Annotated in this window: 449 protein-coding genes, 8 tRNA genes, 2 pseudogenes and 2 riboswitches (2 of these 461 cut by a window edge); of the genes and pseudogenes, 190 read left to right on the top strand and 269 right to left on the bottom strand. The window is 44.8% G+C overall.

All coding sequences use genetic code 11. The annotated features are described in order from the left end of the window. The 3 genes in view from F551_RS0103855 to F551_RS0103845 are tightly spaced (at most 22 nt apart) and all read right to left on the bottom strand, a layout consistent with a single transcriptional unit that may run on beyond the window. Positions 1-1,234, bottom strand: partial view of an RNA degradosome polyphosphate kinase gene (locus F551_RS0103855; protein WP_018996167.1) — the 5' portion only. It extends 1,022 nt beyond the left edge of the window; the window shows 1,234 of its 2,256 coding nt (coding positions 1-1,234); it begins with the start codon at positions 1,232-1,234; the stop codon falls past the left edge of the window. Between the two features lie 22 nt (positions 1,235-1,256). Then, on the bottom strand, positions 1,257-1,976 hold the full coding sequence (locus F551_RS0103850; RefSeq protein WP_018996166.1) for a P-loop NTPase family protein: 720 nt from the start codon (positions 1,974-1,976) through the stop codon (positions 1,257-1,259). Next, on the bottom strand, positions 1,976-2,986 hold the full coding sequence (locus F551_RS0103845) for a hypothetical protein (protein WP_018996165.1): 1,011 nt from the start codon (positions 2,984-2,986) through the stop codon (positions 1,976-1,978). Before F551_RS0103845 ends, F551_RS0103850 begins: the two co-directional genes overlap by 1 nt. A gap of 158 nt (positions 2,987-3,144) precedes the next feature. Between F551_RS0103845 and purM the strand changes: the two genes are divergently transcribed. Together purM and purN are read left to right on the top strand one after the other, a co-directional pair. Continuing rightward, positions 3,145-4,170 (top strand): phosphoribosylformylglycinamidine cyclo-ligase, encoded by a 1,026-nt coding sequence (purM, locus tag F551_RS0103840; protein ID WP_026296630.1) that lies wholly within the window; start codon positions 3,145-3,147, stop codon positions 4,168-4,170. Beyond that, a complete protein-coding gene (gene purN, locus F551_RS16175) occupies positions 4,167-4,856 on the top strand; it encodes a phosphoribosylglycinamide formyltransferase (RefSeq protein WP_018996163.1) in 690 nt (229 codons plus the stop codon). Before purM ends, purN begins: the two co-directional genes overlap by 4 nt. On the opposite strand, the gene F551_RS0103830 is transcribed toward purN, so the two are convergent. Both F551_RS0103830 and F551_RS0103825 read right to left on the bottom strand, forming a co-directional pair. After that, positions 4,840-5,214, bottom strand: coding sequence for a hypothetical protein (locus F551_RS0103830; protein WP_018996162.1), 375 nt, complete (start codon positions 5,212-5,214; stop codon positions 4,840-4,842). The two genes, purN and F551_RS0103830, sit on opposite strands and share 17 nt — an antisense overlap. A 160-nt stretch (positions 5,215-5,374) precedes the next feature. Continuing rightward, positions 5,375-6,226 carry an MBL fold metallo-hydrolase gene (locus F551_RS0103825; protein WP_018996161.1) on the bottom strand — a complete coding sequence of 284 codons (852 nt, stop codon included), beginning with the start codon at positions 6,224-6,226 and terminating at the stop codon, positions 5,375-5,377. A gap of 69 nt (positions 6,227-6,295) precedes the next feature. On the opposite strand from F551_RS0103825, the gene F551_RS0103820 reads away from it, so the two are divergent. From F551_RS0103820 to maoP, 4 genes are all read left to right on the top strand, one after another. Beyond that, positions 6,296-6,622, top strand: coding sequence for an ArsR/SmtB family transcription factor (locus F551_RS0103820; protein ID WP_018996160.1), 327 nt, complete (start codon positions 6,296-6,298; stop codon positions 6,620-6,622). Continuing rightward, the gene (locus tag F551_RS0103815; protein WP_018996159.1) at positions 6,619-7,152 is read left to right on the top strand and encodes a rhodanese family protein; all 534 of its coding nucleotides are present in this window, start codon (positions 6,619-6,621) and stop codon (positions 7,150-7,152) included. The genes F551_RS0103820 and F551_RS0103815 overlap by 4 nt, the downstream gene beginning before the upstream one ends. Positions 7,153-7,155: 3 nt before the next feature. Then, positions 7,156-7,950, top strand: a complete 795-nt coding sequence (locus F551_RS0103810) for a sulfite exporter TauE/SafE family protein (RefSeq protein WP_018996158.1) — start codon at positions 7,156-7,158, stop codon at positions 7,948-7,950. A gap of 112 nt (positions 7,951-8,062) precedes the next feature. Further along, complete coding sequence (gene maoP / locus F551_RS0103805) at positions 8,063-9,646, top strand: DUF413 domain-containing protein (RefSeq protein WP_018996157.1); 1,584 nt, start codon at positions 8,063-8,065, stop codon at positions 9,644-9,646. 236 nt (positions 9,647-9,882) lie between these two features. Here the strand turns inward: maoP and ndk are convergent, their stop codons facing one another. Further along, positions 9,883-10,305 (bottom strand): nucleoside-diphosphate kinase, encoded by a 423-nt coding sequence (gene ndk / locus F551_RS0103800; protein ID WP_018996156.1) that lies wholly within the window; start codon positions 10,303-10,305, stop codon positions 9,883-9,885. 120 nt (positions 10,306-10,425) lie between these two features. Here ndk and F551_RS0103795 point away from each other — a divergent pair, with 120 nt between their 5' ends. Further along, positions 10,426-10,833 carry a GFA family protein gene (locus F551_RS0103795; RefSeq protein WP_018996155.1) on the top strand — a complete coding sequence of 136 codons (408 nt, stop codon included), beginning with the start codon at positions 10,426-10,428 and terminating at the stop codon, positions 10,831-10,833. Here F551_RS0103795 and F551_RS0103790 read toward each other — a convergent pair. Next, positions 10,830-11,318: a DNA polymerase III subunit chi gene (locus F551_RS0103790; RefSeq protein WP_018996154.1), complete on the bottom strand. Its 489-nt coding sequence runs from the start codon at positions 11,316-11,318 to the stop codon at positions 10,830-10,832. The genes F551_RS0103795 and F551_RS0103790 overlap by 4 nt on opposite strands. Before the next feature lie 6 nt (positions 11,319-11,324). Then, positions 11,325-12,797, bottom strand: coding sequence for a leucyl aminopeptidase (locus tag F551_RS0103785; RefSeq protein WP_018996153.1), 1,473 nt, complete (start codon positions 12,795-12,797; stop codon positions 11,325-11,327). Positions 12,798-13,008: 211 nt separating this feature from the next. Here F551_RS0103785 and F551_RS0103780 point away from each other — a divergent pair, with 211 nt between their 5' ends. From F551_RS0103780 to rsmA, 6 genes are all read left to right on the top strand, one after another. Then, entirely contained in the window at positions 13,009-14,178 is a 1,170-nt protein-coding gene (locus F551_RS0103780; RefSeq protein WP_018996152.1) for an LptF/LptG family permease, read from the top strand. Then, positions 14,179-15,288, top strand: coding sequence for an LPS export ABC transporter permease LptG (gene lptG, locus F551_RS0103775; RefSeq protein ID WP_018996151.1), 1,110 nt, complete (start codon positions 14,179-14,181; stop codon positions 15,286-15,288). Between the two features lie 110 nt (positions 15,289-15,398). Then, complete coding sequence (locus F551_RS0103770) at positions 15,399-17,603, top strand: LPS-assembly protein LptD (RefSeq protein ID WP_018996150.1); 2,205 nt, start codon at positions 15,399-15,401, stop codon at positions 17,601-17,603. 174 nt (positions 17,604-17,777) lie between these two features. Then, positions 17,778-19,058, top strand: a complete 1,281-nt coding sequence (locus tag F551_RS0103765) for a peptidylprolyl isomerase (protein WP_018996149.1) — start codon at positions 17,778-17,780, stop codon at positions 19,056-19,058. A gap of 18 nt (positions 19,059-19,076) precedes the next feature. Beyond that, positions 19,077-20,096, top strand: a complete 1,020-nt coding sequence (pdxA, locus tag F551_RS0103760; RefSeq protein WP_026296627.1) for a 4-hydroxythreonine-4-phosphate dehydrogenase PdxA — start codon at positions 19,077-19,079, stop codon at positions 20,094-20,096. A gap of 9 nt (positions 20,097-20,105) precedes the next feature. Next, complete coding sequence (gene rsmA, locus F551_RS0103755; RefSeq protein ID WP_018996147.1) at positions 20,106-20,930, top strand: 16S rRNA (adenine(1518)-N(6)/adenine(1519)-N(6))-dimethyltransferase RsmA; 825 nt, start codon at positions 20,106-20,108, stop codon at positions 20,928-20,930. A 5-nt stretch (positions 20,931-20,935) separates the two neighbouring features. Here rsmA and F551_RS0103750 read toward each other — a convergent pair whose 3' ends face one another. After that, positions 20,936-21,838 carry an alpha/beta fold hydrolase gene (locus F551_RS0103750; RefSeq protein WP_018996146.1) on the bottom strand — a complete coding sequence of 301 codons (903 nt, stop codon included), beginning with the start codon at positions 21,836-21,838 and terminating at the stop codon, positions 20,936-20,938. Positions 21,839-22,215: 377 nt separating this feature from the next. Here F551_RS0103750 and F551_RS0103745 point away from each other — a divergent pair, with 377 nt between their 5' ends. From F551_RS0103745 to F551_RS0103735, 3 genes are all read left to right on the top strand, one after another. Beyond that, complete coding sequence (locus tag F551_RS0103745; RefSeq protein ID WP_018996145.1) at positions 22,216-23,109, top strand: DUF547 domain-containing protein; 894 nt, start codon at positions 22,216-22,218, stop codon at positions 23,107-23,109. 247 nt (positions 23,110-23,356) lie between these two features. Then, the gene (locus tag F551_RS0103740; RefSeq protein ID WP_169334120.1) at positions 23,357-24,511 is read left to right on the top strand and encodes a glycosyltransferase 87 family protein; all 1,155 of its coding nucleotides are present in this window, start codon (positions 23,357-23,359) and stop codon (positions 24,509-24,511) included. Next, a complete protein-coding gene (locus F551_RS0103735) occupies positions 24,508-25,194 on the top strand; it encodes a glycosyltransferase family 2 protein (RefSeq protein WP_018996143.1) in 687 nt (228 codons plus the stop codon). Before F551_RS0103740 ends, F551_RS0103735 begins: the two co-directional genes overlap by 4 nt. Here the strand turns inward: F551_RS0103735 and gmk are convergent. The 8 genes from gmk to F551_RS0103695 form a co-directional block, all read right to left on the bottom strand. Then, positions 25,191-25,856 carry a guanylate kinase gene (gene gmk, locus F551_RS0103730; protein WP_018996142.1) on the bottom strand — a complete coding sequence of 222 codons (666 nt, stop codon included), beginning with the start codon at positions 25,854-25,856 and terminating at the stop codon, positions 25,191-25,193. The genes F551_RS0103735 and gmk overlap by 4 nt on opposite strands. After that, positions 25,846-26,733, bottom strand: coding sequence for a YicC/YloC family endoribonuclease (locus F551_RS0103725; RefSeq protein WP_018996141.1), 888 nt, complete (start codon positions 26,731-26,733; stop codon positions 25,846-25,848). Before F551_RS0103725 ends, gmk begins: the two co-directional genes overlap by 11 nt. A gap of 30 nt (positions 26,734-26,763) precedes the next feature. After that, the gene (mltG, locus tag F551_RS0103720; RefSeq protein WP_018996140.1) at positions 26,764-27,840 is read right to left on the bottom strand and encodes an endolytic transglycosylase MltG; all 1,077 of its coding nucleotides are present in this window, start codon (positions 27,838-27,840) and stop codon (positions 26,764-26,766) included. A gap of 3 nt (positions 27,841-27,843) precedes the next feature. Further along, positions 27,844-29,127 (bottom strand): beta-ketoacyl-ACP synthase II, encoded by a 1,284-nt coding sequence (gene fabF / locus F551_RS0103715; protein WP_018996139.1) that lies wholly within the window; start codon positions 29,125-29,127, stop codon positions 27,844-27,846. Positions 29,128-29,141: 14 nt separating this feature from the next. Next, on the bottom strand, positions 29,142-29,375 hold the full coding sequence (locus tag F551_RS0103710; RefSeq protein WP_018996138.1) for an acyl carrier protein: 234 nt from the start codon (positions 29,373-29,375) through the stop codon (positions 29,142-29,144). 116 nt (positions 29,376-29,491) lie between these two features. Further along, on the bottom strand, positions 29,492-30,232 hold the full coding sequence (gene fabG, locus F551_RS0103705) for a 3-oxoacyl-[acyl-carrier-protein] reductase (protein ID WP_018996137.1): 741 nt from the start codon (positions 30,230-30,232) through the stop codon (positions 29,492-29,494). A 10-nt stretch (positions 30,233-30,242) separates the two neighbouring features. After that, positions 30,243-31,202 (bottom strand): ACP S-malonyltransferase, encoded by a 960-nt coding sequence (gene fabD / locus F551_RS0103700; protein WP_018996136.1) that lies wholly within the window; start codon positions 31,200-31,202, stop codon positions 30,243-30,245. A 146-nt stretch (positions 31,203-31,348) separates the two neighbouring features. Beyond that, entirely contained in the window at positions 31,349-33,502 is a 2,154-nt protein-coding gene (locus F551_RS0103695) for a methyl-accepting chemotaxis protein (protein ID WP_018996135.1), read from the bottom strand. A gap of 1,131 nt (positions 33,503-34,633) precedes the next feature. On the opposite strand from F551_RS0103695, the gene rpsF reads away from it, so the two are divergent. From rpsF to F551_RS0103630, 12 genes are all read left to right on the top strand, one after another. Continuing rightward, a complete protein-coding gene (gene rpsF, locus F551_RS0103685; protein ID WP_018996133.1) occupies positions 34,634-35,026 on the top strand; it encodes a 30S ribosomal protein S6 in 393 nt (130 codons plus the stop codon). A 2-nt stretch (positions 35,027-35,028) separates the two neighbouring features. After that, positions 35,029-35,289, top strand: coding sequence for a 30S ribosomal protein S18 (gene rpsR / locus F551_RS0103680; protein WP_018996132.1), 261 nt, complete (start codon positions 35,029-35,031; stop codon positions 35,287-35,289). Positions 35,290-35,301: 12 nt separating this feature from the next. Next, a complete protein-coding gene (rplI, locus tag F551_RS0103675) occupies positions 35,302-35,895 on the top strand; it encodes a 50S ribosomal protein L9 (protein WP_018996131.1) in 594 nt (197 codons plus the stop codon). 157 nt (positions 35,896-36,052) lie between these two features. Further along, positions 36,053-37,672 carry a replicative DNA helicase gene (locus F551_RS0103670; protein ID WP_018996130.1) on the top strand — a complete coding sequence of 540 codons (1,620 nt, stop codon included), beginning with the start codon at positions 36,053-36,055 and terminating at the stop codon, positions 37,670-37,672. 72 nt (positions 37,673-37,744) lie between these two features. Then, the gene (alr, locus tag F551_RS0103665; RefSeq protein WP_233355200.1) at positions 37,745-38,851 is read left to right on the top strand and encodes an alanine racemase; all 1,107 of its coding nucleotides are present in this window, start codon (positions 37,745-37,747) and stop codon (positions 38,849-38,851) included. A 17-nt stretch (positions 38,852-38,868) separates the two neighbouring features. Continuing rightward, a complete protein-coding gene (locus F551_RS0103660) occupies positions 38,869-39,663 on the top strand; it encodes an MlaE family ABC transporter permease (protein WP_018996128.1) in 795 nt (264 codons plus the stop codon). Between the two features lies 1 nt (position 39,664). After that, positions 39,665-40,435: an ABC transporter ATP-binding protein gene (locus tag F551_RS0103655; RefSeq protein ID WP_018996127.1), complete on the top strand. Its 771-nt coding sequence runs from the start codon at positions 39,665-39,667 to the stop codon at positions 40,433-40,435. Positions 40,436-40,478: 43 nt separating this feature from the next. Next, positions 40,479-41,849: a DNA repair protein RadA gene (radA, locus tag F551_RS0103650; RefSeq protein WP_018996126.1), complete on the top strand. Its 1,371-nt coding sequence runs from the start codon at positions 40,479-40,481 to the stop codon at positions 41,847-41,849. 4 nt (positions 41,850-41,853) lie between these two features. Then, complete coding sequence (locus tag F551_RS0103645) at positions 41,854-42,396, top strand: CvpA family protein (RefSeq protein WP_018996125.1); 543 nt, start codon at positions 41,854-41,856, stop codon at positions 42,394-42,396. A gap of 108 nt (positions 42,397-42,504) precedes the next feature. Then, positions 42,505-44,121: an amidophosphoribosyltransferase gene (gene purF, locus F551_RS0103640; protein WP_407636362.1), complete on the top strand. Its 1,617-nt coding sequence runs from the start codon at positions 42,505-42,507 to the stop codon at positions 44,119-44,121. A gap of 19 nt (positions 44,122-44,140) precedes the next feature. Next, positions 44,141-44,848 (top strand): SDR family NAD(P)-dependent oxidoreductase, encoded by a 708-nt coding sequence (locus F551_RS0103635; RefSeq protein WP_018996123.1) that lies wholly within the window; start codon positions 44,141-44,143, stop codon positions 44,846-44,848. A gap of 223 nt (positions 44,849-45,071) precedes the next feature. Further along, positions 45,072-47,921, top strand: coding sequence for a phosphoenolpyruvate carboxylase (locus tag F551_RS0103630; protein ID WP_018996122.1), 2,850 nt, complete (start codon positions 45,072-45,074; stop codon positions 47,919-47,921). Between the two features lie 59 nt (positions 47,922-47,980). On the opposite strand, the gene der is transcribed toward F551_RS0103630, so the two are convergent. The 6 genes from der to F551_RS0103600 all read right to left on the bottom strand — a co-directional run bounded on the left by der (position 47,981) and on the right by F551_RS0103600 (position 53,577). After that, entirely contained in the window at positions 47,981-49,432 is a 1,452-nt protein-coding gene (gene der / locus F551_RS0103625; RefSeq protein ID WP_018996121.1) for a ribosome biogenesis GTPase Der, read from the bottom strand. A 38-nt stretch (positions 49,433-49,470) separates the two neighbouring features. Then, positions 49,471-50,793, bottom strand: a complete 1,323-nt coding sequence (locus tag F551_RS0103620; RefSeq protein WP_018996120.1) for an outer membrane protein assembly factor BamB family protein — start codon at positions 50,791-50,793, stop codon at positions 49,471-49,473. Next, entirely contained in the window at positions 50,790-51,503 is a 714-nt protein-coding gene (locus F551_RS0103615) for a tetratricopeptide repeat protein (protein WP_018996119.1), read from the bottom strand. The genes F551_RS0103620 and F551_RS0103615 overlap by 4 nt, the downstream gene beginning before the upstream one ends. Positions 51,504-51,600: 97 nt before the next feature. Beyond that, a complete protein-coding gene (gene panB / locus F551_RS0103610; RefSeq protein WP_018996118.1) occupies positions 51,601-52,434 on the bottom strand; it encodes a 3-methyl-2-oxobutanoate hydroxymethyltransferase in 834 nt (277 codons plus the stop codon). A gap of 82 nt (positions 52,435-52,516) precedes the next feature. Further along, the gene (locus tag F551_RS0103605; protein ID WP_018996117.1) at positions 52,517-53,098 is read right to left on the bottom strand and encodes an NnrU family protein; all 582 of its coding nucleotides are present in this window, start codon (positions 53,096-53,098) and stop codon (positions 52,517-52,519) included. Positions 53,099-53,133: 35 nt separating this feature from the next. Further along, the gene (locus tag F551_RS0103600) at positions 53,134-53,577 is read right to left on the bottom strand and encodes a MarR family winged helix-turn-helix transcriptional regulator (RefSeq protein ID WP_018996116.1); all 444 of its coding nucleotides are present in this window, start codon (positions 53,575-53,577) and stop codon (positions 53,134-53,136) included. Positions 53,578-53,699: 122 nt separating this feature from the next. On the opposite strand from F551_RS0103600, the gene F551_RS0103595 reads away from it, so the two are divergent. Further along, complete coding sequence (locus F551_RS0103595) at positions 53,700-54,377, top strand: SOS response-associated peptidase (protein ID WP_018996115.1); 678 nt, start codon at positions 53,700-53,702, stop codon at positions 54,375-54,377. On the opposite strand, the gene F551_RS0103590 is transcribed toward F551_RS0103595, so the two are convergent. From F551_RS0103590 to F551_RS0103565, 6 genes are all read right to left on the bottom strand, one after another. Next, the gene (locus F551_RS0103590; protein WP_018996114.1) at positions 54,374-54,982 is read right to left on the bottom strand and encodes a hypothetical protein; all 609 of its coding nucleotides are present in this window, start codon (positions 54,980-54,982) and stop codon (positions 54,374-54,376) included. The genes F551_RS0103595 and F551_RS0103590 overlap by 4 nt on opposite strands. 44 nt (positions 54,983-55,026) lie before the next feature. Continuing rightward, on the bottom strand, positions 55,027-55,620 hold the full coding sequence (locus F551_RS0103585) for a hypothetical protein (protein ID WP_018996113.1): 594 nt from the start codon (positions 55,618-55,620) through the stop codon (positions 55,027-55,029). A gap of 64 nt (positions 55,621-55,684) precedes the next feature. After that, a complete protein-coding gene (locus F551_RS0103580; protein WP_018996112.1) occupies positions 55,685-56,260 on the bottom strand; it encodes a hypothetical protein in 576 nt (191 codons plus the stop codon). 23 nt (positions 56,261-56,283) lie between these two features. Beyond that, positions 56,284-56,856: a hypothetical protein gene (locus F551_RS0103575; protein ID WP_155825750.1), complete on the bottom strand. Its 573-nt coding sequence runs from the start codon at positions 56,854-56,856 to the stop codon at positions 56,284-56,286. A 102-nt stretch (positions 56,857-56,958) separates the two neighbouring features. Then, positions 56,959-57,549, bottom strand: coding sequence for a hypothetical protein (locus tag F551_RS0103570; RefSeq protein WP_018996110.1), 591 nt, complete (start codon positions 57,547-57,549; stop codon positions 56,959-56,961). Between the two features lie 97 nt (positions 57,550-57,646). After that, entirely contained in the window at positions 57,647-58,204 is a 558-nt protein-coding gene (locus tag F551_RS0103565) for a hypothetical protein (RefSeq protein ID WP_018996109.1), read from the bottom strand. 259 nt (positions 58,205-58,463) lie between these two features. On the opposite strand from F551_RS0103565, the gene F551_RS0103560 reads away from it, so the two are divergent. From F551_RS0103560 to F551_RS0103530, 7 genes are all read left to right on the top strand, one after another. Continuing rightward, on the top strand, positions 58,464-59,666 hold the full coding sequence (locus F551_RS0103560; protein WP_155825748.1) for a cell surface protein: 1,203 nt from the start codon (positions 58,464-58,466) through the stop codon (positions 59,664-59,666). Beyond that, complete coding sequence (locus tag F551_RS0103555; RefSeq protein WP_018996107.1) at positions 59,667-60,659, top strand: DUF6384 family protein; 993 nt, start codon at positions 59,667-59,669, stop codon at positions 60,657-60,659. After that, a complete protein-coding gene (locus tag F551_RS0103550) occupies positions 60,637-62,226 on the top strand; it encodes a coiled-coil domain-containing protein (RefSeq protein WP_018996106.1) in 1,590 nt (529 codons plus the stop codon). The genes F551_RS0103555 and F551_RS0103550 overlap by 23 nt, the downstream gene beginning before the upstream one ends. A gap of 202 nt (positions 62,227-62,428) precedes the next feature. Continuing rightward, positions 62,429-63,958 (top strand): exopolysaccharide biosynthesis polyprenyl glycosylphosphotransferase, encoded by a 1,530-nt coding sequence (locus F551_RS0103545; protein ID WP_018996105.1) that lies wholly within the window; start codon positions 62,429-62,431, stop codon positions 63,956-63,958. Positions 63,959-63,970: 12 nt separating this feature from the next. Continuing rightward, positions 63,971-64,960: a glycosyltransferase family 2 protein gene (locus F551_RS0103540; RefSeq protein ID WP_018996104.1), complete on the top strand. Its 990-nt coding sequence runs from the start codon at positions 63,971-63,973 to the stop codon at positions 64,958-64,960. Then, positions 64,953-65,720 carry a polysaccharide deacetylase family protein gene (locus F551_RS0103535; protein ID WP_018996103.1) on the top strand — a complete coding sequence of 256 codons (768 nt, stop codon included), beginning with the start codon at positions 64,953-64,955 and terminating at the stop codon, positions 65,718-65,720. Before F551_RS0103540 ends, F551_RS0103535 begins: the two co-directional genes overlap by 8 nt. Then, positions 65,717-66,697 (top strand): glycosyltransferase, encoded by a 981-nt coding sequence (locus F551_RS0103530; RefSeq protein ID WP_018996102.1) that lies wholly within the window; start codon positions 65,717-65,719, stop codon positions 66,695-66,697. Before F551_RS0103535 ends, F551_RS0103530 begins: the two co-directional genes overlap by 4 nt. Positions 66,698-66,714: 17 nt before the next feature. On the opposite strand, the gene F551_RS0103525 is transcribed toward F551_RS0103530, so the two are convergent. The 3 genes from F551_RS0103525 to F551_RS0103515 all read right to left on the bottom strand — a co-directional run bounded on the left by F551_RS0103525 (position 66,715) and on the right by F551_RS0103515 (position 69,777). After that, entirely contained in the window at positions 66,715-67,404 is a 690-nt protein-coding gene (locus tag F551_RS0103525; protein ID WP_018996101.1) for a Crp/Fnr family transcriptional regulator, read from the bottom strand. 52 nt (positions 67,405-67,456) lie between these two features. Then, positions 67,457-68,167: a P-loop NTPase family protein gene (locus tag F551_RS0103520; RefSeq protein ID WP_018996100.1), complete on the bottom strand. Its 711-nt coding sequence runs from the start codon at positions 68,165-68,167 to the stop codon at positions 67,457-67,459. Between the two features lie 119 nt (positions 68,168-68,286). Next, positions 68,287-69,777 (bottom strand): GumC family protein, encoded by a 1,491-nt coding sequence (locus F551_RS0103515; protein WP_018996099.1) that lies wholly within the window; start codon positions 69,775-69,777, stop codon positions 68,287-68,289. A gap of 94 nt (positions 69,778-69,871) precedes the next feature. On the opposite strand from F551_RS0103515, the gene F551_RS0103510 reads away from it, so the two are divergent. Further along, entirely contained in the window at positions 69,872-70,588 is a 717-nt protein-coding gene (locus tag F551_RS0103510) for a polysaccharide biosynthesis/export family protein (protein ID WP_018996098.1), read from the top strand. 35 nt (positions 70,589-70,623) lie between these two features. Here the strand turns inward: F551_RS0103510 and F551_RS0103505 are convergent, their stop codons facing one another. Next, positions 70,624-70,896 (bottom strand): SEL1-like repeat protein, encoded by a 273-nt coding sequence (locus F551_RS0103505; RefSeq protein ID WP_018996097.1) that lies wholly within the window; start codon positions 70,894-70,896, stop codon positions 70,624-70,626. Positions 70,897-71,304: 408 nt separating this feature from the next. On the opposite strand from F551_RS0103505, the gene F551_RS0103500 reads away from it, so the two are divergent. Then, entirely contained in the window at positions 71,305-72,438 is a 1,134-nt protein-coding gene (locus F551_RS0103500) for a hypothetical protein (protein WP_081621150.1), read from the top strand. Between the two features lie 11 nt (positions 72,439-72,449). Here F551_RS0103500 and F551_RS0103495 read toward each other — a convergent pair whose 3' ends face one another. Further along, positions 72,450-73,493, bottom strand: a complete 1,044-nt coding sequence (locus F551_RS0103495) for a glycoside hydrolase family 5 protein (protein ID WP_018996095.1) — start codon at positions 73,491-73,493, stop codon at positions 72,450-72,452. A 532-nt stretch (positions 73,494-74,025) separates the two neighbouring features. Here F551_RS0103495 and F551_RS16170 point away from each other — a divergent pair. Both F551_RS16170 and F551_RS0103480 read left to right on the top strand, forming a co-directional pair. After that, positions 74,026-75,042, top strand: a complete 1,017-nt coding sequence (locus F551_RS16170; RefSeq protein WP_233355199.1) for an O-antigen ligase family protein — start codon at positions 74,026-74,028, stop codon at positions 75,040-75,042. A gap of 118 nt (positions 75,043-75,160) precedes the next feature. After that, on the top strand, positions 75,161-76,114 hold the full coding sequence (locus F551_RS0103480) for an isopenicillin N synthase family dioxygenase (RefSeq protein WP_026296625.1): 954 nt from the start codon (positions 75,161-75,163) through the stop codon (positions 76,112-76,114). Between the two features lie 12 nt (positions 76,115-76,126). Here the strand turns inward: F551_RS0103480 and arfB are convergent, their stop codons facing one another. Next, entirely contained in the window at positions 76,127-76,543 is a 417-nt protein-coding gene (gene arfB / locus F551_RS0103475) for an alternative ribosome rescue aminoacyl-tRNA hydrolase ArfB (protein ID WP_018996091.1), read from the bottom strand. A 203-nt stretch (positions 76,544-76,746) separates the two neighbouring features. Here arfB and F551_RS17260 point away from each other — a divergent pair, with 203 nt between their 5' ends. Then, positions 76,747-77,544 (top strand): RcnB family protein, encoded by a 798-nt coding sequence (locus F551_RS17260; protein WP_081621149.1) that lies wholly within the window; start codon positions 76,747-76,749, stop codon positions 77,542-77,544. Positions 77,545-77,584: 40 nt separating this feature from the next. On the opposite strand, the gene F551_RS0103465 is transcribed toward F551_RS17260, so the two are convergent. The 8 genes from F551_RS0103465 to gatC all read right to left on the bottom strand — a co-directional run bounded on the left by F551_RS0103465 (position 77,585) and on the right by gatC (position 84,365). After that, a complete protein-coding gene (locus F551_RS0103465) occupies positions 77,585-78,025 on the bottom strand; it encodes a DUF1877 family protein (RefSeq protein ID WP_018996089.1) in 441 nt (146 codons plus the stop codon). A gap of 44 nt (positions 78,026-78,069) precedes the next feature. Continuing rightward, a complete protein-coding gene (locus F551_RS0103460) occupies positions 78,070-78,492 on the bottom strand; it encodes a hypothetical protein (protein WP_018996088.1) in 423 nt (140 codons plus the stop codon). Between the two features lie 126 nt (positions 78,493-78,618). Beyond that, positions 78,619-80,139 carry an Asp-tRNA(Asn)/Glu-tRNA(Gln) amidotransferase subunit GatB gene (gene gatB / locus F551_RS0103455; protein WP_026296624.1) on the bottom strand — a complete coding sequence of 507 codons (1,521 nt, stop codon included), beginning with the start codon at positions 80,137-80,139 and terminating at the stop codon, positions 78,619-78,621. Positions 80,140-80,281: 142 nt separating this feature from the next. Continuing rightward, positions 80,282-81,121 carry an aldo/keto reductase gene (locus tag F551_RS0103450; protein WP_018996086.1) on the bottom strand — a complete coding sequence of 280 codons (840 nt, stop codon included), beginning with the start codon at positions 81,119-81,121 and terminating at the stop codon, positions 80,282-80,284. A gap of 294 nt (positions 81,122-81,415) precedes the next feature. Beyond that, complete coding sequence (locus tag F551_RS0103445; RefSeq protein WP_018996085.1) at positions 81,416-81,736, bottom strand: hypothetical protein; 321 nt, start codon at positions 81,734-81,736, stop codon at positions 81,416-81,418. Positions 81,737-82,102: 366 nt separating this feature from the next. Next, a complete protein-coding gene (gene gatA, locus F551_RS0103440) occupies positions 82,103-83,581 on the bottom strand; it encodes an Asp-tRNA(Asn)/Glu-tRNA(Gln) amidotransferase subunit GatA (RefSeq protein WP_018996084.1) in 1,479 nt (492 codons plus the stop codon). Then, the gene (locus F551_RS0103435) at positions 83,578-84,072 is read right to left on the bottom strand and encodes a GNAT family N-acetyltransferase (RefSeq protein WP_018996083.1); all 495 of its coding nucleotides are present in this window, start codon (positions 84,070-84,072) and stop codon (positions 83,578-83,580) included. Before F551_RS0103435 ends, gatA begins: the two co-directional genes overlap by 4 nt. Before the next feature lie 5 nt (positions 84,073-84,077). Further along, complete coding sequence (gene gatC / locus F551_RS0103430) at positions 84,078-84,365, bottom strand: Asp-tRNA(Asn)/Glu-tRNA(Gln) amidotransferase subunit GatC (protein ID WP_018996082.1); 288 nt, start codon at positions 84,363-84,365, stop codon at positions 84,078-84,080. A 185-nt stretch (positions 84,366-84,550) separates the two neighbouring features. Here gatC and F551_RS0103425 point away from each other — a divergent pair, with 185 nt between their 5' ends. The 10 genes from F551_RS0103425 (at position 84,551) to F551_RS0103380 (ending at position 95,507) form a co-directional block, all read left to right on the top strand. Beyond that, positions 84,551-85,009 (top strand): DUF6491 family protein, encoded by a 459-nt coding sequence (locus F551_RS0103425; RefSeq protein WP_033404567.1) that lies wholly within the window; start codon positions 84,551-84,553, stop codon positions 85,007-85,009. Positions 85,010-85,054: 45 nt separating this feature from the next. Continuing rightward, complete coding sequence (gene ruvX, locus F551_RS0103420; protein ID WP_018996080.1) at positions 85,055-85,510, top strand: Holliday junction resolvase RuvX; 456 nt, start codon at positions 85,055-85,057, stop codon at positions 85,508-85,510. Positions 85,511-85,583: 73 nt separating this feature from the next. Further along, entirely contained in the window at positions 85,584-86,393 is an 810-nt protein-coding gene (locus tag F551_RS0103415) for an alpha/beta hydrolase (RefSeq protein WP_033404378.1), read from the top strand. 108 nt (positions 86,394-86,501) lie between these two features. Beyond that, positions 86,502-87,122: a glycerol-3-phosphate 1-O-acyltransferase PlsY gene (gene plsY, locus F551_RS0103410; RefSeq protein WP_018996078.1), complete on the top strand. Its 621-nt coding sequence runs from the start codon at positions 86,502-86,504 to the stop codon at positions 87,120-87,122. A gap of 21 nt (positions 87,123-87,143) precedes the next feature. Next, a complete protein-coding gene (gene dprA, locus F551_RS0103405) occupies positions 87,144-88,265 on the top strand; it encodes a DNA-processing protein DprA (RefSeq protein WP_018996077.1) in 1,122 nt (373 codons plus the stop codon). 183 nt (positions 88,266-88,448) lie between these two features. Further along, positions 88,449-91,028, top strand: coding sequence for a type I DNA topoisomerase (topA, locus tag F551_RS0103400; protein WP_018996076.1), 2,580 nt, complete (start codon positions 88,449-88,451; stop codon positions 91,026-91,028). A gap of 118 nt (positions 91,029-91,146) precedes the next feature. Next, positions 91,147-91,965: a M23 family metallopeptidase gene (locus F551_RS17035; protein ID WP_018996075.1), complete on the top strand. Its 819-nt coding sequence runs from the start codon at positions 91,147-91,149 to the stop codon at positions 91,963-91,965. A 28-nt stretch (positions 91,966-91,993) separates the two neighbouring features. Beyond that, entirely contained in the window at positions 91,994-94,282 is a 2,289-nt protein-coding gene (rnr, locus tag F551_RS0103390; RefSeq protein ID WP_018996074.1) for a ribonuclease R, read from the top strand. Between the two features lie 21 nt (positions 94,283-94,303). After that, positions 94,304-95,050, top strand: coding sequence for an NUDIX hydrolase (locus tag F551_RS0103385; RefSeq protein WP_018996073.1), 747 nt, complete (start codon positions 94,304-94,306; stop codon positions 95,048-95,050). Between the two features lie 85 nt (positions 95,051-95,135). Then, the gene (locus F551_RS0103380; protein ID WP_018996072.1) at positions 95,136-95,507 is read left to right on the top strand and encodes a hypothetical protein; all 372 of its coding nucleotides are present in this window, start codon (positions 95,136-95,138) and stop codon (positions 95,505-95,507) included. Positions 95,508-95,569: 62 nt separating this feature from the next. Here F551_RS0103380 and F551_RS0103375 read toward each other — a convergent pair whose 3' ends face one another. After that, positions 95,570-97,168, bottom strand: coding sequence for a phosphoenolpyruvate carboxykinase (locus tag F551_RS0103375; protein ID WP_018996071.1), 1,599 nt, complete (start codon positions 97,166-97,168; stop codon positions 95,570-95,572). A 292-nt stretch (positions 97,169-97,460) separates the two neighbouring features. On the opposite strand from F551_RS0103375, the gene rpmG reads away from it, so the two are divergent. Continuing rightward, positions 97,461-97,628, top strand: a complete 168-nt coding sequence (gene rpmG, locus F551_RS0103370) for a 50S ribosomal protein L33 (RefSeq protein WP_018996070.1) — start codon at positions 97,461-97,463, stop codon at positions 97,626-97,628. Between the two features lie 89 nt (positions 97,629-97,717). Here rpmG and F551_RS0103365 read toward each other — a convergent pair whose 3' ends face one another. Continuing rightward, positions 97,718-99,097 (bottom strand): PleD family two-component system response regulator, encoded by a 1,380-nt coding sequence (locus tag F551_RS0103365; protein ID WP_018996069.1) that lies wholly within the window; start codon positions 99,095-99,097, stop codon positions 97,718-97,720. After that, a complete protein-coding gene (locus F551_RS0103360) occupies positions 99,094-99,489 on the bottom strand; it encodes a response regulator (protein ID WP_026296622.1) in 396 nt (131 codons plus the stop codon). Before F551_RS0103360 ends, F551_RS0103365 begins: the two co-directional genes overlap by 4 nt. Positions 99,490-99,850: 361 nt before the next feature. On the opposite strand from F551_RS0103360, the gene F551_RS0103355 reads away from it, so the two are divergent. Genes F551_RS0103355 through F551_RS0103345 form a run of 3 tightly spaced genes read left to right on the top strand, consistent with a single transcriptional unit; the run spans position 99,851 to position 101,983 of the window. Beyond that, complete coding sequence (locus F551_RS0103355; protein ID WP_026296621.1) at positions 99,851-100,315, top strand: RidA family protein; 465 nt, start codon at positions 99,851-99,853, stop codon at positions 100,313-100,315. A 46-nt stretch (positions 100,316-100,361) separates the two neighbouring features. Next, entirely contained in the window at positions 100,362-101,537 is a 1,176-nt protein-coding gene (locus F551_RS0103350) for a GNAT family N-acetyltransferase (protein WP_018996066.1), read from the top strand. Positions 101,538-101,548: 11 nt separating this feature from the next. Further along, positions 101,549-101,983: an HIT family protein gene (locus F551_RS0103345; RefSeq protein WP_018996065.1), complete on the top strand. Its 435-nt coding sequence runs from the start codon at positions 101,549-101,551 to the stop codon at positions 101,981-101,983. Position 101,984: 1 nt separating this feature from the next. On the opposite strand, the gene F551_RS0103340 is transcribed toward F551_RS0103345, so the two are convergent. Together F551_RS0103340 and F551_RS0103335 are read right to left on the bottom strand one after the other, a co-directional pair. Further along, complete coding sequence (locus F551_RS0103340) at positions 101,985-102,644, bottom strand: glutathione S-transferase (RefSeq protein WP_026296620.1); 660 nt, start codon at positions 102,642-102,644, stop codon at positions 101,985-101,987. A gap of 9 nt (positions 102,645-102,653) precedes the next feature. Continuing rightward, positions 102,654-103,181 carry a 5' nucleotidase, NT5C type gene (locus F551_RS0103335; RefSeq protein WP_018996063.1) on the bottom strand — a complete coding sequence of 176 codons (528 nt, stop codon included), beginning with the start codon at positions 103,179-103,181 and terminating at the stop codon, positions 102,654-102,656. A gap of 234 nt (positions 103,182-103,415) precedes the next feature. Here F551_RS0103335 and F551_RS0103330 point away from each other — a divergent pair, with 234 nt between their 5' ends. Further along, on the top strand, positions 103,416-104,711 hold the full coding sequence (locus F551_RS0103330; RefSeq protein WP_018996062.1) for a metal-dependent hydrolase family protein: 1,296 nt from the start codon (positions 103,416-103,418) through the stop codon (positions 104,709-104,711). Positions 104,712-104,756: 45 nt separating this feature from the next. Here F551_RS0103330 and F551_RS0103325 read toward each other — a convergent pair whose 3' ends face one another. The 5 genes from F551_RS0103325 to F551_RS0103305 all read right to left on the bottom strand — a co-directional run bounded on the left by F551_RS0103325 (position 104,757) and on the right by F551_RS0103305 (position 110,335). Beyond that, positions 104,757-105,914, bottom strand: coding sequence for a PQQ-dependent sugar dehydrogenase (locus tag F551_RS0103325; protein ID WP_018996061.1), 1,158 nt, complete (start codon positions 105,912-105,914; stop codon positions 104,757-104,759). Positions 105,915-106,015: 101 nt separating this feature from the next. Then, the gene (trhO, locus tag F551_RS0103320; RefSeq protein ID WP_018996060.1) at positions 106,016-107,011 is read right to left on the bottom strand and encodes an oxygen-dependent tRNA uridine(34) hydroxylase TrhO; all 996 of its coding nucleotides are present in this window, start codon (positions 107,009-107,011) and stop codon (positions 106,016-106,018) included. Positions 107,012-107,159: 148 nt separating this feature from the next. Further along, positions 107,160-109,472 carry an ATP-dependent Clp protease ATP-binding subunit ClpA gene (gene clpA, locus F551_RS0103315; protein WP_018996059.1) on the bottom strand — a complete coding sequence of 771 codons (2,313 nt, stop codon included), beginning with the start codon at positions 109,470-109,472 and terminating at the stop codon, positions 107,160-107,162. Positions 109,473-109,482: 10 nt separating this feature from the next. Next, positions 109,483-109,812, bottom strand: a complete 330-nt coding sequence (clpS, locus tag F551_RS0103310; RefSeq protein ID WP_018996058.1) for an ATP-dependent Clp protease adapter ClpS — start codon at positions 109,810-109,812, stop codon at positions 109,483-109,485. 136 nt (positions 109,813-109,948) lie between these two features. Continuing rightward, on the bottom strand, positions 109,949-110,335 hold the full coding sequence (locus F551_RS0103305) for a DUF1499 domain-containing protein (protein ID WP_018996057.1): 387 nt from the start codon (positions 110,333-110,335) through the stop codon (positions 109,949-109,951). A gap of 123 nt (positions 110,336-110,458) precedes the next feature. On the opposite strand from F551_RS0103305, the gene F551_RS0103300 reads away from it, so the two are divergent. Next, positions 110,459-111,430 (top strand): D-alanyl-D-alanine carboxypeptidase family protein, encoded by a 972-nt coding sequence (locus F551_RS0103300; protein ID WP_018996056.1) that lies wholly within the window; start codon positions 110,459-110,461, stop codon positions 111,428-111,430. Between the two features lie 9 nt (positions 111,431-111,439). Here the strand turns inward: F551_RS0103300 and F551_RS0103295 are convergent, their stop codons facing one another. The 3 genes from F551_RS0103295 to rpsD all read right to left on the bottom strand — a co-directional run bounded on the left by F551_RS0103295 (position 111,440) and on the right by rpsD (position 114,053). Beyond that, positions 111,440-112,360 carry a sterol desaturase family protein gene (locus tag F551_RS0103295; RefSeq protein ID WP_018996055.1) on the bottom strand — a complete coding sequence of 307 codons (921 nt, stop codon included), beginning with the start codon at positions 112,358-112,360 and terminating at the stop codon, positions 111,440-111,442. A 127-nt stretch (positions 112,361-112,487) separates the two neighbouring features. Next, positions 112,488-113,318 (bottom strand): PPK2 family polyphosphate kinase, encoded by an 831-nt coding sequence (locus F551_RS0103290; protein ID WP_018996054.1) that lies wholly within the window; start codon positions 113,316-113,318, stop codon positions 112,488-112,490. A gap of 117 nt (positions 113,319-113,435) precedes the next feature. Further along, complete coding sequence (gene rpsD, locus F551_RS0103285; RefSeq protein ID WP_018996053.1) at positions 113,436-114,053, bottom strand: 30S ribosomal protein S4; 618 nt, start codon at positions 114,051-114,053, stop codon at positions 113,436-113,438. 255 nt (positions 114,054-114,308) lie between these two features. Between rpsD and F551_RS0103280 the strand changes: the two genes are divergently transcribed. Then, complete coding sequence (locus F551_RS0103280) at positions 114,309-114,980, top strand: hypothetical protein (RefSeq protein WP_018996052.1); 672 nt, start codon at positions 114,309-114,311, stop codon at positions 114,978-114,980. A 57-nt stretch (positions 114,981-115,037) separates the two neighbouring features. Here the strand turns inward: F551_RS0103280 and F551_RS0103275 are convergent, their stop codons facing one another. Beyond that, entirely contained in the window at positions 115,038-115,754 is a 717-nt protein-coding gene (locus F551_RS0103275; protein WP_018996051.1) for a glutathione S-transferase family protein, read from the bottom strand. A gap of 113 nt (positions 115,755-115,867) precedes the next feature. Between F551_RS0103275 and F551_RS0103270 the strand changes: the two genes are divergently transcribed. Continuing rightward, a complete protein-coding gene (locus tag F551_RS0103270; RefSeq protein WP_018996050.1) occupies positions 115,868-116,617 on the top strand; it encodes a helix-turn-helix transcriptional regulator in 750 nt (249 codons plus the stop codon). On the opposite strand, the gene F551_RS0103265 is transcribed toward F551_RS0103270, so the two are convergent. Beyond that, positions 116,586-117,992, bottom strand: a complete 1,407-nt coding sequence (locus F551_RS0103265; RefSeq protein WP_018996049.1) for an L-serine ammonia-lyase — start codon at positions 117,990-117,992, stop codon at positions 116,586-116,588. The genes F551_RS0103270 and F551_RS0103265 overlap by 32 nt on opposite strands. Before the next feature lie 161 nt (positions 117,993-118,153). Between F551_RS0103265 and F551_RS17030 the strand changes: the two genes are divergently transcribed. Next, on the top strand, positions 118,154-118,552 hold the full coding sequence (locus tag F551_RS17030; RefSeq protein ID WP_169334119.1) for a methyltransferase family protein: 399 nt from the start codon (positions 118,154-118,156) through the stop codon (positions 118,550-118,552). Here the strand turns inward: F551_RS17030 and F551_RS0103255 are convergent. From F551_RS0103255 to F551_RS0103245, 3 genes are all read right to left on the bottom strand, one after another. Beyond that, a complete protein-coding gene (locus tag F551_RS0103255) occupies positions 118,549-119,310 on the bottom strand; it encodes an RNA methyltransferase (protein ID WP_018996047.1) in 762 nt (253 codons plus the stop codon). The genes F551_RS17030 and F551_RS0103255 overlap by 4 nt on opposite strands. Positions 119,311-119,414: 104 nt before the next feature. Beyond that, positions 119,415-120,041 (bottom strand): class I SAM-dependent methyltransferase, encoded by a 627-nt coding sequence (locus F551_RS0103250; RefSeq protein WP_018996046.1) that lies wholly within the window; start codon positions 120,039-120,041, stop codon positions 119,415-119,417. 45 nt (positions 120,042-120,086) lie between these two features. Continuing rightward, positions 120,087-121,094, bottom strand: a complete 1,008-nt coding sequence (locus F551_RS0103245; RefSeq protein ID WP_018996045.1) for a GIN domain-containing protein — start codon at positions 121,092-121,094, stop codon at positions 120,087-120,089. 251 nt (positions 121,095-121,345) lie between these two features. Between F551_RS0103245 and F551_RS0103240 the strand changes: the two genes are divergently transcribed. Beyond that, positions 121,346-122,572 carry an NADP-dependent isocitrate dehydrogenase gene (locus F551_RS0103240; protein WP_018996044.1) on the top strand — a complete coding sequence of 409 codons (1,227 nt, stop codon included), beginning with the start codon at positions 121,346-121,348 and terminating at the stop codon, positions 122,570-122,572. A gap of 78 nt (positions 122,573-122,650) precedes the next feature. Next, positions 122,651-122,989 carry a 5-carboxymethyl-2-hydroxymuconate Delta-isomerase gene (locus F551_RS0103235; protein ID WP_018996043.1) on the top strand — a complete coding sequence of 113 codons (339 nt, stop codon included), beginning with the start codon at positions 122,651-122,653 and terminating at the stop codon, positions 122,987-122,989. Between the two features lie 5 nt (positions 122,990-122,994). Here the strand turns inward: F551_RS0103235 and F551_RS0103230 are convergent, their stop codons facing one another. Then, positions 122,995-123,276: a DUF1330 domain-containing protein gene (locus F551_RS0103230; RefSeq protein ID WP_018996042.1), complete on the bottom strand. Its 282-nt coding sequence runs from the start codon at positions 123,274-123,276 to the stop codon at positions 122,995-122,997. A 94-nt stretch (positions 123,277-123,370) separates the two neighbouring features. Here F551_RS0103230 and F551_RS0103225 point away from each other — a divergent pair, with 94 nt between their 5' ends. The 3 genes from F551_RS0103225 (at position 123,371) to F551_RS0103215 (ending at position 126,040) form a co-directional block, all read left to right on the top strand. Then, entirely contained in the window at positions 123,371-124,252 is an 882-nt protein-coding gene (locus F551_RS0103225; RefSeq protein WP_026296619.1) for a LysR family transcriptional regulator, read from the top strand. Positions 124,253-124,369: 117 nt separating this feature from the next. After that, positions 124,370-124,705, top strand: a complete 336-nt coding sequence (locus tag F551_RS0103220; RefSeq protein WP_018996040.1) for a 5-carboxymethyl-2-hydroxymuconate Delta-isomerase — start codon at positions 124,370-124,372, stop codon at positions 124,703-124,705. Between the two features lie 117 nt (positions 124,706-124,822). After that, positions 124,823-126,040 carry a TIGR03862 family flavoprotein gene (locus tag F551_RS0103215; RefSeq protein ID WP_018996039.1) on the top strand — a complete coding sequence of 406 codons (1,218 nt, stop codon included), beginning with the start codon at positions 124,823-124,825 and terminating at the stop codon, positions 126,038-126,040. On the opposite strand, the gene F551_RS0103210 is transcribed toward F551_RS0103215, so the two are convergent. Further along, positions 126,037-126,879, bottom strand: a complete 843-nt coding sequence (locus F551_RS0103210) for a hypothetical protein (protein WP_155825745.1) — start codon at positions 126,877-126,879, stop codon at positions 126,037-126,039. The genes F551_RS0103215 and F551_RS0103210 overlap by 4 nt on opposite strands. Positions 126,880-127,030: 151 nt before the next feature. On the opposite strand from F551_RS0103210, the gene F551_RS0103205 reads away from it, so the two are divergent. Further along, complete coding sequence (locus F551_RS0103205; protein WP_018996037.1) at positions 127,031-127,237, top strand: hypothetical protein; 207 nt, start codon at positions 127,031-127,033, stop codon at positions 127,235-127,237. Here the strand turns inward: F551_RS0103205 and F551_RS0103200 are convergent. Beyond that, complete coding sequence (locus tag F551_RS0103200) at positions 127,234-127,527, bottom strand: hypothetical protein (RefSeq protein ID WP_018996036.1); 294 nt, start codon at positions 127,525-127,527, stop codon at positions 127,234-127,236. The two genes, F551_RS0103205 and F551_RS0103200, sit on opposite strands and share 4 nt — an antisense overlap. Positions 127,528-127,589: 62 nt before the next feature. Then, a riboswitch (SAM riboswitch) is annotated at positions 127,590-127,667 on the bottom strand. Between the two features lie 102 nt (positions 127,668-127,769). Between F551_RS0103200 and F551_RS0103190 the strand changes: the two genes are divergently transcribed. Further along, a complete protein-coding gene (locus F551_RS0103190) occupies positions 127,770-129,731 on the top strand; it encodes an ABC-F family ATP-binding cassette domain-containing protein (protein ID WP_018996034.1) in 1,962 nt (653 codons plus the stop codon). A 25-nt stretch (positions 129,732-129,756) separates the two neighbouring features. Here the strand turns inward: F551_RS0103190 and F551_RS0103185 are convergent, their stop codons facing one another. The 4 genes from F551_RS0103185 to F551_RS0103170 form a co-directional block, all read right to left on the bottom strand. Further along, positions 129,757-130,326, bottom strand: coding sequence for a hypothetical protein (locus tag F551_RS0103185; protein ID WP_018996033.1), 570 nt, complete (start codon positions 130,324-130,326; stop codon positions 129,757-129,759). Between the two features lie 15 nt (positions 130,327-130,341). Next, complete coding sequence (locus F551_RS0103180) at positions 130,342-132,033, bottom strand: hypothetical protein (protein WP_026296618.1); 1,692 nt, start codon at positions 132,031-132,033, stop codon at positions 130,342-130,344. A gap of 127 nt (positions 132,034-132,160) precedes the next feature. Next, positions 132,161-133,036 carry a division plane positioning ATPase MipZ gene (locus F551_RS0103175; RefSeq protein WP_033404374.1) on the bottom strand — a complete coding sequence of 292 codons (876 nt, stop codon included), beginning with the start codon at positions 133,034-133,036 and terminating at the stop codon, positions 132,161-132,163. Positions 133,037-133,062: 26 nt separating this feature from the next. Next, a complete protein-coding gene (locus F551_RS0103170; RefSeq protein ID WP_233355197.1) occupies positions 133,063-133,725 on the bottom strand; it encodes a hypothetical protein in 663 nt (220 codons plus the stop codon). A 124-nt stretch (positions 133,726-133,849) separates the two neighbouring features. Here F551_RS0103170 and panC point away from each other — a divergent pair, with 124 nt between their 5' ends. Both panC and F551_RS0103160 read left to right on the top strand, forming a co-directional pair. Continuing rightward, the gene (gene panC, locus F551_RS0103165) at positions 133,850-134,722 is read left to right on the top strand and encodes a pantoate--beta-alanine ligase (RefSeq protein WP_018996029.1); all 873 of its coding nucleotides are present in this window, start codon (positions 133,850-133,852) and stop codon (positions 134,720-134,722) included. Positions 134,723-134,816: 94 nt separating this feature from the next. Further along, on the top strand, positions 134,817-135,128 hold the full coding sequence (locus tag F551_RS0103160; RefSeq protein ID WP_018996028.1) for a hypothetical protein: 312 nt from the start codon (positions 134,817-134,819) through the stop codon (positions 135,126-135,128). A gap of 44 nt (positions 135,129-135,172) precedes the next feature. Here F551_RS0103160 and F551_RS0103155 read toward each other — a convergent pair whose 3' ends face one another. The 3 genes from F551_RS0103155 to F551_RS0103145 form a co-directional block, all read right to left on the bottom strand. Further along, positions 135,173-135,643: a DUF1489 family protein gene (locus F551_RS0103155; protein WP_233355196.1), complete on the bottom strand. Its 471-nt coding sequence runs from the start codon at positions 135,641-135,643 to the stop codon at positions 135,173-135,175. Positions 135,644-135,670: 27 nt separating this feature from the next. Next, positions 135,671-136,363 (bottom strand): hypothetical protein, encoded by a 693-nt coding sequence (locus F551_RS0103150; protein WP_018996026.1) that lies wholly within the window; start codon positions 136,361-136,363, stop codon positions 135,671-135,673. 153 nt (positions 136,364-136,516) lie between these two features. After that, positions 136,517-137,356, bottom strand: coding sequence for an enoyl-CoA hydratase-related protein (locus F551_RS0103145; protein WP_233355195.1), 840 nt, complete (start codon positions 137,354-137,356; stop codon positions 136,517-136,519). Positions 137,357-137,593: 237 nt separating this feature from the next. On the opposite strand from F551_RS0103145, the gene F551_RS0103140 reads away from it, so the two are divergent. Both F551_RS0103140 and F551_RS0103135 read left to right on the top strand, forming a co-directional pair. Continuing rightward, complete coding sequence (locus F551_RS0103140) at positions 137,594-137,992, top strand: hypothetical protein (RefSeq protein ID WP_155825741.1); 399 nt, start codon at positions 137,594-137,596, stop codon at positions 137,990-137,992. Between the two features lie 113 nt (positions 137,993-138,105). Further along, positions 138,106-139,872 (top strand): patatin-like phospholipase family protein, encoded by a 1,767-nt coding sequence (locus tag F551_RS0103135; RefSeq protein WP_018996023.1) that lies wholly within the window; start codon positions 138,106-138,108, stop codon positions 139,870-139,872. Between the two features lie 10 nt (positions 139,873-139,882). Here F551_RS0103135 and F551_RS0103130 read toward each other — a convergent pair whose 3' ends face one another. From F551_RS0103130 to F551_RS16155, 5 genes are all read right to left on the bottom strand, one after another. Then, positions 139,883-141,616 carry a lysozyme gene (locus tag F551_RS0103130; protein ID WP_018996022.1) on the bottom strand — a complete coding sequence of 578 codons (1,734 nt, stop codon included), beginning with the start codon at positions 141,614-141,616 and terminating at the stop codon, positions 139,883-139,885. Positions 141,617-141,694: 78 nt separating this feature from the next. Continuing rightward, positions 141,695-143,089 (bottom strand): magnesium transporter, encoded by a 1,395-nt coding sequence (gene mgtE, locus F551_RS0103125; protein ID WP_018996021.1) that lies wholly within the window; start codon positions 143,087-143,089, stop codon positions 141,695-141,697. 72 nt (positions 143,090-143,161) lie between these two features. Then, complete coding sequence (locus F551_RS0103120) at positions 143,162-144,652, bottom strand: SLC13 family permease (protein ID WP_018996020.1); 1,491 nt, start codon at positions 144,650-144,652, stop codon at positions 143,162-143,164. 150 nt (positions 144,653-144,802) lie between these two features. After that, entirely contained in the window at positions 144,803-148,075 is a 3,273-nt protein-coding gene (locus F551_RS0103115; protein ID WP_018996019.1) for a VPS10 domain-containing protein, read from the bottom strand. A 192-nt stretch (positions 148,076-148,267) separates the two neighbouring features. Continuing rightward, the gene (locus F551_RS16155) at positions 148,268-149,494 is read right to left on the bottom strand and encodes a PepSY-associated TM helix domain-containing protein (protein WP_018996018.1); all 1,227 of its coding nucleotides are present in this window, start codon (positions 149,492-149,494) and stop codon (positions 148,268-148,270) included. Between the two features lie 276 nt (positions 149,495-149,770). Here F551_RS16155 and F551_RS0103105 point away from each other — a divergent pair, with 276 nt between their 5' ends. Next, positions 149,771-151,816 (top strand): TonB-dependent receptor, encoded by a 2,046-nt coding sequence (locus tag F551_RS0103105; protein ID WP_169334118.1) that lies wholly within the window; start codon positions 149,771-149,773, stop codon positions 151,814-151,816. A gap of 73 nt (positions 151,817-151,889) precedes the next feature. Here the strand turns inward: F551_RS0103105 and F551_RS0103100 are convergent, their stop codons facing one another. Then, positions 151,890-153,212: a DcaP family trimeric outer membrane transporter gene (locus F551_RS0103100; protein WP_018996016.1), complete on the bottom strand. Its 1,323-nt coding sequence runs from the start codon at positions 153,210-153,212 to the stop codon at positions 151,890-151,892. Positions 153,213-153,388: 176 nt separating this feature from the next. On the opposite strand from F551_RS0103100, the gene F551_RS0103095 reads away from it, so the two are divergent. Continuing rightward, on the top strand, positions 153,389-154,021 hold the full coding sequence (locus tag F551_RS0103095; RefSeq protein ID WP_018996015.1) for a response regulator: 633 nt from the start codon (positions 153,389-153,391) through the stop codon (positions 154,019-154,021). Positions 154,022-154,024: 3 nt separating this feature from the next. Here the strand turns inward: F551_RS0103095 and F551_RS16150 are convergent, their stop codons facing one another. The 6 genes from F551_RS16150 to F551_RS0103065 form a co-directional block, all read right to left on the bottom strand. After that, positions 154,025-157,483 carry a PAS domain-containing hybrid sensor histidine kinase/response regulator gene (locus F551_RS16150; protein WP_018996014.1) on the bottom strand — a complete coding sequence of 1,153 codons (3,459 nt, stop codon included), beginning with the start codon at positions 157,481-157,483 and terminating at the stop codon, positions 154,025-154,027. Positions 157,484-157,605: 122 nt separating this feature from the next. Beyond that, positions 157,606-159,390, bottom strand: coding sequence for a sodium:solute symporter family protein (locus F551_RS16145; protein ID WP_018996013.1), 1,785 nt, complete (start codon positions 159,388-159,390; stop codon positions 157,606-157,608). Between the two features lie 3 nt (positions 159,391-159,393). After that, a complete protein-coding gene (locus F551_RS0103080; protein ID WP_026296617.1) occupies positions 159,394-159,660 on the bottom strand; it encodes a DUF4212 domain-containing protein in 267 nt (88 codons plus the stop codon). A 110-nt stretch (positions 159,661-159,770) separates the two neighbouring features. Continuing rightward, positions 159,771-159,983: a hypothetical protein gene (locus F551_RS0103075; RefSeq protein ID WP_018996011.1), complete on the bottom strand. Its 213-nt coding sequence runs from the start codon at positions 159,981-159,983 to the stop codon at positions 159,771-159,773. A gap of 110 nt (positions 159,984-160,093) precedes the next feature. Continuing rightward, positions 160,094-160,180 (bottom strand) — tRNA-Leu (locus F551_RS0103070). A 119-nt stretch (positions 160,181-160,299) separates the two neighbouring features. Continuing rightward, the gene (locus F551_RS0103065; RefSeq protein ID WP_018996010.1) at positions 160,300-160,554 is read right to left on the bottom strand and encodes a FliM/FliN family flagellar motor switch protein; all 255 of its coding nucleotides are present in this window, start codon (positions 160,552-160,554) and stop codon (positions 160,300-160,302) included. 80 nt (positions 160,555-160,634) lie between these two features. On the opposite strand from F551_RS0103065, the gene lipB reads away from it, so the two are divergent. Further along, positions 160,635-161,345, top strand: coding sequence for a lipoyl(octanoyl) transferase LipB (gene lipB / locus F551_RS0103060; RefSeq protein ID WP_018996009.1), 711 nt, complete (start codon positions 160,635-160,637; stop codon positions 161,343-161,345). A 1-nt stretch (position 161,346) separates the two neighbouring features. Here lipB and F551_RS0103055 read toward each other — a convergent pair whose 3' ends face one another. The 3 genes from F551_RS0103055 to F551_RS0103045 form a co-directional block, all read right to left on the bottom strand. After that, positions 161,347-163,701 carry a methyl-accepting chemotaxis protein gene (locus tag F551_RS0103055; RefSeq protein WP_018996008.1) on the bottom strand — a complete coding sequence of 785 codons (2,355 nt, stop codon included), beginning with the start codon at positions 163,699-163,701 and terminating at the stop codon, positions 161,347-161,349. A gap of 164 nt (positions 163,702-163,865) precedes the next feature. Continuing rightward, positions 163,866-165,866, bottom strand: coding sequence for an acetyl-CoA carboxylase biotin carboxylase subunit (locus F551_RS0103050; RefSeq protein ID WP_018996007.1), 2,001 nt, complete (start codon positions 165,864-165,866; stop codon positions 163,866-163,868). 122 nt (positions 165,867-165,988) lie between these two features. After that, positions 165,989-166,477, bottom strand: a complete 489-nt coding sequence (locus F551_RS0103045) for a potassium channel family protein (RefSeq protein ID WP_018996006.1) — start codon at positions 166,475-166,477, stop codon at positions 165,989-165,991. A 151-nt stretch (positions 166,478-166,628) separates the two neighbouring features. On the opposite strand from F551_RS0103045, the gene F551_RS0103040 reads away from it, so the two are divergent. Continuing rightward, the gene (locus tag F551_RS0103040; RefSeq protein ID WP_018996005.1) at positions 166,629-167,081 is read left to right on the top strand and encodes a GIY-YIG nuclease family protein; all 453 of its coding nucleotides are present in this window, start codon (positions 166,629-166,631) and stop codon (positions 167,079-167,081) included. A 100-nt stretch (positions 167,082-167,181) separates the two neighbouring features. Beyond that, positions 167,182-167,361: a hypothetical protein gene (locus F551_RS0103035; RefSeq protein WP_018996004.1), complete on the top strand. Its 180-nt coding sequence runs from the start codon at positions 167,182-167,184 to the stop codon at positions 167,359-167,361. Positions 167,362-167,443: 82 nt separating this feature from the next. On the opposite strand, the pseudogene F551_RS0103030 reads toward F551_RS0103035, so the two are convergent. The 7 genes and pseudogenes from F551_RS0103030 to F551_RS0103000 all read right to left on the bottom strand — a co-directional run. Beyond that, positions 167,444-167,695: pseudogene (locus F551_RS0103030) on the bottom strand (carboxyl transferase domain-containing protein); the annotation flags it as partial. Then, positions 167,667-168,014, bottom strand: coding sequence for a DUF3011 domain-containing protein (locus tag F551_RS0103025; protein WP_018996002.1), 348 nt, complete (start codon positions 168,012-168,014; stop codon positions 167,667-167,669). The gene F551_RS0103025 and the pseudogene F551_RS0103030, both read right to left, overlap by 29 nt. A gap of 123 nt (positions 168,015-168,137) precedes the next feature. Beyond that, positions 168,138-168,866 (bottom strand): ATP12 family chaperone protein, encoded by a 729-nt coding sequence (locus F551_RS0103020; protein ID WP_018996001.1) that lies wholly within the window; start codon positions 168,864-168,866, stop codon positions 168,138-168,140. A gap of 2 nt (positions 168,867-168,868) precedes the next feature. Next, positions 168,869-169,540 (bottom strand): HAD-IA family hydrolase, encoded by a 672-nt coding sequence (locus tag F551_RS0103015; RefSeq protein ID WP_018996000.1) that lies wholly within the window; start codon positions 169,538-169,540, stop codon positions 168,869-168,871. 21 nt (positions 169,541-169,561) lie between these two features. Beyond that, on the bottom strand, positions 169,562-170,590 hold the full coding sequence (locus F551_RS0103010; RefSeq protein WP_018995999.1) for an RluA family pseudouridine synthase: 1,029 nt from the start codon (positions 170,588-170,590) through the stop codon (positions 169,562-169,564). Then, positions 170,587-170,970, bottom strand: coding sequence for a fluoride efflux transporter CrcB (gene crcB, locus F551_RS0103005; RefSeq protein ID WP_018995998.1), 384 nt, complete (start codon positions 170,968-170,970; stop codon positions 170,587-170,589). Before crcB ends, F551_RS0103010 begins: the two co-directional genes overlap by 4 nt. A gap of 9 nt (positions 170,971-170,979) precedes the next feature. Then, on the bottom strand, positions 170,980-171,798 hold the full coding sequence (locus F551_RS0103000; protein ID WP_018995997.1) for an RluA family pseudouridine synthase: 819 nt from the start codon (positions 171,796-171,798) through the stop codon (positions 170,980-170,982). Between the two features lie 108 nt (positions 171,799-171,906). On the opposite strand from F551_RS0103000, the gene F551_RS0102995 reads away from it, so the two are divergent. Beyond that, a complete protein-coding gene (locus tag F551_RS0102995) occupies positions 171,907-172,560 on the top strand; it encodes a hypothetical protein (RefSeq protein ID WP_018995996.1) in 654 nt (217 codons plus the stop codon). On the opposite strand, the gene F551_RS0102990 is transcribed toward F551_RS0102995, so the two are convergent. The 42 genes and pseudogenes from F551_RS0102990 to F551_RS0102780 all read right to left on the bottom strand — a co-directional run bounded on the left by F551_RS0102990 (position 172,553) and on the right by F551_RS0102780 (position 207,660). Beyond that, on the bottom strand, positions 172,553-173,878 hold the full coding sequence (locus F551_RS0102990; RefSeq protein ID WP_018995995.1) for a replication-associated recombination protein A: 1,326 nt from the start codon (positions 173,876-173,878) through the stop codon (positions 172,553-172,555). The genes F551_RS0102995 and F551_RS0102990 overlap by 8 nt on opposite strands. A gap of 57 nt (positions 173,879-173,935) precedes the next feature. Beyond that, positions 173,936-175,387, bottom strand: a complete 1,452-nt coding sequence (locus F551_RS0102985) for a DegQ family serine endoprotease (RefSeq protein ID WP_018995994.1) — start codon at positions 175,385-175,387, stop codon at positions 173,936-173,938. Between the two features lie 165 nt (positions 175,388-175,552). Further along, positions 175,553-175,978 (bottom strand): 50S ribosomal protein L17, encoded by a 426-nt coding sequence (rplQ, locus tag F551_RS0102975; RefSeq protein WP_018995992.1) that lies wholly within the window; start codon positions 175,976-175,978, stop codon positions 175,553-175,555. A 36-nt stretch (positions 175,979-176,014) separates the two neighbouring features. Then, positions 176,015-177,040: a DNA-directed RNA polymerase subunit alpha gene (locus F551_RS0102970; RefSeq protein ID WP_018995991.1), complete on the bottom strand. Its 1,026-nt coding sequence runs from the start codon at positions 177,038-177,040 to the stop codon at positions 176,015-176,017. 74 nt (positions 177,041-177,114) lie between these two features. Further along, positions 177,115-177,504 carry a 30S ribosomal protein S11 gene (rpsK, locus tag F551_RS0102965; RefSeq protein ID WP_018995990.1) on the bottom strand — a complete coding sequence of 130 codons (390 nt, stop codon included), beginning with the start codon at positions 177,502-177,504 and terminating at the stop codon, positions 177,115-177,117. A 15-nt stretch (positions 177,505-177,519) separates the two neighbouring features. After that, the gene (rpsM, locus tag F551_RS0102960) at positions 177,520-177,888 is read right to left on the bottom strand and encodes a 30S ribosomal protein S13 (protein ID WP_018995989.1); all 369 of its coding nucleotides are present in this window, start codon (positions 177,886-177,888) and stop codon (positions 177,520-177,522) included. Positions 177,889-178,069: 181 nt separating this feature from the next. Continuing rightward, positions 178,070-178,633, bottom strand: a complete 564-nt coding sequence (locus F551_RS0102955; protein ID WP_018995988.1) for an adenylate kinase — start codon at positions 178,631-178,633, stop codon at positions 178,070-178,072. Then, a complete protein-coding gene (secY, locus tag F551_RS0102950) occupies positions 178,630-180,003 on the bottom strand; it encodes a preprotein translocase subunit SecY (protein ID WP_018995987.1) in 1,374 nt (457 codons plus the stop codon). Before secY ends, F551_RS0102955 begins: the two co-directional genes overlap by 4 nt. Before the next feature lie 109 nt (positions 180,004-180,112). Then, positions 180,113-180,589 (bottom strand): 50S ribosomal protein L15, encoded by a 477-nt coding sequence (gene rplO, locus F551_RS0102945; protein ID WP_018995986.1) that lies wholly within the window; start codon positions 180,587-180,589, stop codon positions 180,113-180,115. A 54-nt stretch (positions 180,590-180,643) separates the two neighbouring features. Next, positions 180,644-180,832: a 50S ribosomal protein L30 gene (gene rpmD / locus F551_RS0102940; RefSeq protein ID WP_018995985.1), complete on the bottom strand. Its 189-nt coding sequence runs from the start codon at positions 180,830-180,832 to the stop codon at positions 180,644-180,646. A 25-nt stretch (positions 180,833-180,857) separates the two neighbouring features. Continuing rightward, positions 180,858-181,436 (bottom strand): 30S ribosomal protein S5, encoded by a 579-nt coding sequence (gene rpsE / locus F551_RS0102935; RefSeq protein ID WP_018995984.1) that lies wholly within the window; start codon positions 181,434-181,436, stop codon positions 180,858-180,860. Between the two features lie 12 nt (positions 181,437-181,448). Beyond that, positions 181,449-181,811 carry a 50S ribosomal protein L18 gene (gene rplR / locus F551_RS0102930; RefSeq protein ID WP_018995983.1) on the bottom strand — a complete coding sequence of 121 codons (363 nt, stop codon included), beginning with the start codon at positions 181,809-181,811 and terminating at the stop codon, positions 181,449-181,451. 3 nt (positions 181,812-181,814) lie between these two features. After that, positions 181,815-182,351: a 50S ribosomal protein L6 gene (gene rplF / locus F551_RS0102925; protein WP_018995982.1), complete on the bottom strand. Its 537-nt coding sequence runs from the start codon at positions 182,349-182,351 to the stop codon at positions 181,815-181,817. 21 nt (positions 182,352-182,372) lie between these two features. After that, complete coding sequence (gene rpsH, locus F551_RS0102920) at positions 182,373-182,768, bottom strand: 30S ribosomal protein S8 (RefSeq protein WP_018995981.1); 396 nt, start codon at positions 182,766-182,768, stop codon at positions 182,373-182,375. A 12-nt stretch (positions 182,769-182,780) separates the two neighbouring features. Further along, positions 182,781-183,086 (bottom strand): 30S ribosomal protein S14, encoded by a 306-nt coding sequence (rpsN, locus tag F551_RS0102915; protein WP_018995980.1) that lies wholly within the window; start codon positions 183,084-183,086, stop codon positions 182,781-182,783. Between the two features lie 17 nt (positions 183,087-183,103). Continuing rightward, the gene (rplE, locus tag F551_RS0102910; protein ID WP_018995979.1) at positions 183,104-183,664 is read right to left on the bottom strand and encodes a 50S ribosomal protein L5; all 561 of its coding nucleotides are present in this window, start codon (positions 183,662-183,664) and stop codon (positions 183,104-183,106) included. A 2-nt stretch (positions 183,665-183,666) separates the two neighbouring features. Then, a complete protein-coding gene (rplX, locus tag F551_RS0102905) occupies positions 183,667-184,005 on the bottom strand; it encodes a 50S ribosomal protein L24 (RefSeq protein ID WP_018995978.1) in 339 nt (112 codons plus the stop codon). A gap of 1 nt (position 184,006) precedes the next feature. After that, on the bottom strand, positions 184,007-184,375 hold the full coding sequence (rplN, locus tag F551_RS0102900; protein WP_018995977.1) for a 50S ribosomal protein L14: 369 nt from the start codon (positions 184,373-184,375) through the stop codon (positions 184,007-184,009). Continuing rightward, positions 184,372-184,620: a 30S ribosomal protein S17 gene (gene rpsQ / locus F551_RS0102895; RefSeq protein ID WP_018995976.1), complete on the bottom strand. Its 249-nt coding sequence runs from the start codon at positions 184,618-184,620 to the stop codon at positions 184,372-184,374. Before rpsQ ends, rplN begins: the two co-directional genes overlap by 4 nt. A gap of 20 nt (positions 184,621-184,640) precedes the next feature. Further along, positions 184,641-184,847, bottom strand: a complete 207-nt coding sequence (gene rpmC, locus F551_RS0102890; RefSeq protein ID WP_018995975.1) for a 50S ribosomal protein L29 — start codon at positions 184,845-184,847, stop codon at positions 184,641-184,643. A gap of 16 nt (positions 184,848-184,863) precedes the next feature. Next, entirely contained in the window at positions 184,864-185,277 is a 414-nt protein-coding gene (gene rplP, locus F551_RS0102885; protein ID WP_018995974.1) for a 50S ribosomal protein L16, read from the bottom strand. 11 nt (positions 185,278-185,288) lie between these two features. Continuing rightward, positions 185,289-186,050 (bottom strand): 30S ribosomal protein S3, encoded by a 762-nt coding sequence (rpsC, locus tag F551_RS0102880; protein ID WP_018995973.1) that lies wholly within the window; start codon positions 186,048-186,050, stop codon positions 185,289-185,291. Continuing rightward, on the bottom strand, positions 186,050-186,448 hold the full coding sequence (rplV, locus tag F551_RS0102875; protein WP_018995972.1) for a 50S ribosomal protein L22: 399 nt from the start codon (positions 186,446-186,448) through the stop codon (positions 186,050-186,052). Before rplV ends, rpsC begins: the two co-directional genes overlap by 1 nt. Positions 186,449-186,453: 5 nt before the next feature. Next, positions 186,454-186,732, bottom strand: coding sequence for a 30S ribosomal protein S19 (gene rpsS, locus F551_RS0102870; RefSeq protein ID WP_018995971.1), 279 nt, complete (start codon positions 186,730-186,732; stop codon positions 186,454-186,456). Between the two features lie 15 nt (positions 186,733-186,747). After that, positions 186,748-187,575 (bottom strand): 50S ribosomal protein L2, encoded by an 828-nt coding sequence (rplB, locus tag F551_RS0102865; protein ID WP_018995970.1) that lies wholly within the window; start codon positions 187,573-187,575, stop codon positions 186,748-186,750. Between the two features lie 16 nt (positions 187,576-187,591). After that, positions 187,592-187,891, bottom strand: a complete 300-nt coding sequence (locus tag F551_RS0102860) for a 50S ribosomal protein L23 (protein WP_018995969.1) — start codon at positions 187,889-187,891, stop codon at positions 187,592-187,594. Between the two features lie 315 nt (positions 187,892-188,206). After that, positions 188,207-188,824: pseudogene (gene rplD, locus F551_RS0102855) on the bottom strand (50S ribosomal protein L4); the annotation flags it as partial. After that, on the bottom strand, positions 188,824-189,537 hold the full coding sequence (rplC, locus tag F551_RS0102850; protein WP_018995967.1) for a 50S ribosomal protein L3: 714 nt from the start codon (positions 189,535-189,537) through the stop codon (positions 188,824-188,826). The pseudogene rplD and the gene rplC, both read right to left, overlap by 1 nt. A gap of 2 nt (positions 189,538-189,539) precedes the next feature. Further along, positions 189,540-189,860 carry a 30S ribosomal protein S10 gene (gene rpsJ, locus F551_RS0102845; protein WP_015827917.1) on the bottom strand — a complete coding sequence of 107 codons (321 nt, stop codon included), beginning with the start codon at positions 189,858-189,860 and terminating at the stop codon, positions 189,540-189,542. A gap of 374 nt (positions 189,861-190,234) precedes the next feature. Continuing rightward, complete coding sequence (tuf, locus tag F551_RS0102840; RefSeq protein ID WP_018995965.1) at positions 190,235-191,428, bottom strand: elongation factor Tu; 1,194 nt, start codon at positions 191,426-191,428, stop codon at positions 190,235-190,237. A gap of 54 nt (positions 191,429-191,482) precedes the next feature. Next, a complete protein-coding gene (gene fusA / locus F551_RS0102835; RefSeq protein ID WP_018995964.1) occupies positions 191,483-193,579 on the bottom strand; it encodes an elongation factor G in 2,097 nt (698 codons plus the stop codon). Positions 193,580-193,620: 41 nt separating this feature from the next. Beyond that, positions 193,621-194,091, bottom strand: a complete 471-nt coding sequence (gene rpsG, locus F551_RS0102830; RefSeq protein ID WP_018995963.1) for a 30S ribosomal protein S7 — start codon at positions 194,089-194,091, stop codon at positions 193,621-193,623. 9 nt (positions 194,092-194,100) lie between these two features. After that, positions 194,101-194,472: a 30S ribosomal protein S12 gene (gene rpsL / locus F551_RS0102825; protein WP_015827921.1), complete on the bottom strand. Its 372-nt coding sequence runs from the start codon at positions 194,470-194,472 to the stop codon at positions 194,101-194,103. Between the two features lie 533 nt (positions 194,473-195,005). Further along, positions 195,006-199,190, bottom strand: coding sequence for a DNA-directed RNA polymerase subunit beta' (rpoC, locus tag F551_RS0102820; protein WP_018995961.1), 4,185 nt, complete (start codon positions 199,188-199,190; stop codon positions 195,006-195,008). A gap of 98 nt (positions 199,191-199,288) precedes the next feature. Then, positions 199,289-203,389 carry a DNA-directed RNA polymerase subunit beta gene (rpoB, locus tag F551_RS0102815; protein ID WP_026296615.1) on the bottom strand — a complete coding sequence of 1,367 codons (4,101 nt, stop codon included), beginning with the start codon at positions 203,387-203,389 and terminating at the stop codon, positions 199,289-199,291. 172 nt (positions 203,390-203,561) lie between these two features. After that, the gene (gene rplL / locus F551_RS0102810; protein WP_018995959.1) at positions 203,562-203,945 is read right to left on the bottom strand and encodes a 50S ribosomal protein L7/L12; all 384 of its coding nucleotides are present in this window, start codon (positions 203,943-203,945) and stop codon (positions 203,562-203,564) included. A 63-nt stretch (positions 203,946-204,008) separates the two neighbouring features. Continuing rightward, positions 204,009-204,524: a 50S ribosomal protein L10 gene (gene rplJ, locus F551_RS0102805; protein ID WP_018995958.1), complete on the bottom strand. Its 516-nt coding sequence runs from the start codon at positions 204,522-204,524 to the stop codon at positions 204,009-204,011. A 320-nt stretch (positions 204,525-204,844) separates the two neighbouring features. Then, complete coding sequence (gene rplA / locus F551_RS0102800; RefSeq protein WP_018995957.1) at positions 204,845-205,549, bottom strand: 50S ribosomal protein L1; 705 nt, start codon at positions 205,547-205,549, stop codon at positions 204,845-204,847. A gap of 4 nt (positions 205,550-205,553) precedes the next feature. Next, entirely contained in the window at positions 205,554-205,982 is a 429-nt protein-coding gene (gene rplK / locus F551_RS0102795) for a 50S ribosomal protein L11 (RefSeq protein ID WP_018995956.1), read from the bottom strand. A gap of 130 nt (positions 205,983-206,112) precedes the next feature. Beyond that, on the bottom strand, positions 206,113-206,655 hold the full coding sequence (gene nusG / locus F551_RS0102790) for a transcription termination/antitermination protein NusG (RefSeq protein ID WP_018995955.1): 543 nt from the start codon (positions 206,653-206,655) through the stop codon (positions 206,113-206,115). A 6-nt stretch (positions 206,656-206,661) separates the two neighbouring features. After that, positions 206,662-206,865 carry a preprotein translocase subunit SecE gene (gene secE, locus F551_RS0102785; protein ID WP_018995954.1) on the bottom strand — a complete coding sequence of 68 codons (204 nt, stop codon included), beginning with the start codon at positions 206,863-206,865 and terminating at the stop codon, positions 206,662-206,664. Positions 206,866-207,045: 180 nt separating this feature from the next. Beyond that, the gene (locus F551_RS0102780) at positions 207,046-207,660 is read right to left on the bottom strand and encodes a DUF6151 family protein (RefSeq protein ID WP_018995953.1); all 615 of its coding nucleotides are present in this window, start codon (positions 207,658-207,660) and stop codon (positions 207,046-207,048) included. Between the two features lie 150 nt (positions 207,661-207,810). Between F551_RS0102780 and F551_RS0102775 the strand changes: the two genes are divergently transcribed. Then, positions 207,811-208,746, top strand: coding sequence for an NAD(P)H-dependent flavin oxidoreductase (locus tag F551_RS0102775; protein ID WP_018995952.1), 936 nt, complete (start codon positions 207,811-207,813; stop codon positions 208,744-208,746). A gap of 52 nt (positions 208,747-208,798) precedes the next feature. Here F551_RS0102775 and F551_RS0102770 read toward each other — a convergent pair. Next, a tRNA-Trp gene (locus F551_RS0102770) sits at positions 208,799-208,874 on the bottom strand. Between the two features lie 327 nt (positions 208,875-209,201). Between F551_RS0102770 and F551_RS0102755 the strand changes: the two genes are divergently transcribed. The 4 genes from F551_RS0102755 (at position 209,202) to F551_RS0102740 (ending at position 211,651) form a co-directional block, all read left to right on the top strand. After that, positions 209,202-209,864, top strand: coding sequence for a polysaccharide biosynthesis/export family protein (locus tag F551_RS0102755; protein WP_018995949.1), 663 nt, complete (start codon positions 209,202-209,204; stop codon positions 209,862-209,864). A 169-nt stretch (positions 209,865-210,033) separates the two neighbouring features. Beyond that, a tRNA-Gly gene (locus tag F551_RS0102750) sits at positions 210,034-210,107 on the top strand. 260 nt (positions 210,108-210,367) lie between these two features. Continuing rightward, a complete protein-coding gene (locus tag F551_RS0102745) occupies positions 210,368-211,345 on the top strand; it encodes a glycosyltransferase family 2 protein (protein WP_018995948.1) in 978 nt (325 codons plus the stop codon). Positions 211,346-211,459: 114 nt separating this feature from the next. Then, on the top strand, positions 211,460-211,651 hold the full coding sequence (locus F551_RS0102740) for a hypothetical protein (RefSeq protein WP_018995947.1): 192 nt from the start codon (positions 211,460-211,462) through the stop codon (positions 211,649-211,651). Positions 211,652-211,743: 92 nt separating this feature from the next. On the opposite strand, the gene F551_RS0102735 is transcribed toward F551_RS0102740, so the two are convergent. Further along, entirely contained in the window at positions 211,744-212,445 is a 702-nt protein-coding gene (locus F551_RS0102735) for a sugar transferase (protein WP_018995946.1), read from the bottom strand. A gap of 857 nt (positions 212,446-213,302) precedes the next feature. Beyond that, positions 213,303-213,387, bottom strand: a tRNA-Tyr gene (locus F551_RS0102730). Positions 213,388-213,492: 105 nt separating this feature from the next. On the opposite strand from F551_RS0102730, the gene rlmB reads away from it, so the two are divergent. Together rlmB and F551_RS0102720 are read left to right on the top strand one after the other, a co-directional pair. Next, entirely contained in the window at positions 213,493-214,311 is an 819-nt protein-coding gene (rlmB, locus tag F551_RS0102725; RefSeq protein ID WP_018995945.1) for a 23S rRNA (guanosine(2251)-2'-O)-methyltransferase RlmB, read from the top strand. A gap of 76 nt (positions 214,312-214,387) precedes the next feature. Then, entirely contained in the window at positions 214,388-215,353 is a 966-nt protein-coding gene (locus F551_RS0102720) for a glycosyltransferase (RefSeq protein ID WP_018995944.1), read from the top strand. A gap of 42 nt (positions 215,354-215,395) precedes the next feature. On the opposite strand, the gene metG is transcribed toward F551_RS0102720, so the two are convergent. Further along, positions 215,396-217,105: a methionine--tRNA ligase gene (gene metG, locus F551_RS0102715; RefSeq protein ID WP_018995943.1), complete on the bottom strand. Its 1,710-nt coding sequence runs from the start codon at positions 217,103-217,105 to the stop codon at positions 215,396-215,398. 145 nt (positions 217,106-217,250) lie between these two features. Here metG and F551_RS0102710 point away from each other — a divergent pair, with 145 nt between their 5' ends. Together F551_RS0102710 and F551_RS0102705 are read left to right on the top strand one after the other, a co-directional pair. Continuing rightward, positions 217,251-217,730: a DUF1761 domain-containing protein gene (locus F551_RS0102710; RefSeq protein WP_018995942.1), complete on the top strand. Its 480-nt coding sequence runs from the start codon at positions 217,251-217,253 to the stop codon at positions 217,728-217,730. A gap of 108 nt (positions 217,731-217,838) precedes the next feature. Further along, a tRNA-Thr gene (locus F551_RS0102705) sits at positions 217,839-217,914 on the top strand. Between the two features lie 103 nt (positions 217,915-218,017). On the opposite strand, the gene F551_RS16140 is transcribed toward F551_RS0102705, so the two are convergent. The 9 genes from F551_RS16140 to F551_RS0102660 all read right to left on the bottom strand — a co-directional run bounded on the left by F551_RS16140 (position 218,018) and on the right by F551_RS0102660 (position 229,762). Then, positions 218,018-219,169 carry an ATP-binding protein gene (locus tag F551_RS16140; protein WP_018995941.1) on the bottom strand — a complete coding sequence of 384 codons (1,152 nt, stop codon included), beginning with the start codon at positions 219,167-219,169 and terminating at the stop codon, positions 218,018-218,020. After that, positions 219,169-219,864: a response regulator gene (locus tag F551_RS0102695; RefSeq protein ID WP_018995940.1), complete on the bottom strand. Its 696-nt coding sequence runs from the start codon at positions 219,862-219,864 to the stop codon at positions 219,169-219,171. The genes F551_RS16140 and F551_RS0102695 overlap by 1 nt, the downstream gene beginning before the upstream one ends. A 223-nt stretch (positions 219,865-220,087) precedes the next feature. Further along, positions 220,088-220,843, bottom strand: a complete 756-nt coding sequence (locus F551_RS0102690; RefSeq protein ID WP_018995939.1) for a sugar phosphate nucleotidyltransferase — start codon at positions 220,841-220,843, stop codon at positions 220,088-220,090. A gap of 10 nt (positions 220,844-220,853) precedes the next feature. Beyond that, on the bottom strand, positions 220,854-222,101 hold the full coding sequence (gene mtnK, locus F551_RS0102685) for an S-methyl-5-thioribose kinase (protein ID WP_018995938.1): 1,248 nt from the start codon (positions 222,099-222,101) through the stop codon (positions 220,854-220,856). A 20-nt stretch (positions 222,102-222,121) separates the two neighbouring features. Beyond that, positions 222,122-222,961, bottom strand: coding sequence for an inositol monophosphatase family protein (locus tag F551_RS16135; protein WP_018995937.1), 840 nt, complete (start codon positions 222,959-222,961; stop codon positions 222,122-222,124). Positions 222,962-223,357: 396 nt separating this feature from the next. Beyond that, positions 223,358-225,580: a GumC family protein gene (locus F551_RS0102675; RefSeq protein WP_233355193.1), complete on the bottom strand. Its 2,223-nt coding sequence runs from the start codon at positions 225,578-225,580 to the stop codon at positions 223,358-223,360. Between the two features lie 107 nt (positions 225,581-225,687). Then, positions 225,688-227,022: an outer membrane beta-barrel protein gene (locus F551_RS0102670; protein ID WP_018995935.1), complete on the bottom strand. Its 1,335-nt coding sequence runs from the start codon at positions 227,020-227,022 to the stop codon at positions 225,688-225,690. Between the two features lie 434 nt (positions 227,023-227,456). Continuing rightward, positions 227,457-228,458, bottom strand: coding sequence for a glycosyltransferase family 2 protein (locus F551_RS0102665; protein ID WP_018995934.1), 1,002 nt, complete (start codon positions 228,456-228,458; stop codon positions 227,457-227,459). Then, positions 228,455-229,762 (bottom strand): O-antigen ligase family protein, encoded by a 1,308-nt coding sequence (locus F551_RS0102660; RefSeq protein ID WP_026296613.1) that lies wholly within the window; start codon positions 229,760-229,762, stop codon positions 228,455-228,457. Before F551_RS0102660 ends, F551_RS0102665 begins: the two co-directional genes overlap by 4 nt. A gap of 288 nt (positions 229,763-230,050) precedes the next feature. On the opposite strand from F551_RS0102660, the gene F551_RS0102655 reads away from it, so the two are divergent. Next, entirely contained in the window at positions 230,051-230,950 is a 900-nt protein-coding gene (locus F551_RS0102655; RefSeq protein ID WP_018995932.1) for a glycoside hydrolase family 16 protein, read from the top strand. Between the two features lie 98 nt (positions 230,951-231,048). On the opposite strand, the gene F551_RS16130 is transcribed toward F551_RS0102655, so the two are convergent. Next, positions 231,049-232,086 (bottom strand): glycosyltransferase family 2 protein, encoded by a 1,038-nt coding sequence (locus F551_RS16130; RefSeq protein WP_018995931.1) that lies wholly within the window; start codon positions 232,084-232,086, stop codon positions 231,049-231,051. A 237-nt stretch (positions 232,087-232,323) separates the two neighbouring features. On the opposite strand from F551_RS16130, the gene F551_RS0102645 reads away from it, so the two are divergent. Both F551_RS0102645 and F551_RS0102640 read left to right on the top strand, forming a co-directional pair. Then, the gene (locus F551_RS0102645; protein WP_018995929.1) at positions 232,324-233,247 is read left to right on the top strand and encodes a ParA family protein; all 924 of its coding nucleotides are present in this window, start codon (positions 232,324-232,326) and stop codon (positions 233,245-233,247) included. After that, the gene (locus F551_RS0102640) at positions 233,226-233,594 is read left to right on the top strand and encodes a hypothetical protein (RefSeq protein WP_018995928.1); all 369 of its coding nucleotides are present in this window, start codon (positions 233,226-233,228) and stop codon (positions 233,592-233,594) included. Before F551_RS0102645 ends, F551_RS0102640 begins: the two co-directional genes overlap by 22 nt. Positions 233,595-233,630: 36 nt before the next feature. Here F551_RS0102640 and F551_RS0102635 read toward each other — a convergent pair whose 3' ends face one another. After that, positions 233,631-234,032, bottom strand: coding sequence for a Fur family transcriptional regulator (locus F551_RS0102635; protein ID WP_018995927.1), 402 nt, complete (start codon positions 234,030-234,032; stop codon positions 233,631-233,633). Positions 234,033-234,154: 122 nt separating this feature from the next. Further along, on the bottom strand, positions 234,155-235,729 hold the full coding sequence (pgi, locus tag F551_RS0102630; RefSeq protein ID WP_018995926.1) for a glucose-6-phosphate isomerase: 1,575 nt from the start codon (positions 235,727-235,729) through the stop codon (positions 234,155-234,157). A gap of 143 nt (positions 235,730-235,872) precedes the next feature. Here pgi and F551_RS0102625 point away from each other — a divergent pair, with 143 nt between their 5' ends. Beyond that, entirely contained in the window at positions 235,873-236,418 is a 546-nt protein-coding gene (locus F551_RS0102625; protein WP_018995925.1) for a c-type cytochrome, read from the top strand. A 29-nt stretch (positions 236,419-236,447) separates the two neighbouring features. Here the strand turns inward: F551_RS0102625 and F551_RS0102620 are convergent, their stop codons facing one another. Then, positions 236,448-237,146, bottom strand: a complete 699-nt coding sequence (locus tag F551_RS0102620) for a hypothetical protein (RefSeq protein ID WP_233355192.1) — start codon at positions 237,144-237,146, stop codon at positions 236,448-236,450. Positions 237,147-237,375: 229 nt separating this feature from the next. On the opposite strand from F551_RS0102620, the gene F551_RS0102615 reads away from it, so the two are divergent. From F551_RS0102615 to F551_RS0102605, 3 genes are all read left to right on the top strand, one after another. Next, on the top strand, positions 237,376-238,149 hold the full coding sequence (locus tag F551_RS0102615; protein WP_018995923.1) for an NAD kinase: 774 nt from the start codon (positions 237,376-237,378) through the stop codon (positions 238,147-238,149). Between the two features lie 115 nt (positions 238,150-238,264). After that, entirely contained in the window at positions 238,265-238,777 is a 513-nt protein-coding gene (locus F551_RS0102610) for an Hpt domain-containing protein (protein WP_033404547.1), read from the top strand. Between the two features lie 146 nt (positions 238,778-238,923). Then, a complete protein-coding gene (locus F551_RS0102605; RefSeq protein WP_018995921.1) occupies positions 238,924-239,619 on the top strand; it encodes an EAL domain-containing protein in 696 nt (231 codons plus the stop codon). Between the two features lies 1 nt (position 239,620). Here F551_RS0102605 and F551_RS0102600 read toward each other — a convergent pair whose 3' ends face one another. Together F551_RS0102600 and F551_RS16120 are read right to left on the bottom strand one after the other, a co-directional pair. Next, positions 239,621-240,769 (bottom strand): DUF2336 domain-containing protein, encoded by a 1,149-nt coding sequence (locus F551_RS0102600; protein ID WP_018995920.1) that lies wholly within the window; start codon positions 240,767-240,769, stop codon positions 239,621-239,623. Positions 240,770-240,853: 84 nt separating this feature from the next. After that, a complete protein-coding gene (locus tag F551_RS16120; RefSeq protein WP_018995919.1) occupies positions 240,854-241,645 on the bottom strand; it encodes a transglycosylase SLT domain-containing protein in 792 nt (263 codons plus the stop codon). Between the two features lie 182 nt (positions 241,646-241,827). On the opposite strand from F551_RS16120, the gene F551_RS0102590 reads away from it, so the two are divergent. After that, positions 241,828-242,319 carry a response regulator gene (locus tag F551_RS0102590; RefSeq protein ID WP_018995918.1) on the top strand — a complete coding sequence of 164 codons (492 nt, stop codon included), beginning with the start codon at positions 241,828-241,830 and terminating at the stop codon, positions 242,317-242,319. Positions 242,320-242,321: 2 nt separating this feature from the next. On the opposite strand, the gene F551_RS0102585 is transcribed toward F551_RS0102590, so the two are convergent. The 5 genes from F551_RS0102585 to F551_RS0102565 form a co-directional block, all read right to left on the bottom strand. Beyond that, positions 242,322-243,506 carry an NAD(P)/FAD-dependent oxidoreductase gene (locus F551_RS0102585; RefSeq protein WP_018995917.1) on the bottom strand — a complete coding sequence of 395 codons (1,185 nt, stop codon included), beginning with the start codon at positions 243,504-243,506 and terminating at the stop codon, positions 242,322-242,324. Between the two features lie 103 nt (positions 243,507-243,609). Then, entirely contained in the window at positions 243,610-243,870 is a 261-nt protein-coding gene (locus F551_RS0102580; protein WP_155825737.1) for a hypothetical protein, read from the bottom strand. Between the two features lie 253 nt (positions 243,871-244,123). Further along, positions 244,124-245,167 carry a Leu/Phe/Val dehydrogenase gene (locus F551_RS0102575; protein WP_018995915.1) on the bottom strand — a complete coding sequence of 348 codons (1,044 nt, stop codon included), beginning with the start codon at positions 245,165-245,167 and terminating at the stop codon, positions 244,124-244,126. A 180-nt stretch (positions 245,168-245,347) separates the two neighbouring features. After that, positions 245,348-246,562: a class I SAM-dependent methyltransferase gene (locus F551_RS0102570; protein WP_018995914.1), complete on the bottom strand. Its 1,215-nt coding sequence runs from the start codon at positions 246,560-246,562 to the stop codon at positions 245,348-245,350. A gap of 128 nt (positions 246,563-246,690) precedes the next feature. Next, positions 246,691-247,737: an alpha/beta fold hydrolase gene (locus F551_RS0102565; RefSeq protein ID WP_233355190.1), complete on the bottom strand. Its 1,047-nt coding sequence runs from the start codon at positions 247,735-247,737 to the stop codon at positions 246,691-246,693. Positions 247,738-247,804: 67 nt separating this feature from the next. Between F551_RS0102565 and F551_RS0102560 the strand changes: the two genes are divergently transcribed. The 13 genes from F551_RS0102560 (at position 247,805) to F551_RS0102490 (ending at position 265,813) form a co-directional block, all read left to right on the top strand. After that, positions 247,805-249,544: a M28 family metallopeptidase gene (locus F551_RS0102560; protein WP_018995912.1), complete on the top strand. Its 1,740-nt coding sequence runs from the start codon at positions 247,805-247,807 to the stop codon at positions 249,542-249,544. Between the two features lie 327 nt (positions 249,545-249,871). Beyond that, a complete protein-coding gene (locus F551_RS0102555; RefSeq protein ID WP_018995911.1) occupies positions 249,872-250,081 on the top strand; it encodes a cold-shock protein in 210 nt (69 codons plus the stop codon). Positions 250,082-250,515: 434 nt separating this feature from the next. After that, the gene (locus tag F551_RS0102545) at positions 250,516-251,997 is read left to right on the top strand and encodes a lipopolysaccharide biosynthesis protein (protein WP_051089135.1); all 1,482 of its coding nucleotides are present in this window, start codon (positions 250,516-250,518) and stop codon (positions 251,995-251,997) included. 33 nt (positions 251,998-252,030) lie between these two features. Then, positions 252,031-253,002, top strand: a complete 972-nt coding sequence (locus tag F551_RS0102540; RefSeq protein WP_081621145.1) for a glycosyltransferase family 2 protein — start codon at positions 252,031-252,033, stop codon at positions 253,000-253,002. Between the two features lie 10 nt (positions 253,003-253,012). Beyond that, positions 253,013-253,975 (top strand): glycosyltransferase, encoded by a 963-nt coding sequence (locus tag F551_RS0102535; protein WP_018995907.1) that lies wholly within the window; start codon positions 253,013-253,015, stop codon positions 253,973-253,975. Between the two features lie 90 nt (positions 253,976-254,065). Continuing rightward, complete coding sequence (locus F551_RS17025) at positions 254,066-255,196, top strand: glycosyltransferase (protein WP_018995906.1); 1,131 nt, start codon at positions 254,066-254,068, stop codon at positions 255,194-255,196. 9 nt (positions 255,197-255,205) lie between these two features. Then, positions 255,206-256,693: an oligosaccharide flippase family protein gene (locus F551_RS0102525; protein ID WP_018995905.1), complete on the top strand. Its 1,488-nt coding sequence runs from the start codon at positions 255,206-255,208 to the stop codon at positions 256,691-256,693. Between the two features lie 412 nt (positions 256,694-257,105). Then, positions 257,106-257,870 (top strand): TetR/AcrR family transcriptional regulator, encoded by a 765-nt coding sequence (locus F551_RS16110; protein WP_018995903.1) that lies wholly within the window; start codon positions 257,106-257,108, stop codon positions 257,868-257,870. A 28-nt stretch (positions 257,871-257,898) separates the two neighbouring features. Further along, entirely contained in the window at positions 257,899-260,181 is a 2,283-nt protein-coding gene (locus F551_RS0102510; RefSeq protein WP_018995902.1) for a TonB-dependent receptor, read from the top strand. A 21-nt stretch (positions 260,182-260,202) separates the two neighbouring features. Beyond that, entirely contained in the window at positions 260,203-261,138 is a 936-nt protein-coding gene (locus F551_RS0102505) for an alpha/beta fold hydrolase (protein WP_018995901.1), read from the top strand. Beyond that, entirely contained in the window at positions 261,138-262,493 is a 1,356-nt protein-coding gene (locus tag F551_RS0102500) for a spinster family MFS transporter (protein ID WP_018995900.1), read from the top strand. The genes F551_RS0102505 and F551_RS0102500 overlap by 1 nt, the downstream gene beginning before the upstream one ends. A 25-nt stretch (positions 262,494-262,518) precedes the next feature. Beyond that, positions 262,519-263,391, top strand: a complete 873-nt coding sequence (locus tag F551_RS0102495; RefSeq protein ID WP_018995899.1) for an alpha/beta fold hydrolase — start codon at positions 262,519-262,521, stop codon at positions 263,389-263,391. Between the two features lie 244 nt (positions 263,392-263,635). Beyond that, positions 263,636-265,813, top strand: coding sequence for a M3 family metallopeptidase (locus tag F551_RS0102490; protein WP_018995898.1), 2,178 nt, complete (start codon positions 263,636-263,638; stop codon positions 265,811-265,813). Positions 265,814-265,857: 44 nt separating this feature from the next. Here the strand turns inward: F551_RS0102490 and F551_RS16105 are convergent, their stop codons facing one another. Further along, complete coding sequence (locus tag F551_RS16105; protein ID WP_018995897.1) at positions 265,858-266,673, bottom strand: HupE/UreJ family protein; 816 nt, start codon at positions 266,671-266,673, stop codon at positions 265,858-265,860. A 296-nt stretch (positions 266,674-266,969) separates the two neighbouring features. Between F551_RS16105 and F551_RS0102480 the strand changes: the two genes are divergently transcribed. The 3 genes from F551_RS0102480 to F551_RS0102470 all read left to right on the top strand — a co-directional run bounded on the left by F551_RS0102480 (position 266,970) and on the right by F551_RS0102470 (position 270,441). Beyond that, on the top strand, positions 266,970-268,019 hold the full coding sequence (locus F551_RS0102480; RefSeq protein ID WP_233355189.1) for a GlxA family transcriptional regulator: 1,050 nt from the start codon (positions 266,970-266,972) through the stop codon (positions 268,017-268,019). Between the two features lie 103 nt (positions 268,020-268,122). Continuing rightward, the gene (locus tag F551_RS0102475) at positions 268,123-270,015 is read left to right on the top strand and encodes an autotransporter domain-containing protein (protein WP_018995895.1); all 1,893 of its coding nucleotides are present in this window, start codon (positions 268,123-268,125) and stop codon (positions 270,013-270,015) included. 42 nt (positions 270,016-270,057) lie between these two features. Further along, a complete protein-coding gene (locus F551_RS0102470; protein ID WP_018995894.1) occupies positions 270,058-270,441 on the top strand; it encodes a YMGG-like glycine zipper-containing protein in 384 nt (127 codons plus the stop codon). A gap of 160 nt (positions 270,442-270,601) precedes the next feature. Here F551_RS0102470 and F551_RS0102465 read toward each other — a convergent pair. Beyond that, positions 270,602-270,678 (bottom strand) — tRNA-Ile (locus F551_RS0102465). Positions 270,679-270,879: 201 nt separating this feature from the next. Between F551_RS0102465 and F551_RS0102455 the strand changes: the two genes are divergently transcribed. After that, positions 270,880-271,656, top strand: a complete 777-nt coding sequence (locus tag F551_RS0102455; protein WP_018995893.1) for an SIMPL domain-containing protein — start codon at positions 270,880-270,882, stop codon at positions 271,654-271,656. A gap of 52 nt (positions 271,657-271,708) precedes the next feature. Here the strand turns inward: F551_RS0102455 and F551_RS0102450 are convergent, their stop codons facing one another. Next, on the bottom strand, positions 271,709-272,728 hold the full coding sequence (locus F551_RS0102450; RefSeq protein WP_018995892.1) for a hypothetical protein: 1,020 nt from the start codon (positions 272,726-272,728) through the stop codon (positions 271,709-271,711). A 355-nt stretch (positions 272,729-273,083) separates the two neighbouring features. Beyond that, a complete protein-coding gene (gene panD / locus F551_RS0102445; RefSeq protein WP_026296611.1) occupies positions 273,084-273,443 on the bottom strand; it encodes an aspartate 1-decarboxylase in 360 nt (119 codons plus the stop codon). A gap of 340 nt (positions 273,444-273,783) precedes the next feature. On the opposite strand from panD, the gene F551_RS0102440 reads away from it, so the two are divergent. Continuing rightward, positions 273,784-274,857 (top strand): methyltransferase domain-containing protein, encoded by a 1,074-nt coding sequence (locus tag F551_RS0102440; RefSeq protein ID WP_018995890.1) that lies wholly within the window; start codon positions 273,784-273,786, stop codon positions 274,855-274,857. Here the strand turns inward: F551_RS0102440 and F551_RS0102435 are convergent. Further along, positions 274,854-275,825 carry a GlxA family transcriptional regulator gene (locus F551_RS0102435; RefSeq protein ID WP_018995889.1) on the bottom strand — a complete coding sequence of 324 codons (972 nt, stop codon included), beginning with the start codon at positions 275,823-275,825 and terminating at the stop codon, positions 274,854-274,856. The genes F551_RS0102440 and F551_RS0102435 overlap by 4 nt on opposite strands. Before the next feature lie 90 nt (positions 275,826-275,915). On the opposite strand from F551_RS0102435, the gene F551_RS0102430 reads away from it, so the two are divergent. Next, positions 275,916-276,602 (top strand): DJ-1/PfpI family protein, encoded by a 687-nt coding sequence (locus tag F551_RS0102430; protein ID WP_026296610.1) that lies wholly within the window; start codon positions 275,916-275,918, stop codon positions 276,600-276,602. Positions 276,603-276,673: 71 nt separating this feature from the next. Here F551_RS0102430 and F551_RS0102425 read toward each other — a convergent pair whose 3' ends face one another. The 5 genes from F551_RS0102425 to F551_RS0102405 all read right to left on the bottom strand — a co-directional run bounded on the left by F551_RS0102425 (position 276,674) and on the right by F551_RS0102405 (position 280,215). Beyond that, complete coding sequence (locus F551_RS0102425; RefSeq protein WP_018995887.1) at positions 276,674-277,000, bottom strand: energy transducer TonB; 327 nt, start codon at positions 276,998-277,000, stop codon at positions 276,674-276,676. A gap of 265 nt (positions 277,001-277,265) precedes the next feature. Next, positions 277,266-278,969: a M28 family metallopeptidase gene (locus tag F551_RS16100; RefSeq protein ID WP_018995886.1), complete on the bottom strand. Its 1,704-nt coding sequence runs from the start codon at positions 278,967-278,969 to the stop codon at positions 277,266-277,268. Between the two features lie 93 nt (positions 278,970-279,062). After that, a complete protein-coding gene (locus F551_RS0102415) occupies positions 279,063-279,374 on the bottom strand; it encodes a hypothetical protein (protein WP_155825735.1) in 312 nt (103 codons plus the stop codon). Continuing rightward, positions 279,352-279,765 carry a VOC family protein gene (locus tag F551_RS0102410; protein ID WP_018995884.1) on the bottom strand — a complete coding sequence of 138 codons (414 nt, stop codon included), beginning with the start codon at positions 279,763-279,765 and terminating at the stop codon, positions 279,352-279,354. Before F551_RS0102410 ends, F551_RS0102415 begins: the two co-directional genes overlap by 23 nt. A gap of 12 nt (positions 279,766-279,777) precedes the next feature. Beyond that, positions 279,778-280,215, bottom strand: coding sequence for a VOC family protein (locus tag F551_RS0102405; protein WP_018995883.1), 438 nt, complete (start codon positions 280,213-280,215; stop codon positions 279,778-279,780). A gap of 89 nt (positions 280,216-280,304) precedes the next feature. Here F551_RS0102405 and F551_RS0102400 point away from each other — a divergent pair, with 89 nt between their 5' ends. Then, positions 280,305-280,991 carry a helix-turn-helix transcriptional regulator gene (locus F551_RS0102400; protein ID WP_018995882.1) on the top strand — a complete coding sequence of 229 codons (687 nt, stop codon included), beginning with the start codon at positions 280,305-280,307 and terminating at the stop codon, positions 280,989-280,991. Here the strand turns inward: F551_RS0102400 and F551_RS0102395 are convergent. Next, the gene (locus tag F551_RS0102395) at positions 280,988-281,413 is read right to left on the bottom strand and encodes a secondary thiamine-phosphate synthase enzyme YjbQ (RefSeq protein WP_018995881.1); all 426 of its coding nucleotides are present in this window, start codon (positions 281,411-281,413) and stop codon (positions 280,988-280,990) included. The genes F551_RS0102400 and F551_RS0102395 overlap by 4 nt on opposite strands. Before the next feature lie 138 nt (positions 281,414-281,551). On the opposite strand from F551_RS0102395, the gene F551_RS17350 reads away from it, so the two are divergent. Continuing rightward, positions 281,552-281,695: a hypothetical protein gene (locus tag F551_RS17350; protein WP_155825733.1), complete on the top strand. Its 144-nt coding sequence runs from the start codon at positions 281,552-281,554 to the stop codon at positions 281,693-281,695. 49 nt (positions 281,696-281,744) lie between these two features. On the opposite strand, the gene F551_RS0102385 is transcribed toward F551_RS17350, so the two are convergent. The 3 genes from F551_RS0102385 to F551_RS0102375 form a co-directional block, all read right to left on the bottom strand. Next, complete coding sequence (locus F551_RS0102385) at positions 281,745-282,575, bottom strand: mechanosensitive ion channel family protein (protein WP_018995879.1); 831 nt, start codon at positions 282,573-282,575, stop codon at positions 281,745-281,747. A 153-nt stretch (positions 282,576-282,728) separates the two neighbouring features. Then, complete coding sequence (locus F551_RS17020) at positions 282,729-284,717, bottom strand: ankyrin repeat domain-containing protein (RefSeq protein ID WP_018995878.1); 1,989 nt, start codon at positions 284,715-284,717, stop codon at positions 282,729-282,731. Continuing rightward, positions 284,707-285,111: a BlaI/MecI/CopY family transcriptional regulator gene (locus F551_RS0102375; protein ID WP_018995877.1), complete on the bottom strand. Its 405-nt coding sequence runs from the start codon at positions 285,109-285,111 to the stop codon at positions 284,707-284,709. Before F551_RS0102375 ends, F551_RS17020 begins: the two co-directional genes overlap by 11 nt. 236 nt (positions 285,112-285,347) lie before the next feature. Between F551_RS0102375 and F551_RS0102370 the strand changes: the two genes are divergently transcribed. Next, positions 285,348-285,776, top strand: a complete 429-nt coding sequence (locus F551_RS0102370; protein WP_018995876.1) for a carboxymuconolactone decarboxylase family protein — start codon at positions 285,348-285,350, stop codon at positions 285,774-285,776. Positions 285,777-285,940: 164 nt separating this feature from the next. On the opposite strand, the gene rpoD is transcribed toward F551_RS0102370, so the two are convergent. The 3 genes from rpoD to F551_RS0102355 form a co-directional block, all read right to left on the bottom strand. Further along, a complete protein-coding gene (gene rpoD / locus F551_RS0102365; protein ID WP_018995875.1) occupies positions 285,941-287,974 on the bottom strand; it encodes an RNA polymerase sigma factor RpoD in 2,034 nt (677 codons plus the stop codon). Positions 287,975-288,023: 49 nt separating this feature from the next. Then, positions 288,024-289,961, bottom strand: coding sequence for a DNA primase (gene dnaG / locus F551_RS0102360; RefSeq protein ID WP_018995874.1), 1,938 nt, complete (start codon positions 289,959-289,961; stop codon positions 288,024-288,026). Positions 289,962-290,041: 80 nt separating this feature from the next. Beyond that, a complete protein-coding gene (locus F551_RS0102355; protein WP_018995873.1) occupies positions 290,042-290,542 on the bottom strand; it encodes a GatB/YqeY domain-containing protein in 501 nt (166 codons plus the stop codon). Between the two features lie 167 nt (positions 290,543-290,709). Here F551_RS0102355 and carA point away from each other — a divergent pair, with 167 nt between their 5' ends. The 3 genes from carA (at position 290,710) to F551_RS0102340 (ending at position 293,963) form a co-directional block, all read left to right on the top strand. Then, the gene (carA, locus tag F551_RS0102350) at positions 290,710-291,930 is read left to right on the top strand and encodes a glutamine-hydrolyzing carbamoyl-phosphate synthase small subunit (RefSeq protein ID WP_018995872.1); all 1,221 of its coding nucleotides are present in this window, start codon (positions 290,710-290,712) and stop codon (positions 291,928-291,930) included. Positions 291,931-292,079: 149 nt separating this feature from the next. After that, entirely contained in the window at positions 292,080-293,168 is a 1,089-nt protein-coding gene (locus F551_RS0102345; RefSeq protein ID WP_018995871.1) for a hypothetical protein, read from the top strand. Between the two features lie 237 nt (positions 293,169-293,405). Further along, the gene (locus F551_RS0102340) at positions 293,406-293,963 is read left to right on the top strand and encodes a DUF4760 domain-containing protein (protein WP_026296608.1); all 558 of its coding nucleotides are present in this window, start codon (positions 293,406-293,408) and stop codon (positions 293,961-293,963) included. Between the two features lie 38 nt (positions 293,964-294,001). Here the strand turns inward: F551_RS0102340 and F551_RS0102335 are convergent, their stop codons facing one another. Beyond that, the gene (locus F551_RS0102335; RefSeq protein WP_018995869.1) at positions 294,002-294,964 is read right to left on the bottom strand and encodes a M48 family metallopeptidase; all 963 of its coding nucleotides are present in this window, start codon (positions 294,962-294,964) and stop codon (positions 294,002-294,004) included. A gap of 178 nt (positions 294,965-295,142) precedes the next feature. On the opposite strand from F551_RS0102335, the gene F551_RS0102330 reads away from it, so the two are divergent. Continuing rightward, positions 295,143-295,847, top strand: coding sequence for an MBL fold metallo-hydrolase (locus F551_RS0102330; RefSeq protein WP_018995868.1), 705 nt, complete (start codon positions 295,143-295,145; stop codon positions 295,845-295,847). On the opposite strand, the gene F551_RS0102325 is transcribed toward F551_RS0102330, so the two are convergent. Further along, positions 295,848-296,339: a response regulator gene (locus F551_RS0102325; protein ID WP_018995867.1), complete on the bottom strand. Its 492-nt coding sequence runs from the start codon at positions 296,337-296,339 to the stop codon at positions 295,848-295,850. 137 nt (positions 296,340-296,476) lie between these two features. Beyond that, positions 296,477-297,121: a hypothetical protein gene (locus tag F551_RS0102320; protein WP_018995866.1), complete on the bottom strand. Its 645-nt coding sequence runs from the start codon at positions 297,119-297,121 to the stop codon at positions 296,477-296,479. Positions 297,122-297,479: 358 nt separating this feature from the next. On the opposite strand from F551_RS0102320, the gene carB reads away from it, so the two are divergent. From carB to F551_RS0102290, 6 genes are all read left to right on the top strand, one after another. Further along, on the top strand, positions 297,480-300,797 hold the full coding sequence (carB, locus tag F551_RS0102315) for a carbamoyl-phosphate synthase large subunit (RefSeq protein WP_018995865.1): 3,318 nt from the start codon (positions 297,480-297,482) through the stop codon (positions 300,795-300,797). A gap of 55 nt (positions 300,798-300,852) precedes the next feature. Further along, positions 300,853-301,326 (top strand): transcription elongation factor GreA, encoded by a 474-nt coding sequence (gene greA / locus F551_RS0102310; RefSeq protein ID WP_026296607.1) that lies wholly within the window; start codon positions 300,853-300,855, stop codon positions 301,324-301,326. Between the two features lie 3 nt (positions 301,327-301,329). Then, positions 301,330-302,388 carry a mitochondrial fission ELM1 family protein gene (locus F551_RS0102305; RefSeq protein WP_018995863.1) on the top strand — a complete coding sequence of 353 codons (1,059 nt, stop codon included), beginning with the start codon at positions 301,330-301,332 and terminating at the stop codon, positions 302,386-302,388. Positions 302,389-302,549: 161 nt separating this feature from the next. Beyond that, a complete protein-coding gene (gene trxB, locus F551_RS0102300) occupies positions 302,550-303,506 on the top strand; it encodes a thioredoxin-disulfide reductase (RefSeq protein ID WP_018995862.1) in 957 nt (318 codons plus the stop codon). 98 nt (positions 303,507-303,604) lie between these two features. Beyond that, positions 303,605-304,513 (top strand): LysR family transcriptional regulator, encoded by a 909-nt coding sequence (locus F551_RS0102295; RefSeq protein ID WP_026296606.1) that lies wholly within the window; start codon positions 303,605-303,607, stop codon positions 304,511-304,513. A gap of 382 nt (positions 304,514-304,895) precedes the next feature. Next, complete coding sequence (locus tag F551_RS0102290; RefSeq protein ID WP_155825731.1) at positions 304,896-305,978, top strand: YqiA/YcfP family alpha/beta fold hydrolase; 1,083 nt, start codon at positions 304,896-304,898, stop codon at positions 305,976-305,978. A 214-nt stretch (positions 305,979-306,192) separates the two neighbouring features. Here the strand turns inward: F551_RS0102290 and F551_RS0102280 are convergent, their stop codons facing one another. Beyond that, entirely contained in the window at positions 306,193-306,774 is a 582-nt protein-coding gene (locus F551_RS0102280) for a hypothetical protein (protein ID WP_169334117.1), read from the bottom strand. A 90-nt stretch (positions 306,775-306,864) separates the two neighbouring features. On the opposite strand from F551_RS0102280, the gene F551_RS0102275 reads away from it, so the two are divergent. Beyond that, complete coding sequence (locus tag F551_RS0102275) at positions 306,865-307,413, top strand: DUF2975 domain-containing protein (RefSeq protein ID WP_018995857.1); 549 nt, start codon at positions 306,865-306,867, stop codon at positions 307,411-307,413. Continuing rightward, positions 307,413-307,613: a helix-turn-helix domain-containing protein gene (locus tag F551_RS0102270; RefSeq protein ID WP_018995856.1), complete on the top strand. Its 201-nt coding sequence runs from the start codon at positions 307,413-307,415 to the stop codon at positions 307,611-307,613. Before F551_RS0102275 ends, F551_RS0102270 begins: the two co-directional genes overlap by 1 nt. A gap of 2 nt (positions 307,614-307,615) precedes the next feature. On the opposite strand, the gene F551_RS0102265 is transcribed toward F551_RS0102270, so the two are convergent. From F551_RS0102265 to F551_RS0102245, 5 genes are all read right to left on the bottom strand, one after another. Beyond that, the gene (locus tag F551_RS0102265) at positions 307,616-308,074 is read right to left on the bottom strand and encodes a Dps family protein (protein WP_018995855.1); all 459 of its coding nucleotides are present in this window, start codon (positions 308,072-308,074) and stop codon (positions 307,616-307,618) included. Between the two features lie 82 nt (positions 308,075-308,156). Further along, entirely contained in the window at positions 308,157-308,513 is a 357-nt protein-coding gene (locus tag F551_RS0102260) for a VOC family protein (protein ID WP_018995854.1), read from the bottom strand. A 90-nt stretch (positions 308,514-308,603) separates the two neighbouring features. Continuing rightward, on the bottom strand, positions 308,604-309,866 hold the full coding sequence (locus tag F551_RS0102255) for an RNA polymerase sigma factor (protein ID WP_018995853.1): 1,263 nt from the start codon (positions 309,864-309,866) through the stop codon (positions 308,604-308,606). A 33-nt stretch (positions 309,867-309,899) separates the two neighbouring features. Then, the gene (locus tag F551_RS0102250; protein WP_026296605.1) at positions 309,900-310,250 is read right to left on the bottom strand and encodes a YciI family protein; all 351 of its coding nucleotides are present in this window, start codon (positions 310,248-310,250) and stop codon (positions 309,900-309,902) included. Between the two features lie 103 nt (positions 310,251-310,353). Further along, positions 310,354-310,788 (bottom strand): thioesterase family protein, encoded by a 435-nt coding sequence (locus tag F551_RS0102245; protein ID WP_018995851.1) that lies wholly within the window; start codon positions 310,786-310,788, stop codon positions 310,354-310,356. Positions 310,789-310,933: 145 nt separating this feature from the next. Here F551_RS0102245 and F551_RS0102240 point away from each other — a divergent pair, with 145 nt between their 5' ends. The 3 genes from F551_RS0102240 (at position 310,934) to F551_RS0102230 (ending at position 312,438) form a co-directional block, all read left to right on the top strand. Then, positions 310,934-311,272 (top strand): zinc ribbon domain-containing protein YjdM, encoded by a 339-nt coding sequence (locus tag F551_RS0102240; RefSeq protein WP_026296604.1) that lies wholly within the window; start codon positions 310,934-310,936, stop codon positions 311,270-311,272. 11 nt (positions 311,273-311,283) lie between these two features. Then, positions 311,284-311,754 carry a YtoQ family protein gene (locus tag F551_RS0102235; protein ID WP_018995849.1) on the top strand — a complete coding sequence of 157 codons (471 nt, stop codon included), beginning with the start codon at positions 311,284-311,286 and terminating at the stop codon, positions 311,752-311,754. Positions 311,755-311,826: 72 nt separating this feature from the next. Next, the gene (locus F551_RS0102230) at positions 311,827-312,438 is read left to right on the top strand and encodes a hypothetical protein (protein WP_018995848.1); all 612 of its coding nucleotides are present in this window, start codon (positions 311,827-311,829) and stop codon (positions 312,436-312,438) included. 51 nt (positions 312,439-312,489) lie between these two features. Here F551_RS0102230 and F551_RS0102225 read toward each other — a convergent pair whose 3' ends face one another. The 4 genes from F551_RS0102225 to F551_RS0102210 all read right to left on the bottom strand — a co-directional run bounded on the left by F551_RS0102225 (position 312,490) and on the right by F551_RS0102210 (position 316,762). After that, the gene (locus F551_RS0102225; RefSeq protein ID WP_018995847.1) at positions 312,490-313,701 is read right to left on the bottom strand and encodes a pyridoxal phosphate-dependent aminotransferase; all 1,212 of its coding nucleotides are present in this window, start codon (positions 313,699-313,701) and stop codon (positions 312,490-312,492) included. Between the two features lie 218 nt (positions 313,702-313,919). Then, positions 313,920-315,410, bottom strand: coding sequence for a cytochrome c peroxidase (locus F551_RS0102220; RefSeq protein WP_169334116.1), 1,491 nt, complete (start codon positions 315,408-315,410; stop codon positions 313,920-313,922). Positions 315,411-315,545: 135 nt separating this feature from the next. Further along, the gene (locus F551_RS0102215; RefSeq protein ID WP_018995845.1) at positions 315,546-316,076 is read right to left on the bottom strand and encodes a response regulator; all 531 of its coding nucleotides are present in this window, start codon (positions 316,074-316,076) and stop codon (positions 315,546-315,548) included. A 179-nt stretch (positions 316,077-316,255) separates the two neighbouring features. After that, on the bottom strand, positions 316,256-316,762 hold the full coding sequence (locus F551_RS0102210; protein ID WP_033404508.1) for a response regulator: 507 nt from the start codon (positions 316,760-316,762) through the stop codon (positions 316,256-316,258). A gap of 188 nt (positions 316,763-316,950) precedes the next feature. Here F551_RS0102210 and uvrC point away from each other — a divergent pair, with 188 nt between their 5' ends. Beyond that, positions 316,951-318,909 carry an excinuclease ABC subunit UvrC gene (uvrC, locus tag F551_RS0102205; protein ID WP_018995843.1) on the top strand — a complete coding sequence of 653 codons (1,959 nt, stop codon included), beginning with the start codon at positions 316,951-316,953 and terminating at the stop codon, positions 318,907-318,909. An 8-nt stretch (positions 318,910-318,917) separates the two neighbouring features. Then, on the top strand, positions 318,918-319,415 hold the full coding sequence (locus F551_RS0102200; protein ID WP_018995842.1) for a GNAT family N-acetyltransferase: 498 nt from the start codon (positions 318,918-318,920) through the stop codon (positions 319,413-319,415). A 50-nt stretch (positions 319,416-319,465) separates the two neighbouring features. Here the strand turns inward: F551_RS0102200 and F551_RS16090 are convergent, their stop codons facing one another. Next, entirely contained in the window at positions 319,466-321,118 is a 1,653-nt protein-coding gene (locus tag F551_RS16090) for a tetratricopeptide repeat protein (protein WP_155825725.1), read from the bottom strand. Between the two features lie 241 nt (positions 321,119-321,359). Here F551_RS16090 and F551_RS0102190 point away from each other — a divergent pair, with 241 nt between their 5' ends. Beyond that, positions 321,360-322,013 carry a CDP-alcohol phosphatidyltransferase family protein gene (locus F551_RS0102190; RefSeq protein WP_033404502.1) on the top strand — a complete coding sequence of 218 codons (654 nt, stop codon included), beginning with the start codon at positions 321,360-321,362 and terminating at the stop codon, positions 322,011-322,013. A gap of 561 nt (positions 322,014-322,574) precedes the next feature. Continuing rightward, the gene (locus tag F551_RS0102185) at positions 322,575-322,844 is read left to right on the top strand and encodes a hypothetical protein (protein ID WP_018995839.1); all 270 of its coding nucleotides are present in this window, start codon (positions 322,575-322,577) and stop codon (positions 322,842-322,844) included. Between the two features lie 116 nt (positions 322,845-322,960). Here the strand turns inward: F551_RS0102185 and F551_RS0102180 are convergent. Together F551_RS0102180 and F551_RS0102175 are read right to left on the bottom strand one after the other, a co-directional pair. Next, positions 322,961-323,037: transfer RNA gene (locus F551_RS0102180), tRNA-Met, on the bottom strand. Between the two features lie 175 nt (positions 323,038-323,212). Then, complete coding sequence (locus F551_RS0102175; RefSeq protein WP_018995838.1) at positions 323,213-323,887, bottom strand: DUF2959 domain-containing protein; 675 nt, start codon at positions 323,885-323,887, stop codon at positions 323,213-323,215. A gap of 326 nt (positions 323,888-324,213) precedes the next feature. Here F551_RS0102175 and F551_RS0102170 point away from each other — a divergent pair, with 326 nt between their 5' ends. After that, positions 324,214-324,726 (top strand): Lrp/AsnC family transcriptional regulator, encoded by a 513-nt coding sequence (locus F551_RS0102170; protein WP_018995837.1) that lies wholly within the window; start codon positions 324,214-324,216, stop codon positions 324,724-324,726. Between the two features lie 78 nt (positions 324,727-324,804). On the opposite strand, the gene F551_RS0102165 is transcribed toward F551_RS0102170, so the two are convergent. Next, positions 324,805-325,980, bottom strand: a complete 1,176-nt coding sequence (locus F551_RS0102165; protein ID WP_018995836.1) for a thiolase family protein — start codon at positions 325,978-325,980, stop codon at positions 324,805-324,807. A 208-nt stretch (positions 325,981-326,188) separates the two neighbouring features. Here F551_RS0102165 and F551_RS0102160 point away from each other — a divergent pair, with 208 nt between their 5' ends. Both F551_RS0102160 and F551_RS0102155 read left to right on the top strand, forming a co-directional pair. Further along, positions 326,189-326,812: a YitT family protein gene (locus tag F551_RS0102160; protein WP_018995835.1), complete on the top strand. Its 624-nt coding sequence runs from the start codon at positions 326,189-326,191 to the stop codon at positions 326,810-326,812. Between the two features lie 76 nt (positions 326,813-326,888). Further along, positions 326,889-327,329 (top strand): hypothetical protein, encoded by a 441-nt coding sequence (locus F551_RS0102155; RefSeq protein ID WP_018995834.1) that lies wholly within the window; start codon positions 326,889-326,891, stop codon positions 327,327-327,329. On the opposite strand, the gene mnmA is transcribed toward F551_RS0102155, so the two are convergent. Next, a complete protein-coding gene (mnmA, locus tag F551_RS0102150) occupies positions 327,326-328,498 on the bottom strand; it encodes a tRNA 2-thiouridine(34) synthase MnmA (RefSeq protein ID WP_033404500.1) in 1,173 nt (390 codons plus the stop codon). The two genes, F551_RS0102155 and mnmA, sit on opposite strands and share 4 nt — an antisense overlap. Before the next feature lie 221 nt (positions 328,499-328,719). On the opposite strand from mnmA, the gene F551_RS0102145 reads away from it, so the two are divergent. Together F551_RS0102145 and F551_RS0102140 are read left to right on the top strand one after the other, a co-directional pair. Further along, positions 328,720-329,520, top strand: a complete 801-nt coding sequence (locus tag F551_RS0102145; RefSeq protein WP_018995832.1) for a DUF2189 domain-containing protein — start codon at positions 328,720-328,722, stop codon at positions 329,518-329,520. Positions 329,521-329,600: 80 nt separating this feature from the next. Further along, positions 329,601-330,152 carry a hypothetical protein gene (locus F551_RS0102140; RefSeq protein WP_018995831.1) on the top strand — a complete coding sequence of 184 codons (552 nt, stop codon included), beginning with the start codon at positions 329,601-329,603 and terminating at the stop codon, positions 330,150-330,152. A 3-nt stretch (positions 330,153-330,155) separates the two neighbouring features. On the opposite strand, the gene F551_RS0102135 is transcribed toward F551_RS0102140, so the two are convergent. Both F551_RS0102135 and flgK read right to left on the bottom strand, forming a co-directional pair. After that, a complete protein-coding gene (locus tag F551_RS0102135; RefSeq protein ID WP_018995830.1) occupies positions 330,156-331,061 on the bottom strand; it encodes a flagellin in 906 nt (301 codons plus the stop codon). A 19-nt stretch (positions 331,062-331,080) separates the two neighbouring features. Continuing rightward, positions 331,081-333,207: a flagellar hook-associated protein FlgK gene (gene flgK / locus F551_RS0102130; RefSeq protein ID WP_018995829.1), complete on the bottom strand. Its 2,127-nt coding sequence runs from the start codon at positions 333,205-333,207 to the stop codon at positions 331,081-331,083. A 490-nt stretch (positions 333,208-333,697) separates the two neighbouring features. Between flgK and F551_RS0102125 the strand changes: the two genes are divergently transcribed. The 13 genes from F551_RS0102125 to F551_RS0102055 all read left to right on the top strand — a co-directional run bounded on the left by F551_RS0102125 (position 333,698) and on the right by F551_RS0102055 (position 349,448). Further along, complete coding sequence (locus tag F551_RS0102125; RefSeq protein WP_018995828.1) at positions 333,698-335,131, top strand: flagellar hook-length control protein FliK; 1,434 nt, start codon at positions 333,698-333,700, stop codon at positions 335,129-335,131. A gap of 18 nt (positions 335,132-335,149) precedes the next feature. Then, on the top strand, positions 335,150-335,818 hold the full coding sequence (locus F551_RS0102120) for a flagellar hook assembly protein FlgD (RefSeq protein WP_018995827.1): 669 nt from the start codon (positions 335,150-335,152) through the stop codon (positions 335,816-335,818). A 129-nt stretch (positions 335,819-335,947) separates the two neighbouring features. Further along, positions 335,948-337,300: a flagellar hook protein FlgE gene (locus F551_RS0102115; RefSeq protein ID WP_018995826.1), complete on the top strand. Its 1,353-nt coding sequence runs from the start codon at positions 335,948-335,950 to the stop codon at positions 337,298-337,300. 201 nt (positions 337,301-337,501) lie between these two features. Next, entirely contained in the window at positions 337,502-337,774 is a 273-nt protein-coding gene (gene sciP / locus F551_RS0102105) for a CtrA inhibitor SciP (protein ID WP_018995824.1), read from the top strand. Between the two features lie 226 nt (positions 337,775-338,000). After that, positions 338,001-339,722, top strand: coding sequence for a flagellar basal-body MS-ring/collar protein FliF (gene fliF, locus F551_RS0102095; RefSeq protein WP_018995822.1), 1,722 nt, complete (start codon positions 338,001-338,003; stop codon positions 339,720-339,722). Positions 339,723-339,760: 38 nt separating this feature from the next. Next, complete coding sequence (gene fliG, locus F551_RS0102090; RefSeq protein ID WP_033404499.1) at positions 339,761-340,795, top strand: flagellar motor switch protein FliG; 1,035 nt, start codon at positions 339,761-339,763, stop codon at positions 340,793-340,795. Beyond that, a complete protein-coding gene (locus F551_RS0102085; RefSeq protein WP_018995820.1) occupies positions 340,795-341,418 on the top strand; it encodes a FliH/SctL family protein in 624 nt (207 codons plus the stop codon). The genes fliG and F551_RS0102085 overlap by 1 nt, the downstream gene beginning before the upstream one ends. A gap of 23 nt (positions 341,419-341,441) precedes the next feature. Further along, the gene (gene fliN / locus F551_RS0102080) at positions 341,442-341,789 is read left to right on the top strand and encodes a flagellar motor switch protein FliN (protein WP_018995819.1); all 348 of its coding nucleotides are present in this window, start codon (positions 341,442-341,444) and stop codon (positions 341,787-341,789) included. Between the two features lie 80 nt (positions 341,790-341,869). Beyond that, complete coding sequence (gene flbD / locus F551_RS0102075) at positions 341,870-343,270, top strand: sigma-54-dependent transcriptional regulator FlbD (RefSeq protein ID WP_018995818.1); 1,401 nt, start codon at positions 341,870-341,872, stop codon at positions 343,268-343,270. A 6-nt stretch (positions 343,271-343,276) separates the two neighbouring features. Next, entirely contained in the window at positions 343,277-345,397 is a 2,121-nt protein-coding gene (flhA, locus tag F551_RS0102070; RefSeq protein ID WP_018995817.1) for a flagellar biosynthesis protein FlhA, read from the top strand. Positions 345,398-345,461: 64 nt separating this feature from the next. Next, positions 345,462-346,454 carry a flagellar biosynthesis protein FlhF gene (locus F551_RS0102065; protein WP_018995816.1) on the top strand — a complete coding sequence of 331 codons (993 nt, stop codon included), beginning with the start codon at positions 345,462-345,464 and terminating at the stop codon, positions 346,452-346,454. Further along, entirely contained in the window at positions 346,454-347,290 is an 837-nt protein-coding gene (locus F551_RS0102060; RefSeq protein ID WP_018995815.1) for a nucleotide-binding protein, read from the top strand. The genes F551_RS0102065 and F551_RS0102060 overlap by 1 nt, the downstream gene beginning before the upstream one ends. A 187-nt stretch (positions 347,291-347,477) precedes the next feature. Continuing rightward, complete coding sequence (locus F551_RS0102055; protein WP_018995814.1) at positions 347,478-349,448, top strand: putative bifunctional diguanylate cyclase/phosphodiesterase; 1,971 nt, start codon at positions 347,478-347,480, stop codon at positions 349,446-349,448. On the opposite strand, the gene fliJ is transcribed toward F551_RS0102055, so the two are convergent. Both fliJ and fliI read right to left on the bottom strand, forming a co-directional pair. Beyond that, the gene (gene fliJ / locus F551_RS0102050) at positions 349,445-349,855 is read right to left on the bottom strand and encodes a flagellar export protein FliJ (RefSeq protein ID WP_018995813.1); all 411 of its coding nucleotides are present in this window, start codon (positions 349,853-349,855) and stop codon (positions 349,445-349,447) included. The genes F551_RS0102055 and fliJ overlap by 4 nt on opposite strands. 57 nt (positions 349,856-349,912) lie before the next feature. Continuing rightward, complete coding sequence (gene fliI / locus F551_RS0102045) at positions 349,913-351,358, bottom strand: flagellar protein export ATPase FliI (RefSeq protein ID WP_018995812.1); 1,446 nt, start codon at positions 351,356-351,358, stop codon at positions 349,913-349,915. A gap of 289 nt (positions 351,359-351,647) precedes the next feature. On the opposite strand from fliI, the gene ctrA reads away from it, so the two are divergent. After that, positions 351,648-352,349, top strand: coding sequence for a response regulator transcription factor CtrA (ctrA, locus tag F551_RS0102040; RefSeq protein ID WP_018995811.1), 702 nt, complete (start codon positions 351,648-351,650; stop codon positions 352,347-352,349). A gap of 153 nt (positions 352,350-352,502) precedes the next feature. Here the strand turns inward: ctrA and F551_RS16085 are convergent, their stop codons facing one another. After that, the gene (locus F551_RS16085; RefSeq protein ID WP_018995810.1) at positions 352,503-353,465 is read right to left on the bottom strand and encodes a hypothetical protein; all 963 of its coding nucleotides are present in this window, start codon (positions 353,463-353,465) and stop codon (positions 352,503-352,505) included. Positions 353,466-353,573: 108 nt separating this feature from the next. Between F551_RS16085 and F551_RS0102030 the strand changes: the two genes are divergently transcribed. Beyond that, positions 353,574-354,743 carry an acyltransferase family protein gene (locus F551_RS0102030; RefSeq protein WP_018995809.1) on the top strand — a complete coding sequence of 390 codons (1,170 nt, stop codon included), beginning with the start codon at positions 353,574-353,576 and terminating at the stop codon, positions 354,741-354,743. Between the two features lie 56 nt (positions 354,744-354,799). Here F551_RS0102030 and F551_RS0102025 read toward each other — a convergent pair whose 3' ends face one another. The 6 genes from F551_RS0102025 to F551_RS0102000 all read right to left on the bottom strand — a co-directional run bounded on the left by F551_RS0102025 (position 354,800) and on the right by F551_RS0102000 (position 360,814). After that, on the bottom strand, positions 354,800-355,264 hold the full coding sequence (locus F551_RS0102025; protein WP_407636358.1) for a hypothetical protein: 465 nt from the start codon (positions 355,262-355,264) through the stop codon (positions 354,800-354,802). A gap of 63 nt (positions 355,265-355,327) precedes the next feature. Continuing rightward, positions 355,328-356,917, bottom strand: a complete 1,590-nt coding sequence (locus tag F551_RS16080; protein ID WP_018995807.1) for a sulfatase-like hydrolase/transferase — start codon at positions 356,915-356,917, stop codon at positions 355,328-355,330. A 152-nt stretch (positions 356,918-357,069) separates the two neighbouring features. Beyond that, a complete protein-coding gene (locus tag F551_RS0102015; RefSeq protein WP_018995806.1) occupies positions 357,070-357,576 on the bottom strand; it encodes a hypothetical protein in 507 nt (168 codons plus the stop codon). Positions 357,577-357,587: 11 nt separating this feature from the next. Beyond that, a complete protein-coding gene (locus tag F551_RS17015) occupies positions 357,588-357,956 on the bottom strand; it encodes a DUF6768 family protein (RefSeq protein WP_018995805.1) in 369 nt (122 codons plus the stop codon). Next, complete coding sequence (locus tag F551_RS0102005; protein ID WP_018995804.1) at positions 357,953-358,519, bottom strand: RNA polymerase sigma factor; 567 nt, start codon at positions 358,517-358,519, stop codon at positions 357,953-357,955. The genes F551_RS17015 and F551_RS0102005 overlap by 4 nt, the downstream gene beginning before the upstream one ends. A 72-nt stretch (positions 358,520-358,591) precedes the next feature. Beyond that, positions 358,592-360,814 carry a primosomal protein N' gene (locus F551_RS0102000; RefSeq protein WP_018995803.1) on the bottom strand — a complete coding sequence of 741 codons (2,223 nt, stop codon included), beginning with the start codon at positions 360,812-360,814 and terminating at the stop codon, positions 358,592-358,594. Between the two features lie 120 nt (positions 360,815-360,934). On the opposite strand from F551_RS0102000, the gene F551_RS0101990 reads away from it, so the two are divergent. Next, positions 360,935-361,891 carry a tyrosine recombinase XerC gene (locus F551_RS0101990; RefSeq protein WP_018995801.1) on the top strand — a complete coding sequence of 319 codons (957 nt, stop codon included), beginning with the start codon at positions 360,935-360,937 and terminating at the stop codon, positions 361,889-361,891. A 31-nt stretch (positions 361,892-361,922) separates the two neighbouring features. Here F551_RS0101990 and F551_RS0101985 read toward each other — a convergent pair whose 3' ends face one another. From F551_RS0101985 to F551_RS0101970, 3 genes are all read right to left on the bottom strand, one after another. Beyond that, entirely contained in the window at positions 361,923-362,408 is a 486-nt protein-coding gene (locus tag F551_RS0101985; protein ID WP_018995800.1) for a response regulator, read from the bottom strand. Positions 362,409-363,125: 717 nt separating this feature from the next. Continuing rightward, positions 363,126-365,591, bottom strand: coding sequence for a DEAD/DEAH box helicase (locus F551_RS17555; protein WP_018995798.1), 2,466 nt, complete (start codon positions 365,589-365,591; stop codon positions 363,126-363,128). Between the two features lie 281 nt (positions 365,592-365,872). Next, positions 365,873-366,244: a VOC family protein gene (locus tag F551_RS0101970; RefSeq protein WP_018995797.1), complete on the bottom strand. Its 372-nt coding sequence runs from the start codon at positions 366,242-366,244 to the stop codon at positions 365,873-365,875. A gap of 277 nt (positions 366,245-366,521) precedes the next feature. Here F551_RS0101970 and F551_RS0101965 point away from each other — a divergent pair, with 277 nt between their 5' ends. Both F551_RS0101965 and F551_RS16070 read left to right on the top strand, forming a co-directional pair. Further along, a complete protein-coding gene (locus F551_RS0101965; protein WP_018995796.1) occupies positions 366,522-367,445 on the top strand; it encodes a DMT family transporter in 924 nt (307 codons plus the stop codon). Between the two features lie 40 nt (positions 367,446-367,485). After that, complete coding sequence (locus tag F551_RS16070; protein WP_018995795.1) at positions 367,486-368,013, top strand: SixA phosphatase family protein; 528 nt, start codon at positions 367,486-367,488, stop codon at positions 368,011-368,013. Between the two features lie 219 nt (positions 368,014-368,232). Here F551_RS16070 and lpdA read toward each other — a convergent pair whose 3' ends face one another. From lpdA to F551_RS0101945, 3 genes are all read right to left on the bottom strand, one after another. Then, positions 368,233-369,630: a dihydrolipoyl dehydrogenase gene (gene lpdA / locus F551_RS0101955; protein WP_026296601.1), complete on the bottom strand. Its 1,398-nt coding sequence runs from the start codon at positions 369,628-369,630 to the stop codon at positions 368,233-368,235. A gap of 193 nt (positions 369,631-369,823) precedes the next feature. Then, complete coding sequence (locus F551_RS0101950) at positions 369,824-370,180, bottom strand: hypothetical protein (protein WP_018995793.1); 357 nt, start codon at positions 370,178-370,180, stop codon at positions 369,824-369,826. 74 nt (positions 370,181-370,254) lie between these two features. Next, positions 370,255-371,106 (bottom strand): LytR/AlgR family response regulator transcription factor, encoded by an 852-nt coding sequence (locus F551_RS0101945; RefSeq protein WP_155825797.1) that lies wholly within the window; start codon positions 371,104-371,106, stop codon positions 370,255-370,257. A gap of 206 nt (positions 371,107-371,312) precedes the next feature. Between F551_RS0101945 and F551_RS0101940 the strand changes: the two genes are divergently transcribed. Beyond that, complete coding sequence (locus F551_RS0101940; RefSeq protein ID WP_018995791.1) at positions 371,313-372,461, top strand: acyltransferase family protein; 1,149 nt, start codon at positions 371,313-371,315, stop codon at positions 372,459-372,461. Here F551_RS0101940 and F551_RS0101935 read toward each other — a convergent pair. Beyond that, the gene (locus F551_RS0101935) at positions 372,458-372,925 is read right to left on the bottom strand and encodes a DMT family transporter (RefSeq protein WP_051089140.1); all 468 of its coding nucleotides are present in this window, start codon (positions 372,923-372,925) and stop codon (positions 372,458-372,460) included. The genes F551_RS0101940 and F551_RS0101935 overlap by 4 nt on opposite strands. Positions 372,926-373,108: 183 nt before the next feature. Here F551_RS0101935 and F551_RS0101930 point away from each other — a divergent pair, with 183 nt between their 5' ends. After that, a complete protein-coding gene (locus tag F551_RS0101930; protein WP_026296599.1) occupies positions 373,109-373,423 on the top strand; it encodes an autorepressor SdpR family transcription factor in 315 nt (104 codons plus the stop codon). Beyond that, positions 373,420-374,022, top strand: coding sequence for a hypothetical protein (locus tag F551_RS0101925; RefSeq protein ID WP_018995788.1), 603 nt, complete (start codon positions 373,420-373,422; stop codon positions 374,020-374,022). The genes F551_RS0101930 and F551_RS0101925 overlap by 4 nt, the downstream gene beginning before the upstream one ends. 169 nt (positions 374,023-374,191) lie before the next feature. Here F551_RS0101925 and F551_RS0101920 read toward each other — a convergent pair whose 3' ends face one another. From F551_RS0101920 to F551_RS0101875, 8 genes are all read right to left on the bottom strand, one after another. Next, a complete protein-coding gene (locus tag F551_RS0101920; protein WP_018995787.1) occupies positions 374,192-375,130 on the bottom strand; it encodes a hypothetical protein in 939 nt (312 codons plus the stop codon). Positions 375,131-375,279: 149 nt separating this feature from the next. Next, a complete protein-coding gene (gene odhB, locus F551_RS0101915; RefSeq protein ID WP_018995786.1) occupies positions 375,280-376,761 on the bottom strand; it encodes a 2-oxoglutarate dehydrogenase complex dihydrolipoyllysine-residue succinyltransferase in 1,482 nt (493 codons plus the stop codon). Positions 376,762-376,794: 33 nt separating this feature from the next. Continuing rightward, the gene (locus tag F551_RS0101910; RefSeq protein WP_018995785.1) at positions 376,795-379,800 is read right to left on the bottom strand and encodes a 2-oxoglutarate dehydrogenase E1 component; all 3,006 of its coding nucleotides are present in this window, start codon (positions 379,798-379,800) and stop codon (positions 376,795-376,797) included. Between the two features lie 76 nt (positions 379,801-379,876). Continuing rightward, positions 379,877-380,779 (bottom strand): succinate--CoA ligase subunit alpha, encoded by a 903-nt coding sequence (gene sucD, locus F551_RS0101905; protein ID WP_018995784.1) that lies wholly within the window; start codon positions 380,777-380,779, stop codon positions 379,877-379,879. 5 nt (positions 380,780-380,784) lie between these two features. Beyond that, positions 380,785-381,981 (bottom strand): ADP-forming succinate--CoA ligase subunit beta, encoded by a 1,197-nt coding sequence (sucC, locus tag F551_RS0101900; protein WP_018995783.1) that lies wholly within the window; start codon positions 381,979-381,981, stop codon positions 380,785-380,787. A 227-nt stretch (positions 381,982-382,208) separates the two neighbouring features. Next, entirely contained in the window at positions 382,209-383,366 is a 1,158-nt protein-coding gene (locus tag F551_RS0101895; RefSeq protein WP_018995782.1) for an alkaline phosphatase D family protein, read from the bottom strand. 114 nt (positions 383,367-383,480) lie between these two features. Then, positions 383,481-384,773, bottom strand: coding sequence for a TAXI family TRAP transporter solute-binding subunit (locus F551_RS0101890; protein ID WP_026296598.1), 1,293 nt, complete (start codon positions 384,771-384,773; stop codon positions 383,481-383,483). A gap of 717 nt (positions 384,774-385,490) precedes the next feature. Next, the gene (locus tag F551_RS0101875; RefSeq protein ID WP_018995778.1) at positions 385,491-386,108 is read right to left on the bottom strand and encodes a peroxiredoxin family protein; all 618 of its coding nucleotides are present in this window, start codon (positions 386,106-386,108) and stop codon (positions 385,491-385,493) included. 215 nt (positions 386,109-386,323) lie between these two features. On the opposite strand from F551_RS0101875, the gene F551_RS0101870 reads away from it, so the two are divergent. Then, on the top strand, positions 386,324-386,674 hold the full coding sequence (locus F551_RS0101870; RefSeq protein WP_018995777.1) for a DUF1428 domain-containing protein: 351 nt from the start codon (positions 386,324-386,326) through the stop codon (positions 386,672-386,674). A 65-nt stretch (positions 386,675-386,739) separates the two neighbouring features. Here F551_RS0101870 and mdh read toward each other — a convergent pair whose 3' ends face one another. Continuing rightward, the gene (gene mdh, locus F551_RS0101865; RefSeq protein ID WP_026296597.1) at positions 386,740-387,702 is read right to left on the bottom strand and encodes a malate dehydrogenase; all 963 of its coding nucleotides are present in this window, start codon (positions 387,700-387,702) and stop codon (positions 386,740-386,742) included. Between the two features lie 272 nt (positions 387,703-387,974). Here mdh and F551_RS17010 point away from each other — a divergent pair, with 272 nt between their 5' ends. Continuing rightward, positions 387,975-388,757, top strand: coding sequence for a class I SAM-dependent methyltransferase (locus F551_RS17010; protein WP_018995775.1), 783 nt, complete (start codon positions 387,975-387,977; stop codon positions 388,755-388,757). Positions 388,758-388,995: 238 nt separating this feature from the next. Continuing rightward, positions 388,996-390,537, top strand: a complete 1,542-nt coding sequence (locus F551_RS0101855; RefSeq protein ID WP_018995774.1) for a hypothetical protein — start codon at positions 388,996-388,998, stop codon at positions 390,535-390,537. 44 nt (positions 390,538-390,581) lie between these two features. On the opposite strand, the gene zapE is transcribed toward F551_RS0101855, so the two are convergent. The 3 genes from zapE to creD all read right to left on the bottom strand — a co-directional run bounded on the left by zapE (position 390,582) and on the right by creD (position 394,115). Further along, positions 390,582-391,721, bottom strand: a complete 1,140-nt coding sequence (zapE, locus tag F551_RS0101850) for a cell division protein ZapE (RefSeq protein ID WP_233355187.1) — start codon at positions 391,719-391,721, stop codon at positions 390,582-390,584. 104 nt (positions 391,722-391,825) lie between these two features. After that, entirely contained in the window at positions 391,826-392,257 is a 432-nt protein-coding gene (locus F551_RS0101845; protein ID WP_026296595.1) for a response regulator, read from the bottom strand. 439 nt (positions 392,258-392,696) lie between these two features. After that, positions 392,697-394,115, bottom strand: coding sequence for a cell envelope integrity protein CreD (gene creD, locus F551_RS0101835; protein WP_018995770.1), 1,419 nt, complete (start codon positions 394,113-394,115; stop codon positions 392,697-392,699). Between the two features lie 126 nt (positions 394,116-394,241). Here creD and F551_RS0101830 point away from each other — a divergent pair, with 126 nt between their 5' ends. Next, on the top strand, positions 394,242-394,622 hold the full coding sequence (locus F551_RS0101830) for an MmcQ/YjbR family DNA-binding protein (protein ID WP_018995769.1): 381 nt from the start codon (positions 394,242-394,244) through the stop codon (positions 394,620-394,622). Between the two features lie 15 nt (positions 394,623-394,637). Here F551_RS0101830 and F551_RS0101825 read toward each other — a convergent pair whose 3' ends face one another. Together F551_RS0101825 and F551_RS0101820 are read right to left on the bottom strand one after the other, a co-directional pair. Beyond that, complete coding sequence (locus tag F551_RS0101825) at positions 394,638-395,132, bottom strand: SRPBCC family protein (protein WP_018995768.1); 495 nt, start codon at positions 395,130-395,132, stop codon at positions 394,638-394,640. Positions 395,133-395,136: 4 nt separating this feature from the next. Continuing rightward, positions 395,137-395,517, bottom strand: coding sequence for an ArsR/SmtB family transcription factor (locus F551_RS0101820; RefSeq protein WP_018995767.1), 381 nt, complete (start codon positions 395,515-395,517; stop codon positions 395,137-395,139). Between the two features lie 128 nt (positions 395,518-395,645). Between F551_RS0101820 and F551_RS0101815 the strand changes: the two genes are divergently transcribed. Together F551_RS0101815 and F551_RS0101810 are read left to right on the top strand one after the other, a co-directional pair. Beyond that, positions 395,646-396,008, top strand: coding sequence for a ribonuclease E inhibitor RraB (locus F551_RS0101815; RefSeq protein WP_018995766.1), 363 nt, complete (start codon positions 395,646-395,648; stop codon positions 396,006-396,008). A gap of 3 nt (positions 396,009-396,011) precedes the next feature. Next, entirely contained in the window at positions 396,012-396,575 is a 564-nt protein-coding gene (locus F551_RS0101810; RefSeq protein ID WP_018995765.1) for a hypothetical protein, read from the top strand. A gap of 7 nt (positions 396,576-396,582) precedes the next feature. Here the strand turns inward: F551_RS0101810 and F551_RS0101805 are convergent, their stop codons facing one another. Further along, a complete protein-coding gene (locus F551_RS0101805) occupies positions 396,583-397,695 on the bottom strand; it encodes a methyl-accepting chemotaxis protein (RefSeq protein WP_018995764.1) in 1,113 nt (370 codons plus the stop codon). A 151-nt stretch (positions 397,696-397,846) separates the two neighbouring features. Here F551_RS0101805 and F551_RS17255 point away from each other — a divergent pair, with 151 nt between their 5' ends. The 3 genes from F551_RS17255 to thiC all read left to right on the top strand — a co-directional run bounded on the left by F551_RS17255 (position 397,847) and on the right by thiC (position 401,019). Next, positions 397,847-398,278 carry a DUF1801 domain-containing protein gene (locus F551_RS17255; protein ID WP_169334115.1) on the top strand — a complete coding sequence of 144 codons (432 nt, stop codon included), beginning with the start codon at positions 397,847-397,849 and terminating at the stop codon, positions 398,276-398,278. 96 nt (positions 398,279-398,374) lie between these two features. Further along, positions 398,375-398,926: a hypothetical protein gene (locus F551_RS0101800; RefSeq protein ID WP_018995763.1), complete on the top strand. Its 552-nt coding sequence runs from the start codon at positions 398,375-398,377 to the stop codon at positions 398,924-398,926. A gap of 26 nt (positions 398,927-398,952) precedes the next feature. Beyond that, positions 398,953-399,062: riboswitch (TPP riboswitch) on the top strand. A gap of 64 nt (positions 399,063-399,126) precedes the next feature. Beyond that, on the top strand, positions 399,127-401,019 hold the full coding sequence (gene thiC, locus F551_RS0101795) for a phosphomethylpyrimidine synthase ThiC (RefSeq protein ID WP_018995762.1): 1,893 nt from the start codon (positions 399,127-399,129) through the stop codon (positions 401,017-401,019). A 76-nt stretch (positions 401,020-401,095) separates the two neighbouring features. Here the strand turns inward: thiC and F551_RS0101790 are convergent, their stop codons facing one another. Both F551_RS0101790 and F551_RS16060 read right to left on the bottom strand, forming a co-directional pair. Then, on the bottom strand, positions 401,096-401,296 hold the full coding sequence (locus tag F551_RS0101790; RefSeq protein ID WP_155825716.1) for a hypothetical protein: 201 nt from the start codon (positions 401,294-401,296) through the stop codon (positions 401,096-401,098). 150 nt (positions 401,297-401,446) lie between these two features. Continuing rightward, positions 401,447-402,052: a hypothetical protein gene (locus F551_RS16060; RefSeq protein WP_018995760.1), complete on the bottom strand. Its 606-nt coding sequence runs from the start codon at positions 402,050-402,052 to the stop codon at positions 401,447-401,449. A 524-nt stretch (positions 402,053-402,576) separates the two neighbouring features. Here F551_RS16060 and F551_RS0101780 point away from each other — a divergent pair. Both F551_RS0101780 and F551_RS0101770 read left to right on the top strand, forming a co-directional pair. Then, positions 402,577-402,774, top strand: coding sequence for a SlyX family protein (locus F551_RS0101780; RefSeq protein WP_018995759.1), 198 nt, complete (start codon positions 402,577-402,579; stop codon positions 402,772-402,774). A 656-nt stretch (positions 402,775-403,430) separates the two neighbouring features. Further along, positions 403,431-403,697 (top strand): hypothetical protein, encoded by a 267-nt coding sequence (locus F551_RS0101770; protein ID WP_018995757.1) that lies wholly within the window; start codon positions 403,431-403,433, stop codon positions 403,695-403,697. Positions 403,698-403,809: 112 nt separating this feature from the next. Here F551_RS0101770 and F551_RS0101765 read toward each other — a convergent pair whose 3' ends face one another. Both F551_RS0101765 and F551_RS0101760 read right to left on the bottom strand, forming a co-directional pair. Continuing rightward, entirely contained in the window at positions 403,810-404,610 is an 801-nt protein-coding gene (locus tag F551_RS0101765; RefSeq protein WP_018995756.1) for an SDR family NAD(P)-dependent oxidoreductase, read from the bottom strand. Between the two features lie 8 nt (positions 404,611-404,618). Next, complete coding sequence (locus tag F551_RS0101760; protein ID WP_018995755.1) at positions 404,619-405,599, bottom strand: LLM class flavin-dependent oxidoreductase; 981 nt, start codon at positions 405,597-405,599, stop codon at positions 404,619-404,621. Positions 405,600-405,741: 142 nt separating this feature from the next. Between F551_RS0101760 and F551_RS0101755 the strand changes: the two genes are divergently transcribed. From F551_RS0101755 to F551_RS0101740, 3 genes are all read left to right on the top strand, one after another. Then, positions 405,742-406,200 (top strand): RidA family protein, encoded by a 459-nt coding sequence (locus tag F551_RS0101755; RefSeq protein ID WP_018995754.1) that lies wholly within the window; start codon positions 405,742-405,744, stop codon positions 406,198-406,200. A gap of 125 nt (positions 406,201-406,325) precedes the next feature. After that, a complete protein-coding gene (locus tag F551_RS0101745) occupies positions 406,326-406,601 on the top strand; it encodes a DUF2293 domain-containing protein (protein WP_018995753.1) in 276 nt (91 codons plus the stop codon). Between the two features lie 7 nt (positions 406,602-406,608). Next, positions 406,609-407,034: a thioredoxin family protein gene (locus tag F551_RS0101740; protein WP_018995752.1), complete on the top strand. Its 426-nt coding sequence runs from the start codon at positions 406,609-406,611 to the stop codon at positions 407,032-407,034. A 12-nt stretch (positions 407,035-407,046) separates the two neighbouring features. Here F551_RS0101740 and F551_RS0101735 read toward each other — a convergent pair whose 3' ends face one another. Further along, on the bottom strand, positions 407,047-407,892 hold the full coding sequence (locus F551_RS0101735; RefSeq protein WP_018995751.1) for a class I SAM-dependent methyltransferase: 846 nt from the start codon (positions 407,890-407,892) through the stop codon (positions 407,047-407,049). 74 nt (positions 407,893-407,966) lie between these two features. Between F551_RS0101735 and F551_RS0101730 the strand changes: the two genes are divergently transcribed. Then, positions 407,967-408,401, top strand: coding sequence for a helix-turn-helix domain-containing protein (locus tag F551_RS0101730; RefSeq protein ID WP_018995750.1), 435 nt, complete (start codon positions 407,967-407,969; stop codon positions 408,399-408,401). Positions 408,402-408,650: 249 nt separating this feature from the next. Further along, complete coding sequence (locus F551_RS0101725) at positions 408,651-410,051, top strand: spinster family MFS transporter (RefSeq protein ID WP_018995749.1); 1,401 nt, start codon at positions 408,651-408,653, stop codon at positions 410,049-410,051. Between the two features lie 72 nt (positions 410,052-410,123). Here the strand turns inward: F551_RS0101725 and leuB are convergent, their stop codons facing one another. From leuB to F551_RS0101675, 9 genes are all read right to left on the bottom strand, one after another. Continuing rightward, the gene (gene leuB / locus F551_RS0101720; RefSeq protein WP_026296593.1) at positions 410,124-411,197 is read right to left on the bottom strand and encodes a 3-isopropylmalate dehydrogenase; all 1,074 of its coding nucleotides are present in this window, start codon (positions 411,195-411,197) and stop codon (positions 410,124-410,126) included. A 98-nt stretch (positions 411,198-411,295) separates the two neighbouring features. Next, positions 411,296-411,601, bottom strand: coding sequence for a putative quinol monooxygenase (locus F551_RS0101715; protein WP_233355186.1), 306 nt, complete (start codon positions 411,599-411,601; stop codon positions 411,296-411,298). A 5-nt stretch (positions 411,602-411,606) separates the two neighbouring features. Next, a complete protein-coding gene (locus tag F551_RS0101710) occupies positions 411,607-411,906 on the bottom strand; it encodes a putative quinol monooxygenase (RefSeq protein ID WP_018995746.1) in 300 nt (99 codons plus the stop codon). Between the two features lies 1 nt (position 411,907). Next, entirely contained in the window at positions 411,908-412,534 is a 627-nt protein-coding gene (leuD, locus tag F551_RS0101705) for a 3-isopropylmalate dehydratase small subunit (RefSeq protein WP_018995745.1), read from the bottom strand. Positions 412,535-412,580: 46 nt separating this feature from the next. Next, positions 412,581-413,426 (bottom strand): VOC family protein, encoded by an 846-nt coding sequence (locus tag F551_RS0101700; RefSeq protein ID WP_018995744.1) that lies wholly within the window; start codon positions 413,424-413,426, stop codon positions 412,581-412,583. 1,121 nt (positions 413,427-414,547) lie between these two features. Next, positions 414,548-416,632, bottom strand: a complete 2,085-nt coding sequence (gene pbpC / locus F551_RS0101690; protein WP_018995742.1) for a penicillin-binding protein 1C — start codon at positions 416,630-416,632, stop codon at positions 414,548-414,550. Beyond that, positions 416,633-421,555, bottom strand: coding sequence for an alpha-2-macroglobulin family protein (locus F551_RS0101685; protein WP_018995741.1), 4,923 nt, complete (start codon positions 421,553-421,555; stop codon positions 416,633-416,635). 165 nt (positions 421,556-421,720) lie between these two features. Then, positions 421,721-422,218 carry an RNA methyltransferase gene (locus tag F551_RS0101680; protein ID WP_018995740.1) on the bottom strand — a complete coding sequence of 166 codons (498 nt, stop codon included), beginning with the start codon at positions 422,216-422,218 and terminating at the stop codon, positions 421,721-421,723. After that, complete coding sequence (locus F551_RS0101675; protein WP_018995739.1) at positions 422,218-423,120, bottom strand: isoaspartyl peptidase/L-asparaginase family protein; 903 nt, start codon at positions 423,118-423,120, stop codon at positions 422,218-422,220. The genes F551_RS0101680 and F551_RS0101675 overlap by 1 nt, the downstream gene beginning before the upstream one ends. Before the next feature lie 314 nt (positions 423,121-423,434). Between F551_RS0101675 and F551_RS0101665 the strand changes: the two genes are divergently transcribed. Further along, positions 423,435-424,067, top strand: a complete 633-nt coding sequence (locus tag F551_RS0101665) for a hypothetical protein (protein ID WP_018995737.1) — start codon at positions 423,435-423,437, stop codon at positions 424,065-424,067. Positions 424,068-424,123: 56 nt separating this feature from the next. Here the strand turns inward: F551_RS0101665 and F551_RS0101660 are convergent, their stop codons facing one another. The 8 genes from F551_RS0101660 to F551_RS0101625 form a co-directional block, all read right to left on the bottom strand. Beyond that, the gene (locus tag F551_RS0101660; protein WP_018995736.1) at positions 424,124-424,393 is read right to left on the bottom strand and encodes a hypothetical protein; all 270 of its coding nucleotides are present in this window, start codon (positions 424,391-424,393) and stop codon (positions 424,124-424,126) included. Between the two features lie 136 nt (positions 424,394-424,529). Continuing rightward, the gene (locus tag F551_RS0101655) at positions 424,530-424,907 is read right to left on the bottom strand and encodes a YkvA family protein (RefSeq protein ID WP_018995735.1); all 378 of its coding nucleotides are present in this window, start codon (positions 424,905-424,907) and stop codon (positions 424,530-424,532) included. A 151-nt stretch (positions 424,908-425,058) separates the two neighbouring features. Next, positions 425,059-425,892 carry a flagellin gene (locus F551_RS0101650; protein WP_018995734.1) on the bottom strand — a complete coding sequence of 278 codons (834 nt, stop codon included), beginning with the start codon at positions 425,890-425,892 and terminating at the stop codon, positions 425,059-425,061. A gap of 129 nt (positions 425,893-426,021) precedes the next feature. Then, positions 426,022-426,372 (bottom strand): flagellar protein FlaG, encoded by a 351-nt coding sequence (locus F551_RS0101645; RefSeq protein ID WP_155825714.1) that lies wholly within the window; start codon positions 426,370-426,372, stop codon positions 426,022-426,024. Between the two features lie 92 nt (positions 426,373-426,464). Beyond that, complete coding sequence (locus tag F551_RS0101640; RefSeq protein WP_026296592.1) at positions 426,465-427,289, bottom strand: flagellin; 825 nt, start codon at positions 427,287-427,289, stop codon at positions 426,465-426,467. 495 nt (positions 427,290-427,784) lie between these two features. Further along, entirely contained in the window at positions 427,785-428,609 is an 825-nt protein-coding gene (locus F551_RS0101635) for a flagellin (protein WP_018995731.1), read from the bottom strand. 116 nt (positions 428,610-428,725) lie between these two features. After that, positions 428,726-429,550, bottom strand: coding sequence for a flagellin (locus tag F551_RS0101630; RefSeq protein ID WP_018995730.1), 825 nt, complete (start codon positions 429,548-429,550; stop codon positions 428,726-428,728). Positions 429,551-429,974: 424 nt separating this feature from the next. Further along, complete coding sequence (locus F551_RS0101625) at positions 429,975-430,808, bottom strand: flagellin (RefSeq protein WP_018995729.1); 834 nt, start codon at positions 430,806-430,808, stop codon at positions 429,975-429,977. 306 nt (positions 430,809-431,114) lie between these two features. On the opposite strand from F551_RS0101625, the gene F551_RS0101620 reads away from it, so the two are divergent. Next, on the top strand, positions 431,115-431,789 hold the full coding sequence (locus tag F551_RS0101620; protein ID WP_018995728.1) for an HAD family hydrolase: 675 nt from the start codon (positions 431,115-431,117) through the stop codon (positions 431,787-431,789). A 46-nt stretch (positions 431,790-431,835) separates the two neighbouring features. Here the strand turns inward: F551_RS0101620 and F551_RS0101615 are convergent, their stop codons facing one another. From F551_RS0101615 to flbT, 3 genes are all read right to left on the bottom strand, one after another. Beyond that, entirely contained in the window at positions 431,836-432,510 is a 675-nt protein-coding gene (locus F551_RS0101615) for an outer membrane protein (RefSeq protein ID WP_018995727.1), read from the bottom strand. A 252-nt stretch (positions 432,511-432,762) separates the two neighbouring features. Further along, on the bottom strand, positions 432,763-433,155 hold the full coding sequence (gene flaF, locus F551_RS0101610; protein WP_018995726.1) for a flagellar biosynthesis regulator FlaF: 393 nt from the start codon (positions 433,153-433,155) through the stop codon (positions 432,763-432,765). Continuing rightward, a complete protein-coding gene (gene flbT, locus F551_RS0101605; RefSeq protein ID WP_018995725.1) occupies positions 433,103-433,543 on the bottom strand; it encodes a flagellar biosynthesis repressor FlbT in 441 nt (146 codons plus the stop codon). Before flbT ends, flaF begins: the two co-directional genes overlap by 53 nt. A 172-nt stretch (positions 433,544-433,715) precedes the next feature. Between flbT and F551_RS0101600 the strand changes: the two genes are divergently transcribed. Continuing rightward, positions 433,716-435,488 carry a tetratricopeptide repeat protein gene (locus F551_RS0101600; RefSeq protein ID WP_018995724.1) on the top strand — a complete coding sequence of 591 codons (1,773 nt, stop codon included), beginning with the start codon at positions 433,716-433,718 and terminating at the stop codon, positions 435,486-435,488. A gap of 39 nt (positions 435,489-435,527) precedes the next feature. Here F551_RS0101600 and F551_RS0101595 read toward each other — a convergent pair whose 3' ends face one another. Continuing rightward, positions 435,528-435,848 carry a 2Fe-2S iron-sulfur cluster-binding protein gene (locus F551_RS0101595; protein WP_018995723.1) on the bottom strand — a complete coding sequence of 107 codons (321 nt, stop codon included), beginning with the start codon at positions 435,846-435,848 and terminating at the stop codon, positions 435,528-435,530. A 260-nt stretch (positions 435,849-436,108) separates the two neighbouring features. Here F551_RS0101595 and tsaE point away from each other — a divergent pair, with 260 nt between their 5' ends. The 6 genes from tsaE to trxA all read left to right on the top strand — a co-directional run bounded on the left by tsaE (position 436,109) and on the right by trxA (position 445,463). After that, a complete protein-coding gene (gene tsaE, locus F551_RS0101590) occupies positions 436,109-436,576 on the top strand; it encodes a tRNA (adenosine(37)-N6)-threonylcarbamoyltransferase complex ATPase subunit type 1 TsaE (protein WP_018995722.1) in 468 nt (155 codons plus the stop codon). Continuing rightward, positions 436,554-437,669: an aminoglycoside phosphotransferase family protein gene (locus F551_RS0101585; RefSeq protein WP_033404364.1), complete on the top strand. Its 1,116-nt coding sequence runs from the start codon at positions 436,554-436,556 to the stop codon at positions 437,667-437,669. Before tsaE ends, F551_RS0101585 begins: the two co-directional genes overlap by 23 nt. After that, positions 437,669-438,385: a nucleotidyltransferase family protein gene (locus tag F551_RS0101580; RefSeq protein ID WP_018995720.1), complete on the top strand. Its 717-nt coding sequence runs from the start codon at positions 437,669-437,671 to the stop codon at positions 438,383-438,385. Before F551_RS0101585 ends, F551_RS0101580 begins: the two co-directional genes overlap by 1 nt. Continuing rightward, positions 438,382-441,462, top strand: coding sequence for a double-strand break repair protein AddB (gene addB / locus F551_RS0101575; RefSeq protein WP_018995719.1), 3,081 nt, complete (start codon positions 438,382-438,384; stop codon positions 441,460-441,462). Before F551_RS0101580 ends, addB begins: the two co-directional genes overlap by 4 nt. After that, the gene (gene addA, locus F551_RS0101570) at positions 441,459-445,043 is read left to right on the top strand and encodes a double-strand break repair helicase AddA (protein WP_018995718.1); all 3,585 of its coding nucleotides are present in this window, start codon (positions 441,459-441,461) and stop codon (positions 445,041-445,043) included. The genes addB and addA overlap by 4 nt, the downstream gene beginning before the upstream one ends. Positions 445,044-445,142: 99 nt before the next feature. After that, entirely contained in the window at positions 445,143-445,463 is a 321-nt protein-coding gene (trxA, locus tag F551_RS0101565) for a thioredoxin (RefSeq protein WP_018995717.1), read from the top strand. 54 nt (positions 445,464-445,517) lie between these two features. Here the strand turns inward: trxA and F551_RS0101560 are convergent, their stop codons facing one another. From F551_RS0101560 to rpsA, 11 genes are all read right to left on the bottom strand, one after another. Continuing rightward, the gene (locus tag F551_RS0101560) at positions 445,518-446,843 is read right to left on the bottom strand and encodes a bifunctional folylpolyglutamate synthase/dihydrofolate synthase (protein ID WP_018995716.1); all 1,326 of its coding nucleotides are present in this window, start codon (positions 446,841-446,843) and stop codon (positions 445,518-445,520) included. Beyond that, on the bottom strand, positions 446,844-447,869 hold the full coding sequence (locus F551_RS0101555) for an acetyl-CoA carboxylase carboxyltransferase subunit beta (RefSeq protein WP_018995715.1): 1,026 nt from the start codon (positions 447,867-447,869) through the stop codon (positions 446,844-446,846). It lies immediately after the preceding gene. A gap of 32 nt (positions 447,870-447,901) precedes the next feature. Further along, the gene (gene trpA / locus F551_RS0101550) at positions 447,902-448,726 is read right to left on the bottom strand and encodes a tryptophan synthase subunit alpha (protein WP_018995714.1); all 825 of its coding nucleotides are present in this window, start codon (positions 448,724-448,726) and stop codon (positions 447,902-447,904) included. 2 nt (positions 448,727-448,728) lie between these two features. Further along, positions 448,729-449,052 (bottom strand): divalent-cation tolerance protein CutA, encoded by a 324-nt coding sequence (gene cutA, locus F551_RS0101545; protein ID WP_018995713.1) that lies wholly within the window; start codon positions 449,050-449,052, stop codon positions 448,729-448,731. 100 nt (positions 449,053-449,152) lie between these two features. Beyond that, positions 449,153-449,836: a cytochrome b/b6 domain-containing protein gene (locus F551_RS16055; RefSeq protein ID WP_018995712.1), complete on the bottom strand. Its 684-nt coding sequence runs from the start codon at positions 449,834-449,836 to the stop codon at positions 449,153-449,155. Continuing rightward, the gene (locus F551_RS17005) at positions 449,829-450,371 is read right to left on the bottom strand and encodes a c-type cytochrome (protein WP_018995711.1); all 543 of its coding nucleotides are present in this window, start codon (positions 450,369-450,371) and stop codon (positions 449,829-449,831) included. The genes F551_RS16055 and F551_RS17005 overlap by 8 nt, the downstream gene beginning before the upstream one ends. Before the next feature lie 120 nt (positions 450,372-450,491). Further along, positions 450,492-451,706, bottom strand: coding sequence for a tryptophan synthase subunit beta (gene trpB / locus F551_RS0101530; RefSeq protein ID WP_018995710.1), 1,215 nt, complete (start codon positions 451,704-451,706; stop codon positions 450,492-450,494). A 128-nt stretch (positions 451,707-451,834) separates the two neighbouring features. Then, positions 451,835-452,473: a phosphoribosylanthranilate isomerase gene (locus F551_RS0101525; RefSeq protein ID WP_018995709.1), complete on the bottom strand. Its 639-nt coding sequence runs from the start codon at positions 452,471-452,473 to the stop codon at positions 451,835-451,837. Between the two features lie 149 nt (positions 452,474-452,622). After that, a complete protein-coding gene (gene mscL / locus F551_RS0101520; protein ID WP_026296591.1) occupies positions 452,623-453,036 on the bottom strand; it encodes a large-conductance mechanosensitive channel protein MscL in 414 nt (137 codons plus the stop codon). Between the two features lie 150 nt (positions 453,037-453,186). Continuing rightward, positions 453,187-453,486 (bottom strand): integration host factor subunit beta, encoded by a 300-nt coding sequence (ihfB, locus tag F551_RS0101515; protein ID WP_018995707.1) that lies wholly within the window; start codon positions 453,484-453,486, stop codon positions 453,187-453,189. A gap of 111 nt (positions 453,487-453,597) precedes the next feature. After that, complete coding sequence (rpsA, locus tag F551_RS0101510; protein ID WP_018995706.1) at positions 453,598-455,292, bottom strand: 30S ribosomal protein S1; 1,695 nt, start codon at positions 455,290-455,292, stop codon at positions 453,598-453,600. Between the two features lie 385 nt (positions 455,293-455,677). On the opposite strand from rpsA, the gene F551_RS0101500 reads away from it, so the two are divergent. Beyond that, complete coding sequence (locus F551_RS0101500) at positions 455,678-456,313, top strand: YajG family lipoprotein (protein ID WP_018995704.1); 636 nt, start codon at positions 455,678-455,680, stop codon at positions 456,311-456,313. 90 nt (positions 456,314-456,403) lie between these two features. Here F551_RS0101500 and cmk read toward each other — a convergent pair whose 3' ends face one another. Both cmk and aroA read right to left on the bottom strand, forming a co-directional pair. After that, the gene (gene cmk, locus F551_RS0101495; RefSeq protein WP_018995703.1) at positions 456,404-457,027 is read right to left on the bottom strand and encodes a (d)CMP kinase; all 624 of its coding nucleotides are present in this window, start codon (positions 457,025-457,027) and stop codon (positions 456,404-456,406) included. Positions 457,028-457,033: 6 nt separating this feature from the next. Then, complete coding sequence (gene aroA, locus F551_RS0101490) at positions 457,034-458,350, bottom strand: 3-phosphoshikimate 1-carboxyvinyltransferase (RefSeq protein WP_018995702.1); 1,317 nt, start codon at positions 458,348-458,350, stop codon at positions 457,034-457,036. A gap of 139 nt (positions 458,351-458,489) precedes the next feature. Here aroA and F551_RS0101485 point away from each other — a divergent pair, with 139 nt between their 5' ends. The 3 genes from F551_RS0101485 (at position 458,490) to F551_RS0101475 (ending at position 459,596) form a co-directional block, all read left to right on the top strand. Beyond that, positions 458,490-458,954 (top strand): TIGR02300 family protein, encoded by a 465-nt coding sequence (locus tag F551_RS0101485; protein WP_018995701.1) that lies wholly within the window; start codon positions 458,490-458,492, stop codon positions 458,952-458,954. An 86-nt stretch (positions 458,955-459,040) separates the two neighbouring features. Beyond that, positions 459,041-459,436 carry a GFA family protein gene (locus F551_RS0101480; RefSeq protein WP_033404362.1) on the top strand — a complete coding sequence of 132 codons (396 nt, stop codon included), beginning with the start codon at positions 459,041-459,043 and terminating at the stop codon, positions 459,434-459,436. Positions 459,437-459,520: 84 nt separating this feature from the next. After that, positions 459,521-459,596: transfer RNA gene (locus F551_RS0101475), tRNA-Ala, on the top strand. A 1-nt stretch (position 459,597) separates the two neighbouring features. Here the strand turns inward: F551_RS0101475 and F551_RS0101470 are convergent. The 3 genes from F551_RS0101470 to F551_RS0101460 all read right to left on the bottom strand — a co-directional run. Further along, positions 459,598-460,455, bottom strand: coding sequence for an alpha/beta hydrolase family protein (locus F551_RS0101470; protein ID WP_018995698.1), 858 nt, complete (start codon positions 460,453-460,455; stop codon positions 459,598-459,600). Between the two features lie 344 nt (positions 460,456-460,799). Then, the gene (locus tag F551_RS0101465; protein WP_018995697.1) at positions 460,800-461,144 is read right to left on the bottom strand and encodes a P-II family nitrogen regulator; all 345 of its coding nucleotides are present in this window, start codon (positions 461,142-461,144) and stop codon (positions 460,800-460,802) included. Positions 461,145-461,200: 56 nt separating this feature from the next. After that, positions 461,201-461,373: the final stretch of a class I SAM-dependent methyltransferase gene (locus tag F551_RS0101460; RefSeq protein ID WP_018995696.1), read on the bottom strand. The gene runs 607 nt beyond the window's last position; the window shows 173 of its 780 coding nt (coding positions 608-780); the start codon falls outside the window, past its right edge; the stop codon is at positions 461,201-461,203.

Here is a 461,373-nt window from a genome sequence, read left to right as displayed (position 1 = left end):
GATACAATGTCTGTTTAATCGCAACAACATCAGGATCTGCCGCAGCTTGTCGAATAAACCCTACAACAACATCAAAGCTCTCATATGGATGGTGAACCAGAATGTCTTTTTCACGAATAGCCGCAAAAAAATCACCATTATGTTCACGGATGCGTTCTGGGAAACGTGGTTCATAAGGCTTAAACAACAACTCGGGGCGGCGCTTATCAATGATGTCGCCCAATTGAGCCATCCCGAGAATACCGTCAACTTCGACCACATCCTGCTGTTCTGCTTCAATCTCTTTGATCAAAAACCTTTTCAACTCTTCAGGCGCTTTAGCTTCTAGCTTCATGCGAACGATGCGCCCACGACGACGACGCTTCAGCAAAATCTCAAACTCCCGAATGAGATCTTCTGCTTCATCTTCAACTTCAATATCGCTATCACGCACTATTCTGAATACACACCGTGCTTTTTCCTCGCATTCGGGAAACAACATTTTCAAGAATAATGGGATTGTGTTTTCAAGAGAGATAAACCGGCGAACAATTTTGCCGTCTTTTCCTGCTTGCTCAGGAAGCTCAATAAAGCGGTCCACTTGCGTTGGGATCGGCACTAATGCCTGAAACGAAGTCGAAACGCCCTTTTTCTGCAACGTAAATCCGATCGCAAACCCTAGATTGGGAATAAATGGAAAAGGATGCGCAGGATCAATCGCCAAAGGCGTTAGTAGCGGAAACACCTTCTCTACAAATATCTTTTTAAGTTCAGCTCGTTCTTGCGTTTTTAATTCATCGTGGTCGATGATCTCAATACCGGTATCTCTAAGCTCTTTACTGAGAGACCTATAGAGGCGCTGTTGTTCACTCATCAACGCGCCGGCTCTCTCATTGATGCGTGTGATTTGCTCATCCGGCGTTAAGCCATCCAGGCTTGGTTTCGTTACGCCCGCACGCATATATTCACGTAACCCTGCCACACGTACCATGAAAAACTCATCCAAATTATTGGCTGAGATTGAAAGGAAACGCAGACGCTCTAGCAACGGGTGACGTGGGTTTTCGGCTTCTTCGAGAACGCGCGTATTGAAATTCAACCAAGACAATTCCCGATTAAAAAAGCGACGCGGCGAGTTTTTGATATTATCCATGTGATTTTCAGACGATTCTAATGATTGAACGTCTTGTTTAGAGGCTGTTTGTGAAGCTTTTTTACGTCTTGAAGGTTTTTTGGTTTCCGTTGAAGCCGTCATTGCTATGCCTATAAAGAAATTTCTAATTCAATTTTGATCGCTGCTCCAAAGCAGCAATTGCTTTTCGAGCTGTCGTCTTGTTTAACGCTTTGCCAGCTGCCACCAGCTCAAGTTTGTCTACAATTTGATCTATCACGAGGTATGTGCGCGCCAGCCTCTGTACGAGATAATCAGCACTGTCATCCGGTAATTTCATAAACTTCGATTTGCAAGCAGATACAAGACGAATCTTTAAAGTCTCTTCATCTAAAGCGCCAATTTTTACAACCGAAAGGGCGGAAAGCCTAGATTGCAGGTCCAATGGCTGCATATTCCAGCCAGATGGGTCCGTTGAACCAGAAAACAAAAGAAAAGCATCGCGTCTCTTACACAGGTTCATCGCCGCAAGAAGAGCACTTCCATTTTGACATAGATCTGCATTATCGACCACGAGTGCTTTTACGGTTAAACCCGCTATTTCATCAATGTCAGCTTTACCGAGATCTGGCCCCGTTACATATGCAGCACCCGTATCCTGAGCCCATTTGCGAAGCATGCGAGTTTTGCCTGATCCTTCAGTTCCAATGATACACATTTGACGGTCGGGCCAATATTCCCAACGCGATAAAGCCACGCGGGCATCTTCAGATGCTGGCGTGGCTAATAATGGCTCTAAATTCGAATCAAGCTTTGGAAAATCCAGAACCAATTGTTTGGGAGAAACGTCTCCTTTTGGTTCTCCTTGCTTTTTACGGGACGTCATTAGTAGGCAACAGGCTCCAATGACCATCCATTCTCTTCGGAAGAGAGCAATACACCACTTGTTCGAAGCTCAGCTGCTAATTGATCGGGGCGTCCGGCATAAGAAAATGACACATCAGCACCGCGTACAGATACTTTTTCAATAATAACGTTCTTTACAAGACGCGAGTTTTTAAGCGCTTTGCGAATACTCACCCACCCCCGCTGGTCTCCATATCTTGCAACGGCAGATACAGAAGTCTCACCGACGGCTCTTACAATATTTTGAGTTTTCCAAACATTCTCAAGATAGTGAACTGATCCGGTTTTCGCTTCTTCAAGAGAAGCAAACGGACCAGCGGTTCCCATAGGCAACCGCCCTGAATATTCCTGTCGCAAATCATATAAGTCTACAAAATAACTAGATCCAACCAACTTAGCTTTCGCAGCAATCCCGCGCTGAGCACCAACATTGTAGACATCAAGTGCGATATCTTCCCAATTTACGTCTTGAAGATAAATCGCTGTAGAAACAACGTATGGCGCTAGAACATTCTCATCGAAGCTTTGTCCCCAGATTTCAGCCCACTCATCTGGATTCACGCCACCAACGACTTCAGGCACCAACAACGCCAAAGCAGCCTGACTATCAACGAAAGGAATATCGTAGACCTTCAAAAATGATTTGACTGCACGTTCATCAAACTTCACTGCCAGCATTCCAAGATATCGCGTAGCTGATTGTTTTTCTTCTTGAACATCAACGGCCGCCGCCAATCTCGCGGCAATTCCAGAATTAATCGTTAGACCGCGAGCTTTGGCTCTGTCTTGAGCTGTTGTCAGACGCTGCATCAACAGGTTTGCACCGACGACTCGCGCTTCATCAAATGCTTTAGCGCGCGCTTCAATAGAATTTTCAGCAGTTGCATCAACAGCGATGTTCTTCACAAGATATACATCGGCAAAACAAGCCCCTGTCGCGAGCAAAAGCATCGATACAGTAGCAGCAACAAAGCGGACAATACGATTCATAGTTAATCTGATAACAGTCAAACGCGCCAGATTAAAGACGTTTCACCACATGTTTCCATGAAAAACGCATTGATTTATGTTCATGGATGAAGAAACCTCTTCAAAACTTGAATTTCGCCACTGGCGAAGCTGTTCAGCTCATGTTAATTGCGCGACCCATGACAACAAATGACAAAACCCCGCTCACCTATAAAGCCGCTGGCGTCGATATTGATGCAGGCGATGCACTTATAGACAAGATCAAACCACTTGCAGCCATGACGCGCCGTGCCGGTGCCAATGCTGATCTTGGTGGATTTGGTGGAGTCTTCGATCCCAAAGCTGCTGGATTTGAAGATCCTGTTCTCGTGTCTGGTACTGATGGTGTTGGAACAAAGCTTAAGCTTGCTTTTGACACAAACAAACATGACACGATTGGTATCGATCTTGTTGCCATGTGTGTGAATGACGTACTTGCTCAAGGTGCGGAACCACTATTTTTCCTAGACTATTTCGCAACCGGCCATCTGGAAACTGGCGTTGCTGAACAAGTCGTCACAGGAATAGCCAACGGATGTAAAGAATCTGGCTGCGCACTAATCGGTGGTGAAACCGCTGAAATGCCGGGCATGTATCAAGACGGTCACTACGATCTTGCTGGATTCGTTGTCGGTGCAGCAGAGCGTGGATCACTATTGCCTGTTACCGATGCCATGCAAGCTGGCGATACACTCATAGCTATTGCCTCATCAGGCCCTCACTCCAACGGATATTCACTCGTGCGTAGTGTGGTGGAACGCTCCGGCCTATCGCTCAATGATCCTTCTCCGTTCAGCGAAGGTACACTTGGTGAAGCCCTACTTACACCAACCAAGCTTTATGTGTCAGCGCTAAAGCCTCTGTTGCGTGACCGAAAAATCAAAGGCTTGGCGCACATTACAGGCGGTGGGATCACTGAAAACACACCGCGTATGTTGCCAAAAACACTTGTTCCAGCAATCGACTTTGACAAAATAAAAGTCCTGCCAGTGTTTGAATGGCTTCAGGAAGTTGGCGCGATAGAAACTGAAGAAATGCGCCGTACATTTAATATGGGTGTTGGCATGATAGCTGCCGTTGCGCCTGCTGACGCTGATGCTGTGGTAGATGCCCTAAATGCTTCTGGTGAGACCGCTTATATCATTGGTGAGCTGGCAAACGCATGAATGACGTGTCCAATCTCAGCGATGAAATCGCGATAGAGGAATCTATTTCGCGAAAACGCATTGCCATTTTTATCTCTGGCACAGGCTCCAATATGGATGCGCTGCTAGATGCCTGCGACGAGGATGGCTACCCCGCTGCACCTATTCTAGTGCTATCCAATAAAGCCTCTGCCAAAGGGCTAGAAAAAGCTAAAGCACGCGGTGTGACCACTGCAGTCGTAGATCACAAAGAATTTGGTAAAGACCGCGAAGCTTTTGAACGTGCCATTCAGGTTGAACTAGAAAAACACGATATCGAATTTATCGCACTTGCAGGTTTTATGCGTGTACTGACACCGTGGTTCATTGAAAAATGGCAAGGCCGGATGATCAATATCCACCCGTCGCTTTTGCCAAGCTTTCCGGGCTTACACACGCACCAACGCGCCATTGATGCCAAATGCCGTCTACATGGATGCTCAGTGCACTACGTAACCGCCGGTGTCGATGAAGGCCCTATCATCGGCCAAGCTGCTGTGCCTGTATTTCCTGATGATACGCCAGATACCCTCGCTGCTCGGGTTCTCGTCGCCGAACACAAGCTCTATGGCGCATGTCTGGAAGCTGCTGTTCTAGGTGATGACAACTCATCCTATGTGCAGATGAGCGACGATCCGGATGCGCCTTATATTATTTCTGCACCATAACCGGGTGTAGTTTTGGCGTAGCATGGCGCGGATAAAGTGGCATCCGTTTTTGCGAATAAGATAGTTTTCTCGTTGATTTAGCACGCTTACGCGCAAGATATCCCCAAGCTACCAAATGCCCAAACACTAGCACCGCCAATTCTTCAATGGGTTTGGCTGTGCTGAAAATAACGACAGTCGAATAAGCGATAAAAGACACCAGCACCGGAACTATCAAAGGCGTATTGGGTTTCATCTTTCGGTCCAGAAACGCAACAATAACTATTGAAATCAACACCATAAATGGCAACAAAATCCCCAGACTTATCAGCGCAGAATATTGAAAAAGGCTGGCTATACTAAGCGTAGGAAGTGTCATTTTTGGGCTCCATCACGATACTATACTGTTATTATTATTCCTGAATTCTGTGGTTATTGGCTCCCATTGTACAATCAAGAGTCTTTCAAATCCGTTCACAAAATTTGTGATTGATTATTCAAACAGCAACAAGTCGGCATATCGCTATGCGGATAGGCTTTTAAATCCTATTTATAGGCAGTTTCAGATATTGCCCGCCATCTGCTTCCGCTGGCGGTAATGCGCCTGCACGAATATTAACCTGCAATGACGGTAGTAAAAGCGCTGGCACCTTTAAAGTTTTATCCCGTGCCGTGCGCATGGACACAAATCCATCTTCACCAGATTGTAAATGGATGTTTTGAGCCTTTTGCTCCGCCACACTTGTTTGCCATTTATACTCTTGCCGACCATCGGGAAGATAATCATGTCCAACGAAAATACGCGTATCATCCGGCAATGCCAAAATCTTTTGGATAGAATGATACAGAGTCTGTGCATCTCCCCCCGGGAAATCAGCGCGAGCAGTTCCATAATCGGGCATAAACAATGTATCGCCAACAAAGATGGCATCATCAATTAAATATGAAACGCAAGCTGGTGTATGACCGGGCGTGTGGAGCACTCTGATGGCGCTTTGCCCTAACTCCAACGCATCACCTTCCTTTAAGAGCACATCAAAGACACGTCCATCAGCTGACACATCATCCACATTGAACACAGGTTTAAAATGAGATTGCACTTTAGTTATGTGCTCGCCAATCCCAATTTTCGCGCCTGTTTTCCGTCTGACATATTCAGCTGCAGACAAATGATCCGCATGGACGTGGGTGTCCAACACCCACTCCAATTTAAGACCATCTTTCTGAATCTCATCTAGTATGCCGTCCACCGTATCACCAGAGAACGAAGCGCTAAACAGATCAAAATCCATAACAGGATCAATCAACACCGCTATAGAAGTGTCCCTATCAATCACAAGGTAAGTCAGCGTGTTTGTGGCTTGGTCAAAATAGGCTCGAATATCAATCATGTGGTGAACTCCTTTCCTTTTACATATTAGCACTTGCTAATATTAGCAATACCTAATATAATAATTCACATGAAACAAAATGTCCCAGATATCGATCCATCTGTTTTTCAGGATAAAGCCAAGCAAGCAGCTGAGTTGCTAAAAGCTATGGCGAATGAAAATAGGTTGATGATCCTATGTCGTCTCGGAATCGGCGAACTAACCGTAACCGAATTAATGACCGAAATTGGATTGTCTCAATCTGCATTGTCGCAACATCTAGCTGGCCTAAGACAACGCAATTTCGTCGCGACGCGCCGAGAAAATCAGAAAATTTTCTATCGCATATCAGACCCAGCAATCTTGCGGGTAATCGACACACTTATTGATATTTACTGTCCCGAGATGAAAAAATGAGCCAATTACCAAAAATATCCCCACAAGATGCAGCAAAAAAAATCGAAACTGGCGAAGCCGTTTTAATTGATATCCGTGAACCCGATGAGCATGCTCGCGAACAGATAGTAGGCGCTAAATCCCTACCTCTTTCCTCTCTACCAACTCAAAAAATCTCCATTGGTGAGAACTCTGAAGCCATTTTCCATTGCAAATCCGGCATGCGTACTGATGCCAACTGTATGAAACTGGCTGAAGCTTTTAACGGCACTGCCTATATCCTCGAAGGAGGCATTGATGCATGGCGATCAGACGGATTAGAAACACTTAAGAACAAAAAGGCTCCCCTAGAGCTAAACCGCCAAGTGCAAATAACTGCGGGTATGCTTATTTTAGCAGGCTTTTTACTCGGTAGATTTGTTCATCCAGAATGGCACTTGCTTTCAGGCTTTGTCGGTGCGGGCCTAACATTCGCGGGCATAAGTGGTTGGTGTGGAATGGCTCACCTTCTTGCAGTCATGCCTTGGAACAAGTCAGCAAGTACCAAATAAGCCATGCTGGAACTCATAGCCTCCACAATAACACTCACCATCATCAGTGGTGTGATCGTCGGCTTCTTTTTAGGGGTATTTGGTGGTGGCGGATCAGTCTTGGCGGCACCTCTTCTATTGTATCTAGTTAATGTGGATGATCCACACATTGCTATTGGCACATCCGCCGCCGGTGTCGCTGTTATCGCTTTAATAAATCTTGCCGGCCATTGGAGCGCAGGACGAGTCAAATGGCCCTGCGCCCTAGCCTTTGGTTTCTCTGGTCTTATTGGCTCAATAGCTGGATCTAGCCTTGCCAAAATCACTCAAGGAGAAGTCCTATTAATCGGTTTTTCAGGTGCAATGGCAATGATTGCCCTTTCGATGTTTAGAAAGCCACACACTTATGGAAACCCTGATGTGAGTTTGACTCCCACCCTCACCATGAAACTTATTCCTGTTGGGTTGGTTGTCGGGATGGCCGCTGGTTTTTTTGGAATTGGAGGCGGCTTCTTAATCGTCCCTGGCCTTATGCTCGCCACGGGTATGACAATGGCAAATGCAACTGCATCTTCATTAGTATCTGTAGCCATATTTGGTGCGGCAACCTCGTCAAACTACGCGATATCTGGGCTCGTAAAATTCGAGCTCGTGCTTTTTATGCTGGTAGGTGGCGCAATCGGCGGAGCATTAGGCATTCTAACCTCAAAGCGCCTCACACAACATGCTCAACTGGCACGAAAACTATTTGCCAGCATGATCCTAATCGTAGCAATTGGCGTTGCCTATCAAGGTATCCAAGACTTAATAGCGATCTAAAAAGCTGAAACACCTAACAATCAAGATATCTCAATACTAAGGCCCCCTCATCGTCATTTAAAACAGTGTCAATTTGTACTATACCAACCCAATATTGATGCGGGAGGATAGCATGCGGTCCAAACTTGGAACATTCGTATTCAAACTTACCATAAGCATATGCGCATTGAGTTTGGCGTCCGGCTGCACCTATCTTAGCAATGTTTCTAAACAGGCTGAATATCAACGCATTCAAAACAAAGCACCAACCCAACGCAATCTGAAATTCCTCCTAAACAATCAAACCCATTTTGTGTATGGCCGTATTCTGGATGAGGATAATAAACATTCTGGCAGGACGATTGCGATTGCAGCTTTTTCCAACAAATTTGAACAAAACGAACTTGTGGACAAAACTTTTAGCACGCACGTTTCAACTCATTACGGACTGAATCTACCAGACGGCGATTTTGACATTTTTGCGTTCGCAGATAGCGATCAAAATGGCAAAATGGACCAAACAGAAATTATCGGCCGATTAAATCTGACGGTCTCACCAGACCAGCAAACAGACAATGTCTTTGGCGACGCGGATATCATACTATCCGGTGCACATTCTGCAGATTGGGATATCTCAATCGACGTTCCCACAACATCTGATATTGATGGCTCGCTATTCTTTCCCAAAGGCACAATTAGATCACTAGATGATCCCTTATTTGACCGCTCCAACGCCATTTTGGGCATGTATGAACCCGGTGCTTTGTTAGAAACTTCTCCAACCATGTTTCACGCTCTGGAAGAAGAATCTTACAAAATTCCAGTGATTTTTGTGCATGGAATCGGTGGTAGTCCACGCGAATTCGCAACCATTGTAGATCAACTAGATAGAGACACATACAAACCTTGGTTTTTCTATTACCCCTCAGGGGCCGACCTAGATCAGCTTTCAAAACTTTTCTACGATATCTTTTTGTCAGGAAAAACAATCAATTCAAACATGCGTCCAACCATCATAATCGCCCACAGTATGGGCGGATTAGTATCTCGTGCTGCATTGAACCGAATTAAAGGCAGAGAGAAAGAAAACACGGTAGACCTTTTCATAACAATCTCCAGCCCATTGGGTGGACACCCTGCAGCCGCAAAAGGTGAAAAGCATGGCTTGATCACATTGCCTTCCTGGAAAGATCTAAACCCAGATAGCCGATTTATCAAAAAACTACACGCGCAACCTTTGCCTGAGGGTGTGGATTACAATCTCATCTACACTTATAAAAACGAACAAAGTTTGGAGAGCGGAAAAGGTGGCGATGGAGCCGTCCCTTTAGCCAATCAACTAGAGCAAAGGGCCATCGCACAAGCAGATGTACAATTAGGAATAAACAACACACACACCGGTGTGTTGCAGGATCCAGCAGCGATTAAACACATCATAGAGGCTATCAACAATGTTAAGGGTGATTTACCCGAAGAACATTGGAAAATTCTAAAGATGGAAGGTTTTGACGTAGATGATGAGCACAACTACACACCGCTAGAACGCTATAGCTTGCGTGTCTATGGCCCCTATATGAATGCTCTTGCTAATGGAGATATTCATCACTTAGATATCCCAATCCTCAAGCAATTCGTAGATGTTGTGCATGGTAAAAAAGAAGCCAAAACTCCAACTGAAACAGCTTGGCTGAAGTACATCACTTCTAATAAAAACTAGAAATAAAAAGCCCGCCTAGCGCTAACCAGACGGGCTTTTCTAATTCTTGAATCTTAAACTCGCTTACAAGGCTTTCCAGCGTCACGCACGGCGCTCCGCGTGATCACCTCAAATTGGTCCAAAAAGAAAAGCCGGACGCGTCTCGCTGACGGTCCGGCCCTTCATTATCATTTCGGGCGTAAACTCTTTTAAAAGGTCCACCAGACCTTTTAATCTGGCGAATGCCAGATCAGAGTTTACCCAACGATTTCTTCTGGACGGAAGAAGTAGTTGATTTCACGAGCAGCAGATTCGTCTGAATCTGAACCGTGTACAGAGTTTTCACCAATTGACTGAGCGAAAAGCTTACGAACTGTACCATCTGCTGCTTCAGCTGGGTTTGTTGCACCCATAACTTCACGGTGCTTAAGAACAGCGTTTTCACCTTGAAGAACTTGAAGAACAACAGGAGCAGATGTCATGAATTCAACAAGCTCACCAAAGAAAGGACGCTCTTTGTGCTCAGCGTAAAAACCTTCTGCTTGAGCAGCTGTCATGCGAACGCGCTTTTGAGCGACAACACGAAGACCAGCTTCTTCGAAAACAGCGTTGATTTTACCAGTTAGGTTGCGGTTTGTTGCATCTGGTTTAATGATAGAGAATGTGCGCTGAATAGCCATTTTCAAACTTCCTATTGAGTACTTTTTGTAAAGGAAACGATATCGTTTCGCGCGCTATAGACTGAGTAGCCTGTAAGGGCAAGTATAAGTTTCTCAGAGTTTCAAGTGTGAGGACGAAACATGATAACGGGCAAATGCAATTGTGGCACTGTATCTTTTAGAGCAAACGCCAAAGTGCAAGACATTTATATGTGTCATTGCTCCATCTGCCAGAAGTTCACAGGCAGCGGGGGCATACCCGTCATCATTGTGCCTAAAGACAAGTTCTCTTGGCTTTCCGGTGAAGACAATGTGAAAATCTGGAAAAAACCGAATGCAGACTGGGAATCCAATTTTTGTAATACTTGTGGCTCTCCAGCCCCAGGAAAGAACGATGACAGCACAATGTTCATTCCAGTAGGTGTTATAACTCAAGGCAGCGAAACGCTAAAAATGGCGCATCATATATTTGTCGGCTCAAAACCCAAATGGACAAATATTTGCGATGAAGGCAAACAACACCCTGAAGAATTTGGAAGCGGAAACTAACCTTTTTTATCCCAGCCGCCGCGATCATTTTGCTGAAAATAGCTGACGGTTTGGCCGGCATCTTTTGCAGCTTTAAACTGGGTGCGGGCAGTATCGCGGGCAGTGTAATCATCGCCATCAAAGACGACCATGCACCGCACATATTTGATGGCGTCATTTGGCTCTTCTGGCAAACGGCATCCGTCTAACAACACGATAATATCCGCACTGTTTTGAGGATCAGGTTCTGTGGATAGCAATATGGGCTGAACACTTGGCTCAGCCTTGTCGCGTCCGCCAATGCGGGCGTGTGGCAAAAAGCTATCAGCTTTCCATGTCCACAAGCCCAAATCGAGACGTGGTATGCGGTCCTCATCACCAACAATGAGGACGCGCCATTCCTTTTGCAGACATTTTTCCAACAAAGGACCGAGCGCTTCTTCAAGTGAAGTGCGCTCTAAATGGTAAAACCACCATTCACCTTTATTGGAGTTTGTATCTGCCAAGTGAGATTAGTCCTCGAAATTATCTGCCACGATACGGTCTAGCAAACGCGGACCATAACCAGAAGCCCAGCCAGCTTCCATTGGACGGTTTTTGCCAGAACGCCAAGCTACACCAGCAATATCTATGTGTGCCCAAGGTGTATCATTCTCGATAAAACGTTGCAGGAATTGTGCAGCAGTCGCAGAACCAGCCAAACGTCCTCCCATATTGCGCATGTCCGCAAATTGAGAATCGATCTGCTTGTCATAAGTCGTGCTCAGCGGCATGCGCCAAGTGATCTCACCTTCAGCTTTACCCGCTGATTCAATTTGACTGGCCAGCTCATCATTATTTGAAAACACACCCGCGAACTCATCGCCCAGAGCGATCATGATCGCACCAGTCAATGTTGCTAGGTCGATGATGGCGCGAGGCTTGTGCTTTTCTTGAGCATACCAAAGCACATCCACAAGAACCAAACGGCCTTCTGCATCTGTGTTTTGCACTTCAACAGTTTTTCCTGCAGCAGTTGTAAGAATGTCTCCTGGACGAATTGCATTTCCATCCGGCATGTTCTCAACAAGACCAACTAGACCGACAACATTTGCTTTGGCTTTCCGTGTCGCAAGAGACTTCATAGCCCCCACAACAGCGGCAGAACCACCCATGTCGCCTTTCATGTCTTCCATGCTTGCGCCCGGCTTCAACGAAATACCACCAGTATCAAAGGTTACACCTTTACCAACTAGCGCTAGCGGGGCTGCTTTTTTATCCTTCGCACCATTCCATTTCATCACGACAAGGCGTGAGCCTTTTACAGACCCCTGACCAACACCAAGTAAAGATCCCATACCAAGCTTTTGCATGGCTGGTTCGTCAAGAATTTCAACTTCAAGGCCCAGAGATTCTAGCTCTTTAATACGCTCGGCATATGTTTCTGGCTGCAGAACATTGGGTGGCTCATTCATCAGGTCACGCGCTAATTCTGTTCCGTCTGCTGTTGCAGATAACCTTACCCAGGCAGCTTCAGCATCCTTAACCGCACCGCCAACAATAGCCACTTCACCAAGCGTTGGTTTTTTGTCGTCTTTCTTATCAGTGCGGTAATTATCGAATCGGTAGGAAGCCAAACGTGCCCCTAAGGCAAGGCGTGCACTTGCATCAACACTAGCAGCACCAACAATATCTAAAGTTTTTGCACCTGAAGTCTGCAATTTTTTTGCAAGCGTTGCACCGGTGTTTTCATATGTACGATCAGTTGCCTTATCTTCTTTGCCAAGACCAACTAACAGCACACGAGAAGCTTCACTTCCAGCAGGTGCTAAAATCTCAACAACCTGCCCAGATTTACCTTCAAAACGCGCAGCTTCAGCAGCTTTAGCAAGTACGCCATTGCTTGCTTCGTCAGCTGATTTAGCAGATGCAGGAACGGCTTCACCTTCAAATCCGAGATAGGCGATAGCATCAGCTTTTGCTGCATCTTTAAAAGTAATTTTCATATTGGCTCGTCCCTTTGAGTTTCATTTTCCCTGAAATAAGCGTCGACAGCTTGTATGCAAGGCGTTAGGCACAACTTATATAGTTAATCTGATTGAATAAAATATAGACTCGAAAAGTCTCTGTTGAATCAATCAGAAACGCAATAAGTTTTCATAATCATGGTGGAATATTCCATCATAGCAAAGTGTCAACAGAACAAAGAGGAAGTGAATGGATCGCTTTCAGCAATATCTTTTCGGGAATGTGCTCCGCACGATGGTTTCCATTGTAGGTGGACTGGTTCTGATAGCACTTTTGACTCAAGGGCTCACCCAAATTGATTTGATAGTCGAAAACCGACAATCAGCACTCACATTCCTCTATGTATCAATGCTTGCCGCTCCGCAGGTTATTGGACTGTTGCTTCCCATTGCCCTTTTTGTTGCAACAATATCCACACTCAACCGAGCACATAGAGATAGCGAAATTGTCGTTGCGCAGGCGGCTGGCATGTCTCGTATGCAGATCGCATCTCCAGCATTGAGAATTGGTGCACTGGCTGCCCTTCTGCATTTAGTAATCAATCTTTGGGTTCAACCAGCCTCTTATAGAGAAATGCGTGAAACCCTGACATCTGCAAGATCAGATCTGGCAGCTACGCTTGTAAAACCAGGTGAGTTCAACTCCCCAGCCCATGATCTCACAGTTTACATTGGTAAGTCTTTGGGTGGCGGTGAACTTCAGACACTTCTCATAAGCGATGACCGCGATCCCGATGCAGCTACAACCTATATCGCCAAAACCGGCGCTGTGACCGAAGTTGAAGGTGTTCCCGCAATATTAATGCGCAATGCCCGTGTACAAAAAATTGATGCAAATGGCCAACTATGGGATGGAACCTTCGATCAATACATATACGAGTTAGGAGCTTTTGTTGATTCAGATAAAAGCTATGTATTAAAGGCATCTGACCGGTTTCTAACGGAATTGTTTTACCCTGATCTAAACAATTTTTACGATCGAGATAACGCCGATAAATTCTTTGCTGAGGGCCACGCAAGACTAGCGCTGCCTCTCATGAACATGTTTATGGCAATGCTTGCAATTGTCGCCGTTTTAGGCGGAGATTTCAGCCGTCGAGGATATCAACAACGTATATCAGTTGCCACAGGATTAGCTCTTTTTGCGCAATTGCTCGCGCTAGCGGCAGTGTCTGTCGGAGAAGATGATCGAGAACTCAACTTCATCCAGTATCTTGTTCCAATAATGAGCTTTGGGATTTTGGCTTTCATGTTTTTCTGGGGCAGAAGTCTGAAACTTGCTGCAAACGCAATGAAAAAAGATATCAAAGAGCAATCATCTAAAAGCGCTCATCCAGATGATACGGGAGCGATGGCTTAAATGGGTATTGCCGGCAGAATTCAACGTTATATTTTCATCCAATGCCTAAATGGATTAGCTATGACGATGGGCATCATATTGGGCGCTATTTTGCTCGTCGATATGGTTGAACAATTGCGCACGGTTGGCGCAAGAATAGAACTATCGTTAATGGACGCTTTCCAGCTGACAATTATGAAAGCTCCTCAACTAATTCTGGAAACATTGCCATTTGCAATACTTGTTGGAAGTATGTTGGCATATTCCAAACTCAACAGATCTTCAGAACTTTCCGCCATTCGCGCCGCAGGCATGTCTGCCTGGCGTTTTCTCGCACCAGCATTTTTTCTTGCAGGCCTGCTTGGCTTGCTATCAATGATGGCAATTGACCCGCTCTCTACGCACACGAATGCTAAATATGAATATGATCGCGCATCCCTCCTTCAAGAAACAGGTGCCGGCATAGATGCGCGAAAGAACCTGAAAACAGTGTGGTTGAGACAAGGTACAGAAACAACCCAATCAGTTATTCACGGTGAAGTAGCTCCCGACGACAACCAAAGCTTGCTTGATGTTGAAATATTTGTCCTGGAAAAAAATGGAGAAGAATTCGACTTTCAAAGACGGATCGATGCAAAAAAAGCAACTTTACGACCGGGTTTCTGGCAACTTGAAGGAGTCACGGAATATTCAGACCGAAACGAACCCATAAAGCAAGATTTCCTTGCTCTTACGTCTACTCTAGATCCGAGCACAATTTTAAATCGAAGCAAGGATGAAAAATCAATCTCATTCTGGAAACTACCGCGTTTGATTGCTGATGCACGCCAAGCGGGACTTGACGCAGATAAGTACATTATGAAGTTCCACACTCTGCTGGCCATGCCTGTTCTATTAGGTGCCATGTCTATGATCGGCGCAATTGTATGCTTGAGACTTCGTAGATCAGGTGGCGTTACCCAATTGCTTGCAGCCGGTATTGGTGCCGGATTTCTTCTGTTTTTCGTGAACCAAGTCTCCAAAGGTTTGGCAAGTTCAGGTGCAACTCCACCTGAAGCAGCAGCTTGGGCTCCTGCTCTAATCGCTCTGTTCAGTGTCTTGAGTATCATTGCTTTTGCAGAAGATGGCTAAACTTACACATTTCAAATGTCACTTTTAACTGGACGTTTTTTCTTCCTTTGCTTAATCAAAGGAAGTTGAAGTATTCAGCGTGGGCTGAAATGTGCGGGTGAGGAAATAGAGTGGTTGCAAATTTTTTCCGATACGCGGCAGCCTTAGGTGCAGTAATTTCCATTTCAAATGCTGCCTTAGCCCAAAGTACGCCTCCTCAAATCCCCCAACAAGAACGCGTCTATCTAAATGCAGAACGCCTCATAGAAGACAGAGACAATGAACAAGTCATCTATGAAGGAAATGTTGTCGCGAGATTTGCCGGACGTTCACTGAGAGCAGATCGCGTAATTTACGACCGCAAAAACCGCATCGTTCGCGCCCAAGGAAATGTTGAGATCATCGATGAAGAAGGTCAATCAAGATTTGCTGACGAAATCCAAGTGGATGAAAACCTAAAAGATGGGTACGCACTAAATTTCTCTTCCAGACTAGAAGGCGGGGCAGTTGCAACAGCCGCAGCTGCAATTCACAATCAAAACAAAGGCAACACACTGGAACAAATGGCCTATACAGCCTGTCCCGTGTGTACTGAACCTGGCAGTGAACCCACATGGTCCATCAAAGCAAAACGAGCAGTTCAGAACAAAGAAACGCAGATGATAAGCTATCAGCATGCTTTTTTGAACATAAAAGGCGTGCCGATCATGTATGTGCCCTATTTTGCACATCCAGACCCAAGTTCTGATCGTCGTTCTGGACTATTGCCACCGGATGTAGGACTTAGCTCCAAAACAGGCCTTGAATACGAACAACCTTATTATTGGGCTATTTCACCTCATTCAGAATTAACGTTCAAACCAAAGTTTTTCGGACGGATCAATCCAGCATTGGGTCTGGAATATAAAAAACGATTTTATTCCGGTTATGTCTCGGCAGAAGGTGCCTTCACACACGAAGCTCCCTTTAAGGATGAAGCCATCAAGATCGGTGACGAAACTTGGCAAAGCCACCTCTTTGCTGAAGGAAAGTTTGACATCAATAGAGACTGGCAATGGGGATTTGCAGTAGAAGCCCAGTCAGACGATACATATGACCGCCGATATGATATTGATGGCCTACATTTACAGCGCGGAATATATGCAAGCCAATCAAGAAACATGCTCACGCAATTGTATACACAAGGGCAGACTGAAAGCATGTATACAGAGGTTGGCTTACTTCGTTTCCAAGATCTCTCTTCCGTCGCAGGCCGTCCCGAAACGCCATTGGTCTTACCTACCGCATTTGCTGAGAAAAACTTTAGTTTTGGCGATTGGAAAAACTTTGATTTAGGTAACCTATCAGTCAGCGGATCTGCAGCAGTTATTGAACGAAATGTAGGCCTATCTTCTCGACGCGCCACCATCGACACAAATTGGCGTTCACGCAATATTGTCGGCCCTGGCATTGTCGTCGAACCGTTTGCTCAAGCACGTACAGATTTATACAATATTGAAGATTCTACAGATGAATTTGAATCTCAAACGCTCTCCAGAGGATTAGGTTTAGCTGGAATACAAGTCAGCTACCCTCTCACTAAACGAATGGGACAATTTGATATTATCATTGAGCCCACTTTAATGGGGGCATTTGGCACCAAAGGGGCAAATGATAGCAGCCTGCCCAATATCGACGCTCAACGCTTTGAAGCTGATGAATCAACATTGTTCAAACCAAGTGCTGCTTCAAGTTACGACCTATGGGAAGGTGGAAACAGATATTCTGCAGGAATTAACGCAGCACTTCGCTGGGGGAATAACAATTCTATAAACGGTGTTTTCGGACAACGCTGGCGCGATGATGCCGATGACCGCTTTCAAGACCCACTTACCAATTTATCCGGTAAAGAATCTGACTATGTGGCAGCCGCTTCACTAAATTTGGGAGATGCGCTCAACCTATCTACTCGTCTCAGAATTGACGAATCTGATTTTGAGCTGAAACGAATTGATGCACGCGCAACGGTAAATTATTGGCGTTTCAAAAATAGACTTCAATATTTTAGGTTGGATGAATCACTCAGTAATATTGGTGGACAAGAAGGTTTCTCTGCATTTGGAACATTCAGAATCAACAAAAACTGGGGGCTCGTGGCGGGTATAGACCGCAACATCGCTGACGAATTCAACCCACGCCAATCCTACGGTGTATATTATCAAGACGATTGCTCGTTATTTGAGCTTACGTTTGATAGAAATCAAACTCAGCTTGGTGATTTAGGACCAACAGAATCAATCAATTTCCGTTTCTCTCTGAAATCTATTGGAAACGCTGGTTCCAATACTTTTGACTAGAAAACTCACCGCAACATAACCGAAATCACTGCAAAAGAATAATCCTCTGCCTTAGAGTTTCCTTTTTTGTGAATAGAATGCATATGAGACAGAGGTTTATAATTGCGCCTTTTCATCAAGACGTTATGTTTGGCAATCTTCAAACTAGTCTGACTGGCACATAGTGGATATAATATGAGACGTTTAAACAACAAACTATCCATCCTAGCACCAATTCTCGCAGGCATTATTGCTTCAGCGCCTATTGCTGCTCATGCACAGTCAGCTGCGTCAGAAGATGGGAGTACAGCCTTAGCCTTAGAAGGCACTGTAGCCGTCGTGAATGACGAACCCATTTCCTACTCAGATGTGCGTCAACGTGCGCAGTTCATTCTGGTGAGTTTAGGTGTGAACCCTAATCAAGAAACCATCAGACAAGCCCAAGCTCGTGCCGTAGAAGGACTCATTGATGAGAAACTTCAGATGCAAGAAGCAGCTGAATACGAGCTAGAAATTGATGATGCTGAAATTGATAGCTCGATTGCTGATATAGCTGCCCGATCACAAACAACTCCAGAAGGCTTTCTTCAAGGTCTGGCGGAAGTTGGACTAACACCAAGGACTTTGAGAGATCAAATACGAGCCGACATAGCTTGGAGACGCCTTGTTGGTGGTCGTTTTGGCTCGCGCGTAAGGATTTCAAACCTTCAGATTGATGACAACCTCGAACGCTTGAATAACAGCATGGAAGAAACCCAATATCGCATTGGGGAGATTTTTCTGCCGGCCATCACTCAAGAAGAAATTGCTCAAGTTTTTCAAGGTGCAGGTGAACTAAAGCGCCAAATTGAAGCCGGTGCAGCACCTTTTGATGCTGTTGCTCGTCAATTCTCCGCTGCTCCGACAGCAAGTGCTGGTGGAGAACTTGGTTGGCTAGGCGAAAGCCAACTCAAATCCAGCTATTCAGATGTTATCAAGTCCATGGCTGGCCCAGGAATATCGGATCCAATTGTATCCGACAATGGCGTTTACCTCATCGCACTTATGAACAAACAAGCACCTGTAAACCGTTCACTGCAGGGGTTTTACCTAAAGCAAATTCACGCAACTGGAAGCAATGCTCTTGAGACTGTTAATACTGCAGCTTCACAAATCGATGCTTGTGATTCATTGAATGCTGAAACTGCCTCAGCTGCAGGTGTTCAATTTGCTGATTTTGGTCGCACTTCAACCACCGAGATTTCTCAGGCCAGCTTAGATTCGTTCTCACAGCTTCCAGATGGAAGTCGAACTTCTGCTACCATGCTGAGTGACGAAAAAGCTGCTATCGTTTATGTTTGTTCGCACATAATGGAACGTGGCAACATGCCGACACGTGAAGAAATTGAAGATAAACTTCACGGTGAAATGGTTGAGATGATGGCAAACCGCTATTTGAGAGACCTACGCCGTGAGGCAACAATTATTCGTCGCTAAGCTTTTAGGACAATTCAATTGAATAAAGACCTACCTCTAGCTGTTACGATGGGAGACCCTGCAGGTGTGGGTCCAATCCTCACCTGGCGTGCTTGGCAGGCATTGAAGCATAAAGGCCAACCATTTTTTACGATAGCCAATGCTGATATTTTAAAAAAGGCTCAATTGGTATCGGGCGTTACTGGTGCTGTTGAAATCATCAATTCACCAGCTGAAGCAATCGATGTTTGCGCCAATGCACTGCCAGTATTAAATATAGATTGTCCACCTACAATCATCGGTCATCCCAATGAAAACGCAGCGTCAGCGATAGTCGAATCAATTCAGCAAGCAGTTACTCTCGTCTTTGATGGACAGGCTTCGGGCGTTGTTACAAACCCAATAAATAAGGCCCTTCTATACAAGCAAGGCTTTCAATTTCCTGGACACACCGAATTCTTAGCTGATCTAGCAAGAAAGCACACAGCATCTGACACCGTTCCTCGTCCTATTATGATGCTTGTTGGCGGCGATTTGAAAGTAGCACTCGCAACAATCCACGAACCCATCCGCAAAGTGCCCGACTTAATCACCAAAGAGCTGATCAAAGAAGTCGTGAACATTGTATATGTTGACCTCATAAATAAATTTGGAACCTCCAATCCTCGAATTGCACTCGCAGGTTTAAACCCACACGCTGGCGAAGACGGTAGTTTGGGGCAGGAAGAAATTGAGCAGATTAATCCAGCAGCTGAATCTCTGCGTCAAACTGGGATAAATGTTTCGGACGCTCAGCCAGGAGATACCGTTTTTCATTCAATGCTTGAAGGCCAATTTGATGCAGTAATCGCCATGTATCATGATCAAGGCTTAGCTCCTTTAAAATCACTCGATATGTGGGGCGGCGTGAATGTCACTTTAGGTCTACCGTTCATTCGCACATCTCCCGACCATGGAACAGGTTATGCGGTTGCTGCTGACGGCTCTGCGCGCGCAGACAGCCTTATAGCAGCAATTAATCTGGCTGCAGATATGGCAAAAACACGAGCAAGCGCTTAAAGACAAATAATGTCAGATCCACAAATCCTAAATGCCCGCGCCAATAAATCACTCGGTCAGCACTTTCTGTTCGATCCAGATATTCTCAACAGAACAGCTTTGTCTGCTGGCCCTGTGGAAGGAAGAACAGTTATTGAAGTTGGCCCCGGTCCGGGTGGATTGACTGCAGCTCTGCTTCGCAATGGCGCTGAAAAAGTAATCGCCGTTGAAATGGACAGCCGATTTGCTGAAAACCTACGTGGATGGAAAGAACACAAGCAAGGTCGACTAAGCGTTGTTGAAGGTGATGGCTTGGCGCTAGATTACGAAGCACTTGTTGCGGACGAAAAGCAGCCCGTCAAAATAATCGCCAACCTTCCTTACAATGTTGGTACGCCAATGCTCGTCAATTGGATTAAAGCTGGCAGCTGGCGCGGCGAAATGGGACTGATGTTTCAGCATGAAGTCGCGGCTCGTGTATGCGCTCAGCCAGGCGACAAACACTATGGACGTTTGGCAGTTCTCTCCCAAGCCGTCGCCAACACACACATCGCCTTTACACTTCCACCAGGGGCATTCAAACCGCCCCCGAAGGTAGACTCCTCTGTTGCTGTTCTCATGCCACTGGAAGAAGACAAGAAATATCCGCATTTATCGACCCTAGAAAAAGTCAGTGCGGCTGCATTTGGTCAACGTCGAAAAATGCTTCGCGCTAGCCTAAAGTCATTTGCAAAAACCAAGGGCCTAAACGCTAGTGAATGGTTAGAAAACTGCGATATAGACCCGACCCGCCGCGCTGAAACGCTAACTCAACTCGAGTTTCGAGCACTAACTGATCGATACCTATCAGCTTAATCTAGTTATTCTTTTAAAAACCGACCTATTAATTCAGCCGCGACTTCTGGCACTTCGTAAAACATAAATACACCTGCATTTTCAACAACTTCACGTCTGGCATTTGGCAATAATTCGAGCAGCTTTTCTTGGCGACCCACAAATGAATCATTCTCACCTTGAGTAATCAAAATTTCTTTATGCTTAATCTTGTCCAAAGACGGCCAACGATCCCATCTCAGCACACCATAATGCGCATCATATGGACGTATACGCGTATAGATATTATTCAAAAATGGTCTAAGAATCTCACCTGATTGTGAATTGGGGAGATACTCCTCAAATCTCTCCCAAGCATCTGCTAATGACTGAGCATCAGTTTGATGTGATTTTTTCAAAGTCGCATCTAAGTCTTTCGAGAATTTCTCAGATTTTTCTTTTGGTTTGGGGCCACTCGTGCCAGCCAAAATAACTTTATCAAATCTATCGGGGTTCTTGGCTACCATATTCATGGTCACAAGAGCACCACCATGATAACCAAGTATATGCGCTTTCTCTATTTTCAGATGATCTAAAACGGCCTCGCCTGCTTCTGTGTATTCTTCTACACCTAATTCATATTCTGGATCATCAGACATTCCATGTCCCGGCCAATCATATGTAATCAAAGTAAAATCATCAGAAAGATAGGGCACTAACCCGGCATACTCTTCTCCTGAGGCAGCAGATTGGTGAATTAAAAACAGCGCAGGGCCGTTCCCAGCCGTCCAATAATGAATTTGGCCTTTTTCAGTATTCACATAGCCTTGCTTAATTTCGGAAAGAGAGGTCGTCCGTAACAATGGCTTTTGCGTATCTTCCGCAACGGCTAAATTGCTGCCACCCAATGCCCCAATACACAGCCCAATGCTCAATAGCAGCTTTTTCATCTCTCCACCCTTTCAATTCATTCTCGATACAATTTAGTATTGGATGATTTAAAAGATATATCAATATGATTTCAAAATTTACTCGGCTGCGATATTCTCCCGAACCATTCAGCAACTGTTCAACACAAAAGAGAAATTCTTCAACAACGGCGACGCAAAGTTCCCAAGTCAATCTCACTCGCCATACCCATTACCCACGCATTATTTTGTGATGTTCCTCAATGTAATTTTTGAGTTGCAGTCCCAGAACCACCTTTTAGTGTAATGTATTTCACACTCATTCCATCACACAATTGTGAATTACATTGAGTAGCTAATCCTCCGGTTTTCACACCTAATACAGCAATAAGAGGAAGATATCAGCGAGGAAGAAAATCATGTTCAAACGACATTCCAGAAATGCTAGAAATTTGCTTTTCGCATCAATCATAGCAATTACTGCCGTTGGTTCGACATATGCTCAAGTCTCTACTTTCGAGCAATTCACTCCCCAAGATACTACTTCTGAAGCGGCGATTAGCTACGATCAGATTGATAGTTATCTCAAAGCACTTGGAGTTGTAGAGGATGGCCGTTATTTGCCCGCCTATGATGTCATTCGGTCCAATGGAATGGAGTTGCTCGACACTTTCATATCAAACCTTTCCAGAATAGAGGTTACTAATCTGAATGAAAATGAGCAATTGGCCTACTGGTTGAATATAAGAAACTTGATGGTCATAAAAGCTTTCGCTGATCAAAAATCACTTTCAAATTACAAAAGCAAACGCGGAACACCCGAAAACCCTGGACGAGTTTGGCTGGAAAAGCGCGCCACCATATCAGGCGTTGAACTATCAATTCACGACATCGAAAAAAATATAATATTATCGAACTGGAACGATCCAAACGTAATCTACGGTCTTTACCAAGGATTATCCGATGGCCCCGCCATGCATGCAAAAAGCTTTAGCGGAAAAACAGTTCAAACAGAGTTGGAAGAAGCCGGAAGACAATTTGCGAAACAAAAGAATAGTCTGAAAATCAAGAAAAACATCGCTAGAATTTCCCAATATTACAATTGGTACAAAGATGATGTTTTTGAAGGAAGCGATAGCGCACTAAGAGCTCATCTCTCAAATATGTTGACCGATAAAAGAGTGGCTAGCTTTAACTCAACTGACCAGTTCAAAGTTAAAAAGCTCAGCAGCAATATAGATAATTATAGACCGCGCCAAAACATAAATGTGCCTCGCAGTGGACACTCAGGATATGGCGCAGGAGGGTCCTAACAATTTGAGCCAACGCTCACAGCAAATACTTTATCTAATTGGAGGCTCTATAGTTCTTCTTACAATAGGGCTCTCCCTATTGTCATATTTCTTTCCCTATAGTCCTCAGATAAACACACATGCGCTCTGGGCGGTCATAACTATTTCCGCAATATCTGCGCTTTGCCTAACTGCAGTAATTCCGCATTTAAAAAAGCTCGAAAGCAGTAAAGAACGACTTTTATTTGTGTTCGCAACTGGGCTTTTAATGCGGGCAGTTCTTCTATTTTCGCAACCTATTCTGGAGGACGACTGGTATAGATACCTTTGGGACGGAGCGGTTGTAAATTCAGGTCACTCCCCCTATCAATTCGCACCTGCTGATTTTTCTCCGAACTTGTTTGACAACTCCGAACAGAGTTCACAAAAAACTCTCCCCTTAGAATTAGTTGAGTTGTCAAAAGCAAATAAAGTTCGCTTTGAGCGCATTAATTACCCCTATGTCAGTACTATTTACCCCCCAATTGCTCAACTTGGGTTTTCGCTATCAAACGCAATAGCGCCCTTTAATTTTTCAGCTTGGCGCGCACTCCTATTGGCAATTGATATTGCCAGTTTCTTTCTGTTGATTAAGGCGCTGCAATCTTATTCAAGGTCTCCACTATGGGCGATCCTTTATTGGTGGAACCCAGTTTTATTATTGCAGGGATTTGGTGCAGGACACATGGACCTGTTGCTAGTTCCCTTTCTTATATCAGCAATATGGATGACGAAATTATCTAAACCCTTCACAACAAGCGCTTTGCTTGCGGGTGCAGTCGGCGTCAAAATATGGCCCATTCTATTGGCTCCATTATTTATGACCTACTCTGGCAACAAACTCAAAGCTTACGCCAAATTCATTTTATCTTTCTGCATTCTTGCAGGCGTCATCCTGCTTCCACAATTATACCATGCAATATCGCCTGAGGCCGGCTTAACCACCTATTCTGAAACCTGGCGAACACATGCGTTTATTTTTGGTCTGCTTGAAGACTACGCCTTATCAATCTTTGACAATTCAGGGCAAACATCGCGTATTTTTGTGGCTATTTGCATATCAACAATTGCCCTTTCATTGGCCTATTGGTCTCGCAAGGATGTCGATAGATTGCCTCATGCCGCAGCGCTCACAGTATTAGCTTTAATACTCATGTCTCCGACTGGTTATCCATGGTATCTAATCTGGATAGCTGTTCTCATTCCGTTTTATCCAAATTTAGGAGTGATGAGTTTATTCATAACAGCACCTCTTTACTATTTTCGTTTTGTATTAGATGAGCAAGATCTCATTTATCAGTGGATTATACTGCCTGCCGCATTCGGTGTTCCTCTCGTGATATTTATTTCTTCCTTGCTGAAAGAAAAGCGAGGTATCACTTGAAAACAGCTATAATCATTCCAGCATTTAACGAAGCGCAAGCGATTGAGAGCGTCGTCAAAAATGCACTTCCACACGCGGACAGAGTTATTGTCGCAAACAATGGTTCAACGGATCAAACAGCTCGAATCGCGAAGCAAGCTGGTGCCGATGTTGTAGAAGTTCCCATTTCTGGATATGGCCGCGCCTGCTTGGCTGGGATCACGGCAGCTTCTGCTGCCGAACTATTCATTTTCATGGATGGAGATGCTGCAGACAATCCCGACGATATCCCAAGATTGATTTCTCCGATCCTCCATGGAGATGCAGAATTGGTAATTGGATCTCGTGTCAAAGGAAAAATAGAAAAAGGTGCGCTCACAATCCAACAAAGATGGGGCAATGCGTTGGCCTGCTTTCTAATCAAACAAATTTGGAAAACGGAATACACCGATTTGGGCCCATTTCGGGCTATCACTCGAAGAAGTTATGACCAACTCTCAATGTCTGCACCTACATTTGGCTGGACCGTTGAAATGCAAATCCGCGCAATAAAGGCCAACCTTAAAATTACCGAAGTTCCAACCGACTATCGTCGACGTATCGGCACTTCCAAAATCTCAGGAACGGTCAAAGGAGTTATCTTAGCAGGTATCTTTATTCTCGGTACAATCGGACGGGAATGTTTCACAACCAAAAGATATTAGCTCTCTAAAGCTTCAGCATCATCAAGCAGTTTGTCCACGCGCGCGCCTTGCGAAGGTTTACGGCGATCCAGTCGCTCGGTCACAAGAATAGCGCATAATTCATCATAAGCGATTTCGATATCATCATTGATAATAACAAAATCATACTCACCCCAACGTTTGATATCGCGCCCCGCACCTGACAAACGCTGCATCACTGCATCAGGGTTTGCACCTGGACGACCTTCCAATCGAGATTTCAGTTCTGAAATACTCGGTGGCAAGATAAACACCGAAACAACATCACCTGGCATGACCTGCTTGAGCACACGAGCACCTTGCCAATCAACATCAAAAAGAACATCCGTCCCCTTGCGTTGAAGACGCTCTACTTCACCTCGAGGCGTACCATAATAATTCCCAAAAACTTCTGCCCATTCAAGCAGTTCGTCTTCTTCAATCAGTCTCTCAAACTCTTCACGCGTTTTGAAATAATAATGCACTCCATCTTTTTCATCAGGACGCATTTCACGCGTAGTTGCCGAGATAGACAATTCAACCCCGTTCATCTCTTTAAGCATGCGACGGGTCAGAGTGGTTTTACCTGCCCCTGAAGGACTAGATACAACAAACATCACACCACGGCGATCAGGACGTTCAGGTTGAATTGGTTTATTCGACATTTTGGATCTGCTCTTTAAATTGATCGATACCAGCTTTAAGGGCCAAACCAACATTTGTCAGGTCCAGCGATGCCGATTTTGAACATAAAGTGTTTGCTTCGCGGTTAAGCTCCTGACACAAAAAGTCTAACTTGCGCCCGCGTGCACCTTTTCCGGCCAAAAGCTCTCTACCTGAAGCAATGTGTGCATCCAAACGATCAAGCTCTTCTTTCACATCCGCTTTTGCAGCAAAAACGGCAGCTTCCTGCGCGATGCGTTCTTCTGAAATATCATCTTCATCAGCTTTAAGAGCTTGAAGACGTTGAACAAAGCGATCACGCACCAGAGTTGGTTGTTCTTGTGCGATTTGGGCAGCTTGTTTTGAATTAGACTCAAGTTCATCAAGAACACCAGAGAGGATATTCAACAATGCTGCTCCCTCTTCAGCTCTTGCAGCTTCAAAACTGTCCAGCGCAGCATTTAAAGAATCGAGTAGTTGAACTTGTTTAGCTTCATCAAATGTATTGGAAGAACGATTGGAACCAGATGCAATTACGCCTTTAACACTCATCAATTGAGACAGATTATCTCCCAATGTTTCATTTGCTGCGGCATGCAAACGGCTTTGGCGAGATAGGCGTGACAAAAGAGCAGTATCTACGCGAGGACCAGTTTCTGTTTTCTCATGCTCGACTTGAAGCTGAACCTGCAGATTTCCACGTGTGAAACGCGCCTTTATCCGTTTTTTAGTTTCAAAATCCAGAGCATCCAAACCAGACGGTGTGTTCAAACGAACATCTAACCCTTTACCGTTCACGCTTCGGATTTCCCAAACCCAATGGCCCCAATCCGCGCTACCATCTGCACGCCCAAAACCGGTCATACCCATCAGAGCCATACCGTCTATCTCCCACCGATTTGATTGAAGCTATTGCTTCCGTTGTTTTTCTATACGACGCCAATTTGCGACATTACGCAAATGTTGTGCATGCGTTTCAGCGAATGCATGGCCACCTGTACCATCAGCCACAAAGAAAATGTAATTTGATTCAGGTGGATTAAGGACTGCGGCAATCGCATCTTTACCCGGACTACAAATTGGGCCGGGTGGCAATGCCGGAATCTTATATGTGTTGTACCCAGTTTCCATATTCAATTCGCTTCGACGAATACCGCGCTGTTTGCCATTGCGATCAACCAAACGTCCATTTTGGCAACGCTCAGGATGCAACATACACACGCCGTAGATAATTGTAGGGTCTGTTTCTAGTCGCATGGAGCGGCGCAATCGATTTGTGAACACAGCAGCCACTTCAGGGCGTTCTTCAGCAAGACCTGTTTCTTTTTCAACGATAGACGCCAAAATAATGGCGTCTCGTTTTGTTTCCACAGGAATGCCGCCCTGGCGTTCAGACCACAATTTATCAATTAAGGTATTTTGGGCAGTGATCATGCGTTTGACCAAATTTGCGCGGCTCTCACCACGAGACACCATATAGGTATCTGGCAGCATCACGCCTTCAGCAATGTCTTTCGGGACCTCTCCGCTCAGAATGACTTCCCCTGCAAGAAGAGCCAATATCATTTCACTGGTAAGTCCTTCAGGAATAGTGACCGGATAAAGAAGGGATTTTCCCTCTTCCAAGATTTTTACAATCTCTTCGAGACTTGCTCCTGAAGGAATTGCGTACTCTCCGGCTTTCATGCTGGTTTCAGCTTTTAGATATTTAGCAGCAACACGAAAATATCGCGTATCTTCAATAGCACCAGCTTCTTGAAGTACGTTCCCCATGCGAACCACACTGGCACCATTAGGTATCGTGACAATACGATCAGCACCATCCTCAGTTACAGGTCCTGAAGCCACCAATTCTTTTTTTGCATAAAAATACCCGCCAGCGGCCAATCCACCAGCGAGTACAATCAATGCTAAAAAAAGCAAAACGAGAATCTTCAAGGCACCGCCTTTCTTTTTCGGCGGGGTGTCAAAACTCGTTTCGTTCATTTTCTAATCTACTTGTTTAAGAACCAATGCTGCGTTTGTACCACCAAATCCAAACGAATTCGACACAGCAGCTTTAATTTCTCTCTTCACAGCTGTTTTAGGCGTTAAATTTACCTCAGCCTCGAAAGAAGGATTCTCAAGATTAATTGTCGGCGGTACGACATTATCGCGAATTGCCAATGCACAGAACGCTGTTTCAACCGCACCAGCAGCACCAAGAAGGTGACCAATTGCTGATTTAGTAGATGATAGATTTACGTTCTTGGCATGATCGCCCAGTACACGCTCAACGGCACGAACTTCAGTTTCATCACCTGCTGGTGTCGAAGTACCGTGTGCATTCACGTAATCAATGTCGGATGCTGACAGACCAGATTTTTCTAGTGCTGAACGCATGGCGCGCTCACCACCATTTCCTGACGTGTCAGGTGAAGTAATGTGGTATGCATCACCGGATAAACCATATCCAGCGACTTCAGCATAAATTTTTGCACCACGCGCTTTAGCGTGCTCATATTCTTCAAGAACAAGAATACCTGCGCCTTCCCCCATAACGAAACCATCGCGGCCTTCATCATATGGGCGAGACGCTGTTTCAGGTGCATCATTATAGCTAGTCGACATCGCACGACAGGCCACAAAACCTGCAATACCAATACGACATACAGCAGCTTCAGTACCACCAGCAACCATAACATCTGCATCGCCTGAAGCGATAAGACGCGCACTATCACCGATAGCGTGTGCACCTGTCGCACAAGCTGTAACAACAGCATGGTTTGGGCCTTTAAAGCCGTGTTTAATAGAAACTTGTCCAGATACAAGGTTAATCAATGCGCCCGGAATAAAGAAAGGGCTGATCTTACGTGGGCCTTTTTCGTGCAACACGATCGATGTATCTGCGATAGAGGATAGCCCCCCAATACCTGAACCAATCAAAACTCCAGTACGGAATTTCTCGTCATCTGTTTCAGGTGTCCATCCGGAATCGGCAACTGCTTCATCAGCAGCTGCCATCCCGTATAGGATAAATTCGTCAATGCGTCGTCTTTCCTTGGCAGACATAACTGCATCAGGATCAAATGAAGCGGGATCATCTTCTGATCCGCCACCGCGACCTGATTTCCAAGGAACCTGTCCTGCGATCTGGCAAGCCAGATCATCTGCATCAAAAGTATCAATCCGGCCAACGCCAGATTGTCCTTCGATTAATCGTGACCAACTGGCCTCACGCCCATTAGCGAGAGGCGTTGTTAATCCGATACCAGTGATAACTACGCGACGCATCAGATCTCTAAGGCTTAAACGCGCTCAGTGATGAATTTAACAGCGTCACCAACAGAGTTGATTTGCTCTTGTACTTCGTCTGGGATCTCAATAGCGAATTCTTCTTCAAACGCCATTACAAGCTCAACCAGGTCAAGACTATCAGCACCAAGATCTTCTTGGAATGTTGCTGCTTCTACAACTTTGTCTGCTTCTACTTCCAGGCGCTCAACCACGATTTTTTTAACGCGTTCGATTACGTCAGCCATGACTAAACCTCTTCTTTGTTAGCGGCTATGCGGAGAGACCCCGTCTTGCCTTAGTGAAACGGCGCGTTAACACGCCGAGTTTATTTTTACCATACTCCAAACAGAAAAATACTGTTTTAGAGCATCGCCATTCCGCCATTTACATGCAGAGTTTGCCCTGTCATGTAGCCTGCTTCATTACTGGCGAGATAAGCGACTGCAGCGGCAATGTCAGCCCCCTCACCCAATTTACCTGCAGGAATCGACGATAAAATGTGTGTTTTTTGCGCTTCATTGAGCTCATCAGTCATTGGAGACGCGATAAATCCGGGCGCAACACAGTTTACAGTGATGTTCCGACTCGCCACTTCCTGAGCCAAAGATTTGGAAAATCCAATCATTCCAGCTTTAGAAGCAGCATAATTTGTCTGACCAGGATTTCCTGTCACACCAACGATACTCGTAATCCCGATGATTCGGCCTGATTTACGCTTCATCATTCCACGCATACAAGACTTTGCGAGACGGAAATAAGATTGAAGATTGACGTTCAAAACCGTCTCAAAATCTTCTTCTTTCATACGCATCAACAAACCATCACGTGTGATACCTGCATTGGCCACAAGAATATCCAAGCCAGCGCCCAGAGCCTCTTCAGCTTTGCCCACGAGAGCAGATGTTTCTTCTGCATCTGACAAGTTACACGGCACAGCAAAAGCGCGCTCGCCTAGCTCTTCAACCAACACATCCAGCTTTTCTTTACGTGTTCCAGACAAAGCCACGCTTGCGCCACGTGCATGCAGTGTTTTGGCGATCTCACCACCAATTCCACCTGTTGCACCTGTGACAAGTGCAGTTTTTCCACTCAAATCAAACATGGATTATTCCCTAAGCTTCATCTAGCGATTTTGCGAACGCTTCCAAATCGGCAGGCGCATTCAATGCGATACCTTTTAGCGAACGCGCAATGCGTTTATTCATTGTTGTTAGAACCTTGCCTGCACCAGCTTCTACCGTAAGGTCAAGAGCGCCGCCGTCTTCAGCAGCCATCCACTCAACACTTTCACGCCAGCGTACACGGCCAGTCACCTGCTCCACCAATTGTTTGCGGATCAATTCAGGGTCTTCAGTCGGCTGAGCTGTCACATTCGCCACCAAAGGAGCCATTGGCGCGATAATTTTTGTCTCTGCCAGCGCAGCTTCCATTTTATCTTGTGCAGGCTGCATCAAGGAACAATGGAAAGGTGCACTCACGGCCAAAGGCACAGCTTTCTTAATGCCAAGATCGCCAGCCGACGCACATGCGGCATCAATGGCCGCCTTTGCGCCTGAAATCACAATCTGGCCTGGTGCATTGTCATTTGCGATATCACACGCGCCTGTCTTGAGACCAATTTCAACCATTGCTTCAGCTTGCGCCTGATCGGCCCCCAACAGAGCCGCCATAGCGCCTTCACCAGCTGCCACAGCATCCTGCATGGCCTCACCGCGCAAACGCAGCAAACGCGCAGTATCTGCAAGTTTGATAGACCCCACAGCTGCTAACGCAGAATACTCACCCAATGAGTGACCAGCCACAAATTTTGCATCCGCTGGTTTCACACCAAATTCGTTTTCCAGAGTCCGCATCACGGCAATAGACACAACCATCAGCGCTGGCTGTGTGTTGGCTGTCATTGTGAGCTGTTCTTCAGTGCCATTCCAGATCAGATCTGCAAACTTTTCACCCAGCGCATCATCAACTTCGTCAAAAACGGCTTTAGCTGCAGGGAAAGTTGTGGCGAGGTCTTGTCCCATTCCAACGCTTTGCGCGCCTTGTCCGGGAAAAATAAAAGCGAATCCGCTCAATGTCGTTACTCCGAAATCAGTTTTGCCCTTGGTAAATGGGCTAGCTCACGGATGCAAGGGGAGAATTAATTATAAGGGTATGATTGGCAATTATCAGTCCAAAGGCGATAAATAACCAACTCCACATAATTATCAGAGCAGTAAATTTATGCAGACTGACGCATGTTTTCTAGGAAAGATTCAATCCGTTCACGAAGAACAATAGATTGTTCAGTCATTGTCTCTGAAGATGTTTTGACACGTTCAGCTGCCGCACCAGCTTCCTGAGCTGCTGTGTTCACTGAAGTGATGTTCCCATCGACTTCTCTTACCCCAGACGAAGCGTGCTGAACAGAAGAAGAGATTTCTCCAGTTGCAGAAGCTTGCTGTGAAATTGAGTCAGCAATTTCTGCAGACGAGATTTCCAATTCACGAATTACATCTAGAATTTCGCGAATACCACGAACTGTTTCACCCGTAACAGACTGAATACCTGAAACTTGCTCCTGAATGTCTTCAGTCGCTTTAGCTGTTTGGCTAGCAAGGTTCTTAACCTCAGATGCGACAACAGCAAAGCCTTTACCCATTTCACCTGCGCGGGCGGCCTCAATAGTAGCGTTTAGTGCTAGTAAATTTGTTTGGGATGCAATATTTGTAATCAGCTCCACAACTTCACCAATAGACGTAGTCGCAGTTTCAAGACTAGAAACATGTGATTGAACCGCTTCAGCTCGTGCGGCAGCTTGCGATGTTGCTTGATCAGAATGCGTGATACGGCTTCCAATTTCATTAATAGATGCTGAAAGTTGCTCAGCGGCGGCAGCCACATTCTCAACGCTTGCAGATGCTGAACCTGATGCACGGGTAACATCTGAAAGACGTTCCTGAGTGTTATGGGATACTTCAGACATGGTACCAGAGCTTTGATCAAGATTATCCATCGCGATGGACATTGTGTTGAGTGATGACTGAACTTCTTTTTCAAAATCTTTTGTTACTTGGTCCATATAAGTTACGCGTGCTTCGGCTTCTTCTTCACGTTGTTTTGCCGCAAGCTGTTCTGCGGCTGCACGCTCTTCGTTCTCAATCATTTCTTTTCTAAAAAATTCGACAGCTTCCGCTAAGCCACCCAATTCATCTTTACGTGCAATACCTGGAACCTGTAATCCATGTTTACCACCAGCAATTTCGTTGGTAGCATCAGTAAGGGATTTCATAGGTCTGGTGATACGACGTGACAGAAGATATCCAATTAGACTTGTTAATATGATCATCATGGCAGAGATTAAAATTGCCTGATTTCTCATTCCTTCTGCGGGTTTTAGGACTTCTGTTTTTTCTCTTTCGGTGATGACTTCCCATTTCACACCATGGAATTCTATTGGAGAAATCCCAGCATATACATCTTTACCCAAATAGTTAGTGATGTGAGATGTCTGCTCTATATCATTAAGAAATTCATTCGGTACTTTTTGCTTCAGTAAAGTACTATCTTTAGAACGAGGTGCGTCAGTTCGCATAACTGCATCAGAACCAATAACGTAAGACTGCCCTGTTTCCCCGAGCCCATTTAGGTTGTTAACTGCTGCATTCAAATTATCAATTGGCATCTGGAATACGAGTATGCCTGCTTTTCCCCCATTTCCATCTGGAATGGCAGTGGAAATAAAGCTTGCTGGAGCTCCATGACTGGGCGCATAAGGCGCAAAATCAAAGAATGAGATTGAGCCAAGTGTTGAAGCTTGAGCAGCTCTAAAGGCGTTACCAAGATCTGAGTTTTTGTATTCGCCAGTGTTTAGATTAGTTGCATAATCCAATTCTTTAAAAACTGAATAGACAAGGTCACCTTCGTTAGAAAATAGGAAGATATCATAATATCCACGGTCTCTTAGAAATTGACGAAACCAGTTATGATATCCGCCATGGACTTCTGAATATAAAGATCCATCATTACCTGCATCAAGATTTTCTTTTTGACCTAACGGATGCGGGTTATCCTTGATGTAAATATCCTGCAGTATCTTTTTTTGATTTCCACCGAGTTCATTCCAGGCGGATGTAAAATCTTCTACAGCATTTTTCGTGTATGGATTAGATGATACCGTACGTAAATCTTGTTCGATTGATCCCAGATAGCGTTCGAGTGTCATTTTTCTCTCATTAGCGATTTGCTTGAGATTGTCATCCACATTGCTAATTAGTGACTGTTTTGCATCATTATAATTTGACACACCCAATGCGCCGCCGACAATTGCACCTGTTCCAACAACAAGGGTGGTCAATTTTTGCGACATAGACAGATGATCAAATAGTTTCAACATATCAAACAGCTCCAACACTCTCAAAGAGAAATTTCTCCTATCTTTTCAGGCCAAATATGGTTTACGGGGAGTTAAATTTGCTGGTTTGAATAATATTTATTTAGAATCATTCAAAAGAGTTAATTTTTAGACTTTCTTTGTTCATGAAACTGTCACTTTGGGACGCAATAACCATTTAAAAATTCTTCTTAGGTGGAACTAAAGCTTGCTTCGGGATAATCCAAAACTAATCCCCCTCCCTCACAATCCTCCCCATACTGATCCCATCTTCTCATCGCATTGTGTGGGCGGAAATTGCGCGACCGACTTGGCATTTCTGATGAGGAAACTGATATCCTGAGGGGACTCGCTGGTCTTTAGCTTCGGTAGACCGGAAAGAGCTTTTGGGCGCTGTACCAGAAAGGGAACCAGAGGAGGTACGCTTCCCTGGCTGAGGTTCATGGAGCCTCTGTAAGACAGGTCTTCACTGCGGACAAAATATCAGGTGAGGCGTTGCCAGAGGCAGCTACTTATACTGCTGGAGCGATCCAGCTATCCTTATCGCTGTTAATGGCAACGCCTTGCAGCCCATGATTTCAGCATACCGTCAGGCGCTAGCGCCGTGACGATTTTGGTGTTTGGCTCAGCATCCCCTTGCCATCCCGTGCTCGACACGGGATCCACTCATCAATTGAGAATGGCCTTGCGATGGTCGGAATGCATTTGAGGCACGCCAACTCAATTTGACCTCAAAGCCAGCCCAAGTTCAAAAGTGGATCCCAAATCAAGTTTGGGATGACAACACTTCTTGTTTGTAAAGCCAAGTTTATCAACTCTCTGCATCATACCCGACGAGCTTGCTCATCAAGGTATCCTCCCCCCATAATTGCATCGCTTCTTGGCATTGGCAGAATTCGAGATGGATGCCCTGACGCGCTGTGCCGGGCAGGACGGTAAGAAAAACCTGACGCCCTTGTTAAGGTTAGATATTGTTCCCAACAAAACGCTTGATTCATCGCTCAAAAAATGCATATTGCGCGCTTCGCCAGATTGGCGGTCCCGTCTTCGTTGTTTGAAGACATCAGGGATCCGACGTTTTGAGGTCGCCCTTCGTCCCCAAAGCGCCGCCAGTCGCTAGAAGGGAATTTATCTATGGCGTTCTATGAACACGTGGTCATCTCGAGACCAGACGTATCTCCACAGCAAGTTGAAACACTTGTTGAAGAGCTTACAGCAATCGTTACTGAACAAAAAGGTTCTGTTGCTAAAACAGAATACTGGGGTCTTCGTAACCTTGCTTACCCAATCAACAAATCCCGCAAGGGCCACTACTCACTTCTAAACATTGATGGACCAGCTGCTGCGATCCAAGAAGTTGAGCGTCGCTTGCGCATCAATGAAGACGTACTTCGTTTCTTGACAATCAAGGTTGACGAACTGTCGGAAGACCCATCACCAGTGATGTCACGTAAAGACCGTGGCGACAAAGGTGACAGAGGCGACCGTGGTGACCGTAAACCTCGTCGTGACCGTGAGGAGTTTTAATAATGGCCCAGCAAAAACTGAACATTTCTAACATTCCGTCACGCCGTCCATTTGGTCGTCGTCGTAAAGTTTGTCCTTTCTCAGGCGATGCAGCTCCTGCAATCGACTATAAAGACGTAAAGCTTCTTCAGCGTTACGTTTCTGAAAAAGGTAAAATCGTACCTGCTCGCATCACAGCAGTAAGCCAAAAGAAACAGCGCCGCTTGTCTCAAGCAATCAAACGCGCTCGTCACTTGGCTCTTCTGCCATACGCAGTGAAATAAGGGAGACTGATTATGGACGTTATTCTCCTAGAACGCGTAGACAAGCTTGGAAACATTGGTGACGTTGTATCCGTGAAAAACGGTTACGGTCGTAACTTCCTGCTTCCGCAAAACAAAGCTCTTCTTGCAAACGCTGCTAACAAAGCACGTTTTGAAGCTGAGCGTGAGCACATTGAAGCTCGCAACGCTGCAGCACGTGAAGAAGCACGCAAATCTGGTGAAGAACTAGATGGTGTATCTTACGTTCTTATCCGCCAGTCAGGCGACACAGGAATCCTTTACGGTTCTGTATCTGCTCGCGATATCGCTGCTGCTGCTGCTGAAGCTGGTCACCCAATTCTGCGTAGTCAGATTGAAATCAACAACCCGTTGAAAACAATCGGTCTACACAAAGTGACAGCACGTCTTCACGCTGAAGTTCAAATCGAGATCAACATCAACATCGCACGTTCAGAAGATGAAGCTGAACGCCAAGCTGCTGGTGAAAACGTGATCGAAGCTGCTCTTGAAGCTGATAAAGCTGAAGCTGATGCACAAGCTGAAGAAATGGCGCAAGCCGCTCGTGAAGCTGCTGCTGAACGCGGTGACGCTGACGAAGAAGTGTAAACTTCTTTTTCAATTCGATTTAAAGAAAGCGACTCTCATTCGAGGGTCGCTTTTTTTGTTCCCTTTTTGCCTCATCTTTTCCACAGAGCTGCAAAAACTGTGAGCTTTGGTAAATCTGTTAAAGATCTCCGCGCAAAAAAAGGTTAATATCGTTAACATGAATGAGAATGATATCCCTGACTTCCCGCCGCAGGACTTTCCGGACTCCATGCCGGAAGGCCCTCCGCCGAATGGAAACTTCGAGCCTATGGACCCGCATGAGGACTTGGCATCCGTAAGCGCACCTGCTCCGACGAAACCATCAGGATCTGCAGGCACTGGGTCTGCGGTTGATGAACCACACAATCTAGCTGCTGAAATGGCAGTATTGGGTGCAATTCTCTATGATAACAACGCCTTCCAGCGTGTAGGGGACCTTTTACAAGGATCTGACTTTTACGCTCCCGCGAACACACGCATCTTTGAAACAGCTCAACAAATGATCCTTAAGGGTCGCGTTGCTGATGGTGTAACCTTAATGGAGCAGTTTGAGAATGATGGCATATTCTCGGACATCGGTGGCGCGCAATACCTCACCACCCTGCTCGATTCAGCCGCTTTTGGCCCCGAGATAATCGACTATGCACGACTGATTCGTGATGTCGCTATCCGCCGCGAGCTTATGCAGATCGGTTCAACAATTGTTCAGAGTGCTGCTAAAAGCACCGGAGAAGTTGACGGTCCAGGACAAATTGAGTCAGCAGAAAAACAACTCTTTGCATTGGCTGAACGCGGAACTGCACAAGGTGGCTTTGTTAGCTTTGAAGAAGCCGTCACCAAATCAATCGAAGATGCTACAATTGCCTATCAATCTGATGGTGGATTATCGGGTATCTCCACGGGTCTGGATGATCTGGATCAGAAAATTGGTGGCCTGCACCGCTCCGACCTGCTTATCCTTGCGGGTCGTCCTTCGATGGGTAAAACCGCCCTCGCAACCAACATTGCATTCAACATTGCCAAAGCCTGTGTTCGTGAAAAGCAGCCAGACGACAGCTATAAAAGCGTTGAAGGTGGTGTTGTTGGGTTTTATTCTCTTGAGATGTCCGCTGACCAGCTAGCCGGACGTATTCTTGCGGATGTATCAGAAGTGCCATCGGATAAAATCCGCCGTGGTGACATGGATGAAAATGACTATGCTCGCCTAAGAGAAGCTGCCAAAGAAATTGAACGCATCCCACTGCACATTGATGACACTGGTGGTATCTCAATCTCTCAGCTTGCTGCGCGTGCCCGTCGATTGCAACGCAGCAATGGGCTAGACCTCCTCGTGATTGACTATCTTCAACTGGTGACCGCCGCGGCTGGATCTAAATCAGATAGCCGTGTGCAGGAAGTTTCCCAGATCACAATGTCGATGAAATCATTGGCAAAAGAATTAGCTATCCCAGTCATCGCCCTTTCCCAGCTTTCTCGTAAAGTTGAAGAAAGAGATGATAAACGCCCTCAATTGTCTGACCTTCGTGAATCGGGATCGATTGAGCAAGATGCCGATATGGTGATGTTTGTGTATCGCGAAAGCTATTATCTGGAACGTCAGGAACCAGACGAAAACAATGAAAATTTCCTCGCGTGGAAAGAGCGCATGGAATCAAAAGCCGGAAAAGCTGAAGTCATTGTTGCAAAGCAACGTCACGGACCAATCGGGCGCGTTGAACTAGCCTTTGATTCTAATCGCGTGCGTTTTGGAAACCTTGCTCCGGCATTTCGTTCAAATGATGATTATGGTGACGAATAAAATTCTTGAAATTCAAGATAATCCTCGCTCTTGCCACAAAATCAGACTAATTCACGGGTCATGACTTCATCTATGACTCGTGCCCCTATCCCTTCTTCCAGTCCTGTTGCTGAAATCGACTTGCATAATATCGCAAGCAACTGGAAAGCGCTCGCCAAACTAGGTGGATCTGCTGAGACAGGTGCCGTGGTCAAGGCCAACGCATATGGCTTAGGTGCCCAAAAAGTATCTCAACACCTCTATGAAGCTGGTTGTCGTACTTTCTTTGCCGCTCACATTGATGAAGCAATTGAAGTACGCAAAACAGTTGGCTCGCTCGCACTCATATTCTTGTTTCACGGCGTACAACCAGACAATGTTGAAGCGGTGATAGAGAATGACATCGTTCCAGTTCTCAATTCATTGGATCAAGTTCAACTCTGGTTGAAGCACAACGCACCGATGCCTGCAGCATTGCATGTGGATACAGGAATGAACCGTCTGGGTCTTCAAATCAAAGACCTAAAGCAAGTCCAATCAACACTGCCACCCAATCGTATTGGCTGGATTATGAGCCACTTGGCATGCGCTGATACGCCCAATCACCCGATGAATGCACGCCAATTAGAGTTGTACAAGAAAGTGGCTGCAATCTGGCCGCATGCAGAAAAGTCTCTATCCAACACGGCAGGAATTTGTCTCGGTTCAGAATATGCTTTTGATCTTACGCGTCCAGGCATTGGCCTTTATGGCGGGTACGCAAGACGCGACGTTTTCGAACCCAAAAATTGTGTGACAATCACCGCCCCCATTTTAAGCATAATCGAACCTGAGCCGACGATAGATGCCTCGATCGGATATGGTGCAACTTATCCTGTAAAACCAAACCAACGTCTGGCGACGATAGCGCTTGGATATGCCGATGGTGCCCTTCGCGCGCTGTCGAATGCTGGACTGGTTTTCATAGGCGGGGTGCCTTGTCCAATTGTCGGCCGAGTATCTATGGATTTGATTACAGTTGATATCACAAATGCAACATCTAGAACGAGTGTTCTGGACAGAGTTGAATTTCTAGGGCAACACGCACACATAGACAGACAAGCCTTAGCTGCAAGAACCGCAAGCTATGAACTTCTTACATCAATGGGGGATCGCATTAAACGCGTATATTACCCATCCGATGGATCTGGTCGGGAATAAAATAAGGTAAGCTGATTATGAGCTCTACAGTGTTTAATCCATTTGCCGCGATTGGGCGCGCGTTCCTTGGTGCAACAAGTGAAATTGGCCGTCTGGCAATATTTGCTGGCCGCACACTTTGGGCATGTATAACGCCTACAATCTATTTGCGCGAAGTGTTACGACAATGTGCGCAGATTGGTTTTTATTCTCTTCCTGTCGTGGGTCTAACAGCTGTCTTTATCGGTGCTGCCCTTGCTCTAAACATCTATACAGGTGGCTCAAGATTTAACGCAGAACAATTCGTTCCTAACATCGTTGTTCTAGGCATCACTCGTGAACTTGGCCCAGCCTTTGCCGGTTTGATGCTCGCAGGTCGTGTTGGGGCTGGAATTGCGGCCGAAATCGGCGCTATGCGCGTCACCGAACAAATCGATGCGCTGCATACTTTGTCTGCAAAACCAGAACGTTTTTTGTTTGCACCTCGTGTCATCGCCGCGACACTAACACTTCCGCTTCTTGTTCTTATAGCAGACATTATAGGTGTTATGGGTGGATGGTTAGTCAGCGTTGGCGCGCTAGACTTTAACGGTACGATCTATCTTCGAAACACAATGGAATTTGTGACATTCAATGATGTGATCACTGGTTTGATCAAAGCCGCTGTCTTTGGCGCGATCATTGCCATTATGGGTTGTTACCAAGGAAACAACTCCAAAGGTGGTGCCGGTGGTGTTGGACGCGCAGCAACCCTTGCTGTGGTGTCTGGAGCTGTCCTAATTCTAGCGTCTAACTATGTTCTGACATCAATCTTTGTGCAGGTAGGTTTGTAAGATGACGCAATCAGCAAACAACCCCATTTTAGAACTTCGCGACGTTGTTAAATCATTTGGCTCAAAACACATTCTTCAGGGGCTAAATTTATCTGTCTCTCGCGGTGAATCACTCGTGATTATTGGCGGCTCAGGAACTGGCAAGTCTGTATCCTTAAAATGTGCACTAGGCCTTCTAAAACATGATGCCGGTGAAATCGTCTTCGATGGCAAGCCGGTTAAAGATCAAAAATCCGTCGAAGATGTGAGAGAACGCACAGGAATGCTTTTCCAAGGGGGAGCATTATTTGACAGTCTCAAAATTTGGGAAAACGTTGCGTTCACAAAAATCAATACAGGCAAAGTCAGTCGGAAAATTGCCAAACAGGAAGCTATCGAGACTCTCGCGAAAGTACGTCTGGGTGCTTCTGTGGCGGACCAATACCCTTCCGAACTATCCGGTGGAATGCAAAAACGTGTTGCCCTTGCCCGCGCAATTATCGACAAGCCAGAAATGATCTTTTTCGATGAACCTACAACTGGACTAGATCCAATCACAGCGGATGCAGTGAATGATCTTATTGTGGAACAAGTAAAAGCACTTGGCGCTGCGGCTGTGACCATCACTCACGATATGGCATCCGTTCGAAAAATCGCGGATACTGTCGCAATGCTATATGAAGGTAAAATCATTTGGTGCGGCCCTGTTGATCGTCTAGACGATTCAGGAAACGAATACATTGATCAGTTTGTACACGGACGCGCTCAGGGTCCAATCCAACCTGCGATGTAATTTGTTTCATCTGTAATTCAGGTGAACTATGATTAGGTAGATTATGGCCAAAGTAACAACCGTATTTGTATGCCAAAGTTGTGGTGCAACCTATTCCAAATGGAATGGAAAATGCGACGCCTGTAATCAGTGGAATACGCTAGTTGAGGAAACACAGGGTGCACCGGGCGGGCTAGCCATGCCAGCTGCAGGTAAAAAGCGCAAAGCTGGCGCGATGACTTTCGATCATCTCGGTGCAGATATTCCGCAACAACCAAGACTTTCAACCGCAATACCAGAACTTGATCGCGTTTTTGGAGGCGGCCCTGCTGCTTCATCTGCCGTCCTTATTGGTGGAGACCCTGGAATTGGAAAATCCACACTCCTCTTGCAAGCAGCTGCTTCATTGGCAGATCAAGGCGTAGATGTAGTCTATGTTTCGGGTGAGGAAGCGGTCGCTCAAGTACAAGGACGTGCGCAACGCCTTGGCGTTGGCAACTCTCCTGTTAAACTGGCGTCAGAAACGGATTTGCGCACAATCATCGAAGCGCTGAAAAAAGAACGCCCCAAAGTCGCTATCATTGATTCAGTTCAAACCATGTGGTCGGACAGCCTTGACGCCGCCCCTGGTTCAGTTGGTCAGGTTCGTGCTTGTGCACAAGAATTGACCCGCTACGCCAAGAAAAATGACTGTGTGATGATCCTTGTGGGTCACGTGACCAAAGACGGTCAGATCGCTGGCCCGCGTGTGATGGAACATATGGTCGACGCAGTTTTCTATTTTGAAGGTGAACGTGGGCATCAATACCGCATCCTGAGAGCCGTTAAAAACCGTTTTGGCCCGACTGATGAGATCGGCGTTTTTGAAATGTCAGAACGCGGACTGCACGGCGCACTAGATCCATCTCAATTATTTTTAGGCGGCGAAGATGAATCTGTTGCCGGACGAGCAGTTTTTGCTGCCATGGAAGGTTCTCGGCCAGTTCTAGCTGAAGTGCAAGGATTAGCAGGCCCTCAAGCTCTGGGTTCGCCACGCCGTTCCGTCGTCGGATGGGATTCCCCTAGACTTGCCATGTTGCTTGCCGTTTTTGAAACACAGTGTGGTGTCGCTTTTGGTGCGCGCGATATTTATCTCAGCGTCGCTGGCGGATATCGCATAGCCGAACCCGCCGGAGACCTTGCAGCAGCTGCAGCTCTTGCGTCATCAGCATTTGATAATCCAGTACCAGAAGCTTCCGTGTTTTTTGGAGAAGTTTCACTTTCAGGTGCAATTCGCTCTGTAGGTAGAATGGATTCTAGACTAAAAGAAGCAGCAAGACTTGGTTTTGAACGCGCTTTTGCACCTCCTGGTGCCCCTTCCAATATCGACGGAATGGTGGTTCATGAGGTATCAAAGCTTGAAGACCTAATTAAAGCACTCCAAAAAGAGGCATAAGACCATGGAAGAATTTGCAGGCTCCCAGATCACAGCCTTCGATATCATCGTAGTCGCTATCATATTTATTTCTGCTGTTATGTCCCTTAGTAGAGGTTTGGTTAGAGAAGCATCCTCAATCCTCTCATTTGCTGCAGGTGGTATAGCTGCTCTAATTTTGGTGAAGTATTTTGGAGAATCTGCAAAAGAGCTCATCCCGGAAGGTTGGCCAGAACTCACAGCCGGCGTTATTCTGGGTGCAATTGGTTTTATAGGAGTATATATCGCTGCGGGTTGGTTAGGTTCCCAACTAGCCAAATTGATTCATACATCTCCTCAAATTGGTTCCCTAGATCGCTTACTTGGAGCTGTTTTCGGGGCTGCCCGTGGCATGCTTGCAATAGTTCTCTTTGTTTTGCTTATGCATTTCATGATTCCTAAAGATAAAACGCCCGCAATGATTGCCAATTCCAAACTTTATCCTTACGCGGATAGTGCAGCGACTTGGATTAGCGAAAACCTTCCCGGTTTTGCCCAACAAGCCCGAGAAGCTGCAGAAGACTTTTAGATATCATCGGCTCAGACAACTGGGCCGATTTTCGTTAATGCTGACCTATGTAAAGGAATGCTCGTGCGCAACGAAACGACGACTGCAAGTAAAGACCAAATTGCAGAAATGAGTGCTGGATTAGAGGAAGCTAGCCTTAGACACAAATGTGGGGTGTTTGGTGTCTTTGGCCATAAGGATGCATCCGTATTAACCGCACTTGGCCTTCACGCTCTACAACACAGAGGACAAGAAGCGGCAGGAATCGTAAGCTTCGAGCGCACTTATCCAACTGATACAAAAAACAAGAAGTCTCGAGACAACGCTTACAAACAGATCAGAAATTCTGCAGCACCAGCCACAGGTCGCTTGGAAGTAGAATACGATGCGACGGACCGCTCAGACGAAGAGCAACCCACTGAAACTTTCCACATTGAACGACGCTTAGGTCTTGTTGGAGAAAACTTTGGTAAAGATGGCGATGCGATTAAATACCTAAAGGGTTCAGCAGCGATCGGACACAACCGCTATTCCACATCTGGCGGCGTAGCTCAAAGAAACATCCAACCTATTTTTGCAGACTTGAAATTGGGTGGTTTTGCAGTTGCCCACAACGGAAACCTTACAAACGCTGAAACACTGTGGGATTCCCTTATGCAAAAGGGAGCTATTTTCCAATCGAAAATGGACACCGAAGTTATCCTTCAACTTACAGCACACTCCAAAGAAAGCAACACAGTTGATCGTTTCCTTGATGCTATCAAACAAATTGAAGGTGGTTACGCACTCGTTTGTTTGACAAATAAAAAACTTATCGGAGCGCGCGACCCTTGGGGAATTCGTCCCCTAATCTTAGGGAAAATTCCAAATTCAAATCCGGACGAGCAACCAGCTTGGATTTTAGCTTCCGAAAGTTGTGCACTAGAAGCTGTGGGCGCAGAAACAGTTAGAGAAATTGAAAACGGCGAAGTCGTCATCATTACTAAAAATGGTGTTAAAAGCCACTTTCCATTCCCGAAAAAAGAACCACGCCCCTGTGCTTTTGAATATCTGTATTTTGCGCGCCCTGACAGCATTATGCACGGACGCAGCATATACGAGGTTCGTGAAGAATTGGGACGCCAATTAGCTAAGGAACATCCTGTCGAGGCCGATTTGGTTGCTCCAGTTCCAGATGGCGGAAACCCAGCTGGACTAGGCTATGCAGAAGCCAGCGGAATTCCTTTTAAATTTGGAATTATCAGAAACCACTATATTGGGCGCACATTCATTCAGCCAACACAAGATGCTCGTGCAGGAAGCGTAACACGCAAACATGCGGCGAACCTTCACCTTGTAAAAGGCAAACGTGTTATACTAGTTGATGACTCAATTGTCCGCGGCACAACATCAAAAGCGATCGTTTCTATGATGCGCAATGCCGGAGCCAAGGAAGTCCATTTCCGCGTTGCTTCTCCACCCATTAAACACCCTGATTTTTACGGTGTGGATATGCCAACGGAAAAAGAACTTCTCGCCGCCAATATGAGCATTGAGGAAATGCAAAATTGGTTGGGTGTAGAATCTCTAGGTTTCCTTTCGATGGAAGGCTTCTATCGTGCTCTTGGGGAAGAAACATACGACCCAGAGAACCCGAAATTTGCTGATCACTGTTTCACGAACAATTATCCGACCGTGTTGACAGACAAGCGAAATGCCCAAAACAAGGTCGACCAACAAAACATTTTCGATCGCGACCGTGATTAATTAAGAGTATTTTCTATTCATGACCGATAAACGCATCATTCTCGTCACCGGGGCTTCCAAAGGTATTGGCCGTGCCACTGCAATTGAACTTTCCAAGCAGGGCGCTCACATTATTGCTATGGCTCGCTCGACAGAAGCCCTAGAGAAGCTAGATGATGAAATTCGTCAATCCACCGGTGAAAGTGCAACACTGATTACACTTGATCTAAAAGATGGATCATCAATTGATCGAATTGCTGCCCCTCTTATGGAACGCTTTGGCCGCATTGATGGTTTAGTAGCGAATGCCGGAATACTTGGAACATTAGGTCCTCTCGAAACTGTAAATCCGCGCAGTTTTGAAGACACAATCAATATCAATTTGACAGCAAACTGGCGTCTTATTCGTGCTCTGGATCCCCTATTGCGTAATAGTGAAGCTGGTCGTGCAGTATTCTTGACATCTGGTGTCACCGTTCGTCCACGTGCGTTTTGGGGCCCCTATCAAGCATCCAAAGCTGGTCTTGAAGCTTTAGTGCAAGCATGGGCATTTGAAACAGAACAATCAGCATTGAACGTCAATCTATTTGACCCTGGCGCAACCCGCACTGATATGCGTTTTTCAGCTGTACCAGGTGAAGACCAATCCCTTCTTCCTACTCCTGAAGAAGTTGCCTCAAAGTTGGCATTTTACGTTTCAAAGGAATGCGATTTACATAATCAGCGCGTTTCCTATAGAGAGTTGTAACAGCCAACTTACAAAATCACGTCCTTTCACCTCTTTTTGCTGCGCAAAAGGAGGCTAAAGGCTAATGTTGAAGCATTTCCCAATTAAAAATTGATCATTATGTAATCTAAACCCACTGTTTGGTTGGGATTTATCTAACTTTAGGTTACAAGCGTGCCGCAACGGTATTAGACCACTGGCAAGATCGGTGGACAGATACATGGAATACTAGGAGACCACTAAAATGCCAGCCCAATTATCGAATGGAAAATCTCCAGATTCGTATATCGAATCCGCACGTAAAACTTTATCAAAATATTCAGCAGATGTGGCTCAAGACCCTCAAACCAACTCTGTTCGTCGTTTTGCGATAGACCTGTTTCGTGATCTAGAATCTGAAAAACTCAAAGTCTCTGATATACACCAAGTTATCAATACATTAGGTGGAAAAGTCTTAGAGGATCGTTGCAACACTTTTCGTTCGCGCCACCGCCTATTATCAGCAGATGACCCTGAAGCGGAATTGCGTGCACTTCTAGAAAACATCGCCCAAAAAGGTGAAAAAGCCTACCGTGCTGCGATGGAACGTGTGGCTTCTGGTGTTGTTTTTACTGCACACCCTACTTTTGCTCTAAACCGCAACTTAAGACGCGCTTTTGTTGATTCAGCTATTTCAAAAGACGGATCTGAATGCCGCGATGAATTAAAAAAGGTTGCTGCGGACGGTCTCTATCAAGATGATCAAATCTCCTTGATGATGGAGCACGAAGATGTTCAAGCTGCGCTGTTCAACGGTCAAACTGCTCTAAGCCAAATCTGGAGTCTCATTCTCGATGTCGCTAAAGAAAATTTCAAAGATAGTTGGAAATCCATTCATCCATCTTTGATTACTTTGGCTTCTTGGGTTGGATACGATTTAGATGGACGTACGGATATCCATTGGGGTGCTACGCTTCACCTAAGATTGTCAGAAAAGGCTGTTCAACTTGATCGGTACGCTTCTAGTGTGTCAGCTATTGAAGGCGTTGAAGAGTTAAACGAAGTTGCGGACCAGCTTTCAGCGGCGGCAGATCATGCTCGCAATGCTGCAAATGCTTTTGGCGGCGACCTAACTGATGCAGAAGTCCTAGTGAACGCTGCCAATACTCTAACACCTGACTCAGAACAAAAAGTCGTCACACTTAAACCTATTATTGCTCGTCTTCGAGAGCTTGCTCTCAATGCAAATGATGAAACAGCGAAAGAGCTTTTGCTTCTTGCTTCTCAAATGGAAACTCTCGGGCTTGGAACTGCTCGCATTCATCTGCGCATTAATTCAGCTCAAATCCATTCTGTTTTGCAAAACGAACTTCGTATCGCAACAGATGATGTGGAATATGGGCGTGTTGTATTAGCAGAGTTGGCCAAACGCGCAGACGATGCAAATGTGCAGCAGATTAACTTTGCAGATTTGTTCCAAGAACAAATGACAGCACGCCGCCAAATCATGCTCTGTGCTCAGATTTTGAAGCACATCGATGCTGATACTCCAATTCGTTTTCTAATCGCGGAAAGTGAAAACCCAGCAACAATTATGGGTGCTCTCTTCCTCGCACGCCAGTTTGGCGTTGCAGATCGCGTCGACCTATCTCCTTTGTTTGAAACACCAGATGCACTAGAACGTGGTGATAGATTTGTTGAAAGACTAATCGAAGATCCAGCATTCATTGCTTACGCAAAGGAACGTGGACGATTGAGTCTGCAGTTTGGTTTTTCAGACTCAGGTCGTTTCTCATCACAACCTGCTGCAGATATGGCGATTGAGCGCATTCACAATCTTGTGGGCGCGGCAATGGCAAAACATAAAGACCTTGAAGGTGTTGAACTTCTATTGTTCAACACACACGGTGAATCCATGGGACGTGGATCTTTCCCAGGTCAATTCAAAAACCGCTTTGATCACCTTCTAACTCCCTGGACACGCACACAATTTGCGCAGAAGAATCTTCCATTCATCCACGAATTTTCATTCCAAGGTGGTGATGGCTTCATGCATTTCGATGCACTTGAAACCGCCAAATCTACATTGTTGGAAGTTGCTATTCACACGTTGGCAGAACCAGATGTGGATCTAGATGACCCATTCTACAGCCGCCGCGACATCAGTTGGGATTTCTATCGCTCTCTTCGCGAATGGCACGAAACTTTGTTCGACAACAAGGATTACCCAGCAGCATTGCTAGAGTTCGGACCAGGTTTACTTTTCAAAAGTGGGTCTCGTAAATCGCGCCGCCAAACAGGCGCATCCGCCGGTGAATTGGGACTGCGTTCACTACGCGCTATTCCACAAAATGCCATTCTACAGCAACTCGCCATTCCTCTAAATGTGGCGTGTGGCTTTGGCTCAGCGGCAGGGAATGAACCTGACCGTCTCGCAGATCTCATGCGTAATTCAAAACGTATGCAAGGCCTTATCACCATGGCTATTGAAGCGCGCAACCTCACAAGTCTGCCAGCATTCAGAGCTTATGGTTGCCTTTATGATCCAAGTCTGTGGTTCGCTATTGCCAAGAGAAGTGATCGCGCGAGCGCGCAAGTATATCGTCGTCTTGGGTATCTCTTCTCCGACTTGGATACATTCTCTTCAATCACAAAACTCGCAAACTCGATCACTGTCGATCTTGCCCGTTTTGACCGCATTCTTGAAGAAGTTGAAGGCAAAGAATTAAAAGCAGACCGTTATAAGTCGCGTCTAGACTTACACGTGCTTCATGCAATGCGTCAGGCACTCATGATGCATGCATTCTCGATTTCAGCCAGACTTCCTGAATTCTCCCGTCGTCATGGCTCATCTATCAGTGCTGAAGGATTATTGAAGCAAGTTACGCAATTGCAAATTCCAGATACTGTGAAAATGATCCGCGATGTTTTCCCAGCTGAAGACCGTCGCAACACAAAATTTGATGAACTCACTGAAGGCTCAGATATAGAGGCTTCTGATGATCATGGGTATTCCGAAATTCATACGGCGTTGTTGGCTCCACTTGAGGAGATCGATCACGCGATGAAAGATGCAACTGTTGCGGTGTGTAGTCTCTATTCAGCATATGGATAAGCACTCGCTACAGAGAATATGAATTCAAAAAGAAAGGCCAGCAAATCGCTGGCCTTTTTTTATTTCTTTCGTCCGGTTCGTTCTGCCTTGGTCTTGCGTCTCCCATCTGCTTTGTCTGCATATGGGTTAGCCCCTTGGCGAATAATCAACCTGATAGGAACACCGGGTAAATCAAAAGCTTCACGTAAACCATTCACTAGATAACGCTTATAGCTTTCAGGCATTTGGTTTCCGCGAGATGCCATCATAACAAAGGTAGGTGGGCGCGTTTTCATTTGAGCCATATAGCGCGGCTTGATCCGTTGTCCACCAGGCGCAGGTGGTGGGTGCTTTTGCACCGAGTGCTGCATCCAATTGTTCAAATCACGTGTCTTAATACGTGCAGACCAATCTTCAAAAACCTTTGCCGCTGCGGCCATCATTTTATCTAGATTACGTCCGGTTTCACCCGAAACAGTCAACAAAGGTGCACCTTTGGCTTGAGGCAATAAACGTCGAGCCTTGTCTTCAAGCTCGCGGCGAAGTTCGCCACCATTCTCCACGAGGTCCCATTTGGTACAAACAAATACAACGCCGCGCCCCTCACGCAATACGAGGTCAGCAATCTGAAGGTCTTGTTTCTCAAATGCATCGCGCGAATCCATCACGATCGCAACAACATCTGCATATTTGATCGAGTGAATAGTTTCACCCGTCGACATTTTCTCTAAGCGTTCTTGAACTTTGGCTTTTTTACGGAGACCTGCTGTGTCCACCAGACGCATTTCGCGTCCTTCATACTCCCAAGCGATTGTCACACTATCACGTGTAATTCCCGCTTCAGGCCCGGTCAGAAGTCTATCCGATTGCAATAGAGCGTTCAAAAGCGTGGACTTACCAGCATTTGGACGACCAACTACCGTGAACTTCATCGGACGTTCTGGAGGTGCCTCTATCTCTTCTGCTTCCGGGTCAAATTCAACAAAATCGTCGTCCCATGCAGGCTCTTCTTCACCCATTTCATCTGGGTCTGTCAGTTCAGGAGCCGCCGATACTAGCGCCTGAAAAAGATCACTCATGCCTTCGCCATGTTCGGCCGATAGAGCAATAGGTTCATTAAAACCTAGGCTAAATGCCTCTGTAAGACCGACATCACCTTGCCGACCTTCGCACTTGTTCGCCACTAGAATTGTAGGTTTATCAGCTTGTCGCAATAGCTTTGAAAACACGCGATCAATAGGCGTGACACCGATACGTGCATCAATCACATATAGCGACACATCAGCTTCAGAGATTGCTAATTCAGTCTGATGACGCATGCGCGCTTCGAGTGATGCATCATTCACATCGTCAAAACCCGCAGTATCGATTAGATCAAGTTCCAGATCCCCTAAACGTCCACGTGCTTCTTTACGATCGCGCGTGACACCGGGTTGGTCATCCACAATAGCAATTTTTTTTCCGACAAGTCGGTTAAATAGCGTCGATTTCCCAACGTTAGGGCGTCCGACGATGGCCACCTTTAACGCCATGAATCAGTCCTTTTATTTATTAGATGTAGACCTTCAACTTAACGGATTGCGATCAAATCGCCGTCATCCGAAAGAAGGTAGACATGCTCATGGGCTACAATTGGCTCAATGTAAACAGCATCTCCAACTTTCAGTTCGTCTACCACCTCTCCCGTCTGAGGGTCAATCGCTATCACCTTACCTTCAGAAGAGGCTAGGATAACACGATCAGAGGCAATAACAGGTCCAGTCCAAACGACGCGGTTTTTACGCTTTTTCTCTTTTTCAAACTGTTTTAGCTGCTTCACCCAGACAACTCCGCCTGTGCTCTTATCAAAACACGCTAATTGTCCATCCACATTTACTGCAAATACAAACTGTCCAGTAAGTGCCGGTGTGTTGATTGATCCAAATGATTTTTCCCACAAGCGAGTACCACTTACAGCGTCAATTGAAACAAGAACACCAGACTGACTTGCGGCAAAGACTGCACCAGCATCGATAACAGGATTTCCAGCAATGTCGTTGATTGCAGAAATCGGAGTAAAGCGTCCGCCGCGCGTCAAGCTATCTGACCAAAGGCGACGCCCATTTCCGGGAAGATAAGCTATCACTTCACCAGATGAAAATGGAGCTGCTAACAAGTCACCTGAAATTGCAGGGCTTGGTGCCGATAAAACGCGGGCGCTTTCAGCGATCGCTTGGTCCGACCATTCAATGCTTCCATCACTCAGGTTGAAAACATAAATCTCATTGTTAGAAGAAGTCACATACGCATAATTGCCCGCTATAGTTGGTGACCCAGTGATCGGAGCTTGCGTTTCACGTTTCCAGATTTCAGCTCCAGAATTGATATCAAGAGCAACGACGTAACCATATCCCGATGTCACAATAATTTTCTGGTCTGCAACCCCCAGACCGCCGCCAACAGCGAGTTTATCGCGTTTACGAGGTGGCTCGAGCTTTTTACTCCAAACAACTGAGCCAGATTTGTTGAGTGCTTTAACTGTTTGCTCGCTGTCCAAAATGTATAATGAGTCAGCTGTTGCTACGGGAGCAGTGATCAATCGTTTTGTACGAGAAGATCCCTGTACAACTTTCTTTTTCCAAGCAATCTCAAAGTCTTTTGCACCAACACGATTGCCAGGTCTCTTTTCAGCATTTCCACCTGCTTGCGGCCAATCAATGTCGTCTGACGCTGTTGGCAGAAACACTGACATAGAAGCATAAGCTGGGTCTGAAACCAGTTCTTGATCTGAAGCAATCAATGGAACACGTTGAGCACGATCAGCAGCGTCTGCTGCCTTTTTTTCGGCTGATGTACAACCAGCAAGAGCCAATCCTAGAAATGCGCCCAAAGCAGTTAGTTTTACAGTTCTCATGCTGGGTCCTCTACTGCTGTTTCAGCTGATGTTTCTTCTGCTGGTAAGCTATCCTCTACTTCATTTGAAGCAGTATTCACAGGCAACACAGCTAAGGCTTCGTTCGCGCGTTGCTGCACACCTTGAGGCGTGTTCAATCTCAGTGTTAAAGCTTGATACTCTGATCTCGCACGTTCCAAGTCGCCTTCTTCAAATGCTTTTGCAGCAACAAGCTCACGTGCCAAAGCACCAAAGCTACCTGTATTTTCAACAAGGCTTCCAAGTGCGGCTTCAACTTCAGCAAGAGATTTTGTATCTGCCAAGAAATAGGCCGCTTTAAGCTTCGCAAGATCAGCCAGCGCACCTTCTCCTTGAGCGGAAACTTCGAGTGCTTTTGCTGCAGCCTCGGTATCACCTGCCATTTCCAACTCAGCTTGCGCAAGATGTTGAGCAGCAAGAGAGGCAAAACCAGTGTCTTTATCCAGTAATTCGCCAAACTTTTCTCTGGCACTTGCCAGATCCTGAGCCTCTAAGGATTTCAATCCTAATTCAAACGCTCTACCGTTTGTTTCATTCTCTTTTTTAGCACGGTCTTCAAAATAAGAATTTGCTCCAACCATAGCGATGATGGCAATGGAACCTCCAAGAGCAAACGGCCAAGCTTTGTCCCAGAATTTATTGAGTTTGTCGGCTTTTACGTTTTCTTCTACTTCGTCAAAAATGTCGCTCACGGTCGACCTTCCTAAATTCCAATACACCACCAGCACGCTGGGAAATTCGATTCAATAGCGGACACTAACCGTCCTGCCCACTCCTAGCAATCAATGATTACTTTGTTTTTCCATTTGTTGACAGTGAATATGTTTCATCTGGCCCTGGAAAACGTCTTGCTTTCACATCTGCAGCATATGCTTCAACCGCACGGCCAATTTCACCACGCACATCGCCATAACGACGAACAAACTTTGGTACCCAATCGAACATGCCGATCATGTCGTCTGTTACCAATACCTGCCCATCACAATTTGCCGATGCTCCGATGCCTATTGTTGGGCAAGAAACCAGCTTTGTGATCTCATCTGCTAGATCTTCTGCAACCCCTTCAACAACCATAGCAAAACACCCAGCTTCATCAGCTGCTTTAGCTTCTGCTAGAACTCGTTTTCGTTCGATCGCTGAACGCCCCTTCGCGCGAAAGCCACCGTCAACATTTACTGCCTGAGGACGTAACCCAACATGCGCCATAACTGGAATACCGCGTTCAACCATGTGCTCTACAGCTTCGGCTGCGTATTCACCGCTTTCAATTTTGATAGCCTGACAGCCAGTCTCTTTCATAATCCGAGCAGCATTCAAAAAAGCAACGTCTGGATTTGTTTCATATGATCCGAAGGGCATGTCCACAACGACCATTGCCTGAGAGGCTCCTCGCATGACTGCCTGACCATGCAAGATCATCATTTCCATTGTCACGCCGACGGTAGAATCCAATCCATGGACCACCATTCCAACACTATCGCCGACGAGAATTAAATCAGCAAAAGGGTCCATCAATTTCGCCATCGGCGCATCATAAGCCGTTAGGCAGACAATCGGCGTTCCGCCTTTGGCTTTGGCAATATCTTTAACCGTTTTACGACGAACTTGACTTTGGGCAGACATTTTACTCACTCCAATAAAATATGAGCGCAGCCAAAACTGCACTCATACTTACATCGCTCAATTTGAACGTTCGATAGAAGGCTTAAAGCAATACTGGTCTACCAATCAACCATTCATGCAAGTAAAATAAAATGGCAAGATACAGTGCCAACCCAATTACGACTGAAATTACATCTCCTTTTATGGATACATCTTGGCGTCGAGCGCCTTCATCTTTTCTCAACTTGGACATTGTGCGTGACACACTCCCCATCAAGAGGAAACCTCCAAACAACGCTATTGAAGGCCAATCTCCATTATAGATCAAATGCACTGTCGCCCATAATTTCAGACCATTCACCATGGGGTGTTTGGTGTATTTCTTAATGTAACCGGCAGGTGCCTCAGCAGCCGCAAACAAGATCATTGAGAATGGCATAATTGCAAGAATGAGATGACGCGTCCATTCAGGTGCTATCCATATCGGTTCGTTCCAGTTTGGATCAGCGCGTGCGACGCCATACCCATAAACCAAAAGAGCAAAGCCTATTAAAGACAACAGAGAAAAAGCCGCTCTGTATTTTATTCCGTATTTTTGCGCAATATTTCCAGGTTCACGTGACCTTATTGAAGCAAAACAATGCAACCCCAGAAAAAGCGCTAGACCAATAATTAAAATGTACATTCTATTTTTCCAATATTCCTATTAGAGGTGGCAATTCAAAGCACGCCGGTTTTTTGACTAAGATTCAAAGATACTTTTTCCAACAGATTAGTCAGAATTGAGATTTCATCCGACTTCAATCCCTGAACAGCTATAGCTTCTTGAGTCCCCAGAGCGCGTGTGACGGTTTCCAACTGATAGACAAGCGGTGTGCATTTGACACGGTAGACACGAGCATCTTCAGGGTCACGAATACGTTCAACCATCCCTTTATTTTCCAAGCGCTTCAATATCACAGAAATGCCTGACGCATCTTGACCAAGGCGCGCAGCGAGATGTTTTTGTGAATACCCTTCATCCTCTCCCCACAACATTCCTACCAACCGGAATTCTGGGTATGTAAGATCATGTTCTGCCAATGCTTCCCGCATTAGAATTGAAAACTGCCTTTCAATCCTGCCAACCCAAGGCAACACCAAATTTTTATATTGATCATCCATTAAATCTCTCCAGATTTATCAATTACACAAACAGATGATTTATTCAATCATTTATTTTATCATCTAATTGTATTGAGCGATTTTGCTGGTCGAAATGTGTCCTTCAGTTTATACAAGATAATATGTGCGGACGATTTTTTAGACATGGTGTTACGTGGGAAGAATACCACGCTGCTCTCAATCTCATTGAGCCTGATAATGTTGATCCACCTGAACCCAGCTATAATATCGCGCCCATGTCTTTCGCACCGATAATTCGTCCCCGAGAACATAGACAACCGGGCTTTGAGTTGGTTCCGATGCAATGGTCACTTGTCCCGTCATGGTGGAAGAAACCGCTATCGGAAAAGAAGTTTTCAACATTCAATGCTCGTTGTGAAACCATCAATGAAAGCAAGTCATATCAAGGATCATTTCGGCATCATCGGTGTCTAATTCCTATGAGCGGGTATTATGAATGGTCCGGCCCAAAGGGTTCAAAAATTCCCTTTGCGATTGGACTAAGAAATAGACGTTGGTTTTGTTGTGCTGGCTTATGGAGTCGCGCCATGATTGATGGTTCAGAATTGGATACTTTTACGCTGATTACGACCACACCTAATGATGTCACAGCAGGCATTCACACGCGCATGCCAGTTATTATTCATCCGGAAAACTATGAGCACTGGATGACAGCACACTATATGGATGTGTTTGACCTAATGCGCCCATTTCCAGCAATAGATATGCACGCTTGGCCCGTTCACCCTGATGTGGGCAATGTCCGCAATCAGGGTGAACGGCTTATCCGTGAGACTTAAAGTTTCGGCTCCATTGTGAGTGTAAATATCGAGGAAAATCGCAAATCATCAAGATCTGCATCTGTTAAACCAGCATCTTGTGGAGACTGATAAAAACCCAAGACTTTTCCCCTAAGTGTTGAACTCGTGATTTTAAGATGAACATTTTGGTATTGCGAACAAGTTTCATCTTGCTTGGCATCCGCGATGTCCACCTCAACAGGAATCGCATGACCCAAATGTCCAATTTCTTCAAGTGTTTCGCCGTTTGGCCCCCTACGATACAGGTCCATTACTAATGGGATGTACGCAATTCCATTCTCGTGTTCTATCGCAAAATGTCTTTGATCAGAATGAGAATGAGCGGAAGTATTTTCAACAGTTAAATTGAAAACATCTTCTCGGCTGTACATGCACATGGGCCAAGTTATTTCATCTACTGAAAACTGTTCCGTGTCCTTGTTGTAAGACACTTGTAAATCATTGAATCCGGTAAGTAAAACTTCCGTTGGTTGGTTTTCATTTTCTTCGATTTTTAATGAAAATTCGGCACTTTCGGAAACTTGCGCATTTGCAGGCAAAATCCAAACTAAAGTACTAATAGTCGCAAAAATAATTTTTTTCATTTCATCTCCAAATAACAAACAGTATTTTAAAGTCTTTCCGGTGCCTAAAGAAGCGGTTCCATTGTGAGTGTAAATGTTGCTGAGTACTGGAAATTTTCTGGATCACTAATTCTATTGCGAACAGGATCTCGGAGCGCAAAATCTACATTACTTTGGATAGTTGGAAAATCCAACAAAAAATGAACATTCGGATGTGATGAACAAGTCTCATCCTGCTTGGCATCAGCCAAATCCACAACATTGACCAAGCCGTCTCGGAATGATGCTAATCCTTCCATGGTTTCACCCGTGGGTGACCGCCGATGTAGAACCATACCCATATTTGCAAATGCTATCTGACTAACACTCTCTCTTAGAGTAAAAATTCCTGCCGTATTTGAAGCAGTACTCTCTAAAGTCAGAGTGAATTCATCCTCATAAGAATACATACACATCGGCCACGTCAGATCATCTGTGTCGAATTCTCCAGTATCTGCATTGTAGGTCAGGTTTAGATCTGTAAACCCAGAAAGTGCGACCTGCGTTGGTGGCGGATCTCTTTCGATAGTTAGAGTTAAATCAGCACTTTCTGTAACTTGAGCTGAAACCGAACCGCCCCAACAAATGGCAGCCATTGTAATAATGAAACCTCGTTTCATAATTCTTCCCCGATATTTTTTCAAATATTCCAATCAAACCAATCAGATCAATCGATTGTAATTGTTAAAGGTTTGGAGCAATTGTCAGTGTAATAGTATCGACAAATTCATAATCTCGCCCCGGCTCTAATTTCTCCAATGCCGCGTCGAAATTCACTTTGCGAATTCCTAAATCCAAACCAATATTATTGCCTGTGTCGCAGTTTTCTCCGCGCATAGACTTACTGATATCAATCACTTCAGGAGCATGGCCCGGGTAGATAGAATCTAAAAACTGAATCACTGAGCCATCTTCAGCTATTTCACTTAATCCCATCGTATAATGAATCTTAATAGCATCCGGATCGGCTAACTCTGTAGAATCGACCAATTTTCGATTGTTTGCAGTGTTAACCTCGACGGTAAAAGTTGGCGTTTCAGAATATACGCAAAACGTATTGATTGGGCTTGTATAGCTAGTATTTCCATCAATAAGTTCGTGCTGACTAAAACGCATATCCTGAAATTTTGTTAGGCTTATAGCAGGTCCCGAAGACTCTTTTTGAATAGTCAACATTATGTCTGCAGACTCTGAAACTTGTGCATGCGCCACCGGCATAAAAAGGAAGGCTGCAACAGAACCAAAAATTTGAAATTTCATTGAAACCTTCCCCTTTTTAACTCTTAAAGCTCAGGTGTGACAGTCATAGTTAAAGTGTCTGTGAAAACATGCTCAAGCCCATCGTCGATGCTGTCGTAAACAGTATTGAGATCATTTGGATTACCATATGCATAAAAACTCAGAGCAAGAATGACATTTTCATAATCTGTACAAGTTTCATCTTGAACAAACTCATTGCCATCAATTGAAACTGCTTCTCCGGCAGTCAATTCACCAGTCAAACTAGCCTCAATATTTCCAGTTGGGCTCGCTTGGGATAAAGAAGGATGATAACCTAGCAATGTTTCACCCGGAGCGGATAAAAAGAAATCTCCCCCCTGATCATTAGTTCCTTCAAGCATGAATGAAAAATTTACTGTTGAAGAATAGATACAAAAATTGTTCCGTAAAACTTCGGAAAATCGGTCTCCATCGTAACTGGAAGTCATTGCTGAATCTAATCCAGAAATCGTCACGACTGGCGCTTCTTTTTGGATAGTCACACCAACATCGACAGATTCAGTGACCTGTGCATTAACTGCGCCTGTGGCCAATAAAGCGATCGCGCTCAAGCCACTCAATATAGTCTTATTCATATCATTCTCCTGATCAAAACACACTAAAGAAGAACTACAATCAAAAAGGCTTGTCATACCTGAAAGTGGGTACGTTATTTATACTTTGGCCTGTGCCTAAAACTAAAAATGCGGTGAGAGCATTAAAGTGAGCGTATCGACAAACTCATGAGGCCCAGCACCACTCAATGCTTCAGCGACATTGGTGATATGCTCGTCAGAATTGTACTTATTCATCCGAAGCTCCAATCCAATATTACCCCCGGAATCGCATTCTGAACCGACAAAATCTTGGGAAACTGCTATACTCTTGGCTTCACCAGGCGGCATATCATATAAAAGCTGTGGGACTGGCACATCCAACACTCTCATCGCGCGAACTCGATAAAGAATTTTGTGGGGTTCTGCTTGCCCGACACCGATCATCGTAAAATCTCGACCGACATCGTTTGAACCTTCTACCGTCATATAAAAACGAGTACCATGAGTGCGAACACAAAATTCCATCAAATCCGATGAATACCAATTGGTGAAATCATTGGCTCCCCCCTCTTGATACTCGATAAATATATCAGAGAGCCCAGTGATTGAAACCGAGCCAATTTTTTTCTGCATAGACAACTCTATAGAAACCTCTGCAGACTGATCGGCGCTAGCACTCATCGAGAGTGCAGAAAGCGATATCAATGCAAAAAAAACAAATAACTGTCTCATGGCGCGTCCTGAAAATTTATGAACATCAACAAGTAAATACAGGGTAACACTGCACGCATACTCCAAAATGAGTATGCGCATTTATAATCCAGCCCACCTAAAGTTCCGGCGTTATAGTCATTGTCAAAGTATCAGAAAATATGTGTTCCAGATTGTCATCAATTGCATCGAATGCATCGGCTGCCCCAACGACATTTATCCCCAATTGTACATTATCGAAATCGGTACATGTCTCATCGGTCATATAGGCACTTCCATCAACCGTGACGTCTGTTCCTCTCAAGTAGGAAACGCTTGTAATTCTATCAGAACTAATAGACCCGTCAGAGTTTATGAACTCAATAATAGGTAAATACCTTACCGCTGGCAGCCCCGTTGCTACCAAGTTAAATCGGGAGTCATTTTGATTTTGCCCTTCGAGATTGAAGGTAAAGTTAGCTGTAGAAGAATAGAGGCAAAAAGTATCTTCAACAGCTCCCGTCACCCCATTCTCATCATATGACAACGCAAAATCGTCTAACCCTGAAATCGACGTTGTCGCCTGCGCTTTTTGCATGGTCATTGTGATATCAGCGCTACCTTCAGAGACTTGTGCAATCGCTGCTGGTGACATCAATGCAGCTCCTAGCGAAATCATCGCAACAATATTTTTCATTTTCCCACTCCATTACGTAGATTTCTAAGAATTAATGGGGCCGAATAGCAGTGTCATACTCAAAATTGAGTACGACAAAAATAATAACTATATTTGATCAAAATCGCCCAGAAGAAACATGTATAAAAATATGTCGCTCATCAGGTGAATAGGCTATTTGTGTCTTCAAACTTGATGTATGAAACCAAGTCTTCGATTTTTTCTCGAATTCGTGGGGGCATTGCGGTTTATACCGACGCAATCTGAAGGGACAATTTCTATGAACACTCCAATTTCTACGGCTACTCAAAGCCCGACAGCACTTCAATACCTCGATAAAGCTATCGGCGGATTACGTAATCTTGGAATTATGCCTGAGGGACAGAGTGATACTGCCCCAATTGTCGCCCTATTGGAACAAATCGCTGATTTAGCCCCAGAGAAAACCGCTGCGATTGCCCGCACACTAGATCAAATGTCTACTTTCAACGACATTGTACGTGAACACATTTCAGGTGTCACAGTTGGAGAACGTTATGAAGGCATTACAGCGGCGTTCAACTCAATCCGCGATGATTCAAAATCTCTTGTAGACCAATATTCCGATGGCAAAATCTCCACAATGGAGCGGGTATCCAATGCGTGGATGAAAATGACGCGCGGTGATATTGCGTCTCGCTTTGGAAAAATCAAAGATCTTTACCTTGAAGTTCAAGCTGAATCAGCGAACCAGATCGACAAAGAAAAGCAAATTCTTGAAGCATATCTGGATTTCCGTGGTGCTTTGAAACAATCTGAAGTGCTTGCCCTTGAAGTTCTCCAAAACGCCGAAACAAAACTCGATGCAGCCAAAGAAGTGGTCGCAGCTGCACTGCAGGATGTGACTGATTATGTCGGACACGATGCGGCTCGTCGTGCAAACCTTGAATTGGTACGCGATGAAAAACTTCGCCTTCTTCAAGGCGAAGAAAAGCGTTACCAAATTGCCAAGGACCTGTCAGACAATATCACTATAGGGTACAACACATCCGAAGTGATCATGGCACGCCTTGTACAAACAACATCAGCAAAAGAACGCATTTATGCTCAGTCTGTTTCATTCTTCTCAACGAATGAAGTTGTGCTTACAGCTCTAACAGCCTCCTTCACCGGTCTTCATGGATTGCACGAAAGCACTCAGACACTTGAAGCCATGAAAAAGGGTGTAAACGAATCTCTAGAAACGTTGGCTGACATTGGCGGAAAAGTTCAGGAAGCTGCTCTAAAAGCTGGATACGGCCCAACAGTTTCCGCTGCTTCTGTGAAAATGCTTGTAGATTCGGTTGTAAATTACCAAATCCGCAGCCAAGAAATCATCAAAGAGATGCGCATTTTAGCGACGGAAAATTCTGAAGAAATTCGTGAAACTGTGGAAGATGGCAAGCGCCGCCTTACACGTCTCGTGCATGAAGGCGCTTCTAACGCCCTACTTCCAAAGGCGTAAATGACGGACGAAAAACCCAAGCCTGAGCCTGCAACAAAAATCGATAATGATGAAGTTGTCTTTGATGCTCCAAAGTCGGAACAAACGCTCGACGATGTCCTTATAGCTATGGACATCGTTGATACTTTGCGCCATCGCGAACAATTGGTGTTAGGTGAACTTGATGCCGACGCGCGCGAGAAGGAACTGATCTTACGCCTAAAAGAGATCTATACAGCACAAGGTATCGAAGTTTCTGATGAGACTTTGATGGACGGCGTAAAAGCACTCGAAGAAAACAGGTTTGTCTACACACCTCCCAAACCAAGCTGGAAGACCAAACTAGCGAAGATCTACATCAAACGCGATAAATGGCTGAAGCCAGTTACGGGGAGTATCGCTGCATTAATTGTCGCTTCAGGTATGTGGCATTTCGGTGTGTCACAGCCTCAAAAGGCTAAAGCGGAAGCAATTCAAACTGAATTGCAAAATACCATTCCTGACCAACTTGCTCTACTCCGAACAGAAATTCAGGAATTAGCCGAAAACGACCGAATAGATACGCGTGTTGAAACATATTATCAGGATGGGATTGATGCAGTTAAAGACGGCGATCGCGATCAAGCATTGACCGCAATTTCCGCACTGAATCTTCTCAAAGGTGACTTGGAAGAAGAATACACCGTCAGAATTGTATCCCGCCCAAACGAGTATTCTGGACTATTTCGAATTCCTGATGATGCGCCTCAACGCCCGAATTACTATTTAATAGTTGAAGCTGTTGATGGTGCAGGCCGCGTTTTAGAAGTTCCGGTTTCTAGTATCGAAACACAAAACGCGAAACGTGTTAAAATATGGGGTGTTCGTGTTCCAAAAGCAGAGTTTGACCGTGTTGCCGCGGATAAAAAAGACGATTCAATTATCCAATTTTCTGAAATTGGAAAAAAGGAAAAAGGGCATTTAACTCCAGATTTCACCATCGAGACACTCGATGGAACGATTTTTAGTTGGTGATCTAATGGGAAGATTAATTAACGGCAGAGAAGCATTAGAACAATTGGACGAGAGCATTGTACGCGCTCGCAAACAATTGGCTCATGCTGTTGAGGCCTCTGATGATGCCCGTGCCCGTATAGCTGAAATTCGTAAAGAGCAAGTTGGTGCCTACCAATCCCTAGCCGAGATGCGCTTGGAAACACTCGCTGATGACACTGAATCTGATGAATTAACACTGCTAAACTCAGAGAAACGCGCACAAATTCTTCTGACCTCTCATGACGCTTTCATTGCTGATGAACAGGAAAAATTGAATTTAGCGTCTCAAGAAATACTGCGTTTAGAAACAGAGCGCGAGGAATTGTCATCCCGATTGGATGTCGCTGTAGAGACCTATGAAAAACGCGTCCTAAAAATTCAAACTTCTCTTGCTGAAGATGAGGACTACCAAGTCTTGGCCGAAGCATTGGAAGATTCAGCTGGGATAACCGAGCGTGCATTGTCAAAGCTAGAGTTAGCTGAGGAAGACCGCGAAAAGAAAGGAGAGCCATATGATAATGAACCTCTTTTCAAATACCTCTGGGAACGAAAGTTCAGAACTCCAGAATACAAAGCTTCCGCGTTTATCCGTTTCCTGGACAATTGGGTCGCCAAACTCTGCAAGTATGATCAAGCCTATCTAAACTATGGTCGCCTTACTGAGCTTCCAGTCAGATTAGCTGAGCATGTTGAAAAGACAGAAATTGCACTATCAAAAGCGCGGAAAGCTTTAGAGACAGCCGAAGCAGACGCCCTAGAAAGTGGTGGCGCGAATAACTTGAAAGCCAACGCTGATCAACTTAGATCATCAGTAGATGCTTTGGATGCCCAAATAGATGCTGCAGAAGCAAGGCACCAAGCTCTAGCGCAATCACATGAAGCCGCTATCAACTCAGATTCCGGACCAGCAATGGAAGCACGACGTGTTTTGGAAAATGCTCTTAAACGAGCCAGTTTCCCTGACCTGCGTGTATTGGTTGCAGAGACAGTTACACCCGAAGATGATCGTCTAGTAGACCGCTTAGTCAAACTGCGTACTGAAGAATTAGAGTTCGAAGTTACTGCAGATGACCTCAATGACGGCCCTAAAGAGCGCCGCAAAGACTTATCTCTTTTAGAGCGACTCAGACGAGAATTCAAAGCAGCTAAATTTGATAGTCCTTATGCTAGTTTTAAGGCCTCTAGCCTCGAAACAGTTATTACTTCGCTTCTTCGTGGTCACACGGATATCCAAGGTGCTCGCCGATTGCTCAACAAAGCAATCAAAAGGCGCTCGCCACGTGTAGACCCTGAATTTGGTGGCCGTGGTCGATCTTCCACCTTGGGCTTGCCCTCAATTTTTGGTGATATCGCCATAGAGATCGCTAAAGAAGCTGCAAGACAAAGTACAGGTTATCGCGGACGTCGGCGTTCACCCTCTCCTTTTGGTGGCCGCCCTACAACACGCCGTTTTCCATCTAAAAGGTCATCGTCTGGTATCAAATTTCCTTCTTCTGGAGGACTTGGTGGACGTGGCGGAGGTTTTAAAACCGGCGGCGGTTTCTAAACATTGTATTAAAGTGACCCGTCACCATTACTTGCATTATTTGAGAATTGGACAAATAAAAATTAAGCAAGTTATTGTATAAGACTTAAAGTTAAAACATATCTCGGTGTGGATTGAAGTGTTCATCTTAGGTTGGCTTTGCTAATGTAAATGAAAACATAGAATACCTAACTTAGATAATCGATTATTGGAATCCGCCGGCATGAGCCTCGATACAACGGAACAAGGCAAAGAAGCTAACCGCGAGACTTTTCGTCTAGCGAACTTGCGCCAGTTCCAAAGCTCCAAGCCCACCACAGATAACTCAGAGTTTCCAAAACCGAATAAACGTTTCCCAATAGATCGCGCCGGATTGAGATTTTCCATCAGGGTGTTTGATTTTTTTGCTGGATTCGGTGTCGTCGCCCTTGCATGTTATTTGTTGAATTTTGACCTTCTGGGCGAGAGTTTCAGAACTTCACTTCCCTATGTGATAGCCCCTATTGCAGCCTATTTAGGTATGAAGACGAGTGGTGCGTACCGTTTTTCATTTGAAGAATCTCCAATTACACATCTTGGGCGGGTCGCGCTGGGTGTATTTTGCGGATTAGTTTTCATCAACGTTTCTAGCCTTATTCTAACATTGGGCGCTGGCGTTCAACATTTACTACAGATCAGCGCCATCATCTTCATTGGCTATATTGCGCTTCACCTTCATTACGCAGCTTTGGTTCGCTCACTTACGCGATCTGGAGCATTGGCGGACAATGTTGTGATTATTGGTGCTACGCCTGCAGCCTACGACCTTATCGAACGAAACCGTAGCAAGCGCGACATGAACATTTTAGGTGTGTTCGAAGATCGATTAGACCGAACACCAAGTGCTATCTCTGGCGTTCCAGTTCTAGGAAAAGTTGACGACCTTTTAGCTTGGGAAAAACTTCCCGAAGTTGACCGAATAGTCCTAACAGTGACGTCCACCGCACAAAAGCGAGTTCGCACTCTTATTGATCGTCTACGCATGCTTCCACAAGAAGTGATCTTAATGCTGGACCTCGAAGGCTTCAGTCCTGAAAACACTTCTATTGCAAACATTGTTGACGCACCGGCCGCATATGTATCGGGCGCGCCGAAAGATATTCGCAGAGCTGCAATAAAACGTGCCTTAGATATTGTTGTTGCTGGCGCGATGTTGACTCTGTTTTTCCCATTCATGCTGGTCATTGCACTGATGATCAAATTAGACAGTCCTGGCCCTCTCTTCTTTAGACAGAAAAGACATGGCTTCAACAACCAAATCATTCGCGTTTGGAAGTTTAGAACCATGCTACCAGACAGAGATGCCGAAGACGGAAAACGTGTAGTTCAAACAGTAGCAGACGACAAACGTGTCACCAAAATCGGGGCATTATTGCGTAGAACTAGCCTTGATGAATTGCCACAGCTTATCAACATTCTGCTCGGCGACATGTCACTAGTCGGCCCAAGACCACACGCTGTTGGTATGACGACTGAAGAAGTAGAAGTTCACAACATCGTTGCAGAATATGCTCACCGTCATCGCATGAAGCCGGGTCTAACTGGATGGGCACAAATAAACGGATCTCGTGGTCCTGTTCACACCGCTGACCTTGTAAAAGAGCGCGTGCGGTTGGACATGGAGTATATGGAAAAAGCCTCTTTTTGGTTTGATCTTTACGTTATATTGATGACCGCCCCTTGTTTATTGGGCGATTCAAAAACACCACGCTGAGCGAGCTATCAAATGTCAGAAGAGAATGTTTCAGACGTATCCTTAAAGGGAAGCGCCTCAAATTCCAACGAAACAACTTTTGACAATTCACAATGGGAAACCTCGGCCCAACAAACGCTTTCGGTGCTCGTTCCAACTTATATGGATGATCCAACCCCTCTCATCAGTTCATTGGCATCATGTGAGAACATCGAACGAACTGAATTCATCTTGTTTGATGACGGTGGCAAAGTCCCTGAAAAGATCAAAGCCGCGAGAGAGTTAGCCGCACAACAACACTTTCCAATTCGAATAGTTTGTTCACATAAAAACCTAGGAAGATCTGGTGCCCGTAATCGACTTTTGCATCACGCGCGCAATGAGTGGGTATTGATGCTCGATGCTGATATGCTTCCAGATGATCCCGAATTTCTTTCAAATTACCTAGCTGAAATCGAACGCCATAGCGCGCCCAAATTGGTCGTTGGCGGTTTCTCTTTGAAGCAAGCTTCATTAGAAAAAGAGTTTTCGCTACATCGATGGCAAGCCGAACAATCCGAATGTGTTCCTGCAAATGTAAGAAGCATGGAACCAGGACGTTATGTATTCACAAGCAACGTCATGGCCCACAAGGATTTGTTTGAAGAAATTCCCTTTGATGAAAGTTTTCAAGGCTGGGGCTGGGAGGATGTGGACTGGGGGTTGCGTATTGCTAAGGCCTACCCGATCATTCACCTAGACAATACTGCGACACACCTCGGATTGGATACAGACGAAGACCTAATGCGCAAATATGGTGGGTCTGGCGCAAACTTCACAAAAGCCGTCGGGAAACACCCGGAAGAGCTCCAATCAACAAGCCTATTCAAAGCAGCCACTGCACTATCACCTCTGCCCTTAAAACCTGCTTTTAAAGGCATAAGTAAATTCATCATTTCTTCTACTTTCCTGCCTACTAGTTTTAGGGGGCGCGCCCTAAAACTATGGCGGGCACTTGTATACGCGGAGGCACTTCATGATTGATTGGGAACACAACCCTTCTCGTACACTGCCGGCCAAATTAAAACGCCGAATGACGCAATGGAGACACGCTGCCCCAGCCATTATTTCTGGTGACAAATTTCATGTGTCTTTCACTTTTGATGACTTCCCCCTTTCAGCAGTAAACGGTGCGGACATTGTTGAAAAGCACGATGGAAAAGCAGCATTTTATGCCTGTACAAAAATGATCGGCGAAACAGGGCCCTATGGCAAAATGTACGATATCGCCACCATGCTGGACCTTGAAAACCGTGGCCATGAAATAGGTGCGCACACCCACAGCCACATGGATTGCGCTCTCACTGATCGTCTCACCGTATTAGAGGACATTAAAACCAATTTGCGCCATTTAGCGGAAGCGGGGCTGAAGAATCGTCCCACTAGCTTGGCCTATCCGTATGGTGAAACACTGTACGACACAAAGAAGGAAGTCTTTGAACAATTCGATCTATGCCGCGGTATCCTTCCGGGCACAAACCTTGGGAAAGTCGATTTGGCTCAATTGCGGTGCTATGAATTAAACGGCAACCCCATGACCGAAAATCGCGCTAAAAATGCAATAGAGGCCGCTGGAAAAACAGGTGGATGGGTGATCATCTTTACTCACGATGTGTCTGATGAGCCTACAGGATTTGGTACAACCTCGAAACTACTCACTGATTTAGCGCAGCAAGCAGTTAGCCTTGGCGCAACTCTATCCACGCCTACGCAAGCAGCGAAAGAGTTCGGGGTTATCGCATGAGCCAATCAGTCAGTGTCAGCATTGTCATCCCAACATTCCGCCGAAACGACGGATTGAAGAATGCGGTTGAAAGCATTTTGGCGATGTCAGACGCATCATTAGAAACGGCGGAAATTGTAATAGCTGACAACTCACCTGAAGCAGGTGCTGAAGGCATTGTAAAACAACTTGCCCCAAATAGCCGTGTGCCAATTATTTATGTAAGCGAGCCCACCCCCGGTGTCTCGAACGCTCGAAATGCTGGATTGGCGAGCGCGAACTCGCGTATTATCGCTTTTATTGATGACGATGAAACTGCCCAAAATGGATGGCTAGATGCCCTTCTATCTGCTCACACGACACTTGATGCAGCAGTTGTATTTGGCCCTGTGGAAACTGTTCTACCGGCCGAAGCTCCAGAAGCTCATAAAGAATATTTAGAAGACTTCTTCTCACGCGAAGGTCCAGACCAAACTCAAATTATAGACACAGCATTTGGTTGCGGAAATGCACTTTTAGACCTCGACCGCATTGCTCCATGCCTTGATAAGGACGCACCTTTCTTCGCAAAAATCGCAAACGAGACAGGCGGCGAAGACGATTATCTCTTTGCACGTGTTGAAAAAGGTGGAGAAACTTTTGGTTGGGCCCACAACGCTGTTGTTGACGAACACGTTCCAGCAAGCCGAGCTCATTTGGGCTACACTCTAAAACGTGCATTTGCCTACGGTCAGGGGCCATCAACAAATTGTTGGCGCAATTCAAAGGGTGTCGACCTCCCTCGCCTGATAATGTGGATGATTATAGGAACAGGCCAATTCATTGTTTACGGCGTAATAGCACTAGTGATGTTTGCTGTGCGCTATCCTAAACGTGCTTTCATGCTAGACAAAGCTATCCGCGGTTTGGGTAAGCCATTATGGTTTCCCCCTTTTGAATTTAAATTCTACGGCGATTTATCCAAGAAGAAGAAAACGACCCAGCACGCACCTTCTTAGATAACCACTTTGACAAATTAAGATCGTTTGCCGAATTGCCCGGCCAGCACGCGTTCTATCGCTTGTTTGGACAACACGTTGATCTTTCCATAACCACGCTCAATCAATCCACGACTTTCCCATCGCGATAGCGTGCGGTTTATACTTTGCCTTGATACGCCAACCAGTCGCGCTAATTCATCTTGACTACACTCTACACTTTGATCGTGTTTTGATTGTTGAAGAAGTTCCAACATTCGCTTGGCAAGCAGCCTTTCTGGCGACATCAACATGAAATCGTCGACGGCTGAATACAAAAGACGTGTGTGATGGCATAACTGCATCACAAATGCCTGAAAAAGCGATGAATGGTCTTTCAACATTCGCTGAACGTCAGTTCTGTTTACCATCGCTAATGTCACTTCAGAAAGTGCTATGGCGGTATGAGTTCGAGGTTGACCATCCAGAAATGACATTTCCCCAAACCAATGCACTGGAGTTAGTTTTGTAAGTAAGGATTCATCGCCATCAAAAGTGTATTTTCGTATTCCTACTTCGCCCGAGAGCAACCCCAGAAAAGCGGTTGGCTCATCACCTTCCGAGAAAATAATGGTTTCCGGAGCAACATTTTTAACACGAATATTTGACACAAACTCAGCGCGCACTTTGGTAGGAATATTGGCGAGCCACGTATCATTTTTTAGCAGGACATCAATATCTAGATCCATTGAAACCTCCTGCCTCTCTTTAACGCTTCAATTTAGTAAAACAGCTATAAGATTAGCCCGAAATTTCATCCGCAATACGAGCATCAAATTTAGTCGCATTGAGAACGACCCCCATGCATGTACCACCATGGCCCTCAATTTCTTGACCGAGCCTAGAAACCTCGGTTGCAGGCGTTTTATCTGCACGAACAACAAGTGCAGTTGCATCCATTTGTGCGCATATCGCCAATCCTGCTGGGGAAGCTTCTAAAGCCGGCGCATCAACAATTATCCAGTCCGCAATTTCACGAACTGCTTTCCAATAATCTTCACCCGTTTTGATGCGAACTTGCGCACTAGCCTCTAAGCGCTCTTTCCGAAAACGAGAAACAAGCAATTTTGTATCACCAACACGATGCATAACGAATAAGCCCGCATCTTTCTTTTGACCAGCAGGTGGTGGAGGTGGTGGTGGCGAGATTGAGAAAAAAGAAGAGCCTGCAGTTTCAGCATTATGAGCCGGTCCAACTTGACCATAAGTGTCGACAAATTCTCCACCGCGATCAAATGCTTTAAAGAGGCGACCTCCCATCAGATTCAAATCTACAAGCCAAACACCTTTACGTGCCCGTTGTGCTGCCAACATCGCAAACGATGCGGCCACACTTGATGTGCCTTCACCTTCTAAAGCTGACATGAACATGATCATACGGCCACCATTGTCCACAGGTGCACGCGTGGCAACGCGCCATGTTTCCGTTAGATCTTTGCGTAAATCTTTCATGGTATTAAAATACTACACCCACTCTGGCAGCCAATCTAACGCTCAATCTATAGAGACTATGTTAAATATATGGAAAGGCCGCTTCATTCCTATTCACCCGCATTTTTTTAACTGGGCAATTATTTTTGTTTTGACGTCACCCCAACAACTGGCAAACCAATTGTCTTCTCAGTTGAACGACGTGTTGATAGCCCTTTACGACTAAATGCAACCAATAATCCAGCGATCAACGCTGTAAATCCAGAAAATAGCAAAGTTGCCAGCGCAACAGGAAGCTTCATGCTAGATCCTTTTGTAGGTGGTAGCGCTCTATCAAGAATGACGACACTTCCACTTGAGCCTTTGGAAATTTCTATTTCGGCTCGCTTGGTTTCTTCTCGTGTCGCAAGCTCAACCATCGCTGTTTCCAACACATCTCTATCTCTGCTCAATTCTTTGTAGCGAGGTTGAATTTTGACGAATTCACGCTGGCGCGCTGAAACTTGTGAAATTTGACGTTCTAATTCAGCTGCTCTTGAATTTGCGGCATCCATGTCAGTGCGAACGGAAGTAATGGTTGAAACTAACTCCTGATAGGCAGGGTTTGGTCCTGTTCTACGCACACCGCTATCTTCACTTTCAAGCAGAGCTTTCATACTTGCTATACGGGCATCCAGCTCCAGCACAGCGCGGCTGTCTGGCAAATACCTTAAAAGCAATTGTTCGCGTTCTAACTGGAGATCAAGAAGGCGTTGAGCAGCATCGGTTTCTACATGCAACGCAATCGTTTCCGGTGTTTCAGGCAGCATAGCTCTCAGAGCATTTAACCGCCCTTCACTTTCTTTAGCTTGAGCTTCAGCACTGAGGAATTCGGTCCGCAAATTAGCTAACGTCTCAGCTAAAGTAATTCTTTCTGCTTCAAACTCACCAATGTTATTTTTCACGAGAAAATCACGTAAAGCCGTTTCAGCATCTTCCAAAGAACTTCCTACTCGACGTCTCTGACCCGCAACAGCTTCAATATCAACTTTATCCGTTCCAATTTCACGGTAATCCATAAACTGTTCAAGAAAGTGGTTCACAACATTTGCAGCAATTTTAGGATCTTCGTGCTTAAATGCAAAAGTAAGCAATGGTGACTTTGTTCCGTGAGACGCCCAGTAATTTGAATTCATTGCTTCAAAAGCTGCTGTCTCTAGCTTTCTAATTCGTTCAACATTATCCGTCTCAGAAATTTCCGCAGCAATTTTGGGATAAACATTTTCAATTCCCAATGATCCCAATACACGGCGAACTAAAATAGGAGAATTTGCTTTCTCTGCCTCAGCGCTCACAACGGCTTCAGCATCAATAGAGACACCGCGACCAGCATCCCCAACTAATGGATCGTAAATGTATTGCTTATCGAATGTAACCTGCATGGTTCCAGCAGCGATGTAGTTCTTCGGTAATGTCGTTGCAAACAGGATCCCAAGGACAAATAGTGGAATGAATACAAGCAGCATAATCCACAATGATCGCCACAATTGTAGCAATACATCGCCAAGTCCAAAACGTGGGCGCACGCGCAAATTTACACCACGCTGTTCGCGGCGATCTATCATTTGTGCAGTTTGATTGGCTTGCGTCATATTCTAATTCTGCTGTATTTATAAAACTTCACTGTTTGTGGCTTGATTTGCCTTAATATTTTATTATCCAAAAGAGATGCAATAAGAAAGCATCATGATGAAAAAGCTCCTACCCATCTTCGCATCAAGCTTCGTCCTCACTTCGGGATGTTCGACACCACAGCCTGATGCAAGCGCGCCCAACTTCCCTGCGACCAAATTTTCCCAATGGTCTCAAGACGATACCGCTTACAGATTTTACCCTGGAGATAGGTTGAACGTCACCTTCCGGCACGCGCCAGAACTTGATCGCGAGGTGGTAATAGCGCCAGATGGCCGCATAAGTCTACCTTTAATGGACCCTGTGGTTGTAGCTAATTTATCTGCGCAAGAGCTAAAGCAAATTCTGGAACGCATTTATGCAAGAGAATTGGTGGATCCTTCTCTTACTGTTACGCCCACAGAATTTGCCTCACAGCAAATTTTTGTTGGAGGTGAAGTCAATAACCCTGGCGTTTTCCCTTTGCCAGGTCAAATCGACCCACTTCAAGCAATCGTTCTTGCTGGCGGCTGGAGAGAAACCTCCAAACCTGAACAGGTCATTATATTGCGTCGCGATCGCGACGGCCAAATCATGACACGTGTCGTCGATGTGAAAAACGCACTTCGTGATCCGAGAAAACTCGATATTGGACCACTTAAAAGGTTCGATGTCGTATTTGTATCTCGCAGTCGTATCGCAAATGAAAACCAATTCATTCAGCAATACATTTTGGGTGCATTGCCAATCAACTTTTCATTCTTCTACGACTTAGGAGAGGATCGCTTCTAGCGCCCTACTACTCAATACGCAGTCAACGAGCCCCACTAGTGTGCTTTTTGCATCCACTCGCGAGCAGCGCGTTGTGCTTGGCGTAGTTCTATAGATGACATGTAGTCAACCATTTCGCGACGCTGTTCACGTGCTTCACGAACGCCTTTAACAGCGGCAAGGTTAAACCATTTGTGTGCTGCAACGTAATCAACTGCAACTCCCATTCCTGTAGAATACATAAGTCCAATCCGGTAAAGTTCTTCACCAGCAGAGTCTTTTGTTAAGCCCGCTTCAGGAGCTTCCAATGATACATCAGCATAAGCCATTTGTGTCTTCCTTCGACAATTTGGCTCTTCATCGGGATATATCCACTGAACTTAGAGCCGTTCCACCATAAACCATCACCTTCTCCGGCGATGTAAGCATTGAACAAAATCTCTATTGATCTATAGTTAATTACAACGTTAAATACTTAGATATCCCTAGTTGTCGAAGAATTTTCTTTTGTTATTATTTGAATAGAAACCCTAATTATCAAATTGTTACTTGATAACTCAAAATTTCACTGCTGTGTATTTACCATGTTAGGTCAGTTTAAAATATAGTTTACGGAAACAGTGACATCTTACCTTGGAAAATAAAACTAGTTGAAGAATTGAAATTTCGCCCCCATAACAAGTCACTTCATTTTTGATTTTAGCCAGCTTTATATACGCGAACACGTCACTCATTTCATGATCACGAATTCCTCCCAAAAAATTAGGCCTGTGAAGCTGGACGACACAAACGCAATAAACTCTTTGCTGGCGTCTGCTTGGTTCGCAGAGCGCTCGCAACTGGGATGGAAATGGTTATTTGAAGAAAATCCCGCTCAGGGTGCACACTCCCCTGGATTTGTCGTGCAAAACCAAAATGAAGAGGTGGTTGGCTTTATTGGATGCTGCGTGAAGGACTTCTCACACAAGGGAGAAACCTTAAAGGCTGTTTCAGGACACTCGCACATTGCCCATCCCAACCAACTGCATGTCGGCATAAAACTCATTAGAGAAGTTATTAAGCAGAATGTCGGGTTTGGTTCTTACACTCTCAACAATAATGAAATCGCGGCCCGAATTTATCCACGAATAAAAAACAACATCTCATTATTCGAACCAACGGCAAACATCGTATTGCAATGGATTACTAATCCAGGTCTGTATATTACATCAGGCTTACGCCGCCGATATCATATGATGAGTAATTTTAGGAACTCTCGCAATGGTAAGGAGAGATTTGGTAAAGTCCCCCCTTTGGCGGCTAGCGCATTTAAACTTCCAAACAACACAAACCTGATCGCAGATCACACGGAATGCAGCAACGAAATTGATGCTTTCTGGGCAAAGCTTCGTCACTCAGACAATTTGTACACAAATCGAAGCAGCAAGACCATCAATTGGGTTTTGAGTAACCCAGATTTCAAAATTCCACCGATATTCATTACATTTGAAGGATCGGAAGGGATTGAAGGCTGGTTGTTAGCTGTCATCTCCAAAGAAACGGAGATATCTGCGCCAATTTTAAGTGTAATTGATTTGATCTCACTTCCCGGCAAAGAAGCACAAACATTCCCCGACCTAATACGGGCCGCCAAATCCATTGCGACAGAATTGAATTTGGAAAAACTGCAAATACCTCATGTAAGACAAGTTACAATAAACGCGTTGGTCCCCGAATTAAGTGCTGCCAACATTAAAAACGGCCCTTACAATCACGCTCACGGTACATTTTATTCAGGCTATTCTAGTGAGAACCTAAGAAACATTTGGTTCCAAACCCCACTAGATGGAGACTATGCGTTTTGCCTTCGCCCCTTTCCATTAGATAATTGATCTTGCAATTTCTACTGGGACATCAATGCATCCAAAATTTTTGGCTCCCATTCACGAGTACTCACATCGTAAATGGCAAATGATGCTCCAAAATCCCACAGACACCAACCGATACCCGCCTCTTCAGCTTTACGCCGATATTGTTCTATATATTCAGCGCGCCAGGAATTGGGCACGCCATCGATTACGCCAAACTCCCCCATAAATAAGGGTTTGTTCCACTTTTTCCCAATTTTTTGAGCATCTTCGAATAGCGCTTTGAGTTCTTTCTTTTCTTTTTCACTTCCCCATTCCCTGCCCAAAGGATATTTTTCAACCGTAAAGGTTGCGCCTTGGTGGGTAAACGGAAATGGACTGTAATCATGAAAGGTGAGGATTGTCCGCGGATCATCAGGAAACCGAGCATCTTCAATGCCCGATAAATTCCCCCACTCATCTCCGCCTAGAATAATCCAAGGTTCAGATCCTGCATTATTTCGTATCGTCGTCAAAACCTTGGAATTTAGTTTCGCCAACTTCGAATTTGTAAGTTCGGTGTGTGCTTCATTGAGCACTTCGAAAATAATTCGATCGCCACGACCTGAGAACCGCTTTGCAATTTGTCTCCACATTTGATCCAGACGTTCATAATGTTCATCAGGAGATTGCATTATTCCATCATAGTGATGAACGTCGACTATGACCTGCAATCCATAATCCAAACCGGTATTAACAACGTGCTCGACGCGATCAAAAAACACCGGATCGATTGTATAAGGAGCTGTGGCTAGCGCATGAGCCGACCAACGTATTGGAACCCGAACAGTATCAAAGCCAGCATCCGCGATTGCTTTCAAATGATAATCTTCAATTCGATAAGTCCAATCACCTTCATTCGGTGCATCCAGCGCATTCCCAACATTAATGCACTTTGAAATGGGGGATTGGGGTAATTGATAAATTGGGCTTTCGTTTTCAGAGGTTGAATTGTGTTGCTCTTCCGCAGAACACCCAAAACTCATGATTGCACTTAGCAACAGTCCTGCAATACTTTTTCTTGATGGAGTCTTTTTCACAACAATCCCTCATTCGGCACCAACATCTTGTTGATAATGTCTTTATGTCACTCTTGAGGAAAAACATAGAATTGGCATCTGTAATTTCTCAGTATTCCATACTTTTATATATATCTACTCTCTTGCAACTGTTCGCAAACCAATGAAGTTATAGAAACTTCAAAATACCTTTAACTGGAGCACTTGTGGATTGCTAACCGACGATACGCATATTTCTAAATGGCATAGCACTCCTACCAACTCCAAAAAATACTGGATTTCGTTAGAGCGCATTGCTCTATTCATCATTGTCCTTACCTATTCGGGATTATGGATTGCCTTATTGATGGGCCCTCCATCGGAGAAACCCACCATGATTGTCCAAGACATTGGACCTCTGGCGAGAGCCTCATGGTTTCCCACATATCTCGCCCTGATGGGGTTAATCGCTCTAAATATCAGGAAGTTTTTATCGGCTTGTTTAAAATTCTGGCCTCTGCTTATCCTTTGGGGGCTTACTATAGCCTCTATAAGTGGCTCGATTGACCCAGATATGACGCAGAGGCGTGTTATTGCGCTCAGCTTTACATTCATGTTTGGGTTCTATCTTGCCATTAGAGCGCCGCTTCTCGACACCTTAAAGATAGTCGGCTGGGCGTGGGCCACAATTTGTGTTCTAAATCTTCTTATTATTTTTGGAGTTCCTCAAGCAGGAATTCACTCTGAACTTCATCATGGGGCTTGGCGCGGATACCTAATTGAAAAAAATCACCTCGGTGGTGAGATGGCACGTGCAAATTTATTGTTTCTTGCCCTGATCTTCCTAGACGGACGCACAGAAAAGGGAAAACGAAAAAATATATGGTGGATAGGCCTGGGGCTTTCATGGTTGCTAATATTGGGATCGACTTCAAAAACAGCACTTATTGCAACAACACTGCCCTACATTGGGGTTTTATTTTACCAAATAGCAATTCGAACTCCCGTTCTCGGGCTCATCGCGTTTTGGGCCGGTATAAGCCTCACTGGAATAGCTTTTTCCATCCTAACATTTTTTCCAGAAGCAGTTGTTGCTCTTATTGGGAAGGATCTAACCTTCACCGGAAGAACAGATATTTGGGCAATTGTAATTGAACTGATCAACCAAAACCCTCTTAGTGGTTTCGGATATGGTGCGTTCTGGGTCACCGAAAATGGGCCAGTTTCCTACATTGTTGATCGCTTACAATGGGAAGTGCCAACTGCGCATAATAGTTGGTTGGAAATTGGGTTAGACCTTGGATATCCCGGCCTGATATTGATCATATGCGTGACTTTATTTGCTCTTCTCAAGGCAGGTGTATTGGCAACGGGTAAGCACGGACCATTTTTGTTTCTCTTTGTCATTCAGATGGTGATGTTCTCATTATCCGAGAGTTTGTTAATGTTGCAAAACACGCATGCCTCTGCACTGTTCTTCTTTTATATCTCCTACATTCTAGTTGCAAAAAGAGTATCTCCAGAATCGGAAACTCCTCAGCTATCCGCTCCATATTGGGCCCAACCTCCTCGAACAACGCGGAAAAGGTAACGTCAATCGACCTGACGATTGTGACAATCTGCACCTTTCCGTCGTTGAACACTTTTGTGGTATCCTTTTTTGATCAAACGCATTATGAATGCGCTGTTTTCCAAAGTCGGAGATTAAAATGTCCCTAGACGCCATCGTCTCAGCTATTGAACCCGTTTCCATGAAACAACGAGATAATGCCCCAGATGCATTTTCGACCGCTTTAGGTGACAGTTTTAAACGATACGGGTTTGCTGTTCTGGCTGATCACGGATTGGATCAAACAGTTCTAGACACTGCGCTGGAAAGGGCCAAAACCTTCTTTGCCATGAACGAAGACGCCAAGGCAAAATATACGCACACAAAAGAAAACCAACGCGGTTATTTTCCTTTTGGACAAGAAAAAGCAAAAGATGCAGAACACATTGATTTAAAAGAATTTTGGCATATCGGCCGAGACCTTCCAGAAAATCACGAATTCCTCAACATCATGCCTCCCAATGTGTCTGTTGACGAAATTGAAGACTGGCACACCCAAACTTACGCAATGTTTGATGCTATGGATGAGCTGGGCATCAAAATCATGTCCTCAATTGCAAGTTACTTAAATCTTGAGGAAAACTGGTTTGATAGCGCGATGGAAAATGGAAATTCAGTGCTGCGCCTTCTTCATTATCCTGCTCAAGACACGCCTCCACCTGAAGGTTCAGTTCGCGCGGCGGAACATGGCGACATCAATGTTATCACGCTGCTACTAGGCGCTGAAGAAGGTGGATTGGAAGTAAAAGATCGTGACGGTCGCTGGCTACCGATCACGCCTCCTCCTGGATGTTTAGTAGTCAATGTTGGAGACATGCTGGAACGCCTAACCAACCACATACTGCCATCCACTCTTCACCGTGTTGTGAATCCGAAACCAGAACGCTCAAAATTTGCGAGATATTCGACGCCATTCTTTGCGCACTTCAAGCCAGACTTTGAAATCAAAACACTTGAAACATGTATTTCAGATGACAATCCCGACCGTTACCCAGAGAGCATTACCGCGCATGAATTCTTGCTGCAGCGGTTAAGGGAAATCAATCTAATCTAGCTTCGTATGGGTTCAATCGTGTGGATTGACCTTACCTCGAAGTTTTTTCACTTTGCCGCGTTTCGTCTTACTATCCGCCCGCTTCCTTTTTGCAGATAAACTAGGACGAGACGCTACTCGATATTTAGGTTTGTGAGCAGCTTCGTTGAGCATTTCCAATAAGCGTTCGCGTGCATTCTCTCGGTTTTGCTGCTGTGTTCTAAATTGCTGCGCTTTTACTATAAGTGCCCCGTCCTTGGTCAATTTAGATGATAACTTCATCCGCATTCGACGTTTGGTCGACTCTAAAATTGTGTCACATTTCTCAAAGTCGAACCTCAACTGTACCGCGGTCGACACCTTATTTACATTCTGCCCGCCCGGCCCACTTGCACGAATAAAGCTCTCGTCTAAAAAATCTTCAATATCTAAAAAAGCTATATTCGTCATAATATTACATGCAATCTCATTCTGCTTAATCAAGCCAAAACATACATTTCACTTCACTCATATGTGATGGTATACTTGGCTCGCATTCATATTGAGTTCATACTTCTTAGCGCAGTCTTTGTACTTTAAGGCACTAAATGTGCACGATCGCTTTTGACGCATTCAATAGCAAGTTAAAAGCAAAATAACAGGAGCACCTGTTCATGGCTTCAAAAAAGACATTTCTTCTCAAAGTCGGCGCAACCAGCTTCATAGCTGCGTCGCTTCTCATAATACCGACTTCTTTTGCCCAATCTTATTCCGAAAGCGAATTAGCTGGCGCTCCCTCAATGGGCTCCAAAGAAAGCTTTGAGAAATCTCCAATCAAGGCATTTCATAATTCACATCGCGACCGTGACACGAGACATCATCGCGACAATGATCACGACCAAAGTGCGCGAAGACACCATCGCGAAGAAACCAGACACGATAATGGGCGCTATCGCAATGATAGTTATAGTAGGCATTGGGCACACGCTGACCATAACTACAATGCTCATCGCGATAGAAATTATCGACGCACCGATAACCGCTCAATACATAGACGATACAATGACGGATATCGCAGACATTCCTACAACCGGCATCGTGTAAACCGCCCTTATTGGAGCTACAGCCACAATAGCTACCCAAGAAATAGACGCTATTATGGTTCACGTCACCACGGCCATCACCATAGCGGTTATGATCATTTATATTGCCCTGATCATTCAGGTTCCCGTTACCACATTGGCGGCCATTACAATCGATCTGGATCAAGTGTAGTGATCAGCAATTATGACCGATATGGATTAAACAGACCACCACGCGGTCACCACTGGGTGAGAGACCATGACCGGGGAGATGCGATACTCGCATCAGTGGCGACCGGCGCAATAATTGGATTGGTTGTTGGTGCCATTATCGCTGATGACGACAATGACCACCGCCATTATCGCCACGACAGACGGCATCGCTACTAATATTCAATTTTCAAAGGCATCCTCAACACAGGATGCCTTTTTAGCAGATGACGACTATTATTACATTTCCACTATCATTAGCGCTGTGAACAAATTTAGAAAACTCTATCAAAGCCGGTTTCAAATACCCATCTCTGGACCAACTATCCCATGTGCCGGGATAGATTTCTTTCTCATTAAATTCACCCGCATCAAACTTTGATAACAGGGATTCGATTTTAGAATCTTCAAGAGATTGACAAAGACCCGCCACCTCTTCAGTGGTAAAAAGCACAAATTGTCCCTCTCCTTCACCCACAGTCGTCCCGCCAAGTTTAAAACCCTGCTCGGAGAGACCAGAAGCGAGAAATGAAATAGCATGCCACGCTTTATCTAAATCATGTGATGCAGCGTTTTCGGTATCTAAATGCTCAAGCCCATTATCTAAAACTTCACGATAAGTTTCCATAGAAACTTCGTACGCAATTGCGGTCATACCCATAAAAGTCACCCAAAAAGATACTTCTTACACTTTCAAAAACAAGTTCATAAATCCCCGAACTTCATTCTGGGTTTATGCGGCTCATTGGGCTGATACTGCAAAAAGGGCATATATACCCTTTTAAGTTCGCCCCCCTCTAAAGACACCTCTCCGCGTATAACTCCAAAAACAGCGGACGGTATTTTCGCAGTATAAATCGGTGCTGAGTAACCTTTACCGTCATAATAAAGTGTTACATACATGTGAAAATCACCCCAAAACCCACCATCGTCTATTCTTTCACCTTCATTGTTTGAGAACAGGTGAATTAATTCGTCCATTCTAGGGTGACACCTCAAAATATGATGTATTAACACCTCAAATTCTTCATACATCTCATCAACATTAGAAGGTAGTCTCGATTTGTATTTCTCGAGCCCTTCTTTTATCTTGGGGATATCAAAAAGAAATGCTTCGTAACTCATCATTTAAACATCTTTCCACTTGAACCCTTCACACTAAAATTTGTTCTCAAAGTGGTGCAGGTAGATTCCCCAAAGTAAAAGGATAAGGCGTTTTCAGCCTTATCCTTTTCAATGTCTTTAATAAAAAAATTAAATACCGAGTTTTTGTTTCAAAATCTCATTTACAGCTTGCGGGTTGGCTTTACCACCTGAAGCTTTCATCGCTTGCCCTACAAACCAGCCCAACGCTTTAGGCTTTTTATGCCCTTCAGCAAACTGAGCTTTTACCTGCTCAACTTGGTCAGGATTAGCGGCCATGATTTCGTCTACAACTTTTTCAATCGCTCCAGTATCAGTAACCTGTTTAAGGCCATCTCTTTCAACGATTACCGCCGGATCTGCATCATCTTCTTCGATCAATTTTTGGAACACATCTTTAGCAATTTTACCAGAAATGGTTTTATTCGCGATCAGATCGATCAATCCACCTAATTGCTTAGAAGATACAGGGCTATCAGCAAGCTCAAGGTCAAATTTGTTCAGATATCCAAACAATTCCTGAGTTACCCAATTTGCCGCCATTTTTGCATCACGGCCTTTAGCAACCTCTTCGAAGAAAGCAGCTTTATCCGCTTCTGCGGCAAGTACACCAGCATCGTAAGCCTTCAAACCATACTCACTGACAAAGCGCTCTTTCTTTTGATCAGGCAGCTCTGGAAGATTGGCTTTGATATTATCCACATATTCCTGCGTCAGCTTCAACGGCAATAAGTCGGGATCTGGGAAATAACGATAGTCATGAGCATCTTCTTTGGAACGCATAGACCGTGTGACACCTGTTTCAGCGTCAAACAAACGCGTTTCCTGATCAACGACACCACCGTCTTCTATCAAGTTAACCTGACGGCGTGCCTCAAATTCAGCTGCTTGCTCAATGAAGCGGAATGAGTTGACGTTTTTAATCTCACAACGCGTTCCAAGGTGTGAGAAATCTCCTGTCTCTCGGAATTTATCATAACCACCAACTTTACAAACAGACACATTCACATCTGCACGCAGATTACCTTCAGCCATCACACCATTACACGTGCCAAGCGCCACAACGATAGAACGCAATTTCTTCACATAAGCTGACGCTTCTTTAGGTGAGCGAATATCAGGCTTTGAAACAATCTCCATCAGCGCGACGCCTGACCGATTGAGATCAACATATGTCGCGTTTGGATCTAGGTCGTGGATGGATTTACCAGCATCCTGTTCCATGTGAAGACGCTCAATACCTACGGTAATTGTAGGACCGTCTTCTAGTTCAACTTCAATCTCTCCCTCACCCACAATTGGATATTGGAATTGAGAAATTTGGTAGCCCTGAGGCAAGTCTGGATAGAAATAATTTTTGCGGTCAAACCGAGAGAAGAGGTTGATCTTGGCATTTAGTCCTAGACCTGTCCTTACAGCTTGCTCAACACAATGCTCATTAATAACGGGCAGCATACCCGGCAAAGCAGTATCCACTAAAGAAACATTACTATTAGGGTCCGCACCAAAGTGAGTAGAAGAACCTGAGAACAGTTTCGAATTCGATGTGATCTGGGCATGAACCTCAAGGCCCATGACCACCTCCCAATCGTCAGTTACTCCAGAAATGATTAGTGGTTTACGGTCCGACATGCGTTTCGCCAGTATAGTTGAAATTGAATCATAAAGATAAGCAGCTTATCCATTCATCTGTTTGACCCGATGACGAAAGATTTTTCAATCCATTCACATGCGATTTCTTGAGAATCTACCAGCTTAATCAGTGAAAAAGTGCTTATCCGCCTACAACTGCATCCCAATCGGGCGCGAAGTCTGGATCAAACAATCGTCGATTGTTAGCACGTAACTTATCAATGCTATGCATTTCTTCGTCGCTAAGCTCAAAATCGAACACATCCATACATTCGGCAAGCGTTGAACGTCTCGTCAATCTTGGCAGCGCAACAATGCCATCTTGCTGCACAAACCATCTCATAATAATTTGAGATTTGGTCTTCTTCTTATTTAAAGCAATGCGCGAAATCTCATAATGATTGAGTGCCTCGCCATCAGCAGTCGGCCCATATGCCACCACTGCGGCACCGGTACTTTGCGTTGCTTCAATAAGCCGATTTTGATTGATCAGGGGGTGATATTCAATCTCATTGAACAAAATTGGGTTCTCAGAGTATTCAGAAACCGATTTGAACTGAGGCGCTGTAAAATTAGCGACAGCAATATGTTTTGTTAGCCCTAATTCTTTTGCCTCATTCATTGCATCCATTGTCCGGTGCAATGAGTATTTTTCATTCGGCCAATGAAGAATCAGAAAATCTACATTTTGCAAGCGCAGCCGATCTAGGCTCTCGCGAACGGACCATAACAGGTCATACAATCTATAATCATCGATCCATACTTTGGTCGACACGATCAACTCGTCTCGATCAACGCCTGAATCTTTAATTGCTGCACCAATTTGTCTTTCATTATTATAGATTTGCGCTGTCTCAATGTAGCGATAACCAAGCTTTAGAGCCTTGCTGACTTCTGAATGACAAGTAATTCCAGTCAGGCCACGCGTCCCAAGACCAATACGCGGCAAATCAACACCAAAGTGAGTTGTGGTGAGTGTCATTTATACTCACTCCTCAATTTTTGTTTTGCTTCTCAATAAGCCGCGATCAATTTCACAACTTACGACGAACCAATCCCAATGCCGCAGCGAACATTGCCTCTTTTAAAGCCTGATATTGTTTGGCTGAAAAGCCCTACAATCAGAACAATATACATTCAGTGTAGTCACAAATCCACTCAAACGCAACATTTGTATATACCACGAATATACAATTTGAAAATTCAGGTGCAAAAACCTTTAGTCGCTCAACTAATTGAGCGACTTACAGAATGGAGCACATAATTATCTGATAAATTAATTTTCGAACAATTCGTCAGCGCAGAGATCGTTGATTGTACGACGAACAATGCCGCCAACTTCAATGTCCACCAACGCATCATCGCGAGCCATGCGCTTTAATTTACGCTCTAGCACCCCGCTCTCATACACTTGCGCGACACAATCATACCAAACTGGAGGGGCATTTTTCGGACCTGCCTGAGCCGGATCCATCATTCCCGAAATCTCTGTGTTCACTAGCTGAAGTGCATTCGCACGTTGATTTCCGCCTTGTTCAAGATCACTTACCAATACGCCCAAAGTAAGCGACAATGCCGATATAGAGGCAAACAACACTTTGTACTCTCCCAAACTCTACTTACGCCACACGAATAACCTGTGGAATTCACAGATTAACCTTAAGTACAGAAAATGACATAGTTTCTTTCAGTTCATTTTCAGTTTGAAAGACAATTCCCCAAAAGAGTCTTCACGCCTAGATGAACAGGTTATTTGCAAAAGCTCAACACAAAATTACTAATTTTTAACAAAAAAATACACTGACGAGTTCTGGGCAGATGCATCCACCTTCAATTTCATTGAAACCAGTTGTTTTTTTTAATTGGGCGTCAAACCAAAAAGGCAGCGCATATGTAATGCACTGCCTAAAAGATAATTCTATAAATTTGGTTCTTTTGATCTAAGTCAAAAGACTAACATTTGTTAGCTCCACCAGTTTGATGCTTTGGCATCAAACTCAGCTGCGTCTTCAATCACCTTAGACACGCGGAAACACGTATCTTCATCAAGCGCTTTACCGATTACCTGCAGAGAAAGAGGAAGCCCCTGCTTATCCAAGCTTACTGGTAAACTCATTGCTGGCAGACCAGCAAGGTTCGCTGTCACGGTAAAAATGTCATTCAAATACATCTCTACTGGATCAGCAGACTTTTCACCCAAACCAAATGCAGCTGATGGACAGGTCGGTGTTAGAAGCGCGTCACACTCTTTATATGCTTCTTCAAAATCCATAAGAATACGTTGGCGAACTTTCTGAGCCTTTAAGTAATATGCATCATAGTAACCCGCGGACAGCACATATGCACCAATCATCAGACGACGCTTAACTTCGTCACCAAATCCTTCAGCACGAGTGGTTGAATACACATCGTCCAGACTGTCGCCTTCCTGTCGAACCCCATAACGCATGCCATCATAACGCGCTAAGTTGGAAGACGCTTCTGCTGGCGCAACGATGTAATAAGCTGGCAATGCATATTTTGTGTGGGGTAATGAAACATCAACAATCTCAGCACCAGCAGCTTTTAACCACTCAATACCCTGTTGCCACAAACCTTCGATCTCATCGGACATTCCATCTACGCGATATTCTTTTGGAATACCGATCTTCATCCCTTTCACACCATTTGAAAGTGAATCTGTCCATTTGGGTGTTTCAATTTTGAGCGAAGTTGAATCTTTCTCATCAGCTGAACACATAATTTCCAACATCAAAGCGGCATCTTCAACAGATTTTGTAATAGGCCCTGCTTGATCAAGTGAACTTGCGAACGCCACCATACCATAGCGGCTGGCGCGTCCATATGTTGGCTTAATGCCGACAGTTCCAGTAAAAGCAGCTGGCTGACGAATGGACCCACCAGTATCGGAAGCTGTTGCTGCCAAACACAAATCTGCCGCGACAGAAGCTGCGGATCCACCAGACGATCCACCAGGCGCTAGTTGAGTATCTTCACCTTCACGACGCCACGGATTAATTACATTCCCAAAACAAGATGTTTCATTGGAAGACCCCATGGCAAACTGATCCATGTTGAGTTTTCCCAACATAACAGCATCCTCATTCCAGAGATTTTGCGTCACTGTTGATTCATAGGTCGGTACAAAGTTCGATAGAATGTCAGAACAAGCGGTCGTACGAACACCTTTTGTACAGAAAAGCTCCTTCACGCCCAATGGCGCTCCCGCTAACAAACCACCTTCACCTTTTGCCAATTTTGTATCTGCCGCATCAGCCATTCCCAATGCATGCTCAGAAGTCACCTCAGTAAAAGCGTTCAAAGCTGGATTGGCTTTTTCAATCACATCCAAATGCGCTTGAGTTATTTCCCGAGAAGAAAACTCTTTGGCTTTAAGACCTTTAACAGCATCAGTCAGTGTTAGTTTAGTAAGATCGCTCACGAAGCGCTCCCGTTAGATTGATACGGCTCGTTATCGAACCGTTTTTCCATAAAAATACTCAGGGGATGATCTTTATATCCCCCAAAAGGGCCGCGTTTGAAATATCCAGACTTTAAATAGAGTCTTACTGCTTCAATTTGCGGAGGTCCTGTCTCTAAAAATATCGATTTATATCCCTGCTCAATTGAAAGATGCTCAAGTCTGTTGAGAAGCTTAGAAGCAATACCTTTTCCGCGGAATCCAGGCCTAACAAACATTCGTTTGAGTTCAATCCCACCAGTATCGTTTTCTTTCAATCCTCCGCATCCCACTGCTTCATTATCTAGTTTCGCTATATAAAACACACCGTCTTTTTTGATGTCTTCAGGTGGCGTACGATAGCAAACACTCTCAGGATATATTGTTAGAAGATAATCATCCAACTCAGCTATCAGCTCCCGTCCATCTTTTGATGTCGGATCTGCTTCGTATAGGACGATTTCTTCACGCATTTTGCCTATTCCACAACCTTCGGAACGACAAAGAAACCATCAGCAGAATTGGGCGCGTTAGCCAAAACTTCATCGGACCGATTTCCGTCCGTGATTTCATCTTTTCTCATTGGTAAGCTCATTTCAACAACAGATGTCATTGGCTCTACGCCTTCTACATCTACTTCATTGAGCTGTTCGATCCAATTCAGGATGCCATTTAGCTCTTGGGCCATAGGCTCAACACGCTCATCTGAAATCTTGATACGAGAAAGACGTGCAACTTTACGCACATCATCCGGGGTGACGCTCATCCCAATCTTGCCTCTTTAACTTTGATTACCAGTTGCGAGAGGTACGACCAGAAGAGGCTCGGATCAAGTATATAGTTCATTCTTCTTCCGATTCATTGTTGATTTGACACCCAATGGGCAAAATGAGACGTTATTTGTACAACGACTTCATGCTTTTTATTCAAAAGCCCAAGGAGATTAGAGCCATGAAAAAATACTCAAAACTGATTCCAGTATTTCTGGCTTCTGCTGCCCTAGTCGCTTGTGCGACGAACGATGACAGTACGACAAAGTTCACCGAATTTAGTCTGGAAGACCCGCGAATTGGGGAAGAAGTTAAACGTGTATGTCGTGGCAACGGCATCAACGGCTTTGGAGAGACAACGCGCAATACAGTAGTTGTTAGTACAGGAGTGAATAAACGCCATTTACTCAAAGTATCTGGTGGATGTTTCAACCTTAAACATGCTCAGTCTATCGCCTTTGATCAACATTCTAGCTGTATTGCACGCGGTGATAAACTCGTTGCATTTGAAAGCGTGTTTGGACCATCCACGAGTGATAGAGTTCCAATGAAGTGCTTTATTACCAACATATATGAATATGACATAGACGCGCTGACATCAGCTGAATTAGAAAGCTCAGAAAAAGAGCAAACCCAGTAAGAGTTTTCTCTTTGAATTTCAACATTCAGCATTTACACCTACCAGATGGCAATTGTTGAACTAAATGAACTTCCACCATTTGGCCCCCTATTGGGGCTGGACCCTGGCACAAAAACAATAGGTGTAGCTGCCGCAGATACGACACGCACCATTGCTAGCCCGCTTGAAACGATAAAGAGAGGCAAAAAACTTGCGCCTTCTCTAGTCCGTCTGTTTGAACTTTATGATGAGCGATCCTGTGTTGGCTTGGTCATGGGATTACCGGTCAATATGGATGGAAGCCACGGACCGCGCGTGCAAGCCGTAAAAGCCTTATCGCGGAACATTCTTGAAAAAAGAGATGTCCCAATCGCTTTTTGGGATGAACGACTATCAACCGCCGCCGTAGAACGAACTCTATTGGAAGCTGACACTAGTCGCGCTAAAAGAGCTGAAGTCGTTGATAAAATGGCTGCGTCATACATTTTGCAAGGTGCAATTGATCGACTGGCGGCTGGTTAGTTTTTCTAATGGTCTGTACTAAATCGAAGTAACCTCGTAACTTTCCTCCAATCACAAATTAAGGAGGAAAGAATTGAAACATTTGATAGCAAGTCTTCTATGCAGCCTTGGCATGCTATTCCCCCTTTCTATGCACAGTGAAGAGCCTACTCAGACGGGCAAATCGGAAACATTTGTCATAGTTCACGGTTCCACTGGTGGCGGATGGGATTGGAAAACTGTTGCTGGTAAACTGGAAGCCAAAGGTCACACGGTCTATCGGCCTACTCTCAGTGGATTAGGAGAACGCATGCACTTGCCCGCTGAATACATAGATCTAAACACTCACGTGGAAGATATTGTAAACACAATCATCTTTGAAGAATTGGACAATGTAATCTTAGCGGGGCACAGCTATGGCGGCGCTGTCATCACTGGAGTCATGGATCGTATTCCCGAACGTATCAAACATGTCATTTTCCTGGACGCGATGGTTCTTGAAGATGGCATGAGTGTACTGGACTTGAATTTTGACTGGATGCAGAGTTTGGAAATTAGAGATCATCAGATCTTATTCAACTGGTTAAATCCAGAAGGCCACTATCCCAAAGACGTACCCCACCCACACAAAACTTATACTTCGCCAGTTTCTTACAAAAACCCTAATGCTAAGAAATTGAGTGTTTCTTTTGTTGCCTTCATTCCAGAAGGCATGACCAAAGAGGCGCGAGCAGCAGACGCATCGTGGCACCGCGCTGAACAACGTGGCTGGACCATACGCACTCTTCCTGGCCACCACACCATATACCGAGAACGCCCTGATGAGTTTATTGAGATGTTGATCTCATGTATCGGCGATAAAAACAAACCCACGCGTAATAATCAGCAAGGCCCCCCTCAATAATTATCCCGTTGTGGAAACTCTGTAAATTTCATTCTATTGCATCCGATGAAGTGAGTAGGTAAAGCTATTTTGTTGATTTAAATATCAACGCAACAAGTTGGAATGAATATGCTAGAACTGCCCATTGCCTTAACTTATGCCCTAGCAATATTAGGTGGCTATTTATTTGGTTCCATTCCATTTGGGTTGGTAATCACAAGAGCGGCAGGTTTGGGTGACATTCGCAGCATTGGTTCAGGGAATATTGGTGCGACCAACGTCTTGCGGACAGGTCGCAAAGATCTCGCATTGGCCACTTTATTGCTAGATGCTGGGAAAGCAGGAATAGCCGCTGCAATCTTTAGCCTTGTCTTCAATTTTCATTCGGGCCTCTTGGCCGGAGCTGCAGCTTTTGTGGGGCATTGCTACCCTGTATGGCTAAAATTCAAAGGCGGTAAAGGAGTTGCGACCTTCATCGGAATGTTGTTCGGGATTATGTGGCAAGTAGGAATTGCTTTTGCCATTAGCTGGCTATCCATTGCAGTTGCATTTCGTTATTCTTCTTTGGCTGCATTGGTTACAGCTGCACTATTACCAGTATTCACTTGGTGGTTGATTGGAGATATTTTTGCTGTTTGTGTGACAGCCGCTTTATCAATACTTTTATTCTACAGGCACCGTGAAAACATCAAACGCCTAATAGCTGGAACAGAAGAGAAGATCGGCCAGAAAAAGAAATCTGCCGAATAATTCAATTCAGTTGGGGGACTGATGGAAAAACAATATACGCAACTTAATAATGAAGCGCGCGCAAAACGCCTTCAACTACTTCGTACATCTAATATCGGACCGATGACATACGCCCAGCTTATGGCGCGTTTTAAAGGCGATATTGATGCAATTTTGGAAGCACTACCAAATCTCGCAACAAAAGCTGGGAAAAGCCGGAATTTCAAAGTCCCACCTATATCTTCCATTCACAAAGAAATGGAAAAGGGAGAGAAAATGGGAGCCCGTTTCATCGCACACGATGAAGAGGACTACCCCCTCCCATTAAGCGCATTAAATCCACCGCCACCTATGATTTGCGTTCGCGGAAAACACGAAGCTTTTCTAAAACCCGGCATTGCAATTGTGGGCTCAAGAAACGCATCTGCCGCGGGTAGAAAACTCACACGCGATATTTCAAGTGATTTATCAAATGCTGGATACACTATCGTTTCGGGTATGGCGCGTGGCATTGATGGCGAAGCTCATGCAGCAGCTCTCCAGCATGGATATACTATTGGTGTTTTAGCTGGCGGCGTTGACGCAATATATCCACCAGAACACGCTAAATTATACAACGCAGTATTGGACCGCGGCGCAATTGTCAGCGAAATGCCAATTGGCTACACCGCAACAGCAAGAGACTTCCCCAAAAGAAATCGCATCATTACAGGTCTCTCTATGGCGGTCCTAGTTGCCGAAGCAGCAACTCGGTCTGGTTCTCTGATTTCAGCAAGAGTTGCCCTTGAACAAGGTAGAGAAGTCTTGGCCATCCCAGGCTCCCCACTTGATGAACGCACTCGCGGATCAAATAATCTCATCAGACAAGGTGCATGGCTTGTTGAAAATGCAGATGATGTCATTGCTGCATTAGAAAACTCCTCGCCACCCATGCTATTAGAACCATCTACAGAGCCCTATTCAGCTCAAGAAATTCCTGAAATCTCCTCTAATCTAATCGAATCGCTAAAAATTGCACTTTCACCGACACCGACCCATATAGAAGAGATAATGCGTATTGTTGGTGCACCACTTAGAGAAGTTCAAGCAGCGCTTACTGAATTGGAACTAGATGGTTTTGCAGAAACACATGCTGGCGGGTTTGCAAGCAGAATAATTGACTAATCCACAATAAAAAACATTCCAAAATTCGCGTTCCAAGCGATTTTTTTGCGGTTTGCTGCAAAATGTCACTAATTGATTAATTGACTTTCTTGCTACACTCCACCAATTTCCCGCCCTCAATACTTCGGGGTGGATTTCATATATATCACCCCCTATCTGCTTTTCGCCGGGAGAAATTATTTTATGCAAGTCGTCGTCGTCGAGTCCCCGGCCAAAGCCAAAACCATCAACAAATATCTGGGTAAGGACTACATCGTTCTCGCCTCATACGGGCATATTCGAGATTTACCTTCTAAGGATGGTTCAGTCGATCCCGACAATGAATTTGCGATGAAATGGGAAGGCGACACTAAATCAAACAAACGCGTCAAAGATATTGCTGACGCTCTAAAAGGAGCCGATGGCCTGATACTCGCCACCGACCCTGATAGAGAGGGAGAAGCAATTTCATGGCACGTTCTGGATGTACTTTCGCGTAAACGCGGCTTGATGAAAGACAAATCCGTTGAACGCGTAGTGTTCAATGCGATCACAAAAAAATCTATCCTCGAAGCGATGGATCAACCTCGTGCTCTGGACCAAGAGCTAGTCGATGCATATCTCGCACGCCGTGCACTCGACTACCTTGTAGGGTTCAACCTCTCACCGGTCTTGTGGCGCAAGCTCCCCGGTTCTCGTTCTGCTGGCCGCGTGCAATCTGTTGCATTGCGTTTGATTTGCGAACGCGAAATGGAGATTGAAGCATTTAAGCCTGAAGAATATTGGACAGTAAAAGGTCTAATGGACTCGGTTTCAAATGCTGAATTTGAATCTCGCCTTTATGAATTGAACGGCAAAAAGGTTCAGAAATTCTCCCTTCCAAACAAGGAAGAAGCAGACAAAGCTTTGGAAGTTGTCCGCGTGGGAGGCTACACGGTTAAATCCGTAGAAGCTAAGCCAGTTAAATCAAACCCACCTCCACCATTCACGACATCTACGCTTCAGCAAGAAGCTTCTCGTAAGCTTGGTTTTAATGCTTCACGCACGATGGGAGCAGCGCAAAAACTATATGAAGCGGGTCTCATTACTTATATGCGTACTGATGGTGTAGAAATGGCCCAAGAAGCTATCTATGCAGCTAGAGACGCCATTAAAGAACGTCATGGCGCGCCATATGTACCGGAAAAACCTCGTGTTTATTCTTCTAAAGCCAAAAATGCTCAAGAAGCGCACGAGGCCGTTCGTCCGACTGACTTTATGAAGCACCCTTCTGATCTAAGATTAGATACTGATCTTCAAAAACTTTACGAATTGGTTTGGAAACGTGCTGTCGCCTCACAGATGGCAACAGCTCAGTTGGAACGCACAACTGCTGATCTAAAATCTAAAGACGGTAATGCCGTTCTCCGAGCAACAGGTCAGGTTGTTAAATTTGATGGTTATCTTACCCTTTATCAGGAAGGCAAAGATGACGCCAAATCAGAAGATGATAACAAACGCCTTCCTGCGATGAATGTTGGCGATGCGATCAATTTGAAAAAAGCTGATGCGAACCAGAGCTTCACACAACCACCACCACGTTTCACAGAAGCATCACTTGTGAAAAAGATGGAAGAGTTGGGCATTGGTCGACCATCAACTTATGCGTCCACCCTATCCACTCTGCGCGATCGCAACTACGTGGTTATGGAGAAAAACCGTTTCGTTCCTGATGATAAAGGCCGCTTGGTAACGATCTTTCTTGAAAACTATTTCCGTCAGTATGTGGAATATGATTTCACGGCGGAATTAGAAGAAAAACTCGACCTTGTTTCCGATGGCAAACTTGCATGGAAGACTTTCCTTGATGAGTTTTGGAAGCAATTCAAAGCTAAAATCGAAGAAGTTTCAGAACTAAGAGTTACAAATGTTCTCGACCTTCTAAACGATGTGCTTGGTCCGAAAATCTTCCCACCCAAAATTGACGAAAAAACTGGCGAGCCAACGGGTGAAGACCCGCGTTTGTGTCCGCTTTGTAAGGAAGGTCAGCTTTCTATGAAGCTGGGCCGCAACGGCGCTTTCATTGGATGCTCGAACTACCCAGAATGTCGTCATACACGCCCCTTCACAACGGATGGCACCGAAGCAGAAGACGCTGTTTCTCCTGATGGAAAACTCCTAGGGCAAGACCCGGAGACAGGAAAAGACATCAGCTTAAGAACAGGTCGCTTTGGTCCATATGTTCAATTGGGAGAGCCAGTAGGAAAAGAAAAACCCAAGCGCGGCTCTATTCCGAAAGGCTGGAGTGCTGAAACACTTACATTGGAACAGGCAATCAAGCTGATCAATCTACCGCGTGAGATCGGGCCACATCCTGAAGATGGCGAAATGATGTACGCTAATTTCGGGCGCTATGGGCCTTATGTTCAGCACCTAAAAACATATGCAAACCTGCCGGATCCAATGGAAGTGTTTGAGGTTGGATTAAACCGCGCTGTTGCTTTGATTGCTGAGAAAAATGCGAAAGGTGGCGGTCGCGGAAGTGCAGCCAAACCAATTAAAGAGTTGGGCAAGCACCCTGATACTGATGAACCTATCAACGTATTTGATGGTCGCTATGGCCCCTATGTTAAACACCAAAAAACAAACGCGACTCTGCCCAAGGACTTTACACCAGAAACAATTACACTGGAAAAAGCCATTGAGCTGATCAACGCAAAAGAAGGTGCTAAAAAGAAAAAAGCTCCTGCGAAGAAAAAAACGGCCGCCAAGAAAAAGCCCGCTGCCAAAAAGGCTACAACTTAAACTAAACGCGCATGCCAGCTATGCACAACCATTGGATGTGAAAATCTCCAATCTGGCATGAATTAAGCAAGCTACAGGTGAATTGTTTTTGATTGAAACACTCACTTGTAGCGCTTAAATGTTTTCTAGTTTTATACCAAATATTGTCGCCGCAATTCTCTCCGTATCTGGAGCAGATACCCTGAGTGTTGATCGTAATGTTGTTGATCCAACAATTAGCTTAATTGAGCATATTCACTCAGAACACCTGATCACCAAAGCAATCGATAAGCAGGAAAAAGCTGAAGCCGAAGAAAAGCGTTTGGCAGGTATATTCTTACAGGAGTTGAAAGTCTGCTATCACGGCGCTCACCAAAACATACCCGCTTACGATAAATTGCATACCATCAAGAATTTCAAACCAATGATTGAAATCAATGAGAATTTATCATTGGCTACTGCCCCCGTTGCAGAAGGTTGCCTATTTTCAGGTTTTGGAATGCGCACCCGCAATGAACGCGTTCGTTTACACAAAGGCTGGGATATCGCGCATTACAACCCTGTCGATATTTACGCTGCTGGTGCAGGAAAAATCAAAGAATCTGAATACCATTATCAATATGGGAAGATGATCCTTATCGACCATGGGTATGGTGTTTACACACGATATGCGCACCTTGATTCAATTCCCGAGGGACTTACCGAAGGCGCTATTGTGTTGGCTGGTCAAATTATCGGTACAATGGGAACCACCGCAGATGTGCCAGTCGGTCGTCATCTGCATTATGAAATCCTCACCGGTAAATACAACGAACAATGGGGTTCGTTTGGTCTGCGTCCTGTGAATATAGCCTCCCCTGAAACCATTCATTCACAACCGGAAAACCACCTAAGAAAAACCAAATCAGAGCCAGTACGTTTTTTCTTCACGGTGAAACCAAACAAAAAACGCGCATAATTCCTGATTTTAGGTTATACGGCTCCCCATGAGTCAATTAACAGAACAAGTCGTTCTCGAATTTTTAGAACGCAACCCAGATAAATCGAACAAACGCGAGATTGCACGAGGCCTTGGAGTTCAAGGCAGCGACCGTGTCGCGCTGCGCCAAATTTTAAAGAAACTTGAGACTGAAGGTGCAATAGCACGTACCGGAAAACGTCAGTTTTCAAGCGTCGATGCCCCGCCCCCAAAATCTATCATCAAATTTGAAAAAATTGATGAGCATGGTGACCTTGTAGGTAGATGCGAAGGAAAAGAAGGCCTATTTGGCCCTGACATTACTTGCGTCGCAACTGGCGGACGCAAAAAAGGCGAAGTACTTGGTGTCGGCGACAAAGCTCTTTGTAAAGTTGGCAAAGCCAATGATGGCTTGTGGTATGCAAAAGTCATCAAAAAGATTGAAGAAACCACTCAGCTCACAGTCATTGGATTGTTTGAAGCCAATAAACATGGTGGTCGTGTAAAACCCACCAGCCGAAAAGATAAAGGCGAATATATCGTCGAAAAATCTCTTTCCATGGAAGCTGAGGATGGCGACATAGTCAGAATTGCCATCAAAAAATCCAAACCTTACGGCCCTCAAATGGCTAAGGTTGTTGAGATTATCGGACAGATGGATAATCCAAAATCAGCTTCTCTCATTGCTTTACACACTCACGATGTGCCCGATGAATTTCCTGTCGAAGTTATCGCCGAAGCTGAAAACGCAGTCGCGCAGACAGCAGATCGGGAGGACCTAACTAACGTTCCCCTCATTACAATCGATCCAGCAGACGCGCGTGATCATGATGATGCGGTATTTGCCAAACTCGATGACGATGAAGGCAACCCAAATGGCTGGATTGTTTATGTCGCTATTGCCGATGTGGCAGCCTATGTGTGCCATGGAACATCATTGGATGACGAAGCATACAAGCGCGGAAACTCTACATATTTTCCAGATCGCGTAGCCCCTATGCTTCCTGAAGCGTTGTCAGCCGATCAGTGTTCACTCCGAGAAAACGAGTTGAGGGAAACGTTTGCTGTTGAAATGCGTTTTGCAGCAAATGGCAACAAAATCGGCCACAGATTCATTCGCGGCACGATGCGTTCCGCTGCAAAGCTCTCTTATGAGCAAGCTCAAAACGCGATCGATGGCAAGCCGGACGAGAAGGCACAACCTCTTTTAGAGACGGTTTTGAAACCTTTGTGGGCTGCATATGATTGCGTCAACCAAGCTCGTTCAAAGCGGCAGCCTCTTGACTTAGACATTCCTGAGCGCCGCGTATCACTCGATAAGGAAGGAAATGTCCTTGGAGTGTATACTAAGGACAGATTTGATGCGCATAAACTCATTGAAGAGTTTATGATCCAGGCCAATGTGTGTGCCGCAGAAAGCCTAGAAAAAGCAAACTCTCCGCTTATCTACCGAATCCATGAAGAACCGTCAGATGAGAAATTGCTTGCGCTTGGTGCCTTACTTCCAACTATCGGAATGAAATGGACCAAAGGCGCTAAAGTCACAGCTGAACGTTTCAATGATTTGTTGAAAAAAGCGGCGTTAAGTGAACACGAACATTTAGTTTCGGAAATGGTATTGAGATCTCAATCTCAAGCACGATACGCCCCCGAAAACCACGGTCATTTCGGACTTAACCTGCTTAAATACGCTCACTTCACTTCGCCTATCCGTCGTTATTCTGATCTAATTGTTCACCGAGCGTTGATCAGAGCTCTTGGCCTTGGTCCTGACGGATTGTCAGATGTGGAATCCAAACGTTTAGAGGAAATTGCAGAGCACCTAACCACGACTGAACGTCGATCTATGGCCGCGGAACGCGATGCCACAGACCGTTATCTCGTGGCCTTTATGTCTGAAAAAGTTGGTGCTGAATTCCAAGGACGTATTGCTGGCGTGACCAAAGCTGGAATGTTCATCCGACTTGATGAAAGCGGTGCAGACGGATTTATTCCTGCAGCTCGATTATCTGATGAATTTTGGCTTTACGATGAACACAATGCTGCTCTTGTCGCAGACAGATCAGAAATGCGATATGAAATGGGAATGCCTGTTTTAGTAAAGCTTCTGGAAGCAACACCAGTAACGGGTGGCTTGTTGTTTGAAATGCTAACAGAGCCGAGAGAAGCTCGTGAAGATCTGATGAAACCGAAACGAGAACGCGGTGATAGACACCGCCGCAATGATCAACCTCGTGGAAAGAAGGGGCGCGGCAAAAAGCGCATGGCTGGTAAAAAAGGTAGACCTGCAAACATCCGGATGGGAAAAAGAAAATAAAAAAACAGGGGAATTTGAACAATGACAGACAGATCATTTAATCCGGGTCAATTTGATGATTCCCCTCCTGATAAGAGCTTTGCTGACAATCCAGTTACACCTAGAGATGCCGCAACAATGATATTGGTGCGCAGCGATGGCCCTCAACCGCGTATCCTTATGGGGCAGCGCGCTGGGGGACATGACTTCATGCCCAATAAGTATGTGTTTCCTGGTGGGCGCATGGACCCAGCGGATCAGATCATCCGACCAATCGGACAGCTAGCTTCATCTTGTCGTTCTCTTTTGCTGAAAAAAAGTAACGTTTCGCCGGAAGGACTAGCCCTCTCGGCGATTAGAGAAACATTTGAAGAAACTGGGCTACTTATCGGCGAAAACAGCACATCTACAATTGCATCATCTGATGTTGAAGATGAAAGCTGGAAAACCTTTCTCTCTCAAAACGTAAAACCCAGCTTAAATCACCTTCAATTCATTGGTCGTGCGATAACACCTCCCTATCGGCCCAAAAGATTTGATGCTCGCTTCTTTCTAGCCAGATCAGAAACTGTTTTAGCACAATTAAAGCGCCCGATGGATAGCCATGAATTACTAGACTTGAGATGGTTCACTTTCGAAGAAATCGCCGAGTTGGATCTGCCTAGCATTACCAGATTTGTAATTGGCGAAGCTCAAAACCGTATCCAATCACCCAATGAAGATCACGCTCCATTCCTGACTTACTGGCAAGATAATGAGAGCTATTTGGAGCGATTAACCAACACATAGCGAGCGTCATCATGCCTCATAGGCGTTATCTCTATACTAAGTGACCATTCTCCATGGTCCCTTACTAGAGAGCAAAAAGAACGTCATGAATTCGATACTTCTACTTTTAGCCGCTGCACTTTGTATCATCACCGCTTTGATACACTCCTTTGTCGGCGAGAAACGGCTCATATCACCGCTGATAAAATCCAATCACGGCGTGATGACGAACCCACTGGCAAAGGAAGTCATACGCTTTGCTTGGCATTGGACCAGCGCATTGTGGTTCTTGATCGCAGCTTATCTCGGACTCGTGACTTTCGATGAAAAGATGGCTTCGCCTTTATTACTTTGGGCAATTGGGCTGGTGCATATCGCAGCAGGCCTGTTCGATGCGCTAATAACCAAAGGAAAACACATAGGTTGGCCGCCCATTACAGCGATCGGTGTCTTGATTTCACTAGGAATGCTTAGCTGAGCTCGTAACAAAAAAAGCGGCCCCGACAAAAGGACCGCTTTAGTTTCAAAATAGCTCTGCGATTATTCAGCTGGCACAGCTTGCTGTGCTGTAGGAGCAGCGGCTCTTACGCCTTCAGAAACATAATCTTCGAAGATTTTAAAGTTGTTGACGAACATGCCTGCTAGTTTCGCGGCCTGCGCGTCATAAGCTGTTTTGTCAGCCCATGTTTCACGTGGTGTCAGAATTTTGTCGTCCACACCTTCAAGCTTAGTGGGCACCATAAAGCCAAATGTCTCATCCTTACGGAAGTCACCCTTAGCCAAGGAGCCTTCCAGAGCAGCGTTTAGAAGCGCACGTGTGGCTTTGATTGGCATACGGTTACCAGTTCCGTATGGGCCACCTGTCCACCCCGTAGACACCAACCAACAATCTGTTTGATATGTCTCAATAAGCTTACCTAGAAGGTCACCATACTCAGATGGGTGACGCGGCATGAATGGCGCACCAAAACATGTAGAGAATGCCGCTGTTGGCTCTGTAATACCTTTTTCTGTACCGGCCACTTTCGCAGTGTATCCAGATAGGAAATGATACATGGCTTGCTCAGGCGTTAGCTTTGCAATTGGAGGCAAAACACCAAAAGCATCAGCTGTTAGCATGATCAAGTTTTTAGGCTGCCCACAACGCCCTGTGTCGGAAGCGTTTGGAATTGCTGAAATCGGGTATGCACCGCGAGAATTTTCAGCCAATGAGTTGTCGAACAGGTCTAACTCACGTGTAACAGGGTCCATTACAGTGTTTTCAAGCACTGTACCCCATTGCTTAGTTGTTGCGAAAATTTCAGGTTCTGCCTCTTCAGACAGATTGATCATTTTAGCATAACAGCCACCTTCAAAATTGAAGAGACCATTCTCAGACCAACCGTGCTCATCATCACCAACCAAGATACGGGATTGGTCAGCAGAAAGCGTAGTCTTACCTGTACCAGAAAGACCAAAGAAGATTGCAGCATCATCTTTGTCAGATGTGTTCACTGAACAGTGCATCGGCATTACATTAGATTCTGGAAGCAAGTAGTTCAAAATTGTGAACACTGATTTCTTCGTTTCACCAGCGTATGATGTACCACCGATAAGAATCATCTTCTTTTCAAAGTTCACAGCAATCACTGTTTCAGAACGTGTACCGTGACGCTTAGGATCAGCGCGGAAAGAAGGAAGGTTCACAATTGTGAAGTCGTTAGTAAAACCTTTAAGCTCTGCATCGGTGGGACGACGCAGCAAGTGACGGATAAACAAATTGTGCCATGCCAACTCATTGACAATACGTACGCTCACACGGTGATCTAGGTCAGCACCACCAAACAATTGCTGAACATACAGCTCATTGTCATTCATGTGTGTTTGGAAGTCTTCCCAGAGAAGATCAAATTGTTCGGATGAGATTGATTCGTTATTATCCCACCAAACTGTCTTTTCAGTGAAGTCGTTGCGAACAGTAAATTTATCTTTTGCTGAACGTCCTGTGTGCTCACCAGTTTTAACAACTAAGGCACCGCCTTTAGCAACTTCACCTTCGCCACGACGAATCGCTGCTTCGTAAAGCGCTGCTTCTTTCAAATTAACATAGGTTTCTTTTGGCTTGACCCCAAGGTCAGCCAGAATATTTGCTTTTGTCATGTCCCGTACACTCTTTATAGTTTGAGCTTATTTTTTATTTGAGTCTTGGAAACAAACGTAATCTACACACCCATTCCCTGCTCAACCTATAGTCTAGCAAGAATTCTGCCATTGTATACTGTTGTATTTTAGAAGCAGCACCATTTGCGACAAAACGACGTTTTCAAAAATATTATGAGCAAATACCAAACAATTCAAAATCAACACTTGACGGCATAGGTAGTTTACTGTTTTAAGCGCGTTTCCGTTTCACGCGCGAGTTACCGCGCCTCGAATAAAGAGCAAGAGATCAATGGCTAAACCAACCACTGTGAAAATTCGCCTGAATTCGACTGCGGACACAGGTTATTTCTACGTCACGAAGAAAAACCCGCGTAACTTGACTGAAAAACTTGTACTTAAAAAGTACGACCCAGTCATCCGTAAACACGTTGAATTCAAAGAAGGTAAGATCAAGTAAGATCACTCCCTCTCGAATAATAAAAAAGGGCTTGGTAATTTACCAAGCCCTTTTTTATTACAAGTACGAACCGATCGATTTTCCAAAAGCTAAAACCCATCAAAATTACAGATGATTTTATTTCGGCCGCTTTCTTTTGCATTGTAAAGCGCTTCATCGGCACGTTTGATCAGTTGATTTACGGTATCGTCTGGCGGGAAGATTACTGATGCCCCCCCTGACATAGTTATATCCAGCTGTCCAAGGCCACCATTTATCGCAAAAGGCATAGTATCAACGCTGTCCCGAATACGTTCAGCTGTAATCTGAGCCATTTGTATAGTTGTATCTGGCATTATAACCATAAATTCTTCACCGCCATAACGACAGGCTATGTCAGTCGGTCTGATATTTTTCATCAAACGACCAGAAAACTCACGAAGAACTTCATCCCCTACATCATGCCCATGACCATCATTCACACGTTTAAAGTGATCCAAGTCACATAAAAGAATAGAAACGGGTCCGCCACCCATATTGGAGCGCTTCACGAATTGATCCAAACGCTTCTCCATGAAACGTCGATTGTGCAGTCCGGTAAGCTGATCTGTAACGGCCAATTCCATCGATTGATCTAATCTGGCACGCAGGGAATCAATATATCTCTTCTTATTCACCTGCGTTTTTACACGCGCAAGCAATTCTTCTGGATCAATAGGACGCACGAGTATATCTGAAGCACCAAGATCAAGCGCTTTAACAGCCAAAGCTTCATCTTCTGCATCAACAATTGCGAGAATTGGAAGATCACGTGTTGCTTCTAAGTTTCGCAAGTAGGCGCACAGTTTCAAGCCATCGTATTTTTCACCGCCCAGCGATAAAACCATAATATCAACTGTAGCTGCTCCCGCTCCCAATCCACCAGGTTGAGAACTGGCATTGGCCAATGTCATAGGCTTGTGGTCAGTTTCCAAATAACGACAAATACGAGCAGCCTGACGCTCATTGTCATCGACTACCAATACTCGGGCAGGATTACCTCCGCGCCCAGAAGGTGTCACATCAATTACACCAATTCGTCGCCCAGACGCTTCGCGTTTTCTAAGCTCATCCGCAACTAATTTGTACTTTGATAGAGCACGAACGCGTGACAATAATTGCAAATCATTGATTGGTTTGGTCAGGAAATCATCTGCCCCTGCTCTCAACCCTTTCAATCTATCTTCACGTTCGTTCAGCGCAGTCACCATAACAATAGGAATGTGCTCTGTACGTGGGTCAAACTTCAATTCACGACATGCCTCAAATCCATCCATTCGGGGCATCATAACATCAAGCAATATAATGTCTGGTTCAGTCGCAATTGCTTTATCGATCGCATCCATACCATCGACAGCAGTCGTTACCTGAAAATACTCATGAGCTAGTTTGGCGCAGAGTAATTTTCGGTTTGCTTCAATATCATCAACTACGAGGACACGCGCGCTCAATGGGTCTGTCTCCTCGGCGCAACAAGCTCTTCCACTGTTTTAATGAAAGGTGCCATCTGGATGGGCTTTGTCATATAAGCCTCACACCCAGCATCTTTCACGTCCTGTTCGTCTTGACGCATGGCAAAAGCCGTTACCGCTAGAATTGGAATATCTCCCACCACATCATCATCTTTGATCCAACGCGCCAAATCCAATCCAGAAACTTCTGGCAATTGAATATCCATAATAATCAAATCCGGATGGACTTCCTTAGCAAGTTCTACAGCACGCAAACCATCAACTGACTTTATAGCTTCAAAGCCAAAAGCATCGAGCAAATCACAGAACAATTTCATGTTCAGCTCATTATCCTCAACAACGAGGACTTTTTTTGATGTGCCTTCAGCCATATCAGTCGCTACTCCTCGTGAATTCACCTATGCGAATCCCCACTCTCAGTCGGCATATTGATGCAAGAGAGTTAAACACCCTTTTACAAACAAAAATAAATCAAACTTTTTTCAAAGAAAATACCGCCTAAAACTCCAATTTATTCAGACGATTAACAAACGTTCAGATACACATTAAGTTTTAGACCACATTTAACCTGTCAATTTGAATGTCTGATTCTTCAAGTTCTTTGCCCTGTACTGTATTGATACCTAGCCTAACGAGACATTAACCTAGACTATTTCCAGCGTCGATCTTGCAAAAAATCCGCATTCTGGCATGCGTGTTCTAAGTGATGAAACATCTAGTTTGGAGAAAAATATGCCTACGCCTGAAGCTCGCCTTGAAAAACTTGGGATAACGCTCGGCGAACCAAACGCTGCCGTCGCCAACTACGTCCCATACGTTATGTCTGGAAATCTTCTCTATATTTCTGGACAGATATCTATGAATTCCGATGGACTTGTGAAAGGCCGACTTGGCGAAGATATGGATCTTACAGCCGGTCAGGCTGCAGCTCGCCTCTGCGGGATAAACCTTATAACCCAAATGAAAGCCGCCCTTCATTCGTTGAGCAATGTTGAACGAATAGTGAAACTAGGCGGGTTCGTGAACGCTAGTTCAGATTTCACGGATATCCCTCAAGTCATCAATGGTTGTTCAGACTTAATGGTAGAAGCCTTTGGAGATCGTGGTCGTCATGCTCGATCTGCAGTGGCCTGCCCAGTCCTTCCTTTAGGCGTTGCAGTTGAAATAGATGCCATTGTAGAATTCGAAAAATTCTAGAAAATACAAATTGAAAAGGCGTGGGTTCATCTCCACATACACATGCATGAGTAATGATGAATTCGCGCTTTCTATTTCAATTTCAAACGACTTATCTGAAGTTAATCGAGAATCTTGGAACAAAATCGCCAATCTTGAAAACGAGGTTTATGATCCATTTCTAGATTGGGATTTCCTTCAAGCGCTAGAGCAAGCTGGATGCGCGACTCCTGAAACGGGTTGGGCTCCCCATCACATTCTCGTAAGGGATGAAGGCGAACAATTAGTGGGCGCTTGCCCCATGTATCTCAAATCACATTCACAAGGTGAGTTTGTTTTTGATCATTCCTGGGCGGATGCATATGAACGCGCTGGTGGACGCTATTATCCCAAACTTTTAATTGGAGTGCCATTTACTCCAGTCACGGGCCGCCGTCTTTTAACTCAAACCGACAATTCATCTTTAATCGAGGATGCAATAGTGCAGACCGCGGTAAAGATGACCTCGGATAACAACCTTTCTTCACTGCACATCAACTTTGTAGATGCGTTGGATTACGAGAGCTTGGGTGGTCATGGATTTCTACAACGCACTGACCAACAATTCCATTGGGAAAACGACAACTATTCCAGTTTCAATGATTTTCTGGACGTTTTAACTTCCCGCAAACGTAAGAACCTTCGCAAAGAACGCGCTCAAGCCCAAGATGGGATTCGATACGAACACCTTATGGGCGATGAAATTACATCAGAACATTGGGATTTATTCTATAACTTCTACCTCGATACAGGTGCAAGAAAATGGGGCTCTCCCTATCTCAATAGGAACTTTTTTGAGCTCCTTGGCCAACGTATGAGCGACAAAGTTTTGTTGGTATTTGCACACGATCAGCGTGATGATCGCGCAATAGCCGGCGCACTAAATATGATTGGTTCAGACACTCTTTATGGTCGCTATTGGGGATGCAATGAACAACGGCCATGTCTTCACTTTGAAACCTGCTATTACCAAGCAATAGACTACGCAATTGCCAACGGCCTCAAGCGCGTCGAAGCCGGTGCCCAAGGTGGCCACAAACTAGCGCGTGGTTATGCGCCCAATCCAACTTATTCTGCCCACTTCATTACCAATGAAAGCTTCTCAGATGCCATTGCTCAATACTTGACGCATGAACGCGAACAAGTTGAAGCTGACATTGAATATCTTGGTCAAAGAACGCCTTTCCGAAAAGGCAATGATTAGAGGAAACCACCATGAGCCTTCACGGAAACTACGATAGTGAAAACATTTTCGCAAAAATTCTACGTGGCGAAATCCCTTGTGTGAAGGTTTATGAGGACGCAGCCACACTCGCCTTTATGGATGTTTTTCCACAATCTCATGGGCACACACTTGTCATCCCCAAAGGCGTCGAGGCACGTAACTTTCTGGAAATGCCAACTAAGCAAATAAGCCACTATATGGAAAGCGTGCAGAAAGTTGCTCTAGCTGTGGAGCGCGCTCTAGGGCCAGATGGCATTGTTATTACCCAATTTAACGGTGAAGCAGCGGGACAAACTGTCTTTCACCTCCACTTCCACATTATTCCTCGCTGGACAGATAAACAACTGGGTGATCACGCAAACGGACAAATGGCGGACATGGAAGAATTACAAGCAATTGCAGCAGAAATCCAAGCCGAACTGTAGACTAGATTTCAGGATACAAAATTGGTTGATCGCCTTCCTTCCACGGATGGCGCTTAACCATTATCTTTTCAAAAATCTCTGATGTCATCGCTGCATTCAGCCATTTATGGACGTGCGGGATATTCTGCTCGTCGAACCAATTGCGGTCCGCCACTCTAAACTGACGAATAAATGGGAAGATAGCATAATCTACCAACCCCATTTTCTCTCCCGACAGATATGGCTGATTTGAAAGCCGGTTTTCCAAATCCAAAATAGTGTCGAACCCCGCCGTGCGATGCTCGATCTCATCTACATTTTCATAACGCGTGGCATATTTGTATCGATCTAAATGCCCTTTGAATGGACCATCATTCCGCTCAATCATTTCATAGGTGACCGCCCGATCCATTGCATTGATTGGCAACCATTCTTCGGGATCATTTTGGCTCAATGCCCACAACATCAGATCCAAACTTTCGTCAATCACCTTTCCATCCGGAAACACGAATGTCGGTACTGTTCCCTTTGCACTCGCTTCCAACATTTGATCAGGCTTATCGCGAAGTAATATTTCTCGCCATTCGAATTGAACGCCAGAAATCGAAAGCGCCATTCGTCCCCTCATTGCATAGGGGCAACGACGGAAAGTATATAATACGGGTAAGGAATTTGTAGTCATATCCAATTGTTACAACAATTTTTCAGCAACTGCACCCCAATTTTCTACTCGTTCATATCTATCTTCATCCAAATTATGGAGCGCTGAAAACACAAGACCTTTACCACCAAAATGTTCAAAATGACGGGGACTGTCATCAATAAGATAGTCTGTTTGCATAATGTATTTTTGACCGCAAAATACGACATTCAAAGGATCCCAAAATGGCAAATGCTCCTGAATCCATCTAAACTTGTATGGCATAGAATTTGGGTATTCCATGGCCGCTGTACATATGAATGCATCATACTTGATGTATAATTGTTTCAGCACTTCAACGGCATTTTTCATGGGCTCCATTCTTCCGAAAATTGCTCCATGATTTAACTCTTCTTGAAGAGCATCTTGGTTCTTGGCTGGCAATACATCTCTAAATTTTTGACCAACTTTTGGTTCTTCAATATTCCCAAAATTTGATTTCAACCAATGAAGTTGAGCCGCATACGCATCCACTATGACTTCGTCCATATCTATAGCGATACGCAATTTGTCTGTCATTTTGGTCGCCCCAACTAAGTGATAATCTTATATTTTGAATATCTGATACCTCCACACCGAACAAGGCTTACAGATCCCTTTAAACGCACCCACACTTTTGAAATATTATTCCCCCAAAAGACAAGAAACAAAGCAAGGCTTGCTTTAAATTTCAGCCGCAAATATATTAAATTACTACAATATATAAAAATCATACAACAATAATCGATCCAATAGATAATCGAGGAAACTTTGATGGGCAACAAACTGAAGTCGTTGTGCTGCGCAACCGCATTAGCCACTATTACCGCCCCTTCAGCATTCGCTGAAAAAGTGATTATTCACGCAGGCACTCTATTAGTGGAACCTGCAAAAGAACCTCTTCTGGAATACTCAATTATAGTAGAAGACGACAAAATCACAGCAGTGCAAAAGGGCTATATCAAAGCTTCCAAAGGGACGAAGGTTATTGACCTGAAAGACCATACCGTATTGCCTGGCTTGATCGACTGCCACGTTCATATGCTTGATGAAAGAGGCCCTGGTTTCGCTAGCCGTAGACTTTATGACAGCGAAGTAGACCAAGCCCTTTTAGGTGTAGAAAGGTCTAAACGCACTCTGGATGCCGGATTTACAACAGTCCAAGATCTAGGTGGCACAAATGAAGCTATTTTTTCTCTTCGTGATGCTATCAACGCTGGAACAGTAGCTGGCCCACGTATCCTTGCAGCAGGCCAGATCATTTCAGCTACAGGCGGACATGGCGATGTAGGTGGATTAGCTCCCAAAGTATCTCGCCTTTTTGAGACACGTGCACTTTGTGATGGTGCAGATGATTGTCGTAGAGCGGTACGAGAGCAAGTCAAACGCGGTGCAGATGTAATTAAAATCACTGCCACAGGCGGTGTTCTCTCTAATACTTCCGCTGGATTGGAACAACAATTCTTCGATGACGAGTTAAAAGCGATAATGGACACTGCTGCCACAATGGGCCGCCGTGTCACAGCCCACGCTCACGGTAAAGGCGGAGTTGAGGCAGCCCTACGCGCTGGTGTAAATTCTATCGAACACGGAACATATCTAGATGAAGAGACCATCAAGCTGTTCAAAGAAAATGATGCTACGTTAGTTCCAACCGTTTTGGCCGGTATGACTGTCGTGGAATGGTCAAAAGAAGATTGGATGACGCCCGCGACAAAAGCAAAAGCTAAGATTGTTGGGCCTCTTATGCTTGATATGCTTAAACGCGCCAAAGAAGGCGGTGTAAACGTCGCATTTGGAACCGATTCAGGAGTGTCTCGACATGGTGAGAATGCGCGTGAACTTGGCTATATGGTTGAAGCTGGATTCTCACCTGCTGAAGCATTGCAAGCCGCAACCGTAAATTCAGCCAAAAACTTAAATCTCTTTGATGATATCGGCACTCTGAGCAAAGGAAAATATGCTGACATCATCGCAGTAGATGGCGATCCCCTCAAGAATATCGATGAAATGCTAGACGTCGATTTCGTAATGAAATCCGGCAAGGTGCACAAATCACCAGAAACCTAAAAGTCACAACTTCCGAACGAGCGGATGCCAAATCTGCTCGTTCGCCTATTTTTCCTGCTTTGGCGGCGCTGGCGTAACGCGTAATAAGCGCCCTTCATAGCCATCTTCCAAAACGTAAAGACTTCCATCTGGAGCTTGCTCAATCTCTCTTAAACGCTCAGGCGTGTAATATTGAGCTTCTTCAGTTGCAATTTCTCCATCCATAGATACACGCACGATTGCCGTTCCACTTAGCGTTGAAATAACTGCGTTTCCGTTCCATCCTTTGAACAAATCCCCATCATAAATCACAATGCTTGATGGTGAAACTGAAGGTACCCAAGATATCGCTGGGGCTTTAAAATCAGGGCGCGTATCATGGTCAGGAATATCCAACATAGAGTAATTACGTCCATCTGAAACAATGGGCCAACCATAGTTCTCACCCTTTACAATGCGGTTTAATTCATCACCACCACGAGGCCCCATTTCGTGTTCCCAGATCTGCCCTTCGGCATCTAATGTCAATCCCAGAGGGTTGCGGTGGCCGATTGACCAAAATTGTTCCTGCACCCCACCTTCACCCACAAATGGGTTATCTGCGGGTATACGACCATCATCATGCAGACGAATGATTTTCCCCAAATTCCCATCCATATCTTGGGCTGGTTTTTGTTCGCCACGGTCACCTGATGTGATGAAAAGATAACCTTCCTGATCAAATAAAAGACGTTGACTGTAATGACGACCACCATCGATTTTCGGCAATTGTGTCCAGATACGTTTACGATCAGTAATTTCTCCACCTGCGTCGTTCAACGCAAGGGTAGCATATTCTACAACTGATCCTGATAACTCACCCTCTGTCTCAAGGAAGGACATGTAGATACGGCCATTGTTTTCGAAATCAGGGTGCAGTGTAATATCTGCAAACCCTCCTTGCCCGATAACTTCACTGGCAGGCACACCAGAGATTTCGCCCAGAACATTCCCTTCAGGCGCAACGAGTTTGATACGACCTTCTTTTTCGGTGACCAAGAGACGGCCATCTGGCAAGAATGTCATCGCCCAAGGCTCTTCAAATTGACCAATAACTTGCACTGCTAGTGAGAAACCATCAGTCCCTCTGACTTCAAATTCATCGCCTTGTTGCGCGTTTGCACAACATGAAATTACAAGGAAAGACAAAGCGGTAAGTAATTTTGTGTGCATTAGGCGGGTCATGGTCAACTCTCTTGCAGGGAATTTTTCCGCCACCCTATTTCATACATTCGTACCTGCCAATAGTGTTAACAGTCTATTAACGTTCAAATTTTCCAAATTGGTCATTCTTCAAGCGATTGCTTACCCGCAATTGAACGCAATCTGGCTTCTTCAGCGGCGGCGCGCGCTGCTTCGCGTTCCTCCTTCAAATTCTGCCCCACGTGAGATTTACCACGTTTTTTTGCCAATTCGATTTGTTTTTGACGCTCTTCAAATGCAGCTTTCTTCGCAGGTGTATACTCATCATAACACTGATGACAGGACACACCTTTTGTGTATTCAGGTCGCGCCTTATCTTCTTCCGTTATTGGCCGGCGACATGCAAAACACTGGTCATAGTCTCCCAATTCAAGCCCATGCTTTACGGATACGCGTTGGTCAAAGACGAAACAATCACCTTCCCAAGTGCTTTCTTCTTCAGGTACATTTTCAAGGTATTTTAAAATCCCACCTTTTAGGTGAAAGACTTCTTCAAAGCCCATATCTTTTGCCAATGCGGTCGACTTTTCACACCGAATTCCACCAGTGCAGAACATGGCGACTTTTGGTTTATTGTGCGTACGCTGGAATTTCTCAAACCATTCAGGAAATTCGCGAAAAGTCTCCGTCTTTGGGTTCACGGCCCCTTTGAAAGTTCCTATCTGAACTTCGTAGTCATTGCGCGTATCAATAAGAATGACGTCGTCTCGTTCGATAAGATCATTCCAGTCTTTGGGATCAACATATGTCCCGACAATATTATTAGGGTCAGTGCCAGGCACCCCCATCGTCACGATTTCTTTTTTCAGACGCACTTTCATGCGAAGGAATGGCATTTCTTCCGCGTGGCTTTCTTTATGATCTGTCTTAGCAAGTTCTGGAATAGAACGGATATGCGCTAGAACCGTGTCAATTCCCTCACGCGGTCCTGCAATGGTTCCGTTTATTCCTTCAGAGGCCAATAATAGTGTCCCTTTTGTGCCAGCCTTTTCACACACCTCAAGCAAAGGCTTTTGTAACTCTTCATAGTGAGGAAGCTTGGCAAAGTGATACAGGGCGGCAACGACAATTTGGCTCATTATATACTGTTCGATACTTTAATTTGGGACATAAAAACAATCTGGGCGAGAACAACAATGCTCCCGCCCAAACTTCTTAGCGTTTATCTAACGTAAAATCTAGAAAACTGGAATACCCTTAATTGTCACATGGTAATTGCAACAAGAGTTAATCAGTCAATTCCGGTTCTTCTGATTTCTTAGAGGACGAAGAATTACCATCGTCATCATATATGAAGGCGAGTTTTTTCGTGTCTTTGATATCAACATCGATAGTAACCACACCACCTTTTTTCAGCTTACCAAAGAGCAACTCTTCAGCCATTGGCTTTTTCACATGCTCTTGGATCACACGAGATAGCGGACGTGCACCATAGTCTTTGTCATACCCACGCTCCGCCAACCAAGCACGTGCTTTAGCTGTAAGAACGATATCAACGTTACGGTCTGACAATTGGCCTTCCAGTTGAAGAATGAATTTATCGACGACACGCGAGATAACTTCTTCACCTAATGGTGCAAATGGCACAATTGCATCCAAACGATTGCGGAATTCAGGTGTGAAGAGCTTTTTAATCGCCTCCTCATCTTCACCTTCACGTTTTCCGCGCCCAAAACCAATAGCTTCTTTAGCAGCATCCGCCGCACCCGCATTAGTTGTCATGATCAAAATCACATTGCGGAAATCAATCTTCTTACCATTCGCGTCTGTAAGCGTACCATTATCCATCACCTGCAATAGGATATTGAACAATTCCGGGTGTGCTTTTTCAATCTCATCGAGCAATAAGACACAATGAGGATGTTGATCAACGCCATCGGTCAAAAGACCACCTTGATCATATCCAACATATCCAGGAGGTGCACCAATCAGGCGAGAAACCGTGTGACGTTCCATGTATTCCGACATGTCGAAACGCAACATTTCAACACCAAGAATGGATGCCAATTGACGCGCAACTTCTGTCTTACCAACACCTGTTGGACCTGAGAATAAATAAGATCCGATAGGTTTATTAGCTTCACGCAAACCGGCGCGCGCTAGTTTTATAGCGTCTGACACAGCCGTAATCGCTGGGTCTTGTCCATACACAACACGTTTGAGATCAGCAGATATAGATTTAAGAGCTTGTTCGTCAGACTTATTGACCTGCTTAGATGGAATTCGTGCCATCTTTGCAATCACTTGCTCAATCTCTTTCGTACCAATCTGCTTACGGCGCTTGGAATCGGGCAATAACCACTGGCTCGCCCCCGCTTCATCAATCACATCGATTGCTTTGTCTGGAAGCTTTCGATCGGTGATATGACGCGCGGCAAGCTCAACAGCAGTCTTGATCGCATCATTTGTGTATTTCAGGCCATGAAACTCTTCAAATTTAGGCTTTAATCCCTGAAGAATTTTAATGGAATCTGGCACTGTTGGCTCAACGACATCGATTTTTTGGAATCGACGCGCTAATGCACGATCTTTCTCAATGTGCTGACGATACTCTTTGTAAGTTGTTGATCCCATGCAGCGCAACTCACCAGATTGAAGAGCTGGTTTTAAAAGGTTCGAAGCATCCATAGCTCCACCAGAAGTCGCGCCCGCACCTATCACAGTGTGAATTTCATCAATAAACAGAACCGAACGCGGCTGCTCTTCAAGCTCTTTTACAACTTGCTTCAAGCGCTCTTCAAAGTCACCACGATAGCGTGTTCCTGCCAACAAAGATCCCATGTCGAGAGAATAAATAATGCTCTCTTCAAGAATTTTAGGCGCTTCACCATCTACAATACGCTTGGCCAAGCCCTCAGCGATAGCCGTTTTACCGACACCGGGGTCACCAACAAGCAGTGGGTTATTTTTGCGGCGACGACACAATACTTGAATACAACGATCTACCTCTAGCTGACGCCCAATAAGAGGATCAGTTTTTCCGGAACGCGCTTTTTCATTCAGGTCAACACAATAGGCTTGCAGAGCCTCACCACCTGATTTTACAGTTTCGTCTTTATCTTCTGATGCACCTTCTACAGAGCGAGTGCGCGACATGCCCGGCTTTTTGGCAACACCGTGAGAAATGTAATTCACAGCGTCATATCGCGTCATGTCCTGCGCTTGCAGAAAATAAGCAGCGTGGCTTTCTCGCTCAGCAAATATCGACACAAGCACATTTGCACCTGTTACTTCATCACGGCCTGAACTTTCAACGTGCAACACAGCACGTTGTACAACACGTTGAAAAGCAGCTGTCGGGTGTGGATGCTCACCATCATCTACAACGATGGAATTTAATTCCTCGTCCATATAATCATTTAGATCACTGCGAAGCTTGCCGATATCCAATTTACACGCATTCATGACATCCGAAGCGTCTTCATCTTCAGTCAACGCAAACAGCAAGTGCTCTAGCGTCGCATACTCATGCTTTCGATCTGAAGCTAAGTGTAGCGCTTTTTCAAGCGCACGTTCTAAGCTGGGGGTCATTGAAGGCATATACTAACCTCTAATCCTCACGTTCCATCGTACACTGCAAAGGATGCTCACTTCTGCGGGCAAGGTCCATAACTTGCGCCACTTTTGTTTCAGCAACCTCATATGTGAACACTCCGCACACACCCACGCCCGTATTATGAACATGGAGCATGACCTTCGTCGCTTCTTCACGCGTCTTACTGAAGAAGTGCTCAAGAATAAGAACCACGAACTCCATCGGAGTGAAGTCATCATTCAAAATTAACACACGGTACAATGACGGACGTTTAGTTTTCGTCTCTGTTCGCGTGGCTACACCCGTTTCATCTTCCGGGCCTGTTGGGAAATTATCGTCTGACATGAACCTAACAAAATCTTTCCAACATCACTCTGCTCCAAATTCTTTAACAATTTTGAGCATGTGCTCTGAAATACATAGATATGAACACAGTTTAGTAATGTAAGGGGGTATACGGCAATATTATGATTTCTATTATTTAAGACTTATTACCAAGTAAAGTCAGCCAACGCTGAATTCGCTTACGATTTACGCCAAAATCACTTCGGCCATACTTTGATCTAGAGTATATAGCGACTGTAGACCCTCCACTTTGTAATTCAATAAAATATACTGTGATAAAATCTGGCCATCCAATTATTGGTGTTCTCTGACGAAATTCCATCGAAAGCTCATTGTCTTCCAGAGTAACCAATCTAGGTTCTTCTTCGATAGCGCGTATAAATGCCGTTTTTAACGCCGAAGCATTCAGATCTTTAAAAACCGGAGCCAGCTCATCTGGGGTTTCGTGTTCGCAATACCCGTCCGGCGCTATTAGAAAAGTGTTGGGCGTCTTGGGCCGCTCTAAAGTTTTTATAGTTAACATTCAAATAACAATTCTTTGATCATCCTTACTGTTCCACTGACGCATGATTAACCACACTTCAACGTTTGAAGCATAACATCAATCTTGAATTACGCACTATTTTTGGAACAGGAACCAAACGACATGGCAAAAGCATCGAACATTTTCGATATCGCTCGCAAAACATTTGCGACATTTGCTTTTTCATTGTTGCTTATTGCTCCTGCCAGCGCTGAAAAATATGCGTCTTACGTCATCGATATTGATACAAACAAAATTCTTCATGCTCGCAATGCTGAAGATCCACGCTTTCCGGCCTCAATCACCAAAGTCATGACGCTATACATGGTTTTTGATGCGCTCAAAGACGGTGAACTCATGCTTACTGATGAGCTTGATATATCACGAAACGCCGCCAAACAGCCACCTTCAAAGCTTTATTTGAAAGCCGGTGAAACAATCACAGTGGAAACAGCAATCAATGCTCTTGTAACTAAATCCGCAAATGACGTTGCTGTTGTTATTGCCGAACGATTGGGCGGTTCTGAAACGCGTTTTGCAGCACTTATGACAGCAAAAGCACGCCAACTCGGCTTAAAAAAAACGCGTTTTAAAAATGCTTCAGGCCTCCCAAACAAAGCTCAAATTTCAACAGCTAAAGACTTGGCAAAGCTGGGTGAAGCTATGTTGGTAGATCACACCGAATATTATGATTATTTTTCACGCACTGAATTCCAGTTTGGAAAAGCAAAATACAAAAACCACAATAAGCTTTTGAAAGACGTTCGCGGTGTAGATGGCATTAAAACTGGATACACCCGCGCTTCGGGCTTCAATCTACTTGCGTCAGCTGAACGTGATGGGCATCGTGTAATTGCAGTTATGCTAGGCGGTGCCAGCTCTAAATCGCGCAATTCACATGTAACAGACCTTCTAGAAGCCGCATTTGAAGTAATCGAAACTGGCGAAAACGACAAACCTAGCATGCGTACACGCATCGCTTTCAATGAATTGCGTGGTCTAACTACAGATGACCTGAATCAATACGCTCTTGATGAAGTTGATGCATATAGCACCGATGAAACTACACTTGAACAAGGTTCAACTGAAGAATAGTTTTGTCGATCAAAGCTTGTTTGTGTCTTCAGCGTTTATGGTAAGTGTTGCTTGCCATTCTTGACGGATGACTTCGCTCGTTTTCCCCTTGCCATCGGGCGTCCAACCAGGTGGAGATATCATACGTTTCAACCAAACAGCTGGTCTAAATCCATCTTTCCAAAAATCAGAAAAAAGTTCTAACACGCCATGATATGCTAGATAGAATGGATTATAAGACTCTACATTCTTCACTAAGCCAAATACGCACGGATCATCTTTCCGCTCCTGCGTAAAACTACCAAACATTTTGTCCCATATTATAAATACACCCGCATAGTTCCTATCCAAGTAACGAGGATTCGTTGCATGATGAACGCGGTGATGACTCGGCGTATTCATAATCGCCTCGAACCATTTGGGCATTTTGTCAATTGCCTCTGTATGAATCCAATATTGGTAGACAAGATTAAAACTCATCGCAAAAGCGATAAATGCAGGATGCGCCCCAAGGAATACTAAGGGAGCTCCCAATATAAATGCCCCTGTAAATGGCCCTAACCAAGGCTGACGCAGTGCTGTTGTGAGATTGTAGTGCTTTGAGGAATGATGGGTGACATGCGCCAACCAAAACCAACGCATGGTATGCGCGAGCCTATGCTTCCAATAATAGAGAAAGTCAGTCGCTATGAACACGATGATGAAACTCCACCATGTGATCGGTAGCTCTAGTAAACGAAAATCCCATACCAAAATTAAGCCGGCGAGCGCGATGCCGCCCGTTAAAGTATCAACGGCTAAGTTGCCTATCCCTAGCGTTAGAGATGCTGCTGCATCCTTGTTCTCGTAATCCCCATGGGCACGCCCCGTTTTAACACCCCACCACTCTAACACGAGTGTGACTATAAAAAACGGAATCGCGTAAACGGTAGGAGTAAAGAATTCCGGCACCAATCAAACCTCCCTACGGATCTTTTCTCCGTGTTTCTAGGAAGGGTATATTCAGAATCGTGAAAGGTCTATTGTTACATTGAAAGCAAAGGAATTAGTGCGCACAAGACAATAAAACTACAACAAATCAATCAATTACAAATTGGTCAGGCCGATACCCAGGATCTGGAATTTTTGGATCCATCTCCTCAAGCGCACCTCGTACGATACGTGCAGCAATTGCCTTACGGCGTGAACGACTATCACTCGGCACCACATACCAAGGTGCTTCCTTTGTAGAACAACGCTCTACTGCCAATTCATACGCGTCCTGATAATCATCCCATAATTTACGGTCTTCCAGGTCGCCAGGATTAAATTTCCAACGCTTATTTGGATTCTCCAGTCGTTCCAGCAATCTTTCTCCTTGAGTGCGTTTGGAAATATGAAGCATAAGCTTGATGACTTTTATGTTGTTTTCAACAAGGTGTTTTTCAAAGTTATTGATCTGCTCATAACGTTGTTCAATTTGCGCCATGGGAGCCAAACCACGCACCCGACCAATCAACACATCTTCATAGTGAGAGCGGTTGAATATCGCGATCTCACCCTTTGATGGAATTTTATTGTGAATTCTCCAAAGATAGTCTCGCGCTAATTCATTTGAAGATGGTTTTCCAAACGCATGAACACGCAGCCCCAATGGCGATGTTTGAGAAAAGACAGCTTTTGTTGTTCCATCTTTTCCCGATGTATCAATACCTTGAAAAACTACGAGCAAGCTTTGCTTTTTCTCAGCATACAATCGATCCTGCATTTCATCGATTGCCAAAGCATCATCCTTTAAAGAACGCTTTGCTTCATCTTTGTCAGCAAATAGCTCCGTGCCGTCTGTCGTGTAATCTTTAAGGGAAACTTTCTTACCCGGCTCCGCGAATGTAGCCCTGTGGATGTCTTCAATGCTTGGACGGTCAAACATACCTTCCCCCTTCTCAATACTTTGGTCTAAAACAACAAAACCCCCGCATAAAATGCAGGGGTTCCATCAAAGCATAAAATTTCTGAACTGACCAACAGGTCCATCAGAATAAACTTATTAAGATGAGTAGAACTCAACAACCAAGTTTGGTTCCATGCGACAAGCATACGGCACGTCAGATAAATCTGGCAGGCGAATGAATGTTGCAGTCATGTCTTTAGGGTCAACTTCGATATAGTCAGGAATATCGCGCTCACCAGAACCTAGAGCTTCAAGCACTAGAGCCATTGAACGTGATTTTTCTTTAACCTGAACAACATCACCTGGACGAAGACGGTATGAAGGAACGTTAGCTTTTTTGCCGTTTACAGTAACGTGACCGTGGTTCACGAACTGACGTGCAGCAAAAATTGTTGGTACGAACTTTGAACGATAAACAAGAGCATCCAAACGAGACTCTAGTAGACCGATAAGGTTCTCAGCTGTGTTACCTTTACGGCGAGCAGCTTCGTCATATGTACGACGGAACTGTTTCTCAGTAACATCACCGTAGTGACCTTTAAGCTTTTGCTTTGCCATCAATTGCAGACCAAAGTCAGAAGGCTTACCCTTACGAGCAGCACCGTGTTGACCTGGACGTGATTGACGTTTGTTGATTGGAGACTTAGCGCGTCCCCAGACGTTTTCGCCTACGCGGCGATCGAGTTTGTACTTCGCAGAACTACGACGTGACATAATATACCTCAATTTTAGACGTGGGCCGGCATATTTCACTTCAAAATATGCGATCACAACGGCGGCTTCACATCATCCCGTGATAAATCCCTCAAAGAGAGAAGCGCGCTATAGACAGCTAAATCTCGCTTTTGTCAATATTGAACAAACTTCGGCAACCCAAGAAAGCCCATAATTGTGCTTTTTATTGCCGTACTTCTGTCTATAACAAATCTTATACTTCTAATATTGCAATTCAATTATTTCGAGGCACTCATGGCAAATTCTAAAATTTCACCTTTAGCTACATGCTTGCTATCATCAGCTTTTATAGCGTCAGCCACTCTGCAAGCTAATGCAGAAGATGAGAATATTTGCGCGCAAGAAATTATCGAAGGTGCCTATTCAGCTTCATTTCAAATAAAAGAATTTTACCCAGGAAGCGAATTACATAGACAAACGATCTCGATTAAAGGAACTCCTGAAATTGTTCCGCTTGAGGAAAAATCGATCAAAACTCATTCCGGTCCTGTTGTTGCGTCTATTAATCTTGAAAAGAAAAACAGCATTCAAGCTGGAGAAATACTCAAAGCTGGTAAGTGGGATGAGCTACAAATGACCATGACTCTCCCACGTATTTCAGCCAACACCTGGTACCACAAGAATTGTACAATTGAGACGAAAAATTACATGCTATTCGAAAATCAACAAATCGAAGGTGACTACACAAATCACTGCCACCTCATGTTGCAAGATGCGCAAAGAGAAGTACTCAATAAAGAAGATTACATCGATTATTCTTTTTCAGGAGACGACCACTGGCAACCTCTCACAATTCGGTATGATCTAATCAAATTGCGTGAGTTTGAAGCAAAAGTTGAATCCGAAAGCGTCCGTCAGATTAATGATTTCAAGGCCGGAAAATGTAGTTTCCAACCCTTTAGCTAAAACACAAATGACGACCCAATGTGATGGTCGTCATCCCGTTTTGCTTGTTCGGAAAACTTAAGAGGTTTCCCATTTTTCCGTTTTGAAAAAACGCTCATCAATTCGATCAGCATGCGCTTTCAAATTTGGGTATTTAGCATAAACTTCTCTCATCGGCGTATCGAAATAGTCCGTTGCACACGCTTGAGTAAACGCTGCCACAACAGCATCCAATGCAGTTGGATCAGTGCCAAACATAAATTCACTATCTGAGAGCTGATCTGACAGCGCACATACAGAATCATCGAACAGCACTATGCGCTTGCCCTCATCAAATCGCGACAAGCCCTGCGAATCCACCCGTTGCCTGATAGGACCTCGCGCACTTTCAATAACTTCATCACGAACTTCTTCAGGAATACCCATAAAGAACTGAGCTGGGCCTTTTTCGAAATTCTCGTCTTTGAGCCATCTTTCATGCAGCATCATGAGAGAAATTTCTCCCTCAATCATTCGTTCCAGCGCCCACGCCATAGCTCTTTGTTGAGAGGATAGCCCTGCGTTCAAATCTTTGCCTGTCTTTTCCTCAAAGTATTTTCGAATAAATGCAGAATCAGCAACTAAGTTGCCGTCATCTTTAATATAGGGAGCCTTCCTGTAAGGAGCTTCTTCCAAATCTGCGACTTGCATGCTGTAATCAACTTCCAACATATCTAATTGGATCATACTTTTAACAACATACGGGCTTGGGGAATGGCAATTCCACATAGGGCCCCAACCAAACAATACAGTCATTCCAAATCTCCCTTTCACCGCAGAACAAAAAGTGTCCGCCTACTTGATTTATTTTGCTAAAAAGCACACTTAATGACACTAACTTGTCAGCAGCATATCACTTAGGTCGTCAAATGCGCCGCACCGAACGATTACTTCAAATCATTCAAATATTGAGACGTCATCGACACCCCGTAAAAGGTCGAGATATTGCTGAAGAATTGAACATATCTCTACGCACCGTTTACAGGGATATTGTGGAACTTCAGGCTCAGAAAGTTCCAATCGAAGGCGAAGCAGGCATAGGCTATGTCTTATCTGGTGAATATGACATGCCACCGCTAATGCTAACGGCAGACGAATTGGAAGCAGCTGTTCTTGGCGCACGTTGGGTGGCAATGCGATCGGACCCGGACCTTAAACGAGGAGCTGAAGACCTTCTCGCCAAAATTAGCTCGGTAATGCCGGAAAAACTCAAACCGCTTATATTCGAAAGTGGTGTAGAGCCAGTTCAATTTGTGAATCTGAAAGAAGACTCATGCGATGTTTCTATCATTCGGCAAGCAATACGTGAACGTCGGAAACTGATTATGAGATACACAAATGAGAAAGACGAAACCGTTGACCGTGTAATCTGGCCATTTCTTGTTTCTTATTCAGAAACCGCCCGCTTCATATGTGCTTGGTGTGAAGTAAGGGAAGACTTTAGAACTTTCCGCACAGACCGTGTCGACTCGCTTACTTTGTCTAATGACAAATTTCCCGAACGTGTTCCGGTTTTACGTAAACGTTGGAAAGAGCAGCAACGCAGAAGATGGGAAGAATGCGAGAAAAGCATAGTTCGCCCCACAATCAACATTCAATCACATTCACTGGAACAGTAACCGCTAAGCCACCCAAACTAGTTTCCTTGTATTTTGACGACATATCCAGACCAGTTTGACGCATAGTTTCAATAACTTGATCAAGCGAAACTTTGGGAGCATCAGTTGCCCGAAGAGCAATTCGCGCTGCATTTGCAGCTTTCACAGCCCCCATCGCGTTTCGTTCAATACATGGAATTTGCACGAGCCCACCAACAGGGTCGCAAGTTAAACCTAGGTTGTGCTCCATGCCTATTTCAGCAGCCTCACACACTTGATCGGGAGTAGCTTCCCAAACAGCTGCCAGCCCTGCTGCAGCCATAGAACACGCTACGCCCACTTCGCCCTGGCATCCCATTTCAGCTCCAGAAATAGAAGCGCGCTGCTTATATAAAATACCTATAGCTGCGGCAGTAAGCAAAAACCGCCCAATACGCCCTGAGGAATAACAGTCTTTTTCTTCCCATCCCTCTTCACAGCAATAAAGCTTGATGACTGCCGGTATAATCCCTGCAGCACCATTGGTCGGTGATGTCACAACACGACCACCAGCGGCATTTTCTTCGTTCACCGCCATGGCAAATACATTTAACCAGTCAAACAAAAGCTCCCTTTCGTTTGATCCCGGATTTTCAACCAAATTACGATGTAATTTGGCAGCGCGTCTTTGCACCTTCAAACCACCCGGTAAAATCCCTTCTTGAGATAAGCCTCGATCAATACAGCCACTCATCGCTTCCCAGATTTTGAATAATCTCTGATCTGTTTCTTCGCGTGGACGTTTTTGATCTTCATTTGCCAAAAGCAATTCAGCTATGGATTTACCAAGAGCATTGCACTTCTCGACCAATTCCGCACCGGAATGAAAAGAATATTCACCTGTCGATGAGCCTAGGATCAAATCGTCTTTGGCGGGAGAATTTAATTGCGCCTCGCTGGCGATAAAGCCACCGCCAACCGAATAAAATGTCCGAGTTAGTATATATTCACCCATTGCATTCAAAATCGTCACTTTCATTCCATTTGGATGCAATAACGGGACAATATCACCGCGCATATCAACATCTCGCTTTGGGATGAATTTAATGCTTTTTCCATTCGGTAAAGTTAGACGGTCAGTCTTTTTAACTTCAGCAAATGCCTCTTCAGCCCAATCCGGATCGACGGTATCAGGTTCAGCCCCCATCAGCCCCAATATTGCCGCCTTATCTGAACCGTGCCCCACACCGGTCAACGCCAATGACCCCTGAAGCTCAACAATACAGCGAGACACTGCATCCATTAAACCAAGCTCTTGAACTTCTTGCATGATGCGACTAGTGATACGCATCGGCCCCACAGTGTGAGAAGAAGATGGCCCAATTCCAATTTTAAAAATATCAAAAACGCTTAGCATTATTGTTGTGTCCCGATTTTTTATATTTTGTCTTTTTATAAAATTTTTATACGCTCACCTAAGGTGAGACACCAAATATTATTTTACAAATTCGCACTGGGTCGACAATGCTTCACATATTGAAATTACCACCTCTGCACTTTGTTATGTGTATTCTGGCAATGAAATTCCTAAAACAATTGATTCCGTCTCAACCACTTGTTTCAATGCAGGTAAGCACGATTATTTGGGTCGCACTTTCAGTGTTCAGCCTGTTTATTATGTTGATTTCAGCTTTTCAATTCAGACACCACCAAACCAACATCGAAGCCTTTAAAGAACCCAATAATCTAATCACAATCGGGATCTACAGAATTACACGCAATCCCATATATTTGGGATTTCTAATCGCTCTTCTAGGGGCAGTGTTTTATTTTAATCAAGCGAGTTGTTTTGCATGCGTAATTGTGTTTTTCATCCTGGCCAACAACTGGTACATTCCGCACGAAGAACGTGATGCTGAACGCATATTTGGTAGTGAATTTCAAAAATACAAATCTCGTGTTCGACGCTGGATTTAGCCTTTGCGTTCAATCCGCGCTTTTCCCCGACCTAAAGCCAATGCTTTAATAGCGCCTCGAAAAGTTTGTACTTCTTGCTGAGTCCATTCCGCTCGGACAAAGGCGTTTCTCAAATTCTGCGTCATGACTGTACGTTTTTCTTCAGGAAAGAAAAATCCAGCTCGATCCAACTCATCTTCAAAATGTTCGAACATGCGAACAAGCTGATCGCGGTCAGCGACCTCACCAACACCAGCAAACTCTTCTCTTGCTTCTCCTTCAATCGTCGAAGCTGCCCACGCATGCGCAAACACCCCAACAGCCTGAGCCAGATTTAATGACGAAAAACTACGATCGACAGGATAAGTCAAAATACCATCTGCTAAGGCTACATCTTCATTCAAAAGCCCGGCTTTTTCTGCCCCAAACATTACCCCCACTTTTACATCAGAACGAGATTTAAGTGCACCAATGCCCTCTTCAGCATTGAAAACCGGCTTTTCCATTCCACGGGGTCTCGCAGTTGTTGCTAGCACATATGATAAATCTGACAGCCCCGCCTCTAATGTCTCAAACACTTGAGCATTTACGCCCCAATCAAAGGCTCCAGCACTCATTGTTCTAGCTTTCTCATTCGGCCACCCATCACGAGGATTGATGACACGAAGATCCTTGAGACCAAAATTGGCCATGACGCGCGCGGCGGCACCTATGTTTTCTCCCATTTGGGGACAAACAAGAATTATTGCGGGATGGTTTTGCAAATTCATTTCACTCATACAAAAAGGGCAACCATTTTCTGGCTGCCCTCGTCAAGACTTAATTGGTTTCTGCTACTCCAAGCTTCTTGAATAGCATTCAATCCATGTAACAGTTTTGATCGTTAGTGCTTCTTCTTAGCAACTATATAGCGGCTAATGGCTTTTTGGGAAAAAGAACTCGCCTCAACAATTTCGAAATTCTCATCCTCTATCATGCTCTCCAAGTGAGCTGATTTTAGAGAATCCACGTAAGGAGCTTTTCCAATCCATCGCATCACTGCGATCAATGGCATCATATATGCCATTCGATCTGCGATGCATGGCGTTTTACTGATGAAAACACCTTCCGGTTTTAGAAGCTCACTCACACGAGCAATTGTTTGTGGAATATTTTCCAAAAGGTGTAATAGGTTATGCGCCATGACAACATCATAACCTCCAGTTACAAGGCGATCATCAAACACATCCGCATTCAAAAACTCCAAGTTTGTTACACCTTGGTTTTGAGCTTTTTCAATTCCGATGTTGATCATCTCACTGGAATAATCGGCGGCAGTAAAGTGTTCTACTTCATGCGCTAGCAATAAAGCTGTTGAACCGGTACCGCACCCAATCTCCAGAACCCGCTGCCCCGAATTAAGATATGATCTAGTTCTCGATAAGGTGTGCTCATAGGATTCAATGTTATCGATTGGTCGTTTGGCATAACCTGCGGCAGCCTTATTCCAAAATTTAGGCGATGTACTCATCACAGAGGATCTTTCAAATGGGGAGGAAGTTTGAAATGAAATTTACTAGTGTCTGAAATACCAGCTACCATCCTTGTAGATCACTCTTTCGCCATCAACGACCAAATCACCTGAACCACGCAAACTACCTGTGATGTCACCGGACAATGAATCCACTTCGACATCTCCTGATCCTCGGATATTCACATTTAGATCTGTTACGGTCGCATCAATTAACACGTCTCCAGAACCAGCTATGTTTACATCGGCCAGGCTAAAACTGCCTTGGCCAATCTCAACATCACCGGAACCTTTTATTTCAATGATGGCTTTTGAATGAGCGCTTTTGGAGAGAATGTCTCCAGATCCTTTGATCGAAGCATAGAATTCGCCATCTACATGGCCCATCTCAATATCACCGGAACCTTTTACATCCGAAACAGCTTTTCCAGAAACGTCACCAACAATTACATCTCCAGACCCTCGGATTTCAGCTGAAAAATTACCGACATCTTTGGCCTCAACATCACCACTTCCATTTATTGTTGTCATAAAGTGTCCCGAGACGTTTTGTAAATGTACATCTCCACATCCATTTATTGTGACTGCGGTGGAATGAACATCCCCAACTTTAGCTAACCCTGAATCAAGGTTTAGATCTATATTGGCATCTGAAGGCATCGTAATTTCTAGACGAGGGAAAGCATCTAATGAACGAAGTTTATCACCTTTAAGCTTCAGCTGATATTTTCCATTGTTCGATTTACATTGCTTGATCTTCAAGTCTTCATCGCCTGAAACCAAGATGTAGTTGGATTTCAAATCAATTGTTGGTTTATCGATCTTACCAGATTTCACCAACTCACCATCAGTTAGTTTGGCATCGAATTTCATGCCTGGGCCGGTTTTTACAATTACCAGACCCGTGAAATCTTTTACTTCGACTAAACCAGAAGACTTAATTTCCTCATCAACAGAAGAGGACCTTACAGGTGGCTCTGCATCGGCGGAGCATGCTGCAACTAAGGCGAGACTGGCAACTGATAAAAAAAGAGGTGCAATTTTGCGAGACATGAGGCATTCTCCAAAGACGAGTTGTGAACTGACGCACTCAACATTTATCGTTTTTCGATAAATGTCAACACCACTTCGATATCTCCACACCCGAAAACCGTAAAAATCCACCGCTAAAGGTCGCACTTTTGCACAAGTTTGGCACTTCTCCTTTGACGGGTGTGCTCCCTCTGCTATAGCAAGTCGCAAATTACAGCTCGTGAAGGGAAACCCATTCCTTTCACACGGATAAACTACAGAAGGATATTAACATGGCCGTGATTAAGGTAGATAACCCAATCGTCGAAATGGATGGTGATGAGATGACACGCATCATCTGGGCGATGATCAAAGATCGTCTTATCCTTCCATACCTTGATGTTGATCTTAAATACTTCGACCTATCTGTTGAAAAACGTGACGAAACAGACGACCAGATCACTGTTGATGCTGCTGAAGCAACAAAGAAATACGGTGTTGCTGTTAAATGTGCGACGATCACTCCAGATGAAGGCCGTGTTGAAGAATTTGGTCTTAAACAAATGTGGCGTTCACCAAACGGAACTATCCGTAACATTCTTGGTGGTGTTGTTTTCCGTGAACCAATCGTAATCCAAAATGTTCCTCGCCTTGTTCCAGGTTGGACGAAACCTGTTGTTATCGGTCGTCATGCATTTGGTGACCAATACCGCGCAACAGATTTCCTGGTACCTGGTAAAGGTAAGCTGACAATGAAGTGGGAAGCTTCAGAAGGCGGCGAAACAATCGAAAAAGAAATCTACGACTTCCCAGAAGCTGGTATCGCCATGGGTATGTACAACCTTGACGATTCTATCCGTGACTTTGCACGCGCTTCAATGAATTACGGCCTACAACGCAAATGGCCTGTTTACTTGTCTACTAAAAACACAATCATGAAAAAGTATGATGGTCGTTTTAAAGACATCTTCCAAGAAGTATTCGACAACGAGTTTGCTGACAAATTCGCAGAATTTGGCGGAACATACGAGCACCGCTTGATCGATGACATGGTTGCTGCAGCTATGAAGTGGTCTGGTGGATATGTTTGGGCTTGTAAAAACTATGATGGTGACGTGCAGTCAGATACAGTTGCACAAGGTTACGGTTCACTAGGTCTTATGACTTCTGTTCTTATGACTCCAGATGGGAAAACTGTTGAAGCTGAAGCAGCTCACGGTACAGTGACACGTCACTACCGTGCACACCAACGCGGTGAAGCAACTTCTACAAACTCAATCGCTTCAATCTTTGCATGGACACGTGGTCTAGGTCACCGTGGCCGCATGGACGGCAACCAGAAAGTTATGGATTTTGCTCAACTTCTTGAAGACACAGTTATTTCAACTGTTGAATCAGGTCACATGACAAAAGACTTGGCACTTCTAGTTGGCGCAGACCAATCATGGCTGACAACTGAAGGCTTTATCGACAAAGTTGCAACAAACTTCCAAGAAGCAATGTCTAAAGCTGGCTTCTAAGCCCTAGCTATACTGATGTAAAAAGAAAACGGCAGCCTTAATAGGTTGCCGTTTTTTTCAACTATTACGAAACTAGATATGCCAAATTGTACGATTGAATACTCTGCCTCATTAGAAAACAAGTTAGATCCCAACCAGCTAGTTGAGAACGTTCAAGAGCACACCATCGCTTCTGGATTATTTAGTCCAGAAACAGTCAAAACACGTGCAATTGCCTACAATTACCACACCGCACATGATGGCAACCCACATTTCATTCACATCACTGCATCAATTCTTCCCGGCAGGACCGATAAGCAAAAGAAACAGCTTGCCGAAACAATCATTTCTGGATTGCAAAAACTGGCTCTCAAGCAAGTTACGTTCACAGTAGATGTGCAAGAATTGTCTCAATCCTATACAAAAGCTATTTGCTAAATATTCTAGGCAAGTAAGATAATTTCAGATTGCCCGGAACCTGCACGCAACGCATGAACTTCCGCAAATTCTGGATCATTAATCCATCCCAACGCACTCTCTTTGTCTGGGAATGTTAAAACAACCGCGCGAGTTGGTGCCTCTGCACTTCCTTCAATCACCATTGGCGATCTTGATTGCGCAACGGGCGCACCTCCATATTTCTTTAAAGCCTCACCAGCGCGTTCCGCATACGCAGAAAACATATCTGCATCTTTGATTGTGAGTTTTACAGTCGCATAGATCATCTAATCCTCCTCAAAATCTATGCAAACAATCTACTTTCAAGCTCCACACACAAAAATGAGTGACTTTGCACATTTAACATGCAAAAATGCACATATGAATTCTGAAACAAATTGGGATGATTTTAAAACCACACTGGCTCTCATCAAACATGGAACGCTGGCGAAAGCTGCTGCCGAACTAAATGTCACCTACACCACAGTAGCCCGCCGCATAGCAAGACTAGAAGAACATTTGGGAGAACGGTTATTTGAACGGCTCGCAGATGGCTATCAACCAACTGAATATGCACACCTTGTCGCTACTCAAGCGGAGACTATGCGACAAGCAGAAGATAGTTTGTTTCGTCAATTGCAACTAAAGGACAAAAAGCTATCTGGCCCTTTTACAATAACCTCCCCTCAGCTTGTGATTAACTACTTCTTGCTTCCAGTGCTGCAAGAATTCAAATCCGCCTATCCTGATATTGACCTATATATTCGCGCAACAAATGATTTTGTCGATCTCACACGCCGCGAAGCAGACGTTGCTGTTCGCCCGTCCAAAAAACCAGGCGAATCCTTAAAAGGACTTCGTATATCGGAACAGAAAAACACATGGTTTGCTTCCAAAGAACTCGTTGAAAAGCTTGAAAAGGATGCAACATACCCATTTCATGTCATCACTTACAAAGCTTACTCATCGCTTCCAGCGGGTTTTGCAAAGACATTTCCGAATGCAAAAATCAGCTATACAATGGACGATATGATCGCAATTCACGGCGCTGCTAAGGTAGGTTTGGGCGCAGCACGAATGCCTTTGTTTTTAGGAAGCCAAACGCCTGAACTAAAAAGGTTGCCACACTTAACTCCTCAACCTTATTCAGATGTCTGGCTGGTTGCTCATCCCGATATATGGCCGTCTGCTAAGGTCACTGCTTTTAAGAAAATCGTTTTGAAACACATGAAACAAATGAAAACGATTTTCACAGGCTCATAATTCGAGGAACGCAATTGCCATTTGAGTTCGCTGGATCAACAATTATCTTGATTTATCCAGCAGAAGAACTACACAATTGGTATACAAAATGCATATACCAATACAACGGATAAACAAATGCCAGATTGCATCGTTGAATACTCCAAACGATTATCAGACAAAATCGACGCAAAAAAAATAGTTGAGGCCGCACACAATGGTGCGATCAAAAGCGAACTGTTTGACGGCTCAAAAGTGAAAACACGCGCCACCCCCGTAGAACATCAAATTCTTCGTGATGATCGCGATGTGATCCACGTCACAATACGTTTTCTGGCAGGCCGCACAGATGACCAAAAGAAACACCTTTCAACGTCCATAGTCGATGAACTATGTGCTCTGGGTTTGACAAATGTTGCGATAAGCGCAGATGTCTATGATCTTAGCCCTGGTTATTCCATCAAGCTTTTATAGCATTTATTGCAATGACAACCTATAAGGCAGGTCATCTTAATCTGCCTTTTTCGTTGCTTAAACTTTTTGAGAGTGGCAAAGCTGATACTCAGTTTATCTAACTAGAGTATTTTCAGAATGCCCCAACCTCCTCGTGTAGCAATCATCGGTGCTGGCCCTGCAGGATTGATGGCAGCTGAGACACTTGTCGCGCATAATGTAAAAATTGATTTGTACGATTCAATGCCAAGCGTTGGTCGCAAATTCTTGATGGCGGGAAAAAGCGGCCTCAATATCACTCATTCGGAAGAAAAAGAACTATTCCTATCTCGGTATGGAAACAATGAGCTCCTAAAATCAATCGTCTCCAATTTCGATGCCGAAGCAGTTACGCAGTGGATGTCCGAACTTGGTATAGAAACCTTCACCGGCACAACAGGACGCGTTTTTCCGAAAATGATGAAGGCGTCTCCTCTTTTAAGAGCTTGGCTAAAACGCTTGGGCAGTTCTGGCGTTACACTTTATACAAAACACAACTGGCAAGGTTGGGACGATAAAGATCAGTTAGTTTTCAAAACTTCCGATGGTCAATTCACAACGTCAGCAGATGCAACGATCCTCGCGCTGGGTGGAGCTAGTTGGAAACGCTTAGGTTCAAACGGAAATTGGACTAACCAACTAAACTTAAAAGGCATAACAACAACACCGTTCGAGCCTTCAAATAGTGGCTTTCACATTAATTGGTCTGACCGAATAAAAAATGATTTTGAAGGTGCCCCAATCAAATCGATCAGAGCTGGAATTGGTCAAGATTTAATTCCTGGAGAGTTTGTCATTACTCGAAACGGAGTTGAAAGCGGTGTCATCTACCCTCTCACACCAAAGATCAAACAACAGCTTAAAAATTATGATACCGCGTCTCTAACCGTCGACCTACTTCCCAACACATCTGAAGTTCAACTTCTAACTAAACTTCAACGTCCCCGCGGCAAACAATCACTCTCCAATCATTTACGTAAAACGACCAAACTCTCAGGAGCCAAATTGGCGCTTCTATATGAAGGAATTGACAAAGCCATCCTTCAAGACATGTCTAAATTGGCAATGAGGATCAAATCTCTTCCCTTGACCATTTCTGGCACCGCACCACTCGACGAAGCCATATCAACAACCGGTGGCGTGCCATGGAACGAGCTAAATGATCATCTCATGCTAAAAGGCAAAGACGGCACGTTCTGCGCAGGTGAAATGATCGATTGGGACGCTCCAACAGGCGGTTACTTAATCACCGCCTGCCTAGCATCAGGAAAAGCAGCTGCCCGTGGAGTTGTCGATTGGATGGAACCCCAAACTTAGCTAAATTCTGGACTATCAGCCAATAATTCTGGGTGACGCATCTCAGCAAACCGTTTCCACTCTTCCGGCATCCCATCAACAGAGAAGCTTTTTCGTCCAAATCCACGCGAAATAGACCAAGCTCGAATTCCCTTCATTCCGGCCCAATCACTATTGAATGTATTGATGTCATTGAAGGTGTGCGTGGCCGGCGCGCTTCTCACAGCAGGATCTAACAAATCTCTCACCGATCCGTGGAATGTTGACCAATCATTGACCCTCATAACACGATTGAGCCTATTAGGAGGGTTTACAGTGTAAATTGAATCTGCATTTAACCAGATGTCATCACCAATAATTTTTGCTGGGCCCAAGCTTTCGTCCCTCGTCAGATTTGAACGAGGCTCATATTCGTGCCCATTAAGGCCAAATATGCGTTCAGATTTTATGACTCCAGGCTGAAAAGCTTTTCGTATCTCCCCTGTGTATGGATTTTTAAACTCTTCAAGCAGCTCGCCTGTTTCAAGATCGGAGTAAAATATACTGAAAATGTGCTTCACGCGGTAACGAAAAGCTGAAATGTTTTCGACCTTATACGTCAACCCCGCATGCATGTTCCAAAATGGCGTTAAAACGCCATCCTTATATCCCATTCTCAATGCATCAATATTCCAATAAACTAGCCTATCATCTTCCGTGAAGGCCAGCTTTCTATGAAATTTGTGAAGCGTTTCCAGGTTGTCCAGATCAACTTTATCATCTGCAAAATATGTTGGAGCGGACGCGCAGTTTACCAAAGAAGACATCCCACCTCCCACAGCTGCACCGCCCACTAGCTTTAACACCGACCGTCTATCCACTGTTACCTCCCGCATTTGATATATCTTTTGTAGGCTAGTGCGTTCTGATGAGCTTGTCACACCCTTATCTTGCATTTTCGGACACAATATCAGCCCAATTCCGGCACTTTTGTGCTATACTAATTATCATAGTAAATTACGGAGGTACGCCATGCATAAAGATGCACTCGTTGAGCGGTCAATCCTCAGATACAGGCTATTTACAGGCCCACTTCGCCAGCTAGCCAAACCTAAACCGCTCAAAACGACAATTGTCGCAACAAACCTAAACCCAATTGAACCGTTGTCGGAAGATGAGACTGAAGCGATCCATGAAGCTGAAGCGCTCAATCCCTTTATTCCGAATATAGGCTTTTAGCTAGTTTTCTCGCGAGTTAAAATGTGTTCCATGCTAATTGTCTCGAACACATTTTGGCCGTTGAGAAAATTACGCAATTGCGCGCTGTCCAGCTCTTCGGCACGCATAGAAATCAACATTTTTCCTTTACCATTAGTTTTGGAGCTCATCGAAACAACGACGCCTTTGTGAGCTTCAATCCAGCTTAATAACATCATCACAGCAGACCATTGCGCTATCATGATTTCTAGCTGAGTTTGTGTTTTAAACCCTGGTAAGGAAATAAGGTCTGATTTCAAATCTTGTCCCATTTAGCATGCGCTCCATTCACAACGGGCACCAAAATTAAATACATGCTTGCGGGTACAAATGGGGTATCACCCCTTCTGCCTCTTTAGCTGAATTTATAATGCGCCCGCAAGCTGGGATTCAAATCGGCGCTCAATTAGAATTCTTCGCTATATTATTAAAAGCATGTTCGCAAGAAAAAAACGATAACCAAGAGAAGCAATAAATATCTTGCCTTCTCCACAAGCCACGCTACACCGCTCTCATGCTACAGATAAATGATCTCTCCTTCGCTATTCAAGGCCGCCCGCTTTTTGAAAATGCAAATGCTCAAATCGCAACAGGCTGGAAAGTTGGCCTTGTTGGCCGAAACGGCACGGGTAAATCCACTCTTTTACGCATTATCCGGGAAGAGATTGCTAAACCATCCGCAGATAGCCCGATCCTCCTAAACCAAGGCGCACGCTTAGGCTGGGTAGCGCAGGAAGTTGCCGCAAGCGATCAAACCATTCTAGATGTGGTTCTTGAATGTGATGAAGAACGTCATGCGCTGATGATAGAGTCTGAAACAGCTGAAGATCCAGATCGCATCGGTGAGATCCACATGCGCCTCGCGGATATCGATGCATGGACAGCTGAAGCACGTGCTGCTGAAGTTTTGATGGGGCTTGGCTTCACCAATGACGACTTATCTCGTGCGACCAAAGAGTTTTCGGGTGGTTGGAGAATGCGTGCAGCTATCGCGGGCGTATTATTCTCTCAACCAGATCTTTTACTACTCGATGAGCCAACCAACTATCTGGATCTCGAAGGTGCTGCGTGGCTGGAAGGGTATATTCGCAAATATCCTAATACCGTTCTCATAGTTTCCCACGACCGCGACTTACTCAATCGCTGCGTGACGCACACACTCGCTTTAGAACACCAAAAATTGTCTTTATGTGTCGGTGGGTATGATGCTTGGATGAAAAAGCGAGCAGAACAAGTTGAGCAACTTCAAGCTCAAAAAACGAAGCAAGATAAAGAACGTGCGCACTTGCAATCCTTTGTTGATCGCTTCAAGGCCAAGGCATCCAAAGCTCGCCAGGCCCAATCGCGGGTTAAAATGCTGGAAAAAATGCAAAACGTTACTATCCCAATTGAAGAACGTTGCGCTCCCATAAATTTTCCAGGCCCCAAAGATCAACTATCTCCACCATTACTTGAGTTGCGTGACGCAGATCTAGGCTATGGAGAAGGTGCAAAAATCCTATCCGATGTCTCACTTCGCATGGATCCAGACGATCGCATCGCCATCGTGGGTACAAATGGTCAAGGAAAAACCACTCTTGTTAAATCCATAGCAAAGCTACTTCCCCTCATGGCAGGTGAAGTTATAGGCGCAAAAGCCATTACAATCGGATATTTTTCGCAAGATCAAATGGACGAGCTCCACGCCGGAGAAACCGTCCTTGAGCATATTCGCCACGCATTACCTAAAGACACAGCGGTAGCTCGACAACGCGCTGTTGCCGCGGCGATGGGCTTTCCACATGAAAAAGTGGAAACCAAAGTTGAAAAGTTATCAGGTGGAGAAAAAGTTCGCCTTCTTTTGGGGCTTACTGCAATGGAAGCTCCACACATACTTATTTTGGATGAGCCAACTTCTCACCTTGATATTGATAGCCGTGAAGCACTCATCTACGGACTTAATGATTATCCTGGCGCGGTGCTACTCATTACGCACGATGTGTATTTAGCCGAAGCCACCGCCGACAGTTTGTGGCTTGTAAAGGACGGACACGCAGCTCCATACGACGGTGACATTGAAGACTATCGAAGACTTGTCATGCAGGCTGACCGCGCTCCTGCTGCACACAACTCCAAAAAATCGGCAAAAGAGCCTACTCAAAAAAACTCCGAACCGGAGCTCACTAAAGATGAAGCAACTTCTAAGCCTTCTCTTTCCAAAGCCGAACGCGACGCTCAAAAACGTAAGGCTTCGGAAGCTCGCAAAAAGGCCGCGCCCCTCAAGCGCAAAGCCGAGCAAGCGGAAAAGGCGCTGGAGAAAGCGAATAAAAAGATAGCAGAGATCGATCAAGAGCTCGCTGGTCCCGCACTTAGTTCCGATCGTCTAGTAGATTTAATGAAGGATCGAGCAACCCAAGAAGCGTTAGCCGAACAATCTGAGGTCAATTGGTTGGATGCCTTAGATGCTTACGAAGCTGCAATCACTGAAGCTTCGTAGGCCGTCTCTTTACGACACTGCAAAACTATTTTTCAGTTTCAATTGTTTCAACAGCTTCCATCTCAATGACACCATCACTTGATGTTGGAATTTGTTTTTGCGGATCTTTGTAGGATTTAGATTGCGCAGCATCACCGACATAAATGCCAATGGTATGGCTCGCTGGAATTGCTTGATTTTCTTCAGCACGAGCAGTGACCAGCACATTTAGATAGTGACGCCCCTCGGTGAACGCTTGCAATTCTACATCAATAATGTGAGGGCCTTCTTCTGACATAGAAAAGCTTGCTTCAGAGTTACTAAACAAAGAAACTCCCTCAGGTACAACCAGCTTCACATTCATGTCACCAGAGTCATAACCATCTTCAATACTCAGCTGAAAACGTTGCGTTACGCCAACTTCAGCTTTTCCATCGAAATCAGTTTTAAACTGCACAGCTGCTCCAGGTTTCTTATAATCCGCAGAGTGTTTATGATCTTTAGAAGCATGCTTATGTTCTTCATGCGCCCCAGACACTTCGCTGTGATCAACGGCACACGCAGACAAAGCCCAAGCACTCACCCCAACAAACAAAATCGTCTTTGAAAAAGTCATGGTCACAACTCCTAATTAATTTGAGACAGTCAAGTCGAAACAACTATCGCCATCATTTGTTCCACTACCATCCCGGTTTCTGTGATCAGCAGCTTCAATTATGTATATACCGGCATCATAATTATCTGTTGATGTCTCTGAATCTGCATCTGCTGACGTCGCCGATACAACTAATTGCCCTGCTCCATACACCGTAAAATCAGGATCACTGCCAGCTGTACCGGAGGTTCGCGTCATTGTTATGGTACGGCTTCCTGCAGCTGGAATGACGACTTCAACATAAGCAATGTTTCCAAGCTTGTTTATTGTCCCAGCATCATCATAAGAACATACCTGCACAGCGCTTCCGCCGGGTGTAACAGATTTATAGACTGGCAATGATATTGGGATCGAACCATCATTGGTTTCACCATCACCTTTATTACCAGTTCCATTGATTGTTTGCGCAGACAACAACGCATCAATTCCTGATGCTTCACTTGGAGAATGCGTTTTCAAAGCATCTACAAAACTAAATATTGTGGTCAATGAACGATCAGTTTTATAGGCTGTTGACGTCATAATTTCATAAATTGGCCCCAACCCTAATGAAATTGAATCTGGCCCATCAGAATTTGAGTCATAAATATCATAAATTATGGACTGTACTGAACTCTCATTAAACCACCCTTCATTTGATGTTGAATTGCTCTCAACATTTATCGAGAACCCCTGAGATTGAGTTGAGCCACTACTATCTCGGTAAAACGAGTCGTCCAAAATAATCCCGCTCAGCGCATTTCCCCACCCTTCACCAAGGGCGACACGAGGGTCCAGCCTGTCTGAACCTGAATGCGAACCACCGATACTATCGCTTCGCGACATTTTATCTTCAAAATAGTGGCCCCATTCATGAACTATGACATGCTTATCATACTCATCAGTATCCACATTTTCGTCTCCGAGAATGTAGATGTTTCCATTGCTGTAAAACGACGTTCCTATCTCACCAGCAGTTAAATCACCACTTGCACTCGTATTTGAGACACTCCATCGAAATTCTACGGCTGGAAAGTTTATATCTGAATCAACGGTTTCAAACTTTTTTACAGCGTCATAAATTGGATCCAAAATAGCAAACGGAGCTGCTGCACGCGTTCCGGTATATGATGAACCACCCCATCCTGAATCTGCTTTTAAATTCCGAGTTGAATTCGCGGTTCCCGAAGATACGAGGCTCCCAGCTATTGAGTAGAGTGCATTAGAGTTTACGTTGTCGGTAACTTTTACATCCCAAGATGAAACATCTGATTGAAGCAATTGCGCTTTTGCTCTGACGCGCACATCTGTTCCCGAAGCGACATCAAAGGAATAATCTCCAGATGCATCTGAAATTGTTGTTTCGAGCACACTTGAAGACGAATCTAATAATTCAACAACCACCCCCTTAGCAGGACGCTCCTCAATCGAATTATAATCCAGTCCGCTTGTAACCGTATTGTGTGGCACGTGATCATAGGTAATTTTACCACTGATAGTCACCTGCGAAGGCGTGGGTGTGGGCGTCGGCGTTGGTGTCGGAGTGGGAGAAGGCGTAGGAGTGGGTGTTGGAGTAGGAGTAGGAGTAGGAGTAGGTGTCGGAGTGCTTCCACCTCCTCCGCTACATGAGACAATCAACAATCCAGAAAGGACCGAAATTAAAGAGTAGCGGCATTTTCTTCCGAACATTGGAAGCTCCTCAACCATCAAAGAATTAAGTTAACTCTAGATCCGAGAATACCAAAAGCAACTCCAAACTTCACGATAAGCTCAGATCAGACCACTTTAAAGTCCAACAACGGCTTTGCTATGCAGCTTAAAAAGAGATTTCCTCACCTTCCATCCCAGGAAGCTTAAGTACAATTAGAAGATCACGAATCTCCTGACGCGCCGCTACGTGGCTCATTGTGAAGGCCACGTTTGATCCAGCCTCAGTTAAATCCAGAAGCGTTAGTCCCATTGGAAATAATTCACGGTAAATCACACGCTCAGACAATCCCGGCGCAATACGAAAACCGATGCGACGCGCTAGATTATCCAATGCCTCACCAACACGCTGTTTATTTCGCGCATCAAGTGGTGACATACGGTTACGCATAACAACCCAATCAATCGGTTTACGGCTCGTTTTAGCTTTGCGTTTACGACAATCCCACACTTGCTCTGCATAGAAACTTGGACGAACAACTTCCAACGTCTGTGGATCAACATCACCAAGAAGGTCGAAATCGACGAAACTATCATTGAGCGGAGTAATCAACGTATCGGCTGAAGAATGCGCCATACGTGATAGGAAGGTGTCACCTCCCGGGCTATCGACAATTATGAAATCACATGTCTGCGAAAGACGCTTCACACTATCTTCAAAGCGCTCTGCTTCTTCCAGCTCAGCCGCATCAAGGTCACGTGCTTGACTCGCATCAATTCGAACCGTTTCCGGGACAGGTAAACTTCCGCCCGATGTTTGATTCCAGCGGATACGGTTTTCAAGGTATCTTGAAATAGAGCGCTGACGCACATCAAGATCGAGAAACCCGACCTTTTTATTCATACGCATAAGAGCAACGGAAAGGTGCATGGCGACAGTTGATTTACCCGCACCACCTTTTTCATTTCCTATGACAATCACGTGCGCCAGGCGATTGCCAGCTGATTTGCCAGCGCCAGCCTGTTCAGCCAACTCAGTTGTCATAACCATTTACTCCACAATCGGTAATTTTATTGAAGCATTCTTCCAGCTTTGGAAGGTTCACATGCCCCAGCTACGCGGCTTAGATCAACACACATTTCGGTAAGGTCTTCGGCATTTGCGAAAGGACCTGTGGATAAACGCACACCACCACCAACTTCGTCATAGTACGGAGTTAATTCTTCCAAGTCCAATTCACCTTCAAGGCGTTTCCAATCAGCAGACGCTGCGCCTTCAGTTGGATACAATCCAAGTTCGGCATAACGGAACAGTGAATGCCCACTATCCAATTCGGGAGCTTGATCATACTTTCTCCCGACAGCAGGCACTTCAATAGAAGGCGTGCTATCGCTGGCATGATTATCCACAGCGATTTGTTCTGGTGCCGCAGCCACAGCCTCATCATACATCAAGATTGGCTCATCTATCGGCTGCATAATTTCCAATGCACTGCGAAGTGTTTTTAATTCCACATTCAGTGCCTGAACTTTAGATTCGATATCATCAACCATGGCGAGTTCATCAACAGGTTGATACCTGCGAAGGTCAGCCGAATTCACTACACCCTCGGGAGGATCTTGCCTCAACCCCTCATCGTAAAATGAGGTTTCACCAGCTCCGGACATGCGAGTGCAAGCTGATATCGCTATGGCACCAACAGAGAAAACCGAAACACGAAGAATATGTAGCATATCTATTTTCATGCTTTCATTTTCATTCATCGTGGTTAACACATCATTGAGAAACTGCGGCAAAGACGAGCATTTTAAGATCACTTCTTGCTAATTTTAGTAAAAGAAATTAACGCTTCGCCCTATGACGATAGAAAAGAAAATAGCTGTCCTTAAGACACCACAAGCCCTACGTGACTGGCACTTACAACAAATTCGCGACGGGAAGCGCATTGGATTTGTCCCAACTATGGGCGCTTTGCATGATGGCCATTTGTCCCTTGTGCAGAAGGCAAAAGATCACAGTGACAGCGTTATTGCTTCTATCTTCGTCAATCCTACACAATTTGCTCCCGATGAGGATTTCGATAGTTACCCTCGCACGCTTGATGATGATCTTGAAAAACTCGTTTCTGTTGGGTGTGCCGCAGCTTATTGCCCTGTTGCAAATGATCTCTACCCAGAAGGCAACGCGACAAAAGTGTATGTCGAAGAACTATCAAGCATATTAGAAGGTGAACACCGCCCGCATTTCTTCGGTGGGGTTACAAATATTGTATCACGCCTCTTCATCCATGTAGCACCAGATGTCGCTGTGTTTGGAGAAAAAGACTATCAACAGCTTCAAATCATCAAGCGCATGACAAAAGACTTAGGCATGCCAATTGAAGTCATCGGAGCTGAAACCATCCGTGAAACTGACGGATTAGCCATGTCTTCTCGCAATCAATATCTATCACCCGATGAACGCAAAAAAGCGGGAAATTTTGCTAAAGCTCTCAGAGATGCAGCAACAGCAATTGAAGCTGGCAAATCTATTTCCAAAGCAATCAAACAAGCTGAAAAAGATATCGCTAAAGCCGGCCTTGGCCCAATCAACTATGTCGCCGTGAGAGATGCGGAAACACTTGAAGAACTAGGCACAGACACGCTCAAACAAGGCGTAAGCGCTCGTATCTTAACTGCCGCATGGATGGGCAAGACCCGCCTTATCGATAATTTACCTCTGAAGAGATAAGTCTAATATCGAATGCCGGTTTTGGCCCAAAGTGGACATTGCTATCAAAATTTTGCATTCTCCATAAAATGAATTTTATTATGGGAATTCTAAGATGTCATTGTGGGAATTAGGAATAGAAATTCAAGCCATCGCGATATTATTTATAGCGTTTATGCTCTTTGCTTTTACTGTTTATGCCGTGATTTTAACTGGATTTTTGTCTTCTAAATTTCGAACAGATGTATCTTCAATATATCCCTTAGCTTTCTCTTATTTTATAGCAGCAACACTGGTTTCTCAAGGAAATCCAGAACCATTTGAAGAGCTATTTATTTTATTGATATCTCATGGAATTGCTTGGAAGATACTCTCCACAAAGAATATTCGAACCAAAAATATTATTCCACTATCAGAAAGTGAATGACCGCTTTTGGCGAAAAATTGCCCCAGCGGAGTACTGCAATACTCCTACCAAACCATCGCTTCTTTGAGAGCCAGCTCCAGATGCAGAGGCGTATTAATCGGTGCAGGTGCAGAGGCATCAATATCTGGCGGTACATCTGATGCTTTGTAATAGCGCCATCCTTGGAATGGGCGCTTGCGCTTCACTTGAACAGGCACAAGCTCTGGATCAAAATGGATGAGGCAAAATTTGGGTGCGCCTTCAATCTCCACACGCTCAATTTCTATGATGCGTTGGCGCAAACAAATCTTGTGTTTGATGACCCAATACATAGAGCCACCATTCAAAATTTCTTTCGCGCGCTTTGGCATCATCCGCGTTTCATGCACTGGATTGGCGGACAAGCCTGCCGACGATCTCTGTTCGATAACTTGCTTCTGCCAATTGGTGAAACTCTCAATAGATTCAGCACCGGCAGCTAATTTGATCATGTGAAGTGGCATACGCTTATAGATAAGCTGACTCTTGGAATTCACCAGCCCTATTATCTAAAAATCGCTGTTTTACTTGTTTTCCAACTGCTGACTTGCATCACTGGCAAGCGAAAAAGCAACATCCGTTACTCGAACAGAAAAAGCCCGTTCACCTTTCACACCAAAGCGGCCACCACGAGCATAAAGATCATACCCCGTGACAAAGGTGACTCCCCATTGCTCAGAACGTCCAAAATTGTAAACTTGGCGATAATGATCTACCCAAGCGCCTTCTGGCGTTTTGAAGGGTTTATTGATCGAATACTCAAGCTTTGAGATCAATCCGGTGCCTGCATCCAAGTGCAGCCCGCCGAGCATTTTTTGAGACACAATAGCATCTATAGGACCATCATTATTTGATAGCTTATGTTCAAACTGAACGCTCCAGCCATTAGAAGTTTGTTCGATATGCCCTCGCCCTAGGCTTGAACGCAAATCATCAGCAAATAAACGCACATCAGGCTGAGCTTCTTTCGCCCAATCACCTACAATCGCATCTAATTCCCGGTCATCCCCTAGACGTCTTACAATACGGAAACGCTGATTTGGAGGCTTCAGTGGATCAAACTCCAATTCACGTATGGCTCCCTCACTTTTAACAGAAGCTCGAAAAGCTGCACGCATAGACGGCATTGGCTCAGCATCAAAAAGAGCAATGTTCAATGTCTCCAGCGGCGTTAACTGAGCTCCCGCATAAAATAAAATAGCACTAATCAAAGCCATTTGTTGCCCTTCAACGCATTCAACAACTGCCAATAAGATAGAAAAAAGCCCCTAAGGAAATGGAAATTTTCCAAAGAGGCTTTAGCCTTAGCAATTCAAGTGACATGCAATTACGTCGAAAAAATGCAATTCACTGCACGATTTTGCGACATGCTATTTTTTGATTGATTTTACCCAATGCGGGGCCCTCTCTTCAACAGACGCAGTTAACCCTTCTACACCTTCAGCAGATACCCGTTGCTTCGCGCTTTGCTTTGCAACCATGTGCATCAATGATGAATCGATTGGTTCTCCAACCACCGCAGAGACCAATTGCTTTGTGTTTGCCAGCGCTGTAGGTCCTGCTTTGAATGTTAAGCTAGCCATATACTCTGCTAATTCTTCCATCTGTGTTTCATCATCAACAGAATATTGGACTAGACCAAGTTTTTCGGCGTAATTTCCATCAAACGTTTCGCTCGTCAGAAACAATGCCTTTGCCCAACGCGGCCCAATAGCTTCAACCACAAAAGGGGCTAACGTGGCTGGCAAAATACCGCGTGCAACATCTGTAAAACTGAAGCCCACTGTTTTGAGGGCAATTGCTATATCACACGCAGCAATAAGGCCGATGCCTCCACCGCGAGCATCTCCATGAACCAAAGCCAGAGTTAATTGTGGCATTTCATAAAGTTTGCGAAGCATGCTGGCCATTGCATACGCATCTTCTTCATTTTCTTTTTCAGTGTAATCGATAGCGGCCTTGGTCCACTCTTTGTCTCCACCAACAGAGAAAACATCACCGGCTCCTCTGAAAATCACCAATCGGACTTCAGAAGTTTTTGAAACAAGATCTATAGCATCACTCAGTTCTTCGACAACCTGCGCATTAAATGCATTGTGCATGTCTGGTCGGTTCAACAAAATGACCGCCACCCCCATTCGAGAAACATCTAACTCAATGTGCTGATAATTCGACATTGCCTGCCCCTTTGACTGATGAAGTGAACTCATCGTCCTACCCTACATTTCGTAGAGATAATTTCTAGTACGCGACCTGCGACAAAACCCTCATCCATTAACTATCAAACAATTTAAATTAACAATCCGCGTTTAGCTAATTTAAATACTATCGTTATCTAATAATAACGATAACAAACTTCAGTATTCACAGTATTCGAGACAATGAGGAAACTATCGGTAGATTTTAAGCAAGAAACTCAATCGCGCGATCCCGCGCGATTACGACGCATGTCGCTTATAATCATGTCATTTGCCGCAGTTTTACTTGGATTATTTATCCTATATGTGCTCATGGAAAAGGGCTATTCCGCCCTCAATGAATCCACTCCCAACCTTGGAAAGCAAGAATTACAATTGTCTTGCCAGGAAGCCATGATAAGCAACAACATTGTAGATTCTGGTGGCTGCCAATGCATCACACAAGCTGCTCTCTCTGAAGGTTCTCTTACCCCCAAGCAACAATCAGAGTTAAAACGGTATTTCACGAGACTCAAATTTTCCTCAACCCTACTAAATGGAAAAGCCCCAACGGCATTGAAACTATCTCGCGAGATTGGACTGAAATACGGTCACCCATTTTTAAGCAAATATGGCCACTGCACACGCACAGGCTTAAGTCCCCAATAGAACAAATCTACAATAAATTACGTTTTATGTTTTCTTAGTCGCAAATTATTTGGGATTGTCGATTAAACTTGTTCTAGGTATGGACAATTTCCTGAGCAAGATGAGCGTACATTATGGGCCTTTTACCGAGTAGAGAAAAAAAACTCACTCCATCCGTTCTTGATGGCATTCCTTTCCTGCAGGACGTTCCCAAAGCAACGCTCAAACTACTTGAAGACGACATTTCTCATTTCTCTATTCCCGGCGGTCAACAATTGTTTGCTGCTGGTGCCCCCGCCGATTCAATATATTTCGTCCTGTCAGGTTCATTGGGTGCCTTTCAACGCAAAAGCGATGGAAGATCAGAATTCCTTGGACACATAAGAACGGGCGAACCAGCCGGAGAGATTGCTCTTGTTGCAGGCGAAAATCACCAAAATGATGTCTACACGCTTCGAGATTCTGAGTTAATCCAACTAAGACGCCAGGGCTTCATGAAGCTCATCAAATCCGACCCAGGATTATTAGAACGTTTAACCCGTATTCTACTTCTAAGGCTAAGAAAATCGCGCAGGAAACAACCGCGCCGCGCAGAACCACGTGTATTTGCTCTAATGGCAACTTCACCAACAATTGACATTGATTTAAGAGCTCAAACTCTCGCCAATGAGTTGGAAAAACTATCTCTCAAGGTCAAAATCGTTGACGAAAGTGATGCAGACAAAGATTCTCGCTACTTCGATGATTTAGAAGCACGCCATGACATTGTAATTTTTAAGACAGCCATAGGTGATAGCAATTGGTTTAGAATGAGCCTTCGCTATGCCGATAGAATTTGGGTGCTTGCCAGAGCTGATGCACACCCATCTTCACCCCTTATGCCGGAAGATAAAAGTCCAACGCGGCAATTCAAACTCGTGGATGTTATTTTACTTCACCATGGAAATTCTCGAACTGGAGCAGAACCTTCAAAATGGAGAGACGCCGCCAAAGCATCTCGGATTTTTCATTGGGATGGCTTAAATGATGACGACTGCAAACGGCTGGCTCGCGTTATGGCTGGACGTTCCGTAGGAGTCGTTCTCTCAGGTGGAGGTGCGAGAGCTTACGCAACTATCGGTGCTGTTCGCGCACTTAGAGAAGCTAACTGCCCAATAGATTTCATCGGCGGAACTTCTATGGGTGCGGTTGTTGGTGCCTGCGTTGCTGCTAGATGGAGTGATGATGAAATTGATCGTCGCATAAGGAAAGCTTTTGTTTCGTCAAACCCATTATCTGATTACAACCTACCGGTCGTCGGTCTAGTTAAGGGGCATCGCGTAGACAACAGATTGGCAGAAAATTTTGGCGACTTAAACATAGAAGCACTTGAAATTCCTTTCTTTGCCATTTCTACAAATCTAACACACGGAAGTATTCGAATTCATAATGAAGGAGAGCTTGCACGTGCACTGCGTGCCTCAATTGCCTTACCAGGTATTCTACCCCCTATTGTCGAAAATGAAGATATTCTGGTTGATGGGGGCGTTTTAAACAATTTCCCCGCTGATGTAATGAAAGATCTCCATCGAGGCAAAATCATCGGCGTCGATGTGACCCAAGCAGACCGCGGACTAAACCCGGATGATTTTGTAAATCCTCTCGGCTTCTTTCATTGGACATTTAAAAACGGATTTTCAACTCCCCCGCCTATAGCAGCCTTATTGATGCGTGCTGCCACGGTGAGCCTCAACCCACTTGATGCAACACAACACACCGATATGCTGATCACGCCAGATATTGAAGATATAGAGCTTCGCGATTGGAAGGCTTACGATGAAGTTGTAGAGCGCGGTTATATTTCTACAAAAAAAGCGCTAGCTCAGCTCACAGGCCCGCTAGCGCGTACTTTATCCGTGTAATGCTTAAAGCTTAGTCTTGCGCAGGCTTTCTGCGGGAAATTAAGAAATATGCCGCCATGAGAAAGACTACACCGCCGATAGCGATCATCAATGGACCAAAAGCTATCGTACTTTGATTCATAGCATGCCCGGGACGCGCTTTATTGTAAAAATCAACTATACCAAAGACTATTATCGCAAGCGATGCAATCAATGCGCTAAGCCAAAGTCTGCGCCCTGCCTGCCCCCCTTCGATATCTTGAGCTTCATTCAATTCTGGTAAATTGATCGATGCTTCTTCTAAATCATCAATATACTTTGCATCACTCTGGATAGTCTCAGTAGCGTATCCATATCCTTCTTTGACTTCAGGCTTTGAAACCTCGTCATTGATGTCGTCATCTTTTAATTCTTCTGACAAATTCCATGCGTCTCTTGATGAGACTTCATCATTTTCATCGGAAATGTCAGGAGCACTTTCTTTCAATTCCTCTGAAAGGCTCAGCACTTCTGGTTCGAAAATATTCTGCAATCTCTCAGCAACTGCACTCGCAGCTTTTCCAGGTGTCGCTGAAGCAGGTTTTACATCATTTTCTGTTTCTGTGGCTTCATCCTGAAGATTTTCAGCAAGTAACTCTTGGATAATTTCTTCAGGAGTTTCTTGATTGTACTTCAAATCTAAATCTTGAGTTTTTTCATCAGCTTTGAGGTCGGCAATGACTGCAACCAATTCGGCGTCTTTGTCTGAAACAGTATTCGTTTCTTTCTTGGGTGCGTCGTCATTGGCAACCAATCGTTCGACCTTACCAACGGCAAGCGCCATTGCGTCAAACGCATTGACTTCACGCTCAGAAAATTCAACGGCGTCGTCTTGGCGGGCGCTGTTTTCTTCAGTTGTTTCAGCTACAGGGTTAACATCTTGCTCCGCCTGCTTTAGCGCATCATCAACTTCTGCACCGATGGCTTGAAAAACTTCGTCATCTTTATCACCGATAAAAACAATTTCTTTTTCATCCAAATCAGCTACGTCAAATACGTCTGTGTTGGTGACTTTGTTTTCGACTTCATTGTCTTCTGAAGCCTTCTCGTCGAACTCTACAGTTTCACTAGAAGACAAGATATCCTTAATGTCCTCAACAGGTTGTGCCGTTTCGGGAATCGGTGATCCGTTCGCCAACAATTCTTCAATAGCACTCGTCATGCTTTCAACATCAGAATTCTGCGTTTTTGTGGTTTCTTTAAATGAAACTAGCTGAAGCTCTGTATCCAACTGCGGTGCAACTAGTGGCGTTGCAGCGGTTGCACGGCCATCTGGGTGCTCTAGAAATAGTGATTTCTCAATAGCACGCCTACGCACAAGGGCATCCACGACATATACTTGGCCATTGATGCGGGCCTTGCGCCAAACATCCATAGCTTGGGCAGCACCCAAATGATCACCAACATTTAATCTGCGAAGAACTTCACTCTCCTGAAACAGTCCAAGTGAAATGTTTGAAACAAAAGAAACTATTGCGTCGTGTTGGTTTTGATTCAGAGGAGAAAAAACAAGGTCATCTAGCCCCTGTTCGATAGGCTTCAAATCATAAATGAGTAAGGCTTCTGCATCTTCTTGAGAAACCCTCACACCTTCACGCGCAGATTTTACATGCCCATAACCAACAACCCAACGACCATCTGGAAGACGTGTTGCACGCTCTCGAAAACCTTCAAAACTCTTGATAAGAGCAAGTCCTGAACGAGAAATACGAAGTGAAATGGTCATACGCTTGGCCCGAAGGTTACAAAAAATCCTATAATCTAGCCAAGTTTATGCAATAAGGATGCCTGTTTTGCGGCAAGATTAAAGCAACACGATTGTCGCCAACCCTAAGAACGCGCAAAATCCAACAATATCAACACTTGTTAACACAAAGACTGAAGATGCCACTGCCGGGTCGGCTCCAAGTTTTTGCAAAGTGAGTGGCACGAGAACGCCCGCAAGTCCTGCCCAGATAAAAGTACAGAACATCGCTATACTTATGACACCAGCCAATCGCGGATCGTTGAACCAAATCAATGCAATTAATCCAACGCCGATTGAAAAAATTATCCCATTCAATACAGCAGTGAACAATTCACGTCTTACAGCTTGCCCTGCTCTTGCCCCCATCATATCGCGTTCAGCGATGGCTCGCACAGTTACTGCGAGAGCTTGTGACCCAGCATTCCCCCCAAGTGCAGCAACAACAGGCATTAAGACAGCCAACGCTATGATTTGTGAAAGTGTATCTTCAAAAAAGGAGATCGCTCCTGAAGCCAAAAACGCAGTAAATAGATTTACACCTAACCAAGGCGCTCGTGATAAAACTGCATCCCAAACTGTTTGATAGGACCCACCATCATTCACACCCGAAAGAGCCAATAAATCTTCTTTATTCTCTTCTTGAATAACATCCACCATGTCATCCACGGTGATCATACCTGTAAGCCTACCGCCTTCATCTACCACAGGTGCAGAGGCAAGATTGTATTGTTGGAAAAGATAAGCGACTTCCTCTTGATCCATTTCCGGTTTCACCGCTGCAGACAGCTCAACACCCAACTCTTTCAAAGGTGTCGTTCTAGAAGCGCGAATGAGAACGGATAAAGGCACCACTCCTGTTAATCTGAAGGCAGGGTCCACCAAATAAACTTCAAAAAATGGTTCCGGTAAGTCTTCCGCGGAACGCATATGATCAATTGCTTGACCAACGGTCCAAAACTCTGGAGCAGCGACAAAGTCGCGCTGCATCAATCGACCAGCTGTTTCCTCATCAAAATTTAGGGATGTCTCAATCGCCGCGCGATCAGACGCATTGATCTGTTCAAAGACTCGTTCCTGACGGTCATCTTCAAGGTCAGCTGCCAGTAAAACAGCGTCATCGGAATCCAGATCTTCAAGTACATCAGCGACAATTTGGTCTGACAATTCATCTAGTACGCCAGCGCGAAGATCTTCGGACAATTCTGCGATCATGTCTGCAGGTAATTGATCCCGCAGCAGTTTTACAGCTTGTTTAAACACATGCGGCGGCATTTGTTCAAACACATCCGCCATGTCAGCTGGGTGCAGATCTTCCATCGCGACAATCAATCCATCACGAGCACCAACCTCAACAAGCTCGACAAAATGTCCGACAGTTTCTGCATCCACACCAGCCGTATCGCCAGGACGTTCGTCTATATCATCTTTTAAATGTTTTGAATTTTGAGTCATGCTGAGGCCCTGCAGACTGATTCCTAGGTCGTGCTTAAACCAAATTAGAAAACAATGCGAGAGTGTTTAAGCTTAGGAAAACACAATAGGCATCAACCAGTATAAAACTGTTGTAATAAGACCAACGCCCAAAATGTTTAGTTTCAACCCAATACTTGCCATGCGAGACATTGAAACTCGACCAGTTCCAAATACGATTGCATTTGGTCCGGTTGCCATCGGCAACATAAACGCGCAACTCGCCGCCATCGCGACTGGCACAGCCAATGTCGTCAATTCCATCCCAGAATTGCCAGCCATAGCGCCTAATATTGGCAACGTAGCCGTCGCCGTTGCAACATTGCTTACGATCTCTGTTGAGAAAATGACAACTGATACTAACACCAGAATGAGTATCAAAGTTGGAGCGGAAGTTAATCCTCCCATTTTAGTCGCCAACCATAATGCCAAACCAGACTCTGAAATCCCCAAAGCAAGGCTCAACCCTCCACCAAACAATAAAACGACTTCCCATGGGATTTGTTTAGCGTTGTCCCAATCCAATAGCTTTGTCCCTTTTTCAGTACTTTTCCCGGCTGGCACGACAAACATCAAAATCGCACCCCCAATTGCGATTATGTGATCGGTCAAATATTGAAACGGAGTGGCTCCAAACAATTCCAATCCATTCAATGGACGACGAACAATCCAAAGAATCGCTATGACTGAAAAAGTAATTAGAGTTCTAAATTCGGGCGTAGACATTTTTCCCAGTGCGTCCAATCGCTCTTGAACGACACCTCCTCCACGGCCATGCTCGTCAGACGCAATCTTCGCACCCCAATGGGTCAGTACAAACCAAGCTGCTGGCAACATAACTGCAACCATAGGCAAACCAATCGACATCCATTGCGCAAAGTCGATATTATATTGGGCAAATTCTTGAAGATATCCAATGACGATTAAATTGGTTGGTGTACCTACAGGTGTTCCCAAACCACCTATGGATGCTCCATAAGCTATTGCCAACAACACAGCCACAACCAATCCGTCATTTTTTTTGGCCTCCCCCGTTATCGCTCTAGCAACAGATAAACCTATGGGAGCCAACATAATAGTCGTGGCAGTATTGGAAATCCACATGGACAGCACCGCTGATGCCATCAAGAAACCTGCGATCAACGCTTTAGGGTGATCGCCCACTCGCACCACGATATTTAAAGCAAGACGAGTGTGCAAATTCCACTTTTCAATTGATTTTGCAGCAATAAACCCTCCCATTAAAAGAAGAACTATAGGACTGGAATAGGGAACAACTGCTTCCTTAATTGGCAACACGCCAGATAACGGAACAATCACGATAGGTAGAAGCGATGTAACCCCAATTGGTACTGCCTCGGTAATCCACCAGATTGCCATCCACAGGGCCAGAGACACAATTACCCAACCTTCAGAAGATAACCCGTCAGGTGCAGGAAACAACTGCAACAAAGCTGCTACGCCGACACCCGCCCAAAGACCTATAGACTTCGCCGAATGAAATGATTTTGTCTCGCTATCAATCTGATCTTTTACCAAAATCATCCCCTGCTCTGCCAGAACCTCTTAAAGCCCTCGACCTATGAATTTGTAGCATAGTCAGAATACTTCAAAGACCAACAGAAACATTTTAGTTATGCAAATTTGGTAAAAAATAAAACCGCCGAGCCTTTATGAAGCTCGGCGGTTTGGGTGTTATGGAAGTTTTGAACCTGGCACCCAAGGCGCACCAGCTTCAGCAAGTTCAGCTTCAAAGTTTGGAATCGTCACATCAACGAGCGTCGTTAAGCGGTTTTGAATAGGACCAAACTCTGATTGAGCAATATCAAACTGATCACGAAGCGTCTGCGTTGGACCATAAGTTGATCTTGCTAATCCTGTAAGTACTACCCCTAAACGGCTTCTTACAGTTGGTTGAGTTCTCTCATAAACAGCATTTCGCGCTGCATTGCCATTTATAAGGCTCGCGACAGCATTCACTTCATTGCGAATACTCTGCAAGCCATTTTCTAAGACAACTGGATCACCGCCGGAAACTCGCTCGGTTGCGATTGCCATCAATGTTAGTTTGCCTTCTACTTCTGCCAATTTAGCATCAACGGCCGTCACAGAGCGATTGAACTTAGAAACTTCAGCCCAGAACTCTGAAGCATCAGATTGATCCGCCAAAACGCCATTGCGCATGCGCCTCACTACAAAAGTTTGCGGTGCCACTAGTTCTTCGGAAATTCCTCGAACACGTTTAGACAATGAAACGGTGTACTCACCAGGTGCAACCAGGAAGCCCGTCGGTTCATCATCAGGAGACTCGCTTACCGCTGCAATACCTTGGTAAGGATAACGCAAATCCCAATTAACGCGGTGGAACCCTTTCTTCGCAGGCCCCTTTAAACGTCTAACGACGTTGCCGTCGGAATCTCTCACTGTGAGCCAAATTGTAGGTTCAACCTCCTGAAGTTCAGCTGTAATCGCTCCAAATCCTGGGAATGGAGTGTCATCACCTGCTTCAATTTTCGGTTTTTCCGATTTAGTACGTTGCTCTTTCAACGAAAGGATATCGTCCTTCAAATAGTAAGTGAAGTTCGCTCCAAATGGTGGATTTGGTGCACGGTAATATCCATGTCCCTGAGATCCACCTTCATTGAAGGCCAATGTCGGTTGCTCAATATACCAAAGCGCATCGCGCCCAGGGAACAACATTACTTCTTGCTCAAGGCTTTGCTCGCTCAGCGACCTTAGTGGAGAAATATCATCTACTATAAAGAAACCGCGACCAAAACTGGCAGCAACCAAATCATCTTCGCGGCGTTGAATAGTCACATCGCGGAATGAAATTGTTGGTGCATCTCCAGTAAATTCAACCCATTTTTTTCCACCATCAAGAGTGAAAAATAGTCCAAATTCCGTTGCAGAAAATAGTAAGTTTGGATTCACATGATCTTGCACGAGACGCCACACCAAATGACGGTCCTCTAAATTCCCTGATATACTTTTCCAAGATTTCCCGCGATTTGTACTCTTCAAAAGATACGGAGCATAATCACCGTATTTGTGATTATCCAGCGCGATATATACCGTATCTTCATCGAAAAGATCAGCCCGAATATCATTTACAAATGCTGTTTTCGGCACCCCAGGAAGACGACCAACTTCCACTTTGCTCCAAGTTTCACCACCATTTTCTGTGATCTGAATGAGACCATCATCAGTACCCACATAAATCAGGTTCTCATTTAGCGGAGACTCTCCAAGTGAAGTGATCGTGTTGTATTGAGACATCGCATATATGTCCCAACCAGCTTCCCAGCTCCATTGACGCCCTTGAACTGGAAGCTTCATGCGGTCTTCATCACGTGTTAGGTCACCGGAAATAGCTGTCCAGCTGTCACCACGATCATCAGAACGCCATACTCGCTGTGAAGCAAAATAAAGTCGCTCCGGCTGGTGCTGACTGACGAGAATAGGTGCATCCCAGTTCCAGCGTTCAATAGCATCACCCGGCTGAGGTTGTGGCTTAATGTAAACAAATTCACCAGTCGTGCGGTCAACACGGGTCAAGTTACCCTGCTGCCACTGAGCATATATGATATCTGGATTACCGGGTTCTGTTGCAGATTGATGTCCATCCCCCCACAAAGTCACAAACCAATCAGAATTTCGAATCCCCTGAATACTGTCCGTACGAGACGGGCCACCTTGTGAATTGTTATCCTGAGTACCACCAAAAACATTGTAGAATGGCTCTGCGTCATCCACAGCAACCTTATAGAACTGTGTTATCGGTAGATTATCGATAAAACGCCATGTCTTTGTATGATCATAACTTTCATATAGCCCGCCGTCTGACCCAAACATGATGTAGTCTGGGTCTTCGGGGTGGAATGCAATTGCATGGTCATCAACGTGTTTATATTCATTGTTTAGACCGCTAAAAGTAGCACCACCATCGTGTGAGATCTGCGACGCATTTGATACAAGGTAAATACGGTCAAAGTGGTGCGGGCTCGCATAAAGCTCTTGATAATAGTGAGGACCTGTTCCGCCACTCACTGTATCCGACATTTTCTCCCAGCTTGCACCGCGATTTACAGATTTCCAAACACCACCTTCACGTAAGTCCAACTCGATAGCGGCATATAAAACATCTGGCTGCATAGGTGAAATGGCTAGACCAATTTTCCCCATATTTCCTTCAGGAAGACCAGACTTTAGTTCAATCCAAGTTTCACCACCATCATCAGATTTCCAAAGACCACTTTCAGGACCTCCCCCTACATAGGAGGCAACTGTACGATGGTGTTGCCACATAGCTGCGTAGAGACGATCAGGGTTGCTCGGATCAATGACTAAATCTGTAGCCCCTGTATATTCTCCGGAAGATAACGTATTTGTCCAAGTTTCACCGCCATCGGTAGTCTTGAACACCCCACGTTCCCCACCTGGAGACCAGAGAGGCCCCTGAGATGCAACCCAAACTGTATTTGAATCCTCAGGGTGAACAATAATTTTTGAAATGTGTTCTGAAGCTTCAAGCCCCTTTTTCTCCCAAGTGGCTCCACCATCATCAGATTTGTAGATTCCATCTCCAAACCCATTGTGACGTCCACCGTGGTTCTCCCCTGTTCCAACCCAAATTCTGTTTGGATCAGATGGATCATCTCCCAGCGCACCGATGGAATATGAGCCTTGCCCATCGAACAGAGACGTCCACGTTGTACCAGCGTTTTCAGTTTTCCAGACGCCACCAGACCCTACGCCCACGATCCATGTCGCTGGTTCCTCAGGTTCAATGATAATATCTGCGATACGACCAGACATGAATGCTGGTCCAATATTTCTCAGTTTAAAAGCATCAAATGTTGGGCTTGAAAGAGGCTTTTGTTCTTCTGCCTCATCTGCCCAAGCTGAAGTCATGCTGCTCATCAATGCAAAAGCACCAATGACGAATACTTCACTTATTCTCTTCATATACCCCGCCTCCCGCAGCGCGTCCGAAACACACAATGAATTCTCGTACGAATGTTCAGTTTATTTATACTTAGAGTAATAATGTAACGGCAAAAATGGCAAGCAACGATCAGAACAAAAATCGACAAAAACTATATAAAAAAACTATATTTTGGTCATTATTCAAACTTTTTTACTCAAATAGGTTCATTATCAGAAAGACTTGATCATCAAAAATACTGCCATCAATATAATAACGATGGACACACAACCAACAATGTGAGTTCCAGTTACAATGCTCTTGCTTATTTCTCTGACTTGGACTTCCTTAGAGATCCGCAGCCCATAGATCGTAACGCCCGAGACTGACAAACACGTCAACGCAAGACCAAATACGAACCAGATAAAACGTGACCAAAACCCTCCCCAAATTCCAAAATGAATTGGATCAGCTGCTTCAGCAATTCTTGCATGAACACTAAGCTCATCAGCATGTAAATTTAAAACTGTTTGAAAATTGATCGCATCGACCCAAATCGCATTGACGCGATCACGCACCAATATTTCATCTTCTTGTCCGCGGAATCCAAAAGCTGCACTTCCTTCTTCTGGAAACAAAACTTCTCGTATCTTTAGTTCTGGACGTTCTGTCGTTGCAGCGAGGAGTGCATGCTCTAAGTTTGAGACAAGACTGGCATGGCTTAGCTTAGTTGATGAACTACCTGCGGACTCTATCTGATCAGGCGCTGCTCCGCCCGTGCTTTCGATGAAATACCATAGACTGGTTATTGAGATAATAGTGACAAACCACAAACTCCAGACACCAATTAATCTATGAAAATCACCTAAAAATAATCTCGGCTTTGAAAAACGAATGGGTTTGAAAAAGCCTCGCCACCACTTCTTGTAAACAACCAATGATGTCACCAATGAAATCAACAGCGCGATGGACAAACTCGAAACAATAGGAACTCCCCAAGCCTTAGGCAGAAATAGATGCCGATGCATAAAGCGTATTGTTCGCTGGACAGTCATCCAACCATAGTCTGCCTGCACATTGGACGTTTCTGGATGAACATAAACGAGACGTTTTGAACCATTTTCGGTTTTAACAACAGCCCGAGCTGCAAAGTAAGAAGAGATTGGAGCTTCAATTGATTGTATTTTAGCTTCCGGAAAAGCTTTATTCACAGATATGGCAATGTCAGCCCACTCTACATTTTGAGCACTTACTTCTGCCCGCATGCCTTTATGAACTAGCCAATCAATTTCATTTGAGAACACCGCAAGAGTTCCGGTTAGAAGAATGAAACTCATCAATATGGACAATTTCAGTCCAACCCAATGGTGCACAAACCACCACATTCTTTTGCCCGATTTAGCAGCAATTTTACCCGTAGCTATTTTTTCGGAAGATGGAGAGTTATCAGCGAGGGACATATACAATTACTAAATTTCAATGCGGAATATGCCACCATGTGGCAGAACAATTTAATTGGCAATAGACTATAGACCTACTTTCATATGATCTAATTTTCTAAATATCCTTGCATAAATATATCTCGTCACTCTAATACAAATGAAACAACGTGTTTCCTTTCTATCATTTTTTGAAACAAAACGCTTTTAGCTATCTTAGACATGCCTTCACCAGACAAACGTTCTCAAACCTTGTTGATCAGCCTATTGGGTGCAAGTTGTTCTTTTAGCTGGCCAATGAAAAGTCACGCGGAAACAAAACCAAACCCAGCTTTGGACACAATCATTGTTACGGCTTCCTCTGAGAAAGCTATTGTCCAACTTCCTTTCGAATTGGAAACTTTGACACGAAGCGAATTACATCAAAAACAAGCTCGCACAATTCCCGAAGCTTTGCGTGTGCTACCAGGTGTACAAATTCAGAAAACGGCCAATGGACATGGTTCTCCATTTATAAGAGGTTTTACTGGAAACCGCACATTAGCGCTGATTGACGGTATTCGTTACAACAATTCCACCTATCGCGATGGTGCAAACGAATACTTCGCACACATTGATGTACATTCTATAGAAAACATTGAATTGTTGCGTGGACCGGCGTCCGTTTTTTATGGCTCTGAAGCAGTTGGTGGAGCCATCAATTTACAAACAAAGTCGGCTATTCGAGAGGCCGATGATTACTATTTTTCACCATCGACATCAGTACGCTTTGGAACGGGAGAAGACAGCAAGTCTTACCGAATTTCTTCTAATTTTGGATACAAAAACACTTGGGGAATGAATGCTGGAATTACCAGTAAATCATATGGAAATGTAAGAGCCGCCGATTTAGGTATTCTTCCCAATACTGGCTATGACGAGATAAGTGTAGATGTGCGATTTGATTATCTGTTACACAGTGGATGGAGCTTAACGGGGCTACACCAATCTTTTTCTCAAGATGATGTTTGGCGAACTCATTCCACCCTCTCCAACATTCCATTTGAAAGCACCCAATCTGGTACCGATATAGTTAGGCTGAAAGATCAGAAAAGGTCACTGTCCTACATTCGTTTATCTAATGAACAGTCTCTTTCATTTTTCGATGCTGCGTCCTTAACACTGTCATATCAGCCCAGAAAAGATACAGAACTGCGTGTACAGAGTGATGGTTTACATATTGATCAAGGCTTCACATCTAATACTCTGGGAACAGATCTTAAGTTCTACAAATCTGTAAATTTTGGACAATTTTCAATTGGCATCAGTCAATACATCGATAACATTGATAGTTGGCGGTTCGACACTCCTGCAAATTCGGAACTCACTACTCAACGCATTCAAGGTCCCGTTGGCGACAACGCAGTTTACAATCAATTTGGAGCTTTTGCTCAATTTGAATCAGATCTGACTGAAAGACTTTCATTGATCCTTAGTGGTCGCTTCAGTTCCCTATCTGCGGATGTAGACCAGTTTGAGGATCCCAATTCCGGCCTTCCAACAAATCTAAATCAAAATTGGGATGATTTGTCTTTTGGTATTCGATCTAGCTATGCTTTGACGCCTCAAAGAGACCAATTCATATGGGCCAGCTTGTCGGAGAGCTTTAGAGCACCAAATATTGCGGACTTAACGCGATTTGGGCGCTCCAGAAGTACTGAGTTTGAAGTCGCCTCCCCCGATCTGGATCCAGAGCAATTTGTTACCTTAGAATGGGGCTGGAAACTTTCTAACCAATCTCAACAAGCTGGCGTTACTTGGTACTACACAGACATCAAAGATTATATTCAGACAGCTCCAACGGGAAAAATTGTTGAGGGGCTAGATGAAGTCTCGAAACAGAATTTAGCTGAAGGATATGTTCAAGGTATCGACGTTAGTTATTCTAGATCAATCACTCCATCCACAAGAGCTCACTTAAGTGCTTCTTGGCTGGAAGCCGAACTTAGTTTGCCAACTCAACCGGATACGTTCGAACCTTTTAGTCGTATGATGCCACCGTTTGTTAGAATAGGTCTTGATTGGAGGTCGACAACTTTACCCCTTGAGATAGGCAGCGACATCAGGATAGTCGGTCACGCAAATCGCCTATCTTCTGGCGACAAGAGCGACACACAACGCATCCCAGCGGGAGGTACACCTTCCTATGCATTGTGGGATGCTTTTATTTCTTATGATTTGAGTGAGAAACACAAACTGAACTTCACATTAGAAAACATCACCAACCAAGCTTACAGAGTACATGGCTCCGGAACTAATGAAGTTGGTTTCAATGCTATAATCTCTCTTACGAGTACCTATTGATTTAATTGAAAAAACCTTCGGACAATCTGCCCGAAGGTTTTAAGACGTCTAAATAAACTTCAAGCGTTATGGCTTAAAAAGCATACTTGGTTGAAAAAGTAATTCGGGTCATATCCCCTTCATCATCAATAACACCATCTCCTTCTAGTGCTCTAATTCCATGAAGAATTTCTGTTCCTAGTGTCACCTTCGGGATTGGATCCCACAAAATTGCAGCATAGGCCGACTGGACGCTTTCTGTGACATTGGCTCCCAGATAATCAGGATTATCAACAAATAGCCCCGAGTATCCGACGTTAAACCTTGCAGTCTCTCCAAATGGATGTCTCCAAGCTACCAAACCGCCATAGGATGTAATTGCATCAATGTCGCCATCTACTGGGTCAATTGCAGCTGCGCGGCTTGCCGCCAATCCAATGTAACGTCCCAATCCTTCTCCACCTGAGAGGTTGAAGCGGATGTCATCTTTTTCACCGACTTTTAGCCTACCAGCAACGCTCAATCCCCAACCAAACACTTCTTCTTCAACCGTTCCTTGCTCCACAGCCAGTTGGCGAAGAATTGCAGCAATGGAAATATTTCCATAATCGCCTTTTGCATTGTAACGAGCGATTACATCCGGCAAGACATTATCATCCTGACTGCCGACATTCAAAGTCGTTGTATTGGGATTTTCAACAGCAAATTGCCAGTTTCCGCTAGTATATCTAACCATCGCCTGACGACCGAATATCATTCCATCTGACAGGGTCAAAAAGCTCGCGCTTTCAGGAATAGCGGACAAATTCTGGAAAGTTGTCCATTCCTGACCCACACGCCAATTCCCATAATCAATATATGCACGGCGAAGACGTGGAGAATATGAGTTGGATACCAACTCATTACCTTGAGCTGAGCCAAGGAAATCCAATTCTAGATATCCAGTTACCTTTTTGTCTCCAACCTCTCTCTGCCCTGTGAAACTGATACGAGATGCTTGCGCAGAAAAGTCTGTGACAGTCGATTCACTTCCACCAATTGGCGTGGCACCAGGAATATGGAAATCTCGGACAATTGAATTGCTAGCGACTTCACCTTCTGAGAAATTTGTCGCGTGGAAGTCTGCATCAATGAAACCACCTATTTTGAAGGTCGTATCTCCCACAGTAAAACCATCAATGCTTGGCGCACTTTCAGCTTTGGGTGCGTTGTTCAGTGATTTTTCTATACGGTCTATGTCATCTGCGACTGCATTATTCTGTGTGTTTAGTTCTGCCTTCAACTCAGACAGCATTTGTTCAAGGTTTGAAATCCGGTCTTCCAGTGACTCTTGAGCCAATGCTCCAGGTGCATACGTCAACGCAATTGCAGCAGTCGTTGTTAAGATTGCCCGCTTGAGATTTATCTTCCTAGTCATTTATTCCTCCCCTCCATATCAATTTTTTCTTTTGGAGTGAGGAGATATTGAACGCTCTACTTAAACCGCGCCATTAGCCATTGGGTCTAAGACTAAGGTCTAATCAAGGTTGAATCATTCTAAAAAATCAGTCAGAATATTACAGATAATAAATATAAATCAGTGGGAGGAAACAGATGACGAATGGGCCCAAAGTGCTCATTGTGGACGATCATCCATTGTTCCGTGACGCACTAGAAACCGCACTACAGTTAGCGTTCCCTAAAGGCGCGCACATATCTCAAGCTGCCTCGCTTAGCCAAGCAAATGAATACATAGCGGACCAATCTTTTGGATTGATTCTGCTTGATCTCAATATGTCCGACTTAAAATCCTTTGACGGATTGCGGCAGATAAGAATGGAAGTTCCAGATACACCTGTTTTTGTTGTATCCGCGACGGAAAACGCTGAGGCTTTTCGAACTGCCAAACACCTTGGAGCCAAGGGTTATTTACCCAAAAGCCTTTCTTTGGAAGAGCTATCTGCTGCCTTGGTGACTGCGCTGGATGGTGGAACATGGTTTCCTGCCTATGAGGACATAGTGGATTCTGACGCTTCATCAATTGCGGAAAAAATCTCAACCCTCACACCAGCTCAACAAAAGGTAATCTCAAGCCTGGCAGATGGATTGCTGAACAAACAAATTGCATATGAAATGGGAATTTCGGTTGCAACCGTGAAAGCTCACATGACAGCAATTTTCAGAAAACTCGGCGCAAACAACAGAACACAAGCCCTTTTGATCTATAAACAAGGGCTAGAGATTTAGACACTAATCGACACTGTCTGCGATGCTCAGCAAAAATGTTTTAATTGCTTCTGGATCAACGGGTTTGGAAAGCACAGTGATGTCCGCCTTCTCTTGTGAACCGAAGATTTCTTTTTCTGATTTGGCGGTTAGCAACGCCAATTTCGGTGAGTAGGCATGAGCCTTTTCTATACTTTTAAGGAACCCAATCCCATCCACGTCGGCACCTAACTGGTAATCAGCAAACACTACATCAATACTATTTTTGGTTAGTATTTGATGTGCTTCAGGAATAGTGTGTGCCGTGAACACTTCCATCCCCCAAGCAGTCAACAAGCTTTGCATGGCATCAAGAATGGTGACTTCATCATCTAGCGTGAGAATACGCAATTCTGGAATTTCAGAGGGAGTGATGCTTTTCGTTGTTGCTGGTTTTGCAAAAGCCAAGCTTTGCCCTTCAACGCGAGGAATAGTAATGGAGAACACAGACCCCTTGCCTTCAATGGACTTCACTTCAAGTTTCGCTTTCATGAGGTGAGCCAACCTCTGCACAATAGAAAGGCCTAACCCTGCTCCCCTTAAACCTAAATTGTCAGTATCTTGAAACCTAGAAAACTCCTCAAAAAGAGTCGCTTGGTTTTCTTTAGAAATACCTGGACCTGTATCCCAAACTTCAACCTTAATATGATTGAGACCTACGGGCCTACAACCAATCAATATGCCGCCTTTTTGAGTATATCGCCGCGCGTTTGAAATGAAATTTCTCAGAATACTCTGCAAGAAGTTCGGATCTGCTTCAACCCACGCGGATGTAGGAGCTACCCTCACACTCAAATCAGCCATTTGCGCCATGGGTTCAGCTTCTTCAGCCAAATCTTCCAACATTATACCTATTGGAAATCTCTCCGGTTTCGCTTCAACACTTTCATGATCAAGCCTTGAAATGTCCAAGAGGCCTTTGAGCAATTGATCCGCCGATTGAATAGAACGATCAGCTTTCTGAACGATTTCCTCTACATGGTTCTCGTTTTGTGATGATGGTTTAATAGCACCTAAGAATAATCGTGCAGCATTCAATGGTTGTAGCAAATCATGGCTAGCTGCAGCAAGAAAACGCGTTTTCGAAGCGTTTGCTGCTTCAGCATCCTGACGTGCTCGTTCAAGTGCTTCAGTCAGTTGTTGCAGTTCCTGTGTTCGCTCCGAGACACGGCTTTCCAGTGTTAAATTGGCTTCACGCAGTTCGCCCTCACGTTCTTTATCCAGAGTAATATCGTGAAAACTAGTGACGTAGCCTCCTCCAGGCATCGGATTACCCGTAATTCTATACCACCTACCGTCAGGTGTCGTACATTCATAAGCATGGTATCGCCCCACCCTCATGTGATGAATTCTTCTTTCAGCAATCTCTCTTGGATCGCCCATTATCCATCCTGTCGAAATATTGTGATGGATGAGATCTTCAATGGGACGCCCAACTTCAAGTAATTCATCAGGGTATCCAAAAAAATCTTTGTAAGCACTATTCCACGCGACCAATCTTTGCTGGCCATCCACAACGCTAATACCTTGGGGAATACTTTCCAGTGTGGCCTGTAGTAAATGTCGATCAAATTTCTGCGCTAATGATTCTTGGTCCAAGATGGAAAGCAAATCGCTAAACGCAACTTCCGACCCCTTAATAGCAGATGAAATTAATACTCTTGCGGACGCAGCTCCCACCGACCGAGATAATAATCGCTCAGTTTCCTGAATAACTTGCCCATCAGCAAGCATGTTGGATGTTAGCGCTTCGCCATCCCGGTTACGCATATCTGCAAAAGCATTTTCAACAGCTTCCTCTGTAAGAAAGCGAGCAGTAAGCGTCTTCAGCCCCGCAACTTTTACTTCACCGAGAAATTCATAATCTATCGGTTTTTGAGTTACTGGTTTCGATATGTTTTCAACCGAAAAAGCATTTGCCTGAATTGTGTCCCTCAGCCTAGTTTGACTTTGCCGAGATACTAAGATTGTAACGAAAATGTTGGAAGCTAAACTCCAAAACACACCATGCGTCAGCGGGTCTGAAACTTTAATACCAAAGAGAGCATTTGGATCAAAAATAGTTGGTAAATGCCGAGCCATGATGTCTGCATCCAGCATTGAAGGCAGCAAGAGAGTATACACCCATATTATTGCTCCAACTGCTAGACCAGCGATAACACCGTTTCGATGTGCGCCCTTCCAATAGATTGCAAACAACAGCCCCGGCGCAAACTGAATAACCGCTGCAAATGATATCAATCCAGATTGCGCAAGCGCCTGACTCGAGCTGGCGATTAAGTAATATAGGTATGTGAGCGAAAGAATGCCGACTATGACAAATCTACGAATAAGCACCAATCTTACGCCATGCGCGCCCTCAAATTGATTGCGTTGCCCATATTTTAAAAGAAACGGCACGATCAAATCATTGGTTATCATCGTGGAAAGCGCCATACACGACACAATCACCATTCCACTTGCAGCAGAGAAACCACCCAAAAACACGATTAAAGCTAGAAGCGAATTTCCCTTATCCTGGGATAAAGACAGCACAAAAAGGTCTGGAGCAATTGAACCGGGCAACACACTCAAACCGGCCCAAGTAATTGGCACCACAACCAAACTAGTTAAAAGCAAATAAACCGGAAAAATACGTTCTGCACTCTTAGAGTCTTTAACGCTCAATCGTTCCACAATTGCGACATGGAATTGTCTTGGCAGACATATCATTGCGGCCATCGACAACAAGGTCAAAGTCACAAACCGTTCTGTTGTGGGGATGTTGGTAAAGTGGCTCACTTCTCTTGAAACATCGACAGAATTGCGAGACAAAATCCAAATGGAAAGTCCGGCTACAAGTATCAAAGCCCCCAGTTTCACAACTGCTTCCAGTGCCAGAACGCACATTAAACCTCGATTATGTTGTGTCGCATCGGAATTTCGAGCACCGAACAAAATAGTGAATATCGCTAACACCACTGCGGCGAAAAACACCGTAGTATCTAGCGATATACTATGAGCCTCAATATCCCCACTTGTCAGATAGCTAAAGCTCATTCCTATCGATTTAAGTTGAAGTGAAATATATGGAAGCACGCCAACAGCTGCAGTCGTTGTTGCTAGCACTCCAAGACTTTGACTTTTACCATATCTAGATGAAAGAAATCCCGACAGAGAGGATATGCTCTCTTTCTTGGAAATATCTGCAATATTTCTGACAACAGATGGGTAAATCAGAAATATAATCGCTGGTCCCAGATAAATTGCAAGATATTCAATGCCCGCTTCAACCGCTGTTCCAACCGCACCGAAATAAGTCCAGCTAGTACAATACACAGCAAGTGCTAGTGCGTAGACTATAGAGGAATTTATGTTTTTGGGACTTTTATCGACACGCCAAGCAACCGCAAACAGAGCTGCAATATAACAAGTTAATACAATCAATACTGACCATACTGGCATGTCTAATTTCCTCCATAAATCAGTTTGGTATTAAAACGGTCTCTCGGGCAAGTTATTGTCGGCTAAAAAGAAAAAAAGCGATGCAGTCTCCTGCATCGCTAAAGTTAGGTGAGAGTTGGTTATTATTCAGCCGGTGCCATTCCAGCATCAGCAACACCATGTGACTGACGAGTACCAGGCACACGAATGTCCTCAACAAGATCTTGAATGTCCTGCGGAGGAGGTGCAGTCATCAGTGATACAACCACGCCGACAATTATGCTTAGGAACATAAAGACAAATCCAATTCCTTCAGGAGAAACACCGAACAAGTATTGCTCAGGTGAACCACCACCAAATTTGAAGAAGTAGATGTATCCAAATGTAGAAATCAAACCAACTAACATGGACACAATGGCCCCCTCCTTATTCATCCGTTTCCAGAAGATACCGAGGAAGATAATCGGGAATAGAGACGCAGCAGCAAGACCAAAAGCAAACGCCACAACCTGCGCAACAAACCCTAATTGGCTTGCATAAATCCCTAAAAGACCGGCAGCACAAACAGCTCCTGCAGCAGCAAATCGAGCTACTCTAAGTTCTGTTTTATCATCCATGTCAGGGAAGAATGTACGTCTACACAAATCATGACTTACCGCTGATGAGATAACCATCAAAAGACCAGCTGCTGTCGACAAAGCGGCGGCTAGTCCACCTGCAACAACAAGCCCGATCACCCAGCCTGGAAGCTGTGCAATTTGTGGGTTAGCCAGCACGAAGATATCACGGTTTGGGTTGACTTCGTTTTCAATACCATCGGGTGAATTTGGTCCACGATATTGCATAATACCGTCACCATTCTTGTCTTCAAATTTTAGAAGACCTGTAGGTTCCCAATCCTTGTACCATTGAGGAACAGGCTTTTGACCAGCAGCAGTCAATTCTGCCGCTTTTGTAGAATAATCAGGACCTGTCTCCGCGATATAGGTTGCATCGTTTACACTATCGATAAAGTTCAAGCGAGCAAATGCGCCAACAGCAGGAGCTGTTGTGTACAAGAGAGCGATAAACACGAGCGCCCAACCTGCAGATACACGTGCGGCCTGTGCGCTTGATACTGTGAAGAATCGAATGATAACGTGAGGCAGACCAGCTGTCCCGAACATCAACGCACCTGTGATTGCGAAGATATCAATCATTGATTTATTTGATTGTGTGTACTCTAAAAAACCAAGATCAGTTACAGTTTGATTTAGCTTTTCAAGCATGGAAACATCCGTACCAGCAGCATTCCCGATAAATCCTAATTGTGGAATCGGGTTTCCTGTAATGATCATAGACATGAAAATTGCAGGCACTGTGTATGCAAAGATTAGCACACAATATTGCGCAACTTGCGTATATGTGATGCCCTTCATTCCGCCGAGAACTGCGTACACGAACACAATAAACATTCCGATTAGAATTCCGACGTTGAAATCAACACCAAGAAAACCAGAGAATGCAACTCCTACACCTTTCATCTGACCAGCAATGTATGTGAACGAAACGAACAGTGCACACACAACAGCGATCACACGCGCAAAAGTGGAATAGTAACGGTCACCAACAAAGTCGGGCACCGTGAATTTTCCAAACTCTCTTAAAAATGGAGCGAGTAATAGTGCAAGCAGAACATAACCGCCTGTCCACCCCATCAAATAAACTGAACCGCCATACCCCAAAAAAGCAATAAGCCCAGCCATTGAAAGGAATGATGCAGCCGACATCCAGTCAGCAGCTGTAGCCATTCCATTCACTGTTGGATGAACATCGTGTCCAGCCACATAAAAGTCATCCGTTGATCCCGCCTTAGCCCATACGGCAATACCGATATAAAGCGCAAACGTAGTTCCAACGAAAAAGTAAGTCCAAAACATCTGATCCATGACTTAGCCCTCCACTCCGTATTTCTCTTCGAGCTTAGTCATGCGACGACAATATACGACGATCAGTATGACAAAGACGAAAATCGATCCTGATTGTGCAAACCAGAATCCCAAAGGCGCACCGCCGATCGATAGATTATCGAGCGCATCGCGAAACAGAATTCCTGCTCCATAGGATACGGCGAACCAAATAGCTAAAAGCGAACAAGTTAGGGTAAGTACTTCCGACCAATACCCCTTCACGTCTATTTTTTGTTTTTCTTCAGACAAGATTTGCTTCCTCCCCTGTTTGATAAGAAGCGAGATTTTTCGCATTTTCATGCTGGGGGATATTTGATCAATCTTGTAGAGGGACTTTAGTCGTATAAAAAAGAATAATTCTAAGAATTGTTATTATCGGCTGAATCAGATTGCTCCCGCGCGAATTTCCATTCGGCGAAACCACCTTTTATCAACCAACCGGCTAGAACCACTCCGCCTATGCAGTACAATTCATTGAAACCAATCCCAGGCAAAGCGATTGCGGAGAAAAGTCTAATCCCAAAAATGACCAATAATAATAGGCCTAGCGCGATCATAATATGATGTTTCATCGAAAATCAGCCTTGAATGCGGTATATATTCATTCAGAATAGCAATGAACGAACAAATTCTACACCCGACATTAGTCGTAGGAACAAAATTATCTTTTCTAGGAAACATCTGGTGCGGCCGAGAAGACTCGAACTTCCACGGGTTTTACCCCACAGCGACCTCAACGCTGCGCGTCTACCAATTCCGCCACGGCCGCAAACCGAAACGAACGGCGAGATATACATTATAGATCGCCTGTGTGAACCCTGAAATTTAGAATTTTTGATAATTCTCAGTTATAATTGTTGAAAAGTTTTAGTCTTGAAACAATTTCAGCTATTGTTCTGTTGCATAATAATCTTCAACTTGCGCTGCACCTGTTATTGATACAGATACACGCTCACCATCAATCACTAATTCCCCGCGGGCAATGGGATGGTTGTTTGCAAGAATCCAAACTTCATCGTATTCGCTAGCATCCAATGGAATCACAGCTCCACGTCCCATACGCAGTAATTGTTGCATAGGAATTTTAGAGCGCCCTAAGAGCACTGTGATCTCAATTTCGACTGAGTCTATTTGCGATGACAAGAATAAAACCCCATTCTTGTTTGGTAAAAGCCAAACTCGAATTTGGACTATCTAAGTGAGTAAGGAGTTAACGTAACCGCATGAGCCAGCAAAATAACGAAAACAATTTACCTCCAGTCGAATGGGCAATTTCAACTGAGCACGTAGATTATGCTGATGCAATAAGCTTCATGGAAGAGCGGGTAGCGGCAATTTCGAGGGGAGACGCTGGTGAATTAATTTGGCTACTCGAACACCCTCCTCTCTACACAGCAGGCACAAGCGCCAATAAAGAAGACCTTACCGATCCAGATAGGTTTCCTGTATTTGATGCGGGTAGAGGCGGCCAGTTTACTTATCATGGCCCGGGTCAACGCGTTGCATATGTCATGCTGGACATAGCCAAACGAGGTCGTGATGTGAGGGCCTTTGTCCATTCTCTTGAAGAATGGATTATCAACACATTGGGGAAACTCGACGTTACAGCCAAGCGTTATGACGGACGCGTCGGTGTATGGGTGGATTTACCAGCGACACCTGAACTACCAGAAGCATCGGACAAAATTGCTGCCATAGGCGTTCGTTTGCGCAAATGGGTATCATTCCACGGGATAAGTCTAAATGTCTCTCCTGACTTGGAACATTTCACCGGTATTGTTCCATGTGGCATTTCTGATCCCGCTGCAGGTGTTACAAGTCTCCATAAACTAGGCCACCCGCTAAAAATGGAAGAAGTCGACACACTTCTAAACACAGAGTTTGAAAAATTGTTCGGCAAAACGACACTCATTTCGCCTCCTAATTTTGGTTAAACTACGCTGCTCTAGATCTTTCCTGTCTTTGCACTATTTGATTGACCATGTCTTGGGAGATATTTTTCTCAAAATGGATACCGACATTCTCTTCTTTTTTCCAGACGACATGCGCACTCAAATCGTCGCAAATACCTTCGATCGATATTTTAACGTTGTCCCCAAAAACCTCACCAATGATACTAGCTCCTGATTGAGATACATCCGCTAAAACAGTTCCTCGTTTCCCTCTATCGTCGGTTAGCTTTACTGATTTTTCAATTTCAATGCGCTCACAACGTCTGCGTTCTACCTTTTCCACCGCGCCTTCTACTATCTTAGGAATCGTTTCACTGACTTCTCTAGATTGATTGACCATGCTCTCAGCTAGATCCCCCATACGCTCAGCCTTATCGGAGCTCTGATTAGCAATAACTGACAGATCACCCACCCCATCGGCGACACCTTTTATGGCTTCACGGTTTTCTTCCAAAAATTGTGAGAAAGAAGCGGTAGAAGCTCGTTGCTCTTCAATTGCTGCAGCAACGCTTGAAGTGACTTCTCCAATATCTTTCACCGATTGGGTGATTTTTCCAATTGATGCCACGGCGTTTTCGGTTTTGCTTTGAATTTGATTTACGCGATCAGATATCTGTGAAGCGGACCTATTTGTCTGGTTGGCAAGCTGTTTGATCTCCTCGGCAACCACAGAAAAACCTCTTCCGGCCTCTCCAGCACGCGCTGACTCAATAGACGCATTGAGGGCCAATAGATTTGTTTGTTCGGCCAGTTCAGTGATAATATTTACAAAGTCACCAATTTGCTTTGCGGCTTCATCCAATTCTTCTACACCTTGGCGCGATACATCTGCCTCATCCACAGCACCTTTTGCAATTTCATCGCCTTTCACCACGTTTTCAGCCACTTCCGAAATCGCGATGCTTAGCTCATTAGCCAGCGTAGAAGCTTGGTCTGTTGCCTCCATAGTCGCTTGAGCAGCACTATCAACGCTACTGGCATTTTCTTTGGCCACTGCTAATTGCTGAAACATTTCTTTACTACCGGCCATCAAATCAGTGGCAGCTTCGGACACCACCATAACTGTTTCTTTCGTAGCAAATTTCACTTCATCCGCCATATCCCGCATCGTTTGGCGGCGCTCTTCAAGTGCCTTCTGTTCCTTCCGAGTGTTCTCTTCCATGAGCTCTTGTCGTTCTTTACTCGAAACGAGGAAGGCATCAGCAGCTCTGGATAAAACACCAATTTCATCTTTTCTCGATTGGCCAGATACACGAATGTCCGTTTCTCCATCGGCCAGTTTTCCTAACTGCGCCGAGATATTTTTTATCGGTCTAACTACACTAACAATCATCAGCGCTGACAAAATTCCAGCAAAGACAATACTCACCAGACTTACCCATAAAATAACATATGCTTTTCCTGAGAATTCCTCTTTCAAAAGCTCTGCTTTGCTATCAATGTCATCCACAAAGTATGTTTCAAAGTCCATCAACAATTCAATGCGTTTTGTGGTCAAAGCAAACCACTCTGGCCCAGTATACGTTGCTAATAAATTTTGATCCGCACGATAAAGCCCATCAACAAGAATACGGCGAGCATCAATAACGTCTTGCCACTCCTGTTTTGCTACATTAGCGTCTAGCTTTTCATCCCATTGATCACTCATCAACATTCTGAACTCTTTTAAAAAGCCATTCTGGTTGGATATCAGGCTGACAACTCTTTCGTGCTTGTCTTGTGTAATTGCCCCGCCTGCAAATGCATTGGAACCAAATGCACGCTCCACGCCTGCGTTTTCTTTAACATTCATCAATGCAAGAAACGCTGTTAAATCACTTGCTAGATCGCTACCTGAAGCATCATGAGTACTTAGAGCAACCATCTCCAAGAGTTTTGCTATCATCCCAGTGTAAGGCCCCACTGTTTCCTGAACATTGTAACTCAGCGTTTGCACAGTTTGCCGATGCCCGTTTAGATTTCCCAGATCAACGTCCAGCGTATTGTAAGCGCTATCTAAGTGAGGATCATTCAAAATATCTAAGTGGATTTCTATGGATTTTTGAAACGCATTTAGAGCCTCATCCGTTTGCAATTTCTGTTTTGCCAACAACCCTGGAAACTCTCCCGTTCCCTTCGCTCCGACAAACCCTGCAGAACTTCCGCGTTCTTTCTGAAGCTCATGAACAAGACGACTAACAGACTGTCCAATATCCGTTACATGTTGAACTCGTTCCATCTGACGAGCGGAATTGAAATTATCTAAAATATATAAAGTTGAAATAATACAGAGCGCAATTATCGGAACTGCGACAGCAAGAGATACACGAAATGCGACTGGCAATGAGGAAAGCTTCATAATAACTCTACGTCCAATGAACCCAAAAGAGAATATGATGAAGCTACAAATGTTACGGTTGCAATATGGTTAACAAACAACCTGTTTTTGGAAACCAATTCAAGCAGACACACCTTGCTTTACAAATGCGCCTACTTGAAAAATATCTATTGGTTTATCGGCAATTATTCAAACTCTACCAGAATGGCGTCAGCAGCAACTGAATCGCCCGCGCCGGCATTGATAGCTTTGACAACTCCATCAGCTTCAGCGCGAATGATGTTTTGCATTTTCATTGCTTCGACAACACACACCGCACTACCTGCTTTCACTTCCTGGCCTATTTCAACATCCATAGAGACCACCAAACCCGGCATCGGGCTAAGGATCATTTTGGACATATCTGGGGCTTCTTTTTCCGGAATTTTTGCATAAAGTTCAGCGGTATTTGGAGACAAAACAAGGATGTTTGACTTTATACCGCGATAGCGAAGCACATAGCCTTCAGTTGTGTCATCGAAACGTACTGCGAAAGGCATATTATCGATAACACCTTCAACAACGCCCAATCCCGGCATCCACGGTGTCGAGATATTTACAACAGCTTTGCGCCCTTTGAACTTAAGCTCCGCTTCTCCACCACCACGAACGATTGAAACTGGCAAAGGTTTCCGATCCACAACAGCAACCCAATCAGATCTAAGCTCGCGCTCTGCATCCATTTGATTTTCAATCTGATTTGCCCGCTCCACGAACAGAGAATGCGCAAATGTGGCGACTGAAGCCAATAAGACTTCTTGGTCTTTTGTCGCTTCTGCACCACTAAATCCATCAGGAAACTCGTCCGGAATATAATTTGTGGTGAGTTTACCGCTTTTAAAACGATCTTGAGCAATCACCGCCTGCAGGAATGGAGAATTGTCCTGAATTCCTTCGATGCGCAAACGATCCAAAGCCATTTCATGCACATCGATTGCGTCTGCTCGATCTTTTCCATAGGTGATCAATTTAGCGATCATTGGGTCGTAATACATGGAGATTTCATCTCCTTCACGCACACCTGTATCGATCCGCACTTCCCCTTTGCCCAGTTTTCCTTCTGGTGGGAATTCACAGCGTTTCAAACGACCAATAGATGGCAAGAAGTTTCTATATGGGTCTTCAGCGTAAATACGCGTTTCAACGGCCCAACCTTTAATTCCAATGTCGTTTTGCTGCAGCGCTAGTGTTTCACCGTAAGCGACCAACAACATTTGCTCGACGAGGTCTACACCAGTTGTCATCTCAGTAACTGGGTGTTCCACCTGAAGACGTGTGTTCATTTCAAGGAAATAGAAGTTCTTATCCTTGTCCACAATGAACTCAACAGTACCTGCGGAGTCATAGTTTACAGCCTTAGCAAGGGCTATAGACTGCTTTCCCATAGCAGCACGTGTTTTGGGATCAATAAAAGGTGATGGGGCTTCTTCAACCACTTTCTGATTACGACGCTGAATAGAACACTCGCGTTCGTTCAGGTGGATACAATGGCCGTGCTTGTCACCTAAAACCTGTATTTCAATGTGCCGTGGTTCAGTGATAAACTTTTCAATGAATATGCGGTCATCACCAAAAGATCCTTTTGCTTCAGCTTTTGAATCACGGAACCCTTCACGGGCTTCATCATCATTCCAAGCGATGCGCATACCTTTACCACCACCACCAGCGGAGGCCTTGATCATTACAGGATAACCAATCTCTTTAGAGATTTTGACTGCCTCATCAGCATCTTCAATCAAGCCCATGTGGCCAGGAACTGTGCTCACACCCGCTTCATCAGCGAATTTCTTAGATGTGATTTTATCTCCCATCACCTCAATGGCTTTGGGGTTTGGCCCGATAAACGCGATCTTTTCTTTTTCTAATCGTCTAGCAAAATCTGGATTTTCAGACAGGAACCCAAACCCAGGATGCACGGCTTCAGCACCGGTTTCTTTAACCGCCGCCACAATTTTATCTTGAACCAAATAGCTTTCTGAAGATGCAGAACCACCGATAAATACGGTTTCATCTGCCAGTTCAACAGCTAAAGACCCTGCATCAGCTTCTGAGTAAACAACAACTGTTTTTACTCCAAGTCTTTTACAAGTCTTGATAACGCGGCAAGCAATCTCTCCACGGTTCGCTATAAGAATTTTCGAAAACATCTGTTTTGTGTGCCCCGTATTGTCTTCTCGGATTAATCCGTATTTTTTATTTTCTATTTAGTATGTACCCATCTGAAGGGCAATCGGAACCAAAGTTCTAGATTGACGCTCCAAATTGAATTCTAGTTCCCTTTATAGTCATCCTTATCGTCATGGCTATATTTTTCTTTGTGCGGCGCATCAAATTGCGCTTCAAGTATTCTTAATTTCGCAGTTATGGATACCAAGAACGCTGTCGACCATCCTATCAGCAGAAAACCAGCGGCAGATTCAATAGCGGACAATAGCCTCCACTTCTCATCCAGATATAGATCACCGAACCCAACCGTCGTGAATGTCGAGGTTGAAAAATACAAAGATTCCTCAAATGTCTGAAATTCTCCAAGAAATGAGTAAAGTGCGGCAAACATCCAAATCTCGATGGTATGCAAGAAAAATAGTGCCATCACCACAACCACTATGGCTGCACTTTGAGTTATCAGCGACGTAGCAGATTTTCGTTTAAAATGATCCCGGCGAACTATGGCAATTAACCCTGTCAGACCAAAAAAATGGACACATACGCATAAGCTGACCATCAAAACTGCGACGACTAAATTCTCAAGTAACATTGTGCTATATTCTCAAATTAATGCTTAGGAATTATCTTCCAGAAGATGCCATTCTGCAGCCGTATTCTGTTAACCAATCCTTGATACATTCTTTCAAATGCTATCGAGTTGATATCATAACTGGTTGAATTTCTTTTATAAGGTCGAGTAGATGATTATTTTCGGGTTCCACAGATGGCGAGGAGAATCCGGCAGAAAATATTGGTTCAACATCACGCTGACAGATAATGGATTACCAAGTGATCCAGGAATTTATGTTTTCGTCCGTCGCTCCTTTATATTCTGGCTTAAACCACTTTATGTTGGCAAAGCAGCCAGCTTGAGCAATCGTCTTCGCAATCACGAGAAATGGCCTAAAGCCTGGTGGCAACTAGGCGCAACCGAACGCCATGTCGCACGATTCAAAACAGAAACAGAGCGTCGCCGCGTCGAAGAAGATCTCATTCGTGGTCTAAAGCCCATGATGAACGACATGTTGATCCCGAGAGGCATGAATGACGCTCCCAATGACGCCAAACTCCTAAGGAAGTGGAAGATTAGACGTTTCTGGACGAATAAGATTGCTTCACTATTTCCGTTCGGCAAACAGCGCAGAAACACGTAATTAAAAATCTGCTAGCGCGATACCACGCAAAGCACTTGAGTAAGACACTTTTTTGTATATACTTTGTTATGCAAAAGACCTCTGACGAAAGTAGCGTGATATGACAACGACAAAAAAGAAAAACAAAAAGAATAAAAAAGACAGTCAACTTGTTCTCCGCGTCAATAAAGAAGAACGTGATGCTTTCGTCGAACTTTGCGAGGACATGGACACAAGCGCTTCACGAGAAATAAGGCGCTTTATGAAAGAATTCATAGCGGAACATTCTGAGGAAGAATAACTCCCTACTATCTGTTGAACGCACCCAATAAAAAAGCCCACCTCCTTTGGAAGTGGGCTTTGTTTTGTCAAAACCATCATATTTAAAGTGGAATATTGTCGTGCTTCTTAGCAGGGTTTTTCACGCTTTTGTTCTTCAACTGACGCAAAGATCTAGCAATTCTGAACCGTGTGTTATGCGGCTGGATGACATCATCGATATACCCCTTGCTCGCGGCAACAAATGGGTTTGCAAATCGATCTTCATATTCTTTTGTGTGTTCAGCCATTTTAGCTTCATCACCTAAATCACCACGGTAGATGATTTCAGCAGCACCTTTTGCACCCATCACGGATCCACATCATATTGCCATTTAGGCCCCACTCATCGCCTTCATCACAACTACCTTTAGATTTGCGATCATGAACGCGTGCATCAACTATATCAAACCCGACATCAAAATAGCACCTATTGCTTCGATATCCCGAAGAGCCACACTCTCTTAAGACTGTTTGACCACGTACATTCCTGTCATATCGGTGGTCTCTATGTGCAGATTTAAGATCTTTAGAAACGGGTTGTGTTTTAGCACCAGACTCAGCGAACGCTGCGGGAGATACGAAGAGCGCTGACGCTGCTATCGCAGCGATTGACGCCCATTTTGTGTTTGACATTATTTTGCTCATACACCGAGTTTGCGGCTGCTAAACACAACGGCAGATGAACGGAGCATTCAGATGGCAGATATTTAAGAAATCAGTGGCAATTCTCACAGGCTTGTGAAGATTGCCTTTTTTCTAACGATTCAATGCCGCAAAAAAGACACCCAATCCGAGCGCTTGGTGACGATTATAAGCCTCTCTTTGCTTAGCTTCGTCATCTTCTCCCCATTGCTCAGCCTGAAAAACTTCATCTATTCGGGATAAGTCAAATGCCTCTTCAGACATAATACGCCCTTGCTCTACCGCAAGTGCCAACACTGCAGAACCAAACAACCCAAGACCAAAATTCAATCCTGTTAGCCTCATATCATCCAATTTGGCTGCATGAGATCTTGCAGCTTCCAAGGAGGTCGTAGGCTGAGGGCTAGCCATAACCCCTTCTACTGGCAACAGAAACACGTCCAGTTCTTGAGCTGCCCAATCACGTATAGGAGCCCATCCTGCTTCCTGCCGCTCTCTAAGCACTGTAGGCCCCTCAGCTAAATGGGATACAAGGTCCGTTTCTGCATAGCGGGCAACTTCAGCTGCCATTTCATCGCGCGCAAGCGGTGTTCTATCGATAGCAACATTGACCAAGCGCGTAATGTGCATGGTCGCAACGTCTATATACTCAATTTGATCCGCCCATTCACCAGCCACGGCTTCCGCCAATTCTTCTGATGGAAGAGTTAAAACATTTTTCGCAGGTGTCTTAAGCTGGCGGCCATCAAGCACAATCGTCCAATTGCCGTCTTCCAGCTTTTCTATCCCAGCCTGCTTATAGAATTTTTTCATACGCTGGTCGGTGCTGCCAAAGTCACTCATGCCTACACCTTTTCTCTAAAAGCATACAATCCTGCACGAAGGCCCGCAAAATCATGATGCACTTCATGCGCACCAGCTTCAGCGAGCTCTTCCGTTTTGCCAAATCCCCAAGAAACACCCAATGCATGCACATTGGCAGCACGCGCCATTTGCATATCAAATGTCGCATCTCCAATCATTACTGTGTTCTGAGCGAAGCAACCCAGTTCATCCATATTCTTTTTCACCATATGTGGATGCGGCTTACCTGGGCCATCATCAGCGCACCAATGCGTATCAAAGAATTTCTCTAAATCATGCATTTCCAAAATATGGTTCAAACCCTGACGAGATTTGCCCGTGGCCACGCCCATGAGCCATCCATCAGCGACCATATCGCTCAATAAATCCATTGCTCCATCATATAGAGGTTCTTTTAGATTAGGATCAGCTCTCAATTGCACAAAGCTAGATTTATAGTCTTCAAAAACCTGATGCACTGAAGTGTCATCTGCTTCTGGCAATAAATTCTCGATAGCGGTTTTCAGAGAAAGGCCAACAATTTTTCGCGTATCATCGAATGAAGGTTCAGCAAAACCAGACTTTCTGAACGCATGCTCCATCGCGGTCTGAATCATTTCGCGGCTATCGACAACTGTTCCGTCTAAATCCCAGACAGCAAGCTTTAAAGACATATTCTAAACTCTCAAAAATGATTAGCGACGGCGACCAATGGGTATGATGGTGTCAAATGGGTTTCCAGCTTCACTTTCATGAAACCCGAACAAATCAAACGTCTTTTTCATGTGCTGAGGCAACGGAGCAATCACCTCTACATCTGGGCCATGGCGACGAGGAACGCGCAAAGCACGCGCATGTAAGTGCAATCCCGCGGGAACACCTTTTGGCGCTTCCCTATCGCATGTATATTTGTTGTCTCCAACGATAGCATGGCCTATCTCTGACATGTGATAGCGGAGCTGGTGCTTACGTCCTGTAGATGGCTTGAGGGCCACCCAACAAGCCTTCTGGCCCACTGTTGATACAACCTTATAATCAGTGATTGCAAACACAGATCCTTTTTGTCCGTGAATTCCAGCCGTCATCAATTCCTTGTCTTGCCCAGGACCATGTGCCTTCATCATCCACCCTCTGAGTTCTCCTTCAGATGGGTTTGGCGCTCCAGTAATGACTGCCCAATATATCTTATCTAAATCACGAGATCTGAAGTGCTTGCTCATTGTCGCTGCAGACTGAGCTGTTTTAGCCAAAACAAGAAGACCAGACGTATCTTTATCCAAACGGTGCACAAGACGCGGTTTGTCTTGCCCAGGCTTTGTCAGCGCATTTGCCATCCCATCCACGTGCCGCAAGGTCTTGGTTCCACCTTGAACAGCTAGGCCTGACGGCTTGTTCAGCACATACACATCTTCATCTTCATACAAAATGAAAGACTTAATCAGCTCAGCATCTTTCGGCGAAACATATACGTCTTCCGCGACTTCACGTTTCTTGTTTTGGTCACTAGAAGGCATTGGCGGCACCCGCACAACCTGCCCCACTTCTAAACGAGTACTGGATTTAGCGCGGCCACCATCTACGCGCACTTCACCTTTGCGAAGAAGCTTTTCCACCTGTCCCTGTGTCAGCCCTGGAAAGCGACGTTTGAGCCATCTATCAAGACGCACATCACCTTCACCGTCACCAACGGGAATTTGCAGGACTTGTCCTTTATTCCAACTCATATTGCAAAAACCTTCCGGGCAATAATCAATCCAACAAATGCAGCAACGATACCTAACACCAAGCTTCCCACAGCATAGCTGCTAGCTTGCAAATATGCTTTGCGTTCTATCATCCACACGGTTTCCATGCTCAGCGTGGAAAAAGTCGTAAAGCCGCCCAATACGCCAGTCCCTAAAAACAAACGCCAATTGTCAGCGCCTTCAGCCTTAAATGCCAGCCAACCAAACAACAAGCCTAGCAATAAAGAACCTAAAACATTCGCACTGAAAGTTCCCCAAGGCATGCCATTTCCAACGCTTCGCACCATAAATTGCGAAATGCCGTATCGGGCCGTTGCGCCTATCGCGCCGCCAAGAGCTACTAAAACAATGTTCTGCATGCAGGCCTCTTAACTTGTTTTCTCCTTAAGCGCCAGTAGCCCGCTTTCAAGAGATAAATCATCAAGACATTTACGCATGTCATCTGGAATATCTGCGACGATATCAATATCACCACCATCCAAATGCGGCGTAAGCAATCGATAGGCGTGCAACATAAGGCGTGGTGCCTGATATCCCTCGCTTGTGACATCAACACCATAATAAGGATCTGCTAGGATCGGCCGCCCAAAACTCTCCAAGTGCACACGTAATTGATGGGTTCGGCCTGTCTCGGGCGTCAGCATCAAAAAGTGATAATCTTCATGACTGGCCAATACATTATACCTTGTAACGGCATTCTGCGCGCCTTCATCATCCGAACCAACAGCACGCATCAACGCAAGATTGGGTTCTTTTTGATAACGTTGAACGTAATATTCCAGAACACCTTCAACTTCCTCAATCGGCGGTCCCTTCACAATTGCTACATAGGTTTTCTTAGCTTTCCTTTGCTCAAAGGCTTGTTGAAAAAAGGCTGCTGAGGGTTTTGTTTTCGAAGCGATGATTACACCCGACGTTAACATGTCCAATCGATGTATAAGTTTCGGCCTTTTACCGTTACTTCTTGCATATACGCCAAGTAATGCATCGAAAGTACGATCAGCAGGACTTCTTGTTTGACAAGCCAATCCACTTGGTTTGTCAAAAGCGAATATAGAATCATCTTCACCCAAGACTATACTTTCCATAAAGTCTCTATCGTCAGAATTTACCAAGTAAGGTTTTATTAACTTTTTCGAAAAGTCACCCTTTTTCCATGGCTTATCTTCGTTTTTATCTTCTTCCATGAAAATGCCTCAAGTATTAATGCAAAAAAGCATTGTAATTCTGCGAATCATTCGCCATCCTAACTACGGGGCTGTTCTATCAAATGCTTGAGCAAAGGTCACAAGCAAATGGACGAACAGAGTAAGCGTAGAGTGTTTTCATTGGTTAAGCCCACTGCACATGGAAATGTGCCCAAACCAAAATTCCACCTACCAAACTTAAATAAAACAGCAACGCACAAGCGTGATGAAGACTGCTTGCGCGCAATTTTATTTTCATTTGATCAAGCGATCCTATATGCACCAAATGTGCTGAAAGATCCTGCCGCATTCGTTCGACTTGCTGCTGCACATGGGTTTCCATTGAACAGCGCAATTCAGAGAGAGCGCAAATACGGCAATATCAATGAAAATGCAATGAGGATGCTCGCCCAGCAAAATTGCTTGGGTCATCGGCTGATTCAACTCTGGAAACGTATTTCACCAGAGGTTTATAGTAGAGTTACGAAAATGAACACACAACACTCCACTTCAATGGAGCCCTTCTCTCCCGGTGCCATCCGTAAGATGCGGCACGCTCTATTGCCGCTACGCGACCAAATGGGGTTTGAAATCATCCGCGATTTAAACCTTCTCGATAATCCAGTCGCCTTTTTAGCAATGTGCCAACGTATCGGTTATCAAGGACTTGGTTCAACATACGATACAACTGAACCAAACGATTTAAACATGGTTGTTGGACAACGCCTTATCGACACTTGGCGCATTATAGCAGTTAACTAGGTTTATCCGCATTCTGGCGCGCTATGTTGGCGCGCTTGTTTGCCCAATCTTTCATGCGATCCCGAATGGATGCCTCTCGACCAGCTCCTTGTGGTCGATAATACGATTGACGCTCTATCCCATCAGGAAAGTAATTCTGACCTGAAAACGAGCCGTCCAAATCATGGTCATATTGATAACCATCGCCATAACCTTGATCTTTCATCATAGAAGTTGGCGCATTCAATATATGTTTGGGCGGCATAAGTGAGCCAGTCTTTGCTGCTGAGACTCGTGCTTTTTTATAGGCTGCATAAACCGCATTGGATTTGGGCGATGTAGCAATATGCACAAGTGCATGCGCTAGTGCCAATTCTCCTTCCGGTGAACCAAGCCGTTCATAGGTGCGCGCCGCCTCTCCAGCAATCATTAGTGCCGTAGGATCAGCCAAACCAACCTCCTCAGAGGCCATTCTAACAATTCGACGCGCCAAATAAAGGGGATCCTCTCCCCCCTCCAGCATACGACAAAACCAGTAAAGCGAGGCATCGGGGTCAGAACCGCGGACCGATTTATGCAACGCAGACGCCATATTATAGTGCTCATCGCGGTCTTTATCATAAGCGGGAGCACGCTTTTGCAATAACTTCGATAACTGCTCTGAGTTTATCTGCTCAACATCCCCAAGTGAAACTACCTCTTCAGCAAGATTGAGCAGATACCGTCCATCGCCATCAGCCATATCAATCAGTAAGGAGCGCGCAGTTTCATCAATTGAAAGCTTACAGTTTTCTTCCATTTCAACACGTTGAAGAAGTTTTTCCATCGCCGCTTCATCCAAACGCTTAAGCGTCAGCACCTGACAACGTGATAACAGTGCGCCATTCAATTCAAAGCTTGGATTCTCAGTTGTCGCTCCGACAAGTGTCACCACTCCACGCTCGACAAATGGCAAGAAACCATCTTGCTGTGCTTTATTGAAGCGATGGATCTCGTCAACGAACAGCAAAGTACCTTTGCCAAGCTGACGCCTGTTTTCTGCTCGATCAAAAGCAGCACGCAAATCTTTCACGCCGGAAAAGATTGCCGAAATCGGATCAAACTCTAGCCCCGCATCTACGGCGAGCAATTGGGCTATTGTTGTTTTTCCTACACCGGGCGGGCCCCACAATATCATGCTTGCGAGGCGCTTATTGGCAAGCATGCGTCCTATCGGACCATCTGTACCAATCAGATGATCTTGCCCTATCACATCGGACAGTTTTTTAGGGCGCAATCTATCAGCTAGCGGTTGAGGCGCACTCTCATCGAGACCGGCAGCGGAAAACAAATCTGTCATAAGATCTATTTACCGCTACGTTCGAGTTTACGTAAGTGTAGATTTAAAAAATCCAACCTATAATCGGATTTGTGACGTTATCCGTCGGCCATTACGCTCGATTGTCACGGTCCATCTCGTTCCACGACCGCCCTTGTCTTTCAAAACGCTAAGAACGTCTTCGGAAGTTTTGATGACAGTTCCGTCAATCTCACGGATCATATCGCCCGGACGCAGGCCAAAACGGGATGCAAGCGAACGTCGCAATACACGATTGACCAACACACCAGATGCAAAAGGATCACGGCCCAACTCATCCGCTAATGCAGGTGAAAGATCAGCAATCTCGGCTCCTGAAAATGGGCTAGCATTGCCCTCAATCAAGTTCATTTCAGCTTCTGTCGCACCTGGAGGCGGTGCTAGCTTCACTTTCACTGATTTTTCTTTGCCACTTCGCATCACTTTCAATGAAGCTCTTTCACCGGGAGCTAAAGTAGCGGCCAAAAATTTCAAACCACGTTCATCAAACACTTCACGTCCGTCGATTGAAGTTACCAAGTCACCACGTTTTAATCCGGCCTTCTCAGCAGGGCCATCAGGATAAATTTCTGTAACCAACACTCCCATTGGACGATCCAATCCCATAGACTTGGCTATATCTGAAGTTACTGATTGCCCTTTTAAACCTAACCATGGTCGGATAATCTGACCATCATTTACAGCTGCATCAACAACGCGTTTGACCATTTCAGAAGGAATGGCAAAACCAATCCCATTTGAGCCACCTGATCTCGAGAAGATAGCAGTGTTCACGCCAACTAAACGCCCTTGGGAGTCGACTAGCGCTCCGCCTGAATTACCTGGATTAATCGCGGCATCTGTTTGCAAGAAGAAGGCATAATCAGACACACCCACATCAGTTCTTGCCTGCGCAGAGATAATCCCAGTCGTAACAGTTTGACCAACTCCAAAAGGGTTCCCAATCGCAAGAACCAAATCCCCTACCTCAACATCTCGTGTGTCGGTAATTTCCAATGTAGGGAGTTTTTCGCCTTCAGTATCGATTTTCAACACAGCCAAATCAGTTCGTTCATCTGCTATGATAAGTTCGGCGGCATATTCACGCCGGTCGGAAAGCACGACTTTAAACTCATCGGCTCCTTCGATCACATGATTGTTTGTAACGATTACGCCGTCAGTACCAACAATAACGCCTGACCCAAGGGACGATTCCACCCGCTCGCTCGGCATTCCGCCCATACGATTGCCAAAGAAACGCTGAAAAAACGGATCGCGAGAATAAGGAGATGCTGCCTGTTTCACGACCTTCGTCGTGTAGACGTTTACAACAGCAGGAGCCGCCTCTTTCACTAATGGCGAAAACGACATGGTGACTTCTTGTTGAGAGCTTGGCACCACGCGTTTCACCGCTTGAGTATCTTGCGCAGAACAGGCGGCGATTCCTGCGAGTGAAACGCTTAAAAACGCTATTCCACCGGCAAACAGTTTTTTTAGTCGAACATTAGTCATGAGTATCAATTCTCAAACAATCACGGCGCAATTTGGGCAATGGCCATATTCTTACATCCATTCTGGATCAAGATCTTATGTTCAACCATCATATTACAATGCTAAAACGAAAAAACACCGCTCTGATCACAAAGCGGTGTTCTTATAATTCAATTTTTGAAGATCTTAGTCTTCCAAAGCCATTTCAGCTTCAGCTTCAACGCGTTCACGATCAGCTTTACCTTTAGCGTCTTCGTCACGGTCTACCAGCTCAATAACTGCCATTGGTGCATTGTCACCATAACGGTAACCAGCTTTAAGCACGCGAGTGTAACCACCCTCACGGTCTTTGTAACGCTCTGCGAGAACGTCAAATAGCTTTTGTACCATTTCTTTGTCACGCATCTTTGAGATAGCTTGACGGCGGGCAGCGAGATCACCTTTTTTACCCAAAGTAACAAGCTTATCCATGAAAGAACGTAATTCTTTCGCCTTAGGAAGCGTTGTTGAGATCTGCTCGTGTTGCACTAGAGACGCAGCCATGTTTGCGAACATGGCCTTACGGTGCTCCGACGTGCGGTTTAGCTTGCGGTGCGCAATTCCGTGACGCATGGCTTTTCCTACGGCCTTATTGGCCGCTCCTCTGTCTTAGTCTTCGTACTTTTTAGCTAGGTCTTCGATATTCTCTGGTGGCCACGAAGGTACATCCATACCTAAGTGCAGTCCCATAGAAGCGAGAACCTCTTTAATTTCGTTTAGTGATTTACGACCAAAGTTTGGTGTACGAAGCATTTCTGCTTCTGACTTTTGGATCAAATCACCGATGTAAACAATGTTGTCGTTACGCAAGCAGTTTGCCGAACGTACAGACAATTCCAACTCGTCAACTTTCTTGAGTAGAACTGGGTTAAAGCCAAGGTCCGGCTCCTGCTCAGCTTCTTGCTCAACAACAGGCTCTTCAAAGTTGATGAGCAGTTGAAGTTGATCTTGCAAGATACGTGCTGCGTAAGCAACTGCATCTTCAGGTGTTACTGAACCGTCTGTTTCCACAGTTAGTGTCAGTTTGTCGTAATCCAATACCTGACCTTCACGTGTGTCTTCTACTTTGAAACCAACACGCTCAACAGGTGAAAAGATTGCGTCAACTGGGATAAACCCAAGTGGCGCATCATCTGGACGGTTGCGATCAGCAGGAACATACCCCTTACCAGACGCAACAGTAAATTCCATACGAATGTTTGCACCCTCGTCCAACGTACAAATCACGTGGTCGGGGTTTAGAATTTCCATATCACCGGAAAGCTCAATTTGACCCGCTGTAACTGGACCTGGTCCAGAAGCAGACAGTGTCATGCGCTTAGGTGTTTCTGAAACCATGCTGATTGCAACACGCTTCAGGTTTAGGACGATGTCAGTAACATCCTCACGCACACCTGGGATTGATGAAAATTCGTGAACAACACCATCAATTTGAACGCCTGTGATCGCTGCACCTTGCAGAGATGACAAAAGAACACGACGCAACGAAGATCCTAGAGTCGTACCAAAACCACGCTCTAGTGGCTCCACGATTAAGCTTGCCTTACGGCCTGCATCAAAATCGTGCTCCACCACGGGACGTGATGGACGGATAAGCTCTTTCCAGTTTTTGTCGTTGACCTGAGCCGTGTTCATGAGGCGATCACCTTAGAAATTGCGTTTAAGTGTTGTTCATACGAACATATACGAAGCGAATAACTCGTTATAAATTATACGCGGCGACGTTTTGGAGGACGACAGCCATTGTGAGGAATAGCTGTGATGTCGTGAATCGTTGTGATCGTCAAACCTAGAGATTGAAGCGCACGAAGAGCTGATTCACGGCCAGAACCTGGACCACGAACTTGTACTTCCAATGACTTCAAGCCGTGCTCTTGAGCTTTACGACCTGCATCCTCTGCAGCAACCTGTGCAGCATAAGGAGTAGATTTACGAGAACCTTTAAAACCCATGTGACCAGCAGATGACCAAGAGATTGCATTCCCTTGAGCGTCTGTAATTGTGATCATTGTGTTGTTAAAGCTTGAGTTTACGTGAGCAACACCTGAAGAGATGTTCTTACGAGCACTACGTTTAACGCGTGTTGTTTCGCGAGCCATACTTATCTATCCGGTCTATTTCTTCTTACCAGCGATTGGCTTCGCTGGACCTTTGCGCGTACGCGCATTGGTGTGAGTGCGTTGGCCACGAACTGGAAGACCGCGACGGTGGCGCAAACCACGGTAGCAACCCAAGTCCATCAAACGCTTAATGTTCATTGAGACTTCACGGCGAAGATCACCTTCAACCAGATAGTCTGCATCGATAGCTTCACGAACCTGAATGACTTCGGCGTCAGACAAATCCTGCACACGGCGCTCAGCCGAGATACCCACTTTGTCACAAATCTCCTGCGCCTTCACCGGTCCAATACCGTGAATATAGCGCAGCGCTATTGTAACGCGCTTATTAGTGGGAATGTTGACACCTGCAATACGGGCCACACTGCCCCTCCATTCATTAAAACTGTTTCACAACAAATCCGACAACTCAACAAAACCCAGTGAAACAAAAACACTGCATTCGGAACGTCTCATCGTCGCGGAAGCCGACACTTATATGCTGTGATATTCTGACGTCAACTAAATATTGAGCCAAAATGTCGGTTCTTTTACACTTTCGGGCTTATGCACCCAAAACTTGGCTAATTTCGCTAGATACAACCTCAATTGACTGCATTCCATCGACTTCAGTTAACTTACCTTGCTCCGCATATATAGGCAGCAATGGTGCAGTTTGCGCATTATAGGCGTCTAAACGCTTACGGAAGCTTTCCGGGTTGTCGTCTGAACGCCCTTCCTCTTCAAAACGTTTAATGATTCTCTGCATAAGAGCCTCATCATCCACCTTCAATCGAATCACATTATCAACTTTCGTCCCACGTGATTCCAAAAGCTTATCTAATGCTTCAGCTTGAGGAATAGTTCTTGGGAACCCATCAAAAATGAAACCGGCTGCTTCAGGATTTGATTCGAGTTGTTCATCAATCAAAGCGATCACGATTTCATCCGAAACCAAACCACCTGAATCCATGATGCCAGCAACTTTCACCCCAAGCTCAGATCCAGAAGAACGAGCTGCGCGTAGCATGTCTCCTGTCGAGAGTTGGATGTAGCCTCGTTCTGCAACGAGTTTTTTGGCTTGCGTGCCTTTACCAGCCGCTGGCGGCCCGAAAAGTATCAAATTCATTTTTTGCGGCCCCCGAGCCGTGATCTTTTAATCATGCCCTCATATTGGTGGGCAATTAGATGCGATTGTATCTGAGCGACTGTATCCATTGTCACAGAAACCACAATCAGAATCGACGTTCCACCAATATAGAAAGGAATGGAAGTGAAGTTCATCTTCAAGATCTCTGGCAACAAACATACGATTGTCAGATATAATGCACCGATCACTGTTAGGCGACTTAGCACATAGTCTAAATACTCAGCAGTTCTTTTACCTGGACGGTATCCTGGTATAAAACCGCCATGTTTCCGTAGGTTATCAGCGGTTTCCTCAGGGTTAAACACGATTGATGTGTAGAAGAAACAAAAGAAGATAACCAATAGTCCGTACAGTACCACAAACAGAGGCTGACCAGGACCAATAAGTGCGACAACAGAACGCAGCGCTTCAGACACCGGACCACCGCCAGCGGCACCTTGTCCCGATGCCATCATACCAGCTGCAGTCGTTGGAAGAATCAAAAGTGATGTCGCAAAGATTGGCGGGATCACACCAGAAGTATTCAATTTCAATGGTAGGAAGGAACTCTCTCCTCCCATCATGCGGTTACCCTGCTGACGTTTCGGGTACTGGATCAACAAGCGCCGCTGTGACCGTTCAACGAAAACGATAAACACAATCATCGCAACACTGATAACTGCGACCGCAGCCAGTACTGTTACATTCATTGTTCCTTCACGCGTCGATACAAGCGCGTTCCAGATTGTTTTCGGCATAATCGCTACGATACCCGCAAAAATGATTAGTGAGATACCATTACCAACACCGCGTGCTGTTACTTGTTCACCTAACCACATGAGGAAAACTGTACCACCTACGAGCGTTACCACTGTAGATGTCATGAAATACCATCCTGGATTAATGGCAACCGATGCACCACTATTAGGATCAATGGAACTCAAGGAAGCAGCAATACCGTAGGCCTGTGCTATTGCGAGCAAAACAGTTCCGTAACGTGTATACTGGTTAATTTGTTTTCTACCAGCCTCACCTTCCTTCTTGAGACGCTCAAGAGAAGGCACTGCGGATGTCGCAAGCTGCATAATAATGGAAGCTGAAATGTACGGCATCACATTCAGCGCAAAAATAGCCATTCTCTCAATAGCACCACCTGAGAAGACATTCATCATTCCCAGAATTCCGCCAGATTGACTACCAAAGGCGATTTCGAGTTGCCCGGGGTCAATTCCAGGAATTGGAATTTGTGTACCCAAACGGTAAACGATCAACGCACCAAGTGTGAAAAGGATTCGCTGTTGTAATTCCTTCGCCTTACCAAAAGTCGAGAAATTAATATTCTTTGCGAGTTGCTCTGCGGCTGAAGCCATAAATGCTCGCTCCCCTTTAAGCAGCAAAATGCCAGCTACGGAAATCGAAGCTGACACTTGCAATTATACTATTCAATACCCTACGCGAGTCGTAGAATATGAGACAGTCTTATTCAGCAGTCTTTACAGGTGCTGTAAGAGTGACTGAGCCGCCAGCTTTTTCAACAGCAGCAATAGCCGCTTTTGATGCACCAGCAACAGTAATCTCTATTTTGGAGCTAATCTCGCCTTTTGCAAGGAGACGGATACCATCTTTTGCACGACGAACTATGCCTGAGGCGATCAAAGCAGCTTCATCCACAGGTTTTTTAGCATCTAGCTTACCTTCGGAAATCGCTTTTTCGATACGACCAATGTTTACCCAAGCGAATGTTTTAGCGTTTGGTCTGTTGAAACCACGCTTAGGCATACGCATGTGGATAGGCATTTGCCCACCTTCAAAACCTTTAATCGCCACACCTGAACGTGACTTTTGACCTTTTACACCACGTCCAGCAGTTTTACCTTTACCGGACCCGACACCACGGCCAACACGCATACGCTCTTTTGTTGCGCCTGCATTGTCTGAAAGTTCGTTAAGTTTCATAATCTTATCCTCGAACTAATCGCTACACGCGTTCTCCACGAATAGCGCTCAGTCCTAACCTTCAATCACTTCGACCAAGTGGCCGACTTTGGAAATCATGCCGCGGACAGATGGAGTGTCTTCCAACTCACGTTCGCGACCTACTTTGTTCAACCCCAAGCCAACAAGTGTTTTGCGTTGGGTTTCGTTGCGACGGATCGGGCTGCCGGTCTGACGCACACGCAGTGTCTTTTTCTCTGCCATTGTGGTTACTCCAACCTATCCCGCCCTATTGGGCTACTTCAGTCACACCAGCACCATCAGTACGACGGCCTACGATGTCTTGAACTTTAAGACCACGCTTGGAAGCAACCTGACGCGGGCTTGATTGACCTTTAAGCGCCTGAACTGTTGCACGAACCATGTTGTAAGGGTTTGAAGACCCAATGGATTTTGCAACAACGTCCTGAACACCAAGAACCTCAAGAACAGCACGCATTGGACCACCGGCAATAACACCAGTACCCGCTGGAGCTGCACGAAGGTGAACTTTACCAGCACCCCAACGGCCTGAACCGTCATGGTGAAGAGTACGACCCTCACGAAGTGGTACGCGAACCATTGTTTTCTTGGCTTCTTCAGTCGCTTTGCGAATAGCTTCAGGAACCTCACGGGCTTTACCGTGACCGAAACCAACGCGACCTTTTTGATCACCAACAACAACTAGCGCAGCAAAACCGAAGTTTTTACCACCTTTAACAACTTTAGCAACACGGTTAATCGCGACTAACTTGTCGACGATTTCGGACTGCTCTTCCTCACGGTCGCGGCCTTTGCGACCGCCTCTTTCACGATTATCACGTGCCATGACGGTCTCCTTCTAGAATTTCAAGCCGCCCTCACGGGCAGCATCAGCTAGGGCCTTTACGCGGCCGTGGAAGATAAATCCACCACGGTCGAAAACACATTCTGTCACGCCGGCTTTAACCGCACGTTCAGCAACGAGTTTACCGATCACAGCAGCTGCATCCTTAGATGCACCAGTGTTACCAGCTTTTTTGAAATCAGCTTCTAGAGTTGATGCAGAAACAATTGTCTTGCCCTGCAGATCATCAATAAGCTGAACGGAAATGTTCTTTGACGAACGGCTAACCGACAAACGAGGCTTTCCATTCGCAATCTTCCGAAGGCGAGTGCGCACCCGTTGGGCGCGGCGTATTTGCTTTTCGCGCGATGACAACATGGCTTACTTCTTCTTACCTTCTTTACGGCGAATGTATTCGCCTTCATAACGGATACCCTTACCTTTATAAGGTTCAGGCGGACGATAAGCACGGATCTCTGAAGCCACTTGACCAACAACTTGTTTGTCAACACCTTCAATTTTTACTTCCGTCGGCTTAGCACATTTAAATGTGATACCTTCAGGAGCTTTGTGAAGCACTGGGTGCGAAAACCCAAGGTTCAACTCAAGATCTTTGCCTTTGACTGCTGCACGGTAACCAACACCCACTAACTCAAGGTTTTTCTCATAACCTTTCGTTACACCTTCAACCATGTTGAAGATACGAGCGCGGAAAGTACCCCATAAAGCGCGACTAGCGTTATCATTTTCATCTCTTGGTGTCACAACGATATCAGTGCCTTCCATAGCAACTGAAACGTCGTCTACCAAAGCGAGCGCTAGTTCACCTTTAGGGCCTTTTACCGAAATGTCTGTGTCAGTGATATTCACTGTCACACCACTTGGTGCCGCTACAGGTTTTTTACCAATCCTGGACATAACAAATAATTCCTTTACGCCCTAGGATACCCGACAAAGAATCTCACCACCGACATTCTCGGTGCGAGCAACATTGTCAGACATCACGCCCTTAGGCGTTGATAAAATAGAAATACCTAGTCCGTTACGTTCCAAAGGAATATCCTTTGATCCAGAATAGACACGACGACCTGGTTTTGAAACACGAGCGATTTGTTGAATCACTGGTGAACCGTCGAAGTATTTCAGCTCAATTTCAATCTCTGCTTTTCCATCTTTTTCTACTTCAGTGTATCCACGGATGTAACCTTCAGATTGAAGAACATCCAATACACGGACGCGAAGTTTGGAAGCAGGTGTTACAACGGATGAACGTCCACGCATTTGCGCGTTACGTATACGTGTAAGCATATCACCTAGAGGATCATTCAAGTTCATAACTTTTCCCTCCTACCAGCTTGATTTCACAAGCCCAGGGATCATCCCTGCGCTACCTAGTTCGCGCAAAGCGATACGAGACATCTTAAGCTTGCGGTAGAAACCACGTGGGCGACCTGTTACTTCACAACGGTTACGCACACGACTTGGTGCGGAGTTGCGAGGCAATTTTGCCAATTTCAGACGCGCATCAAAACGCTCTTCCAAAGGCGCATTATCGTCCAAAGCTTGCGCTTTTAAAGCTGCACGCTTAGCGGCATATTTTTCCACCATGCGCATGCGCTTCAAATTTTTCTGGACTGCACTTTTCTTAGCCATTTAACTTTCTCCAGCGCCTAGTTTCGGAAAGGGAAGCCGAACTCCTTAAGGAGTGCCTTCGCCTCTTCGTTCGTGGGCGCCGTTGTGCACACGATGATATCCATACCCCAAGGTTGATCAACTTCATCATAGTTGATCTCAGGGAAAACGAGATGCTCTTTCAAGCCCATTGCGTAGTTACCGCGACCATCAAAAGATTTACCGTTCAAACCACGGAAGTCTTTTACGCGAGGTAGTGCAATTGTAGTCAAGCGGTCGAGAAATTCGAACATGTGCGCACGACGCAAAGTAACCTTCGCACCGATTGTCATGTCTTCACGAAGCTTGAAACCAGCAATTGATTTACGGGCTTTTGTCTCAACAGGCTTTTGACCAGAGATAGCAGCGAGAGCGGCTACGGCTGATTTAACCTTTTTTGAGTCAGATACAGCAGCACCTAGCCCCATGTTGATAACAACTTTATCTAGCTTAGGTACCTGCATTTCATTACTGTACTTAAACTCAGATTTCATTTTTGCGCGGATTTCATCCCGGTAAAGGGCCTGCAACCGCGGCTCATATGTGGCGACATCAGACATAATTATTTCTTCTTACTCCACACTGGCTCGTCAATTTCAACACCAGAACGCTTTGAGAAGCGTATTTTACGACCATTGTCGTCTGTTTTGAAACCGATGCGTGTTGGCTTACCATCTTCTGGATCGATATGCGCAACATTAGAAGAATCGATTGGGGCTTCAAAGTTCTTGATGCCACCCTGATCCGCTTGTGAAGGTTTTGTGTGGCGTGAAACAACATTCACACCCGATACAAGCACTTTCTGGTCTTCAACTAGCACGCTAGACACGACGCCCTGCTTACCTTTGTCTTTACCAGATAGTACAACTACCTTGTCACCTTTCTTGATCTTGGCCGCCATCTTATAGCACCTCCGGAGCAAGAGAGATTATTTTCATGTGGTTCTTCGCACGTAGTTCACGAGGAACAGGTCCAAAAATACGTGTTCCAAGAGGCTCACCATTATTATTGATAATAACAGCAGCATTTGAATCGAAGCGAATGACTGAACCATCACGACGTTGGATGTCTTTTTTCACGCGAACAACGATCGCACGGCGTACATCACCCTTCTTCACACGACCTTTAGGTGTCGCTTCTTTAATTGAAACAACAATTTGGTCGCCGACAGAAGCGTAGCGACGTTTAGCACCACCAAGAACCTTGATACACTGAACGCGCTTTGCACCGGAGTTGTCCGCTACATCCAAATTAGATTGCATCTGGATCATGATTTAGATCCTTCTGCAGCATTAACGAGTTCCCAACGCTTCAACTTAGAACGTGGTGGACACTCTTGGATAGAAACTTTCTGTCCAACAGCTGCCACATTGCTCTCATCATGAGCGTGGTACTTTTTCGACCGACGAACGGTCTTTTTCAAAAGGGGGTGAAGGTATGTACGATCAACGCGTACAACTGCAGTTTTGTCCGTTGCTGTGGACACTACCACGCCTTCCATAATCCGCCTAGGCATCTTTTCCTATTCCCTCAATCTCACGCAGCGCCGGTTTGCGCTTTGGATTTTTCCGCTAAGATCGTCTTGATCCGTGCGATGTCCTTACGCACCTGCCGCACGCGGGCGGTGTTCTCCAACTGACCAGTGGCCTGTTGGAAGCGAAGATTGAACTGCTCTTTCTTGAGTTTAGTCAATTCAGAAACAAGTTCATCAGGCGTTTTTGCGCGAACGTCTTCAATTTTCATAATCTTACAACGCTCCCTATTCGCCCAACCGTTTAACGATCTTGGTTTTGATCGGCAATTTTGCTGCACCTAGAGATAGAGCTTCACGCGCAATCTCTTCTGATACACCATCGATCTCAAACATGATACGACCCGGCTTTACTTTGGCCGCCCAAAATTCTGGCGACCCCTTACCTTTACCCATACGCACTTCTGTTGGCTTTGCAGACACAGGTACATCTGGGAAGATTCTGATCCATACTTTACCGACACGTTTCATGTGGCGAGTAATAGCACGACGAGTGGCCTCAATTTGACGAGAAGTCACACGCTCTGGTTCGAGCGCTTTAAGACCATATGAACCGAATGTCAAAGTCGCGCCACCTTTGGCGTTTCCTTTAATGCGGCCCTTAAACTGTTTGCGGAACTTAGTCCGTTTTGGTTGCAACATGACCTATCTCCTTAACCCCGACTATTATTGTCAGGACGAGATTGACGTGCACGCGCATCACCAGAAGCTTCAGCTTTACGGTCACGAGCCATTGGGTCATGCTCCATGATCTCACCTTTGAAGATCCAGACCTTGATACCAATGATACCGTATGTTGTGTATGCTTCTGCGACACCATAATCGATGTCAGCACGTAGCGTGTGAAGTGGAACACGTCCTTCGCGGTACCATTCAGTACGCGCGATCTCAGCACCACCAAGACGACCAGCTACATTAAGACGTATACCTTCCGCACCCAGACGCATAGCTGACTGGATTGTACGCTTCATGGCACGACGGAAAGAAACACGGCGTTCTAGCTGACGAGCAACGTCTTCAGCAACAAGCTTTGCATCAATCTCTGGCTTACGAACTTCTACAAGGTTTACAAAAACCTCATCAGTCACAAACTTTGAAAGATCTTTACGAAGCTTCTCAATGTCTGCACCCTTTTTACCAATAATCATACCTGGACGGGATGTGTGAATGGTAATGCGGCACTTCTTGTGAGGACGCTCAATAATAATTTTCGAAATACCTGCGCGACGAGCAAGAACTTCACCCTGACGCTTTCCAGAATTCTCGTCCTTTGGACGCCATTCCTGGATGTATTTACGCAAACGAAGGTCTTCGTGCAGCAAACGACCAAAGTCGGCACTGTCCGCATACCAACGGCTGTCAGATGTACGGTTTACGCCAAGACGCAACCCAACTGGATTAACCTTCTGACCCATTATGCGGCCTCCTGGCTTTCAGCGTCCATAGACGTGTCACGCAGAACAATAGTCATCTGTGCGAACGGCTTAAGGATGCGTGCTGCGCGACCACGAGCGCGAGCTCGGATACGCTTCATAACGAGGTTTTTACCAACATAAGCCTGTGTCACCACAAGACTGTCGATGTCCAAACCATGATTGTTTTCTGCGTTTGCAATTGCAGAGTTCAGCAGCTTCAACACTTCATTAGAGTGACGCTTGCGTGAAAATGTTAGTTCAGCTTGAGCTTTCTCAACTGACAATCCACGAATGGATTGAGCGATCAAATTCAGCTTTTGCGGGCTCACGCGAAGCATACGCAATACTGCGCGACTCTCGTTAGACGCCTGCCTTGGAGGATTTTTGGCCTTACCCATCGTCCCTACTTCCGCTTCGCTTTTTTATCAGCACCGTGTCCGTAATAAGTACGTGTAGGTGCGAACTCACCGAATTTGTGACCGACCATATCTTCGGACACATTTACCGGTATAAACTTGTTTCCGTTGTGAACCTGAAAAGTCAGACCCACAAAGTTTGGCAAAATTGTCGAACGACGAGACCAAGTCTTGATCGGCGTCGGACGTGTAGCCTCTGCAGCGACTTCTGCTTTTTTCAGCAGATAACCATCTACAAAAGGACCTTTCCAAACGGAGCGTGGCATATCAGTATTCCTCCGCTATTTCTTGTTACGACGACGAATGATCAAGCGATCAGTCGTTTTATTTTTACGAGTCTTAGGACCGCGAGTTTTCTTACCCCATGGCGTCACTGGGTGACGACCACCGGAAGATTTACCCTCACCACCACCGTGCGGGTGGTCGAATGGGTTCATCACTACCCCACGAACAGATGGACGCTTACCAAGGTGACGCTTACGACCAGCTTTACCTAAGTTTTGGTTCATGTTGTCCGGGTTAGATACCGCACCGATTGTTGCGATACAAAGCTCTGGGATCAAACGAAGCTCACCAGAAGACAGCTTCACCTGAGCGTAACCATCTTGACGACCAACCAACTGAACATAAGTACCAGCTGCACGAGCAATCTGAGCACCCTTCATTGGCTTCATTTCAACATTGTGAATGATTGTACCAACGGGGATATTCTTTAGCGGAAGCGCGTTACCAGGTTTGATATCAACGTTTTCACCAGCAACAACCGTGTCACCTGGAGCCAAACGCTGAGGAGCAACGATATATGCTTGCTCGCCATCTTCGTAGTTTAGAAGAGCGATAAAAGCTGAACGGTTCGGGTCATACTCAAGGCGTTCAACAGTCGCTGGCATATCCCACTTACGACGCTTAAAGTCGATAATGCGGTAAAGCTTCTTAGCACCACCACCAATACGGCGAGCAGTAATACGACCGAGGTTGTTACGACCACCACTTCCAGTCAAACCCTGAGTCAATTTCTTGACAGGGCGACCTTTGTGAAGACCGGAACGGTCAACTAATACAAGCTGACGCAAACCAGGCGATCTAGGGTTATATGTCTTTAGAGCCATTCTCTACACCCTCGCCTTACAAGCCAGTCGCAACATCAATGGACTGACCGTCCTTCAATGTAACAACAGCTTTTTTAATGTCGTTGCGGCGTCCGAGAACACCTTTAAAACGTTTTGTCTTACCTTTTTGAACTACAGTATTCACAGAAACCACGTTTACTTTGAACAATGCTTCAATTGCGTCCTTGATCTCTGGCTTAGAAGCCTCAAGTGGTACGCGGAAGACAACTTTGTTTTGCTCAGATAAAATTGTAGATTTCTCAGTAATAATCGGAGAAACAACCTTATCGTAATGAATAGTCTTTACGTCAGCCATGTCTTAAGCCTCCTTCGCACGTTTTGCGATGACTTGAGCGGCGTAACGTTGATCAACCTTTGCACGAGGCGGCTTACCAGCAACCATCTCTTTTGCTTGACCATACCAGTCTTCACGCGCTGCGCGTGGACCATAGCCTGCTTCTTCAAACACTTTCGCAGCATCAGCTTCAGACAAACCAGCAATTGATGACAAAGTGGCATAACCAGCTTTTGTCAGAACTTTAGCGGATTGAGCACCAATACCATCAACAAGAACGATGTCGTCGACGAAGTTGTCGCCTGCAAAGTCTGCTACAAGGTTTGATGATCCATCAAAACGAGCGTGAACAGCCTCAACAGCCTCTTTGGTCAGCACCAAAGTGTGACGACGCATCACATCGTAAACGTTAAGCCCTGCGTAAGGCAGAACATCGATATTTGGAATGTTACGTGCAGCTTTTGCGAAGTTCTCGTCCAGCTTTTCGCCACCAATCACCAAAGCGTTTTTAAGACCAAGCGCTTCAAATTGAGCACGTAGAGTCTTTGTTTTCGCTTCTGATGCAGTCGCTTCTTCAAGCACGATCAAAGAAGATTCTTTGGCCTTGACTGAAAGAGCATGCTTAAGAGCAAGAGCACGGAACTTCTTCGTAAGATCGTGCGCGTGCGAGCGAACCTTAGGTCCGTGAGCAACACCACCACCCACAAAGATTGGAGCGTTGCGTGAACCGTGACGAGCACCACCAGAACCCTTCTGACGTCCAAAACGAGTAGTCGTTTTGTTCACTTCAGAACGAGTTTGTGTTTTGTGCGTACCAGCCTGACGTTTCGCCAATTGGTAACGAACCATACGCTGAAGAATATCTGGACGAATTTCTTCGATACCAAAAACGGCATCATTCAATTCTACACTACCAGCCTTCTTAGCTTCAAGATTAAGAACGTCGAGCTTCATTATGCCTCGCCTCCTTCAGCTTGAACTTCCGCTTCAGCTGCAGCTTTCAATCCAGCTGGAGTTGGAACACCTTCAGGAGCTGCTTTTTTTACAGCATCGCGAACTTCAACCCAACCGTTTTTAGCGCTAGGCACAGAACCCTTAACTAGAACAAGACCACGATCAGCATCCACACGAACTACTTCTAGGTTTTGTGTAGTGATACGAACATCACCATATTGACCAGCCATCTTCTTACCTTTGAAGACTTTACCTGGATCTTGACACTGACCTGTAGAACCGAGCGAACGGTGAGAAATAGACACACCGTGAGAAGCACGAAGACCGCCAAAGTTCCAGCGCTTCATCGCACCAGCAAAACCTTTACCTTTAGCAGTTCCAGCAACGTCAACTTTTTGACCAGGAACAAAATGTTCAGCCGACAACTCAGACCCAACCTCAACAAGCATGTCTTCATCAACGCGGAATTCGCGGACAACAGCTTTAGGCTCAACCTTTGCAGCAGCAAACTGGCCACGAAGAGGTTTCGTTACGTTCTTAGCTTTACGTGAACCAGCACCAAGCTGAAGCGCGACATAGCCATCACGGTCTTTTGTACGCTGACCAACAACCTGACAACCATCAAGCTGAAGAACAGTCACAGGAACATGAGCACCATCTTCAGCGAAGACGCGTGTCATACCCAATTTCTTAGCAAGCAAACCCGTACGCATGACTAGCGGGCTCCCTCAAGTTTAATTTCAACGGCAACACCAGCTGAAAGATCTAACTTCATAAGCGCATCAACTGTTTGTGGAGTCGGGTCCACAATATCCAGAACACGCTTGTGAGTTCTAATTTCAAACTGCTCACGTGACTTCTTGTTCACGTGCGGTGAGCGGTTTACTGTAAATTTTTCGATACGTGTTGGCAGAGGCACAGGACCGCGCACATCAGCGCCAGTTCTCTTTGCAGTCGACACAATCTCGCGCGCGGATTGATCCAGCGCACGGTGGTCGAAGGCCTTCAGCCTAATACGAATGTTTTGTCGGTCCATGAGATCCGCCCGATAAACTAAAACGCGCCATAGGCCCAAGGAACCCATTCCCCAGGGTATCGTCGCGTAGAAAATAAATTGTTTCGTCTTTTCTCTTGCCAGTGTGTTTACAACCGCGCCCATTAATCACTTAGATAACTAGCACTTCGCACGACCACCGTAGCAAGAGAAGGGTCTTCATAGTCGGCGACTCGCGAGTCGTCAACCATTTGTTCGAAAGGAATCAAAGAAATATTCAGAATTCGGTTTCCTATCAAAACACATCAGCACTGACAGACACCTAAAACCATCACACAACCACTATCCCTCACACAAAAAGGGCGTTCAATCCGCAGATTAAACACCCTCTTTTCAAACACTCAGTGTGCTAAAGCTTAGTCGTTTACAGAAGCAACAACACCAGCACCAACTGTACGTCCACCTTCACGGATAGCGAAGCGAAGCTTCTCTTCCATAGCAACAGGTTGGATCAATTCAACGTTCATTTTCACGTTGTCACCAGGCATTACCATTTCTGTACCGTCTGGAAGAGTCACAACACCAGTCACGTCAGTTGTACGGAAGTAGAACTGTGGACGGTAGTTTGTGAAGAATGGAGTGTGACGTCCACCCTCTTCTTTAGTAAGAATGTATGCTTCAGCAACAAACTTTTTGTGAGGAGTGATTGAACCTGGCTGACATAGAACCTGACCACGCTCAACGCCGTCACGGTCTACACCACGAAGAAGAACACCAACGTTATCACCAGCTTCACCGCGGTCTAGAAGCTTACGGAACATTTCAACACCAGTACATGTTGTTTTCGTAACTTCTTCTTTAATACCAACGATTTCGATTTCTTCACCGACAGTAATAACACCACGCTCAACACGACCAGTAACAACTGTACCACGTCCTGAAATTGAGAACACGTCCTCAATTGGCATTAGGAATGGTTGGTCAATTGGACGATCTGGCTCAGGAATGTATTCGTCAACAGCAGCCATAAGCTCAAGAACACGTTCTTTACCAATGTTGTCGTCACGACCTTCTACTGCAGCAAGAGCTGAACCAGCGATAATTGGGATATCGTCGCCTGGGAAATCGTATTCTGAAAGAAGCTCACGAATTTCCATTTCAACAAGCTCTAGAAGCTCTTCATCGTCAACTTGGTCAACTTTATTCAAGAAAACAACAAGCGCAGGAACACCAACCTGACGCGCAAGCAAGATGTGCTCACGAGTCTGAGGCATTGGACCATCAGCAGCGTTCACAACAAGGATACCACCATCCATCTGCGCCGCACCAGTGATCATGTTTTTCACATAGTCAGCGTGTCCTGGACAGTCAACGTGAGCGTAGTGACGGTTAGCTGTCTCATACTCAACGTGTGAAGTGTTAATGGTGATACCACGTGCTTTTTCTTCTGGGGCGTTGTCGATGTCTTCATAAGACTTCTTCTCAGCACCTGTCACTTCAGCAAGCGTCATAGTGATCGCCGCAGTAAGTGTAGTCTTACCGTGGTCAACGTGACCAATCGTACCGATGTTCACGTGCGGTTTATTACGTTCAAACTTTTCCTTAGCCATCTTAATACTCCTTGGGACGACTTAACTCAACACGGCTTTCACCGCACTTATCGATTAACCATTCAGTTTTTCAATGACTTCTTTAGACACAGCGTTTGGCACTGTATCATAATGGTCGAACTGCATGCTGTACTGTGCTCGGCCCTGCGTCATAGAACGCAGATTGTTAACATAACCGAACATACTTGATAGAGGCACCATAGCTGAAATTACAACAGCCACACCACGCACCTCTTGTCCGGCAACCTGACCACGACGTGAGTTCAGATCACCAATCACTCCACCGACATATTCTTCCGGTGAAATTACTTCTACCTTCATAATCGGCTCAAGCAATTTAATTTGAGCTTTACTTGCAGCATCACGGAATGCTCCACGCGCAGCGATTTCAAACGCAAGCACAGAGGAGTCAACATCGTGATACTTACCTTCAAGCAATGTTGCTTTAAAGTCGATCACAGGGAAACCAGCGAGTGGACCAGCATCTTTAACACTGTTCACACCTTTTTCTACACCTGGAATGTATTCCTTCGGCACAGAACCACCAACAACCTTACTCTCGAAAACAAATCCTTCACCCGGCTCAAGCGGTTCAAAGATCATTTTCACTTCAGCAAACTGACCAGAACCACCAGACTGCTTCTTGTGAGTGTAAACAACTTCGGCAGTACGCCCAAGAGATTCACGGTAAGCAACCTGAGGCTGACCAATATTCGCCTCAACGTTAAATTCACGCTTCATGCGGTCTACAAGAATATCTAGGTGAAGCTCACCCATACCAGCCATGATAGTTTGACCAGATTCTTCGTCAGTAGATACACGGAAAGATGGATCTTCTGCTGCCAATTTTTGAAGAGCTAGACCCATTTTTTCTTGGTCAGCTTTCGTTTTTGGCTCGACCGCGATCTCAATAACCGGATCAGGGAATTCCATACGCTCTAGGATAGCAGGATTCGCTGGGTCAGAAATTGTATCACCAGTCGTGGTATCTTTAAGTCCAGCAACAGCGATGATATCACCAGCAAACGCTTCATCCACATCCTTACGATCGTTAGAGTGCATCTCCAACATACGACCGATACGCTCTTTCTTACCCTTCACAGTATTGATCAGAGTAGAACCCTTTGTCACTTTACCTGAGTAAATACGACAGAAAGTTAGAGAACCAACAAATGGGTCGTTCATGATCTTAAAGGCAAGCATACCGAGCGGCTCGTCATCAGACGCTTTACGTTCGATTTCTTCCTCAGTGTTCGCGTCAATACCTTTAATCGCCGGAATATCCAACGGAGAAGGAAGGTAATCAACAACAGCATCTAGAAGCGGCTGAACACCTTTATTCTTAAACGCAGTACCACAAAGAATAGGAACAAACTCGTTTCCAATACATCCCTTACGGATCAGCTTCATAAGAGTAGCTTCATCTGGCTCATTACCTTCCAGATACGCTTCCATAGCTTCTTCATCTACTTCAACAGCAGTTTCGATAAGCTTCTCGCGGTATTCTTGAGCTTTTTCTACCAAGTCTTCAGGAATTTCACCATATTCAAACTTAGCACCCAGGCTCTCTTCCAACCATACAACTGAACGCATCTTAACGATGTCGATCATTCCCTTGTATTCGCTCTCAGAACCAATTGGGATCTGCAAACACAATGGTGTTGCACCAAGGCGATCAACTACCATTTCAACACAACGGAAAAAGTCGGCACCCAACTTATCCATTTTGTTGACAAAGATCATGCGAGGCACGCCGTACTTGTCTGCCTGACGCCAAACTGTCTCAGTTTGCGGCTCAACACCTGCGTTAGCATCCAAACAACATACAGCACCATCAAGCACACGAAGAGAACGCTCAACCTCAATAGTGAAGTCAACGTGTCCCGGTGTGTCGATAATGTTTAGACGCTTCTCTACGTCATCATTCTCAGACGTCCAAAAACAGGTCGTCGCAGCAGACGTGATTGTAATACCACGCTCTTGCTCTTGGTCCATCCAGTCCATCGTGGCTGCACCATCGTGAACTTCACCAATCTTGTGAGACTTACCAGTGTAGTAAAGGATACGCTCAGTCGTTGTGGTTTTACCCGCATCGATGTGCGCCATGATTCCGAAGTTACGATAATCTTCGAGCTTATGCGAACGAGGCATGTTTCACCCTGAATTTGGAGTGTTGAAATACTAAAACTAAATTACCAACGGTAGTGTGAGAACGCACGGTTGGCTTCAGCCATACGGTGTGTATCTTCACGCTTTTTAACCGCAGCACCACGACCATTAGACGCGTCCAAAAGCTCCCCAGCCAAACGCTCACGCATTGTGCTTTCTGAACGAGAACGAGAAGCAGCCACCATCCAACGGATAGCCAGCGCCTGACGACGGTCAGGACGAACTTCCACAGGCACCTGATAAGTTGCACCACCCACACGACGGGAACGCACTTCCACAGATGGGGACACATTGTCCAGCGCCTCGTGGAACAGCTCAACAGCATCGCGCTTGGCACGATCACCAACAATATCCAAAGCACCGTATACAATACGTTCTGCTGCGGACTTCTTGCCGTCGATCATGATGAGGTTCATGAATTTTGATAGAACAAGATCACCAAATTTTGCATCTGGTAGAATCTGACGTTTTTCTGCGCGGTGGCGACGTGACATATCTTACTCTTATTTCGGGCGCTTCACACCGTAGTGTGAACGACGTTTCTTACGATCTTTGACGCCTTGCGTATCCAAGACACCGCGAAGAATGGTGTAACGCACACCTGGAAGGTCACGAACACGACCACCACGGATAAGAACAACGGAGTGCTCTTGAAGGTTGTGCCCCTCACCCGGGATGTAACAAATTGACTCATACCCTGAAGTCAAACGCACTTTAGCAACTTTACGAAGCGCTGAGTTAGGCTTCTTAGGAGTTGTTGTGTAAACGCGCGTACAAACACCGCGACGTTGCGGGCAGGCCTTCAGAGCCGGCACCTTGTTCCGTCTAGCCTTATCTTGACGCGGCTTGCGGATCAGCTGTTGAATCGTAGGCATCAGCCCTCGCTCTTTCCATTCTGTATAACGCCGGCAGCTATTGCCAAAGACGCGATACATAATTCCAAATCACATAGCCGCAGCAGACCCTTGCCCACCCCGGCTACACTTACGTTAAAAATGAAGGCTCTCGCACTTCAGAAATCATCAGGTGCATAACTGAGTCTCACAAAAAGAGAGGTAGCTAGTTTGCAACGTGAGCGGGGGTCATACTCATCATGTGCGAATGGGTCAAGTGTTTAAAGAAGCATTGAGCCAGTAAATTTATCTTTTTACTCATTACATCGTATTTTAGCACGAGAATCCCATCTTTCTGGTAGATAAACACTACAATTTGAAAGTCGGAAAACCGCTGCGTGCAGGGAAAACCACCCTACCCGCATCACCTCTGAAATCTGATGAAATACATAGAATCATTTGGTGTAATTACATAGAAAACAAAACGAACTAAACGGTTCAAAATTTTCGCTGCAAAACAAAAAAGCACCACTGAAAAAGTGGTGCTTTAATGATTCTATTGAAGCTTAAAAAAGCTATTCAGCTTCTGGAGCTGGAAGCGCCTCTAATTCAGCATTCACTTTACGCTGTTCGCGCAGCTTAATGTCACGATCATAGGCCATCTTACGGTAGTGACGTAATGCGCTACCTGTACCAGCCGGGATTAGACGACCAACAATAACGTTCTCTTTCAGGCCTTCCAGAGTATCAATTTTACCCTGCACAGACGCTTCAGTAAGCACGCGTGTTGTTTCCTGGAATGATGCAGCAGAGATGAACGAACGTGTCTGTAGAGACGCTTTCGTAATACCTAAAAGGATTGGCGTACCAATCGCTTCACGCTTCTTCGCTTTACGCGCAGCAGCATTTGCATCTTCATACTCAAGAACGTCAACTTGCTCACCTTTGAGAAGCATTGTTTCACCAGCGTCCGTTACTTCAATTTTCTGAAGCATTTGACGCACGATGACCTCAATGTGTTTATCATCGATAGGCACACCTTGCAGGCGGTAAACTTTCTGAACTTCGTCAACCAAATAGTTAGCCAACGCCTCAACACCCATAATAGCAAGGATATCTTGAGGTGCCGGGTTACCATCTAGAATATACTCACCCTTCTTGATGGCATCACCTTCTTGAATAAGTAGGTGCTTACCTTTTGGAATGAGATATTCAGCTGGCTCGCGCCCTTCCTCTTCAGGAAGAACACGAATACGACGTTTGTTCTTATAATCACGGCCGAATTCAATCGTTCCATCCAGCTCTGCAATAACAGCGTGGTCCTTAGGACGACGTGCTTCAAACAATTCAGCCACACGCGGCAGACCACCCGTGATATCTTTTGTTTTTGCACCACCTGTTTGCAAACGAGCAACCATGTCACCAGGAACAATAGTGTCACCTTCAGCCACAGACAGAATTGAATCAACTGGCAAGTGATAACGCGCCTCAGATCCATTTTCTAGTTTCACAACTTCACCATTGTCGTCCACTAGAACCACAGCTGGTTTCAGATCAGCTGCTGCCTTAGCACCCGAACGCCAATCGATAAGAACTTTAGAGGCAATACCTGTTGCTTCATCTGTTTCATCGCGAGTTGTCAAACCATCAAGCATGTCTTCGAAACGGACAATACCTGTTGCTTCTGATATAATTGGTGTCGCAAATGGGTCCCAATCAGCTATACGCTCTCCACCTTTAACTTTGGCTCCTTCACCAAACTTCAAGTGTGTTCCGTATCCAGGCTTAAATGTCTGACGGATACGACCGTCTTCATCCACAACCTTCACTTCCATAGAACGCCCAACAATCACAAACGTCTTGTCTTCGCGCTCTACGAGAGCAGCATTTTCAAGCTTGATGATACCGTCAAAAGCCGCATCAACAGAAGAGTCGTTCGATACCTGCGCCGCACCACCAATGTGGAAAGTACGCATTGTAAGCTGTGTTCCTGGCTCACCAATTGATTGCGCTGCGATAACACCTACCGCTTCACCCTCATTCACACGTGTACCGCGAGCTAGGTCACGTCCATAACAAGACGCACAAACACCATTGCGTGTTTCACATGTTAGAACTGAACGTACCTTGATTGAATCGACACCAGCTTCATTAAATTCAGCTGCCAAGTCTTCTTCAATATAAGTATTTGCAGGAGCGATGATGTCACCTGATGAAGGATGTTTAACATCTTCTGCAGTTGTGCGTCCAAGAACGCGATCACCAAGTGACACAACAACTTCAGCGCCATCCATAACAGCGGACAATGTAATACCGCGTGCAGTACCACAATCTTGCTCTGTAATGATTGAGTCTTGAGCAACATCAACTAGACGACGTGTCAGGTAACCTGAGTTCGCAGTCTTAAGAGCTGTATCCGCAAGTCCCTTACGTGCACCGTGGGTGGAGTTAAAGTATTCAAGAACGGTTAGACCTTCCTTGAAGTTAGACACGATTGGTGTCTCAATAATCTCACCAGACGGCTTAGCCATCAGACCACGCATACCAGCCAACTGTTTCATCTGGTTCTTAGAACCACGCGCACCGGAGTGCGCCATCATGAAGACTGAATTTGCTTCGTCGTGACGGCCTGTTTCAGGATCCACAATTGGCTCCGCAGATGCATCCATCATCGCGTCAGCCACTTTGTCTGTACACTGTGACCAAGCATCAACAACTTTGTTGTACTTCTCACCACGTGTAATCAAACCGTCTGAGTATTGACGCTCATATTCTGAAACCTGATCACGCGTATCTTGCACAAGTTTGATCTTCGCTTCAGGGATAACCATGTCATCCTTACCAAACGAAATACCACCACGCGCAGCTTCACGGAAACCAACGGCCATGATTGCGTCACAGAACAGAACTGTCGATTTTTGACCGCATGCACGGTAAACCGTGTCAATGATGCGCCCAACGGCTTTCTTAGTCATCAACTCACCAACAAGATCAGGGCTGATTCCTGGAACTTTTGGCAGACACTCAATGATCATCATACGACCGGGTGTCGTCTCAATGACTTGTGACGTAGGATTACCCTCTGCATCAAAGCTGCGGTAACGCGCCTTAATTTTTGTGTGAAGAGTAATTACCTTATTCGTCAAAGCATGTTCGATCTCGGCCATGTCTGTGAACATCATGCCTTCGCCAGGCTCATTCTCTTTCTCAATTGAAAGATAATAAAGACCAAGAATGATGTCTTGAGATGGAACCACGATAGGTTTACCATTGGCTGGTGACAGAATGTTGTTTGTCGCCATCATAAGTACACGTGCTTCCAACTGAGCTTCAAGGCTCAATGGAACGTGCACAGCCATTTGGTCACCATCGAAGTCAGCGTTAAACGCTGCACATGCCAATGGGTGTAGCTGGATAGCCTTACCTTCAATCAGTTTAGGCTCAAATGCCTGAATACCAAGACGGTGAAGCGTCGGCGCACGGTTCAACATAACCGGGTGCTCACGGATCACTTCTTCAAGGATATCCCAAACTTCAGGCTTCTCTTTCTCAACCATTTTCTTGGCAGCCTTAACGGTCCCAGTAAGACCTTTGGCTTCGAGGCGAGAATAAATAAACGGCTTAAACAGCTCCAGCGCCATCTTCTTAGGAAGACCACATTGGTGAAGCTTAAGTTCAGGACCAACCACAATCACAGAACGACCAGAATAGTCCACACGCTTACCAAGCAAGTTCTGACGGAAACGTCCCTGCTTACCTTTAAGCATGTCTGATAGTGATTTCAGAGGACGCTTGTTTGTCCCTGTGATCACGCGACCGCGACGGCCGTTATCGAACAACGCATCCACAGATTCCTGTAGCATACGCTTCTCGTTACGGATGATAATATCAGGCGCACGAAGCTCCATAAGGCGCTTCAAACGATTATTACGGTTGATCACACGACGATACAAATCGTTCAGGTCAGATGTTGCAAAACGTCCACCATCTAGAGGCACCAATGGACGAAGCTCTGGTGGAATAACCGGAATAATCGTCATAATCATCCACTCTGGACGACACTGTGAGTGCAAGAAGTTTTCCACGATCTTCAAGCGCTTAGCGATTTTCTTAGGCTTAAGCTCACCTGTAGCTTCTGCCAAATCTTCACGAAGTTGATCAGCAACCTGCTCGAGGTCCATGTTCATGAGCAACTCACGAACAGCCTCGGCACCAATCATGCCTGTGAAAGAATCTTCACCATACTCATCCTGAGCATCCATGTACTCTTCTTCCGTCAAGAGCTGTTTAGGCTCAAGCGGTGTCAGACCAGGCTCTGTCACGATGTAGGCTTCAAAATAAAGAACGCGTTCCACATCCTTCAGCGTCATGTCCAGCATGAGTGAAATACGGGATGGAAGTGATTTTAGGAACCAAATGTGCGCCACAGGTGCTGCAAGATCAATGTGTCCCATGCGCTCACGACGTACGCGTGCCAATGTGACTTCAACACCACATTTCTCACATGTCACACCACGATATTTGATGCGCTTATATTTACCACAAAGACACTCATAGTCTTTCACGGGCCCAAAAATACGAGCACAAAACAACCCATCACGTTCTGGTTTGAACGTTCTGTAGTTGATCGTTTCAGGTTTTTTAATTTCACCTGAAGACCATTCACGGATTTGCTCCGGACTGGCTATTGCTATTTGAATGGCCTCGAAATTCGGTGCCGGGGCGTTTGGATTATACAGATTGCTGATTTCCTGGCTCATCCTGACGCGATCTCCCTTAAAGGGTGGGCCTACGGACCGGATCAGAGCCGACCCGTAAGCATAAAAATATTACGAAATTAGTCTCTAGAAGCGTATAACTACGCTTCAGGATCCTCGGCCTCAAGCAACTCTACATTCAGACCAAGAGAACGCATCTCTTTGATCAAAACATTGAAACTCTCTGGGATACCGGCCTCGAAGCTATCATCACCACGAACGATAGATTCATAAACCTTAGCACGCCCAGCAGTATCATCCGACTTCACAGTCAGCATCTCTTGTAGAGTGTACGCAGCACCATAAGCTTCAAGTGCCCAAACCTCCATCTCACCGAAGCGCTGACCACCGAATTGAGCTTTACCACCCAATGGTTGTTGCGTCACAAGTGAGTAAGGACCAGTTGAACGAGCGTGAATCTTGTCATCCACCAAGTGGTGAAGTTTCAAGAGATACTTATACCCTACAGTTACCTTACGAGAGAAGCGCTCTCCAGTACGTCCATCATAAACGACGGACTGCCCGGAAGTATCAAACCCAGCTCTAGTCAACATTGTATTGATGTCATCTTGAGATGCACCGTCAAATACAGGTGTCGCTATCGGAATACCTTTTTTCAGGTTTCCAGCTAGTTCGACAAGCTCTTCTTCACCTTCTGGGAGCTCTTGGTTGTCACCATAACAGTGAGCCAATTGATCCTTCAGTTTTACGATATCATTGTCACGACGGTACTCTTTTAGTGAGTCATCGATCATGCGACCTAGACCAGAGCACGCCCAACCAAGGTGTGTTTCCAGAATCTGCCCAACATTCATACGTGACGGAACACCTAGTGGGTTCAGTACGATATCGACCGGTGTACCATCTTCAAGGTGAGGCATGTCTTCAAGAGGATTAATACGTGAGATAACCCCTTTGTTTCCGTGACGACCAGCCATTTTATCACCTGGCTGAAGCTTACGCTTCACAGCAATAAAGACCTTCACAATCTTCATCACACCTGGAGGCAAGTCATCGCCACGTTGAACCTTGTCAACTTTGTCTTCAAAACGTGCTTCGATCAATGAACGTGAATTATCCAGAGCAGATTTCACATTGTCGATTTGAGTTTGAATTGCTTCATCCTCAACCGCAATCTTCCACATGTCTGTTTCATAAACATCGTTCAAGCTGTCAGCGGAAATTTCACCTTTGCTGAAACCTTTAGGACCTGCGATCGCTTTTTGACCGATTAGAAGCGTGCGAAGACGATCATAAGAGTCACGTTCAATGATCGCGACCTCATCATCTTTATCTTTTTGTAACGCTTCGATTTGTTCACGTTCTATTTGAAGTGCACGCTGATCTTTATCTACACCGTGACGGTTAAAGACGCGGACTTCAACGATTGTCCCTGTATCACCCGGAGGCACACGAAGAGATGTATCACGAACGTCTGAAGCTTTCTCACCAAAGATAGCACGCAGAAGCTTTTCTTCCGGTGTCATTGGGCTTTCACCCTTAGGTGTCACTTTACCAACCAGGATATCCCCAGCTGTTACTTCAGCACCAACCGCGATAATACCAGCTTCATCTAGGTTACGAAGAGCTTCTTCACCCACATTTGGAATATCACGAGTGATTTCCTCAGGACCAAGTTTTGTATCACGAGATGCGATTTCAAACTCTTCAATGTGAATTGAAGTGAACACATCATCGCGCACAATACGCTCTGAAATCAGGATAGAGTCCTCAAAGTTGTAACCAGACCAAGGCATGAATGCCACAAGTACGTTACGACCTAGAGCCAAATCACCAAGATCAGTTGAAGGACCATCAGCTATGATGTCACCCGCAACAATCTCATCACCCACTTTTACGATTGGGCGCTGATTGATACATGAGTTTTGGTTTGAACGCTGGAACTTGGATAGGCGATAAATGTCCACACCAGATGTTGTAGCATCAAGACCATCAAGCGCTCGAACAACAACACGTGTCGCATCGACCTGCTCTACCACACCAGAACGCTTAGCCACAACAGCCGCACGAGAGTCACGCGCAACGATGCGTTCCATCCCCGTACCAACAAGTGGAGCATCCGTTTTCACCAATGGAACAGCCTGACGTTGCATGTTTGATCCCATCAATGCGCGGTTCGCATCGTCATTCTCAAGGAATGGGATCATAGCGGCAGCAACAGACACGACCTGCTTCGGAGAAACATCCATGTACTCAACTTCTTCACGCGGAACTAATGTTGCTTCACCGGCAACACGTGCGTTTACAAAGTCATTCTCAAGGCGTCCGTCTTGACCAACCACAGCGTTGGCCTGAGCAATTTTAAAACGGTACTCTTCCATTGCAGATAGGTAGTCTACCTGATCTTGAGGAACACCGTCTTTAACTTGGCGATATGGGCTCTCAATGAATCCATATTTGTTGATACGTGCGTGTGTCGCCAAAGAGTTGATCAAACCAATGTTTGGACCCTCTGGTGTTTCAATCGGACAAATACGACCATAGTGAGTTGGGTGCACATCGCGCACCTCAAACCCTGCACGCTCACGTGTAAGACCACCAGGCCCAAGCGCAGATAGACGACGCTTGTGCGTAATCTCTGACAATGGGTTTGTTTGGTCCATAAACTGAGAAAGCTGTGAAGAACCGAAGAAGTCACGAACAGAAGCATGAACAGGCTTCGCATTCACAAGATCATGCGGCATGACTGTGTCGATATCAACAGAAGACATACGTTCTTTGATCGCACGTTCCATACGCACAAGACCTACACGGTATGCATTCTCTAGAAGTTCACCACAAGAACGCACACGACGGTTTCCAAGGTTATCGATATCATCGACCTCCCCTTTACCATCTTTAAGGTCCAATACAGTCGACATCACACCAAGAATATCTTCTTCGCGTAGTGTACGTGCTGTGTCAGGAGCTTCTTCCAGAGTAAAGCCAAGGCGCATGTTCATTTTCACACGACCAACAGCCGAAAGATCATAACGCTCGGAATCGAAGAACAATTGGTTGAACAAAGCTTCTGAAGCTTCAAGAGTCGGTGGCTCACCAGGACGCATGACACGGTAAATATCAGAAAGAGCTTCAGTTCTGTTTGATGCTTTGTCTGCTTTAAGAGTGTTACGCAACCAAGGACCACGCGCAGCTTCACTATCTGTATCAAGAACAGTAATCAGCTCAATGCCAGCATCGCGTAGTTCTGCAATGTTTTCTTCAGTCAGTTCATCACCGGCTTCGATATAAATCTCACCAGTTTCCATGTTGACGACATCTTCACCAACAAACTTACCTTCTAGGAAAGTTGAAGGCACAAGCACTTCTTCAACACCGTTCTCTGCAGCACGCTTGGCTTTAATCGGGGACACTTTTTTCCCACCATTAAAGACAACCTTACCATCAGCGGCATTCAAAATGTCGTGCTCTACACGAACGCTCTTCCAACGCTCTGGCGCGTATGATGTGATCCAACCGGACTTATCAATACGGTAGCCAACTTTAGAGTAGAAAGTATCAAGAATACGCTCGTGATCATAACCTAAAGCTTGTAAGATTGCTGTTGAAGGCAATTTACGCTTACGGTCGATACGCACGTGCATAATGTCTTTTGCATCGAACTCAAAGTCCAACCAAGACCCACGGTACGGAATAATACGGGCAGCAAACAACAGCTTACCTGATGCGTGCGTTTTACCTTTATCATGATCGAAGAACACACCTGGGGAACGGTGCATTTGAGATACGATAACACGCTCAGTACCATTCACAATGAATGTACCTTTTTCCGTCATCAACGGGATGTCACCGAGGTATACGTCTTGCTCTTTAATATCTTTAATAGAGCGAGCGCCTGTTTCTTCGTCTGTCTCAAACACGATCAGACGCAGCTTAACCTTCAATGGTGCAGCATAATTCAAATCACGCTGCATACACTCTTGAACATCAAACTTTGGCGGCTCAAACTCATAAGACACATATTCAAGGGTCGCACGATCAGAGAAATCTTTGATCGGGAACACTGACCTGAACACTGCATCGAGCCCTTCTCCCTCACGTTGTGAGGTAGACACGTGCATTTGCAAGAAATGCTCATATGACGAACGCTGAATTTCAATCAGGTTCGGCATTTGTATTGATTCTGGGATATTCCCGAAGGATTTCCGAATACGCTTTTTCGCCGTAAACGACAGAGCCATGTTTGGGCCTCTTCTTCAGGGTTAACTATTTCGCGCCAATCAAGGGAAAATAGAAACCTCGCCACATCCGGTGCGCAAAAGCGACGACCCGGAAATGGGACGCCGCCTTAAAAGTTTAAAGGCTATCCGATCACCTTACGCGGGATGACCGAATCGCCTGCATTCGTTAAGCTTACTTAAGCTCGACTTCAGCACCAGCCTCTTCAAGCTTTTTCTTGATGTCTTCAGCTTCTGCTTTGTCAACGCCTTCTTTAACTGCTTTAGGAGCAGCTTCAACAAGCTCTTTAGCTTCTTTCAGGCCAAGACCTGAAACAACTTCGCGAACTGCTTTAATCACGTTGATTTTCTTAGCACCTGCAGATTTCAGAACTACGTCGAATTCTGTTTTCTCTGCACCTGCATCAGCACCACCAGCGTCAGCGCCAGCAACAGCAGCAACAGCAACAGGAGCAGCAGCAGATACGCCCCACTTTTCTTCTAGAAGAGTAGCAAGCTCAGCAGCTTCCATAACTGATAGAGAAGATAGGTCTTCTACAATTTGTTCTAATTTGGACATTGGGTTTCTTCCTAATATGTCTGTATTCTTTAAACTTGAACTGAATGTTTAGAGATGTAGCAATTAAGCAGCGTCTTTTGAGCCATACGCCGAAACGACGCGAGCCAATTGACCAGCTGGTGCCTGAAGCACACCAGCAACTTTCGTTGCAGGCGCTTGAATAACACCAATAATCTTGCCGCGAAGCTGATCCAGAGAAGGCATTTTGGCGAGAGCCTCAACCTTAGCTTTATCAAGCGCATCGCCCTCCATGATCCCACCAACGAGAACGAGCTTTTCGTTTCCTTTGGCGTACTCAGCACACACCTTAGCGGCAGATACTGGGTCTGGTGCGTAAGCAATTGCAACCGGGCCTGTAAACATCCCAGCAGCTTCTTCACCACCTTGACCATCAAGAGCAATCTTCGCGAGACGGTTCTTAATAACTTTTAGACTTGCACCTTCAGCACCAAGCTTTGTGCGCAGGTCTGACATCTCCGCCACAGTCAGTCCGGAATAATGGGTTACGATAATCGCACCCGATTCGCTAAAAATGCCCTTAAGCATTTCAAGCGCTTTAACTTTTCCAGCTCTATCCATAGCGGCCTCTCAATTTAGGTAACCGAACCATCCGGTCACCCCAGGATAGCATGCAGATTAGCCCCAATACTCACTCAACCAATGGAAGAATGAGCATATCGAACTCATCGACATACCCCCGTCCCAGGGCGATATGGAAACCCAGATCACTCACGAGCAACAACTCAGGAGTGAACTTTGTCCTTCACACCCCGTCTCATACGGGCCATATGATTATGTGGGCAATTCTAAGAATAACCCCCACCCGCAATCTCGGACGAGAAAAGCGGCAGTGCAGTGTTAACCACTGACCTGCCGCCGAATTGATCTCTTATGCACAATTATGCGTCGGACGCAAGTGCTTCTTGAGTATCAATTTCAACACCAGCACCCATTGTGGAGCTTAGTGTAATCTTTTTAACGTATGTTCCCTTTGATCCAGAAGGACGTGCCTTTTGCAAAGCATCAATCAAAGTGCGTGTATTTTCAGCAATTGCATCTTCAGAAAAAGAAGCCTTACCAACACCAACGTGAACAATACCTGTCTTCTCAGCACGAAACTCAACAGCACCACCTTTTGCATCAGCGATAGCTTTTGCAACGTTTGGTGTAACAGTTCCAACTTTAGGGTTCGGCATCAAACCGCGCGGACCAAGCACCTTACCAAGACGACCAACAACAGCCATCATATCAGGCGTAGCAATCACACGATCAAAGTCCATTTTACCTTCTTGAACTTCAGCCATCAGATCTTCAGCACCAACGATGTCCGCACCCGCTTCACGCGCCTCATCAGCTTTTGCGTCACGCGCAAACACTGCAACACGCACTGAACGACCAGTACCATGCGGAAGCGAAACAACACCACGCACCATCTGATCAGCATACTTTGGGTCAACACCAAGGTTTACAGCAATTTCAACAGTTTCATCGAATTTCGCTGTTGCATTTGACTTTACCAACGCAGACGCCTCAGCGACTGAATAGGCTTTTCCTGCTTCAACGTTTGCACGCGCAGCAGTAATACGCTTTCCAACTTTAGCCATGATACTACTCCGTCACCGTCAAACCCATCGCGCGGGCAGAACCGGCGATAATTTTAGCACCCTGATCAGGATCGTTTGTGTTCAGGTCTTTAAGCTTTGCTTCCGCAATCTCGCGACACTGAGCCAAAGTCACAGAACCAGCGTTAACACGACCTGGCTCCTGACCACCCTTAGCAAGACCAGCAGCCTTTTTAAGAAGATAGCTAGCAGGCGGAGTCTTCACCACAAAAGTGAATGATTTATCTTGATAGTAATCAATCACCACAGGCATAGGCATGCCTTTTTCTTGATCCTGCGTTTTAGCGTTAAACGCCTTACAGAATTCCATGATGTTGATACCACGTTGACCTAGAGCAGGACCAACAGGTGGCGACGGGTTCGCTGAACCAGCCGGAATTTGCAGCTTAAGCTGCCCAAGTAATTTCTTCGCCATAATTTCCCTCTCGAAACGCGAAGCGTGCGAACAAACGAATCAACATTTGCCCACACAGGGAATGACGTGGTCCGGCGGCACTATGGACTTACAGCCCGCCTCCCACATCGCTATAAAGTCAGACAGGAAACTAAAGCTTCTCAACCTGACCAAATTCTAGATCTACAGGGGTTTCACGCCCAAAGATAGAAACTGTAACTTTCAAACGAGCAGTCTCAAGATCTACAGCCTCTACCGCACCCTCAAATGATGCGAACGGGCCATCAAGAACCTTGATCTTCTCACCAACCTCATAAATCACATCCGGTATCTCCGGACGCTCAGCTGCTTCAGTCGCCTGCCCAAGTATACGATCAACTTCGGACTGCCTCACAGGAAGAGGTCGCTTCCCACCGTCAGCACCAAGGAAACCGGTTACTTTAGGCGTCTCCTTCACCAAGTGATAAGCAGCATCAGTCAACTGCATTTTCACCAAAACATATCCAGGAAAATAACGACGCTCTGTTGTTTTCTTTTTCCCACGAACAACAGACACCACTTCTTCTGTTGGAACTTCGATCTCTTCAAAAAGATGCTCTAAGTCCTGCATCTCCGCTTGCTCGCGAATTGAAGCGGCAACTTTCTTTTCAAAGTTCGAATATGCGTGAACAATGTACCATCTGGCTTTGGCCATGAGATTCTAAATCCCTGTAATTAGCTTAACTAAGGCCGAAACGACCCAGTCTGTTAGCAAAAAGAAAATTGACGCAAAAACAACCATAATCAAAACCATGATCGTAGCCGCGATAGTTTCCTGTCGCGATGTCCAAGTTACTTTTCGTCCTTCAGCACGGACCTGACCAAAAAAGGTGAAAGGGTTCGTGCGCTTCTTGGTCTCAGCCATGAGCTTTCCGTATCTTCCCGATTTTAAGGGATGGGTTAAGCGGGACCTTGTAATCCAACACGGGCCCGACGTCCATACCTATCTACAAAAACTATCGATTTGTTATTTACTTGGCTTACGAAAACCCAAGTTTCAAGTCCATTCTTACTTTGTGAACCAATCACCGCCTGCCCAAAAGCTCTACATACCGCAGGCAGCATCAACCTTTTCATACAGCGTATCTGTTTCTTGCTCACTCAATACTTTTGGCGACACAATTGGTTTCCCAGTTTCCGAATCAAAAAAAGGATTCTTTTTGTACGCTCCAGTTAATTTGCCGACCAACACGCCAGTCATAATTTTCATCAAAGAACGTCGATACCCAAACCGCTCAATTTTCGCACCTCTTGCCGCCTCGGTATTCACGCGAAACCGACATGGACCAATGAGCTTTTCCAATTCCAAAACGTTTTCTGGCACACGAATCGCAGTTTGCAGAAAACCCACGAACGAAACTTTTGGATCAGCAACCGTATTCGCGAGAGGCGCACCGCAACACTTTGCATACCAGCGCATAAGCCCCCGCTCAGACAACATCAAACAACCGACCTGTCCCCACCCACTCTTCACTTCAATGCGAGATGGCACAGTTTGAACTACCTGAGTTCCGCCATGTTCATCCAAAATATCCTCCGCCCCAAAATATTCGGCTGATGCCTGACAATCACGACAATAACATCTTGCTCTATTCACAGTTAAAGAAGACGCCCCGCGTATTTCCGCAGATACATTTCCGCACTTACACCCAATTTTCATAACGCCACACACCTCCTCAGCAAATTAGAAACACCCAGCACAACATTACCACACATCCTGCTTACGCACGTTCCGCTACGATACGATTGTCAGCCCCTCTCTCTCAGGTAAATATGCATTCAAACACTTCATTTGAGATCGAGAATACAAATGCCACTACCAGATTCAATTCAAAAACGCTTACAACTACCCGCGATCGCTTCCCCTATGTTCATTATCTCCAATCCCGAGTTAGTTATTGCGCAGTGCAAAGCGGGAATTGTTGGCTCATTTCCATCACTTAATGCACGCGAACCGGGGCAATTTGAACAATGGCTTATTAGATTAAACGAAGAAATCACTGAAGACGACGCGCCTTATGCTGTAAACCTGATCCTTCATCACTCCAATAAACGCCTGCAGGAAGATGTAGAACTTTGCGTAAAATACAAAGTCCCAATTATCATCACCTCCCTCGGCGCAAAAGAAGACGTGTTTGACGCTATTCACTCATATGGCGGCATCGTACTTCACGATGTAATCAACCAAACATTTGCCCACAAAGCCATCGATAAAGGGGCAGATGGATTGATTCTTGTCGCCACTGGAGCGGGTGGACACGCCGGAACGCAATCCCCCTTCGCACTTGTTCGCGAAACACGCGAATGGTTTGACGGCCCAATAGCGCTCTCCGGCTCCATTGCTCATGGAGCATCCATTGCCGGCTCAATAGCCATGGGGGCCGACCTCGCCTATATGGGCTCTTTGTTTATTGCCACCGAAGAAGCCAATGCGGTCCCAGCATACAAGCAGATGGTAGCTGACAGTTCAGCAGAAGATATACTGTATACCAATTTGTTCACTGGCGTTCATGGAAATTATCTCACCCCATCCATTGTTGCTGCGGGAATAGACCCCAAAGAATTACACAAACAAGAAGCTGTTAAGATGAACTTCAATGAAATGGGCAGCGATGCCAAAGCTTGGAAAGACATATGGGGCTGCGGCCAAGGAATCGGCGCCGTTAAAAACGTTCGTCCTGCAAAAGATGTGATCGAGCAATTGAAGACTGAGTACTCAGAAGCAATCTCTAAATTCACAAACTAGAAAAACAAAAGCCGCACTCAAAACAAATTGAATGCGGCTTTTTTGTTTCCAATGGCAGGGGCAGTAGGATTTGAACCCACGACCCTCGGTTTTGGAGACCGATGCTCTACCAACTGAGCTATACCCCTTCACCGGAGAGACGCTGATACGCTATGCCAATATAAAATTCAAGCAAAAGCTGACACTAAATCAATATTTTTTAACACACCAAACCACGCGAATGGAAAACAACTTTCAATCAATTCCAACAGAAACACAGCGCACGCCCAATCTTGGCCCGTTTCTTGATTGATAGTCTCAACAAACACGAAACAGAGCTATTCTTAGCTTCAAAATAAAACAAATGGATCCTTTTTACGGAGATTCATTACTTTTTTGGGGTGCTTTTTTAGAATGGTTCGCTTATATGGCGAGTGAAACGGGAAATTATGGTTTGGAAAATTGGGAAGCTTGAAATGAAAATTGTAAAAAGCCTCAAAATCACATTAGCAGCAGCAACCCTATTTGCTGTAACAGCTTGTACAGCTTCTGCACCTAAACAAGGAAGCGAAAGCGCGCAATCAGTGATTCAGCCACCTGTATCAATTGAAAACAGCGAAACGGCAAAAAACACACCTACACCAGAAGCAACACCCACACCGGTAGCTAGCCCTACTAGCGAGGGATACAAATTAGGAAATGGTGACACACTGCGTATTACGGTATTTGGCGAACCTGAATTATCAGGTGAATTCCAAGTCGATGGTACAGGTATGATTTCAATGCCATTGATCGGTGAAATCAATGCATCTGGCCAATCTGTCCGCCAAGTACAACGCGCCATGGAAAACCTCTTTAAAGATGGCTACCTTAACAATCCACGCATATCTGCAGAAGTTGTAAACTTCCGCCCATTCTATATTTTGGGAGAAGTTAGTCGCCCTGGTGAATACCCATACACTGACGGTCTAACTGTTCTAAATGCAATTGCAACGGCTCAAGGTTACACATACCGCGCAAACAAAAAAGTAATCTTTGTTCGCGGAGCTGATGAGAAAGAAGAACGTCAAGTTCGCCTAACCTCTACTACCCCAGTAAACCCAGGCGACACACTACGTATTGGTGAACGCTTATTCTAAGCGATATTCACAATTAAACATCCAATCAAACGGTGCACAAACCCAATTTGTGCGCCGTTTATTGTTTTTCTAATACAACAAAATTACCGGAACTCATTTTTTTCAAAATATATGAAAAAGATACTAGACGAACCCTAATCAAATGCGCTAACAGATCGTCTCTCTGATTGCGGGTATAGCATAATGGTAATGCACTAGCCTTCCAAGCTAAGTATCTCGGTTCGATTCCGTGTACCCGCTCCAAGAGATATTCACAGCAAGACTGTATATCTCTAAGTCTATTTTCAGCCCTTACATTCTTTCATTCAATTAAACACAGTAAACAAAACTTCTGTCAGACAAATATACAATAAGCGTGGAAATTTTTACTTCACGCTGCACACCTCGCACAGTATTTGCATTGATTTTAACGAGATATTTAAATGCTACATATTGTACATCTATCACACATCTCTTATTGAATTGAGCTGACGGACAATTTCTCCTGAACGGATCCATATCTAATGTCGTCTAACGATAACGACGTAGCGATCATTATCGCAGCGTACAACGCCGAAAACAGCATTCAAAAAGCTGTTACGTCTGCACTTGCGCAAAAAAATGTCTCGCAAGTTATTGTAGTTGACGATGCTTCGAAGGATCAAACCACCCAGAACGCACAAGCTTGCGATGATAACACCGGAAGACTATTAGTCCTAACCCAAAGTGAGAATCAAGGCCCCGCTGCCGCAAGAAATGTTGCACTAAAAAAGACTACTGCGGCATGGTTCACCGTGTTGGACGCTGACGATTATTTGTTAGAAGACCGAATCCAGCACCTAGTGGAATTGAACGAGAATAACTACGATCTATTGGCAGATGATTTGTGGCTCCTAACAGAGGGACACAGCGAAGACAAAAAATATCCTATGCTTGGGATAGAAAGTGCGCACTCTCCGTCTCCCTTAAATTTGCCTACTTTCATTCTTGGCAACATTCCTCAAAAAAACAAAAACCGACGGGAATTAGGCTTTTTAAAACCCATCATACGAATGAAATGCCTCAGACATGCAAATCTTTCATACGATGAAAAGATGCGTCTCGGTGAAGATTACGATCTCTATGTACGGCTTCTTGCTCATGGCGCGAAAGCGGGCCTCATATCAACTCAGGGATACATCGCCGTTCGAAGATACAATTCCTTAAGTGGGCAGCATGGTTATATGGAGCTCAAGCATCTGTATGATTGTACGCGATCACACCAAACATTGCCTAACTTATCTCCCGCTTCAAAATCGGCAATGAGAAAAGCTCGGTCTAACGTTTCTAGACGCTATAGATGGGCCAAGATGATCAACGACAAAAAGACTAGGAACATCGCCGGCTTCTTGTCTTGCTTTTTTACATCGCCTAAAAACATTGCTTTTCTGTGCCGTAATCTTACAAACTCTGTGATTGATCGCACATTTAAAAAGCCCAGAAGACGCAAAGCATCCACTTAGGTCCACCGATTTGGATAGAAACAAAAAATTTCTTGCTCAAAATTAAGATTCTCTTTTTGGGACTTTAGTACGCTGAACCTCAACAGATTAATTAAGTTATTGAGGATTTCAACTATGAACAGTTACGTTTCTTCTTCAAACAACATTGTTGAATTCAACTCCGCCTACGCGTCAAACCACCCCGCTATCAAGGAATTGAAAGCAGAAGAAAAATGGGCTGGCTGGCAAACACTTTTGTTTATTCTGGCAACATGCGGTGTATTTTGGGCGACTATCTTTCTTTCATTTAGAGCTATATTTTTCTAGAACACAAAAAAAAGCCTTCCAGAACCTGGAAGGCTTTTTTTATATTTCACAACAATTGTCCCCCGACAAAATTTGCGAATAAAACCTAAATACTAATAAGCACCTTTTCCAAGCAATACAGCTGGGATCGAAACAAACAAGATTTTGATATCATTCCAGAAGGACCATTCGCGCACATACTTCACATCAAGCTCAACACGCTTGGAAAAGCCTGTATCACTTCGGCCACTCAACTGCCATAGACCCAACACACCAGGGCGCACGCTACAATAAACTGCAAAGTCCTGCATTCCACCGTAATCTGGAGTTTCAGCACGCGTAATCGTGCGCGGTCCAATTACTGACATCTCACCTTTAAGAATGTTAATTAACTGCGGTAACTCATCCAAACTGGATTTGCGAAGAAAGCGACCTACACTTGTAATACGTGGGTCCTTCTTCAACTTCTTAAACTGACGCCACTCAGCCGCAGCTTCAGGATCATTTTCCAGCACTGATTTCAATTGATCTTCAGCATTTAGCACCATTGTTCTAAACTTATAACAATAGAACTCTTTGCCATCCACGCCGATACGACGCTGTTTAAACAGGGCCGGTCCGCCATCGTTCATTTTAATCAAAATAGCAACGAGCACATACAAAGGAAATAGAAAAACAATCACCCCTGCAGCAAGCGCCAAATCCGCTATACGTTTTGACTTGCTCAATCTGGCCTTAGACCAATTGCTTTGATTTTGTTCAACTCCGCTAAGTCCACTTACGAAGCCACTTTCAATAATAGTATTGTGTTTCACAGCTATTCATCCCATTTGCGTGCTCTACACAAGGGCTCCCGCAAGAACCGCGCCAGTTATGAAAAATATCCCGTAAAAGATTTTCCAAAACCGAAAAACACCCACCCAAACTCTACAAGTCGCGCTAATTTAAACGATAAAATTCGAACGATAAAATTAACAAATTAAGCTCGCTCATTCCTGCAACGACCTTACAGACACAAATAAACGAACAGAACAGAATTGCAATCAGTTAATGTAGTTTTTCTCCATTCACGCGAGTTTATTTTACAGTTCATTCCAATAACTGAACATAAACACGCAACATCCATTAAATTCATAGTATTCACATCACTCTATACAACAAATAATAGTTTGAACTTCATTTATAACAATCGAGCAAGCGAACTTAAAAACATAAACCGGATGTCACCCAACCAATTAATATATAACTATACTTAATTTAACTACACACCTAAAAACGAACCCCATCGTTACTTTTGATTTTCATTCCTCGAAATATCAAAAACTCGTAAAACGTTTAATGACGGCAATACTTAAGTGTTAATGAGAAACTGCTTGCCGTTGTATTTCACTTGTTGACTTTAATAAATTAGATCTAAAAATAAGCGCACTGACAATTCAAGAAAAAACACACCCAACCGGCTCCAAAGGAAAGTTAAAAGCTTCTTTGCTCTATTGATACACGACTATGCTCAATTTCAAGGCATGACGCATTCTTTCAATTTGAATTACTGAACTGTCTTATTCTAATACACACCTGCACACTATGCGGCATACATCCAATCGGAAAACACAAAAAATTTCGTTCTCAAACAACTATTGATATGAAGTAACTTATTCCAATGTAAGTAAAATGGTGGAGGGGACTGGATTCGAACCAGTGTACGCAATGCGGGCGGATTTACAATCCGCTGGATTTAACCACTCTCCCACCCCTCCAAGGGTGTAACACTAATAGAAGTGTTAGAAAGATCTTTGCTTGCACAGCTTTGAAAACGTCTCTAAGCCTGCTCGCAAATACCTTACGAAGGGCGCTTTATAGACATGAAGAACAAACCACGCAAGCAGTCGTTTGCGGACAAACCCAAAAAAAATTACAAAAATCAAAAAAAATCTACTTATCAACAACTTCCAGAAGGTGAAGTGTGGATTTGGGGCGTTCATGCAGTCTCATCAGCCTTAAAAAATAGCGAAAGAAAGAATCTTCGTGCCTTTTTAAGCCGAAATGGCGCTCAAAAACTAGGATTGAATGCTGATAGCCTTCCTCACTTTGCTCAATTGTCTGATCCCAAAGACATCGACCGTCTACTTCCTCCAGATTCAGTCCACCAGGGTGTTGCGTTACACACAACCGAATTGAATGGGGCAGAGTTTGAAGATGTTCTTGCAAATGGAGAAGGCCCCATTGTAATTCTCGATCAAGTTACTGATCCACAAAATGTGGGCGCTGTTTTCCGTTCGGCAGCTGCTTTCGATGCGAAGGCGGTGGTCATGCAGACTAGAAACTCACCTAAACTCGGAGGCGCTCTGGCGAAAGCAGCTGTGGGAGCAATTGATACAATACCGGAAGTCGCGGTTGTTAATTTGTCGCGCGCTGTGACTGCATTAGCAGATGCTGGCTGGTGGGTTGTCGGGATGGATGGGAATACTGACGTTGACATCAGTGAAGCATTCGATACCCCCGCCCCTCTGGCAATCGTTATGGGTGCCGAAGGTTCTGGAATTCGTCCACTTATCGCGAAGGCATGTAGCCAACTTGCCAAAATTCCAATTTCGCAAAAAATGGAAAGCTTGAATGTGTCCAGTGCAGCTTCAATTGCACTGTATGAAGCGTCACGCCAGCTTCTGAAAGAAAAGAAATAATGTCAGCTCTAGTTATCATTTGATAGCACTTCAATTGCATATCAGTATATGTCTTCAATATGATTAGAGTGATACTGTGCCAAACCAATCCAACTCGATTTCAAGAATTCTTGTCGCTATTGCTACCTATAAAAGGAAAGCGCCGCTTGAAAAATTATTATCTAGTTTGGAAAAGTTGAAGCTCTCTACGCTGAGTGCAAATGAAGTCACGATCTTAATCGTGGACAATGATCCTGATCGGAGCGCCCAATCAGTATATGATACTTATTCAGAAACCAGCATTTATAAAGTGCAATATCAATGGGAAAAACGCCCAGGCGTAACACATGTCCGCAATACTGCGTTGGAAATCGGGCTCAAAAATGGTTTCGAATTTGTCGCCTTCATTGATGATGACGAAGTTGCGCACGCAAATTGGCTGGAAGAACTTCTAAAACAGCAAAAACAAGATTCCGCCGATGCTGTTTTCGGAAACGTCATATCTCAATACGAGAATGATACGCCCAAATGGATATCAGCGTCGAAGCCTCATGGGATCGAACTTCCCAAGCCGGGCCCTACAGACACTCCAGCTGGTGTTGGGAATTCTTTGATTTCTCTGGATGCAATAAAACGTACTGGCCTCAAATTTTCAGAAGAAATGTCGTTAACGGGAGGAGAAGACACACTTTTCTTCTACGAGATGCATGATGCTGGCTGCACTTTATCAAACGCTCCCAATGCTGTTGTTGATGAAGATGTTCCCTTAAACAGGTCAAGTTTGGGTTGGTTGTGGAAACGCTGGTATCGCACAGGCATAACCGACTCAATCATTATAAATCGCCATAAATCCAACTCAAGCAGACGTATAAAAGCACTTATAGATGGCTTAATACGTACAAGCATTGGAAGTATACTATTGGGAATTAGTTGGGTCACCAAACTTGGGAAAACTGACGCCACCATTGGCAAGCGCGTTTTCACGGTTGCCCGAGGGGTAGGAATGTTGTCATACGCGTTTGGTGGCACATATGAAGAATACGGATCAAAAAAGGCAGACTAAATAGCCTGCCTTTCAAATGATTCAAACTGAATTTTGGCGTTATTAACCTCCACCAAATTTTTCAGTCCACTCTTCCACGTGAGCATCTTCAATTTTTGAGAACAACACATCCGGCGCTCTGACTTCCATACCAATTGGAAGCGCATTCAATATGCCCGACACATCATCTAATCTGAATGATCTATTTGCTTCAGGCACACCAATAGCATCCAGAATTTTTTTCCCAGTCTCCGGAATGATGGGCAAAGCTAGAATTCCGAACAGAGCCACAAGGTTCAATCCGTATCGAACACCAACAGCCGCAGCATCTTTATCTGTTTTAAATTTCACCCAAGGCTCGGCTTTTGTGAGATATTCATTCCCCGCAGCCCAAATTGCTCGCGTCTCGGCTGCTGCCTTCCTAAACTCCATGTTCTCATAATAAGACACAAGCTGTGGAAGTCGTTGTTTCAATTCATTTTCCAACCACGCCTCGTCTTCTCCTACTTCGCCTTCGCCCGGCAATACACCATCAAATTTCGAAACCGTATATTTTGTGATCCGGTTTACGAAATTTCCAAGCACATTTGCGAGATCAGAATTGATTGCAGACTGGAAACCTTCCCAAGTAAAAGGTGCATCTGATCCCTCAGGAGCATTTGCAATCAAATACCAACGCCAATAATCTGCCGGCAATAAATCAAGTGCTTGATCCATAAACACGCCGCGTTTTTGGCTCGTTGAGAATTTACCACCATACCATGTCACCCAGTTGAACGCCTTTAGTTTATCAACCGTTTTCCAGGGTTCTTGAGACCCAAAAATGGTGACCGGAAATGAGACAGTGTGGAACGCCACATTATCTTTTCCCATAAACTGAACATAAGACACATCATCCGCGCCCTCATCCTTGCGCCACCAACTTGCCCAATCACGTCCCTCTTCGGCTTCAGCCCATTCCTGAGTTGCAGCAATGTATTCAACAGGCGCATCAAACCAGACATAAAAAACTTTATCTTCAAAACCTGGACGAAGCTTTCCATCTTTTAAAACAGGTACTCCCCATTTGAGATCACGCGTAATGGCTCGGTCCTGAAGACCTTCATCTAACCACTTGTACGCAATGGATCTTGCAAGCTGCGGCCAGTTTTCCGCTTCATCTACCCACGAGCGGATAGTCGCCTGCATTTTCTCCTGTAAAAGGAACAAATGAACGGTATCGCGAATCTCAATATTTTTTGAGCCAGAAACCGCAGAATACGGCTCGATCAAATCAACCGGATCAAGCAAACGCCCGCAACTATCACATTGATCACCGCGCGCTTTTTCAAACCCACAATGAGGACAAGTCCCCTCTACATACCGATCCGGTAAAAAACGGCCATCATCAACTGAGAAAACCTGTTTTGATGTTCGCTCTTCGATTAATCCGTTTGCTTCTAATTTTTCTGCAAACTCTTGTGTCAATTTGGCATTTTGCTCTCCAGAAGAGCGTCCAAACCAATCGAAAGATAATCCAAACCCCTCACCTGCAGCACGCTGAATTTCGTGTTGTTCATCACAATATTGCTGGACGCTCACATTAGCTTCAGCCGCGGCAAGTTCCGCTGGAGTTCCATGCTCATCCGTGGCGCAAATATACAAAACATCATGGCCTTGCAGACGCTTAAACCGTGCATAAACATCCGCAGGTAACATTGAACCAGCCAAGTTCCCTAGGTGCTTTACACCATTGATGTATGGAAGAGCGGACGTGATCAGAATGCGTGACATATTACAATTTCGTCATAATAGAGTAAGGTAACAAGCCGGTCACATGCCTAGGCATACAAAATGACCGAATTGGGCGTTATTGTAGGGTTGTTTAGCGCGCTCAATGGGTAATTGAAAAGAGCTGGTTTCTAAGGAGGGTTAAAAGATGCCAAGAATAGGTGGAATTAACGTTATTGGTGTCGTTTTGGCGACAATCGCGTTCTATATGATAGGATTTGTGTTCTATGGAGTGTTGTTCACTGAAGATTGGACGGCACACACATTAGCATCAACCGGAGTTGCAGACTTTGATTCGATTCGTCAAATGTCTCCGGAACGCCTAGAAGCTGCGTGGGAAAAAGCTTTTCCAAATTCCGACCCAGCAATGTCTATGGGGCTTGGATTTTTAAGTACTTTGGTTACCGTAATTGTTCTGGCAGTTGTTTTGAGACAACTCACTGCTGGAGCAGCAAGCCTCACTTCCTACGCTGGATTTGCTGCTCTTCTAGCAATAGGTTTTTCTATAACTTCTTTGCTTTACGACCACATTTATGCGGAAAAAACACTTGCTCTATTTTGGATAGATGGAGCTCACGTTTTGATTGGATATGTCGTGAGTGCAATCGTACTTTCATTCTTTGAATAACCAAAATTTAGCAACTTTTCGCGCGGCTGATTTTTTTTTGAAAAAACTTCAAAAAAGGACTTGCATCCAGTCGCGCAAAAGATTAGTTACAGCACCTCTTCATGGTGTGCCGGCTTAGCTCAGTTGGTAGAGCAGTTGATTTGTAATCATCAGGTCGCGGGTTCGACTCCTGCAGCCGGCACCATGAAGAAAAAAATCCAGAAATATTGTTTATTAGATAATTCAGTTGTTATGAGACTGAGTTAATCCCTTTTTAGTTTCGATCTCAATTATGGTCTACACTTTCATCAAGTGGGAAATCGTATTTCAAATTGTACGCCGATGCCATCACTTGGATCACACACAATGATTTCACCATTTTGTGCTTCCACAATGGCTTTAACGACTGACAACCCCAAACCAGACCCACCACTCTGCCTATTCCGCGATGCATCTGCACGCCACCACCTATCGAAAACTTGCTTTTTTTCGTCATTCGACAATCCAGGCCCCTTATCTCGAATGATCAAAAGCGCGGCCTCACCATCTTTGGTTAAAGAAAACTCTATGTAGTTTCCCGATTGCGCATAACGAGCGGCATTTTCAACCAATGAATTGAGAACCTGCGTAACACGAGATGAATCCACATTCGCTTCCACAGAGGTCGTATTAACACCTATTTCAAAACTCAAAGCCTCAAGATCAGGTCGTGACGCCATTACAACGGCAGAAACTATAACTTCAAGGTCTTGTTTTTCGATCTCAAATTGTTGTCGGTCCGCCACTCCGCCCAATATTTTAAGATCTTTGACAATACTGACCAAAGTTTCAACCTGTCGAAGCAACGCCGAAATATTTTGGTCATTTGGCTCAAAAGCTCCATCTTTAAATCCCACCAATCTCCCCTGAAGTACGGTAAGGGGTGTTCGCAATTCATGAGCTATTGCAGCTGCTGATGCAGTCAATTCTCTATCAGCTTGTTCTAACGATCGCGTCATTCGTTCAAACGCGTCGTGAAGGTTTTGCGATTCTCGAGAGCGAAATAATGTTCGATCAGCTGAAAACTTATAGTCCCCCTTTGAGACATCGATAGCTGCCTCGGTGATCGATTCAATAGGCTTACTAATTCGACTTGCAACCCAAATTCCGATCCCTGTCGATATAGCTATTGCAGCAATACTGAGTATCACAACGTAGGTAATTTCTCCCCATCCGTATCGACTATCCCATGAATAGGAAAACGCTCCAACCAAGGCAGTGACCGCTTCTGAAGAAACCTCCTCTCGCGCCATCAATTGCTCGAGCGCCAGTCTATTTTCTTCCGATAGATGAGAAAGCCAACTAACTCTAATTTGCATATAGAACGCTGTCATTCCTGAAATAAAGATCAATAGAGCAATGATGGCAGTCAAAATCATCGAGAGCGACATCTGGACACGAAGTCTTTGATGTTTGGCCATTATGTCAAAGGCTCCAAACGATACCCTACTCCCCGCACCGTTTCCAAATATCCCTTGGCACCCGCAATTTCCAATTTTTTTCTTGTGTTAGAGACATGACTATCAACAGTGCGCTCCAGAGCCTCTCCTTCTGGAAGACATGCGTCGACCAATTCCGACCGAGAATAAGCACGCTTGGAAGAGTATGACATGTGAGCGATCACTAAGTATTCAGTTGGTGTCAGAGAAACATGAATTTCCTCATCTCCCCTCAAAACGAACACTGCATTCGCATCTCTATCAATTTTCAGGCAGCCAACTCTAAGCGCTATCTCATTGTCGACCTGACCGACAGTTCGACGGAGCACTGCTTTAACGCGCTCAACTATTTCCAGTGGATTAAAGGGTTTCACCACATAATCATCGGCACCAAGACGAAGAGAAGAAATCTTATCTATATCTTCGGCTAATGCAGTCATCATCACAACGGGAATATTTGAATTACGTCGAATTTCTCTTAAAACTTCCAAGCCATCTTTCTTGGGCATTTTTATATCCAACAATATTAAATCTGGCTTCAGCTGTTTAGCATGCAAAAGCGCCAGCTCCCCATCGGTTGCCTTCACAATGCGCATACCCGCATTTTCTAGATATACGCCAACAATTTCAGCAATTTCTGCTTCATCTTCAGCTATCAATATAAGAGCATTATCCATGTTTTCTCACATTCAAAACCACACTCAAACATATTTTCTGCGCCTGAATACATTGTCCATGTTTTATGGAGAGATTATGGAGAACACTTCCACAAAAAACCCCGCCCTGCTTAAGCAGAACGGGGCAATCTAGTTTTAGTTCAAAACTATATCTAGTTGTTGATGTATTCCATAACAATCTATAGTTTCTAAAACTAATTCCATTCTCAAGTTTTTCTTGAACTTATTTTGAACTATTCAATCTTTCCCGAATTGCCATGTCATTTGCTGCTTCCAAACTGGCAACATCATTCAAATTTATGTATTCACCCTCGAAGTCGAACGCCTTAACAGTGTGACCATCTCTAATGAGCTCATCAATAAAGTTCACAAACTCGATACTAGGACGCCCCTGATCAAACGCTTCTTCCAACGCCGTCAGTACTTTAGGGTTCACAATAAAAGTAGCCATTCCCAATATGTCATTATTCACTGTAACAGGGTTTTCGACCAAACGGATAATACGGTCATCACTGCGCTCTACAGAGAAATTCTTCTTGATCAGACTTTCATCCTGTTCACGTTTGACTGCAACTGTCACCATATTGTCATCTGATACTGAGGATTTAATCTCACCTATATTTGTGTTCAGATAGAACTCATCGCTCAACATGATACAAGCATGACGGCCTGCCAATAGATGTTTTGCTAGCACAACAGACCAAGCCCAACCTCGGTCAAGGTGGGAGTTTTCAATGTATTTTATACTAACGCCAAAATCGGCCCCATCACCAAACGTATCACGAATTGCATCTCCCATATAACCAAGGATAATTACAACCTCTTCTATATCCAGATCATCACGCATAATATCGATTGTACGTGCAATATTGGAACGACCATCGATCTCAAAAAGACCTTTGTGGATCTCATAACTATATGGACGTGCGCGAACACCACTTCCCGCTGCAGGTATAATACCGATCATTGATTTCGTCATAAATAGTCCCCTAAATTTCTAATGTCTTGTTGGCGTAGAATTCCTCTAGAGCTGAAACCAACTCATCAATCGAGGTCATATTTTTTCGGTTCCTCATCAACTGATGAGACAGGTCGATATTCATTATTTCCAGCTTTGCACGTATCGCCAAATCTTCAATGTCACGAATATCGGCTACTCCAGCAATACCAATCGTACGACGGGCTAGAGAACACGCGCAAAATCCAATTGCATCTTCGAAAATGCGCTTCATAAAGTTTTGTTTAAAAACAGCTAGATGATCTGCATCAAGTGAATTTTGATAAATTAGTGCCGAACCTTGAGAGTCATTCCACTGACGTAAGAATTCCTTTTCAAACACATTCCAAATCGATTGAATTTCCTTAAGCACCCACACCTGAAATTCAGCCCCACCCTCACGGTAAAAGTGAGATGTATAAGACATTAGGAAGTTCGCAATAATTTTTCCAACATCAAAACCAAATGGACCAAAGAAAGCAAACTCGGTATCAATAACATATGTCTGATCCGATGCCGCCATTAAAGAACCTGTATGCAAATCACCATGGATTAGCGCATCAGTCTTGCTTAGGAACAATTCTTTATAGTGCAGCACACTTTCCAAATATTCCCTATCATTCCTGAATAATTTCAACGCGTATTCATTCATCTCACGATTCTGATAATTTGACTCGTGATCAATGAAAGGAAATGTGAATATAAACTCTTCCGTAAGCTTACATAAATCATCGTTAAGCATAAAATCTTGCATTAACTCACGGCGCTCTACGCTCTGCATACCCAGATAACTTGTCGAAAACAAAGACTTGGCTAAGAAACAACCAATATCACCCCCAAGACCAGAGAAAGTATCCCCCTCGATCATGGAATAACGTAGGACTTTAACCTCACCCAAATCCTGCATTATCAAGACACACATCTCTTCATCAGAATAATAAATGTCTGGCACAAAATCTGGCGTGATTTTATTATAAGCCTCTAACGCCTTAATCTCGATAAGCATGCGATTTTTGTTCAGAGGCCAACTCTCACCTGCCATTCGCAGATAAGGAACAGACTGCTTTAATATTACCGAACGACTAGCATCATCAGAACGTTGAATACGATAAACATAATTCAGATTACCATCACCAATCTCAGAGACGGTGAGCTCTCCACCCTCTCCCAATATTTCCCGACAACGCTCTAAGCCTAGAACATATTCAGAAACGGTCTCACGAGTTAATGTTGTATACATAACGCAATTTACTCTTAAGGTTATCCAATTAGACTATTGTCTGAATACTCTTCAGATTTAGGGTTCACCAGTTGAATAGTTTTAAGAACATCTTCATGGATCACACCATTCGTCATACAAACATCTGATTTGGTCATATCCCAAGGTTCACCTTGGAAATTGGTCACTTTACCACCAGCTTCTTCGACACAAAGAGCACCAGCAGCTATATCCCATGGAGATATATTCAATGTAACAAAACTATCTACACGACCTGCTGCCACTACGTATGCTTCAATGGCTGCAGAGCCCATTTTTCGGAAATCTTTAATATTTTCATTTAGGGCATAGCTCATTTTAGAAAAACGTCTATTAGTCTTATCTCCACCAGGACAACCAACTGAGTAGCTTTTGGAAAGAGCTCCTGTGTCAGATACGCTAACTCGTCTTCCATTGACTGTGCACCCTTGTCCTTTGCGCGCAACAGCAAGTTCTTCAATTAGTGGTGCAAATATGACGCCGGTAATTGGTTGGTTATTGTATGCTAGACAGATTGAAACCGCGAAGAATGGATTGTGGTTTACATAGTTGGAACTACCATCTAATGGGTCAACAACCCAAGTATAAGGGCTCCCATTATCTACTAAACCTGTTTCTTCTGTCAGAAGATTGTGCTCTGGATGGCGGTCAGAAATCAGATCCTTGATTATTTGATCTGCCTCATGATCACGGATCGAAGTAATTTCTTTTGTCAAACCTCGATTTCCTACTGATAGAGTGTCGACACCATAAACCTCAATATGATGACGCTTGTATTCACTCAGCAAGTGCTTTCCGGCCAATACTGCTGCATCCACAGCCGTTTTCGTGAAGAATTCCAACTTTCCAACCTTTCAATTCATTTGCTAAACTGCGCAAGAGAGCAGCAATTCAATAGCTGCACATATTGTGCCAATCTAATAATTCAAGAATACATTCTAATAGGGAAATACGTTTGTATTTATGTTCTGTAAGAACTCTTTACAACGAGCTCACTAAAATTCAGTTAGACGAATGAGTGAATTTTGCATAGTTGACACGATTATTGATCAAAAAATTACTTTCAGGTGGGCACTATTGGCCATCCCGACCTCCCCTATATCTGATTTCGAGGAGGAAATAAGACTATCTTATACTATTCAAAATAGACAGTCAGACATAGAGGTTTACGAACTATAACAAAAACCCCGCCCTGCTTAAACAGAACGGGGCAATTTAGTTTTAGTTCAAAACTATATCTAGTTGTTGATATAGTATTTTGAATAAGCTTTGTAATTGCTCAACGCAGCACCTGAGTGTTTCGATAAACGTTTGAGGTCAACAAATGTAAGAGCCACACCCGCAATGTTCGCACTAAATTCACGCAACACACCCAGAGTTTGGGCAAGAGCCGCGCGACTAGTACGACGCCAACGAGCAGCGACAAGTACTTGGTCTGATTTAGCTGCGATAACACGAGATTCTGCCATAAGAAGAAGCGGTGCAGTATCAACAATAATCAAGTCATAATCAGCTTTTAAGCGCTCAATCATTGCGTCAAATGTTTTAGATCCAAACACATCGCGTGTTGTTTTACGTGATGATGTAAGCGGAAGAATGTCCAACTCAGTTTCCGTATCCTTTTGGATCACATCCTTAAGCTCAACTTCGCCCAATAGATACTCAACAAGACCAACCTTCGGCTTCAATCCTGATGTTTCTGTCAATTGATGACGTCTAAAGTCTCCATCAATAACAAGAGTACGAGAACCTGTCATTGCAGACATACGCGACAATGATAGAGACAAACTTGTTTTACCTTCAGCAGGGAAAGAAGAAGTCACGGTTACCAGTTTAGCTGGATTATCAATGTTAGCGAATTTAACTGATGCACGCAGGTTTCTCATCGATTCTGCATATGCAGACATTGGGTGCTCAATCAAATACTTACCAGGCTTCACTTTTGATCCAATTCCTGATGGAAGCAGAGGTACATTGCCCAAGAATGGAACACCATTACGCTCTTCAATTTCTTCACCTGAAGATACGCGATTGTCCAACAACTCCATGACAATTACGATACCACCAGCGGCTGCTAGGCCAAGAAACAATCCCAAAGCAAAGTTTACAGCTTTACGCGGAAGAGCTGGAGATATCGGCACATCAGCGTAAGCCAGAACACGCGCATCTACATCTTCAATTGTCTCTTGCTGGTTAGTTTCCATAAACTGAGACAAGATTTGCTCATAAAGCGTACGAGAAGCTTCAGCGTTACGTTCCAATTCGCGTAATTTAATATTGGCTTGGTTGTTCTGAGTTAATTCACCACGCAGATTTCCTAAGCTCTCGCGGAGGCTATCTAGACGACGACGTGAAATTGAAACTTCGCTTTCCAAACTTGATACAATTCTACGAACTTCAGCATCGATTTGTGCACGTAAATCACGCTCTTCACCAACGATAGAAATCACATCAGGGTGACGTGGACCATATTTAGTTTCAAGGTCAGCACGCTCACGTGTGATCTGAGCCTGTTGAGTGCGTAGGTTGTTGATCACATTAGACTGTAGTGCTTCTGCCATCGCTTCAGCACCTGCACCAGTATTCAATGAATTACGAACAGCAGCCAAGCGAGCACGACGCTCAGAATATTCTGCTTCCTGCGCAATCATTTGCGCCTGAATGTCAGAAATTTGCTGTTCAGTTAGTGTTTGACCACTAGCACTCAAGAGACCTTGCGATGAACGATAAGATTCAACAGCACGCTCAGCAGCATTTAGTTCACTGCGAAGATCTGTTAGCTGGTCATCAAGCCATTGGTTTGTACGACGAGTTTCTTCAAAACGTGTATCGAGTTGATCTACGAGATATTGGTCAGCAACAGCATTAGCAATAGCAGCTGATCGTCCCGCATCCGTACTGCTAGCAGTCACATAAAACACGAATTTACGACCATCACGTTCAGCTTTTACTTTTGATGCAAGTATTTGAGCTGCTGTTACGATTTCAAGTTCAGCTTTTTCTTCTTCAGTCAGAATTTTTTCTTCGACAACAACTTCTTCTTTTCCCGGAAGGAGAGAAGAAATATAGCCTTTAACATTCCCCTGAAACACTTCCATATCCGTCGGAACATAAAGTGAAGGGTTGAATTCGGCGTGCTTTTGAAGCTCAAGCTTACGCACAACTCTTTGAAGCAATACTGGGCTGGTTATAATTTCAAGCTCAGTTTCAAAGACGCCGGGGTCAGCTGGCAAACCAGATAACACACCGACATCTAAAACTGCGTTTTCACGCTGATCTACAATCACTTTTGTAGCAGATTGATAAATCGGCGTCATTTGCATTGTTAAGAACGCAACAACCGAAAAGATTGAAAGCACCACGATTACAAGAAGCATCAAATTGCGTCTTATCGTGCGAACGATTTGAGACAGACTAATCACCTGATTAGGTCCGCTCTGATTGCCCGGAAACGAACTCATTGCATTCGATTCTATTGGATAAGGATATGCCTTGGTCAAAACTTTGGTCCTTGCGCGCTTTAAAAGCTTGTTACTATACTAAAATTGAGCAGATTTAGACTCCTCCCTTATGGGAAGAGCTTAACTCCAACACCTACAACTGTTTGATCAAAATTGCGGCCCAGCAGATCAGAATCTGAATCACGACCGTTGAAACTCAATGTGAAATCCACATGAGCATTTTGGTTCATTTTGTATGTGGCACCGGCTCGGTAATCATAGAAACCTTGATTATACCCAATGCCAGTTCCTTCAAACTCTTCCACTCCAGATGTTGCGGATGCGTTCAAAAGAATGTTTCTTTTTAGTTCATGCACAACACCTATCTCACCGCGTGTCACTAGCGCTGAAGGAAGGTTTGGCTGTCCAGTGTCTGTTGTATAACTGTCCACACCCACGGAAACTGTTGTCAGCGTCGTTGGCAACCATTGCACATCAGCATTCACAGCTAGACCGGAAATATCTCCAAAACCTGCTGCATCACGCTCTTCTTGAAGGTATCCAACAGCAACTTCACCACGAAGGAGTTGTGAAAGTTGGAAGTTTGAACCCACCTGCAAACGATACCCAGAAGCATCACGAACAAGTCCACCAATTTGAACTGTATCGTAGTCACGCTGCTGGAATGCACTGTTTACAAAGAACGATACATCCGGACTGACAGCATAACCTGCACGAGCACTCAGCTCTGTGTATGTGAAGTCGCGGAATGAACGATCATTCGCAATTCCATTGTTCAATGATGGGTCAGTGAAAGTGATGTTGTCGTATGAAAAGTCACGAACATTTACACCGGCTGTAAAACGAAGAGAATCGCGTTTCCAGTTAGCTTCAGCCCCGGTGCTAAATACATTATACTTAGCAGGCTCACTTGCGAGATCTTGATTAATTGAAAAAATACCACGACGCTCTGTAATATCTTGGTATCCTGCATTCAAAGTAAAATTGAATTCACGCGACACATCAATACGACCACGTAGTGAACCACCAAAATCTGTGTGACTCTCATCACCATTGTCAGTGAATTCGCTGTGATTTACTTCTGCAGAGGCACTTAGAAGGTGTCTGTTCCAATCTGAAGTCAGGTTCAATTTTGGCACAATCATTACAATGATGTCAGACTCTTCTTCGTTATCAACAAAGAATGTAAAGCCTCCATCGTTTACACGACCTTCGCGTCCAGCCGCAAATATGTTTGAGTTTGACTCAACACCAACTCCAAGCTCTGAACGTAATTTGAAACCACCCAGACGAATATCACGCTGTTCAAATTCAGGAAGGTAACGTTCACCAGCACCCTTAATTCTGTCGCGGCGGAACATATCGTCCTGAGCAACAGCTATTTGTGTTCCCATTGCTGTTGTCAGTGCACCAACACCTAGAACTTTAATTAATTTGGTCACGAGGTATCCCCTTTACATTTCTGCGTTAAGTACGCGAGACCTGGATTTCCCCTATACGAGCAATATCGAGGCCAAAATTCACCACAGGTGAGAATTATTCGATTTATACGACAGTTTTTTTGAAAAAATGTCGAATTTAACTCATTTGACGTCACCTAACCATCAAACAAGTAGTTTTCTGAACTCTCATACCAAGCAGCTGCTTAGATCTCGTTCAAAACCGTATAAAAATTGACTCAATTGAGTTTATCTTCAGTTGAGATTTCCAATGATCATTGAGCATGTGTAGTAATGACAAGAAAATTCAAGACAAGACAAGTTAATCTCATATTTCGGTAATGTTATGTGAAACAAAGAGCTCTCAGACAATAGCAATACAATACTAACGCTACTCACAAGTTAACCATACTGTATTTAGCTGTTGTTGAGCGCTACTAAGAACGAGAAATTTTCTTAGATAATATTTTAAAAAACTGATTAAAAACAAATGGAAATGCATCTACACGTGAAAACAGTGCCGATAATACACCTGATACTTGTTTCATTTTCAAGCATTCAACAATTTGTTGAAATACATGCGTGTGCTCTAATCGAGTACGGTATTTTGCAACTGCATTTTTCTCAGCACGTGACAATTTGCCAACATGTCTATTGTCAAATCTCTTAGCTGCATCAACAAGTTTGCTTGTTAATTCGCTAGTCAAACGGTGCGAGATGGACCCTTCTTCAACCTGATACGCATATCCTGCAAATGGCTCAAAAACCATTTTTGCTCCGCCTGCCAACAAGTCCGCAATTAGATAATAATCTTCTGAGTTCCGTAGAGTTTCATCGTAAGACACTCCACGCTTTTTAAGGCTATCAACGTTGATTAAAGGTTTTAAATATCCCAGCCCCGGACCTTTAGACATCATCACATTCTCAAGAACATATTGTTTCAGCCCTATTATGTGACGAGACTTGTATTCTGAACACTCCAGAAAATTGCCCGCATCAATGCGTTGTCCTTTGGCATTCACTCGGATCATGTTGTCGACAATAATGTCTGCTTCTTCTTGATCCGCTATTCTAACCAGTTTTTGCAAACGATCTTCAGCCGTGAACGCATCATCGGCATCAAGAATTGCAATGTAGCGCCCACTTGAATTTTGGATACCGACATTTCTTGCTTTTGAAGGACCGCCATTACTGTCCAGTTTGACAACTTTTAATCGTACATCGCCGTCCGTCAAAGCTTGTACCGTTTCAAATGTCTCATCAGGAGAAGCATCGTCCACTACGATAACTTCAAGAGTTACTCCAGTTTGAGACAACGCTGACTCAATAGCCTTATGAATATATGATTGTGCTTTCCACGCAGCAATAATCACACTGACATCTACAGTCTGAGAAATTTTGTGAGCTTCTCTTTCAACTTTCATATCAACATAACTCACGAACGAACGCGCCCCATAACATTCTGTGGCATCGGCACTAAAACAGTTTTTGATGACAACATTGTAATACCACCAATAAACAGCATAGCCTTACTAATATCAAAAACATTATATAATTCTGATTCTGTCATAGACCTAGCCAGTGCAAGCACTGCTACTATCAAAAAGAAGGCTGAAGCAATATCTTGGTATCGGAAAAAATTACTAATTGCTCTCCAAACGCTAAATGCCAACGGTATAAGGAAAGTTATCAATCCAACATATCCCAAATGCACAATCATTTCGATGTATGAGTTGTGGAAAGAAAAACGTACGCCTTGTTCCTTATAGAAGTATTCTAGCCACCCCTCTGCATCCCCTCTACCGATTTGCCAAAAACCTTCAGCCCCCAGCCCCATAAACGGATGCTTAGGAATCAAATCTTTTGATGCAAATTCCCATAACTCTGTTCGCCCTGTTAAAGTCGCATCCTTGCCCATCATGTCCAAAAATGCATTCACTGGGCCATCAATGAATATAGAAATTGCAATCAATAGAAAACTCATCGCCATGAGACCGCCAGTCAACATCAGAAGTGTTGTACCAGCTTGAACACGCGTAAGTGTTTTCCAAACCGTTCCAATAAAGGTCATCACCAAGAATGCTAGGATAGCCAAAGCTAAGGAAGTTGCAGATTCAACAAGAAAAATACTCAACAAACACAATGGGATAAACAATATCGCGGATGCCTTCTCCCATAGAAAAGACCTTGCTTCGTACAGCATGTACAACGATGCCATAAACATAAACAACATCCGTGTTGCCACAGAGTTTTTCTCAATAAAGCCCATTGGAACGCTATGCGATCCCAAATTGGGAATAAAAGCGATCACTATCAGCGCAACCGGAATGTAACCGTAGTAAATTGCTCTGATGATTTGTTGGGGACTCAATCTAATAGCAATGTAGATCAGCAACATGACATCCAGGAAATGCATCATCCCAAACTTCATTGCTGTGCCCGTATTGGGAGACCACAGCGTAGAAAATAAAACCCACGCTGGAAACAAGAAGAAGAACCACAAATGCCCTAAATATGGTCTTAAGTAATCTCTATTGAGAACGGCCCCGATTATAAATCCGAGCAAGCAGAGATAACGTATCCCTCCCATTCCAGGAAGAACAGTTGCTGTTGAAAAAAACCACACAGCAGCAAGACCAAGTTCCCAATAACTTCCTTCAAAAGGAACCCTCATAGGGACCATTTTGTGTTCTAACGGGTTTTGATCACTGTCTCTCGGGAGAGCCCCGACATTCGTTACCACTATACTCTTCCTTTATAGGTTCTCCGACTTTGTCTCAAACACAATCAGAGTCTCTTATGCCCCTCGCCTATAACATTGAGTACCTTAAGAAACGGATACTCTTAACTGAAAAGATTTGTATATTTCGCAAGGTTTGAACTGCATGTAGCAAAATCCGCGCCAAGAAAATGCAGTCAATGCACTGAAAAAACAAATTAGAAATTGGATTTATTCATATTCAATTGTACATAGGTCCAATACTTGCATTTGAATAGACAATTTTGAAAAGTTAATATTTGGAGTTTCATTATGAGTTTTTTGGCCGCTTTTCTGAAGCTCAGGAATACAAAACTCATGATGTCAGCCACTTGTGCTGCGGCTCTTGCGGTTATCGCGTACCAAGATGGCAACATCTCACACGCCGATGTTCCTTCGAGTGAACAGGAACACTATACAAATAAAAACAAACGCAAATTGATAGACTCTTTCATGTCCACATTTGAGAAAGGGCATGATTATAGAAAATGGTATATTTCTGACTTTATTGTTCAGGATGATTTTTTCCAGAATGCTTGGTCGGCCGACAATCTTCTATTTTTAGACAATGGCGATGTTGCTTTCAGTTTGACCCATGAATCACGTGGAAAAAAAGACTATATTGGTGCCGAGTATCAAAAGACAGGTTGGACACAATATGGTCGTTATGAAACGATTATGAAGTCCGCTAAAGGATCTGGCGTAATTACCGGTTTTTTCACGCACACCGGCCCTTATTTCAAAGATCCGCACGATGAAATTGACATCGAATTTTTGGGCCAAGATACGCATGAAGTTCAGTTCAACATTTTCCGTGATGGGAAGCCCATGGGTGGTTTCACACATGCTCTAGATTATGATGCCAGTGAAGAATTGCATCTATATGCATTTGAGTGGACACCAAACCGAATTACTTGGTTCATCGATGACGAGAAAATATTTGAAACTACTGATCAAGAATTCGATATTCCTGATGCACCCCAACGTTTAATTACCCAAATCTGGACCGGCAACATTTATGATTGGCACGGTAAACCAGATTTTGTAGATGGAACGAGTGCGGTTGTGCGTTGTGTTTCATACACAACGTTGAATGATGATGACACACAAAAATGTTCGGACAAACCAGAACTTTTGACACAATCATCTGTGGAATTGGCCAAAGCAAAATAACTGGTTGCACGCAGCACCACTGTTTGTCCCCAAAGCATAAAAAAAAGCGGAAGCCCTTAACTTCCGCTTTTCTTCACTAAAGTATGTGAAATTTAGTTTTAGGGTTGTTTTTCAACTGGTACGAAAAAATACCCTTTTACAAACCCCAACGCCCAACTGTTGTGCATTGCGGCTAAAGCGAAAGCCGCATTGAAACCTGATAATTTCTTAAGACTTTTTATTCCCAAGACACCCACCAGCACTAGAGCAGCAAAATAAGCGATTGGTGCCATCGTAAATACGGCCAGAAACGGCATTGCTTTTAATAGCCCTGTCGCTTGCAAAGCTGCAAACAAAACACCACTTCCCAACATCATTACGAGATTAATAATCGGAATTGCCTGACGCAATTTTGGTTTAGAGCCATGCTTCTTCATGTTCATCGCGCGGCCACGCCCATATTTGAAATACTGCTTCCAAACACCATTGAAAGTAGGCCTAGGCATATACTCAATACGAGATTCTGCATCCATAAAAATCTGATGGCCAGCTTGAGCTACTCGATAGTCATACTCTGCATCTTCATTATGAGAGAAGTTTTCGTCATACCCCCCCAATTCACGGTACACTGAAAGATCAAAAGCGGCGTGATGCCCATGGTCCACATAACCAGAGCCCTGCCCACCACGGTGAGCCGAGCCTCCGCTTCCAAAAGGCTTATCAACAACCCATGCGTTTGCTTCTTGAAATCCCGATTTTCCAACTGCATCCATTGGCACAACAACAGATGCACAACCAATTTCCTTGAGCTTGGAAGCAACTTTCAACACAAAATTTTCAGGATAGATGGAATGCGCGTCGCAGCGAACCATAATTTTACAGTCTTGAGGCGCATTTTCTGCTGCCAAGTTCAAAGCTGCTGATTGCAATTTTTTTGGATTATTCAAAAGAGATAAGTTTGAGTGCTTCTGTTTTAGAGCTTCGACAATTTCAACAGTCCGGTCATCACTTCCTCCATCCACAACGACGAAGTGAACATCATTCAGAGCCTCATCGCCTTTCATCAAAGATGAGAGGCACTCCTCAATATAATTTTCTTCATTTAAAGTTGGAATTACAGCATAAACTTCTTTTGCTAACTCTAGTGAAAAAGACAAATTACTAAAACTCCAATAAAACAACACCAAAGTGGGTCATAAAAAATCACTGCAAAGCGAATTTGCAAAATCAAAACCACTTCCCCTCCAATAGTCTTAGAAATTACATATGAAAAACATAACAAAGACTGGAAACTGACGCGATTCTCGGTATTAGATTGTGAGAACAATTTATGATGAGCATTTAAAGCGATTTTGAACTCATCGCTGAGAACGATACAGAGAGCAACAGAATTCATGACAGCTATCATCGCAGCTATAGCTAATTTGAAAGGCGGCGTGGGTAAATCAACAACAACCGTGATGCTTGCTGACGGTCTATCTTATTTCTATGGTTTGAATGTTTGTGTGGTAGATCTCGATGCACAAGCCAACTCCAGCCAAATGTTGCTTACGGAACGCGGCGTGCAAATGGCATATGAACAAGGAAAAGGAGCTACTCACCTTCTCTCTAGCTTCATCAAAGGTGAGCCAGCAAATGTTGCAGATTTCATTATGCCCAATGCGGTTTCTTTAGAAGAGCTGCGTATTGCCGAAGAAAATGATGACCGTCTCGGATGGATATCTTCGCTTCCATCTCATCCACACCTACGCCTGCAAGAGATGGGATTAGAAGAAACTTGGTATTCCCAAGCCGGAACCCCTACTTCACTGGCAAACAAACTAGCTGAGCATTTTAAAACCGGTTTTGATGTTCTGCGCGAATACTACGACATAATCCTTTTTGATTGCCCTCCGCACTTGTCACCACTGGCGAGAGCTGGTCTTTCTCTATCAGATGTTTTCGTTATGCCGACCATAGCAGATGCAGTTTCAACATGGGGAACAAAGCAATTCTCAGATTGGGTGGGTGCCAATGTCGCTCCGGATTTGCCATCGAGAAATTTTGTCTTGATCACCCGTTTCAGAAATACTGGCTACTCCAAGCAAATTGCAAATGAACTTCAGGAAGTTTATCTTAAAGATCGATGGTTTGGTCCTAAAATTCCTGAATCGGTACACGTACTAAACGCTATGGAACGCGCAGCACCAGATAGTTATGATACATTCCGTGGGAAATATGGGGGCGTTAAAGGCGATGTTAAACGCCTTTCTGAACGCTTCACAGATTTCCTCAGCCAACAACGAGCGGGACGCAAATGGCAGAAAATGAGAGACTAGACGCGGTTGCTTATCTTGATCGTTTTTTTGACGAATTGAGAGACGAAGTTCGCACCAATCCGAAATTTGCCAACAGGCTTGTTAAAGCAATGGGTGGCAAAGTTGTTTTTGAAGACTCCACAAAAACGGACATCGCCAACCCATATCTATTGGCCGCCGAAGGAAACAAATCTGAGTTCTATACTGTGTTTTCGCCGCTGAAAACAACACAATTGAAGAAGATTTTAAAAGACAATAACCTAGCAACGTCGGTTGATATACGTGGGAAATCACCGAGCCAATTATTAGATATGCTTTATGATAGGGCTTCATTAAAAGTGTCAGAAAGAAAGTCGAGCTACTTTTAAAGCTCGGCTGATATTCTTACTTTTTATTCAAGGCAATTAATCAATCTGAACAATAAGATCACATCTCTTGATTTTGAGTCCTTCCGGAGGAGTAGGCAATTTTGAAATCTCAACCTGCCCCTCATCAATGTCGATCAGTTCACCGGTACTAACTTTCAAGAAATGATGGTGTTGGGTTGTGTTTGTATCAAAAACTACCCGACTTCCACCAACTTCAATCTCACGAAGTAGCTCAATTTCAACAAAACTGTTCAAAGTGTTGTATACACTCGCAAGTGAAATTTTGACGTCGAGCTTCTCTAATTCACTTGCGACCCACTCAGCAGACACATGCTTATTCACCCCATCTAATAGCAATAGCTCTGCTACCGCCAATCTCGGGCGTGTTAATCTCATATCATGAGTATTAAAGAGTTCTACCAGATCATCTTTTGTCATATGTTTTATGTAGTCAAACAATACTAAACCCGCAAGATGCCCTCATAAGAAATATGGAATTAGCTCCTCTAGTTGAAAAATTTCTTTTTCTATAAGAGAAGCTATCCAATATAAGTATCAACTTATTTTCGGGCTTGCTGTGTTTTTTCAATTAGACGCAAAGTTGTACTATCACGATCTTTGTTTTCAGATCCTGATATAGCCTTATCTATCTCTTCGGCCATCACTTTTCCCAGCTCTACCCCCCATTGATCAAACGGGTTGATGCCTAACAGCATGCCGTAAGCGAAAGTGCGATGCTCATACATTGCAATCAAAGCCCCGACTGAACGAGGTGAAATATCTTCCAATATAAACATTGAGGAAGCACGACCACCTTCCATATGCATATGCGGTGCACGTGCTTTTATCGTGTCTTCATCAACACCTTTTTCGCGTAGTTGAACTTCTGCTTCCGCTTCTGAACGTCCTACTAAAAATGCTTCCGCCTGAGCATAAGCATTTGCAAGGAGTGCCTGTCCGTTTTCCTGTTTTCTTTCTTTCAGTCCGGCATTCAACGATACAATAAACTCTGCTGAAGATCGGTCTGTACCTTGATGTAATAACTGGTGAAAAGAATGCTGCCCCAGTGTACCAACTGATCCCCAGGTAATTGGTGCAGTTGTGTCAGCTAATTCACCTTTTCCAGACGCTGCAGATTTACCGTTGGATTCCATCTCTAACTGCTGAAGGAAGTCAGGTAATTTGCGTAAACGGTGAGCATAGGACAGAACAACACGAGACGGCACGTTTCTTTGCGAGTGCAGGTGATAATCCAGCATTGCTAATCTAGCCGGCAGATTTTCTTCTAAAGGCGCATCTCTAAAATGCGTATCCATTTCAGATGCACCCGCTAGAAACTCAGTCCATGCATCATTTCCTAGAGCTATCATTAGAGACAACCCTACAGAAGACCAAACGGAGTACCGTCCGCCTACCGCAGAATCCATTGGGAAAATTCGATCTGCAGGAGCTCCCCAAGTCTGCGCAAGATCCGGAGCAGATGAAACCGCTGCCATATGTTTATTGAGCTGCGCTTCACCCACCTCTTCAATCAACCACTCTCTTGCCAATTTTGCATTAGCTTGCGTCTCTGGTGTCTTGAATGACTTTGAAACGACAACTACCAAAGTAGATTCAGCTTCCAAACCTTCGATCGCTTCAATAAAATCGGCTGGATCAATGTTTGCACAAAAACGAAGATTTGGACCTTTATGACCAATGGGACGCAACGCATCCCAAATCAAACGCGGCCCAAGATCAGATCCACCAATTCCAATATGAAGAATTGTTTTAACTTCAAATCCTAGCTTACCTGCACGAACATTGTTGGCAAATTCGGCACATGCTTCAGCTTGTTGTGCAAATTCTACTGCTTTATCCAAATGATCTGCATTTCCGCGAAGTGCCCAATGCAAAGCTGGACGATTTTCCGATCCATTTACGATTGCACCAGCAAATAGCGCGTCGATCGATTCAGTTAATTTTTGAGATTCAGAAAATACCTTCAATTCTTCATAAGATGATTCACTAATTGGCTGACGCGTTACATCCGCTTCAATGTGAGGACCGCTCCAAACAAACTCTTCATTACGCCCTTTTTCACGAACAATTTCCTTTAATATTTGAAACTTTCCGTTGCCAACTGTGTTTGCCATTGCACTTCCCTTATTTAGCAATTTACACCAATAAATTGATGTGTCCGCGTCACCTTAGCTGCTTTACAACTTTTGAATGACAATCCAATGTTGTCTGATACAATAAATTCAAAATCCGGTCACGAATTAAGGAACATGATTGCATGTTGAAACACCAACACTGGGCATTGGCAATTTTAATGCCGGCTTTGCTAATTGCATGTGAAGATAAACAAACAAATACACCTTCCTCTAGTGAGACGTCTGCCTCTGCACCAGTGCAGCCAGATTCCACACAATCAACAGCGAATTCAGCATCTACTACTGAGACCCCAGAAGAGCCTTCCATTGACCCAAACATTGCGCTAGTTGAAGCACTACCTGCACCTTATAATACCGCAAACTACGACAAAGGTCGCCGCCAATATTCCACATGCAGATCCTGCCATCTTTTAGCTGAAGGTGCTGGTCACAGAGTTGGCCCCAATCTGCATGGCATGTTTGGACGTAAAATCGGTGCTTTGGAAGGGTTTAAATACTCAAAAGCAGTGCAAGAAGCAGATTTTGAATGGACTCCAGAAAAGCTAGATGCATGGCTCGCAAGTCCACGTAAGTTTCTCCCGGGTAACCGTATGACATTTGCGGGTATCTCAAATGAGACTCAACGTAGAAACCTGATCGCCTACTTGATGGTAGAAACAGACAAATAGACTGCATCCACCTTTCATGTCGGTCTGAATTAAAACTTTTTCCAGATCGACATGAACGCGCTGTTTTCTTCAAACGCGCCACTGATCTCCTTGCGAATACCCACGCCTACAAAACTTTTTTGAACTTTTCGGCTGGCACCTATTTCCATTTTCACGAATTCTCGGCCAGGAAACTTCTCAGCAAATGCTTTTACCTGAATATCCCATAATTTCGTAGGTTGAATCCCAACAACAAAGTCAGTCGTTGCATGCTCACACCCTTGCCGTGCACCAATGGCGGAGTTTGTAAATGCATACGCTGGCTTGCCATTGAACTTTCCAGAATAACCAATTGCCCCACCAATTTCTCCACCAAAACCACCGCATGATTGGTCATCCAACTGCTCTCCGACGAAAAAGGCGGAATGCCCGACAATACTCCAATTTTCCCTACGCCATATAGGTCGGCGAATACCAATCTTCCCTGACGATCTGTCATTATAATTCAAGTGCTGCCGCCACACTGTTTCAAGTTTTCCAACCACGGTCCAGTTTTCTTTGAGGCCGTATTCTATGTATGAATCTTGCCTCCACCCCCGGCCAAAATCACCATCTTCGTAGCTTACACCAATATATTGGTAGCCTGCATCTTTTTCCTGAACCCACGCACCAGCAACTGCTATCTGTAGATCAGTAATAAAGAAACCAACGAAACTACTTATAATTAGATTTACAATCTTGCGCGCCATGTCCCCCATCCGCCCCCATTTGAATAGTTGCAAACGATATTGCGCAGCGCTTAAAAGAAAAACAAATACATTCCCCTATATAAACAACGACTTCACCTATTGGTTGTAAACATTTCACTTGATTGAACTTGACGAAGCAGGTCATATATTCCTCAATCAAATCAAGAGCTTTGAGAATGGTTGAGTTGACGTTAGGCCAATCGGATGAAGCGCAATAAGAGAACATCACATGAGTGCACCTTCGCCGCGCATCCACTTTATCGCTAGCCCAAGGCCTGAAGCTCAAACCGCATTCGCATCTCTAACTCGCAGGTACGGGCAGGAAAAATTAGAAAATGCAGATGTTATCGTCGCCATAGGAGGCGATGGTACAATGCTCGATGCTCTACATAAGAGGTTTGAAGATCACATCCCAGTATACGGAATGCATAAAGGGTCAGTTGGTTTTTTGATGAATGATTATTCGGATGATGACCTACCTAATAGAATAGATACAGCGGTCAGAGCAATCATCCATCCCCTCGTCATGAAGGCCACACTAATGGATGGCACTGAAATCACCTACAATGCCATTAACGAGGTGTCACTGATTAGACAGACAGCTCAAGCAGCAAAGCTAAAGATATTTGTAGACAATAAAGAAAGATTGGACGTCCTCGCTTGCGATGGCGTTTTGGTAGCTACACCAGCCGGATCTACCGCATACAACCTTTCTGCTCACGGCCCAATCCTGCCCATTCGATCAAATTTGCTTGCACTCACGCCCATTTCGCCATTTCGCCCCAGAAGATGGCGGGGTGCATTACTCAAACATGATGCTGTTGTACGCTTTGAAACAATTGACGGAGAGCACCGCTCTGTTGCGGCAACCGCTGATACGCAAGAAGTCAGAAATGTCCAAACGGTTGAAGTAAAAGAAGATCGACAAAATTCGCTCACTCTATTGTTCGATGAAGGACAAGCATTGGAAGATCGCATCCTTCAAGAACAATTTGCTTACTAAAAGGATTTCGTTCCACACATCTTGTTAACCAGTTCTAACATATGCTTATCTGATATGCATGAGACTCAGCGCTTTGCTGACTCAGTCTTCAAGTCGTGTAAGAATGGATTCCAAAATGGGAAAAGCAAAACCGATCGAAATCTTTACGCCCCCAAATGCGTTAAAAGCCAAAGTCGGCGGAAGCCTTTCACCTATGGATAAAGGAGCTGTAGCAAAAGCAGATGCTGCCCTCTCCAAACTTTCAGATGAATTCCAAAACTGGATCGAAGACGAACTGAGACGCCTAGAAGAAGCATGGGCAACGTTTTCATCTGCTTCAACAAAGGTTGAAGCTGTTACAAATGTTCACGCAATTGCACATGATTTAAAAGGTCTAGCCAAGACATACGAATATCCCCTTGTCGGACGTATGGCCGCTTCATTATGCCGCCTGACAAATGATGAAGTAGATCGTCAGAAGTCACCTGAAAACCTAATTCGTGCCCACATTGATGGAGTTCGCGCTGCAATTAAAGGCCACATTAAAACTGAAGAACACCCAGTTGGTCTTGCACTTGTGACGGAAATGGAAACTCAAGTCTCTGATTTTGAATCAAAGAACTCCCTTCTAACAGACGACGACGCATAATATTATTCTGTGAGCACTAAAATCCCTTATAAATCCTAACCAAAATCGGTTGAGGTTACAGGAAATTCATCTTTTCCTTTTCGCGGAGTATAAAAGTTAATCTGATAGCTTAGTTCCATAAACATAATAATGATGGACCTAACCTGATGACTGCTTCAACGCCATTTAAAGTTATAGCCAACGACAACGACCTTGCACCAACGCGCGAGTCAAAAATTCGTTTTGCCAAAATTCAGGACCTAAAATCAGGTGAAGTTGTAGGTATTGACGCCCAACTTGAAACATCATTTGAAGAATCTGCTTTATTTGGGTTTGCATCCGGACAACCAGCGCATGAAAACGCTGCTCAATGGCTCGGTGACCAAATCGAGCGCATAGGCTCACTAGCTGAAACAGAAAATACTGCTGATCGCCCTATATCCATCATTGCCCCGCTAGCAGCTTTAACCCACCCCGATGCTCCAATGGCCGCAGAAGCTGGCGCGCGTCGAGCGAACATATGTCTTCAAGAAATCCGAATAGAGTTCCCTGATTCAGCCATCTATGAAGCTGAGGACATTGCGCCAGCGTACATTGAAAGCTTTTTTTCACGCGGTTTCCGTATTGGAATAGACGCGCGTCAATCTTGGAAAAGTCCGTTTGGAGCGTATATGAGCTCTGCAGTAGAAGCTATTCGATTGAATGCGAACACATTCAAAGAAATGCCCTCTTCTGTAGACCGCATCGAAAACGCTTACGGCTCAGGTGCCATGCTTTTTGTTGAAAACGCTCACTGGACTGATGCGGAAGAACTCGCAAAAGTGGGAATTAAATATGCCGTCAGCCCGCGTTTAAACGGATAAACTAAGCACGTCTTTGCGTACTTTCTTGCTGTTGCTCATCCAACGCATCGAGTTTCTCCAAAAGATACTCTAAATCCGCCCGAGGAATAGCTTGGAATTGCGTCAGCACCCGCTCAGTCATACGTTTGCGGAATCGAATTAAATCAGCTTCTCCGCCATCCATTGGATTTTCATGGAAAACTTCGATAGCTAATTTGAAAGCTGGAAACATGCCATTGGGCAAACCAGCTCGCTCAAAAATGGTCTTCAATCCCAGATTTCCCGCATCATGGATCATCAACCATGCTTTAGAATGTGGAACTCCCGCTAATTCTGCAAAAGCCCATTCCACAAAGTTCATGTGACCCAAACACATCGCCCTCATAATCAATGAAGGAGTCATCCGTCCGCTCAGGTTTAGTTGTTGAACAAACTTACCCGGATCAGATGTTTTCCCTGCCTGCTCAACAAGATCTAGCGTTGCTCGTTCACGTGCGCCTGATGCAATCTCAATTGCCAATTGTGGAGGTAGCTCATGATCATTAACTAAACGATCAAACAATTCACCAGATACAAGCGAAACCATTTTTTCCGCGATGTGAATAGGAATTGTATCACGCGAAATAATCGCGCCTTTGATGTCGTCATCTTCTTCAAATCGCGTCAATGTTGTATCGTAAGCGCGATCACTAAAGCTAGCCCCTTCATTTAAGGCAGCCGCTTCAACAGCCTCTTTGTTTCCGTGTTCAGCTATAACTTCAACAACTGATTCTGGAACAGTGTCTCTTTCTGCGATAGCAACCTGTTTTTCGGGTGAAGAAGCTAACAATAACTCAATCAGATCATCTTCTGAGAGTTTCGGAGAATGCTTCAAAATAGGCGTCGCAACACTTTCAATGTCACGACATAATCTTACGGCAAGATCAGGTGGCAAGTTTGGAGAAGAACGCAAGGTAACTGCCAGTGTACGTCGCACTAAGGCAGCAGCATCTTCTGCAAGAATTCTCATAATTTGATCAGCATTCTCTCGATCTTTTGGTGAGAGTTTGGCTGTATCTATCCGTCGACAAATTTTGTGAGCCGCGTTGGCGCGAGCTTCAGGTGTCGCTCCTTTAACGAGGCGGCGAATATCATCTTGAGTTAGGTTGGAACGCATTGTTGCGACGGACATAGTATAATACCTGTATCAAAATCGCGCTTCTACAAACTTCATTAAGCGCCCTAACAGTTTGAACTTTTATCGTTAACGAAGCTTTTAAGCCTTTAGTGTTTTCGACACCTGATCGGCTACTTTTTGCTGGTTTTCTGTGTTTTCGAGGTGTTTTTGCTGCAAATCTAATAGCGTCATCACCATACCTGCACTCAATTCAGCGCCAATTCTTAAGCTGCTTGCAGGCGAAACCGGAGCGTAATCCATCACAGCATTTTTGAATTTTCCGACATTTTCACCAACATTTGAACCATGCTTTCCAATTAGATTTGAATACACTGCTGATATCGTTCTTGGCCGCCCGGAACCGTCGTTAAAAATGGAGGGATTAGCCTTTGCAGCCGCAGGAAACATTTCGCTAGCCGATTGATTAGGCCCGCTCTTAACCGCATTGATTAAATCCACCGCCCCTTTGGGCCCCAGAAAGTGAGCAATATATAACTCTTTTCCAGATGGATCGCGACCTATGCCTCTTGCTAATATGGTTGCATTTTCATTTGCCAATTCGCCAGCCATTAAAGCCGCCAACGCAGGGTCTTCTCTCTTAGACAACAACTCAGTTTTGGAAAGTTGTCCATCATTTACCGGTATTCCGTGTTTTTCACCATAGCGATCAACCATGCTCAACCATGTGCTATCGGTGAATTGAAACAACCCTGTCGCTGAAGATGTTGCAGCTTTTGCCGTTGGATCCATTCCAGACTCACGCTGAGCTGTCTTGAGCAGATATCCAAAGTCTACGCCCGTCTCTCTTGCAGCATTCCGAATAGCCTGACGAGGATCGCTATTTGAAGCCAATTGCGAATTTTGTAGAATTGGTCGCGAGTGCGTATCCATAACAAACATACCCTTCAACTTTCGAATACAATTAAACAGGCATCGTCAATCTTTCGTTAACACCCAACAACATAGCAACCAAACTTCATTGGCAATTTGTAATGGAAATACATGCTGCCCCTCTTTTAAATTCAAGCAAACTCATATTAAAACACTGGCTGAGAAGATGAGAGGCAGAAGAGATGGGTGATCTAAGAAATGTCACCGTATTGGTCGTAGACGACCATCAGAATATGCGCCACATATGGCTAACGGTCCTAAAAGGGTTTGGCGTCTCAAGAGTCATTCAAGCCCATGATGCCGCTTCGGCTCTTGAAATTTTGCGAGATCAACAAATCGATATAGCAGTCGTTGATGTTGTGATGCCCGATATTCTGGGTACTGAACTTATAGCCATGATACGGCGAGCTGAAGATAGCTCAAATACAATGCTTCCCATTATTGTTTGCACTGCCGATACACGCAGATCTTGTATATTTCAGCTAGTAAACGCGGGGGCAGATGAGATTCTTACCAAACCCGTTCGCCCCGATGCCATCTGGAAACGCATAGTTGCAGTGGTGAATCACAGACGGAAGTTTCTCAAAACACCAACGTATTTTGGCCCAGACAGAAGACGAGTTAACGATCCATCCTATAAAGGACGGGACAGAAGAGAGTCGGCTTTTATCTAAAGCTATTCTACAGTCTCTGTTGTTTTTGTTGCCATTCCGCCTTCATTAAAGCGAGCAAGTTCGAAACCTTTTTCTAAAGGTGTCAATTCTTCTTCCATAATCAAGCGGGTCAATATGTCTGCAGTCAGTGGAGCCAACAGTATTCCATTGCGATAATGCCCTGCCGCCACAGCTATGCCGTCGTAATTACTCCATCCAATCACAGGGGCATGATCGGAAGTTCCTGGACGAACACCTGCCCATGTCATTTTGATTTCAGCATCCTGTAATACTGGACATATTTGCGAAGCGTTTTTCAATAGCTCTTCAATATCACTATCAACAACCGCCTTATCAGCTACTTCCCATTCGGAAGTAGCACCAACGATTACGCGTGTTGATTTGGGCGCAATGTACCCATTGCCAAAACGTAAAACCTGCTTGGGAGCCCCCTCTATAGGATCCAGCGCCAACATCTGTCCTTTTACAGGAATGATGACTCCTTCTCGAAGCAATTGCGCAGGCTGCCCATCAATGCTTATTTCGTCTCCAGAATTGACACCTGCGGTCCAAATAACATTGTCAAAAAGCCCCAATGCAGCAATTTCCCACTTGCTCTTGATGCGATTGATTTCCGTGATTTTAATGTCTGGAATAACTTGAACACCAGCTTCAGCCAATGCCGCCATTAATGCACCGATAACCGCCCAATTATCTATCTGTTGGTCAGTCGGCAATAGAAGTACACTTCTTACATCTTGCGAAAGTGAAGCATCCAGTTTCCTCGCTTTATTGCCGGATAATCTGCGACAGGGCAGATTTCGTGAAATGCAAGCAGCTTCTAAAACATCTAATCTATTTTCTTGAGGTTCATTTATCGCACAAGCAAATGCGCCCATCCCAAAATAGTCCAAAGAAGTATCAGAATAGGCTTGTAACCATGGGGCAAAGCCTCGCCATGCATCCGCACCCGCCAAGCATAATTCAAATAAATTTTCATGAGCACTTGGTTCGTCAGCAGCCTCAAACGCAGGAGCTAACATACCCGCCGCAGCCCAGCTCGCTCCGGTAGCTGGCTTTGCCCGGTCAACTAACACAACTTGCACACCAGATTGCGCCAATCGTAGGGCCGTTGTCATACCAACCAACCCTGCTCCAACCACAAGGACACGTTTTTTGAATATTTGCTTTGAATTAATGAAGGTCATGAGATTGATATAGCCTCATCAGCTCAATCTTTCATCCCAATTCGCCTGTTAGCTGTACATTTTTACAGAAAAAAATGATCACAATTCACAAATCACACTGAAATCAGGCAACTTGATCTGTAACCGTCCTCTGAGATCTCCAAAAAACCAAAAACTTGGCGGCATGTGATCGATCATGGAATGTCAGCTTGCGACGCAAACAACTACCCGTGTGCTCAGTCGTCATCATAAAGTCTATAGCTTCAGACGCATCATTAAGGTCATCAGTCTCTTCAACCCATTTTGCAAATGCGTCCATAGCCAAAGCTAGACGCATACTGTCTCCAGCTTCTTCACCTTCTAATTTAACCACGACGTCGGTCATCATATTCCCCAGGTACTCTACTTTTACTTATGTCACCCCATCAAACCCTAAAAAGCGAGTTGATGAAGGATAGGAGTTATTTTTCTCCGTATCCAGACAATAATCGTTAGAGATGCAACAACCAAGCCAAATTCCCTTTTTAGGCTAATTTTTTTAGCCCTAAAAACACACCACCCAAAACACAAATAAAAAAGCCGACCAATACTGTATATGTACTGGTCGGCTTATTCATTTATACTGAAAGAAAGAAGTATTAGTTCTTAGCCGCTTCAATGCGTTGCTTTGCAATTTCCAATGCAATATCGCTCGACGGACGGTTTTCTTTGAGAGATTGGTCCAAAATCTGCCCTAGTGTTTCCGTAAGTGTTTCAACTTTAGACTCAACCCAAGGCGTACTGAAAACACCGGAAATCTCTGATGCTACATTGATAATCCCGCCACCATTTATGACAAAGTCTGGTGCATATAGAATCCCCTGCTGGCGCACCTTCTCTCCCATATCTGCCGTAGCCAATTGGTTGTTCGCTCCACCGGCAATGGCTTTCACCTTAAGTCGAGACAATGTATCATCATTGATAACAGCCCCGAGCGCATTCGGCGAAAACACATCGGCATCAATGTCATAGATTTCATCGGGAGCCACAATCGTAGCACCTGTTTGCTCAGAAATGAGCTTGAGACTTTCCTGATTAATATCTGTAATCGTTAAATGAGCACCAGCTTTAGCTAAATAACTACACACATAGCCACCTACATGACCGACACCCTGAACCGCAACTCGAACACCATCAAGACTGTCGGCATTTAGAGCGCGCATGGCAGTTGCTTCAATTCCTTTAAAAACCCCCAAGGCAGTGACCGGTGAAGGATCACCCGATGCAGCTTCTCCATCGTTCAGCCCTGCGACGAAACGAGTTTGCTCCGCTACATATTTCATATCATCAGGAGAAATGCCGACATCTTCCGCTGTCCAGTATTTTCCATTCAGACTATCAACAGCTTGTCCAAAAGCACGGAACAATTCGGGAGATTTCTGAGTTTTGCTATCTCCCCAGATAACGCCTTTACCGCCGCCAAGAGGTAAGTCAGCAATCGCGTTTTTATAACTCATCCCCTCGGAAAGACGAAGGGCGTCACGCATGGCTTCTTCGCCATCAACGTAATTCCACATACGACATCCACCCGCAGCCGGCCCAAGAGCAGTTGAATGAATGGCAACAATAGCGCGAAGACCCGTTGCTTTATCGTGAAACAAATGAACACTTTCGTGGTCAGCAAAAGCTGCTGTATCAAACATTTCCTACTCCAGAATAGAAACAGCCAATCAGGCGAATATTTGCATGATTGATACGCTAAATTACTTTTCCTAGGCAAGGGTTGATTTGATAAATTTCAAGCGCCAATTAAGGAATAAAATTCCAATAAATTGAACATTATTGAGCAATTTAATCTAATTTAAATCAACAAGAAAGAACAACTACCCAAATAAGTCATCCACTGCGCTCTGGTCCAATTCTTCTTCCGCATCTGCTTCACCATCACCTTCATCAGATCCGGCAACATCCCAACTTTCATCTTCAGAAGGATCATCACCACCCGAAGCCGAATTCATTAAACCATCTACGACTTCGTTGTTTTCGGGCTGAGGTGCATTTGCCTCGGGTTTGGAAAATAATTCTTCATCCAATGAAGCAGCTGAAGCGGCTGGAGGAGTTTCTTCATGAACCTCGTCAGATATGGCTCCAGGCTTTTCAACGATCCAAATATCAACTCTCAAGCTACCGGACTCTAGAGCCTGCAACCGTTTTCGCCAAGCAACTGCTTCCCATGATATTTCCTGCAACATTAATGCAGCATCACGTCCGCCCATTCCCTCAGCGACAACATCTTCAAGGGCCGGCCCTAATCGTGCAAAAGCAGCTTTTACAGCTCCAATAACAACTCTCGTTGCATCTACTCGACGTACAAGTTTAAAGCCTGTCGTCTCTAAAGTAGATTGCAAATTTTCTCCATGAAGCAATTGAGGTTCGGCCCAGGCCGACGCAAATGCAGTCTGAGAATTAAAATCTGGATTTGCAGAATAATCGACAACAGCCCAACGACCACCATCTCTCAAAGCACGGTAAACGCGAGAACAAAGCCCTGCTTTGTGGTCAACAAATGTCAATGCATCAATGGAAATCATTGACTTCAATGACCCATCCTCAAAACGATTCATTCGATCCAAATCTGTTTTGGAAACTCGAGCGTTTTCAGTCAGCTCTGATGACCGCTTTACACAAGGCTCTCGCCACTCAACTAATTCAACTGCCTCACCTGCGGCCTGCGCCAACACATCTGCGGAAACAGCATCCACTCCCAATAAACCAATTTTTCCGATGCGACCTTTTACGCGGCCCATTGCTTCAATAAGCATTGCATCCAGTTCACCATCACCGGGAATAAACCGGCCTCTTCCCCAAACAGTCTCCAATGCGGCGACACGTGGCGGTGGTGGAGTTACTTTTTTTCCGTCATCAAGAGGTTTGATTTTAGGCGGGATGGCAGCCTTAGCAGCCTCTTCTTCTTCGACTCTCTGAAGATAGGCGTCTCGATCAAACTCTTTTCCATGCCACCAGGCTCCGATACGGGCTTTTATTTCCGCACGGCCTTCAGGTTCGGCAATAGCATTGAGTTGCTCAACGAGTTCCAAGGTAGTTCTGCCATCTAAAATTACATTCTCACAGCAGGTAATCTAAAACAGTGTGGTTAATATTAGGATATTGCGATTGTTCGAATTCTTCACTTTACCTATGAGAAAACACTAAAATCAGCAGAAAATCAGTCTCTCCAAGGTAATTCTGGTGCATTTGACGGTAATTTTTTTGTTGGATCATCTACGAAAGCTAAAATATCTTCTAATACAACTTCGCGCTGATGGTCTCTCAAAAGCATGTGATAACCGTTTTCATAGTAGGCCGTCTTCACATGTTGGGGCAAACGCGGTGTGGTACGCTTTACCCCACTATCAGGAATGATCTGATCTTTCGCCCCGTATAGGAATAATGTTGGTATGTCCTGTTTCAATTTATTCGCCGCTTTATGCGCGGCCTCCATAACCGAAACAACGCCATACACACTGTCAATTCTATTCGTTTTTTGAAAATACGGATCTTCCCAATGTGTATACAATACTTCCGTGTGATCTGTGGGTGTAATTTTTTTTGTAACGAATTTGGGGGGCTTCACTATCCACGACGGTCTTATGTGAGAACTAAGCCATAAACTCACCCTATATAAAAATGGATTAGTTCCCCACCCTCGCAAACCCGGACCAGATAAAATCAGAACATCCGCATCAGGTCGATCATTTGAGGCAAATGCAGTCATAGCAACTGCCCCTCCCATACTGACTCCAATTACCGCAATTTTTGCCGATGGATGACGCCGCCTAACTTCAGCGCTAGCAACGCGCAAATCTTCTCGCATCAAATCTTCATTCGGCCAGATTCCAAAATTTGGTGATCGTCCGAATCCGCGTTGGTCATAGGCGTATGTCGTAACTCCTTGTTTTGCCCAATACGGCGCAGACCACCGGAACGCACCAGCATAATCATTCATGCCGTGCACACCTAAAAACACTATTTCAGGATTTCCGGATTCAGCTTCCCATATGGATAGCCCTAAACGAGCCCCATCTTGAGCAACAAAGACTTCCTCATCGGGAATAAAACGACCAATCATTTCAGAAGAAAAATCTTGTCTCACTGACAATCTACCTTGTTCTACAGGCGCACAAGAAACCGCAAATCCGAATACGATAATTCCAAACACCTGTTTGATATTTAGCATACTTTCCAACCGACTAAACGTTATATTATAACGCACTTTTACCCCTTGCCCATCCGAATTTGCAGTATAAAGTTGCTTGAAAATAATCAAAGGGCAAAATTACATGGCAAGAAACACCCTCACCGCAGTAATATCGACTATTTTGCTAGCAAGCTTAGCTTCATGTTCTCAAGATGATAGCCAAGCTGTTTCAGAAAAAGAAGCTATTACGCCTAAACCAGAAACAGAAATTTCTGAATTCGTTATGCCCGCTTTGGCTAAAGGGACTAGTCCAAACATAACTGCTGAAGACCTATCTCAACGCCTTGAGATATTAGCATCTGACACTTTTAAAGGACGCGCCCCTGGTACAATTGAAGGTGAAGCCTCTGCACAATGGATCGCAGATGAAATGTCGCGGATCGGCCTTGCGCCGGCAGTTGACGGCTCATATTCGCAAGATGTGAAAATGAACGCTCAAACCGTCGACCTCGAACAATCCAATCTAACCCTAAAAATTGGAGATGAAACCCACGCTCTGGAAGCTGGTACTGACACCGTTTTTTGGACAAAACGCCAAATTGAAGGTCCAATTGACTTTGCTGATTCTGAGTTAGTATTCGTTGGATATGGGGTGAATGCACCTGAATACGGTTGGAATGATTATGAAGGCGTCGACATGACGGGGAAAACAGCCGTCATCTTGATCAATGATCCCGGCTATGAAACTGAAGACCCCGATCTGTTTAATGGAAAGTCTATGACCTATTATGGTCGTTGGACTTACAAATTTGAAGAAGCTGCTCGCCAAGGAGCCGACGCAGCGATCATTATTCATGAAACAGCACCAGCCTCTTATGGATGGAACGTTGTTTCTGGATCTTGGTCCGGAGAGCAAGCAGATCTTGTGCGAACTGCAGACGGCATGGACCGTGTTCCGATGGAAGCATGGATCTCTAATGAAATGGGGGAGAAACTATTTGCCCACATGGGAACAAACTACGCCGACATGAAAAAATCCGCATACACACGCGGCTTTAAAGCAGTCCCAATGTCAGATATTCAAGCTTCAGGTTCAATAACTCAAACTGTTAACCGGAAGAACAGCCAAAACATCGCGGGAGTTATAAAGGGAAAAACAGCTCCCGATGAGTACATGTTATACATGGCGCACTGGGACCATCTCGGAGAAAAGAAGAATTTTGCAACTGAAGATGCTATCCACAATGGCGCAATCGACAACGCAACTGGCGTCAGTCTCATGCTAGAGGTTGCCGAAGCATTCGCCAACGAAGAGCAACCAGACAGATCAGTTATTTTTGTCGCTGTCACTCTTGAAGAAAGCGGCTTGCTAGGTTCTGCCTATTTTGCTGAAAACCCACTTGTTCCTCTAAATAAAATAGTCTCAGGAATAAATACGGATGCGGCATTCCCACGTGGGCTCTCCAAAAATATGGAAGTAATTGGATCCGGCGCTTCAGAACTGGAAGATAGACTTCTAGCGATCTTGGAAACCCAAGGAAGATATATAAGCCCTGATTCGAACCCTCAAGCTGGTTACTTTTATCGCTCTGATCACATTAGCTTGGCGAAAAAAGGTGTGCCAATGTTGTATGCGTCCGGTGGATCAGATCTAGTCGTTGGAGGCACCGATGCCGGTGCTGAATTTGCGGCCGATTATACCGTCAACGATTACCACAAACCATCTGATGAGTTCGATCCAAATTGGGATTTTGCTGGTATGGCTCAAGACACTCAAACGTTTTTCACCCTTGGTCGTGACATAGCAAATTCAACTGATTGGCCGAACTGGTATGACGGCAATGAGTTCCGTTCAATTAGGGATGAATCTTTAGCAAAATAAAGTACGTGGTAATTACGTTAATTTATGTTATAGAAGCAGCGAGCGTTTATTAACGTTCGCTGCTTTTTTCTTAATTTGAGAAATAGGCATTCGGATCGGACTGCCCGGGAAAGCAAAAAATTGCGTTCAATACTTTGAATACAATTGGCTGACTCGGTCTAAGAAAAAGCTCTGCACAGGTTTGTATGAACCTGCAATGAGTGGAAGGACTAAAGACTTGACTTACACGGACAGCATCTGCCGTCCATCTTCTGTCCCAGCAGGCGACCGCACTCTCTTCACCTTACAATTTGGAAGAACTGAAAAATCTTCCCTAGGAGACTGATTATGACAACTGGTACAGTAAAATGGTTTAACGCAACTAAAGGTTTTGGGTTTATAGCACCCGACGATGGTGGAAACGATGTTTTTGTACACATCACTGCCGTCCAAAAAGCTGGCTTAGCCGGACTTGACGAAGGACAAAAAGTTGAATTTGAACTTGTCACAGACCCAAAGCGTGGCAAAACTTCAGCAGGTGAATTAAAAGCACTATAATGAGGGTGTGGCTCTCAGCGAGTCTTTAAAGTTTTTAAGCCGGTGATCTCTAAGATCGCCGGCTTTTCCTTGTCAGTACCAAACGCTCTTGATTTCAAAAAATATATTTTATTACCAAAGCTATACTTAGCATTTTATGCCCTCTGTTTTGGTATAAAAACCGACGACTAAATATCAAAACTTTAGTTCTTAAAAATTGTGGCAAGATGTTTGCTAGAAGTGGTTTGCAATGCACCGCTCCAAAGGGAACAAACACAACGCACTTCACAACACTCTACTCAACCGCCGCAAACGTAAACTAAATGTTACTATTACTGATAGTCTATGAATATTAAAAAGTACGATTTAAAAACTGAACGCCGCTAAAACTATTTTTCCTCTTCAGTCTACGTATAAGTTTATCATTTCGCCTTCACCCAAATGGAATAAAAACAATGTCTCATTCCAAGACAACAAAGCCTCAGTCACAATCCATGGCCAAATCTGTTGCCAAAGGCGCTGCTTGGTCAACTTTGGCAAATATAGCTCGCATCGCTTCAGCATTATTCGTACTTCCAATTTTAGCCAGGTTTTTAACGCCAGAAGAATTTGGAATCATGCAAATAGCAATGCCTATTGTCCTCTTTCTACTAATGTTCAACGATTTCGGCTTCGGCCCCGCTCTGGTGAGAGCAAAGAACTTATCTCAAAATGCATGGAGAAGCGTATTTTGGATAAATCTCATAATTGGCCTGCTAATGACTGCGGTACTGTTTATCATCTCAGAACCTATCGCAAATTGGTTCCAAGTGCCTGAAGCTAAATCCATTATTCAAACCCTCTCATTTCTTATCGCATTGAATAGCGTAATTGTAACTCCCGCAGCAGACCTACAAAGGAGGATGAAATTTAACATCCTTTCGATGATTGAAGTTTCATCCATTACCATTGGAATCGTTGTTGCAATTTTTGCAGCCATTGAAGGTTATGGTGCTTGGTCGCTTGTCATACAACAACTATCCCTTTTCACGATAAAATCAGTGCTTATGTGGGCTTATTCCCGCCCACCAATAAAACCAACTATAATAATTAGCGAATTGAAGGCTCTTTTTGGTTTTTCATCTAACCTCATGGGGGCCAGATTCGTAAACTTCTTAGCCCGAAACGCAGATAATCTCATTATTGGCCGAGTGTTGGGCACCGCTGCCCTTGGTTTTTATTCAATAGCGTACAGAATTTTACTACTTCCTGTTGAAATTTTTGCATGGGGACTGAGCCAAGTCCTGATGCCTGCGGTGTCTAAATTTCAAGATGATAAACCCAGGATGCAATCTGCTGTTCTTCGTACTTTCAGGCTTATTTCATTTTTTACATTCCCTTCAATGATAGGCATTGCAATTTTAGCCGAACCGCTTGTGATTATCTTATTAGGTGAAAGAATGGCCCCAGCCGCCGCAATACTTCAAATTCTAGCCCCATTGGGAGCTATTCAAAGTCTTTCCAGCACCCAAGGTGCCATTTACATGGCACTTGGCCGAACCGATATTTTGTTTAAAATTTCTTCAATAACCACTGTAGTATCAATACTAGGTTTTTTGATCGGCGTGCAATGGGGACTAAAAGGCGTTGCTATAGCTTACTTAATTACAACTACCTGCCTCCAACCCTACACATTTACTCGTCTGCTACCATTGCTCGAGCTTCCAGTACAAAAAATGCTGGGGTCAATTCAATTCCAGTTCTTAGCGTCAATGATCATGGGTATAATTGTTATCATCGTCTATCATCTGTCCGCTATTCAATCTTTTGACAAACTACTCCAAGTGATATTTTTAGTCCCAATAGGCTGCATCAGTTATCTTTCTGCCATTTGGTTTTTAGATAAAACTCTTATCAAAGAATTTTTAAGGTTATTCAAAGATGTCTCATCCAAATAATTCCTACAGCGTTAGAGACCAGAAAGCTTAAGTATGCCCCACCCCCATGAAAGCAGTTATCCCTTAGTTGTTGTAGCTACCCCAGTTTATAATGGCGGAAAGTATTTGCGGGAAACAATGGAATGTGTTCAAGCTCAAACGTACCCCAATCTACTTCATGTTGTTATCAACAATGCCTCCACTGACAATACAGCAAGTATAATCGACGAATATCTCAACGCCAAAGTTCCAATAAAACTAATTACTCACAAAAAGCTGATCCCTGTGGGTGAAAATTGGAATTCTGCTGTCGAAGCCGTTCCTGAAAATGCAAAGTGGGTACGTTGGATGTGTGCAGACGACACAATGTCACCTGAAGCAATTGCAAAAACCGTTGAAATTGGAGAAAGCGACCCTGAAATAGGTATTGTCGGATGTATTCGCGATATCAATGGCAAAATAGACCCTCCACTTTGGCCAGAAAATCAAACTGTATTTTTTGGAAAAAATGCTCTTAGCCGCTTCTTTGAAAACAAAGGCAAAATTATGGGGCCCCATGTTTTGTATAAGCGTGAAGCAATGTTACCATACACTCCATTTTTTGAACTGAATAACATAGCTTTGGATACTGATGCTGTACTCCGCATCCTTACAAAGTGGAAAATGGGCTTCTGCCATCAGCACTTAGCTTTCACAAGGCATCACGAAGAAACTCAAACATCACAGTTTGTGACTCCTACACGTCTGCATTTATTTGACTGGTTTCTATTCGTTAACCGATACGCTCAATATGCCTATTCTCCCAAAGAAGCCAAACAAATGCGTAACAGATATAAACGCCATTATTTGCGACGCCTGATGAATGCGCGCCGGTTAGGAGATGGCAAAAAAATGTGGAATTCACACATGGAGAAAAACAGCTTGTTTTTTAAAAAGCCAACGGTTTGGGATTTCATTGACGCTTCAATTGATGGAATTCTCATAAAATTAAAAGTCCGCCCACAATGGCTTCCCTATCCATGGTAAACAGCATTCAATGACCTCAATATCCGTACTTTTAGCCAGTTATAATGGTGCCAATCTATTGCAACGCACACTAGATGGGTATGTTGCTCTAGGAAATCCTGGTTTTGACTGGCAAATCATTGTTGTCGACAATGCGAGTACGGATAATACTCAAGACGTGCTTTCTAGTTACAAAGATAAGCTTCCTCTTACTTCATTGTTTGAAGCGGAAGCTGGTAAAAATAAAGCGCTCAACAAAGGCATTCCACTGATCACATCGGATCTTGTTGTACTAACGGACAATGATTCAATTCCCCATCCCGGATTTTTAAATCAATGGGTTGAGGCATTTAGTAATCAACCAGACGCGGACGTTTTAGGAGCATCAATAGAACCGTTATTTGATGTTGATATGCCTGCATGGATGCTTGAAAATAAACCTCGTTTTGTAGAATTGTTTGCTCTGCGTGAGGATATTCCAGACGGCCCCATCGGTGCTGATTACATATTTGGCCCCAACATGGCTGTTCGCAAAAGCGTATTTGATCGAGGTGTCGTATTTGATGAAGGCGTCGGCCCCAATGGTGCGATAAAGAATTATGCGATGGGAAGTGAGACAGCTTTCTGTCGTGATGCAGAAGCCAAAGGCATGAAACTCGCTTTTGCAAGTAAACCATGCGTTTCACACATTGTTCGTCCCTATCAAACGACCCAAGAATTCCGAGACAAACGAGCATACAGATTAGGATTGGGAACAGCGAGAAAACATTCCCTTGAAGGAAAAATATCCCCTATTTCCAATAACTTAATAATCCGAACATTAAAAGGTATTGGTGAACCCATCTTGCGTTCACTTAAAGATATTCAGATGCAACTCAACTGCATGCAATCTAATCCATTGCAAAAGTCTGAAGCGGTCTGGAATTTGCATTTCTACAGAGGATATCAAGCTGGCAAGCGCATGTCGCGTCAAACCGACAATTCATTGCTCTAGCCGCAGCTAATTATCGCCAAATGTGTTCTACGATTGTTTCTGAGCAAACTCTGTGGGCGCAAACTTATTGTAGTAGAGTGAGATATTGCATTGGAACGTACAAGCGTCATCCTGCCGACATATAATCGTGCTGACTTTCTTGTGGAAGCTGTAGACAGTGTTCTTAACCAAACACTTCCCCCAGCAGAAGTGTTGGTGATGGATGATGGCTCCACTGATGATACCGCTTTAAAAATGCAACCATACAGCGATCGTATTCGTTATGTTCAAAAGAAAAACTCTGGCAAAGCCGACACAATCAACCAAGCATTAAAACTCGTCCAACACCCCCTAGTTTGGATTATGGACGATGACGATATTGCAAAGCCAAATGCATTAAAGAGTTTAACAAACTTATTGAACAACAAGCCTGATATTGGCATTGCCTACGGCAAATATGAACGCTTTCACATTAATGAGAAAACAAAAGAAAAATCCGTCCAAGGTCCAGGATATTGGGCTGATTGTTCTGGAGAAAATTTCTTTCAGACCATCTTGCAAGACTTCTTCGTTCATCATCCCGGAATGCTTGTAAGAAAGTCTGCATATGATGCAGCCGGCCCATTCTCACTCGAATACCCTCGATTAGAAGACTATGAAATGCTGGTTCGTCTTGCTCAAGTGACAAAGGCCGCCAACACAAACGACATAGTTTTCGAACAGAGACAACATGATGGCGACAGAGTTGGTGGTCTTAGTGCCGATAAACGAACACAGCGCTGGATAGATGAAGAGAGGCAATTTTTCTCGAAATTATATGATCAGATCCCACTTGCATCTTACATCAATTCTACTGATGAGGGCTTGCCCCCTTCTAAAAAACGTGAAGCTCTCATTCAGCGCGGCGTAGTCATGGCTCGTAAAAAGTTATGGACACTTGCTTTGAAGGATTTGATTGAAGCTGCAAAACTGGATGTTTCCGAGACGAACCTAAGCGAATGTGAAACCAACGCTCTGCGATATATACTATTTTCAAAGTATGGCTCACCTGAGTTCATTGAAAATTCAACAATTTCTGATGAACTAAAATCAATTGCATCCCTTAATCAGACAGGTAAAGCGATCGTTAAAGTCATTGCTAGAAGCCAATTGTGGTTCATTCGAAATTCATTCCAAAACCGCGATATCAAATCAACAATGCGCCACGCCCGCTCGATGCTTGCTTTGTACGCAGCAGGATAATTTGGACAAATGACCCAAGCAAATACCGCAGTTGAAACGTCTGATACTCCGCATGTCGCGAAGGCCATGAAATCGGGTTTGATATGGAATCTGGTGAATACTTTTGCATCTCAAGGTGCAGGGTTTGTTATTTTTCTGATTTTAGCATCCCGGTTGGAACCACATATTTTTGGATTGGTAGCTCTCGCTTCTATCCTAGCTGATATGATTTCCATTGAAGGACGCTATTCGGGTATGGATGCTATTGTTCAGGCAAAGCGTTATGATTCCAAATACCTGAACTCTTCATTCCTTGGTTTTATGAGTATTGCATTCAGCTGTATGCTCATTTTGATTTTAATCGCGCCCATTCTTGCAAACGTCTATAATGACGTAACACTCATGATGTTCATCCCCGTTTTTGGAGTCATGCTGCTTCCAATTCCATGGCTGTCCGTTATGGATGCATTGATAATGCGAAATTTGGGGTTCAAGGAACTCACACAACGCAACATATTGGGAACTCTATTAGGTGGTGCAGCTGGTATTGCGGTCGCTTTTTCACCTTGGATTATATGGGCATTGGTGGTTCAACGTTTTGTGACCCTAATCGTGTCGCTTATATTTGAGTATACTCATACAAAATGGGCTCCGAATTTTCGTCTGAGCATCCCTGAGTGTATTGATTTTATTAAAAGATTTATTCCACTCTGGGCAGTTTCCACTCTCAATCTTGCAACACCACGAATTGCCACAATGGTATTTGGTGCGAGATATGGAGCTGCAGAAGTTGGCCTCTTGAGGGCTGCTTTCCGTATCGAAGAATCAATGAGAGGACCGTTGATTTCTCCACTTCAAGGACTTTGGTTTCCACTAATGTCCAAAGTCAGAGGGCAAATTGAAAAAGAACAAGAAGTTTACCTCACTATTTTAAGGACTGCAGCTTTCGTTGCCCTTCCTGCTTTTGCTGGAATTGCATTGGTGGCTAATGACATTGTCGCAATTATTCTGCCGAAAACCTACGCTGATGTCGGTCCATTGATGGAAGCTGTTGCCATTATCGGACTTCTAATTCCTATATCTTGGTTCAATTCACTTTCCATGAACTCTTTGGAAATGAATAAAGAAGCACTGATATATACCATAGTAAAAGTCGTGACCGCGACTATCGCCCTACTAGCATTTACAAATGTATCTCCCCCCCAAGCCTTGCTCATAATGGCAGCACCGAGCATCATCTTGGGGATTGGTGGAAATTACATTGTGATGAAACGTTTGAAACTCTCTCTCGTTCGTCACTATTTAGGTCTTTTCCCAGCAATCTTCGCTGCATTTATCATGGCACTGTGTGTGTGGATGGTAAGAGAATTCATTGTAGACTGGCCAGCTCTACTTCGTTTGATAACAAGTGCAGGTCTTGGAGCCATTATATACATTGGGTGGATTGCAGCATTTTTTCCAAATTGGATGAAAGAACGAATTAATCTACTGCGCGGTAGAGGAAATGCCGAAATCTAATCATTCTCTTACAAACTTGTAATTCCATCATGCTGGCAAGACACAAGGCAAACTACATTTTAGCGATGTAGTTTGCACTGCCATTTTGACCGCATTTATTCCAAGATTAGCACGGCGAAACATTCGATTTCTATGCCGTCGCATACTCACTTTATTTCAAATACTCTCACCCAATCACCAAGCTTGCTTCATATACAAGTGGCACTTCCACCACATCAGTCTCTTTTTCGCACTCAATAAAATAGATCGGGAATATTTTTGAAGTTCTATAGAACTTCAACCAATTTTCCATTGATACATTTTTCAACGGTTGATGAATTTTCTGACCTCAACGCATTGACTCAATTTTGGAGTCGAGTTTTATTCATCGATGAATAAATAAAAAATATTACAAAATTCATGGGAGGAAAATTTGGTAAAAGACGCCACAAAACCGTCCCGAGGACGCAGGCCTCGCGAAGTCGCAGACATGACGCGAGCAAGCATTCTCTCCTCAGCTGAGCAGTTATTCTCGAAGCGTGGATATTATGGAGTTGCTGTTCGAGACGTAGCTAGAGAAGCTGGCGTCGACTCTGCGCTTGTCCATTATCATTTCGGATCCAAAGACGATTTGTTTTCCGCAGCTCTTCTCTCTCGAGCAGAGGGATTTATGGAAGAGCGAAGAACAGCGTTAGATATCTGCTTGAAAGAAAGCAACAACCAGCCCTCTATTGAAGCCGTCATCAGAGCATACACACGCCCCTATCTAGAGCATGCAGCTACTGGTGATCCGGGTTGGCGTGCTTGGTTCAGATTACTTGCCACGGCCAGCTTGTCCATTGATTGGGCTCCGAGTGTTTGGAAAGATCACTTCAACCCATTCGTAAAGGAGTTTATCGACGCGCTAAAACTTGCGGCTCCTGAAGCTCCAGAGGGACACTATTACTGGTGTTATCACTTTTTCTCCGGCGCTCTTGTAATGACATTTGCAGACACCGGGCGCATGGATTCTCTGTCAGATGGGCAATGTAAGTCCGATGATTTAGCTGCAGGCTACGACTTACTTGTTCCCTTCTTTTCACTCGCATTTGGAGAAATCTTGAGCGGCAAAAGCGGTCCGCTCTTGCCCATCGATCCATTCAGAAAATTAGCATCCGAAGACCAACAAAACATCACATCTAAACCCAGCAAAAGCTGAAAAATATAATAAACTCGGGAGGAATAACATGAAAACGACACTTAAAAGCTGGTTGGGAGCCAGTACTGTCATAGCAAGTCTATCAATCGCCGTACCAAGCGCATACGCGCAGGAAAATGAAGCGGAAGATAGCTCAGTTCAAGATACAATTATTGTTTCAGCAAGGCGCCGCGACGAGTCCATTATTGATACCCCAGTTGCCGTTACAGCCGTATCGGGGGATATACTGGAAGCTGCAGGCTCCCTCGATATAACCGCGGTTCAAAAGTTTACTCCAAACGCAACTATTGAAGTCGCCCGTGGATCCAATTCAACATTGATTGCGTTTATTCGCGGTGTCGGTCAGCAAGACCCACTTTGGGGATTTGAACCCGGTGTTGGTGTTTATGTTGATGATGTGTTTTTCGCTCGCCCTCAAGGTGCTGTGTTGGACATCTTTGATGTAGAACGAATTGAAGTGCTACGCGGACCTCAGGGCACTCTATACGGACGCAACACCATCGGTGGAGCAATCAAATACGTTACCAAACCTCTGAACATGGACGAAGCTCAAGGCAATCTACGCTTTAATGTTGGAACGTTTAATCAGTTAGACGGGATTGTCACCGGCTCAACTCCAATCGGAGACAAGTTCGCAATTGGAGGCGCTCTCGCCAAATATACACGCGATGGGTACGGGAAAAACCTCAATACAGGTGCTGAGCACTATAACAAGGATATTCTCGCAGGGCGCATCAGTGCGGAATGGCATCCAACAGACTCCTTCCGTTTACGTTTTTCAGCGGATCAGACCCAAGATGACTCAAACGCCAAGCACGGTCACCGCCGCATACCAAGCGCCGATGGCGCATTCCAAGTTACTGATATATATGACACAAATGCAGGTGCCGGTGACTCAAACTCAGTTGAAACACGTGGTGCATCTCTGACCGCAGAATGGGATATCAACGATAACATCACATTGAAATCGATATCCGCTTATCGCGACAGTGAAACAACAACGCCGATCGACTTTGACACATTGCCACAACAAGATTTTGATGTGCCCGCAACCTATGAAGACGATCAATTTAGCCAAGAATTTCAAGTTCAGTTCAACACTGACAAACTTTCGGGTGTAGCGGGTGTGTACTACTTAGACGGTACCGCCTCAGGTCAGTTTGACGTACTACTCTCTTCATTCGGTCTGACTGTTTACACAGCCGGAGAACAAGAAAAAGAAAACTTCGCGCTATATGCGGATGTGAGCTATGATATTACAGATCAGTGGAGCATCTCTTTAGGTGGCCGTTACACTGAAGATAAAACCATTGCCGACGTTCAAAGAGACCTCTGGTTGGGGCTTGGAACCCCGAACTTAGATCCATCTAATACAAGCTCCACATTCTTGGTCACGCAAACTGGTTACCAAGGCTTAGAACGCAAAGATGATCAGTTCACACCTCGAGTTTCAGTTTCATATGAACCAACTGATGAAGTCACTCTTTATGCGGCTTATAGTCAGGGCTTCAAAGCCGGTGGGTTTGACCCGCGTGCACGTGCAGACTTGGACCCTCTAGGGTTGTCTCAGCAGGGATTTGGCCCTGAAATAGTTGATAGCTATGAAATTGGTGCCAAGGGATTATTCTTTGATAACAAGCTATTGCTGAACAGTGCGATTTTTCTTGCGGAGTATGAAGATCAACAAATCACTGTTCAACAGGGTGCAGACAGTGACAATGACGGCATCAACGACACATTTGTATCTTCGGTTTTCAATGCAGGTAAATCCACATATTCAGGTATTGAATTAGAGGGCTTCTTTAATGCAACAGATGCACTCACATTCTCAGGAAACATTGGTTACATCGATGCTCAAATCGACGAAATCCTTTCTGCGGGTGTAAACATTGCAGATAATTTTGTTGTTCAAAACACGCCTGAATGGACAGGACGTTTCGGCTTCAACTATGTCCACTCAATGGATGCTGCTGGTGACATATCATTCAATGGATCCGTTGCGTACCGTGATGAGTACAATCTGTTCAACGTTGAAAATGACGGCTTTGCCGCAGGTGCCAATGCTGTCTTCCCTCAAGGTGGACCAGCTCTTGATCCCGACAGTGCAACATTGTTCGATGCGAGCATAGTTTGGACAAATGCAAGTGGAGGCGTGTCATTGGGGCTCTACGGCAGCAACCTAACAGATGAAGAAGTGCCAGTTGCTGCATACAATTTCGTTACACCGAGCCAACTTGGTGCCGATTCAGCTTACTCTTCTTTCTACGCTCCACCAAGGACTGTAATGGCTAGTCTGAAGTTAAACTTCTAGCCGATAGTTTAGGATGACGACATGATAAGAACTCTAGGAATTGTACTTCTCGTGCTTCCAATCGCCATCGGTATCTGGTTTGTTTGGCCTAAAACCAACACAACAACGACCACAGATACCCCCTCCCTAACTCCTCACCTAATGGCGGAGGATAGCATCACGATAATTGATGGAGCGAAAGTTCGTATTCGTCAGCAAGGACCAGAGAACGCCCCTGTCGTCATCCTAATCCATGGTTTTATGCACAGTCTGGAACTATGGGATTTTTGGGCAGACAACCTCAAAGAAGATTACCGCGTCATTCGTTATGATTTACTGGGTCATGGATATTCTGGCCCAGATGAAACAAAACGTTATTCACCACAAGAACGAAGTGATTTCCACATAAAAGTAATGGATGAACTAGATGTTCAATCTGCACATCTAGCAGGTAACTCGTTGGGTGGAACGATCGCTTGGCGCGCTGCTGCTTCAAATCCTGAAAGAGTATTGTCACTCACACTTATCAATGCCGGTATTTTTGACTTTTCCGGAGTTGAGAATGAACCAGGAAAACTACCCGCCGCAGCTGAATTTTCTATCAAAACAGCACCCATGCCCGCTGTGAATTATATGATGAAAAGTATATACGCAAATTTCGATGATCTTTCGAATGAACGTCTGGAACAAATCCAATATATGATGCAATTGCCAGGGAATGGACAAGCTTTTCTCGACCACATATCTGAGTTTACAATGCCAGACCCAACTGAAATTCTTAGGCAAATATCAACTTCAACTCTGATATTATGGGGAGAGCTAGATACACTTATCCCAGTCGAACACGCTCATCGAGCAAACGACACTTTGTCTAATTCTCAAATTGCAATCATCCCAGGAGCTGGACACGCTCTGCCGGAAGACGCTCCACGAGAAAGTCTAGATAAATTTGTGGCCTTTCTAAAGGAGGTCCAATAGTGACCGACACAACACCAAACAACTTAACCTTGGCAAATGGATCAAAAGCCTATCGCGCTTATGTGCTTTCAATTCTGATCCTTGTCTACACATTCAACTTTATTGACCGTCAAATCTTAGGGATATTAGCAATTCCTATCCAAGAAGAATTCGCAGTCTCAGACACCCAAATGGGCCTGATGCGTGGCTTGGCTTTTGCTATTTTTTATTCGGTACTTGGAATTCCCATTGCTTGGTTGGCTGATCGTACGAACCGTGTTTGGATCATGACAATCGCTCTAACTCTTTGGAGCGCCATGACTGCAGTGTGTGGTCTGACAATGAATGCTTTTCAGCTATTCCTCGCTAGAATGGGTGTAGGAATTGGTGAAGCTGGCGGAGTTGCACCGGCTTACTCAATCATTTCCGATTATTTCCCGTCTGAAAAACGTGCACGAGCCCTCGCTATTTATTCCTTCGGAATACCTGTTGGAAGCGCTTTAGGTATTATCTTTGCTGGAATTATTACAACTATCTTGGATTGGCGCTCAGCTTTTGTAATCATGGGAATTGCTGGTGTTCTTCTCGTTCCTCTTTTCCGCCTCACAGTGCGTGAACCAAAGCGAGGCATGTTTGATCCCCCAGGTTCCAAAACTGAGGCACCCAGCATCAAAGAAGTGATGAGTACACTGACACGCAAACCTAGCTTTTGGTTGCTATCTATTGGTGCGGCATGTTCTTCCATGATGGGATATGGACTGTTTGCATGGGTACCCACCTTCCTGTCTAGAAGTTTTGCAGATGATTTACCGTTAGCTTTTGGTTGGGCAGAGGGATGGCTGATTCCCTCCAATGCAGGCACACTTCTTTACGCAGCCTACTTTTATGGAACCATTGTCTTTGTCGGAGGAATAATTGGAATATTCTTAGGGGGATATCTAGGTGACCGCTTAGGACAAGCCAAAAAATCAGCATACGCACTCATTCCGGCAATAGCTTTTGCAATCGCAACTCCGTTTTTCTTGATTGGGGTTTCTTCAACCAATCTGACAGTGCTGTTTTTTGTAATGCTGGTACCAACCGCGTTATCTTTGGCGTGGCTAGGACCTGTTCTCTCAGCGTTTCAACACATTGTCCCACCCAATATGAGAGCCACTGCATCCGCTATTTTCTTACTCATCAATAATCTTATAGGAATTGGAATTGGTGATCTTGCTATTGGTGCAATGTCTGATGCGTTTAGCTCTCTGCAAGGCGCTGAAAGTCTTAGGTATTCCATGCTTTGCGGAACCGTTTTCTATGTAATTGCAGCTCTGCTTCTATTGGCAGCCTCTCGTTTCCTTGAACGGGACTGGGAAGACACCGAGCTAGCATAACAATTTTCAAAACAATGAGTTTATAGTGACTTCAACACACACATATTCAAAAAATATTCATTTCCAATCTAATGACGGCTTAAATTTGTATGCCAAAGAATGGGGAACGAAGAATTACGATCAAACAGTTTTATGCCTGCACGGATTGACCAGAAATCACAAAGACTTTGAACCGCTAGCTGATGCGATTGGAAACAACAAACGTATCATCGCATGGGATACAAGAGGACGAGGGAATTCCCAACGGGACCCTAATCCATCCAACTATCAATTGAGCGAATATGTGAAAGATGTGCTTTCACTGATCGCCCATCTCAAACTTGATCAATTTGCTATAATCGGTACGTCGATGGGCGGCCTGATAACCATGCAATTGATGACATTGATCCCGGAGAAAATCACGGGGGTAATTATCAATGATGTTGGACCAGAACTTAATCCCGATGGCGTTGCACGTATCGGGGAATACATCGGAGACATAAATACTTTCGAGAACTTTGAGCAAGCCGGACAAGCGTTAAAAAAGGTCCACTTCGTAGCGCACCCTAATTTCTCTGATGGCGATTGGACAGCCTTCGCTCAGCGCACTTTTAGAGCCACTGACCAAGGTGTTATACCCGATTACGACCCAGCCATAGCCGATAGTTTGAAATCCATCACGTCAGACACATCTGATAAACAGAACGCTTGGGTTCTATTTCGCGCTTTGTGCAACCACCCTCTTAGAATTATCCGAGGGGATTTGTCCGACTTGTTGAGTGAAGAAACAGCAAATCAAATGATTGCTCAACACAACAACGCAAAACTGATCACCGTTTCCAACACAGGTCATGCTCCAGTCCTCACAGAACAAGATTGTTTGCAACCAATCTTAGATTTCCTAAGTGAACTGCCTTAAAATACAAAACAGACACTTTTAATCTGCCCTACCAACAAACCTCAGAACAAACGTCTAACAATCGATAGATTATTGGTGATTACCTCCTCGCAACCTGTTTACATATTGTATGATTAGTGCAAGCGTTTAGCTCGGGAAACTCCAGCCGTATTCTGACCCTATTTTGCGGTCAAAATCACGCGCACTCACGAAAACAATTCAACTTGTTCGAACAAAGCTTCGACAGAGCCAGGGGAAGCACGAAATGAAGAAGATTTCTGCAGCAGTGTCTATAATCGCATTAATGACGGCACTCACGTCATGTGGTGGGGAACAAACATCATCGAAAGAAAACGCGCAAACTGAAGCTACACAAACGGAAAGCGCTTCAACAGAGATCGCGGTCACAGATGCTGAACTCGCAGGTAACCCATTTTTGGAAAACTGGGATACACCTTATGGCACACCTCCATTTGCGGAAATCGAAGACGCTCACTACATGCCAGCAATCAAAAACGGCATATTGAAACTACGCGCTGAAGTGGCTCAGATCGTTGATAATCCTGAGCCACCTACATTTGAAAATACAATTGTTGCGCTGGAACAAACAGGAAAAGACTTAAATAAAGTCGCCTACACATTTTCCAACATTACGGGCACAGACACAAACGATACATTGCGAGATTTGCAAACAAAAGTTTGGCCAATGCTCACACGCGAAACAAATGCTATTCAATTCAATGAAGCTCTTTTCGCACGCGTTAAGGAAGTATACGAAACCAAAGATCGCCCTGACTTAGACGAACAAGATGCCCGTCTTATGGAACTACAATATCGTAGCTTCGTTCGTGCCGGAGCTAACTTAGATACAGAGACGAAAGACAAAGTTGCTGCAATAAATGAAGAATTGTCAGGCCTAACAACTAAGTTCAGTCAAAACCTCCTAAAAGCAACGGTTGGCTTTAAAATGGAAATCACGGACCCAGCTGACCTAGCTGGTTTGAGTGACAGTTTTAAAGCAGCAATCAAGGTTGAGGGTGAAGATAAATGGGTTGTTGGTCTTAACCGCTCTCCTTATGAAACCTTCATGACACAATCGACAAACCGCGAATTGCGTCAAAAACTCTTCGATGGATATCGCTTGCGCGCATCTTCCGGTGACATCGATAACGGTGAAGTCTTCATAAAAATAGCCCAGCTGCGTGCGCAACGTGCTGAGCTAATGGGCTATAAATCTCACGCTCACTATCAACTTGAAACACGTATGGCGAAGACACCTGAAGGCGCTGAAGAGTTCTTGCTTCGTGTATGGCGTCCAGGCCTTGAAAGAGCTAAGGAAGAACTTGCTGATATCCAAGCACTCATCAACGCCGAAGGTGGAGAATATACAGCCGAAGGCCACGACTGGTGGCACTACTCAGAGCGCGTCCGTCAAGACAAATATGCATTCGATGATGCGGCTTTAGCACCCTATTTTGAGCTAGAGGCTGTGAAAAGAGGTGCATTTGATGTTGCTGGTAAATTATTCAACATCACACTTGAAGAAGTGGAAGCACCGGGCTGGAACCCAGTTGTAAAATCTTATGATGTCAAAGACGCTAATGGCAATCATCTTGGCCTGTTCCAAATGGACATGTACGCACGCGATTCAAAACGCGGTGGAGCATGGATGAGCTCTTTCCGTGGAACTTCAAACATTGGCGGCAATCACATTCGTCCACTCATTACCAATAATATGAACCTCACACCTCCTCCAGAGGGGGAACCAACACTGATGCGATTTGACGAAGTTGAAACCCTCTTCCACGAGTTTGGACACGGGCTTCACGGACTTTTGACTCAAATGCGCTATCAGGAGTTCTCAGGTGTTGATGGCCCTCGCGATTACACTGAATTCCCTGCGCAAATCATGGAGCATTGGGCTAGCCAAGAAGCCGTATTGGCAGACTATGCCAAACACCATGAAACGGGCGAAGTTATCCCGACTGAATTGGTCGAGAAAATGAAGCAAGCCTCAACATTCAATCAAGGCTTCAAAACAACTGAATTCATTGCAGCTTCATTGCTAGATTTAGCTTGGCATGGGCTTAGTTCTGAAGAAGCAGCAAAAATCTCAGATGCTCGTGCATTTGAAAAAGAAGTACTTGAGGGATATGGCTTGATGCCGGAAATTGAGCCACGCTACCGTACTCAATACTTCGGACACATTGCAGGTGGTTATTCAGCTGGATATTACGCCTATCTATGGTCTGAAATTCTCGATGCAGACGGATTTACCGCTTTCGAGGAAACAGAAGACATCTTCAACCCAGAACTTGCCGCACGTCTAAAAAAATGGGTGTTTGAATCCGGTGGTTTGCGCGAAGCTGATGAGCTTTACAGAAACTTCCGCGGAAAAGACCCTGAAATCGAACCTCTTCTACGCATTCGTGGTTTAGACTAAATACAGTAGCTAAACGCCTGTAATTTCAAAATGTGGCACGCAGCTTAAATTCCTAAGCTGCGTGTTACAAACCACCACATTCCAACCCCTGCAATGACGAGCGACAGCGGCACGACAACAACTTGCTGATAGGTGAAGTTTGTTTTGTCTAATGCCCACCGGACTGGAATGCTAACCAAAAAAGCCAACGCAACCACTGTTAACTGGCCTATTTCCACACCGACATTAAAGCCTATCAGAGATGGCCAGAACTGCTCCTGCGGTAAACCTATCTCACTGATAAACCCAGCAAACCCCATTCCATGGAATAGACCAAAACCGAGAATTATCAACGGTCGCCATCTGGATTTATCCTTCAAAAACAAGTTCTCGATCGCCACAAATGCAATTGAAAGTGCAATCAAAGGTTCCACGATGTGCGCCGGAGGTTGAATTACGCCCGCCGCTGTTAGCCCTAATGTTATTGTATGCGCGACTGTAAAAATCGATATCAGGAAAATCAGATTTCTCAAATTTGTTGCCGCCAAAAACAACGCAAAAACAAATAGAATATGATCTAGACCACCCGGCAGGATGTGTTTAACTCCAATATCCAGAAAATAGAGGGCTGCCTCGATAGGTTTAAGGACATTTCCTTCACTATCTAACAGTGGTGCTTCAAACGCCCCTTCACTGCTATTGAGTTGTGCTAATTGTTCGCACAGAACTGGGTCAATTCCTGAATCTGGACCACAAAAATCGTCTTCAGGGTGAGCAAAAGCTTCTCCCGTATAAAAACAGGCCAGCATAAACAACAAAGTTAGAATTAGATTTCTAGCTAATGTACTTTGTTTGAATTCCACATTTTTTGGGATGCTCATAAATCATTGCTCACTTAAATTCCTGCAAAGATTAGTATTGAGTTTTTAACGTTGGAACAAGTCGCCTCATAACAAAGAACCAGCACTGAAATTGATATGACGTTGTTTAGTTATTTGATGACGATTTAAGATGTTTCACAATCAGCAGAACGAACCACTGGCTTTCCACATAAGTCCCTTCAATCTCCTTTCCTATTCCTAAATCTAAGCTTCAATAAGTGCTAAATAAGGATTTGGCAGAAAAGGTGGGGATGTTGTCCTAACCGTCAAACACAAAAATAGGCTATTGTCGGACTATGATAAAAAACAACAACATACGTAATTTGAGGGATGAGCCTCGCCGCGTCGTCATGGTCATATATCCTGATGCACATATCCTGGACGTTGTCGGCCCTCTAGAAGTCCTGACAGGCGCTAAACTATTTTTACCTGATGGGCACACGCCCTATAAGGTAGAAGTAATCGCGCAACAATCTGGGCCAATCCAAACAACAAGTGGTCTAACAATTCAATCAGACTCTTCCTTTTCAGACGCCTTAAATGATTCAAACCCGATAGACACATTAATGATTGCCGGAGGTCACGGAACAGTAGATGCCTTGGACGATCAAGACTTACTCAACTTTGTGTCCGCCGCAGCTCGCAAGGCCGAACGTGTAGTATCCATTTGTACGGGCGCAATGATTCTAGCGGAAATAGGCCTGCTAAATGGAAAGCGCGCAACCACGCATTGGTGGTGGTGCCCTATCCTGTCCCAAAAGTATCCTGAAGTCATAGTCGAAGCAGATGCTATCTATGTTCAGGATGGAAACATTTGGACATCAGCTGGTGTTACTACTGGGATGGATTTAGCACTCTCTCTCGTTGAAATGGATTGGGGCCATGACGTTGCCCTTCAAGTTGCACGTTACAATGTCATGTACATGATGCGACCGGGTGGCCAATCTCAATTTAGTGCACATTTGGTTGCTCAAAAAGCAACTGACCCAACAATCAATGACACATTAGAATACGTGTTGGGACACTTAACAGAACCATTGACAGTAACTACACTTGCTGCTCGCGCCTGCATGTCTGAAAGAACCTTCGCGCGCAAATTCAAAGACGAAACCGGAGTTACGCCTGCACACTATGTTGAAGCTGCCCGCGTACAAGCCGCACGCGTCGAACTAGAACAATCTGATACAGGTATTGAGCAAATTTCACTTCAAACCGGTTTTCAAAATGCAGAGCGAATGCGCCGAGCATTCCAACGCCATGTCGGCGTTTCGGCATCAGATTATCGAGAGCGTTTCCGTCCAGTAACATCCAAAATGTTTCCTACACCGGAGGGAAGCAATGATTGAATGACCTTAAAACCCTAATTCTGCCAGCTATGTTCGCAAGCTGAAAATTCTCAAAACAATTCAAAATTTGGCCACAGCCTAAAAGGCTGAACAGGAGAGTATTATGCCTTTCTTTCTCAAAACACGTGCAAGTGTGCGCGTGTTAACCCTCGCTTCTACCCTAATTTCTGGTGCAACTTTCAACGCAAATGCCCAATCATCAGAAGGCAATTATTATTTTTTTGGAGATAGCGCTACAGGACAAGGTAACTGGAGCGCCATTGTGGGGGAACGCGGTGAAGATCACAGTCCCTATTCTTCAAACAATGGATATCAACGTGAATCCAATGGGCTGATTTGGGCAGAAATGCTGGGACGAGATGTTGATATCATTTCCGACCCCGATCGAGACAGTGAAAATATCAATTTTGCCATTTCCGGTGCACATATGACAGAAGCTGGAGACCTACAAGAATATGGCATTGACACAGGGGTACAAGTTCAAACTCAATTCTTTAAATCTCTAGTAGACAATGGTGATTTAGCCATCGGCAACAGAGACATTTTCTTTGCTCTGGCCGGAGCAAATGACTTTCTAGACCGTCTTGAAATCGATGACCCAGCGCATGAGATCCAAGCTGATCTTCTCAGCGCAACGGTTTCGAATATTGACGTATTAATCGAAGCAGGCGCAAAAACCATCATCTTATCTGAGGTGCAACCAATTCAGTACGCTCCAGAATTTGCGGATGATGCAGAAACACGCGCTGTCATGTCCGCTCTAATGGCAGATACAAATGCGATGATTGCAACTGCAATATCTCAATTGGATATTCCCGATGATGTGAACATTGTCACTCAAAAATACACAGACATGATCAACTACATCGTCACAAATGCAGACAAGCTGGGTTTCTCAAACACCAATACAGCTTGTTACGACGAAAATGGTGTTCTCTGCGCCCCCGATAAAGCCGGACAAAACAAATATCTGTTTCTTGACGACCTTCATTTTACAGAAGCCGGGCACGCCATCGAAGCAAAATGGTGGCAGGCGACATTGTCCGGTGCAAATGGAGAAGCTTCTCTGCAGACAGGACGCATGCCTAAGATTCTCCAATATCAAATAGAAACATTCCAACGCGATATAAAGCCTGGTCAATTCCTATCCTTCAATAAGCAGTTTTCTGCCTACACGCGCCCCATTTATGGTGCAGCCAAATTAGAAGGACAAGGAGAAAGCCCACGCACCAGTCTGACTCATGATGGCGCAATTCTCGGTATGGAAGGACGTGTATTCGACAATCTGATTGTCGGTGCCGCTTTAAGTGTTGGAGATGTAACAAACAAATTCGCGGATGGCGGACGCTATGAAATTAAAGGAGGCGGTTTCTCATTATATGCAGCTACTGAGGCTTTTAATACTGACTTGAGCGTCAAAGCTACAAAAGGTGGTCATGAAATTGACGGTATTTCTCGGTCGACCGGAGTCCCCTTTTTATCCTCGAACGGAGAAACAGAAGCTCAGTTCTGGCATTTAGAAATTGCTGCTCGCAAAAACTTCGATTTCGACGTGATAGAACTAAATACTGGCTTAGTTGCTTCGATGGCTGATATCTCTGTCGATGGGTATTCAGAAACAGGTGCCAACGGATTAAATCTCCGATTTGAAAAACAAGATTTAGATACCCACTCCGTCGCACTTGAATTCGGTGCAAAAGGTCCGAAGGCAAATCTTTTCGAGGGAAACTTCACAATTCGTCCTTTTGGACAAATCAACTACACACGTCAGCTGGGCGACGATACTTATAACGTTCAATCACAACTCATCGACAACACTGCCAACAGAGTATCACGTTCGCTTCAAGCGGCCCGCGAAGACCATTTCAATTTCAATATCGGTTTAGAAGCAGAGATCGCAAAACGATTAGTCGTAGATGCGCGATACACTGTGAACGAAGCGAGCGATCTTGAAGACGACGATACTGGCAGCATCAGCCTCCGATACGCCTTCTAAACATCACCTAAAAATTGAAATAAAACAAACGGAAACACTCTCATGAGATATACTTTTTTAATCCCATCCACATTCACTTTAGTAATGATTTCAGCATGCGCAACGAATAGCGGCGCAAATTATGAACCGATAGTTGATGGTGCCAAAACAGCTTCCTACGCAACAGATTTATCACAATGTCAAACTCTCGCAGAGGAGCGAAGTTATCTAAACGATGATACTCAACAAAGCATGATGATAGGTGCCGCCTTGGGAGCTGTGGTTGGATTAGCGGATGGTGATGTATCCGACACAGAAGGTGCCATTGGTGGTGCTGTCGCAGGAGCCATAGGTGGAGCAATCGAAGGATCCGTTGAAGCAAGAGGAGAACGAAAACAAATTGTTGTCGAATGCATGGCTGGCCGCGGACATCAGGTCGTCGGATAGCGGTCGCGTCAATTGCCCCCCCTATCAATGAATTGGAAGCGTGACCAGAACGTTACGCTTTCAATTTAGCAAATGACTTTTCAGCATTTCATCATCAACACAATTTGAACATCAATAGTATGGAATAATGCCCGCTTAACATAATTTGGAAAGTCGCCTTTGGTAGGCCCGGAGGGAATCGAACCCCCGACCCAACCGTTATGAGCGGTTTGCTCTAACCAACTGAGCTACAGGCCCCCAAAGACGGAACGCGCACATTACTCATTTTGAACCATTCGTGAAGCCCCAAAATTTGTGAAATCCACATTTCTTTGAATTTAAACAAAGCAATCATTTCTCTGAGCACGTTTATCAATCACATCTTCCGCCTTAAGCTTGCCGCAAAGACTCATACAATCACATCTAAAAATTCGACATACATGGGAATGGGAAGCATTCATGACTCGGAAATTGAAACCTAAATCTAAATTCGCAACAGTCTTATCTGCTGCCATTTTATCAACGGCATGCACATCTCTTCCTTTGCATGCACAAGCGCAATCGGGAGCCTCCCAGCAAACAATGCCTACAATCCAACAAGAGACCACCTTAAACCTCACCGGTCATGGAAAAATTGAAGTGGCACCCGACATTGCAACAATCTCTTTGGGGGTAAATGTCGAAGCTGAAACCGCGGCTGACACCATGAAAAAACAAGCAAATCTTATGAATGGTGTTTTCAATGCCTTGAAGAAAGCAGGGATTGAAAACAAAGACATGCAGACAGGCAATATTTCACTCAGTCCTCGTTACGATTACAGCTCCCGCAAAAATGGCCCACCCAAACTCATCGGCTATCAAGCGTCTAACACAGTTGGCATTACTGTCAGAGAAATCAATTCATTGGGATCAATTCTGGATGCCGTTGTGAATGCCGGTGGGAATACAATCAATTCAATTTCATTCGGACTTGACGACAGCTCAGAAGCGCTAAAATCCGCTAGAAAAGCAGCTGTAAAAGATGCGTTGAGCAAAGCAGAGCTCTATGCAGATGCAGCTGGATACAAAGTAGCCAGGATTATTTCTATGAACGAGTCAGGCAATTACTCTCCTGGCCCTCAGCCAGTTATGATGGCACGCATGGAAATGGCGGACTCGGCAAGCACGCCAATTGCAGCTGGAGAAGTGTCATACTCTTCAACAATGAATGTTCAATTTGAATTGGTGAAAAAGTAAAACAAAATAAAAAAGGCCTCTGTAAATAGAGGCCTTTTCTTTTTATCGGTAATTACTTCGCATTTGCCGATTTTGCTTCTGGCTCATCTAGCAATGGTTCGTCTAGAAAGTCATCTAGATCTGTAAATTCCAGTTTTTCTTCTGATTTATTCCAATCAGAAACACGCCGACGAGGAACGACAGGGCCATGCTCGTTAGAAGAGTTTTGAGATACGCGTCTCTCTTCTCTCACATCTTCAGCTACCGGTGTTTCCGCACTTTTTTGGTATGAACTCTGTTGAACATACTCATTCGTTACGATTGTTTTAGCTGGAGGAGCTGTATCAACAAATGGTGTGTTATCAAACGTTCCAACAGCTTTGCTTCTCATGCGAGATTTGCGATTTCCACGCTCAAAGAACAATCCCCAATATTTATCGATTACATCCGCTCTGTATTCTAAAGAACGCAAGTCACGAATTTCACGTCCCTTATTGAGCCTCACACCTTCAATTTTAGTGCGCCCTAAACTATTCACAGTCTGAACAAACCCATTGTATGAACGCGGCGCATGCCTATTGGCTTCAAAGTGAATTTCTCCTACGCCCTCTCGTCCATCATCTGCAGTATCTGCAAGCGAGTTGCGGAATTTGTAGGTCATGAACGGCCAATCGAATTTGGAAAACTCCATCACAGCATTAGATTGCACTTCCAAATTTTCATCAACCGCATACCCTGTGAAATGAAAACTCTTACCTGCAGGTTGGATTTCAATAACAGCCATACGAGGAGATCCCTCATGCTTTTCAGCCTGGATCCAAGTTCCTTCCATGTAATGCTTACCTAAAATCAGTTTACGAATAGGCGTATACCGAAAAAAGAATGGTAAGATTGCATCCGTCAAAGCGAGCCAAACAACTATAGAAGTTACAAGTGCAGCACCGGCCGCAACAAACGGGGCATACTCCGCTTCAAAACCAGCCGTACTATACGCATTAAATGCAGGACCTGATATAAAACCCACAAGCGTCAGAACAATTGCAGCTGAAGCTGCGTTCGACACCACTAAGAAACGACTATATGGATTCACCATAAGCCCCCTTTTCTACTTAACATCACCAGATAATTTTATATTTTTAGTAGAAAAATGTGTATCATAAATACAAATACTTAAACACAACTACATTGTTAACAACTCTTACTTGAGCATTAACCAAACAATACTAAAAAGTTGGTTTCTCAAAATAACAATAACAAAACTCAATCAAATATTAACCATACAGTAGGTATTTTTTTCCTACTATTATTTAGTGAATATTATAATGTCTTGAAAAATTGATCCCAAATAATAAAGGCTGCCACAACAATAATGGCAGCCAGTATCTGGATCAAAGGTCGACCTCGCCTATAAAAAGGAAGCCGAGATTTTTGCTTGGTGTTCTTCACGTCTAAGCGACGTGCGGGACAATATCGTTATTCTCATCAAGCATCACCACTGTTGGTGCGTGCTGACGCGCTTTCTCTTCTTCGATCTGAGCAAAAGTCGCGATGATGATACGATCACCCAGTTGGAAATGGCGAGCGGCTGCGCCGTTCACACCAAAGGTCTTAGAGCCGCGTGGAGCTTCGATAGCATAGGTTGAAAGACGAGCACCATTTGTAATATTCCAAATGTCTACACGTTCATTCACAAGAATACCCGAAGCCTCTAGCAAATCTTTGTCTATCGATATGGAACCTTCATAATGAAGGTCGCACTGAGTCACTGTTGCGCGGTGTAGTTTCGCTCTCAACATTGTCAGAAACATTCCAATTAAACCTCTCTCATCGACTTATATCAGTCTGAATACTAGCTAAAATGAGGCTCTACACCCAATTTAAGCAATGGCATATCATAACTCATATGGTTACGCACACCACGATATTCAAAGCCTGAAGGTCATTTTCCCTAGCCGCTTATCTCGCACATGCAGCAATTTTTGGTTTTCTATACCACAACAAAGCTGAATGCATAGTGACAACATTCAAATTCAGATAATTAGAGATAACAAGCGCGTCATCTCATAAAGTGTTTTATTGACGTTTCACTGTGTAAAAGTAAAAACCATTCTAAAGCTAAACGCTAATGCCCACACTTGCGAGATACCTATGAAACAAGATCAGGTAAAAGACTATTACGGACAAACTTTACAAGGCTCATCTGATTTAAAAACAGATGCATGCTGCACTGAAGCAGCACCGCCACTACATATCCGCAAGGCACTCGGCGCAGTTCATGATGACGTATCAGCTCGGTATTATGGCTGTGGAATTGTGATCCCCTCAGAATTAGATGGGCTCAAAGTATTAGACCTTGGTTCTGGTGCAGGACGTGATGTATTTGCGTTGGCTAAATTGGTTGGCCCCAACGGTTCAGTCACAGGTGTCGATATGACAGCTGAACAATTAGAGATCGCTCGTAGTCACGAGCAATGGCATGCAGAACAATTTGGATACGACAAACCAAACACGCGCTTCCTTGAAGGATATCTCGAGAAGTTAGAAGAATTGGATCTTGAGCCAGAAAGTTTTGACCTAATTATCTCAAATTGCGTCATAAACCTTTGCACAGACAAACCAGCTGTTTTTAAAGCGGCTCATAAACTACTAAAGCCTGGTGGAGAACTCTATTTTTCAGATGTATATGCTGATCGACGCGTCCCACAGGAACTAATCAATGATCCCATCCTGTACGGCGAATGCCTGTCAGGGGCTTTGTACTGGAACGACTTTCAAAGCATGGCCAAACAAGCTGGTTTTATCGATCCACGTATTGCTGAACACCGCCCTCTAGCAATCCTGCACCCGCAAATCCAAGAAATGCTAAACCCTATTAAATTCGCGTCAGTTACTGCTCGCCTCATCAAACTTGAAGGATTAGATACATCCTGCGAGGATTATGGCCAAGCTGTTATCTACAAAGGTGGAGCACAAGGCATGGAACGCATCTTCGATCTGGATGTCGAACACCAAATTGAAGCTGGCCGTGTCTTCCCAGTGTGCCGCAACACCCTGAAAATGCTGACGGATACGCGTTTCGCCAAATTTTTTGATGTTATTGGCAAAGGTGAAACTCATTTCGGCCCATTCCCAGGCTGCGCCGCGGTGGATGTCTTCGGGCCCACCGCTTCTGAAAAAATACCAACTTCTAGCGCATCTGCCCCAGTGGGAGGTTGCTGTTAATTAGCATTGAGCTTTGCAAATTGGCGTAGCGCTTGAGGCGCTATACCAATTTCGCGTACAAATGATCTGCGCATGTGGTCTGCATCACTATAACCAACCAAATTTGCAATCTGATCAAAATGCATACGCCCCTCTTCTATGTTGGCGCGCGCAATATCTATACGTATTCTTTCAACAGCTTTAGCCGGTGTTGTTCCCATTTCTTTTTTAAACAATCTTGAAAAATTTCGGGGGCTCATTCCTTCTTGTTCCGCCAAAATTTCGACATTCAAGGCCAGGTGAATGTTTTCCCTAATCCAGCGCACTAACTCTTCGAAACGACCTCTTTTCATTGATAGATCCAGCAAGGGTGAAAATTGTGATTGTCCACCTGGTCGATGGTAATACACAACCAATTCCTGCGCGACGGCACGGCCTATTTCCTCCCCCCATTCTTCACTTACCAAAGCTAGCGCTAGATCAATACCTGCGGTAACTCCCGCCGATGTCCAAATGGAGTCTTCCCGAATGTATATTTTGTCTGGCAACAAATTGACTTTGGGAAAGTACTTTTCAAATAATTGAGCTACACTCCAATGTGTTGTCGCAGTTTTTCCATCTAACACACCTGATGCAGCCAAAATCAAAGAACCGCTACACACACTGCAAAGTGAATTGAGCTTTTTAAATTTAGTTCGAATACATTCCAATAAAGCTTTATCCTTAATTGCACTCCGGGTTCCAAGACCACCTGATACAATTAAGACATCCTCTTCCACCTCATCCCATCGACGTGTTTGCAGTTGAATACCTGATGAGCTTTTAATTAGCCCCCCATGCTGAGAAACCAATTCCAAATCATACTGCCGGTCCGTTTGTTTAATACCGTTTGCGCACACTCTTCCGGCAGTTTCAAACACCGCCACCGGACCTGTAACATCCAAAATTTGAAAGTCTGAAAATACTAGAAATGAAACACGGCACGACATGACGAGATAATGTCCTTATATGCTGGAATATTGTCATTTAAGCCAAACATATACAGCGCTAAGTTGGTTTCATCAACAGGAGGACAATTCATGACCACTCAAAAATTCAAAATCGTTTTCATAATTTATGACGGCACAACCCAACTAGATTTTACGGGCCCAATTCAATTTCTGTCTCGTACCCCCAATGCAGAAACCATCATCGCTAGCCCCAATGGCGGCGATGTTCAAACTGACTGCCTAACAATTGCAAATACAGTGAAACTGGATGCCATCGACACATGTGACTTGATCTGTGTACCAGGCGGTTTTGCAGCGACGGAAATGGCAAATAACGATGCCTTTATTGCGCAAGTCAAAAGACTGGGAAATACCGCACAATATGTAACTTCTGTCTGCACAGGAGCTCTAATTCTTGGTGCAGCCGGCTTCTTAAAAGAGAAAAAAGCAACAACTCACTGGGCCTGGCACAATGCACTCGAATTTTTTGGAGCTATTCCTACGCATGAGCGCGTGGTCAGGGATGATAACGTGTTTACTGGTGGAGGCGTTACAGCAGGAATAGATTTCGCTCTAACTGTTATGACAGAACTTGCCGGAGAGGAATATGCAAAGGCACTTCAACTCGGATTAGAATACGACCCGGCCCCACCCTATAATTCCGGCTCTCCCAGTACGGCGAGTAAAACAACGCTGAATATTTCTCAGGCGCGTTTAAATCCAATATGGGAAGAAAATATCCCTATCTTAAAAGAAGCGGCCGCCAAACTAAATTGACAGCCGCTCATCTCTTAATCTTGATCTACATCGAAAGACTCAGAAGAGTTTCCGGATAAGTAGAATATTCTTTAGAATTCGAAGTTGATGACTACGCCAACGTTCTCATCAGCTTCACCTTTTTCGAATTTCCACTCTGATACAGCTTCTACAGCAGCAGCATCAAACATTTCCGGACGAGTTGAGTTTACAACTTCAACTGCATCTACTGTTCCATCTTTTAAAACAACGAAAGCGAGTTCTACAGAACCTTCAATTTCTCTTTTCTCAGCTTTGGCAGGATAAACAGGAGCGTCTTGCTGAATAGCTTTAAGCCCTTGCTCCGCAGAAGCAGGAAGAACAGCCATAGTTGAAGAAGCAAGAACAGCGAACGCAGCAAACAAGTTAGTTTTTTTCATAATTAGACCCTTTAAGTTCAAACAAATGCTGCGGATCTATTAATTGGTATATGGCTTTTAAGATCACCATTCATGCATACCAGATGCCCGCTAACATGCATAAATGTATATCATGGTTTGATATGAGTGCACAATTGCAAATGTGTTGATTTCATCAATTCGTCACAAATGCATAAATACGACTATATTTCATGCTTTTACGCATAAAAAAGCAGCAATCCCAGTATCTCGAAATTGCTGCCTTTAATGAGAATACTGTAATATTCTACTGTGATTGCATCTCGCCACCGAATCTAAGTGCGAAAAAATCGTCTTTTATCCAGAGAGGTCTGTCATCCTGATTCGCCAGTGTGATTGCTATTTTGGCATTTATGGAAGCAAACTTATCTGCAACATTGAACAAAACACCATTATCTACCTCATCAGAAGGCTTGTGGTAATTGTTGGCAAAGTGATTGCTCCACGCTTCTTCTCCACCATTTTCAAATCCGGTCGCAAGAAAAACAGAAGGAACTCCAATTTCAACGAACCGGTAGTGATCTGAGCGTGTGAATAGTCCTTGGGCTGGAAACGGGTCTTCCCCTAAAGACACACCAAAGTCGGCTATCGCGTCTTCAATCGCCGCTTTCATAGTCGAACGCTCACCTCCAAACGCGACAACATCAGTAAAGTCATATGTCAAAACTGGCATATCGAGATTTACATTCCCTACGATGCGTTTGCGCTCAATTGTTGGGTTCTGAGCGAAATACTGAGCTCCCAACAATCCTTTTTCCTCGGCGGTTACCACAGTAAATAGAATCGAACGGCGAGGTCTCTCACCCGATTTTATAATGCGGGCAACCTCCAACAACGTTGAGACTCCTGCCGCATTATCGAGAGCACCGTTATTAATGACATCTTTTGCCATAGATTTTCGAGTGATCCCGATGTGATCAATATGAGCCGAAAGTGCGATAACTTCTTCTTTCAGTGCTGGATCAGATCCCTCAATATACCCAATAACATTGTCGGAGGTTATCTGTTCATGTTTAGAGTTTTGCTCAATTTTGGCTGATATTGGCATCTCAAATGAAGATACATTTGCTGTTTCATCTTCGATAATTGCTAGTATTTCAGGCCAGGACAATTCAGCCCCTTCAAATAGCTTTTCAGCTCCTACCATAGAAACATAAGCTGAAGCTTTTAAATTGGGTGAGGTCGTATACGCATCACCATCTGCTTTTATCCATTTCATAGAAGGACTTGTTGTCGCCCGCTGAATAGATTGCTTGAATGAAACCCGTTTGGCACGAACTGGTGTTTCTATGGTGATAACACCCACAGCACCTCGTTCAGACATTTCACGAGCGACTTGAGCTCCATAGTATGCGCGTTCTTCCGTTTGAATCCCAGCGGGTGAACCAGCAAGAATAGCAACTATTTTCCCGTCAACATCCAGATTTTTATAAGGCTCCAAGCCATGCTCAGGCGCAACAATTCCATATCCGGCAAATACAACGGGTGCCTCAACGGATGTCTGCTCGCCAGCCGAAGAAGCAGAAACTATGTAATCTTCACCATCAGTAAGGGAAATTGCTTCCCCACTCCTAGAAGAAATACTTAGTACATTCCCCTCATCCTCACGCATCACTGATATCAACGGAACTGTCTGGACATACCCTCCATTATCTCCCATCGGAGAAATTCCAATTTCTTTAAACTGCTCGATAACGTAATTTACAGCAACCGCATGTCCAGCTGATCCTGCTTCTCTACCTTCTAACAAATCACTTGAGAGGTAGGTAACATCCTTTTTAATGCGTTGCGCACGAGATGTTAATTCAGTTTCTACAGCTGATTTTTTATGCTCACTTTGGGCAACCGATTGAGTTTCACTCGGTTCAGATATTGTATTATCTGTACCCGCACTAACACAAGCACTTATGAGCGTTGCAGCTGCAAGCCCTATGATGGATTTGGTTCTCATAAATTCCCCTCATGGATGCACTTTTTATCTCTAAAATGGAAGGTTTAGAGATTATTGGTCCAAAGTCGAGAGTATTTATCGAAAATCGGAAAGTTAAAACTGCTGATTATTGGATTCTAATTCCAATCTCCCGCTATCCAAATTCAAGGTCACGGTAAAGGCATTCTCCGACCGGTCTTCAGAAAGCTTTTCAAGAGGCACCATCACAGCTTTTAGCAAATCATAATCTCGGGCATCCGGCATTCGATTTAATTTATGATCATATGACACCAAAGAATATGAAACAGAATTGGACGCAGCATCTGTAAATTTTGAAAACTCAACACTGCGAGCGCCTTCTAAAGCAGCTCGTTGAAGAGCTGCTTTCCATCTTTCATGTATTTCAATCGGAAGGTTTTTCATCATCAATTCGCCAATCTGGAAAACGTCTATTTCGCCCTCCCCAGAAAATACGAACTCTATTTCCTGCCGGGTCAACGATCACTGCTTCTCTCCAACCATAAGATTTGTCTTCAGGCTCGGAAAGCACTTCATATCCAGCATTGCGCATAGTATTGATGATTTCATCCACTTTCGAAGTTTCAAAATAGCAGGCCGGTGTATTACTGGTTACTGCCTTCCCACCATCTGAAGAAATCGAAAATGTTGATGGTTCTCCTTGTCCGTCCTCAGGCACGCATTCAAAGCGTGCATAACGAGGTGGAGCATCAACTATCAAACGAAGGCCAAGCTGTTTATAAAAACTCACGCTTTCATCATAATCCACCAAAGGAAGCGTCACTTGATTTAACTGCATGTCTTTGCTCCCTCACACTGCTTCAGCTTGTCCGTTGTATTCATTGCGCTGCTCATTCAGATCACTCTCATACGCAATAAATTCGAATTCCACGCCACATGGCAGATGATAATAAACGCTTTTTCTGTAGTCACTATCACTTGAAACCAAATGCGGCTCAAAGCCTGCTGCTGAAACACGTTTCAAAAGATCGTCAGCGTTTCGAATTTCAAATCCAATATGCGCTAGCCCCGGAGAATGTCCTGCTAAATCACGGGCTTCCCCTTCTGCATTGTCATTCAAAGTAATGTAATAATCGTCAGATCCGAAATGCACCCACTTACGTGGCTTGCCAGACCAACTGCTTTCTCCTCGGCCACGAACCTTCCAGTCAGGGAATGCCGCTATAAGAAATTTCAGTGTTGGTTCTATATCTTCTACGACCAAATTTACGTGCTCTAGTCTTATCATGTCTCTATTCCCAATGTTATTTTTGAAAGTATTTTCTTTATTTAATGCAAAACCTTTACTTTATAAAGAAATTCCTTTTATAAATATCAATGATGACTTCTGACGCCTCCCCTTCGAATTCTGACAAAGACAGCGCAGCTAAGAAAGCTCGCGCTACCCGCAATGCTATAATCGACTCCCTCAAACGAGACGGTCCTCAAAATGCAAACGAATTGGCAAAGCGAAGAAAGCTAACGCCAATGGCGGTCAGATTGCACCTCTACGATCTTCATGAGGAAGGCCTAATAGATTTCACGACTGAACCAGCAAAACGAGGACGCCCCAAGAAAATCTGGTCTTTAACTTCAGCCTCAAACCGTATTTTTCCAGATGCTCATCAGGGTTTAGCGATCGAAATGATCGCCTCCATGACATCTCTATTTGGAGAGGAAGGGTTGCAAAAAGTCGTCGATAAACACGCCGACAACCAAAAGTTACGTTATAGTTCGGCATTGAACGCAGTTAGCCTAGACAACATAAAAACAAGACTTGAAACGCTCGTTCAACTTAGAACAGATGAAGGATATATGGCTTCATTGGATCAGGATAATGATGGTTTCCTTTTCATCGAAAACCACTGCCCCATTTGCTCGGCTGCCACTTCTTGCCAACGTCTTTGCAGTAATGAACTAAATGTGTTCCAGGATCTATTTAAAACCATCGCAACGGTTGAACGCCAAGATCATATTCTATCTGGTGCGCGTAGATGTGCGTACCGCGTCACACCGCTAATTTAACCTGAAATATGAGCAGCGATCTGCCGAGTCATGGCCGCACGCCTATGCTCAAATAAATACAACCCCTGCCACGTGCCCAAAACCAACTCACCTTCCATGATTGGAATAGAAATAGAAGTCGGTAAAAGTGCTGATTTTATGTGAGCGGGCATATCATCAGGACCTTCTTGTGTATGAGTCAGCCAATTCATTGATGGATGCCGGCCATCGGGGATCAATTTGGAGAGAAATTTATCAAGATCATACTGTACGCTGGGATCAGCGTTTTCTTGAATGAGGATAGAACAAGACGTATGACGCACGAACAACGTTAAGAGTCCTGATTCTATACTGTTTTTAGAAACAAACCGTCTCACTCCATCGGTGAATTCGTATAGACCTTGACCGCGCGTTTCTACAGAAAATATTCGCTGATTACTCATGCTATTTATCGTTTTGTAAAATATACGTGACCAAAAATTAACCTTTAAAGGTCTTGTACAATTTCATTAACCAAATCATCCTTTAATTGCAAAGAATAAAATAGACCCGCAAGAATGGTCGTTTTAATGGAGGAAAACATGGTTACGCGAATTAGTGGATTTGCGTTCGCCCTGTGCTTTTGGATAGCGCTAGGAACTGCTGCATTGGTGCACGTAAACACTCCCTCAGATACATCCGTTACATCTAAAAGCCTCAACACCGCACACCAAAATGGCAAATAAAAAAGGCCACACATCGTGCGGCCTTTAATATAATTGTTTTCCAGAATCTCTATTTAGATTCATTCACCATAATAACTTTACGATGCGGGAATGGTATTTCGATCCCTGCACTATCAAGTGCTTTCTTCATTTGCTCCGGCACTGAGTAAAGAACATCAAAATAGTTTTCGCCTTTACAGAATGGTCTCACCCGGAAATCTACCGAGCTTTCATTGAGCGTTTCCACTTCCACAAATGGAGCCGGGTCAGACAACACATTTGCGTTTGCAGCAAGCACACCATCAATCACTTTACGTGCTGCATCAGTATTCTCACCGTAAGCCACTGACACCACCATATCTACTCCACGAATTTCATGGTGAGAATGGTTGATGATCTGCTCGCCCCAAACCTGACTGTTTGGAATAATGATCTGCTGATTGTCAAACGTTTGAAGAATAGTTGTGAAGAGATCAATCTCCGTAACGTTTCCAAAACGCCCTGCCGCATCGATAAAGTCACCAACTTTATACGGACGGAAGATCATAAGCATAACCCCTGCCGCGAGGTTTGACATTGCACCTTGAAGTGCAAGACCAACAGCAAGACCAGCAGCACCAAGCAAAGCAACAATAGATGTTGTTTCAACTCCAAATCTGTTCAGCACAGCGATGATGACAAACGCCATAATCACATAGCGAACAACACTTCCAAGGAATTTGAAAAGAGTGTTGTCTAATTTTTCATGCTTTTCACCCAGTCCGCGTACAAACTTACTAACAGCACCGGCAATCCACATACCAATAATTAGGATCACAATCGCTAAAAGAATGTTCGTCGCGCTACCGATTACACCCGGCAGATACTGATTGATATCCAGTTTTTCTAAATACTCTTGCATATATAAGCCCCAGCCTATGAAAATTAATTTTGACTCCTTCTAAAACTAAGGAGGTCGCGTGAACTTTAACACAACACCACGTTTATCTGAGGTTCATAAAAAAGAGGGAAGCATTGTGCCTCCCTCTTCTAGCATTCAAAATCGAGCTTATTTCTATTCCGCAGGCTCGTTATGTTCCGCTCCTTGTTCCTTCAGCCACAATGCAAGCCCCTTGTGACCTCTTCTTCTAGCTTCACTTAGCGCGGATCTATATTGCTCTTTAGGCGGCTTGGCTCCTGTTGGCACCGTCAAGGAAATATCAGCACCAACAGACAACAAGTACTCAACCATGGCACGATCCCCCTGCTGCGCTGCTCCAACCAGCGGCGTCTCGTCGTAGAGCACAAACCCATTTGGATCAGCACCCGCTTCAACCAACATCTTCGCAGTCTTCACGCTACCACTCATTGCCGCCGCTATAAGCGGGTTTCCATCGCGGGGTGCAGCTAGGTGAGCCTCACCACCAGCTCTCAAAAGCATGGATACAATCTCATCATCACCACGTCGTGCAGCTGAAATCAAAGGCGAACCATCTCCAGGCACAATCAGATTTGGATCTGCTCCATTTTCCAGCAAAACCCGAACCAATGGAACACGTCTTGAACTAGCTGCCGAAATTAATGGCGAACCATCACCAGCAACCATCAAATTTGGGTCAGCGCCCGCTTCTAGCAACGCTTCTACTACGTCAACTTTTTTGGCTCGCACGGCTGCAATGAGAGGTGTGCCATCCCCAACAAAGATAGCATTCGCATTGGCGTCATTTTGCAAAGCACGATGGACGTCTTTTAAATTCCCTCTTTTGGCAGCACGAAACAGTGTGTGATCTGCACTACTGACATGATCAAAGTCATCCGCTTCAATAAACTCACGAAGGCTAGACAATTCTCTTAGCTCTTCAAGAACTCCCAATTTTTCTAATTCTTGAAGTTTCTTTAGCTTTTCAAGTCCCTCGAGGTCCTTCAGCTTTTTAAGGGCATTCAATCCTTCCAGACTTTCTAATTTTTCTAGACTTTTCAGCTCCTGAAGACCTTCCAAATTCTCAAGGCCTTCTAGAAACTCCAAGTCCTCACCATTAATCCATATCCCATCATCATCAATAATAATTGGGTGTTCTTCTTCGGCAATTGCTACGCCCATGCGCGGGGTCATGGAGAATGCGGCCACAAAAACAACTGGCAAAATGAACGGCAAACTTAAGAACGCAGGACGACTTTTCTTAGCACTAGGTTCGGCAAGCAACCGTACACGATCTGCAATCCCATTTCCATTTGCCGCTGCTACGAGCGCTGGAGAAGATTGAACATAAGACCTTGCAGTGTCCAAAAGTGCTTTGGCCAAGTTTAGCGGCTCACCAGTAATCACTGCCGCTTGATTATCACAGAGTTTTTCACGGGCATCTGCAATAATGTTTTTCAAGGGCACCAAAGCCAAATTCCACCAGAAAACGATTGTAATTAAACGCTGCACAAGCGCCATCAAATTATCTTTTCTATTGGAATGGGCAATCTCATGCTCAAGCACGGGACGTGCAAATTTATCAAAGACAAAATCTTCAGGCACAAGGATTTTCTCTTTCCAATACCCAACCAACATAGGTGTTGAAATTTCAGATGAGGTTCTGATTTCTAAATCACGAGATAAGCTCAGATCTTGTGTATATCGCGCAACATTTGAACGTGACACCAAATTTTGAAGGTCCCAAAAATCTCTTGCCAGCTTCAATGAGGCCAAAACACCTCCGACTAGCCAAACATATCCCAACCATTTAAAAACACTGGATAATTCAAAAGATGAATTCATTCCAGATACTGGCTCCACTCCGCTTGAAACACTTGATTGTGGAACGAACTCCTTTATCGCTCCCACTTCTCCACTATCTCTTTCCACAACAGCCGACTCAACATGCTGTGCTGTCTGAGATGGCATCAATGCTAAAACGAAAATAAACGGCACAATAAGATAGACCGACAAACAGACGTCGTGACGTTCTTGAACATAGCGCTTGGGCAGGTATTTATTCATCGCCAAGACAAGAAGCGACAAAGGAATACTCGCAAGAAGAACTATCAGCCCCGCTTGCAGAAAAACACTATTCGTCATTTTTCTTCTCCATTTTTTCTGATGCAGTTAGCAATTCGCTTCTCAAAGCTTCTATGTCTTCGAGAGAGAGTTTTTCATCTTCCACCAAGTGCTGCGCCAGTGTTTTTGCTGACCCACCAAAAAGCGATGATAAAATTGAACCCAATGCCTTCTTCTGAGCACGTTCCTTGGTGAGCTCTGCCTTGTAAATGTGGGCGCGCCCTTCTTTTCTAAAAGAGACATAGCCTTTGTCTGCCATTATACCGACCGTTGTCAGCACAGTGGTGTAAGCCAATGAGTGTTCTTGTTCCAAAGCTGAAGTTATAGACTTCACGCTAGCTTCACCTTGCTGCCAAAGAACTTCTATTATCCTTTGTTCAGCTTCAGTTAGCTGTGGAGATTGAGGTCTAGCCATCTACGAATTCCTTAGTTGATATATTTGCATATAACGATCAATCAAGAAAATTTGTCAACTATGTAATTAGTTTGAAGAGGCGATATACACATCAAATTATTGAATTTAAACATTTTTATATTTCACGCATAAATTTTAGAATCCACAGAAAACAATATTTTTCTCGGTAAATTGTCACAAAACGCAAACCTCATTCGTCTTGTAGATGAACAGACAAAATGAAAAGGTTTTAAATCATGTCGCACGATCCAATCCGTTTTGATATCCAATTACCCGATCTACTTCAGCACCTGGCAAACACGCACCCCATCATCAACGAAACAGGCATAGACACGAAATTCCAACACCTCATCTGGCTTCGCGCTTCGCAAATAAACGGATGCGGCTATTGCGTAAAAATGCACACAAGCGAAGCTCGCAAAGATGGAGAAACAAATGCGCGCCTAGACCACCTAGCCGCTTGGCACAGTGTGGATGACTTCACTCCGGCGGAAAAAGCTGTTTTGGCGTGGACAGAAGCTCTAACCAATTTATCATATAGTCAGGACAGAGCCCCCTTAGTGTCTGAGCTCCGTAAACACTATTCGGAAAAAGAGATTGCAGCTCAAACCATCACAATCGCAATGATAAATTTATGGAACAGAATACAGATCGCAAACCATTAAAAGACAGACTTGAAAGCTGATGTCTGGCAGCAAAAAGGCGAGACTTATCGGTACCTTCTGGGATGTTAGACGGATAACCAAAACCAGTTTCAGCCAAATCACACATCAACAAAAAAAGCCCAGCATCTCTGCTGGGCTCTTCCTATTTCAATTTCAAACTGGACTTAGGTATCCAAGAAACTTCTCAACTTACGAGAGCGGCTTGGATGTTTCAGTTTGCGGAGCGCTTTGGCTTCGATCTGACGGATACGTTCACGTGTCACCGAGAATTGCTGACCGACTTCTTCAAGTGTGTGGTCCGTGTTCATCCCGATACCAAAACGCATACGCAGCACACGCTCTTCACGCGGCGTTAGTGAGGCTAGCACGCGTGTTGTTGTTTCACGCAAGTTTGACTGGATCGCAGCATCCACTGGCAGAAGCGCCATTTTGTCTTCGATGAAGTCACCAAGGTTTGAATCTTCATCATCCCCGATCGGTGTTTCCAATGAGATTGGCTCTTTCGCGATTTTGAGAACCTTACGGATTTTCTCAAGCGGCAAGCCAAGCTTCTCAGCCAATTCTTCCGGCGTTGGCTCGCGACCAATTTCGTGAAGCATTTGACGCTGTGTGCGGACGATTTTGTTGATCGTCTCGATCATGTGCACAGGGATACGGATTGTACGGGCCTGGTCCGCGATAGAGCGCGTGATCGCCTGACGAATCCACCACGTAGCGTATGTCGAGAATTTATAACCACGGCGATATTCAAATTTATCAACCGCTTTCATCAAACCGATATTACCCTCTTGGATCAAATCCAAGAATTGCAAACCACGGTTTGTGTACTTCTTAGCGATGGAGATCACGAGGCGAAGGTTGGCTTCCACCATCTCCTTCTTAGCAACACGTGCTTCACGTTCACCTTTTTGAACTGTCGCCACAATGCGGCGGAAGTCTTCAATCGGTACGCCCATTTCTTGAGAAAGGTTTGAGATATCAGCACGCATTTCAGCAATCTTATTGCTTTCAGCTGCCACAAACTTTTTCCACTTGGCAGAAATCTGCTCAACTCGCTCAGCCCAATCAGGCTCAAGCTCTGTTCCGAAATAATTATCCAAGAATGATTTACGCGGCACGCCATGCGCATCCGCCAAACGCATTAATCCACCTTCAAGCCCCATAAGACGTTTGTTAATAGCGTAAAGCTGCTCAACGAGTGTTTCAATACGCGCATTGTTCAGGTGAAGTTTCTTCAAATCGTCGATAATATCGTTTTGAAGGCGCAAATATTCTTCAGAATCTTTTGGAGAAAGCTCTTTACCTTCCAAATGACGTGTAACGAGTTTTTCCTGCAAGCGACGGTAAGCTTGGAACTCAGACGCCACACTATCAAGAATTTCTGTAACGCCTTCACGAAGTTCTGCTTCCATAGCAGACATCGACATTGCGCCGCCATCGTCGAAATCATCATCGTCATCTGCCGCAGGGTCTGTCCCCTCAGGAAGACCTTCCGTGATACGCTTTTGCTTAGCAATTTCGTCTTGCTTGGCTTTTTCCTCAGCAGCGATCTGCTCAGGCGTTTTCTCAATCGGCTCACCTTTTTCTAAGGCAACAGCTGCCGCAGAATTATCTGGCACACCACCGTTCGCCGCAGCATAAGTCGCTTCAAGATCAATAATGTCGCGTAGCAATACGCGTTCATCTTCAAGCTCTTGACGCCACACCATGATCGCTTCAAATGTCAACGGGCTTTCACAAAGCCCACGGATCATTGCATCACGGCCAGCCTCGATACGCTTGGCAATCGCAATCTCACCCTCACGCGAGAGCAATTCCACTGTTCCCATCTCACGCAGATACATGCGCACAGGGTCGTCAGTACGGTCATAACGATCTGAACGACCGCTTGTCGTCGCAGCCGTAGATTTGGCTTTTGCTACTGCACTGCCAGTTTCAGGTGCCGCTTCTTCACTTTCAGCTTCTTCTTCTGAATCAACAACGTTGATCCCCATCTCATTCAAAGCAGACATAATGTCTTCAATTTGATCAGGGTTTACTTCATCCGATGGAAGAACCTTATTCAATTCATCATGCGTAATGAAGCCACGCGCTTTTGCAGCAGCGATAAACTTCTTTACACTTGCATTTGATAAATCAAGCACTGGGCCATCTTGGCCTTCAGTTACTTCTTCATTATCGGCTTTTGTTTTGGTCATACAAATCTCCCGCCTTTCAATCCGGCTCGCCCAAGCCGAATTTGGCAAATCAATCCTGTGAGCTGCTCGTGGTAATATCGTCGATCGGTTCTTGTGACTTCGCTTTCAATGCCTGTCTTTCCGCCACTAGTCTCTTTCGACGCGCCCATTCCGCTTTATGTTCCTCGACTCCGTTAGCTGAGGCGAACGCATTCTTCTCGCTCTCCGCCTCGTCTTTCAGAGCCGCAACAGTTGGGAAACGCTCCAGTGCAGCGAGCCATTCACGCCCTATCGCTGAGGATGGGTCTATGGGCTCCTGATTAGGATACTCTTCGAGCAGTTTCGCAGAACTTGTGCGGCCAAGACTCCGTAAATGGGCTGCAATTGCGTCGCGGTCAACCTTTTCTCCGAATTCTTGTACGTCTAAAGCAGCATTTCTTAGTGCTAAAACGTCTTCATCACGAAAATCAGCCATTGCGAGCATCTCTTTTGCCTCTTCCATCAGCGTATAGCTATCAATAGCGCGAACGATCATTCCAAGCCCCGCTCGGCCCGTTAAGCCCTTAGTATCCGCCAATTTGATAACCGGCCCCTGAGGAAAACCTCTCCCCTTGAATTTTGAATTGGGGTTGCGATCCCAGTTGTTTTGACGACGCGGAGGTTGTTTTGCTTGTCTCTGTTCGCGGAAATATTGATATCGACGATCTTTTAGCTCGCGAACATATGCGCCGCGGACTTGCTCATTCGCAATTGATGCTACTGCTTCATCAAGTCTAGCTTCAAAACCGGCACGACGTTCTGGCGTGTCTAATGCCTCTTTATTGAGTTCTCGTTCCCACAAAAGATCCACCAATGGACGCGCATTGCGAAGTAGATCGCGTAATCCTTGTTCACCATTATCTGTTTTAAGAAGGTCGTCAGGATCGAGCCCTTCTGGCAAAATCGTCACATAAACCGATTTTCCGGGTTCCAACATTGGCAATGCTAAATCCACAGCACGTAATGCCGCTTTTTGACCTGCTTCATCACCATCAAAACACATGATTGGCTCGGGACCTACTCGCCAGAGCATTTTCAGTTGTTCTTCCGTTAATGCAGTCCCCATTGGCGCAACAGCTGTCGAAAAGCCGTGCTCCGCCATGGCTATAACATCCATATACCCTTCTGTTACGACCAATCCGCGTGCAAATGGGTCACCATCGCTCGTCGTGCGTGACAATTTGTAAATTGCATCCCGTGCACGTCCGTAATTGTAAATCACCGAAGATTTATGGAATAATGGTGTCTCGGAGGAATTCACATATTTTGGAATTCCCTTTTCTTTAAGCACATGAGCAGGATCTAACGCGCGACCTCCTAAAGCTATTGGACGCCCAGTCGGGTCTAAAATCGGAAATATAATCCGGTGACGAAAAGCATCATAAGGCGGCTTCGATTCATTTTTCGATGGACGCACCAGTCCAATTTCAAGAAGTTCTTTGGCTGTTGCACCAAGTTTGATCAAATGATCGTGCAATGTCTGCCACCCTTCCGGGGCATAACCGATGCGGTGCCGTTTCCAAGCTTTCTCCTTTAAACCACGCTTTTGAATTAAATAATTTCGCGCTTCATCACCAACCGGTTCTCGTAATTGTTCCTCATAAAATGAAACAGCTGCCTCCATGAGTTCAAACAAGGATTTGCGTTTGGTGGCTTGTTTTTTTTCGGCTTTGTTTTCAGTCGGCATGTCCATGCCAGCCAAACCTACGAGTTTTTCAACCGCTTCCTGAAAACTCAACCCTTCAGTTTCCTGAACGAAGGAAATTATATCGCCTGAATTTTGGGTCGAGAAACATCGATAAGATCGCTTATCATCATCGACATAAAACGAAGGCGTTTTTTCATCTTTAAACGGAGAAAGACCTTTGAAATTCTTTCCCGAACGCACAAGCTTAACTTTGCGTCCGACATACCCAGATATTGGTAGTCGATCTTTTAATTCATCAATAAAAGCTTCAGAAAACCGCATCACACCCCAATGGATAACATCCTAATGCAATATAAGCACTAGGTTAGCGTCAAAAATTAACCAAAAAAATTAGAGTTAGATTAAAGCAACAATTTCTTCACTGCAGATTTAGCTGCTGCGGATTCAATACGGTCTGGAAAACGCGCTTTTAATTCAGAAACACATTTACCCATATCTTTAAGGCATTCAGCCTCTAACTCGTGCACAACCTGTTGAGCTGCCAATTCAATCTCATTTTTATTGAGACATTTTGGAAGAAACTCATTCAATGTCTCAGCTTCTTCGCGTTCTTGTTCTGCAAGTTCTATTTTACCTGCTTCATCATATTCGGTGGCTGCGGCTTCACGTTGCGCGATCATATGACGGAGAATGGATGCAATTTCTGTTTCTTCACAGCTGTTACACTCATCCTTCTTTTTCGCTTTGATATCGCGATCGCGAATAGCACATAATGCTAGCCGCAAAGTTGCAGCTCTCAGCTCAACGCCTTCAGTTTCGGCTTTGTGCAATTCACTCTTTAACGTTTCGCGAAGGCTCATACGAACACCTTCATCGACGTCTGATAGTATAGCAAGTGACATCTAATCGTTAGTCCCACTTAGGAATTAGTCCGTTTTCATCACCAAATATGAAGGTTTTAAGTAGAGTCATCTTGACTGATAATCCTTCAACTCTCTATTCACGTGCGAAAAGCGTCGTGAGTCAATGGTTATGAACACGCTGTAATAAAACAAGAAGGCGCGCTCTTATGCCCAATCAGGTTGCCAATCAAGACCCTAATACAAAGTTTAATTCTGATGAGCTTTCTAAAAATGGCTCAAAAAGTCCCGAAAAAGCGACTGGTGCAATAGCATTGGCCGACGGAACCATCGTTTATGGACGCGGCTCAGGCGCGACAGGGATTGCTGTGGGTGAACTATGCTTCAACACTGCAATCACCGGATATCAAGAAATTCTAACTGACCCCTCCTATTGCGATCAGATAGTCATGTTCACATTTCCCCATGTTGGAAATGTTGGTGCAAACGAAGATGATAATGAAGAGAGCAGCGATAATGCAACATCGGCAGCCCGCGGTGCTGTATTTCGTGCTCACCCTACACCTCCTGCAAACTGGCGCTCCAAAGATCATCTTGGTGCATGGCTTCGCAAGAAAGGCATTGTCGGAATTTCCGGCGTGGACACACGCGCTCTGACTAAACGTATTCGCGAAGGTGGAATGCAGAAAGTCGCAATCGCCCACGCAGCTGACGGTCAAATCGACAAAGACGCCCTTTTGGAAACAGCACGAGCATGGAGCGGCGTTGAAGGATCAGACCTTGCGAAGACTGTAACTTCTGAAGAACGCTTTGAATCCAAAGAGGCTCTGTGGGACATCGCAGATGGCTATTCAAACAATGAAAATGCCAAATATCATGTTGTTGTTGTAGATTTCGGCGTGAAGAAAAACATTCTGCGTAATCTAGCTGATGTTGGTGCACGCGCCACAGTTGTTCCTGCTACAACTTCAGCTGACGACATCCTTGCTCTAAATCCTGACGGTATCGTTTTATCAAACGGACCAGGTGATCCAGCAGCGACTGGCGAATACGCAGCTCCAACCATCAAAGCTCTGATTGAATCTGGCAAACCAATCCTTGGAATTTGTCTAGGCCACCAAATGCTGGCCCTGAGCCTTGGCGCAAAAACCAAGAAAATGGCCCAAGGTCACCACGGTGCGAACCACCCTGTAAAAGACCTTGAAACAGGAAAAGTTGAGATCGTATCAATGAATCACGGTTTCACAGTGGATCCAGATTCACTGCCTGAAGGTGTCGAGCAATCTCATATTTCATTGTTCGATGGCACAAATTCAGGGTTACGCGTTGTCGGCAAGCCTATCATTTCAGTGCAGCACCACCCGGAAGCCAGCCCAGGCCCACAAGATTCATTCTATCTGTTTGAGCGTTTTGCCGAACTAATGAATTAATCCGTGTGCTGATTATATTTTGATGTGAAGGTTTTATGGCATCCGTCAAAAGGCCTTGCGATGGTTTGAATTCAATGTCATTGCGTAAACAAAACAGAGGTTTCATCGCCTCTGTTTTTCGTTGCGTATAAATATTATGGGCTAATGTCATGGAATTATTGGGTGTTAATATTTGGGCAATCGTGGGATTTGCATTTGCCGCCTACGCTGTTGTCGGAAACGATGCTCTCCAAACACTGGGTACATTCATTAATTCCAACCGACGCATGCCTTGGTGGATACTTTATCTATTTGCCGTCGCCATTTTGATAGCCAGCTTTTATTATGGCTGGGTCGTCAATGGAGGTGATGTTTCATATGGCAGGCTGGACAACACTAATAAGTTCCCGGTGTTCGAGGTCCAATGGTATCACACTCTACCGCCCCTTGTTCTCCTAATCCTTACGCGCATCGGTATCCCCGTCTCAACAACCTTCATGGTGTTGGCCACATTTGCGACCATGGCAGGTATGCAATCCATGCTGACAAAGTCCCTTATGGGATACGCGGTTGCATTCGCCACAGGTGGGCTAATTTACGCAGCACTCGCACCGACACTTGAACGCTGGTTCCTAAAAACGGCAGAAACACAACACAATATAGGCTGGGTAATTCTACAATGGATGACAACTGGTTATCTATGGTGGATGTGGCTTGTGCAGGATTTCGCGAACATCTTTGTGTATCTGCCAAGAAACATTCCCGAGATGAATGCCGCGGGCGAAATGATTGGCCGTGAAGAAAACCTGACCATGCTCGGCGCGACAGCTGGATTAGCGCTTATCTCTCTATTCCTTTTGATCACCTTCATGAACCGCGGTGGTCCGGTGCAGAAGATCCTTCTTACAAAAACAAGCGTGACGGACATCCGTTCCGCAACGGTTATCGACTTCATCTACGCGACGCTATTGTTTGTGTTCTCAGGACAGCTTGAATTCCTTGGGATCGACAAAGTGCCAATGTCAACCACATGGGTCTTCCTTGGGTTGATTGCGGGTCGTGAATTTTCAATCGCAACGATTGATAAAGTCCGCTCCACGGGTGCTACGGCAAAGATTGTAGGTATGGACTTAGCCAAAGCGACTATGGGTATCGTGATCTCAGTTGCCCTCGCCCTCTCAATGCCATATCTGGCCGAAAAGTTTACGCCGTCAGCAGATAAAACGGCTGTAGACACGGTAACAGAAGCGGCTAATTAAACTCGATGTAGTTCAAATTAAAAATACTCCTATCTCACTTCGGTATGTGAGATGGGGATATGTTACACTTTCACCTAGAACGTATTGGTGTGAACGGTTTCTCCGCAATTTGCTGAACATGGCAAAATTCGCCATTTGCGGACAGTGCGCTTAATTGACTTTGCACCTCAGTTCTACAAATAATCTTTGGAATTTATTCGGTTATGTCTGTTTATAAGTATGTAAAAGGAGGTCCTTTTGAGCTTTTGGGGGGAATTTAGCTGGCCAGAATTTGTATCTGTGTTTCCAACATATATAGCAGCAGCTGGTGCAACTGTTGCGGCATACATTGCGATCATTTCGTTACGAAAAGCTAGAGATGAAGCTGCAGAGAGAGATGCTCTAAATAGCCTATTCTCTGAAGTTCAATCTGAACATTGGCAAGAAAGGCGCGCGCGGTTCTTCTCGTTAAAAGAGAGCCTAAATGATGGCAGAATGGATGGAAAACTGTTTATTCAAAAAAGGTTGCAGCGGGGACAAGATACACAATTCGATGAGCAGCTAAATGCTTTTCACTCGGTTCTGAATAGCTATGAAGTGATGGCCATAGGGATATCTACTGGGGCTTATTCAGAAGCAACGTTTAAAGAATATTTTGGCCCTATTCTGGTTCGAGATTGGCAATCCATTTCTTCCTTAGTCGAAGAGATTAGAAAGATCGAAGACAAAACTACCTACGCAAATGCAGAATGGCTAGCCGAACGATGGTCAATCAATACAGAAGAACACACCAAATCAAATTCACAAGTAAAGTAAAAATTGCCAATGCCTCATTAGGGCCAAACCCTTGCTCGCTACCTCGCCGGAAGTGCCCCACACTTTTCTTCGTAAAGCTTGATGTATTCCGGCATGACTTCGACGAAGGCTTGGGCGCGTTTTTCTGGATCGGGGTGAGTTGATAGCGCCTCAGGTTGGCGTTTGCCTCCACCTAATTGCGCCATACGGCCCCATAATAATGGTGCTTCACGTGGATCATAACAAGCGCGCGTGAGAAGCTCTAACCCTATCATATCTGCTTCGCTTTCATGCGCACGGGAGAATGGCTTCATCACACCGACATCTGCCCCCATGCCAAAAGCACCCATGACAGCGCGCTGCGCACCAGCGCCCATGTCTCCAACAGTTGCCCCAACAGCCATCTGACCAAACTGCATCATCTTGGCTTGAGACATACGCTCTGCCCCGTGGCGCGCTAATGCGTGTCCAATTTCATGCCCCATTATTGTGGCAATACCATCTTCATTCGCCGCTGTTTCCAGTATTCCCGTATAGAAAGCCACTTTCCCTCCCGGAAGACAGAATGCGTTTGGCACATTGGAATGAATGACCTTAAATTCCCATTGGAATTTGTCAGCTAGTGTTCCCCATGACGGCACGTTCCCCTGCGTTTTCCCAAGCCCTATAACGGGTGCGCCCTCACGCTCCCATTCAATAGCGGCTTGAGCGATATCACGACCGATCTTCTGGATGATGTCTACGATTTCACGCTCGTTCATCCCACAAGAGCGTGAGCGATCGCTACACAAAACGGGTTCAGATTGCATGATCTGCATGTAGGATTGATCACCAAGAGCAACTTCCTGCTCTACAGACATAGTCACCATCTGCTTGCGACCAGCAATTCCAGTTTTTTGGTTGGAAAACCAATAAAATGCCAACCCAACAATCACCAATCCGATAATAGGAAGACGGCCACCGATCAGCCCAAGCAAACCGCCGCCACGACGACGCCCACGTGAATATGCTGGTATACGCATGCCAATCCCCTATATTTTAAAGGCTACCCATCAGTCGGCCCACAACATAGACCACACTTGCCCTAATGAAAAACCTTTCTTGGCAGTTAAACAGAAAATCTTATTTATAAATCTCGCATTGCGTCGTCTGGAGCGCCCCGTATAAAGGGTGTCGATTAAACAATCGAACGAGAAAAACATGACGGCGACACCATCTGATCCAGACAATCATCAGGCAAATGCACCTATTCCTTTCAAGGTGCAAATTATTCCTGTCACACCATTACAGCAAAACTGCTCGCTGATATTTGATGAAACTTCCAAAGAAGCTGTGTTTGTTGATCCCGGTGGAGATGCCGAGCAATTGGAAGCAGCTCTCAAGCATTTTGGTCTAAAACTCACCAAAATCTGGCTAACTCACGGCCACCTCGATCATGCCGGAGCAGCTCAAATTCTAAAAGAAAAATGGAATGTGGACATTGAAGGTCCACACGAGGACGACCAATGGCTGTTGGACGATATTGAAGCCCAAGGAGCCAAATACGGCATCACAGATGGCCGCAACACCAAATCAGATCGCTACCTCACAGATGGCGATACTTTAGAATTTGCGGGACACACATTTGGAGTTGTTCATTGCCCCGGACACACACCTGGGCATGTCGTAATCTATCAAGATCAAGCAAAATTAGCTTTTGTGGGTGATGTATTGTTTCAAGGTTCTATCGGCCGAACGGATTTTCCACGGGGAAATCATGCTGACCTCATCGCATCCATCACACAAAAACTTTGGCCATTGGGAAATGAAATGCGCTTCGTACCAGGGCACGGCCAAATGAGCACGTTTGGGCAGGAAAGGCAGACAAACCCATATGTAGCCGATTCTGTTGTCGCAAAAAGCTAATCAAGCTGCCTCTTCGCGTCGCTCTTCACCATTGTACTTTATGTTCTGGAGGCGACGCCGGCATGGGCCAAAATAATTTTCCGTGCGCACAAATGCGCGGTTGCGATTGACCGAATGCGCAAGCTGTTTCCATAAATCTATTCCAGTAAACGGCAACGCCATCACACCATCAACGCCACATTGAATACCTTCTCTCACCACTCTTCGTGATGGGGTCGAAGTCATCAGCAAAACCGTTGCATAAGGATTGGAAGCATCTGATTCCGAGCGAATTGTTTCCAACAAAGGAGCCATCGCCTGCCCTGGCGAGTGATTGATAATAATTATATCACGGTAATTATGCTGAATTGCATCTTTGAGAGTTTTCAAATCACCCACAGATTCAATTCGCTTTACACCAAACGAATCAAGCGCTGTGCGCTCTAAATGAACTAGATGCTTGTGCTGGCTATAGATCAGCACATCAATGGCATTTAAATTTGTTATGCGCACTATCGAATCTCCCTAGCCCGCAAACACAAAACTATCGCTTAAAAAATCAACGACTGGTCGAAACTCAGAATATACCGAAAATCAATTAACATGTCTTGAAGAAACAAAATTTGTTTTTTTAAACAATAAGTGCCGACTTATTTGTATCGACACATCCAGACTTGGGTGAGATCTGAACACTGATTAAGTGCACACCCTAGTATCATTGCGCCTGAGTTTTCTCTCGAAAACGGACCAGCCTTTTCATCCAGCAAGGCTGCAACAAACTTTTTCACCGATAAATTGACCCGGCGTTTCTGCCCTTTGCTATCCATTGCTGATGGTACAAGATAAATTGCTTCACCACGAGCACTTAGAACTTTCGCTTCAGAAGCTCCACACATACCGGCAGCCAATTGCTGAGATTGCAATCGCGCCCGTTGAGCTAAATTTTCTGACCACTCCAACCCGCGCTGCCCTCTGGACTGCAGCACCTGAGAGTGTGCCTGCGTTATGCCTACCAAATCTCCTTTTTCAGGAAAAATTTTCTGATAAGCTGATGAAGATGGGCTCAGGCTAGCATCTCCAGCCTTGGCTGGAGGAATATCACGCTCTCCAACTTGCACTACAGGTTTGGTTTTAGGTAAGGGGCCCAAAGACAAATCACGCTCAACGGGAACTGGAGGGGTCACCTCCTCTATTTGTTCTGTTTGAGTTATCGGCGGTGGGCTTTGAGTTGTCGTTGCACACCCCAAAACAAGAAACGCGCTCAGATAGAGACAATACTCTTTTGGGAACTTCATCACTTCAGTTACATCCTCACGCAGTTATACTCAGCAAAGTTGAAATCAATCTCACATTTTTGGTTTTCCGGTGAATCACAAAAACACGATTGAGTGCACACTAGCCCGAAACTAATTTGAATTTCTAGCGGCTTTTCTCTTCTGTTTTTTACAAATGGATAAAAACAAATCTCCATAAAGTGTGTTCAAAACATCTACTTGTGTAAAGATTTTGGTTTTGGAGCAAAAACGTTTAAATTGAGCCTTGCACCAACACGCTCAGACCGCTAAACCGTCCGACAATTTGCCTACGGTAGACTTTATTTTGCCTTAGGTAGCCACAAATATCGCGTCTATAAGACCTTAAGGACACACCTACATGCCTAAACGTACGGATATTCAATCCATTCTAGTCATCGGCGCAGGCCCAATTGTCATCGGACAAGCCTGTGAATTTGATTATTCAGGTGTGCAAGCGATCAAGGCCCTTAAAGAAGAAGGGTTCCGGATCATTCTGGTGAACTCAAATCCTGCAACGATCATGACCGATCCAGATCTTGCAGATGCAACTTACATTGAGCCAATTACACCTGAATTCGTCGCAAAAATCATCGCTAAAGAAAAACCAGACGCGATCTTGCCGACAATGGGTGGTCAAACAGCCCTCAACACCGCCCTTGCACTTGATAAAGACGGCACACTAGAAAAATACAATGTTGAGCTTATTGGTGCAAAAGCCGATGCCATTGAAAAAGCCGAAGACCGCGAAAAATTCCAAGTTGCAATGGAAAATATCGGCCTCGAAAACCCAAAATCCGTAATTGTTGAAGCACCTAAGAAATATGATGCTAACGGGAAAGAAACGGGCAAGGATGTATTAGAAGGTCTTAAGCAGTGTTTTGATGCACTCGATGATCTTGGATTGCCAGCCATTATTCGCCCAGCATTTACGCTCGGTGGAACCGGTGGTGGTGTTGCCAACAACCGCGAAGAATATGAAGCAATTTGTCGCTCAGGAATGGAAGCCTCACCAACGGGGCAAATCCTAATTGACGAGAGCCTTCTTGGTTGGAAAGAATATGAGATGGAAGTTGTGCGCGACACCGCCGACAACTGTATCATCATCTGTTCCATCGAAAACATAGACCCTATGGGTGTACACACTGGTGACTCAATCACTGTTGCACCTGCCCTCACACTGACTGATAAAGAATACCAAATCATGCGGAATGCATCGATTGCTGTATTGCGTGAAATCGGTGTTGAAACAGGTGGATCAAACGTGCAGTTTGCTGTTCACCCTGAAACTGGCCGTCTTGTGGTTATCGAGATGAACCCGCGCGTAAGTCGTTCATCTGCACTGGCTTCCAAAGCAACCGGTTTCCCGATTGCCAAAATCGCAGCTAAGCTTGCTGTTGGATATACACTTGATGAATTAGATAACGACATCACCGGTGTAACACCGGCATCGTTCGAACCAACAATCGATTATGTTGTCACTAAAATTCCACGTTTTGCCTTTGAAAAGTACAAAGGCGCAGATGAAATGCTCTCAACAAGCATGAAGTCTGTGGGTGAAGCCATGGCAATTGGACGGACTTTCCAAGAAAGCTTCCAAAAAGCTCTACGTTCATTGGAGACTGGATTTTGTGGTCTCAACGAAGTGGAAATCCCAAACCTTGGTAAAGGGGATGACTATAACGCCTTGATGGCAGCTTGTTCTCAACCAACGCGGCAGCGACTGCTAGTTATTGCGCAAGCAATGCGCCATGGATTATCCGTTGAAGACATTCATAAAGCTTCATCAGTGGATCTTTGGTTCTTACGTCAATTTGCAGACCTAATCGAAACTGAGAAAAACCTCCAGCGCGATGGCCTTCCAGCAAGCGCTGAAGAGATGAATTTGATTAAATCAAAAGGTTTCTCCGACGAACGTCTGGCTATGCTGACTGAAAAATCAGAAGCGGATGTTCGCGCTTACCGCCAAGGTCTTGGGGTACGTCCAGTATATAAACGTATTGATACATGTGCAGCTGAATTTGCAGCAAAAACGCCATATCTGTATTCAACTTATGAAACAGGCATGATGGCTGAAGACGGCTCTATCCTTCCGGCAGAATGTGAAGCTCAACCATCAACACGCAAAAAAGCAATGATCCTTGGTGGTGGTCCAAACCGTATCGGTCAAGGAATCGAATTTGACTATTGTTGTTGTCATGCTGCCTTTGCAATGGAAGACCTCGGTATTGAAAGTATCATGGTCAATTGTAACCCTGAAACAGTTTCAACAGACTATGACACATCAGACCGCCTATACTTTGAACCACTAACGCTCGAAGATGTTTCCGAGATTTGCCATGTTGAACAAGCAACAGGTGATTTCTCAGGTGTGATCGTTCAATTTGGTGGTCAAACTCCGCTAAAATTGTCTCAAGGATTGAATGAACAAAACATTCCAATCCTTGGAACATCGCCTGATGCGATTGATCTTGCAGAAGACCGTAAACGTTTTTCAATCTTGCTAGATGAAACTGGATTGAAACAAGCTCCATCTGGCATTGCCACAACCGTAGACGAGGCGCTCGCAATTGCAGAACGCGTGGGTTACCCTGTTATGGTTCGTCCTTCCAACGTTCTTGGTGGGCGCGCAATGGAAATTGCACATGATGATTCTGACCTGAAAGACTATGGTGCAAAGGCGCTTGATGCAGCGGAAGGTGGTAATCTTCTTGTGGACCGTTATCTATCAGACGCAATCGAAGTAGATGTAGATGCCATTTGTGACGGAGAAAACACTCACGTTGCAGGTATCATGCAACACATCGAAGAAGCAGGAGTTCACTCTGGTGATTCGGCTTGTTCTATCCCTCCTTACTCGCTATCCCAGCCAATTCAGGATGAATTAGCTCGTCAAGCTCGCATTCTGGCCGACGCCTTGAATGTAAAAGGCCTCATGAATGTGCAGTTCGCTGTAAAAGATGATGAAGTTTTCGTCCTTGAAGCGAATCCTCGTGCATCACGAACAGTACCTTTTGTGGCAAAAGCTGTGGGTAAACCACTAGCTGCCATAGCTGCAAAAATAATGGCTGACGAGAAATTAGGGCAATTTGAGCTAGGTGAAGGCCCAATCAAACCACCAAGAATTGCCGTTAAGGAAGCTGTATTTCCATTTGCGCGCTTCAATGGCGTAGATCCAGCTCTTGGGCCTGAAATGCGTTCAACTGGTGAAGTCATGGGTATTGATGAAACCTTTGAAGCAGCATTTTTGAAGTCACAAATCGGTGCTGGTGTAGACCTTCCACAAAGTGGAACATGCTTTATTTCCGTAAAAAAGAGCGATAAAACAGCGGCCATTGAAACAGCCAAACAATTGAAAAAACTTGGCTTTTCAATCATCGCAACATCTGGAACGGCTAGAGACATAAAAGAAGAAGGCATTGATGTGGATGTCGTCAACAAAGTCTTGGAAGGTCGCCCACATATTGTTGATAAAATTGCTGATGGAGATGTTCAGCTTGTCATCAACACAACTGAAGGTGCACAATCCATGCTTGATTCAGCATCTATTCGTCGAACAGCTTTGATAAAAGGCGTCCCCTATTACACAACCATATCTGGGGGTCATGCGGCGGTTAGAGCAATCAGCGCTTTAAAAGAGAGCCCCCTTGAAGCTGGATCACTTCAATCCTACTCTTGACCTTAGCCAAAGTTCGATCAACCTTTGGTAAAGTTTCAATAACGGTAACTAAATAATGCAACGCATTCCTATGACAGCTCAGGGCCACAAGGCTCTGGAAGACGAATTAAAACACTTGAAAACTGTAGCTCGCCCCGAAGTGATCCAGGCGATTGCAGAAGCGCGCGAGCACGGTGACCTCTCCGAGAACGCCGAATATCACGCAGCTAAAGAAAGCCAGAGCCACATTGAAGGCCGTATTGTTGAACTCGACAGTAAATTGGCTTGTGCGCAAGTGATCGACACATCTAAACTGTCAGGTGACAACATTAAATTTGGTGCAACAGTAACTGTTGCAGATGAAGATACTGAAGAAGAATCTACATACAAAATTGTTGGTGAAGACGAAGCCGACATTGCTAAAGGTAAAATCTCCCTCACTTCTCCGCTTGCCCGAGCAATGATCGGTAAGGAAGAAGGTGATGTAGCGGAAGTTAGCGCACCTGGTGGCGTAAAAACTTACGAAATCCTTGAAGTAAACTGGGTTTAAAACATGACTTCCAGCGCGGCTGTCGGACCGTCCATCTGGGTTGTATCCGATGGACGCGCAGGAATTGAACGTCAAGCCGTTGCTATAGCGCAAGCCCTTGGCGAATTGCATCGATGGACGGATATCTCGCATATTCGTTCAGATGCACACAAAGCGGAGCCAATTCGCATATCCCCCAAAGCGCCGCAAGTTTGGTTACCACCAAATTTGTGGTTTGCGCCTTTGGCTGCTCTACCCAAAAATCAACGAGACGAATTTAAGGCACCTTGGCCAGATGTTTGGATAGGCTCAGGACGGAGATCTGTTCCCTACTCAATGCGCGTAAAAGAATGGTCCAATGGCAAAACACTTGTGATCCAAACACAAGATCCGAAAGTTGATGCTAAGCATTTTGACCTAGTGCTTCCACCAGAACATGATCAATTGGAAGGGCCCAATGTCTTTCCTACCATTGGAGCTCCAGCTCACTTCGCAATGGGTGACCTAGAACAAGCAGCGCTCAATTTCGGTGACCTGTCGGCAGAACCAGGACGTAAAGCAGCTGTTATAATAGGTGGAACGTCTAAAACGCACTCCTTAACTCAATCGCGAGCAAAGGAGATGGAAGTTGAACTTAGGAGTTTGGCTGGCCAAGGAATTCGTCTTTGGATCACTGTTTCACGACGCACCCCCGAACATGCACGTATACGTTTCCGCAAAATGGCAGAAGAATTAGGTGCTCGTTTCTGGGAAACGGAAGCAACGGATGGCCTCAACCCCTATTTAGCGTTTCTCAGCCAATCTGATTTGATCTTTGTAACCGAAGACTCAGCCAATATGATTTCCGAAGCGGCATGGTTTGGAAAGCCAGTTTATCTGCTCAAATTGGTCGGCAAATCAAGCAAGTTTGATCGCCTGCACCAAAGCTTCATTAATCAAGGCGTCGTGCGTTGGTTCGAAGGTGGAAAAGTTCAACATTGGGACGCCGAACCTGTTCGCGAGATAGACCGTGTCGCAGAGGAAATCATTCGTCAATTACTGATTCGGCACCCCAAACCGCAATCCAATTCTAATCAAGTATAAACCTATCTTGCTCACGTAATCTCACATTCACGTTGATATACGCTATAACGGCAAAATCGCCTTGCAATCTACGGCTACTCCCCCTAAATCCCATGATCTAAATTTATCATGTTGTAACGCCACAAGGCGATGATGCTTAAGAACCGCAGGAAGCACATATAATGAGCAATACAGAGCACCGTTCACTGATCATTCTTGGCTCCGGCCCAGCAGGATACACAGCTGCCATATATGCTGCACGTGCTATGCGTAAACCTATGCTGATTGCAGGAATGCAACCCGGTGGCCAACTGACAATTACGACTGAAGTTGAAAACTATCCTGGTTTTGCAGAAACAATCCAAGGCCCTTGGCTCATGGAGCAAATGAAGGGACAAGCTGAACACGTTGGTACTGAAATCGTTGAAGATCACATTAAATCTGTGAATGTTGAACAGCGCCCTTTCACCTTGGAAGGTGAAAGGGGCACAACATATACATGTGATGCACTCATTATCTGTACCGGTGCGCAAGCCAAATGGTTGGGTTTAGAAACCGAGAAAAAATTCCAAGGCTTTGGTGTTTCTGCTTGTGCGACGTGTGATGGGTTCTTCTATCGAGGCAAAGAAGTTATTGTTGTAGGTGGTGGAAACACTGCTGTCGAAGAAGCACTATTTCTTACAAACTTTGCATCAAAAGTGACCCTCGTTCACCGCCGTGATAGTTTGCGTGCTGAACGTATTCTACAGCAACGTCTACTCAATCACGAAAAAGTTGAAGTGTTGTGGGACCACCAATTGGAAGAAGTCTTGGGTGATGAAAATCCACTTGGCGTAACAGGTGTAAACCTGAAAAATGTCAAAACTGGTGAAATCACTAAGCGTGATGTACACGGAGTTTTCATCGCAATTGGTCACGCACCTGCAACATCATTGTTCAATGGCCAATTGGAAATGAAGCAAGGTGGGTATCTGATTACTGAGCCAGATTCATCTAAAACATCAGTTCCAGGTGTATACGCTGCTGGTGATGTAACCGATGATAAATTCCGCCAAGCTGTAACTGCAGCAGGAATGGGATGTATGGCCGCACTGGAATCAGACCATTTTCTTGCTGAACTAGAACAAAACAACAAATAACATTAGAATATCCTATACGCTTTGACATTGATTTAATTCTTGGCATTTAGTGAATGCAGAGTACGAATCATTCTGATCTGCATTTAAGGATATTCAAAATGGGACATTCAATGGATTGGGACAAACTTAAGTCCTTCCATGCAGCCGCTGAAACCGGCAGCCTAACAGCGGCCGGTGAGCGATTGGGAATATCCCAATCTGCTGTGTCTCGACAAATAGCAGCTCTAGAAGAGTCTCTAAAAAACTCTTTGTTCCAACGTCACGCTCGAGGTCTCATTCTAACCGAAGCTGGTAGAATTCTGCATAGAGCAACTGCCGAAATGGCGTCATCTGCTCGAACAGCAGAATCTGCCCTAAATGATACGGGTGATACACCACATGGCCAACTTCATGTGACCGCTCCTGTTGCCTTTGGATCTTTCTGGCTTGCACCGCGCATTCATAAGTTTGCTGACCTTTATCCGCGTATGCGGATAAAGCTGTCACTAGATGATCGCGAATATGATCTTCTGACATTAGAAGCGGAATGTGCAATTCGCCTATGGGCCGCCGACAAAGCGGATCTGATACAGCGCAAACTTGTGACAGTGCGCACGAGTCTCTACGCTTCAGAAGAATACCTTGAACAGCACGGCACGCCTGAACGAGCTGAAGATCTAGATAGACACCGTATTGTGTCGTTCGGCGAAGAAGCTGAACAGATGAGTGCAATGAATTGGGCGCAACGCATCGGCCGCGATGATCGCCCTGAACGTGAGCCAACTTTGCAGATCAACAATGTAAATGGCATGATGAGAGCCGTGCGCGCTGGACTTGGAATTGCTGACCTACCAGAATATATGGTCTCAGAAGAATTTGGCTTGAGAAAAGTCTTACCCGATCAAAGCGGACCAACTTTTGATTTGTTTTTCATATATCCCGCTGACCTCAAAAGGTCTCGTCGTATCAGTATTTTTAGAGATTTCATTACTTCAGAACTAAAAGCAGACCGCCAACAGGTGAAATAGCCAAAATTCGACAAACGCAATAAAATCAAAGTTCAAGTCTGTGAAACATACAAACTAGAAGCAATATAACCGCCTTGTTTATCTTTGATTTCTATAAAGCATGCGTTTTTGCATATCACCATTGATGAATTGTTGCTTGATTACCACACCAATAAATGTTTTTATGGTTTCAAAGCAAGCTTGCCTCCCTTGCTACCCAATGTAAGCGCTAGTCGCTTATGGGCGTTTCCTCCCCCGAGGCACAACTTTTATATTGCCACGCTGTTTAGCGTGGCTTTTTTTTGCTTAAATTTCGAATTTTCTCAAAGAATTTGTTTTCCAATGAATTTGCCAGCCTCACTATGAATAATATAACAGATATCCAAAAGACTGGATAATAACTATGTCCCATGTGATGGCCCCTGCAGAAGCACATATCTTGCTTCACAATGACAAGTGCAAGATCGTTTTTTATGAACGATGTTCCAGCCATCTTATCATTACATTCAATTCTATGGGCCTCACTTTAGACGATGAATTTGGAAGAAACTTCTTTGAAGATAAAGGTGTGAGCCAAATCAATATCGCTTGCGCGCCAAAAGATTTTTTTCAGCACCTTTCCATTGAAAGCTTCACACAGACAGTGGCGCCCATTGCCGAGAAATATCCAGATGTAGTGACATACGGAACGAGCTTGGGTGGGTATGCTGCTATCTATTTTGGTAGCGCCCTGAACACCAGAACATTAGCTATAGCCCCGCGGTTTCCGCCTCATGATTATATGAAAGGGCAACGTTCTTATGCACCTGATATTCAAATACAGCATACTGATCTTCGCCACATTGAAGAGCAAAGAAACTCCATTTTGACTGTATTCGACCCTGAAGACGAAACTGATGCAGAGTTTGTTTCCTATTTTCTAAAAGGCAAGTCCAATACAAAATTCATCGAACTGAAGAAATCCGGGCACTACATTTTGAAACAATTGGAACTGATTGATAAACTGCGACCTTGTATTGAAAGTTTCATTTTCTCAAACGACTTCCAAGAAAAAACGATCGATATCAATTCTTTTACCCTAGCGCGACGCCACAGGGCGAAACATGCCCTCGACAATGGAGATTTAAAAACTGCGTGCCACGAAATTGAATATCTGATCAAAGTTAGAACCGGACACGACCCACTCATGACACCTTGGGGGTTAATTAAACAATATGTAGAGCTGTGTGACCAAGTTGATCTGGAATTACCGCATATTCTACCTACAGAATTTGCAACTTTGTCACGAAGAATGGGAAAACCTGATACACCCCAAAAAATGATGGAATCTATCATCAAACACAATTACCTGACCTGCCAATATCAAGCTTGTTTGAACCTGTCTGAATTGACCTGCATGCGCTTCTCTGACAGCGGGGTCGCGCAATCTTATCTGATAAAAGCAGCAAACGTATTGTCCAAACTCCCCTCTCCCCAAAAAAGCTAGAGAATTCAGCTTCACTCAAGCAATATTGAGGTATGCACTTTTGCTTACCACCATTGATAAAACAATGCTTGTTCGCAACCCTTTATAATGTATAACAGATCTCGAGCGAGATTGCCTCCCTTGCTACCCAATTCAAGCGCTAGTCGCTTTTGGGCGTTTCCTCCCCCGAGGCATACCTTCATTAGCCGCGCTTCTTAGCGCGGCTTTTTTTTGTCTAATTTTCTGAGCAAAACGGAATGTTCCCATTAGATTGATCAACCAGATTGATATTTCGCTCTTTTATAAATGTCATGAATTTTGCCGTTGGTTTGGGTTTCAAATAAACTTTGACCTTCATTTTTTCAAATGGATTTCCGCTCTTTCTCAAACATCCCTTCGTATTCACATTGAGAGAAAAACTGTTTTTCCCGGACGCTTTAGTTTCTTTTCCACGCGCCAACAATTCAGAAAATTTATCTCTAAAATTTAGCAACCTAGCCCTATCAGCTTCATCAAACGACATTCCATAAATTTGCGTTTCTCGCTTCTGGTCCTTCTTTAAGAAAGGCGAATTTGGCATGTCTTCAACTTTGAGCAAAAAGGTCTCAACAAACTCCTCATTTGTCAGCCCGTCTCTCAAGCTTAAACCCAATGTCACATCTCCATCGCGAAGTTTGTAATCTTCATTTATTCGTACGGCTACTTCAATGGCAGAGAAATCAAGTGTTGCAGGATCAAGGGTTGCCATCCTCACTTGGCTTGAAATGGGAATGGTTGAGCAGCTCGCACTTACAGCCAAACAGACAAGTAAAAACATTATTTTCACCGAATTATACATAGACAATCACCTCAATTTAATCGATAATAAATTATCGTAAAACATGAATTTTTATAAATTGGAAGTGAAATGTCTAAATTAGACACACTATCGAAGTCCGCTTTTAGAACATGTGCAATTTGCAAATGGCTGACCTTAATTGGATTAGCACTACTTCTTATCCAGCTGATTGCTGATAATGGACTTCAGGAAATTGCGGGTAATCACTGGAACATGTTGTCAGCCGACACCCAAGAAAAAACTAGACTAGCCTCGGCTAAACAAACAATTGTATACGCTGTTGCTTCGCTGAATTACCTGACAATGCTCTTTTTAGGCGGAGCTACTTGGCGTATTTTCCATACATTGGAAAAGAAGGGCCCTTTCACAACAGAACTCTCTTCTTCCATCATGTTTTTAGGAGCGGCAACAATAGTCACTGCTTGCATAAGTATTCTAATGCCCACCATGATGATTCTCGCTCTCACATACGATAATCCACCCGGCAGCAGAGAGCTAACAATCAGCTTCTCATCGGGTGCTATATCTTTCTTACTAATTGGAATGGTGATCCATATTTTGGGCGGGATCTTGTACAAAGCAGCAGAAATCGCTGAAGAGAACAGGCAGTTCATCTAATGACCATCATTGTCAGACTAGATGTCATGCTGGCTCTCCGAAAGATGAAATCCAAAGAGCTCGCCCAAGAGATCGGGATATCGGAACAAAACCTTTCCTTACTTAGGCAAGGAAAGGTTAAAGGTGTAAGGTTTGAAACTCTAGACAAAATTTGCGACGTGTTAGATTGCAAACCGGGCGACATTATTGACCGCGAGTAGCGCTATGCTATGTGAGAACGTAGCATCCATGCAGCTTTCTCACTTGCCGCAGCACGTTGTGTCATGAGATCAGCGGTTGCATCATCATCTTTGTCACCAGCAAGCTTAAGCGCCTCACGTGCTGCCCTCACCACTGTTTCATTGTCAGCAACAAGGTTTGCTACCATGTCATTGGCTTTAGGAATGGTCGCATCCTGCTTAATACTAGATCTTTCGTAAATCTCACTTACAGCAGGGGCATATACCCCTAATGAACGAATACGCTCCGCAATCTCATCAAGAGCAGCCCACAATTCAGTATATTGCAGCTCAAACATAGCATGATAGGCGGAAAACTGTGGCCCTTCCACATTCCAATGATAATTATGTGTCTTCATATAAAGCGCATAACTATCCGCGAGCACTTGCTTTAGAGCATCCGCAATCGCGATACGGTCTTTTTCAGAAATACCAATATCCATGGAAAATACCTCGTTTGTTTTATTTAGAATAATTCTAAAATAAGATCGAAGAGGTATCTTTCAAGGGCAGGTCGAAAACAATTTAGCCTTCTATCGGCATTTTCATCCACACTGCCAATTCATTACCAACTGGATCGACAAAGTGGAAGCGCTTCCCTCCTGGAAACTCATGATGTTCCGTAACTTCACCACCACCATCGATAACAGATTTTTCAGCTATTTCGATATCGTCAGTCAGCAATACAACCAGTGCGCCACCACGAATTGGCGGCTTTTCAGACTTCGTAAAGCCACCTTCTATACCCGCATTGGAAAATGCTAGATATTCCTCACCCCAGTCTTCAAACTCCCATCCAAAAACTGATCCATAAAACGCTTTGACTTTAGAAAAATCTGAAGCTGAAAACTCAATATAATCTATGTTCACTATAAAACCCATTTATGTTTATGTTTTGATCTTTTTAATATTTACCACAATTCGACGATTTAGGAAGATCAATAAAACCTAGATTAAGCATGCCAGCATGATTTAACGAGACGCATAGGAAGACTTCCCCTGCAATTTTCGCTTGATGAAACGTTTTTCAATCTCATTGTCCGTTAAATCAATCGCCCTTTCCAGCAATTTCAACGACTCCCCCAGTTGATCATTTCTTTCAAACAGATCAGCCTTTAGGAGCAAAAACGAAACATTGCAGCTCATGTTTTGCTCAAGCTGCAATTCGTCAAGCAATTGCAAAGCAACAGCAACTGAATCGGCATATGATACAGCCATAATGTGATTTATTCGAACCACATGCGTCGGTTGAATCTGATAGAGCAATGCATAGAGCGCTGTAATTTGAGGCCAGTCCGTTACATCCCAAGATACAGCATTTAAGTGAACTGCGCTAATACAGGCTTGCAATTGATAAGGTCCTACTTGCTGCATGGCCAACGCCTGCTTCACAACACGATTGCCTTCTTCTATTTTTGCCCGGTCCCATAGCCTTCTATTTTGAAACTCCAGCGCAACCATCTCGCCCTGTTTGTCGATACGCGCAAAACGGCGAGCATCATGTAATATCATCAACGCGTACAACCCTAAAACTTCTGGCTCTTTTGGCATCAGGTTCATTAAAATACGCGCTAAACGTATCGCCTCCTCAATCAAATCCACACGGGTCAATTGATGACTATTTGAGGCAGAATAACCTTCATTGAAAATCAAATAGATGACCGCCAAAACGCCCTTAAGGCGCTCCTGCAACATCTCTCCATCAGGTACAATATATGATATTCCCGCCAGTTTAATCTTCTTCTTCGCGCGCACAATTCTTTGCGCCATTGTCGAAGGAGTATCTAAAAAGGCTTTTGCAATCTCTTCAGTTTTTAGTCCCCCAATAGTTCTCAGCGTTAGGGCAATCCGTGTTTTTTCTTCCAAAGCAGGATGGCAACAAGTGAAGATTAACCTAAGGCGTTCATCGGGGATATCTTGATCCGTTTCATCACCAAAATCCATCTGTTCCAGCTGGGATAAATAAGAAAGGTCAGCCTCTTTGCTCTTAAAATTCTTGGAGCGCCGAACACGATCAATAGCTTTGCGGTGTGAAACCGAAATCAACCACGCAGCAGGCGATTTTGGAATACCTTTCTCAGGCCAATTCTTAAGCGCCGCCTCGACGGCATCTTGCAAACAGTCTTCTGCAAACTGGATGTCTCCCACATTTTTAACAATGCAGGAAAGTATGCGCCCCCATTCCTCTTTAACGATCTGCTCTATAGTTTGTTCCAGAGAATATGGAGGCAGCATGATGTAAATTCCAATTTAGATTAGAGGCAAACCCTATTCAAAAACCATAATTGGGCGCACTTCCACGCGTCCATATTTGGCAGTTGGAATTTTAGCAGCATATTCAAGCGCTTCATCAAGGTCTTTACAATCAAGCAAGTAGTATCCGCCCAATTGCTCTTTGGTTTCAGCAAATGGACCATCCATGATTTCTGGTTTTCCATTTTCCATTGTAACCGTACTGGCTGTCGCAACTGGCTCAAGCGCATTGGCATTCACCAATACGCCGTTTTGTTCACACAGCGCACTAAAAGTTTCATACTCTTGCATATAAGCGCCAAACTCTTCCGTACCTGGCTGTGGGTCTTTACCTTCTGTTCCGTATATCAAACATAAAAACTGCATGTCGTTCTCCATTAATAACCGCAAGGTCAACTCAACCTTACATAGACTAGACGAACGCAGAATGACGAAATCGACATCTCGACCCAATAATTTAGAAAAAAAATCAGAGTTCCTGAAAATTTTCTGTTTTAGGAAGGTCTAGTAAGCCTTTCATCAATCCCTCTGGCGGGACAACAATCTTGCGTTTTTCCAAATCCATCCAACACGTCATTGATGTCACCTCTGCGGACAACACATCGTCTACAAAGAAACGGTTCACAATAATGAAGCGAGTTTGTTTCTCATTTACCCCACCCCACAATAGTTCAATACGAAACTTATCCAGCATATGCATTTCGCGGCGATAAGACAGATTATCATTCAATGCGATAGGCCCAAGCCCTAGCTCTTTCATAGCTTTTGCACCAAATCCATATCGCTCGAAATAAACTATTCGGCTATAGGTCGCGTAATCCATGTATGACGTATTTGCCATATGCCCATTTGCATCAAGGTCACGCCAAGTTACTTGAAAATCGATCGAGTTTGTTTTGCCCATGGCGTCATTCCCTCATATAATCTCTACTTCTATTCTTGGATTCTTGCTCTCGTCTACCATGTCGCCACGTCAATAAAAGACGCATTGACGTCGCTAAACCAGACTGTCATGCAGAAATCAGAAGTCAGTAATGAAAGCCCAAAGCATGAGCGAGCTCCCTCCCTGCCCAAAATGTGGGTCAATCTACACATATGAAGACGGCGCATTGCTTATCTGTCCCGAGTGCGCGCATGAATGGTCTACAGCTGAAACAGCAGAAGAAGAAACCGCCAAAGTATACAAAGACGCCAATGGCACAATTCTTCAAGATGGCGATGCAGTTACAGTGATTAAGGATCTAAAAGTCAAAGGCTCATCGCTTGTGGTAAAGGTTGGCACCAAAGTAAAATCAATCCGCCTCATCGACGGCGACCACGACATTGATTGCCGCATAGATGGCATCGGCCCGATGCAACTCAAAACTCAGTTTGTGAAGAAGATATAGGATAATCTGCAATGTCTAAACTTTGGAAAATTTATCTATCAGGTGAAATTCACACAGACTGGAGAGACGAAATTGCCAAAGGCGTAGAAGACCGCTGCCTTCATGTCGCTCTGACTGGCCCTGTCACCGATCATCCAGCGTCTGACGATTGCGGTGTCGCTATTCTCGGAAAAGAAGAGAACAAATTCTGGCATGATCGCAAAGGCGCACAGATTAATGCGATCCGTACGCAAACTCTCATCAAAGACGCTGATATTGTCGTTGTTCGTTTTGGTGACAAATATAAGCAATGGAATGCGGCATTTGACGCTGGCTATGCAGTAGCTCTTGGCAAACCTATCATCGTCAACCATGGTCCAGACATGATCCACCCTTTAAAAGAAATCGATGCTGCTGCCCTTGCCGTCGCCGAAACGCCTGCCCAAATCGTCGATATTCTGGACTATGTCATCAATGGAAACTTGAAGGGATATACAAGTTAGTGCTTTGATCGCACTTTCTTCCAGAACATTTTGCTACTAAATGGAAATAGTTCTGATCAAACTAGGCTATCTATGAAACGATATCTTTTAACATTGATTTGCGTGACATTCTTCAATCAGTATTGGGTAATTCCAAACGCTCGTGCAGATACATGCTCTGAAACAGTATTTAGTCCAGAAACAGACATTCTCTATACAAAAGCGGAAAGAATGTATCTGGATAGAAATCTAATTTCTGCATTGGAAGCTCTTAAACAAATCAAAACGACCGATCTGAATTGTTACGAACGCAGAATGGTATCAAGATTGGAGGCCGCTATAGATTGTTCGCAAATAACCTTAGAAGAAAAGTCATCATGCAATAATTCTATAGAAATCTCACACGGAATAGGTGGCGAACAGTATATACCTACAAAACCAAATTATCCGATAGATAAATCCCTTTTGATTTCAATCGTCAAAGAAGTAAAACAAAACGCTACATGTATATTAGAATTCAATACAGACGAATATGGAAGCCCTTTTCATATTCAAGCTATATGTGATGAACCTTTATATGAACATAGCGCTATAGCGGCATTCTCTGCCGCCAAATTTTTCCCCGCCATTCATAAAGGGGAAATCGATCTTACATTTAAAAGAAAGTTCAAAATCGAAGTTCGCACAGAAGACTACATCAAGTAAAAAGCCGCCCCATTGCTAAGGCGGCTTTTGTTTTGGTGCGTTAAACGCTGCTTACTTCAAACCAGCACAAAAACGTTGGATGCGTTTTCCTGCTTCTGTTAGAGCTTCTGTTGATGTTGCATACGAGATGCGGAAGGCTGGAGAAAGACCAAATGCTTCACCGTGAACCACAGCAACCATTTCTTCTTCTAACAATGCGCCCGCAAAATCTTGATCTGACTGGATGAGCTTTCCGCCTGCTGATGTTTTGCCCATTGCAGCTTCACAGCTTGGGTAAACATAAAACGCCCCTTCTGGTGTTGGGCATTTTAAGATGCCGGAACAATCATTTAATAAGTTCACCATCAAATCACGACGCTGCACGAACACTGCATTGCGCTCGGCGATGAAATCTTGCGGCCCATTAAGGGCTTCAACTGATGCATATTGCGACACAGAACATGGGTTTGATGTTGTCTGTGTCATCACATTGCGCATGCCTTTGATCAACTCTTCAGGTCCTGCAGCATATCCAATACGCCACCCTGTCATCGCATATGATTTGGACACACCATTCATTGTTAGTGTGCGATCATAAAGCTCAGGGCAAACTTGCGCGATTGTGTAGAATTTGAAGTCACCATACACAAGGTGCTCATACATGTCGTCAGTCAAAATCCAAACATGCGGATGACGCTTTAACACCTCACCAAGCGCAGCTAACTCATCTTTTGTATAAGCTGCACCTGATGGGTTAGATGGCGAGTTAAGCACCAACCAACGTGTTTTAGGTGTAATAGCTGCTTCTAGCGCTTCCGGCTTTAGCTTGTAATTGTCTGATGCTTTAGCTTCAGCAAATACTGGTGTCGCGCCACACAAAATTGCCATGTCAGGGTAAGACACCCAATACGGCGTTGGAATGACCACCTCATCACCAGGGTTCAGCGTCGCCACAAAAGCATTATAAATGATCGGTTTTCCACCTGGAGAAACATTCACCTGAGCTGGCGTATACTCCAATTCATTGTCGCGTTTAAATTTGGCACAAATAGCTTCTTTAAGTTCAGGAATCCCGTCTACAGCCGTGTATTTGGTCTTACCTTCACTAATGGCTTTAATCGCCGCCTCTTTAATATTATCCGGCGTATCAAAATCAGGTTCACCAGCACCCAGACCAATAACATCATGACCCGCAGCTTTAAGTTCGCGTGCCTTAGACGTAACTGCGATTGTTGCAGATGGTTTTACGGCTTTAAGGGCGTCAGATATTAGTGAAGATGTCATGAGAAGTGATCCTTTCGCGGCTCACGAGCTGAATGTAGTGAAATAATCTCCATAAAGGGTCAGGAAATTAAGGTTACTCCATTCCACAACATGCCCCCTATGAAAAGACGCATTAGTGTCACATTCAGGATTTTTTTGCGCACTTTCCGCCTCTAACAACCATTCTTGGAACAATTTGCCATACAGAACACATTGTTCCAAGAAAATTGGGTTAGCGATCAAGGAAAAGGATCAGACAATTTTTCATCAGTATAAATACTGGAACCCGAAAGGGTCTGAAGGAATGCAACAAGCTGATTTTTCTCTGTTTCTGTTAGGTTCAAGCGCTGCGTATTGTTACCATTATTACGTGTTAAACGATTATCAATCGCAGCCAAAACCTGGGACCTTTCCGGCTCGTCTGCCGGCAGCGGGATAGCATCATAATGATCAACAACATCCCGAAGCGTTGCCAATGAACCATCATGCATGAACGGCCCGTTTGAGCCTCCCGAGGAATTGACAATATCGCGTAATGTTGGCGCGCGAGTGCTGTCAAAATCGAATTCACCGGGAGAATTTGCAACCGCTACAATCCCATTACTATCTGAGTTTGGAGCTATATCAAATTCGGGTGCGCGATGGCAGGCATTACACCCCGCCCCATCATTATTAGGAGCATTTGTGAACAGTGTTTTTCCTGCATTCTCATCTGCTGTAAAATTAGGAAAATCAGCGTTATTATTGTTCACCTGCGCGCGCCCTTCATCATACTTAGAATCAAAGGATTGTATGCTTTTTACAAACTGGGCTATCGCATCTTGAATGCGTTCTTCAGTCACTTGGTCATCGTGATAAACAAATCGGAACAATTCATCATAATATTCTAATGCTTCTATTTTTGTGAGTACTTCAGTAAAATTAGGTTGACCATTTATGCCGCTGAACCCCATCTCCACTTCATCATGAATAGGTTGGGATTCTTGTGCCTCGTGGCTCTCAGCACGTTCATCCCAGAAGAATTGTCGTTCATCAGCGAACTGCGTATTGATAAGTCTCATTGAATGACGACCAGTCAAACCACCGTCCAAACCTGTGCTAGTCACGCCAGCATCACCAAATGCAAGTGCCTGTTCATGACAGCTGGCACAAGAAACCGAGTCATTGCTGGAAAGCGCTACATCATAAAAGAGAACACGGCCTAGAGTAGCTCCGGCATCAGTTATCGGATTGCCGCCATCATCTAGTTTTCCAATATAATTGGGAACATTCTGGCCTGCATAATTTTCCAAATTTTCAAGATCTATAGCCCCATTGAAAGCGGTCTGAATTGCCGATTGTTTGATACTCACATCAATATCAAAACTGTCGCTAACAGAGCCTCCATTTCCATCACTGGCAGTTACATTGACCTCTATAGATCCAGATTGATTGGGTGTTCCTGAAACACTATTGCCGGCAAACGACAAACCACTATTTGCGGGCGTAAAAGTCGCAGAATAACTCAAACTATCGCCATCACTATCGGAAAAACTTGCTCCTGCTTGAGTTACATCGAAAGAAAAATCATATCCTAAAAAGGCTGATTGATCAGGGATAACTGTGCCTACAACAGGTGCATTATTCGAAGGCGTCGGAGTGGGTGTGGTAACCTCTGGTGAACTTCCTCCTCCACCAGAACAGGCCCAACCTCCCAATGACACTAACACCAATAATAATTTATTTCTCAAAACGTACTCCGTTCCCCCGAGAAAACTACACATCCCTTTGTTGATCACGCCCCAGAATTAACCGTGACCATAGGTATAACGGCCGGACCGAAACAATCCGTCGAAAAAAATTGTTTTTTGTGAAAAATATGGGAATTAGCCCAGCATTTCGTCTGCTTCGCTATTGCTTTCGTGATCAGGAATATCACGACGTCGTTCCTTACCAGTCCAACGCCCACCTTCCTTGCGTCTTCGGTCTGGCCCATAATAAAAGGCGGTTTTCACAAACTGACGACGATTGTTCACAACGGCGGCAAGTTTCTTCCAAGCTTGATCTGCAGACACTGGTTTTGCCAGGATCTCATCAACACCAGAATCAACAAGCAATTTCAAAGTAGAACGACGTGTATCAGCAGTACACGCAATAACTGGAACATGCTGAGATGGACTATCAGGTGCGCGGCGAAGCATCCCAACAAACTCTGCCCCAGTCAGGCCATCCAAGTGTTGGTCTACAATAATAGCATCAATATCTTTATCACCAACTTGCTTGAACGCATCTTCTGCGTTGTCAGCTTCGTGAACTGTACGAATACCAAAAGCCAGCAGAATACCACGCCACAACAAACGCATGTTGCGGTGATCATCCAATACTAGAATAGAAATATTAGCTAGTTTGCTCGACAAAACGTATTCTCAATTATTACCCGATAATGGAACTTTATTTACTAATTAAAATAGCAACTGATTAATATTAACAAAAAATGTCTTTATTTGCGAATATTGATGCCTTCATTCAAAATATCCATGGATTCGAGCGGATCGCAACCCTTTGAAGCGCAGGCACCGTTTGTTTGAACGAATAACTAATCGATCAGACAATCATCGGGCATAAATACACGGCGCTCTTTTTCACCCATAAAGGGTGAAGCTCTTCGGCGACGATCTGGACCGGCATAACGCCCCGCTTTCACAAAAGCTCTGCGGCGGTTCACCAACATACACATCTTTTGCCAGGCTTGTTCAGCTGAAACAGGTTTGGCCAATATTTCATCCGCACCAGAATTAATCCATTTTTTCAAGATGGTTGGTCGCGAATCTCCCGAGCACGCGATAACTGAAACATGGGGCGCAGGGCTATCAGCTCCCCTCCGCAGCATACCCACAAACTCTGCACCGGTAAGCCCATCGAGGTGATAATCCACGACAATGATATCAACTGTTGTGGATCTCAGAACTTCTAAAGCTTCATATGCATCTTGAGCTTCGAAAACGGAACGTACTCCAAATCCCATAAGAATCGCACGCCAAAGGCTTCGCATATTCTTATGATCATCGAGTATCAGGACTTTGATGTTTCCCAATCTATTCACAGCGTTTCCTTCAATTCTATAACTCAGAGGATTGAAACCGAACTGCCAGTAAAACATACCTTAGTTAGAACCTGATTGGTTTGGTCTTTTCAATCATGACGAATTCAGGAGTATGCTGTTAACTATAATTGTGAGTGATTGAAGTTTCTCTCTTACAATATGATGACTGATTGGCGTATACTGCTCCTATGACAGACTTCCCACCTGAAAAGCCTATTCATACACCAGCACCCCAAGATGCGCCCCCAAAAACCGGTGTTAAAATAGATGCTCCGACAATCGAACCATCTAAGAGCAACATATCTGGTGTGGATGTCATAAAAGAACATTTGAAACACCTGCCAACAAAGTCAGGCGTGTATCGCATGTTTGGTGCGGACGGAGACCTTCTTTACGTTGGAAAGGCACGTAACCTCAAAAACCGTGTTTCCAACTACGCCAAACTAGGTGGCCACACACAACGCATCGCACGAATGATTTCCCTGACTCGCAGCATGGAGTTTGTCGTTACGGAGAGTGAGACTGAGGCATTACTGCTAGAAGCAAATCTCATCAAGAAACTGAAGCCACGTTTCAACATCCTTTTGCGTGATGACAAAAGCTTCCCTTACATTCTTATTCGCCGCGATCATGAATCTCCACAAATCGTCAAACATCGAGGCGCAAAGAAGATCAAAGGGGATTATTTTGGTCCCTTTGCTTCTGGGGGAGCAGTCAATGAGACGTTGGATATTCTTCAGAAAGCATTTCTGCTACGCAATTGCTCTGACTCCATTTATGAGGGACGGTCACGCGCGTGTATGCAACATCAAATAAAACGATGTTCCGCTCCGTGTGTTGGATTAATCAGCCATGACGATTACGCCGACCTGACCAAACAAGCCGCGCAATTTCTTCAAGGTAAGGCCAACACTTTACAAGAAGCCATGGCAGAAGAAATGGAACAGGCTTCCAATGATTTGGAATTTGAAAAAGCCGCGATTTTGCGTGACCGCCTAAAAGCTTTGGCAACCGTTCGCACTTCCCAGTCGATCAGTCCCACAAATCTAGAAGAAGCAGATGTCTTCGCGATTGAAACCAAAGGCGGACAAAGCTGTGTTCAAACCTTCTTTTTCCGCGCAGGACAAAATTGGGGTGCTACAGCTTATTATCCTCGCCATGATTTGGATGATGCACCAGATGAAATTCTGTCTGCGTTTTTGGTTCAATTCTACGATAGCCGCCCTGTTCCCAAACTTATTCTGACTTCAGAAAAGCTAGAACAATCTAAATTCATCGCAGAAGCACTGGAACTGAGGACTGACCACAAAGTTCACATACATGCCCCCTCTCGCGGTGAAAAGCTTGGTATAATCAAACAAGCGCACACCAATGCCCGAGAAGCTTTGGCACGCAAATTAGCCGAGACACAAAGCCAAAGCAAAATCTTTGGACTTGTTCAGAAAGTTTTTGAACTTAAAGAAACTCCCAAACGCATTGAAGTTTACGACAATTCTCACATTCAGGGTTCCAATGCGGTTGGCGGAATGATCGTCGCCAATGAAGAAGGCTTTGATAAGTCCAGCTATCGCAAATTCAACATTAAAGACAAAGAATTAGAACCTGGCGATGACTATGGAATGATGCGCGAAGTCATGCGTCGTCGATTTGCCCGCCTCAAAAAAGAATCTGAAGGACGTGAAACCAAACCTGAAACTTGGCCAGATTTGGTATTGATCGATGGTGGATTAGGGCAATTATCTGCTGTTATTGAGGCCGTCAGTGATGTCGGCTTTGGCCCAAATGATTTAAATCTTATCGCAATCGCAAAAGGGCCAGATCGCAATGCTGGTCGCGAACAATTCTTCAGACCCAATCGCGCACCTTTTCAATTGCCACTAAATGATCCTGCACTCTATTATCTCCAACGCTTGCGGGACGAAGCTCACCGGTGGGCTATTGGAGCGCACCGCGCAAAACGTTCCGCTGATATAGTCAAAAACCCATTAGATGAAATTGAAGGCATTGGGCCAACACGTAAAAAAGCTCTTTTACACCATTTTGGCAGCGCAAAAGGTGTATCCAATGCTAAACTCAAAGACTTAGAGGCCGTTGAAGGCATTTCAGCAGCCACCGCACAGAAAATATTCGACTATTTCCAAAACTAGGACACGCAATGTCATCAGTAGTCACAATTAGAAGCGCCACCTCCCAAGACCAAGATCGCATTTGGGAAATATTGGAACCTGTGCTCAGCACGGGAGAAACATACGCACTTCCTTCAAACTGGAACAAAGAAGAGGCACTTGCATTTTGGTGCGATGAGAACAAAGAAACATTCGTGGCGGAATGTGATGAAACCATACTCGGCACCTATTTCATGAAGCCAAACGGTATGGGCGGCCTCTCCCATATTGCAAATTGTGGTTACATAACAGGATACAAAGCGCGTGGCCGCGGCGTGGCAAGCCAGATGTGTGAGCACTCACAGTCAAAAGCCCTAGAACTTGGTTACACAGCAATGCAATATAATTGTGTGGTCTCTACCAACACTGGCGCTGTCCGCCTCTGGCAGAGATGGGGATTTGACATTGTAGGCACCCTCCCCAAAGCGTTCAACCACGCCACCCAAGGCATGGTTGATGCGTACATCATGTATAAAAAATTATCTTAAAACAGTCGTATAAGCTATTTTCATATTCGAACGATGTGGAACAAACTGATTCAGTTTACTAATTTCAATCGTGCTTCAGTAACAGCGTGATTAATATCGCTTTCTGCGTCCGCCAGTCGTAAAATGTCATCATAGAAAGCTATAGCTTCATCTATTTTATCGCTTTCAGCCGCAGCCTTTGCCGCACCATACAAACTATTCAACCTATTTGGAGAACGGTCCAACGATATTTTATACGCTGACAAAGCTTCATCATATTGATTTGCATCGATCAACATATCTCCATACAATTCCATCGCAGGAAGCACTTCGCCCGGAGTAATGGGATGTTTTTCAGTCGTTTGAGCTAACTCAGCTGCGGCTTGCATTCTACTCAAACCTTCTTCGACATCACCTGAGGCATACAATTGCCACGCTTTAGCTGATTGAACTTGTACCTCTATCTGTTCCGCCCAATAGGCATTTCTTTTTGCGACATTCTCTTTCAATGTCTTTAAAGAAGAGATTTCACTATCAACATTTTCATGTTGACCAGACCTAGCCAACCCAATTGCTCGCGCAAAGTGCGAAATCGCAACATAAGGGTCATATGCCTCAGTCCATGGAAAAGATTCTGGAACTCGCGGCTCGATCTTTGATGCAGCCTCCCAATCTCTTCTTTCCAAAGCAAACCGCGCCGGAATTGCCGAAAAAGCATAGGCCGAAGCATGTTGATTACCCGAATACGGCGGTTTTAGAGCTTGCGACTTCTCTAAAATATTCACCACAGCATCATTATTCGCCTTCTGAAGATAAGCGTAAGCCAAATAGTCCAAAGCGTGTGTGTAATGTCCGTTGATAGATCCTGTCGCAGTGCAAATGCTCAATGCAGATTGAGCAGAGAGATCATTCCATTCAATAGCCTTTTCCCATAAGCCCAATCTCGTATAGATATGCGTCATCATATGCGTAGCGTGAGGAATTTTCGGAGTTATTTCACCATAGTGATCAGCGACAGGTAAAGCTTCTTCAGCCAATTCGGGATAATCATATGCGTGGATTAGGTAGTGCATTGCGCCGGGATGATCAGGATTTGTTTCCAAAAACAATTCTAATTCTTCGCCAACCGCTCTTTGTTTCGCAAGTGACCTGTCTTTTGGGTCCGCCACCGCTAATGAAGCCAATGAATAAAACATTCTAGCTTCCGAATCTTCAGGCGCACTATTAGCCAGCTTTTCCCACGCTGCATGAAAGCTAGCTAAACGCTCTTTTTCAGTGCGGTTCTCTGCATTTTCGAAATACGCAGCGGTCGTTTGAAGATATGCTGTTTCTCTTTCCGACTTGTTTTCTAGCATCATTCCTTTTGCGACCAACTCATTGCCTCGCTGAAGAAGTTCGTCAGAAGGCGTGGTTGGCCAAAGCGGGTTAATTATACTCATGGCCTGCCCCCAATACGCCAACGCACAATCGGGATCAGCATTGTCAGCCATGCCAAAGACAAAATTAGCCTCTTCATACATCATGTGATGTATCAAAGCGACACCGCGCTCTACTAGCTTTTGCCCCTCGGAATTACAGCCGGTTTTAAAATCAACTTTACCGACAGGTGTATTCACCAAATCAAAAAACTCTGAAGTCGGAACAGATGTTTCCTCTTCTCGTTGATTATTTTCACAACCGAGTAGACAGAGCCCTCCGGACAATACCAAAAGCAAATTTTTCACGCTGTCTCTCCCAAACCACTCTGTCACAACCACACCATGACACATAAGGGAAGATTAGCAACTAAGCTTAATTCTGAACGAATGGCTCTCTGATTCTTCCTGTTCAAATCCGAAAGCTTGAAACCAAAATCAAAGCGTCTTTATGCCTTACACGCCATATCAGCTACAATTGCCCTCTACACTTTTGGGGAGATCAGGACTACAAAGCTTTTTAATTTACAAATTGCTCGGGGATGGGCCAATGCTAAAACTGATTCCAAACGCGCTAACACTTGCGCGATTTTTACTTGCACCTGTCATCGCATGGCTGATGTGGAAAGGCTTTTCCATTCCTCACTTTGCTCAATTTGGACCTAATGCACTTTCCAACACTCCAGAGATGATTGCAGAGGCACAAGCGTTAGGCACGAAATATCAGATTTGGGCAGCCGGTCTATTTGTATTTGCTGCATTTACAGATTTGTTTGATGGAATAGCTGCACGTGCTTTAGATGCGCATTCTAAATTTGGCCGTATTCTGGACCCTATAGCTGACAAAGCCTTGGTTGCCCTACCTCTTCTTACATTTGTAGGAATGACACGATATGCTCAAGGTGAATTTGAATATCTTATATTGATACCAACCCTTGTTATAGTTGGCCGCGATGTGTTCATTACAATTCTGCGTCTCTTGGCTCCTGATGGTGAAGGCGCACCTGTTTCAGTCCTTGCAAAGTACAAAACAGCCTTAGAGCTCATTGCTGTAGCAATGCCAATATTTATGGCACTTCCGTGGATTGGTGCTTCTACTCTATTACATTGGAGTTGGATTGTTATCCTATGTTTAGCAGCACTGCTATCTGCTATCACTGGACTAGGTTACTTAACCGCCAAATCCGCTTCTCAACCAGACTAATTCCCCCTCACAAACCAAGACCGCCCATTCTGGGGGTAGCAGAACGAGCGGTTGGGGAGGTTTAGAGTATTAAGCAAATAAATTGTGCTTGGCCTCGGATTGCACCCACACTGAGGGGTGAGGGTGAGAAGACTGCAGATGCAATCCTAAACCACGCGATACTCAAGCATGACGCAGAGAGGGGGCACTCCGTCACACATTTGCAAGCGAAGCAGAAATTGCAGGATTTCTGTTTGGCTCGGATGGATATAAACACCTCAAGATTGAGCAAAGGTTAACAAAAATAGGTTTTTTATAAATATTTACCCTATTCCTTCGCAAATCTCTCGCATTATTCCAATTGCAGAATCCTCTCTTATTGATCATTTTGTATAGATAACAGCAGCAAAACGCAGCTTAATGCCGCAAGACACAATTTTGTGAAATTATTTTTCTAATAAAATCAATGAGTTTCAGTTTTATTCAGTAAACCCACTTTTCATAAGCAATTGCTTGGTTAAAGATTACCCAACTTGCCTTTATGGTTAAGTATAACAATAAGACATATAAAAGGTAAAACCTATGTCACTTGGGAGCGAAACGCCCGAATATAAAAATCGTCAGTTAAAGGCGGAAAGCAACAATGTTGCTGGCTTTTTCGATCCCCACACAGGGATCTATCAAGATAATTCTTCAAATGTCATTCAGTTTAGAGCACGGCATAGCAAAACATCTCACAACCCAGATATTCAGATAGATAAGTGGCCTGCTTACAAATCTCTTGGCTTTGCCATTGCTGCCTCTCTCACCCTTTGGAGCGGCATCATATTTCTCGCTAAATCGCTATTTTAAGAATAGCGCGCACCAACCATCCATCGAATGTAAATTTTGAAAGCTAAATGCTCAATACAGATGTTATTGAGCAAAATGGCAGCGCTATTTTCACGATTATTTTAACTGAGTTGAGTTGGTGGTCAGAGAGAGACTTGAACTCTCGACCTCAGGATTATGAGTCCTGCGCTCTAACCAGCTGAGCTACCTGACCAACTTCTCAAAATACAAACAATATAAGCTTATTGTTTGCGGAAACGGCGCTTATAGTCTGACTAAGCTAACTAGACAAGACATGATTTAAAGGAAAATCAGCCTTTTTTATTTTTATCGTTAACTCAGTCAAACTTACCGCTTTTAACAAAGACAAATCTCTATTTTTAATAGAATTAGGCTGTCTCACCGCGCATGTCTTTTATGAAAGCATCAGCTTCAGCAATTGAGCGCTCCATGTCAGCAATCAATGCGGACACATCTGTCTCAATTTGTTCTGCTTCACCTTCCAAGGCAGCGATCGCACGAGAGTTTAGATTGTGTTTTAAATATAAAACACGGTCTTTAAACACCGCCAACACAGGATCCATAGAAGAAGATGCTTTTTGCATGCGACGCTCTAACTCTTCATAGCGTTGCTCAGTTTCGCGTAATTGGCGTTCACTGGTTGCACGCAAAGAAGCGGAAGAATATTGATCTAACTCTTTACGCCATTCTTTAAACAAATCACGTGCAACGATCTGAACATCTTTTACTCGTGTTCTAACGCGATCCGCTTCTTTTTCTGCACTTTCATATGACGCATTCAAACGATCATAAGTTGCTTCAAGTTCACCGCCGTCAATGTCAACAACTGCACGGAATGCATCCAAAGCAGAAACAAACTCTTCTTTAGCTTCTTCTTGTGACGCTGCCGCTTTCACAACGCGCTCTACCAATAAGTCGCGTTTTTCCATTCCTGTCAGCGTTTCAATGGTATCATAATAGGCTGACGCACAACCACCGATTACGCTTGTTGCAAGAATTGTTACAGACAATAATCCCGCTCGGATTGCTGAATTGCTTTTCATGGCTTTTTCCTCAGCTTTTTATGGTTAACAAATAATCTCTTCTAAGAGATATAGATGTTCGTCAAAAAGCCAATTCATTTTTCAGAAAATTACAGCCATCTCTCCTTTCTAATTTATACTCCTACCGAAATGACAATTTACTTTTCCATCATTTCAATATTAATTTATCAACACACGACACCTGTGCAGACAGGCTTATCGTGTATTTCTCTACACTTGTTTTTCTTGAAAATTCTATTTTAAGCAATTTTGTTTGACATACCCCCCTGTTTTAACTAGAAGGTGGGGTAATAAAAACCAGAATAATAGGGATTGTTAGAATACTCATGTCGCTTGACCTTGATTCCATTGATGCAAAAATCCTAGACCTGATCCAACGTGATGCAGGTATGTCTGTTGCCGATATTGCAGATGCAGTTGGCCTCTCCTCTTCTCCATGCTGGCGCCGTATCAAGCGCATGGAAGAGCAAGGGCTCATTGAACGCCGCGTTACTCTGCTTAATCACGCAAAACTTGGATTGGGATTTGAGGTTATAGCAAATGTAAAACTCTCCCTTCCGTCCAGGGAGAATCTGGAGGCTTTTGAACGAGCAGTGTCAGATTGGCCGGAAGTCGTTGAATGTATAACAATTACCGGAGCTGTAGATTACTTCATCCGCATCATTACAACAGACATTCACGCCTATGATAATTTCTTACGTGACAAACTTTTAGGACTTGGTTTGGTCTCTGATATTCAGTCAAGAATTGTTGTAAATGTCGCTAAAAGAACAACTTCAGCACCACTTGGTCTAATCTCTCCATTCATATCAGACAACAAAACTGACGTTTCTGAATAGCAAGAAAACATTCTTAAATAAAAAGCCCGCACTCAATAATAGCAGTGCGGGCTTTTTTGTTGTTCTTCTATATCTGAATTATACGCGCTCAACTGCCAAGGCGATTCCCTCACCACCACCGATACATAGTGAAGCAACACCTTTGGACACACCTTTTTGTTCCATTGCATTCAAAAGTGTCACCACAACACGCGCACCTGAAGCTCCAATCGGGTGACCCAGTGCACATGCACCACCATTCACATTCACTTTGTCATGTGAAATGCCAAGTTCCTTCATCGCAATCATTGGCACGACAGCAAAAGCCTCGTTAATCTCCCAAAGATCAACATCATCAACATTCCAGCCGGCTTTATCCAGTGCTTTCTTCATCGCAGGAACCGGAGCAGTCGTGAAGTACTTTGGTTCTTGAGCATGAGCACCTGCCCCAACAATGCGAGCGAGCGGTTTCAAGCCACGCTTTTCAGCTTCTGATTCTTTCATCATCACCAATGCTGCGGCACCATCTGAAATCGCAGAAGCGTTCGCAGCAGTCACAGTACCATCTTTATTGAAAGCAGGACGCAGGCTCGGAATTTTATCTGGACGCGCTTCACGAGGCAGTTGATCCTCATCAACAGTCACTTCACCTTTACGCGTTTTGATCGTAACGGGCGCAATCTCACGCTTGAAACGTCCTTCAGTAGAAGCTGCCTGTGCACGTGCCAATGTCTCCAAAGCATATGCGTCCTGTTGCTCACGTGTGAATTGGTACTCCCCCGCGATCATGTCTGCAAAATTTCCCATTGGACCGCCCTCATAAGCGTCCTCAAGACCATCTTTTGCCATGTGATCGATAGTTGTACCGTGACCATATTTATGCCCACTCCGCATGGAAATCATGTGCGGCGCATTTGTCATGCTTTCCATACCACCCACAACAACAACGTCAGCTTCACCCGCCAACAATGCATTGCGTCCCATCACAGCGGCTTGCATCCCAGACCCACACATTTTGTTGATAGTTGTTGCTTCAACATCTTGAGGCATATCAGCCTTGATCACAGATTGACGCGCCGGAGCCTGCCCTTGCCCACCAGGTAGACAATTACCCATAATAACTTCTTGGACGTCTTCACCTTTTACACCAGCATCTTCCAAGGCACCTTTGATCGCTACGGCACCCAGCTCATTCGCTGACACCGCAGACAAATCACCTAGAAGTCCGCCCATTGGCGTGCGAGCCATGCCCACAATCACTACTGAATCACTCATAATGTCCCTCCACAGTTCTTTACTGTCCTATATTTTCATTGCTGCGTTGCAACAAACGCCTATTGGAGTTTAAAGTCAACTAGACTAAGTGATTAGCAACACAAATCGACAGAAATTTTATTCGAATTTATATACTTTTTTGGTTCTAAAGTCGAATTTTGGAATATTCTAAAATCCTTCCAACCTTAATTCTGAAACAAAGAGCAAAATGCATCCAAAATCAAAAGAGCTACCACTTCGCCATACAATCTTCGAAGATTTCCACGCTTTGCTCGCAGGCACAGCAATGGTTAGCCTCGGAGTGGTGCTCTACCTTGAAGCGCAAATCTATACGGGAGGTCTGGCTGGTCTCTCTCTTTTGATTGAATACGCGACTGGATGGAATTTCGGATTGATTTTCTTTTGCGTGAATATTCCGTTCTACGCTTTGTCATTAATGAGAATGGGCTGGCTCTTCACAGTCAAAACATTCATGGCTGTCGCTTTGATATCTCTATTTTCCAAAGTCTTTTCTCTTTGGATCGATATTTCTTCAGTTGATCCAATATTCTCTTCTGTCGTTGGAGGAACTGTCATCGGTGCAGGGATGATATTCCTGTTTAGACATAGGGCAGGTGTTGGTGGTTCAAGTATTCTTGCGCAATTTCTGCAAGACAAGAAAATCATGCGAGCCGGCTATTTCATGCTCGGTTTTGATACTATTATTCTTTGCTCTGGCTTCTTTGTTTTGCCATGGAAACAAGTACTCGTTTCAATCCTTGGTGCATTTGTTCTCAATGTCATCATTGCAATCAATCACAAACCTGGAAGATATGCAGGATTCAGCGAATAATTTCTGGTACTTTGCCATAATTCCGCTTAACACACCGCCTAGAAAAACAGCCAATTGATCAAGCTAGGAATTTCTTATGCGCGTTTTGTTTGCTTTTATACTCGCCAGCGTCTCGCTAACTGCTCCTGCTTTTGGCGACACGACTATCCGTAGCAAGTGGAGTTCGGCAGGCGCTATTGAAACCAGCGTGGTAAATGCGGCTGGCACACCTGATAAACCAAACAAGCATTTCAAACCGCGCCCTTATTTTGCTGAGGTTTGCTATGATCGCGGTGAACCAGAGACAATAACCGTCCATGTCGATGGCAAAGGCGCATCCTCTTCTTTGGCCAAGAATGCTTGTGTCATCTTGCAAGGCCAATACGACATCATCATCGAAACCGATCAAATCTATGATGATAAAGCTGCGCCAGCGGGCTACATCCAAGTCATCCTGCCATCACAAGCAGTCGCCCAAAAGACGACGAAAACAATCACCCGCCGCCTTCTAGAAAAAGCAAAACCTAGCGAAGACTAAGCTTCTCGATCCGCCTCATATGCTGAGACGGTTCCTGTGATAAAGCCGCCGCCGAGGACGCGCGAGGCATCACCTGTGGAATACAGAACACAGGCTTGCCCTGGGGCTACGCCCTCTTCAGCATCGTCAAACCAAAATCCCGGCTGACCATTGACGAGTGTCATATAACCAGACTTTGGCGGACGCGTAGATCGCACACGCGCCAAGGCTGGTGTTTTTGCTTCACACGCTTCTTGTAATGTTTGCGTGCCGAGCCAATTACTTTCGCCCATGCTTAGAGCACGTGTTTCTAAGGCCTCACGCGGACCAACAATGACCTGCCGATTAGCTGCATCAATTTTGACCACATAAATTGGCTCGCCCGTTGCGACCCCTAGACCACGACGTTGACCAACCGTGTATTTAATCACACCTTCATGTTGCCCCAACACGCGGCCATCCATATGAACAATCTCGCCCTTCCGGCCCGATCCGGGACGCAATTTTTCTACGATAGCCGTGTATTTTCCATCCGGCACAAAGCAAATATCCTGACTATCTGGCTTTGACGCCACTTCAAGCCCAAGCGCAGACGCCACTTTGCGAGTAGCATCTTTATTCATGCCACCTAGTGGAAAACGCAAATAATCCAATTGCTCATGTGTTGTGGCAAACAAGAAATATGATTGATCCTTATCAGCGTCTTCAGCGCGCGCCAACTCTGGCCCATCACCCCCCATTACACGCCGGATATAATGGCCCGTTGCCATACAATCGGCACCAAGATCTTTTGAGGTTTCCAGCAAATCTCTAAATTTCACAGTTTGGTTGCAACGTACACATGGAATAGGCGTAGATCCCGCTAGATATGTATCTGCAAAATCTTCCATAACTTGTTCTTTGAAACGGCTCTCATAATCCAGCACATAATGCGGAATTCCCAATGCATCACAGGCGCGTCGTGCATCGTGAATGTCTTGTCCAGCACAACAAGCCCCCTGCTTTTTTAAGGCAGCACCGTGATCATATAACTGCAGGGTCACGCCAACCACATCATAGCCGGCATGGTGCAACAAAGCAGCCACAACGGTTGAGTCTACTCCGCCAGACATGGCAGCGACAACGCGTGTTTCACTGCGTGGTTTATCAAATCCAAGATCAAGATCAGCGCCGGCTAAGATATCTGTCATAGAATCCAGCACATCGCTATTGAGCGCTTTGGGAGCGCCTAATGCTTCAGTCATTTTATTATCCTCTCCACTGGCTTCAAGGGCCAGAGCAGTCAGTTAAGCAGCCCGTTTCATACTTCATTTTGAAGTAAAGGCATAGCTTTTCCTTGAAACTGAAAATCTTGCTGCTAGTGTCGACAACAAAACCATAATAAAAATAAGATTATTCGGGAGAATTAACGGTGGAGACACAAGACAATTCAACATCGCCTAGTGAAACAACCACGTCTCTGAATTTGCCTGAAGTGGCCATCATCAATGCGAATGCACCTTTTAAATGGTTGGCTGGCGCTTGGTCTGACTTCACCAAAGCATCATTACCCTGTTTGGTATATGGGTTTATCATGGCAGGAATAAGCGCAGCGTTATGCTATGCATTGGTATTTTCCGGTCATTCTGATTGGATAATGGTGTTGATTGGTGGCTTCTTTTTGGTGGCTCCCATGCTTGCCATGGGCCTTTACGAAGCAGGACGACAAATCGATACCGGAAATAAACCCAGCCTATCCCAAATGATCTTTGTCAAAGGCGCTTTTAGACAAGACTTGCTGTATCTGGGCCTTGCTTTGCTGCTGATCTATTTTTTCTGGGGCCGCATGGCACAACTTGTTTACGCGCTTTCCACTTATCGAAAACATGATGATGTAATGCAGTTTTTAAATTTCATGCTAACGACAAGTGAAGGCCAACAAATGGCGATCACAGGCACAATAATAGGCGGTATTATAGCCTTCATAGCATTTGCGCTTGTTGTGATTTCAGCCCCCATGCTGCTGGACCGCAAAACAGATGTTTTCGTCGCCACTATTACTAGCGTAAGATCCGTAGCTAAAAACTTCATCCCAATGATGATATGGGCGTTTCTAATCATCGCGCTGATAGCTATCGGAATTTCGACAGCATTTTTCGGTTTGATTATTGTATTTCCATTGATCGGACTAGCTAGCTGGAGAGCTTATAAAGATCTAATTCCCAATCAATAAATGGCCTTTCATGCGGCTAGCAAACTTCTTGCAATGAATCACTTATCTCAATTGTCGAGATACCAAAGTGAGACATTGCAATGTTGGAATTTTATCTTTCCTACGGCCTGAAGGGCGCACTCTTAGGTGCTGGTCTTGGGCTTATCGGACTACCAATCGCACACCTCTTGGTGAGGCTTGTAGATAATCCAGCTATATCTCGGGTAAGAACAAACTTTGTTGTAAACGCTGTTTTTGGGATTGGGTTTGTTTTCTTTTCTGTTCTCGCCGTTTTACCCTATTTGTTTTCTCATCTTCTTTCTCCAATAGCACAACATGGTTTTGCACTGACGTTTCTAGCAATCGCCATTACCAGCGCAGTCTGCCTGTATGATGCGGTTATGCGAAAGATAGAATGGTTTGAAGAAGGTTTCCGTTTGCAAAGATGGAATAGCGATGGAGAATTTTACACTTGGAAACAAATAGATTTCATAGATTGGGATTCTATCATGAATGCCTGGCGCATACACCTCAATGATGGAGATGTATTCACCTTCCATCCTATGATGTCAGGCTCATCCCGTTTTCTTGAACTTGCAGTCGATAAAGCGCAGTTATTTTCACAGAATAAACACGCTCATTATAGAGATTAACCGCTATAATACGTCCACTAGAGACAGTCCTCGAATGGTATTAAACACCGATGCAGAAGCTTGATAGGACGTTTGCGCATTGTTCAACCGAGAAGCAACTTCCGCCAAATCTACGTGTGTGATCTCTCCAATAGATTTTGCAATCGTGTTTACCTGAGCTGTTTGGCGTTCAATTGCATTTTCAACACGTTGCTGTGTACGACCATTTTGTGCCTGCAGCTGCACTAATCCATCGACTACAGTATCCATAGTCCCCAATTGGGTTTGAAGTGCTGTTTTTTGCGCCGCACTTACTGGATTTCCGTATGGACCTCCCGCTGCAATATCTCGCAATAAATTAAACGCATCCAATGCGGCCACTGAAGCAACTGGCCCCATGGATATTTCTTGAAATCCATCCACATTTACTTTTTGCTCGCTGGCCCCCTGCTCAAACGCATTTGCGATGGGATTTGCCACCAAGTTCGCAACATCAGTCGCCACGACAGGTGGTGTATCTGTGCGAGTACCGCCAAATACGTGACGCCCTGCAATTTGCAAATTGAAGGAATCTTTTAGAACTTGAAATGCCTCTTCCACTTTCGCATCAATAGAAGACGGACCGTTCAAGCTTATGTCTTGCAACACGACCGCCCGAAGCTCTTCCAAAACTTCTCGCGAATGGTCCAACACTGCATCCTGCATCGACAGACGCGTTTCTAATTCTGCAGCATTATCGATCCGAGATTGAATATTGGCTTGCATACGGTTGCTAGAAACTAGCGTATGAGTTTGGGCCCCATAACCTTTTAAATCTGAAGCCTTCGTTTGGGATGCAGTTTGGTTTGACACATCAAACAAAGTTTTTTGAGTTTGTTGCAAATCACGTAGTGCATTTTGCGAAATCATAGCCGTCGAAATACGTGTCATATCAGTCTATCCCTTCGCCTTATACCATATTCAAAAGTGTATCGAACATTTCACTTGCTGCCTGCATCATACGTGATGCCGAATTATAAGCTTGCTGATATTGCGTCATCTTTACTAATTCTTCGTCGACATTCACTCCTTCAACGCTTTCACGGCGCAAAGAGACTTCATTTTTAACAGATTCCGCTGATGACAATGCTTGCTGACTCGCGGTGGATCTTGCACCTGCAACCCCAGCAAGTCGTGCAGCAAAATCATTCACAGAGGTGCTTTGCGCATTCATTCCACCGACCGCGCCATATTCACGGATTGTGTCTCCAGCAAGCGAAAGCGCGGTGATCCCCCGGCCATCACCAACTTCCAAAACGCTAGCTCCAACTGCTGCGCCATCCAACTCAGGTTTTGCAGTCGCCAACAAAGAGTAATTGTTCAAAATGTCTTCACGAACGACTACATCTTTCGCTCTGTCTGAGGAGCCAACCTGGCTCAATCCAAACATTTGCGTAACAGATAGATTAGATCCGGTTCTCGAAGTTGTATCTGTCACCATATCAACGAAATCGGCGCGCGAACTACCCGTTCCCTGAAATGACATTCGCCCAGTCTGATTGTCATATGAAATAGTTCCATACCCTGAAAGACTGGTATTCATTTGAGTAACTAGATCATTGACAGTTCCGCCAGTGGTTGGCGCGACTGTCACAGTATTAAGAATTGTTCCATTACTTGATTTAATATCAAGCGTCATTGTCTGGCCGGTTGTGAATCCGTGGGGAGATGCGCCATCCAACCCAGTTGCAAAATTAGTCGGCGTTGGTTTTTCAACAATGTTGTTTAAACCAAACATGTGGGACAATCCACGTCCCGCCCAGTCAGAAGGTGTGTCTTCATCCTGCCGAACAGCAATTCCATCTCCGCCCGCTGCATTTGCAGCAGAGATTTCCAGCACACCATTTGTAAATGTCGCGCCACCATCCGCCCCTAGAGCAGTGTTCAAAGCTGTGACCAAATTTCCAACCGTGGTGCCTATGGCTGTCGTCGCTCCCAAATGATCAGTAATATTTCCGGCATCAAAATCGATTTCGAGATTTCGAACAACTTGTCCGCTCGAATTTGTAACGGCCATGTGTGCAACACCAGAAAACCCGTGAATGTCGCTGGAAATTAGTCCGTTATTTTCACCTGTTAAAACACCCGGAGCAGGCACTGCGCTTGCATTATTGTGTTCTGCATTTAGAGCATCGATCACGCCAGCAGCATATTCACCAAAAGCAGTCCCAAGCTCAGGAATTTCAACATCCCGCGCTTGGATAAGGCCCATTATTTCACCGCTTTGAATATATTTATCCAAAGGCAATTTCGTGCTGCTTATTGAATGGCTAACTTCAACGCTTGGATATCCCTGCAAGCCAGAAGTTTCTCCCATAGAGAAATTGGCCGCTTCGTGAGACACCAACAAATATCCATTAGTTGTTCTGACATCCACCCCGCCCAGTGAGCGCTCTTGAGTTCGAATATCCACAATCTGAGATAATCGATCTATGAGTTTGCTCTGCTCATTTTCAGCTTGAGTGGCGTCAACACCAGCTATTTTCGATTGCTGAATAGATGCATTCAGATCAGCGATAGTTTCCATCAGCGTGTTTGCTTCACCAATTACAGATCGCAATTGACCATTGGCTTCATCTTGCAGAGCAGTAATTTCGTGAGCAGTCTGATTTATCTGTCCCAACATGTTTTGCAGGTCAGAAATAACACTCCCCTGACGCAAAGATGAGGAAGGATCCAAAGCTAAACTACCAGCCGAAGCAAATACTTTATCAATGCTGGCAAACACAGTTCCTGATTGGGAAGGATCACCAAACAATCCTTGCACGCGATCCATGAATCCAGATACGACTTCGGCACTTCCTACCGTGGCAGACGTACGCATTTCTGAGGCCGCAAGAAACTTATCAGCCGCGCGAGCCACCTCAACTTCAATTCCAAATGAAGCGTGAGTAGTGCTGCGAGAGTTAAAATTGGTGTCCAGTCGCGTGTAACCTTCTGTATTTACATTCGCGACGTTTGTGGAGACGGTATTTAGCGCACGCTGATTTGCTTGCAAAGCCGAAAGGCTTGTCGACATCATGCTACCAATACTCATGTCACATCTCCTACCAGATAGGCAGTAAACTGCCCTCTAGGCCAAGATTACCCGGCTGATTTTGCCTAGTTGTAACCTCAAACCCAAAATCTTGTTGGGAAATAAAACTTAGTGAACCATCCACAAGTATTTAATATTGCTAGCAATTTATGCTTCTCTCGCTTTTAGCAAGAGGGTTGCACCAAGAAATAATCTCCAGCGCAATTTATACTTCGCAAACTTCGGGCCAGTTTTTAAATTTTATCGAAATTTGTAAGAAATCAAAACAAAATCACCTAAATCAAACATCAATTTCCATTGGCAGGCAGAAACTGCCGAACTCTCAAAACAACTCAGCAAATTCTGCAGCTTCGCGGTGCTGGATCTCCCAAAGGTTAACGTAAATTCCACAGTTTTAGGGAAGTTTCATACGAAATTATTACTTGGCCCGTCATTTGCATTTCATGGTTAATGAGGGTGCCAAAGCGCCATAAATAACTATAAGTGGGTCGTGACGTTGATTGATGGTGTATTTGCTCTAGCGCAGAAAAGTGATCCTGCGCAGAAGCCAAAATCTGACAATATTGATGCAAATGAATTTCATGCTTTTTTAGAGGATGAAGACACGCTAGATGCATCTTCGGTTGGTCAACATGATCAATACGCAAACAGTTCTGCACCAAATCAACTTCAACTGGTTGAAACCCCTTCGGAAGCTGAAAAAACGGCGATACAAACACGCCAATCAACTGCTCAGCCCACCTCTCTCGTTACGCTAAACATGGTTTCCGCCAATTCTACAGCATCACAAGCTTCACCCAATGGTGTCGAAAGCAATGTGAACAGCACCAATTTAACGTCTCAAAATTTGACCGGCGAAAACAATTTAAACGGAAACGCAAACGTCAAAACCACAGACACTAATACAGCAGCACAATCGCAAAATTCATCAACCACTATAAAGAGTGGTAATTCGCCTCTCTCACAGGCCGAATTAAAAGCGGTTGCTCAAGCTGCACAAAATTCCAACCAATCGGGAAATGGCGCACAGCCCTCTAATCCGACACAGCAACAGAATGTACAATCGGCCCTAACTCTTGGACAACAAGCTGGCGCACAACAAACTGCGCAATCCATCGCTGCAGCTCCGCAAGGGGCATCAGCTCAATTTTTACAAAATGCAAAAGCATCCGCGACAACTGGGGAAGTTAAATCGGGTTCAACAAACTCAGCTTCAACCACCAGCACAACCCCGTCTTCTATTTCCACTAACAATACTACCATTGCTACAACGCCAAACAATATGACGGGCAACGGGACACCTGTTCCAACGCAAGCTGCTTCTAATTCCAATTTCCAAAGTGTGATGACTGCCCTACCAGACGCAGATGCGATGGAAAGCATTGAAACACAAACAAAAGACAATCTTAGTCAATCAACACAGTCAAACACTTCGCAATCGGCTAAGACCGCTGATTTACCGCCAAGCCTTCGTAACGCTTCACCTGTAACTCAACAAGCTTGGTCCGGCCTTATCCAACGTATGGATGGACGTGGTCATCAATTCCAAATCAGATTGGACCCAGCGGAACTTGGCCAGATAAATGTCAAAATTGAAATCACAAGAGATAAACGCGCCACTGTTGTTCTTGCTGCAAAATCTGCAGAGGCTCTTTCAGAATTGTCTCGTGGATCAAAAGCACTCGAACAGGCACTATCTGATGCAGGCGTAGAATTATCTGAAGATGGCCTTAAACTAGAATTAGCTTCCGATGAAGGTGGTGCTTTTTCTTTTGATGAGAAGGACTCAAGCGAGTTTTCTTCTAACTCAAATGATGATTCAGAAGCCAATTCTGCAGAGAATGAAAAATTATCTGAAAATTCGCGACAAATTACACCGGAATTAACCGCTTGGTCACGTACTCGTGTTGATCTAATGGCCTGATGGTAGGGAATTTATATCGTGTCTGATCTTATCTCATTTGTGAACCAAAGCGCAGGAGCAGCAAGTAATGCTGCAAACTCCAGAACTTCGCTTGCGAGTGATTTTGATACGTTCCTTACATTGCTTACTGCACAGCTTCAAAATCAGGATCCATTGGAGCCCACAGACGCAACGGAATTCACAAATCAACTCGTTCAATTCTCAGGTGTAGAACAGCAGATTGAAACAAATTCCGCATTGGAAAATTTGTTGGCATCAAACAATTCTGCAACTGGCGCGGCGATGGCAAATTATCTAGGCCAGCAGGTTGAGATTAACAGCCAAGGCGGCGGCTTCCATGGAGAAGACGTAAACTGGCGGTATTCAATCAGTTCAGAAGCATCGAGTGCCACTATCACAGTCAAAGACGCAAAAGGTCAGATTGTATACTCTCAACCAGCAGAAACTGATGCAGGTACACATGAGTTTGTCTGGGACGGCACATTGAATGACGGCACAAAGGCTGCGCAAGATCAAGTTTACTATACAAGCGTCACAGCAACCAATGCTGATGAAGAATCTATATCAACAACTACACGCCTTTTAACACGCGTTACTGGTGTTGATCTTTCACATGATAGTCCAGCAATTACGACAAGTGCTGGGATATTTAGTTACAGTGATATTTTGCGCGTAACGCAGAGCTAATCACATATAGACCAATCCGGATTGCAAAAGCGATCTGTTGATACATGGCGCAAAAGCGCTCTTTTACGACCCCATCCTCGTGAGAAGGTATGGGTATAAGAGTGGGTAAGTTTTTAGAGGAATACCGCCATGAGTATAGGTTCAGCACTTCTTGCAGGAACAGCAGGTTTACGCGCAAATGCATCTGCTATGGCAGCAGTTTCAGACAATATCGCAAATGTGAACACTGTTGGTTACAAGCGCCTTAGGAATGATTTTTCAGCAATGCTGAACAATCAATCTCACCAGACGACATATAATGCAGGCGCTGTGAGATCCGCTTCCACTGCCCTCATGACCGAGCAAGGTACTTTGCAAGCCTCCTCTGTATCCACTCACATGGCTATTTCTGGAGAAGGTTATTTCGTTACTCGCGAACGTGCAGCAGATGCCACATCGAGCGACAACTTCAATTTTACAAGAGCCGGTCAGTTCAATCCTGATTCAGGTGGTTACCTTCAAAATACTGGAGGGCAATATTTGTATGGTTGGCCTGTCGGAACAAACGGTACGGTATCGGCAAGCCCAACAGACCTTACAGCACTTGAGCCAATCCGCGTAACCGGATTTGGCGGCGTTGCGGAAGCATCTACGAACTTAGCTATCACTGCCAACCTGAATTCTGATCAAACAGTAACAGCGCCTGGATACGTCGTTGGAGACATGGCTGCGGGAACTGTCACACCGGACTTCACAACACCGCTTGAAGTATATGACTCACAAGGTGGCCGCCACACTGTAAACTTCTCTTTTGTTAAAACTGTCAACCCAAACGAGTGGCAGGTAGAGGCTTATGTATCCCCCTCTACAGACATTGAAGGTGCGACTGACGGACTATTATCTTCAGGTACTGTGACATTTACAGCTTCAGGATTGATAGACCCTGCAAACTCCACATTCGATCCACAAGGCGCATTAGCCATTGGAGCATCAGCAGACGCAGCCGGAATTCGTTGGGCGACTGGTCTTGGAATAGATGCACAATCTATCCAATTAAACCTTGGTGATGGCACATCAACAAACGGCCTTACTCAATATGCATCTGACTCCATTCTAGATACTTCAAGTGTTGATGGTGTGCCTTTTGGTTCATTAGCGGCAGTAGACGTTGATGAAGACGGTTTCGTGATCGCACAATACACAAATGGTCTTAGCCGCAAGATTTACCAAGTCCCTGTCGCTACTTTTGACAATGAAGGTGGTCTCATTGCACAAGCAGGTAGTAGTTTCCGTGCAGGGCCTGAAACTGGCGACATGAATTTAAGAGCGCCCAAAGCTGCAGAAGCTGGAACTGTCGTTTCTAGTGCATTGGAAACATCAACTGTGGACCTAGCGGAAGAGTTTTCAAACCTAATCGTTACGCAGAGAGCTTATTCAGCGTCTTCTAAAATTATTACGACAGCTGATGAGATGCTAGACGAACTAATTCGTATTAAAAGGTAAGTAATTAGAAACTTTTCATGCTTAAAACGCATGATATGTTTCAGATTAAAACAAAACAGGCTCCAAAGACAAACAAAGTGTCTATGGAGCCTTTTTTTATTCTTCAAATTTTCAACAAAACCATCGCTTTCACTTCAGCGTGAACTTAAAACACTTGTAGTATTGTCTTCAGCATAGACCAGACCAAAGAAAGGGAATTCTATGCTGACCCAGAACGCAAAAAGCGCGGCAGTTGTCGGACCCGACGGAAAAACTCTGACATTGGCGGACCTTCCGTCACCAGACATTAAACGTTGGGTAACTCGTCGCAAAGCAGAAGTTGTTGCCGCGGTACGTGGTGAACTTTTAACACGTGACGAAGCTTGTGAACGCTACGGTATCTCATCTGAAGAATATGAAGGATGGGAAGCTCTTTACGACCGCTTCGGCGTTAAAGGCTTACGTACGACACGCCTTCAAAACTACCGTGCATAACTCCCTACAAATTGCCACTTAAGGCAATTTAGAAAAAGTAGCACCTGTCATTTATGCCTCGGTTTCATTGAAGTCGAGGCATAATGCTATCTGCAGGTGAAAAATCTACAAAAACTAAACAACAAAATGTCATAGTTTTCCTCCTTGTTAAGGAGACGTTTACGGACTGCTGGGAAATTATTGCCTAACGCTCTTTTTTGGGGCTGCAATAATTTCCGGGTTTAAGATGGCTGAAACTGTTTCCATTGTTCAAAAGATCACAAAAGGTGGTCAAATGCGCATCATAGCTGCGCTTTTGGTAACAGCACTGGTTGGTGCTGGCCTAGGATTCATCACATTGCGTGGTGGAACCGACCAAGCCCTACTCTATTCAGGCTTAGATTTAACTGAATCTGCGGAAATCTCGGGTCGATTAGATCAAGCCAATATCAGCTATACTATTCGAGGCGACGGTGCATCCATATTTGTAGATCGCGCCCAAGTACTCGACGCACGCATGATGCTGTCCGAAGAAGGCCTGCCGACGCGCGGCGCTATGGGGTATGAAATTTTCGACAAAACTGAAGCTCTTGGAACCACTAGTTTTGTTCAAAACATCAATAGAGTTCGTGCATTAGAAGGTGAATTGGCGCGTACAATTACATCTCTCGACAATATTAGAGGTGCTAGAGTGCATCTAGTGCTTCCAGAAAGACAGTTATTCCAACGAGATGCTCAAACTCCTTCCGCTTCAGTTGTTATGTCTGTTGCGGGTCGAGGCATGTCTCCCAGTCAAGTTCGCGCTATTAGAAACCTTGTTGCTGGTTCAGTTCCAAACCTTGAAGTTAACCGAATTACGCTTCTTGATGATAAAGGCCGCCTACTTGCAGCAGGTGCAGAAAACAGCGAAAATGGATTCGCTGGTGGTTCAGCCGATGAACGCCAAACGGCAATTGAACAACAAATTCGTTCCAAAGTATTATCCGTTGTAGAAAGTGTTACTGGGCCCGGTGCTGCCCGTGTTCAAGTTGCTGCAGATATTGACTTTAACCGCATTACACAAAGCTCAGAAGTTTTTGACCCGGAAGGCCGTGTCGTACGTTCATCAACAACAACAGAAGATTCTTCACGTGAATCATCAACTGATCCAGCCGGCGCAGTAACCGCTGGAAATAATGTCCCCGAAGGTCAGCAAGCTGAGGGGCCGGGCGATCCTACATCGCAATCGGAAACTAACAGCCTTCAAGAAACTACAAATTACGAAATCTCGAAAACCACGACCACTGAAATAACTGAAGGTGGCCGAGTGAATAAAATTTCTGTCGCAGTAGCCATCGACGACGCACGAACGCCAGCAACTGAAGATGCAGAAGCCAGTTTCACTCCTCGTTCCGAAGAAGAATTGGCTAAAATTGCCAGCCTTGTTCGTTCAGCAGTTGGATATGATGAAGCTCGCGGCGATATAGTCGAAGTGGTAAATGTGTCTTTCATGCGACCAGAATCTTCTGTTGACCTTGCAATAGAAGAACCGGGAATGCTTGGTCTGACCAAGAACGACATAATGAGAATTTCAGAATTAGCGGCTCTTTTCGTTGGTGGACTTCTTCTGATCCTATTCGTTCTTCGCCCGCTGGTTAAAGGCCTCATGAGCCCTGCTGCCGCTGGCACGGATTCGTTCTATATCGGCGAGGCTGCGCTTCCCGGATCAAGCGGTGGTGTCGCATCTGCCGGCGCAGTAAACGTAAATGAAAACCTAGTCCTTCCAGGCACTGGCGGTGAAGCCGGTGCTATGGCGGCGGGTGGATCTGGTGATGATGTGAATTTGGACATCACTAAGATCGCAGGGAAAGTAAACGAATCTTCTGTGAAGAAAATTGCTGAAGTTGTTGAGAGCCACCCGGATGAATCTCTTCAAATCATTAGAGCTTGGCTAAGCGAAGACCTAGAACGTGGGAGTGACGCGGCATGAGCAATTTAGCAGCTGAAGCAGAAGAAGCGTTAAAAACCATGTCCAAGCGGGAGGCCATTCAACAGGCCGCCGCTGATGGTGAAAATCTCACAGGTGCTGAAAAAGCAGCCATCCTACTTCTCGCACTGGGCGAAGAAACTGCGCCTATCTGGCAAGCGCTAGATGATGAAGAACTTCGCGATGTGTCAGCCGCAATGTCTACACTTGGCGCCGTACAATCTTCATTGGTTGAAGACTTGATCATCGAATTCGTAGGGAAACTATCAACATCAGGTTCAATCACTGGTAACTTCGAGCAAACTCAACGTTTATTGGCTCAATTCTTGCCGGAAGACAAAGTTGACTCTCTCATGGAAGAAATTCGCGGCCCTGCGGGTCGTACCATGTGGGATAAGCTTGGAAATGTATCTGAAACAGTTCTAGCTAACTATCTCAAAAACGAATATCCACAGACTGTGGCTGTTGTACTTTCTAAAATTAAGTCAGACCACGCTGCCGCTGTTTTAGCCTGCCTGCCACCTGATTTTGCTATCGAATGTATGCAGCGCATGCTCCGCATGGAGCCTGTAGCGCGTGATATTATTGAAAAGATCGAAGTAACTTTACGTACCGAGTTTATGACCAACCTCGCCCGTACTTCCAAACGGGATAGCCATGAACAAATGGCTGACATCTTCAATGCTTTTGATCGCCACACTGAAGGGCGTTTCATGACTTCACTGGAGGAGAAAAACAAAGATTCTGCAGAGAAAATCCGCTCACTCATGTTCGTCTTTGATGATCTTTCAAAACTAGATCCAGGCGGCATTCAAACCCTTCTCAAAGCAGTTCCAAAAGACAAGCTTACACTTGCTCTTAAAGGAGCAAATGAAGAGATGCAGGACTTGTTCACATCCAACATGTCCGAACGCGCGGCTAAAATCCTGAAAGAAGACATGAATTCAATGGGCCCTGTGAAGCTTAAAGATGTGGATTCAGCCCAACAAGACATGGTCTATCAAGCCAAAGAGTTAGCTGAACGCGGTGAAATCATGCTGGCCGATGGCGGCGCTGAAGATGAGTTGGTGTACTAATGGCTGAAGCAAAACCATTTGAATTTTTTACAGAATTCACACCTTCAGGTGAAGTTCTTACAGGCAAGAAGCCTGCCTTCAAACGTGTTGAAGACGTTGAGCAAGAAGTCTTGCAAGCACGTGAAGCCACGCAGACAGCTGTTATGGGAAGTGTTGAGGCTCGCATTGCAACTGCTTTGGAAACCATCGCAGCAAACCTTACACCGTCTGAGCAAGTTGTGGCCAACATAGCGACAACTCTTCGCAATGAAGCAATCGATCTCGCTATGACAGCATCTGAAGTGATTGCCGGAAAAGCGCTCGATGAAAACGGACATGCTGCAGCCGAAGAAGCAGTGGCAGAAGCCTGCAAACAATTGCGCTCTGAACCTCGCCTCATTGTCACCGTTTCTCCAGAAGCAGAATTACAAATCAAAATGCGTTTGGAGAACATGCCGGCCATTGCAGAACGCCTACACTTTGTGGCCGACCCAGCCGCTCAGCCAGGTGATTGGCGTATAGAATTTCAAGGCGGTGCCGCTGAATTTAATCGCGACGTCATCAAACAAACTGTCGAAGACTGCCTGAACAATCGTAAGGCTGATCCAATTGAAGATCAGCTCGATTTGTTTGGCACGGCTTAATTGTAGAGTTTTAGGAGCATTATATGTCGACTGACGATCTAAACCTTCCAGAACTTGAAGCCACAGGCAAAGTTCTCGCAAACCCGATTACTGCTGAACAGGAAGCAGAGCGTCGCGAAAAATTCGCGGCTGATCTGGCACCAATGTTTGATGTTCCTGTCTCGGTGCAAGCCGTTATTGGACGTACGACAATGGAAGTATCTGACCTTATGCACTTAGGTGAAGGATCAGTGCTTGAATTGGATCGCCGCGTTGGTGAAGCTATTGATATTTATGTAAATTCTCGACTCGTCGCACGTGGCGAAATCGTTGTTGTAGATGATCGCCTCGGCGTAACCATGACCGAGATCATTAAGAATGAAGGTGCATAAGCACCACCCCACCCGCTGATCTTATCGGCACTTAAAAAGAATATTTGCACAAGCAAAACAAATTGAAAGTGAATACAAATATGCGCGTTTTGATTATTGGAGATTTGGGTGGTCAACTTTCTACGGCAACTAAAATTGCCTTTGAACGTGGTGCACAAGTATCCCACGCCGCCTCTCCCGCTATTGCGTTAGATTCACTGCGCGCCGGAAATGGCGCTGACCTTGTCATGATGGATGTCTCCGCTGACATTGCTTGGCTGCATGGTGCATTGGAAACGGAACACATAGTTGCGCCAATTGTTGCTTGTGGTGTTGAAGCCGAAGCAGCAGCGGCTGCAGATGCAATTCGAGCGGGTGCTCGGGAATTCATCCCATTACCGCCTGATGCAGAACTGATCGCCGCAGTACTTTCAGCCGTGTCTGACGATGACCGCACCATGATCGCAACTGACCCTGCCATGGTTCAAGTTGTGGATCTTGCAGAACAAATTGCACCATCTGATGCATCTGTCTTGATCACTGGAGAAAGCGGTGTTGGTAAGGAAGTCATGGCGCGCTTCCTGCACAAAAAATCTCGCCGTGCCAGCAAACCATTCATCTCAGTAAATTGTGCCGCCATTCCAGAAAACCTACTTGAGTCCGAGCTATTTGGTCACGAAAAAGGTGCTTTCACAGGTGCCATGACGCGCCGCATCGGTAAATTTGAAGAAGCTGATGGCGGAACTCTTCTTCTCGATGAAATCTCAGAGATGGATGCACGCCTGCAAGCTAAGTTGCTTCGGGCTATTCAAGAACGTGAAATCGACCGCGTTGGAGGCAACAAGCCTGTCAAAGTTGATATTCGTATCCTTGCAACTTCCAACCGAGACCTTGCTGAAGCTGTTCAAAAAGGCGACTTCAGAGAAGACCTACTCTATCGCTTAAACGTAATGAACTTGCGTATTCCAGCGCTTCGTGAGCGTCGCACTGATCTGGTTAAGCTGTCTGAGTTCTTCATCGATAAATACAGTTCTGCAAACGGCCTTCCCAACAAGGCATTATCTGATGAAGCTCGCACACAAATTGAGGCTTCTCGCTGGCCTGGAAACGTGCGTGAACTTGAAAACGCTATGCACCGCGCTGTTATTCTTTCTCGCGGCCCAGTCATAGAAGTTGATGCCATTCGTACGCCTGATGGAGCTCCCTTATCTGGCCAATCATATGATCCAAATGAAAGCCACATTGATCTAACAGTTCAACGCGCTACTGAAACCGCACACACAGCTATTACAGCTGGTCTAGCAAGCGTTCAGGTTGGCCGCACAGTTGCTGAAGTCGAACAGGAATTAATTCTATCCACATTGGATCATTGCTTGGGCAATAGAACCCATGCCGCCAACATTCTTGGCATTTCAATCCGTACCTTGCGCAACAAACTCCGCACATACACTGATGCGGGCGTTGATGTTGCTGCACCTGGTGAAACACGGGCGGCAGGTTAGTTATAAATGGCTGAAGCAACCAACAACTCAGGCGGCATACAAATTGGAGGGTTGAACCTTAACTCTCTTGCCAAAGGTGCTGCCAAAGGAGAAGTTGCCTTAGGAATGGGCGTGATGACACTGATCATCATGTTGATTATTCCGCTACCGTCTTTTCTTCTGGATTTCATGCTGGCAATTTCTATCACATTCTCTGTGTTAGTTTTGATGACAGCTCTACTCATTCAAAAGCCGCTGGAATTCTCATCCTTTCCTTCTGTCCTTCTTTTGACGACCATGTTGCGGCTAGCTCTCAACATGGCATCTACACGTTTGATCCTTTCCAATGGAGATCAAGGACCGGAGGCTGCTGGAAACATCATCAAGACATTTGGCTCATTCGTTATGGGCGGAAACTATGTCATTGGTGTTATCGTCTTTGTCATTCTCGTCATCGTAAACTTCATGGTTATTACCAAGGGTTCTGGCCGTATTGCTGAAGTTGCTGCGCGTTTCACACTTGATGCTATGCCCGGTAAGCAAATGGCGATCGATGCAGATCTCTCCGCCGGTATTATCAATGAAGATGAAGCTCGCACACGTCGTAAAGAGCTTGAAGGTGAAAGTAATTTCTTCGGTGCCATGGATGGTGCGTCGAAATTCGTACGCGGTGACGCGATGGCTGGTATCCTGATTACTGTCATCAACATTATCGGTGGTATTTTAATTGGTGTCGCTCAAAAGGGTTTGCCCTTCGAACAAGCTGCACAAACATACACAATGCTGACAATTGGTGATGGACTTGTATCACAAATCCCTGCCCTGATTATCTCAATTGCAGCTGGTATGCTGGTATCCAAAGCAGGTGTTGACGGTTCGACCGATAAAGCGCTGGGCCAACAATTAATGGCTTCCCCACAAGGCTTGGCAATGGTGTCTGGTGTAGCTGCATTTACCGGCCTGCTCCCGGGTATGCCTATTATTCCATTCCTGCTTTTGGCAGGTGGTGCGGGTTATGGAGCCTTTAGAGCAAACCAGCGCAGGGAAGAAGCAGCTCGCGCTGCAGAGATGAAAGATAACGAGATTATCTCTGATCCAGATAAACCTGCCGAGGAAGCACCGATCACTGACAGCATTGCTGTTGATGAGCTTAAGGTTGAGCTTGGTTTTGGATTGTTGTCGCTCATAAATGAAGCTGAAGGTCGCAAGTTAACAGACCAAATCAAAGCTGTGCGCCGTCAAGTCGCTACAGAATTTGGCTTCATTGCACCTCAAGTACGTATCGTTGATAATTTGGAACTGGGTTCTGAAAATTACCGCATCATGATCAAAGAAGTTGAATCTGGTGCTGGAATGCTTCGTCCATTGATGGATCTTGCAATGGATGCATCTGGCGCAGCAGCTCCTATAGCCGGTGAACGGGTCAGTGAACCTGTGTTCGGCCTTCCAGCTGTTTGGATTGATAAATCCTATAAAGAAGAAGCTGCGATGAGCGGTTATACTGTTGTGGATGCTGCAACTGTTTTGACCACCCACTTCACTGAACTTGTCAAAGAGAACATGTCAGATCTTCTGTCATTCACTGCTTTGAAAGAACTCACTGACGAATTGCCAGCCGCTCAAAAAGCTCTTCTCGATGATATAGTGCCAAACCAGATTACAATGTCCGGTATTCAGCGTGTCCTTCAAAACTTGTTGCGTGAAAAAATCTCTATTCGTGACTTTGCAACAATATTGGAAGCAATTGCAGAAGCTTCAGGTGCTTCAACAGACCTGATGCAAATTACAGAACATGTACGCACTCGTTTAGCTCGCCAGCTGTGCAATGCGAATTTAGCACATGATGGCCAGCTATCAGTCGTAACACTTTCTCCAAATTGGGAACAATCATTTGCAGAGGCTCTGATTGGTGAACCGGGCGCACGTCAATTGGCGCTAGAACCGTCCAAGCTTCATGAGTTTGTGAATGAAATGAAACGCGTCTTTGAAGCCGCCGCTCAAACTGGAGACACTCCTGTTCTCCTGACATCAGCCCCAATACGTCCATATGTCCGATCACTTGTTGAACGTTTCCGCGCGCAGACAGTGGTCATGAGTCAAAACGAGATCCACCCGAAAGCCCGCCTGCGCGGTGCCGGAGCAATATAGAAAAGAATAATTCAATGACCACACAGTATATTACATCAAAATCGCCATTTAGGAGGCACCTACCATGAGAATGAAACTATTCTCCGCTGCAACCATGGAAGAAGCCATGGAACAAATGCGAGCAGAACTAGGTTCCGACGCGGTGGTCCTTTCCACTCGCAATGAACCTGGTTGTGTCGAAGTTCGAGCTGCCGTAGAACGCGCACCGAATGCTAGATTTGCAACTCCAATTTTCTCTGAATCACGTCCCACCTTTGACAACACAACTCGCGATCGAATTCGTGATGTCATGAACTGGCATGGTGCCCCAAGCGGATTTGCCGACATAGTCACAAGCGCAGGCCTAAAATTGATGGGCAATACTGCAGACGCTGGCCCAGCAATGGCAGCCGGCCTTGAAGGCGTGTTATCCTTTTCACCAATCCATTCGGATACTCGCAAGTCTATCTTACTCGTAGGGCCTCCAGGGTCAGGAAAAACATCTACTGCCGCCAAATTAGCTGCAGTGACACGTAAATCACCTCTAGGACTAAGAGCTGCTTCTGCAGACTTTGACACTTCTGGTGGTCACGCGAGATTATCAGCTTATGTCGGAAGACCTGATGTCGGGCTATTTAAGTCACCTGAAGCGCTTCAAAAATTCCTAGCTGCAAGAACGCCTTCTGAACGTAAACTGGTTGTGGATGGCCCTGCATTTAACCCAACAAATGCAAAAGACATGGCCCGCCTTCGTAACCTTCTTTACAATATTGACGTTGAACCAGTGCTGGTAATGTCAGCAGAAGGACATCCCGAAGACCTTGAGGATAACGCACGAGCTTTCTCAAGTGTTGGTGTTAGAAGGGCAATTTTAACTAAATTGGATGTAGTAAGACGTAGAGGTGGTGCTTTTGCTGCAATTTCTTCGTCGCGGTTAAGCATCGCTCAACTAAGTTTGACGCATTCTATATCTAATGGGCTAATTCCAGCGACGCCATTGCGTATTGCAAGACTGTTACTAGAAACCGCCCCAGACAATGGATCAGGATCTAACATGTCATATAGAGGAGCAGCATAATGTCGTTCTCTGGCAAAAATTCAGGACAGATGTCCTCAGGGCCGCGTATCACGCCGGCTCAGATTCTGGCTGTTGCATCAGGCAAAGGTGGAGTCGGTAAAACTTGGCTCTCCACAACACTCGCCGCTTCATTCGCTAAAGCTGGGAAAAGAACTCTTCTCATTGATGGTGATCTTGGATGTGCGAACGTAGATGTTCAATTGGGTATCGCACCAGATACTGACCTCGCCGCAGTTATGGCTGGATGGGTTGAACTGGATGACGCTGTCACCCCTGTAAATGGCGGCGCTAGCGCTCAAGGTGGATTTGACGTTCTACCAGGACGCTCCGGATCAGGTGCTCTCGCAGAATTACCCAAAGAAGACGCTTCACGTCTTGCTGCGGGTCTAACAACTTTGGCCATGCAGTATGATATGGTTTTAGTCGACCTAGCTGCTGGTATTGATGCAAACGTTATGCGTTTGGCAAGAGCTGCTGATCGAGCTTTGGTTGTGGCAAATGATGAACCTACTTCAATGACTGATGCATATGCCTTTATCAAAGTTCTTCGCGGATACGCGCCAAGCGTAGCACCTTGGATCGCAGTGAATATGGCAGATACACGCGTCGCAGGTCGTCGTACATATGAAGCGCTCGCAAGAGCAAGCCAGACATTCTTAGGGTTCCGCCCTCCTCTTGCTGGAATTGTACTACGAGATTCTAAAGTTCGTGAAGCAATACGCACCCAGAAAACACTGCCTTCAATCTACCCAGAAGCGCAAGCTGCTGTTGATGCGGAACAAATCGCTGAAGCCATTTTACGTGGCGGTGTCGATTCAATTGCCGAAGCAAGCTAATAAAAGATACATTCTATAGAGAAAAGCCGCTCATCAATTGGGCGGCTTTTTTTGTGTCGTTGTAAGCCAAGCCCATGATAATTCCTTAAAATAATGGTAAAGAAGATTTACTTAATTGCACTGCGTAAATACGCCATGAATTTAATCATACCAGTGTACTCTCTTTTGCATAACAGGAGAGTACGCAGTGTTTTCGAGATTTTTATCTCATTTTCATATCAATCCGAACGAGCCAGAACTTAACCGTGCTCGCTATGATGCTATTAAAACACAATTACCGCTAAACTATTTCCTAGTGAGTTTAGCTAGCTTAGGTATGTGTATCGCCTATCACGACCTAATTCCGGCCTATCTTTTGTACCCAGTTCCTGCAGTATTATTTGCAGTTAGCTTAGCTAGATTACCTCAAGCATTGCCGAATAGAGCTGTCGCTCTAAACGATGCACAAGTCATCAAACGATTGAAAATGTCGGTGATGATTTCACCTATCTTTGCGCTCTTCATTTTTTGTTGGAACGTGATGTTGTTTGAAAATGGTGATGCGGCTTTACGAGGATTAGTCGTCTTTTTTGCTGGCGTCACTGTTATTGGTGGAGCGATGACTTTACTGGCGGTTCCACAGGCAGCCAAGGCAATGCTCCTCACGACAATGCCGACAACAATCATCTATCTCCTGTTCAAGTTCGATCCAATTTACGCCATATCGGCATTAAATTTATTCTTTGTCGCATCAGTCTTGCACATAGCAGTTTTAAGCAATGCGAAGAGTCAATCTGACATTGTCTCACACCAAAAAGCTCTATTAGGCCAAAGCCAAAGAATGGCTCAACTAAATGCCGAAACGCTCAGGCTCGCCAATACAGACCCCCTCACCAAATTGCCCAATAGACGAAGTTTCTTTCAAACACTCGATGACACAATCGAAGATTATAGCGAAGATGACAGTGAGTTTGTTCTCGCCCTCCTAGATCTAGACGGCTTCAAACCCGTAAATGATGTTTTCGGCCATGCAGCAGGTGATCACCTCTTAGTCTCGACAGCCAAACGCCTCACTCATCGCCTAGGAACTAATGTAATCGTGGGTCGATTGGGAGGAGATGAATTTGGACTTCTATTCCTCGACCCGTTAGATGATCTTTCAATGATGAAGATCTGCGAAGATGTTTGTACGATGCTGAGAGACCCCTTCAGATTGGAGGAAGGTATAGCAAACATTGGTGGCACAATTGGCTTGGCCCGTTTCCCACATGCCGGTAGAAATCGTTCAGTCCTGCTTGATAGAGCTGATTATGCTTTATGCTATGCCAAACAACACACTAAAGGAATTCCTGTTTTCTTTTCCGAAGATCATGAAAACACCATCCGCGATGCTGCAGCGCTTGAAAAAGGTTTAACTGAAGCCAACCTAGCAGATGAATTATATGTGGAATTCCAACCAATTGTAGATACACGAGAAAACCGAGTAAAAGGTTTTGAAGCACTAGCGCGCTGGTACAACCCAATCCTTGGGCAAGTTCCACCGAGCGATTTTATTATATCTGCTGAACAATCAGGTAGCATCAGAAGTCTCACAAATATTCTTATGGACCGTGCTCTGGAAGGTATGAAAAATTGGCCTAATGATGTGTATATGGCATTCAATCTTTCTGCAGTTCTTCTTTCTTCTCCATCTAGCATGGAGCATCTTGTAAAGAAAGTTCACAAAGCAGGTATATCACCTAAGCGCATTGTCTTTGAAATCACTGAATCCATGATCATGCAGGATTTTGATCGTGTGATTGAATCTCTACACTACATTCGTAGCGAAGGATTCGCTTTAGCCCTTGATGACTTTGGCACAGGCTATTCAAGCCTAAGTTATGTTCAAAAAATGCCGATCAATCGCCTCAAAATTGATCGCGCTTTTATCAAGGATATGGCTCGCAATAAAGCCGACCTCAATATTGTTAGAACTATCGCAGCTCTATGTAAGAACCTTGATCTTGATTGTGTTGTTGAGGGGGTCGAAACGGAAAGGCAGCTACAACTTGTAGACAAATTGGATCTTCATTTCATACAGGGCTATTATTTCAGTAAACCTTTATCACCAACAGCTGCACAAGCTTTTGCTGAAGTGATGAATGAACCCACTGCCAATAGTTCTGCTAATGCCTCTTAGGCGCGGCGCGTAAGAGCAGCCTCGTCGAGCATTGCTTGCTCTTTCAAAGCCAATTCTTTTCTTTCTTTCTCTTGATATTGAGTAGCAAGGTTTTCTAGCTTCGATTTTTCACGATATGCCGCGATCAATCTTTCTCTTACCTCTTCCATACCTTTTTGAATTTCTGCAATCTGAATATCAATTTGTTCTTGTTGCCATTTTTGACGCTCAATAAATACTGGCATACCACCAAGCAGGTTTAACGCTAAACCGTCTGAAGCCAACGCTTTTTCAACTTCAACTTTTGTAGCAGAGGTCTCTTTTTGAAGGCGCAATTCTTCAATACGGGCCTGCCCTTTAGCTATTTCCACGCCGATAGCATCGATGTTTCTTTGCGCAAGCTTAATAAGAGTAGGCAAGGAGTTCATGATTATATCCTGACGATGAAACTACAAAAACAAGTAAAGAAAAAAGAGAATTTTGAGCTAGTTGCCGCTCAATTGACGCGCAAGTGAAGCTCTGTTCTCACTTCGGCGTTCTCCGCCTTGAGCAGCCATTGCTGCCCCTGCCGCATGAATATGAGGATTGGGTTCTGGCTGCTCAATCCCCATCCCCAACACTTGTGCCAGCATTTCGAAGGTCTCTTCGGCAGGCGCATTATCCCCAACATGTTGTGTAAGAATTTTTTCAATTTCGGGAGATAGCTGAACAGCACGATCAACTTCCGGATCAGCTCCGCGTACATACGCACCAATACGCACCAATTCTTCCATGTCCGAATACAAAGACATCATCTTCCGTGCCTGTCGCGCAATTTCTGCTGTTTCGGGGGAATAAAGATGACTTGCCAATCGCGACAAAGATTTCAACACATCAATGGCAGGATAACGACCACGCTCTGCGATCTTTCTATCCATTACGATATGACCATCCAATATACCACGTACAGCATCAGCAACGGGTTCGTTGTGATCGTCTCCATCCACCAACACAGTGAATAAACCCGTAATCTGCCCTTGTGGCTGACCTGCAGGAACAATCTGCCCTGGTCCTGCTCGCTCTAACAATTTTGGTAACTCTGCAAAAACAGAAGGCGTATACCCTTTGGTTGTCGGCGGTTCACCAGCAGCTAATCCTATTTCACGTTGCGCCATAGCAAACCGCGTGACGGAATCTAAAAGGCACAAAACTTTAAAACCTTGATCCCGAAAATGTTCAGCAACAGACATAGTCATCCAAGCTGCTCGGCGACGCCGAGGGGCTGCTTCATCAGATGTTGCAGAAATGATTACCGATCTGGCAAGCCCTTCCGGTCCAAGAGTATCTTCAACAAACTCTCTCACCTCCCGGCCACGTTCACCGATTAATCCAATAACGACTATATCAGCCTGCGCGTTTCTCGCGAGCATGGACATTAAAGTAGATTTACCGACCCCAGAACCAGCAAACAGCCCCATTCTCTGCCCGACTGCACAAGGCGCAAAGCCATCTAGAGCTCTAACACCTAAAGACATTGGCTCGGACACACGCGCGCGCGAATGCGCTGGAGGAGGCAAAGCCTTAATCTGTCTGGATATTGAACCTTCAGAAAGTGAAGAGCCACCGTCTACTGGTGCTCCAAAAGCGTCGACAACTCGGCCCAACCATGAGTTGGATACCCTTACAACAGCATCAGCTGCAGAAAAACACACAGATGCCCCAGGGCGTAACCCCTCCACATCATCACATGCTAGAAAAACAGCTCTTTCACCTTCAAATCCAACCAGCTCTCCCCGTGGTCCATCCTTTCCACCAAAGCGAGCATATGCTCCAAGACGCAATGCTTCGGCGGGTCCAGTAGCCTCTATCCGCAACCCTTCGATCGCGACCACACGCCCTTCAAACAATTGTTTCTCAAGTGATTTTATATCTTTTATAGCTTGTTGAAGCACAGAACTTTAACCTTCACCGAGTCGTTTTGAGTCAATAGCGTAAACGCTAAATATACTTGTTTTTCTGACTCGGCAGAATGTTCCCATTGCCCTAAGCTAGAGTTAACGCAAGCGATTCTCTGATCAGAATTTGCAGATTATTTTGAAGAATTTTTTCACAACTTTACGTGCCTTAATTAAGGTATCGCAAAGATGTGTGAAGACGCGTTAACCATTCTTAAAGAATTAATATGCTTGATTGTTAATGGTTAATACGTCCATATAGACGAAAGTGATTCGGGAGAGCCTAATGCGGGTCTTGTTGATTGAAGACGATGATGCGGTAGCACGCAGTATCGACCTAATGTTGAAAGCCGCTGGCTTTAACATCTACATCACGGATTTGGGGGAAGAAGGCGTAGACCTTGGTAAGGTATACGAATACGACCTCATTATCCTTGATTTATCTCTACCAGATATTTCTGGTTATGAGGTTCTGAAGCAGCTGCGCATGTCGCGCATCAACACACCTGTGTTGATCTTGTCTGGTAACCCAGACATTGAAGCCAAGGTGAAAACACTTGGTTATGGTGCTGACGACTACCTCACAAAGCCGTTCAATAAAGACGAGCTTATCGCCCGTATTACAGCGATTGTTCGCCGTTCTAAAGGACACGCTGAGAGCGTTATCCGTACAGGCGACATCCTTGTGAACTTGGATGCTAAAACAGTTGAAGTGAAAGGCCAACGCGTTCACTTGACTGGTAAAGAATACCAAATGTTCGAGCTTCTTTCTCTACGCAAGGGTACGACCCTTACAAAAGAGATGTTCCTAAACCACCTGTATGGTGGAATGGACGAGCCAGAACTGAAAATCATCGATGTGTTCATTTGTAAGCTTCGCAAGAAACTACAAAAAGCAACAGGCGGTGACCATTTCATCGAAACAGTCTGGGGCCGTGGTTACGTTCTTCGTGACCCATCACCTCAAGTAGCAGTGGACGCGGCTTAAACCCCTCTTCTGCATCCCCTTATTCTCCCATTTAATTGGGAATGGCTAAGACCGAAAAACTAAACCCGCAAAGCTCATGCTTCGCGGGTTTTTTGTTTACTGGCCCCATCAAGCCTTACACACAGCTCAGATACAGGCTCATTGTTTTACTTTTTACAAAACACGCTCTGAACGCGGGATAGGTTCTTCAAACCAGTTCAGACAGTTCTCAGATCCGCGATCTACGACAAAGTGATCCTTGTGAACCTGCTCATTACCTGTCTTCACCTTCATTGCGCGCATAGGTAATGATGCCGCAAACTTAGCCATTGTGTGAACGGTGCCCATCTTGTCAAAGGATGGATTAGCGTTGAAACGACGTCGTAACATTCCATTGGCGTAGCGTGCACCATGCCTCATCTGACTTGCCAATGTTGTAAACTCTGTCGTGATCGACACATTGAGAGAATTACCATTGTCCACTTTGTGCGGCGAAGAGTGCGGCCAACTTACAAATTCACCGGGCTTCAGATCAATAAATGCAGCGTGATCATCAAACCACTCTTCATATGGCAGCTCTTCGCTATTCTCAGAAAGGATCAACCCCTCATAAGTTTCATCGTCTAGAAATGGAGCTTTATTTGGATAACAGCTAACGCGCTTTTCACCGCTGATGTGCCAAAGAATAACTTCACCCGGATCGGCATGGTAATAAACTTTAGCATTTGGAGAAGAAATCAGGATAGATCCATACACAGAATACGGCTTAAAGCCCGGGATCATCTCGCTAAGATGATCGAACATCTTGTTTTGAACTTTAATGTACTCATCTTCGGTGTTCATGGCATGACGAAGGTTGACCCATAACCGCCCTTCACGAACCGCATCCATGAGTTCTTTGCCGGAAAGTTTTCCTCTGTGACCACCAACCCAAGAATTGGGCTCATGCTTACCATACCCCATGGTAACAATATCTAATTGAGAATCGTCTATGGTATCGATCAATTCGGCCAGAGCATCGTGTGAAAACAAATGCCCTGTATCTGAGTCAGTTAGCAAATTGTGAGCACCGTGAAGAACTTTCTTTCCAAAGTCCTCTGTCTCACCATTTAACCACTTATCTACAATTGCCCCCATAATTCTCTCCAAGAAAATGTAATTCCTGCTTCTTTAAAATCACAAAGATGTTATAAGTCAACAAATTGTCGTTATACTGCTGATAATATTCACTAATTTGGAGTTTTCATGACAAACTCTTCAACTAATAAGCGTTTCTTTGTTGGACTTGAAGGTCTTCGCGGCCTAGCCGCCTGTATGGTTCTTATATTCCATGCAACGTGGACGCACAGCCTACAAGATGTCTCCATTGTACAAAATTCTTGGCTCTTCGTCGATCTGTTTTTTGTTCTATCCGGATTTGTGATTGCCAACAGATACATCGGCAACATGCAAACAAGTGAAGACAAAATAGCTTACGGGATCTCGCGTTTCTTCCGCATTTATCCGCTGCATTTTTTCTATCTTGCGCTTTTCATACTGCTGCATTTTGTGGTTTTAAAGCTATCCGCTTCAGGAATGGTGTCAGGGAAACTTACAGAAACCAACGAACCCTTTTGGACCCAGCTATTCGCAAATATTTTCCTTCTACACTCCACAGGGATAACGCCTAATAATGCGTTTAACCTTCCTTCGTGGAGTATTTCTGCTGAAGCAGTTGCGTACTTTTTCTTCTTCATTGTGTCAGCACTCGGCCTAACAAATAAATACCGACCACTTCTTTGGGCAGCGCTCGGTCTCACTTTTGGTGGCATATTGTTTTCAGTTTCCAAAGTTGACGCGCTAGACTCGTCTTATCAATTCGGTGCCATCCGAGCTATTTTCGGCTTCTCTCTTGGTGTCTCTATGAGAGGGTTGGCTGAACATTTACTAGACTCTCAACTGGTTAAAAGTCATTCAAACAAGTTTAAAGCTGCCCAATATCTTGGGTTACTATTGGTTCTATGGATTTTACACGTAGGTGCTGCAGGCAACCCAATTACTTTCCTAGCGCCATTTATATTTGCTTTTTTCATCACAAGCTTAGCTATCCAAGAAACTAGCGCACTCAACACAGTCCTAACCTCCAAACCATTCCGTTTTCTTGGGGTCGTCTCCTATGGCGTCTACCTAATACACTTGTTGATCATTATCGTTTTAAAAAACGTTGTGGACATTTTGGGACTCGTTCAAGGAGAGGATGGTCTCAATGATGTTGTTTCACCTCTTGTAGGTAATGCCATGGTTGTCATTGTTCTCGTATCTTCACTAATTGGTGCTTGGATCATCAATCAGATCATCGAAAAACCATTCATCAAGTTGGGTAAGAAACTTTCAAAGAAACTTCCCGATGAAGCTCAGCAGGCAGCGCAGGCGTAAGCCTCTTCCAATACAAACGAAAAGGGCTTTCGGTTTAATTGAAAGCCCTTTTAAAATTACCTACTGATCCGCATTGCCAATAGCTTGGTGATCTTTTCATTAAGTTCACGCTGCTCGGCTTTTGCTTTTAGCTTCGTACCGTCTGCAAATTGTGCGTGAAAGCGGACACGCCTTGAGTTTTTGATTGCAGCTGTCGCGGCTACTCCACCAATAATAGAATTAGCCCACGTGACGATCGCTTTTTGCCCCCAGACAAATTCAGGCAACATAAAATTAGCCCCTGCTCCAGGTAATCCTGCCAAGCCAGAAGCTAAAATAGCTTTGGTCCAATCACTGGATTTATCCCACCAACGAATAATAAAACCATCGCGTATTTTCACCGCAATAATATCTTCAGGCCGATAACTCACTGGCTTCATCTTTCCACCATCACCAACATAAAGCTGCATGCCCGAACGTCCAAATTTAGCTTTAGGATGGGGAAGAAAATCACCGCCAGTCACTTCAATTTTCAAACGCACCTCCTGCAGTTGGGCGCGTAGAATACATGAAGATTAAATCAAAACTACGCCTAATTTGCTCGTTTACTGACGAAATGCGTCACCAGCTGCTCTCAACGGATCTCTAATGCCGCTGACATCCCCACTTCCGCTGAGCAAATCTGTGTTTTCTTGCGGATCATTTTCTAAATCGAACAAAGTCTCTACATTTGCCGCTGATACATTTAATTTGTAGCGAGCATCGCGCACTGTCCAGCTACCATCTTCAACTTCTGAATAGATATGGTCGCGTTCGATTGCCCCACTTTGATTAAGCGCACTGACGAAACTGACACTATCATTTTGATTTCCGATTTCACTTCCAGCGAGTTCAGCAATCGTGGAATAAAAATCAACACCATTGATCAATCTCGTTTCCCTTTCTCCAACACGCGATACACCGGCCCCCGATACAATCATTGGCACATTCACACCACCTTGGGTAAGTGAACCTTTTGCACCATTCGGGAAAACCGCTTGATCTCTCACCTGCCCCGGCGTGCCATTGTCACCGATAAACATAATGATTGTATTGTCGCGTTCAGCCGACGGCATAGAGGATAACAACCGACCAATTTCCGTATCCATTGCCTCAATAGCAGCCAAATAATATTCACGCGAATTTGCATTTATATCAGCTGTTGTACCTGACAATGTTCGAGAATGAAGCGAGTTGGGAGGCAAATGAAACGGGGTATGCGGGGCATTATAAGCAAGCCATAAAAACCAAGGGTTTGTTTGATTACCAATCCAATCTATCGCCTGATCGGTAATCTCGGATGTTACATAATTTGTATTGTTCGTAGTCGTTCCATTTAAATTGAAATTCCAACTATAATAATCAGAAACACCACCGCCAATTATTCCAGCGAAATGATCAATCCCAGCATCATTGGGGCCAGATTGTCCGCCACCCAAATGCCATTTTCCAATCAATGCTGAAACATATTCAGCAGTATTTGCATCGCTATCTATCAGCTCGTGAATGATCGTTTCGCTTGTAGGTAATGGATCACCTACCGCCAGCACCCCCGTGTCATTTCCATAAATACCCGTCATCAGGCTTGCACGTGTAGGCGTACAAACAGGGTTGACCCAAAGGTTATCAAACACAATGCCAGAAGCCGCCAGATCATTTAACACGGGCGTAGCAGGATGGTCAGACGAAAGCGAATATTGCGCAGATGAATCTTGCCCCTGATCATCAGAAATTATCAACAATATATTCGGCTTCGTTGCAATTGATGGCGCGAGAACATCAACATTAAAACTATCCGAAACACTACCTCCATTCCCATCATTGGCTGTGATGGTAACTGTCACAAGCCCAACCTGATCGGGCGTTCCACCAAGAACCCCAGCTGAATCAGTGAGCCCATTGGCCGCTGGGGAATATGAGATCGAATAAGTTAGAACGTCACCATCCAGATCATTGAAGGTTTGTCCAGCCTGTGTCGCGTCATAAGAAAATGCAACGCCATTTGTTGCAGTTTGATCAGCATTTGCATTAGCTACAGTCGGTGCACGATTTACTTGCGTAGGGCTTGTTGCTGGCGCAGTGCCCCCTCCTGAGCCTCCACCACCACAATTTGTCAATATAAGTGAGGATGCTAAGACAAGAATTGTGGTGCGCATAAACTTCTCCATCAAATTCGATTGAATCGCCAATCTAGTTTAAACGCACCCAAAAGCCACTTTCCGTCGTCAAATAGCTAACTTTATTATAGTTGCAAAAAGAGGAATAAGCACTTCGAGCAACTTCAAGAACACTTCCAGATAAGTTGCCATTAGAAAGAAACCTTTTTCATTTTCACAAAATACCACCATGCACCAACAGCAATTGTATTGAAAACTAAGGCAGTGATCGCAGTAGGCAAAATAGCGACATCCCCAACTTCACCCCAAAGCATTTTACTCACTACCAGCTTGATCACGCCTCCGAGATTGGCGACGCACAGTCCTGCAATAAAGCTCCGCTTCCAAAGTGCCGTGGCAAGCATCCCCAAAAACAGAACCACCAAAGCTAGCCCCACTCCAAATTCAAAAAGTGACAATGCCTCGAGCATTTGTCTCTCTGCATTCAAAAATTCCACAACATAAGGTTTGGGGTTTGCCGGAGCTGGGAACACAATAGCGCTCAACGGAAAGAACACACCAGCAAGCACAACACCCACCAAACTTCGTTTCCATGCCAATGCACAAAACGCCAAGATTATAAATGGTCGGATATACCAACTCCATTCATTATGGTGTCGTGCCCACATCCAATCAATTAGGTCTGGTGAAAGCTCCACGATGCGTCTCCTTAAATGCTCTTAGAGCGAGCCACTTCAAGCTGGAGACGTTTGACTTCCCGAATAATAGCAAATCTGTTCAAACGAGAATGAAACCATAACTTCATAGCTATTTGCGCTGAATTTGCCATAATCGCGAGAGCCGCCCACATAATTTGATCTTGTAGTTCTGTTGCCTGAAAGAAATTGTAGATCGCCGTAAACAATACTCCCACAAAAACAAATACACCGACCCAAGACATAATGTTCATGCCTGCGCCGGGCCCACTCAAAGATCCAATAGCCTCTTTGTAAAAACTCTCCTCATTCAAGCTTTCATTGATGAAGGCGTCATCTTCTTCGCTGAGAAGGCCTTTTAGTCTTTCGTCAAATTCACTCATTGAGCGTCTCCTTTTTCAGAAATTTCATAGATAGATTTGAGTTTTTCTCGCGCATTGAATAAGCGCGATTTCACAGTTCCCATCGGGATTTTTAGACCAGCTGCAATTTCAGTCAGCTTCATTCCATCGACGTAAAAAAATGTCAGCATTTGTCGATCAGAAGCTGGCAAACTAACTAATGCCTGTTTGAGAGCCAGCTTTTCATCAACGCTCCGCTCTGGAGGAGGATCTGGTTGTTTAGCTAATTCGGTCTGCACATTGCGAAGACGGACATTCCTCTTGATCTGATCAGCGACCCGGCGGCGCACAATAGTGTAGGCCCAAGCACCAAATGCAGCAGGTTCTTTTAAACGGTGAATATCTTTTGCAATCGTCAGTGCTGCATTCTGCATCACATCTTGAGCAACTTCACGATCATTCATATGCCGCAAAGCAAAGCGCATAAGTTTTGGATGCCACCGCTTATAGAGAAGCTCGAATGCTTTTCTATCTCCCTGTATTGCCAAGACGACTTGGTATTCATCAAGCGCACTAAGCAATTTGTTATCTGTGGAATTATCCATCTAAACAACTTTCACTATCCTGTTTGACTATACAGTCAGCAACCGGATGCAAAAGGTTCATTCAAATCAGAATTACATAAAACTGTAAGGCTCAATATCCAGCGAGACACGCACAGAGCTGGAGAGTTTGATACGTTCGCGCCATGAAGACAAATAAGCTGACAAATCTATATTACGGTTTGACCGTATCAATAAACGCCGACGGTGACGCCCTCTTAAAACGGCGATAGGTGCAGGCGCTGGTCCCCAAATATCTACACCATCAACATTCGGTGCGCCGCGTACAAATGTTGCAGCCGCATCATCGGCTGCGAGTGAATTTTCAGCAGACAAGACTACCGCTGCCAATCGCCCATAAGGTGGAAACCCCAAATCTTCACGCGATTGCATTTCAAGTTCCATAAACCAATCACGGTCATTGGCTAAAAGAGCCTGAATACTTGGCGATTCAGCTGAATAGGTCTGAATAATGGCTCGCCCTGGCTTACTCGCACGGCCTGCACGACCAGACACCTGACTGAGCAATTGGAAGGTTCGTTCTCCGGCCCGCAAATCGGACCCCTGTCCACCTTTCAAACCAGAATCGGCATCAACAGCGCCAACAAGTGTTAGGTTTGGAAAGTTATGTCCCTTTGCAGCAATCTGAGTACCAATGAGGATATCAACATCTCCCTGCTCCATCCGAGAGATAATGCCATTCAATTCTTCAGGGTTTCGAGCCGTATCTGATGAAAACACTTCAACTCGCGCGCCCTGAAACAAGCCTCGCACTTCTTCTGCCAACCTTTCAACACCCGGCCCAACGCCCATCAAGGAATCCGCCGCTCCACAATGAGGACAATTGACCGGCTTCTTCATGGAAAAACCAGTCAGATGACACACCAACATGCCGGTATAGCGATGCTCAGTCAGCCAGCTTTCAGTATCAGGTGCCTTTAGACGTTCGCCACATCCTTTACAGATAACAAGCGGGGCATAACCACGTCGGTTAAGATATAATAGAGACTGCTCACCCGCATCCAGATTCTGTTCCAGCGCATCCACGAGTAATGGCGACAACCAGCAATCCTTCTCTGGTGGATTTTCTTTCATATCCGCAAGTAAGATTTCAGGCAGCACGGCCGCACCAGGGCGGGCTAGCAATTTGATGTGCTGATATCGACCTTGATAAGCATTTGCCAGTGTCTCAAGTGATGGGGTCGCCGAGGCCAATACAACAGTGGCGCTGCCTAAATGCGCACGCATAACAGAAAGGTCGCGGCCTTGATACACAGCCCCCTCATCCTGCTTGTATGAGCCATCATGTTCTTCATCTACGATAATCAAACGAAGATTTTGAAATGGCAAAAATAATGCCGATCTGGCACCTACAACAATTCGGGCACGCCCAGCGCCGACTTCCCGCCACACACGGCGGCGCTCTTTCTGCGTTGCGTTGGAATGCCATTCGGCTGGCGCAGCACCAAAGCGATTTTCAAAACGCTCTCTCACCGCTTGAGTCAAAGCAATTTCAGGCAGCAAAACCAATATTTGCGCCGTTGGATCAGAACGTAATGCTTCAGCAATGGCTTCAAAATAAACTTCCGTTTTCCCAGATCCCGTCACCCCGTCCAGCAAAATGGGCTTAAACTCTTTGCTACGAACAGCTTCACATAATGCATCAGCTCCAGCTTGTTGTTCAGCTGTAAGGTCAAAGCCTTTCAATTCCGAATTTGGTTGCCCAAAAGGCTTGTCTATTGGCGCTTCCTGCAGCTCCAATACTCCACAATCAACCAAGCCTTTCACCACACCTGTAGACACATCTGAACGCCGTGCCAGCTCAGCTGAGGTTATCCCTGCATCGGCATTTTCAGGAGCAATATCCAAAACTTTCTGTCTAGCGGGTGTCATGCGTGGCACGTCACCTTCACCGCGATAAACATAGGTTTCGGTGGGAGATGGCTGCAAAGCTTCCTTAGAGCGCAAACACATTGCCAACATGCTACCCATAGGCGTGCAAGTATATTTCGCCGCTCTCTCCACAAAATCGCGCGTGACCTTCGGCATTAAAGGTGCCGCTTCAAGCACCTCCTCAACATATTTGAGTGGACGTTTTGCTGGTCCCTTTTTGATACCCCAGACAACACCTGTCACAGAACGCGGGCCAAGCGGCACAGTCACAAATGAGCCAAGTTCCACCTTCATATCTTCATGCACGCGATAATCAAACGCCTCGGGCAAAGGCATTGAAATAAGCACGCTGGCGATCTGATATTCAGGGCCAAGCTGAAATTCTGTTTCGGGAAAAAGACTCATGCGCCTTTTTCGCCTGCCAACGACACATTCACAAGATGGTTTCTGATATTTCTAACAAGAATAAAGCCGAACGAAACAGCATCCACTTTGAATTAACCTCATCAGGCCAATATCAGCCCTATGGCAGATACATTACCAACCGCAGAGCATAGCTATACACATGCCCCCCGCACAGGGTCTGAAGCCCTCTATGCATTCGTAGAGCATCTCACGCATGAGCGCCGCATGTCGGAGCACACAATTGATGGATATCGCCGCGATGTTGGTAATTTCCTCGGGTTTCTAGTCGAGCATTTAGGCGGTGAAGCGCATGTGGATGACCTGACCCAACTTGCTCCGTCAGATGTGCGCGCTTGGCTGGCTTTTCGCCGCGCCAATGATGATTTAAAGGCAACATCTATAAGCCGCGCTTTATCGGCTGTACGTGCGTTTTACAAATTCTTGGACCGCCAATTGGATAAACCCAATGCGCGCATTCAAATGGTGAAAGCACCGAAACGTCCACAGCGTTTGCCCCGTCCTGTGACACAAGACAGCGCGAAAAACCTGCTTCAAGAAGTGAAAGATCAGGATGTTGAACCTTGGATAGCTGCACGAGATGCTGCGATGATTGCGCTTATGTATGGCGCGGGCCTGCGTATTTCCGAGGCCCTATCCCTCACCGATGCCGACATTCCGGCCAAAGAAGCGCTTAGAATTCAAGGGAAAGGCGATAAGGTACGCCTCGTTCCTTTAATTCCTGCTGTGCGAGATGCCCTAAATGACTATTTTGAGAAACGCCCTTTTCTGCGCGATGAAGATGGACCTTTGTTTCGCGGTGTGAAGGGTAAAAAACTCAATCCGCGCATTATCCAAAAACTGATTGAGAATTTGCGCATTGTGATGGGCATGCCAGAAACAGCCACGCCCCATGCCCTGCGCCACTCATTTGCCACACATCTACTAGCCAATGGTGCTGATCTCAGATCAATTCAGACCCTACTCGGCCACGCTAGTTTGTCATCTACACAAATCTATACGGGTGTTGAAGCCGATAGATTGAAAGCGATACACCAAGCAGCGCACCCCAGAGGATGACGAACCAAAACAACGGTAAACACTGCCCGAACTAACGTTGACGCTGAGTTTTCCACATACAATGTGGTGCAAACGCAACTGCACCTTTCAATAGATCGGTAATGGAATGGCGTGACAACATTCCTTTTTCAATGACGGCGACTGCACCTTCATGAGCAGCTGTCGATCTCAATGACGGCGTCAAACAACCTGTATACAGAATTATAGGGCAGTAATCATGCCTGACGTGAATTTCTCTGATTCGAGTTTCTGACGCCGCACTGGTCGGGAGATTTCTATCAAGAAACACCACATCAGGCGTTTCAACATCATCTAGAAGAAACTCATCTATCTGAGAGTAGTGCTCTAACTCAATCTGAGCGGCATTTGAATTTTCGAACATCGCTTTTAGAAGTCGAAAATCAGTGTTGTCATCCTCGATACAAGCAACTTTTATAACACGAAGTTCTTGATCGGCATTAGTGATCTGCCGAACGGATGTTTCTACAATATCGTCTAAGTCCTCACATGCCTGCATTTTCACTGCTCCGGCTTTGTAATTAAAAACTCATTAACCAAGAATAACTTTCGCTAACATAGATTAACAATTCGTTAAACATATGACTTCAATGACGCAAAAGGTTAACATCGAAGTATTCTTCGCAAAGGAATTTGCTATTTTACTAAAGTACTTCTCACTGCGTAGAAGCTTACCAGTTGCGCGTTTTTTCTGTATCCCCCAATTCCACCACTCCAGCTTGCCGCTCATTAAAGTCCAAACTTGTATTGCGTATGATTGGTTGAAAGTTATATGCAGGGCTGCTCATTCGAGAGGTTGATGCAAAATCAATTTGTCTTAATAAGGCGAAATAATTCGCTCATGAAAATGAACGGTACAGATGTTCTGGTCAAAAGAAAAACGAATGAAAATTAAGCTTTTCAACAAAATCTGGTGGACTTGTGCACACAGGGGCGATTGTGATTCATTTGGTGGCTTTGAGTACAGACAAATAAAACGTATTTGGATTAGAGAGAACTATCCAGAGCCAATAGACGAATTTATCCGCAAACATGCAAATTAACCCCTCCTATAGTTAACTCATATGGATCGAGTTATGTGGACTGTTTTTGCAATACAATAAATTGAAGAGGTCACGGCCTGCACTTCTCTAAAAGCTCCCTCCAAACAAAAAAAAGCCCACTCTTGCGATTAACAAGAATGGGCTGTTTTCGTTTTAATTTGTAATGCTAAATTCTAGCGTGCAAAATCTGGTTTACGACGTGGCTTGTTTCCACTTGGTTTTTTAGGAGAACTGAAGCCACCATTATTGCGACGGAAATCTAGGCCACCATCAGAACGCGGTCCACGTTTCTTGAAACGGCTTCCGTTTCCACCCTCAGCATTGTTGGAACCATTTCCACCTTTGCTCGGGTAAGACGGTCTCTCTGAACGGCCACGCGCTGGACGACGCTCTTTGTCACCAAACTCTTCTGGACGATTGTTGCCGCCAGATTTTTTATTCCAAGTGCGCTCAGATCCGCGTCCGCCTTCAGAACGCTGCTCTTTTTTACGTTGATCGCCCCATGAGCGACCATCTGCAGCACGTGTTTTATCATAGTTTGTACGAGGCCGCGGGTTCGATCCCTCATAACCACGACCAGCTGGGCGATCACCAGACATACGTTCTTCACGGTTGGGAGGTCTACGATCTCCGCCATCACGACCACCTTGATAGCCGCCACGACCTTCATTACGGCCACCTTCACGACGGCCTTGATAGCCACCGCGCCCCTCATCGCGGCCACCTTCGCGACGTCCTTGATAACCGCCACGGCCTTCATCACGTCCACCTTCACGGCGACCTTGATAACCACCGCGACCTTCATCACGTCCACCTTCACGGCGACCTTGATAACCACCGCGACCTTCATCTCGTCCACCTTCACGGCGACCTTGGTAACCACCGCGGCCTTCATCACGTCCACCTTCACGGCGTCCTTGGTAACCGCCGCGGCCTTCATTGCGACCACCTTCACGGCGGCCCTGATAGCCACCACGGCCTTCATCACGTCCACCTTCACGGCGTCCCTGATAGCCACCTCGACCTTCGTTGCGTCCACCTTCACGACGTCCATCCGACCGGTCATTATCACTACGTTCACGGCGTTGGAATTTGTCATCGCGATTTGGACGGCGACCTTCAGAACGCTCTCCTTCAGGACGTTCACGACGTGCAAAGCGGTCATCTCGTTTAGAACGGTCTGGACGATCCCCGCCCTCCGACCTCTTGAAACGATCCTGACGGCCCTCATAACGCGGCTCTGAATTAGCGTCTGCTTTGAATGGACGATCCTCTGCGGTGTGCTGTTCTTCACGTGGACGACGATCATCACGACCACGGCCACCTCTACCTTCTGAACGACCTCTACCGCCGTCACGGCCACCGCGACCACGGCCACCATCACGACCTCCACGGCCGCCATCTCTGCCACCGCGTCCACCGTCACGACCACCACGACCATTGCGATCGCGTGGGCGTTCTTCTACGTATGGAGTTGCGTTTGCTGTAATTTCATCAGCAAGCTCGATGAAACCTTCCGGCTGCTCTTCTACCGGTATTTTCATACGGATCTGGCGTTGAATATCTAAAAGATATTTCTTCTCATCACGAGATATAAAAGAAATAGCCTTTCCTTCACGCCCTGCTCGCGCAGTACGACCAATACGGTGAACATATTGTTCTGGCACGTTTGGAATTTCATAGTTAAACACGTGAGAAACGCTAGGCACATCAATACCACGTGCCGCAATATCAGTCGCAATAAGAACTTTCAAATCGCCATTGCGGAATGCATTCAAAGCACGCTCACGCTGGGATTGCGTTTTGTTTCCGTGAATGGCTCCACAACGGATACCCGCTTTCATCAACCTGTTTACGACTTTGTCAGCACCATGCTTAGTGCGCGTAAACACGATGGCGCGCTCAACAGTTTCATCTTGCAATTTCACAAGAAGAAGTGGCCCCTTTTGAGCTTGGTTCACGTGTGTCAATGATTGCGTCACACGTTCGGCTGTTGTTGATTCTTGCGCGATCGCAACCTTTTTGGGGTTTGTTAGAAACTGATCAGCAAGCCCAGCCACGTTTGACGGCATAGTCGCAGAGAAGAACAATGTCTGGCGATCTTGCGGCACTGCTTTCGCAATGCGGCGCAATGGGTGAATAAACCCAAGATCAAGCATTTGGTCTGCTTCGTCCAACACAAGCTTTTCTACGTGCGAAAGATCAACAGCTCCTTGTTCCATCAAATCGATCAAACGACCCGGTGTTGCTACTAGGATGTCAGCACCACGCTGAAGATCACGCATTTGCTTACGGATTGGCACACCACCAAAAACTTTAAGAATGCGAAGGGACAAACACTGCCCATACTTCACAAACGCTTCATAGATCTGGCTGGCAAGCTCACGTGTCGGCGCAATGATCAAACAACGCACAGCGCCCGGTGCGGGCATGTCTGGAAGTTTACATAAGTGGTGTAAGAGAGGCAGAGAAAACGCAGCTGTCTTACCTGTACCAGTTTGCGCAATACCAAGAATATCACCGCCCTCAATAACTAGAGGAATAGCTTGCTCTTGAATCGGTGTTGGCTTCTCATAGCCTTCTTTATCCAAAGCTTTCAGGACGGGGCTAGCCAAATCAAAATCAGAAAATGTTGTCACAATCTACTTTCGCATATTTTAAAGCGCAAACATCAATCAGGCCCTCTCTCAGACGAGAAAGGCGCACGGGCGCTCGTTAAAGAGACGACCCGCGTGAAATGGGGCGTTTTGTGAAATATGCGTTTTAAGGGGGCTGGCTCAAGTGCGGATTTCTCCCGCGCGTGCCTCACGCTACCAGTCGACCCATGCGCCTCTATCGCGCATCGCAGCGGGCCATATGCTTGAAATGGGGTCAGAAGTCAAGCGGGATGCAGCTATGATAATATGAAGACCGTCAAATCTTACACGTGTTGATCTATCAGAATCGGGTTTCCATCTGGATCGATAACTATAAAACTTGCCGGGCCAGAAGCATCTTCATCTGCTTCAGTTGCCAATTCGATATTTTCACTTTTCAGCTGTTTCTGAATCTCGCGAACGTCATCAAATTCCGGCAATGTATTTGTATGCTCATCCCATCCGGGATTAAATGTCAGCATGTTTTTATCAAACATACCTTCGAACAGACCAATAATCGTCGTTCCATTCTTTAAAATAAGCCATCCTTGTTCTTGATGTCCCCCAAACACCTCAAAACCTAGCTTCTCATAAAACTCTCTTGAAACCTTCAAATCCTTGACGGTTAAACTAAGAGAGAACAAGCCCAATTTCATGTTTCTCACTCCGTATTTTTACAAATCATACAATTAGAAGCATTCAGATTCAACGTTAGGTGATTTTCATATCTATTCTTGACCTAGAATTACTTCAAAGTTACACGCAGTTCATGACTTACTTTTCGACCACCTCGATCATTTGGAAACCTCTCCTGACATAGGGCGAGGTCGATAAGCACGTCTTGTCGGCTGTGGAACATCCCACGACCGACTAAGAGATGGTTTTTGATAGTTCCGCATCCAATTTTTTCTCTTCCAACGCGGAACATCTAAAATGCATTATCAACCTTCTAATCAACTTATCGGTTTCACCCTTGCCGTCGTGGGTGCATGTCTGTTTTCTATGAAGGCTCTTGCAATCAAACTCGCTTTTATTGAGGGAGCGAATGTTGAATTCATGATGGTTTTGAGAATGTGTTTCTCATTGCCGATATTCTGCATTGTCGGTTTTCTCGCTTGGCGGAAGCAAAAAAGAAAAGGCCTCTCCCTCACTTCTAATCGTATTTTGCAAACATGTGCTTTAGGCATTCTAAGTTATTACGTTTGCACTTGGTTAGATTTTGAAAGTCTGCACTATATTTCTGCTCAGTTAGAGCGATTGATCTTGTTTCTCTATCCAACCTTTACAGCGATATTTGCTTGGATATTCTTAAAAGACAAATTGACTGTTAGGCACGTTTGCGCGCTCATCTTATCCTATGTGGGTGTCGCCCTATTGATTGGGCCAGAGAGGCAGCAATTTGGTGATATGGCTTTATGGGGCGCTGGTTTAGTGTTCTTGGCCGCGATACTGTTTGCCGGATATGTTACCATGGCCAAACCAACCATCACCGCCATTGGATCACAATTGTTTACCTCAATTGCAATGACGGCAGCAACTGTTGCGATTGTCATTCACTTCGTTATTCAAATGCACGTGTCTCCAGAAGCTCAACCCATTACCCCGACGATTATCGGATACGGAGTTTTTCTGGCAATTTTTTGCACAGTTTTGCCAGCCTTTGCGATGTCGGAAGCCATATCAAGAATAGGTCCGGGATTATCAAGTGCTGTTGGAGGTATCGGCCCCGCCGTTACAGCATTATTGGCCGTTTGGATATTGAATGAATCTTTTGGATGGCCTCATTTCTGGGCACTAATTTTAACGACTGCGGGCGCATTGATATTGGTAATACAACCTCAAAACAAAACGCCCTAAGCTTTACGCCTTACTCCCTTAATTCTCAGGAAGTTAAATTATGATCTTACGCACTTTATGTCTTTCTTTAATTGCTGTTGTAGCTGCATGTTCAACAACAATGAAAGATCAATCAACGACGATTTATCTAGTTCGCCACGCTGAAAAAGCTTATGATGGAACAAAAGATCCAGACTTATCCCCCAAAGGGGTCATCCGTGCGCAGCATCTCGCTCAAATGATGAAAGCTGTTCCGTTAACGCACATTCACTCTACTCCCTACAAAAGAACAAGACAAACAACCAATCCAACACTAAAACAATCTAATATAGAAGCCATAACTCCATACTCAGGATCTGATTTGGAAGATGTTGCTCAGTTTATCAAAACCACTGGAGGGACTCACCTCGTAGTTGGCCACAGCAACACTACCCCAAAACTTGTTGCATTGCTGTCAAATCAACCAGTCGCCAATGCTCTAGAAATTAAAGAAAACCAATTTGATCTAATGTTCCGGGTGACAATAAATGCCGACGGCACAGCAAATCACGAACTGCTTCCCTACGATCCCAACTTTACTTCCTATTGATTTCTACTCATACCGAACATGCTACTTTAATTGATCCCCTTTGGGGCCCATCACAATCAACTGCCACACTCACTCTTAAAAGCCGGAAAGCGTGGCTCGCATATCTCGCTCACATGCGAACTATGCTCGACATGGATGCTGCGGAGTAAAACCGCAAAATAAAAAAAGCCCGCTACGAATAACGTAGCGGGCTTTTTTCAATTTCAAACACCAACAGAGTTACATCTGCATAGTCCAGCCTTCAACGCCCATAGCAGCCTGACGAATAGCTTCGGACTGTGTTGGGTGAGCGTGACAAGTACGCGCAATGTCTTCTGAAGAAGCTTTGAATTCCATCGCCACACAAACTTCAGCGATCATTTCACCAACGCCCACACCAACCATGTGTGCACCCAAAACTTCATCCGTTGCAGCATCGGCCAAGATTTTCACAAATCCATCAGTTGTGTGGTTACAGCGCGCACGTGAGTTTGCCATGAATGGGAATTTACCCACTTTATATTTCACACCAGCGGCTTTGAGGTCTTCTTCGGTCTTACCAACCCAAGCAATTTCTGGGCTTGTGTAAACAACACCAGGTACAAGATCATAATTCACATGACCTGCCTTACCTGCAATCAGTTCAGCCACAGCCGCACCGTCATCTTCAGCTTTGTGCGCGAGCATTGGGCCAGTTGTTGTGTCACCAATAACCCACACACCTGGAGCTCCAGTTTGGAATTGATTGTTTTCAATCACACCGCGCTGGTTAGGCGTAATGCCGACTGTTTCAAGGCCAAGGCCTTCAGTGTATGGCTTACGTCCAATCGCAACTAATACAACATCAGCATCGATAGCTTCAGCTTCACCGCCTTTGGCTGGCTCCATTGTAAGCTTCAGCTTAGTTTTAAGTTTTTCAACGCCTGTCACTTTCTGACCCAGCTTGAACTTCATACCTTGTTTTGTCAGGATTTTCTGAGCTGTTTTGGCAACTTCCATATCGGACCCCGGAATGATGCGGTCAAGATATTCAACCACAGTCACTTCAGCACCCAAACGAGACCAAACAGACCCTAGCTCAAGACCGATAACACCAGCCCCGATAACAACCATTTTCTTTGGAACACCCGGCAAACTCAAAGCACCTGTTGATGTTACAATGCGCTTCTCATCAATCTCGATGTTTGGCAAACCAGTCGGCACAGAACCTGTTGCGATAACAATATTCTTCGCTGAGATCTCGGCGTTATCCTTACCTTCAACAACAACTTTACCAGCACCTGCAATTCGGCCTTTACCACTGAAAACTTTGATTTTGTTCTTCTTCATCAAGAACGCCACACCTTCAGTCAGCCCTTTAACAGCATCTTCTTTTTGCTTGAGCATTTGAGGAAGGTTGAGTTTTACATTACCTGTTTCAATACCAAGGCTTGCAAAATTATTTCTAGCCTCATCATAAAGCTCAGATGCGTGAAGCATAGCTTTGGATGGAATACACCCAACATTCAAACATGTGCCACCAAGTGTGGCTTCTTTTTCAATGATGGCTGTTTTCAAGCCCAACTGTCCACAACGAATTGCACAGTTATAGCCACCAGGGCCGGCTCCGATAATGACGACGTCAAAAGTCTCAGACATTGTTTTTCCTGTTTCCCCTTGGGGCATGTTGGGCGATTTTTCGCGAAACTATACTTGCCTGCAGGAAGGTCAACATGGCCAAGCTCCGCAAAACACATTGTTAGCGCTATAAAATACCAATCACACAAAAAAACTTGTGTTTGCCTGATTTAATGCCCCTAATTTGGTAAACTTCACCCTAATTTTGGTGTCTTTACACGGAAGGTCTACGTGAGACTTTTGGTGCTAACCAAATCATAAACATTGATCCTGCTGACATGGCAAAAGCTATTGGAAACTTTAGCCACAATGAAAACCCAGCAAATGTACTTCCATAAATGAAAGCCCCTAAAGTGATCACAATGGTAACAACAACCCATGCCGGAAAATGACTTTTAAACCATGTAGCTTTCTTCTTCGGGCATAAAAACGCAGTGACAAACACCCCCGCCCAAAGAGAAACCACCCACAGCGCCATGCCAAAATAAACACCGACACCTGCCGTTTTCGCGATTAACAATCCTGTAGCCGAGGCAATTAGCCCAAACAATGTAGCAATAACAGACTGCATAATTATTCCCGAAGTTGAATCAATTTCGTCATTTAGCACTATCTGTGCTCTTTCTAAAGTCCGCGTTCAAACAGCTAGTTCATCAATTTTGACGTCCAAACATCTCGATATCTTCGGCTTCCGGGAATAACTTCACCATTGCTCACAACAATCCTGGCATCGCCCTCACCTGTTGGCTCAATTTGTTGAATTGAATTTGAGTTTATCAAATAGGAACGGTGCGTTCTAATAAATGTTTGCGAGGTTTCATCCAATAAATTGGAAAGACCCGCCAATGTTGATCTAGCTAGATGCATTCCACCCGTTGCAGTATAGACCTCAACATAATTCCCAGCAGCTTTAGCCCACAAAATTTGAGAGCTTTCAAGAAATATCGTGCGGCCTCCGCATTTTAAAGTAACTCGATTTTTCTTTTGCGCATCTTCTGTTTCTGCGGCTGTTTCTAGCTTTTTGTATTCAAGCTCTCGAGACATCGCAAAAGCCAATACAAAGATGGCAAACGTGATAGCGTCTTTTCGGTATTCATAAAATAGCACCAGATGCGGCAAATCTGGCAAGCTATACGAATGCGGTGTGAATAAGGGATACAGCCCCCACCTCAGTGCCAACATACCCGCAACATGCAATAATGAAAAAACAACGCTCGCCAAAAAATATTTAGGCATCCATTCAAAAACCGATACTCCGTAAGTTGGAGCCGAGCGATTAAAGACACCGATGAAAGGCAGAAGCGACAATGTACTTACCGCGCTAGAACCTTCATCAATCCATGCAAATAACACATTCCTCGGCACAGAAAGCGCCGCTTCATCGGCAATGCGGGATAACGAATTAACCGCGAACGAAGCAATAACAAGCATTGCAATGACTATGATAGTATTGCGTTCGCTTTTTCGATCAGAGGGTTGTGCACTAGCTTCAAACATTGCGCCACATTGCCCAAGCACACCTACCAACACAATAGAATGTCTTGAATTTCATCCCATCAATCCCGCCGCTTATCCCGAATACGCTGTATTATGGGTGTTTTCATCACAAGAGAACACCGTTGATCATTTACAACTCTCTTATGTGCAGCCCACCAACTAGCACCTTCTCATAACTCAATTAAACATCAGATTTGAGAGGTCTTATGTCTACTTCACCGCTTACACGCCGTTATGATCTGGATTGGCTGCGCGTCATCGCTTTTGGTCTACTTATATTTTATCATATCGGCATGTTCTATGTTGAATGGGGATGGCACGTGAAAAGCCAGTATTCCTCTTCTGATGCACACTGGCTGATGAGGCTGTTAAACCCTTGGCGTTTGTCCCTACTCTTCTTTATTTCAGGCATAGCTTTTCGCTTTTTTACCGATAAAAAATCAACTATCCACGCCACAGCAATCCGAAGTTATCGTCTATTTCTGCCCATTTTATTTGGAATGGCAGTAATCGTCATGCCGCAGGCCTATTATCAACTACAATATCAAAACGAGATTGGTATGGGCATGCTAGAGTTTTGGCAAATCTATCTAGTTGGTTCAGAAGATTACTCGGTGAGTATCCCGACGTGGAACCATTTATGGTATGTCGTCTACGTCTTTGTGTATGGACTATTCTTAGCTCTACTTCTTCCCTTTCTAAAACGTTTTGTGAATCCTGTTGTTGAAAGAGCGATTGAAGTTTGCTTTGAACATTGGATCAGCGTATTAATATTAGTACCAATCCCATTCCTGATAATTCGCTTCACACTTACCCCGCATTTCCCAACGACACATGATTTAGTGAGTGATTGGGCCAATCATGCAAATAGCCTAGCGTTCTTTTTCTTGGGATATTTTTTCGCTAAGAATCAAACCTTCTGGAAAGCGATTGATAAGGCCTTGCCTACCTGCTTAGTGAGCTCATTAGTACTCGCATCTGTGCTCACCTTAGTTTGGCTAGACTGGGACACCTTCAGCACCACAGCACCTCAGTGGCAATTAGAATTGGCACGTGCGGGCCGCGTTTTATATGCATGGTTTGTAATTGCTGCATTATTAGGTTTAGCACAGCGCTTCCTCAATCGGGAAAGTAAAATACTGACCTATCTAAATAGAGCTATTTTCCCATATTACATTCTGCACCAGACACTCATCGTAATTGCCGGTTTTCACCTTACGCAACTCAATTTGGGTGCTTGGACAGAATTCCTGGGCGTTTTATTGATCACAGTATATGGGTGCATCGCGATAGAGTTTCTCATACGAAAAACTGTAATTCTGAGACCATTTTTGGGCTTAAAATTCAGAGGCTAAACCTCTTTACGCGCTAATATAATTCCAATCACCATTACGGCCAAACCGAGAATACGTTTGGGCGTGATGGAAGATTGGATAGCCCCAAACAATCCAAAATGATCAATGACTGTCGCGCTAGTCAATTGCCCCAACAAAACTATGAAAATTGCATTTCCCAACCCAATTTGAGGTGCTGCCCATGTCACTGATGTGATGTAAAATACAAAAAAAACACCGGCCAAAAAATAGACCGGAGGGATGGCGTTAAAGTCATTTGCCTTTGGCAAATATCCCACGCCATGCGTCAACATTAGTACAATTGAACTCGTAACAAATGTTACCAAAGTGAGTACGACAACAGCTGCAAAAGGACTAGAGAGCTTTACATTCAGCCCAGCATTCAAATTTGCCATCATTGGAATTCCAAACCCTGCAGCAAACAGAAGCAAGGTCGAGCCAATCATAAAATTTGTAATGGTCATTTGAAATACTAGCCAACTTAAAAATCGCAAAGAAAACATACAAGCCATTCACACTCTTGAACACCTTGGGAGCGCGAAATATGTCTTTATTTTTAGCTCAATATCAATCCAGCACACTTGTTCATATAGCCAACCGGCTATGCATGTTGATAATTATATAGTTATTTAGCTATATATCGATTCATGAACAATATATTCAAAGCCCTTTCCGATCCTACCCGCCAAAAAGTACTCGAGCTTTTGAAGAGTAAACCAATGAGTGCTGGAGATATCGGAGAACATTTTACATTCTCTCAGCCGACAATGTCGGCTCACCTGTCCGTATTGAAACAAGCTGATCTCGTCCAAACAGAAAAAATCGGCAAGCAAGTTTTCTACCGACTAAAACTGACTGTGTTGGAAGATGCTGTTCTCAGTCTCTCCAAAACATTCGGAATAAAACCATCAAACCAAGAAGACCCCTCACCTGAAACCTTTCCTAAGGAGGCGGACCAATGAGTTTTCGTACCTATTTAATCGCTTTTTTTATTCTCACACTCATACTCATCGGCATAACGATCGTTGATTGGCGAGTAAATGACGTCATCAATCTCGGTGAGTTTGGATTACCCAAACCTGTCGCTGTATTTGGGTTTGTCTCAATAATGTGGGTAGGCAGTTTTGCTCTAAAGTTTATGCCAAAGCTAGATGAAAAGCACAAAAGCAGCGGACCATTTCTTATGTGGTGCGTTCTTCTAACCATGGCCTACATATTATTGGATAAAAGTCTTCTGTTTGCTTTTAATTCAGGCTGGGTTGGCTCCCCCACTTTAGAACGCGCTGACATGGCTTATTATGGCTTCTTCATCATGTTGCTAGCAAATTTCCAGACCAAAACACTTCCACCAGCAGGCAAAACACCAGAAGAAACGCATCTCAGAGATGTTCGTTTCCGAGCTTCTAGCAAAGCAACCTTCCTATTTGGTTTGGCATTTGTTGTGATTTGGTTGTTGGTTCCAAGTAAAACAATCGCGCTAGGCTCATCAATTTCTGCCTTCGCTATTATGTGCCTTTACATTTTATGGCGCTGCTCAAAAGTAAAACGTCAACTAGTTTAAAGGTAACGCAACACCCAACAAAAAAGCCCGCAATCCTCTGGCGGGCTTTTCTCTTTTTCGGATTTCAAAACCATACAATAACTGCTTTCCAGTCTTCCATGCTTTCTATGATGCGAGCCCCAGCTTGCTTTTCATCAATAGCAGTAAAAACTCAAAGCACTCATTTAGACTAATTCCCGAGTATTAAACGCCCGATTTCTCGGTGCCTTTCTTGCACACTTTCCGGTAAATTTCTGACCCCTTTTTCATCCAAATGATCAATACCACCAGCCCATGTATAGGCTAGAACCATACTAATATCCGTTCTGCTTTGAGCTAAATTAAGATAATTGGTAGCAACATCAGCCATATCTGTTTCACTTAAACCGGCCTGCTCGTGAATGGGAGTGTGATTTGCATCCATAATCATCACTAGACTTTGATGATCTTCAAGACGTTCAGAGGCCATATCCAGATAGTTGGTATAGAGCGGCTCCTCTGCAGGGTCTTCGATTGTATAAGCGTTAAAGCCCCACAAATCGACTTGAGCCAGTATCGTAGGTGCATTTGGACCGTGATAGGCTTCAATCATCATGATTTTTGAGTTTGGATATTCTGTTTTCACGGCATCTATCGCAGTAGCAACATGTGAAAGATCCAAACCTCGATGCGTCGGTTCATCTACAATGTAAAAAATCAACTCATCGGGGGAAACACCACTATTGGTGATAGCTTGTTTTACTCCATTCCACAGAATGGCCGAATTTGGATTTTCCTCCAATTGCGTTCCATTGAGCTGAAAAAAGACTGGCTCTATGTAAAACACTGGAGTGTACTGAGCGGCGGTTTCAGACAGCCGCGTTGCCAATGCATCGAAATCACCGGTGACACAAACTTGATTGGCATTGGTAAATCCCGACACTTCGTCAGAGTAATCAATTTTGACTTCATTATCCAACGGATCATCATGATCACATGCAATAGCTGAATATCCGAAATATTTAATCGAAGATGTTGCAGTTGGTGTACTGATGGGAGTTGGCGTATTCTCACTGCTATTAGAGCCTCCGCCACCACTACATGCAACGAGCCCCAACGCGTAAGCCATAACGCAAACCTCAAAACGCATTTAAATACCTCAAAAATCACCTTATTCAAAAATCAACATGCTAACAAACGCCCAGCAAAGCTGGTTACACCCCAATTTTCGACATAATACACAAAAAAACCCACCGAAAATTACTTCGATGGGTCTTCTATTAGAAATATTCTCAATCCTTAGAGATCAAGCAATAGTCGCTCTGGATCTTCCAAGTTCTCTTTAATGCGAACAAGGAATGTCACAGCTTCCTTACCATCTACGATACGGTGATCGTAAGATAGAGCGAGATACATCATCGGACGGATCTTAACTTCACCATTGATCGCCACTGGACGCTGTTCAATACGGTGAAGTCCAAGCACACCAGACTGCGGTGGGTTCAAAATTGGTGTAGACAGCATAGAACCATACACACCACCATTTGTAATCGTGAATGATCCACCCTGAAGGTCAGATAACTGAAGCTTTCCATCACGCGCTAATTTAGCCAAACGACCAAGCTCACGCTCGATACCAGCTAAGCTCATCGCATCTGCGTCACGGATAACAGGCGTTACTAGACCTTTATCTGTTCCGACTGCCATAGAGACATCATAGTAATTCTTGTAAATGATGTCTGTGCCATCAATCTCAGCATTTACTGCCGGAATTTCTTTAAGCGCATGAACAACAGCTTTTGTGAAGAATGACATAAAGCCAAGTTTCACGCCGTGTTTTTCATAGAAAGTATCTTTGTACTTCTTACGAATTGCCATGACTTCAGTCAGATCAACATCGTTGAATGTTGTCAGCATGGCTGCAGTGTTTTGAGCTTCTTTCAAACGACGTGCAATTGTCTGACGAAGACGTGTCATTTTCACACGCTCTTCTCTCGGACCAAGCTCACGTGATGCTGCTGATGGTGCAGCCGCTTGCTGAGCACCACCTTGAGAGATAAAGTTCAAAGCATCCCCTTTCGTTGCACGACCGCCGCGGCCTGTGCCAGGAATGTCTGCTGGATTAACGCTGTTTTCTGCTGAGATACGACGAACAGATGGCGCAACCGCAGCACCTGAACTAGCTGATGCCGCAGGAGCCGCCGCAGCTGGAGCTGCAGCTGGAGTTGAACTTGCTGCCGCACCTGCAGAGATCACTGCTATTTCAGTTCCGATTTCAACAGTTGTTCCTTCAGTCACTAAAGTTTCAGAAAGAACGCCTGCTACGGGAGCTGGTACTTCAATAGCAACTTTGTCTGTTTCAATTTCGGCAATTGGATCGTCTTGAGCAACTGCTTCACCTGGTTGTTTCAACCATTGGGACAATGTCCCTTCGGTGACACTTTCACCCATCGCTGGCACAGCAACTTTGACTTGTTCACCAGAACCTGATGCTGCAGGAGCTGCGCTCTCTGCTGCTGGCGCTGATGGAGCTGCAGCAGCACCGTTACCAGCACCAATACGACCTAGAAGTGCTCCGATCTCCACATTCTCACCCTCAGGAGCGAGAATTTCTGTCAGAACACCATCTTCAGCTGCAGACACTTCCACAGATACTTTATCTGTTTCTAGCTCAACAAGCACTTCGTCTTTTGCTACCGCATCGCCTGGCGCTTTAGCCCAAGAGCCAACCGTTGCTTCTGTAACACTTTCGCCCAGTACTGGGACCGTAATATCGGCCATCTTGACCTCCTTCAAACGTCCTTTCCGGACGTGCTACTCTTCAAATGCTGCATCAAGGAATGCAGCTAGTTCTTTTTTGTGTAAGCCCATTGTTCCTGCCGCTGTTGAGGCAGACGCAGCGCGACCGACATATCGTGCTCTTGTAGACTTGGCTTCAAGTCTCTCGAGTACGCGTTCAATATTTGGATCTACAAATGACCAAGATCCCATATTCTTGGGTTCTTCTTGACACCAAACCATGTCGGCATTCTTAAAGCGCTGCAATTCTTCCATAAGCGGACCAACCGGGAATGGATATAGCTGCTCAACACGCAATAAGTAGACATCATTGATGCCGCGTTTTTCACGCTCTTCAAACAAGTCGTAATAAACTTTACCACTACACATGATGACACGACGGATTTTGTCGTCTTTCACCAATTCCACTTTTGCCTGACGACCTTCTGTCTCCGCATCATCCCACAAGACACGGTGGAAAGAAGAACCTTCCGCTAAATCTGCAAGAGCTGATGTCGCCATCTTATGACGCAATAGAGATTTTGGTGTCATCAGAATGAGTGGCTTACGGAAGTCACGGTGAATCTGACGACGCAAAATGTGGAAATAGTTTGCAGGTGTTGTACAATTGGCAACCTGCATGTTGTCCTGTGCACAAAGCTGCAAGAAACGTTCAAGACGCGCTGAAGAGTGCTCAGGTCCCTGCCCCTCATAACCGTGAGGTAGAAGACAAACTAGTCCAGACATCCGCAGCCATTTACGCTCACCGCAGGATAAGAATTGGTCAAACACGACCTGCGCACCATTGGCAAAATCACCAAATTGCGCTTCCCAAAGTGTAAGTGTGTTTGGAGCAGCCAGAGAATATCCATACTCATAACCAAGTACAGCTTCCTCAGACAAAGCAGAGTCTATCACTTCATAGTCAGCTTGCTCATGTCGAAGCGAACGCAATGGTGTATAGCGCTTCTCAGTGTCTTGATCGACTATGTGAGAATGACGTTGCGAGAATGTACCACGACCAGAATCCTGACCAGACAAACGCACAGGGAACCCTTCAGAAAGAAGCGAACCAAACGCCAGCATTTCGGCTGTTGCCCAATCAATCTTCTCACCTGTTGAGATCATTTTAGCGCGCTGATCATAGACCTTTTTAACAGTCTTATGAGCATTCACTGAATTTGGAATTCTCGTGAGCTGGCTACCAATTGCTTCCAATCGATCTTTCTCAAGAGATGTCTGACCACGACGATCATTATCTTCTGGAAGACCAAGACCAGACCAAGCACCATCAAGCCAATCAGCGCTGTCAGCTTTATAGTTTTTACCTTTTTCAAACTCTTCATCAAAGAAGACTTCAAGGTCTTTAACTAGCTTTTCCACACCTTCTTGGGTAATCACACCGCGCTTAATCAACTCATCCGAGTATAACTCACGCGTTGACTTGTGACCTTTGATTTTCTTGTACATCAATGGCTGCGTAAACATCGGTTCGTCACCTTCATTGTGACCGAAGCGACGGTAACAGAACATGTCGATGACAACATCTTTACCAAATTTCTGACGATATTCTGTTGCTACTTTTGCGGCATGCACAACCGCTTCAGGGTCATCTCCATTCACGTGGAATATCGGAGCTTGCACCTGCAACGCAACATCTGTCGGATATGGCGAAGAACGCGAATATTTCGGGCTAGTCGTGAAACCAATCTGGTTGTTCACGATAAAGTGGACTGTTCCACCTGTGCGATATCCAGATAGGCCAGACAAAGCAAAACACTCTGAAACAACACCTTGCCCAGCAAAAGCCGCATCACCGTGAAGAAGTAATGGCATCACTTTTGTCCGCTCAGCCTTAGTATCTTCTAACAGGTCAAAGCTTTGTTTTGCACGCGCTTTACCGAGTACAACTGGGTTCACCGCTTCCAAGTGAGATGGGTTCGCGGTTAGTGACAAGTGAACAGAATTACCGTCAAACTCGCGGTCTGATGATGCACCCAGGTGATATTTCACATCACCTGAACCAAATTCGTCAGCACCTTGCGTGTTTCCGCCTTGGAATTCATTGAAGATGATGTGGTATGGTTTACCCATCACAGCAGCTAGAACGTTCAAACGTCCACGGTGTGGCATACCAAGAATGATTTCATCTACGCCCAGCGCACCACCGCGTTTGATGATTTGCTCAAGCGCAGGCACAGCAGCTTCACCACCATCAAGACCAAAACGCTTGGTACCAGGATAACGCTTGTGGAGGAAACGCTCAAATGTTTCAGCCTCCAAAAGCTTTGTCAAAATTGCGATGCTACCTTCAGCAGTAAAGGCGATCTCTTTGCCTTCACCTTCGATACGAGACTGCAACCATCCTTTTTCTTCAGGATCTGAAATGTGCATAAACTGCACACCAAAAGTGGAACAATAAGTCCGCTTTAGAATCTCAAGGATTTTGCGAGGCGTTGCATATTCAAGCCCCAGAACGTGATCAATATAGATTTCCCGATCCATATCAGCTTCCATGAAGCCATATGTTTTAGGATCTAATTCTGGGTGCTCTTTAGGTTTCTCAATTCCCAGCGGATCAAGTTTTGCTGCCAAGTGACCGCGAATACGGTAGGCGCGGATCATCATCAAAGCTTTGATGGAATCTTGAACTTGCTGGTTGATTTGTTCTTTCGTCGCACCAGAGGCCGGAGCACCTGCAGGAGCAGATTTTCCTTTTTTCTCCAGTTTGGACTTAAGGGCCGGTTCGATCTTACCCCAATCACCATCCAATGCAGAAATCAGCTCGTCTGATTTAGCTTTTGGCCAATTCTTGTTCGTCCAAGCGGGGCCATTCGCTGCCTGTTTTGCAGCTTGAGCTGGATCGCCGACTTCATCAAAGAAGTTGCGCCAATCTGCGGATACTGATGAAGGATCATCCACGTATTGAGCATAAAGTTGCTCGATATAAACAGCATTTGCTCCGTAGAGAAAATCTGTGTCTAACATTGCGGCGTTCTGTTCAGAGCGCCCTGTGTCTGCCGATGCCGACTGGCTCGTCATGGTTAACCGTCCTTAGTACAAGAACGGCCAGACTGTGATTTAAGCCTCAGCCTGGCCGTCTTGTCGTTGCGTTACTTTAGCCTTTCAGCACTTCAGTCATAGTGACACCTAGACGTGCCGGACTTGGGGAAACAGTGATACCTGCTTCTTCCATCGCCGCGATCTTGTCTTCCGCGCCACCTTTACCGCCAGATACAATAGCACCAGCGTGACCCATCGTGCGTCCAGGAGGAGCTGTACGACCCGCAATGAAACCAACCATTGGTTTTTTGCGACCTTTTTTAGCTTCATCCTTCAGGAATTGAGCGGCTTCTTCTTCGGCTGAACCACCGATTTCACCGATCATGATGATGGATTCTGTCTCATCGTCAGCTAAGAACATTTCTAAAACGTCAATAAACTCGGTTCCCTTAACTGGGTCACCACCGATACCGACAGCAGATGTTTGGCCAAGACCTTCAACAGATGTCTGGTAAACAGCTTCATATGTCAGTGTACCTGAACGAGAAACCACACCAACACTACCTTTTTTGAAGATAGAACCAGGCATAATACCGATTTTACACTGTTCTGGTGTCATCAGACCAGGACAGTTAGGTCCAATCAGACGTGAGCTTGATTTGTCCAGTTTAGCTTTCACATCAACCATGTCGAGAACTGGAACACCTTCAGTGATACAAACGATCAATGGGATTTCAGCTTCGATAGCTTCGATGATAGCTGCACCACAGCCTGCTGGTGGTACGTAAATTACAGATGCATCAGCACCAGTTTTCTCTTTACCTTCAGCAACTGATGCAAAGATTGGCAATTCTTGACCTTTGTCAGATGTCCAGTTTGTGCCACCTTTTTTCGGGTGAATACCGCCAACCATTTGAGTACCGAAGTAATCAAGAGCCTGGTTTGTGTGGAAAGAACCGGTTTTACCAGTCATACCCTGAGTTAGGATCTTTGTATTTTTGTCGATAAGAATAGACATGTGACTTAAGCTCCCTTCACTGCAGCAACAATTTTTTGTGCAGCGTCATCAAGGTCATTTGCTGGGATCACGTTCAAGCCAGAGTTGGCGATGATCTCTTTACCTTTTTCCACGTTTGTACCTTCAAGACGTACAACCAATGGAACAGCAAGGTTTGTTTCTTTTACAGCCTGAAGAACACCTTCAGCGATAACATCACACTTCATGATGCCACCAAAAATGTTGACCAAGATACCTTTAACAGCAGGGTCTTTCATGATGATTTTAAATGCAGCAGCAACTTTTTCTGCGTTTGCACCACCACCAACATCACAGAAGTTAGCTGGCTCTTCACCATAAAGCTTGATGATGTCCATTGTGGCCATAGCAAGACCAGCACCGTTCACCATACAACCGATAGTACCTTCAAGCGCGATGTAGGCTAGATCCCACTCAGACGCTTCGATTTCTTTTTCGTCTTCTTCAGTCTTGTCGCGAAGTTCCATAATGTCTGGGTGACGGAACAATGCGTTTCCATCGAAAGAAACTTTAGCATCGAGAACACGAAGACGTTCGTTTTCCATCACGATCAGTGGGTTGATCTCAAGCATGTCCATGTCTTTTTCAATGAACGCTTTATAAAGGATCTTTGAAAGAGCAATTCCATCTTCACGAGCAGTACCCTCAAGGCCCAGAGCGTCACAAAGTTTGTTTGCGTCAGCGTCTGTAACACCTGCAGTAGGATCGATTGGAAGCGTGATAATTTTCTCTGGTGTAGACTCAGCTACTTCTTCAATGTCCATCCCACCTTCTGTTGAAGCAACAAAAGCTGGCTGACCTGAAGCACGGTCAACAAGAAGAGAAAGGTAAAGCTCAGTTTTGATGTCCGCACCATCTTCAATGTAGATACGGTTAACTTGCTTACCTGCTGGTCCAGTTTGGTGTGTGACCAAAGTTTTACCAAGCATTTGACCAACGTTTGAAATAACTTCCTCTTTAGAGAAAGCTAGGCGTACACCACCCTTTTCGCCGGCATCAGCCTCTTTAAACTTACCTTTACCACGGCCACCTGCGTGGATCTGGGATTTCACAACCCAGAGAGGTCCTGGAAGCTTGTCAGCTGCAGCTGCTGCTTCATCTGCTGAAAACACAGCTACACCGTCCGCGACGGGTGCGCCAAACTCTTTGAGAACGGCCTTGGCCTGATGCTCGTGAATATTCATAGAAAACCGCCTAATCTAAGCGAGGAAAAAGCCCCTGATTACTCGCGGTTTATATCATTCAGCACCCTTCTGACAACCGGACTTTGGTCGGTAAAAAGCGGATTATTAAGACCTGATTAACTGTTAGGTAATTCGTTAGCGCTAACAGCCCTATTCTGTCGTAAACTGCTCGCAAAAAAAAATTTGAAAAAATTTCAGTTCACGAGCAGAAAATCAGCAAAAACGCCCTAAAACTCGACATTTTGGCCAGATACTTCTTGGCCATTTTCATCAATGATCGACAATTTTACAGTCGATTTATCCCAATCAATATCGATCGCACCATAGTTGGCAAATGTGTATCCATCACCGATTTGGTTCGTGTCATATTCATCCGAAATCGCAGTTCTTGCGAACACAGAATTGACCGAAGAAGACGTCAATTCGTACACCGGTCCAACTCCATCTATTTCCTCCTTATAGAGATAAGAAGTGTGACGGTCTCCAGAGACAAAAATCGTGTTTTTTGCTTCTGTTTTGGCCAACAATTTATACAAACGCTCTCGTTCTTTTGGCATGGTCGACCAAGCTTCCCATCCGTGAACTGTCGGAATGACTTGAATTGAAGAGACAAGCAAACGCAAATCAGCAGGCTTGCGCAATTCTTCTTCTAACCAGCTCCACTGAGCCTCCCCTAACATATCTTGCTGTGGGTCAGTCGACGGAAGATATCGCTCTTTACCTTTAGCACCCCGATCGTCAGTCGGTGTTAATTCAGAACGAAAAAAGCGCGTGTCAGTCAGAATGATTTGGAGGCGCTGCCCATCTGGTCCACTGATTGTAGAAGAGTAGACACCGGGACGCTCGGCTACCTCTTCATCCACGTCAAAGAAGCGTTCAAAAATGCGTTCTGCAAACTCTTTGAATGGGAATTCACTTCCTGCGTCATTGGCTCCATAATCATGATCATCCCACGTAGCCAACATTGGACGCGCTTTACGAAGAGCAATGAAATTTTCATCATCCGCCAACTCTTGGTAGCTGGAGCGCAATTCCGCAAGATCAGCTTCGTTGTTTACGAAATTACGAACCATATCCATATCGCCGTAAACATTGTCACCGATCAAAAGCGTTAAATCAGCCTTCTCTGCAGCCATGGTCGCGATGCTTGATAAATCTTTTTCTTCATTGATACAGGAAGCAACAATCACACGCTGAACTAATTTGTCAGCAGCAAGTTTGGGGCTGAACGATGCCGTCGGTAATTGGCTATCGGAAAAGGTCGCATAATACGAACGCAACGCTTCCTGAGGCGAAGTTGCTGGAGCTTCAACCTTACTTACTTCAGTATGCACGCAGGCGCTCAGCCCAAGCACCGCACATCCGGCCAATAAAAACTGACGCATTACGATCTCCAATCCCAAACAGGTTTAATTGAAGGTCTTATCTAGTCGAGTTTTGCAACAAATGTACAACAATTTTCTTTTTCGAAGAAAAAATGTTGCTGAAATTCTTAAAAATCAGATCCAAGCTGCCGCATCTTCCAGATTTTGCTTATCAAGTAATTCCGCGACAAATCGAATATGCGCGCGCAATCGATAAAGATCATCAGTATAGCTGTCAGGAACTTCCACTTTCCCTGTTTCGGCCTGCAATTCAGACAGTTTCAATCGAGTTTTCAAACGCTCTTCATCTGTTTGAGCCTGACGCCCCTCTGCTTCAAGCGTTCTTAAATCACGATACCATACATAAATTTTACGGCGAATTCTCCAGCGATATATAGGAGGACCAGCTCGAACAATCGGCACCATCAAAGTTATCAATGGAATAAGCAGCACCCATGCGCGATCAAGAAAGTTCGCCAATCCAAACGGAAAATAACGACGCAAGAATGATGGCCCGCGCTCATAATAGCGCGAAGCTTCCTTAGAAATCGGTAAATCAGCAAACAAAGGTGTTGGGAACGTTTCAGGAGAATTTAACAGCGCGCCAAACTTATGAGTTTCGGTCATAGCTTCCAGCAAAACTGCCTGAATAGCAGGATGCAGGTCTTTCTTAACAACGATCTGAGCCACAGGAGAAATAAGTTTAACATCTTGTGCCGGTAAATCCTCTTTCAAACTCAAAGCGCCATCGGGCAGAACTACATCTTTTAAATAAGGATGCCGACGCGCATAAGCCAATGAGCGATCAATTGAAACAAGCTCCACTCCCGGCGTCCGAATTAGCTTTTTAATCCAGCTGGCTTGAGGCCCTGCCACAAGAAAAGCAGCATCTACCCTGCCTTCAAGCAATTGCTGGGCAGCATCTGCTCCGCTTGCCTCTATCAACTCAACTGAGTCGGCGTCCAATCCGTTTTCGGATAAAATAACGTCTGACAGAACTCGAGCGCCGGAACCCATTGCGCCGACTGCAACTCTACTCCCTATAAGCCCTCTCAAATCCTCAATTGCAATTTCAGAGCGTTTAAACACCCATAGGGGTTCATAATAAATTGCCCCAAGAGAATACAAACTCTCTCTATGATTAGGGTTCGCCACCCCGCTTTGAACAATGGCAACATCCACTTCGCCATTCATCAATCGCGCTAAATTATCAACTGAACCAGAGGTATTCAAAACCTCAACATCCACATCAATATTCGCCAGCAATGATTTATAAACATCAGCTGTTGCCGAATACTCCCCTCCAGCGGAACCTGACGCCATCAGTATTTTCTTAGGTGGAGGTGGTTCCAAGAGACTGAACAATCCCCAAACCAACAACAGGATAAAAAAGACCGTCCACCAGTAACGTTTCAGGAGAGCCTGCATGTGTTGTAATCCCACTCAACTAAGTCTTCGCATCTAGCTGGGAACATAATCCCGTTTCCTCCACAAAATCCAGATGAAACATGATTAACTTTTCCATCTCTTGCAGTGAGATATATCAAGGCACATCTATTGCACTGATATCATCATAGTAACCGCATAAGCATTATTTGTGAGACGAATTGGCAATAGCAACGCATTAGTCCCATCTACGCTTGAAGCAAACAGATCAAGGAGGAAGAAGAATGATCAAAATTATTGGAATTGCTCTAGCAGCATCACTTATCGCAGCCGGTTTCTATTTGAACCTGAATGCTAGTTCTTCACTATTTATCTAATTTGAACCAACTCTAACTTTTATTTTTAATCCGACTAGATTTTCATTTATTCAATTTTAAAGAGCCATCTTCCACCACATTGCAAATTTGCATATCACCTATATCAAGGTATGCGTTCACAAAATATGCAAAATGTACTATATAATAATCATGTTATCGCAATAACGCATAACTATAGTATATTGGAGACGAGACAATGGCTAAACTTATTGCTCAATTTATAGGTGCAGCAGCCCTAGTGACTGTATTCTACCTAAACCTAACAAACTCTACAGCTGTTATTCTGTAAATTAGTTAGAGGGGAATTTCCCCAGAAACTTCAGACAGCATGGAAGAGCTTCCTAGCTCACCCATGCAGCCTGAGTGGAACTAAAGTTCCAAATTATTTTTGTATTGACTGAACAGCACTCAATACAACTTCAGAAGCAGGACGCTCTTTATAGCCCTCTTCCATTAGCTTAACTGCAACAGTGTTATCACTTCCTACAACAAGCACGGCCGGATGCGGAATACCGTACGCCTTTGAGCCTTCTTCATATTTTGTATTTAGAAGACCAAACGCTTTGATGTTTGCAGAAGCTGTATCTGATACAAGCTGATAAGATAAGTTTTGTTTCTCTTTAAACGCAGCAAGCGTTTCTGGTGCATCATATGAAATAGCGACCAATGGATAGCCAAGCTCATCCAATTGAGCAGCGACATTTTCCATGTCTTTCATTTGCTTTTTACAGAATGGACACCAATCTGCTGAACGTACGAATACAAAAGTAGCGCCGTTCGTACCTTTCAATGCTTCAAGAGTTGAAGTCGCACCATCAACGCCAGTCACGACTTTTGCGGCAGCTTCACCCGTTGGAATAGTATCGCCAACCTTCAAGCCAATTTCGTGGTTTTCCATCTTCTCCATTTTTGCCGCTTTTTCTGGTCCAGCATTCGCAGCACCGGCAACTCCAAAAGCAATCAAAGAAGCTGATACCAGCCCAGCAATTGAATTTCTCATTATATTTCCCTTACAGAATTTGTCGCCCGATCCCCTACATGATCGGGCAATTGCATTCTCAATGACAAAACTGGACTCAACTTTCCAGCCCATTTGGCAGCATCTCACGCAAGTGTGAAAAGCCGTCAAAACTATGTGCGAATAGCGTTTTGACGTAAGTTCACTTAAATTCCAGACGAGTATCACAAAGAAAATCTGAATAAAGGAAAGTTCTCATGACCTATGTTTCTGGGTTTCTAATTCCGGTGCCCAAGTCCAATAAAGAACGATACACAGAACTCGCCAAGCTAAGCTGGCCGCTTTTCAAAGAGTATGGCGCAATCAGCGTTCAAGAAAATTGGGAGAATGATGTACAAGATGGCGAAACGACTTCTTTTCCGATGGCAGTAAAACGACAATCTGATGAAAGCATCGTGTTTAGCTGGATAACGTGGCCCGATAAAAAAACAGCCGACGCTTGCTGGGCATCGTTCGAAACAGATCCACGTTGGGAAGCAATGAAAGAAATGCCATTTGATGGAAAGAGAATGATTTTCGGTGGCTTCGATACAATTTTCAAAGCTTGATAAGAAAAAGGCCACTCCCAATCGAGGGAGCGGCCTTTTACAGAAACAACTAAGTACAGAAAAACTTATGCGAGAGCTGGCTCAAGCTTCTTACATGCTTCGATAAGCACGTTCACAGCAGAGATAGATTTCTCCATCATTTCTTTTTCTGAATCATCCATTGGGAATTCAATTACTTTTTCAGCACCTTCGGCACCAATCACAACTGGAACACCAACATACATGTCGTTTTGACCGTACTCACCTGATAGGTATGCAGCTGAAGGAAGAACGCGTTTTTGGTCTTTCAGGTAAGATTGAGCCATTGCGATCGCTGATTCAGCAGGTGCATAGTAAGCAGAACCTTTTTCCAGAAGCGCAACGATTTCACCACCACCTTTACGCGTACGCACAACCATAGCATCTAGGTCTTCTTGCGAAAGCATGCCGTTTTCAACAAGAACGTTTAGCGGCAAACCACCAACTGTTGAATAACGAACCATTGGAACCATGTCGTCGCCGTGACCACCAAGCGTCCAAGCGCGAATGTCTTTCACAGATACGCCAAGCTTTTCAGACAGGAAGTAAGCAAAACGAGCTGAATCAAGAACACCAGCCATACCAACAACTTTGTTTGTTGGAAGACCTGAGAACTTTTGTAGTGCCCAAACCATCGCATCAAGAGGGTTTGTAATACAAATAACGAAAGCGTTTGGTGCGTGTGTTTTGATACCTTCAGCCACCTGCTTCATAACACCTAGGTTTTTACCGATAAGGTCATCACGGCTCATACCAGGCATACGTGGGAAACCAGCTGTCACAATACAAACATCAGCGCCTGCTATGTCTGCGTATGAATCTGTACCCGCTAATGCAGCGTCAGAACCGAAAACAGTTGTAGCTTCAGCCATGTCCAGAGCTTTACCCTTAGCTACACCGCCGAAGATATCGAACAATACAACATCACCAAGCTCTTCACGAGCTGCGATGTGTGCCAATGTTCCACCGATCATTCCTGCGCCGATCATTGCAATCTTTTTGCGTGCCATAGGGAGGTTCTCCTGTTTTTGTAGTGCATCACGACTTGCCTTACCGGCGATACCGCCAAAAAGTTTACCAAGCATGATTCATGTCCCAAAATCTGTAATTTATGTGCGGACAGTTAGCCCAGCTTGCTCTCAAGAGCAATATTTAAAAGAATTTCCTATCGTCGCAGGGGCACCCCACACCTGATATCGCTTCGGTTCACAAGCTTGTGATTTAGAAAATCGCGCAATTTGTACCATTCTCATGAATGAATATTTTGATTTGGAGGGAAACAATGAAACGTCACACTTTACTCGCTAGCGCCAGCTTAATTTTGATACTTACCGGCTGCACGGCAACTACTACAGACACAACAAGCCCAAAAGCTGCGTCCGTCAATTTCTCTAGCCTCCTTATAGACGCCAATCGTCCTGCTGAAGACGCTAAAGACGATGCGAACCGAAAACCAGAAGCAGTTATGAAATTCATGGGTGTATCATCCGGGCAAACCATATTTGAAATGGAAGCTGGTGGCGGATATTATACCGAACTGTTTTCAAGGGCCGTTGGCACAAACGGTAAGGTCTACATGCAAAACCCCCAAGGGTTTGATGGCTTCCTAGGTGACGCTGACGATAAAAGATTGGCTGAAAACCGTCTTCCAAACGTAGAATACGTAAGAACGCAGTTCGACAACCTACCCGCTGAAACAGCAAGTGTTGATATCGTATCTTGGTTTCTTGGACCTCATGAAATCTATTTTGTTCCAGAAGGCACAGAAGGTTTTGGAGACGCTTCAAAAACATATGCTGAAATCGCGCGTATTCTAAAAGATGATGGCGTTTTTATCGCGATTGACCATGTTGCACCTGAGGGTTCTGGCAAACAAGCTGGGCAAGACTTACACCGCATCGAACAATCTATAATTGTCGAAGAAGCAAAAGCGGTTGGCCTAGAATTGGTTGAAAGCAGCCAAATTCTTGAAAATTTGGAAGACCCGCTCTCAATTAGCCCGTTCGATCCAAGTGTTCGACGTAAAACACATCGTTTTTTGTTAAAGTTCAAAAAAAGCAACTGACCCGTTGCTAGCCGACCTAAAAATTGACCCGAGATGAGTTAATCTCGGGTCAAAATGACTGTGATCAATTTACAGGCCGCAAAACACTAAAATACAACTCAAGAGGTATGAATTCTCTATTTTGGGGAATTCGAGCATCAAAAAAAACGCATCACAGTAAATATTTACCCTTCCCGTCACAACTCTGTCGTTCCATAATGATACATACATGATCAAATATGATGCTGAGGGGCATATCATGAATACAATTGGAAACATCTTCAAAGCATGCTTTAAAGGCCTGCTAACAGTAGCTTTCGTGTTGAGTATTTGGGCAGTTCTTTCTCGTTACTTTCCTGAAATACAACAATCCGCACTTCAAATGAGTGATCAACTCCTCCAGAAGGCGCTTCCACTATTGGGCAGCCAACAGGATGCTGTAAGCAATTCCTTGCTAACTCCGACATCAGTATTTGTGATCGCGTTGACTGTGCTAAGTCGCTTCTTTGTTGTGGACTTCCTTTCAGGATTGTTCTCCGGAATTGGAAAACTATCAAATAGCAATGAAGATACGCGCTCAGCCAAAGAGTTGATGAAAGCAGGCGAGAAAGAAAATAAAGCTCGCGAGAAACAAGAACGAAAAGAAGCTGAAAAGGCGGCTAAGGAAGCTGAAAAATTAGCAAAACTTGAAGCAAAACAAGCTGAAGAAACCGCAAAGGCTGAAGCAAAAGCAGCTAAGAAGGCTGCTAAATCCGAAGCAAAAGCCGAAACAGCTCAAGAAGATGACCGCGACGCGACAACTATAGTCGCAGCAACTGCCGCCACCGCTGCTGCTGCAGCGGCCGTCGCCGCTGATAAAATAACTGACACTTTTGAAGAAGCATCTTCTGAAGATCTAGAAACGCCAGAAATATCAGATGACATCACATTGGAGGCAGCCTCTGCTGCTGCTGCGATTTCTGACCTACCCACAGCAGAAGAATCTGATATCGCTGACTTAGATATGTCGTCTCTAGAGGAAATTCCTCAATCTGAAGCGACGAATACAATTGAGGAAGTTGCTGAATTACCGGAAATCGAAGATGTTGCCGACCTCACTGAACCGACTTTAGCAGAAACCGCGAGCAAGGAAGAAGCTGCTCCTCTTCCAGAGCCGGAATTGGAAGCACCGGCACCAGAAGTTTCACTTCCGGAACTAGAAACTGAAGCATTGCCTGAAGTGGAAGAGAGCCCGGAATTAGTTGTCGAAGAAATCGCAGCTGAGACTGCTGAATTGGAGGTAGACGCTCCAATATTAGACGAACTTGAGGTGCCAGAATTAAATAGCCAAGAACTGCCTCAAGCGGATGCTATCGATGAAGTCACCGATACGATTGCAGCAGCGGATGTTTCTACCGAAATTGAAGCTGACCTTCCTGAAATTACAGATGAACTCCCAGAGATAGATAACGACCTTCCTGAGATAGATGCGGATCTAGATCTACCAGAAGAGATAGAAGCAGCAGCGGAACTCGTCGCTGTGGAAGAAACAAGTTTAGAATTACCTGATGACGAACCTGTAGCTGACGCTTTGTCTGAACTTGGTGATTATCCGTCAGATGCTGAATTATCTGCACCTCTTGAAGCGGTAGAGACTGAAGCGATTGAAGACATTCCTGAGCTTGAAGGCATGGACGAAATTCCAGATATCACCGACCTTCCCGACCTTCCCGACACACCGGAAGTCGAAGATATGTTAGCTGATGATTTGCTAGAAGATTTACCAGATATCGATGATGTCGACCCATTAAAAATTAACTAGGTGACAATCTGTGAAGCCCGCTTGAGCCAAGCGGGCTTTTCAATTTAGGAGTCTTTTTCAGATGCTTGCCGTTCGGCCGCAAGATATTCACTCGATCTCATTTCATGCAAACGACTAACTGTTCGCAAAAATTCGAATGAACCATCTCCCTCAGGATACAAATTCCCCGGCTCATCTTCAGCGCTCATCACCAGTTTTGTACGCGCCTCATACAAAGCATCCACAAGCGTCACAAACCGTTTAGCTGCATTTCGATTTGCCGGTGTCAGGATCGGAACATGAGATAGAAAAACAGTATGAAAGCGTCTGGCAATACTCAAATAATCTGCAGCTCCTAACGGCCTGTCGCACAATTCCGTAAAATTAAAGAAAGCACATCCCGCAGCATGGCGTTGCACGGGAACCCTCCTTCCCTGTACGTTCAGTTCCTCACTCTGATCAGCGACACCAGTTGTTAAGCGCTTCCAAGATGTTTCCAGCGCCGCCTCAGCTTCATCATTCAATGGTGAATAATAAACAGGCGCTGTGATCAATCGCTCTAATCTATAATCCTGATCTGATTGTAATTCGATGACTTCCAACTTGTCCTTGATCATGTTTATGAACGGAACAAACAATTGGCGATTAATGCCGCCCTTATACAATTCATCTGGATGCCTATTAGATGTGGCAACGACTACAACATCACGCTTCCACAACTGCTCAAACAAACGCCCCAAAATCATTGCATCAGCTATGTCTGTGACATAAAACTCATCAAAGCACAGCAATTTAGCTCTATCTGCTATTCTCTTAGCTGCTGGCGCAATTGGATCATCGCCGGCACCTTTTACAAAGGCAGTGTGCTTTTTTCTCTCTTTAGGATCGAACTTTCTCCATTGAGAAATAAACTCATGCGTTTCCAACATAAAATCATGGAAATGAGTTCGCATGGAAGGTTTTAATGTCGCGTGATCATGAAACAGGTCCATCAGCATTGACTTCCCTCGCCCGACACCACCCCAAATATACAAACCCTTGGGGTAAATTGGTTTGGAAAACCATCCAGATTTCACCTGTGAAAGATCATTGGCCAACTTGTCAAAGCGCTGAGCCATGTAGGCTTGAGCAGAGTCTGCTTTCAACTCGCCGGCATCTACTCTTGCTTTATAATCTTGATACAGCTCAACCATGCCAATGCCCATAATATCAACACCCAAATCAGTCGAGTGCTGAATGTAAAAATGCCAATAAAAAAAGGCCAAACATTCATTGTTTGACCTTTCTACATGATTCGTATGAAGCGCTACTAAGCCGCCGCACCTTCGGGATCATTTTCTCCCATTACATCCAACAAAAAGTTGTAAAACTTGTCAGGGTAACGGCTAAATTCGTTAAGTGCCAAATCTTCCTTTGCGATTGCCTTAGGAGAGCAATTACGTCCAACCTTGCACAAGAAATCAACCATTGATTGACGCTTTTCACTGGCCGAGACAACACCAATTCGATAATCACCCATGCTTGCAACACGTGTAACGGTTGTGTCTTCATCCATTGAATCTGGCAATCTCAAGTCAAGCATAACCAAGTCAAATCGCTCTAGACGCAGTTTACGTTCCGCCTCCATAAGCGATCCTGCCATTACTAGATCCACTGGCAAACGCTGCCTTGTCGCTGACGCCCCTGCTGCCAGTAACATTTCGCATGCCTTAGGATGATCTTCTACCCATAGAACTTTCACGCAGATGTCTCCTTACCCCTCTAAGCCGTTCTTATGCATTTTTGTTACAGTACAGTAAATAGGTTAACTGCTGAAATCTATATAAAAGTTCTTAATCTTAATACTGGTAGAACAACTAACCCAATTGAACTTATTAGCTTTTTGGGAATTCTCAAAATCAATCAAGATTTGGATTTTTTTGCTTCATAATTTCGTGATGGCACACCATATAGGCTAAAATCCAACTCTATTTCGTCATGAAACACCCCATCAAACAACAATTTCTTCCAAAAATCAGGAAAGACTTAGAAAGAGAATAGATAAAGTATAGAATCAAATAACGAATACCGAACATCTATAATTGTGAACAAACTTTTGCTGTTCAAACAATCTATTCTGTTGTTGGCATTTGCCTTCACACTGTGTACATGAAGGCAAATACTTTATATGTACTCGGAATCTACGATATTCTTTTAGTTTGCTCTCCCGAAAGACCATACCAATCCAGATCGCGGGTTTTCCACATTGTAAATGCAATGGCAGCAAAACTAGCAATAGAGCCAACTAGCAACGCATAATCTTGCATGCGCATCAAAACATAAATCAGCGCATAGAGCGAAGTGAACACAATAAAGGCATTTATCTGAGCTTCTTTTCCACCAAACACTGCACCAGCATAAAGCGACAGCGCCAATACCGTTGCAGTTGCGGCGAATATAAACCCAAGCGTAAATCCAGCGTGCTCGGATACACCCAATAACAACAGATAAAACACAGCCTGAGCTAAACCAACCAACACATATTGTGCTGGGTGCGCCCTGACGGAACTAGTCGTCTCAAATAGGAAATATGCCAGAAACACCAATCCAACAAACATGGGAGCATATTTTAAGGCCCGCATGACTGATTGATACGGAGACGCTTCATCTAATAAACTCAGGCCCATATTTGAGTTCACGAGATTAAATAACTGAAGATCTCCTCCAGAAGCCTCTACACCTCTTGCAAGGTATGGCACTCTCCAAACGGCAGAAAAACCTGCATCCGTTACTTCTCTATCTGCTGGTAAAAAGCCGCCTTCAAAACTAGGCGCAGCCCAATCCCCAGTTAGGCTGATTTCAGAGTTTTGCGCGAATGCGGCAAACCCCATTCTTTGGGCACCTGTCAGGCGCATACTCGCCTTCAAGTCAAAAACAACATTTTCATTCAGTTCAACGCCTTTAATCCCGCCAACCATATCCGACAAAGAGCTGGCTAATGTGTTATTGCCGGGGCCCAGACTGATTATCTCTTTTCCAATTTCCACAAGAACTTCGTCTTTCACACCTCTCAAATCCGACATTCCCATATGGATACGCGCTTCATCCCATAGAAGCTTTGCGCCACGAGGCCGATTCAGCATCGCCTGCTCCAAATCAAAGCTGGCGTCAAATTCAACTTTGACATCAAATACTGGTACGCGATGCAGTCCGCGTTTTAGCATTTCAGTTTTTAAATCTGCGCTGGCTTTTCCTTTTTTGGCGTAGACAACGAATTGCCCTGTCTTCTTCCTCTGGACATCAACCATTGCTCCATTGAGGCCAGTCGGTGCTCGCTCCGTAATCATTTGCTCATAAGGAACAGATAGAACGGGGCCCAACACAACTTGTTGTCCGCCTCGTGCATGACTAACCTCACGCACCGCTTTGTCAGCATTGCTAGAGCGCTCATGAACAAGCCCCCAAACAAACATGGTCGGTATCGCCATTAATAAAGCGAGCCCACATACCAAAAGCAATTTCAAACCAAATGAACGGTTGGGTATATAAGCAGCTACATTCAATCGTGTCCGATTTCGATCTGCTTCCTCTCCGGAAACATCATTATTATCATCTTCCATATCATCCCTCTATCAACATGAAATTGTTTTCAGCCCCACAAATTGAAATATGACTATTTGTTCAGACTAAATTGTGATCCATAAAAGGCAAATTGCGAACAGTTTAAGGAATCTTGGAGACAATAAATGAAATTAGATGACTATAATGATTTCTGCCGTTCCATCCCAAACACTACCCATGTCGTGCAATGGGGAGAAGCTCATGTCTGGAAAATTGGCGGAAAAGTATTTGCCGTAGGGGGCTGGAATAAAGACATTAGTCCCGATGATACAAACCATGTTTGCGTCAGCATCAAAGTCTCAGAAATGGCTTGGGAAATTCTCAAAGAAAGCCCTGGCTGTCGCCCTGCACCATATCTAGCCTCACGCGGTATGAAATGGATACAGCGCACCGGCGATGAAACGCTCAGCGTTGAAGAATTTAAAAGCTATATAAAACAAAGCCACGACATCGTCGCTGCAGGCCTCACCAAGAAACTACAACGCGAATTGGGACTGCTTGAATAAGCAGCCCCGTTCTGTTTACACTTGAAGCTCGGCCAGCAATTCATCCATAAGATTGAAGCCCATGCCCCAACCACCGCCCATGCGATCTTTCATGTTGGCAAACATTTCAATTTCTGCAGCGGATGCGTTGTGTGGCTCCCAAACAAAGCGTAATTTCGTAACGCCGCCGTCTTCCGTAAACTCTGCAATAGTCAGCAATGTGGATGGCCAATCCGGCATCATGGGCGAAGCGATTATATTCCAATTTTCATCTGTCGTTGACATCAACATACTCAGCAAATCCTCAGGGTTAACATCCTGAAAAACTGCTTTGCTGAACATGGAGCCCTTCTCCATACGCATTTCATTGAGCCATTCACCACCTGTTTTCAATTCAAACTTATGAATGACGGTTTCAATATTGGGCCCATACCAGCGGGCCAATAATTCTGGATTTGTCCAGCACTTCCAGACAAGGCTTTTCGGTGCTTTGAATTCCCGATCAATCACCAATTGCGGTAGTTCAGTCATTGGGTCACTCCCCCTTTTTTTGCGAGGCCAGATTGACCTCTTCAGTCTTCAATTCTTCCAACAAAACATCAAGCTGATCAAAACTCGTCAGCCAGAATTCTTTGTATTGCTCCAGCCAATTTACCGCCTCTTTCATCGGCTCCGCCTTTAAACTAGATAACCGCCTTTGCTTATCTATCCGGCGCCCAATCAACCCTGCTTTTTCTAACACTTTCAAATGTTTGGATATTGCCGGCTGGCTCATTTCAAATGGCTCTGCCAAATCACCGACTGCTGCATCTCCGGAAGCCAATCGCGCGATAATCCCGCGACGCGTCGGATCCGCTAACGCAGAAAACACCGCATCCAAATTCACTTGCTCATTTGTATAACCAACACGTTCCATAACTATATGGTTATATTAAAAATTTCATGCTGACAAGTAGCAAATCAGATCATCTTGCCCTTGCCATTTGACGCCGAAGGAAATCTCGGTATTTTCCAGCCTCATTGCGCACAATAAGGATGATCGCCATGTTTAATTACCCAGATGATTTTGATGGTGAAATGCTTAGCCATATTCGCGATAGCGGATCTGAAATGGATCAACCTATGGTGATTGATTTTGCCATCGATGCTCATCCAAAGAAAACCGCTGAAGCAGTCGCAACTGCATGTGAAAACGCTCTCAAAGAAAAAGGCTATCAAGTTGAAATTGTTGCACCTGATGATAGCGACCCCGAAGATAACCGATGGAGCGTATATTGCTCTATCCATATGATCCCTGTGTATGACGAAATCGTACAAATCCAGAAAGACCTTCAAGCTATCGCAGAGCCCGTGGGCGGTGCAGCCGATGGATGGGGAACTTTTGGCAACGCACCTGAGAACAGTTAATCCATGAACCATCCACATATTGATCTAAAACCAGAAGAAGAAATCATCTGGAATGCGCCAATCGATACCCAAATTATGAACGGTATCAATAATAGAAGCCGGTTGATTTATGGAAGCTTGGCGGGAGCAATGCTCTTACTTGCTTTATATATGCTAATACTGTTCGCAAACGGATTTTGGGGCGTTACCGAAAATATTCGCACATCTCGCTTGATCGCAACTGTGATTACCGGCCCTGCAGTGCTAATTGCCCTCGTCGCGCTTTGGGCTTTTGTCGAACGTTTCAGGCTAACTGGCTCCCACACTATGCCTGCTCACTATTTCGTCACCAATCAACGCGCGATATCCACACGCGATAATGGTGAAATATTTGACGAAGTAGATGTATCAGAAATCTCCCACACACAAATCGATGGACAAGGCCAAACTCAACTACTGATGTTAGCTAGATCAAATGATGAAAGCGACACTGACGAAGCGCGCAAACCACCCTTTTTGTTCGTCCATTTGGAAGACCTACAAGCCGTGAAAGCTTTGGTGGATGGATTTCTACCGACAGAAACCTGATCTGATATCATGATATCTTTTTAAGAGATTGAAGGACACCTTCAGTCAATTCGATATTTTTTGAAGATCCGGAGATTGCAGCTTTAGTATCCTCTTTCAACGATGAGAAATCTTCCCGCAGCCTGTTTATACGGGATACATTTTCTTGTGCGTTGGCGGAATTTTTCTGCAGGTTTGATAACGCAGTTCCAACTGTTTCAGCAACACGATCAGTTGACTGATTGATGGCGCTACTTTCTGCTTCAACATGCTCTAAAGAATTGCCCAACTCAGCGATTTTTATCGACATTGTTTGTGTGGATGCGCCCAATTCGCTGATCAACGCATTGATATCATCCGCTGCATTTGCAGATGATTGAGACAATTGCTTCACCTCATTGGCAACAATATTAAATCCACGTCCCGCCTCGCCAGCACGTGCTGCTTCAATTGCGGCATTCAGCGCTAACAAATTTGTCCGAGATGCAATTTCAGACACCTTAGCAGTCATCTCGTTAATGCGAGAGAACGTGGTTTCGAACTCACCAACAGCCTGCTCTGTTAATTGACGGTCTGCATTCGCCTTCTCAACAGCGTCCAAACTCTTTCTAACGGATTCCGAGGCATCAAATACGATTTGGTTTGTGTTTTCAAACATCGTGATATCTTGAGAGAGGCTATCAACTTCGGACTTTAAGTCTTCCACAAATCCATCTGCAAAATCTATCGCGTTTTGAATATGTTGTTCTCTCTCTCGTGATCGCGTGTTTACCTTCACTGCGGTAGCTCGAATAACGCCGACTTCATCTCCTACTTTTTGAAGAATTTGTTTCTCGTCATCACGCGGTTTCAAATGCTGAGCATTGGTCGAATCTACATTTGCCGAATCAGCAGCTTCATCAACAATGATTGCCCGAGTACTAGTTTGAGCACTATCAGTTTTAGCCACCAACATCGCGGCATTCTGTATGCTTGTTCTGGCTGATATAATTGAAACCACAAATACAACAGCCAAAGTCAACAACGCGCTCAATGGATCAAACGAAGCGCCCCCCAAAAGGGCCTGCCCCTGATGGATACAAACCAATATTGCTCCACCTATTGCGGTGACAATGATCGCATTTCGTAAATTCGAAACCATAAAAAACCTCAGCCGGAATTTCCTAATTACTTACAATTCCCACCATTTTGTTAAGTTTTTGTTTAAGTTTAATCACTGCGACACCTGAAATTGGTAATTGATTACAGGTCGAACACGCCTAAGATAACTCCAATCTTCAAAGGAGCTAATTTTGAAAAAAGAAATACGGCCCCTTTCGCAATGCCCTCTCAAAATTCAGTCAACAATACGCCAATGCCCCACAAATCTTCTGCCTTTGGTATCGCAATTAAGAGACCTAATCCTCAGAACGGCCGCATCAAACCCTGACATCGGCCCACTCACTGAAACGCTCAAATGGGGACAATTATCCTATCTCACCGAACAAACTAAAAGCGGCACAACATTACGCCTTGGATGGGATATGGAGAATGCGGCTTTCGTTTCATTGTTTGTTCATTGCCAAACAAGCCTCGTTGGCGAATGGCGCGACCTCTATGAAGATCAGCTTACTTTGATAGGTAATCGAGAACTAAGAATAGCAACCGACACCCCCCTTCCAACGGATGCTATTACACATTGCATAACGATGGCGCTGACTTATCATTCCCGCAAACGGAAGTGAGACAACCAAACCACAATTGACCAACCTGAACAAACAGGTATTTTCTCCCTTATCCGAGAGGCGCGTATGGATAGGGTTTAAGGGGAAATATTATTCATGAGTCACAATACAAATGAGTCAAACAGCATTAACTGGGAAGCAGGGCCCAACAATAACTTTTCTTTCAAATTTCAATTTATTAGAGCAATCACATTGGTTGTGACCAATCTTCTAGTGTACTGGATTGCTAGGTTAATATTTTTGCGATCACCTTTAGATTTATATGATTGCTTCGCAGTTTTTTTGATAGTTGTTATTGTTGCAATCAAGGTTATTCTTGAAGTGCCCAACATAAAAAAATCAAGATTTATCATTTCTAAAAATCAAATAGTCATAAAGATCGAAGGCACAGATAAAATGGCAGTTCTAGTGCCAGAAGACATAAAATTCATAAAAACGTACAATTTCGATCCCAGCTTTCTTATTCTTCACCCCGCCAAGTCAGGTGGAAAAAAATTGAAATCTGCAAAGATAAAACATGTACTTCTTGTGTACGCAGATCATCAAAAACTAAAACAATTAAAACATATCCTGAACTCCGATATGCTTATCCGGATAAGCGGAGAAACAAAGGACAAAAATAGCCCCCACCTTCCTTCTCCCAATTGACCCACCGGAATAATCAGGTATCTTCCTTCTCATCCGAGGGGCGCGTATGGTTAAGCGCTGAGATGGGGACACCTCCCCAGCACCCTTTGAACCTGATCCGGTTTGTGCCGGCGTAGGAACGGATTTGGGGCAGACGGAAAGCCACCACCCTTCCACGCTGAAGCAGGCCGCTAACCATAATTACTGGGTCCTGCACTGTTATGAACAAACCAACAAACCAATCTGAATTTGAAACACCTAAAGTGACGACTGGCCCGCTGCCTAGCTCTCGCAAAGTGTACACAAATCCAAAGGCGGACCCGACATTGCGCGTGCCCCGCCGCGAGATCGACCTGCACCCAAGCGCGAATGAACCGCCAGTGCCTGTGTATGACACATCTGGCCCCTATTCTGACCCATCCGTTGAGATCGACGTTGAAAAAGGTTTGGCTCGTGAGCGTACTGCTTGGGTATTAGAGCGCGGAAATGTCGAAGAATATGAAGGCCGCGACATCAAAATCGAAGACAATGGCGGCGCGACAGGTAAACACCTTGCCCGCGAATTCCCCACCAAACACAAGCCTCTTCGCGGTGTTGGCGATGGCCCAATCACACAGCTCGAATTTGCCCGCGCTGGCATCATCACGAAAGAGATGATCTACATCGCCGAGCGCGAAAATATGGGCCGCCAAGAAGCTGTTGAAAATGCTGCTGAAACAGTGGCACAAGGCGAAAGCTTTGGCGCAGAAATTCCAGAATTCATCACTCCAGAATTCGTGCGTGACGAAATCGCCAAAGGCCGCGCGGTTATCCCATCCAACATCAACCACCCAGAGCTTGAGCCACAAATCATTGGTCGCAACTTCCTTGTGAAGATTAACGCCAACATTGGTAACTCTGCTGTGGCCTCTTCTGTGGAAGAAGAAGTGGAAAAAATGGTCTGGGCTACGCGTTGGGGTGCAGACAATGTGATGGACCTGTCCACAGGCCGCAACATCCACAACACACGTGAATGGATTTTGCGTAACTCTCCTGTACCAATCGGGACAGTGCCAATCTACCAAGCTTTGGAAAAAGTGAACGGCATTGCCGAAGACCTAACATGGGAAGTCTACCGCGACACATTGATCGAACAATGTGAGCAAGGCGTCGACTATTTCACCATCCACGCCGGTGTACGCTTGGCTTACATCCACCTCACCGTGAACCGCACATGTGGTATCGTATCGCGTGGTGGTTCCATCATGGCCAAATGGATGCTGACCCACCACAAGGAAAGCTTCCTCTACACCCACTTTGAAGAAATCTGTGACATCATGCGCAAGTATGACGTGACATTCTCTCTGGGTGATGGCTTGCGTCCGGGTGCTGTGGCAGATGCCAATGACCGCGCCCAATTTGCAGAGCTTGAAACACTTGGCGAACTCACAAAAATTGCTTGGACCAAAGGCTGTCAGGTGATGATTGAAGGCCCGGGTCACGTGCCAATGCACAAGATCAAGGTCAACATGACCAAGCAACTCAAAGAATGTGGTGAAGCACCCTTCTATACGCTTGGCCCCCTCACAACAGATATCGCGCCAGGTTATGACCACATCACATCTGGTATCGGTGCGGCTATGATTGGTTGGTATGGTACAGCAATGCTGTGTTACGTGACCCCAAAAGAACACCTTGGCTTGCCAGATCGTGACGATGTAAAAGTGGGTGTGATCACATACCGCCTGGCCGCCCACGCAGCAGACCTTGCCAAAGGCCACCCCGCAGCGCAAATTCGCGATGATGCTTTATCACGTGCACGTTTTGAGTTCCGCTGGGAAGATCAGTTCAACCTCGCGCTGGACCCTGAAACAGCCCGTGATTTCCACGACCAGACATTGCCAAAAGATGCGCACAAAGTCGCGCACTTCTGCTCTATGTGTGGCCCGAAATTCTGTTCCATGAAGATCACGCAAGACGTGCGCGATTATGCTGACACACTCTCAGACAATGAGAAAAAAGCCCTCCAATTGGAAGCCGAACAAGGCATGGCGCAAAAGTCTCAGGAATTCGTCGAAAAAGGCGGAGAAATCTACCTCAGCGAGTCAGGCGAAAAACGCGAGCCGATTGATTAAGACTTTAGCGCCTTATCCATGCGTCATCCCCGGCGGCTCCGCCGTCAGGGGATCCAACTCCCGAAATAGCAAAACTCTAAAGGCGTCGAAAGTTCAGGAGCTGGATACCCAGATGAGCAAGCTCATCGGGCATGACCGTTGGTTGTTGCTCATCTCCACCGAGCAACAACCAACGGTCATCCCAAACTTGATTTGGGATCCACTCTTCAACGCAAGCTAGTGTAGATAAGTGGATCCCTGCCTCCGCAGGGATGACAGTGTTAGCTTGTCTACTCACCCAAATCACCACCCATTTTCCCCGCGCAGGCGGGGATCTAGGCCAAGATATAAAGCCGCGCTTTGCGCGACATTTCCCTATGTCTGGATCCCAGATCAAGTCTGGGAATACGGATATTTCAAGATTGCGACTTTGTGATAAACAAATTAATCAAAGCTCGCTTAATTTAGTGCTCTGCGCCGCCCTCCGCTTGAGTTTATGCGACGACGGAATCGGTTCCTCCTCAAGTGGAATGAGCTTTCCATCATCATCAATATCGTCAATATCAAATACACCAATCTCATTCGCTCGAACTAACAAAGCCTGCCATTTATTCTCTTGAAATTCACTTTTCAGATATGCACGTTTCACCACATAGTACGGGTTATAAAAAATCGCATAAGACAGCTCGCCAATCGGCCCCGACTTTACCCCTATAAAACCTAAGTTAGCCAACCGTTGAACTCGATCCTTCCAAGTCCGCAAAGCTCGCTGCCCCTCAAATCCAGCGTGAAACGCCATCTCCTCAGGACGATTAAGAGTTAAAAAATACTCATCTCGAAGTCTTGACCACATTTCCAAATATGTACGACTTACTGGAAACCCTTTTCCAGACAAATCATCCATGATGCTCATCATCAAAGGCATCAACCTAGGGAGCGCAACCCACCCTTCATTCTGCTTATCCCACAATTCATTCACATCAAGCTCGGGCCACAATTTAGAGCGCGCCTCTATTTGACGCCTCAATACATCTTTATGTCTTCGTCGGGACATATTCACCTCCTATAAAAAACAAAGAAAGGTTTGGACGCTTTCCTCTAACAGTACTAGTTGTTAAATCCCGGATAAAGTTCAACCAGAGATACTACTAGCTTTGGACACCAGCTAACTCCGTACGTTCCCGATAATTTATTTATAGGACACTCAAGACGAAAAGTCGAATGCCAAGTTCAGGTATAGATGGCACAACAAAACGCAATATATACCAAACTGAGATAGTGAGTTCGCTTAAAAACAGCATACTTAATATATGAGATGGATTATATATATAGATCAAGATCCACAATCACCTGAAAATAAACAAATTATTTATAACAATACGGTATCCGGGTATCGTGTCTCGTAGTATCTAGGTATCACGGTATCGTGTATTGGGATCGATAAGGGGTATTAGGGAACGAGTATATAAACTCAAACAGGTTTTATTGTATCTAAATTATGTCACCGTAGGATCGCTCCCCGACATATGAACAATACTCCCCATTGCCCCATACGCCATCCAACGCTATCAACTCGGCATGACAGATATATCCCGCCTAGACGCGCTTGAGATGCGGATCGTTCATCAGGACGAGACGATTGAAGAGCTAAATGCCACTGTGATGGAGCAATGGAAGCTGATCGAGAAGCTTCAGCGCCAGATAGAGCGCATGGAAGAAAGCGCAGGCTCAAGCGCGGATGCGCCGCCAGCACACCAGCCGCCGCCGCATTATTAGGGTTTGTTTGGTCCAAGCAGTGCCTACGACAAATACTGTCATCCCAGTGCAGACTGGGATCCACTCATCGATAGTGACTAGCTTTTAAGACTGATGAAAATCGGTTTGACTCGTAACTCATAATTCCTCCTTGGAAAAGCTAGCCATGTGTAAACCGTGGATCCCAAATCAAGTTTGGGATGACAATAAAGTAAAACTAATCCCCCTCCCTCACATCACTGCACATACTGCCCTCATCTTCTCATCGCATTGTGTGGGCGGAAATTGCGCGACCGACTTGGCATTTCTGATGAGAGGACTGATATCCTGAGGGGACTCGCCGGTCTTTAGCTTCGGTAGACCGGAAAGAGCTTTTGGGCGCTGTACCAGAAAGGGAACCAGAGGAGGTACGCTTCCCTGGCTGAGGTTCATGGAGCCTCTGTAAGACAGGTCTTCACTGCGGACAAAATATCAGGTGAGGCGTTGCCAGAGGCAGCTACTTCTACTGCTGGAGCGATCCAGCTATCATTATCGCTGTTAATGGCAACGCCTTGCAGCCCATTTATGCATACTCTCGCATCGGCAATCGATGGCGGAGATATTTGTGCATAAAAAACGACGGATTGAACTACCCCTCCTCGTATAACTCATATCAAAGACGAAAGACGGAGGATAATATGCCAAGCAATGCACTCAAATCACTCGTGATCGCAGGAATATTGGGCTGCGGACTTACCATGCCCGCAATGGCAAAACCAGTCGCGGTTAAGTCTGTCACGAAAGTTGTTGTGGTGAAGAAGGCCCCAGCTGTGAAACGCGCCAAGGTGACCAAAGTGGCTGTTGCGCCCAGAGGTGTGGTTGTCCAAAAAGCTGTTGTTGTGAAAAAACAAACACCAATTCGTAAAGCCGTGCGCCGCACGATACGAAGCGCATTAAACGATTAATCATTACGTTTCTAACTAGCGGTACCCAGTCCCTCCCTAAAACTACCGCTAGTTTTCAGAGGTCGAGATCCGGCGAAATCCCCCCAACCTGCCGGATCTCGATTCCTTTATTTTAGGAAGTATATTTGGCTGTAACGCTTTCAATAGCATCAACAATTTTCTTTATTTTGATGTCATCCAAACCATCTGCTTGAGGCGCAGCTATCTGACCACTATCATTGTCAAAATATTGGCCGGATGCATTCGCAAACTCATCGGAAAGACTGGTTCGACATAAAATATCAACGCCTATGTTGATATCATTTCCTGCCATTCCAAAACCTTCTTTCACCATTTTACTGGCGAGCAATGATCCAGGATTCACGGCAATAAACACGCGGTTTTCATCTTTGTGTTTTTCCGCCATCGCACGTGTCCACATTGTGATGGCAAGCTTGCTCTGCGCATAGGCCGCCATATCATCAAGCGGTTGATCACCAAGCATAGCGGCCACGTTCACCTCTGCTTGGGCAGCGGATGAAAGATTTATAATTCGCCCTTGCGCGGACATGATTGGCAATAGCTTTTGCGTCAACAAATAAGGGGCAAACGTATTGACGACAAACCGAGTATCAAACCCGTCTGGTGTAAGCGGAGCAGACGTTTTCAATACTCCAGCATTGTTGATAACCACATCGATCATTTTATGGTCTGCTAGAATATTGTCTGCCATTTTAGCGACGTCATCCAGTTGGGACATGTCAGCAATATAGCTCTCAACACTTCCCAATTCTGACAATTGCAATTTCACTTTTTGCAATTTCTCCGGATTACGCCCATGAAGCAAAACTGTATGCCCCTCACTCACAAGACGTCTTGCTGTTTCCAGCCCAATTCCATCTGTCGCACCGGTTAATAGTATTGTCTTGCTCATATCATTTCTCACAATTGTTCTTTTATCTCGGCCACAAGTTCCATGGAACGTAACCGCGCTTTAGGATCGTAAAAGGCCGAAGTCATGATGATCTCATCTGGCTTTAGCCGTTCGAGAAACGGCTTAAGGTCTTCGACAACTTGCTCTTTCGTTCCGACAGCACTCGCTGCCAACATCATATCCGTTTGTTGTTGAATTTGAGGTGGAATTTCCAAGTTTTCAGCGGGCGCAGGCAGTTGTGCGCGGTTCCCTGTAACCATTCGTACAAATGCCTGCTGCAAAGATGAAAAATGATACTCTGCTTCGCTTTGAGTGTCCGCAGCAAACACATTGGCAGCAAACATGAAGTGCGGTTTTGCCAAATACTGAGAAGGTTTAAATGCCTGACGATACAATTCCACAGCAGGCACTAATTGCTGTGGCGCAAAATGAGATGCAAATGCATATGGCAATCCCAATTCTGCTGCCAATTGCGCACCATAGAGGCTAGAACCCAAAATCCACACAGGAACTTTAGTCCCCTCCCCAGGAACCGCCACTATTCTGGCGGATGGATTGGGAACGTCCAAATAGCTCAGCAGCTCTGCGACATCTCCGCCGAAATTGTCTCCAGCATGTTTGTTACGCCGCATTGCGCGCATTGTTTCCTGATCACCACCGGGTGCTCGGCCCAATCCCAAATCAATTCTATCCGGATACAAAGTTGCCAATGTTCCAAATTGCTCAGCTATGGCAAGTGGCGAATGGTTAGGCAACATAATACCACCTGCTCCCAAACGAATAGTCTTAGTTTGGGCCGCAATGTGGGAGATGAGAACAGATGTCGCGGAACTGGCCACTCCCCGCATATTGTGATGTTCAGCATACCAAACACGATCATAATTCAATATTTCAGCCGCTTTTGCCAACTCAACTGAGTCAGCAAATGTTCTGGTGGAGTTGCTGCCTTCAACGATGTGCGCAAGATCTAGAATGGAAATTGGAATCATTATTCTGGCCTAAAAACTAAATTCTGATCCACTCTATATGTTGACGTTGTATTCTCTTTTCCAGTGTTTGACAAAAAAGCTCTACCCATTCACGCTCGAAGCAAATAGGATATACCATTTAATCGATACAACGGGACAATCAATGAAACACATTCTTCTGGCCTCCTGCATCGCACTGAGTTTAGCCGCATGCCAAACCACTGCGCCGCCATCAGACCCTGCCGCCAACATACATTTTGAAACTTCCGCCGTATTGAAAGAACAAGACTTCCCTTTATCATATTTCACGGAAGCAGATGGTTGGGTTTTCCTTTCTGGCATGCTGGGAATTGTCCACGGCAAAGGATTGATCGAAGGTGGCATCACACCCGAGACCCGCCAAACGATGGAGAACATCAAAGAAAATCTAGCAAAAGCAGGTCTTACCACAAGTAATCTTGTGAAATGCACAGCTATACTCGCTGATATGAAAGACTGGCCTGCCTTTAACGAAGAATACAAAAAACACTTTAACGGCACCTATCCGGCTAGAACTGCCTTTCAAGCTGCTGGTCTAGCATTTAATGCCCGTGTCGAAGTTGAGTGCATTGCTAAAAAGTAGCGTTTGCGAGCGTACCAGTATAAGGTACGCTCACTTTTTCAGCCCTAATTCCACCTAAAAACCACTGGCAAGATTGATCAATTTGGCATAAAAACGCCCCTCTTATATTCATTGTCTGAGAAGTCATGCCACACACTCAAAAATCAATCTCAAAGCACTTGTCTCGCTATTATCCAAATTGCCCTGAAGAAGATGCAAAAATCATTTCTGACGGCCTTCAAAGCGAACAATACAGAGACATTGATCTAAAAACCGCAATTGCCATGTGTATGAGGGTCTATGTTCGAAAGAACAAAACAGACTATGAAAATCTGATGCAAGTGGATGCCTTGACGCGCAATGAAGCTATATTAATTGTCAGAGAAGAAGTCGCTGACATCATTCAAACTTGGCGGAAATAGAAACATCATGTCACTTTCAAGCGTTGTTATTACCGCAAAAGATACACCATTCAACGAAACTGAAGATGCTTCCGCAAAGCTAGAAAATGCTCGCCAAAATGCTGTATCTCGCAATGTTCCACTTCTTATCATGTTGGGTGGAAACTGGTGTCCGGATGCGCGTTTATTGTCAGCAACATTGGAGCACAATCAAGTAGAGGAATTGCTAAATCCAAAATTTGAAACTGTTCAAATTGATGTTGGCAAATATGAACGTAATCAGGCAATCCATACAGCACTGGGATTTAGCAAACTTGAAGGGCTTCCAGCGGTTATAGTGCAGTCTCCCAACGGAGAAATACTCAACAGCAATTCAGTTTTCGCATGGAGAGATGCCCGAAACATTCCTACTCAAGAATTTGTGGATAAAATGCTCGCATTGTCTAACAATTAGAAGCCCCACTCTCTAGTTTGCACAAGCAGTAATTTTCCAACAAGCAGCTACAAACTCCGCGCGATCACCTTTTACAAAAGACTGAAATGCCGATTGGACTTTTGATCTAACCTCTTCGCGTGTTTCATTGTCCAATTGATCATAAATCATTCCAAGCACACCCAAATTGGTATTGTATTTTTCCAACTCTCGAGCCGCTAATGAACATTCCAGATCAATTGGTTCGATTTCCACACCTTTCCAGCCAGCTTTTGTGAGAATTTCCCGAACGTAATCGGCATTAGCAAACCCAAATTGCCCAGGTGCATTGGGTTCTGGTTTGGGGAGGCCTTGCATATATGGAGCCGCGGCCTTTTGCGCCGCCGTCATAAATGGATTTTCAGTGGGACTACGCCATGCGTACACATGAAGCTGAGCATCGGTAGTCGCTGCGCTATGAAAATTCTTAAACGCCGCAACAGGGTCATCGAAAAACATGACGCCAAAACGAGAAATGACCATATCATAAACGGCTTCTTCAAATCTGTAACTTTGAGCATCAGAACAAATAAACTGAGTAGAGCTTTCCCCAATAGTCGTTCTTTCTTTTGCAGCTTGAATCAGAGCTTTTGAGACGTCTACGCCCGTTACTTTCCCAGTTTCACCCAGCACCCACGATGTTGCTAAACTCGTAGCTCCCGCTCCACATCCGATGTCGAGAATATTCACCTTTCCGCTATCCAAGACAGCCTTAACGAGGCAATCCTCAAATGGCTTAAACATTCCGTCCAATAGTTTTTGGTTTTCCACCCAAACCTGGCCACCTTTTCCATTCCAAATGGATTTCATATCTGGAATTTCAGTGTTTTCTAAACTCATTTTATCGCTCCTGAGTATTGAAAGGACTTCAGTATTCAAATACCGTACAACTTCAAGCCCACTTGAGGTCAAGTATGCAAGATCAGAATATTTCACAAGTCTCTCGCAACACCGGAATCGCGTCTTCTACATTGCGATATTATGAAGAACTTGGTCTTATACACTCCATTGGCAGGCACGGGTTGAAACGCCTTTTCGACCCTGAGATTTATGAACGCCTGGCTCTTATTTCGATGGGACAAGCTGCCGGTTTCACTCTAGAAGAAATCGCAAAAATGTTCACATCGGACGGTCAAACAAAAATTGACAAACGCGTTTTGAAAGAAAAAGCGGACGAACTAGATAAGAAAATAAAAAAACTTACAGCAATGCGTGATGGTCTAATTCATGCAGTCAATTGCACAGCACCCAGTCATTCGGAATGTCCGACATTTAAACGCATTATGAACGTTGCCATGCAAGGCTTTTTTAGAAATAAAGTGCTCAACAACAACAACAGACAATTGTAATTAAATAACTTTTTATAAAACTTACAATAACACCTTTTCAGTTTTTTTATTGACTAAATTTACAATAAAATCTCAATAAACAACCACTCAACTGTGTCTAAAGATTCCAAATTGGTCGCTAGGTAACACTGATCGAATTAGTCTAATCAGCTTAAATTTTAATCCTCCAGCACCTTGTCGCTTCTAATTCTCTTGTTAAGCTGTTTTTGAACAAGCGTACAAAGAGACGCAAACCCTTGGGAGGAGCAAATGAACACAAGCACCGCAAGTGCTGTGACTAATACCGGTACGAGTTTTGGTAGCTTTGGTTATAGATCATTCGTTTTATGGTCTTTGACAATCGTTTACACGCTTAATTTTATCGACCGTATTCTCATCAGCGTCATGGGTGGCCCCATTATCGCGGAGTTCGGCCTTAGCAATTTCGAATTCGGTATATTATCAGGAATTGGGTTCGCTCTGTTTTATACGCTTCTTGGGATTCCCCTTGCTAGCTTTTCTGAGCGATATAACAGAGTTCGCATTATCGGAATTTGCGTCATACTGTGGTCTATAGCCACTGTTTTGTGCGGGTTCGCGGTCGGTTTTGCAACTCTACTTCTCGCACGTCTTCTTGTGGGTATTGGCGAAGCTGGATGTACGCCACCAGCAAATTCACTCATCAGTGATTACTATGTACCGCAGGCGCGCCCCACTGCCCTTGGAATATACGCAATGGGTGTGACTGCCGGAGGGGTGATAGCTCAATTGGGTGGCGGTTGGATTATTCAAAACTTCACTTGGCGTGAAGCCTTTATTTATGTTGGTGCTCCCGGCATAATTATTGGTCTAATTGTTCTTTTCACAATCAAAGAACCACCACGAGGATATTCCGATCCTCCTTCAACCCAAAAAGAAGAAAAAACTGGATTAACAGAGGCACTCAACGAAATTTTTAGTAAGCCAACTTTTTGGATTATGGCAGCGGGAGCAACTCTCGCAGCATTCGCTGGCTATGGTCTCGTTGGATTCTCTCCTTTGTTTATCCAATATGTACATGGATACAGTGCCGGAGAAACCGCAATCATGTTTATGGCTCCAGTTGGATTAGCTGGAACTTTCGGAGCATTTTTGGGAGGCTTCCTCACACAAAAAGCGTCATTGAAGTCTGAAACTGCCGCAACGTGGGTGCCAGGCATCGCGTTCTTATTGTGTTTTCCTTTGTTTGCAATCGCATTCTTTATGAAACAGCATTCACTCATGCTAGTAGCGTTTATGTGCGCCGCGATACTCCAGTATTTTTACCTCGGAGCGCAATATAACATTGCACAAGCAGTCGTGAGTACGAGATCTCGGGCAACTTCAGTCGCTGTTCTGTTGTTCATAGTCAATTTGATTGGGTATGGTCTGGGCCCTCCATTAGTTGGGCTCCTAGCTGATACGTTTACAAGCAATTACATCAACTCGGCTGGATTAGCCGAACAAATTACAGCGTCTTGTAGTCTAAGAGATCAGTCTCTTGGTGAAGCTGGGTTAACTGCCTGTCGCGAAGCCAAAGGGTATGGAATGCAGCTAGCTTGCGCCATCACGACCGGATTGTTCGCTATTGCTGGGTTATGCTTTCTAGCTGCCGGAAAGACATACCGCAAAGACATCTACATCTCGGAATAAGCAGGCCGTTATTCTAATCAATAGAAGCGCTAGTCAGATCAGTACATTCAGACTAGCGCTTTAACTTATCCCCTAAAGCGCTGAAATAACTGCATCGCCCATTTGAGAGGTAGACATCGATCCACCAAGGTCTGCAGTACGCGCGCCATCTTCCAGCGCTTTTCCAACAGCATTCCATATGCGATCAGCGGCATCAGCGCGATCTAATGACCAACGCAATGCCATCTCTGCAGACAAAATAGCTGCACACGGATTCGCCAGCCCACGCCCTGCAATATCCGGTGCTGAACCATGCACTGGCTCATACAGCCCGGGAGTACCCGGTTCACCCAGTGCAGCCGAAGGCAACATACCAATAGAGCCAGTTAATTGAGACGCTTCATCAGAGAGAATATCTCCAAATAGGTTGTCAGCTAAAATCACGTTCACGTCTTTGGGTTTTTTGACAAGTTGCATTGCCATCGCATCAGCTAGAATGTGATCTAGTGGTTCATCCGCGAATTCTTCTTGGTGAAGCTTTATCACCTCTTCACGCCACAATACTCCCGACTCCATCACATTTGATTTTTCAGTTGATGTAACACCCGGATACGCGCCGCCTTTACCTTTACGGCCTTTGGCAATTTCAAATGCAACGCGAGCAACACGGCGCACTTCAGAGCTTGTATAACATGCATTGTCATAACCTTTGCGCTCGCCATTGCCCAAATCGTCAATACCACGCGGTTCACCAAAATACACACCAGATGTCAGTTCACGGACGATCATGATATCCAAACCTTCAACGAATTCACGTTTCAGACTTGAGGCATCCGCCAATGCTGGAAAGCAAAAAGCCGGACGTAAGTTGGCATACACATCCAACTCTTTGCGAAGACGCAGTAAGCCCATTTCAGGCCGCAAATGACGCTCAGATCCAGCCCATTTTGGGCCTCCTACAGCCCCCATCAAAATAGCATCAGAATCACGTGCCTGCTGTAAAACCTCATCGGTAAGCGGTGTGCCATGTTCATCATAGGATGCACCACCAAACAACGCTTCAGAGAATTCAAGGTCCGGCGCAACTACATCCAAAACACGACGCGCTTCAGCCGTCACTTCAGGGCCGATACCGTCACCAGGTAAAAGAAGAAATGTCTGCGTCATGGAAAATTCTTTCAGTAATTGTAATTTTGAAGCTTCATATAAGCAAAATCTACCTTTTGGCAAATCGGCAAACTGAATATTTCAACTGCATAAACCTTTTACAATGCAGTGCGCTTGGAACTGTAGATAAATAGCTTGGGATCTGAGATTTCTAAAGCGGGCCAATTATCTCGCCAAACCTTCAAATGAGTGGAAGACCTATGTTGGTCAAAAGCTTGATGATTTTGCCAACGTTCACACACACGCACAAGATTATTATCTTCTAAATCGAAGGCATAACTATACTCAAGGCAATCCGCTTCCGCCCTACTAGCCACAACCATATCAACCATCGCAGCTTTTGCTTTAGCTCTATTCTCAAACGGTAGTCGGAACGTGCCGATCAAAACAACTTCATCTGTCACCACGACTACCTTTGAACAGGTTCGACATTTCTATAAAATCGAACATCCCGCTCAACCCCCCCCAAAGCGTAAAGCTTCTCTTTGAACTCTATAGTGTGTTTTGCCTGTTGATGCTGTTCAAAGGCAGCCTCATCGACAAAACGCTCCCGCAAATTCAAAACATCGGGATTTGCCACATCTATTGAAAACGAAAACTCCAAACAGCCTTGCTCGGTATTACAAGCTTTTACAAACTCGACGAACAATTCTTTGTTTTCACTCAGTGCATTTGGAGGCAGCCTCAACCACCCTTCCAGCAACAACATGTTAAGCTCGCTCTAACCACGGCGTCATTATCTGTCGTTTGTTTTCATAGGCTTCTATTTCAACGCTATGTGTCATGGATTCACCAATTTCATCCAAACCAGCTACCAGATTTTCTTTACGCCCCTGATCAATATCAAATGCATATTCATTTCCGTCTGGTGCCGTAACTTTCTGATTTGGCAGGTCTACCGTAAATACATGGTTTCCACCGCCCGCTTGCTCCGCAAGTTTATCGCAAATTTCTTGAGGCAATGCGATCGGCAAAATGCCATTCTTAAAACAGTTATTAAAAAAGATGTCTGCAAAGGAAGGTGCAATGACACAGCGAATTCCCTGATCAAGAATTGCCCAAGGCGCATGCTCTCTTGATGACCCACAACCAAAATTGTCTCCGGCGATCAAAATTGAAGCATTTTCATATGCTGGTTTATTCAGAACAAATTCTTTATTTGGAGTGCCATCGGAATTTGTCTTCATTTCATGGAAGAGCCCCACTTTTAGTCCTTCCCGTGTCACAGTTTTCAAGAACTGTTTGGGAATGATCATATCCGTGTCAACGTTGGCCAAAAGCGCATCACCTGTTTTCAAGGGAGCAGCCGCGCCACGCAGAGTCGTAAATGGGGTCATAAATTGCCTCAGCCGGTCTAAATTCTACATTTTGAGCAACCTTATTCTAGGTTCTCTCTATAAACAATGTTGGTGTATTGCACGTTCTATCCAGAACAGTGAAGACTTTTGAATCTTTTTTTCGTCCAGGGCGAATATCCGTCAACTGAAAACCATTGTCTTTAAGTCGCTGGTGCGCCCCCTCAATGTTTTTCACACGCCAACTCACACCCCAGAGTGCATCATCTGCAGTCTTATCTTCCTCACCCAAACGACTAACAATCTCGATTGATGCGCGCCCAATCCGATAAAATTGAAACCGTGATGCCAAATCTTCGCGAACCAAATCTAACCGCAATTCTCCACCTAGTTTAGCTCCATACAAGGAAGCAGCCCTTTCAGGAGCGGGAGAATTAATCACAACATGATCTAGCTGAGAAACACAGTCATCATGAGATGCTTGTGAAGTTATTTCACTTCCTTCATCAAGCTCAAGAACAAACTGGCGCACTCCGAATGTTAGGTCTGTATCCAGACGCATTCTTCTCCAGCTTCTTCGCTTTCCCGTTTTATCGTCCAAACTAGCTCCAACACCAATTTCGGAGGGATTTATTCCGCGTCGCACAAATTGCTTTCGTGTCTTTTCAATATCTTTGCAGGCAAAAGCTAAACTGGTGAGTCCTTCTCCATCCCGAGACACCATTTGACGCAATTTGTCGCCAACCACCCCCTTCCCTGATGGAGCCAATAATTCCAATGCCGTTCCACCAATCTTAAACAAAGAAATGGATGTTCCATCTTCTTCGTTTTTCGAGGTCCAATCAGGGCTTCGTCCAATCAATTTTGAGTAATTATAAGTTGCAGCGTCGATATCGCCGCAAACTAATACGATATGATCTAATTCTGTTAGCATGCGCGGGATATAGCATAAAAGAGTTACGATTCAGCCTAGACCTATGTTTAGTACTCCAAAAATAGTGTGGATTAAAACAAGAAAAAACAGGTCAGAAAACAATAACACCGCCCCTCCGAAGAGAGACGGTGTTACCGTAAGTCCGAAATGCCAGCTGGGTTGGGGGGGACGCAGGCATATCTGGACGAAACTAAATATTCTAACTAAATCAATCTGATTTCTGACTGCCAGAATATATTAAAACTTTAACGAACAGTTTAAACAGAAAACTAAAATTAAAAAAATTCAGTTAACTATCAAAGCTGTAATCAGGAAGCACATCAATAGTTTTGAATACTTCCAAATTTCGCGGACAGTAAATACAGAATATTATTAAGAAATCAACCGTTGAATACAGAATATATTTACAAACTGACAAATAACGAAGATTTTTCCCTATATTTTAACGTCCGATCAAAGTAACCCAAGCTCTTAAGTTATATTTATAGTAGCAAATAAATCATTACATTTCAAATCAATAACTGATTTTTTTTTGAAACAAAGTTAAAAAATCCATAAATTTCAATTTTTCTAGCATAAATTCAATTGTTAATTTTTCTTTCAAAAACAATCTGTTCTCTGATGAAACTAGCCATAGTTAATATGCAATTTAATCAAGAAAAATTCAAAAATTACACCACTTAAGAGCAATGATTTTTTCCTGATGTTATGATTTGCATCTCTTCACATCGATAAATGCAACTATCATAGACTTCAGCTTGGTGCTCTTTATGACTGCCAAATATTTTTTCGAAAAAATCATTTCAAGCTAAGGTAGAAGGTATATTTTCACTGCTTCCGGCCACTTCATTGAACGAAAACCCCAACATCAATCAGCTGGATACATACTTTTCACAGACAAACATCCGTTTGGGAAACCGAAAAAAATTCCTTCACCACGGATAAAAACAACATTTACAATTACCTTTTCGCAAAAATGTCATTCTATCGATGACGTTCAATAATTTTAAACGCGCTTCAAATAGGTGCTTCTAAAGAAAAATTATGCCTTCTCAACAACCCTGACGCATCGCAACAAACCCATTGCTGCAACCGCAAAAAGCGAACATGAGGGGTGATATCTAACGAAGAGCAGTTCTGGTGATTCGAACTGATGAACGGCTACTCACTCCTCTAGAATCAACAACCTTCAATTCGTAGAAACCTTCATTTTGAGGAACCCATACGGGATCACCATGTTTCGCGTCCTCTAATTTTTCTCCCTGCACATACCAAACTAAATCGCCCTGTCCTCTGGCAGACAGAGCAAAACCGCGCCCTTCTCTATCCTGCCAAAGTTCGCTCTCATTTGGTGGAAACAAAATTTCTGGAGGTCTTTCCTCATGTTCAAAACGACTCAATGTAAACGGAGCAGCACCTGTCCATGGCTCTTCACCTTTGTGAACACCATACTCATTCCTTCGTAGAGCGATGATCGCCGTATCAAACACATCAAACAAAACAGGCAGAGCAACCTCTCTACCTGTAGCACCTGCCCGAGGCGCACCATCAGCTCTCCCCACCCACACCACAATTGCTAGTCCATTTGATACACCTGCAGCCCAAGCATCTCTATAACCGTAAGAAGTGCCGGTTTTATACGCAATTTGAGGCGCGCTTTTGGTCAAATTTGCGGGCATACGCCCCTCTGGGGTTGGCGCAGACTTTAAAATCTCTATGATTTTTTGAGTATTTTGAGGTGATAAAAACTGAACGATTTCATCATCTCTTTTCGTAAGCCCCTCACCTTTTATCCAACTCAAAGGTCGAGCAGCCCCTTCATTTCCCAAAGCTGTATACAGTAAGGCGAGGTCACGAACTGTAAGACCAACACCGCCAAGAGCTAGAGCTAAACCAGCATCATTTTCCGCACGTTTGGGTAAGCGTGGTGAAGCCCCTGCAAACGCTAAACTAGACGCAAACCTTGAAGGGCCAATTGCATCCAATGCATGAACTGCCGGTACATTTAAAGAATGTTGCAATGCCTGAGCAACTGTCACATCTCCTCGAAATGAACGATCAAAGTTTTCTGGTTGATATGATTTAAACCGCTTTGGCAAATCCGATATTTGGGTAGCCGGAGCTGCAAATCCTTCATCAAAAGCCATTCCATATATAAATGGTTTCAAAGTTGAACCTGGCGAACGATATCGATTTGTAAGATCAAGCCAGCCGCCCGCGCGATCACGACTAGCAGACCCAATAGATGCCAAAACATATTGCGTCTTGAGATCAACAACCATAACCGAAATTTGAGCCTGATCATCCATCTCATTGACCGCAGTTTTCGCTAATGCTTCCAATCTTGCCTGCAGTCGGAAATCCAAGTGCATTTTTATATCAGCTTGCATATACGGTGCACGACGCCTTGCTTCCTCCGATGCTTGCCATGCAAATGCTGGAAAATTCCGGCGATGCGGTACCGACGCAGTTGCTGCTTCAGCAGCTATTTCAGCTTGAATGACATTCTTAGCAACCAAACGGTCCAAAACACGCTTTCGAGCTATTTTGGCTTGCTGAGGTTTAAGGTCGGGACGACGAGCCTCCGGTGATTGAGGCAATGCAATCAATAGAGCAATTTCATCTGGTGTTAGATTTACAGGCTCTCTTCCCAAGTACGCCCAACTTGCAGACCTCACCCCCTCAACATTTCCGCCATAAGGAGCAAGCGTTAGATATAACTCTAGAATTTCTTTTTTCGACATGCGCAATTCAAGCTGAACAGCGCGAATTGCTTGTTGAAGTTTAGCTGTAAAAGTTCGCTGTTTTGGTTCAAGTAACCTTGCTGTTTGCATTGAGATGGTGGAACCACCCGAAACGACGCGCCCGGCTTTCATCATACTCAAGCTTGCACGAATTATCGCTTGGAAATCCACACCAATATGTTGGTAAAAACGTTCGTCCTCATAAGCCAAAAGCGCCTCAATGAAATCCGGATCGATGGTGTCCAAGTCCGCCTTCAATCGCCAGCGCCCATCCTTCAATGAAAAGGCCCTCAGAGGAACATCGTTTCGGTCCAACACCACTTGAGATATTTGGTTTGCTTTGGCCAATGGTGGCGGAAAAACCAAATCAAGCGCAGCAAGCAAGATGATCGCCGCCAAAGCAAAATAAAATGCTTTTGGCCACAACCATCCCAATCCAGTTTTGTTGATAACTCTCAACATCTACTCCGCAGTTATCTGCACCCTGCCTGCAGCTGAACGCCCAAAGATATCAGCCCGATACATGTCTTCAGCAACCGCGCCAGGAATTGCAAAATTTCCGGGCGTCACCGCGCGAACAATATAAGCAAAATTAGCGCGTTCGCCTTCACGTACTGTCAGGGATGCAAGGAAACGATCGTCACGAGCCTCCGTAATGTCGGCATAACTAAGGTCACCTACAAAATCATAAGCTTCATATGTTGATGGCGTTAGAACCGCTTGTATCTCCCATCCAGCAGGTAACAGGTCCGCCACAATGATTGGGTGAGTTGTCGGTGCACTCGGCTTAACACTTAGAGCAACAACAAATTGATCACCGCGTTGCACATTGTTAAGTTCAGCACTTCGCCCATCCAAATCATAAATCGATTTGGAAACTCTCAATCCACTTCTCACTGCAGGAGGCGCGTTTTCAGGCGCGCCTTTCGCTATAGTTGTCAGCCATATCGGGCCGTTTCCATTATTAACGAAACTCGGGACAATGGTCTCACCATCCCCTGATTGATAGGATGTCTCATCAGCATAGAAAGAACGTCTTTCAGCAATTTGGACAACTTTTCCTTCAGCACCAAGATCAACACTTGTTGCACCATTGGAAAGACCATTTGCAGCCATCAACAAAAATGCTTTTTCTTGCGTAGTCAGACGATTTGGATCGGGCAATTGTTCAACAACGTCATCGGTCAATTCTTCAACCAATTCTGTATCTTGTGTTTCAGCAGCAAGCGCCAACACGCCTGCACGGTCACGACGTGGTGTTTGATAATAGTCGCCGGAATTGTTATATCCCAATCCCTCTATTGCCGCATCAAAAGCAGAACTTGCACGCGCATTATCACCGACAAAATACAAGGATGCACCTATCTGCGCTTTTGCCAGTGGGCTTTCAATCTTCTCAAGCATTTCATCATGCAAATACCGCAGACGAGAAGCTTCAATCTTTCCGCCTCTTGCCAAAACATAAGCTGCATATGCAGAAGCTCTGTGGTTCAAGCGATCATGCGTATCATTATGCCAACGAGATGTATAAACCTCATAATTATAACCGGATCCCCATCTATTTTGATCGGCTGCCACTTTTGCAAGTGAAGCGTAGGCTCTCTCTAAAGCCGCGTTGGGAACAACATATCCAGAAGCTTTTGCGCGTGCCAGAAAGTCAACCGCATATGCACCAACCCACGGTGAAGCATACCCATCTCCCATACGCCAAAGCCCGATTGATCCGTCCGCACTTTGCCTATTCAGAAGCGTAGAAATAGCTTCCTGAACCTTTGCATTAATCTGTCCATCTGGTTCCAGACCAGCAATGCCAGCTAAATTCTCAGCATAGAGCAATGGCAATGCTCGGCTCACAGTTTGCTCTGTACATCCATACGGATATTCACTCAGGCTTTTATATAGCGCGGTTGCATCCATTGGCAGTGCAGAAGCTGATACAACCAAGCTGGACGATCCACTCACTAAGCCATCAAATACATTGACAGGAGATGTCCAGCTTTCGCCTGGCTCCAGCATAATTTTTTCAACGCGGTTTACTGGTAAATACGGAGAACGAACTTCAATTCCATATTCGCGATCTACCTGAAAATTATTCGGTCCAGTCAATGTCATGTTGATGCTGGAAACACCTTCAGCTGAAGCAGAAAGAGGAGCTGCAATATCTGCTCGTTCCCCTTGTTTTAACATTGCAGTTAAGATGGGGTCATTCACCTGAATGCCCTCTGCACTGCCAAGCACAACATCATAATTTCCAGGCGTCGAAGCCACATTATCCATTGTAACAGTAGCAATTGCGATATCACCCGGCGCAAGGAAACGCGGCAGAATGACTTCGGCAGGGACATCATCGCGTACAGTTAACGCATCGCTTGCTGAACCTAATCCACTCTCTGACCAAACAACTGCCATCAAACGCAATTCGCCGTTAAAATCAGGAATATCCAATTCAATTTCAGCTTTTCCATCACGCCCCATCGGCACAATGCCGGAGTAAAGCGCAACTGATTTTGTTGGCACCACAGTCAAACCTGCCCCGCCAATCTGGTCACCACCGGACCGTACTTCGGCAGCTGCCCCCTGATTAGGGTCCAACAGTCTGCCATAGTCATCTTTAAGCATCACACCCAATCGGCGCTTTGCATAAAAGTGATCCTTTGGATCAGGTGAGTTAAATTTTGTGAGCTGCAAAATACCTTCGTCTACAGCTGCAAGAGTGGCATAAACCTTCTCCCCGCGTGGACCGCCAGACGTTTCAAGTTCAAATGACACTGTTTGACGCGGCTTAATGACCTCATCAACATTAATAGCCAACTCAAATGTTTTAGATTGCTTATCGACTGGCGCATAAGACACACCGACAGCTCGGCGCGGGCGTGGTCTCGCCACAGGATCACGAGGTGTAAACACACTTACCATAATGTATGCACCTGCCCCCCACTCTTCTGTGACGTTAAAGTCTACTTTCATTCCTTTTTCAGGAATGGTCAGAGTGCGAGTTTCAATGATTGTATCATTTGCAACCACGATTTCAGCTTCACCAGCATAAGGAGGCAAAATTGTGTAGCTCGCTTTTTTGCCAATTTCGACCGGATCCACAGGCGCAGAAATACGGACGCGATCTGGTGCTTCTACACCTTCTTGTGGACCTCCACCCCAACCAGCCCAAAAGCCGTAACTGGCAGTTGCACCGGATGCCTCTTCGGTTAGAACAAGCTCATAATCTCCCCAATCAAGAGTTCGCGTAACTAATACATTTTCGTCAGTATCAGACAGCTCTAGGCTACCCTCTTGAACAGGTATGACGTGACGGGTGCGACGCCACTTCCATGCTCCTCCACCGCTGCGATACCAATCATAATCCCAATCGATACGCACCAAGCTCCAATTAACATTGCCTGATATTTGCTTTCCATCAGCTTGGATAGCGACCACTTTCAAACGCGCGGCTTCATCTTGCGCGGCGCTCCCATCAAATTCAGGTTTCACACCTAAATATACTTCGTTGGGCCGGTATGGCAGCCTCACATCATCTCGCACGGCGCGACCACCCGGTTCCATAGCGCTAATAACCGTACGCAAACGCAAAGGCTGACTACTGGAAATGGTCTCTTTGTTGATATCCAGTCTCATGATGGCATTTCCGGCACCATCCGCCGTTACATCGTCTAAATCAAATTCACGTTGTCGAAATTGCTCGTCATGTTTACCAAACGAATACCCGATGAACTCTTTGAACGGTTTAGAGTCAATTTCAACGCGTGTTCGGCCTTCAACATTCAAACCAGCACCTGGTGCACCATATAAAAAGCGCACCGCCGCATTTACCGCACGTACTTCCCCTTTGCCAATGGGACTTTCATCCTCAGCACCTAATTTCAACTCAATGCGTTGCGGAACAAAATCTTCCACAGAAATACGTGAACTACCTACTACGCCTTGGCCATCAAGATCTAAATCCAGACGCCACATTCCGCGTGCTGCTGCCTTAGGCAACTCATGCATCCGCTCCAACGCACCGGCTTCTAGCCCACCTTCAAAACGCCAATTAGCACTTTCAACACCATTGGGCGCATAGAGCCGCAAAAAGCCGTCCACATCGGAAACAGATTTGGTCGTCAGGTCCCTAACAAGAGCATTAATACGAACGATTTCTCCAGGGCGGTAAATTCCACGATCTGTATAGATAAACGCATCCATACCTTCTTGAACTGCTCGACCACTGACAGGATATCTGGATAAATCTACAGCCGCACGATCAAGATCCAAAACTGCGAAATCACCATTTTGATCATACGCCATCACAAGACGAGGCTGTTGAGGGCCATTCCCTCTTAAAAGAGGGCCAGCAAATTCAACGCGTCCAAGTAAATCTGTTTTCTGTGATTTCAGTATTTCATTACTACGTGCAACAAGATCCAATCTAACATCACGTGCAATTTTTGCTGAATCAATTGAACGTGCAGTCACCTGCAGGCCCTGCTCACTCTGATAGGCCGTTAAGGCCAAGTCAGTTACAATCAACCATCTCGCTGCTCTAGCAGGACGTCCAATTTCAAGTGATCCCTCAGGAACTTCTTCAATCTCAATATAGTAAGCACCAGGTTGTAGGCGTTCCACCGCACTTGCCAAGGAGAAAACTGTCGTTACTGCCTCATTGCCTTTGCTGACGACATCTAACTCACCTGTCCATAACTTTTCAGACACATCAGAAGGATCATCCTGCCCTCCTTGCCAGCTATACTCACCGCGCCCTACCGAGAATCCATTGGAAATATTCTTAAAAACCAAAGCTCTATCAGTGATGCGTGACACATTCACTTTGAGCGTTTCAACATTTACAGATTCAATGGCCAAACCATCGGCATCGATACGAGGCAAGATAACACCGTCGCCTTTAAATCCGACATAGCTAGGACGGTCCCCAAAATCGATGGTGATTTTTTCGTCTTTCTCTAGTTCACGTCCCTTACCTGCCCCTGGTAATCCTGCTTTCAGAATCAACTCGCTTGAGGCTGCAAAACTTAACCCGCCAACACAAAGACTCGAACCATCAACGTCAAGCGCAACAGACAAATCTCCAACAGGCTCCACATATGCTGAATAATCTGTTTTTGATTGCAGGGAATGAGAGAATTCCAAACAAGCTATCGGCGCATCGCCCTGCGTGTTCGCCGAATATCGTACAAATTTGAAATCTTTTGACTTTTCAGAAGAAGCGCGCTTTGCTTTTTCAGCCCGAACTTCCAATTCAGGTCCCTCAGTAACATCTCGATTACTTTGAGCATTTTCTGAAGGTGTGGAATTTGGATCTCCACATGCTGCTGCCAAACACATTGTAGCAGCCATTGCTGCATAGCGAAGACCATTTAATGCCTGAGTCCGCATAATTCTCTCCATCCACCCGCCTAAGATTAACTTTAAAGCGCGTCGTGTAATTTGGCCACCACACTTCTTGGAAATGACCGAATTACTTGATTGAGATAGTCACACAGCAATTAAACTCAGCCAATGGCGCCAAATTCAAGGAGATTTACGTCTTATTTGACGATATTATTTAGACAGAGCATCTTTTTTGGGGCCACCGGGCATTATCGGGCGGTTTTCATATGCAGACATGCTAAGCACACGATCATACATCACCAATGCGCCTGCAAGTGACACATTAATACAGAATTTGGTCGGTATTTTCACAACGTGTTTGCACTTCTCAACCATGGCCGGACTAAGGCTCCCTTTTTCGGGACCTAAAACATAAGCCGCCGCACGGGGGTGTTTAAACTCAGGCAATTCAATAGCATCATCAGTCAATTCAATGCCGACCAAGTGGCACCCCTTTGGGAGTTCCATTTCATCAATGGAATCCCAGTTATAATAAGGTATGTTTTTATAAGACTTGGAAGTATCCGACCAATTGGTATTCCGTACGCGATGATCAGCATTTACGGAATAAAAAAAACTAGCCCCAAAGGCATGAGCAGTGCGCATTAAAGCGCCCATATTCATAGGCTTGGAAATGCCTTCCGCACCAATTCCAAAATAACCCCTCATCAGATAGTCGCCACCAAGAGTTCACCATTGGAATGGATACTACCGCGCGACATGGATCCGGATGCAAACGGCATGGCGATTCGGCCAAGTTTATCAATACTGATTAATCCCCCCTGCCCACCTAGGTACACAACATCTTCAATAACGGCACGCGTTGCAACATCAAGACTTGTGCGCTCATAATGAATACGAGCAGACACTTCAGCGGCTGCGTTGGCGCGAATGAAGTACTCGCCCATACCTGTACAAGAAACTGCTACACGTTCATCTGCCCAAGTGCCCGAACCAATAATAGGACAGTCTCCGACACGCCCAGCTAATTTATCTGGCGCACCACCTGTAGATGTTGCAGCGGCTAACTGCCCTTCAATATCCAAAGCTACAGCACCGACAGTCCCAGTCATTTTTCGTTCGTCGAGATCAAAAAGGTCATATTTAACTGGCGTGTAATAATCCTCAGGATTTTTCACCTTTTTACACTTTTGCTTTGCGGCAAATTCAATAGCACCATCCCCCACCAACATTACATGAGGTGTTTCGCGCATCACCAAGTTAGCAACATTTACCGGGCTCTTAAAACCTTTTAAGCCGGCAACAGAACCAGCTAATCTAGACTCGCCGTCCATAATTGCGGCGTCCAATTCAAACTCACCATTCTTATTTGGAGCAGCGCCTTTTCCCGCAAGATACAATCCGCAAGCTTCCAACTCAGTGACCATAGCTTTAACAGTCTCAACCGCGCTCGCACCTTCACCAAGCATTTTTCCACCTTCTTTAAGAAGGTTCTCCATGAACTTTTCGGCATGTTTATCATTTTTGGAGGCACCAGTACTTGCACCACCATGTAGTGCTAAGGCCCAAATCTTATTGGAAGATTTTTTTGCCTTACTACTCTTACTCATCAGTCACCTTCTTCGGTAAGTTTCCCCGATACCCGAATAGTTTTCTTACATAAATGTGACAAGTGCAGAAACGCCACATCTACAATAAACTCCACCATGATTTCCCTGAGGATAGATATAATTTTTCGAAAATGGCAAACAGGTTCACTTCTGAAGTGAAGAGCAAAGATGAAAAGTCGCTTATCCTCTGATTTAACTGGTGCTTTTGCAGTCACCAACTGCACAAAAACAGAAATCTGCCTAATTTCGCCACATCATTTCTTAGAATCACACTTATATCTGTTCCTAGGGAATTCTAAATAAGGTCTGCAAATATGAAATTTCGTCTAGCTCTATTGATGTCCGCTGGTCTACTAGCTGCTACAGCATGTGGGACCACTTCCTCTCCCGCAACCAATACATCAGCCGTACAAACCACTGAGCTTGTCGCAACCGAGCAAACTAATCCTAAAAGCAGCATGCCCGCTAAAAAAGACATTTCCGCAAGCACAAAATGGGAAGCAGTCGAGCTTTTATGGCCTGAATCCCCCTATATGGTTTTACTCGACGCTAGCAAGCCAAGTTCCAAAACCAACGGACTTGCTTTCAATTGCAACACAGATACAGGTGCTATTTCAGGCGTCCTACATAATCAGTCGAATTCAAAAGCGGGAAAAGCCGCCTCATTCTCACTAAGAACATCAAATGGTGAAGCAATGACTCTGTTGGGAATGTTTGCAAGAAACACGAAAGAAAACAGAACTGATTTTGTATTCAGCACTGACTGGCGCGCAATGAAAGCAATTGCGAATTCTGAGAGAGTGGATTTTGTAAGCCCCGAAGGTGAATCAGTTCTAGCTCTCGTTAAAGATGTAGCCCCACACAGAGGGGACACAGACTTGCTAGCATCATCAGAAAACTTCGACGACACCCAAGTGCAGCTATATTATTACTGCAATCCCAAATAAGCATTTATTGAAATACGTATGGGCCGGAATAATTCCGGCCTGTGTGTGCTTTAGAACTAATTTGGCAGAGCTGGAACTGCCCCTACTTTGCTAGCCAAAGTATCAAGTTGTTCGAATACTTCTTCGCAATTTTGCGTGTCATCTTGTAGAATATATGCGGATTGAGTCTTGCGCAAGATAAACCTGCGCCAATTCACCTGACTTCGAAAAATCCAAATCTCATCAGGATTATTTGACCGAGCAGCCCACCCTGTCCAAGGGTGATCGGTATCCAATGATCTCCACATCTGCTCTATGTTATTAATTTCAATCTTAGAAAACAGCATTTCAAATCTGCCAATAAATCCAAATATAGGGCTTAATCCAAACTATACTGATACTTTATCACATTCAGATAAAATTCGTAACAAATTGTTAGCAAGCATGAATATTTAGAAATATTTCAAAAATTATCTTCAAACCTTACCTTAAAAATTCTTCAGCCTTCTTGCGATGATCATCATTGACATGACCGCTGACAAAACTCATTGCCAACGCCAAAACGGTCGCGTCATCAGAAAAGCCAAGAGCTAAAATAAAATCTGGAACAATATCCGTCGGCACCACAAAATAAGCCAAGGCTGCCAACAAAACGCCCCGCACTTTTGCTGGTGTTTCAGGATCAAAAGCGCAAAAATATGCGGCGGCCAAATCCTTTGAAAATGGTATATATTTTATATATTTAGATAGCTTTACGAGCGCACCCCTTGCGCGCTTTTCATCAGCCAAACGCCTAGCTTCTTCTTCAGGCGTTTCGGGATCCAAGATCTCTACTTCAGGGTATTCTTCTTTGTAATTCATGTGACGATTTCAACAGAGAAAAGTGTCAAGCTAATGACCTTTTTCAATTAAGAAAAAAGCCCGAGCCTATAAAAGACCCGGGCTTAAGTAGCACGATTAGGGAAGACCAGACCTCTAACCGTGGAATTTGTTGAACTCATTCAAGCTCAAATTAGTTTTGAAATAGTGAAAGAATTGCTTGAGGTGCCTGATTTGCAATAGACATAGCCTGAACTCCAAGCTGTTGCTTCACTTGCAATGATTGGAGGATCGCACTCTCTTTACCCAGATCTGCATCCACTAATTCACCCACGCCTTCAGTAATCACATCTTGCAGACGCGTGACAAAATTCGCGTGGTTATCAATTTTCTGAGAAGATCCACCTAAACGCGCCAAAGCGCCATTCACATTGGTAATACTCGACTTAATCGCATCAAGAGCTGCTGTCGCGTTCACCGGATCACTTAAATCATGCGTCGCCGGATCAATAATAATGTTGGGTCCGCCGAAAGAAAAGTCTTCAGCGTCCAATCTCAATGTCGTTGAAGCGGAGGCATCAGCAATAAATTCTAATCCCCCTGGATTTGAATTATCGAGAAGGTTTACTCCGTCAAACTCAGCTGAACCAACAATTTTTTCAAATTGGACCAGAAGCGAGTTGAAATCTTCTTGGAATGCAGCACGTGAACTTGCATCAATATCTTTTGTTGCAGATAGTGCTTTATCTCTTAGTTGAATAAGAATGTCGGACGCTGTCTCACCTGCAGCAATCGCAACATCACTTACCGATTTGGAACGATCCAGACTTACCTGGATAACATCGTAAGCAGCGTGTTCCCCACGCAAACTTTGCGCAACAGAAAATATGGCAGCATTGTCTTTTGCATCTGCTACCTTCAGACCTGAACTAATGCGATCTGTTGTTTCTTCTAGACTCTTGTTTGTTGCATTCAAGTTTTGCAACGCAGCAAGAGACTGAGCGTTATTGTTTACGCCGTTTACCATAATCTGTCTCCAAACGTGGTCTACCGGGTCGTCCCGAGTTTTTCGTTAAGAGCAGAATTGAACGGTTTTCGTTAATACTTCCTTCGCATTCGAGAAAAACTACAAAGTTTTTTTCAAATTTTATGGAAATTATATTTTTTGATCGAGCCAAAGCCCTTGAGTTGCACTCGAACCCGCATTGGATTCTTTTGCAAACTTCAACCAATCAACATCTGGCCATTGCCGGATAACTTCGCCACTTTCAGGATCAATAAGGCTATGCACATAGCGCCCAGTCTCAGAATCCTTCTCAATAACTAGTTTACCCTTCTCAAGACCATGTTGACGGGCAATTTCTTCAACAAATTGCTTACGTCGTGCTTCAATGGCTTGATTGACCGTTTTTTGATCATCTTGTGGTGTATCTAATGATACGCGATCCGGACGTACTACATCCAATTTTGATGAAGTCGCCGGGACCGGTGTTAACTCCGTTCCCATTTTCATCTCCTACCGCTTTAAATAAAAGCAGGCTCATTTTTTTGATCACCCTCCCCGACCTATTTGATAGGTCGAGGAGAAGGACCAAGATCTTATCTAAAGAATGATAGAGCCAATCCTGAAGAAGAATTCGCGATAGATAGAGCCTGTACACCAAGCTGTTGCTTAGTTTGTAAAGACTGAAGCTTCGCAGATTCTTTAGCAAGGTCAGCGTCAACCAAGTTACCGATACCAGTTTCCATTGCATCAGATAGCTTTGTTACGAAGTTTGAGTGTGTTTCTAGAGACTTAGAACCAGTACCCAAACGAGCCAAAGCAGCGTTCACATTGTCAATTGATGTTTCAAGAGCTGTGATCACGTTTCCAGCTTTAGTCACAGTGTCGATGTCTGAAGCAGGTGTCAAAGTGATAGTTGAACCTGTTAGAGATAGATCTTCAGAAGCAACAGTGATTGTGCTTGAACCGTCAGTGTTTGCCAAAGCAGTGATATCGTCTGCACCGTTTTCAAGAAGGTTTGCACCGTTGAATTCAGCGTTGTCGACAATTGTAGAAATCTGATCACGAAGCGCTTTGAAGTCTTCGTCATAAGCAGCACGCTGCTCAGTTGTCAGAGTTTCATCTTTAGCACCAAGTGCTTTTTCTTTCATTTCAACAAGAAGATCAGAAACTGCTTCACCAGCAGCGATAGCTGTGTCCACTGTTGAACCAACACGGTCTAGAGATTGCTGAACAACTTCATATGAAGCCACATCAGCGCGCATGCCTTGAGCAATCGCGAATACAGCACCGTTGTCTTTTGCACTTGCAACTTCCAAACCCGTGTTAATGCGGGATTGAGTTTGTTGAAGCTGAGAAGAAGTGTTGTTCAACTGCTGAAGTGCAACCATTGCACCGTGGTTTGTGTTTACGCTCGTCATTTTGACGTACCTTTTTTTCTGTTTTGCCGTTTGGGCAAATATTAATGAAAACCAGATCATTTTAATCTGGAGGCGTTTTGCCTACACAGTACGTCGCAAGATCGATGCCGGATTTAAGGTTAACAAATCGGCAAAACCTGTTGATCTTTATATGTTTTTTGGTCTAAGCGTAAAAAAAGTATAAATACCGTTTTTTCAATGTTTTTACACTTTTTGCCTATAGGTAAATTTTGCCTACTTCCTTGCTCGGCAATCTTTACCTAGCCAGCAGGCCAATGTATTAAAATTTTAATTTATGTCGCTGAGATTTATAGTTAACATTTCGTATATGAAAATTCGATTTTTTCGTTCAATTTTGATCAGATGATAGATCCACCTAATTTTTTCATAAAAAAAAGAGAGGATGAATCATTCACCCTCCCCTTAAATTTTTTGAAAAGACTATTCTTGCTCTGGTCACCCTCATAATCCAGAGCAAGAAATCTAGGAACTTTCTTATCTGAAGAAAGAAAGAGCCAAACCAGAAGATTGGTTTGCGATAGATAGAGCCTGCACACCAAGCTGTTGCTTAGTTTGTAGAGACTGAAGCTTCGCAGATTCTTTAGCAAGGTCAGCGTCAACCAAGTTACCGATACCAGTTTCCATTGCATCAGATAGCTTTGTTACGAAGTTTGAGTGTGTTTCTAGAGATTTAGAACCAGTACCCAAACGAGCCAAAGCAGCGTTCACATTGTCAATTGATGTTTCAAGAGCTGTGATCACGTTTCCAGCTTTAGTCACAGTGTCGATGTCTGAAGCAGGTGTCAAAGTGATAGTTGAACCTGTTAGAGATAGATCTTCAGCAGCAACTGTGATTGTGCTTGAGCCGTCAGTGTTTGCCAAAGCAGTGATATCGTCTGCACCGTTGCTCAACAAGTTTGCACCGTTGAATTCAGCGTTGTCGACAATTGTAGAAACCTGGTCACGAAGCGCTTTGAAGTCTTCGTCATAAGCATCACGTTGCTCAGTTGTCAGAGTTTCGTCTTTAGCACCAAGTGCTTTTTCTTTCATTTCAATCAACAGGTCACCAACTGCTTCACCAGCTGCGATAGCTGTGTCCACTGTTGAACCAACACGATCTAGAGATTGTTGAACAACACCATATGAAGCCACATCAGCGCGCATGCCTTGAGCAATTGCGAAAACAGCACCGTTGTCTTTTGCACTTGCAACTTCCAAACCCGTGTTGATGCGAGATTGTGTAGTTGAAAGCTCAGAATTAGTGTTGTTAAGCTGTTGAAGGGCGATCATTGCGCCGTGGTTTGTATTTACGCTCGTCATTTTGACGTTTCCTTACTTGGATTATTAAAGAGCATTTTGCTCCCTGAAGCATTTTGCTTCTTAGACAACGCACTCTGACCAAATACCCAATCAGAGTGCGAATTTTGTAAAAACTTCTATCGGAAGAAAGATAGCGCCAAGCCAGAAGCCTGGTTCGCGATAGACAGAGCTTGCACACCAAGCTGCTGTTTAGTTTGTAATGATTGGAGTTTTGCAGATTCTTTTGCGAGGTCAGCATCAACCAAGTTACCGATACCTGTTTCCATTGCATCAGATAGCTTTGTTACGAATTTTGAGTGTGTTTCCAAAGCCGTAGAACCAGTACCCAAGCGTGCCAAAGCAGCGTTCACATTGTCAATTGATGTTTCAAGAGCTGTGATTACGTTTCCAGCTTTAGTCACTGTGTCAATGTCAGAACCTGGTGTCAGCGTGATTGTTGTACCTGTCAAAGATAGGTCTTCTGCAGCAACTGTAAGAGTGCTTGAACCATCTGTATTGGCCAGCGCAGTGATGTCATCCGCACCGTTTTCAAGAATGTTTGCGCCGTTGAATTCTGCGTTGCTTACAATTGTTGTGATCTGATCACGAAGCGCTTTGAAGTCTTCGTCATAAGCATCACGTTGTTCTGTTGTGAGAGTTTCGTCTTTTGCACCAAGTGCTTTTTCTTTCATCTCGATCAGCAAGTCGCCAACTGCTTCACCAGCTGCAAGAGCTGTATCAACTGTTGAACCAACGCGATCTAGAGATTGCTGAACCACATCATATGAAGCCACATCAGCGCGCATGCCCTGGGCAATAGCAAAGATCGCTCCGTTGTCTTTTGCGCTTGCAACTTTCATCCCTGTATTAATACGAGATTGAGTAGTCGCTAATTCTGAGTTTGTGCTGTTAAGTTGCTGAAGTGCAATCATTGCACCGTGGTTTGTGTTTACGCTCGTCATTTTGACGTCTCCTTACTTGGATATGTACTGAGCTTTTTGCTCACAGAAGCGTTTTGCTTCCGACATTCACTACGCAAGGACGGTGCCAGTTTGTTTTAGTTAACAAACATCCCAGAACCACCAATAAACACGTGGAAAACTCTTAATAGAATTCAGAAAAATTATGATTTACAAGAATTTAGCATAAAATTTGCCGAGTATTTACTAGGCAATACTTTCCCGTCGGCAAAACCTGCTAGGTCTGTCGCGGGCACAAAAAAACCGCCCTAGAACCATTTCACTGGTTCAATGTGGCGGATTCGTCATCAGACGCGCTTTTTGCGCACACGAAACAAACGGAACGATACCTCTTTATTCGGAATTCACCCCAAATTAAGAGGCGGCTAGGGCGAAACTATAGCTTCGCCCTATGCCGAGACGCCTTCTAACCTTGGAAGAGCGAATTAATGATCTGCGGTGCCTGGTTTGCAATAGATAGAGCTTGCACACCCAATTGTTGCTTAGTTTGCAACGACTGAAGAGCAGCACTTTCTTTTGCGAGGTCCGCATCAACCAAATTACCAATCCCTGTTTCCAATTGATCAGCCAATTTTCCAACGAAGACATTATGTACTTCGACGGATTTAGCTGCAGTACCCAAACGTGCCAAAGCACCGTTCAAGTTCTGGATAGAAGCAGAAACAGCACCCACCGCTGTCGCGGCAGTTGTTACAGTGTTGAACGATTGTGTGGTTGTAACCGTCACAATTGTTCCACTTAATGAAAGATCTTCACCCGAAACAGTCAGAGAGGAAGTCCCATCTGCGTTTGCGATTGCCTCGACTTCAGTTACTGAACCATCAATAAGATTTGCACCGTTAAATTCGGCGTTACTTACGATTTTAGCAACCTGATCGCGAAGCGCTGTGAAGTCTTCATTATATGCTGCACGCTGTTCTGTGGTCAGAGTTGAATCTGTCGCAGAAAGCGCTTTCTCTTTCATATCAATCAACAAGTCAGAAATTGCTTCACCTGCAGAAAGAGCCACGTCAGTTGTTGACTGAACGCGGTCCAGACTTTGCTGGGCAACACCAAGACCAGAAACTTCCGCACGCATTCCTTGGGCAATGGCAAAGATTGCACCATTGTCCTTTGCGCCGGCAACTTTCAAACCGGTGTTAATCCGAGACTGTGTCTCTGCAAGATCCATATTCGTCTTCGACAATTGTTGTAGAGCGATCATCGCTCCGCTGTTTGTGTTTACCGATAATGAAACCATCGGAGGAACCCTTTCATTCTGTAAGGAGGCGGCGTATAGCCACCGAACTTTTTGTTCGTTCAAATCGAAGCAATTTCCGGGCCAATAGATCAAATTTCATGTAAATTTATAACATATTGAAAAATATAGATATTTTATATGTTTTTGAATTGGTTTCATTGCAGAACAGGCAATGATTTCCACTATTAAAATATGACTAGGAAAAAACGGCCTAGTTGGATGAAAAAACTGCCTAATCTACATTGCACACGACATTCATCTTTGGCACTTTAGAACAATCTCATCCCTCTTTTGGAAAAACAAAAAATGTTTGATGCAGTATTGTTCGATTGCGATGGCGTATTGCTTGATACAGAGATGTTAGCTCTTGATCTTGAAGTGAATTTTTTAAAAGAGAGAAACTTTCATTATGATAGACTAGAGTTTGCTCAGTCATTTATTGGCATGGACAACATCTCAATGCGCATAAAAATGGCGCAGGATTATTTTAGTCAAAACAACTCGGCTATCCCACCTACTCTTTTAGACGAAATGTGGGCAGCAAGAGATGACCATTTTAAGGAGCACCTTACCGCAATTCCTGATGCGGAATTAAGCCTCAATGCGTGGAATAGAAAAAAAGCGGTGGCCTCTTCTTCTAAAATTGATGAGTTGAAGGAAAACCTATCCAAAGTTGGTTTGGCAGATATTGTATACCCTCATGTATATTCTGCTCAGCAAGTTGAACGCGGAAAACCAGCTCCTGATGTTTTTCTATTTGCTGCAAAACAACTGAATGTAAAACCTGAAAAATGCCTTGTAATTGAAGACAGCATCAATGGGATAAAAGCGGCGCGCGCTGCCAACATGACAGTTTGGGGATTTCTTGGTGGTGGGCATGTTTGGCCGGATTTGAAAGCTCAACTGATAGAAGTTGGCGCATCGGAAATAGTTCACTCTCACAAAGCTTTATCTGAAAAACTTAGAACGCTCAATGAATAAAGGGCGGCACACAAAATGCCACCCTCTATATAATGCTACGCCTTGGCTAAAACTTGAATTTCAATCCAGAACGAATTGTCGTGAATTCAAGATTGTTTTCAGCGCGAATGCCGCCTTGATCAACAGGTGTGTCAAAATCAACATCATTGGAAAGACGCACTTCTCCAAAAGTTGATAATTTGTCCGTTAGAGCAAGCTCTACTCCTGCCCCGTAAACAAACGCAGTTTCTTCAAATTCAACCGCACTCACAGGTGGTGCAAAAGTATAAAACTGGTTTGCATCACCTTCATATTGAGTAACACCAACGAGACCATAAATACTAAATTTTTCAGTAATTTGCTGCCCAAGATGCAAATCCAGGCCATAGCTATTGCTTAATTCCAACTCGCTTACCAAAACGCCATTTAGATTTTGTGTTTCTGCACTTTCGTCCGCATAAAAAGCTTCTACTTCCAAATAGGAATCTTCAAAAATATCAAAACGATACCCACCAGCAATATAGACACTTGCCCCGGTATCACGATCAGTCGTGGTTGCGCTTGGTCCGCCTGAAGCACCTGTATTAGGTAGGTTGGAACCAGTATTGCGACTTACATCATGCGTTAAACTCGTAGAATTCAATCCACCTGAGATATAAAATCCGCTGTCAGCAATGGCTTGTCCAGCAAAAGCGACCGTTGCTGCGCAAATGGCAGACATTTTAAGAAAATTGGTTTTCATTTCAAAGCCCTTTGAATGTTCAATCACCCCCGGATGGGTGCGCCCACACAAAAGAACAATCGCTATTCACTTGGAACTAAACTTAAAGAGACATTCTAATAACGTCCCCTCGCAAACAATTGCTTTCAAATAACTTTTTTGTTAGCGCCACAATGCGCACCTATAAAAAGACCAATCTTTTGGAAAAAACTGCAAAATAAAAGCGCCGCTCACAAGAACGGCGCTAAAAATTTTCTTATCACATAAATTTTACTATGCTGCAGCAGTTGAATTACTCGAAGGTTGACCCTGCCCTTTGGCAGCGGTGAGACCTTGCATAATATTGCGATTAATCTCGATCAACGTCTCAATTTCATCTCTATTGCGAGATGCCTCGGATGTATGGCGGCTCACAAACATAGAAAGTGAGATAATTCCCGCGCGCAATTCTTCAGGCAACGCATTGCCCGGCTGCGCACAGTCCATAGCCATCGCCCCCCATACTTGGCGGTTTTTATCTAACGCGGCCACGACTTTAGAAATCTCGTGTTTTTCTGCTTTTTGTGCCTCAAGCAAATCGCGTGTTACTTCAGCAAAAAGCCGAAACTCAACGTCACGCGGATCTGCGGTCCTGTTTGCTGTCTTCTGGTAGGCTTGAATTGACATTGCCCAAAACTTCCTCTTCGTACGCGATTAATTTACGGCAGCGCCCTAGCGCTTTGTAATAATCGCCACCCATCACATCGCGTGAAAGCGATACGCATTCCTTAAGTACGTCAGCATTTGTTATTGCGTTCATAAACTCAGTGATACGCAGAACAAATTCCTCATACTGTTGCCCGCCGGGTGACCCTCCATCCAAATACATCATCATCACTGGGAAATAGATGCGTTTAGCTGGCGTGGTCACATCGTCAGGCTGCATGATGTCCTTTTCACGCAGGACCGAAGCCTTATTTTGCAAGAGCATGACACACCTACGATCACCGTTTTGAAGGACTGCGCCGTTCACGACGAATTTTTCTTGCGGTTTCAACGATAGTTTTAATGGCATGTTCTCTGGCCTCGAATTTCTGGCGTTTCTCGCCTTATGAAACAGAGCCTAGCTGCCGTTTATTAACGACTGATTTAACGATTGCGAAAACTCCAGTTTCCAGTTTGTTAAAAATAATCAGGCAAACAGTCTTTATAAATATAGATTTTGTTGAGACATAAGGCAGGCCAACATGACAGAGAACGCTCCCCAAATCGGCCAGATCGAAGGTGCAGTGGGCAATATCATGGCATCTAAAGCCATTGAAGAAGCCAGCAACCTTAGCGTTAACGCGGCCTCACCGAAAAAAAAGAAATTGAAAAAGCATTGCCGAAAAGCAGCGCAATTAATTCAACAAAATAAATTTATTGAAGCCCAAAAAGAAGCTCTAGCAGCGCTAGACATCGATGAAACCAGCCCTTTAGCAAACCATGTCGCGGCAATTGCACTCGATAGAATGGATAAATTTGAGCTGGCTTTGCAGTTCTATAATAGAGCTATCAAGTACGAACCCAATAATGCAGAATTATATCGGAACACTGGCCTACTCTGCTGGCGCATGAACAAACTAGACGCTGCAGAAACATTCTTCCGTCTTGAATCACAAATAGCGCCCGATTGTTGGCAACCAAAAAATAATCTGGGAAATGTACTTCGTGATAAAGGAGAGTTAGACAGCTCAATTGAGCTTTTAAGAACAGCTCTCTATCAACACCCAGAACAATCGGAATTGTGGTCCGCAATTGGCTCAACAGCCATTTTCCAATTACAAACAGAAGAAGCTATTCAATTTCACACCGAAGCCGTGCGCTTGGCACCAAGCTCTGGACGAGCGCATCACAATCTCGGCTTTACGCATTTAACAGATGGGAATTGCAACGAAGCAGTTGCCCACTTCGACAATGCTCTAAAATACCATGATGAAGGTTCATTTTCTCAGATAGCAACATTGAATGCACGTTCAAATGCATTGCTTGCCATCGGAGACTTAGAAAAAGGTTGGAAAGAATACGAAATCAGGCAACACAAACACGCCCCTGATTTCTTGGATTTCCTAATCCCTCTACCCCATTGGAAAGACGAAGACCTTAAAGGAAAAAAACTCCTGCTTGTAGGAGAACAAGGGCTTGGAGATGAAGTTCTATTTTCTTCCATGCTAAACGACGTTCTTGAATTGATAGGAAATGATGGCACGCTTGGCGTTGCAATTGAGCCTCGGTTGATCCCCCTATTCGAACGTTCATTTCCAAAAATAGACTTCTACGGTCATAAGACAGGTACTGTTGAGGGGATTAAAAAGCGCGTCATCCTAAATCAGGAAGACATCAAACACTTCGACTTTTGGGCCCCTCTTGGCGCACCGCTTAAACACATTAGAACCGACCTTTCTCAATTTGCCCAACCAATTGAGGGTTTCCTCAAACCTGATCCAGAGCGTGTGGCATATTGGAAGGCAGAACTTGAAAAACTTCCTTCGGGCCCCAAAACTGGCCTCGTCTGGAAATCCGCCGTTATGGATATAAAGCGTGGTCGTAACTTTGCCGGATTTGATGCATGGCGTCCTATTTTGCAAACACCCGGCATCACTTGGATAAATCTACAATATGGCGACGCCGCCAATGATCTAAAATTTGCCAAGGAAAAACTTGGAGTAAACATCCACACTCTTGAAGGTATAGACCTAAAGCAAGATCTTGATGACATCACAGCTCTTTGTCAGGCACTAGACTTAGTGGTGGGCCCCATGAACGCAACAACCAACCTTGCAGCTGCTGCGGGCGCTCCCTTTTGGTTATTATGGCCTCAAAACGCATGGACTAAGCTTGGGACGGATCAGATGCCTTGGTATCCAAATACAAAAATGTATTGCCCCAAAGCACTAAATAACTGGACGCCTGCAATCAATTCTCTGGCTCACGATTTAGAAGCAGAAGTTCAAAATTTAAACAAAGAAAAAGCAGCCTAAACTTAGACTGCTTTAAACCTTTTGATTGTGCGGTGACTGTTAGCCTTGTGATTCAGGTAAACGCACAACCAAGCCTTCCAAATTATCTTTCACTGTAATCTGACATGAAAGACGAGAATTGCTCTCCACATTCTCAGCAAAATCAAGCATGGATTGCTCCATGTCATTTGGTGCGCCTACTTTTTCTATGAATGAGTTGTCTACGTAGACATGACATGTCGCACACGCACATGCTCCACCACAATCAGCATCAATACCAGGTACATTCTCTCGAATGGCAGCTTCCATGACAGAAGAACCATTTTTAGCGTCGACTGAGTGTTCTGTTCCGTCAAACTCAACAAAAGTAATTTTGGCCATCTATGTGCGTTCTCTCAATTTATCCTTGCGATCTGTCTATCAAAAGACCGCATATATTAGGCATTGCTGAATACTGATGATCACCAGTATCTCCAATTTGCCTTGATGTAAGGCGCATACTAAATTGATGCAAGCTTTCTCTTTATCCAAATTATCAGCAGTCACTGTGATTGATACACAAAGAGAACTTGTGTCTGTCCGCGAGTTTTGTCATCAAGGTTAACTATAAACAACCTCATCCGCCTATGAAACAATGCCAAATGACAGCGACTGACAAATCCTTCACATTCTCTCTGGCCAATGAGAACGATAGCTTTTCATTTGCTACTCGCATTGCTCCTCTCATCAAAGCCGGCGATGTAATCGCTCTTTGGGGAGATTTAGGGGCAGGCAAAACGACACTCTCACGCGGTTTGATAAGAGCTCTACTCAACGAACCTGAAATAGATGTCCAAAGCCCAACATTCACACTCGTTCAAACATATGAAGGACCTTATTTTCCGATCTGGCACTACGATATGTACCGCATCGAAGATGATGCTGAAATCGATGAATTAGGCTTTGAAGATACAATTGACGGATTAGCCTTGATAGAATGGCCAATTCGTATGGGTGAGAAATTACCAAAATACCGCTTAGACATACAACTTGAATTCACTAATGAGGGACGAACCGCGACTTTGTCTGCACATGGTGAAGATTGGAATGCTCGCCTTGCAAACTTCTAACTCCCCTTCCCGTGAAGAATTACGCCTCTCCTTTTTGCAAGCCAATGGATGGGGAGATGCAGAACGCACACCCCTCGCTGCTGATGCATCCACACGTCGCTATGAGCGACTTAGCCGCAATGCAGGTTCTCAAACACTTATGTTCATGGATGCCCCCATCCAAGCTGAAGGTGCGCCGTGTCCTGTGGATGCAGATGAAGCAAAGCGTAATGAAATGGGATGGAATGCGCAGTCTCGTCTTGCTGCAAGCCGCGTGGAAGCTTTCGTGGCAATAGCAAAGCACCTCACCAATATTGGACTTTCGGCACCCAAAATCCTCGCATTTGATCTCGAAAATGGCTTTGCCCTGCTAGAAGATTTTGGAGATGCCATCTTTGCCAGAGTGATAGAACAAGGTGAAGACGAACCACGTCTTTATGCTGCTGCAGCCAAAGCCTTGGCGATTGTGCATCAAATACCTGTGCCGCCCTCTCTTCCTGCAGGAAATACACAATGGCCTATTTTGGAATTTGACCGTTTAGCACTCTCCATCAATGCGGACCTATTTGTAGATTGGATGCCTGCTTACGATGATAAAGTTCAAGTCAGTGATGAAGGCCGAAATAATTGGGAAAAAGCTAAACAAGGGCTTATAGACCAAGCACTGTCTTTTCCGCGCGCTTTAATCATGCGCGACTATCACGCTGAAAATCTAATCTGGTTACCTGAACGAATAGGTCCCAAAAAAGTCGGTCTGCTAGACTTTCAAGACGCCGTACTTGGATGGGGCGAATGGGATTTTGCCATGCTGCTCCAAGATGCCCGCCGCAATGTCACCCAAACTGCAAAAGAAGCAGCCATTTTATCTTATCTGGATGAAACAGGTGGATCACGAGAAGAGTTTGATAAACGCTTGGCCGTACTTGGAGCACTCAATGCCTTGCGCGTGGCAGGTGTATTTGCCCGCCTCGTAAAGCGGGACAACAAACCCAAATACAATACTTTCCAGCCAAGACAGTTACAGCTTTTAGCTCAAAACCTGAACCACCCTGCACTCAACGATATGCGCAGCGTTTTCCAATCCATAGCCCCCCACATATTGGAGCTTGCTTGATGACTATCAAAACCGCCATGCTTATGGCTGCAGGCATGGGCACTCGCATGCGTCCACTGACGGATAACTGTCCCAAGCCGCTTATCGAAGTGGCTGGCCGCACTCTGATTGACCGCACGCTGGATAATCTCATCACTGCAGGCGTGGAAAAAGCGGTGATCAATGTTCACTACCTAGCCGATATGGTGGAAGCTCATTTTGCAAAGCGAACTGATATTGAAGTTGTCTTTTCTGATGAACGTGATGAATTGCTAGAGACAGGCGGCGGTGTTGTAAAAGCGCTCCCCCTGCTTGGCAACGATCCAGTGCTGGTTTGCAATACTGACGCTTTTTGGCTCAATGATGATGGTCAAACCATCAATTCATTAGTTTCCGCCTTTGATCCGGATAAAATGGATAGCCTTCTGCTTCTTGCTCGCCGAGAAAATTCAATGGGATATCATGGTTTGGGAGATTTTGATCTCGCAGAAGATATGCAACTCATTCGACGCGGAGATAAGCCCGAAGCACAATATGTCTTCTCAGGCATTTATGCGTTCAATCCAACAACAATATCTCATCTGAAGATCGAGAAATTTTCAGCCAATGTTTATTGGAATGAAAGCGCTGCTAAAAACCGCCTTTTCGGGCATGTTATGACCCCATTCTGGATGCATGTTGGAGATCCGCAGGCTGTTGAAGATGCGAGCGCCTTGATTGAACAGAGAACAGCATGAATTCATCTCCCATAGCTGCTGCAGAAATATTCAACCAGCGCAATCCTCGTATCTTCACTATCCCGCCAGCGGTAAGTTTTCTGGACACGCTTGCAAAAGCTTTGGCGGAAAATTTGGATCTGGCAGGCAATGCAACAGCTTTGGCAGATACCGTTATTTTTTGTCCAAACAAGCGTTCTTCCCGTGCGATTGCCGAAGCCTTCCATCAGCTTGCCACTGAAGCGGGACACAAAGCCCTCATTGCTCCTGAAATTCGCGTTTTGGGTGATCTGGAAGATGACCACACGATTGCCCCTATTGGTGTCTCGGAACTCGAACTCGGACCACCGCTATCTTCCGCCAAACGACGCGGGGCATTAGCTCGTTTAGTTCAATTTTGGCAAACAAAAGCACATGGAGAACCTCTTCCGCCCCGCTCAGCCATTGCAGCCGCCGATCAACTAGGCAGTTTGCTGGATCAATCCGCTATGGGCGAAGGAACAGATTGGTCAAAACTTCAAAGCCTTGTTGAAAATACAGACCTTGCAGCCCACTGGAAACAATCCGCGGATTTTCTAGAAATTATCGCTTCAGCTTGGCCTGCCCACCTTGAAGAACAAGGCGCAACCGACCCAATGGCCCGCCGCGTAGCTGCAGCTCAAACGCTAGCCAATACATGGACGAGCAGACCACCCCATCACCCTATCGTCATAGCGGGGTCTACAGGGGCTACACCCGCGACTCGTATACTTATGCAAGCCGTTATGGGTTTGCCCAAGGGCGCTATTGTGTTGCCAGGTCTGGACCCCGATGTCTCAAACGATGCATGGCGAGCCATTGCTTCAAGCCCCAGCCACCCTCAACACACATTGCAACGCGCACTACGCAAGCTTGGTATAGACCGCTCACATGTCATTCGTTGGCCACACACACATGAAACACCCGACAATGAGGCACGCCGCAAGCTCATCAATGAAGCCCTTGCCCCTGCTTCAACCACTAAGGATTGGACTAGTCGCCTAAAGGAATTATCCGGTGACAATAGCCCCGAACAATTGGTAACGTCTGGTTTAAATGGTCTCTCTCTCATAGAGGCAGAAGATGAATCAGAAGAAGCTTTGACCTGCGCGCTGCTGCTTCGTGAAGCCCTGCAAACACCCGGCAAAACAGCAGCACTTGTATCCCCTGATGGTTCATTGGTACGTCGCGTATCATCTTTGATGACGCGTTGGGGCGTTGATATCCCCCCATCCTCTGGTACGCCTTTTATGCAGACACCACACGGTTCTTTGTTTGCGTTGATGTTCCAGTGGTTGCGCGATGAAGGCGATCCGGTTCAACTCTTATCTCTCCTCAAACATCCGCTCGTGCGCGTTGGATGGGACGATGCAAATTTCCAAACGGCCCTCATCGAATTAGAATCCCACAAAAACGAATTTCGCGAAAAAGGCACAGTGCGCGGCCCTCGTCGATATACCACGCTCGATGACCTTGCAGATCGATTAGGGATGCAAAACCGAGCGCAGTCTGCACAGCTTATTCGAGACTTGGCGTCAGCTGCTCGCCAGTGTGAAATCCGGCCGAGCACAATGCAGCAAGACATTGACGGCACTAGTTTCGCGCGAGCTAGCGCACGCCTTGCAGAACGCCTGGTCTCAAGCTCAGAAGAAACAGGCGCAACACGGCTTTGGCGAGGTACAGAAGGCGCGCAAGCGGCACGCTATTTGGAGACATTAGCAGAAATTGCCGCAGAACTTGGACCTGTTCCACCAGATTTATGGACTGAATTTGCTGAAGCCATCGCCGCTGAAAGCGCTATTCCTCCCAAAGGTGGCGAGCATCCCCGCCTTGCGATTTGGGGGCCACTAGAAGCACGTCAACAAATGCGCGATGTGATTATTCTCTCTAGCCTCAATGAGAATTCTTGGCCTGCTGCCGCTGCCGCCGATAGTTTTTTGCCAAAACGTCTGCGCAAGGAACTCGGACTGCCAGATCCAGAAGAGCGCCTTGGACTATCAGCTCATGACTTTGCCCAGCTCGCCTGCGCACCAGACGTGAAACTTGTCCGTTCCAAGCGGGTAGATGATAAACCTTCTGTCGCGTCTCGCTGGCTATGGCGCCTGCGCACATTGGCTGCGGGCGGATTAGGAACACCTGAAGCTGTTGATGCTGCATTGACACCTGAGACCAAGGACAATCCACTTGTCTGGGCGAGATCAATGAGGAAAGTCAAAGCTGTCTCTCCGACTGCAGCGCCCGCGCCAGCTCCTCCAGTCGATGCACGACCGACTAAATTTTCTGTTTCTCGTGTGGCAAGGCTCATCCGTGACCCTTATGCTGTCTATGCCTCAGATATTCTTAAACTAAACCCGATGCCACCCGTGGGAGCTGAACCCGGCCCTGCCGAACGCGGAACGGCTATTCACGCAGCTGTAGAACGTTATGAATTAGAAGGCGGCAGTGTCATTGGCCTTATCCATGAGGAACTCAAAAGAGCAGGAGAAATCGACACAACGCTAGAGCTAAACCGCCCTTTATGGTCACGAGCAGCAGATGCTTACATCAAATGGCGAGATGAACGCGAACCTATGACCCGCGAAAAACATCTTGAGCTCGAAGGCGGATTAGATTTTGAAATAGCGGGCCGAAAATATCGCCTGACGGCGAAAGCTGACCGCATTGATCTACTAAAAGATAACACGTTCGCCATTATCGATTTTAAAACCGGCACACCAAAAACCAAAAAACAATTGCAATCAGGTCTTGAACCGCAATTGCCCTTGGAAGCTGCGATTGCTGCCGGAGGCGGTTTTCCAAAACTTCCTGCCGCAGATACCTCGCAACTTATTTATGTATCGCTAGCTCCGGGTGCTGCCTCCACCAAAGCAGACAATGGGCAACCAGTGAAACTTGATGAAGGCCCGATGGCCGAAGCCCAAAAAGCACGAGACGGATTTGTCAAACTCGTGCAATCCTATGCTACTGCAGGCCAACCCTATTATTCCAAACCGCGCGCTGAGTTTACTTGGTCAGTATCTGACTATGACCGCCTCGCCCGACGCGATGAATGGACTTCTGATGCGGGAGACAGCGCATGATAAACGAGACGGGTTGGAAAGATTACGACCTCACTGTTAAAGGTCAGTTTGATGCCGCAACACCAACCCATTCAGCGTGGGTATCAGCGAATGCTGGATCGGGAAAAACAAAAGTTCTGATCGACCGTGTGGCTCGCTTACTTCTCAATGGTGTGCAGCCTGATGCCATTATGTGTGTGACCTACACGAAAGCCGCCGCATCTGAAATGCAAGGTCGCTTGTTTAAGCGTCTGGGTGGTTGGTGTGTGGCTGATGACAATGAACTCGCCAAGCAATTGGCAGAGCTTCAGGCGCGCAATATCAAAGACTACACGCTAGAAGAACTTGGCAAAGCACGTGAACTCTTCGCACTCGCGCTTGAAACACCCGGTGGTTTGCGTATCGAGACCATTCATGCTTTTTGTGGTCGATTGCTGCGCCGTTTTCCGTTGGAGGCTCATGTTGCCCCCGGCTTTAAAGAGCTGGATGATTTGGACGCTTCTCGCCTGTGGGATTTGGCGATGGCCAAACTGGCAGAAGATACTGCTCATGATGATCCAAACAAAGAGGAAGAACTAAAACAGGCGCTGAAAACTGCTGCGTTAGCAGCGGGTGGAAATGGCCTTGCAGGACCATTACGTGCTCTCTCCTTCAAGCAAGCTGCAATCACAAAATTTATCAAAGATAGCGGCGGATTGGATGCAGCTTTATCGCGGCTAAAGCTTGCTCTAAATGCTGAAGACCAAACCGTGTCCGAGCTTTTAGATTATGCGATGGGACCGGCCCTGCCGCTAGATAAACTCAAACCGTTTATCGCACCGCTTTATGATGGTGGAAAGTCTGATCAATCTACAGCACAAGCTCTTGAAATTGTTGCTCTAGGTACAACATCCGAAAGTAAATTTGCGGCCTATAAACGTATTTTCCTGACTTCAACAGGAGAGTTTAGAAAATCCAATCCATATACCGCAAAGGTCGCCAAAACCAATCCTGAGATCGAAGAGCTTTTCCAGATCAAAACCATTCCCGAAGGTGAAGAAGTTTACCGGATGAAGGTGTTGCTGGAAAAGATCAATGCACGTGAAGCCTATGAACGCTCAGCCGCTCTATTGCGCCTCTCCAGCATTGTTTTCTCTGATTATGCGCGGCAAAAGCGTCGCCGTGCGGCCATGGATTTTGATGATCTGATTGAAAGCGCTGCTGGCTTGCTTAGAACAAGCACCATGTCACAATGGGTGTTGTGGAAACTTGAAGGCGGCTTGTCTCACATATTGCTGGATGAAGCCCAAGACACCAGCCCTGAACAATGGAAATTGCTAAACGCCCTGACTGAGCAATTCTTTGCAGGTGAAGGCGTAGAATATGAAAATCCACGTACACTTTTTGTGGTGGGAGATGAAAAACAATCCATCTATTCCTTCCAAGGCGCTGATCCAGAAAAATTCCTGTCCAAACGTCAGGAATTTATTGAAGACAGCTACCGCGCTCAATTGGACAACAAAACGCCTGACATCTTGATGTCGTTTCGGTCTGCTCCGGAAGTATTGGCATTTGTGGATGAAGCTTTTGATGTGGGCGCTCTTCAGGGCGAAGCGCCCTTTTCAATTGCGCCGCCTGAAGATGGCAATGTGATGCGACATTTACCCTTTAGAAAAGATCATAAAGGGTGTGTTGAATTATGGCCTCTAGTGCGCCCTAAAGTGAATGAAGAATCAACACCTTGGGATGCACCATTAGGACAGGATTTAGAATCAAACCCCAAAGCTGAATTAGCCGATCGTATTGCCAAATGGATCCGCAATATTATCGATACCAAACAAGCCATTTCCGATGAAGGCGAGATACGCCCAGCACGTCCAGGTGATGTTCTAATACTGGTAAGGGGCCGTAAAGGTGGCCTATTTGATGCAATTATCAAATCTCTCAAAACACATGACATACCCGTAGCAGGGGCAGACCGTATTGAGCTTTTAGATTCGCTACCCGTGCAAGATTTGCTAAACCTCATCCGCTTTGCGCTCTGCCCGCAAGATGACCTCACGCTTGCTGAAATTCTCACCGGACCATTTGGCGGGCTAAACGAGAATGACCACCTCTTTCCACTTGCACATGATCGTGGTGAGGCTAGCCTCTGGTCACGCGTCTTGGAAAGCGAAATGGAAGAAATCGCGCCAATACGAGATTTCCTTCAAGCATGTATAGAGCGCCGCCATATCCAACCCTATGAATTCTTCATCGCAGTGCTGGAAACCATCGGGCATGACGGGCTGGATGGTTGGCAGAAAATTCAATCACGCCTTGGTGCTCCAGCCCGCGAACCGATCACAGCATTGATGGATCGTGCGGCTGGATTTGATGCTAAAGGCCCCTCATCTTTGCAACTATTCTTAGCTACGATTGAAAAATCAGGTGGAGAAGTTAAACGCGAGCTATCAGGCCCTCAAGATGAAGTACGTGTGATGACTGTGCACGGATCCAAAGGTCTTGAAGCACCGATTGTCATCGTTCCCGATACATGTGCGGCGACAAAATCTGGCGTCGACAACAACCTGCTAATGACTGAAGAAGATGATGGCACGGATTTACCCGCAGGCATGCCAATCTGGTCTGGCTCAGCCAAACAAGACACGCAGATTGCATCCAAGCTCAGGCTTCTTGCTGATGCCAAAGCAGTTCGGGAACATCGCCGCCTACTCTATGTGGCACTCACCCGCGCTCAGGACCGCCTGCTGATATGTGGGCCGTGGTCGGGTGGCGCAAAAAGTAAGACAGGGCATTCAGAAAGCTCATGGTTTGCAACATGTTACAAGGCTATGCGGCGCCTTGTCGATAAAGATTTGGCACGTGTTATTGAAGATCCTAACATTGAAAATACAGATGATGCTGACACACCAATAGCTTATGAGTTTGGATCACCTCTCTTCACAGATAAAGCAGCTCATGAAGTTACGATTGAAAAAGAATATGTGCCTGATTGGATAACTGAAATGGTTCCAAGGGAGAGCCAAGGAAACCGTTATGCTGCCCCGTCTTCTTTATTGGGAGATGAACCTGCCGTATTGCCTCCCTTCATGGAATCGCGTCCCAAGCAGCTTTTGCGTGGTCGCCTGATCCACACTTTGCTGCAAACCCTGCCAGACATCCCCAAAGAAGATTGGCGCAAGCATGCCATGCACTTCCTCACGCGTGATCCCGAGCTTTCTCAGCCAGAATGTGAGGAAATGTACGATCGCGCTATAGAAGTGCTCGATGATCCAAAATTTGATCCCATATTTGGTGAAAACAGCAAAGCTGAGGTGCCTATTGTTGGCGGCAATGACGCCAAACTTCCCAAAGGCTTACTTATCAACGGTCGCGTCGACAGATTGGTCATTACAGACACTTCCGTGTTGATTGTGGACTTTAAAACAGATCGCCCTGCTCCCGCACGCGAAGAAGACATGGGCCCAACATATACAGCACAAATGGCAGCGTATCGCGCTGTTCTCGAATCAGCATATCCTGACAAACAGATAAGGTGCGCTATCGTTTGGACGGACGGACCAAAATTAATGGAGCTTGATGCAGACAGAATGGACAAGGCTTTAGGCGACCTCACATAGCCGTGAAGATAAATTCATTCAGTTTGAAACACAGCATGGGTGTTAATTTTGAAAAAATGCACTATTTGCAATTCAAAGAGTTTCTAATGGAGACAAAAAATGAGCGTGATTGACACGACTGACGACAAATTTGACGAAGATGTAATCCAAGCTGAAGGCACAATTGTTGTGGACTTTTGGGCGGAATGGTGTGGCCCATGTAAGCAAGTTAGCCCTCACCTTGAAGCATTGGCTAAAGAAAAAGATGGCGACATTAAAATTGTCAAAATCAATGTTGATGAAAACCCAATGACTTCTGGCCGTTTTGGTGTTCGTGGCCTACCAACTTTGATGATTTTCAACGGTGGTAAAGTGGCTGCTACTCACCTGGGTGCGATGTCTAAGAGTCGCATTGAAGAATGGATTTCTGAATCTGCTTAATGAAAGCAAAATCAAATAATTCAAAGCCCTGCTGATTTGCTCAGTAGGGCTTTTTTATTCAACCGTTTGATTATTCAATGTCAGTATTGCACCCGCAAGATAGAGCGATCCACAGATATATACTGTGTCAGAATCAAGCTTTGCTAATTCGGTGAGTGCTGCAGTTAAACTGGATGCTGATTGAGCCTTAGCTTTGTGCATTTCAGCGATCTTCATCAATTCATTTGGGTCAGCGCTAGAGCCTCCCTCCTGTCCCGCGTCAGCAGGCAAAGATGTCATCACAAAACTAGACACAACAGGCGCAAACGCACCTATAATCTTATCAGCATCTTTATTGTTCTGCATCGCCATCAGCATTGCGGGTTTCTCTTCTCCCGCTTCAATCTGAACAGAAATGGACTCCGCAACTGCTTTAGCTGCTGCAGGATTATGCGCTCCATCCACAATAATACGCGAGCGGATAGCTTGCTGCAAAGGCCCCGATTTCAAGGTTTGCATGCGTGCTGGCCAACTAGCTTCTCTCAAGCCGATCGCCATAGTCTCAGCTGTAACACTAGGAAGATTCAATTGTCTTAGCGCCGCACATGCAGCACCGGCATTCATGCGTTGATGCTGCCCAGCAAGACCTAACCAAGGCGCATTTACCTGCTCATCTTCATCTTTAAAAACAAAGGCGTTATCATCCAAACCATCCTGCCAATCGCGTTCGGCAAGAATCACATCAGCATTCCTATCTTTGGCAGCTTCCAACAGAGATTGAACCGCATCATTTTCTTGCTGTTCCGCAATCACAACAGGCACGCCAGATCGCATTATCCCCGCTTTGGTTCGAGCAATTGATGTGATGTCAGAAAAACCAAATAGTTTCTCGTGATCACGCCCAATACTTGTTATAATACAAGCCTCTGGTTTTGCCATAACGTTCGTGGAATCATGCTCTCCCCCTGCACCTGTTTCGATGATGCACAGGTCTGCTTTTACCTGAGAGAACAGCAAAAACGCAGCTGCTGTTAGCGCTTCAAAGTAAGTAAGATCAGTGCCTGTATCTTCCACTCTTTCGAGAGCTGTAATCAGCTCATCATTCGTGACCAAGCGTCCTGCTAAACGGATACGCTCATTCACTCGAATGAGATGAGGTGATGTGAAAACATGAACAGATAAATCTGCAGCCTCCCCCATTGCCCTCAAAAAAGCTGCAACGGATCCTTTTCCATTCGTACCAGCAATATGAATGGTAGGAGGTAAATTATTCTGGGGATCACCTAAAATAGCGAGAGCTTGTTTAATTCGTTCCAAACCGAAACGAATCTCAGTTTTGCCTCGCGGATCAGTAAATGCAGACAACGCCGCATTTACTGTTTTATCGTCGGCATCAATCAATTAGCTATCGCTTTTTGGTGCAGCCTTAGAACGAGATTTACGCTTTGGCTTTTCTTCTTCAACTACTTCAGCTTCTGGAGCTTCAGTTTCTTCAGCAGCTGTTTCCTCAGTCACTTCAGCTTCTTCGCTAATTTCCGACGCTGTGTCTGCCTCAACAGCTACCGGCTCTATTTCCGGCTGAGGTTCACCGCCCATCAACATAGATAAGATCTGACCAAGTTTTTGTGGCAATTCACGGCGATCTACTACCATGTCCACCATACCGCGCTCACGCAAAAACTCAGAGCGCTGGAAGCCTTCTGGCAGCTTCTCACGGATTGTTTGCTCAATCACACGCGCACCAGCAAATGCAACCATTGCTTCCGGTTCACCGATATGAATATCACCAATCATCGCATAAGATGCAGCTACACCACCCGTTGTCGGGTCAGTTAGTACAACAATGTATGGCAAGCCTGCGTCACGTAATTCTGTAATCGCAACAGTTGTGCGCGGCATTTGCATTAAAGAAAGTGCACCTTCCTGCATGCGGGCACCACCAGAAGCAGTACAAATAATCAATGCTGACTTTGTCTCGAGCGCACGTTCAGCGGCAGTGATGAATGCTTCTCCTGCTGCCATACCAAGAGATCCGCCCATGAAAGCAAAATCTTGCACTAGAACAACAGCATTTTGACCACCAATTTTACCTTCAGCAGCAGCCATACAATCTTCACGGCCCGTCTTCGCACGTGATTTTTTTAGACGGTCTACATATTTCTGATCGTCTTTAAATTTCAATGGATCTTTGACAACTTCAGGCAATTCTAATTCAGAATATTCAGAACCATCAAACATGCTTTTGAAACGCAAATCAGGACCAACACGCAAATGCGCTCCAGCTGGCGTTACAAACAAGGACGCCTCGAGGTCATCCTTGTAAACAAGATCACCAGATTTAGGACATTTAATCCAAAGGTTGTCCGGCGTATCTTTTTTACCGAACACATTTTTTAGGCCCGGTGGCAGATTTGTCAGCCAGCTCATCTGGTAACTCCCATAATTCTATTCAAGTTCACTTACGAACGACCAGTAGCAATAGCGCCTGCGAGACTTTTCACAAGTGCTCCCATGCGTTTTGGTGCATCTTCTGGTGCACCAGCTTCAATTGCTAGACGTACTTCTTCTACAATTGCAGACCCTACGACAACCCCATTCGCCAATCGCGAGAATTCTGCGGCCTGTTCAGGCGTTTTAACACCAAATCCAACAGCTACTGGTAAGCCAGATGCGTTTTTAGCTCGATCCACACCTGCTTGAATATCTGTTTGTGCACCAGTTCCTGAACCTGTGATTCCCGCAACTGACACGTAATAAACAAATCCAGAAGAACCATCTGCCACTATTTTCATGCGGTCATCAGTTGTTGTTGGCGTTGCTAGACGAATAACAGCTAAATCAACCTCTGCTAGGCCTAAGCGCAATTCTTCGTCCTCTTCTGGAGGAAGGTCCACAGTGATTACACCATCAACCCCAGCTTCAGAAGCAGCTCTAGCAAATTCAGCATACCCCATTTTATGAATTGGGTTTGCATATCCCATTATGATAATCGGTGTATCTTGGTTGGTTTCACGAAACCGTTTGGCAGTAGACAATACATCAGCCAGTTTCGTACCATTTGCCAAGGAACGAAGCGCTGCTTTTTGGATTGCTGGTCCATCAGCCATTGGGTCGGTAAATGGCGCACCAAGTTCGATCACATCAGCACCATTGTCTGCCAATGCTTTCATTGCCTCAAATGATGTATCTAGATCAGGGTCACCGCACATCATGTATGCCACAAACGCTGCACGGTTATGGGATTCAGCTTTTTCAAAAGCTGCTGATATTCTTGATATAGGCATATTTAAGACTTCGTGTTTGTTGTTAGCCACTCTGCATAACGTGCATTTGCTTCAATGCAAGGCATAGCTAAAATTGCAGGCACATCATGTGGATGTAGATCAATCACTTGAGCTTCTATTTTAGTGAAATTTGCAGCTGGTGCTTTCACCCACAACACCCACTCCTCTTCACGCTCCAATTGACCATCCCACATATAGATGGACTCAACCGGACCATCTATATTTACACAACCTGCCAGTCTGTTTGTAATCAGCGTTTCGCCAATTGAAGCTGCGCACAGATCATCGGGGCAATTAATTCTAATGAGGATGATGTCAGGTGTCATAAGAGCCTTCAAGCAAAGAAGAACCTAGCTTGTATGCTACAACTGTATTTGGCTCAACTATAAAGCAAGTTTGAAAGGAAATAATCTCACAAACTTATCATCACGCGTTTGCAATAAAATAGACAACCGCACACGAGAGCAGAATTCCAACCGCCACCTTCATAAGTGATACTGAGACATGAGGTCTTTCAACTTCCTGATTTTCCTCAGCGCGCCGCCCCGTTATCATAGGAATGAGAATGTTGGCTTTTAACAACACCACATATCCAATCACAGCCAAGACATGCAAACCGACAAGCCAGAGCATAACATCAAAAGTTAGCTCATGAATTTCAGCAAAAAGTCTTCCTGTATCAAACTCAACGAAACGCGAAAGTGGGCCAGACTCCAAACCATCTACATCAACCGCGAACAATCCAGTTGTCACCTGCGCACAGACACTGCCAAGCAACGCCAGTACACTCAGTGCACCAATTGGGTTGTGACCAAATGAAGGCTTATAAGGCCCACCACTAAATATGGATCGCAGATAAACAACTACGGACTTTGGACCTTTCACAAAGCTGGTAAACCGCGCTGTGTACGAACCGACAACGCCCCAATAAAGTCGAAATACAATTAGACCCAACGCACAAAGACCAAAACGCTGATGCCAATCCATCATGCCCTCTTCTGCTGTCCACCAAAGGCCGGCAATCAACAGAACGAGGAACCAATGAAATAGTCGGATCGTCCAATCCCAAATCAATACTTTTGAGGATGAACTGATAGGAGGATTAATCATCTAGACGGTAGGAATCGTGACAGCTTTTACATGTACCACCTGTTGTGCGGAAAGCAGCAGTAATCGCATCAACATCTTCAGTTCCTGCAGCTTCTTTTAGTCCAGCTACAGCTGTTCTAAATTTTTCTATTTCAGCCGCAAAACCTTCTGGATCACTCCAAATAACTTCTAGTGCCTCTGTCTTCGCTCCCGAAGCCACCCCTGTTCCGGCTGGGAACCATGTATCGATTTCAGAAGCAAGCGGCTCAACAACGCTGACTGCCTCACTTATAACCGCTAGATCTGGAGAATTTGACTTCAATTGATCATTGATTTTTTTAAAAGAACCACCAATAGCTTTAAACTTCTCTTGACGCTCTTTGATAACTGCCACTTCTGTCTCATGCTCATGAGCGTCATGATCATGGTCATCGTGACCGTGTTCATCATGCTCTACTTTTCCGGAAGGAGCTTCAGCAACAGGCTCTGATTTTTCTCCACATGCACCAAGTGCAATCAAAGTAATCGCAGAAACAGCAATCAAAGAATTTTTCATAGTGGTATCATCCCGCTAAACACATCCAAAATTTGCACCACAGAAATACGCGGCGCAAAAGCTATAACTTTAATGAAAACCAATTCACTACAAGACCAAAGGAGCGTCAAGCGATCAAATTTAAGCGATATCAATTCCTAGATGTTCTGCAACAGAAAATACGTCTTTATCACCCCGACCACAAAGGTTCATAATGATCAGACCATCTTTGCCTAACTCCTTGGCCACATCCCCGACACGGGCAATGGCGTGAGCAGGCTCAAGCGCAGGAATGATGCCTTCCAGCTTTGTGCACAATTGGAAAGCTTCTAGTGCCTCTTTATCCGTACACGTTAAATATTGAGCACGGCCTGTATCTTTTAGGAAAGAATGCTCAGGTCCAATCCCCGGGTAATCCAATCCTGCTGAGATCGAATGCGCATCTATGATTTGTCCATCATCATCTTGCAGGAGATATGTTCGGTTACCGTGAAGAATACCGGGTTCACCGCCATTTAGCGCCGCCGCGTGTTCACCTGTTTCGATGCCTGAACCTTCAGCTTCAACTCCGATGAGGCGCACACCCTCATCTTCTAAGAATGGATGAAACAACCCTATTGCATTTGATCCACCACCAATACACGCCATCACGGCATCAGGTAAACGTCCTTCACGCTCCAGAATTTGAGCTTTTGCCTCACGGCCGATTACAGATTGGAAATCACGCACCAACTGCGGATATGGATGCGGCCCAGCCGCCGTCCCAATCACGTAGAAGGTATCATGCACATTCGTTACCCAATCACGCAGTGCTTCATTCATGGCGTCTTTAAGCGTCCCTGTACCCGATGAAACAGGCACAATTTCAGCACCCAATAATTTCATACGAAACACATTTGGTTTTTGACGCTCTACATCTGTTGCGCCCATAAACACCGTGCAAGGCAAACCAAAGCGAGCACAAATAGTAGCAGTCGCCACACCATGTTGCCCCGCTCCAGTTTCAGCAATGATACGCGTCTTGCCCATGCGAAGCGCAAGCAAAACCTGTCCAAGACAATTGTTTACCTTGTGAGACCCTGTGTGGTTCAACTCATCACGTTTGAAATATATCTTTGCACCATCAAAATGCTCTGTCAGGCGTTCTGCAAAATACATTGCAGAGGGACGGCCCACATAATCCTGCATCAACCCGCGATAAAGCGTTTCAAATTCTGGGTCTGCTTTGGCCGCATTATATTCTTTTTCAAGGTCATGGATAAGCGGCATCAGTGTTTCAGCAACGTAACGACCACCAAATTCACCAAAACGTCCATTTTCGTCCGGCCATTTATCCCATGTATTGCGCGTGTCCATGACGAAAAATCCTTCTTATCCAATTCACAAAAGTCAGATAGCGCGAAGAGAGAAAAAACGCCATGTTTTTGCACGCAAAATCAGCAAAATATAAATTCACAGTCGCGTTTAAAATCTGTGCGACAATTTTAATTCAATGCTGCAGCAATAAATTCTCTAATTCGATCAGCATCTTTTACTCCAGGTGCACTTTCGACACCAGAGGAAACATCAACCATTTGCGTTCCTGATTGCAAAATGGCCTCATCAACATTTCCTGCATCTAAGCCTCCAGCCAAGAACCAAGGTTTATCGACCTGAAAGCCCTGCATAATCTGCCAATTGAAACTCGTTCCATTTCCACCCGGCAATTTGTCGTCAGGTTTTGGCTTGGCATCAAACAACACATAATCATATTGGTTCATGTCTTCCTGAGAAGGGAAATCATTTTCCTCCGCAACGGAATAGGCGCGCATGAATTTCATATCAGGGCGTATTTTTCGAACTTCATGGACAACTTCAATCGGCAATTCTCCATGAATTTGCATCCCCTGAACACTTGAAGCGTTTCGTGCAATCTCCAACAAAAGTGATAATTCAGGTTTTGCTAGCACGACCCAAGTCATTGCTTTCATCCCCACATAATCTGTGAGGAAATCTAATGCTGTTAGTTCAACATGCCTTGGGCTTTTCTCAAAATGCACAAATCCGAGATGCTTCGCACCAGAATCCAAAGCAACATCAATCATTGCTTTGTCTTGAAGGCCACAAATCTTTACTGTTTTCATTGGGTTATATGCCTTGGGCAAGTTCTTTGCAGTATAAATTCAATCTGTATACAAAGAATACTTAGAGATAGATACAAGAAAGGCGACCATAAAGGCCGCCCTTCTGCAATCTACTCAAAACTCTACATGCGTAGATCTATAAACTAAGATTATTTCTTTAGCAAGTCTCTGATTTCTGAAAGCAGTACTTCTTGAGCTGGAGGAGGAGCCGGTTCAGCAGGCGCTTCCTCTTCCTTCTTTTTAGCTTCGTTCATCCCCTTAACAACCAGGAACACAACCAATGCTACTATTAGAAATGATATAGTGTCGTTGATTACAACCCCGACGTTAGAAGTAACAGCCTCTTTGACAGTTTCGCCGTTTTCAACAACAGCGTCTTTCCACGTAACTTTCAAATTGGAAAAATCAACACCACCCAATAACATGCCGATTGGTGGCATAATCACTTGATTGACAAGAGACTTAACAACAGTGGCAAATGCACCACCCAGAATGAAACCTACAGCCATATCGACCAGGTTTCCTTTCATCGCGAATTCTTTAAATTCGGAAATCATACCCATAAGCGATACCCCTTCTTCGAATAGATTCAGCCCCATGCTCGAATCATAATTATTCTAAAAAGTACACTTTTGTAAAAAACAAACAATACCCTAGTATGTTACTAGGGTACTCGTTTTATTTAACTAATTTAGCGGGTCAGGTATTTAGATCTACCTATCTTCGGGATCTTCACCATTATTCAATCGAGCGCGAAGCTCTTTACCTGCCTTGAAAAAAGGCACGTATTTCTTTTCAACAGGAACTGATTCACCAGTCCGCGGATTACGGCCTGTTCGCGCTTCACGCTGACGAACGGAAAAGGCACCAAAACCACGTAATTCTACGCGGTCGCCAGCCTCTAGGGCCGCTGAGATCTCATCTAGAATAACATCCACAATCCGCTCGACTTCACGAGGACGAATTTCAGGGCGTTCTTCTGATAGACGCAATATGAGTTCTGAACGTAGCATAACTGAGATTTGAAATGAAAAAGGCCCAAAAAGCAAGTACTTCTCGGGCCTAATCGTTAATTTTTTAAGGTAAATGCGATATCAGCCAAGGATTCTCGACTGAATCACCTCCTATTCGTCGTCAGTCTTTAGAGCTGCACCAAGAATATCACCTAGAGATGCACCTGATTCGGCTGAACCATACTGCTCAACAGCTTCTTTCTCTTCACGAATCTCTAGAGCTTTAACAGACAGAGACACACGACGAGACGCTTTATCGAACTGAGTGATCAAAGCATCAATCTTGTCACCAACTGAGAAACGCTCTGGACGTTGCTCTGCACGGTCACGAGATAGGTCTGACTTACGGATGAATGCAGTCATTTCCTGACCTTCATCACCGAAGGATACTTCGATACCACCAGAAGCAACTTCAGTCACAGTTACAGTAACTGTTTTGTTCTTACGAACATCGGAAGTCTCAATTGGGTCACCAGTAAGTTGCTTGATACCAAGAGAAATACGTTCTTTCTCAACATCAACGTCAAGAACACGTGCTTTAACAGTGTCACCTTTGTTGAAGTCTTGGATCGCTTCTTCACCAGACTTGCTCCAGTCGATGTCGTTGATGTGAACCATACCGTCAAGCTCAGGACCAAGGCCGATAAACATACCGAACTCAGTAATACCGCGAACTTCACCTTCAACATCAGTTCCAACTGGGTGCTCAGCAATGAATGCTTCCCATGGGTTGTTCTGTGTTTGCTTAAGTCCAAGAGAGATACGACGCTTGTCGCTATCAACGTCAAGAACCATAACTTCCACTTCTTGAGAAGAAGAGATGATTTTGCCTGGGTGTAGGTTTTTCTTAGTCCAGCTCATTTCAGAAACGTGGATAAGACCTTCAACACCATCTTCTAGTTCAACAAAAGCACCGTAGTCTGTGATGTTTGTAACGCGACCAGATAGTTTCGCACCAAGTGGGTATTTTGCAGCAACGCCATCCCATGGGTCTGACATCAATTGCTTCATACCAAGAGAGATACGTTGCGTGTCTGGGTTGATCTTAATGATCTGAACTTCAACTTCTTGACCAACTTCTACAACTTGGCTTGGGTGTGAAACACGTTTCCAAGACATGTCAGTCACGTGTAGAAGACCATCAATTCCGCCAAGGTCAACGAATGCACCATAGTCAGTGATGTTCTTAACAACACCACGGCGCTGTTCGCCCTCACCCATGTTGCCAACGATCTCTGCGCGTTGTTCTGCACGTGATTCTTCAAGAACAGCACGACGAGATACAACAATGTTTCCGCGTGGGCGGTCCATTTTAAGAATCGCAAATGGCTGCTCTTGGCCCATTAGAGGACCAACATCACGGATTGGACGGATGTCTACTTGTGAACCAGGCAAGAATGCGTTCACTCCACCAAGGTCCACTGTGAAACCACCTTTTACGCGGCCAACAATTGCACCTTTGATTGTTTCTTTTGCGGAGTACTGACCTTCCAAACGGTTCCATGCTTCTTCACGACGTGCTTTATCGCGAGAAAGAACTGCATCTCCGAGCGCGTTTTCGATGCGCTCAAGGAAAACCTCAACGAGAGCACCAGTTTCTGGCTTTTTCTCATCGTTTGCAAATTCACGAGCCGGAATACGGCCTTCTGTTTTCAAACCAACATCAACAACAACAAAGTCGTTATCAACTGCAGTAACTGTGGCTGGGATAACCCGGCCTTCAATCATTGAGTTGCCGGAAAAACTGTCTTCGAACATCGCCGCGAAGTCGTCGGTGGTCGGGTTCATCGAGTCTAGATCAGACATCAATACTCCAAATATAATTCGTCGTTACAGGCCTGCTGGTTGTCCCAGCGGTCTCGCTACACCATGTAGCTTCAGTATTTTTCTCTATTCAAGAGAGCGGGCGGTATCCCGCTACAATGCTATAAAGTCAAGGGTTAGGCCGTGATTCAAAGAGAATCAGCGCGAGTTTTTAATCGATTCGTCAAAAACGTGAGATATTAGCCACGAAACTCCACAATTGAACCAATATTTCAATTAAGACAAACCGCTTGTGAAAGACGATTGCATTTCCATTTCTTAATTCAACTTTTAGAAGCATCATCAAAAGCCTTAATTGCTTAAAGTAGAATTTTATAGTACCCAATTCATCATTGAAATTTTTATTTCAACTAACTGGGGACTCAACATGAAATTTAATATTTTGATCGCAGCATTTGCGCTGCTTCTTGGTGGCTGTGTAACAGGAACACGCAATGTGGACCTTGTAATGGACAGCTTTTCAAATGAAAAAACGGCGAGCGGTGAAGTTTACATCGTAGACATTTCGGATAATCGCTCTTTTGAACAAAAACCAAGAGAACCTTCAACGCCATCTACCAAAGGCAATTTGGAAGCAATGTCGAAGGACCAGCTGTCAAACTTAATCGGTAGGCAGCGTAATGGGTATGGAAAAGCCATGGGAATGGTTGCCCTTCCAGAAAGTGGCACTGTTCAAAGTGAGATGCGCAAACTAATAGTTGAAGGTCTTGAGAGTCGAGGCTACACGGTTTCTGAAAACCCCTCAGCATCCATCCAGCTTAAAATTGATATTTCAGAATTTTGGGCCTGGTACACACCTGGAATGTTTGCAGTAAAATTTGAAGCTAAAATTGGCAGTGAATTGAATTTTTCTGGAAGCATAGACCAGTCAGTTGCTATTTCTGCCAGAAGCATGAACAAAGCTCAAATTGCGAGCGATGCAAATTGGAGACTAGCTTACAAAAGAGCGTTTGGAATTTTTCTTGACGATCTAGACAAGAAATTAGACGAAGCAGGCCTATAAGGCTTTAGTTTAATTAGAATGTTTTAAAGGGTGGTTTTTGCTATGTGCTTAAACCACTTTTTTTGTTTTCTCACTATTTTCAGCCTTAAATCATGCAGACTTCGAGGAAATAAATTCTAACGCTGCCTTAATCACTTCGTCTGGTGTCATGACGGTTGTATCCAAGACAAAGGCATCATCGGCAGCTTTCATAGGTGCTGCTGCTCTCGACTTATCGCGCTCATCGCGTTCCTTGAGTTCTTTGACCATATCTTCTTGAGAGATGGGCTTGCCCGCCTTTTCAAGCTCCAGACATCTTCGGCGAGCGCGTTCTTCCACCGCTGCATCCACCCAAAATTTCACATCAGCCTCTGGGCACACAACAGTCCCTATATCACGTCCATCTAGCACAGCACCACCATCTTGCATCGCGAACGATCTTTGAAGGTCGAACAAGGCTTGGCGAACCTTGGGCAATGCAGCCACTTTAGAAGCCGCTTGCCCTGCCTCAGCCGTTCTCAGTTCAGCATCCGGATACACAGATAGCTCCAATTTCGACGCGATATCGGCGCACGCCTCCTCATCACCCAAATCTACTTTAGCGCGCATAGCCGCTACGCCAGTCGCACGGTAAAGTGCCCCCGTGTCCATATGCGGCAAATTGAAATGCGCAGCTAATTTTTTGGCAAGTGTGCCCTTGCCTGACGCTAACGTTCCATCAATTGCGATGATCATTCACTTTTACCCTTGCTCTATATCTGCACCAAGAGACTGCATGTGCGCAAAAAATTCTGGATAGCTCGTTGCCACCGCAGAAATATCGTCGACTTTGACAGGGGCTTTGGCAGCACATCCCATAACCATAGCAGACATAGCAATGCGGTGATCATGGCAAGCCTCCACCACACCACCACCCGGCACTCCGTTACGACCGCATCCTTTTACCAAGAAACCATCTGGACGTTCCTCGGCTTCAACGCCGTTCGCTTTGAGCATGTTTACCGTTGCTGTAATGCGATCAGATTCTTTTACGCGCAATTCTTCTGCACCCGTCACTAATGTGTCACCATCGGCAAACGCAGCCAACACACCAAACAATGGGAATTCATCTATCATCGCAGGCACAATCGCAAGGTCTGGTGATTTAGCATTCAACGCTGATGGCTTAGATGTGATTGTCGTAATGACTTCACCACCGGATTCTCCGGTTTGCTCGACCACCAAATCCGCTCCCATGGCTTTAGCGGCATGCACAAGCCCGTCTCGAGTGTCATTTTCCATAACATTGAGAACAGACACGCCCCCTTCTTTCACAAGCAATCCAGCGGCCCAGAGAAAAGTTGCTGAAGATGGATCACCCGGAATATCAACATTCGTGGCTGTTAGCTTTTGACCACCTTTTAGCGAAATACGAGAGCTTCCGTCTTTTTCTTCAACGTCAACTGTCACACCAAAAGCCCGAAGCATACGTTCTGTGTGATCGCGTGTCTTGCGTGGTTCATTCACAATCGTTGTGCCTTCAGCACCAAGACCGGCCAACATCACACATGACTTCACCTGCGCAGATGCGTGTGGCGGTGTGTATTCGATTGCTGTGAGTGGCGCACCTTCTAATGTGAGCGGAAGTTTTCCATCATTTGATTCGTTTTTGGCACCCATTTCTGCCAATGGATTAAGCACACGGCCCATTGGACGTGCACGTAAACTGACATCTCCATCAAAAGTCGCTTTTAATTTTTGGCCCGCAACAAGCCCCATCATAAGACGAGCACCCGTTCCTGAATTTCCCATATCCAATACGTCGGTTGGGTTTTGAAGTCCTGCCTCGCCAACACCAGTTACTTTCCATCGGCGCAAGGACAAACGCTCTACTTGTGCCCCACACGCAGCCATAGCCTTGGCTGTATCCTTGACATCGTCACCTTCGAGCAGCCCCTCAATAAGGCTCGTACCTTCTGCAAGCCCTGCAAACATTAGCGCACGATGAGAGCAGGATTTATCACCCGGAGCACGCAATGCACCATCTAATCGAGAGACTGGTTTAGAAATGGCATGCATAAAGTTTTACTCCTATTGGTATTGTATTAATCTCTGACATATCACAAAAGAATCCGCGAAGTTTTGTCATATAGCGCTTTACACCGGCGCGTTAACATGGCAACCGCCCGAAAACAAAGATTTTTAGAAGGTTTCGAACGTGTCAAAAGCAGATCTAGGTGAAAAGCAAACCTGTCCGGAATGTGAAGCCAAATTTTACGACCTCAAAAAAAGCCCTGCCGTTTGTCCAAAATGTGGTCACACATTTGACCCGCTTGCTGCTATTACAGCCAAGCTAAGCAAAGGGAAAGAGGCTGATGAGCCGGAAAACGAAACAACTGACGACAGCGATGAAGATCAGGTAAAAACAAAAACACCTGATGATGAAGACGAAGATGGCATTGAAGAAGTGCCTGAAATCGACGCAGAAGCTGATAATGTTACTCTTGGCGACGACGAAGAAGATGATACGCCAGGCTCTAAACAACGCATGGCAGAGCCAAGCGTTGAAGACGAAATCGACGAAGATGAAGCTGGGATGTCAATCGTTGAAGACGACGAAGACCTACCTGACCTAGATGATGATGATGACATCAACTTAGGTGACGATGAAGATCTTCTCTAGTCTATTGAAAATTTGAACGAAATATTGAAGCCTGCAACCATCGTTTTGCAGGCTTCTTTTTTATCTATCACAATGGCTTTTTGAAAATGAATGAATTTACAAAACATATGGGTGGTTGCCATTGCGGCGCTGTTCGTTTCGAGGTCGAATTACCAAATTCTTTCGAAGTTGAAGATTGCAATTGTTCAATTTGTACAATGAGTGGAAACATTCACGTGATCATCCCCTCTTCACGCTTTCAGCTACTTCAGGGACAAGAAAAGCTTGTCGAATACAGCTTCAACACCAAACAAGCTAAACATCTTTTTTGCAAAACATGCGGCATAAAAAGCTTCTACATCCCTCGCTCCAACCCCGATGGATATGCTGTAACCTGGCGATGTTTGGATGAATGGCAAACGTTAGACGTCACTCTCAATAAATTTGACGGACAAAACTGGGAAGCGAACGCCTATAAAGTCGCACACAAATCCAAGGATTAAATGAAAAAACACTTGATCACAATGTGAACGCGGTATACTAAACGCCCTCCCAGAGCGCGCTGTTTCGCGTCGCTCATCAAAGATGGGGCCTTAGCTCAGCTGGGAGAGCGCTTCGCTGGCAGCGAAGAGGTCAGCGGTTCGATCCCGCTAGGCTCCACCATTTACTCTTCTAATACAAACCAATCCCACCATTGCTGCCAAAGTGCGTCTCGTCCTACTCGAAATGCACCATCATGCCCTATCGTATTCACACCGATATCTTGCGGATGACATATTGATATTTCACTTGAAGCATTTGGGTACACCTCCATAAGAGATTTCGTTGCTTTTACGGTCGCAATAGGATCATCAGTAAACACCCATGACTTAAAAGGCGCTATCACCTCATCATAATGCTGAGGCTGCATGAAATCATTTAGTTCATCTTTGAAATAGCTCGATTTAGAAGACCAACGACGCCATGTGGTAAATACATTTTTGGGTAGAGGCGCGCCCCTCCAACCCCCAATGGACTTTATGTAATTCCAACGGGCAAGCGAAAAGGTGCCCATAATCCACCAAAAGAACATCTCTAAGGGCCAGTATAGCATTTTATGAGCACCCCAATACCCAACCCCAACAGCGATATTTGCGTGCTTTTTTATTTTGGTATGATTGGTTGCTACCCCGATAAAATGCCCCCCAACACTATGAGCTACGTGCATTATAGGAAGCCCATCAGACACTTTATCTAATTCCTCTACCGCTGCGTTCAAATCATACCTGCCCCAGTCCGTGTATTGGACTTGAGACTTCGAGATGTCTCCGGAAGTAGAATCACCAATTTCTCGATAGTCATATGTCAGGACTATCGCTCCCTGCTCAGCGAGGTAATTGGCGGCACGCTTGTAGAACCTTCGTGGAAATCCGGTTCCAGCAGAAATCAAAATTGCCCTTTTAGGAGACGGCCCTCGGTACACATCGCCAACGAGTTTCCATCCGTCTGAAGCTTCAAACTCGATCGTTTCTACATCTACCATAGCAGTTGATTATCCACCCTGTTAACAACACAGCCCAATTTAGTTCGAATATGAACTATTGGTGAGGACAATCAATTTTTGTAGATCTGTCAATTCGTATCGTTGGGGAAGGCAGAGAAGAATTCCTCAATACTCATACAAACAACTAGCCTCTACATTGTGAGAATATAGCCGTACGAGAGTATATTGAGTGCAAAAGTAGATAGAGGACCACGGTGATTAGAATAACCCAATTACACCATCTAACAAATCAGGTCCCTGAGCTATTTGAGCCAGGCAAACAGCCCCCGAAAGCCAAAACTGTGAAATGTTCAATTTTGGCTTTTCGGAGAAAAAGCAAAAGCCTAACCGACTAGTGCAGCTGCATCACGCTCACCAGTACGGATACGCATAACGCTTTCAAGGTCAGATACAAAAATCTTACCATCACCAATTTTATTAGTGTTTGCAGCAGTAGAAACCGCTTCAACAACCTTTTCTACTAGATCAGTAGATGTCGCTATTTCAACTTTTACCTTCGGCAAAAGACGCACTTCATATTCAGCACCGCGGTATACTTCTGTTTTACCGTGTTGACGCCCATAACCGCGCACCTCCGAAACTGTTACACCAGACGCACCCACTTCTGTGACAGCATCAAGAACAGCATCCAAACGGCTCGGTTTAAAGACAGCAGTAACAAGTTTCATAGTGTCTCTCCTTCTATAAAAAACGGGGTAAAGCACCCCATGAAATACTCAACTCTTTAAGCAACTAACTTCCTAATCTCTTCACCCTCTTTTCGAGAATGTCGTGTCGTATCAGGACGCACTATATTTGCAGGCACAACTTTTCTAGATCGCTCTTTCTCAGCACTTGGCAATTGCGGATCGATGTATAGTTGCTTGATTGCTTCCACCATCAGCACTCCCCCAAATC

Source organism: Hirschia maritima DSM 19733 (genome assembly GCF_000378345.1).
Lineage (GTDB): Bacteria > Pseudomonadota > Alphaproteobacteria > Caulobacterales > Hyphomonadaceae > Hirschia > Hirschia maritima.
Note: the sequence above shows the minus strand (reverse complement) of the source record. Positions and strands in the feature narration are given on the sequence as shown.

Coding starts and splice junctions, on each gene's coding strand:
- F551_RS0101555 (WP_018995715.1), bottom strand. CDS start 447,869: ATGAGCTGGCTGACAAATCTGCCACCGGGCCTAAAAAATGTGTTCGGT.
- F551_RS0103140 (WP_155825741.1), top strand. CDS start 137,594: ATGTCGCTTATAATCATGTCATTTGCCGCAGTTTTACTTGGATTATTT.
- F551_RS0102170 (WP_018995837.1), top strand. CDS start 324,214: ATGTCGCTTGACCTTGATTCCATTGATGCAAAAATCCTAGACCTGATC.
- F551_RS0102000 (WP_018995803.1), bottom strand. CDS start 360,814: ATGAGTCTTTTTCCCGAAACAGAATTTCAGCTTGGCCCTGAATATCAG.
- F551_RS0102265 (WP_018995855.1), bottom strand. CDS start 308,074: ATGGATATTGGTATTTCTGAAAAAGACCGTATCGCGATTGCGGATGCT.
- F551_RS0102775 (WP_018995952.1), top strand. CDS start 207,811: ATGCCACTACCAGATTCAATTCAAAAACGCTTACAACTACCCGCGATC.
- F551_RS0102385 (WP_018995879.1), bottom strand. CDS start 282,575: ATGCAAGAGTATTTAGAAAAACTGGATATCAATCAGTATCTGCCGGGT.
- F551_RS0103225 (WP_026296619.1), top strand. CDS start 123,371: ATGAATTCTGAAACAAATTGGGATGATTTTAAAACCACACTGGCTCTC.
- F551_RS0102245 (WP_018995851.1), bottom strand. CDS start 310,788: ATGGGCAAAACAAACTCGATCGATTTTCAAGTAACTTGGCGTGACCTT.
- F551_RS0101640 (WP_026296592.1), bottom strand. CDS start 427,289: ATGACGAGCGTAAACACAAACCACGGTGCAATGGTTGCACTTCAGCAG.
- rpsG (WP_018995963.1), bottom strand. CDS start 194,091: ATGTCACGTCGCCACCGCGCAGAAAAACGTCAGATTCTACCAGATGCA.
- F551_RS0103055 (WP_018996008.1), bottom strand. CDS start 163,701: ATGAAGCTTTCCTCATTGCCAGTCGCATTTCGTGTATCTCTTGCTGTC.
- F551_RS0103850 (WP_018996166.1), bottom strand. CDS start 1,976: ATGACGTCCCGTAAAAAGCAAGGAGAACCAAAAGGAGACGTTTCTCCC.
- F551_RS0102440 (WP_018995890.1), top strand. CDS start 273,784: ATGAAACAAGATCAGGTAAAAGACTATTACGGACAAACTTTACAAGGC.
- panB (WP_018996118.1), bottom strand. CDS start 52,434: ATGTCTGCCCAAAGTCAAGTTCGTCGTAAAACGGTTAAAGATATTGCC.
- F551_RS0102640 (WP_018995928.1), top strand. CDS start 233,226: ATGGCAGAAAATGAGAGACTAGACGCGGTTGCTTATCTTGATCGTTTT.
- F551_RS0103605 (WP_018996117.1), bottom strand. CDS start 53,098: ATGTACATTTTAATTATTGGTCTAGCGCTTTTTCTGGGGTTGCATTGT.
- F551_RS0103220 (WP_018996040.1), top strand. CDS start 124,370: ATGCCAGATTGCATCGTTGAATACTCCAAACGATTATCAGACAAAATC.
- trxB (WP_018995862.1), top strand. CDS start 302,550: ATGAGCAATACAGAGCACCGTTCACTGATCATTCTTGGCTCCGGCCCA.
- F551_RS0103040 (WP_018996005.1), top strand. CDS start 166,629: ATGATTATTTTCGGGTTCCACAGATGGCGAGGAGAATCCGGCAGAAAA.
- F551_RS0102355 (WP_018995873.1), bottom strand. CDS start 290,542: ATGTCACTTGCTATACTATCAGACGTCGATGAAGGTGTTCGTATGAGC.
- F551_RS0102140 (WP_018995831.1), top strand. CDS start 329,601: ATGTTGGAATTTTATCTTTCCTACGGCCTGAAGGGCGCACTCTTAGGT.
- rpsS (WP_018995971.1), bottom strand. CDS start 186,732: ATGCCACGCTCCGTTTGGAAAGGTCCTTTTGTAGATGGTTATCTGCTG.
- F551_RS0103235 (WP_018996043.1), top strand. CDS start 122,651: ATGCCAAATTGTACGATTGAATACTCTGCCTCATTAGAAAACAAGTTA.
- F551_RS0103530 (WP_018996102.1), top strand. CDS start 65,717: ATGAGCCAATCAGTCAGTGTCAGCATTGTCATCCCAACATTCCGCCGA.
- F551_RS0101685 (WP_018995741.1), bottom strand. CDS start 421,555: ATGCGGACTCAGGCATTAAATGGTCTTCGCTATGCAGCAATGGCTGCT.
- F551_RS0102415 (WP_155825735.1), bottom strand. CDS start 279,374: ATGATGAAAAACCTTCCGATTGAAATACATGAAAGATGGAAAGCAGCT.
- F551_RS0102740 (WP_018995947.1), top strand. CDS start 211,460: ATGAACAGTTACGTTTCTTCTTCAAACAACATTGTTGAATTCAACTCC.
- F551_RS16140 (WP_018995941.1), bottom strand. CDS start 219,169: ATGGCCAAACATCAAAGACTTCGTGTCCAGATGTCGCTCTCGATGATT.
- F551_RS0103120 (WP_018996020.1), bottom strand. CDS start 144,652: ATGATTTTGGTAAAAGATCAGATTGATAGCGAGACAAAATCATTTCAT.
- rlmB (WP_018995945.1), top strand. CDS start 213,493: ATGAAGAACAAACCACGCAAGCAGTCGTTTGCGGACAAACCCAAAAAA.
- F551_RS0102255 (WP_018995853.1), bottom strand. CDS start 309,866: ATGCTGCCTCCATATTCTCTGGAACAAACTATAGAGCAGATCGTTAAA.
- F551_RS0101660 (WP_018995736.1), bottom strand. CDS start 424,393: ATGCTGTTTTCTAAGATTGAAATTAATAACATAGAGCAGATGTGGAGA.
- rpsR (WP_018996132.1), top strand. CDS start 35,029: ATGGCCCAGCAAAAACTGAACATTTCTAACATTCCGTCACGCCGTCCA.
- F551_RS0103820 (WP_018996160.1), top strand. CDS start 6,296: ATGAAACAAAATGTCCCAGATATCGATCCATCTGTTTTTCAGGATAAA.
- dnaG (WP_018995874.1), bottom strand. CDS start 289,961: ATGCGGTTTTCTGAAGCTTTTATTGATGAATTAAAAGATCGACTACCA.
- rpsA (WP_018995706.1), bottom strand. CDS start 455,292: ATGTCTGATCTAGACTCGATGAACCCGACCACCGACGACTTCGCGGCG.
- F551_RS0103270 (WP_018996050.1), top strand. CDS start 115,868: ATGCGCCGCACCGAACGATTACTTCAAATCATTCAAATATTGAGACGT.
- F551_RS0101815 (WP_018995766.1), top strand. CDS start 395,646: ATGTTTAATTACCCAGATGATTTTGATGGTGAAATGCTTAGCCATATT.
- aroA (WP_018995702.1), bottom strand. CDS start 458,350: ATGCATGCCATTTCTAAACCAGTCTCTCGATTAGATGGTGCATTGCGT.
- F551_RS0102270 (WP_018995856.1), top strand. CDS start 307,413: ATGACCATCATTGTCAGACTAGATGTCATGCTGGCTCTCCGAAAGATG.
- addA (WP_018995718.1), top strand. CDS start 441,459: ATGATAAACGAGACGGGTTGGAAAGATTACGACCTCACTGTTAAAGGT.
- F551_RS0101935 (WP_051089140.1), bottom strand. CDS start 372,925: ATGACCATTACAAATTTTATGATTGGCTCGACCTTGCTTCTGTTTGCT.
- rpsH (WP_018995981.1), bottom strand. CDS start 182,768: ATGAACTTGAATGATCCTCTAGGTGATATGCTTACACGTATACGTAAC.
- F551_RS17005 (WP_018995711.1), bottom strand. CDS start 450,371: ATGAAAAATTCTTTGATTGCTGTTTCTGCGATTACTTTGATTGCACTT.
- F551_RS0103565 (WP_018996109.1), bottom strand. CDS start 58,204: ATGAAAAATATTGTTGCGATGATTTCGCTAGGAGCTGCATTGATGTCA.
- rpmD (WP_018995985.1), bottom strand. CDS start 180,832: ATGGCAGAGAAAAAGACACTGCGTGTGCGTCAGACCGGCAGCCCGATC.
- arfB (WP_018996091.1), bottom strand. CDS start 76,543: ATGACGAATATAGCTTTTTTAGATATTGAAGATTTTTTAGACGAGAGC.
- F551_RS0102690 (WP_018995939.1), bottom strand. CDS start 220,843: ATGACGAAATCAATGATCGGTATTATACCTGCAGCGGGAAGTGGTGTT.
- rplK (WP_018995956.1), bottom strand. CDS start 205,982: ATGGCGAAGAAATTACTTGGGCAGCTTAAGCTGCAAATTCCGGCTGGT.
- F551_RS0103015 (WP_018996000.1), bottom strand. CDS start 169,540: ATGTCTTTAAAGCTTGCTGTCTGGGATTTAGACGGAACAGTTGTCGAT.
- F551_RS0103035 (WP_018996004.1), top strand. CDS start 167,182: ATGACAACGACAAAAAAGAAAAACAAAAAGAATAAAAAAGACAGTCAA.
- trxA (WP_018995717.1), top strand. CDS start 445,143: ATGAGCGTGATTGACACGACTGACGACAAATTTGACGAAGATGTAATC.
- lpdA (WP_026296601.1), bottom strand. CDS start 369,630: ATGTCTGAGACTTTTGACGTCGTCATTATCGGAGCCGGCCCTGGTGGC.
- clpS (WP_018996058.1), bottom strand. CDS start 109,812: ATGTCAGACGATAATTTCCCAACAGGCCCGGAAGATGAAACGGGTGTA.
- F551_RS0101730 (WP_018995750.1), top strand. CDS start 407,967: ATGCAAGATCAGAATATTTCACAAGTCTCTCGCAACACCGGAATCGCG.
- F551_RS0101805 (WP_018995764.1), bottom strand. CDS start 397,695: ATGGTTTCGAATTTACGAAATGCGATCATTGTCACCGCAATAGGTGGA.
- F551_RS0103740 (WP_169334120.1), top strand. CDS start 23,357: ATGCGGGCAGTTCTTCTATTTTCGCAACCTATTCTGGAGGACGACTGG.
- F551_RS0103575 (WP_155825750.1), bottom strand. CDS start 56,856: ATGAATAAGACTATATTGAGTGGCTTGAGCGCGATCGCTTTATTGGCC.
- F551_RS0103355 (WP_026296621.1), top strand. CDS start 99,851: ATGCCTACGCCTGAAGCTCGCCTTGAAAAACTTGGGATAACGCTCGGC.
- F551_RS0103095 (WP_018996015.1), top strand. CDS start 153,389: ATGACGAATGGGCCCAAAGTGCTCATTGTGGACGATCATCCATTGTTC.
- rpsQ (WP_018995976.1), bottom strand. CDS start 184,620: ATGCCTAGGCGGATTATGGAAGGCGTGGTAGTGTCCACAGCAACGGAC.
- fliG (WP_033404499.1), top strand. CDS start 339,761: ATGTCCAAGCGGGAGGCCATTCAACAGGCCGCCGCTGATGGTGAAAAT.
- F551_RS0102200 (WP_018995842.1), top strand. CDS start 318,918: ATGTCATCAGTAGTCACAATTAGAAGCGCCACCTCCCAAGACCAAGAT.
- rpsF (WP_018996133.1), top strand. CDS start 34,634: ATGGCGTTCTATGAACACGTGGTCATCTCGAGACCAGACGTATCTCCA.
- F551_RS0103325 (WP_018996061.1), bottom strand. CDS start 105,914: ATGACCCGCCTAATGCACACAAAATTACTTACCGCTTTGTCTTTCCTT.
- F551_RS0102410 (WP_018995884.1), bottom strand. CDS start 279,765: ATGCAGTTAAATCAAGTGACGCTTCCTTTGGTGGATTATGATGAAAGC.
- F551_RS0102535 (WP_018995907.1), top strand. CDS start 253,013: ATGACCTCAATATCCGTACTTTTAGCCAGTTATAATGGTGCCAATCTA.
- F551_RS0102745 (WP_018995948.1), top strand. CDS start 210,368: ATGTCGTCTAACGATAACGACGTAGCGATCATTATCGCAGCGTACAAC.
- F551_RS0101675 (WP_018995739.1), bottom strand. CDS start 423,120: ATGAGTAAGAGTAGTAAGGCAAAAAAATCTTCCAATAAGATTTGGGCC.
- F551_RS0103645 (WP_018996125.1), top strand. CDS start 41,854: ATGGAAGAATTTGCAGGCTCCCAGATCACAGCCTTCGATATCATCGTA.
- F551_RS0102475 (WP_018995895.1), top strand. CDS start 268,123: ATGCCTTTCTTTCTCAAAACACGTGCAAGTGTGCGCGTGTTAACCCTC.
- fusA (WP_018995964.1), bottom strand. CDS start 193,579: ATGCCTCGTTCGCATAAGCTCGAAGATTATCGTAACTTCGGAATCATG.
- odhB (WP_018995786.1), bottom strand. CDS start 376,761: ATGGCCGATATTACGGTCCCAGTACTGGGCGAAAGTGTTACAGAAGCA.
- F551_RS0102425 (WP_018995887.1), bottom strand. CDS start 277,000: ATGAAAAAAACTAACTTGTTTGCTGCGTTCGCTGTTCTTGCTTCTTCA.
- fliJ (WP_018995813.1), bottom strand. CDS start 349,855: ATGAACTCCTTGCCTACTCTTATTAAGCTTGCGCAAAGAAACATCGAT.
- lipB (WP_018996009.1), top strand. CDS start 160,635: ATGAGCCAGCAAAATAACGAAAACAATTTACCTCCAGTCGAATGGGCA.
- F551_RS0103375 (WP_018996071.1), bottom strand. CDS start 97,168: ATGACAAAAGCAAATATTCTGGCTGACCTTGGGGTCAAGCCAAAAGAA.
- rplA (WP_018995957.1), bottom strand. CDS start 205,549: ATGGCTAAAGTTGGAAAGCGTATTACTGCTGCGCGTGCAAACGTTGAA.
- F551_RS0103075 (WP_018996011.1), bottom strand. CDS start 159,983: ATGAAACATCATATTATGATCGCGCTAGGCCTATTATTATTGGTCATT.
- secY (WP_018995987.1), bottom strand. CDS start 180,003: ATGGCTTCAGCCGCAGAGCAACTCGCAAAGAATATTAATTTCTCGACT.
- ihfB (WP_018995707.1), bottom strand. CDS start 453,486: ATGCTACGTTCAGAACTCATATTGCGTCTATCAGAAGAACGCCCTGAA.
- F551_RS0102155 (WP_018995834.1), top strand. CDS start 326,889: ATGCGCGTTTTGTTTGCTTTTATACTCGCCAGCGTCTCGCTAACTGCT.
- rpsL (WP_015827921.1), bottom strand. CDS start 194,472: ATGCCTACGATTCAACAGCTGATCCGCAAGCCGCGTCAAGATAAGGCT.
- F551_RS0102510 (WP_018995902.1), top strand. CDS start 257,899: ATGAAAACGACACTTAAAAGCTGGTTGGGAGCCAGTACTGTCATAGCA.
- F551_RS0101465 (WP_018995697.1), bottom strand. CDS start 461,144: ATGAAACTTGTTACTGCTGTCTTTAAACCGAGCCGTTTGGATGCTGTT.
- F551_RS0102585 (WP_018995917.1), bottom strand. CDS start 243,506: ATGACCTTCATTAATTCAAAGCAAATATTCAAAAAACGTGTCCTTGTG.
- F551_RS0102260 (WP_018995854.1), bottom strand. CDS start 308,513: ATGGGTTTTATAGTGAACATAGATTATATTGAGTTTTCAGCTTCAGAT.
- fabF (WP_018996139.1), bottom strand. CDS start 29,127: ATGCGTCGCGTAGTTATCACTGGTATCGGATTAACAACGCCTCTCGCT.
- F551_RS0102860 (WP_018995969.1), bottom strand. CDS start 187,891: ATGGCTGACGTAAAGACTATTCATTACGATAAGGTTGTTTCTCCGATT.
- F551_RS0103145 (WP_233355195.1), bottom strand. CDS start 137,356: ATGAGTTCACTTCATCAGTCAAAGGGGCAGGCAATGTCGAATTATCAG.
- rpoC (WP_018995961.1), bottom strand. CDS start 199,190: ATGAGCCAGGAAATCAGCAATCTGTATAATCCAAACGCCCCGGCACCG.
- F551_RS0103570 (WP_018996110.1), bottom strand. CDS start 57,549: ATGAGACAGTTATTTGTTTTTTTTGCATTGATATCGCTTTCTGCACTC.
- F551_RS0101630 (WP_018995730.1), bottom strand. CDS start 429,550: ATGACGAGCGTAAACACAAACCACGGTGCAATGATTGCACTTCAGCAA.
- rpsK (WP_018995990.1), bottom strand. CDS start 177,504: ATGGCTCGCGAAACAACACGCGTTAAACGTAGTGCTCGTAAGAACATC.
- zapE (WP_233355187.1), bottom strand. CDS start 391,721: ATGGGCATTGGCATGGTTGAGCTGTATCAAGATTATAAAGCAAGAGTA.
- sucC (WP_018995783.1), bottom strand. CDS start 381,981: ATGAATATTCACGAGCATCAGGCCAAGGCCGTTCTCAAAGAGTTTGGC.
- F551_RS0103100 (WP_018996016.1), bottom strand. CDS start 153,212: ATGACTAGGAAGATAAATCTCAAGCGGGCAATCTTAACAACGACTGCT.
- leuD (WP_018995745.1), bottom strand. CDS start 412,534: ATGACCCCATTTACGACTCTGCGTGGCGCGGCTGCTCCCTTGAAAACA.
- F551_RS0101700 (WP_018995744.1), bottom strand. CDS start 413,426: ATGCTAACAGAATTAGATCATATCGTATTAGTTTGCGGCGATATCGAC.
- rpsC (WP_018995973.1), bottom strand. CDS start 186,050: ATGGGTCAGAAGGTTAATCCAGTTGGGTTGCGTCTTGGCGTAAACCGT.
- F551_RS0102230 (WP_018995848.1), top strand. CDS start 311,827: ATGAAACGATATCTTTTAACATTGATTTGCGTGACATTCTTCAATCAG.
- F551_RS16070 (WP_018995795.1), top strand. CDS start 367,486: ATGATCTTACGCACTTTATGTCTTTCTTTAATTGCTGTTGTAGCTGCA.
- F551_RS0102165 (WP_018995836.1), bottom strand. CDS start 325,980: ATGAGTGATTCAGTAGTGATTGTGGGCATGGCTCGCACGCCAATGGGC.
- F551_RS0102185 (WP_018995839.1), top strand. CDS start 322,575: ATGTCACTTGGGAGCGAAACGCCCGAATATAAAAATCGTCAGTTAAAG.
- F551_RS0102085 (WP_018995820.1), top strand. CDS start 340,795: ATGGCTGAAGCAAAACCATTTGAATTTTTTACAGAATTCACACCTTCA.
- F551_RS0102135 (WP_018995830.1), bottom strand. CDS start 331,061: ATGACACGTATTTCGACGGCTATGATTTCGCAAAATGCACTACGTGAT.
- F551_RS0103830 (WP_018996162.1), bottom strand. CDS start 5,214: ATGACACTTCCTACGCTTAGTATAGCCAGCCTTTTTCAATATTCTGCG.
- F551_RS0102330 (WP_018995868.1), top strand. CDS start 295,143: ATGACGGCGACACCATCTGATCCAGACAATCATCAGGCAAATGCACCT.
- F551_RS0102675 (WP_233355193.1), bottom strand. CDS start 225,580: ATGAGTTCGTTTCCGGGCAATCAGAGCGGACCTAATCAGGTGATTAGT.
- clpA (WP_018996059.1), bottom strand. CDS start 109,472: ATGCCTTCAATGACCCCCAGCTTAGAACGTGCGCTTGAAAAAGCGCTA.
- F551_RS0102560 (WP_018995912.1), top strand. CDS start 247,805: ATGGCAAGAAACACCCTCACCGCAGTAATATCGACTATTTTGCTAGCA.
- fabG (WP_018996137.1), bottom strand. CDS start 30,232: ATGTTTGATTTGAGTGGAAAAACTGCACTTGTCACAGGTGCAACAGGT.
- F551_RS0102625 (WP_018995925.1), top strand. CDS start 235,873: ATGTTGAAACACCAACACTGGGCATTGGCAATTTTAATGCCGGCTTTG.
- F551_RS17350 (WP_155825733.1), top strand. CDS start 281,552: ATGGTTACGCGAATTAGTGGATTTGCGTTCGCCCTGTGCTTTTGGATA.
- F551_RS0103510 (WP_018996098.1), top strand. CDS start 69,872: ATGATGAAAAAGCTCCTACCCATCTTCGCATCAAGCTTCGTCCTCACT.
- F551_RS0102540 (WP_081621145.1), top strand. CDS start 252,031: ATGCCCCACCCCCATGAAAGCAGTTATCCCTTAGTTGTTGTAGCTACC.
- F551_RS0103480 (WP_026296625.1), top strand. CDS start 75,161: ATGTCCCTAGACGCCATCGTCTCAGCTATTGAACCCGTTTCCATGAAA.
- plsY (WP_018996078.1), top strand. CDS start 86,502: ATGCTAGAACTGCCCATTGCCTTAACTTATGCCCTAGCAATATTAGGT.
- F551_RS0103185 (WP_018996033.1), bottom strand. CDS start 130,326: ATGACTTTTTCAAAGACGATTTTGTTTGTTGGGGTGAGTGCTTGGGCT.
- purN (WP_018996163.1), top strand. CDS start 4,167: ATGAATGACGTGTCCAATCTCAGCGATGAAATCGCGATAGAGGAATCT.
- F551_RS0102655 (WP_018995932.1), top strand. CDS start 230,051: ATGAGTTTTTTGGCCGCTTTTCTGAAGCTCAGGAATACAAAACTCATG.
- F551_RS0102615 (WP_018995923.1), top strand. CDS start 237,376: ATGAGTGCACCTTCGCCGCGCATCCACTTTATCGCTAGCCCAAGGCCT.
- F551_RS0103725 (WP_018996141.1), bottom strand. CDS start 26,733: ATGGCTCTGATGGGTATGACCGGTTTTGGGCGTGCAGATGGTAGCGCG.
- rpsD (WP_018996053.1), bottom strand. CDS start 114,053: ATGTCACGTCGTAGTTCTGCGAAGTACAAACTCGATCGCCGCGTAGGC.
- F551_RS0102620 (WP_233355192.1), bottom strand. CDS start 237,146: ATGGCGCGCAAGATTGTAAATCTAATTATAAGTAGTTTCGTTGGTTTC.
- F551_RS0101855 (WP_018995774.1), top strand. CDS start 388,996: ATGAATACAATTGGAAACATCTTCAAAGCATGCTTTAAAGGCCTGCTA.
- pgi (WP_018995926.1), bottom strand. CDS start 235,729: ATGGCAAACACAGTTGGCAACGGAAAGTTTCAAATATTAAAGGAAATT.
- rpmC (WP_018995975.1), bottom strand. CDS start 184,847: ATGAAAATTGAAGACGTTCGCGCAAAAACGCCTGATGAACTTGTTTCT.
- F551_RS0101800 (WP_018995763.1), top strand. CDS start 398,375: ATGAGTCACAATACAAATGAGTCAAACAGCATTAACTGGGAAGCAGGG.
- F551_RS0103535 (WP_018996103.1), top strand. CDS start 64,953: ATGATTGATTGGGAACACAACCCTTCTCGTACACTGCCGGCCAAATTA.
- F551_RS0103050 (WP_018996007.1), bottom strand. CDS start 165,866: ATGTTTTCGAAAATTCTTATAGCGAACCGTGGAGAGATTGCTTGCCGC.
- purM (WP_026296630.1), top strand. CDS start 3,145: ATGACAACAAATGACAAAACCCCGCTCACCTATAAAGCCGCTGGCGTC.
- F551_RS0103520 (WP_018996100.1), bottom strand. CDS start 68,167: ATGAAAGATTTACGCAAAGATCTAACGGAAACATGGCGCGTTGCCACG.
- mltG (WP_018996140.1), bottom strand. CDS start 27,840: ATGAACGAAACGAGTTTTGACACCCCGCCGAAAAAGAAAGGCGGTGCC.
- F551_RS0101875 (WP_018995778.1), bottom strand. CDS start 386,108: ATGAGAAATTCAATTGCTGGGCTGGTATCAGCTTCTTTGATTGCTTTT.
- F551_RS0101755 (WP_018995754.1), top strand. CDS start 405,742: ATGAAACACATTCTTCTGGCCTCCTGCATCGCACTGAGTTTAGCCGCA.
- ctrA (WP_018995811.1), top strand. CDS start 351,648: ATGCGGGTCTTGTTGATTGAAGACGATGATGCGGTAGCACGCAGTATC.
- F551_RS0102240 (WP_026296604.1), top strand. CDS start 310,934: ATGAGCGAGCTCCCTCCCTGCCCAAAATGTGGGTCAATCTACACATAT.
- F551_RS0102780 (WP_018995953.1), bottom strand. CDS start 207,660: ATGAAAATTGGGTGTAAGTGCGGAAATGTATCTGCGGAAATACGCGGG.
- F551_RS0103350 (WP_018996066.1), top strand. CDS start 100,362: ATGAGTAATGATGAATTCGCGCTTTCTATTTCAATTTCAAACGACTTA.
- F551_RS0103515 (WP_018996099.1), bottom strand. CDS start 69,777: ATGACGCAAGCCAATCAAACTGCACAAATGATAGATCGCCGCGAACAG.
- F551_RS16120 (WP_018995919.1), bottom strand. CDS start 241,645: ATGGATACGCACTCGCGACCAATTCTACAAAATTCGCAATTGGCTTCA.
- F551_RS0101970 (WP_018995797.1), bottom strand. CDS start 366,244: ATGAAATTGGGCTTGTTCTCTCTTAGTTTAACCGTCAAGGATTTGAAG.
- F551_RS0103275 (WP_018996051.1), bottom strand. CDS start 115,754: ATGACTGTATTGTTTGGTTGGGGCCCTATGTGGAATTGCCATTCCCCA.
- addB (WP_018995719.1), top strand. CDS start 438,382: ATGAATTCATCTCCCATAGCTGCTGCAGAAATATTCAACCAGCGCAAT.
- F551_RS0103190 (WP_018996034.1), top strand. CDS start 127,770: ATGCTACAGATAAATGATCTCTCCTTCGCTATTCAAGGCCGCCCGCTT.
- flbT (WP_018995725.1), bottom strand. CDS start 433,543: ATGCCATTAAAACTATCGTTGAAACCGCAAGAAAAATTCGTCGTGAAC.
- F551_RS0102160 (WP_018995835.1), top strand. CDS start 326,189: ATGCATCCAAAATCAAAAGAGCTACCACTTCGCCATACAATCTTCGAA.
- F551_RS0102320 (WP_018995866.1), bottom strand. CDS start 297,121: ATGAAGTTCCCAAAAGAGTATTGTCTCTATCTGAGCGCGTTTCTTGTT.
- rplF (WP_018995982.1), bottom strand. CDS start 182,351: ATGTCCAGGATTGGTAAAAAACCTGTAGCGGCACCAAGTGGTGTGACA.
- F551_RS0103590 (WP_018996114.1), bottom strand. CDS start 54,982: ATGAAAAAAATTATTTTTGCGACTATTAGTACTTTAGTTTGGATTTTG.
- F551_RS0103545 (WP_018996105.1), top strand. CDS start 62,429: ATGAGCCTCGATACAACGGAACAAGGCAAAGAAGCTAACCGCGAGACT.
- F551_RS0103585 (WP_018996113.1), bottom strand. CDS start 55,620: ATGAAACGAGGTTTCATTATTACAATGGCTGCCATTTGTTGGGGCGGT.
- panC (WP_018996029.1), top strand. CDS start 133,850: ATGACGATAGAAAAGAAAATAGCTGTCCTTAAGACACCACAAGCCCTA.
- F551_RS0102030 (WP_018995809.1), top strand. CDS start 353,574: ATGACAAACTCTTCAACTAATAAGCGTTTCTTTGTTGGACTTGAAGGT.
- F551_RS0103380 (WP_018996072.1), top strand. CDS start 95,136: ATGAATTCGATACTTCTACTTTTAGCCGCTGCACTTTGTATCATCACC.
- fliF (WP_018995822.1), top strand. CDS start 338,001: ATGGCTGAAACTGTTTCCATTGTTCAAAAGATCACAAAAGGTGGTCAA.
- F551_RS0103710 (WP_018996138.1), bottom strand. CDS start 29,375: ATGGCTGACGTAATCGAACGCGTTAAAAAAATCGTGGTTGAGCGCCTG.
- F551_RS0102405 (WP_018995883.1), bottom strand. CDS start 280,215: ATGATAAGACTAGAGCACGTAAATTTGGTCGTAGAAGATATAGAACCA.
- rpsJ (WP_015827917.1), bottom strand. CDS start 189,860: ATGGACCGACAAAACATTCGTATTAGGCTGAAGGCCTTCGACCACCGT.
- rplN (WP_018995977.1), bottom strand. CDS start 184,375: ATGATCCAGATGCAATCTAATTTGGATGTAGCGGACAACTCCGGTGCA.
- F551_RS0102345 (WP_018995871.1), top strand. CDS start 292,080: ATGGAATTATTGGGTGTTAATATTTGGGCAATCGTGGGATTTGCATTT.
- lptG (WP_018996151.1), top strand. CDS start 14,179: ATGGGTATTGCCGGCAGAATTCAACGTTATATTTTCATCCAATGCCTA.
- F551_RS0102305 (WP_018995863.1), top strand. CDS start 301,330: ATGACTTCCAGCGCGGCTGTCGGACCGTCCATCTGGGTTGTATCCGAT.
- F551_RS0102470 (WP_018995894.1), top strand. CDS start 270,058: ATGAGATATACTTTTTTAATCCCATCCACATTCACTTTAGTAATGATT.
- F551_RS16105 (WP_018995897.1), bottom strand. CDS start 266,673: ATGAGCATCCCAAAAAATGTGGAATTCAAACAAAGTACATTAGCTAGA.
- rpsE (WP_018995984.1), bottom strand. CDS start 181,436: ATGGCACGTGATAATCGTGAAAGAGGCGGTCGCAAAGGCCGCGACCGT.
- gatB (WP_026296624.1), bottom strand. CDS start 80,139: ATGTCGGACCGTAAACCACTAATCATTTCTGGAGTAACTGACGATTGG.
- F551_RS0103180 (WP_026296618.1), bottom strand. CDS start 132,033: ATGTTCGGAAGAAAATGCCGCTACTCTTTAATTTCGGTCCTTTCTGGA.
- F551_RS0101625 (WP_018995729.1), bottom strand. CDS start 430,808: ATGGTTTCATTATCGGTAAACACAAACAGCGGAGCGATGATCGCTCTA.
- gatC (WP_018996082.1), bottom strand. CDS start 84,365: ATGAGCGTCACCCCGGATGATGTGCGTAAAGTTGCACGTCTTTCTCGT.
- F551_RS0101735 (WP_018995751.1), bottom strand. CDS start 407,892: ATGAGTTTAGAAAACACTGAAATTCCAGATATGAAATCCATTTGGAAT.
- F551_RS0101990 (WP_018995801.1), top strand. CDS start 360,935: ATGGCAGATACATTACCAACCGCAGAGCATAGCTATACACATGCCCCC.
- F551_RS0101985 (WP_018995800.1), bottom strand. CDS start 362,408: ATGCAGGCATGTGAGGACTTAGACGATATTGTAGAAACATCCGTTCGG.
- F551_RS0102970 (WP_018995991.1), bottom strand. CDS start 177,040: ATGAACACGGCTCAGGTCAACGACAAAAACTGGAAAGAGCTTATCCGT.
- F551_RS0103305 (WP_018996057.1), bottom strand. CDS start 110,335: ATGTTAACTATAAAAACTTTAGAGCGGCCCAAGACGCCCAACACTTTT.
- F551_RS0101825 (WP_018995768.1), bottom strand. CDS start 395,132: ATGACTGAACTACCGCAATTGGTGATTGATCGGGAATTCAAAGCACCG.
- F551_RS0103555 (WP_018996107.1), top strand. CDS start 59,667: ATGACGGACGAAAAACCCAAGCCTGAGCCTGCAACAAAAATCGATAAT.
- F551_RS0101655 (WP_018995735.1), bottom strand. CDS start 424,907: ATGAATTACAAAGAAGAATACCCTGAAGTAGAGATCTTGGATCCCGAA.
- rnr (WP_018996074.1), top strand. CDS start 91,994: ATGAGTCAATTAACAGAACAAGTCGTTCTCGAATTTTTAGAACGCAAC.
- pbpC (WP_018995742.1), bottom strand. CDS start 416,632: ATGTTGAGAGTTATCAACAAAACTGGATTGGGATGGTTGTGGCCAAAA.
- F551_RS0103345 (WP_018996065.1), top strand. CDS start 101,549: ATGAGCCTTCACGGAAACTACGATAGTGAAAACATTTTCGCAAAAATT.
- rpoB (WP_026296615.1), bottom strand. CDS start 203,389: ATGGCTCTGTCGTTTACGGCGAAAAAGCGTATTCGGAAATCCTTCGGG.
- trhO (WP_018996060.1), bottom strand. CDS start 107,011: ATGAGCCAAATTGTCGTTGCCGCCCTGTATCACTTTGCCAAGCTTCCT.
- F551_RS16085 (WP_018995810.1), bottom strand. CDS start 353,465: ATGGGGGCAATTGTAGATAAGTGGTTAAATGGTGAGACAGAGGACTTT.
- F551_RS0103255 (WP_018996047.1), bottom strand. CDS start 119,310: ATGAGTGAAATGAATTTGCAAAACCATCCCGCAATAATTCTTGTTTGT.
- F551_RS0103460 (WP_018996088.1), bottom strand. CDS start 78,492: ATGATGAGTTACGAAGCATTTCTTTTTGATATCCCCAAGATAAAAGAA.
- F551_RS0102395 (WP_018995881.1), bottom strand. CDS start 281,413: ATGAGTAATCAGCGAATATTTTCTGTAGAAACGCGCGGTCAAGGTCTA.
- F551_RS0101830 (WP_018995769.1), top strand. CDS start 394,242: ATGAAATTAGATGACTATAATGATTTCTGCCGTTCCATCCCAAACACT.
- F551_RS0103290 (WP_018996054.1), bottom strand. CDS start 113,318: ATGTTTGACCGTCCAAGCATTGAAGACATCCACAGGGCTACATTCGCG.
- F551_RS0103025 (WP_018996002.1), bottom strand. CDS start 168,014: ATGTCAAACACAAAATGGGCGTCAATCGCTGCGATAGCAGCGTCAGCG.
- F551_RS0103695 (WP_018996135.1), bottom strand. CDS start 33,502: ATGTTGAAACTATTTGATCATCTGTCTATGTCGCAAAAATTGACCACC.
- F551_RS0103660 (WP_018996128.1), top strand. CDS start 38,869: ATGAGCTCTACAGTGTTTAATCCATTTGCCGCGATTGGGCGCGCGTTC.
- F551_RS0101645 (WP_155825714.1), bottom strand. CDS start 426,372: ATGGGAACGGAGTTAACACCGGTCCCGGCGACTTCATCAAAATTGGAT.
- cutA (WP_018995713.1), bottom strand. CDS start 449,052: ATGACACCTGACATCATCCTCATTAGAATTAATTGCCCCGATGATCTG.
- mscL (WP_026296591.1), bottom strand. CDS start 453,036: ATGGGTATGATTTCCGAATTTAAAGAATTCGCGATGAAAGGAAACCTG.
- F551_RS0102555 (WP_018995911.1), top strand. CDS start 249,872: ATGACAACTGGTACAGTAAAATGGTTTAACGCAACTAAAGGTTTTGGG.
- flgK (WP_018995829.1), bottom strand. CDS start 333,207: ATGAGTATTGGTAGCATGATGTCGACAAGCCTTTCGGCTTTGCAAGCA.
- F551_RS0101585 (WP_033404364.1), top strand. CDS start 436,554: ATGCTCGCCTTGCAAACTTCTAACTCCCCTTCCCGTGAAGAATTACGC.
- cmk (WP_018995703.1), bottom strand. CDS start 457,027: ATGATCATCGCAATTGATGGAACGTTAGCGTCAGGCAAGGGCACACTT.
- F551_RS0101710 (WP_018995746.1), bottom strand. CDS start 411,906: ATGTTGTTGCTGGAAGGGTGGTTGAGGCTGCCTCCAAATGCACTGAGT.
- carB (WP_018995865.1), top strand. CDS start 297,480: ATGCCTAAACGTACGGATATTCAATCCATTCTAGTCATCGGCGCAGGC.
- F551_RS0103240 (WP_018996044.1), top strand. CDS start 121,346: ATGGCCGTGATTAAGGTAGATAACCCAATCGTCGAAATGGATGGTGAT.
- F551_RS0101525 (WP_018995709.1), bottom strand. CDS start 452,473: ATGAAAACAGTAAAGATTTGTGGCCTTCAAGACAAAGCAATGATTGAT.
- rpmG (WP_018996070.1), top strand. CDS start 97,461: ATGGCTAAACCAACCACTGTGAAAATTCGCCTGAATTCGACTGCGGAC.
- F551_RS0103150 (WP_018996026.1), bottom strand. CDS start 136,363: ATGGCTTTGATTAGTGCTATTTTATTTTATGCGGGAGCTCAGTTAACG.
- F551_RS0101765 (WP_018995756.1), bottom strand. CDS start 404,610: ATGAGCAAGACAATACTATTAACCGGTGCGACAGATGGAATTGGGCTG.
- trpA (WP_018995714.1), bottom strand. CDS start 448,726: ATGCCTATATCAAGAATATCAGCAGCTTTTGAAAAAGCTGAATCCCAT.
- rplO (WP_018995986.1), bottom strand. CDS start 180,589: ATGAAACTTAACGAACTTTCAGACAATGCAGGCGCAACAAAAGAGCGT.
- F551_RS0103630 (WP_018996122.1), top strand. CDS start 45,072: ATGCCAGCCCAATTATCGAATGGAAAATCTCCAGATTCGTATATCGAA.
- F551_RS0103130 (WP_018996022.1), bottom strand. CDS start 141,616: ATGACCATTTCACTTCGTATTTCTCGTTCAGGACTTGCTCTTATCAAG.
- F551_RS0102600 (WP_018995920.1), bottom strand. CDS start 240,769: ATGTCCGTCGCAACAATGCGTTCCAACCTAACTCAAGATGATATTCGC.
- rplQ (WP_018995992.1), bottom strand. CDS start 175,978: ATGCGTCACGGAATTGCGCACCGCAAGCTAAACCGCACGTCGGAGCAC.
- F551_RS0103815 (WP_018996159.1), top strand. CDS start 6,619: ATGAGCCAATTACCAAAAATATCCCCACAAGATGCAGCAAAAAAAATC.
- panD (WP_026296611.1), bottom strand. CDS start 273,443: ATGTTTCTGACAATGTTGAGAGCGAAACTACACCGCGCAACAGTGACT.
- F551_RS0103115 (WP_018996019.1), bottom strand. CDS start 148,075: ATGAAGAGAATAAGTGAAGTATTCGTCATTGGTGCTTTTGCATTGATG.
- F551_RS0103160 (WP_018996028.1), top strand. CDS start 134,817: ATGTCATTGTGGGAATTAGGAATAGAAATTCAAGCCATCGCGATATTA.
- F551_RS0103750 (WP_018996146.1), bottom strand. CDS start 21,838: ATGAAAAAGCTGCTATTGAGCATTGGGCTGTGTATTGGGGCATTGGGT.
- F551_RS0103785 (WP_018996153.1), bottom strand. CDS start 12,797: ATGAAAATTACTTTTAAAGATGCAGCAAAAGCTGATGCTATCGCCTAT.
- F551_RS0101820 (WP_018995767.1), bottom strand. CDS start 395,517: ATGGAACGTGTTGGTTATACAAATGAGCAAGTGAATTTGGATGCGGTG.
- F551_RS0102280 (WP_169334117.1), bottom strand. CDS start 306,774: ATGTTTTTACTTGTCTGTTTGGCTGTAAGTGCGAGCTGCTCAACCATT.
- rsmA (WP_018996147.1), top strand. CDS start 20,106: ATGTCAGATCCACAAATCCTAAATGCCCGCGCCAATAAATCACTCGGT.
- F551_RS0103580 (WP_018996112.1), bottom strand. CDS start 56,260: ATGAAATTTCAAATTTTTGGTTCTGTTGCAGCCTTCCTTTTTATGCCG.
- F551_RS0102235 (WP_018995849.1), top strand. CDS start 311,284: ATGTCTAAACTTTGGAAAATTTATCTATCAGGTGAAATTCACACAGAC.
- F551_RS0102115 (WP_018995826.1), top strand. CDS start 335,948: ATGAGTATAGGTTCAGCACTTCTTGCAGGAACAGCAGGTTTACGCGCA.
- F551_RS0102590 (WP_018995918.1), top strand. CDS start 241,828: ATGGGTGATCTAAGAAATGTCACCGTATTGGTCGTAGACGACCATCAG.
- F551_RS0101920 (WP_018995787.1), bottom strand. CDS start 375,130: ATGCGTTTTGAGGTTTGCGTTATGGCTTACGCGTTGGGGCTCGTTGCA.
- mnmA (WP_033404500.1), bottom strand. CDS start 328,498: ATGACAGATATCTTAGCCGGCGCTGATCTTGATCTTGGATTTGATAAA.
- F551_RS0103635 (WP_018996123.1), top strand. CDS start 44,141: ATGACCGATAAACGCATCATTCTCGTCACCGGGGCTTCCAAAGGTATT.
- F551_RS0101595 (WP_018995723.1), bottom strand. CDS start 435,848: ATGGCCAAAATTACTTTTGTTGAGTTTGACGGAACAGAACACTCAGTC.
- rplL (WP_018995959.1), bottom strand. CDS start 203,945: ATGTCCAAATTAGAACAAATTGTAGAAGACCTATCTTCTCTATCAGTT.
- F551_RS0102435 (WP_018995889.1), bottom strand. CDS start 275,825: ATGTCGTGCCGTGTTTCATTTCTAGTATTTTCAGACTTTCAAATTTTG.
- rplP (WP_018995974.1), bottom strand. CDS start 185,277: ATGTTGCAACCAAAACGGACTAAGTTCCGCAAACAGTTTAAGGGCCGC.
- F551_RS17020 (WP_018995878.1), bottom strand. CDS start 284,717: ATGACGAATAGTGTTTTTCTGCAAGCGGGGCTGATAGTTCTTCTTGCG.
- F551_RS0103200 (WP_018996036.1), bottom strand. CDS start 127,527: ATGGGACAAGATTTGAAATCAGACCTTATTTCCTTACCAGGGTTTAAA.
- F551_RS0102990 (WP_018995995.1), bottom strand. CDS start 173,878: ATGACAGATTTGTTTTCCGCTGCCGGTCTCGATGAGAGTGCGCCTCAA.
- uvrC (WP_018995843.1), top strand. CDS start 316,951: ATGACAGACTTCCCACCTGAAAAGCCTATTCATACACCAGCACCCCAA.
- crcB (WP_018995998.1), bottom strand. CDS start 170,970: ATGCAGAACATTGTTTTAGTAGCTCTTGGCGGCGCGATAGGCGCAACG.
- F551_RS0101615 (WP_018995727.1), bottom strand. CDS start 432,510: ATGAAAACCAATTTTCTTAAAATGTCTGCCATTTGCGCAGCAACGGTC.
- F551_RS17035 (WP_018996075.1), top strand. CDS start 91,147: ATGTTTTCTAGTTTTATACCAAATATTGTCGCCGCAATTCTCTCCGTA.
- F551_RS0102450 (WP_018995892.1), bottom strand. CDS start 272,728: ATGGTGAATCCATATAGTCGTTTCTTAGTGGTGTCGAACGCAGCTTCA.
- F551_RS0102455 (WP_018995893.1), top strand. CDS start 270,880: ATGACTCGGAAATTGAAACCTAAATCTAAATTCGCAACAGTCTTATCT.
- F551_RS0103595 (WP_018996115.1), top strand. CDS start 53,700: ATGTGCGGACGATTTTTTAGACATGGTGTTACGTGGGAAGAATACCAC.
- ndk (WP_018996156.1), bottom strand. CDS start 10,305: ATGGCTATTCAGCGCACATTCTCTATCATTAAACCAGATGCAACAAAC.
- purF (WP_407636362.1), top strand. CDS start 42,505: ATGAGTGCTGGATTAGAGGAAGCTAGCCTTAGACACAAATGTGGGGTG.
- F551_RS0103230 (WP_018996042.1), bottom strand. CDS start 123,276: ATGATCTATGCGACTGTAAAACTCACAATCAAAGATGCAGATATGTTT.
- gmk (WP_018996142.1), bottom strand. CDS start 25,856: ATGTCGAATAAACCAATTCAACCTGAACGTCCTGATCGCCGTGGTGTG.
- F551_RS0101950 (WP_018995793.1), bottom strand. CDS start 370,180: ATGCAGTCTGTTATTGCTACATTGTTTGGGCTAATTGCCTCGGCTACA.
- F551_RS16080 (WP_018995807.1), bottom strand. CDS start 356,917: ATGCGCACCACAATTCTTGTCTTAGCATCCTCACTTATATTGACAAAT.
- rplX (WP_018995978.1), bottom strand. CDS start 184,005: ATGGCGGCCAAGATCAAGAAAGGTGACAAGGTAGTTGTACTATCTGGT.
- F551_RS0103175 (WP_033404374.1), bottom strand. CDS start 133,036: ATGACAACTGAGTTGGCTGAACAGGCTGGCGCTGGCAAATCAGCTGGC.
- F551_RS0103265 (WP_018996049.1), bottom strand. CDS start 117,992: ATGCTAAGCGTTTTTGATATTTTTAAAATTGGAATTGGGCCATCTTCT.
- F551_RS0103540 (WP_018996104.1), top strand. CDS start 63,971: ATGTCAGAAGAGAATGTTTCAGACGTATCCTTAAAGGGAAGCGCCTCA.
- F551_RS16145 (WP_018996013.1), bottom strand. CDS start 159,390: ATGGATCAGATGTTTTGGACTTACTTTTTCGTTGGAACTACGTTTGCG.
- F551_RS17260 (WP_081621149.1), top strand. CDS start 76,747: ATGGCTTCAAAAAAGACATTTCTTCTCAAAGTCGGCGCAACCAGCTTC.
- F551_RS0103280 (WP_018996052.1), top strand. CDS start 114,309: ATGGCAAATTCTAAAATTTCACCTTTAGCTACATGCTTGCTATCATCA.
- tuf (WP_018995965.1), bottom strand. CDS start 191,428: ATGGCTAAGGAAAAGTTTGAACGTAATAAACCGCACGTGAACATCGGT.
- radA (WP_018996126.1), top strand. CDS start 40,479: ATGGCCAAAGTAACAACCGTATTTGTATGCCAAAGTTGTGGTGCAACC.
- F551_RS0102635 (WP_018995927.1), bottom strand. CDS start 234,032: ATGACAAAAGATGATCTGGTAGAACTCTTTAATACTCATGATATGAGA.
- greA (WP_026296607.1), top strand. CDS start 300,853: ATGCAACGCATTCCTATGACAGCTCAGGGCCACAAGGCTCTGGAAGAC.
- F551_RS0101470 (WP_018995698.1), bottom strand. CDS start 460,455: ATGGTAGATGTAGAAACGATCGAGTTTGAAGCTTCAGACGGATGGAAA.
- F551_RS0103560 (WP_155825748.1), top strand. CDS start 58,464: ATGAACACTCCAATTTCTACGGCTACTCAAAGCCCGACAGCACTTCAA.
- mtnK (WP_018995938.1), bottom strand. CDS start 222,101: ATGTATACAACATTAACTCGTGAGACCGTTTCTGAATATGTTCTAGGC.
- creD (WP_018995770.1), bottom strand. CDS start 394,115: ATGGAAGATGATAATAATGATGTTTCCGGAGAGGAAGCAGATCGAAAT.
- dprA (WP_018996077.1), top strand. CDS start 87,144: ATGGAAAAACAATATACGCAACTTAATAATGAAGCGCGCGCAAAACGC.
- F551_RS0101925 (WP_018995788.1), top strand. CDS start 373,420: ATGAGTTTTCGTACCTATTTAATCGCTTTTTTTATTCTCACACTCATA.
- mgtE (WP_018996021.1), bottom strand. CDS start 143,089: ATGACTCAAAATTCAAAACATTTAAAAGATGATATAGACGAACGTCCT.
- F551_RS0103010 (WP_018995999.1), bottom strand. CDS start 170,590: ATGAGTTGGAATAAAGGACAAGTCCTGCAAATTCCCGTTGGTGACGGT.
- F551_RS0103250 (WP_018996046.1), bottom strand. CDS start 120,041: ATGAGTACATCGCCTAAATTTTGGAATAAGGCTGCCGCAGGTTATGCC.
- F551_RS0102175 (WP_018995838.1), bottom strand. CDS start 323,887: ATGAAAAGCAATTCAGCAATCCGAGCGGGATTATTGTCTGTAACAATT.
- F551_RS0103500 (WP_081621150.1), top strand. CDS start 71,305: ATGATCACGAATTCCTCCCAAAAAATTAGGCCTGTGAAGCTGGACGAC.
- F551_RS0103020 (WP_018996001.1), bottom strand. CDS start 168,866: ATGAGTGACTTTGGCAGCACCGACCAGCGTATGAAAAAATTCTATAAG.
- maoP (WP_018996157.1), top strand. CDS start 8,063: ATGCGGTCCAAACTTGGAACATTCGTATTCAAACTTACCATAAGCATA.
- F551_RS0101620 (WP_018995728.1), top strand. CDS start 431,115: ATGTTTGATGCAGTATTGTTCGATTGCGATGGCGTATTGCTTGATACA.
- F551_RS0103780 (WP_018996152.1), top strand. CDS start 13,009: ATGGATCGCTTTCAGCAATATCTTTTCGGGAATGTGCTCCGCACGATG.
- F551_RS0101940 (WP_018995791.1), top strand. CDS start 371,313: ATGTCTACTTCACCGCTTACACGCCGTTATGATCTGGATTGGCTGCGC.
- F551_RS0102005 (WP_018995804.1), bottom strand. CDS start 358,519: ATGGATAATTCCACAGATAACAAATTGCTTAGTGCGCTTGATGAATAC.
- F551_RS0101500 (WP_018995704.1), top strand. CDS start 455,678: ATGAAATTTAATATTTTGATCGCAGCATTTGCGCTGCTTCTTGGTGGC.
- F551_RS0103450 (WP_018996086.1), bottom strand. CDS start 81,121: ATGACACTCACCACAACTCACTTTGGTGTTGATTTGCCGCGTATTGGT.
- F551_RS0102955 (WP_018995988.1), bottom strand. CDS start 178,633: ATGAATTTGATACTTTTCGGGCCGCCAGCGGCTGGTAAAGGCACGCAA.
- F551_RS0103170 (WP_233355197.1), bottom strand. CDS start 133,725: ATGCTACATATTCTTCGTGTTTCGGTTTTCTCTGTTGGTGCCATAGCG.
- F551_RS0103435 (WP_018996083.1), bottom strand. CDS start 84,072: ATGCGTGAAGAAATCGTCCTATACGAAGCAGATCCGACATCAAAAGAT.
- F551_RS0103670 (WP_018996130.1), top strand. CDS start 36,053: ATGAATGAGAATGATATCCCTGACTTCCCGCCGCAGGACTTTCCGGAC.
- secE (WP_018995954.1), bottom strand. CDS start 206,865: ATGGCTGAGACCAAGAAGCGCACGAACCCTTTCACCTTTTTTGGTCAG.
- F551_RS0102295 (WP_026296606.1), top strand. CDS start 303,605: ATGGGACATTCAATGGATTGGGACAAACTTAAGTCCTTCCATGCAGCC.
- F551_RS16155 (WP_018996018.1), bottom strand. CDS start 149,494: ATGTCCCTCGCTGATAACTCTCCATCTTCCGAAAAAATAGCTACGGGT.
- F551_RS0103465 (WP_018996089.1), bottom strand. CDS start 78,025: ATGGGTATGACCGCAATTGCGTACGAAGTTTCTATGGAAACTTATCGT.
- F551_RS0103655 (WP_018996127.1), top strand. CDS start 39,665: ATGACGCAATCAGCAAACAACCCCATTTTAGAACTTCGCGACGTTGTT.
- F551_RS17010 (WP_018995775.1), top strand. CDS start 387,975: ATGAAACGTCACACTTTACTCGCTAGCGCCAGCTTAATTTTGATACTT.
- F551_RS16170 (WP_233355199.1), top strand. CDS start 74,026: ATGACGCAGAGGCGTGTTATTGCGCTCAGCTTTACATTCATGTTTGGG.
- trpB (WP_018995710.1), bottom strand. CDS start 451,706: ATGGACACGCGCAATACATGGGATAAATGGCCGGACGAAAATGGACGT.
- rplI (WP_018996131.1), top strand. CDS start 35,302: ATGGACGTTATTCTCCTAGAACGCGTAGACAAGCTTGGAAACATTGGT.
- rplC (WP_018995967.1), bottom strand. CDS start 189,537: ATGCGTACGGGTTTGCTTGCTAAGAAATTGGGTATGACACGCGTCTTC.
- F551_RS0101770 (WP_018995757.1), top strand. CDS start 403,431: ATGCCAAGCAATGCACTCAAATCACTCGTGATCGCAGGAATATTGGGC.
- F551_RS0103300 (WP_018996056.1), top strand. CDS start 110,459: ATGGCAAAAGCATCGAACATTTTCGATATCGCTCGCAAAACATTTGCG.
- F551_RS0103000 (WP_018995997.1), bottom strand. CDS start 171,798: ATGGAAGAAGATAAAAACGAAGATAAGCCATGGAAAAAGGGTGACTTT.
- F551_RS0102060 (WP_018995815.1), top strand. CDS start 346,454: ATGTCGTTCTCTGGCAAAAATTCAGGACAGATGTCCTCAGGGCCGCGT.
- F551_RS0102545 (WP_051089135.1), top strand. CDS start 250,516: ATGTCTCATTCCAAGACAACAAAGCCTCAGTCACAATCCATGGCCAAA.
- F551_RS17015 (WP_018995805.1), bottom strand. CDS start 357,956: ATGAGTGAATTTGACGAAAGACTAAAAGGCCTTCTCAGCGAAGAAGAT.
- F551_RS0101740 (WP_018995752.1), top strand. CDS start 406,609: ATGTCACTTTCAAGCGTTGTTATTACCGCAAAAGATACACCATTCAAC.
- F551_RS0103360 (WP_026296622.1), bottom strand. CDS start 99,489: ATGGCTGAAGGCACATCAAAAAAAGTCCTCGTTGTTGAGGATAATGAG.
- F551_RS0101745 (WP_018995753.1), top strand. CDS start 406,326: ATGCCACACACTCAAAAATCAATCTCAAAGCACTTGTCTCGCTATTAT.
- F551_RS0102190 (WP_033404502.1), top strand. CDS start 321,360: ATGCTAAAACTGATTCCAAACGCGCTAACACTTGCGCGATTTTTACTT.
- F551_RS0102575 (WP_018995915.1), bottom strand. CDS start 245,167: ATGTTTGATACAGCAGCTTTTGCTGACCACGAAAGTGTTCATTTGTTT.
- F551_RS0103385 (WP_018996073.1), top strand. CDS start 94,304: ATGACAGACAGATCATTTAATCCGGGTCAATTTGATGATTCCCCTCCT.
- F551_RS17030 (WP_169334119.1), top strand. CDS start 118,154: ATGAAATTCCTAAAACAATTGATTCCGTCTCAACCACTTGTTTCAATG.
- F551_RS0101895 (WP_018995782.1), bottom strand. CDS start 383,366: ATGCGTCAGTTTTTATTGGCCGGATGTGCGGTGCTTGGGCTGAGCGCC.
- F551_RS0103340 (WP_026296620.1), bottom strand. CDS start 102,644: ATGACTACAAATTCCTTACCCGTATTATATACTTTCCGTCGTTGCCCC.
- F551_RS16100 (WP_018995886.1), bottom strand. CDS start 278,969: ATGAGAACCAAATCCATCATAGGGCTTGCAGCTGCAACGCTCATAAGT.
- F551_RS0103525 (WP_018996101.1), bottom strand. CDS start 67,404: ATGGATCTAGATATTGATGTCCTGCTAAAAAATGATACGTGGCTCGCC.
- tsaE (WP_018995722.1), top strand. CDS start 436,109: ATGACAGCGACTGACAAATCCTTCACATTCTCTCTGGCCAATGAGAAC.
- F551_RS0102490 (WP_018995898.1), top strand. CDS start 263,636: ATGAAGAAGATTTCTGCAGCAGTGTCTATAATCGCATTAATGACGGCA.
- F551_RS0103335 (WP_018996063.1), bottom strand. CDS start 103,181: ATGACAGACAAATTGCGTATCGCTATAGATATGGACGAAGTCATAGTG.
- leuB (WP_026296593.1), bottom strand. CDS start 411,197: ATGACGCAGACATTTCTTCTTTTACCTGGTGACGGTATCGGCCCTGAA.
- mdh (WP_026296597.1), bottom strand. CDS start 387,702: ATGGCACGCAAAAAGATTGCAATGATCGGCGCAGGAATGATCGGTGGA.
- F551_RS0103810 (WP_018996158.1), top strand. CDS start 7,156: ATGCTGGAACTCATAGCCTCCACAATAACACTCACCATCATCAGTGGT.
- F551_RS0101680 (WP_018995740.1), bottom strand. CDS start 422,218: ATGAGGGGTTATTTTGGAATTGGTGCGGAAGGCATTTCCAAGCCTATG.
- F551_RS0103600 (WP_018996116.1), bottom strand. CDS start 53,577: ATGGATGATCAATATAAAAATTTGGTGTTGCCTTGGGTTGGCAGGATT.
- rplE (WP_018995979.1), bottom strand. CDS start 183,664: ATGTCTGATGTCGCCACATATGAGCCGCGGTTGCAGGCCCTTTACCGG.
- F551_RS0103205 (WP_018996037.1), top strand. CDS start 127,031: ATGCATAAAGATGCACTCGTTGAGCGGTCAATCCTCAGATACAGGCTA.
- F551_RS0101810 (WP_018995765.1), top strand. CDS start 396,012: ATGAACCATCCACATATTGATCTAAAACCAGAAGAAGAAATCATCTGG.
- F551_RS0101930 (WP_026296599.1), top strand. CDS start 373,109: ATGAACAATATATTCAAAGCCCTTTCCGATCCTACCCGCCAAAAAGTA.
- flaF (WP_018995726.1), bottom strand. CDS start 433,155: ATGTCAATTCAAGCCTACCAGAAGACAGCAAACAGGACCGCAGATCCG.
- rplJ (WP_018995958.1), bottom strand. CDS start 204,524: ATGGATAGAGCTGGAAAAGTTAAAGCGCTTGAAATGCTTAAGGGCATT.
- F551_RS0103550 (WP_018996106.1), top strand. CDS start 60,637: ATGGAACGATTTTTAGTTGGTGATCTAATGGGAAGATTAATTAACGGC.
- F551_RS0103045 (WP_018996006.1), bottom strand. CDS start 166,477: ATGTTACTTGAGAATTTAGTCGTCGCAGTTTTGATGGTCAGCTTATGC.
- F551_RS0102430 (WP_026296610.1), top strand. CDS start 275,916: ATGACCACTCAAAAATTCAAAATCGTTTTCATAATTTATGACGGCACA.
- F551_RS0102610 (WP_033404547.1), top strand. CDS start 238,265: ATGGGAAAAGCAAAACCGATCGAAATCTTTACGCCCCCAAATGCGTTA.
- F551_RS0102480 (WP_233355189.1), top strand. CDS start 266,970: ATGATAAAAAACAACAACATACGTAATTTGAGGGATGAGCCTCGCCGC.
- rplB (WP_018995970.1), bottom strand. CDS start 187,575: ATGGCTCTAAAGACATATAACCCTAGATCGCCTGGTTTGCGTCAGCTT.
- F551_RS0103765 (WP_018996149.1), top strand. CDS start 17,778: ATGAGACGTTTAAACAACAAACTATCCATCCTAGCACCAATTCTCGCA.
- flhA (WP_018995817.1), top strand. CDS start 343,277: ATGGCTGAAGCAACCAACAACTCAGGCGGCATACAAATTGGAGGGTTG.
- F551_RS0102710 (WP_018995942.1), top strand. CDS start 217,251: ATGCCAAGAATAGGTGGAATTAACGTTATTGGTGTCGTTTTGGCGACA.
- F551_RS0102580 (WP_155825737.1), bottom strand. CDS start 243,870: ATGACCGACGTCGTGGTTAAATTAGAAGGTGAAGAAGCTGGAGACAGT.
- F551_RS0102400 (WP_018995882.1), top strand. CDS start 280,305: ATGATGACTTCTGACGCCTCCCCTTCGAATTCTGACAAAGACAGCGCA.
- sciP (WP_018995824.1), top strand. CDS start 337,502: ATGCTGACCCAGAACGCAAAAAGCGCGGCAGTTGTCGGACCCGACGGA.
- F551_RS0102985 (WP_018995994.1), bottom strand. CDS start 175,387: ATGACTAATGTTCGACTAAAAAAACTGTTTGCCGGTGGAATAGCGTTT.
- F551_RS0101890 (WP_026296598.1), bottom strand. CDS start 384,773: ATGCAGGCTCTCCTGAAACGTTACTGGTGGACGGTCTTTTTTATCCTG.
- F551_RS0102375 (WP_018995877.1), bottom strand. CDS start 285,111: ATGGCTAGACCTCAATCTCCACAGCTAACTGAAGCTGAACAAAGGATA.
- alr (WP_233355200.1), top strand. CDS start 37,745: ATGACTCGTGCCCCTATCCCTTCTTCCAGTCCTGTTGCTGAAATCGAC.
- F551_RS0101945 (WP_155825797.1), bottom strand. CDS start 371,106: ATGTTTGAAGCTAGTGCACAACCCTCTGATCGAAAAAGCGAACGCAAT.
- F551_RS16150 (WP_018996014.1), bottom strand. CDS start 157,483: ATGCCAGTATGGTCAGTATTGATTGTATTAACTTGTTATATTGCAGCT.
- F551_RS0103845 (WP_018996165.1), bottom strand. CDS start 2,986: ATGAATCGTATTGTCCGCTTTGTTGCTGCTACTGTATCGATGCTTTTG.
- rpoD (WP_018995875.1), bottom strand. CDS start 287,974: ATGACCAAAACAAAAGCCGATAATGAAGAAGTAACTGAAGGCCAAGAT.
- F551_RS0101665 (WP_018995737.1), top strand. CDS start 423,435: ATGAAATTTCGTCTAGCTCTATTGATGTCCGCTGGTCTACTAGCTGCT.
- F551_RS16055 (WP_018995712.1), bottom strand. CDS start 449,836: ATGATTAATCCTCCTATCAGTTCATCCTCAAAAGTATTGATTTGGGAT.
- der (WP_018996121.1), bottom strand. CDS start 49,432: ATGGCGTTAAAGGTGGCCATCGTCGGACGCCCTAACGTTGGGAAATCG.
- flbD (WP_018995818.1), top strand. CDS start 341,870: ATGCGCGTTTTGATTATTGGAGATTTGGGTGGTCAACTTTCTACGGCA.
- F551_RS0103245 (WP_018996045.1), bottom strand. CDS start 121,094: ATGTCTCGCAAAATTGCACCTCTTTTTTTATCAGTTGCCAGTCTCGCC.
- F551_RS0102335 (WP_018995869.1), bottom strand. CDS start 294,964: ATGCGTATACCAGCATATTCACGTGGGCGTCGTCGTGGCGGCGGTTTG.
- F551_RS0102290 (WP_155825731.1), top strand. CDS start 304,896: ATGTCCCATGTGATGGCCCCTGCAGAAGCACATATCTTGCTTCACAAT.
- ruvX (WP_018996080.1), top strand. CDS start 85,055: ATGGCAATTGTTGAACTAAATGAACTTCCACCATTTGGCCCCCTATTG.
- F551_RS0103330 (WP_018996062.1), top strand. CDS start 103,416: ATGGGCAACAAACTGAAGTCGTTGTGCTGCGCAACCGCATTAGCCACT.
- F551_RS16060 (WP_018995760.1), bottom strand. CDS start 402,052: ATGTCCCGACGAAGACATAAAGATGTATTGAGGCGTCAAATAGAGGCG.
- F551_RS0102525 (WP_018995905.1), top strand. CDS start 255,206: ATGACCCAAGCAAATACCGCAGTTGAAACGTCTGATACTCCGCATGTC.
- F551_RS0102275 (WP_018995857.1), top strand. CDS start 306,865: ATGTCTAAATTAGACACACTATCGAAGTCCGCTTTTAGAACATGTGCA.
- F551_RS0101965 (WP_018995796.1), top strand. CDS start 366,522: ATGCATTATCAACCTTCTAATCAACTTATCGGTTTCACCCTTGCCGTC.
- F551_RS0101760 (WP_018995755.1), bottom strand. CDS start 405,599: ATGATTCCAATTTCCATTCTAGATCTTGCGCACATCGTTGAAGGCAGC.
- fliN (WP_018995819.1), top strand. CDS start 341,442: ATGTCGACTGACGATCTAAACCTTCCAGAACTTGAAGCCACAGGCAAA.
- F551_RS0102370 (WP_018995876.1), top strand. CDS start 285,348: ATGTCGCACGATCCAATCCGTTTTGATATCCAATTACCCGATCTACTT.
- F551_RS0101480 (WP_033404362.1), top strand. CDS start 459,041: ATGAATGAATTTACAAAACATATGGGTGGTTGCCATTGCGGCGCTGTT.
- F551_RS0103105 (WP_169334118.1), top strand. CDS start 149,771: ATGAAAAGTCACGCGGAAACAAAACCAAACCCAGCTTTGGACACAATC.
- F551_RS0103795 (WP_018996155.1), top strand. CDS start 10,426: ATGATAACGGGCAAATGCAATTGTGGCACTGTATCTTTTAGAGCAAAC.
- rpsN (WP_018995980.1), bottom strand. CDS start 183,086: ATGGCTAAGAAAAGTGCAGTCCAGAAAAATTTGAAGCGCATGCGCATG.
- F551_RS0103620 (WP_018996120.1), bottom strand. CDS start 50,793: ATGAGAACTGTAAAACTAACTGCTTTGGGCGCATTTCTAGGATTGGCT.
- rplV (WP_018995972.1), bottom strand. CDS start 186,448: ATGGGTAAGGCCAAAAATCCTCCAAGGCAGGCGTCTAACGAGAGTCGC.
- F551_RS0103425 (WP_033404567.1), top strand. CDS start 84,551: ATGAAAAAATACTCAAAACTGATTCCAGTATTTCTGGCTTCTGCTGCC.
- F551_RS0101580 (WP_018995720.1), top strand. CDS start 437,669: ATGACTATCAAAACCGCCATGCTTATGGCTGCAGGCATGGGCACTCGC.
- F551_RS0102755 (WP_018995949.1), top strand. CDS start 209,202: ATGAAAATTGTAAAAAGCCTCAAAATCACATTAGCAGCAGCAACCCTA.
- F551_RS0101600 (WP_018995724.1), top strand. CDS start 433,716: ATGACAGAGAACGCTCCCCAAATCGGCCAGATCGAAGGTGCAGTGGGC.
- F551_RS0102645 (WP_018995929.1), top strand. CDS start 232,324: ATGACAGCTATCATCGCAGCTATAGCTAATTTGAAAGGCGGCGTGGGT.
- F551_RS0103825 (WP_018996161.1), bottom strand. CDS start 6,226: ATGATTGATATTCGAGCCTATTTTGACCAAGCCACAAACACGCTGACT.
- F551_RS0101725 (WP_018995749.1), top strand. CDS start 408,651: ATGAACACAAGCACCGCAAGTGCTGTGACTAATACCGGTACGAGTTTT.
- thiC (WP_018995762.1), top strand. CDS start 399,127: ATGAACAAACCAACAAACCAATCTGAATTTGAAACACCTAAAGTGACG.
- F551_RS0102225 (WP_018995847.1), bottom strand. CDS start 313,701: ATGACATCTTCACTAATATCTGACGCCCTTAAAGCCGTAAAACCATCT.
- F551_RS0101870 (WP_018995777.1), top strand. CDS start 386,324: ATGACCTATGTTTCTGGGTTTCTAATTCCGGTGCCCAAGTCCAATAAA.
- carA (WP_018995872.1), top strand. CDS start 290,710: ATGCCCAATCAGGTTGCCAATCAAGACCCTAATACAAAGTTTAATTCT.
- metG (WP_018995943.1), bottom strand. CDS start 217,105: ATGTCACGCATTCTGATCACGTCCGCTCTTCCATACATCAATGGTGTA.
- F551_RS0101910 (WP_018995785.1), bottom strand. CDS start 379,800: ATGACGAGCCAGTCGGCATCGGCAGACACAGGGCGCTCTGAACAGAAC.
- F551_RS0103135 (WP_018996023.1), top strand. CDS start 138,106: ATGGGCCTTTTACCGAGTAGAGAAAAAAAACTCACTCCATCCGTTCTT.
- F551_RS0102695 (WP_018995940.1), bottom strand. CDS start 219,864: ATGGATAATGCTCTTATATTGATAGCTGAAGATGAAGCAGAAATTGCT.
- nusG (WP_018995955.1), bottom strand. CDS start 206,655: ATGGCCAAAGCCAGATGGTACATTGTTCACGCATATTCGAACTTTGAA.
- F551_RS0102505 (WP_018995901.1), top strand. CDS start 260,203: ATGATAAGAACTCTAGGAATTGTACTTCTCGTGCTTCCAATCGCCATC.
- F551_RS0102995 (WP_018995996.1), top strand. CDS start 171,907: ATGGACGAACAGAGTAAGCGTAGAGTGTTTTCATTGGTTAAGCCCACT.
- F551_RS0103745 (WP_018996145.1), top strand. CDS start 22,216: ATGTTCAAACGACATTCCAGAAATGCTAGAAATTTGCTTTTCGCATCA.
- F551_RS0101635 (WP_018995731.1), bottom strand. CDS start 428,609: ATGACGAGCGTAAATACAAACCACGGCGCAATGATCGCCCTTCAACAG.
- sucD (WP_018995784.1), bottom strand. CDS start 380,779: ATGTCTATTCTTATCGACAAAAATACAAAGATCCTAACTCAGGGTATG.
- F551_RS0103215 (WP_018996039.1), top strand. CDS start 124,823: ATGCCCCAACCTCCTCGTGTAGCAATCATCGGTGCTGGCCCTGCAGGA.
- F551_RS0102605 (WP_018995921.1), top strand. CDS start 238,924: ATGACTGCTTCAACGCCATTTAAAGTTATAGCCAACGACAACGACCTT.
- F551_RS0102065 (WP_018995816.1), top strand. CDS start 345,462: ATGAGAATGAAACTATTCTCCGCTGCAACCATGGAAGAAGCCATGGAA.
- rplR (WP_018995983.1), bottom strand. CDS start 181,811: ATGTTGTCATCGCGCGAAAAGCAAATACGCCGCGCCCAACGGGTGCGC.
- F551_RS0102250 (WP_026296605.1), bottom strand. CDS start 310,250: ATGCAGTTTTTATGTTTGATATACGGAACAGAAGGTAAAGACCCACAG.
- F551_RS0103505 (WP_018996097.1), bottom strand. CDS start 70,896: ATGGCTTATGCTGATGTATCATTGGAAGCTCCTGAAGCGGGCTTAACA.
- F551_RS0101780 (WP_018995759.1), top strand. CDS start 402,577: ATGACAGATATATCCCGCCTAGACGCGCTTGAGATGCGGATCGTTCAT.
- F551_RS0101650 (WP_018995734.1), bottom strand. CDS start 425,892: ATGGTAAACGGCGTAAACAATAACGCTCAGTCTCTTGCTGCGTTGCAA.
- topA (WP_018996076.1), top strand. CDS start 88,449: ATGCAAGTCGTCGTCGTCGAGTCCCCGGCCAAAGCCAAAACCATCAAC.